395 protein-coding genes, 5 tRNA genes and 4 pseudogenes (2 of these 404 running past the window's edge) are annotated in these 457350 nt (G+C 69.9%); 173 read left to right on the top strand and 231 right to left on the bottom strand.

Features of this window, described 5'->3' with window-relative positions:
• From FZO89_RS01635 to ispG, 3 genes are all read right to left on the bottom strand, one after another.
• Positions 1–318 carry the 5' end (the start) of a S8 family serine peptidase gene (locus tag FZO89_RS01635; protein WP_149101627.1) on the bottom strand. Its footprint begins 3048 nt before the window's first position, so only the first 318 of its 3366 coding nucleotides appear in the window; its start codon is at positions 316–318; its stop codon lies beyond the left edge, outside the window.
• A gap of 276 nt (positions 319–594) precedes the next feature.
• Positions 595–1290 carry a phosphatase PAP2 family protein gene (locus FZO89_RS01640; RefSeq protein ID WP_149101628.1) on the bottom strand — a complete coding sequence of 232 codons (696 nt, stop codon included), beginning with the start codon at positions 1288–1290 and terminating at the stop codon, positions 595–597.
• Positions 1283–2569 (bottom strand): flavodoxin-dependent (E)-4-hydroxy-3-methylbut-2-enyl-diphosphate synthase, encoded by a 1287-nt coding sequence (ispG, locus tag FZO89_RS01645; RefSeq protein WP_149101629.1) that lies wholly within the window; start codon positions 2567–2569, stop codon positions 1283–1285. The genes FZO89_RS01640 and ispG overlap by 8 nt, the downstream gene beginning before the upstream one ends.
• Positions 2570–2831: 262 nt before the next feature.
• Here ispG and xseA point away from each other — a divergent pair, with 262 nt between their 5' ends.
• The 4 genes from xseA to FZO89_RS01665 all read left to right on the top strand — a co-directional run bounded on the left by xseA (position 2832) and on the right by FZO89_RS01665 (position 8345).
• Positions 2832–4208 (top strand): exodeoxyribonuclease VII large subunit, encoded by a 1377-nt coding sequence (gene xseA, locus FZO89_RS01650; protein ID WP_149101630.1) that lies wholly within the window; start codon positions 2832–2834, stop codon positions 4206–4208.
• 171 nt (positions 4209–4379) lie between these two features.
• Positions 4380–6026: an acetolactate synthase large subunit gene (locus tag FZO89_RS01655; protein WP_149101631.1), complete on the top strand. Its 1647-nt coding sequence runs from the start codon at positions 4380–4382 to the stop codon at positions 6024–6026.
• A gap of 50 nt (positions 6027–6076) precedes the next feature.
• Positions 6077–7546: an aldehyde dehydrogenase family protein gene (locus tag FZO89_RS01660; RefSeq protein WP_149101632.1), complete on the top strand. Its 1470-nt coding sequence runs from the start codon at positions 6077–6079 to the stop codon at positions 7544–7546.
• A gap of 4 nt (positions 7547–7550) precedes the next feature.
• On the top strand, positions 7551–8345 hold the full coding sequence (locus tag FZO89_RS01665; RefSeq protein ID WP_149101633.1) for an NRDE family protein: 795 nt from the start codon (positions 7551–7553) through the stop codon (positions 8343–8345).
• A gap of 3 nt (positions 8346–8348) precedes the next feature.
• Here FZO89_RS01665 and FZO89_RS01670 read toward each other — a convergent pair whose 3' ends face one another.
• From FZO89_RS01670 to FZO89_RS01705, 8 genes are all read right to left on the bottom strand, one after another.
• On the bottom strand, positions 8349–8858 hold the full coding sequence (locus FZO89_RS01670; RefSeq protein WP_149101634.1) for a hypothetical protein: 510 nt from the start codon (positions 8856–8858) through the stop codon (positions 8349–8351).
• A gap of 675 nt (positions 8859–9533) precedes the next feature.
• Positions 9534–9950 (bottom strand): hypothetical protein, encoded by a 417-nt coding sequence (locus FZO89_RS01675; protein ID WP_149103984.1) that lies wholly within the window; start codon positions 9948–9950, stop codon positions 9534–9536.
• A 56-nt stretch (positions 9951–10006) separates the two neighbouring features.
• Positions 10007–10219: a PspC domain-containing protein gene (locus FZO89_RS01680; RefSeq protein WP_149101635.1), complete on the bottom strand. Its 213-nt coding sequence runs from the start codon at positions 10217–10219 to the stop codon at positions 10007–10009.
• 31 nt (positions 10220–10250) lie between these two features.
• Entirely contained in the window at positions 10251–10649 is a 399-nt protein-coding gene (locus tag FZO89_RS01685; protein WP_187471002.1) for a DUF5329 family protein, read from the bottom strand.
• A 13-nt stretch (positions 10650–10662) separates the two neighbouring features.
• On the bottom strand, positions 10663–11733 hold the full coding sequence (locus tag FZO89_RS01690) for a class III poly(R)-hydroxyalkanoic acid synthase subunit PhaC (RefSeq protein ID WP_149101636.1): 1071 nt from the start codon (positions 11731–11733) through the stop codon (positions 10663–10665).
• 27 nt (positions 11734–11760) lie between these two features.
• Positions 11761–13017 (bottom strand): class III poly(R)-hydroxyalkanoic acid synthase subunit PhaE, encoded by a 1257-nt coding sequence (gene phaE, locus FZO89_RS01695; RefSeq protein ID WP_187471003.1) that lies wholly within the window; start codon positions 13015–13017, stop codon positions 11761–11763.
• 61 nt (positions 13018–13078) lie between these two features.
• Positions 13079–13699 (bottom strand): CDP-alcohol phosphatidyltransferase family protein, encoded by a 621-nt coding sequence (locus tag FZO89_RS01700; protein WP_149101638.1) that lies wholly within the window; start codon positions 13697–13699, stop codon positions 13079–13081.
• Positions 13700–13937: 238 nt separating this feature from the next.
• Positions 13938–15773: a 3-hydroxybutyrate oligomer hydrolase family protein gene (locus tag FZO89_RS01705; protein WP_149101639.1), complete on the bottom strand. Its 1836-nt coding sequence runs from the start codon at positions 15771–15773 to the stop codon at positions 13938–13940.
• Between the two features lie 336 nt (positions 15774–16109).
• Here FZO89_RS01705 and FZO89_RS01710 point away from each other — a divergent pair, with 336 nt between their 5' ends.
• From FZO89_RS01710 to FZO89_RS01740, 7 genes are all read left to right on the top strand, one after another.
• Positions 16110–16565 (top strand): GNAT family N-acetyltransferase, encoded by a 456-nt coding sequence (locus tag FZO89_RS01710; protein ID WP_149101640.1) that lies wholly within the window; start codon positions 16110–16112, stop codon positions 16563–16565.
• A gap of 9 nt (positions 16566–16574) precedes the next feature.
• Complete coding sequence (locus FZO89_RS01715) at positions 16575–17240, top strand: response regulator (RefSeq protein ID WP_149101641.1); 666 nt, start codon at positions 16575–16577, stop codon at positions 17238–17240.
• A 140-nt stretch (positions 17241–17380) separates the two neighbouring features.
• The gene (locus tag FZO89_RS01720; RefSeq protein ID WP_149101642.1) at positions 17381–17824 is read left to right on the top strand and encodes an NIPSNAP family protein; all 444 of its coding nucleotides are present in this window, start codon (positions 17381–17383) and stop codon (positions 17822–17824) included.
• Positions 17825–17974: 150 nt separating this feature from the next.
• Positions 17975–19060: a sensor histidine kinase gene (locus FZO89_RS01725; protein ID WP_187471004.1), complete on the top strand. Its 1086-nt coding sequence runs from the start codon at positions 17975–17977 to the stop codon at positions 19058–19060.
• Between the two features lie 56 nt (positions 19061–19116).
• On the top strand, positions 19117–19920 hold the full coding sequence (locus tag FZO89_RS01730) for a LytR/AlgR family response regulator transcription factor (RefSeq protein ID WP_149101644.1): 804 nt from the start codon (positions 19117–19119) through the stop codon (positions 19918–19920).
• Positions 19921–20054: 134 nt separating this feature from the next.
• A complete protein-coding gene (locus FZO89_RS01735; protein WP_149101645.1) occupies positions 20055–23135 on the top strand; it encodes an efflux RND transporter permease subunit in 3081 nt (1026 codons plus the stop codon).
• Positions 23136–23156: 21 nt separating this feature from the next.
• Positions 23157–24254 (top strand): efflux RND transporter periplasmic adaptor subunit, encoded by a 1098-nt coding sequence (locus FZO89_RS01740; protein ID WP_149101646.1) that lies wholly within the window; start codon positions 23157–23159, stop codon positions 24252–24254.
• Between the two features lie 18 nt (positions 24255–24272).
• Here FZO89_RS01740 and FZO89_RS01745 read toward each other — a convergent pair whose 3' ends face one another.
• From FZO89_RS01745 to FZO89_RS01760, 4 genes are all read right to left on the bottom strand, one after another.
• On the bottom strand, positions 24273–24761 hold the full coding sequence (locus tag FZO89_RS01745; RefSeq protein WP_149101647.1) for an NUDIX hydrolase: 489 nt from the start codon (positions 24759–24761) through the stop codon (positions 24273–24275).
• Positions 24762–24838: 77 nt separating this feature from the next.
• Positions 24839–28168: a PAS-domain containing protein gene (locus tag FZO89_RS01750; protein ID WP_149101648.1), complete on the bottom strand. Its 3330-nt coding sequence runs from the start codon at positions 28166–28168 to the stop codon at positions 24839–24841.
• Positions 28169–28246: 78 nt separating this feature from the next.
• Positions 28247–29578, bottom strand: coding sequence for a phenylacetate--CoA ligase family protein (locus FZO89_RS01755; RefSeq protein ID WP_262378478.1), 1332 nt, complete (start codon positions 29576–29578; stop codon positions 28247–28249).
• A 168-nt stretch (positions 29579–29746) separates the two neighbouring features.
• Positions 29747–31903 carry a TonB-dependent receptor gene (locus FZO89_RS01760; protein WP_149103986.1) on the bottom strand — a complete coding sequence of 719 codons (2157 nt, stop codon included), beginning with the start codon at positions 31901–31903 and terminating at the stop codon, positions 29747–29749.
• Between the two features lie 223 nt (positions 31904–32126).
• Between FZO89_RS01760 and FZO89_RS01765 the strand changes: the two genes are divergently transcribed.
• The 3 genes from FZO89_RS01765 (at position 32127) to FZO89_RS01775 (ending at position 37045) form a co-directional block, all read left to right on the top strand.
• Positions 32127–33530, top strand: a complete 1404-nt coding sequence (locus FZO89_RS01765; RefSeq protein WP_149101650.1) for a GntP family permease — start codon at positions 32127–32129, stop codon at positions 33528–33530.
• A gap of 193 nt (positions 33531–33723) precedes the next feature.
• A complete protein-coding gene (locus tag FZO89_RS01770) occupies positions 33724–35496 on the top strand; it encodes a DUF1800 domain-containing protein (protein WP_149101651.1) in 1773 nt (590 codons plus the stop codon).
• A gap of 10 nt (positions 35497–35506) precedes the next feature.
• On the top strand, positions 35507–37045 hold the full coding sequence (locus FZO89_RS01775) for a DUF1501 domain-containing protein (protein WP_149103987.1): 1539 nt from the start codon (positions 35507–35509) through the stop codon (positions 37043–37045).
• Positions 37046–37259: 214 nt separating this feature from the next.
• On the opposite strand, the gene pnp is transcribed toward FZO89_RS01775, so the two are convergent.
• The 26 genes from pnp to tpiA form a co-directional block, all read right to left on the bottom strand.
• A complete protein-coding gene (gene pnp, locus FZO89_RS01780; protein ID WP_149101652.1) occupies positions 37260–39368 on the bottom strand; it encodes a polyribonucleotide nucleotidyltransferase in 2109 nt (702 codons plus the stop codon).
• Between the two features lie 182 nt (positions 39369–39550).
• Entirely contained in the window at positions 39551–39811 is a 261-nt protein-coding gene (rpsO, locus tag FZO89_RS01785; protein WP_149101653.1) for a 30S ribosomal protein S15, read from the bottom strand.
• 175 nt (positions 39812–39986) lie between these two features.
• Positions 39987–40958, bottom strand: a complete 972-nt coding sequence (truB, locus tag FZO89_RS01790) for a tRNA pseudouridine(55) synthase TruB (RefSeq protein WP_149101654.1) — start codon at positions 40956–40958, stop codon at positions 39987–39989.
• A gap of 126 nt (positions 40959–41084) precedes the next feature.
• On the bottom strand, positions 41085–41456 hold the full coding sequence (rbfA, locus tag FZO89_RS01795; RefSeq protein ID WP_187471005.1) for a 30S ribosome-binding factor RbfA: 372 nt from the start codon (positions 41454–41456) through the stop codon (positions 41085–41087).
• A gap of 116 nt (positions 41457–41572) precedes the next feature.
• On the bottom strand, positions 41573–44176 hold the full coding sequence (infB, locus tag FZO89_RS01800; protein WP_187471006.1) for a translation initiation factor IF-2: 2604 nt from the start codon (positions 44174–44176) through the stop codon (positions 41573–41575).
• Positions 44177–44271: 95 nt separating this feature from the next.
• On the bottom strand, positions 44272–45783 hold the full coding sequence (gene nusA, locus FZO89_RS01805) for a transcription termination factor NusA (protein ID WP_149101657.1): 1512 nt from the start codon (positions 45781–45783) through the stop codon (positions 44272–44274).
• Positions 45784–45893: 110 nt separating this feature from the next.
• A complete protein-coding gene (gene rimP / locus FZO89_RS01810; RefSeq protein WP_149101658.1) occupies positions 45894–46472 on the bottom strand; it encodes a ribosome maturation factor RimP in 579 nt (192 codons plus the stop codon).
• 180 nt (positions 46473–46652) lie between these two features.
• Positions 46653–46729, bottom strand: a tRNA-Met gene (locus tag FZO89_RS01815).
• 83 nt (positions 46730–46812) lie between these two features.
• Entirely contained in the window at positions 46813–48261 is a 1449-nt protein-coding gene (nuoN, locus tag FZO89_RS01820; protein ID WP_425480408.1) for an NADH-quinone oxidoreductase subunit NuoN, read from the bottom strand.
• A gap of 148 nt (positions 48262–48409) precedes the next feature.
• Positions 48410–49924: an NADH-quinone oxidoreductase subunit M gene (locus FZO89_RS01825; protein WP_149101660.1), complete on the bottom strand. Its 1515-nt coding sequence runs from the start codon at positions 49922–49924 to the stop codon at positions 48410–48412.
• 4 nt (positions 49925–49928) lie between these two features.
• Positions 49929–52049, bottom strand: coding sequence for an NADH-quinone oxidoreductase subunit L (gene nuoL, locus FZO89_RS01830; RefSeq protein WP_149101661.1), 2121 nt, complete (start codon positions 52047–52049; stop codon positions 49929–49931).
• A 13-nt stretch (positions 52050–52062) separates the two neighbouring features.
• Entirely contained in the window at positions 52063–52365 is a 303-nt protein-coding gene (nuoK, locus tag FZO89_RS01835) for an NADH-quinone oxidoreductase subunit NuoK (protein WP_149103988.1), read from the bottom strand.
• 20 nt (positions 52366–52385) lie between these two features.
• Complete coding sequence (locus FZO89_RS01840; protein WP_149101662.1) at positions 52386–53033, bottom strand: NADH-quinone oxidoreductase subunit J; 648 nt, start codon at positions 53031–53033, stop codon at positions 52386–52388.
• Positions 53034–53043: 10 nt separating this feature from the next.
• Positions 53044–53532 (bottom strand): NADH-quinone oxidoreductase subunit NuoI, encoded by a 489-nt coding sequence (nuoI, locus tag FZO89_RS01845; RefSeq protein WP_149101663.1) that lies wholly within the window; start codon positions 53530–53532, stop codon positions 53044–53046.
• Positions 53532–54635 (bottom strand): NADH-quinone oxidoreductase subunit NuoH, encoded by a 1104-nt coding sequence (nuoH, locus tag FZO89_RS01850; RefSeq protein WP_149101664.1) that lies wholly within the window; start codon positions 54633–54635, stop codon positions 53532–53534. Before nuoH ends, nuoI begins: the two co-directional genes overlap by 1 nt.
• Positions 54632–56893 carry an NADH-quinone oxidoreductase subunit NuoG gene (gene nuoG, locus FZO89_RS01855; RefSeq protein ID WP_149101665.1) on the bottom strand — a complete coding sequence of 754 codons (2262 nt, stop codon included), beginning with the start codon at positions 56891–56893 and terminating at the stop codon, positions 54632–54634. Before nuoG ends, nuoH begins: the two co-directional genes overlap by 4 nt.
• Positions 56890–57021, bottom strand: coding sequence for a hypothetical protein (locus FZO89_RS18695; RefSeq protein ID WP_262378485.1), 132 nt, complete (start codon positions 57019–57021; stop codon positions 56890–56892). Before FZO89_RS18695 ends, nuoG begins: the two co-directional genes overlap by 4 nt.
• Entirely contained in the window at positions 57018–58382 is a 1365-nt protein-coding gene (gene nuoF / locus FZO89_RS01860; RefSeq protein ID WP_149101666.1) for an NADH-quinone oxidoreductase subunit NuoF, read from the bottom strand. The genes FZO89_RS18695 and nuoF overlap by 4 nt, the downstream gene beginning before the upstream one ends.
• Positions 58382–58909, bottom strand: a complete 528-nt coding sequence (gene nuoE / locus FZO89_RS01865; protein ID WP_149101667.1) for an NADH-quinone oxidoreductase subunit NuoE — start codon at positions 58907–58909, stop codon at positions 58382–58384. The genes nuoF and nuoE overlap by 1 nt, the downstream gene beginning before the upstream one ends.
• A gap of 124 nt (positions 58910–59033) precedes the next feature.
• On the bottom strand, positions 59034–60356 hold the full coding sequence (locus FZO89_RS01870; RefSeq protein ID WP_149101668.1) for an NADH-quinone oxidoreductase subunit D: 1323 nt from the start codon (positions 60354–60356) through the stop codon (positions 59034–59036).
• Entirely contained in the window at positions 60353–61111 is a 759-nt protein-coding gene (locus tag FZO89_RS01875; protein WP_149101669.1) for an NADH-quinone oxidoreductase subunit C, read from the bottom strand. Before FZO89_RS01875 ends, FZO89_RS01870 begins: the two co-directional genes overlap by 4 nt.
• Positions 61108–61692: a NuoB/complex I 20 kDa subunit family protein gene (locus FZO89_RS01880; protein ID WP_149101670.1), complete on the bottom strand. Its 585-nt coding sequence runs from the start codon at positions 61690–61692 to the stop codon at positions 61108–61110. The genes FZO89_RS01875 and FZO89_RS01880 overlap by 4 nt, the downstream gene beginning before the upstream one ends.
• The gene (locus FZO89_RS01885; RefSeq protein WP_149101671.1) at positions 61683–62039 is read right to left on the bottom strand and encodes an NADH-quinone oxidoreductase subunit A; all 357 of its coding nucleotides are present in this window, start codon (positions 62037–62039) and stop codon (positions 61683–61685) included. The genes FZO89_RS01880 and FZO89_RS01885 overlap by 10 nt, the downstream gene beginning before the upstream one ends.
• A gap of 74 nt (positions 62040–62113) precedes the next feature.
• A tRNA-Leu gene (locus tag FZO89_RS01890) sits at positions 62114–62198 on the bottom strand.
• Positions 62199–62251: 53 nt separating this feature from the next.
• Complete coding sequence (secG, locus tag FZO89_RS01895; protein WP_149101672.1) at positions 62252–62719, bottom strand: preprotein translocase subunit SecG; 468 nt, start codon at positions 62717–62719, stop codon at positions 62252–62254.
• A 35-nt stretch (positions 62720–62754) separates the two neighbouring features.
• Positions 62755–63507: a triose-phosphate isomerase gene (tpiA, locus tag FZO89_RS01900; RefSeq protein ID WP_149101673.1), complete on the bottom strand. Its 753-nt coding sequence runs from the start codon at positions 63505–63507 to the stop codon at positions 62755–62757.
• A 70-nt stretch (positions 63508–63577) separates the two neighbouring features.
• Here tpiA and FZO89_RS01905 point away from each other — a divergent pair, with 70 nt between their 5' ends.
• Both FZO89_RS01905 and FZO89_RS01910 read left to right on the top strand, forming a co-directional pair.
• Positions 63578–64378 carry an SDR family NAD(P)-dependent oxidoreductase gene (locus tag FZO89_RS01905; protein ID WP_149101674.1) on the top strand — a complete coding sequence of 267 codons (801 nt, stop codon included), beginning with the start codon at positions 63578–63580 and terminating at the stop codon, positions 64376–64378.
• 305 nt (positions 64379–64683) lie between these two features.
• Complete coding sequence (locus FZO89_RS01910) at positions 64684–65859, top strand: trypsin-like serine peptidase (RefSeq protein ID WP_149101675.1); 1176 nt, start codon at positions 64684–64686, stop codon at positions 65857–65859.
• A 349-nt stretch (positions 65860–66208) separates the two neighbouring features.
• Here FZO89_RS01910 and FZO89_RS01915 read toward each other — a convergent pair whose 3' ends face one another.
• From FZO89_RS01915 to trpB, 5 genes are all read right to left on the bottom strand, one after another.
• Positions 66209–67147 (bottom strand): isopenicillin N synthase family dioxygenase, encoded by a 939-nt coding sequence (locus FZO89_RS01915; protein ID WP_149101676.1) that lies wholly within the window; start codon positions 67145–67147, stop codon positions 66209–66211.
• 83 nt (positions 67148–67230) lie between these two features.
• A complete protein-coding gene (gene glmM, locus FZO89_RS01920) occupies positions 67231–68595 on the bottom strand; it encodes a phosphoglucosamine mutase (RefSeq protein WP_149101677.1) in 1365 nt (454 codons plus the stop codon).
• Entirely contained in the window at positions 68592–69473 is an 882-nt protein-coding gene (gene accD / locus FZO89_RS01925; protein ID WP_149101678.1) for an acetyl-CoA carboxylase, carboxyltransferase subunit beta, read from the bottom strand. Before accD ends, glmM begins: the two co-directional genes overlap by 4 nt.
• Before the next feature lie 209 nt (positions 69474–69682).
• A complete protein-coding gene (gene trpA, locus FZO89_RS01930; RefSeq protein ID WP_149101679.1) occupies positions 69683–70492 on the bottom strand; it encodes a tryptophan synthase subunit alpha in 810 nt (269 codons plus the stop codon).
• Positions 70489–71706 (bottom strand): tryptophan synthase subunit beta, encoded by a 1218-nt coding sequence (gene trpB, locus FZO89_RS01935; RefSeq protein WP_149101680.1) that lies wholly within the window; start codon positions 71704–71706, stop codon positions 70489–70491. Before trpB ends, trpA begins: the two co-directional genes overlap by 4 nt.
• A gap of 95 nt (positions 71707–71801) precedes the next feature.
• Between trpB and FZO89_RS01940 the strand changes: the two genes are divergently transcribed.
• Positions 71802–72695: a LysR family transcriptional regulator gene (locus tag FZO89_RS01940; protein ID WP_222928072.1), complete on the top strand. Its 894-nt coding sequence runs from the start codon at positions 71802–71804 to the stop codon at positions 72693–72695.
• A gap of 3 nt (positions 72696–72698) precedes the next feature.
• Here the strand turns inward: FZO89_RS01940 and FZO89_RS01945 are convergent, their stop codons facing one another.
• The 7 genes from FZO89_RS01945 to prmB form a co-directional block, all read right to left on the bottom strand.
• Entirely contained in the window at positions 72699–73355 is a 657-nt protein-coding gene (locus FZO89_RS01945) for a phosphoribosylanthranilate isomerase (RefSeq protein ID WP_149101682.1), read from the bottom strand.
• Positions 73356–73456: 101 nt separating this feature from the next.
• Positions 73457–74245 carry a tRNA pseudouridine(38-40) synthase TruA gene (gene truA, locus FZO89_RS01950; RefSeq protein ID WP_149101683.1) on the bottom strand — a complete coding sequence of 263 codons (789 nt, stop codon included), beginning with the start codon at positions 74243–74245 and terminating at the stop codon, positions 73457–73459.
• Between the two features lie 5 nt (positions 74246–74250).
• Positions 74251–76131 carry a type IV pilus assembly protein FimV gene (locus tag FZO89_RS01955; RefSeq protein WP_149101684.1) on the bottom strand — a complete coding sequence of 627 codons (1881 nt, stop codon included), beginning with the start codon at positions 76129–76131 and terminating at the stop codon, positions 74251–74253.
• A gap of 41 nt (positions 76132–76172) precedes the next feature.
• Entirely contained in the window at positions 76173–77201 is a 1029-nt protein-coding gene (locus FZO89_RS01960; protein ID WP_149101685.1) for an aspartate-semialdehyde dehydrogenase, read from the bottom strand.
• A gap of 124 nt (positions 77202–77325) precedes the next feature.
• Positions 77326–78354, bottom strand: a complete 1029-nt coding sequence (locus FZO89_RS01965) for a 2-hydroxyacid dehydrogenase (protein WP_149101686.1) — start codon at positions 78352–78354, stop codon at positions 77326–77328.
• A gap of 121 nt (positions 78355–78475) precedes the next feature.
• Entirely contained in the window at positions 78476–79561 is a 1086-nt protein-coding gene (aroC, locus tag FZO89_RS01970; RefSeq protein ID WP_149101687.1) for a chorismate synthase, read from the bottom strand.
• A gap of 10 nt (positions 79562–79571) precedes the next feature.
• Positions 79572–80531 (bottom strand): 50S ribosomal protein L3 N(5)-glutamine methyltransferase, encoded by a 960-nt coding sequence (prmB, locus tag FZO89_RS01975; protein ID WP_149101688.1) that lies wholly within the window; start codon positions 80529–80531, stop codon positions 79572–79574.
• Between the two features lie 216 nt (positions 80532–80747).
• On the opposite strand from prmB, the gene FZO89_RS01980 reads away from it, so the two are divergent.
• On the top strand, positions 80748–81398 hold the full coding sequence (locus FZO89_RS01980) for an SCO family protein (RefSeq protein WP_149101689.1): 651 nt from the start codon (positions 80748–80750) through the stop codon (positions 81396–81398).
• Positions 81395–82243: an archaetidylserine decarboxylase gene (gene asd / locus FZO89_RS01985; RefSeq protein WP_149101690.1), complete on the top strand. Its 849-nt coding sequence runs from the start codon at positions 81395–81397 to the stop codon at positions 82241–82243. Before FZO89_RS01980 ends, asd begins: the two co-directional genes overlap by 4 nt.
• Before the next feature lie 196 nt (positions 82244–82439).
• On the opposite strand, the gene FZO89_RS01990 is transcribed toward asd, so the two are convergent.
• The gene (locus FZO89_RS01990; RefSeq protein ID WP_149101691.1) at positions 82440–83987 is read right to left on the bottom strand and encodes a transglycosylase SLT domain-containing protein; all 1548 of its coding nucleotides are present in this window, start codon (positions 83985–83987) and stop codon (positions 82440–82442) included.
• 138 nt (positions 83988–84125) lie between these two features.
• Between FZO89_RS01990 and FZO89_RS01995 the strand changes: the two genes are divergently transcribed.
• The 3 genes from FZO89_RS01995 (at position 84126) to greB (ending at position 86747) form a co-directional block, all read left to right on the top strand.
• Entirely contained in the window at positions 84126–85616 is a 1491-nt protein-coding gene (locus FZO89_RS01995) for a helicase HerA-like domain-containing protein (RefSeq protein WP_149101692.1), read from the top strand.
• 95 nt (positions 85617–85711) lie between these two features.
• The gene (locus FZO89_RS02000; RefSeq protein ID WP_187471007.1) at positions 85712–86230 is read left to right on the top strand and encodes a copper resistance protein NlpE; all 519 of its coding nucleotides are present in this window, start codon (positions 85712–85714) and stop codon (positions 86228–86230) included.
• 13 nt (positions 86231–86243) lie between these two features.
• On the top strand, positions 86244–86747 hold the full coding sequence (gene greB / locus FZO89_RS02005) for a transcription elongation factor GreB (protein ID WP_149101694.1): 504 nt from the start codon (positions 86244–86246) through the stop codon (positions 86745–86747).
• A 199-nt stretch (positions 86748–86946) separates the two neighbouring features.
• Here greB and rimO read toward each other — a convergent pair whose 3' ends face one another.
• A complete protein-coding gene (gene rimO, locus FZO89_RS02010; protein ID WP_149101695.1) occupies positions 86947–88311 on the bottom strand; it encodes a 30S ribosomal protein S12 methylthiotransferase RimO in 1365 nt (454 codons plus the stop codon).
• Positions 88312–88414: 103 nt separating this feature from the next.
• Between rimO and FZO89_RS02015 the strand changes: the two genes are divergently transcribed.
• Genes FZO89_RS02015 through pcp form a run of 8 tightly spaced genes read left to right on the top strand, consistent with a single transcriptional unit; the run spans position 88415 to position 94276 of the window.
• Positions 88415–89089: a dienelactone hydrolase family protein gene (locus FZO89_RS02015; RefSeq protein ID WP_149101696.1), complete on the top strand. Its 675-nt coding sequence runs from the start codon at positions 88415–88417 to the stop codon at positions 89087–89089.
• 13 nt (positions 89090–89102) lie between these two features.
• On the top strand, positions 89103–89534 hold the full coding sequence (locus tag FZO89_RS02020) for an HIT domain-containing protein (protein ID WP_149101697.1): 432 nt from the start codon (positions 89103–89105) through the stop codon (positions 89532–89534).
• Positions 89531–90256: a 5-oxoprolinase subunit PxpB gene (pxpB, locus tag FZO89_RS02025; protein WP_149101698.1), complete on the top strand. Its 726-nt coding sequence runs from the start codon at positions 89531–89533 to the stop codon at positions 90254–90256. The genes FZO89_RS02020 and pxpB overlap by 4 nt, the downstream gene beginning before the upstream one ends.
• The gene (locus FZO89_RS02030) at positions 90253–91218 is read left to right on the top strand and encodes a 5-oxoprolinase subunit C family protein (protein WP_149101699.1); all 966 of its coding nucleotides are present in this window, start codon (positions 90253–90255) and stop codon (positions 91216–91218) included. Before pxpB ends, FZO89_RS02030 begins: the two co-directional genes overlap by 4 nt.
• Entirely contained in the window at positions 91211–91966 is a 756-nt protein-coding gene (locus FZO89_RS02035) for a 5-oxoprolinase subunit PxpA (RefSeq protein WP_149101700.1), read from the top strand. Before FZO89_RS02030 ends, FZO89_RS02035 begins: the two co-directional genes overlap by 8 nt.
• Positions 91963–92670: a DUF969 domain-containing protein gene (locus FZO89_RS02040; RefSeq protein WP_149101701.1), complete on the top strand. Its 708-nt coding sequence runs from the start codon at positions 91963–91965 to the stop codon at positions 92668–92670. The genes FZO89_RS02035 and FZO89_RS02040 overlap by 4 nt, the downstream gene beginning before the upstream one ends.
• Positions 92667–93620 (top strand): DUF979 domain-containing protein, encoded by a 954-nt coding sequence (locus tag FZO89_RS02045; RefSeq protein ID WP_262378488.1) that lies wholly within the window; start codon positions 92667–92669, stop codon positions 93618–93620. The genes FZO89_RS02040 and FZO89_RS02045 overlap by 4 nt, the downstream gene beginning before the upstream one ends.
• 17 nt (positions 93621–93637) lie before the next feature.
• Positions 93638–94276 (top strand): pyroglutamyl-peptidase I, encoded by a 639-nt coding sequence (pcp, locus tag FZO89_RS02050; RefSeq protein WP_149101702.1) that lies wholly within the window; start codon positions 93638–93640, stop codon positions 94274–94276.
• Positions 94277–94303: 27 nt separating this feature from the next.
• On the opposite strand, the gene dcd is transcribed toward pcp, so the two are convergent.
• Together dcd and apbC are read right to left on the bottom strand one after the other, a co-directional pair.
• Complete coding sequence (gene dcd, locus FZO89_RS02055; protein ID WP_149101703.1) at positions 94304–94876, bottom strand: dCTP deaminase; 573 nt, start codon at positions 94874–94876, stop codon at positions 94304–94306.
• A gap of 142 nt (positions 94877–95018) precedes the next feature.
• Positions 95019–95897 carry an iron-sulfur cluster carrier protein ApbC gene (apbC, locus tag FZO89_RS02060; protein WP_149101704.1) on the bottom strand — a complete coding sequence of 293 codons (879 nt, stop codon included), beginning with the start codon at positions 95895–95897 and terminating at the stop codon, positions 95019–95021.
• Between the two features lie 195 nt (positions 95898–96092).
• Here apbC and FZO89_RS02065 point away from each other — a divergent pair, with 195 nt between their 5' ends.
• The 6 genes from FZO89_RS02065 (at position 96093) to rnfB (ending at position 105142) form a co-directional block, all read left to right on the top strand.
• A complete protein-coding gene (locus FZO89_RS02065; protein ID WP_262378490.1) occupies positions 96093–98882 on the top strand; it encodes a TonB-dependent receptor plug domain-containing protein in 2790 nt (929 codons plus the stop codon).
• 10 nt (positions 98883–98892) lie between these two features.
• Complete coding sequence (locus FZO89_RS02070) at positions 98893–100956, top strand: alpha/beta hydrolase family protein (RefSeq protein ID WP_262378491.1); 2064 nt, start codon at positions 98893–98895, stop codon at positions 100954–100956.
• Between the two features lie 132 nt (positions 100957–101088).
• On the top strand, positions 101089–101916 hold the full coding sequence (locus tag FZO89_RS02075) for an SEL1-like repeat protein (protein WP_149101705.1): 828 nt from the start codon (positions 101089–101091) through the stop codon (positions 101914–101916).
• Positions 101917–101982: 66 nt separating this feature from the next.
• Entirely contained in the window at positions 101983–102417 is a 435-nt protein-coding gene (locus tag FZO89_RS02080) for a DUF2147 domain-containing protein (protein WP_149101706.1), read from the top strand.
• A 126-nt stretch (positions 102418–102543) separates the two neighbouring features.
• Complete coding sequence (gene metG / locus FZO89_RS02085) at positions 102544–104667, top strand: methionine--tRNA ligase (RefSeq protein WP_149101707.1); 2124 nt, start codon at positions 102544–102546, stop codon at positions 104665–104667.
• Positions 104668–104677: 10 nt separating this feature from the next.
• Entirely contained in the window at positions 104678–105142 is a 465-nt protein-coding gene (gene rnfB / locus FZO89_RS02090) for an Rnf electron transport complex subunit RnfB (protein ID WP_262378492.1), read from the top strand.
• 61 nt (positions 105143–105203) lie between these two features.
• Here rnfB and FZO89_RS02095 read toward each other — a convergent pair whose 3' ends face one another.
• From FZO89_RS02095 to FZO89_RS02120, 6 genes are all read right to left on the bottom strand, one after another.
• On the bottom strand, positions 105204–106181 hold the full coding sequence (locus tag FZO89_RS02095; RefSeq protein WP_149101709.1) for a TraB/GumN family protein: 978 nt from the start codon (positions 106179–106181) through the stop codon (positions 105204–105206).
• A gap of 73 nt (positions 106182–106254) precedes the next feature.
• Positions 106255–107205 carry a DUF1684 domain-containing protein gene (locus FZO89_RS02100; RefSeq protein ID WP_187471172.1) on the bottom strand — a complete coding sequence of 317 codons (951 nt, stop codon included), beginning with the start codon at positions 107203–107205 and terminating at the stop codon, positions 106255–106257.
• Positions 107206–107207: 2 nt separating this feature from the next.
• Positions 107208–109172, bottom strand: coding sequence for a DNA mismatch repair endonuclease MutL (mutL, locus tag FZO89_RS02105; RefSeq protein WP_425480410.1), 1965 nt, complete (start codon positions 109170–109172; stop codon positions 107208–107210).
• A complete protein-coding gene (locus FZO89_RS02110; protein WP_149101711.1) occupies positions 109072–110619 on the bottom strand; it encodes an N-acetylmuramoyl-L-alanine amidase in 1548 nt (515 codons plus the stop codon). The genes mutL and FZO89_RS02110 overlap by 101 nt, the downstream gene beginning before the upstream one ends.
• Positions 110620–110693: 74 nt before the next feature.
• The gene (gene tsaE / locus FZO89_RS02115) at positions 110694–111182 is read right to left on the bottom strand and encodes a tRNA (adenosine(37)-N6)-threonylcarbamoyltransferase complex ATPase subunit type 1 TsaE (protein ID WP_149101712.1); all 489 of its coding nucleotides are present in this window, start codon (positions 111180–111182) and stop codon (positions 110694–110696) included.
• The gene (locus FZO89_RS02120) at positions 111179–112681 is read right to left on the bottom strand and encodes an NAD(P)H-hydrate dehydratase (protein WP_149101713.1); all 1503 of its coding nucleotides are present in this window, start codon (positions 112679–112681) and stop codon (positions 111179–111181) included. The genes tsaE and FZO89_RS02120 overlap by 4 nt, the downstream gene beginning before the upstream one ends.
• Positions 112682–112704: 23 nt before the next feature.
• Between FZO89_RS02120 and queG the strand changes: the two genes are divergently transcribed.
• The gene (queG, locus tag FZO89_RS02125) at positions 112705–113829 is read left to right on the top strand and encodes a tRNA epoxyqueuosine(34) reductase QueG (RefSeq protein ID WP_149101714.1); all 1125 of its coding nucleotides are present in this window, start codon (positions 112705–112707) and stop codon (positions 113827–113829) included.
• A gap of 183 nt (positions 113830–114012) precedes the next feature.
• Here queG and pgi read toward each other — a convergent pair whose 3' ends face one another.
• The 5 genes from pgi to pcnB all read right to left on the bottom strand — a co-directional run bounded on the left by pgi (position 114013) and on the right by pcnB (position 119237).
• Positions 114013–115530, bottom strand: coding sequence for a glucose-6-phosphate isomerase (gene pgi / locus FZO89_RS02130; RefSeq protein WP_149101715.1), 1518 nt, complete (start codon positions 115528–115530; stop codon positions 114013–114015).
• Positions 115531–115708: 178 nt separating this feature from the next.
• Positions 115709–116569 carry a pantoate--beta-alanine ligase gene (gene panC / locus FZO89_RS02135; protein ID WP_149101716.1) on the bottom strand — a complete coding sequence of 287 codons (861 nt, stop codon included), beginning with the start codon at positions 116567–116569 and terminating at the stop codon, positions 115709–115711.
• A 13-nt stretch (positions 116570–116582) separates the two neighbouring features.
• A complete protein-coding gene (gene panB / locus FZO89_RS02140; protein WP_149101717.1) occupies positions 116583–117401 on the bottom strand; it encodes a 3-methyl-2-oxobutanoate hydroxymethyltransferase in 819 nt (272 codons plus the stop codon).
• 4 nt (positions 117402–117405) lie between these two features.
• Positions 117406–117903, bottom strand: coding sequence for a 2-amino-4-hydroxy-6-hydroxymethyldihydropteridine diphosphokinase (gene folK, locus FZO89_RS02145; RefSeq protein WP_149101718.1), 498 nt, complete (start codon positions 117901–117903; stop codon positions 117406–117408).
• Positions 117900–119237, bottom strand: a complete 1338-nt coding sequence (gene pcnB / locus FZO89_RS02150) for a polynucleotide adenylyltransferase PcnB (RefSeq protein ID WP_149101719.1) — start codon at positions 119235–119237, stop codon at positions 117900–117902. Before pcnB ends, folK begins: the two co-directional genes overlap by 4 nt.
• A 145-nt stretch (positions 119238–119382) precedes the next feature.
• Between pcnB and FZO89_RS02155 the strand changes: the two genes are divergently transcribed.
• Positions 119383–119458, top strand: a tRNA-Glu gene (locus tag FZO89_RS02155).
• A gap of 724 nt (positions 119459–120182) precedes the next feature.
• Positions 120183–120506 carry a ferredoxin FdxA gene (fdxA, locus tag FZO89_RS02160; RefSeq protein WP_149101720.1) on the top strand — a complete coding sequence of 108 codons (324 nt, stop codon included), beginning with the start codon at positions 120183–120185 and terminating at the stop codon, positions 120504–120506.
• A gap of 114 nt (positions 120507–120620) precedes the next feature.
• Here the strand turns inward: fdxA and FZO89_RS02165 are convergent, their stop codons facing one another.
• On the bottom strand, positions 120621–121139 hold the full coding sequence (locus tag FZO89_RS02165; RefSeq protein ID WP_149101721.1) for a hypothetical protein: 519 nt from the start codon (positions 121137–121139) through the stop codon (positions 120621–120623).
• A gap of 25 nt (positions 121140–121164) precedes the next feature.
• Entirely contained in the window at positions 121165–122070 is a 906-nt protein-coding gene (gene dapA / locus FZO89_RS02170; protein ID WP_149101722.1) for a 4-hydroxy-tetrahydrodipicolinate synthase, read from the bottom strand.
• A 114-nt stretch (positions 122071–122184) separates the two neighbouring features.
• On the opposite strand from dapA, the gene FZO89_RS02175 reads away from it, so the two are divergent.
• The 4 genes from FZO89_RS02175 (at position 122185) to FZO89_RS02190 (ending at position 126939) form a co-directional block, all read left to right on the top strand.
• The gene (locus FZO89_RS02175; protein ID WP_149101723.1) at positions 122185–122811 is read left to right on the top strand and encodes a glycine cleavage system transcriptional repressor; all 627 of its coding nucleotides are present in this window, start codon (positions 122185–122187) and stop codon (positions 122809–122811) included.
• Between the two features lies 1 nt (position 122812).
• Positions 122813–123295, top strand: a complete 483-nt coding sequence (locus FZO89_RS02180; RefSeq protein WP_149101724.1) for a peroxiredoxin — start codon at positions 122813–122815, stop codon at positions 123293–123295.
• 100 nt (positions 123296–123395) lie between these two features.
• Positions 123396–124796: a PhoH family protein gene (locus tag FZO89_RS02185; RefSeq protein WP_149101725.1), complete on the top strand. Its 1401-nt coding sequence runs from the start codon at positions 123396–123398 to the stop codon at positions 124794–124796.
• Positions 124797–125055: 259 nt separating this feature from the next.
• The gene (locus FZO89_RS02190; RefSeq protein WP_262378494.1) at positions 125056–126939 is read left to right on the top strand and encodes an ABC transporter ATP-binding protein; all 1884 of its coding nucleotides are present in this window, start codon (positions 125056–125058) and stop codon (positions 126937–126939) included.
• A gap of 36 nt (positions 126940–126975) precedes the next feature.
• Here FZO89_RS02190 and FZO89_RS02195 read toward each other — a convergent pair whose 3' ends face one another.
• Positions 126976–127521, bottom strand: a complete 546-nt coding sequence (locus FZO89_RS02195) for a DUF488 domain-containing protein (protein WP_149101727.1) — start codon at positions 127519–127521, stop codon at positions 126976–126978.
• A 101-nt stretch (positions 127522–127622) separates the two neighbouring features.
• Here FZO89_RS02195 and FZO89_RS02200 point away from each other — a divergent pair, with 101 nt between their 5' ends.
• Entirely contained in the window at positions 127623–128417 is a 795-nt protein-coding gene (locus tag FZO89_RS02200; protein ID WP_149101728.1) for a ferredoxin--NADP reductase, read from the top strand.
• 158 nt (positions 128418–128575) lie between these two features.
• Positions 128576–128998, top strand: coding sequence for a universal stress protein (locus FZO89_RS02205; protein WP_149101729.1), 423 nt, complete (start codon positions 128576–128578; stop codon positions 128996–128998).
• 34 nt (positions 128999–129032) lie between these two features.
• Here the strand turns inward: FZO89_RS02205 and FZO89_RS02210 are convergent, their stop codons facing one another.
• The gene (locus FZO89_RS02210; protein WP_149101730.1) at positions 129033–129515 is read right to left on the bottom strand and encodes a glutathione peroxidase; all 483 of its coding nucleotides are present in this window, start codon (positions 129513–129515) and stop codon (positions 129033–129035) included.
• A complete protein-coding gene (locus tag FZO89_RS02215) occupies positions 129512–131554 on the bottom strand; it encodes an amidohydrolase family protein (protein ID WP_149101731.1) in 2043 nt (680 codons plus the stop codon). Before FZO89_RS02215 ends, FZO89_RS02210 begins: the two co-directional genes overlap by 4 nt.
• Before the next feature lie 169 nt (positions 131555–131723).
• Between FZO89_RS02215 and FZO89_RS02220 the strand changes: the two genes are divergently transcribed.
• From FZO89_RS02220 to treF, 3 genes are all read left to right on the top strand, one after another.
• Complete coding sequence (locus tag FZO89_RS02220) at positions 131724–133919, top strand: M3 family metallopeptidase (protein ID WP_149101732.1); 2196 nt, start codon at positions 131724–131726, stop codon at positions 133917–133919.
• Between the two features lie 295 nt (positions 133920–134214).
• The gene (locus tag FZO89_RS02225) at positions 134215–135057 is read left to right on the top strand and encodes an NAD-dependent protein deacetylase (protein WP_149101733.1); all 843 of its coding nucleotides are present in this window, start codon (positions 134215–134217) and stop codon (positions 135055–135057) included.
• Positions 135054–136634 carry an alpha,alpha-trehalase TreF gene (gene treF, locus FZO89_RS02230; RefSeq protein ID WP_149101734.1) on the top strand — a complete coding sequence of 527 codons (1581 nt, stop codon included), beginning with the start codon at positions 135054–135056 and terminating at the stop codon, positions 136632–136634. The genes FZO89_RS02225 and treF overlap by 4 nt, the downstream gene beginning before the upstream one ends.
• A gap of 18 nt (positions 136635–136652) precedes the next feature.
• Here treF and cfa read toward each other — a convergent pair whose 3' ends face one another.
• From cfa to FZO89_RS02255, 5 genes are all read right to left on the bottom strand, one after another.
• Entirely contained in the window at positions 136653–137771 is a 1119-nt protein-coding gene (gene cfa / locus FZO89_RS02235; protein WP_149101735.1) for a cyclopropane fatty acyl phospholipid synthase, read from the bottom strand.
• Positions 137772–137827: 56 nt separating this feature from the next.
• Positions 137828–138664, bottom strand: a complete 837-nt coding sequence (locus FZO89_RS02240) for an RsiV family protein (protein WP_149101736.1) — start codon at positions 138662–138664, stop codon at positions 137828–137830.
• Positions 138665–138947: 283 nt separating this feature from the next.
• Entirely contained in the window at positions 138948–139157 is a 210-nt protein-coding gene (locus FZO89_RS02245; protein WP_149101737.1) for a cold-shock protein, read from the bottom strand.
• 247 nt (positions 139158–139404) lie between these two features.
• Positions 139405–140118 (bottom strand): pseudouridine synthase, encoded by a 714-nt coding sequence (locus tag FZO89_RS02250; protein ID WP_149101738.1) that lies wholly within the window; start codon positions 140116–140118, stop codon positions 139405–139407.
• An 85-nt stretch (positions 140119–140203) separates the two neighbouring features.
• Positions 140204–140476 (bottom strand): GNAT family N-acetyltransferase, encoded by a 273-nt coding sequence (locus FZO89_RS02255; RefSeq protein ID WP_262378495.1) that lies wholly within the window; start codon positions 140474–140476, stop codon positions 140204–140206.
• Between the two features lie 192 nt (positions 140477–140668).
• Between FZO89_RS02255 and FZO89_RS02260 the strand changes: the two genes are divergently transcribed.
• Positions 140669–140851, top strand: a complete 183-nt coding sequence (locus tag FZO89_RS02260) for a hypothetical protein (RefSeq protein WP_149101740.1) — start codon at positions 140669–140671, stop codon at positions 140849–140851.
• 11 nt (positions 140852–140862) lie between these two features.
• Here the strand turns inward: FZO89_RS02260 and FZO89_RS02265 are convergent, their stop codons facing one another.
• Genes FZO89_RS02265 through FZO89_RS02275 form a run of 3 tightly spaced genes read right to left on the bottom strand, consistent with a single transcriptional unit; the run spans position 140863 to position 144779 of the window.
• On the bottom strand, positions 140863–142467 hold the full coding sequence (locus FZO89_RS02265) for a DUF4034 domain-containing protein (protein ID WP_149101741.1): 1605 nt from the start codon (positions 142465–142467) through the stop codon (positions 140863–140865).
• A 46-nt stretch (positions 142468–142513) separates the two neighbouring features.
• Positions 142514–143122 carry a rhomboid family intramembrane serine protease gene (locus FZO89_RS02270; protein ID WP_187471173.1) on the bottom strand — a complete coding sequence of 203 codons (609 nt, stop codon included), beginning with the start codon at positions 143120–143122 and terminating at the stop codon, positions 142514–142516.
• A 25-nt stretch (positions 143123–143147) separates the two neighbouring features.
• A complete protein-coding gene (locus FZO89_RS02275) occupies positions 143148–144779 on the bottom strand; it encodes a POT-type proton-dependent oligopeptide transporter (RefSeq protein ID WP_149101743.1) in 1632 nt (543 codons plus the stop codon).
• A gap of 143 nt (positions 144780–144922) precedes the next feature.
• On the opposite strand from FZO89_RS02275, the gene FZO89_RS02280 reads away from it, so the two are divergent.
• Both FZO89_RS02280 and FZO89_RS02285 read left to right on the top strand, forming a co-directional pair.
• Positions 144923–146683: a M14 family metallopeptidase gene (locus tag FZO89_RS02280; protein WP_425480411.1), complete on the top strand. Its 1761-nt coding sequence runs from the start codon at positions 144923–144925 to the stop codon at positions 146681–146683.
• A gap of 104 nt (positions 146684–146787) precedes the next feature.
• Complete coding sequence (locus tag FZO89_RS02285) at positions 146788–147498, top strand: MliC family protein (RefSeq protein WP_149101744.1); 711 nt, start codon at positions 146788–146790, stop codon at positions 147496–147498.
• Positions 147499–148350: 852 nt separating this feature from the next.
• Here FZO89_RS02285 and FZO89_RS02290 read toward each other — a convergent pair.
• A complete protein-coding gene (locus FZO89_RS02290; RefSeq protein ID WP_149103994.1) occupies positions 148351–149952 on the bottom strand; it encodes a protein adenylyltransferase SelO in 1602 nt (533 codons plus the stop codon).
• A gap of 256 nt (positions 149953–150208) precedes the next feature.
• On the opposite strand from FZO89_RS02290, the gene FZO89_RS02295 reads away from it, so the two are divergent.
• Together FZO89_RS02295 and FZO89_RS02300 are read left to right on the top strand one after the other, a co-directional pair.
• Positions 150209–152158 (top strand): DEAD/DEAH box helicase, encoded by a 1950-nt coding sequence (locus FZO89_RS02295; protein WP_149101745.1) that lies wholly within the window; start codon positions 150209–150211, stop codon positions 152156–152158.
• A 174-nt stretch (positions 152159–152332) separates the two neighbouring features.
• Entirely contained in the window at positions 152333–153091 is a 759-nt protein-coding gene (locus FZO89_RS02300) for a type 1 glutamine amidotransferase (RefSeq protein ID WP_149101746.1), read from the top strand.
• A gap of 61 nt (positions 153092–153152) precedes the next feature.
• Here FZO89_RS02300 and FZO89_RS02305 read toward each other — a convergent pair whose 3' ends face one another.
• Positions 153153–153563 (bottom strand): hypothetical protein, encoded by a 411-nt coding sequence (locus FZO89_RS02305; protein ID WP_222928073.1) that lies wholly within the window; start codon positions 153561–153563, stop codon positions 153153–153155.
• 111 nt (positions 153564–153674) lie between these two features.
• Here FZO89_RS02305 and FZO89_RS02310 point away from each other — a divergent pair, with 111 nt between their 5' ends.
• Positions 153675–154511, top strand: coding sequence for a helix-turn-helix domain-containing protein (locus FZO89_RS02310; RefSeq protein ID WP_149101747.1), 837 nt, complete (start codon positions 153675–153677; stop codon positions 154509–154511).
• On the opposite strand, the gene FZO89_RS02315 is transcribed toward FZO89_RS02310, so the two are convergent.
• The 11 genes from FZO89_RS02315 to FZO89_RS18625 form a co-directional block, all read right to left on the bottom strand.
• Positions 154508–154906: a hypothetical protein gene (locus tag FZO89_RS02315; protein WP_149101748.1), complete on the bottom strand. Its 399-nt coding sequence runs from the start codon at positions 154904–154906 to the stop codon at positions 154508–154510. The genes FZO89_RS02310 and FZO89_RS02315 overlap by 4 nt on opposite strands.
• Complete coding sequence (locus tag FZO89_RS02320; RefSeq protein WP_149101749.1) at positions 154903–155673, bottom strand: sulfurtransferase; 771 nt, start codon at positions 155671–155673, stop codon at positions 154903–154905. The genes FZO89_RS02315 and FZO89_RS02320 overlap by 4 nt, the downstream gene beginning before the upstream one ends.
• Before the next feature lie 43 nt (positions 155674–155716).
• Positions 155717–157273, bottom strand: a complete 1557-nt coding sequence (locus FZO89_RS02325; RefSeq protein WP_149101750.1) for a leucyl aminopeptidase — start codon at positions 157271–157273, stop codon at positions 155717–155719.
• A 104-nt stretch (positions 157274–157377) separates the two neighbouring features.
• Complete coding sequence (locus FZO89_RS02330; protein ID WP_187471008.1) at positions 157378–158637, bottom strand: APC family permease; 1260 nt, start codon at positions 158635–158637, stop codon at positions 157378–157380.
• Positions 158638–158691: 54 nt separating this feature from the next.
• Positions 158692–159057, bottom strand: a complete 366-nt coding sequence (locus FZO89_RS02335) for a DUF6164 family protein (RefSeq protein ID WP_149101752.1) — start codon at positions 159055–159057, stop codon at positions 158692–158694.
• Positions 159058–159183: 126 nt separating this feature from the next.
• Positions 159184–159807 carry an HD domain-containing protein gene (locus FZO89_RS02340; protein ID WP_149103996.1) on the bottom strand — a complete coding sequence of 208 codons (624 nt, stop codon included), beginning with the start codon at positions 159805–159807 and terminating at the stop codon, positions 159184–159186.
• On the bottom strand, positions 159804–160265 hold the full coding sequence (locus FZO89_RS02345; RefSeq protein WP_149101753.1) for a DMT family transporter: 462 nt from the start codon (positions 160263–160265) through the stop codon (positions 159804–159806). The genes FZO89_RS02340 and FZO89_RS02345 overlap by 4 nt, the downstream gene beginning before the upstream one ends.
• 219 nt (positions 160266–160484) lie before the next feature.
• Complete coding sequence (locus FZO89_RS02350; RefSeq protein ID WP_149101754.1) at positions 160485–161783, bottom strand: MFS transporter; 1299 nt, start codon at positions 161781–161783, stop codon at positions 160485–160487.
• A 34-nt stretch (positions 161784–161817) separates the two neighbouring features.
• A complete protein-coding gene (locus FZO89_RS02355) occupies positions 161818–163866 on the bottom strand; it encodes a S9 family peptidase (RefSeq protein ID WP_187471009.1) in 2049 nt (682 codons plus the stop codon).
• 75 nt (positions 163867–163941) lie between these two features.
• Positions 163942–164745 carry a spermine/spermidine synthase domain-containing protein gene (locus FZO89_RS02360; protein WP_149101756.1) on the bottom strand — a complete coding sequence of 268 codons (804 nt, stop codon included), beginning with the start codon at positions 164743–164745 and terminating at the stop codon, positions 163942–163944.
• 157 nt (positions 164746–164902) lie between these two features.
• Positions 164903–165433, bottom strand: a complete 531-nt coding sequence (locus FZO89_RS18625) for a hypothetical protein (protein WP_222928074.1) — start codon at positions 165431–165433, stop codon at positions 164903–164905.
• A gap of 12 nt (positions 165434–165445) precedes the next feature.
• Between FZO89_RS18625 and FZO89_RS18630 the strand changes: the two genes are divergently transcribed.
• Both FZO89_RS18630 and FZO89_RS02375 read left to right on the top strand, forming a co-directional pair.
• Complete coding sequence (locus tag FZO89_RS18630; RefSeq protein WP_222928075.1) at positions 165446–166267, top strand: hypothetical protein; 822 nt, start codon at positions 165446–165448, stop codon at positions 166265–166267.
• A gap of 155 nt (positions 166268–166422) precedes the next feature.
• Positions 166423–167514, top strand: a complete 1092-nt coding sequence (locus FZO89_RS02375) for a tetratricopeptide repeat protein (protein WP_149101759.1) — start codon at positions 166423–166425, stop codon at positions 167512–167514.
• A 21-nt stretch (positions 167515–167535) separates the two neighbouring features.
• Here the strand turns inward: FZO89_RS02375 and FZO89_RS02380 are convergent, their stop codons facing one another.
• From FZO89_RS02380 to rlmE, 4 genes are all read right to left on the bottom strand, one after another.
• Positions 167536–167802 (bottom strand): DksA/TraR family C4-type zinc finger protein, encoded by a 267-nt coding sequence (locus FZO89_RS02380; RefSeq protein ID WP_149101760.1) that lies wholly within the window; start codon positions 167800–167802, stop codon positions 167536–167538.
• Positions 167803–167851: 49 nt separating this feature from the next.
• A complete protein-coding gene (folP, locus tag FZO89_RS02385; RefSeq protein WP_149101761.1) occupies positions 167852–168751 on the bottom strand; it encodes a dihydropteroate synthase in 900 nt (299 codons plus the stop codon).
• A 457-nt stretch (positions 168752–169208) separates the two neighbouring features.
• Complete coding sequence (gene ftsH, locus FZO89_RS02395; RefSeq protein ID WP_187471010.1) at positions 169209–171122, bottom strand: ATP-dependent zinc metalloprotease FtsH; 1914 nt, start codon at positions 171120–171122, stop codon at positions 169209–169211.
• A gap of 30 nt (positions 171123–171152) precedes the next feature.
• Positions 171153–171800: a 23S rRNA (uridine(2552)-2'-O)-methyltransferase RlmE gene (gene rlmE / locus FZO89_RS02400; protein ID WP_149101763.1), complete on the bottom strand. Its 648-nt coding sequence runs from the start codon at positions 171798–171800 to the stop codon at positions 171153–171155.
• Positions 171801–171936: 136 nt separating this feature from the next.
• Here rlmE and yhbY point away from each other — a divergent pair, with 136 nt between their 5' ends.
• Complete coding sequence (gene yhbY / locus FZO89_RS02405) at positions 171937–172242, top strand: ribosome assembly RNA-binding protein YhbY (RefSeq protein WP_149101764.1); 306 nt, start codon at positions 171937–171939, stop codon at positions 172240–172242.
• Positions 172243–172255: 13 nt separating this feature from the next.
• A complete protein-coding gene (locus tag FZO89_RS02410; RefSeq protein ID WP_149101765.1) occupies positions 172256–172651 on the top strand; it encodes an Mth938-like domain-containing protein in 396 nt (131 codons plus the stop codon).
• A gap of 29 nt (positions 172652–172680) precedes the next feature.
• Here the strand turns inward: FZO89_RS02410 and FZO89_RS02415 are convergent, their stop codons facing one another.
• The 4 genes from FZO89_RS02415 to surE are packed head-to-tail and all read right to left on the bottom strand — an operon-like array spanning position 172681 to position 175625.
• Positions 172681–173502 (bottom strand): peptidoglycan DD-metalloendopeptidase family protein, encoded by an 822-nt coding sequence (locus tag FZO89_RS02415; RefSeq protein WP_149101766.1) that lies wholly within the window; start codon positions 173500–173502, stop codon positions 172681–172683.
• Positions 173499–174149: an exopolysaccharide biosynthesis protein gene (locus FZO89_RS02420; protein ID WP_149101767.1), complete on the bottom strand. Its 651-nt coding sequence runs from the start codon at positions 174147–174149 to the stop codon at positions 173499–173501. Before FZO89_RS02420 ends, FZO89_RS02415 begins: the two co-directional genes overlap by 4 nt.
• Positions 174150–174159: 10 nt before the next feature.
• Positions 174160–174843, bottom strand: a complete 684-nt coding sequence (locus tag FZO89_RS02425; RefSeq protein WP_149101768.1) for a protein-L-isoaspartate(D-aspartate) O-methyltransferase — start codon at positions 174841–174843, stop codon at positions 174160–174162.
• Positions 174843–175625, bottom strand: a complete 783-nt coding sequence (surE, locus tag FZO89_RS02430) for a 5'/3'-nucleotidase SurE (RefSeq protein ID WP_149101769.1) — start codon at positions 175623–175625, stop codon at positions 174843–174845. The genes FZO89_RS02425 and surE overlap by 1 nt, the downstream gene beginning before the upstream one ends.
• A 101-nt stretch (positions 175626–175726) precedes the next feature.
• Between surE and FZO89_RS02435 the strand changes: the two genes are divergently transcribed.
• The gene (locus tag FZO89_RS02435; protein ID WP_149101770.1) at positions 175727–176272 is read left to right on the top strand and encodes a Smr/MutS family protein; all 546 of its coding nucleotides are present in this window, start codon (positions 175727–175729) and stop codon (positions 176270–176272) included.
• 198 nt (positions 176273–176470) lie between these two features.
• On the opposite strand, the gene truD is transcribed toward FZO89_RS02435, so the two are convergent.
• The 9 genes from truD to FZO89_RS02480 all read right to left on the bottom strand — a co-directional run bounded on the left by truD (position 176471) and on the right by FZO89_RS02480 (position 184131).
• Positions 176471–177532 carry a tRNA pseudouridine(13) synthase TruD gene (gene truD, locus FZO89_RS02440; protein ID WP_149101771.1) on the bottom strand — a complete coding sequence of 354 codons (1062 nt, stop codon included), beginning with the start codon at positions 177530–177532 and terminating at the stop codon, positions 176471–176473.
• 114 nt (positions 177533–177646) lie between these two features.
• Complete coding sequence (ispF, locus tag FZO89_RS02445; RefSeq protein ID WP_149101772.1) at positions 177647–178132, bottom strand: 2-C-methyl-D-erythritol 2,4-cyclodiphosphate synthase; 486 nt, start codon at positions 178130–178132, stop codon at positions 177647–177649.
• Entirely contained in the window at positions 178129–178575 is a 447-nt protein-coding gene (locus FZO89_RS02450) for a hypothetical protein (protein ID WP_149101773.1), read from the bottom strand. The genes ispF and FZO89_RS02450 overlap by 4 nt, the downstream gene beginning before the upstream one ends.
• On the bottom strand, positions 178572–179297 hold the full coding sequence (ispD, locus tag FZO89_RS02455; protein ID WP_149101774.1) for a 2-C-methyl-D-erythritol 4-phosphate cytidylyltransferase: 726 nt from the start codon (positions 179295–179297) through the stop codon (positions 178572–178574). Before ispD ends, FZO89_RS02450 begins: the two co-directional genes overlap by 4 nt.
• The gene (gene ftsB, locus FZO89_RS02460) at positions 179294–179632 is read right to left on the bottom strand and encodes a cell division protein FtsB (protein ID WP_149101775.1); all 339 of its coding nucleotides are present in this window, start codon (positions 179630–179632) and stop codon (positions 179294–179296) included. Before ftsB ends, ispD begins: the two co-directional genes overlap by 4 nt.
• 12 nt (positions 179633–179644) lie before the next feature.
• Complete coding sequence (gene eno / locus FZO89_RS02465; protein WP_149101776.1) at positions 179645–180931, bottom strand: phosphopyruvate hydratase; 1287 nt, start codon at positions 180929–180931, stop codon at positions 179645–179647.
• A 17-nt stretch (positions 180932–180948) separates the two neighbouring features.
• Positions 180949–181782, bottom strand: coding sequence for a 3-deoxy-8-phosphooctulonate synthase (kdsA, locus tag FZO89_RS02470; RefSeq protein WP_149101777.1), 834 nt, complete (start codon positions 181780–181782; stop codon positions 180949–180951).
• 139 nt (positions 181783–181921) lie between these two features.
• On the bottom strand, positions 181922–183619 hold the full coding sequence (gene pyrG, locus FZO89_RS02475) for a CTP synthase (protein WP_149101778.1): 1698 nt from the start codon (positions 183617–183619) through the stop codon (positions 181922–181924).
• A gap of 101 nt (positions 183620–183720) precedes the next feature.
• On the bottom strand, positions 183721–184131 hold the full coding sequence (locus tag FZO89_RS02480; protein ID WP_149101779.1) for a globin family protein: 411 nt from the start codon (positions 184129–184131) through the stop codon (positions 183721–183723).
• A gap of 179 nt (positions 184132–184310) precedes the next feature.
• Here FZO89_RS02480 and parE point away from each other — a divergent pair, with 179 nt between their 5' ends.
• Positions 184311–186200, top strand: a complete 1890-nt coding sequence (gene parE, locus FZO89_RS02485) for a DNA topoisomerase IV subunit B (RefSeq protein ID WP_149101780.1) — start codon at positions 184311–184313, stop codon at positions 186198–186200.
• A 518-nt stretch (positions 186201–186718) separates the two neighbouring features.
• Here parE and FZO89_RS02490 read toward each other — a convergent pair.
• The 9 genes from FZO89_RS02490 to FZO89_RS02530 all read right to left on the bottom strand — a co-directional run bounded on the left by FZO89_RS02490 (position 186719) and on the right by FZO89_RS02530 (position 198582).
• Positions 186719–188821 (bottom strand): glycoside hydrolase family 43 protein, encoded by a 2103-nt coding sequence (locus FZO89_RS02490; protein WP_262378496.1) that lies wholly within the window; start codon positions 188819–188821, stop codon positions 186719–186721.
• Between the two features lie 144 nt (positions 188822–188965).
• The gene (gene yjfF / locus FZO89_RS02495) at positions 188966–189979 is read right to left on the bottom strand and encodes a galactofuranose ABC transporter, permease protein YjfF (RefSeq protein ID WP_149101781.1); all 1014 of its coding nucleotides are present in this window, start codon (positions 189977–189979) and stop codon (positions 188966–188968) included.
• Positions 189976–191025 carry an ABC transporter permease gene (locus FZO89_RS02500; RefSeq protein ID WP_149101782.1) on the bottom strand — a complete coding sequence of 350 codons (1050 nt, stop codon included), beginning with the start codon at positions 191023–191025 and terminating at the stop codon, positions 189976–189978. The genes yjfF and FZO89_RS02500 overlap by 4 nt, the downstream gene beginning before the upstream one ends.
• Positions 191025–192521 (bottom strand): sugar ABC transporter ATP-binding protein, encoded by a 1497-nt coding sequence (locus tag FZO89_RS02505; RefSeq protein ID WP_149101783.1) that lies wholly within the window; start codon positions 192519–192521, stop codon positions 191025–191027. Before FZO89_RS02505 ends, FZO89_RS02500 begins: the two co-directional genes overlap by 1 nt.
• Positions 192522–192693: 172 nt before the next feature.
• A complete protein-coding gene (locus FZO89_RS02510; RefSeq protein ID WP_149101784.1) occupies positions 192694–193674 on the bottom strand; it encodes an ABC transporter substrate-binding protein in 981 nt (326 codons plus the stop codon).
• Between the two features lie 86 nt (positions 193675–193760).
• Positions 193761–195200 (bottom strand): aldehyde dehydrogenase family protein, encoded by a 1440-nt coding sequence (locus FZO89_RS02515; RefSeq protein WP_149101785.1) that lies wholly within the window; start codon positions 195198–195200, stop codon positions 193761–193763.
• A gap of 39 nt (positions 195201–195239) precedes the next feature.
• Complete coding sequence (araD1, locus tag FZO89_RS02520; protein WP_149103998.1) at positions 195240–196247, bottom strand: AraD1 family protein; 1008 nt, start codon at positions 196245–196247, stop codon at positions 195240–195242.
• 109 nt (positions 196248–196356) lie between these two features.
• Complete coding sequence (locus FZO89_RS02525; protein ID WP_149101786.1) at positions 196357–197283, bottom strand: Gfo/Idh/MocA family protein; 927 nt, start codon at positions 197281–197283, stop codon at positions 196357–196359.
• 231 nt (positions 197284–197514) lie between these two features.
• Positions 197515–198582, bottom strand: a complete 1068-nt coding sequence (locus FZO89_RS02530) for an aldose epimerase family protein (protein ID WP_484496928.1) — start codon at positions 198580–198582, stop codon at positions 197515–197517.
• A 540-nt stretch (positions 198583–199122) separates the two neighbouring features.
• Between FZO89_RS02530 and FZO89_RS02535 the strand changes: the two genes are divergently transcribed.
• The 3 genes from FZO89_RS02535 (at position 199123) to FZO89_RS02545 (ending at position 203945) form a co-directional block, all read left to right on the top strand.
• Entirely contained in the window at positions 199123–201975 is a 2853-nt protein-coding gene (locus tag FZO89_RS02535) for a TonB-dependent receptor (RefSeq protein WP_187471011.1), read from the top strand.
• 81 nt (positions 201976–202056) lie between these two features.
• Complete coding sequence (locus FZO89_RS02540) at positions 202057–203610, top strand: alpha-N-arabinofuranosidase (RefSeq protein WP_149101788.1); 1554 nt, start codon at positions 202057–202059, stop codon at positions 203608–203610.
• 86 nt (positions 203611–203696) lie between these two features.
• The gene (locus FZO89_RS02545) at positions 203697–203945 is read left to right on the top strand and encodes a LamG domain-containing protein (protein WP_149101789.1); all 249 of its coding nucleotides are present in this window, start codon (positions 203697–203699) and stop codon (positions 203943–203945) included.
• Positions 203946–204064: 119 nt separating this feature from the next.
• Here the strand turns inward: FZO89_RS02545 and azu are convergent, their stop codons facing one another.
• On the bottom strand, positions 204065–204667 hold the full coding sequence (gene azu, locus FZO89_RS02550) for an azurin (RefSeq protein WP_262378498.1): 603 nt from the start codon (positions 204665–204667) through the stop codon (positions 204065–204067).
• A 324-nt stretch (positions 204668–204991) separates the two neighbouring features.
• Here azu and FZO89_RS18700 point away from each other — a divergent pair, with 324 nt between their 5' ends.
• Genes FZO89_RS18700 through FZO89_RS02570 form a run of 5 tightly spaced genes read left to right on the top strand, consistent with a single transcriptional unit; the run spans position 204992 to position 210216 of the window.
• Positions 204992–205117, top strand: coding sequence for a hypothetical protein (locus tag FZO89_RS18700; protein WP_262378499.1), 126 nt, complete (start codon positions 204992–204994; stop codon positions 205115–205117).
• A gap of 10 nt (positions 205118–205127) precedes the next feature.
• A complete protein-coding gene (locus FZO89_RS02555; protein ID WP_149101790.1) occupies positions 205128–205970 on the top strand; it encodes a c-type cytochrome in 843 nt (280 codons plus the stop codon).
• A gap of 40 nt (positions 205971–206010) precedes the next feature.
• The gene (locus tag FZO89_RS02560) at positions 206011–207381 is read left to right on the top strand and encodes a cbb3-type cytochrome c oxidase subunit I (protein WP_149101791.1); all 1371 of its coding nucleotides are present in this window, start codon (positions 206011–206013) and stop codon (positions 207379–207381) included.
• A 15-nt stretch (positions 207382–207396) separates the two neighbouring features.
• Positions 207397–208185, top strand: coding sequence for a CbbQ/NirQ/NorQ/GpvN family protein (locus FZO89_RS02565; RefSeq protein WP_222928077.1), 789 nt, complete (start codon positions 207397–207399; stop codon positions 208183–208185).
• A 12-nt stretch (positions 208186–208197) separates the two neighbouring features.
• Positions 208198–210216: a nitric oxide reductase activation protein NorD gene (locus tag FZO89_RS02570; RefSeq protein WP_149101792.1), complete on the top strand. Its 2019-nt coding sequence runs from the start codon at positions 208198–208200 to the stop codon at positions 210214–210216.
• 88 nt (positions 210217–210304) lie between these two features.
• Here the strand turns inward: FZO89_RS02570 and FZO89_RS02575 are convergent, their stop codons facing one another.
• Genes FZO89_RS02575 through FZO89_RS02585 form a run of 3 tightly spaced genes read right to left on the bottom strand, consistent with a single transcriptional unit; the run spans position 210305 to position 213709 of the window.
• A complete protein-coding gene (locus FZO89_RS02575; RefSeq protein WP_222928078.1) occupies positions 210305–211372 on the bottom strand; it encodes an arabinan endo-1,5-alpha-L-arabinosidase in 1068 nt (355 codons plus the stop codon).
• Positions 211369–212334 carry a glycoside hydrolase family 43 protein gene (locus FZO89_RS02580; protein WP_149101793.1) on the bottom strand — a complete coding sequence of 322 codons (966 nt, stop codon included), beginning with the start codon at positions 212332–212334 and terminating at the stop codon, positions 211369–211371. Before FZO89_RS02580 ends, FZO89_RS02575 begins: the two co-directional genes overlap by 4 nt.
• Before the next feature lie 25 nt (positions 212335–212359).
• A complete protein-coding gene (locus FZO89_RS02585) occupies positions 212360–213709 on the bottom strand; it encodes an MFS transporter (RefSeq protein WP_149101794.1) in 1350 nt (449 codons plus the stop codon).
• 192 nt (positions 213710–213901) lie between these two features.
• Here FZO89_RS02585 and FZO89_RS02590 point away from each other — a divergent pair, with 192 nt between their 5' ends.
• From FZO89_RS02590 to FZO89_RS02600, 3 genes are all read left to right on the top strand, one after another.
• Positions 213902–214816 carry a LysR family transcriptional regulator gene (locus FZO89_RS02590; protein WP_187471175.1) on the top strand — a complete coding sequence of 305 codons (915 nt, stop codon included), beginning with the start codon at positions 213902–213904 and terminating at the stop codon, positions 214814–214816.
• Between the two features lie 171 nt (positions 214817–214987).
• Complete coding sequence (locus FZO89_RS02595) at positions 214988–216712, top strand: IlvD/Edd family dehydratase (protein WP_149101796.1); 1725 nt, start codon at positions 214988–214990, stop codon at positions 216710–216712.
• A gap of 372 nt (positions 216713–217084) precedes the next feature.
• Positions 217085–219538: a glycoside hydrolase family 127 protein gene (locus FZO89_RS02600; protein WP_149101797.1), complete on the top strand. Its 2454-nt coding sequence runs from the start codon at positions 217085–217087 to the stop codon at positions 219536–219538.
• 238 nt (positions 219539–219776) lie between these two features.
• Here the strand turns inward: FZO89_RS02600 and hutG are convergent, their stop codons facing one another.
• The 6 genes from hutG to FZO89_RS02630 form a co-directional block, all read right to left on the bottom strand.
• Entirely contained in the window at positions 219777–220559 is a 783-nt protein-coding gene (gene hutG / locus FZO89_RS02605) for an N-formylglutamate deformylase (RefSeq protein ID WP_149101798.1), read from the bottom strand.
• A gap of 247 nt (positions 220560–220806) precedes the next feature.
• Positions 220807–222171, bottom strand: a complete 1365-nt coding sequence (gorA, locus tag FZO89_RS02610; protein ID WP_149101799.1) for a glutathione-disulfide reductase — start codon at positions 222169–222171, stop codon at positions 220807–220809.
• On the bottom strand, positions 222168–223424 hold the full coding sequence (locus FZO89_RS02615; RefSeq protein ID WP_149101800.1) for an NAD(P)/FAD-dependent oxidoreductase: 1257 nt from the start codon (positions 223422–223424) through the stop codon (positions 222168–222170). Before FZO89_RS02615 ends, gorA begins: the two co-directional genes overlap by 4 nt.
• 46 nt (positions 223425–223470) lie before the next feature.
• On the bottom strand, positions 223471–224730 hold the full coding sequence (locus FZO89_RS02620; protein ID WP_187471012.1) for a DUF418 domain-containing protein: 1260 nt from the start codon (positions 224728–224730) through the stop codon (positions 223471–223473).
• A 2-nt stretch (positions 224731–224732) separates the two neighbouring features.
• On the bottom strand, positions 224733–226736 hold the full coding sequence (locus FZO89_RS02625; protein WP_149101802.1) for a serine hydrolase domain-containing protein: 2004 nt from the start codon (positions 226734–226736) through the stop codon (positions 224733–224735).
• A gap of 89 nt (positions 226737–226825) precedes the next feature.
• Positions 226826–227308 carry an FKBP-type peptidyl-prolyl cis-trans isomerase gene (locus FZO89_RS02630; protein WP_149101803.1) on the bottom strand — a complete coding sequence of 161 codons (483 nt, stop codon included), beginning with the start codon at positions 227306–227308 and terminating at the stop codon, positions 226826–226828.
• Positions 227309–227375: 67 nt separating this feature from the next.
• Between FZO89_RS02630 and FZO89_RS02635 the strand changes: the two genes are divergently transcribed.
• From FZO89_RS02635 to FZO89_RS02650, 4 genes are all read left to right on the top strand, one after another.
• A complete protein-coding gene (locus FZO89_RS02635; protein WP_149101804.1) occupies positions 227376–227996 on the top strand; it encodes a C40 family peptidase in 621 nt (206 codons plus the stop codon).
• A gap of 291 nt (positions 227997–228287) precedes the next feature.
• Positions 228288–228815, top strand: coding sequence for a C40 family peptidase (locus FZO89_RS02640; RefSeq protein ID WP_425480413.1), 528 nt, complete (start codon positions 228288–228290; stop codon positions 228813–228815).
• 420 nt (positions 228816–229235) lie between these two features.
• On the top strand, positions 229236–229652 hold the full coding sequence (locus FZO89_RS02645) for a hypothetical protein (RefSeq protein ID WP_149101805.1): 417 nt from the start codon (positions 229236–229238) through the stop codon (positions 229650–229652).
• Between the two features lie 21 nt (positions 229653–229673).
• Positions 229674–230555, top strand: coding sequence for a bile acid:sodium symporter family protein (locus FZO89_RS02650; RefSeq protein WP_149101806.1), 882 nt, complete (start codon positions 229674–229676; stop codon positions 230553–230555).
• Here the strand turns inward: FZO89_RS02650 and FZO89_RS02655 are convergent.
• The 5 genes from FZO89_RS02655 to FZO89_RS02675 form a co-directional block, all read right to left on the bottom strand.
• Positions 230546–231025, bottom strand: coding sequence for a hypothetical protein (locus tag FZO89_RS02655; RefSeq protein ID WP_149101807.1), 480 nt, complete (start codon positions 231023–231025; stop codon positions 230546–230548). The two genes, FZO89_RS02650 and FZO89_RS02655, sit on opposite strands and share 10 nt — an antisense overlap.
• Positions 231026–231029: 4 nt before the next feature.
• On the bottom strand, positions 231030–231383 hold the full coding sequence (locus FZO89_RS02660) for a DUF6152 family protein (protein ID WP_222928079.1): 354 nt from the start codon (positions 231381–231383) through the stop codon (positions 231030–231032).
• Positions 231384–231514: 131 nt separating this feature from the next.
• Complete coding sequence (locus FZO89_RS02665; protein ID WP_222928080.1) at positions 231515–232927, bottom strand: M16 family metallopeptidase; 1413 nt, start codon at positions 232925–232927, stop codon at positions 231515–231517.
• Positions 232928–232937: 10 nt separating this feature from the next.
• Positions 232938–234323, bottom strand: a complete 1386-nt coding sequence (locus FZO89_RS02670; protein ID WP_149101808.1) for a M16 family metallopeptidase — start codon at positions 234321–234323, stop codon at positions 232938–232940.
• A gap of 120 nt (positions 234324–234443) precedes the next feature.
• The gene (locus tag FZO89_RS02675) at positions 234444–235772 is read right to left on the bottom strand and encodes a dicarboxylate/amino acid:cation symporter (RefSeq protein WP_149101809.1); all 1329 of its coding nucleotides are present in this window, start codon (positions 235770–235772) and stop codon (positions 234444–234446) included.
• Between the two features lie 195 nt (positions 235773–235967).
• Between FZO89_RS02675 and FZO89_RS02680 the strand changes: the two genes are divergently transcribed.
• The 3 genes from FZO89_RS02680 (at position 235968) to FZO89_RS02690 (ending at position 239753) form a co-directional block, all read left to right on the top strand.
• A complete protein-coding gene (locus FZO89_RS02680; RefSeq protein WP_149101810.1) occupies positions 235968–237656 on the top strand; it encodes an alkaline phosphatase in 1689 nt (562 codons plus the stop codon).
• 105 nt (positions 237657–237761) lie between these two features.
• On the top strand, positions 237762–238547 hold the full coding sequence (locus FZO89_RS02685) for a 3-hydroxybutyrate dehydrogenase (RefSeq protein WP_149101811.1): 786 nt from the start codon (positions 237762–237764) through the stop codon (positions 238545–238547).
• Positions 238548–238556: 9 nt separating this feature from the next.
• On the top strand, positions 238557–239753 hold the full coding sequence (locus FZO89_RS02690) for a patatin-like phospholipase family protein (RefSeq protein WP_149101812.1): 1197 nt from the start codon (positions 238557–238559) through the stop codon (positions 239751–239753).
• 10 nt (positions 239754–239763) lie between these two features.
• Here FZO89_RS02690 and FZO89_RS02695 read toward each other — a convergent pair whose 3' ends face one another.
• Entirely contained in the window at positions 239764–240186 is a 423-nt protein-coding gene (locus FZO89_RS02695; RefSeq protein ID WP_149101813.1) for a CopD family protein, read from the bottom strand.
• A gap of 88 nt (positions 240187–240274) precedes the next feature.
• On the opposite strand from FZO89_RS02695, the gene FZO89_RS02700 reads away from it, so the two are divergent.
• Both FZO89_RS02700 and FZO89_RS02705 read left to right on the top strand, forming a co-directional pair.
• Complete coding sequence (locus tag FZO89_RS02700; RefSeq protein ID WP_149101814.1) at positions 240275–240883, top strand: class I SAM-dependent DNA methyltransferase; 609 nt, start codon at positions 240275–240277, stop codon at positions 240881–240883.
• A gap of 233 nt (positions 240884–241116) precedes the next feature.
• Entirely contained in the window at positions 241117–242478 is a 1362-nt protein-coding gene (locus tag FZO89_RS02705) for a polyhydroxyalkanoate depolymerase (RefSeq protein ID WP_149104006.1), read from the top strand.
• A 412-nt stretch (positions 242479–242890) separates the two neighbouring features.
• Here FZO89_RS02705 and FZO89_RS02710 read toward each other — a convergent pair whose 3' ends face one another.
• From FZO89_RS02710 to FZO89_RS02720, 3 genes are read right to left on the bottom strand one after another with little or no spacing between them, the layout of a single operon-like run.
• A complete protein-coding gene (locus tag FZO89_RS02710) occupies positions 242891–244195 on the bottom strand; it encodes a hypothetical protein (RefSeq protein WP_149101815.1) in 1305 nt (434 codons plus the stop codon).
• A gap of 55 nt (positions 244196–244250) precedes the next feature.
• A complete protein-coding gene (locus tag FZO89_RS02715; protein WP_149101816.1) occupies positions 244251–245186 on the bottom strand; it encodes a sensor domain-containing protein in 936 nt (311 codons plus the stop codon).
• On the bottom strand, positions 245183–245560 hold the full coding sequence (locus FZO89_RS02720) for a PadR family transcriptional regulator (RefSeq protein ID WP_149101817.1): 378 nt from the start codon (positions 245558–245560) through the stop codon (positions 245183–245185). The genes FZO89_RS02715 and FZO89_RS02720 overlap by 4 nt, the downstream gene beginning before the upstream one ends.
• Positions 245561–245679: 119 nt before the next feature.
• On the opposite strand from FZO89_RS02720, the gene FZO89_RS02725 reads away from it, so the two are divergent.
• Together FZO89_RS02725 and FZO89_RS02730 are read left to right on the top strand one after the other, a co-directional pair.
• A complete protein-coding gene (locus FZO89_RS02725; RefSeq protein WP_149101818.1) occupies positions 245680–246609 on the top strand; it encodes a peptidylprolyl isomerase in 930 nt (309 codons plus the stop codon).
• 82 nt (positions 246610–246691) lie between these two features.
• Positions 246692–246988 carry a hypothetical protein gene (locus FZO89_RS02730; RefSeq protein WP_149101819.1) on the top strand — a complete coding sequence of 99 codons (297 nt, stop codon included), beginning with the start codon at positions 246692–246694 and terminating at the stop codon, positions 246986–246988.
• A 15-nt stretch (positions 246989–247003) separates the two neighbouring features.
• Here the strand turns inward: FZO89_RS02730 and FZO89_RS02735 are convergent, their stop codons facing one another.
• Entirely contained in the window at positions 247004–247957 is a 954-nt protein-coding gene (locus FZO89_RS02735; protein ID WP_149101820.1) for an aldo/keto reductase, read from the bottom strand.
• Positions 247958–248239: 282 nt separating this feature from the next.
• Between FZO89_RS02735 and FZO89_RS02740 the strand changes: the two genes are divergently transcribed.
• Positions 248240–248560, top strand: coding sequence for a metalloregulator ArsR/SmtB family transcription factor (locus tag FZO89_RS02740; RefSeq protein WP_149101821.1), 321 nt, complete (start codon positions 248240–248242; stop codon positions 248558–248560).
• A 16-nt stretch (positions 248561–248576) separates the two neighbouring features.
• Positions 248577–249986, top strand: a complete 1410-nt coding sequence (locus tag FZO89_RS02745) for a DUF2867 domain-containing protein (RefSeq protein WP_149101822.1) — start codon at positions 248577–248579, stop codon at positions 249984–249986.
• 70 nt (positions 249987–250056) lie between these two features.
• Here the strand turns inward: FZO89_RS02745 and FZO89_RS02750 are convergent, their stop codons facing one another.
• The 11 genes from FZO89_RS02750 to FZO89_RS02800 form a co-directional block, all read right to left on the bottom strand.
• Complete coding sequence (locus FZO89_RS02750; protein ID WP_187471014.1) at positions 250057–250896, bottom strand: DUF4349 domain-containing protein; 840 nt, start codon at positions 250894–250896, stop codon at positions 250057–250059.
• 55 nt (positions 250897–250951) lie between these two features.
• Entirely contained in the window at positions 250952–251302 is a 351-nt protein-coding gene (locus FZO89_RS02755) for a GFA family protein (protein WP_149101824.1), read from the bottom strand.
• Between the two features lie 31 nt (positions 251303–251333).
• Positions 251334–253208, bottom strand: coding sequence for a carboxypeptidase regulatory-like domain-containing protein (locus tag FZO89_RS02760; protein ID WP_149101825.1), 1875 nt, complete (start codon positions 253206–253208; stop codon positions 251334–251336).
• Positions 253205–255400: a DUF4175 domain-containing protein gene (locus FZO89_RS02765; RefSeq protein WP_149104007.1), complete on the bottom strand. Its 2196-nt coding sequence runs from the start codon at positions 255398–255400 to the stop codon at positions 253205–253207. Before FZO89_RS02765 ends, FZO89_RS02760 begins: the two co-directional genes overlap by 4 nt.
• 23 nt (positions 255401–255423) lie before the next feature.
• Positions 255424–256587 carry a BatA domain-containing protein gene (locus FZO89_RS02770; protein WP_149101826.1) on the bottom strand — a complete coding sequence of 388 codons (1164 nt, stop codon included), beginning with the start codon at positions 256585–256587 and terminating at the stop codon, positions 255424–255426.
• Positions 256584–257480: a DUF58 domain-containing protein gene (locus FZO89_RS02775; protein ID WP_149101827.1), complete on the bottom strand. Its 897-nt coding sequence runs from the start codon at positions 257478–257480 to the stop codon at positions 256584–256586. The genes FZO89_RS02770 and FZO89_RS02775 overlap by 4 nt, the downstream gene beginning before the upstream one ends.
• Before the next feature lie 11 nt (positions 257481–257491).
• Positions 257492–258490, bottom strand: a complete 999-nt coding sequence (locus FZO89_RS02780) for an AAA family ATPase (protein WP_149101828.1) — start codon at positions 258488–258490, stop codon at positions 257492–257494.
• A gap of 221 nt (positions 258491–258711) precedes the next feature.
• Positions 258712–259386: a DUF4159 domain-containing protein gene (locus FZO89_RS02785; protein ID WP_262378684.1), complete on the bottom strand. Its 675-nt coding sequence runs from the start codon at positions 259384–259386 to the stop codon at positions 258712–258714.
• Positions 259387–260008: 622 nt separating this feature from the next.
• Positions 260009–261343, bottom strand: a complete 1335-nt coding sequence (locus tag FZO89_RS02790) for a TldD/PmbA family protein (RefSeq protein ID WP_149101830.1) — start codon at positions 261341–261343, stop codon at positions 260009–260011.
• Positions 261344–261365: 22 nt separating this feature from the next.
• A complete protein-coding gene (locus tag FZO89_RS02795; RefSeq protein ID WP_187471015.1) occupies positions 261366–263000 on the bottom strand; it encodes a TldD/PmbA family protein in 1635 nt (544 codons plus the stop codon).
• Between the two features lie 157 nt (positions 263001–263157).
• A complete protein-coding gene (locus FZO89_RS02800) occupies positions 263158–264789 on the bottom strand; it encodes a TldD/PmbA family protein (protein ID WP_149101831.1) in 1632 nt (543 codons plus the stop codon).
• Between the two features lie 217 nt (positions 264790–265006).
• Here FZO89_RS02800 and FZO89_RS02805 point away from each other — a divergent pair, with 217 nt between their 5' ends.
• Positions 265007–266830 carry a DUF885 domain-containing protein gene (locus tag FZO89_RS02805; RefSeq protein ID WP_149101832.1) on the top strand — a complete coding sequence of 608 codons (1824 nt, stop codon included), beginning with the start codon at positions 265007–265009 and terminating at the stop codon, positions 266828–266830.
• A gap of 62 nt (positions 266831–266892) precedes the next feature.
• Here the strand turns inward: FZO89_RS02805 and FZO89_RS02810 are convergent, their stop codons facing one another.
• A complete protein-coding gene (locus tag FZO89_RS02810; protein WP_149101833.1) occupies positions 266893–267924 on the bottom strand; it encodes a patatin-like phospholipase family protein in 1032 nt (343 codons plus the stop codon).
• A 320-nt stretch (positions 267925–268244) separates the two neighbouring features.
• Here FZO89_RS02810 and FZO89_RS02815 point away from each other — a divergent pair, with 320 nt between their 5' ends.
• From FZO89_RS02815 to FZO89_RS02840, 6 genes are all read left to right on the top strand, one after another.
• The gene (locus FZO89_RS02815; RefSeq protein WP_187471016.1) at positions 268245–269060 is read left to right on the top strand and encodes a helix-turn-helix domain-containing protein; all 816 of its coding nucleotides are present in this window, start codon (positions 268245–268247) and stop codon (positions 269058–269060) included.
• Between the two features lie 82 nt (positions 269061–269142).
• The gene (locus FZO89_RS02820) at positions 269143–269574 is read left to right on the top strand and encodes a VOC family protein (protein WP_149101835.1); all 432 of its coding nucleotides are present in this window, start codon (positions 269143–269145) and stop codon (positions 269572–269574) included.
• Positions 269571–269933, top strand: a complete 363-nt coding sequence (locus FZO89_RS02825; RefSeq protein ID WP_149101836.1) for an MmcQ/YjbR family DNA-binding protein — start codon at positions 269571–269573, stop codon at positions 269931–269933. Before FZO89_RS02820 ends, FZO89_RS02825 begins: the two co-directional genes overlap by 4 nt.
• Positions 269923–270747, top strand: coding sequence for a DUF72 domain-containing protein (locus tag FZO89_RS02830; protein WP_149101837.1), 825 nt, complete (start codon positions 269923–269925; stop codon positions 270745–270747). Before FZO89_RS02825 ends, FZO89_RS02830 begins: the two co-directional genes overlap by 11 nt.
• A gap of 213 nt (positions 270748–270960) precedes the next feature.
• A complete protein-coding gene (locus FZO89_RS02835; RefSeq protein WP_149101838.1) occupies positions 270961–271944 on the top strand; it encodes an aldo/keto reductase in 984 nt (327 codons plus the stop codon).
• Between the two features lie 12 nt (positions 271945–271956).
• The gene (locus FZO89_RS02840; RefSeq protein WP_149101839.1) at positions 271957–273291 is read left to right on the top strand and encodes an NTP/NDP exchange transporter; all 1335 of its coding nucleotides are present in this window, start codon (positions 271957–271959) and stop codon (positions 273289–273291) included.
• Between the two features lie 55 nt (positions 273292–273346).
• On the opposite strand, the gene FZO89_RS02845 is transcribed toward FZO89_RS02840, so the two are convergent.
• The 3 genes from FZO89_RS02845 to FZO89_RS02855 form a co-directional block, all read right to left on the bottom strand.
• Positions 273347–274612 carry an amidohydrolase family protein gene (locus FZO89_RS02845; protein ID WP_262378501.1) on the bottom strand — a complete coding sequence of 422 codons (1266 nt, stop codon included), beginning with the start codon at positions 274610–274612 and terminating at the stop codon, positions 273347–273349.
• A 106-nt stretch (positions 274613–274718) separates the two neighbouring features.
• On the bottom strand, positions 274719–275612 hold the full coding sequence (locus FZO89_RS02850; protein WP_149101840.1) for a cyclase family protein: 894 nt from the start codon (positions 275610–275612) through the stop codon (positions 274719–274721).
• A complete protein-coding gene (locus tag FZO89_RS02855; RefSeq protein ID WP_149101841.1) occupies positions 275609–276508 on the bottom strand; it encodes a DMT family transporter in 900 nt (299 codons plus the stop codon). Before FZO89_RS02855 ends, FZO89_RS02850 begins: the two co-directional genes overlap by 4 nt.
• Before the next feature lie 102 nt (positions 276509–276610).
• Here FZO89_RS02855 and FZO89_RS02860 point away from each other — a divergent pair, with 102 nt between their 5' ends.
• The 5 genes from FZO89_RS02860 (at position 276611) to FZO89_RS02880 (ending at position 280673) form a co-directional block, all read left to right on the top strand.
• On the top strand, positions 276611–277534 hold the full coding sequence (locus FZO89_RS02860; protein WP_149101842.1) for a LysR substrate-binding domain-containing protein: 924 nt from the start codon (positions 276611–276613) through the stop codon (positions 277532–277534).
• Positions 277535–277598: 64 nt separating this feature from the next.
• On the top strand, positions 277599–278540 hold the full coding sequence (locus FZO89_RS02865) for a DMT family transporter (protein ID WP_149101843.1): 942 nt from the start codon (positions 277599–277601) through the stop codon (positions 278538–278540).
• A gap of 111 nt (positions 278541–278651) precedes the next feature.
• Positions 278652–279182: an RNA polymerase sigma factor gene (locus tag FZO89_RS02870; RefSeq protein ID WP_149101844.1), complete on the top strand. Its 531-nt coding sequence runs from the start codon at positions 278652–278654 to the stop codon at positions 279180–279182.
• 11 nt (positions 279183–279193) lie between these two features.
• Entirely contained in the window at positions 279194–279874 is a 681-nt protein-coding gene (locus FZO89_RS02875) for a hypothetical protein (protein WP_149101845.1), read from the top strand.
• 229 nt (positions 279875–280103) lie between these two features.
• Positions 280104–280673: a hypothetical protein gene (locus tag FZO89_RS02880; protein ID WP_149101846.1), complete on the top strand. Its 570-nt coding sequence runs from the start codon at positions 280104–280106 to the stop codon at positions 280671–280673.
• A gap of 78 nt (positions 280674–280751) precedes the next feature.
• Here FZO89_RS02880 and FZO89_RS02885 read toward each other — a convergent pair whose 3' ends face one another.
• Positions 280752–281273 carry a DUF4019 domain-containing protein gene (locus FZO89_RS02885; RefSeq protein ID WP_149101847.1) on the bottom strand — a complete coding sequence of 174 codons (522 nt, stop codon included), beginning with the start codon at positions 281271–281273 and terminating at the stop codon, positions 280752–280754.
• A gap of 168 nt (positions 281274–281441) precedes the next feature.
• Here FZO89_RS02885 and FZO89_RS02890 point away from each other — a divergent pair, with 168 nt between their 5' ends.
• Both FZO89_RS02890 and FZO89_RS02895 read left to right on the top strand, forming a co-directional pair.
• Positions 281442–281999, top strand: a complete 558-nt coding sequence (locus tag FZO89_RS02890) for a LemA family protein (protein WP_149101848.1) — start codon at positions 281442–281444, stop codon at positions 281997–281999.
• The gene (locus FZO89_RS02895; protein WP_149101849.1) at positions 281996–283756 is read left to right on the top strand and encodes a DUF2207 domain-containing protein; all 1761 of its coding nucleotides are present in this window, start codon (positions 281996–281998) and stop codon (positions 283754–283756) included. The genes FZO89_RS02890 and FZO89_RS02895 overlap by 4 nt, the downstream gene beginning before the upstream one ends.
• 7 nt (positions 283757–283763) lie before the next feature.
• Here the strand turns inward: FZO89_RS02895 and soxR are convergent, their stop codons facing one another.
• Positions 283764–284237 carry a redox-sensitive transcriptional activator SoxR gene (gene soxR / locus FZO89_RS02900; RefSeq protein WP_222928081.1) on the bottom strand — a complete coding sequence of 158 codons (474 nt, stop codon included), beginning with the start codon at positions 284235–284237 and terminating at the stop codon, positions 283764–283766.
• 164 nt (positions 284238–284401) lie between these two features.
• Here soxR and FZO89_RS02905 point away from each other — a divergent pair, with 164 nt between their 5' ends.
• Together FZO89_RS02905 and FZO89_RS02910 are read left to right on the top strand one after the other, a co-directional pair.
• Positions 284402–285301: a quinone oxidoreductase family protein gene (locus FZO89_RS02905; RefSeq protein WP_187471017.1), complete on the top strand. Its 900-nt coding sequence runs from the start codon at positions 284402–284404 to the stop codon at positions 285299–285301.
• 77 nt (positions 285302–285378) lie between these two features.
• Positions 285379–287241: an ABC transporter ATP-binding protein gene (locus FZO89_RS02910; protein ID WP_149101851.1), complete on the top strand. Its 1863-nt coding sequence runs from the start codon at positions 285379–285381 to the stop codon at positions 287239–287241.
• A gap of 6 nt (positions 287242–287247) precedes the next feature.
• Here the strand turns inward: FZO89_RS02910 and FZO89_RS02915 are convergent, their stop codons facing one another.
• On the bottom strand, positions 287248–288456 hold the full coding sequence (locus tag FZO89_RS02915; protein ID WP_149101852.1) for a COG3904 family protein: 1209 nt from the start codon (positions 288454–288456) through the stop codon (positions 287248–287250).
• Between the two features lie 149 nt (positions 288457–288605).
• A complete protein-coding gene (locus FZO89_RS02920; RefSeq protein ID WP_149101853.1) occupies positions 288606–289121 on the bottom strand; it encodes a DUF1697 domain-containing protein in 516 nt (171 codons plus the stop codon).
• A 365-nt stretch (positions 289122–289486) separates the two neighbouring features.
• Between FZO89_RS02920 and FZO89_RS02925 the strand changes: the two genes are divergently transcribed.
• From FZO89_RS02925 to FZO89_RS02945, 6 genes are all read left to right on the top strand, one after another.
• Complete coding sequence (locus FZO89_RS02925) at positions 289487–289846, top strand: DUF1428 domain-containing protein (protein ID WP_149101854.1); 360 nt, start codon at positions 289487–289489, stop codon at positions 289844–289846.
• A gap of 160 nt (positions 289847–290006) precedes the next feature.
• Entirely contained in the window at positions 290007–291155 is a 1149-nt protein-coding gene (locus FZO89_RS02930) for an alpha/beta fold hydrolase (RefSeq protein ID WP_187471018.1), read from the top strand.
• Between the two features lie 82 nt (positions 291156–291237).
• Positions 291238–291642 (top strand): GFA family protein, encoded by a 405-nt coding sequence (locus FZO89_RS02935; RefSeq protein WP_222928082.1) that lies wholly within the window; start codon positions 291238–291240, stop codon positions 291640–291642.
• 55 nt (positions 291643–291697) lie between these two features.
• Positions 291698–292210, top strand: coding sequence for a hypothetical protein (locus FZO89_RS18705; protein ID WP_262378502.1), 513 nt, complete (start codon positions 291698–291700; stop codon positions 292208–292210).
• An 8-nt stretch (positions 292211–292218) separates the two neighbouring features.
• Positions 292219–293322, top strand: coding sequence for a DUF1615 domain-containing protein (locus FZO89_RS02940; protein ID WP_262378503.1), 1104 nt, complete (start codon positions 292219–292221; stop codon positions 293320–293322).
• 230 nt (positions 293323–293552) lie between these two features.
• Positions 293553–293873 (top strand): hypothetical protein, encoded by a 321-nt coding sequence (locus tag FZO89_RS02945; RefSeq protein WP_149101858.1) that lies wholly within the window; start codon positions 293553–293555, stop codon positions 293871–293873.
• Between the two features lie 86 nt (positions 293874–293959).
• On the opposite strand, the gene FZO89_RS02950 is transcribed toward FZO89_RS02945, so the two are convergent.
• Positions 293960–295396: an MATE family efflux transporter gene (locus tag FZO89_RS02950; RefSeq protein ID WP_149101859.1), complete on the bottom strand. Its 1437-nt coding sequence runs from the start codon at positions 295394–295396 to the stop codon at positions 293960–293962.
• Between the two features lie 305 nt (positions 295397–295701).
• Between FZO89_RS02950 and FZO89_RS02955 the strand changes: the two genes are divergently transcribed.
• The 3 genes from FZO89_RS02955 (at position 295702) to FZO89_RS02965 (ending at position 297733) form a co-directional block, all read left to right on the top strand.
• Complete coding sequence (locus FZO89_RS02955; RefSeq protein ID WP_149101860.1) at positions 295702–296121, top strand: SRPBCC family protein; 420 nt, start codon at positions 295702–295704, stop codon at positions 296119–296121.
• 196 nt (positions 296122–296317) lie between these two features.
• Positions 296318–296923, top strand: coding sequence for a YdeI/OmpD-associated family protein (locus FZO89_RS02960; RefSeq protein WP_149101861.1), 606 nt, complete (start codon positions 296318–296320; stop codon positions 296921–296923).
• A 210-nt stretch (positions 296924–297133) separates the two neighbouring features.
• Entirely contained in the window at positions 297134–297733 is a 600-nt protein-coding gene (locus tag FZO89_RS02965; RefSeq protein WP_149101862.1) for a hypothetical protein, read from the top strand.
• A gap of 53 nt (positions 297734–297786) precedes the next feature.
• On the opposite strand, the gene FZO89_RS02970 is transcribed toward FZO89_RS02965, so the two are convergent.
• The 4 genes from FZO89_RS02970 to hutU all read right to left on the bottom strand — a co-directional run bounded on the left by FZO89_RS02970 (position 297787) and on the right by hutU (position 302293).
• On the bottom strand, positions 297787–298044 hold the full coding sequence (locus FZO89_RS02970) for a hypothetical protein (protein ID WP_149101863.1): 258 nt from the start codon (positions 298042–298044) through the stop codon (positions 297787–297789).
• Between the two features lie 336 nt (positions 298045–298380).
• Positions 298381–299367 carry a hypothetical protein gene (locus FZO89_RS02975; protein ID WP_149101864.1) on the bottom strand — a complete coding sequence of 329 codons (987 nt, stop codon included), beginning with the start codon at positions 299365–299367 and terminating at the stop codon, positions 298381–298383.
• Between the two features lie 211 nt (positions 299368–299578).
• Positions 299579–300577, bottom strand: a complete 999-nt coding sequence (locus tag FZO89_RS02980) for a hypothetical protein (protein WP_149101865.1) — start codon at positions 300575–300577, stop codon at positions 299579–299581.
• A 36-nt stretch (positions 300578–300613) separates the two neighbouring features.
• Positions 300614–302293 (bottom strand): urocanate hydratase, encoded by a 1680-nt coding sequence (hutU, locus tag FZO89_RS02985; protein ID WP_149101866.1) that lies wholly within the window; start codon positions 302291–302293, stop codon positions 300614–300616.
• A 147-nt stretch (positions 302294–302440) separates the two neighbouring features.
• Here hutU and FZO89_RS02990 point away from each other — a divergent pair, with 147 nt between their 5' ends.
• Complete coding sequence (locus tag FZO89_RS02990) at positions 302441–303022, top strand: TetR/AcrR family transcriptional regulator (RefSeq protein ID WP_149101867.1); 582 nt, start codon at positions 302441–302443, stop codon at positions 303020–303022.
• Entirely contained in the window at positions 303006–304451 is a 1446-nt protein-coding gene (locus FZO89_RS02995; RefSeq protein WP_149101868.1) for a nitrilase-related carbon-nitrogen hydrolase, read from the top strand. Before FZO89_RS02990 ends, FZO89_RS02995 begins: the two co-directional genes overlap by 17 nt.
• A gap of 66 nt (positions 304452–304517) precedes the next feature.
• Here the strand turns inward: FZO89_RS02995 and FZO89_RS03000 are convergent, their stop codons facing one another.
• Positions 304518–304850: a hypothetical protein gene (locus tag FZO89_RS03000; protein ID WP_149101869.1), complete on the bottom strand. Its 333-nt coding sequence runs from the start codon at positions 304848–304850 to the stop codon at positions 304518–304520.
• A 252-nt stretch (positions 304851–305102) separates the two neighbouring features.
• On the opposite strand from FZO89_RS03000, the gene FZO89_RS03005 reads away from it, so the two are divergent.
• From FZO89_RS03005 to FZO89_RS03015, 3 genes are read left to right on the top strand one after another with little or no spacing between them, the layout of a single operon-like run.
• Positions 305103–306374: an alkaline phosphatase family protein gene (locus FZO89_RS03005; protein WP_149101870.1), complete on the top strand. Its 1272-nt coding sequence runs from the start codon at positions 305103–305105 to the stop codon at positions 306372–306374.
• Positions 306375–306423: 49 nt separating this feature from the next.
• Positions 306424–307962 (top strand): DNA-3-methyladenine glycosylase 2 family protein, encoded by a 1539-nt coding sequence (locus FZO89_RS03010; protein WP_187471019.1) that lies wholly within the window; start codon positions 306424–306426, stop codon positions 307960–307962.
• The gene (locus FZO89_RS03015) at positions 307959–308462 is read left to right on the top strand and encodes a methylated-DNA--[protein]-cysteine S-methyltransferase (RefSeq protein ID WP_149101871.1); all 504 of its coding nucleotides are present in this window, start codon (positions 307959–307961) and stop codon (positions 308460–308462) included. Before FZO89_RS03010 ends, FZO89_RS03015 begins: the two co-directional genes overlap by 4 nt.
• A gap of 15 nt (positions 308463–308477) precedes the next feature.
• On the opposite strand, the gene ubiM is transcribed toward FZO89_RS03015, so the two are convergent.
• From ubiM to FZO89_RS03040, 5 genes are all read right to left on the bottom strand, one after another.
• A complete protein-coding gene (gene ubiM / locus FZO89_RS03020) occupies positions 308478–309650 on the bottom strand; it encodes a 5-demethoxyubiquinol-8 5-hydroxylase UbiM (RefSeq protein WP_149101872.1) in 1173 nt (390 codons plus the stop codon).
• A gap of 166 nt (positions 309651–309816) precedes the next feature.
• Positions 309817–310587: a LytR/AlgR family response regulator transcription factor gene (locus FZO89_RS03025; protein WP_149101873.1), complete on the bottom strand. Its 771-nt coding sequence runs from the start codon at positions 310585–310587 to the stop codon at positions 309817–309819.
• A complete protein-coding gene (locus FZO89_RS03030) occupies positions 310584–311816 on the bottom strand; it encodes a sensor histidine kinase (protein WP_149101874.1) in 1233 nt (410 codons plus the stop codon). The genes FZO89_RS03025 and FZO89_RS03030 overlap by 4 nt, the downstream gene beginning before the upstream one ends.
• A gap of 5 nt (positions 311817–311821) precedes the next feature.
• A complete protein-coding gene (locus FZO89_RS03035; protein ID WP_149101875.1) occupies positions 311822–313486 on the bottom strand; it encodes a serine hydrolase in 1665 nt (554 codons plus the stop codon).
• A 114-nt stretch (positions 313487–313600) separates the two neighbouring features.
• Entirely contained in the window at positions 313601–314848 is a 1248-nt protein-coding gene (locus FZO89_RS03040; RefSeq protein ID WP_149101876.1) for a formimidoylglutamate deiminase, read from the bottom strand.
• Between the two features lie 72 nt (positions 314849–314920).
• Between FZO89_RS03040 and FZO89_RS03045 the strand changes: the two genes are divergently transcribed.
• Genes FZO89_RS03045 through FZO89_RS03055 form a run of 3 tightly spaced genes read left to right on the top strand, consistent with a single transcriptional unit; the run spans position 314921 to position 317544 of the window.
• Entirely contained in the window at positions 314921–315106 is a 186-nt protein-coding gene (locus FZO89_RS03045) for a hypothetical protein (protein ID WP_149101877.1), read from the top strand.
• Positions 315084–316319 (top strand): imidazolonepropionase, encoded by a 1236-nt coding sequence (gene hutI / locus FZO89_RS03050; protein WP_149104012.1) that lies wholly within the window; start codon positions 315084–315086, stop codon positions 316317–316319. Before FZO89_RS03045 ends, hutI begins: the two co-directional genes overlap by 23 nt.
• A gap of 16 nt (positions 316320–316335) precedes the next feature.
• Positions 316336–317544 (top strand): dipeptidase, encoded by a 1209-nt coding sequence (locus FZO89_RS03055; RefSeq protein ID WP_149101878.1) that lies wholly within the window; start codon positions 316336–316338, stop codon positions 317542–317544.
• 96 nt (positions 317545–317640) lie between these two features.
• Here FZO89_RS03055 and FZO89_RS03060 read toward each other — a convergent pair whose 3' ends face one another.
• Complete coding sequence (locus tag FZO89_RS03060; protein ID WP_149101879.1) at positions 317641–317826, bottom strand: 30S ribosomal protein THX; 186 nt, start codon at positions 317824–317826, stop codon at positions 317641–317643.
• A 119-nt stretch (positions 317827–317945) separates the two neighbouring features.
• Positions 317946–318356: a MerC domain-containing protein gene (locus FZO89_RS03065; RefSeq protein ID WP_149101880.1), complete on the bottom strand. Its 411-nt coding sequence runs from the start codon at positions 318354–318356 to the stop codon at positions 317946–317948.
• Positions 318357–318438: 82 nt separating this feature from the next.
• On the opposite strand from FZO89_RS03065, the gene FZO89_RS03070 reads away from it, so the two are divergent.
• From FZO89_RS03070 to FZO89_RS03090, 5 genes are all read left to right on the top strand, one after another.
• Positions 318439–320664 carry a TonB-dependent receptor domain-containing protein gene (locus FZO89_RS03070; protein WP_149101881.1) on the top strand — a complete coding sequence of 742 codons (2226 nt, stop codon included), beginning with the start codon at positions 318439–318441 and terminating at the stop codon, positions 320662–320664.
• Positions 320665–321113: 449 nt separating this feature from the next.
• Positions 321114–321584, top strand: a complete 471-nt coding sequence (locus FZO89_RS03075) for a MarR family winged helix-turn-helix transcriptional regulator (protein WP_149101882.1) — start codon at positions 321114–321116, stop codon at positions 321582–321584.
• Positions 321581–322813: an MFS transporter gene (locus tag FZO89_RS03080; RefSeq protein WP_149101883.1), complete on the top strand. Its 1233-nt coding sequence runs from the start codon at positions 321581–321583 to the stop codon at positions 322811–322813. Before FZO89_RS03075 ends, FZO89_RS03080 begins: the two co-directional genes overlap by 4 nt.
• Positions 322810–323175, top strand: a complete 366-nt coding sequence (locus FZO89_RS03085) for a cupin domain-containing protein (protein ID WP_149101884.1) — start codon at positions 322810–322812, stop codon at positions 323173–323175. The genes FZO89_RS03080 and FZO89_RS03085 overlap by 4 nt, the downstream gene beginning before the upstream one ends.
• A gap of 147 nt (positions 323176–323322) precedes the next feature.
• Positions 323323–323550: a hypothetical protein gene (locus FZO89_RS03090; RefSeq protein WP_149101885.1), complete on the top strand. Its 228-nt coding sequence runs from the start codon at positions 323323–323325 to the stop codon at positions 323548–323550.
• A 150-nt stretch (positions 323551–323700) separates the two neighbouring features.
• Here FZO89_RS03090 and FZO89_RS03095 read toward each other — a convergent pair whose 3' ends face one another.
• Positions 323701–324222: a transcriptional repressor gene (locus FZO89_RS03095; RefSeq protein ID WP_149101886.1), complete on the bottom strand. Its 522-nt coding sequence runs from the start codon at positions 324220–324222 to the stop codon at positions 323701–323703.
• A 31-nt stretch (positions 324223–324253) separates the two neighbouring features.
• Positions 324254–325684 carry a glutamate--tRNA ligase gene (gltX, locus tag FZO89_RS03100; protein WP_149101887.1) on the bottom strand — a complete coding sequence of 477 codons (1431 nt, stop codon included), beginning with the start codon at positions 325682–325684 and terminating at the stop codon, positions 324254–324256.
• Positions 325685–325869: 185 nt separating this feature from the next.
• Between gltX and lpxH the strand changes: the two genes are divergently transcribed.
• On the top strand, positions 325870–326601 hold the full coding sequence (gene lpxH / locus FZO89_RS03105) for a UDP-2,3-diacylglucosamine diphosphatase (protein ID WP_149101888.1): 732 nt from the start codon (positions 325870–325872) through the stop codon (positions 326599–326601).
• A gap of 116 nt (positions 326602–326717) precedes the next feature.
• On the opposite strand, the gene FZO89_RS03110 is transcribed toward lpxH, so the two are convergent.
• From FZO89_RS03110 to FZO89_RS03135, 6 genes are all read right to left on the bottom strand, one after another.
• Complete coding sequence (locus FZO89_RS03110) at positions 326718–327527, bottom strand: ferritin-like domain-containing protein (RefSeq protein WP_149101889.1); 810 nt, start codon at positions 327525–327527, stop codon at positions 326718–326720.
• 13 nt (positions 327528–327540) lie between these two features.
• Complete coding sequence (gene purF / locus FZO89_RS03115; RefSeq protein ID WP_149101890.1) at positions 327541–329013, bottom strand: amidophosphoribosyltransferase; 1473 nt, start codon at positions 329011–329013, stop codon at positions 327541–327543.
• 65 nt (positions 329014–329078) lie between these two features.
• Positions 329079–330059, bottom strand: coding sequence for an SPOR domain-containing protein (locus FZO89_RS03120; RefSeq protein ID WP_149101891.1), 981 nt, complete (start codon positions 330057–330059; stop codon positions 329079–329081).
• A gap of 41 nt (positions 330060–330100) precedes the next feature.
• Positions 330101–331396 carry a bifunctional tetrahydrofolate synthase/dihydrofolate synthase gene (gene folC, locus FZO89_RS03125; protein WP_149101892.1) on the bottom strand — a complete coding sequence of 432 codons (1296 nt, stop codon included), beginning with the start codon at positions 331394–331396 and terminating at the stop codon, positions 330101–330103.
• 163 nt (positions 331397–331559) lie between these two features.
• Positions 331560–332207 (bottom strand): histidine phosphatase family protein, encoded by a 648-nt coding sequence (locus FZO89_RS03130; protein ID WP_149101893.1) that lies wholly within the window; start codon positions 332205–332207, stop codon positions 331560–331562.
• Between the two features lie 112 nt (positions 332208–332319).
• Complete coding sequence (locus FZO89_RS03135) at positions 332320–334491, bottom strand: S46 family peptidase (RefSeq protein ID WP_149101894.1); 2172 nt, start codon at positions 334489–334491, stop codon at positions 332320–332322.
• 157 nt (positions 334492–334648) lie between these two features.
• Here FZO89_RS03135 and tdh point away from each other — a divergent pair, with 157 nt between their 5' ends.
• Together tdh and kbl are read left to right on the top strand one after the other, a co-directional pair.
• Positions 334649–335683 (top strand): L-threonine 3-dehydrogenase, encoded by a 1035-nt coding sequence (gene tdh, locus FZO89_RS03140; protein ID WP_187471020.1) that lies wholly within the window; start codon positions 334649–334651, stop codon positions 335681–335683.
• 95 nt (positions 335684–335778) lie between these two features.
• The gene (kbl, locus tag FZO89_RS03145) at positions 335779–336972 is read left to right on the top strand and encodes a glycine C-acetyltransferase (protein WP_149101895.1); all 1194 of its coding nucleotides are present in this window, start codon (positions 335779–335781) and stop codon (positions 336970–336972) included.
• A 33-nt stretch (positions 336973–337005) separates the two neighbouring features.
• Here kbl and FZO89_RS03150 read toward each other — a convergent pair whose 3' ends face one another.
• The 3 genes from FZO89_RS03150 to FZO89_RS03160 form a co-directional block, all read right to left on the bottom strand.
• The gene (locus tag FZO89_RS03150; protein ID WP_262378504.1) at positions 337006–337662 is read right to left on the bottom strand and encodes a hypothetical protein; all 657 of its coding nucleotides are present in this window, start codon (positions 337660–337662) and stop codon (positions 337006–337008) included.
• 8 nt (positions 337663–337670) lie between these two features.
• On the bottom strand, positions 337671–338717 hold the full coding sequence (locus tag FZO89_RS03155) for an OmpA family protein (protein ID WP_149101896.1): 1047 nt from the start codon (positions 338715–338717) through the stop codon (positions 337671–337673).
• A 221-nt stretch (positions 338718–338938) separates the two neighbouring features.
• Positions 338939–339985: an OmpA family protein gene (locus FZO89_RS03160; protein WP_149101897.1), complete on the bottom strand. Its 1047-nt coding sequence runs from the start codon at positions 339983–339985 to the stop codon at positions 338939–338941.
• 416 nt (positions 339986–340401) lie between these two features.
• Between FZO89_RS03160 and uvrA the strand changes: the two are divergent.
• Together uvrA and FZO89_RS03170 are read left to right on the top strand one after the other, a co-directional pair.
• A pseudogene (gene uvrA / locus FZO89_RS03165) lies at positions 340402–343224 on the top strand (excinuclease ABC subunit UvrA); the annotation flags it as partial.
• Positions 343225–343333: 109 nt separating this feature from the next.
• Positions 343334–343780 carry an acyl-CoA thioesterase gene (locus tag FZO89_RS03170; RefSeq protein WP_149101899.1) on the top strand — a complete coding sequence of 149 codons (447 nt, stop codon included), beginning with the start codon at positions 343334–343336 and terminating at the stop codon, positions 343778–343780.
• On the opposite strand, the gene FZO89_RS03175 is transcribed toward FZO89_RS03170, so the two are convergent.
• The 7 genes from FZO89_RS03175 to FZO89_RS03205 form a co-directional block, all read right to left on the bottom strand.
• Entirely contained in the window at positions 343767–345188 is a 1422-nt protein-coding gene (locus FZO89_RS03175; RefSeq protein WP_187471021.1) for a sigma-54 dependent transcriptional regulator, read from the bottom strand. The two genes, FZO89_RS03170 and FZO89_RS03175, sit on opposite strands and share 14 nt — an antisense overlap.
• Before the next feature lie 186 nt (positions 345189–345374).
• Positions 345375–346844, bottom strand: coding sequence for an acetate kinase (locus FZO89_RS03180; protein WP_222928083.1), 1470 nt, complete (start codon positions 346842–346844; stop codon positions 345375–345377).
• A gap of 31 nt (positions 346845–346875) precedes the next feature.
• Entirely contained in the window at positions 346876–347382 is a 507-nt protein-coding gene (locus FZO89_RS03185; RefSeq protein ID WP_149101901.1) for a hypothetical protein, read from the bottom strand.
• The gene (locus FZO89_RS03190; protein ID WP_149101902.1) at positions 347382–348071 is read right to left on the bottom strand and encodes a C39 family peptidase; all 690 of its coding nucleotides are present in this window, start codon (positions 348069–348071) and stop codon (positions 347382–347384) included. Before FZO89_RS03190 ends, FZO89_RS03185 begins: the two co-directional genes overlap by 1 nt.
• Positions 348072–348073: 2 nt before the next feature.
• A complete protein-coding gene (locus FZO89_RS03195) occupies positions 348074–348463 on the bottom strand; it encodes a hypothetical protein (RefSeq protein ID WP_149101903.1) in 390 nt (129 codons plus the stop codon).
• A gap of 89 nt (positions 348464–348552) precedes the next feature.
• A complete protein-coding gene (locus FZO89_RS03200) occupies positions 348553–349443 on the bottom strand; it encodes a hypothetical protein (protein WP_149101904.1) in 891 nt (296 codons plus the stop codon).
• Positions 349444–349904: 461 nt separating this feature from the next.
• Positions 349905–350351, bottom strand: a complete 447-nt coding sequence (locus tag FZO89_RS03205) for a copper chaperone PCu(A)C (protein ID WP_149101905.1) — start codon at positions 350349–350351, stop codon at positions 349905–349907.
• Positions 350352–350388: 37 nt separating this feature from the next.
• On the opposite strand from FZO89_RS03205, the gene FZO89_RS03210 reads away from it, so the two are divergent.
• Entirely contained in the window at positions 350389–351144 is a 756-nt protein-coding gene (locus FZO89_RS03210) for an enoyl-CoA hydratase/isomerase family protein (protein WP_149101906.1), read from the top strand.
• A gap of 2 nt (positions 351145–351146) precedes the next feature.
• Here the strand turns inward: FZO89_RS03210 and FZO89_RS03215 are convergent, their stop codons facing one another.
• From FZO89_RS03215 to FZO89_RS03225, 3 genes and pseudogenes are all read right to left on the bottom strand, one after another.
• A complete protein-coding gene (locus FZO89_RS03215) occupies positions 351147–351998 on the bottom strand; it encodes a sulfurtransferase (RefSeq protein WP_149101907.1) in 852 nt (283 codons plus the stop codon).
• Positions 351995–352839 (bottom strand): annotated as a pseudogene (locus FZO89_RS03220) (NUDIX hydrolase). Before FZO89_RS03220 ends, FZO89_RS03215 begins: the two are co-directional and overlap by 4 nt.
• A gap of 371 nt (positions 352840–353210) precedes the next feature.
• Positions 353211–353927, bottom strand: a complete 717-nt coding sequence (locus tag FZO89_RS03225) for an FKBP-type peptidyl-prolyl cis-trans isomerase N-terminal domain-containing protein (RefSeq protein WP_149101908.1) — start codon at positions 353925–353927, stop codon at positions 353211–353213.
• 203 nt (positions 353928–354130) lie between these two features.
• Between FZO89_RS03225 and FZO89_RS03230 the strand changes: the two genes are divergently transcribed.
• The 5 genes and pseudogenes from FZO89_RS03230 to FZO89_RS03250 form a co-directional block, all read left to right on the top strand.
• Positions 354131–354913, top strand: coding sequence for an enoyl-CoA hydratase/isomerase family protein (locus tag FZO89_RS03230; protein ID WP_149101909.1), 783 nt, complete (start codon positions 354131–354133; stop codon positions 354911–354913).
• Positions 354914–354928: 15 nt separating this feature from the next.
• Entirely contained in the window at positions 354929–355345 is a 417-nt protein-coding gene (locus tag FZO89_RS03235) for a hypothetical protein (protein ID WP_149101910.1), read from the top strand.
• Complete coding sequence (gene nth / locus FZO89_RS03240) at positions 355342–356037, top strand: endonuclease III (RefSeq protein WP_149101911.1); 696 nt, start codon at positions 355342–355344, stop codon at positions 356035–356037. The genes FZO89_RS03235 and nth overlap by 4 nt, the downstream gene beginning before the upstream one ends.
• A gap of 94 nt (positions 356038–356131) precedes the next feature.
• On the top strand, positions 356132–356215 hold the full coding sequence (locus FZO89_RS03245; RefSeq protein WP_425480451.1) for a hypothetical protein: 84 nt from the start codon (positions 356132–356134) through the stop codon (positions 356213–356215).
• A gap of 73 nt (positions 356216–356288) precedes the next feature.
• Positions 356289–356387 (top strand): annotated as a pseudogene (locus FZO89_RS03250) (endonuclease III); the annotation flags it as partial.
• Positions 356388–356479: 92 nt separating this feature from the next.
• Here the strand turns inward: FZO89_RS03250 and FZO89_RS03255 are convergent.
• Both FZO89_RS03255 and FZO89_RS03260 read right to left on the bottom strand, forming a co-directional pair.
• Positions 356480–357169: a TonB family protein gene (locus tag FZO89_RS03255; RefSeq protein ID WP_149101912.1), complete on the bottom strand. Its 690-nt coding sequence runs from the start codon at positions 357167–357169 to the stop codon at positions 356480–356482.
• Between the two features lie 138 nt (positions 357170–357307).
• A complete protein-coding gene (locus FZO89_RS03260; protein WP_149101913.1) occupies positions 357308–358162 on the bottom strand; it encodes a 2OG-Fe(II) oxygenase in 855 nt (284 codons plus the stop codon).
• Positions 358163–358422: 260 nt separating this feature from the next.
• Between FZO89_RS03260 and FZO89_RS03265 the strand changes: the two genes are divergently transcribed.
• From FZO89_RS03265 to gspN, 14 genes are all read left to right on the top strand, one after another.
• Positions 358423–359892 (top strand): hypothetical protein, encoded by a 1470-nt coding sequence (locus FZO89_RS03265; protein WP_149101914.1) that lies wholly within the window; start codon positions 358423–358425, stop codon positions 359890–359892.
• Between the two features lie 94 nt (positions 359893–359986).
• Positions 359987–362698, top strand: coding sequence for a TonB-dependent receptor domain-containing protein (locus FZO89_RS03270; protein ID WP_149101915.1), 2712 nt, complete (start codon positions 359987–359989; stop codon positions 362696–362698).
• Between the two features lie 621 nt (positions 362699–363319).
• The gene (locus tag FZO89_RS03275) at positions 363320–364147 is read left to right on the top strand and encodes a type II secretion system protein N (RefSeq protein ID WP_149101916.1); all 828 of its coding nucleotides are present in this window, start codon (positions 363320–363322) and stop codon (positions 364145–364147) included.
• A complete protein-coding gene (gspD, locus tag FZO89_RS03280) occupies positions 364144–366216 on the top strand; it encodes a type II secretion system secretin GspD (protein ID WP_149101917.1) in 2073 nt (690 codons plus the stop codon). The genes FZO89_RS03275 and gspD overlap by 4 nt, the downstream gene beginning before the upstream one ends.
• Complete coding sequence (gene gspE / locus FZO89_RS03285) at positions 366213–367700, top strand: type II secretion system ATPase GspE (RefSeq protein ID WP_149101918.1); 1488 nt, start codon at positions 366213–366215, stop codon at positions 367698–367700. Before gspD ends, gspE begins: the two co-directional genes overlap by 4 nt.
• Complete coding sequence (gspF, locus tag FZO89_RS03290; RefSeq protein WP_149101919.1) at positions 367687–368892, top strand: type II secretion system inner membrane protein GspF; 1206 nt, start codon at positions 367687–367689, stop codon at positions 368890–368892. The genes gspE and gspF overlap by 14 nt, the downstream gene beginning before the upstream one ends.
• Positions 368893–368904: 12 nt before the next feature.
• On the top strand, positions 368905–369354 hold the full coding sequence (gene gspG, locus FZO89_RS03295; RefSeq protein WP_149101920.1) for a type II secretion system major pseudopilin GspG: 450 nt from the start codon (positions 368905–368907) through the stop codon (positions 369352–369354).
• Positions 369355–369363: 9 nt separating this feature from the next.
• Entirely contained in the window at positions 369364–369816 is a 453-nt protein-coding gene (locus FZO89_RS03300) for a GspH/FimT family pseudopilin (protein ID WP_149101921.1), read from the top strand.
• On the top strand, positions 369806–370225 hold the full coding sequence (gspI, locus tag FZO89_RS03305; RefSeq protein WP_425480414.1) for a type II secretion system minor pseudopilin GspI: 420 nt from the start codon (positions 369806–369808) through the stop codon (positions 370223–370225). Before FZO89_RS03300 ends, gspI begins: the two co-directional genes overlap by 11 nt.
• Complete coding sequence (gspJ, locus tag FZO89_RS03310) at positions 370222–370839, top strand: type II secretion system minor pseudopilin GspJ (protein ID WP_149101923.1); 618 nt, start codon at positions 370222–370224, stop codon at positions 370837–370839. Before gspI ends, gspJ begins: the two co-directional genes overlap by 4 nt.
• Positions 370836–371858, top strand: a complete 1023-nt coding sequence (gspK, locus tag FZO89_RS03315) for a type II secretion system minor pseudopilin GspK (protein ID WP_262378507.1) — start codon at positions 370836–370838, stop codon at positions 371856–371858. Before gspJ ends, gspK begins: the two co-directional genes overlap by 4 nt.
• Positions 371855–372955 carry a type II secretion system protein GspL gene (gspL, locus tag FZO89_RS03320; RefSeq protein WP_187471022.1) on the top strand — a complete coding sequence of 367 codons (1101 nt, stop codon included), beginning with the start codon at positions 371855–371857 and terminating at the stop codon, positions 372953–372955. The genes gspK and gspL overlap by 4 nt, the downstream gene beginning before the upstream one ends.
• Positions 372952–373443, top strand: a complete 492-nt coding sequence (gspM, locus tag FZO89_RS03325; protein WP_149101925.1) for a type II secretion system protein GspM — start codon at positions 372952–372954, stop codon at positions 373441–373443. Before gspL ends, gspM begins: the two co-directional genes overlap by 4 nt.
• Positions 373440–374138, top strand: a complete 699-nt coding sequence (gspN, locus tag FZO89_RS03330) for a type II secretion system protein N (RefSeq protein WP_149101926.1) — start codon at positions 373440–373442, stop codon at positions 374136–374138. The genes gspM and gspN overlap by 4 nt, the downstream gene beginning before the upstream one ends.
• Before the next feature lie 373 nt (positions 374139–374511).
• On the opposite strand, the gene FZO89_RS03335 is transcribed toward gspN, so the two are convergent.
• Entirely contained in the window at positions 374512–375819 is a 1308-nt protein-coding gene (locus FZO89_RS03335; RefSeq protein ID WP_187471023.1) for an OprO/OprP family phosphate-selective porin, read from the bottom strand.
• Between the two features lie 608 nt (positions 375820–376427).
• On the opposite strand from FZO89_RS03335, the pseudogene pstS reads away from it, so the two are divergent.
• From pstS to FZO89_RS03385, 10 genes and pseudogenes are all read left to right on the top strand, one after another.
• Positions 376428–377375 (top strand): annotated as a pseudogene (pstS, locus tag FZO89_RS03340) (phosphate ABC transporter substrate-binding protein PstS); the annotation flags it as partial.
• Positions 377376–377468: 93 nt separating this feature from the next.
• Positions 377469–378440 carry a phosphate ABC transporter permease subunit PstC gene (gene pstC, locus FZO89_RS03345; RefSeq protein WP_149101929.1) on the top strand — a complete coding sequence of 324 codons (972 nt, stop codon included), beginning with the start codon at positions 377469–377471 and terminating at the stop codon, positions 378438–378440.
• Positions 378440–379294 (top strand): phosphate ABC transporter permease PstA, encoded by an 855-nt coding sequence (pstA, locus tag FZO89_RS03350; RefSeq protein ID WP_149101930.1) that lies wholly within the window; start codon positions 378440–378442, stop codon positions 379292–379294. The genes pstC and pstA overlap by 1 nt, the downstream gene beginning before the upstream one ends.
• On the top strand, positions 379287–380144 hold the full coding sequence (pstB, locus tag FZO89_RS03355) for a phosphate ABC transporter ATP-binding protein PstB (protein WP_222928084.1): 858 nt from the start codon (positions 379287–379289) through the stop codon (positions 380142–380144). Before pstA ends, pstB begins: the two co-directional genes overlap by 8 nt.
• 118 nt (positions 380145–380262) lie before the next feature.
• Complete coding sequence (gene phoU, locus FZO89_RS03360; RefSeq protein ID WP_149101931.1) at positions 380263–380967, top strand: phosphate signaling complex protein PhoU; 705 nt, start codon at positions 380263–380265, stop codon at positions 380965–380967.
• A gap of 298 nt (positions 380968–381265) precedes the next feature.
• The gene (locus FZO89_RS03365) at positions 381266–381700 is read left to right on the top strand and encodes an HvfA family oxazolone/thioamide-modified RiPP metallophore (RefSeq protein WP_149101932.1); all 435 of its coding nucleotides are present in this window, start codon (positions 381266–381268) and stop codon (positions 381698–381700) included.
• Positions 381701–381731: 31 nt separating this feature from the next.
• Positions 381732–382601, top strand: coding sequence for an HvfB family MNIO-type RiPP peptide maturase (locus FZO89_RS03370; RefSeq protein ID WP_149101933.1), 870 nt, complete (start codon positions 381732–381734; stop codon positions 382599–382601).
• Positions 382594–383376 carry an HvfC family RiPP maturation protein gene (locus FZO89_RS03375; protein ID WP_149101934.1) on the top strand — a complete coding sequence of 261 codons (783 nt, stop codon included), beginning with the start codon at positions 382594–382596 and terminating at the stop codon, positions 383374–383376. Before FZO89_RS03370 ends, FZO89_RS03375 begins: the two co-directional genes overlap by 8 nt.
• A gap of 144 nt (positions 383377–383520) precedes the next feature.
• Positions 383521–384168, top strand: coding sequence for a ribonuclease T (gene rnt, locus FZO89_RS03380; RefSeq protein WP_149101935.1), 648 nt, complete (start codon positions 383521–383523; stop codon positions 384166–384168).
• A gap of 263 nt (positions 384169–384431) precedes the next feature.
• Positions 384432–385292: a hypothetical protein gene (locus FZO89_RS03385; RefSeq protein WP_149101936.1), complete on the top strand. Its 861-nt coding sequence runs from the start codon at positions 384432–384434 to the stop codon at positions 385290–385292.
• A 223-nt stretch (positions 385293–385515) separates the two neighbouring features.
• On the opposite strand, the gene FZO89_RS03390 is transcribed toward FZO89_RS03385, so the two are convergent.
• From FZO89_RS03390 to rnr, 3 genes are all read right to left on the bottom strand, one after another.
• Positions 385516–385779, bottom strand: a complete 264-nt coding sequence (locus FZO89_RS03390) for a CBU_0592 family membrane protein (RefSeq protein ID WP_149101937.1) — start codon at positions 385777–385779, stop codon at positions 385516–385518.
• Positions 385780–385800: 21 nt separating this feature from the next.
• Positions 385801–386562 carry a 23S rRNA (guanosine(2251)-2'-O)-methyltransferase RlmB gene (rlmB, locus tag FZO89_RS03395; RefSeq protein ID WP_149101938.1) on the bottom strand — a complete coding sequence of 254 codons (762 nt, stop codon included), beginning with the start codon at positions 386560–386562 and terminating at the stop codon, positions 385801–385803.
• Positions 386563–386664: 102 nt separating this feature from the next.
• On the bottom strand, positions 386665–388953 hold the full coding sequence (gene rnr / locus FZO89_RS03400; protein ID WP_262378509.1) for a ribonuclease R: 2289 nt from the start codon (positions 388951–388953) through the stop codon (positions 386665–386667).
• Between the two features lie 221 nt (positions 388954–389174).
• On the opposite strand from rnr, the gene FZO89_RS03405 reads away from it, so the two are divergent.
• Positions 389175–389259 (top strand) — tRNA-Leu (locus FZO89_RS03405).
• Between the two features lie 445 nt (positions 389260–389704).
• Here the strand turns inward: FZO89_RS03405 and FZO89_RS03410 are convergent.
• The 6 genes from FZO89_RS03410 to FZO89_RS03435 form a co-directional block, all read right to left on the bottom strand.
• A complete protein-coding gene (locus FZO89_RS03410) occupies positions 389705–390328 on the bottom strand; it encodes a GIY-YIG nuclease family protein (protein ID WP_149101940.1) in 624 nt (207 codons plus the stop codon).
• Between the two features lie 149 nt (positions 390329–390477).
• Positions 390478–390774 carry a hypothetical protein gene (locus tag FZO89_RS03415; protein ID WP_149101941.1) on the bottom strand — a complete coding sequence of 99 codons (297 nt, stop codon included), beginning with the start codon at positions 390772–390774 and terminating at the stop codon, positions 390478–390480.
• A gap of 227 nt (positions 390775–391001) precedes the next feature.
• Positions 391002–391796, bottom strand: a complete 795-nt coding sequence (locus tag FZO89_RS03420) for an aldose epimerase family protein (protein ID WP_262378510.1) — start codon at positions 391794–391796, stop codon at positions 391002–391004.
• A gap of 37 nt (positions 391797–391833) precedes the next feature.
• Positions 391834–392853, bottom strand: a complete 1020-nt coding sequence (locus FZO89_RS03425; RefSeq protein WP_149101943.1) for a glycoside hydrolase family 43 protein — start codon at positions 392851–392853, stop codon at positions 391834–391836.
• Between the two features lie 23 nt (positions 392854–392876).
• Complete coding sequence (locus FZO89_RS03430) at positions 392877–394367, bottom strand: MFS transporter (protein WP_149101944.1); 1491 nt, start codon at positions 394365–394367, stop codon at positions 392877–392879.
• Between the two features lie 220 nt (positions 394368–394587).
• Positions 394588–397500, bottom strand: coding sequence for a TonB-dependent receptor (locus tag FZO89_RS03435; RefSeq protein WP_187471025.1), 2913 nt, complete (start codon positions 397498–397500; stop codon positions 394588–394590).
• Positions 397501–397887: 387 nt separating this feature from the next.
• Between FZO89_RS03435 and FZO89_RS03440 the strand changes: the two genes are divergently transcribed.
• From FZO89_RS03440 to FZO89_RS03465, 6 genes are all read left to right on the top strand, one after another.
• Complete coding sequence (locus FZO89_RS03440; RefSeq protein ID WP_149101946.1) at positions 397888–399192, top strand: MFS transporter; 1305 nt, start codon at positions 397888–397890, stop codon at positions 399190–399192.
• A gap of 68 nt (positions 399193–399260) precedes the next feature.
• Positions 399261–402137, top strand: coding sequence for a glycosyl hydrolase 115 family protein (locus FZO89_RS03445; RefSeq protein ID WP_149101947.1), 2877 nt, complete (start codon positions 399261–399263; stop codon positions 402135–402137).
• A gap of 178 nt (positions 402138–402315) precedes the next feature.
• Positions 402316–403740, top strand: coding sequence for a glucuronate isomerase (gene uxaC, locus FZO89_RS03450; RefSeq protein WP_149101948.1), 1425 nt, complete (start codon positions 402316–402318; stop codon positions 403738–403740).
• Positions 403741–403933: 193 nt separating this feature from the next.
• On the top strand, positions 403934–405082 hold the full coding sequence (locus FZO89_RS03455) for an endo-1,4-beta-xylanase (protein WP_149101949.1): 1149 nt from the start codon (positions 403934–403936) through the stop codon (positions 405080–405082).
• A 129-nt stretch (positions 405083–405211) separates the two neighbouring features.
• A complete protein-coding gene (locus FZO89_RS03460) occupies positions 405212–406366 on the top strand; it encodes a glycoside hydrolase family 88 protein (protein ID WP_149101950.1) in 1155 nt (384 codons plus the stop codon).
• Positions 406367–406461: 95 nt separating this feature from the next.
• Positions 406462–407358, top strand: coding sequence for a dienelactone hydrolase family protein (locus tag FZO89_RS03465; RefSeq protein WP_187471026.1), 897 nt, complete (start codon positions 406462–406464; stop codon positions 407356–407358).
• A 555-nt stretch (positions 407359–407913) separates the two neighbouring features.
• Here FZO89_RS03465 and FZO89_RS03470 read toward each other — a convergent pair.
• The 10 genes from FZO89_RS03470 to FZO89_RS03515 form a co-directional block, all read right to left on the bottom strand.
• On the bottom strand, positions 407914–408267 hold the full coding sequence (locus FZO89_RS03470) for a hypothetical protein (RefSeq protein ID WP_149101952.1): 354 nt from the start codon (positions 408265–408267) through the stop codon (positions 407914–407916).
• Between the two features lie 64 nt (positions 408268–408331).
• Complete coding sequence (locus FZO89_RS03475; protein ID WP_149101953.1) at positions 408332–409138, bottom strand: hypothetical protein; 807 nt, start codon at positions 409136–409138, stop codon at positions 408332–408334.
• Between the two features lie 847 nt (positions 409139–409985).
• Complete coding sequence (locus FZO89_RS03480; protein WP_149101954.1) at positions 409986–410312, bottom strand: DUF3658 domain-containing protein; 327 nt, start codon at positions 410310–410312, stop codon at positions 409986–409988.
• A 390-nt stretch (positions 410313–410702) separates the two neighbouring features.
• Complete coding sequence (locus tag FZO89_RS03485) at positions 410703–411863, bottom strand: PepSY-associated TM helix domain-containing protein (RefSeq protein ID WP_149101955.1); 1161 nt, start codon at positions 411861–411863, stop codon at positions 410703–410705.
• Positions 411864–411900: 37 nt separating this feature from the next.
• Positions 411901–413988, bottom strand: coding sequence for a TonB-dependent receptor (locus tag FZO89_RS03490; protein ID WP_149101956.1), 2088 nt, complete (start codon positions 413986–413988; stop codon positions 411901–411903).
• A gap of 157 nt (positions 413989–414145) precedes the next feature.
• On the bottom strand, positions 414146–416719 hold the full coding sequence (locus FZO89_RS03495; RefSeq protein WP_262378512.1) for a glycosyl hydrolase 115 family protein: 2574 nt from the start codon (positions 416717–416719) through the stop codon (positions 414146–414148).
• A 103-nt stretch (positions 416720–416822) separates the two neighbouring features.
• Positions 416823–418133 (bottom strand): GntT/GntP/DsdX family permease, encoded by a 1311-nt coding sequence (locus tag FZO89_RS03500; RefSeq protein ID WP_149101957.1) that lies wholly within the window; start codon positions 418131–418133, stop codon positions 416823–416825.
• 249 nt (positions 418134–418382) lie between these two features.
• Positions 418383–420407 carry a YjhG/YagF family D-xylonate dehydratase gene (locus FZO89_RS03505; RefSeq protein ID WP_149101958.1) on the bottom strand — a complete coding sequence of 675 codons (2025 nt, stop codon included), beginning with the start codon at positions 420405–420407 and terminating at the stop codon, positions 418383–418385.
• A gap of 330 nt (positions 420408–420737) precedes the next feature.
• Positions 420738–422336 carry an aldehyde dehydrogenase (NADP(+)) gene (locus tag FZO89_RS03510; RefSeq protein WP_149101959.1) on the bottom strand — a complete coding sequence of 533 codons (1599 nt, stop codon included), beginning with the start codon at positions 422334–422336 and terminating at the stop codon, positions 420738–420740.
• Positions 422333–423151 carry a fumarylacetoacetate hydrolase family protein gene (locus tag FZO89_RS03515; protein ID WP_149101960.1) on the bottom strand — a complete coding sequence of 273 codons (819 nt, stop codon included), beginning with the start codon at positions 423149–423151 and terminating at the stop codon, positions 422333–422335. Before FZO89_RS03515 ends, FZO89_RS03510 begins: the two co-directional genes overlap by 4 nt.
• A gap of 302 nt (positions 423152–423453) precedes the next feature.
• Here FZO89_RS03515 and FZO89_RS03520 point away from each other — a divergent pair, with 302 nt between their 5' ends.
• The gene (locus tag FZO89_RS03520; protein ID WP_316247527.1) at positions 423454–424554 is read left to right on the top strand and encodes an SMP-30/gluconolactonase/LRE family protein; all 1101 of its coding nucleotides are present in this window, start codon (positions 423454–423456) and stop codon (positions 424552–424554) included.
• Between the two features lie 62 nt (positions 424555–424616).
• Here the strand turns inward: FZO89_RS03520 and FZO89_RS03525 are convergent, their stop codons facing one another.
• The 7 genes from FZO89_RS03525 to FZO89_RS18715 are packed head-to-tail and all read right to left on the bottom strand — an operon-like array spanning position 424617 to position 437282.
• On the bottom strand, positions 424617–425699 hold the full coding sequence (locus tag FZO89_RS03525) for an alpha/beta hydrolase family protein (RefSeq protein WP_149101961.1): 1083 nt from the start codon (positions 425697–425699) through the stop codon (positions 424617–424619).
• Positions 425700–425712: 13 nt separating this feature from the next.
• Positions 425713–427227 carry a mannitol dehydrogenase family protein gene (locus FZO89_RS03530; protein ID WP_262378686.1) on the bottom strand — a complete coding sequence of 505 codons (1515 nt, stop codon included), beginning with the start codon at positions 427225–427227 and terminating at the stop codon, positions 425713–425715.
• A gap of 5 nt (positions 427228–427232) precedes the next feature.
• Positions 427233–429989 carry a beta-glucosidase gene (locus FZO89_RS03535; RefSeq protein ID WP_149101962.1) on the bottom strand — a complete coding sequence of 919 codons (2757 nt, stop codon included), beginning with the start codon at positions 429987–429989 and terminating at the stop codon, positions 427233–427235.
• A 22-nt stretch (positions 429990–430011) separates the two neighbouring features.
• Complete coding sequence (locus tag FZO89_RS03540) at positions 430012–431775, bottom strand: glycoside hydrolase family 43 protein (protein WP_149101963.1); 1764 nt, start codon at positions 431773–431775, stop codon at positions 430012–430014.
• A 20-nt stretch (positions 431776–431795) separates the two neighbouring features.
• Entirely contained in the window at positions 431796–433052 is a 1257-nt protein-coding gene (gene manD, locus FZO89_RS03545) for a D-mannonate dehydratase ManD (protein WP_149101964.1), read from the bottom strand.
• A gap of 19 nt (positions 433053–433071) precedes the next feature.
• Positions 433072–435057 (bottom strand): sialate O-acetylesterase, encoded by a 1986-nt coding sequence (locus tag FZO89_RS03550; protein ID WP_425480452.1) that lies wholly within the window; start codon positions 435055–435057, stop codon positions 433072–433074.
• Between the two features lie 2 nt (positions 435058–435059).
• A complete protein-coding gene (locus tag FZO89_RS18715; RefSeq protein WP_262378513.1) occupies positions 435060–437282 on the bottom strand; it encodes an alpha-glucuronidase family glycosyl hydrolase in 2223 nt (740 codons plus the stop codon).
• A gap of 149 nt (positions 437283–437431) precedes the next feature.
• Between FZO89_RS18715 and FZO89_RS03560 the strand changes: the two genes are divergently transcribed.
• A complete protein-coding gene (locus FZO89_RS03560) occupies positions 437432–438451 on the top strand; it encodes a LacI family DNA-binding transcriptional regulator (protein WP_425480453.1) in 1020 nt (339 codons plus the stop codon).
• Between the two features lie 93 nt (positions 438452–438544).
• Here FZO89_RS03560 and xylA read toward each other — a convergent pair whose 3' ends face one another.
• From xylA to cho, 3 genes are all read right to left on the bottom strand, one after another.
• On the bottom strand, positions 438545–439876 hold the full coding sequence (gene xylA / locus FZO89_RS03565) for a xylose isomerase (RefSeq protein WP_149101968.1): 1332 nt from the start codon (positions 439874–439876) through the stop codon (positions 438545–438547).
• Between the two features lie 35 nt (positions 439877–439911).
• Positions 439912–441405, bottom strand: a complete 1494-nt coding sequence (xylB, locus tag FZO89_RS03570; RefSeq protein ID WP_149101969.1) for a xylulokinase — start codon at positions 441403–441405, stop codon at positions 439912–439914.
• Between the two features lie 313 nt (positions 441406–441718).
• Positions 441719–442570, bottom strand: coding sequence for an excinuclease Cho (gene cho, locus FZO89_RS03575; RefSeq protein ID WP_149101970.1), 852 nt, complete (start codon positions 442568–442570; stop codon positions 441719–441721).
• A 118-nt stretch (positions 442571–442688) separates the two neighbouring features.
• Here cho and parC point away from each other — a divergent pair, with 118 nt between their 5' ends.
• Positions 442689–444932: a DNA topoisomerase IV subunit A gene (gene parC / locus FZO89_RS03580; protein WP_149101971.1), complete on the top strand. Its 2244-nt coding sequence runs from the start codon at positions 442689–442691 to the stop codon at positions 444930–444932.
• Positions 444933–445201: 269 nt separating this feature from the next.
• Positions 445202–445861, top strand: coding sequence for a thiopurine S-methyltransferase (locus FZO89_RS03585; RefSeq protein ID WP_149101972.1), 660 nt, complete (start codon positions 445202–445204; stop codon positions 445859–445861).
• A 103-nt stretch (positions 445862–445964) separates the two neighbouring features.
• Here FZO89_RS03585 and bfr read toward each other — a convergent pair whose 3' ends face one another.
• A complete protein-coding gene (bfr, locus tag FZO89_RS03590) occupies positions 445965–446447 on the bottom strand; it encodes a bacterioferritin (protein WP_149101973.1) in 483 nt (160 codons plus the stop codon).
• 168 nt (positions 446448–446615) lie between these two features.
• On the opposite strand from bfr, the gene FZO89_RS03595 reads away from it, so the two are divergent.
• Together FZO89_RS03595 and FZO89_RS03600 are read left to right on the top strand one after the other, a co-directional pair.
• Positions 446616–449129 (top strand): penicillin acylase family protein, encoded by a 2514-nt coding sequence (locus FZO89_RS03595; protein ID WP_149101974.1) that lies wholly within the window; start codon positions 446616–446618, stop codon positions 449127–449129.
• A gap of 184 nt (positions 449130–449313) precedes the next feature.
• Entirely contained in the window at positions 449314–450018 is a 705-nt protein-coding gene (locus FZO89_RS03600; RefSeq protein WP_149101975.1) for a PP2C family protein-serine/threonine phosphatase, read from the top strand.
• A 15-nt stretch (positions 450019–450033) separates the two neighbouring features.
• On the opposite strand, the gene dnaQ is transcribed toward FZO89_RS03600, so the two are convergent.
• The 3 genes from dnaQ to FZO89_RS18425 all read right to left on the bottom strand — a co-directional run bounded on the left by dnaQ (position 450034) and on the right by FZO89_RS18425 (position 452026).
• The gene (gene dnaQ / locus FZO89_RS03605) at positions 450034–450768 is read right to left on the bottom strand and encodes a DNA polymerase III subunit epsilon (RefSeq protein WP_149101976.1); all 735 of its coding nucleotides are present in this window, start codon (positions 450766–450768) and stop codon (positions 450034–450036) included.
• A 146-nt stretch (positions 450769–450914) separates the two neighbouring features.
• The gene (rnhA, locus tag FZO89_RS03610; RefSeq protein ID WP_149101977.1) at positions 450915–451364 is read right to left on the bottom strand and encodes a ribonuclease HI; all 450 of its coding nucleotides are present in this window, start codon (positions 451362–451364) and stop codon (positions 450915–450917) included.
• Positions 451361–452026 (bottom strand): class I SAM-dependent methyltransferase, encoded by a 666-nt coding sequence (locus tag FZO89_RS18425; protein ID WP_187471027.1) that lies wholly within the window; start codon positions 452024–452026, stop codon positions 451361–451363. Before FZO89_RS18425 ends, rnhA begins: the two co-directional genes overlap by 4 nt.
• Positions 452027–452063: 37 nt before the next feature.
• Between FZO89_RS18425 and gloB the strand changes: the two genes are divergently transcribed.
• The 3 genes from gloB to FZO89_RS03625 are packed head-to-tail and all read left to right on the top strand — an operon-like array spanning position 452064 to position 454953.
• Entirely contained in the window at positions 452064–452828 is a 765-nt protein-coding gene (gene gloB / locus FZO89_RS03615; protein ID WP_149101978.1) for a hydroxyacylglutathione hydrolase, read from the top strand.
• Positions 452825–454129, top strand: coding sequence for a lytic transglycosylase domain-containing protein (locus FZO89_RS03620; protein ID WP_262378515.1), 1305 nt, complete (start codon positions 452825–452827; stop codon positions 454127–454129). The genes gloB and FZO89_RS03620 overlap by 4 nt, the downstream gene beginning before the upstream one ends.
• 26 nt (positions 454130–454155) lie before the next feature.
• Positions 454156–454953 (top strand): enoyl-ACP reductase FabI, encoded by a 798-nt coding sequence (locus tag FZO89_RS03625; protein WP_149101979.1) that lies wholly within the window; start codon positions 454156–454158, stop codon positions 454951–454953.
• A gap of 76 nt (positions 454954–455029) precedes the next feature.
• Here the strand turns inward: FZO89_RS03625 and FZO89_RS03630 are convergent, their stop codons facing one another.
• The gene (locus FZO89_RS03630; protein ID WP_149101980.1) at positions 455030–457006 is read right to left on the bottom strand and encodes a SurA N-terminal domain-containing protein; all 1977 of its coding nucleotides are present in this window, start codon (positions 457004–457006) and stop codon (positions 455030–455032) included.
• A gap of 343 nt (positions 457007–457349) precedes the next feature.
• Position 457350, bottom strand: a tRNA-Asp gene (locus FZO89_RS03635) (it continues 76 nt past the right edge of the window).

The raw sequence follows: 457350 nt of genomic DNA on the forward strand, positions 1-457350 counted from the left end.
GGTGGCGCCCTTGCGGCTGGCGGGCGCCGCCAGCCCGGCGATGCCGCCGCGATAGGCGGCCACGGCCGGCTCGCGGAACATGACGATATAGGTGCCGCGGCCCGGAGCCTGGCCGCCCCCGGAGCGCGCGACCGCGGCCGTGGCGGCCGCCGACGACGCGATCGTGTTGCCGCCCGCAGACGCAGCCCCCTGGAGCTGCACCGCCGCCAGCAGCGCGCGGCCCGTGCCGCTCCCGTTCGATACCGCGACCGCCGCCAATGCCGCTGCGCCTGCCAGGCACAGGCCGATCGCCACACCCCAACGCGCCTTCCCGTCCATGCCGCCTCCGGAAACATCGATCCCCGCGGAAATCGACGACCGCTCCGTCCGACCTGCCCGGACCGTCCGCCGAAGCTGTTGCGAAGACGCAGGGGCGCATGCACGTGGAGGCACCCGGAGTCCCGGGTTCCCGCGCACAACCGCCCCTGTCCGATTGCGTACCCCTGGTCCAGCAGTCCGCACTCTACGCCTGTCGTTGCGCGTTGCAACGGCGCCACCCGAGGCGAAGCGATCCGGAGGGGACGGCCGCGCCGACGGCGGCGGGATGTGGTCCGGTCAGTCCGTCGCGCGGGGCGCGCGCGGGCGTCGATCGACCAGCAGGTAGGTGCCGACCGTCCACAGCGCGGCGGCGGACCAGCCGGCGAGGATGTCGGACGGGTAATGCACGCCGAGATACACGCGCGACAGGCCGACCATCGGCACGAACACCGCCATCGCCGCCAGCACCCACCAGCGCGCCCGCGTCGGCCAGGCCAGCAGCACCAGCACCAGCGCCAGCGCCAGCGTCATCGAACCCATCGCATGCCCGCTGGGAAAACTGTAGCTCGTCTCGGGCGCGATCGATTCCCACAGGCCCGGCCGGTCACGCGCGAACAACTGCTTGGTGGCGATGTTGAGCAGGGCCGAGCCGCCGGTCGCGGCCGCGGCGAAGACCGCGTGTCGCCAGCGCCGCAGCCCGAGCAGGACCAGCACCAGGGCGATGTCGAGCGGCACCACGCCATGGGCGTAGCCGATCCGGGAGAAGAACAGGAACACGCCGTCGAATCCGTCGCTGGCCATCTCGCGCGCGAACAGCAGCAACGGTTCGTCGAACGGGATCGCCTCGGCCTCGTGGACCTCGTCGGCCAGTTCCATGAACGCCCACATCGGCAACAGCACGCCGACGAACAGCAGGACCAGCTTCCAGCCGTAGCGGCGCGCGAGCGCGGCGACGGCATCGGCGGCTTCGCGCCGCCAGCCCGCCTCAGGCATCCGCCCGGCGGCCGTAGGTCCGTTGCACGTAGTCGTCGACCAGGCCGACGAATTCGCGCGCGATGTTGTCGCCGCGCAGCGTCACCGCCTTCTCTCCGTCGATGAACACCGGCGCGGACGGCGCCTCGCCGGTGCCCGGCAGCGAGATGCCGATGTTGGCGTGGCGCGATTCGCCGGGCCCGTTGACCACGCAGCCCATCACCGCGAGGGTCATGTTCTCCGCGCCGGGATGGCTGATCTTCCACTCCGGCATCTTCGCGCGCACGTGTTCCTGCACCACCTGGGCGAGTTCCTGGAAGAACTCGGAGGTGGTGCGGCCGCAACCGGGGCAGGCGGTGACCATCGGCGTGAACGCGCGCAGGCCCATGGTCTGCAGCAGTTCCTGCGCGACCACCACTTCCTGCGTGCGCGAGGCGCCGGGCTCGGGCGTGAGCGAAATCCGGATGGTGTCGCCGATCCCCTCCTGCAGCAGTACCGCGAGCGCTGCGCTGGAAGCGACGATGCCCTTGCTGCCGATGCCCGCCTCCGTCAGGCCCAGGTGCAGGGCGAAATCGCAGCGACGGGCCAGGTCGCGATACACCGCCACCAGTTCCTGCACGCCGCTGACCTTGGCGCTGAGCACGATCCGGTCGCGACCCAGCCCCAGCTCCACCGCGCGCTCGGCCGAATCGATCGCCGAGCGGATCAGGGCCTCGCGCAGCACCCGCCCCGCATCCCAGGGTTCGGCGCGCTGCGCGTTCTCGTCCATCAGCATCGCCGCCAGTGCCTGGTCGAGAGATCCCCAGTTGACGCCGATCCGCACCGGCTTGTCGTAACGGATCGCGAACTCGATCAGCTGCGCGAACTGCAGGTCCTTCTTCCTGCCGAAGCCGACGTTGCCGGGATTGATCCGGTACTTGGCCAGCGCCTGCGCGCACGCCGGCTCGCGTTCGAGCAACTGGTGGCCGTTGTAATGGAAGTCGCCGATGATCGGCACCTCGATGCCCTGCATCGCCAGGCGCTCGACGATGCGCGGCACCGCGGCCGCGGACTCGGGGTTGTTGACCGTGACGCGGACCAGCTCGGAGCCCGCACGCCACAGGTCGGCGACCTGCCTGGCGGTCGACGCCACGTCGGCGGTGTCGGTATTGGTCATCGACTGCACCACCACCGGCGCATCGCCGCCGACGGCCACGCCGCCGATCCGCACCTGGCGCGCCGGCCGACGCGGCGCCGGACCGAAGACCGGCGTCGCCGGATCGGCGTGGCAGGGCGGCAGCGGTTGCGGCAGGGCGAACATGCGGTCATTTTACCTGCGAAGGGATGACGCCCGTCTGCATGGTCTGCGGACCGCCCCGCGGCCCGGGCCGAACACCGGGATTGGCGCAGGCCGGGGTCGGTCCGCCGCGCGGCGACGGGCCAGTGCGTCCGTCGCCGCCGGTCTGGTGCGACCGGACCGGCAGTCGGGGCACCTGTGGCGCGGCCGGGAACTGCCTGCCGGCCGGCACCCTGACCACTTCGCGTGATGGGCCTGCGCCGTCCGCGCGGCTATCCTGCCAGTCATGAGCGACGCGACCACCGGCGAAATCCTCAGCCCCAGCCAGCTCAACACCCTGGCCCGTAGCCTGCTGGAGGACGCGTTCCCGCTTGTGTTCGTCGAAGGCGAGCTGGGCAACGTCTCGCGGCCCGCCTCCGGCCACCTGTACTTCACCCTGAAGGACGCGCGCGCGCAGGTGCGCTGCGCCCTGTTCAAGCCCAAGAGCCAGTGGCTGGGCTTCCAGCCGCGCGAGGGCATGAAGGTGCTGGCTCGCGGCCGGCTCACGCTGTACGAGGCGCGGGGCGACTACCAGTTGATCCTCGACTCGCTGGAAGAAGCCGGCGAAGGCGCATTGCGCCGCGCGTTCGAACAGCTCAAGGCCAGGCTGCAGGCGGAAGGCCTGTTCGATCCCGCGCGCAAGCGGTCCCTGCCCGCCTACGTGCGTCGCCTGGCGGTGATCACCTCGCCTTCTGGCGCGGCGGTCCGCGACGTGCTGAGCGTGCTGGCGCGGCGCTTCCCGCTGATCGAGGTGGAGATCCTGCCGGTACCCGTGCAGGGCGAAGGCGCGGCCGCGCAGATCGCGGCGATGCTGCGGCGCGCGGTGGCCGGCGGCCGTCACGACGTGATCCTGCTGGCGCGCGGCGGCGGTTCGCTCGAGGACCTGTGGGCGTTCAACGACGAGGCGCTGGCGCGGGCGATCGCCGCATCGCAGGTGCCGGTGGTCTCGGCGGTCGGACACGAGACCGACTTCAGCCTCGCCGACTTCGCCGCCGACCTGCGCGCGCCCACGCCCTCGGCCGCGGCCGAGCTGCTGGTACCCAGCCGCGCCGACCTCGGCCTGCGGCTGGCGGGCCTGCAGCGGCGCATCGCCGCACTGCAGGCCAACCACCTGCGCCAGCTCGCCCAGCGCAGCGACCGCGCCGCGCTGCGCCTCAACGCGCTGCGGCCGCAGGCGCGCCTGCAGGCCAGCATGCAGCGCCGCGACGAAGCCCTGCGCCGGTTGCGCGCGGCGTGGCTGCAGCGCCTGCAGCGGCACGCCTCGACATTGCGCCACGCGCGCGCGGTGCTGCAGGCCACGCGCCCGCAGCGCCGCCTGCAGGCGTTGCACGATCGCCTCGCCGGCCTGCGCCCACGCCCGCAGGCGGCGATCGCGCGTCGGCTGCAGCGCGACGCCCTGCACCTGCGCGGTCTCGCGCGTTCGCTGGAGGCGGTCAGTCCGCTGGCGACCATCGCCCGCGGCTACAGCATCCTGCAGCGCGACGACGGCCACATCGTGCGCGGCACGCGCGATGTCGCGACCGGCGACCCGCTCTCCGCGCGCCTCGTCGACGGCCGCCTGCGCCTGCGCGTGGAACGCGTGGAAGCGGCCGCCCCCTCGGCAGGGCCGACGGCGGAAGAGTGAATCCGTCGTCGATCCTCGCCCCGGCTCCCGCCCGGTCCGCTGTCGAAGCAATCGCGGCAGTCGCCGCAATCGCGGGCGCGTGCCGCCGGCGACGCGCGTGACCCATCGGGGAATGCAGCGTTCCGTCCGCTGGACGTGCCTGTCACGCGCGCCGTGCGAGACTGCGACGCGATGACCAAGGCCTCCGATCTTTTCGTCCAGGCGCTCGAAGCCGAAGGCGTCGACCACGTGTTCGGCATTCCCGGCGAGGAAACCCTGGCCCTGCTCGAATCGCTGCGCACCTCGGGCATCCGCCTGGTGCTGACCCGGCACGAGCAGGCCGCAGGTTTCATGGCCGCCACCTGGGGTCGCCTCACCGGCACCACCGGCGTCTGCCTGGCCACCCTGGGGCCCGGCGCGACCAATCTCGTCACCGCCGCGGCCTATGCCCAGCTCGGGGCGATGCCGATGCTGATGATCACCGGCCAGAAGCCGATCCGCAGCGGCAAGCAGGGCCATTTCCAGATCGTCGACGTGGTCGACATGATGCGGCCGCTGACCAAGTACACGCGCCAGCTGGTTTCGGCCGGCGGCATCCCCGCGCAGGTGCGCGAAGCGGTGCGCCGCTCGCAGGAGGAACGCCCCGGCGCGACCCACCTGGAACTGCCGCAGGACGTCGCCGGCGAGGACACGGACGCCATCGTCCTGCCGCCGGTCTACAGCCGCCGCCCCGTGGCCGAGCACAAGGCGCTGGACGCCGCCGCCGACGCGATCCGCAACGCGCGCCACCCGCTGCTGATGATCGGCGCCGGCGCCAACCGCAAGACCACGGCGAAGATGCTGCACGCCTTCGTCGAGAAGCTCGGCATCCCGTTCTTCAGCACCCAGATGGGCAAGGGCGTGCTCGACGAGACCGGCCCGCTGTGGCTCGGCACCGCGGCGCTGTCGGACGGCGACTTCGTGCACCGCGCGATCGACCTCGCCGACTGCATCGTCAACGTCGGCCACGACGTGATCGAGAAGCCCCCGTTCTGGATGAAGCGCGGCCGGCGCACGGTGATCCATGTGAACTACTCGCCGGCGGTGGCCGACGAGGTGTATTTCCCGCAGATCGAGGTGGTCGGCGACATCGCCAACTCGGTGTGGCAGCTGGCCGAGCGCCTGGAGCCGCAGCCGCACTGGGATTTCGCGTTCTTCGACCGGGTGCGCGACGCGCTCTGCGCCGACATCGGCGAGCTCGCCGGCGACGATCGCTTCCCGATGTCGGCGCCGCGGCTGGTTTCGGAACTCGGACTGTTGTTGAATCCCGGCGACATCACCTGCCTGGACAACGGCCTGTTCAAGCTCTGGTTCGCCCGCCATGCCCGCTGCCGCCTGCCCAACACCCTGCTGCTCGACAACGCGCTGGCGTCGATGGGCGCCGGCCTGCCGTCGGCGATGGCCGCGGCGATGGTCCATCCCGACCGCAAGGTGGTCGCGGTGTGCGGTGATGGCGGCTTCATGATGAATTCGCAGGAACTCGAAACCGCGATCCGCCTGCGGCTCGACATCGTGGTCCTGGTGCTGCGCGACGATGCCTACGGCATGATCAAGTGGAAGCAGGCGCACGAGGGATACGAGTCGTTCGGCATGGACTACGGCAACCCGGACTTCGTGCGCTACGCGCAGAGCTACGGGGCGCGCGGCCACCGCGCCGGTTCGATCGAGGGGTTTTCCGCGCTCCTGCGCGAAGCGCTCGCCACCCCCGGCGTCGACCTGATCGAGGTCCCGGTCGACTACGGCCGCGACGACGGCCTGCTCAACCGACGGATCCCGGAACAGGCTGCCGCCGTGCGCTGACACCGGCGATCCGGATCCCTGCCCTCCCTTTCGCTTCGTCAGGAGTCCCCATGGCACGCAGCAGCAAATCCCGCAAGCAGGCGGGTCTTGCCAGGCGCTATCCCTGTTACCTCGCCAACGTCGCGGTGCAGCCGAACGCCGACCTCGAGGTGCTCGACAAATTCACGGGCAAGGTCGCGACACGCACCGCGTTCGTCGGCCCCGGCATGGTGCGCAAGGCGATCGTCGCCGCGCACAAGGCACGCGGGCCGATGGCGGAGTTCACGCCCGACCGGCGTCGCGACGTGCTGGAACACTGCGTGCGCCGCTTCCGCGAGCGTTTCGAGGAACTCGCGCTGGCCCTGTGCATCGAGGCCGGCAAGCCGATCCGCGACGCGCGCGGCGAAGTCGAACGGTTGATCGACACCTTCCGCATCGCAGCGGCCGAAGCCACGCGCATCGAAGGTGAAACCCTCGAGCTGCAGCTCTCCGAACGCACGCGCGGTTACCGCGGCCTGGTCAGGCGCGTGCCGATCGGCGTGTGCAGCTTCATCACCCCGTTCAACTTCCCGCTCAACCTGGTGGCGCACAAGGTCGCGCCCGCGATCGCGGCCGGCTGCCCGTTCGTACTCAAGCCGGCGGCGAAGACCCCGGTGGGCGCGCTGATCATCGGCGAGATCCTGGCCGAGACCGACCTGCCCAGGGGTGCGTTCTCGATCCTGGCCTGCAGCAACGAGGACGCCGCCGCGCTGACCGAGGACGAGCGCATCGCCCTGCTCAGCTTCACCGGCGGCCTGGTCGGCTGGGAGCTCAAGGCCCGCGCCGGTCGCAAGAAGGTGACCCTGGAACTCGGCGGCAACGCCGCCTGCATCGTCGACGCCGATCCCGGCGCCCCGCTCGACCACGTCGTCGACAGGCTGGTGTTCGGCGCGTACTACCAGTCGGGCCAGAGCTGCATCAGCGTGCAGCACATCCTGGTCCATCGCGACCTGTACGAGAAACTGCGCAAGAAGCTGCGCGCGCGCGTCGGTGCGCTGGTGATGGGCGACCCGCGCGACGAGAAGACCTTCATCGGGCCGGTCATCGACGAGGCAGCGGCGAAGCGGATCGAATCGTGGGTCGAGGCTGCGCGCAAGGCGGGTGCCAAGCGTCTGGCCGGCGGCGAGCGCAAGGGCAACATGCTGCCCGCGACGCTGATGGAAAAGGTGCCGCGCGAGAGCGATCTCTACCGCCAGGAAGTCTTCGGCCCGGTCGCCTGCCTGCAGCCGTTCGACGATTTCGAATCGGCACTCGATACGGTGAACGCCAGCGAGTTCGGCCTACAGGCGGGTGTGTTCACCGGCAACCTGGCGCATGCGATGCGCGCCTGGGACCGGCTCGAGGTCGGTGGCGTGATCGTCGGCGACGTGCCCAGTTTCCGCGTCGACAACATGCCCTACGGCGGGGTCAAGCAGTCGGGCCTGGGTCGCGAGGGCGTCAAGTACGCGATCGAGGACATGACCGAGCCGCGCCTGCTCGTGATCCGCGACCAGCCGGCCTGAGCGCATGTGCCTGGTCGCAGTGGCGTGGCGCGCGCATCCCCGCTGGCCGCTGGTGCTGGTCGCCAATCGCGACGAGTTCCATGCGCGTCCGGCCGCGCCCGCCGCGTTCGATCCGGACTCTCCGTCGGTGTACGGGGGCCGCGACCTGGTGCAGGGCGGCAGCTGGTTGCAGGTTGCGCGCAATGGCCGGCTCGCGGCGGTGACCAACGTGCGGGACGGCATTGCCGCGGAAGCCGCGCCCCGCTCGCGCGGCTGGCTCGTGCGCGACTTCGTTCGCAGCGAGACGCCCGCCGGGGATTTCGCCGCGGCGCTCGCCGGCACGGCGGACCAGTACGGCCGCTACAACCTGCTGCTGCACGACGGGGACCGGTTGCTGTGCGCGGGCAACCATCCGGCGCACGCGATGCAAGTGGTCGCACCGGGCCTGCATGCGATGTCCAACGGCGCGTTCGACGCGCCATGGCCGAAAAGCACGTTCGCCACGCGCGCGCTCGAAGGCTGGATCGGATCGCCGCTGGCGGAAGAGCCGGACATGGCCGCTCTGGAACCGCTGTACGGCGCACTGCGCGACACCACGCGCGCGCCTGACGCGGACCTGCCAGACACCGGCGTCGGACTGGAGCTGGAACGCGCGCTCTCGCCGCCGTTCGTGCTCGATCCGCGCTACGGCACGCGCTGCAGCAGCGTGGTGCTGGTGGGCGACGGTCGCGTGATCTTCGGCGAACGCCGCTTCGGGCCGGACGGCGCCGCGATCGCGACGTCGCTGGAAACGATCACCTTGGACACGGCAGGCGCCTGAAACTCAGGGCCGCGGCGCCGTCGACTGTTCGGTGCACGCGACCGGGGCGTCGTTCTCCAGTTGCTGCTGCCAGCCGTTGGCATCGCGCAGCGCCACCGTTCCGTTGATGCAGGCCGCCGGCGCGCCATCGCGCCTGGCGACGATGGCGCCGGGCAGTTCCGGGGGCGATGCCAATGCGGCAGCCGTGTCGACCGGGCCGTTGGCCGGCGGCGTCGCGGCCTGCGCGCGCGAAGGTTCCCGCGACGCGGCGGCCGGTGGTGCGGCTTCCGCCGCCACCGCCTCCGGCCCTGCTGCCGGCGTGGCTTCGGCGGGCGCGACCCCAGGCGGCGCCTCGGGTGCAGGGTCGGTCGCCACCGGCCCGGAAAGGCGGGCAACCCGCTCGCGCCCCTCGAACACCGTGCCGATCGCCCACTGGATCCAACCGGCCACCAGGATCCCGACGATCACGGCCGCCACCACGGGAAGGAAGAACGACCACGGTGCCGCATCGTCACGAATCCGGTTGCCGCTCATGCGATGACCTCCTGCGACGTGATTCCCCCGTGCGGCGTACGAGCGCCCGCCGCCACGCTACGGGTCCGGATCGTAGCCTACGCCATGGTGCCGGCCCCTGCATCGCCGGACCCGGACTTTCGTCGCACTGCTTGGCGGGCCCCTGCTTCCGTCCGGAAGTCCTTCCGCCACCGGTCCCCGGTGCGCCCCTGCGCCGACGCGCGCAATGGCACCCTGCCCGGTCTCGTCACCGTCGCCGGCAGCGCGCGATCGACACGGCAGCCGAGAGCTGTAGCCCGAAGAAAGCTGTAGCCCGAAGAGAGAGGATGAGCCAAGGCGGCTCGCCCGGCACTCTGGTCGCCTCCGGCGCCGGGCCATCCCGGTCCGACGGGTCCCCGTCGCGGCACAACCCCCGCGCATCAACCGCGACCGCAGCCTGGTTCGAACAGCGCGCCGGACAAGCAGGAAGCCCACAAAGCAGAAGGCCCAGTCTTCCGGTTTTACCCGGTCGGCTGAGCCTTCCTTGTCGAAGCGATTGCTTCCGGCTTTCGCCTTCCGCTTTTTCTTCGACGGTTGCAGGTTATCGCAACCATCGTTATGGCTGCGTAAAAACGGCTGACCGTTCGTCGGCAGCGAGGAACCGGCAACGCGTTGCGGCGTTGCGACGCCGGTGCACGCCGAGGCGATGCGCCGCGATCACGCCGGCCACGGCCACCATCCGCGACCGGTGCGCGCGTAGCGGTCGGCTGCACGTTCGAACCGGTTGCGCACGCTGATGCCGCCGCACAGCAGATACAGCGGCAGGAACAGCGGACCCAGCACCATGTACTGGAAGACGTGCGCGCGCTCGTGGTCGCCGAGCATGATGCAGGGTTCCTCGTACAGCCCCGCCCGGTGCGCATAAGTCACGCACGGAGAATCGAGCGTGTCGCCCGTATGCAGGATCACGTTGCCCAGGGTGATCGCGCCACCCGGCCCCCAGGGCCAGCGATGGAACACCAGCGCCCGTTCGCGACCATTCAACCGGGCCCGCGCGCCAAACGGCAACCCGGCCGCACCGCCGAGCAGCCCGAGCACCGTATTGGGCAGGGTCCAGAGGATGCCGACGCACATCAGCGCCGTCGCCGGCACGCGTTGCCGGCGCTGCGCGTCCGCCGCCCGCGGCTCGATCAATCGTTGCCTTCCGGAATCAGCAGCCAGAGCACCAGGTAGACGAGGATGCCCGGGAACGCGGCCGAGAGCACCGATCCGACGACGTACAGGACGCGCAGCAGCGTGGGACTCCAGCCATAGCGGTGCGCGATGCCCCCGACCACGCCGGCGAGCACACGGTCGTGGATGGAGCGGGTCAACCCGGCGGACTTGGCGGTGCTCTGGTTCATTGCGGTCGCTCCCCCGGTGTGCCTGGCCAGTCTAGCGCGGGGATCGTGAAGAATCCGCAGCCCTCATGCGCGCGAGTTCGTCTGTGAACCAATCCGCCGCGAGCGCCTCGACGCCGTCGCAGCGCACCCGGTAGGGCCGCCCGCTCAGACTGCTGCGGCTCGCAAGGCGTTCGATGAAGTCGTCCGCTGTCCCGTTGAAGCCCAGGCTGCGTGCCCGCTCCAGCTTGCGTTGCAGGTGGGCCTGCGCGTCTGCCGCCGCATGCCAGCGGCCGTTGCGCTGGAACTCGCAGTCCGAGGTCCCGATCGCGGCGACCAGCCTCGCGATCTCCCGCGGCGCGACCACCCCGGCATCGGGCCCGCTCGACGGCCCCGTGGCTGCGCCGGCCGCCAGCGCGAATGCGAAGGCCCACCCTGCCGCGCCCATGCCCATCGCCCCGTCGCCCTCAGCGCGCCCGCTTCGACAGCCACTCGTGGATCGCGGTCGGCACTTCCTTCTGCGCGCGGCCGGAGACATAGATGCCGATATGGCCGCCGCGGAACGACAGCTCCGAGTAGTCGGTCGTACCCACCAGGCCCTTCATGGCGCGCGAGGCGTCCGGCGGCACCAGGTGGTCCTGTTCGGCGTAGATGTTCAGCACCGGCATGTCGACGAAGCCGAGGTCGACCTCGCGCCCGCCGATGGACACGCCGCCGTTGACGAAGCCGTTGCCCTGGTAGAACTGCTTGATGAACTCGCGGAACGCCTCGCCCGCCTGGTCGGGCGAATCGAAGATCCACTTCTCCATGCGCAGGAAATCCTCGAGCGCCTTGCGGTCGTCGAGGATGTCGACCAGGCCGACGTACTTCTGCACGAACAGCCGCCACGGCTTCAGCGTGAGGTAGCACAGGTTCATCATGTCGGCCGGCACGTTGCCGAGGGTGTCGACCATCAGGTCGACATCCATGCCGCGCGTCCAGTTCGAGAGCATGTTGTCGGCGGTGTGGAAATCCACCGGCGTGACCATGGTGATCAGGTTGCGCACCCGGTCCGGATGCAGCGCGGCGTAGCACAGCGAGAACGCGCCGCCCTGGCAGATGCCCAGCAGGTTCACCGATTCCATGTCGTGCGCGCCACGCAGATGGTCGAGCGCGCCGCCGAGGAAGCGCTCGATGTAGTCCTCCAGCGTGAGGAAGCGGTCGGAGCGGTCGGGATAGCCCCAGTCGATGATGTACACGTCCTCGCCGCGCGCGAGCAGGCCCTTCACCAGCGAGCGGTCGGACTGCAGGTCGACCATGTACGGGCGGTTGACCAGGGCGTAGCAGATCAGGATCGGCACCCGCGCGGTCGGCTTGCGTTCGCCGACGAAGCGGTACAGCACCACCTTGCCGTCGCGCCAGACTTCCTCGCGGGCGGTGGCGCCGAAGTCGACGTCGTCGACCTCCAGCAGCGTCTGCAACCCCGCGCCGAGCTTCTTCTGGAAGTTCGAGGCTTCACCTGCGATCTCGTCGAGGCTGATGTTAAGCGGACCGTTCATGGCGTCGGTTCCTCCCGTGCCGTTCGTCTACGCATCCGCGTCGCGCGCCAGCGGCTGCGGCGCGACCGGGATCGCGGTCGAGAACCCGTTGGTGGGCGAGCGCGCGACGCGCGCCGGCGACGCGGGCGCGCGCTTGCGGGCCGGGACCGGCTTGCCGGCCGGGCTCCGCTTCGTGGCGCGCCGTGCGGCTTTTCCGTTCGCGGCTTTTCCTTGCGCGGGTTTCGCCCCGGACTTCGCGGCTGCGGCGGTTGCCGGATCTGCGGCGGCGGGCTTCGCCGCACGCCTGGCGGTCGCAGGCCTGGCGTCGTCGCGCTCCCGCGACGACGCGCCCCGCGGCTTCGACGGCGCGGACGGGCCGGCCCCTCCCTGCTCCACCCGATCGCGCATCCGTCGCAGCGCGCGCTCGAGTTCGACGATCTTGCGATGCGCGCCATCGAGCTCGCTGCGCGTGGGCATGCCCAGCAGCGAGCTGGCGATTTCGACTTCCTTCTGCACGCCCGCGCGCAGCTTCATCTGCGCGTTGACGAGGTTGCCGTAGGCGGTACGGTAGTCCTCCGACAGCGCCGTCTCGGCGTAGGCCTGCTCGGCCGCCTCGACCCACAGGTCGAACAGCGCGCGCGCGCTGGTGATCTGCAGGCCCGGCGCCTCGTGCTCGGCGAGCATGCGCTCGAACACCTTGAACGCGGATTCGGACGACTTCAGCAGCAGGGTATTAAAGGCGTTCGAGGCTTCCTGCGCCTCGAGCTGCGCCGCGGCCAGTGCCTGCGCCCGTTCCTGGTGCTCGCGGGCGAAGCCGAATGCCGGCATCTGCAGCAGCGAGCTGCCCTCGGTGCGCAACAGTCGCAGCCACGGCGCCGCGTCTTCCGACCATTGTTCGACGCCGTGCACGCCGTTGCCGGCCATCGAACGGAACATGTCGGCGAACACGTTCACGGAGCCGCCGCCGAGCGCTTCCTTCCAGGCCGCCGCGACGTCGGCGGCGGTGCTGTCGCCGCCACCGAACTGCGCGGCGACGCGCTGCATCTGCGCATACCAGTCGCTGGCCTGCCGGTTGAAGCGCCAGAGGGTGTCGTCGTGGGCGCTGCGGCCACTGGCCTGGCGCGTCCACCAGTCGATCGCGTCCTGCCAGGCCTGGTTGCCCATCCTCACCGGATCGGGCGGGGCCGCGCCCGGGATCGAGTTGCGCAGCGCATCGCCCCACGCACCCCAGTACTGCCGGGCGAGTCGCTCGAACTCGTCCGTGGATCCGGTACCTGCGCCAAAGCCGAAACCCGGGTTCGCCATGCCGTCCTCCTGTGTCGCCCCGATCATAGCAACCGCGGTGGATGTTCCGTGGACGGCCGCCTCAGAACTTGGGGATGCGGATGGTCTTGCTGATCATCAGCGATCCCGACAGCGCGAACACCAGCACCAGCGGGTGCAATTGCCAGGGTCCGAGCTGCCACTGCCCGAACCAGATCGCGTCGCCGATCGCGCCCTGCCAGGCCGCCACCGCGAGCAGGGCCACGATCACCACGCTGCTCGGAATCGGCGTGCCCTCGAAGTACTTCACCTTGTCGCCGCCGTCGGCGAGCGTCTCGGCGGTGACGTTGTAGCGCGCCAAGCGGCTGACGCCGCAACCGACGAAATAGCTCAGGACGATCCAGTCCCAGCCGCCCTGCATGCCGCAGGCGTACGCCAGCGCAGCGGGCGCCAGGCCGAAGGAGATCACGTCGGCGAGCGAGTCCAGCTCGCGCCCCAGGGTGGAGGCGACCTTGCGCCAGCGCGCCACCCGGCCGTCGAGCGCATCGAATACGAAGGCCAGCGGGATCAGGGCCATGCCGACCATCAGGTCGCGCACGACGCCGTCCTGCAGGAACCGCATCGCCGCGAACACCGCGCCGGTGCCGCAGAAGGCATTGGCCAGCGTGAACCAGTCGGCCAGTTGGAAGTCGCGCAACATCGAGAAATGGCGGGGTCGGGACATGTCGGGCCTGCGGAAACTCGGGCTTCCAGAGTGCCAAATCCGGCGTGAGGATGGAGCAAGCGGCCGCGATGCACCAGCGCGGCACTCCGTAGCCCGGATAAGCGCAGCGCATCCGGGAACCCGGGGTACTTCAAGGTCGCGCCACGCTTCCGGTTGACTGGCGCATTCCTGTTTTCCGGGGGACGCGGATGACGGTGCGATGCCCCGGATGCGCTGCGCTTATCCGGGCTACGGGCGACTAGTCGGGCAGCGCGAGGTGTCCGGGCTGCAGCGGCACGCCCGGGCCGCGGGGGCGTGTCCGGATCACGGCGTCCTCCGGCAGGGGGCCGCGGCCGTCCAGGTGTGCCTCGACCCGATCCAGGGCGGCGTACACGTACGGCAGCAGCGGCACGTAGCGCGCCGCGTAGTCCAGCAGGCCGAGGAATCCGTCGAAATGCTGGGCGTTGTGCACCTGCCAGTAGCGCACGTCGCGGCCGGCCGCGCGCGACGCGGCGACGTACGGCGTGCTGCTGAAGGCCATCGGCACCAGCCCGTCGTCGCTGCCGTGCACCACCACCACCGGCAGGCCGGCGCGCGGCGGCGCGGCGCGGGTGGCGGCGACGCCTGCGCGCACGCGCTCGGCGTCTTCGCCATCGCCGTCGTGCAGCGCGCGCAGGCAGCGCAGCCCCGGCAGCGTGGCGTCCGGCAAGGCGACCGGGATCCCGGTCAGGCCCACGCCCGCGCCCGGCGGAATGCCGCTGGCATCGCTCCACCACGCGGCCTGTTCGGCGGAGGTCGCCACGCGCGCGGAAAGGTCCGGGTTCTGCGCCTGGAACGCGAAGCCGCAGGGATGTTCGCCGACGCCGTAGCGGCCGTAGGCCGAAGCGTAGGTGGCCGCTACCGCGCGCCACAGGTCGAAGCCGGTGGAGAGCACGCCGGCGCGGATCGCGCCTTCGCTCCAGCCGGCGGCGATCATGCGCTCGTACGCCGACCTGGACTGAGCGACCGGATCGGCGCCTTCCACCAGTCCGGCCGCCTGCAGCGACCCGCAGCGCAGCATCCACGATGCCTCGACCTGGGCACGCAGGGGCGGCTGCGGCAGGCCCTCGAGATGCAGCTGCGCGCACGGCATCAGCAGCGCCGCCTCGGTGGTGTAGTCGTACAGCGGGCGTCCGCCATGGCTGTCGACGAACACGTTCGGTTCGCCCGCGACCACCGCATCGAGCCAGTCGCCTTCGAGCTCGGCCGCGCGCAGCACCGCGCCGCCGCCGTTGGACAGGCCGACCGCGATGACGCGGGTGTTGTCGAATGTGAAAGGTGCGGCGCCGGGCAGCGCCTGGTCCAGCGCCTGCAGCGCGAATTCCGCCGCCTGTCGCACGTGCCGGCCCCAGTCCGCTTCCGGGTTGTCCTTCGAGTGCGCGTGCTTGAACGCGACGCCGGACGCGCCGACCGGGGTATCCGGGATGAAGGCCAGGTCCCCTGCCGCGAGCGCGCCGCGGGTGCCGTCGGCGCGGACGCCGGTCTGGGTGTCGAGGTCGAAGTAGTCGGTGCCGGCGCCCTTGTCGGTATAGGCCACCGCGCAGCCCTTCGGCAGCCCCCAGGCGCCTGCGACCGCGATCGCGCCGTAGATGCCGCGCGAACCCGATGACGCCGTGACCACCACGCATCGCTTGTTCGCGTCGAACGCATCGGGCAACTGCAGCAGCACCCGATGCGGCTGCGATGCGCCGGGTAGCCGGCCGTAGCCGTGAAATTCGCGACCAGGTACCGGCGCGAGGCTCCCGAACAGCTCGCCGTAGCCACCGCCCGGTGCGAGGTCGGCGATGCCGCGCCAGTTGCTCCAGACCGCGCGTCGCCGCAGTTCGCCCGCGGTCGGTTGCGCGGGGTCCGCGAATGCGGGCGGTGCCGTCGCGCGCAGGCCGTCGGGGCCGAGACCCGCGCTCAGCAGATCGTCCTGGCCGCGGTGCTCGCTGCTGCGCTGGGCGGTGAACACGGTTGCCTCCGGTGAAATCTTGCGCGGCCCGCCGGCGCAGGCCACGAGTCCCGCCGCGAGGGCGGCCGTGCACAGCTTCCCGATCATCGAAGTGGTGGTCATGCCGGAACGGTAGCACCCGCGAACGGCGCCTCCATCGTACTTTGGTACCACGCGGCAGGCGCACGCCCCTGATAGCGTGGCCGCGACGTGACTGCGCACCAGCAAGGTCCGGCGCGGCCGCGCGCGAGCACATCGGCGCGACGGCGCTCCGGCGGCACCGGGCGCGATGCCACAGGTGCGCGACGGGCATCGGCGCCGGAGGCGCGGCACAATGCCCGGCGGGCTTGGTGCGTGCCTGCGTGCCGGTTCATGGCGGTGCACGGCGGCATGCACGCCCCACCATGTCCGCCGCCTGTCTCCACTTTCGCGCGGGAAGCGCATCCAGAAATTCCAGGCATGCAGATCCGACCTGCCAACCTCGACGACCCCGCCTTTGCCGCGCTGATGGAAGAGCACCGCCCGGCCATGCAGGCGACCGCGCCGCCGGAGAGCCAGCATGCGCTCGACCTCTCCGGCCTGCGCCAGCCGTCCGTCCGCGTCTGGACGATCCACGACAACGATGTCCTGGTCGGATGCGGCGCGCTGCAGCACCTCGGCACCGGCCACGCAGAGGTCAAGGCGATGCGTACGTCCCGCTCCCGGCTGCGCCGCGGCGTGGCCAGGGCGATGCTCGACCATCTGCTGGCGGAGGCGCGCCGCTCGGGCTACGCGCGGGTCAGCCTGGAAACCGGTTCGATGGACTACTTCGCGCCCGCGCGGCGGATGTACGCGGCGGCCGGCTTCGTCGAGTGCGGGCCGTTCGGCGACTACGTCGAGGATCCCAACAGCTGCTACATGACCCGCGCGCTGTAGGCTGCACCCATGCCCACCCTGCTGATCGCCGACGACCATCCGCTGTTCCGTGCCGCGCTGCGGGGCGCCGCCGCGGACGCCGCAGCCGACGTCGCGACCTGCGAGGCCGAATCGCTGGACGGCGTGCTGGCGATGCTCGAGTCGCGCACCGACATCGACCTGGTGCTGCTCGACCTGCACATGCCCGGCAACCATGGCCTCGCCGGCCTGGCCGCGATCCGCGCGCAGTTCCCCGCGGTGGCCGTGGTGCTGGTGTCGGCCAACGAGGATCCGCAGACCGTGCGCCGCGCGCTCGACCACGGCGCTGCCGGCTACATCCCCAAGAGCGCCGGGCTCGACGAACTGCGCGAGGCGATCCGGAGCGTGCTCGCCTGCGAGCAATGGCTGCCGCCCGCGCTTCGCGGTGCCGTCACCCGCACCCGCTCCTCGCCGGCCGATGCCGACCTCGCCGCGCGCCTGGCCAGCCTCACGCCGCAGCAGTTCCGCGTGCTGACCCTGGTCGCGCAGGGCCTGCTCAACAAGCAGATCGCCGATCGCCTCGACATCCAGGAGCGCACCGTCAAGGCGCACCTGTCGGTGATCTTCGAGAAGCTGGGCGCGCGCAACCGGACCCAGGCCAGCGTGATCCTGCGCGAACTGGAGATCGGGGATCCCAGCCGCCACGCGGCGGACTGAGCCGGTCCGGAGGATTTCCCGCCGCAACGCGGGCCCGCCGATTGCGGCCTCCTCCCGTTTTGTGAGCGTCGTCCGGTCGAGCCGGGAACCCGGCGCGCGCCACGCGCTCCAATGGCAGCGGACACGCACCGGAGACACCGATGACGCCGCACCGTTCACGACCGTCGCGCCTGCTGGCCGCCGCCGTGCTGCTCGCCCTGCTGCAGGCCGCGCCCCTGTTCGCCTCGGAACCCGCCGGGCCGATCCACCAGTTGCGGATCTACGGGATCTTCGACGAGACCCGCCAGGCCTTCCACGACCGCTTTCGCGACCACGCTGCGCGGATCATGGCGCGCCACGGCTTCCACATCGTCTCGATGTGGGAGAGCCGCGGCGAGGATGGCAAGCCGCGTTTCGTCTACCTGCTGCAGTGGCGGGACGAGGCGACGATGCGCGAAGGCTGGGCCGCCTTCATGGCCGACGCCGAATGGGCGCGGATCAAGCGCGAAACCGCACGCGAGCACGGCCGCTTCGTCGACGGCATCGAGGAACACGTGCTGCAGCCGACGGACTACTCGCCGCAGGCGTCGTTTTCCCCGAAGTGACCGCGTCCGGCGGTCGAACGGCCACTGCGACCCCATCCCTGCCGCGCCCCCGGCGCCGGCACGACGAGCCGTGCCCCATCCGCGCCGGAACGAGCCCGCCCGGCCCGCTGCGGCGGTAGGATGCCGCAGTTGCGCCCGGAAGCCAGCCCGATGTCCATCGCCCTGCCACGCCCGCTGGCGCTTCCGCGCCAGCAGCTGTTCTGGCTGCTGCACATCGGCGGCTGGTCGGCGTACTTCGCCCTGGGCTACCTCGCGGCCATCGCCCACGACAAGCCACCCGGCTACTGGGTGGTGCCTCTGACCGCGGCCGCCACCGGCGCCACCGCCACCCTCGCGTTGCGGGTGCTGCTGCGGCTGTTCTGGCACCTGCCGCCCGGACGGCTGGCGCTGGCGATGGTGGTGCCGGTGCTGGCCGCGTCGGCGCTGATGGACGCGACCACGCGCGCGGTGCTGGTGGAGTTCTGCGAGACCTGCAAGCCGGCGAACCGGGTCGCCTTCGTCGCCTACGCGCTGGGTTACATCTACGTGCTGCTGGCGTGGGTGGGCCTGTACCTGGGCATCCGCTACTACCGCCAGCTGCAGGGCGAAACTGAGCGCACCCTGGCCGCGCGCAGCATCGCCCACCAGGCGCAGCTGAAGATGCTGCGTTACCAGCTCAACCCGCATTTCCTGTTCAACACGCTCAACGCGATCTCCACCCTGATCCTGGACCGCGACAACGCCACCGCCAACCGCATGGTCCAGGGCCTGTCGGCGTTCCTGCGGCATTCGCTGGACAACGACCCGATGCAGCGCGTCACCCTGCGCCAGGAACTCGACGCGCTGACGCTCTATCTCGACATCGAACGGATCCGTTTCGCCGAACGGCTGCGGGTGGAGACCCGCATCGACGAGGACTGCTGGCGCGCGCTGCTGCCCAGCCTGCTGCTGCAGCCGCTGGTCGAGAACGCGATCAAGTACGCGGTCGCCCGCCAGGTCGCGGGCGGCGTGCTGCGCATCGGCGCGCGCCGCGAGGGCCCGCAACTGGTGCTGACCGTGGCCGACGACGGTCCCGGGTGCGGCAGCCTGGAAGGCGGCCAGGCGCCGGCCGGCAAGGGCGTCGGCCTGCGCAACACGAGAGAGCGGCTGTCGGTGCTTTACGGCGACGCCGGGTCGCTGTCGATCCGCAACCTCGATCCCGGCATCGAGGTCACGTTGCGCCTTCCGTTCGAGACCTCGCAGGCGATCCGGGACTGACGGCAGTGGATACCGCAACGTCGAACCGCTCCACTCCACCGCCGCGACTGCGGACGATGATCGTCGACGACGAGCCGCTGGCCCGGCGCGGCCTCGAGCTTCGCCTGCAGGCGCACCCCGACGTCGAGATCGTCGGCCAGTACGGCGACGGCGCGGCGGCGCTGGCCGCACTGCGCGACGATCGGCCGGACCTGCTGTTCCTGGACGTGCAGATGCCCGGCGTGGACGGCTTCGAGACGCTGCGCCGCATCCCCGCCAGCGAGATGCCGCTGGTGGTGTTCGTGACCGCGTTCGACCACTACGCCATCCGGGCGTTCGAGGCTTCGGCGGCCGACTACCTGCTCAAGCCGGTCGAGGACAGCCGCCTGGCGCAAGCGCTGGCGCGCGTGCGCGAGGTGCGCGCGCAACGCGAGGCAGGCGCCCATTGCGGGCAATTGCTCGAGCTGCTGGGAGAACTGAGCGGGCGGGCGCCGCTGCGGCTCGAAGAGGCGTTGCTGCCCGATGCGATCGAGCGGCTGCGCCGCGAGGAGAAGCTCGCGGTGCGCGACGGCCATCGCACCATCCGCGTCGACCTGCGCAGCATCCGCTGGATCGACGCGGCCGGCGACTACATGTGCCTGCACGTCGACGGCAAGGCGGGCGCCGGCGAGACCCTGGTGCTGCGCGCGACGATGCGCGAGATGGAACGCCAGCTGGATCCGCAGCGTTTCCCCCGCATCCACCGCTCGACGATCGTCAACGCCAGCCGGGTGGTCGAGCTGCGCCCGCACAGCAACGGCGAGAGCTTCCTGCGGCTCGACTGCGGCCAGGAACTCAAGCTCTCGCGCAGCCATCGCGACAAGCTGCCGATCCTGCTCTGAACGCGCGGCCGCCGCGCCTCGTCGCGGCTTCGCAACGCTTCGCCGCGGAACCGCCACGCGCATGACTTCCGGGCCATCGCCGGCCGTCGGCACCGGCGCATCGTGCGCGCCGCCGACCCCCGTCCGGAGCGCCGATGAAACTCACCGAAGCCTCGCTGCGCAACCCGGCCGCGGTCGCCGTGGTCGTGGCGCTGGCATGCGCCTTCGGCCTGCTCAGCCTGGGCAAGCTGCCGCTGCAGCTGTTCCCCGACATCGAGCGGCCGCAGATGTCGATCCAGACGGCATGGCGCGCGGCCTCGCCGCAGGAGATGGAATCGGAGATCGTCGAACCCATCGAAACCGTGCTGCAGGGACTGCCCGGGATCGAGGAGATCGCCTCCAACGTCAACACGGGTTTCAGCGCGATCAACCTGACGTTCGCGATCGGCAGCGACATGGACGCGATGCTGGTCGAGGTGCTCGCGCGCATGAACCGGCTGCCGCCACTGCCGCGCGACGCCACGCCGCCGGTGGTCCAGGCCGGCGCAGACAACGCCAACGATTCGCTGACCTACTTCTTCGTGCAGAAGCTGCCGGACACGCCGGGCGACATCCGCGACTACCGGCAGATGATCGAGGACCGCATCGTGCCGCGCCTGACTTCGGTGCAGGGCGTGGCCGGCGTCGCGATCAACGGCGGTGCGCCGGAGGAACTCACCATCACCCTCGACCTGGCGCGCGCGGCCGCGATGGACATCCGGGTGCCGGACGTGGCCGCGGTCGCGGCGCGCGCCACCGACGTGTCGGGCGGCGTGGTCGAGGCCGGGCGGCGCGAATACGTGCTGCGCTTCGCCGGCCGCTATTCGCCCGAGGCGATGGGCGAGCTGGTCCTGGCCTGGCGCGAGGGTCGCCCGGTGCGCCTGGCCGACGTCGCCACGGTCGAGGTGAAGCGCCCCGAACAGCGCTTCTTCGCCTACCAGAACGGAAACCCGGCGATCGGGCTGCGGATCCTGCGCACCCACGACGCCAACGTGCTGGCCACGCTCGACGAGGTCAAGCGCGAGGTGGCCGACCTGCGCGAGGAGGAGCTGCTGCCGCTGGGCCTGGACATCGCCCAGAGCTTCGACGCCTCGGTGTTCATCCACCGCGCCATCGGGCTGCTGTCGGGCAGCCTGTTCGCCGGGATACTGCTCGCTGTCGGCTGCCTGTGGTGGTTCCTGCGCGACGTACGCGCCACCGCGCTGATCGCCTGCGCCATCCCGATCTGCCTGCTGGCCACCTTCATCGTGCTGCAGCTCACCGGCCGCAGCCTCAACGTGATCTCGCTCGCAGGCCTGGCCTTCGCGGTGGGCATGGTGATGGACGCCGCGGTGGTGGTGGCCGAGAACATCGTGCGCCTGCGCGAACAGGGCGTGCCGGCGGCGCGCGCAGCGCTGGAGGGCACGCGCCAGGTCGGCGGCGCGCTGGTCGCCTCCACGCTGACCACGGTGGCGGTGTTCCTGCCGGTGATCTTCATGCGCGACGTGGAAGGCCAGCTGTTCGCGGACCTGGCGCTGACGATCTCGATCGCGGTGGGCATCTCGCTGCTGGTCGCGGTGACCGTGCTGCCGGTCGCGGCCGGAACCTGGCTGCGCTCGCGCCCGCGCGATGGGCAACCCCGGGGCTGGAGCCGGGTCGGCGACTGGGCGCTGCGCACCACCGCCACGCGACGTCGCCAGTGGATGTGGGTCGTCGCGCTGGTGCCGGCGCCGCTGCTGCTGGCGGTGCTGCTGGTGCCGCAGATCGACTACCTGCCACCGGTCAAGCGCGCCGCGGTCGATGCGTTCTTCACCTTCCCGCCCGGCATGAGTCCGGCCCGCGTCGACCGCGAGATCGCGCCGGTGCTGCTGGAACGCATGCGTCCCTATCTCGAGGGCGAGCGCGGGCCCCGGCTCAGCAACTGGTACCTGAACCTGTGGCCCGGCGGCGGCACGCTGGGCGCGCGCGTGGTCGATCCGGCGGACATCGGCGAACTCGAGCGCATCGTCCGCGACGAGATCGTAACGGGATTTCCCGACACGCGTGCCTTCGCCAGCGAAGGCGAACTGTTCGGCGGCTTCGGCGGCTCGGCGCGCGCGATCGCGATCCACCTGCAGCACGGCGATGGCGAGGCGCTGGCGCGCGCCGCCGAATCGGGCAGGCGCGCCCTGGGCGACCGCTTCCCCGGCGCAAACGTGCAGTCCTTCCCGAACGTCGACGCGGGCACGCCCGAGCTGCGCATCTCGCCCGACGACCGGCGCCTGGCCGAATCGGGCTGGCAGCGCAGCGAGCTCGGCACGATCGTCCGCACGCTCGGAGAAGGGCAGTGGCTGGGCGAGCACTTCGACGGCGAGCGCCGCCTGGCGATCATCCTGCGCGGCCAGCATGCGGATCCGGAGCGCGTGGAAGCCGCGCCGCTGGCGACCCCGCTCGGCGGCGTGCTCACGCTGGGCGAACTGGCAAACGTCGACACGGTGATCGCCCCCAACCAGCTGCGCCGCATCGATCGCCGCCGCACCGTCACCCTGACGGTCGATCCGCCGCAGGCGATGTCGCTGGAGCAGGCGCTGCGCATCGTCGACGACGAGATCGTGCCGGCGCTGCGCGAGACCCTGCCAGACGATGCCACCGTGCGCGTGTCGGGCAGCGCCGACCGGCTCGACGAAGTGGTCGGCAACATGGCCAGCAACTTCGCCATCGCCCTGCTGGTGCTGTTCCTGCTGATGACGGCGATGTTCCGCTCGCTGCGCGACAGCGCGGTGGTGATGGCGACCCTGCCGCTGGCGTTGCTCGGCGGCGTCGCCGGGCTGCGCGTGCTCGACCTCGCGGCAGGCCAGACGCTCGACCTGCTGTCGATGATCGGCTTCATCCTGCTGCTGGGCATGGTGATCAACAACGCCATCCTGCTGGTGGCGCAGGCGCGCGAGGCGCAGGCCGGCGGCGCCTCGCTGGAGGAGGCGCTGCGCCAGGCGCTCGAGCAGCGCCTGCGCCCGATCCTGATCGCCGCGCTCACCGGCGTGCTCGGCGCGCTGCCGATGGCCGTCAATCCCGGACCGGGCGCGGTGATCTATCGGGGCCTGGCGGCCGTGTCGGTCGGCGGCGTGGCCCTGAGCCTGCTGTTCACGGTGGTGCTGGTGCCGGCGCTGATGCGCCTGGCCGCGGCACGCGTGCCACGCCCCTCCGTCGCCGGCGATTCCCTGGTCCAGGCACCCGCCTGAGCCCTTTTCGTGGAGATTCCCATGCGTCCCGTGCATGCCGCCCTGCTCGCCAGCGTGCTCGCCAGCACCCTCATCCTCAGCCTGCGCCAGGGTTTCGCCGACGATGCCCCGCCGGCCGCGCGCGAAGCGCCACCTGCGGTCGTCAGCGTCGCGCCCGCGGTGCGCGCCGAGTTCCGCCCCTACCACTGGGCCCCGGGCAGCGTCGTCAGCCGCAACGACGCGCGGGTGGCGGCGGACGTGGCCGGTCGGGTCCTGCGCAGCGCCGCGGTCGGCGAGCACGTCCGCGCCGGCCAGCCGCTCGCCGCGCTCGACGATGCCGCGTTGCGGCTGGCGGAGCGCGAGAGCGGGTCGGTGATCGCCCGCGTCCAGGCGCAGCTGGAACTGGCGCAGGCGCAGGAACGCCGCTTCGCCACGCTGGCCGAGCAACGCAGCGTGGCGCGCGCGCAGTACGAACAGCAGCGCGCCGATCGCGACGTGCTGGTGCAGGAACTGGCGCGCGCCCGGGCCCAGCGCGACAGCATCCGCCACCAGCGCTCGCGGATGCTGGTGCGCGCGCCGTTCGACGGGGTGGTCGCCGAACGGCTGGCGCAGCCGGGCGAATACCTGCAGCCGGGCGACCCGGTCGCGCGCCTGGTCGACACCGGCGCACGCGAAGTCCGCACGCACGCGCCCGTCGCCCTGGCGCGCCACCTCGCGCCCGGCGCGAGCGTGCGCCTGCGCGATGGCGACGAAGAGCGCGAGGCGCGGGTCAGCGCACTGGTGCCGGTCGGCGACGAAGCCTCGCGCCAGGTGGAACTGCGGATCGCCGTCGACGCGGACGTGCTGCCCGTGGGCAGTGCGCTGAGCGTGGGCCTGCCGAGCGCGCCACCGCGCAGCGTGGTGGCGGTGCCGCGCGATGCGCTGGTGCTGCGCCGCGAGGGCGATTTCGTGGTGCGCGCCAGCGCGGCCAACCGGGCCGAACGCCTGCCGGTGCTGGCCGGCGACGAGATCGACGGCATGATCGAGGTCACCGGCGGTGTCGCGCCCGGCGACCGCCTGGTGGTGCGCGGCGCGGAACGGATCGAGCCCGGCCAGGCGCTGAGCATCCAGGCGCCGGCGGACACCGTCGCGCTGCGCTGAGCGCGCGCGTTCCGCGGCTCAGATCCTCGACACCTGCCAGGACACCATCCGGCCGTCGCGATACGGCATCACCCCGTGGAACGCGCGTGGGTCGTCGTCGAACACCAGGGGCAGGAAGTGGCGGTCGCCGTCCCACAGCGGCAACTCGCCCAGGCGCGCCACCTCCACCCATTCCAGCGTGCCTTCCGGATTCGAGGCGAAGGGTTCACCGCGGTATCCGGTGACGAGGAACACGAAGCCCAGCCAGTCCTCGCCGTGCCGGCCGAAACCCGGCCAGCTGATCGTGCCGCGCAGCGACATCGCCTCGCAGTCGATCCCCGCTTCCTCGCGGATCTCGCGGCGCATGCCCGCGACCACGTCCTCGTCGGCTTCTAGCTTGCCGCCCAGGCCGTTGTACTTGCCGAGCTGGTGGTCGTCCGGGCGCGCGTTGCGATGGACCATCAGCACCTTGCGCCGATCGGGCGAGAGCACGTAGCCGAGGGTGGCGACGATCGGGGTGTAGGGCATGCGCGACGGTCCTGCGGAGCACAGCCGCGCATGGTAGCGATGCGGCGCCCGTGCGGCGACCACCCGCCTCGCCCACCTCACGCCATGCGCATCGCGCGCAGCCGGTCGAGCGTGGACTTGAGCGCCAGCGGGCGCACCGGCTTGCGCAGCAGCGCCAGGTCGTGCTCCAGCGCGGCGCGGCGCACCTCGCCGCTGTCGTCGGCGCTGAGGATCAGCGTCGGCCTGGCACCGAAGCGCGCTGCCAGGCGCGCGTGCAGGGCGACGCCGGTATCGCCGTCGTCCAGGTGGTAGTCGAGCAGCCAGAGCGACGACGCGTGCCGCTGCAGCAGCGCTTCGGCGGCAGGGCCGTCGGCAGCGGCATCGACCGTGCATCCCCAACCTTCCAGCAACGCCCGCAGCGCCGCCAGCGCGGTCGGATCGTTGTCCACCACCAGCACCCTGCAGCCGGCCAGTCCGGTCCGCTGGCTGCCCGTCCAGGCGCCATGGGCAGCTTCCGCGCGCGGCAGTTGCAGCGAGAACACGGTGCCGCGACCCACCCGGCTGCGCAGCCCGATGTGCGCCCGCATCAGGCGCGCGATGCGGTCGGCGATTGCGAGCCCGAGCCCCAGTCCCTGCCCGGGCGCGCCGTCGCCGCGTCGGAACTCCTCGAAGATCGGTCCCTGTTGCGCGGTCTCGATGCCGGGGCCGGTGTCGTGCACCTCCACGCGCAGTCCCGTGCCGTCGCGACGCAAGCCGAGCAGCACGCCGCCGGCCGCCGTGTAGCGCACCGCGTTGGCCAGGAAATTCTGCAGCACGCGCCGCAGCAGCTGCGGATCCCCGTGCACCCAGGCGGCCGTCGCGACGACGCGGAACGCCAGCCCCCGCTCCGCCGCCAGCGCGCGGAACTCCGAGGCGAGCGGTTCCAGCACCTCGGCGAGCGGGAAATCGCGCGGCTGCGGCACCAGCCCGCCCGCCTCCAGCCGCGACATGTCGAACAGCCCGGTCAACAGGTCGGTGGTGGAATCGAGCGCGCCGCGCACCTGCGCAAGCGCGGCCCGCTGCTGCGGCGCCAGCTGCCTGCCCAGCGAATCTGTGAACAGCTGCGCGGCATGCAATGGCTGCAGCAGGTCGTGGCCGACCGCGGCGAGGAACCGGGTCTTGGCGTCGTTCGCGCGCTCGGCCTCGCGCCGCGCCTGGTCGAGGCTTTCGGTGCGCTCGGCCACGCGCAACTCCAGGGTCTCGTTGCTGCGCTTGAGCTCGGCCTCGGCGTCGCGGAACGCGGTCACGTCGGTGAAGGTCGCCACGAAGCCGCCGCTGGGCATCGGGTTGCCGCGGATCTCGACCACCGTCCCATCCGGGAAACGACGCTCGGCGAGGTAAGGCGTGCCGGCGCGCATGTGGCGCAGGCGCCGCCCGACTTCGCGCTCGACGTCGACCGCGCCGATCAGCCCGCGCCGCAGGTTGTGCCTCACCAGGCGTTCGACCGGCACGCCCACGCGCATCAGCCCGGCGGGATAGTCGAACAGCTCCAGGTAGCGGCGGTTCCAGGCCACCAGCCGCAGGTCGCTGTCGACCACGCTGATGCCCTGGCTCATGTTCTCGAGCGCCGCCTCGAGCACGCGCTGGTTGAAGCGCAGGTCCTGCGACGCCTCGCCGACGATCGCGGCGACGGTATCCAGGTCGGGACCGGCGTCGCGGCGCGCGGCATCGAGCAGCAGGCGCGCGGACGCGCTGCCCAGGACCGCCGCGAGTTCGCGTTCCAGCCCGAGCTCGATCGCGGCCGGCACCGGCCCGTTCGCGGGTGCTTCGCGCAGCAGTGCGTCGACGCGCGGCGCCGGCAGGAAGCGGCGACCGGCGTTGCGCAGCGTCTGCCGGTCGGAGCCGCGCGCCTCGCTGGGATGCGGCGTGCTGCGCAGGCCCGCCACCAGCACGGTGAGCGCGGTGCCGACGAACAGGCTCACCCCGACCGCGCGGCCGAGCCGGCTCCAGCCGGTCAGGCCGAACAGGGATTCGGGCGCCAGCCACGCCAGTCCCCACGGCCCCGCCTGCAGCCACGCCTGCCCCGGCGCCAGCATCGGCGGCAGCATCACCCAGGCCCATGCGGCGAATCCGGCGAGCACCCCCGCCACCGCCGCGCGTGCCGGCGTCTGTGGTCGCCAGACCGCGAAGCCCAGCGCCGGCGCCAGCGTGGCCAGCGCCGAGAACGACACCGCGCCGACATCGGCCAGCGCCTCGTTGCTCCCCAGCCGCCGGCTGTAGACCCAGCCCAGCAGCATGATCGCGACGATCCCGCCCCGGCGCAGCGCCAGCAGCGCGCCGCGGTGATCGTCGCCACGCCCGCGCGACCATGCGCCGCGCAGCAGGCCGGGCGCGAACCAGTGGTTGCCGATCATCAGGCTCAGCGTGAGCGTGCTGACGATCACCATGCCGGTCGCCGCGCTCAGCCCGCCCAGGAACACCAGCAGCGCGATCGCCTCGTGCCCCGCGGCGAGCGGCAGCGCCAGCGCGTACATGTCCGAGGGCACGCTGCCGCCCAGCAGCGCCTCGCCCGCACGCGCCAGCGGCAGCGCCGGGATCGCGATCAGCAGCAGGTACAGCGGAAACAGCCAGCGCGCGGTGCGGATGTCGCGGTCGTCGCGGCATTCGACCACGCCGACGTGGAACTGGTGGGGCATGATGAACATCGCCAGCGCGCCGAGCAGCACCAGCGGCATGAATCCGCCCGCCGAGGACGCCACCGGCGCGGGCGGCGGCGGCACGTCGGCCGCCACGCCTTCCAGCCCGAGCCAGACGAACGCGCCCAGCGCCAGCATCGCCACCAGCTTGAACAGCGACTCGAACGCGATCGCCAGCACCAGCCCCGGGTTGTGTTCGGTGGCGCTCGCCCGGCGGGTGCCGAACAGCATCGCGAACAGGGCCATGGCCAGCGCGACGTACAGCGCGCCGTCGCGCCACGGTGGCGGCGCGACGTCTCCGCCATGCACCGCACTCGCGGTCAACGTCGCGAAGCTCTGGGTGATCGCCTGCAGCTGCAGCGCGATGTACGGAACCAGGCCGAGCGCGGCCACCAGGGTGACCGTGGCAGCCAGCCACGCATCCTTGCCCAGCCGCGTGGCGATCAGGTCGGCCAGCGAAGTAGCGTTGCTCTCGCGCGCAAGCCGCACCAGCCGGATCAGGAAGAAGACGGCGAACGCGTAGAACACGATCGCGCCGACGAAGGTCGGCGGCAGCGGCCAGCCATAGCGGCCCGCCTGGGTGACCGTGCCGTAGAACGTCCACGACGTGCAGTGCACGGCCAGGGACAGCGCATAGACGTGCTTCCAGTGCCGGGCCAGCACGCCCGCGCTGCGTTCGGCGAAGAGCGCGGTGCCGAACAGCATGGCCAGCCATACCGTCGCCGCGGCCGCGACCAGTCCGATGCTCAGCACGACCCGGTTCCCTGCGGCGCCCGCGGACTCGCGTACTGCGCGGCCGCGACCGGCCCCAACCCCGGCGCCGGCCGGCCGCTAGAGCCGGGAGACCGCCACGCGCAGCTTGCCGGTAGGCGTGAGCGGGATGTCGCCGGTGCGGCGGAAGTCGAGCCGCACCGTGTCCCCGAACGCCTCGCGCATCGCGAACGTGATGTCCTGCAGGGAGGCCTCGTCGAATCCCCCAGCCGCGACATACGACACCTCGATCACGTCCAACCGTTCCTGCACCGCCTGGAAGCGACGGATCCCCGGCGTATTGAACACCAGATGCTCGAGGTATTCACCCACGAAATGGCCGGCACTGTCACGCAGCGCGTCCATCGTGCGGCCATCGATGCTGGCGAGCATCGGCAGGCCGCGGCCGCAGGTACATCTCGTGGTGGACGCGGTGGCGAGGTCGCCGTTCTCGTAGCGCATCAACGGCATGCCGTAGTTGTGCAGGTCGGTGAGCAGGACCGGACGCTTCCCTCCGCCGCCGGCGACCGGCTCGCCGAGTTCCACGCACAGATGGTCCGCGTTGACATGCAGTCCATCGCCCGCACCGCACTGTGCCGCCACCAGCATGACCTCGCGGCAGCCGTAGGTGTTGTACACGGGGCAGCCGAAGGCGCGCTCGATGAGCTCGCGCTCGTGCTGCGCCAGCGGTTCCGCGGCACAGATCACCGAATCGGGCCGATGCACCTGGCGGCCGGCCTCCAGCAGCCAGCGCGCCACCCGCACGGCGGCCGCGACATAGGCCACCACCACCCGCGGCTGGAATACGTCGATGGCGTCGGCGTACCGGGCCATGTCGTCGTCGCGCATGGCGAACACGTTGACCACGCGCCGGTTGAAGGCCCACTGCATCAGCCGTTCCTTGACCGGCACTCCCTCCAGCGGTTCGCCCCAGAAGTACAGCGCACGCGTGCCCAGGGGCGCGCCCGCCCAGCCGTATCCGCGATGCATCACCGCGACCCGGCGCTCATAGCTCTCGCGCGTGTAACCGATCGTGAGCGGCTCGCCGGTGGATCCTCCGGTGGTCTTGTAGAGCATCCTCCCGGCATGGTCGCGGGCGTGCAGCGCTTGGAAATGCGCGCGCACGTCGTCCTTGGTCAGGACCGGCAGGCGGGCGTAGTCGTCCGGGCCGCGGATGTCCTGCGAACCCGAGATCCCCGCCCCGGCCCAGCGCGTCCGGTAGTAGGGCACCTGTTCCCAGCAGTGCGCCACCAGCCGCTCGAGCTTCCGCCACTGCAGGGCCGCCAGCTCATCGGCCGACAACCACTGGCTGCGCTGGTACTCGTCGAGGTGCGCCAGCGTGCCGCGGCGGCGCAGGACCGATTCATAGGCCGGAAACAGGACCCGCCGGAACAGCGGACCGTACATGTCCATCATGAGCCCCCCCAAAGGCACATTCCACGCCACATCGCCCTGCCCGCCTGGCGGCGGCAGCGGAAACGACGCTTCGCGCAATATTAACCGGAATGTGTGCCCGCAGGCGGCCGGGACACCGTGGAACGCGGGCGGCGGCCACGGCGCGCCGCCCGCGCCCCGAGGGCCTCAGAAGTCGTAACGTGCGGTCAGGCTGTACTGGCGCGGCGGGCCGTAGAAGCCGGTGAGCACGCCCAGGCCAGCGCTGACCAGGTTGTAGCCGGTGGTGCGGTACTCCTCGTCGGCCAGGTTGGTCCCCTGCAGCGAGAACGACCAGGCCTCGTTGGCGCGCCAGACCACGCCGGCGTTGACCAGCCCGTAGCCGTCCTGCCGGATCACCGGGCTGAGGTCGGTGGTGGGCCACACTTCCGACTGGTAGGAATAGCCCACGCGCGCCGAGAGGTTGCCGCCGTTGGCCAGGTCGGTGCGGTATTCGAGGTTGATCGCGCCGGAGAACTCGGGTGCGTTGGTGAAGTACTGGCTCTCGGCGATGTCCACGCCACCGCTGATGAACTCGTCGTACTTCGCATCCAGCCATGCCAGGTTGCCGCTGAGCAGCCAGTTGGGCGTCGGCATGAACTGGTACTCGGCCTCGACGCCGGTCACCGTGCCCTTGCCGGCGTTGGTGAAGTCGCCGAAGAAGCCACCGCCCGGCAGCGCCGTGAACACCGACAGCTGGATGTCCTCGTAGATGTTGTGGAACGCGGCCAGGTTGAGGAACAGCCGCTGGTCGAGCAGGCCCATCTTGGTGCCGATCTCGAAGCTGTCCACGCTCTCGTCGTCGAAAGGCTCGCCCGAGCGCGGCACCGCGGTGGTGTTGGCGCGGATGTTGTAGCCGCCGGATTTGAAGCCGCGCGAGGCCAGACCGTAGACCATGATGTCGGGCGTGAGCTGGAAGTCGAGCGAGACCTTGGGCGAGACGTTCTTGAAGTTGACGGTCTTGTCGAAGTTCGCGGCGACCACGCCATTGGGCACGCTGAAGCTGTCGTCGGTGTAGCCGATGTTGTAGGCGACGGCGTGCTTGTCCTCGTCGGTGTAGCGTGCGCCGACGTCCAGCTTGAAGCGGTCGGTCAGGTCGAAGGTCCAGTCGCCGTAGAGCGCGATGCTCTTGGTGTTGACGTAGCCCTGGGTATCGCCGAAAGACAGATCGAAGAAGTTGTTGAGGACCTGGCCGCCGGCATCGCCGTTGAACGCGTACAGCCCGACCACGCCGCGACCGCGGCCGCCGGTGTCGTAGTTGGCCTGCAGTTCGTGGCTGACCTGCTGGTCGCTGTAGAACGCCTTCACGTCGGCGATCCGCTCCGGCAGGGTGTCGAAGTCGATGTTGGTCTCGGTGTCGGATTCGCGCTTGGCGACCACGTACTTCAACGCCCAGTCGTCGTTCGGGCGCCAGTTGACCGTGGCCGACACCCCTTTCATCTCGGTATCGTTGACGTTGGGCATGCCGCTGCGGATGTCGTAGCGGCTGTCCATCGGCGCGCCATCGACCACGGGCACAAGCGGATTGGTGTTGGGGGCCAGCATCTTCGCGCCGCGCACGCCGGACTGGTCGTCGATCCAGTCGAAGGCGAACTGCACGTCGAAGTCCTCGTGCGAGTACGCGCCGAGCTGCATGCGCAGGGCGTTGATCTCCTTGTCGCTGACCTCCTGGCCGTTGTGCAGGTTGGTGCCGAAGCCATCGCGGTTCATGCTCGCCACCGCCACCCGGCCGCGCAGGCCGCTGTCCTCGCCGCCGATCGCGCCGCCGATCGCGGCCTTGGCGTCGAGCTGGTTGTAGTTGCCCACGGTGATCGAGCCGAAGCCGGTGGTTTCGGTGGGCAGGCCGCGCGAGATGTACTTGATCGCGCCGCCGATGGTGTTCTTGCCGTACAGCGTGCCCTGCGGGCCGCGCAGCACCTCGATCCGCTCGACGTCGAACACGTCCAGCAGCGCGCCCTGCGGACGGGCGATGTAGACGTCGTCCAGGTAGATGCCCACGCCCGGGTCCACGCCCCACAGCGGGTCGGCCTGGCCGACGCCGCGGATGTAGGCGGTCACCGTGCTGGTCGAGCCGCGGGCGGCGTAGATGGTGAGGTTCGGGACCTGGGCATCGAGGTCGCCGATGTCCTTGATGTTGAGCTTGTCGAGGGTCTCCGCGGTGAACGCGGTGACCGCGACCGGCACGTCCTGCAGCGTCTCCTCGCGCTTACGCGCGGTCACCGTCACCGCGTCCAGGGTGGTGGCGGACGTGCGCGGGACCGCAGGATCCGGACCGGCATCCTGTGCGAACGCGGCGGGCGCGGCCATGCCCAGGGCGATGGCCAGGCTCAGGGTGCTGTACTTCGGGTTGCTGCGCTTCACGGTCGGCCCCTCCCACGGGATGCATGGCGTGCGGCCGGACGGCCACATGGCGCAGAGGTTAAGGACCGCTCCGATGCGGCGGCATCGTACCTTCGGACAATGGGACGGGCCGGCGGGGGTCCGGACACTGGCGGCCGGTTCCGTCGGCACCACGCCCGAGGCATAGCGAATGGATTTCCTGATCGTCCTGGCGGCGCTGTGCTTCCTGATGCTGGTGGCCTACCGCGGCTACAGCGTGATCCTGTTCGCGCCGATCGCGGCGCTGGGCGCGGTGCTGCTGACCGACCCGTCGCTGGTGGCGCCGATGTTCACCGGCCTGTTCATGGACAAGATGGTCGGCTTCCTGAAGCTGTACTTCCCGGTATTCCTGCTGGGCGCGGTGTTCGGCAAGCTGATCGAGATCTCGGGGTTCTCGAAATCGATCGTCGCCGCGACGATCCGGGTGGTCGGCGCGCAGCGGGCGATGCTCGCGATCGTGCTGGTCTGCGCCCTGCTGACCTACGGCGGCGTGTCGCTGTTCGTGGTGGTGTTCGCGGTCTATCCGTTCGCGGCCGAACTGTTCCGCCAGGGCGACATCCCCAAGCGCCTCATCCCCGGCGCGATCGCCCTGGGCGCGTTCACCTTCACGATGGATGCGCTGCCGGGCACGCCGCAGATCCAGAACATCATCCCGACCGCGTTCTTCGGCACCACGGCATGGGCCGCGCCGGTGCTCGGCACGGTGGGTGGCGTGTTCATCCTGCTCGTGGGCATGAGCTACCTCGAGTGGCGCCGGCGCAGCGCGCAACGCGCGGGCGAGGGCTATGGCGACCCTGCCACGTTGCTCAACGAACCCGCGCCGTTCGCCGGCGACCGCCTCGCCAACCCGCTGGTCTCGCTGCTGCCGCTGCTGCTGGTCGGCCTGAGCAACCTGCTGTTCACGCGCTGGATCCCGAAGGCTTACGGGACCACCCACGAATTCGTGCCGTCGGTGGTCGGCAACGCGGCTCCGGTGGTGCAGGAAGTGCCGAAGATCGCCGCCATCTGGGCAGTCCAGGGGGCGCTGCTGGTGGGCATCGCCACGATTCTGGTGTTCGCCTGGAGGCCGGTGTTCGCCAGCTTCGCCGAGGGCACCCGGAGCGCGATCGGCGGCGCCCTGCTGGCGTCGATGAACACCGCCTCGGAGTACGGCTTCGGCGCGGTGATCGCGGCGCTGCCGGGCTTCCTCGTGGTAGCCAACGCACTCGGCGCGATCCCCGACCCGCTGGTCAACCAGGCCGTGACCGTGACCGCGCTGGCCGGCATCACCGGCTCGGCTTCGGGCGGCATGAGCATCGCGCTCGCGGCGATGGCCGATACCTTCATCGCCAATGCCGAGGCGGCAGGCATCCCGATGGACGTGCTGCACCGGGTGGCCTCGATGGCCTCGGGCGGTATGGACACCCTGCCCCACAACGGCGCGGTGATCACCCTGCTCGCGGTCACCGGCCTGAGCCATCGCCAGTCCTACAAGGACATCTTCGCGATCACCCTGATCAAGACCGCCGCGGTGTTCGTGATCATCGGCGTGTTCTACGCGACCGGGCTGGTCTGAACGGGTGTCCGCTGCGCGTCGGCATCCAGGGCGCGAGGGCCGGAAACGTAGACACGTCGCGGCCGGGGGGGCTGGCGGGGCGGTTACGCGCCCTGGCCGGTCGGGATCCGACGCCGGGAATGTGGTCGGGATCACAACTGCCGCTGCCGTCTGACCGATACTCTCCCCCGCAGGGGACTTCCAGGACACCATCATGACGCCAGGCCTTTCACAGGCGGAACGCGCCCTGCTCGAGCGCGCGCACCGCCAACGCTACAAGCTTGCCCGCGCACCGCGCTTCCAGCCCCTCCCCAAGGACCGCCCGGCCACTGCCACTGCGGGGCCCGCACTGGAGAAGTCCTCGCGTCGCCGCCTGCTGGCGCTGGCCAAGCCGCCGTTCGCCGTGCGGGTGCTCAACAACATGAGCTACGGCGCGACGACGACGTCGATCGCCGAGTTCAACGCGCTCGGGACCGGTGACCCGGCACGACTCACGGCGTGGGTGGACCGCCAGCTCGATCCTGCGTCCATCGACGATGCCGCGGTTGACGCCAGGCTTGCCGCCGCCGGCTACTACACCCTGGACAAGACCCTCGCCCAGCAGTGGTCCGAGCACGTGCGCGCCGAAGGAATCGAGTGGGGGGTGCGCATGCGTCCCGGCTTCGAAGTGCAGCGCGAGGCGCTGGTGCGTGCGGTGTACTCGAAGCGGCAGTTGTTCGAGGTGGTGACCGGGTTCTGGCACGACCATTTCAACGTCATGGTCAGCGATTACGACTGCTGCCCGGTCTACGGCCACTACGATCGCGACGTGATCCGCGCCAACGCGTTCGGCAACTTCCGCACCATGCTCGAGGCCGTGGCCAAGAGCCCGGCGATGATGATCTACCTCGACAACAAGTCGAACCGCCGCTCCGGACCGAACGAGAACTTCGCGCGGGAACTGCTGGAACTGCACACCTTCGGCGCGGAAAACTACCTCGGGTTCATGGATCCCTTCGAAGTCCCGCCCTGTCCCGAGGATCGCAACTACCCGATCGGCTACACCGACATCGACGTGTACGAGACGGCCGCGGCATTCACCGGCTGGACGATGAACAACAACCACTGGGAATTCCAGCACGCCAACAAGGACGACGGTCACTTCTACTATCACGCCGACTGGCACGATTCCGGTCCGAAGTTCGTGCTCGGCACCTTCATCTACCCGGAGCGGCCGGCGCTGCAGGACGGGCGCGACATCCTCGATCGCATCGCCAGCCACCCGCGCGTCGCGCGCTTCATCTGCAGGAAGCTGGCCCGCCGCTTCCTCGGCGACGACCCGCCGCAGGCGCTGGTGGACAGCGCCGCCGCGGTGTTCCGCGCGAACTGGCAGGCGCCCGACCAGATCAGGAAGACGCTCCGGCACATCCTGCTGTCCGACGTCGCCCAGCACGCCTGGGGACGCAAGGTGCGACGCCCGTTCGAGGCGGTCGCGGCCTCGCTGCGCGTGCTCGGATGCGACTGGACGTACACCTTGGACGAGAACCGCAGCAACGACCTGAACTGGCGCCTGGGCTTCACCGGCCACCAGCCCTACGACTGGCCGGCGCCGAACGGCTACCCCGACCTCGCCACCGCCTGGTCCGGTGCCAGCACCTTCGGCATGACCTGGAAACTGCTGAACTGGCTCACCGAGACCAACAACGTCGCCGGCGACGGCAAGCTGCTGCCGATCATGGAAACCACCCGCGCGGGCGTGCCGGCCGGGCAGTGGACCGCGAACCGGCTGGTCGAGTTCTGGTGCAGGCGGATCCTGGGCTACATGCCCAAGTCCCAGCGGGTCTCGACGTTGCGCGCCTTCCTCGCGCAGGACGGCGACCCGGCCAGCTACGTGATCGAGGACACCAACGGCTGGAACCAGAACGACCTCAAGCGACACTACAACCAGGAGCGCATCCGCAGCATGGTGTCGCTGATCCTGATGTCCCCCGAATTCCTGAGCCGTTGAGGACGAGACCATGACCAGGATCGAACTCGATCGCCGCGAATTCCTGAAGGGCTGCTGCGCGACCGCCGCGGTCGGCGCCGCCGGACCCGCGTTGTTCTTCGCCAGCCCCGCCGAAGCGGCGGTCAACACGTACGACACCATCGTCCACGTGTTCCTGCGCGGCGGCATCGACGGGCTCAACCTCGTGGTGCCGGTGTCCGGCAACGACCGCGACTTCTACCAGCAGGCGCGGCCCGACATCGCGGTGCCGGTCAGCGGCGAAAACGCTGCCCTGCCGCTCACCCTGGCCAACGGCAGCGCCACCGGCTTCGGCCTGCATGCGGCCGCGAGCGGGCTGCGCGACGTCTGGGTCGACGGCAAGCTGGCCATCGTGCACTGCTGCGGCATGCAGACCACGGTGACCCGCAGCCACTTCGACGCCCAGCAGTACCTGGACTTCGGCACGCCGGGCACCAAGGGCAACGGCACGGGCTGGATCGCGCGCGCCTGGGGTACGCAGCCCGGAAGTTCCTCTTCCGTGGTGATGCCGGCCATGGCGGTCAACAGCCGCATGCCGGCCAACCTGCTCGGCGCCACCCAGGCGCTGACCATGGGCAGCCCGACCGATTTCCAGCTCAACTCCGGGTCCTACGCATGGCAGCGGGCGCGCGACAATTCGCCTGCCGGCTTCCGTGGCGTCAACGAGACCCTCGCCAGCATGTGGCGGGGCAACGTCGGCCTGGAACACAGCGGCCGGGCCGCGGACGGCGCGCTGCGCACGGTCGCGCAGCAGGCCTTCACCACGACCCTGCCCGCCGGATGGCCCACCTCGAACTTCGCCCGGCAGCTGTGGACCGTGGCGCAGTCGATCCGTTTCAACCTCGGCCTGCGCTATGCCGCGGTCGACCTGGGCGGCTGGGACACGCACGAGGGACAGGGCAACGACGGCGGCGGCTACTACCACGGCCGGGTAGGCGAACTGTCGCAGGCACTCGCCGCCTTCTACGCGGAGTTGAACAACGGCGGCGAAGGTGCGCGGGTGACGGTGGTGGTGCAGTCGGAATTCGGCCGCCGCGTGCGCGAGAACGGCAGCGGCGGCACCGACCACGGATACGGCAACCCGCTGCTGGTCCTGGGCGGGCCGGTGAACGGCCGACGCTTCTATGGCAGCTGGCCCGGGCTGGATCCGCAGGTCCTGTCGCCCTACTTCGGCGACGTCCCGGTGACCACGGATTTCAGGCGGGTGTTCACCGAACTGTTGCAGGCGCGCATGGGCCATACCCGTACCGCCGAGGTGTTCCCGGGCTACAACGGCTACAGCGCGCTGGGCATGTTCGCCGGCGCCAGCGGCGCGTCCGCCGCAGTGCAGCCTGCCGCGCAGGCACCGCTGGGCAACATCAGCAGCCAGTCGCAGCCGACGACGACGACGCCGGTGGGAACGGTGAGGTCTGCATCCGGGGGACCGATCCGGCACCGTCGCGGGACGGTGCGGATGCCCGAACGCCTTTCCCAGCCGCTGCTGCGCCTGCGTCTGAAGCTCTACCGGCTGATGCAGCAGCACCGGCTGTAGCCATCCACGCCCCGCGCCCCGGCACCTCGGGGCGCGGATGTTCGGGGTCGCGGCGAAACGCCCGCGGATGAATCCGGCCGCCGCATTCCATCGGGGGCCAGAGAAGATCCCCGCTGCGAGCGCACACCGGGCTCTCGATGCGGATTTTCCGTCCGCTGGAACAGGAAAACGGGCCGAAGCCCGTTTTCTTATGAGGCCTGGTGTGCCGCGCCGGTCACTCGCCGGCCACGCCCTCGCCTTCCTCCACGGCCTTGATCGACAGGCGGATGCGGCCCTGCTTGTCGACTTCCAGCACCTTGACCTTGACCAGGTCGCCTTCCTTGAGCTTGTCGGACACCTTCTCCACGCGCTCGCTGGAGATCTGCGAGACGTGGACCAGCCCGTCCTTCCCGGGGGAGATCGTGACGAACGCGCCGAAGTCCATGATCTTGGCGACCTTGCCTTCGTAGATCCGTCCCGGCTCGACGTCGGAGGTGATCTGCTCGATGCGTTCCTTGGCGGCGCGCCCGGCGGCGGCGTCGACCGAGGCGATGGTGATGGTGCCGTCGTCCTGGATGTCGATCTGGGTGCCGGTTTCCTTGGTGATCGCCTGGATCACCGAACCGCCCTTGCCGATCACTTCGCGGATCTTGTCGGGGTGGATCTTGATGGTGATCAGGCGCGGCGCGAACTCGCTGAGCTCGGCGCGCGGCGCGGTGAGGGCTGTCTCCATCTCCTTGAGGATGTGCAACCGGCCCTGCTTGGCCTGGGCCAGGGCGACCTTCATGATCTCCTCGGTGATGCCCTGGATCTTGATGTCCATCTGCAGGGCGGAGATGCCCTTGCTGGTGCCGGCCACCTTGAAGTCCATGTCGCCGAGGTGGTCCTCGTCGCCGAGGATGTCGGACAGCACGACGAACTCGTCGCCTTCCTTCACCAGGCCCATCGCGATGCCCGCGACCGGCGCCTTGATCGGCACGCCCGCGTCCATCAGCGCCAGCGACGAACCGCAGACCGAGGCCATCGACGAGGAGCCGTTGGATTCGGTGATCTCCGAAACCACGCGGATCGTGTACGGGAACTCCTCCATCGTCGGCATCACCGCCAGCACGCCGCGCTTGGCGAGGCGGCCATGGCCGATCTCGCGGCGCTTCGGGCCCATCATGCGGCCCGCCTCACCCACCGAGTACGGGGGGAAGTTGTAGTGGAACAGGAAATGTTCCTTGTACTCGCCGGCCACCGCGTCGATGACCTGGCCGTCGCGCGCGGTGCCGAGGGTCACGGCGACGATCGCCTGGGTCTCGCCGCGGGTGAACAGCGACGAGCCGTGCACGCGCGGCAGGATGCCGACCTTGGAGCTGATCGGGCGCACGGTGTCGAGCGCACGGCCGTCGATGCGGACCTTGGTCTTGAGGACCGAGTCGCGCATGGTCTGGTATTCCTGCTCGCCGAACTCCTTCGACAGTTCTCCGGTCGACCAGGCATTGGCCTCGGCCTGCGGCGCGAGCGCCTCGAGGATCGCCTTCTTCACGGTCGAGATGGCGTCGCGGCGCTGGAGCTTGTCGCGCACCTGGAATGCGCTGGCCAGCTGCTCGCCGACCGCGGTGCGGATCGCCGACACCAGGCCTTCGTTGGCGGCCGGCGGCTGCCAGGTCCACTTCGGCTTGCCGGCCTCGGCGACCAGTTCGTTGATCACGTTGATCGCGACCTGCATCTGCTGGTGGCCGAACATCACGGCGCCCAGCATCACGTCCTCGGACAGTTCGCGCGCCTCGGACTCCACCATCAGCACCGCACCTGCGGTACCGGCGACCACCAGCTCCAGTTCCGAATCCTTCAGCTCGCTGACGGTCGGGTTGAGCAGGTACTGGCCGGCCTTGTAGCCGACCTTGGCGGCGCCGATCGGGCCGTCGAACGGCGCACCCGACAGCGACAGCGCGGCGGACGCGCCGATCAGGGCGAGAATGTCGCCGTCGACCTCGGGATTCATCGACATCACGGTGGCGATGATCTGGACTTCGTTGCGGAAGCCGTCGGGGAACAGCGGGCGGATCGGGCGATCGATCAGGCGCGAGATCAGCGTTTCCTTCTCGGTCTGGCGGCCCTCGCGCTTGAAGAAGCCGCCGGGGATGCGTCCGCCGGCATAGAACTTCTCCTGGTAGTCCACGGTCAGCGGGAAGAAGTCCTGCCCTTCGCGCGCGGTCTTGTTGGCCACTGCGCTCACGAGGAGAACGGTGCCTTCGCACGACACCATCACCGCGCCACCTGCCTGGCGCGCGATCTCGCCGGTCTCGAGGGTCACGGTCCGGTCGCCGTACTGGAAGGTCTTGGTCACTTTCGCCACGTTGGATTGTCCTTGAGTCTTGATCGATGAAACCGGACGGAGCCCATGCCCCGGACGGATGGCCACGTTGGCGTGGCCGCTTGCTTGCAGGGGCATCCTGCCCGGGCGCGACCACCGCACGGCGATCGCCACGCCCAAAAAACAACGCCGCGGCGCATCGCTGCGCCGCGGCGGGGTCGGTCCTAGCGCCGCAGACCGAGTTTCTCGATCAGCGCCTTGTAGCGGTTCGCATCCTTCCGGTGCAGATAGTCGAGCAGGCTGCGTCGGCGGTTGACCATCTGCAGCAGGCCGCGCCGGCTGTGGTGGTCCTTCTTGTGGGTCTTGAAGTGCTCGGTGAGGTGCACGATGCGGGCGGTGAGCAGGGCGACCTGGACTTCCGGGGATCCGGTGTCGTTGGCCGCGCGCGCGTGTTCTTCGATGATCTTGCTGTTGTCGATGGACATGATTGCCTCGTAGTCGCGAAACCTGCAGATTCCGTCGCCGCGTCTTCGACGCATGCGGCGTACCGCCAGGTTCGTCATGGGTGGTCGGGAGGTCCCGGACGGACTTCCCTGGAACAAACGGAAGTGCTTGAAAAAAGCCGCGAAATTATAGCTGTCCCCGGCGACCCGGACAAGTTCAGCCGCCCGCGCCCGCCGCGGCCTGCGCGCTGGCCCAGCTGAACAGGCGCCGGGCGCGCAGGCAGCCATCGGCCACCTCGCCCAGGCCGAGCGCGCGACCGCCGGGCCCGTACACGGCCACGGCGCCCGGCGGGTGGAACGCACCCTCCACCGGCTGGCCGCGTCCCAGCCGCCGCGCCTGGGCCTCGTCCAGGTCGATCGGCGGCCACGACGCCATCCCCCGCTCCAGCGGCAGCAGGCAGGCGAGCAGGCTGCGATCCCCGCGCGCGCCGAGGGCCTGCAGCTCGTCGAGCGTCCACATCCGGGGTTCCCTGAAGGGGTCGACCCACAGCCGCCGCAGCTCGGCGACATGGGCGCCGCAGCCCAGGGCCTCGCCGAGGTCGCGTACCAGGCTGCGGACATACGTGCCCGAGCCGCATTCGACGTGGAGCCGCAGCTGCGGGGGCACGCCGTGCAGGTCGTCGAGCAGATCGGCTGCCGACTGCAGGCTGAACTCGTGCACCTCCGCGTCGCGCTCTTCGACCTCCACCACCTCGCCGCGGCGCGCCTTCGCGTAGAGCGGTTCGCCGCCGCGCTTGAGCGCGGAGTAGATCGGCGGACGCTGGCGGATGCGGCCGCTCAGCGCAGCGAGCGCCCGGTCGATCTGCGGGATCCGCAACGCGGGCACCGGGCGCTCGCGGATCGGCTGCCCGTCGGCGTCGTCGGTATCGGTCACGATGCCGAGCCGCGCGACGGTGTCGTAGGCCTTGCGTGCGCCGAGCAGGCCGCCGGCGATCTTGGTCGCCTCGCCGAAGCAGACCGGCAACAGGCCGGTGGCGAGCGGATCGAGGCTGCCGGTGTGGCCCGCCTTCTCCGCACGGAACATGTGCCGCACGCGCTGCAAGGCCTGGTTCGAACTGAGGCCGCGCGGCTTGTCGAGCAGCAGGATGCCGTCGAGCTTCCTGAACTTCGTGCGTGGACGGGCCGTCATCGGGGGATTGTATAGGGCAGGCTCGGGGTCGCAGCCCGAAGGCGCTGCTTGCAGGGGGCGGCGATCGATGGGGATGATCCGCCGGGGATGCGGTAGCGGTGCGGTAGTACCGCGCCAGGCCACGCCCTATGGCGACGGCTCGCCCTCGCCCACGTCGGGCAGGTCGCGCAGCAGGTTGTCGATGCGCTCGCCGCGGTCGACGGAATCGTCGTAATGGAAGTGCAGTTCCGGCACGTGCCGCAGCTTGACCGCGCGCGCGAGCCGGTAGCGGATTTCGGGCGCCGCCGCGCGCAGCCCCTTCATGGCCTCGTCCGCGCGCTCCGCCTGCAATGCGGTCACGAACACCTTGGCGTGCGCCATGTCGCGGGTCACCTCGACATCCGACACGCTCACCGACGGCAGCCCGTGCTCGGCCACCGCCGCGCGCACCAGCGTGCCCAGCTCACGACGGAGCTGGGCGGCGACACGGTCGGTGCGATGGAAGGATTTCGTCGACACGGGATTCGGGATTCGGGATTCGGGATTCGGGACTGGGGATTCGCAAAATGGATGGGGAACAGGGCCGGAGACGCTCTTTCGAATATCCAATCCCGAATTCCCAATCCCGCGGACGCTTACAGCGTCCGCTGCACCTCGATACGTTCGAAGCATTCGATCTGGTCGCCCGGCTGGACGTCGTTGTAGGCCCTCACGGCGATGCCGCATTCGGTGCCGTTGCGCACCTCGTCGACGTTCTCCTTGAATCGGCGCAACGACTCCAGTTCGCCCTCGAACACCACCGTGTTGTCGCGCAGCACGCGGATCGGCTTGGAGCGCTTGACCACGCCCTCGACCACCATGCTGCCGGCAACGGCGCCGAACTTCGAGCTGCGGAACACGTCGCGGACCTCGGCGATGCCGATGATCTCCTCGCGGATCTCCACGCCCAGAAGGCCGGACGCGACCTGCTTCACCTGGTCGATCACGTCGTAGATGATCGAGAAGTAGCGCAGGTCCAGGCCGCTGTTCTCGATCACCTTGCGCGCCGAGGCGTCGGCACGGACGTTGAAGCCGATGATCGTGGCCTTGGCGGTCGCCGCGGCATTGGCGTCGGACTCGGTGATGCCGCCCACGCCCGAGACGATGACGTTGATGCGGATCTGCTCGTTCGAGAGCGCGGTGAGCGCCTGGCGCAACGCCTCGACCGAGCCCTGCACGTCGGCCTTGATGACCAGGTTGAGCTGCTGCTGCGCCTCGCCCTGGCCCATCTGGGCCATGATGTCCTCCATGCGGTTGCCGGCCGCCTGCACCAGCCGCATCTCGCGACGCTTGGCCTCGCGCTGCTGCGCGACCTCCTTGGCCAGGCGCTCGTCCTCGACCACCACGAAATCGTCGCCGGCGTCGGGCACGCCAGACAGGCCCAGCACCTGCACCGGAATCGACGGGCCGGCCGCGGGGACCTGCGAGCCGGTTTCGTCGAACAGCGCACGCACGCGGCCGTACTGCACGCCGCACACCAGGTAGTCGCCCTTCTCCAGCAGGCCCTGCTGCACCAGCACGGTCGCGACCGGACCGCGGCCCTTGTCGAGCGAGGATTCGATGACCGTACCCGTGGCGCGACCCGTGGCCACCGCCCTGAGTTCCAGCACCTCGGCCTGCAGCGAGATCGCGTCGAGCAGCTCGTCCACGCCCTGCCCGGTCTTGGCCGAGAGTTCGACCATCTGGGTGTCGCCGCCGAACGACTCGGCGACGATGTCGTGCGCGAGCAGTTCGTTCTTGATCCGCTCCGGATCGGCGCCGGACTTGTCGACCTTGTTGATCGCCACGATCAGCGGCACCTTGGCCGCCTTCGCATGCTGGATCGCCTCGATCGTCTGCGGCATGACGCCGTCGTCGGCCGCGACCACCAGGATCACGATGTCGGTCAGCTTGGCGCCGCGCGCGCGCATCGAGGTGAAGGCGGCGTGGCCCGGCGTGTCCAGGAAGCTGATGACGCCCTTGCCGGTCTCGACGTGGTAGGCGCCGATGTGCTGGGTGATGCCGCCCGCCTCGCCCGAGGCGACCTTGGTGCGGCGGATGTAGTCCAGCAGCGAGGTCTTGCCGTGATCGACATGGCCCATGATCGTGACCACCGGCGGACGCACGACCCGGTCGCCCTGCACCTGCTCGGCATGCGCCAGCAGTTCCGACTCGGCATCGTCGCTCTCGGCGGCGACCGCCTTGTGGCCGAGCTCCTCGACCACCAGCACCGCGGTGTCGTGGTCGATGCTCTGGGTGATCGTGGCCATGACGCCCATCTTGAACAGCGCCTTGACCACGTCGCCGCCCTTGAGCGCGAGTTTCTGCGCCAGATCGGCGACCGTGATCGCCTCGCCGATGGCGACTTCGCGCACCACCGGCGCGGTCGGGCGCTCGAAGCCGTGCGGACCCGCGCCGCTGCGCGACTGCTCGACATGGCGACGCGACTTGGGCTTGCCGCGGGTACTGCTGCGACGCGCACGCTCGGACGCACTCAGGTGCAGCTGGCCGGCGAAGCGCGCGGTGCTCTCGTCGTCCTCGACGCCCGCCACCATCACGTGCGAGCCGCGGTTGCCCTTGTGCTTGGGTCCGGTGCCGCGCTCCTCGCTGCGCGGCGGCGCGGGCTTGGGATGTCCGTGCCCGTGGCCGGCCGGCTTGCGGGCGGCAGCATCCTCGCCGGCCGGCACCACGGCCGCCAGCTCGGCTTCCTGGCGCAGGCGCTCGGCCTCGGCATCGGCCTGGCGCTTGCGCTCGGCGGCCTCGTCGGCGCGACGCTTGTCTTCCTCGGCCAGGCGCTGCTGCTCGGAGAGGTTGCGCTGGCGCGACTCCTCGAGCTTGCGCAGGATCTCGGCCTGCTCGTCGTCGACCGGCGTGGCGGCGGAACCGGCCCGGTCGGCCGTCTCGCTCGGCTTGACCAGGGTGACCTTCTTGCGCACCACCACGTCGACCGTGGCGCGGTTCTTGCCGCCGCCCACGGTGATTTCCTGCTTGCGCGTGCGGTTGAGCGTGATCTTCTTCGGCTCTACCGCTTCCTCGGCCGGCTTGTCGGCCTTGCCGTGGGTGCGGCGCAGGAAACCGAGCAGCTTGACCTTCTCGGTGCTGGTGACGACCTGGTCGGGGTCGCTGAACGCCATGCCCGCTTCGGACAACTGCTCGAGCAGCTTCTCCACCGGGGTGTTGACCAGGGCGGCAAGCTTGCGGATGGTGGTTTGTTGCGACATTCGGATCCTATGCTCTGTTTGGCGCCCCCCCGCCGAAAGCAAGGGAAACGCGGATTCTACGCCCTGGGGGATGCAGGGCGGCGTTCATCGCCTGGTCATTCGCCGCGCTCCAGGCGTGCGATCTCTTCGGCGCGGGCGGCGAGGATCAGCGTGGCGGCGCGCGCCTCGTCGAGTCCCTCGATGCCGAACTCGACCACTTCGTCCGCCCCCAGGTCGGACAGGTCCTCGCTGGTGCGCACGCCGTGCGAGGCCAGCGCGTAGGCGGTCTCGTCGTCCATTCCCGGAAGCTGAAGCAGATCCTCGGTCGGGGCGTTCTCGTCCAGCTCCTCTTCGACCGCGAGCGCGTCGTTGAGCAGCGCGTCGCGGGCGCGGGCGCGCAGCTCCTCGACGATGTCCTCGTCGAAGCCCTCCACCGCCAGCAGCTCGCCGACCGGCACGTAGGCGATCTCCTCGACGGTGTTGAAGCCTTCCGCCACCAGGATGCTGGCGATTTCCTCGTCGACCTCGAGCTTTTCCTGGAACAGTGCGCGCGCGGCGGCCTGCTCGGCCTCCGACTTCGCCGCCACCTGGTCCTGGGTCATCACGTTGAGCTGCCAGCCCGACAGGCGGCTGGCGAGGCGCACGTTCTGGCCGCCCTTGCCGATCGCCTGGGCGAGCTTGTCCTCGGCCACCGCGAGGTCCATCGAATGCTTGTCCTCGTCGACCACGATCGACTGCACCTCGGCCGGTGCCATCGCGTTGATCACGAACTGCGCCGGGTTGTCGGACCACAGCACGATGTCGACGCGCTCGCCGTTGAGCTCGTTCGACACCGCCTGCACGCGCGAACCGCGCATGCCGATGCAGGCGCCGATCGGATCGGTGCGGGTGTCGTAGGCGATGACCGCGATCTTGGCGCGATCGCCCGGATCGCGCGCGCAGGCCTTGATCTCGACCAGGCCCTGGCCGACTTCCGGCACCTCGAGCTTGAACAGCTCCATCATGAATTCGGGCGCGGCGCGGCTGATGAACAGTTGCGGGCCGCGCGGCTCGCTGCGCACGTCGTAGAGATAGCCGCGGATGCGGTCGCCGGCGCGCACGATGTCGCGCGGGATCGCCTTGTCCTTGGGGATGAACGCCTCGGCATTGCCGCCGAGGTCGACGTAAACGTTGCCGCGCTCGACGCGCTTGACCACGCCGGTCACCAGTTCGCCGATTCGGTCCTTCCAGGCGTCGACGACCTGCTGGCGCTCGGCCTCGCGCACACGCTGCACGATCACCTGCTTGGCGGCCTGCGCGGCGATGCGGCCGAAGTCGACGTTCTCGATCTGCTCCTCGATGTAGTCGCCGACCTCCACGCCCTCGACCTCGTCCACGGCATCCATCAGCCGGATCTGGCGGTCGGGCGACTCCATCACCACATCGTCGGCCACCACTTCCCAGCGGCGGAAGGTCTCGTAGCTGCCGTCCTTCGCGTCGATCGCCACGCGGGTCAGCACGTCCTCTTCGGCGTAGCGCTTCTTGGCGGCCGTGGCCAGCGCGGCCTCGATCGCTTCGAGGATCACCGACTCCGGCACGCCCTTCTCGTTGGCGACCGCGTCCACCACCAGCAGCAACTCTTTGCTCATCTCTGTCAGACCTCAGGAAAACCGGCTCGAATTCGTCATCCACGCCGGGCATGCCGCCCGGCTCCACTACCACCCCGTCGCACCGGATCGGTGGACGTGGCACCTGAAACTCATCCTGCTTTCGGCGACCGCTTTGCCGCCGCGCGCTTGCGACCCGGCTTGCCGGGCCGTGCGTCGCCGCCGGCGGCATCGCGGGCGGGCGCGAGCCCGAGCGCGGCCCAGTCCGGCACGAGGCGGGCCTTGTCGACGTTGTCGAAGTCCACCGTCAGCGGCTGGCCATCCACGTCGAACAGGATCGAACCACCCTCGACCGAGACGATCGTGCCGGTCAGGCGCCGGCGCCCTTCCTGCGGCAGCTTCAGCCCCACCTTCGCCCGCTCGCCGGCGAAACGCGCGAACTGCGCCGGCGCGAACAGCGGCCGGTCGATGCCCGGCGACGAGACCTCCAGCGTGTAATTGCCGGAAATCGGGTCCTCCACATCGAGCCGCGCCGACACCTCGCGGCTCACCGCCTCGCAATCCTCGATCGTCACGTAGCGCGTCTCGGCTTCCGCGTCCGGCACGTCCAGGTACAGCCGCACCAGCGAACCGCCCGGCGCGGGCAGGTACTCGATCCCCAGCAACTGCAGACCCAGCGCTTCCACCGTGGGCGCGAGCAGTGCCGAGAGCTGTGTCGCCTTTTCCGTCACGTCGTCGTCCGTACCGCGTCCTGCAATCTTCGAAAACAACAAGGGGCCCATTGGGCCCCTTGTCCTGAATGTCCGGCCGCATGGCCGGATTTCGGCATCGAGGCAGCAGTGACCTCGATGAAGCCCGGTTTCCCCGGCGTCCGGTCGCAGGCTTCAGCGCCTGGGACGACCCGTTGAAACTGGTAGCGGGGGCAGGATTTGAACCTGCGACCTTCGGGTTATGAGCCCGACGAGCTGCCAGACTGCTCCACCCCGCAACAGAAGCGGAATTATGAAGATGCGCCGGTCGTTTTACAACCCCGGGACACGGCCCCGGGCTGAACCGCGCCACCTGCGGCGATCAGGCGAACGCCTGCTGGCACCACGCCATGATCGGGCTCCAGAACAGGCCCAGGCCCAGCAGGGCGAGCGCGTTGACCGCGAAAACGACCTGCAGCGCCCCGCCGCGCACCGTGATCGGTTCGCCCTCGGGCGGGTCGAAGTACATCACCTTGATCACGCGCAGGTAATAGAAGGCGCCGATCACCGCGAACACGATGCCGACGATCGCCAGCCACAACAGGTCGCCCTCCAGTGCCGCGCGCAGTACCGCCAGCTTGGCCCAGAAACCCAGCAGCGGCGGCACACCGGCCAGCGACGCCATCACCAGCAGCACCAGGCCCGCCATCCAGGGGCTGCGGGAGCCCAGGCCGCGGAAATCGTCGATCCGGTCGGCCTCGAAGCCGCGCCGCGAAAGCATCACGATCGCGCCGAACGCGGCCACCGACATGATCGCGTAGCTGATCGCGTAGAACATCGCCGCCGCGTAGCCGCCGCTGCCGCCGGCGGCGAGGCCGAGGAACAGGAAGCCCACGTGCGAGATCGTGGAGTACGCGAGCATCCGCTTGAGGTTGGTCTGCGCGATCGCGAACAGGTTGCCGACGCCAAGCGACAGCGCCGCGAGTACGGCCAGCAGCAGCTGGGTCTGCTCGTGTAGCGGGCCGAGCCCGACGTCCAGCAGGCGCCAGCTCATGCCGAAGGCCGCGAGCTTCGGCGCCGAGCCGATGAACAGCGTGATCGGGGTCGGCGCGCCGTGGTAGGTATCGGGCAGCCACATGTGGAACGGCGCGGCGCCGAACTTGAAGGCGATACCGACCAGCACGAATACGGCGCCGGTCAGGAGCAGGGTCCGGTCGTCGCCGGCGACGCCGTACGCGGCGTCGCGGATCGCCACCAGGTCGAGCGTGCCGGTCGCGCCGTACACCAGGGTCATGCCGTACAGCAGCAGGCCCGACGCCAGCGAACCGAGCACGAAGTACTTCATCGCCGCTTCGGAGGCCAGCGGACTGTCGCGGTCGGTGGCGACCAGCGCGTACGAGCACAGGGCCAGCAGTTCCAGCCCCACGTAGACCATGGTCAGGTTGCCCGCCGACACCAGCAGCATCATCCCGGCCACGGCGAACAGCACCAGCACCGCGACCTCGCCCTTGTAGAGTCCGCGCTCGCGCAGGAACGGCCAGATATAGGCCAGCGCCACGGCGCTCACCAGCAGCGTGACCAGCTTCAGCACGTCCGCGCCCTCGTCACGCACGAACATCCCGGTCAGCGTGGTCCCCTGCCCGCCGACGTCGAACCAGAGCATCGCTGCGGCGACCAGCAGGGTCGCGATCGCGAGTGCGTGCGTCACCACCCGGCGGCGGTCGTCCAGGAACAGGTCGAGCATCAGCAACGCGAACGCGCCGAACACCACGACCAGCTCGGGCGCCAGCGGCGCGAGTTCGGCGAAGGAACGGACGGGGGGCGGCGTCATGGCGGTAGTCATCACTTCAAACGTTCCTCGGCAATCTCGCGCCCCGCCCCTGCCCGCAACCCGATTCGTGCGCCCATGGCGTGCCCTGTGCACCCGGGCACCGCAGGGCCCGCACGCCGGTCACCAGTCGCAGTCTGCATCGCCATGCTCACAGCTTGCTCGCCGCCAGCTGGCCCGCCAGTTGCGCGACGGCGGGCTCCATCAGGTCGGTCAGCGGCCTGGGATACACGCCGATGAGCAGCGTGCCGGCGGCGAACACGCCGAGCACGATCCATTCCCGATAGTTGATGTCCTGCAACTCGGCGACATGTGCGTTGGCCACCTCGCCGAACATCACCCGCTTGACCAGCCACAGCGTGTACGCGGCGCCGATGACCAGGGTCATCGCAGCGGCGAACGCGATCAGCGGATGGTGCTGGAAGCTGGCCAGGATCACCATGAACTCGCCGACGAAGCCTGACGTACCCGGCAGGCCGGCATTGGCCATCGCGAACAGCACCATGAAGAAGGTGAACCACGGCATCACGTTGGCGACGCCGCCGTAGTCGCGGATCTGCCGCGTGTGCATGCGGTCGTAGAGCACGCCAACGCAGGAGAACATCGCACCGGAGATGAAGCCGTGCGAAATCATCTGCACCATCGCGCCCTGCAGGCCGAGCCTTGCCGCGTCCTCGCCGTTGGGCACGTCGCGCATCAGGGCGAAGGCGATGAAGGTGCCGAGCGTGACGAAGCCCATGTGCGAGACCGACGAATACGCGATCAGCTTCTTCATGTCCTCCTGCGCCAGCGCGACAAGGCCGACGTAGACCACCGCGATGAGCGACAGCGCGATCACCAGCCAGGCCCATTCGTGGCCGGCATCGGGCGTGATCGGGAGGCTGAAGCGCAGGAAGCCGTAGCCGCCGATCTTCAGCATGATCGCCGCCAGGATCACCGAACCGCCGGTGGGCGCCTCGACGTGCGCGTCCGGCAGCCAGGTGTGGACCGGGAACATCGGCACCTTGACCGCGAACGCGGCCAGGAACGCGAAGAACAGCCACATCTGCTCGGTCGCGTTGAGCGGTAGCGCGTACAGGTCAGGCAGCTGCCAGCTGCCGGCCTTGAGGTACAGGTAGACCAGCCCGACCAGCATGAACACCGAGCCGAGGAAGGTGTAGAGGAAGAACTTGATCGACGCGTACACGCGGCGCGGGCCACCCCAGACGCCGATGATGATGAACATCGGGATCAGCATGCCCTCGAAGAACACGTAGAACAGCAGCGCGTCCACGGCCGAGAACACGCCGACCATCAACCCTTCGAGGATCAGCATCGCAGCGTAGTACTGGTTCACGCGTCGGTCGATCGCGGTCCAGGCGCCGACCAGCACCAGGCTCGTGGTCAGCGTGGTCAGGATGATCAGCGCAATCGAGATGCCGTCCACCCCGAGGTGGTACTGGATGTCGTAGGCAGGGATCCAGGCACGGCGCTCGACGAACTGCATCGCCGTGGCGGCATAGTCGAAGCCGGTGAACAGCGGCAGGCTCAGCAGGAACACCAGCAGCGCGATCGCCAGCGACAGCCAGCGGGCGAGATGCGCGCGCCGCTCGCCGAGGGCGAGCACCGCCGCGCCGCCGAGGATCGGCAGCCAGATCAGGAGACTCAGGAGGGGCCAGTTCTGCACGGGATCAGGTCCAGAGGCGGATCAGGACGGCCAGGAGCACGATCAGGCCGACGATCATCGCGAACGCGTAGTGGTAGAGGTAACCGGTCTGCATGCGACGGACAAGGCCGGCGGTGAAGTCGACCAGCCGTGCGGCGCCATTGACGAACACGCCGTCGATCAGCCTGCCGTCGACCTCGCGCGAACCGCGGCCAAGCAGCAGGCCGCCGCCGGCGAAGCCCTTGATCCAGAGATCGTCCATGCCGTACTTGTTCTCGAGGATGCGGATGGGCAGGCGCAGCACGTGCGCGACCTTCGCCGGCAGTTGCGGCTTCCACAGGTACATCAGCGTCGCGAGCAGGAATCCGGCCAGCACCAGCCAGAACGCGGGCGCGACGAAGCCGTGCAGCGCGAACGCGATCGGCCCGTGCCAGAGTTCCTCCTTGATCCGGGCGAGCACATCGTTGCCCGACAGCACCTCGATCGCCCCGGCGAAGAACGGCGCGGTTTCGTGGTGGCCGCTCCAGTCTGTGCCGAACAGCATCGGGCCGGCCGTGAAGAGGCCGATCGCGATCGACGGGATCGCCAGCAGGATCAGCGGCAGCGTCACCACCCATGGCGATTCGTGCGGCTCGTGCGCGCCGTGGTGCGCATCGTGCTTGTCGTGGCCGTGGCCATCGTCCTGCAGCGGCTCGTGGTGCGTTTCCTGCCCGTGGTCGTCGTGCGTCGCGTGCGGGTGGGACGGCGCCGCGTGGCGGAACCGCTCCTCGCCGAAGTAGGTCATGTACAGCAGGCGGAAGCTGTAGAACGAGGTCACGAACGCGCCCAGCAGCACCGCCCAGTAGGCGTAGGTACCGATCCAGCCGCCGCGCTCGGCGCCGAATTTCGCCGCCTCGATGATCGAATCCTTCGAGTAGAAGCCGCTGAAGAACGGCGTGCCCACCAGGGCCAGGGTCCCGATGACGCTGGTCCAGAAGGTGATGGGCATGTACTTGCGCAGGCCGCCCATCTTGCGCATGTCCTGTTCGTGGTGCATGCCGATGATCACGCTGCCCGCGGCCAGGAACAGCAACGCCTTGAAGAAGGCATGCGTCATCAGGTGATAGACGGCTGCCGAGTAAGCCGAAACGCCCAGGGCCACCGTCATGTAGCCGAGCTGCGACAGCGTCGAGTACGCGACCACGCGCTTGATGTCGTTCTGCACCATCCCGATCAGGCCGGTGAAGAACGCGGTGGTGGCGCCGATGAACAGCACGAAGTTGAGCGCGGTCACGCTCAGTTCGAAGACCGGCGACATGCGCGCGACCATGAAGATGCCGGCGGTGACCATCGTCGCGGCATGGATCAGCGCCGAGATCGGGGTCGGGCCCTCCATCGAGTCCGGCAGCCACACATGCAGCGGCACCTGCGCAGACTTGCCCATCGCGCCGATGAACAGGCAGATGCAGATCAGGGTCGCCACCGACCACTCGTGGCCCGCCAGGATCTCGACCGTGCGCCCTTCGAGCACGTCGCTCGCGTTGGCGAACACGGTGGCGTAGTCCAGCGTGCCGAACCAGTAGAGCACCGCGGCGATGCCGAGCAGGAAGCCGAAATCGCCGACGCGGTTGACCAGGAACGCCTTCATGTTGGCGAACACCGCGCTCGGCCGCTTGAACCAGAAGCCGATCAGCAGGTAAGACACCAGGCCCACCGCCTCCCAGCCGAAGAACAGCTGCAGGAAGTTGTTGCCCATCACCAGCATCAGCATGGAGAAGGTGAACAGGCTGATGTAGCTGAAGAAGCGCTGGTAGCCGGGATCCTCGGCCATGTAGCCGATGGTGTAGACATGCACCAGCAGCGACACGAACGTCACCACGACCATCATCATCGCGGTCAGGTTGTCGATCATGAAACCGATGTGCGCGGAATAGTTGCCGACCTCGAAGAACGTGTAGACGTTCTCGTTGAACGGCGCCGCGCCCTGCCCGACCAGCTGGTACAGCACGTAGCACGACAGCGCGCAGCTGAGGGCAACGCCGAGGATCGTGACCCAGTGCGCACCCGCACGCCCGATCTGGCGACCGAAGAACCCGGCCACGATCGCGCCGAGCAATGGTGCCAGCACGATCGCCAGCAGCATGGACTTCGAGATGGCGACTTCCATACCCGGCATCGGATCAACCTTTTAGCGTATCGATTTCGGCGACGTTGATCGTGCGCCGGTTGCGGAACAGCGTGACCAGGATCGCCAGGCCGATCGCGGCCTCGGCCGCGGCCACGGTCAGGATGAAGAACACGAAGATCTGCCCCGCCTCGTCGCCGAAGTGGCGCGAGAACGCGATGAAGTTGATGTTGACCGCAAGCAGCATCAGCTCGATCGACATCAGCAGGATGATGACGTTCTTGCGGTTGAGGAAGATGCCGGCGACGCTGATGCAGAACAGCGCGGCGCCCAGCGCGAGATAGTGGCCCAGCGCCAGGCCCTGGCCGAAGAATTCGGTCACTTCGCTTCTCCTTCGCCCGTTGCCGCATCCGGCTCTGGCGCGCCGGACCGCTTCTCGGCCGGCATGCTGACCATGCGGAACCGGTCCTTCGCCTGGACCCGCGCCTGGTCGCCCGGATTCTGGTGCTTGGTGCCCGGGCGACGGCGCAGGGTCAGCGTGACCGCGGCGATCACCGCCACGGTCAGGATCAGGGCGGCGACCTCGAACGGCAGCAGGAAGTCGGTGAACAGGCGGCGGGCGATCCAGCTCACGTTGTTCGCGCCCGCGGCATCGACCGGGTCGGCGCCGAATGGAGCGAAGCGCGCCTTCACCCCGATCAGGGTGAGCATCTCGATCAGCATCACCACCGCCACCAGCAGGCCCACCGGCAGGTAGCGCACGTAGCCCTCGCGCAACGGCACGACGTCGATGTCGAGCATCATCACCACGAACAGGAACAACACCATCACCGCGCCGACGTAGACCAGGATCAGCGCCACTCCGAGGAACTCGGCGCCGGCGAGGATCCACGTGCAGGCCACGGTGAAGAAGGTCAGCACCAGGAACAGCGCCGCGTGCACCGGGTTGCGGACGCTGATCACCGCGCCGGCCGAGGCGACGGCCACGGCGGCGAAGGCGAGGAAGGCGAGAAGGGCGAAATCCATGGTCGGTCGCTTATCGGAAGGCGGCGTCGGCGGCGCGGCGCTCGGCGATCTCGGCCTCGAGGCGGTCGCCGATCGCCAGCAGCTTGGGCTTGGTGAGGATGTTCTCGCCCCGGTTCTCGAAGTGGTACTCGTGCACGTGGGTCTCGACGATCGAGTCCACCGGGCACGATTCCTCGCAGAAGCCGCAGTAGATGCACTTGAACAGGTCGATGTCGTAGCGCGTGGTGCGGCGGGTGCCGTCCTCGCGCGGTTCGGAATCGATGGTGATCGCCAGGGCCGGGCACACCGCCTCGCACAGCTTGCAGGCGATGCAGCGTTCCTCGCCGTTCGGGTAGCGGCGAAGCGCATGCAGGCCACGGAAACGCGGCGACTGCGGCGTCTTCTCCATCGGGTACATGAGCGTGTACTTCGGGCGGAACAGGTACCTGAGCGTCAGCGCCAGGCCGCCGATCAGCTCCAGCAGCAGCAGGCTCCGGAACCAGGAAACGAACTTGCCCATCACTGCCCTGCCTCGAACACGCCGAAGTACGCCATCAACGCCACCGCCACGATCCAGCCGATGCTCAGCGGGATGAAGACCTTCCAGCCCAGCCGCATGATCTGGTCGTAGCGGTAGCGCGGGAACGAGGCGCGGAACCAGATGAAGCAGCTGGCGAAGAAGAACACCTTCGCGAACAGCCACCACCAGCCGTCGCCCAGGATCACGCCGAGCACGGGAATGTCCGGAATCCATGCCGCCGGAATCGGAGAGAGCCAGCCGCCGAGGAAGAAGATCGGGGTCAGGAAGCTGACCAGGATCATGTTCGCGTACTCGGCGAGGAAGAACAGCGCGAACGCCGAGCCCGAATACTCGACCATGTGGCCGGCGACGATCTCCGACTCGCCCTCGACCACGTCGAACGGCGCGCGGTTGGTCTCGGCCACGCCGGAAATGAAGTAGACGACGAACAGCGGCAGCATCGGCAACCAGAACCATTCGAACAGGCCGGCATCGCCCGACTGCGCCATCACGATCCGCGACAGGTTCAGGCTTCCCGCGCCGACCATCACGCCGACCAGGGCAAAGCCCATCGCGATCTCGTAGCTCACGACCTGCGCAGCGGAGCGCATCGCCCCGAGGAACGCGTACTTCGAATTCGACGCCCAGCCGGCGAGGATGATGCCGTACACGCCGAGCGAGGTCATCGCCAGCAGGTAGAGCAGACCCGCATTCGCGTTCGAAAGCACCAGTTGCGCATCGAACGGCACGACCGCCCAGGCCGCGAACGCAGGCGCGAGGGTCAGCAGCGGCGCCAGGATGTATAGCGCCTTCTGCGCGTTGGTCGGCTGGATGACTTCCTTGAACAGAAGCTTGAACACGTCGGCGAAGGCCTGCAGCACGCCCCAGCCGACGTACATCGGCCCGTGCCGCACGTGCATCCAGCCGATCAGCTTGCGTTCCCAGACCACGTAGAACGCGACCGCGAGGATCACCGGCACCGCGATCGCGAGCACCTTGAGCACGATCCACACGATCACCCCGAGCGCGCCCAGCGACAGCAGCCACTCGTGCAGCGGCGCGGTCCAGCCCGACAGCAGCGTGGCGGTATTGGTCGCGCTCATGCGGCCACCACCGTGACGTTGCCCGAGCCGAGTGCCGCGGTCGCGCCATGGCCGGATTCGACCCAGGCGCAGCCCGGGGCGACGGCATCGCTGACGTTGACCTGCAACGTCGCGGTGCCGGCGGCGTTCGCGACCTTCGCCATCGCGCCATTCTCCAGCTGCGCAGCGCGCGCGTCGTCCGGATGCAGACTGATGCGCGGGCCGACGTTGAGCGGATGCGCCTGCAGCGCCTGTGCGCGACGGGTGAGCCCGTCGACGCGGTAGATCGCCTGCGACACCGCAAGTTCGAAACCTTCGCCCGGAGACGCCGGGGCCTTCCCGCCGCGCAGAGCAGCAGGCTGCGCCGCCTGCAACCCGCTGCGCAGGCCGGCAAGATCGGTGAATGCGAACTCCGGCAGGTCGAGGGCGGCGGCGAGCGCCCGCAACACGGTCCAGCCCTGTCGGGCCGCACCCGGCAGCTTGCCGGCGGCGACCGCACGCTGGTCGCGGCCATCGAGGTTGGTGAGCGTCGCGTCGTTCTCGAACAGGGTCGCGATCGGCAGGATCACGTCCGCGACGCGGCGCGTGGACTGGCATGCGAAGTGACTGAACGCCACCACCTGTGCGCCGCCCAGCGCCTTCAGCGCTCCGGCCTGGTCTGCGAAATCGAGGCCCGGCTCGATGCCGTACAGCAGGTACGCGCTGCGCGGCCGGGCGAGCATCGCGCCTGCATCGAGCGCCGACGGCAGCACGCCATGGCGCGCCAGTCCGACTGCGTTCGCGCCCTGCGGGATCCGGCACAGCGCGGCGTTGGCGTTACGCGCGAAGTCGGCCGCCGCCGCGCGGATCGCAGCGGCATGCACGCCGTTCTCGGCCACGGCGCCCACGATCACGGCGATCCGGTCCGCACCCTTCACTGCGTCCGCCAGTCGAGCGGAGGCAAGCGCGGCGGCCACCTGCGACGGCGCCACGATCGTCTTCGAGGCGATGTCGAACGCGAACTCGAAATCGACCGGGCCGACCACGTGCACCTTCGCCCCGCGCAGGAACGCCTTGCGCACACGCTGGTGCAGCAGCGGCACCTCGTGTCGCAGGTTGCAGCCCACGATCACGATCGCGTCGGCCAGTTCGATCTCCGCCGCCGGCATCGCGAAGGGCTCGGCCACCGCGCCGTCGGACAGGTCGCGCTGGGCGATGCGGTGATCGAGGTTGCCGGTCCCCAGGCCCTCGGCGAGACGTGCCAGCAGCGCACCCTCCTCGTTAGAGGTCGCCGGATGTACCAGCACGCCCAGGTTGTCGGCGGCGTTGTCGCGCAGGATCTGCGCGGCCTTCGCCAGCGCCTCGTCCCACGTCGCCTCGCGCCAGTCGCCATCGTCGCCGTTGGACGCCACGCGCAGCAGCGGCTGCACGGCGCGATCCCCGGCGTACAGGCCCTGGTGCGAGTAACGGTCCCGGTCGGACAGCCAGCACTCGTTGACCGCCTCGTTGTCGCGCGGCACCGCACGCATCACGTCGCCGCGGCGCAGGTGCAGGAACAGGTTGCTGCCGAGCGCGTCGTGGAAGCCCAGGGATTCCTTCGCGATCAGTTCCCACGGGCGCGCGCGGAAGCGGAACACCTTGTTGGTCAGCGCACCCACCGGGCACACGTCGATCACGTTGCCAGACAGTTCCGTGGTCAGCGGCTTGCCGTCGTAGGTGCCGATCTGCAGGTTCTCGCCGCGCTGCATACCGCCCAGCTCGTAGGTGCCGGCGATCTCCGCGGTGAAGCGGACGCAGCGCGTGCACTGGATGCAGCGGGTCATCTCCGTGGCCACCAGCGGGCCCATGTCCTCGTCGGCGATCACGCGCTTGCGCTCGACGAAGCGGCTGACCGAGCGGCCATAGCCGAGGGACAGGTCCTGCAGCTCGCACTCGCCGCCCTGGTCGCAGATCGGACAGTCGAGCGGATGGTTGATCAGCAGGAACTCCATCACGTTGCGCTGCGCCTTGAGCGCTTTCTCGTTGCGCGTGAACACCTTCAAGCCGTCCATTACCGGCGTGGCGCAGGCCGGCGACGGCTTCGGCGCGGAACGCCCGCCGACCTCGGTGTCGACCAGGCACATGCGGCAGTTGGCGGCGATCGACAGCTTGTCGTGGTAGCAGAAACGCGGGATCGGGATGCCGGCCTTGTCGGCGGCATGGATGATCATCGAACCCTTGGGCGCGGCCAGCTCGACCCCGTCGATGAAGACGGTGACGTGGTCCGGCGGCAGGTTCGGGTTGACGGGCTGTGCGCTCATTGGTTCGCTCCTTGCGGAGCGGTGACTGGTGATTGGTGATTGGTGATTGGGAAAAGCGGCGGCATATCGGCTTTTCCGCCTTCGCGAATCACGAATGACCCATCACGAATCACGGCTTCTGCGCTCATGCCGCCACCGCCTTCTGCACCACGGTGCCCGCGAGCTGGTCGTCGACCAGGAACCGGCGGTTGACGATCGCGTATTCGAACTCATGCCAGAAATGGCGCAGGAACCCCTGCACGGGCCACGCCGCGGCCTCGCCGAAGGCGCAGATGGTGTGGCCTTCGATCTGGCCCGCCGCGGCACGCAGCATGTGCAGGTCGTCGAGCGTGGCTTCCATGTTCGCGATGCGGGTCAGCACCCGGTACATCCAGCCGGTGCCCTCGCGGCACGGCGTGCACTGGCCGCAGCTCTCCTTGAAGTAGAAGCGCGCGATGCGCCGGCAGGCGCGAACCATGCAGGTGCTGTCGTCCATCACGATCACCGCGGCGGAGCCCAGGCCGGAGCCGGCCTTCTGCAGCGCGTCGTAATCCATGGTCAGGCCCATGATGGTGTCGGCCGGCAGTACCGGCATCGACGATCCGCCCGGGATCACGCCCTTGAGCTTGCGCCCGGGGCGCAGGCCGCCGGCGATCTCGAGCAGTTCCGCGAACGGGATGCCCAGGCGCAACTCGTAGTTGCCGGGCCGGGTGACGTGGCCGGAGACCGAGAAGATCTTGCAGCCGCCGTTGTTCGGCTTGCCCAGGCCCAGGAACCACTCGGCGCCGTTGCGCACGATCGCCGGCACCGAGGCGAAGGTCTCGGTGTTGTTGATCGTGGTCGGCTTGCCGTACAGGCCGAAGTTGGCCGGGAACGGCGGCTTGAACCGCGGCTGGCCCTTCTTGCCTTCCAGCGACTCCATCAGCGCGGTCTCTTCGCCGCAGATGTAGGCGCCGGCGCCGAGCGCGTTGTACAGGTCGATGTCGATGCCCGAGCCGAGGATGTCCTTGCCGAGCCAGCCGTTGGCGTAGGCCTCGCGGGTGGCTTCCTCGAGGTGCTCGAACGGCTCGTGGTGGAACTCGCCGCGCAGGTAGTTGTAGCCCACGCTCGCGCCGGTGGCGTAGCAGGCGATCGCCATGCCCTCGATCACCGAATGCGGGTTGTAGCGCAGGATGTCGCGGTCCTTCGCCGTGCCCGGTTCGGATTCGTCGGAGTTGCAGAGGATGTACTTCTGCATCTCGCCCTTGGGCATGAAGCTCCACTTCAGGCCGGTGGGGAAGCCCGCGCCGCCGCGGCCGCGCAGGCCGGACTGCTTGACCATCTCGATCACGTCCGTCGGCGCGATCTTCTCTTCCAGGATCCTGCGCAACGCGCTGTAGCCGCCGGTCTTGAGATAGTTCTCGTACGACCAAGGCTTGTCGAAATGCAGCGTGGTGTAGACGGCCTGGTGCTCCTTCGGCGCGGGGCCGACGGGGCCGTAGCCTTCCGAATAATGCGAATGTCCGGCCATCACTTCAGCCCGTCCAGCAGCTCGTCCACGCGTTCGGGCGTGAGCTTCTCGTGGTAGTGCCCGTTGATCACGACCACCGGCGCGCCACAGCACGCGGCGACGCATTCTTCCTCGCGCTTGAGGTAGACGCGGCCGTCGGCGGTGGACTCGCCCAGCCTGCAGCCGAGCTTCTTCTCGGCGTGCGCGACCAGGTCCTCCGCGCCGTTGAGCCAGCAACTGATGTTGGTGCAGAAGGCGACGTTGTTGCGCCCCACCCGCTCGGTCTCGAACATCGAATAGAAGGTCGCCACCTCGTAGGCCCACACCGGCGGCAGGTCCAGGTACTTCGCGACGCCCGCGATCAACTCGTCGCTCAGCCAGCCGCCGTTCTGCTCCTGCGCCGCATGCAGGCCCTGCAGCACGGCCGAGCGCTTGCGGTCCGGCGGGAACTTGGCCAGCCAGTGGTCGATGTGCGAACGCGTGGCATCGCTCAGCACGACCATCGGGTCGACGTTGCGCGCATTCTCGAAGTTGCCGGTGGCTTTCATGAGCGAAGGGATTCGGGATTCGGAATACGGGATTGGAAACAGCCGGGAACGAAGTCGGATCGATTGCAGGGAACACTGGTGTGCCCACGCGAATCCCCAATCCCCAATCCCGAATCCCGGCTTCTCATCGATCGATCTCGCCGAACACGATGTCGTAGGTGCCGATCATCGCCACCACGTCGGCCAGCATGTGGCCCTTCACGATCTCGTCCATCGACGACAGGTGCGCGAACCCGGGCGCGCGCAGGTGCACGCGGAACGGCTTGTTGGCGCCATCGCTGACCAGGTAGCAGCCGAACTCGCCCTTCGGCGCTTCGACCGCGCAGTAGGTCTCGCCGGCGGGCACGCAATAGCCCTCGGTGAACAGCTTGAAGTGGTGGATCAGCGCTTCCATGTCGTCCTTCATCTCCTCGCGGGAGGGAGGCGCGACCTTGTAGTTGTCGATCATCACCGGGCCGGGATTCGCCCGCAGCCAGCGCACGCACTGCTCGACGATCCGGGTGGACTGGCGCATCTCGGCCACGCGCACCAGGTAACGGTCGTAGCAGTCGCCGTTGACGCCGACCGGGATGTCGAAATCGACCGCGTCGTACTTCGCGTAGGGCTGCTTCTTGCGCAGGTCCCAGGCCACGCCCGAGCCGCGCAGCATCGGCCCGGTCATGCCCCAGGCCAGCGCCTGCTCCGGCGGAATCACGCCGATGCCGACCGTGCGCTGCTTCCAGATCCGGTTGTCGGTCAGCAGCGTCTCGTACTCGTCGATTCGCGCCGGGAAGTCCTTGGCGAACGCCTCGAGGTAGTCGAGCATCGAACCTTCGCGCCAGGCGTTGAAGCGCTTGAGCTTGTCGCCCTTGCGCCACGGCGACTCGCGGTACTGCGGCATGCGGTCCGGCAGGTCGCGGTAGACGCCGCCGGGACGGTAGTAGGTCGCGTGCATGCGCGCGCCCGACACCGCCTCGTAGACGTCCATCAGTTCCTCGCGCTCGCGGAACGCGTACAGGAACACCGCCATCGCGCCCAGGTCGAGCGCGTTCGAACCGATCCACATCAGGTGGTTGAGGATCCGCGTGACCTCGTCGAACAGCGTGCGGATGTACTGCGCGCGCTCCGGCGCCTCGATGCCCATCAGGGTCTCGATCGCGAGCACGTAGGCGTGCTCGTTGCACATCATCGACACGTAGTCGAGCCGGTCCATGTAGCCGATCGACTGGTTGAACGGCTTGGACTCGGCGAGCTTCTCGGTGCCGCGGTGCAACAGGCCGATGTGCGGATCGGCGCGGATCACGGTCTCGCCGTCCATCTCCAGGATCAGGCGCAACACGCCATGCGCGGCCGGATGCTGCGGGCCGAAATTCAGGGTGTAGTTGCGGATCTCCTGGCGACCCTCGGCCACGCTGCTGGCGAAGCCTTCGCTCGACTGCGGCACGGGGACATGCGGAACGGCGCTCATTTCGCGTCTCCGGTACGGCGCGCCATCTGTTCGCCGACCGCGGTCTGGTAGCGCGCATCGTCGCGGATCACGCGCGGCACGTTGACGCGCGGCTCGACCGAGGTCACCGGCTCGTACACCACCCGCTTCTTCTCCGCGTCGTAGCGCACCTCGACGTTGCCGATCAGCGGGAAGTCCTTGCGGAACGGATGCCCGATGAAGCCGTAGTCGGTGAGGATCCGGCGCAGGTCGGGATGGCCCTGGAAGATGATGCCGAACAGGTCGAACGCCTCGCGCTCGAACCAGTTGGCGACCGGCCAGAGGCCGGTCAGCGACGACACCACCGGCAGGTCGTCGCTGGGCGCGAAGCAGGTCACGCGCACGCGTCGGTTGTGCCGGACCGACAGCAGTTGCGCGACGGCGGCGAAACGGCGCTGCGGCACCGGAATCGCGCCGATGCCGTCGGGCTGCGCCAGCTGTTGCGTCGTCGCCTCGCCGAAGCCGAATCGTCCGGGCCCACGCCCCTCGACGCCGCGGCTGAAGCCTTCGGAGGACGAATCGGTGTCCCACTCGTCCGCACCGTAACCCAGGTAGTCCGCGCCGCACAGGTCGACCAGCGACTCGAAGCCGAACTCGTCGCGCAGCGTGGTGCAGGCCTCGAGCCAGTCGCCGGAGGTGACGATGCCGACTTCGCCCCGCGGCATCGCCACGGACACCACGCCATCGGGGAAGCGCGCGCGCAGACGCTCGACGAACACGGACAACGGCTCGCTCATTCGCGCAGCCCCGTCTTCTCGTCGCCGAAGTTGCTGGCGCGGCGGATCTTCTTCTGCAACTGCAGGATGCCGTAGACCAGCGCCTCGGCGGTCGGCGGGCAGCCGGGCACGTAGATGTCGACCGGCACGATCCGGTCGCAGCCGCGCACCACCGCATAGGAATAGTGGTAGTAGCCGCCGCCGTTGGCGCAGCTGCCCATCGAGATCACCCACTTCGGGCTGGGCATCTGGTCGTAGACCTTGCGCAGCGCCGGTGCCATCTTGTTGACCAGGGTGCCGGCCACGATCATCACGTCGGACTGGCGCGGCGACGGGCGGAACACCACGCCGTAGCGGTCGAGGTCCAGGCGCGCGGCGCCGGCGTGCATCATCTCCACCGCGCAGCAGGCCAGCCCGAAGGTCATCGGCCACATCGAACCGGTGCGCGCCCAGTTGAGCAGCACGTCGGAGCTGGTGGTGACGAAGCCGCGCTCGAGCAGCGGATTCTCGCCCTCGGGGCGCAGGATGTCGTCGAGCCGGCCCTCGGGCAGCGGATTGCTGGCCGAATCCGCGAGGCCGCGGATCGCCTGGATCACTCCCATTCCAGCGCTCCCTTCTTCCACACGTAGATGAACCCGAGCAGCAGCATGCCCACGAAGATGCCCATCTCGACCAGGCCGAGCGGGCCGAGCTCGCGGAACACCGTCGCCCACGGCACGATGAAGATGATTTCCAGGTCGAAGATGATGAACTGGATGGCGATCAGGTAGTAGCGCACGTCGAACTGCATGCGCGCGTCCTCGAACGCGGAGAAGCCGCATTCGTAGGGCGACAGCTTTTCCGGCGACGGGCGCTTCGGGCCCAGCAGGTTGCCGATGATCAGCAACGCGATGCCGATACCGGTGGCAACGATCAGGAACAGCAGGGTCGGCAGGTATTCGGCCAGCACGCGTTGTTCTCTCGGCTACTTGCCGCGTCGCCGCGGCCGTTGCTCGGCGCGCCGGGACGCGCGCAATCGACTAGTGGTGCCCAAGGGGGGACTCGAACCCCCACGACCGAAGCCGCTACCACCTCAAGGTAGTGCGTCTACCAATTCCGCCACCTGGGCAAATTCAAGCTGCCGCGAAGACCGCCGCGGCATTGCAGCAATTGTAAGCCTTCCTACTGCGTTTGCGCAGGCGGTTCGGCGTCTTCCGCCGGCGGTGCGGATTCCGCAGGCGCCGCGGGCACGGTCGAATCCCGTGCGGGCGCGGCGTCCGGTTGCGCATCCGGCGCGGCCGGCACCTCCGGCGTGACGGAAGGCGCCTCGGGCACGGCCACTGCACCCGGGGCGGCCGGCGCCGCCGGCACCTGCGACATCACGCCGAGGTCGGTGTCCGCCACCGGATCCACCGCCTGATGGGTGGCGTACCACGCCATGAACAGGGTGATCGCGAAGAACGCGATGGCCAGCCACTTGGTGGCCTTGCTGAGGAAATTGGCGGAGCCGCGCGCGCCGAACACGGTGGACGAGGCGCCGCCACCGAAACCGGAACCGGCCGACGCGCCGGCGCCGCGCTGCATGAGGATCAGCGCGATCATCGCGATCGCGACCAGGACGAACAGGATGTTGAGGGTCAACAGCAGCATTGCGGCCTACTCGGGATGTCTTCTGGACCGGCCGCTCAGCGGACGGCCGCGCGGGCAATGGCGAGGAAATCCGCCGCCACCAGCGAGGCGCCGCCGATCAGGCCGCCGTCGATGTCCGCCTGGGCGAACAGTTCGGCGGCATTGGCCGGCTTGACGCTGCCGCCGTACAGGATCGGCAGCGAATCGCCAATTCTAGCATCCTGCGCCGCGACCTGGCCACGAATGAAGGCGTGCACCTCCTGCGCCTGTTCCGGGCTCGCCGTGCGCCCGGTCCCGATCGCCCAGACCGGCTCGTAGGCCACCACCGCCCCGGCGAATCGAGCAACGCCCGCCAGCTCCAGTACCGGCTTCAGCTGCGAGGCGACCACCTCTTCGGTGCGCCCCGATTCGCGGTCTTCCAGGGTCTCGCCCAGGCACAGGATCGGGACCAGGCCGGCATTGGACGCCGCCAGGAACTTCTTCGCGACCAGCTCGCTGCCCTCCGAATGGTGCTGGCGACGCTCCGAGTGCCCGACCAGCCCGTAGCGCGCGCCGACATCGAGCAGCATCCGCGCGGAGACCTCGCCGGTGAACGCGCCCTCCTCGTTGTGGCTGACGTCCTGTGCACCGAACGCCACGGGATAGGCCTCGAAATCCTCGATCAGGTCCCCGAGGTACGGCAGCGGCGGCAAGACCACGACGTCCACGCCCGACAGAGGCAGTTGCGCGGCCACATCGCTGACCAGCGAGGTCGCGAACTCCCGCGTTCCGTACAGCTTCCAGTTTCCGGCTACGATCTTGCGGCGCATGACCACCGGCCCCGTTGCGAGAGATGCCGCACAGGATAGCCGATCGCCCCGAACGACCGAGGAACCCTTCATGCCCCAGGCCCGCGGCCATGCCCTCGTCACCGGCGCCTCCAGCGGCATCGGCACGGCGATCGCGCGAGAGTACGCGCGGCGCGGGGTTCCGCTGGTCCTGACCGCCCGACGCGAGGACCGGCTGCAGGCGCTCGCGGAAGAGCTCGGCGGCGGGGTCGATGTGCACGTGGTCCCGGCCGACCTCGCCGACCCTGCTGCACCGCGAAGCCTGGCCGCCAAGGTGGAGGCCCTCGGCGTGCCGCTGCGGGTGCTCGTCAACAATGCCGGCTACGGTGTGCCGGGCCGCTACCTGCGCAGCGACTGGGCCACGCATGCCGCATTCCTGCAGGTGATGGTCGGCGCGGTTTCGGAACTGACCTGGCGGTTGCTGCCGGCGCTGCGTGCCTGCGGCGATGGCCGCATCCTCAACGTCGCCTCCTTCGCCGCACTGGTGCCGTCCGCGGACGGGCAGACGCTGTACGCGCCGGCGAAGGCGTTCATGCTCAGGTTCACCGAATCGCTTGCGCTGGAGAACGCCGATGCCGGCGTGCACGCCACCGCCCTGTGCCCCGGATTCACCCGCTCCGAGTTCCACGACGTCACCGGCACGCGCGCAATGATGTCCAGGCTGCCGAAGTGGATGTGGCTGGACGCGGCCGACGTCGCCAGGGCCGGCATCGATGCGGTGGAGCGCGGACAGGTACTGGTGGTGCCGGGCGCGGCCTACAGGCTGCTGCGTTTCGCCAGCAAGCACCTGCCTGACCGCTTCGTGTTGCGGCGCATGGCACGCAATTCCGCGCGCATCCGCAGCATCGACTGAACCTCGGCCTGCGCCGCCGCCTGCCGTGTAGGAAAACCCTGATTCGCGTGTAGGACACGCGTCCGGCTGTCCGCGCGTCCTCGCGACGGGCGTTGTCAGCAGTGGACACGCAGCACGGAGATCGACGTTCCCGTCGCCGGAAGGGGCCGCGAGGGGAACCACGGAAACGAGGGCCAGGCGCGGTTGGCGCGCCACGCCCGCCAACGGCATCCGTTCCGCCCGCCGGGCGGAGCGCAGGGGTCGTACTGCCTGTCCCGGCGCGGCGAATTCCCGTCGCGGCGACCCACAGCAAGAGCACACACGCAATGACACTCCGTTCCAACATCGCAAGCAACCGCAGCCATGCCGCGACTGGCTCCAGCGCCTTCGCCGCGATCATTCTCGCCGCATTGGCGGCGACCTCCGCGCAGGCGTCCGAGAAGGTGGTGCGCACCCCCGACGGCGACGTCACCGTGTTGACCGCGGCCGGCGGCGCGCAGCAGAAGATCCTCTCCAGCGCTTCCGCGCATCCATTCGCCACCGAAAAGCAGCGCGCCGCGGCCACGCCGCTGGCGTGGCCCGAGGCCGACACGGTCGCACCCAAGGGGGCGCCGGAAAGCGCGCTGCCGCCCGCGCGCCGTCCGTTCCTCGACACCTCGTCCGCCGGCGGCGCGGCGCTGCCCTTCGCCGAGTACCTCGCCCGACAGCAGTTCGGCGAGGCCTGGCGCAAGATCGAGACGATGCAGGACGACGCCCTCCAGGGCGCGAAAGACGCCGGCGAGAAGGACGGCGCGCACCATCCCTACATCCGCTATCCGGGCAACTTCTACACCTTCCAGTGGACGGCGGCGCCCTGGAACAAGATCGGCAAGCTGTACTTCACCACCCCAAGCGGCGGCAGCTCGTACTGCACCGCGAACGTCGCCAGCGGCAACTCGGTGCTCGTCACCGCCGCGCACTGCGTCTACACCCGCGGCCAGGGCTTCAACCGCAACTTCGTGTTCGTGCCGGCCGACCGCTACGGCGTCGCGCCCTACGGCCGCTACGGCTGGCAGTCGGCGACCGTGCTCAACGAGTGGATCAACAACGGCGGCCGCCGCTGGGACGTGGCGGTGATCAGGCTGGCCGGGGAAGCGACCACCGGACAGCCGGTGACCAACTACGTCGGCTGGCTGGGGCGCAGCTGGGACTGGGGCTATTCGCAGTCGATCTACTCGCACGGCTACGCCAGCAACCTCAGCACCCAGTACACCCACATCTGCGCCGGCCAGAGCTACAGCTCGAGCTGGGAAGGCACCGACGTGCTGGTGCAGGGCTGCGACATGACCTACGGCAGCAGCGGCGGCGGCTGGCTGCGCAACTACACGCCCAACTCGCACGGCGGCAACCACGTCAACGGCGTGGTCAGCGGCCCGCACATCGGCGACTTCGGCAACAGCTACGTGGGCCCGCGCTTCAGCAGCGCCAACATCGTGCCGCTGTGCAACGTGGCCGGTTGCTGATCGCGAGTCGCCGTTGAGGAAGGGGGCGGGCGTACGGCCCGCTCCCCTCTTTTCTCGGCTCTTCTCCCTACTGCGGGACGGCTGCCGTTCTGCGAGGCAGCCGATCAGGGTTTCGGACGGACGCCGCGCCCTGGCGCCCGGGAATCGCTCTTCGCTCGGCAGGGCATCCTGCCCTGACTCGCGCGCAAGACATCCATGTCTTGCTGGCCGCGATCCCCGGGCGCCAGGGCGCGGCGTCCATCCAGAGTCCTGGCAGGGACTCTCTCATCGGCGATCGAATGGAAGAAGAAGCCCCATGCAGGCGATTGGCGCAGCGCCGGTCCGACGTTGCGCGACGTTGCGCCTGCGGCTACTTCAGTTTGATCTCGCGCAGGCGCTGCTCGAGGAAACCGTGCGCGGTGATCGGCTCGGGATACCGGCTCGGGTTGTCCGGCGTGATGCACGAAGGCAGCACGTCGATCAGGAAGTCCGGGTTCGGGTGCAGGAAGAACGGCACCGAGTAACGCGGCTGTCGCGCGGCATCGCCGGGCGGATTCACCACGCGGTGGATGGTCGAGGGATAGACGTGGTTGGTCAGGCGCTCGAGCATGTCGCCGATGTTGACCACGATGGTGTCGCCCTCGGAGGTGAACGGCACCCACTCGCCCTTCTTCGACTGGACTTCCAGGCCCGCGGTGGAGGCGCCGACCAGCAGGGTGATGAAGTTGATGTCGCCATGCGCGCCCGCGCGCACGTTGGGGATGTCGTCGGCGGTGATCGGCGGATAGTGGATCGGGCGCAGGATCGAGTTGCCGAAGTTGGTCTTGTCGGCGAAGAAGTCGGCCGGCAGGTCGATATGCAGCGCCAGCGCCGACAGCACGCGCGAGCCCAGCGCGTCGAGCGCGTTGTAGAGCGCCAGCCCCCGCTCGCGGAACTCGGGGACTTCCTCGGGCCAGATGTTCGGCGGCATCACGTCGCGGTATTTCGACTCCTCCGGCAGCTCCCGGCCGATGTGGTAGAACTCCTTCAGGTCGAAATGCTTCGAACCCTTCGCGGTCTCGATCCCGAACGGCGTATAGCCACGGGCGCCCCCCTGCCCCGGCACGTGGTAGCGACGCTTCACCTCGTCGGGCAGTCCATAGAAGGCACGGAACGCCGCGTAGGCGTCGTCGATCAGTGCCTGGGGGATACCGTGGTGGCTGATGCCGGCGAAGCCCCACTCGCGGTAGGCCGCACCGAGTTCGGCGACGAAGGCATCGCGGTCGCCTTCGAAACGGCGGATGTCGAGGGTGGGGATACGCGCACTCATCTTGGGCTCCGGGACATTCGGCGGACCGGGACATTGGGCCACGCGCACGGTCGGGCCGCCGTGATCCCGATCAAGGGCATGGTTCAGCGCTCGGCCGCGGCACGGACCGCGCCGGCCAGGGCCTCCAGCGTGGACAGCACCAGCGCCTCGTCGTCGGCCTCGACCGTGACCCGCACCACCGGCTCGGTGCCGGACGGGCGCAGGAAGGCGCGCCCCCGCCCTTCCACGGCCGCCTGCGCGGCGGCGAGCGCGGCCTTCACCCCGTCCGCCTCGGCCGGTTTCGCACCGTTGGCGTAGCGCACGTTGACGGTCTTCTGCGGCAGCTTGCGCACGCCGGTCAACGCCTGCTGCAGGGTGGTGCCCCGACGCCGCAGCACCTCCAGCACCTGCAGCGCGCTGATGATGCCGTCGCCGGTGGTGGCGCGGTCCAGGCACAGCAGGTGGCCGGAGGCTTCGCCGCCGAGGATGCCACCGTGCTCGAGCAGCGCCTGGTGGACGTAGCGATCGCCGACCCTGGTGCGCAGGAAGCCGATCCCGGCCTTCGCCAGCGCCTGTTCGAAGCCGTAGTTGGTCATCACCGTGCCGACCACCGGGCCACGCAGGCGGCCGCTGGCCTGCCAGTCCAGCGCGAGCACGTACAGCAGGTCGTCGCCGTCGCGCACGGTGCCGTCGCTGTCGACGAACAGCAGGCGGTCGCCGTCGCCGTCGAAGGCGATGCCGAGCTCTGCGCCCGTCTCGCGCACGCGCGCGGCCAGGCCTTCCGGGTGCATGGAGCCGACGCCGTCGTTGATGTTGGTGCCGTTGGGCGAAACCCCGATCGTCTCGACCTGGGCGCCGAGCTCGGCCAGCACCATCGGCCCGATCTGGTAGGTCGCCCCGTTGGCGCAGTCGACCACGATCCGCATGCCACCGAGATCGAAACTGCGCGAGACCGATCCCTTGCAGGCCTCGACGTAGCGGCCCACCGCGTCGCGCGTGCGCACCGCCTTGCCCAGCTGTTCCGACGAGACCGTGCTGAACGGGGTTTCCAGCGAGGCTTCGATCGCCAGCTCGGTGGCGTCGTCGAGCTTCTCGCCGTCGGCGGAGAAGAATTTGATGCCGTTGTCGTAGTGCGGATTGTGCGAGGCGGAAATCACGATGCCGCCGTCGGCGCGCATCGAGCGGGTGAGATGCGCCACCGCTGGCGTCGGCATCGGTCCCATCAGCTGCACGTCCACGCCCGCCGCCACCAGCCCGGCCTCCAGCGCCGCCTCGAACATGTAGTTCGAGATCCGGGTGTCCTTGCCGATGATCACCTGCGGCTTGCGCCACTCCCCGCCCTGCCCGGCCGCCGCCGCGCGCAGGGCGTGGCCGTAGGCGTTGCCCAGGCGCAGCACGAAATCGGCCGAGATCGCGCCCTCGCCGACGCGGCCCCGGATGCCGTCGGTTCCGAAGTATTTCCGGCTCATGCGGCAACGTCCTGCGGCACCGGCTGCCGGGTCATCATCGCCACCAGGGTGGCGATCCGGTTGCGCAGCTCGCGACGGTCGCAGATCTGGTCGATCGCGCCGTGCTCGAGCAGGAACTCCGAGCGCTGGAAGCCCTCGGGCAGGGTCTCGCGCACGGTCTGCTCGATCACGCGCGGGCCGGCGAAGCCGATCAGCGCGTCGGGCTCGGCCATGTTGACATCGCCCAGCATCGCGAACGAGGCCGAGACGCCGCCGGTGGTGGGGTGGGTCATCACCGAGATGTAGGGCAGCCCCGCGGCGCGAAGGCGGCCGAGCGCCGCGGAGGTCTTGGCCATCTGCATCAGCGAGAACAGGCTCTCCTGCATGCGCGCGCCGCCGCTGGCGGAGAAACAGACGAAGCCCGAGCCGATCTCCAGCGCGCGCTCGGCCCCGAGCGCGAAGCGCTCGCCCACCACCGAGCCCATCGACCCGCCCATGTAGGCGAAATCGAACGCGGCGGCGACCATCGGCATCTGCCTGAGCCTGCCTTCCATCACGATCAGCGCGTCGCGCTCGCCGGTGGCCTTCTGCGCGGCCTTGATGCGGTCGGCGTACTTCTTCTGGTCGCGGAACCTGAGCACGTCGGTCGGGCCGAGTTCGCCGCCGATCTCGTGCAGCGTGCCCGGATCGAGGAAGGCCTTGAGCCGGGCGCGGGCGCGGATCGGGCGATGGAAGCCGCACTTCGGGCAGACCTCGAGGTTTTCCTCGAGCTCGGGGCCGTAGAGCACCGCGGCGCAGCGCTCGCATTTTTCCCACAGCCCCTCGGGCACGCTGCGCTTGCGGGTCACGCCGCTGTCGGTGCGGATGCGCGGCGGCATCAGTTTCTTCAACCAGCTCATGCCTGGGTCGAGTCCGGTCGCGGTCGCGCCGCGGAAGGCGCGCAGTTTAGCGCAAGGCCCGGTGCCGGCTCCGAGTCCCGGCCGCCCCGGCACCTGCAGCGGCAGTCGCCGCGCGACGCCAACCTGCCGCCTTGCAAGACATTGAACCGCAAGGAGAACCAGCCGCTTCGGTCGCGGCGGGCCGCAAGCCGGGCCGTCGGGCGCGGGGTTCAGTCCAGTGCGGCCCGCAAGGGCGCGAGAAACGCGCGGGCGCGGGCCGCCGCGTCGGTGACATCGGCGGCGTCTGCCAGCGCCGAGACCAGCGCGCTGCCGACCACCACCCCGTCCGCGTCCCGCGCCATCGCCGCCGCGCCGGCCGCGTCGCGGATGCCGAAGCCCGCCACCACCGGCACTTCGGCACCGGCGCGGATCCGCCGCAGGTGGTCGGCGGCTACCACCGTGTCGAGCCGCTCCGAGGCGCCCGTCACCCCGGCGAAGCTGACGTAATAGAGATAGCCGCTCGCGTTCGCCAGCAGGGCCGCAAGGCGCGCGTCGGTGGTGGTCGGAGAGGCCAGCAGGATCAGGTCGATGCCGTGCGCGGTGAACGCGTCGCGGAACTCCGGCGCCTCCTCGGGCGGCAGGTCGACCAGCAGCACGCCGTCGACCCCCGCCTCCGCCGCCTCGCGCGCGAACCGCGCCGCGCCGCGGATCTCGACCGGATTGAGATAGCCCATCAGCACCAACGGCGTGTCCGGATCTCCGCCGCGGAAGGCCTGCACCGCCTCCAGCACCCAGGTCAGTCCGGCGCCGCGCGCCAGCGCGCGCTCCGAGCTGCGCTGGATCGTCGGCCCGTCGGCCATCGGGTCGGAAAACGGCACGCCGAGTTCGATCACGTCCGCACCGGCCTCGACCAGCGCATGCATAACCGGCACCGTCGATTCCAGCGACGGATCTCCGGCGGTGACGAAGGGGATCAGTGCCTTGCGGCCGCCGGCCGCGAGCTTCGCGAACCTGCGTCGCAGGCGGTCCGGCCGGCTCATACCTCCACCCCCTCGCGCGCGGCGATGGTGTGCACATCCTTGTCGCCGCGACCGGAGAGGTTGCACAGCACCAGCGCGTCCTTCGGCAGTTCGCGCGCCAGCTTGATCGCCTGGGCCACGGCGTGGCTGGATTCGAGCGCAGGCAGGATGCCCTCGCTGCGGGTCAGGCGATGGAAGGCGGCCAGCGCTTCCTCGTCGGTGACGCCGACGTACTCGGCGCGGCCGCTGTCCTTGAGGAAGGCGTGCTCGGGGCCGACGCCGGGATAGTCGAGGCCGGCGGAGATCGAATGGGTTTCGGTGATCTGGCCATCGTCGTCGCAGATCACGTAGGTGCGGTTGCCATGCAGCACGCCGACCCGCCCGGCCGCCAGCGACGATGCGTGGCGCCCGGTGTCGATGCCCTCGCCCGCCGCCTCGGCGCCGACGATGCGCACGCCCGCGTCGTTGAGGAAGGCGTGGAACAGGCCGATCGCGTTGCTGCCGCCGCCGACGCAGGCGGTGATCGCGTCCGGCAGGCGGCCGAAATCCTCCAGCATCTGCGCGCGCGCCTCGCGGCCGACCACCGCGTTGAAGTCGCGCACCATTCGCGGGTACGGGTCGGGCCCGGCCACGGTGCCGATGATGTAGAAGGTGTCGCGCACGTTGGTCACCCAGTCGCGCATCGCCTCGTTGAGCGCGTCCTTGAGCGTGGCCGATCCCGAGGTCACCGGGACCACGGTCGCGCCCAGCAGCTTCATGCGGTAGACGTTGATCTTCTGGCGCTCGATGTCGGTCGCACCCATGTAGACCACGCACTCCAGCCCCAGGCGTGTGGCCACGGTGGCGCTGGCCACGCCGTGCTGGCCGGCGCCGGTCTCGGCGATGATCCGGGTCTTGCCCATGCGGCTGGCCAGCAGCGCCTGGCCGATGGTGTTGTTCACCTTGTGCGCGCCGGTGTGGTTGAGGTCCTCGCGCTTGAGCAGGATCTGCGCGCCGCCCACCTCGCGGCTCAACCGTTCGGCGTGGTAGATCGGGCTCGGCCGGCCGACGTAGTGCTTGAGGTCCTTGTCGTAGGCGGCGACGAAGGCCGGGTCGACGCGCGCGGCGTCGTAGGCCGCCGCCAGTTCCTCGAGCGGCCCGATCAGGGTCTCGGCGACGAAGCGGCCACCGTGGCGGCCGAAGTGACCGGCCGCATCCGGATAGGCGTGGAAATCGAAGGGAGTCTGGAGATGCATGGCGGGTCGCGGCAGCGGGAAGGAATCCACCCTAACGCACGCATCAAGCATGGGAAACCGATAATATCGGACAAACTCGTCAGGAAAACTCAATGATGACCAGCCGTGTCCTGCCCTCGCTCAACGCCTTGCGCGCCTTCGAGGCGACCGCGCGACTGGGCAGCGTGGCGCGCGCGGCCGGCGAACTGCACGTCACCCCCGGCGCGGTCAGCCGCCAGTTGCACCTGCTGCAGGAGGACCTCGGAACCGGGCTGTTCGTGCGAGCCGGTCGCGGCCTGCGCCTGACGGACGCCGGCGAACGGTTGCGCGACGCGACCCGCACGGCCTTCGACCAGTTGCAGGCGACCGTGCGCACGCTGCGCCGGGGAACGGCTTCCGGCACCCGCGTCATCGGCTGCCCCGGCAGCCTGCTCGCGCGCTGGATGATCCCGCGCCTCGAGCGCCTGCATGCCGACCTGCCCGGGCTGCACCTGCACCTGTCGCCGCACGACGGCGAGTTCGATCCTGCCCTGCCCGGCCTCGACGCCGCGCTGCTGATCGGGGCGCCGCCCTGGCCTTCGCACTGGCGCGTGCATGCGCTGGCGCCGGAGCGGATCGGCCCGGTGCTCAATCCGCGCCATCCCGCGTTCGCGCGCCTGTCCGGCCAACCGGCCGCGGCGCTGGCGGCGGAAGAGCTGCTGCATACCGCCTCGCGGCCACAGGCCTGGCCGCAGTGGGCGCGCCGACAGGGCCTCGATCCCGCGCGGCTCCGGTTCGGCACCGGCTTCGAACACCTGTACTACCTGCTCGAAGCCGCGGTCGCCGGCCTCGGCATCGCGATCGCGCCGGAGCCGCTGGTCGCCGCGGACGTCGCCGCCGGCCGGCTGGCCGCGCCCTGGGGCTTCATCGAGACCGGGGCGCAATGGTGCCTGTGCGCGCCGGTCGCCGGGGATGCGCAGCTCGAACGGCTCGCCGGCTGGTTGCGTGGCGAGTTCGCGGCCGGCGGCTGAGCTTCAGCCGCAGTCCGCGCGACGGACTTCCTCGACGAACCTGCGCATGCGCGCGCCGTCCTTGACCCCGGGTGCCTCGCCCGGCGCCTCCACGCCGCTGGCCACGTCCACGCCCCAGGGCCGGGTGGCCAGGACCGCGTCGTGGATGTTGTCCGGGGTCAGTCCGCCTGCCACGAGGATCGGCTTGGTCATCCCGCGCGGCGCCAGCGACCAGTCGAAGGCGCGCCCGGTGCCGCCAGCCTCGCCGGGGGCGTGGGCATCGAGCAGGAACCCCGCCGCCGAGGGATAGCGCGCGTGCAGCGCCAACGGATCGGGGGACGCGCCCGCCCCCATCGCCACCGCCTTGATGTACGGCAGGCCGAACATGCGGCAGAACGCCTCGTCCTCGTCGCCGTGAAACTGCAGCAGCGACGGCCTGACCACGCCGACCACCTGGCGCACCTCTTCGGCGTCGTTGTTCATGAACAGGGCGACCGCGTCGACCATCGGTGCCAGCGCCTCGCGCATCGCCGCCGCCTGGTCGGGTTCGAGCCGGCGCGGACTCGGCACAGCGAACACGAAGCCCACGGCATCGACGCCGAGTTCGCCGGCAAGGCGGACGTCGCCGGGGCGGGTCATGCCACAGAACTTGATGCGCGTGCGGAACAGCGGTGACGACATGGCGGCCTTTCCTGGGAGACGCTGCATTGTGCGGATTCCGCGCGCTTTCGGACAGCACCCCATGGGGACGCCCCCGGCGTTCCCGGCGAAGCGCGCGCGGCTCAGGGCAGGCTGACGTCCGCCGGCAGCCCATGGGCCGCGGGATACAGCGGCCCGACGAACACCAGGCCGGCCGCGGGCGCCGTGGGGCCGGCCCGCGTGCGGTCGCGCAACGCCAGCAGCTCGGCGATCCACGCCTCGGGACGGGCACCGGCGCCGACCTCGAGCAGCGAGCCGACGATGTTGCGGACCATGTGGTGCAGGAACGCGTTCGCCTGCACGTCGATGGCGACGACCTCCCCTTCCCGCGACACCGCGATCCGCTGCAGGTCCCGCCGCGCGTGCGTCGCCTCGCACTCGGCGGAGCGGAACGCGCCGAAGTCGTGTTCGCCGAGCAGCGCCTGGGCAGCGCGGTGCATCGCACCGGCGTCGAGCGGACGCCAGTGCCAGGACAGCCACTGCCGTGCCAGCGCAGGTCGCACCTGCCGGTTGAGGATGCGGTAGCGATAGCGGCGCGCCACCGCGGAGAAACGCGCGTTGAAATCGTCCGCCACCGGCCGGCACCAGACCACGCTGACCGACGGCGGCAGGCGCGTGGTGGTGCCGAGCGTCCAGGCGCGCGGATCGCGCACGGCATCGCTGTCGAAGTGCGCGACCTGGCAGCGCGCGTGCACGCCGGCATCGGTGCGACCGGCGCAGACGGTGGTCACCGGCGCATCGGCGACCGAGGACAGCGCGGTTTCGAGCACGCCCTGGACGGTGCGGTCGTCCACGGCGCCCGGCTGGGTCAGGCGCTGCCAGCCGCGGAATTCCGAGCCGTCGTATTCGACGCCTATCGCGTAACGGGGCACACCACTCAGGCCAGTTCGCGCAGCAGCCGCTGGGCTTCGCCGCGGGCGCCGGCGTCGCCGGAGTCGGCGACTTCCTGCAGCAGGCTGCGGGCCGTGTCGGTGTCGCCGAGGTCGATGTACGCACGTGCCAGTTCGATGCGTTCCTGCCCCGCGGGCGCGGGATTGAGGGGCGCCACCGCCGCGCCCTGTGCACCTTCGTCCCCCGCGGCGTGCCAGGTGGGCGAGGTGCCGGCAGCCGCAGCGGGAGCCGCCTGCCAGGTGGAGCCCGGATTCCCGGGGGCCGGCGCAGCGGCGACCAGCGGTTCCGGTTCCGGTCCGGTTGCCTGTTCCGGAGCCAGCACGGCGACCGGCACCGCCGTCTCCGACTTCACCGGCGCCTTGCTGGCCGCCGAAGCGAACCCGTAGCTCGGCTTGCGCTCGCGCGCCTCGCCCTTGCGACGAGAGACCAGCCAGGCGGCCAGCAATGCCGCGGCGACCAGACCCAGGCCGATCCACAGCCACGGCAGGCCGGCACCGGTATCCGCCGGCGTTCCGGCCCCGGTCTGTGCCGAGGTGCCGGTCGCGGGCTCCGCATTGCTTTGCGCCAGCCGCTGCTGCGCGGCGGCGAGCTCGCTGTCCTTCATCTGGATCAGTTGCTGCTGCTGTTGCTGCAGCTGCTCCAGTTCGGCCAGGCGCGTCTTCAGCTCCTGTACCTCGGCGTCGCGCGCGGCGAGGGTTTCCCGGGTCTGGACCAGTTCCTGTTGCTGCAGCATGTCGCCCTCGCCCCCGGCAGCGGTGCCGGTTCGTGTTCCCGCTTCCTGGCCACCACCCGACGAAGGCGGCACGATCTCGAGCCGCGCCTCGGCGATCCGGCCGGCGCCCTGCGCGCCAGCGGCCGGCGCGCGTTCTCCGGTCGCAGGCGTCGCGCCCTCGCCCGCTTCGGCGACGGCGTCCGGCTGTGCCACCGGTCGCCGCATTTCGCGCCAGCGGCTGACGTGTTCGCGGACCACCGCGTTGGCTTCGGCGATGCTGGTGTCCGACCAGGCATCGGTCGGCGGTACGCGCAGCACGGCCCCCTGCCTGACCAGGTTGACGTTGCCGCCAATGAAGGCTTCGGGATTGGCGCGCAGCAGCGCCAGCATCACCTGGTTGAGGCTGTGTCCGCTGCCGGTGGAGAGCGAGGCGGCGATTTCGCCCAGTGTCTGCCCGGCCTGCACCGGCCCGTACTCGCCCGGCGTGCCGGGCGCGGCAGCCGTTGGCATGGCGACCGGCGCGGACGCCGGTGCGGGCGTCGGCGGGGGCGGGTCTTCCGCCGCGACCGCCTGCGGTTCGTCCGCCTCGGCCACGTCGGGCTCCGAGGTCGCATCCGGCTCCGCGCCGGGCGGATCGGTCGTGGCGACCTCCGGTGGACGGGTGATCACGTTCGACGGCGCCGCCTGCGGGGCCTGGATCGGCGGCTGGGCGGGCGCGGCCACCGTCTGCGGCGTGTCGACCAGCGCCGAATATTCGCGCACCAGCCGGCCCTGGCCCCAGTCGACCTCGACCAGGAAGGTCAGCATCGGCTGCTGCACCGGCACGTCGCTGGTGATGCGGATCACCGGGCGGCCCTGTGCATCGAGCGCGACCGCGAAGCGCAGGCCCGACACCAGCCCGGTCGGCGGCTCCAGCCCGATCCGGCGGAAGGTATCCGGCGAGGCCAGCCGTGCCTGCAGGTTCTCCAGCTCCGACGGGTCGGCCGAAATGATCGGGATCTCCGCCAGCAGCGGTTCGCCCGAGCGCGACTTGACCTCGATCTGCCCAAGTCCCAGCGCGAATGCCGGCAACGTCAGCAGGGCCAGCAGCAGGCCGCAGGCGATCGCCCACGCCCTGCCCCGTGCTGTCGATCTGGTCGGTCGCGGCTTCTGCATGGCCGCGACTCTAGCCGCCCCGGCGCGGATTAGGCAATGTTTCAGCCTTCGGCCGCGACCAGCTCGGCGAGCTGCACCGCGTTGAGCGCGGCGCCCTTGCGGATGTTGTCGGAGACGATCCACAGGTTCAGGCCGCGCGGATGCGAGAGGTCCTCGCGGATGCGCCCGACGAACACCGCGTCCTTGCCCGAGGCGTGGGTCACGGGCGTCGGGTAGCCGCCCGGCTCGCGCTCGTCGACCACTTCCACCCCCGGCGAGGCCGCCAGCAGCTCGCGCGCGGCTTCCGGCGTCACTTTCTCGCGCGTCTCGATCGCGACCGCCTCGGAGTGGCCGTAGAACACCGGCACGCGCACCGCGGTCGGGTTCACCTGGATCGACTGGTCGCCGAGGATCTTGCGCGTCTCCCAGACCAGCTTCATCTCCTCCTTGGTGTAGCCGTTGTCCAGGAAGCTGTCGATGTGCGGGATCAGGTTGAAGGCGATCTGCACCGGGAACTTCTGCGGGTCGATGTCGGCGAAGCCGAGCAGTTGCGCGGTCTGCCTGCCCAGTTCCTCCATCGCGCTGCGGCCGGCGCCCGAGACCGACTGGTAGGTCGCCACGTTGATGCGTTCGATGCCGTACCTGCGGTGCAGCGGCGCCAGCGCCACCAGCATCTGCATGGTCGAGCAGTTGGGATTGGCGATGATGCCGCGCGGGCGGTTCTTCACCTGCTCGGGATTGACCTCACTCACCACCAGCGGCACGTCGTCGTCGTAGCGGAAGGCCGAGGAGTTGTCGATCACCACGGCGCCGGCGGCGGCGAACTTCGGCGCGTATTCCTTCGAGGTGTCGCCGCCGGCGGAGAAGAGCGCGATGTCGATGCCGGCGGGATCGAAGCTGGCGAGGTCCTGCACGACATGGTCGTCACCGCGGAACTCGATGGTGCTGCCGGCTGAGCGCTCGGACGCGAGCGGCACCAGCTTGCCGACCGGGAAATCCCGCTCGGCGAGGATCGACAGCATGACTTCGCCGACGGCGCCGGTGGCACCGACGACCGCGACGTTGAAGCGACGGTTCTGGGGATTGTTCATGACGGGGAGTCCGGGAAAAACGGTTGGGAAGGGAAACCGGTGGAAAGGACGATCAGGAACGGACAGGGCGCGCGCGCCTTCGCTGTGTTCGGGGAACCCTGCGCGGATGGCGGCGACGGCTCCCCTACCGTTTCGCGGTGTCTTTCCCGGGAATGGTGCCGGCGATCGGGGTCGGCGGATCGCCGGCGCGCGGGCCGTGGCCGAGCGCGGCCACCAAGTTGTCGACGGCCAGCTCGGCCATCGCCCGGCGGGTGGCGAGGCTGGCGCTGCCCACGTGCGGCGTGAGCACCACGTTGTCCAGCGCCAGCAGCCGGGGATCGACGGCGGGTTCGCCCTCGAACACGTCCAGAGCCGCCGATGCGAGCCGTCCGGAGGCGAGCGCGTCGGCGAGCGCGGCCTCGTCGATCAGGCCACCGCGGGCGATGTTGGTCAGCGTCGCGGTCGGCTTCATCTTCGCGAGGGCGGTCGAATCGATGACGTGGCGGGTGGCGGGCGAATACGGCAGCACCAGCACCAGGTGGTCCGATTCGCGCAGCAGTGTATCGAAGTCCACCCGGGCGGCACGACTGTTGCGTTCGATACGTTCCGGCAGCCGGCTGCGGTTGTGGTACAGCACCCGCATGCCGAAGCCGTGCGCGCCCCGCCGGGCGATCGCCTGCCCGATCCGGCCCATGCCGAGAATGCCCAGGGTGCTGCCGTGCACGTCGCTGCCGAGCAGCGTGTCGAACGACCACTGCGTCCAGCGCCCGTCGCGCAGCCAGCGCTCGCCCTCGGTGATGCGACGCGCGGCGGCCATCAGCAGGGCGAAGCCCATGTCGGCGGTGGTTTCGGTCAGCACATCCGGCGTGTTGCTGGCGACGATGCCGCGCGCGCGCAATGCCTCGACATCGAGGTTGTCGTAGCCCACGCCGACGTTGGCGATGGCGCGCAGCGAGGACGCCTGCACGATCTCCGCGGTGCCGATGCGTTCGTTGAGCGTGACCACCGCGCCGTCGCAGCCGCGCAGCTTCGCCGCGACCTGCGCCGGAGACCAGACGGTCACCTGCGCGGTGGCACCGACCTCGAAGTGCTCGCCCAGGCGGGCGACGATGTCGTCGAACAACGGCTGCGACACCCAGACGCGCGGACGCGATGCGGCGGATGGCGCCGGCATCACGGCCTGCCTCCATGGCGTGCACGCGCCGCAACCGGTGCTGTGCCGCGCGCGGCCACGCGATCGTCTTCAGGGGGCCGGCGCGGCATGCTCGCCACTCCGGCGCGTGGCGCGCCCCGGTTCAACCCGGGATACGCGGCGATACGGCACCCACGTCGCCGCACTGCGCGCGGTGGCGCAGCGCCTGGTCCATCAGCACCAGCGCCAGCATCGCCTCGCAGATCGGCGTGGCGCGGATGCCGACGCAGGGATCGTGGCGGCCGGTGGTGACGATGTCGACGACATTGCCGTCCACGTCCACGCCCTCGACCGCCAGGCGCAGGCTCGAGGTCGGCTTGAACGCGACCGACACCACCACCTGCTGCCCGGTGCTGATGCCGCCGAGCACGCCGCCGGCATGGTTGGACAGGAAGCCGCCCGGCGTCATCACGTCGCGATGCTGGGTGCCCTTCTGCGCGACCGAGGCGAAACCGTCGCCGATCTCCACGCCCTTGACCGCGTTGATCGACATCATCGCCGCCGCCAGCTCGCCGTCGAGCTTGCCGTAGACCGGCTCGCCCCAGCCCGGCGGCACGCCGTCGGCGACCGCGACCAGCTTCGCGCCAACCGAATCGCCGGACTTGCGCAGCGCGTCCATATAGCTTTCCAGCTCGGGCACCTGCGCGGCGCATGGCCAGAAGAAGGGGTTGTCCTCGACTGCCGACCAGTCGTGTCCGCGCGGCACCACGTCGCCGATGTGCGTCATGCAGCCGCGCACCGTCACACCATGGCGCTCGGCCAGCCATTTCTTCGCGATCACCGCGGCGGCGACCCTCATCGTGGTCTCGCGCGCGGACGAACGACCGCCGCCGCGCGGATCGCGCAGGCCGTACTTGTGCCAATACGCGTAGTCGGCATGGCCCGGGCGGAACTGGCGCGCGATGGCGCTGTAGTCCTTGCTGCGCTGGTCGGTGTTGCGCACCAGCAATGCGATCGGGGTGCCGGTGGTGACGCCCTCGTATACGCCGCTGAGGATCTCGACCTCGTCGGCCTCGCGCCGCGCCGAGGTATGGCGGGTCTTGCCGGTGGCGCGGCGGTCGAGGTCGTGGGCGAACTCCTCCGCGGAAATCGCGATGCCGGGCGGGCAGCCGTCGATCACGCAGCCGATCGCCGGCCCGTGCGATTCGCCGAAGGTGGTGACGCGGAACAGGTGTCCGAACGTGTTCATCCGGTCGCGCTCAGAACAGTCCGCCGACCGCGGCCGGCGCCGGTTTCGCGGCGCCCTCGCGCGCATCGGCGAGCGCGCGGATCCGCGCATTGTGGGTGACCAGGTCGTGGCGCTCGGCCACGAACACGCCCATCTGCCCGACCTTGAACTCGACCCACACCAGCGGCAGTTCCGGCAGCAGCGCGGTCAGGGCGCGCTCGGCCTCGCCCACCTCGCAGATCAGCAGGCCGTCCTCGGTGAGGTGCAGCGGCGCGTCGCGGAGCATGCGCAGCACGATGTCGAGGCCGTCGTCGCCGGCGCGCAGGCCCAGTTCCGGTTCATGCGCGTATTCGCGCGGCAACGCGTCGGTCTCGGCGTTGGTGACGTAGGGCGGGTTGCTGACGATCAGGTCGTAGTGCTCGCCCTGCAGGTTGTCGAACAGGTCGGATTTCACGAAACGCGTGTTGCGCGAGTGCAGCCGCTGCTCGTTCTCCCGGGCCAGGGCCAGTGCGTCGTCGCTGATGTCGGCGCCGTCCACGTGCCAGTCGGGGTTGTAGTGCGCCATCGCGATCGCGATGCAGCCCGAGCCCGTGCACAGGTCCAGCGCACGGCGCACGTCGCGTCCACCGAGCCAGGGTTCGAAGCCGGCATCGATCAGTTCGGCGATCGGCGAGCGCGGCACCAGGGCGCGCGGATCGCTCCTGAAGCTCAGCCCGGCGAACCAGGCCTCGCCGGTGAGATAGGCCGCCGGCACCCGCTCCTCGATCCTGCGCAGGAACAGCGCCAGCACGTCCTCCTTCTCCGCCAGCGTGACCCGGGCGTTGCCGTAGGCGGGGCCGAGGTCGTGCGGCAGGTGCAGCGCGTGCAGGGTGAGCTGGGTGGCTTCGTCGAGCGCGTTGTCGTAGCTGTGCCCGAACGTCAGCCCCGCCGCCTGGAAGCGGCTGGCGCCGTAGCGGATCAGGTCGATGATCGTCTGCAGTTCGTCGGTCATGGCGTGGATCTTGGGAAAGGGACGGTGCGATCGGAAGCGGTGACACGCAGGTCCGCCGCCCAGGCCCTGCATCCTCCGACGTCGGGCGCCTCGCCAGCTCCGGCGCAACCGGCTCCAGGCCGCGCCGCACACCCGCCGGCCGCTACCGCGCGCGGGCCGACCGCCGAGTATAGCGACGGCGGGGGTATCATGGACGCACCCCGAGCGGAATCCCGAATGTTCAACCGCACCGTCATCGTCGTGCTGCTGATCGCCCTGTTCGCCGGGCTCGGCCTGCTGGCATCGCGCCACTTCTTCTCCGGACCGGCGGCGCCGCAGCCGGACCTGCGGGCGGTGAAGCTGTTCCCGCAACCGCGAGAACTGCCGGCGTTCGCGCTGCAGCAGTCCGACGGCACGCAACTGGTGCCGGGCGAACTGCACGGTCACTGGACCCTGGTGTTCATCGGCTTCACCTTCTGCCCGGACGTGTGCCCGATGACGCTGGCGCAACTGGCGCAGGCGCAGAAACAGTGGGAGGCGCTGCCCGAATCCACCCGCCCGCGCGTGCTGTTCGTCTCGGTCGACCCGGAGCGCGACACGCCCGACCGCATCGGCGAATACGCGCACGCGTTCCATCGCGACACCCTGGCCGCGACCGCCGACATCCCGTCGCTGGAAACCTTCGCCCGCTCGCTGTCGATGGTGTTCGCGAAGGTCCCCGCGCCGGAGGGCGCGCCCGCCGACCAGTACTCGATCGACCACAGCGCCTCGATGGCGGTGCTCGATCCCGGGGGCCGCATGGCCGGCGTGATCACCGGCAGCGCGGTGGACGATCCGGCCGCGATCGCCGCCGATCTCGCCGCGCTGACCCGGGCCCCGCGCCCATGAGCCTGCTCACCACCCTGACCTACGCCTTGCCGCACCGGCTGCTGTCCTCGCTGGCCCGCTCGCTTGCGTACTCGGATTCGCCGCGCACCCGCCAGTGGCTGATCGACACGGTGACGCGCCGCTTCGGCGTCGACCTGTCCGAGGCGGCAGAATCCGATCCGCGCGCCTACGCGACCTTCAACGCCTTCTTCACCCGGGCGCTGAAGCCGGGCGTGCGCGTCCCCGATCCCGATCCGGGGGCGCTGCTGATGCCCGCCGACGGCCGCATCAGCCAGTGCGGGCAGATCGAAGGGGGACGGATCTTCCAGGCCAAGGGCCGTTCGTTCACCGCCGCCGAACTGCTGGGCAACGCCGCCGCGGCCGAACCGTACGCGAACGGGCTGTTCGCCACCGTGTACCTGTCGCCGAAGGATTACCACCGGGTGCACATGCCCTGGACCGGCCGCCTGCGCGAGACGGTGCACGTGCCCGGCCGGCTGTTCTCCGTGGGCCCGGCCGCCGTGGCCCGCGTCCCGCGCCTGTTCGCGCGCAACGAGCGCCTGGCCTGCCATTTCGAGACCGATTTCGGGCCGATGGCGGTGGTGATGGTCGGCGCGCTGCTGGTGTCGGGCGTGGAGACGGTGTGGAGCGGCGAGGAGATCCCCGCCTACGGCGACCGCATCACCACGAAGAACTGGACCAGCGACGAGATCGTGCTGGAGCGGTTCGAGGAGATGGCCCGGTTCAACTACGGCTCGACCGTGGTCGTGCTGCTGCCGCCGGGGATCGCCGCGCTGGAACCGTCGCTCGGACCCGAGCAGCCGGTGCGCCTGGGACAGGCGCTGGCCCGCCGCCTGCCTGCCTGAGCCACGCCCGGCCCGCAACGCCAGTCCCTGCGCCAGCGCGCGAAGCCTTCCTGGCCCGACAGCGCCCGTTGCCTGCGACCATCGCCAGGGCTGCAATGGCCGCCGTGGCATCCGCGAGCGCGGCGGGCGCACACCTGGCCGGCATTCCGCCGGGGAGCGGTATTTCCTGTCCGGCCGGCGCTGCCGGACGGTGCGGCTAGCGACAGCCTTCGAGCTTGAGCCGCTGTCCCTGCCGCACCAGGTAACGCGGCGCACGCAGGCCGTTGGCGGCGGCAAGGACCTTGGTATCGCACTGGTAGCGCTGGGCGATCGCGACCAGGGTGTCTCCGCGCGCGACCCGGTGGGTCTGCGGCTGCGCGGGCACGGCGGCCGGCGAGGCGGCCGCGGTCGGGGTGTCCGGCTGCCGGACCACGCGGCCGTCGGGCAGCGTCACCGTTTCCACGTTGCCGACGCGCACGATCGCCGTGTCCGGGTCGCTGTTGACCAGTTCCCGGGCCAGCTCCGCCCGCGCGCCGCGGGTGCACCAGCGCTCGTACAGGCTGGCCATCCTCACGGTGGCGTTGAGCCGGGTACCGGCCGGGATCCAGCTTTCCGCCTCGTATTGCGGATTGAGGTTGCGCAGCACGCGCATGTAGCCGTCGCGGGTGCCGCCGTTGCCCAGGCAGATGGTCAGCTCGTAGATCGAGGCCGGGCGCTGCAGCTCGATCGCCGCCGGCCGCGCGTCGACCCGCGGGAAGCTCAGCCCGTATTCCTTCGGATGCAGGTACAGCCAGGCCGCCGCGATCACCATCGGCACGTAGTCGCGGGTTTCGGGCGGGAACTCGTTGTAGACGTCCGGATCCCAGAAGCTGCGCCCGCCGAACTCGCGGTGCACGCGGCGCGCGCGGCCCTCGCCGCCGTTGTAGGCCGCCAGCCACAGCTCGATGTTGTTGCCCAGCTCGGCGTAGCGTTCGCCCAGGTACACCGCGGCCGCGTCGGCGGAGGCGCGCGGGTCGTAGCGGGTGTCGAAGCCACGCCCGTCGGGACCGAGGCCCAGACGCTGCCCGGTCGCGGGCATGAACTGCAGCGGCCCCGCCGCGCCGGCGCGCGAGCGCGAGTGCACGCGCCCGTTCGATTCCTTCGCCAGGATCCCGAACAGCAGCGCCTCGGGCAGGCCGCGGCGCTTGAACGCCGGCGACATCATGCGCTGCATGTACTGGTAGTTCTCGTGGCTGGTGATCAGCGACACGCGCATGTCGGTGAGCCAGCGGCGGATGCCCGCCTGCACCGCCGGGTTCATCTGCACCAGTTCGAGGAAGCGCCGGTCCTCGGCGGCCAGCAATGAGGCCGCGGTCGCGCTCTGCGGCACCTCTCCGGTCGGCAGGGAGGCGCCCTCGTCGACGAGGGTGTCGTCGCCGTCGTCCTCCGCGATCCCCGCCGCGGCATCCGCCTGCGCCTTGAGCAGGCGCTTGAAGCTCGCCAGCAGGTCGCCGGTGCCACAGCCCCTGATGCGTCCGCATTCGACCAGCACGTCCTCCATGTCCTCCAGCGCGGCGTTGCTTTCGTCCACGCCGGACGGATCGGCATTGCCGATCTTCACCAGCGCCTCGCGATAGCGGGTCTCGGCCAGCACCATGCGCTGGTTGAGCGCCTCGATGGCGGCCTGCGCGCGGCGCGACTGCGCGTGCGCGGGAGAAGCTAGCGAACAGCCGAGGATGACGACGGCAAACAGCAGGCAACGCACTGCGCGGGGAAACAAAGACATCGACCACCGGGGCGAAAACGGATGCGGTCCGCAGGGTATCCGCTGCGCACCGGTGCGACAAGGAAGCCGGTCGCGATCGCGCCTAGGCCGCGCAGTCGCGAAGCCCTAGAATCGCGGCATCCCTCCCGGAACGCGCACATGGACCAGATCCTCGTCGGCAAGGCGATCACCACCGCGGACGGCGAGTGCGTCCAGCTGCTGTCGAAGTACGGCAATCGCCACGGCCTCGTCGCCGGCGCGACCGGTACCGGCAAGACGGTCACGCTGATGACCCTGGCCGAGGGCTTTTCCCGGATCGGGGTGCCCGTGTTCCTCGCCGACGTCAAGGGCGACGTCGCCGGTCTCGCGGTAGCGGGCACGTCGAACGAAAAACTCCAGGCGCGCATCGACCAGATCGGGATCGACGGCTGGACGCCCGAAGGCAACCCGGTGGTGTTCTGGGACCTGTACGGCAAGCTCGGCCATCCGGTGCGCACCACGGTGAGCGAGATGGGGCCGACCCTGCTCTCGCGCATCCTCGAACTCAACGACATCCAGTCGGGCGTGATCGACATCGTGTTCAAGCTCGCCGACGACCGCGGCCTGCTGCTGCTCGACCTCGACGACCTGCGCGCGCTGCTGAACCTGGTGGTCGAGGAGCGCAAGACCATCTCCACCGAGTACGGCCTGGTCAGCCCGCAATCGGTCGGCGCGATCCAGCGCGCGCTGCTGCGACTGGAACAGGACGGCGGCGACCATTTCTTCGGCGAGCCGGCACTGGAGCTTGCGGACCTGATGCGCACCACCCCCAGCGGTCGCGGGGTGATCGGCATCCTCGCCGCCGACCAGCTGATCCTCCGGCCGCGGCTGTACTCGAGCTTCCTGCTGTGGCTGCTGTCGGAACTGTTCGAGACCCTGCCCGAGGTCGGGGACCTGGACAGGCCGAAGCTGGTGTTCGTGTTCGACGAGGCGCACCTGCTGTTCGACGACGCGCCGCTGGCGCTGCGCCAGCGCATCGAGCAGGTGGTGCGCATCATCCGTTCCAAGGGCGTGGGCGTGTACTTCTGCTCGCAGTTCCCCGACGACGTGCCCGACGACATCCTCGGCCAGCTCGGCAATCGCGTGCAGCATGCGCTGCGGGCGTTCACCCCGCGCGACCAGAAGGCGGTGCGGACCGCCGCCGAAACCTTCGTCGCCAACCCCCGGCTCGACGTGGCGCAGACCATCGGCAAGCTGGGCACCGGCGAGGCGCTCGTCTCCACGTTGCAGGACAAGGGTATCCCCATGCCCGTCGAACACACCCTGGTCGCGCCGCCGCGCTGCCGCATGGGGGCGATCACCGACGCCGAGCGCGCGCAGGTGCGGGCCGGCAGCCCGGTGGGCGGAAAATACGACAAGGCGCTGAACCGGGAATCGGCGGCCGAACTGCTGGCGGCGCGCGCGCAGGCCGCGACCGCGCACGCCGGCGCGCCGCCGGCGAAAGGCGGGAAGGATGCGGCGGAGGCCGAAGGCGGCATGGGCCGCGCGGTCAACGAATGGCTGTTCGGCACGAAGCGACGCCAGGGCGTGGTGCAGGCCGCCGGCAAGCAGGCCGCGCGCACCATCACCAGCCGGATCGTGCGCGGCATCCTCGGCGGCATCCTCAAGTAGCGGTCGCGGAACGACTTCTTCACCGCGACCGCCCTACCCTCGCCCGCACGCCTCCAGCGTTTCGGACTTCCCGCGTTTCAGACGAGGATTTCGCCATGACCCTTCGCATCGCACCCAGCCTGCTCCTGGTGCCGCTCGCGTTCGCGCTCGCCGCCTGCCAGCCCGATCCGGAGCCGGCGCCGCCGCAGCCACCCGAGCCCATCACGGCCGGATCGGGTGCCGCGAACGCGCCCGGCGCGGCCGTCGCGGATACCGACGCCATCGCCGTGGTCCATCGCGCGCCGGAGGATCCGACCGGATTCGACCGCAAGGACTTCGCCGGCACGTTCTCCGGCATCCTGCCGTGCGAGGATTGCCCGGGAGTCGACACCCGGCTGGTGATCGACGCCGACGGCCGCTTCCAGCTGGCCGAGACCCGGCACGAAGGCGACACCACGCAGGAAATGTCCGGCACCTGGACCATCGACGATGCCGGCGTGCGGCTGCTGCTGGACCCGGACACCAAGGATGCGGGCGACCGCCACTTCGAAGTCGTGTCCAAGGACGAGATCCGCATGCTCGATGCGGCCGGCAACCCCGCGCAAAGCGCGCACAACCTCAGCCTGCGGCGCTGACGCGACTGTCGCCTTGGGTCGCTGGCGCCCGCCCGCGGAGAAGAGCACCGCGCTGGTGACCCCGGAGGGCCACGCGCGCCTGAAGGCCGAGCTCGACCAGCTGTGGCGGCTGCAGCGCCCGGAGGTGGTGAAGGCACTGGCCGCGGCCGCAGCCGAGGGCGACCGCTCCGAGAACGCCGAGTACACCTACCGCAAGAAACAGCTCGGCGAGATCGACCGGCGCGTACGCTACCTGAGCAAACGCCTCGAGTCGTTGCGCGTGGTCGACGCCGCACCTTCCGACCCGCAGGCGGTGTTCTTCGGCGCGCAGGTCGAGGTCGAGGACACCGCCAGCGGCGAGACCGCGCACTACCGCATCGTCGGCCCCGACGAGACCGATGCCCGGCGCGGGTGGATCAGCATCGATTCGCCGCTCGCCCGGGCCATGCTGAAGAAGCGGGTGGACGACGAGTTCGAGGCGCAATTGCCGGGCGGCCCGGCGCGATTCTTCATCGTCGACGTGCGCTACGGCGGCTGAGCCGGGTCCGTCGGCCCGGCTCGCCGGCGCCGCGCGGACTCCGGCGTGCGCGCAGCGGCGCAACTTCACAGGCGAGATCCCTCGCTGCGCTCGGGATGACAGGTCTCATTCTCTGCGCTCGGGATGACATGTCTCAGTCTCTGCGCTCGGCGATGACAGGTCTCGGGGCGCCTTGCGCATCGCGTCCCGTTGGCGCGCCTCAGCCTGCGGGCCGGCGCGCAGGCACGACTTCGCCATACAGGTCGTGCTCGTCGCTGCCCATGACGGCGACGTCGACGAAGTCGCCGGGCTGCAAGCCGGCGTCGCGGCCGTCCTGGATCTGCACCACGCCGTCGATTTCCGGCGCATCCGCCATCGAGCGCGCGATCGCGATCTCGCCGTCGACGAGGTCCACGATGCAGCGCTGGATGCTGCCGACCTTGGCTTCGAGCTTCTGCGCCGAGATCTCCGCCTGCACTTCCATGAAACGCGCGAGGCGCTCCTGCTTCGCCGCTTCGGGCACGGGATCGGGCAGCGCGTTCGCGGTGGCGCCGTCCACCGGCGAGTAGGCGAACGCGCCGACGCGGTCCAGGCGCACCTCGCGCAGGAAATCCAGCAGCTCCTCGAATTCGGCCTCGGTCTCGCCCGGAAAGCCGACGATGAAGGTGCTGCGGATGGTCAGTTCCGGGCAGATCCCGCGCCAGCGCGCGATGCGCTCGCGCACCCTGTCGACCGCGCCCGGGCGCTTCATCAGCCGCAGGATGCGCGGGCTCGCGTGCTGGAACGGGATGTCGAGGTAGGGCAGCAGCTTGCCGTCCGCCATCAGCGGGATGATCTCGTCCACGTGCGGGTACGGGTACACGTAGTGCAGCCGCGTCCAGGCGCCGAGTTCCGACAGTCCTTCGCACAGCGCCTTCATCCGCGTCTGGTGCGCGCGGCCGCGCCACTCGCGTTCGGCGTACCGCACGTCGACGCCGTAGGCGGAGGTGTCCTGCGAGACCACCAGCAGTTCGCGCACGCCGCCACGTTCCACCAGCCGCTCGGCCTCGCGCAGCACCTCGTCCACCGGGCGCGACACCAGGTCGCCGCGCATCGACGGGATGATGCAGAAGCTGCAGCGGTGGTTGCAGCCCTCGGAAATCTTCAGGTAGGCGTAGTGCTTCGGAGTGAGCTTGATGCCGACGTCGTCCTCGCGCGCGCGCCGCGGCACCAGGTCGACGAAGGGGTCGTGCCTCGGCGGCAGCGCGGCATGCACGGCCGACATCACGCTGGCATAGTCCTGCGGGCCGCTGATCGAGAGCACGTCCGGGTGGGTCTCGCGGATCAGCGAGGCGCGCTTGCCCAGGCAGCCGGTGACGATCACCTTGCCGTTCTCCGCGATCGCCTCGCCGATCGCGTCCAGCGACTCGGCCACTGCCGAATCGATGAAGCCGCAGGTGTTGACCACCACCACGTCGGCGGCGTCGTAGCTCTGGACGAGGTCGTAGCCCTCGACGCGCAACTGGGTGAGGATGCGCTCGGAATCCACCAGCGCCTTGGGGCAGCCGAGGCTGACGAAACCGACCTTTGGACTGGCTGCGGACATGGGGTGCCGTGGCTGGGGAGTGCGGGCGCGCGACGCCGGGCGTCACGGAACGCGAATTATAGCGTCGGCTAGAATCGGGCCCTCTGCCGGCGGGAGCCTGCGCATGGGCCGCGACATCGTCATCCACGGGCCGCATGGACCGATCGATGCCTGGCGCGCCGAGCCGCCCGACCATGCCGCGGCGCTGGGCGGGGTTCTGGTGCTGCAGGAGATCTTCGGCGTCAACGAGCACATCCGCAGCGTCGCCGAGGGTTACGCCGCGGCCGGCTACGTGGCGCTGGCGCCGGCCCTGTTCGATCCGGTGGCGCGCAACGTGGAGCTGGGCTACGACGAGGCCGGGTTCGCCCGTGGCCGCGCGCTGGTCGACGCGCTGGGCATGGACCGGGCGGTTGGCGTAGTCCGCGCCGCGGCGGACGCCCTGCGTGACGAAGGGCTGAGGGTCGCCGCGATCGGCTTCTGCTGGGGCGGCAGTGTCGCCTTCCTCGCGAACGCCCGCCTGGGCATTCCGGCGGTCGCCTACTACGGCGCCCGTACGGAGCCCTTCCTGGGCGAACCGTTGCGCGCGCCGATGCTGTTCCATTTCGGTGGCGACGACGCCAGCACCCCGCCCGCCTACATCCAGGCGCACCGGGATGCGTGTCCCGACGCCGACATCCACGTCTACCCCGGCGCCGGACACGCCTTCAACCGCGACGTGGATCCGCGCCATTTCCACGCCACCAGCGCCGCGCTGGCGCGCAAGCGTACGCTGGCCTTCCTCGACGCCGCGCTGCGCTGAACGGATCCGGACGATGAGCCATCACCCGCAAGAGCCCGCCCGTTACGCCCTGCATCCCCAGCTGGCGGCGGACACCCACCCGCTGGCGTCGCTCGAGCTGTGCGACCTGCGGCTGATGGACGATGCCAACTATCCCTGGCTGGTGCTGGTGCCGCGCATCGCCGAGGCCCGCGAACTACTCGACCTCGACGCCGCCCAGCGCCACCGCCTCACCGACGAGATCGACCTGGCCGCCCGCGTCCTGACCGGCGTGTTCCGTCCGTTCAAGCTGAATGTCGCCGCGCTCGGCAACCTGGTGCCGCAACTGCACGTGCACGTGATCGCACGCTTCGAGGACGACCCGGCCTGGCCGGCACCGGTGTGGGGACGCGTCGCCGCGCGCCCGTACAGCCCGGAAGCGCTGGTGGGACGCATCCGCCTGCTGGACGCCGCGCTGCGCGCGTGAACGAAGCCACGATCGAGCCCCTGGGCGAGGACGCGCTGCTGCTGCGGCTGGGCCGCGAGATCGACCCGGCGGTGAACGCCCGCGTGCATGCGCTGGCACGGCGGATCGAGGCCGCGCGGCCGCCGTGGCTGCGAGAGGTGGTGCCGGCGTACGCGTCGCTGGCGGTGTTCCTCGACATCGATCCCTGCACGGATGCCGGCGTGCGGGCGTTCGCGTCCGCGATCGAATGGCTGCGCCGCCAGCTCGATCCGGCGCTGTCCGCGGAACTTCCCGGACAGGCCCGGGACCCGGCCACGATCATCGAGATCCCGGTCTGCTACGGACCTGCCTGCGCGCCCGACCTCGACGACCTCGCCGCACACGCCGGCCTGTCGCGGCAGGAGGTGGTGGCGCTGCACTGCGCCGGCGACTACCAGGTGGCGATGGTAGGTTTCGCGCCCGGATTTCCCTATCTCATCGGCCTCGACCCGCGCCTGGCGATGCCGCGGCTGGCGAGTCCGCGCACCCACGTGCCCGCCGGCAGCGTCGCGATCGGCGGCGCCCAGGCCGGCATCTATCCGCGCGCGAGTCCCGGCGGCTGGCGCCTCGTCGGGCGCACGCCACTGGCGCTGTTCGACGTGTCCTGGCCCTCGCCGTGCCTGCTGGCGGCGGGCCAGCGCGTCCGATTCCGCGCGATCGACGAAGCTGCGTTCGAAGCGCTGCGGGCGGAGGCGGCGGCATGAGCATCGAGTGCCTCGCGCCCGGCGTCGCCACCCTGCTGCAGGATGCCGGACGGACGGGCCTGCGCCGCCACGGCATCGCCCAGGGCGGCGCGCTGGACCCGTGGTCGTTCGCGCTCGCGAACCTGCTGGCGGGCAATCCGGCAGGCGCGCCCGCGCTGGAGATCACGCTGCTCGGACCGAGACTGCGCTTCCACTCCGCCGCGCGCATTGCGCTGTGCGGGGGCGGGATCGAGGCGGAGGCCGACGGGATGCCGCTGCCCATCTCGCGCCCGGTGGACGTTCCCGGCGGCTGCGTGTTGCGCCTGGGCCGATGTCGCGAGGGCGCGCGTGCCTATCTCGCGGTGTGCGGCGGCTTCCGGGTCGCACCGGTGCTGGGGAGCGCCAGTACCGACCTGCGCGCGGGGTTCGGCGGAATCCTGGGCCGGCCGCTGCGGCGCGGCGACCGTCTCGACCTCGCCACCGACAATGCCGCCGGCATCGCAACGGTGCGCTTTCCAGGCTGGTGGATCGACCCGGCCTTCGATGACCAGCCACGCGGCGGCGATCGCGTGGTGCGGCTGCTTCCCGGATCCGACGCCACCACGTCGCCGGGGACGCTGTTCGCCAGATCCTGGCAGGTCGCGCCCGCCAGCAACCGCCAGGGGCTGCGCCTGCTCGGCGACGGTATCGCGGCCGCGGATCGGAAAGAACGCGTGTCCGAACCGGTGGTCCCCGGCACCGTGCAACTGCCGCCGGACGGCCAGCCGATCGTCCTGCTCGCCGATGCGCAGACCCACGGCGGCTACCCGCGCATCGGCCACGCGATCCGCGCCGACTGGCCGGCGCTGGCGCAGCTGCGGCCCGGCGACCGCCTGCGCTTCGCACCCTGCACGCCGGAAGAGGCCCGCGCCGCGCTTTGCCGTCAGCGCCAGCGCCTGCATAGAATCGCGCTGGCCCTCGACGCGAAGCGCGCCCTTGCCTGACCGTATCGATTTCAACTGCGACCTCGGCGAAGGCTGTGGCGACGACGCCGCGATCGTGCCGCACATCAGCTCGGCCAGCATCGCCTGCGGCGGCCACGCCGGGGACGAGGCGACCATGCGCGCGACCGTGGCGCTGTGCCAGGCGCACGGCGTGGCGATCGGCGCGCATCCCTCGTTCGTCGATCGCGAGTACTTCGGCCGTCGCGAGCTCACCCTCGGCCCGGGCGCCATCCACGTACTGGTGCTGGCGCAGGTGCGGCGGCTGGCATCAGTGTGCGATGCGGCCCGGGCGCCCCTGCGCCACGTCAAGCCGCACGGCGCACTCTACAACCTCGCCGCGCGCGACACCGATGTCGCCGATGCCGTCGCCGCCGCGGTCCATGCCATCGATCCCACGCTGTGGCTGTACGCGCAGTCCGGCTCGGCCCTGGCCGAGGCCGGCCGTCTCGCCGGCCTGCCCGTCGCCGAGGAAGCCTTCGCCGAACGCAGCTACGGCGCCGATGGGCGCCTCACGCCACGCGACCGGCCCGGCGCGGTGATCGACGACCTCGACGCGGCCCTGGCGCAGGTGCGCATGCTGCTGCGCGAGGGCGCGGTGATCGCGCTCGACGGCACCCGCGTCCCGCTGCGCGCCGACACCCTGTGCCTGCACGGCGATCGACCCGACGCCGCGCGCTTCGCCGCCGCCCTGCGTGCCGCCCTGGAAGCCGAAGGCATCCGCGTGCGCGCGCCGGACGCGGCCGCATGAACTGGTGGCCGCTGCTCGGCATCGCCCTGGTCGTGCTCGGCTTCGTGCTGCGGCTCAATCCCGCGCTGGTGGTGGTGGCCGCCGGCATCGCCACCGGCCTGCTCGCGGGCATCACCCCGCTGGACGTGCTGGCGCTGATCGGCGAGGCCTTCACCAAGCAGCGCTACCTCGCCCTGTTCCTGCTCACGCTGCCGGCGATCGGCCTGCTCGAACGCCATGGCCTGAAGGAACGCGCGCAGCAGTGGATCGCGCGCCTGCGCGGCGCCACCACCGGCCGCGCGCTCACGGCTTATCTCGGCGGCCGGCAGTTGCTGTCGGCACTCGGCCTGGTCGACCTCGGCGGTCATGCGCAGACGGTGCGCCCATTGATGGCGCCGATGGCGGTCGGCGCCGCCGAGAACGCCCACGGCACGCTGCCGCAGGCCAGCGTCGAGCGGATCAAGGCCATGACCGCCGCCAGCGAGAACGTCGGCCGCTTCTTCGGCGAGGATGTCTTCATCGCCTTCGGCGCGGTGCTGCTGATGCAGGGCTTCTTCGCCGAACACGGCATCGTGCTCGAACCGCTGCATATCGCGCTGTGGGGGATTCCGACCGCGATCTGCGCTTTCCTCATCCACGCCTCGCGGCTGTTGCGGATGGACGCGCAACTGGCGCGCGAGGCGGCGGCGCTGCGGGATGCGGCAAACCGGCAACCGGCCGCGTGATCACGCTGCAGATGATCTACTGGCTCGCCGGCGCCTACCTGCTGGCGGTGGCCGCGCTCGGCCTGCGCGACCGCCACAACCCGCGCCGCCACGCGACCGCGCTGTTCTGGGCCCTGCTCGGGCTGATGTTCCTGGCCGCGGACCGGCTGGCGCCGGCCGTCGTCGGCGTCGTGGTCGTGATGCTGGCCTGCCTCGCGGGCTTCGGCGGGCTGGGCCGGGGCCGCTACGACGAGCCGTCCGACGAGGCGAAACGGATCGAAGCCACGCGCCTGGGCAACCGCCTGTTCTGGCCGGCGCTGCTGATCCCCGGGGTCTGCGTGCTGCTGGCGGTGGTGCTGAAGGATGTCTCGTTCGGCGGCGTGTACCTGCTCGGCCGCGAACAGACCACCCTGGTCGCGCTCGGCGTCGCCTGCGTGGTCGCGGCGATCGCCGCCTCCCGGCTGACGCGGCAATCGCCGTGGAGCGCGGTGGAGCAGTCTCGCCGCCTGATCGACGCCGTCGGCTGGGCCGCGCTGCTGCCGCTGCTGCTGGCCACCCTGGGCGGCGTCTTCGCGGCCGCGGGCGTCGGCGAGGCGGTGGCGGCGCTGGTGGAAATGGCGATCCCGGTCGACAACCGCTTCGTGGTGGTGCTCGCCTACGCGCTGGGCATGGCGCTGTTCACGATGGTCATGGGCAATGCGTTCGCCGCGTTCCCGGTGATGACCGCGGGCATCGGCCTGCCGCTGCTGGTGCAGCTGCACGGGGCCGATGCCGCGCCGCTGGCCGCGATCGGCATGCTCTCGGGCTACTGCGGCACCCTGCTCACGCCGATGGCGGCGAACTTCAACCTCGTGCCCGCCGCGCTGCTGGAACTGAAGGATCCGAACGCGGTGATCCGCCAGCAGGTCGCCACCGCGCTGCCGCTGCTGGCGTGCAACATCGCATTGATGTACTTCATCGTCTTCCGATGAGTACCCGGAGCACGCGCATGCGAAACGTGCTGCTCGCCGGTTTCGCGCCGTTCGACGGTGCCGCGGGCAACCCGAGCTGGGACGCGGCGCGCGCGCTCGACGGCGAGGAGATCGCCGGTCACCGCGTCGTGGCGCGACGGCTGCCGGTCGAGTTCGGCGTGGCGCGCGATGCGCTGCGCCGCGCGATCCGCGAGACGCGCCCCACCCTCGTGCTGTGCACCGGCCTGGCCGCCGGACGCGACGCGATCTCGATCGAGCGCGTCGCGATCAACGTCGACGATGCCCGCATTCCCGACAACGCCGGACGCCAGCCGGTCGATCTGCCGGTGGTGCGCGGCGGCCCGGCGGCCTATTTCTCGACCCTGCCGATCAAGGCGATGTACGCCGCGATCCACGAGGCCGCCATCCCGGTGGAAGTCTCGCAGAGCGCCGGCACCTACGTGTGCAACCATGTCTTCTACGGGCTGATGCACATGCTGCGGCGGCGCAGGATCCGCGCGGGTTTCGTGCACGTACCGCCAGCGATCGACAACGCCGCTGAAGGGACCACCGGCGTGCTGCCGATGGAATCGATCGTGGCAGCGCTTCGCATCGCGCTACGTGTCGCACTCACGACGCAGCAAGACCACCGGATCGGCGCGGGCGCGACGGACTAGGTCGCGGGCGCCCCCCGGAGCGCTCCCTCAGGTCTTCGGCAGCGTGACCCCGGTCTGGCCCTGGTACTTGCCGCCGCGGTCGCGGTACGAGGTCTCGCACACGTCGTCGGCGTCGGACTGGAAGAACAGCATCTGCGCCACGCCCTCGTTGGCGTAGATGCGCGCCGGCAGCGGCGTGGTGTTGCTGAACTCCAGCGTCACGTGGCCCTCCCATTCGGGCTCCAGCGGCGTGACGTTGACGATGATCCCGCAGCGCGCGTACGTGCTCTTGCCCAGGCACACCACCAGGGTGTCGCGCGGGATGCGGAAGTACTCGACCGTGCGCGCAAGGGCGAAGCTGTTGGGCGGGATGATGCACTCGTCGGCCTCGATGTCGACAAAGCTCTTGGGATCGAAGTGCTTGGGATCGACGATGGTCGAGTTGATGTTGGTGAACACCTTGAACTCGCGCGAGCAGCGCACGTCGTAGCCGTAGCTGGAGGTGCCGTAGCTGACGATGCGGCCACCGGCGGCCTGCTTGACCTGCCCCGGCTCGAACGGCTCGATCATGCCTTGCTGCTCGGACATGCGCCGGATCCAGCGGTCGCTCTTGATGCTCATGCGGTGTTCCCTGCGGCGCGTGGCCGGAAGCCGGGCATTGTAGGGCGGGTCACGAGCCGCCGGAACCTCGACGGCGCAGCGGCCCGCAGGCGGTGCGGCGCCCGGGGTGCGGCGACGCCCGCCGATGACGGGAAGCGGGCACCTACAGCAGCGAGGCGGAAATGCCGCGCGGCGCGCGCGGGCGCTTCTCCAGCTCCTCGCGCAGGCGGACAGCCGTGGCGCGATAGGCGGCCGCCGCGGCCGACTGCGGCGCCGAAGCGACGATCGGCACCCCCGCATCGCCCTGCTCGCGGATCCCGATCTCCAGCGGCAGCGATCCCAGCAGCGGCACGCCGTACTGCGCGGCCATCCGCTCGCCGCCGCCCTGTCCGAACAGGTGCTCGACGTGGCCGCAGTTCGAGCACACGTGCTGGGCCATGTTCTCCACCAGCCCGAGCACCGCCACGTCGACCTTCTCGAACATCCGCAGGGCCTTGCGCGCATCGAGCGTGGCCACGTCCTGCGGCGTGGTCACCACCACCGCACCGGCGACCGGGATCTTCTGCGCGAGCGTGAGCTGGATGTCGCCGGTGCCCGGCGGCAGGTCGACGATCAGGTAGTCCAGCCCCTCCTCGCCGCCCCACAGCGTGTCGTTGAGCAGTTGGGTGAGGGCCGAGGTCGCCATCGGACCGCGCCAGATCATCGGCGTGTCCGCATCCACCAGGAACCCGATCGACATCGCCTCGATGCCGTGCGCCCGCATCGGCAGGATCGACTTGCCGTCCGGACTGTCGGGCTTGCCCGACAGTCCCAGCATGGTCGGAATGCTCGGCCCATAGACATCCGCGTCCAGCACCCCGACCCGCGCGCCGTCCGCCGCCAGGGCCAGCGCCAGGTTCACGGCCGTCGTCGACTTGCCGACGCCACCCTTGCCGGAGGCGATGGCGAGGATGTTGCGGATGCGTGGGTGTGGCGCCATCCCGGACTGCGCCGCGTATGGGCGAACCGGGGGATTCCCCCCTAGGGGTTGTTCAGTTGCCATGCCCACATCGCTCCATCGCCCGGCCGCGCGCGGCTGGCGGGTCTCCAGCCATGCATACCGCCAAAAAGTGATCGGCCCATGACGGCGCCATTAAGGACATGTTAACCTCAGATGCACCATCGCTGAACGGCCCCAGTGACCTTCGTGCGTTGGCGATGCTCTTGGCAAACCTCTTGCAACTCATTGGGGAATCGAATGAAAGAGAAGAATTGTTCCGTCAGCCGCAGCAAGCTGACCATAGCCATGATGGCAGTCCTGGCCTCGGTGGCGGCCGCACCGGTGTTGGCGCAGAACCAGACCTCGACCGAGGAAACCGCCGACCAGCCAGCATCGACAGAACTGGACAAGGTCGTGGTCACTGGCTCGCGTATCAAAAAGGTTGACATCGAGGGGCCAGCGCCGGTAACCGTCATCACCGCCGACGACATCGAGCGGCAGGGGTTTTCGACCGTTTACGACGCGCTCAATACCCTCACCGAGTTCACCGGGTCGGTCCAGAACGAACTCAACCAGAACGGGTTCACCCCAAACGCGAGCTTCCTCAACTTGCGCGGCCTGGGGCCCGGCTACCAGCTGATCCTCGTGAACGGGCGTCGCACGGCTGACTATCCGCTGCCGTACAACAGCCAGTCCAACGCGGTGAACCTTGCAAATATCCCCGCGGCCGCGATCGAGCGGATCGAAGTGCTCTCGGGCGGCGCCTCGGCCATTTACGGCTCCGATGCGGTGGCCGGAGTGGTCAACATCATCATGAAGTCGAACTACGACGGCGACATGCTGACGATTCGTGGCGGCACCACGACCCGCGGCGGCGGCGACAGCGGCCGGCTGCAGTGGATCGGGGGCAAGGTTGGCGACAACTGGAGCCTGACCTATGCGGCCGAGTACATGGCGCGCGAGGAGATCTTCGCCTCTCAGCGCGATTTCATGGACTCATACCGGGATGATCCGTCGGTCGATCCGGAGGATGCAACTGCGGTCATCGGCATCCGCCTGCGTGATCGCCTGGTTGGCACCGGACTCGACTCCTATGTCTATCCGGAAGGCGAGGACGCCGCTTCGACGTGTGCCCGGTTCTCCGAGTTCGAGTTGGAATCTCGCGGGACCTGCGGCTACTTCGGCTATCCGGCCACCCAGCAGATCCGGAACTCGGACTCCACCCTCACCGGCTATCTCTACGGCACCTACGACTTCGCGAACGACTTGCAGGCGTTCGTGCAGCTGTCTGTGGCGCGGGCCGATGCGAAAATCGCTTCCGCGACCCAGTTCTGGCAGTCGCCCTTGGCCTACGATCCCACCCTCGACACGATCGTGGACACGCAGAGGATCTTCACGCCTTCCGAGCTCGGCGGGCGCGAGGCGCAGCAGACCGAAATTAATGAACGCTCCTTCGATCTCGCGGTGGGCCTGCGCGGGCTGATGTTCTCCGACAGGTTCGACTGGGATGCCACCGTGTCCCATGCGCGCTACGAGCTGGAGGTCAAGCAACCACGCTTCCTGGCAAACCGCATCAACGAGTACTTCCTCGGCCCGGAAACCGGTGAACTCGATCCGTTCTTTGGCGCGTATCCGGTGGTCAACTTCAATGTGGACCGCTACTTCACGCCACTTGATCCGGACACCTACCAGTCCCTTATCACCACCGTGAACACGGACGCGACCTCGGAAGTCTCGCAGGCCTCGTTCGTGCTTTCGGGCGACCTGTTCGACCTGCCGGCGGGGCCTGTCGGCATGGCGGCCACGCTCGAGGCGGCCCGACAGAAGTACGACCTGGAGAACGATCCGAGGATCTCGCCGACCTACGACGGCCCCGAGCCCATTTACAACCTCACCGGAACCGGCGGTGGCGGCGAGCGCGACCGCTACGCGGTGGGCGTGGAGTTCAGCGTGCCGCTGTTCGAGACCCTGAAGCTGAGCGTTGCCGGTCGATACGACAAGTACGACGACGTCACCGCGGTGGATGGTGCCTTCACCTGGTCTTCGGGCCTCGAATTCAGGCCGACGGACAACTTCATGATTCGCGGCAGCTTCGCCACCAGCTTCCGTGCCCCTGACATGCACTACGTGTTCGCACAGGAATCCGGCTTCTTCACGACCGTCCTGGATGAATACCGCTGCCGTCGCGATGGGCTCGACCCCACCGTAACGGGCGACTGCAGCGGCGGCGCCTACACGTATTCGGTCTTCGGTACGCGTCAGGGCAGCACCGAACTCCAGGAGGAGGAGGGCCGCTCGGCAACGGTTGGCTTCGTCTGGGACGTGACCGACAACATGTCGCTGAGCATGGATGCCTATCGCATCAAGCTCGAGGGCGCGGTCAGCGATATCTCCACGAGCTACCTCCTGCGCGAGGAAGCGGCATGCCTGCTCGGGACGGACCGCGACGGCAACCCGGTGGACGGCAGTTCGACTTCCTGCCAGTTCTTCACCAGCCTGGTGGAACGTACCGGGGTGGACGAGGTCAACGACGACGAGATCGACAACTACCTGTCCTATCCGTTCAACCAGTCCATGCTGGAAACCTCGGGCATCGACGCCCGCTGGCGTTATCAGCTGGATACGGACCGCATGGGCGAGTTCAACTTCGGACTGGGATGGACACACGTCCTGGAGCTCGAGGAACAGGAGTTTCCCGGCGACGAGATCCGCAACCTGCGCGACCATCGCCAGTTCTTCAACTTCCGCAGCCGCGTGAATTGGGAAGTGAACTGGGAGCGGGACGACTGGACCTTCAATCTCAACGGCTACCGCTGGGGCTCGCTCCCGAACTGGGCGGAAACCGGACGCATCGGCTCGTACGTGATCTGGAATGGCCGTGTCGAGAAGAAGCTCACGGAGAAGGCTACCGTCGGATTCGCGGTCAACAACATCCTTGACGACTTGCACCCCGAGGACGATACGTTCAACTCATATCCGTTCTTCTGGAGGGCTTACAGCCCGATCGGCCGCGAGGTGTTCGCGAGCTATAGCTACCGCTTCAACTGATCCGGCAGGAATGGCGCTGGCCCGGCGGCAACGCCGGGTCAGCGTGATTGGCGCAGACCTTCATGAAGCCGCGCTCGCCGCATTCGGCGGATGCAGGCCAGGGAAACAGATGACGTACTCGTCCAGATTCAAGCTCGCGCTCGCTGCATTCATCGTTTCATGCTCCGTGCATGCCGCCGCGCCCCAGCCCATCGAAGACTTCGTATCCCACCCCTCGTACAGCTCGGTCCGGATCTCCCCGAACGGCGAATACCTCGCCATGACGGTCGACAAGGGCGAGCAGGACGTACTCGTCGTCCTGCGTACGGCGACCCTCGAGCTGCTCAAGGTCAACCAGCTCCCGGACGACAAGAGCGTCGGTTCGTTCCACTGGGTCAGCCCCGACAGGCTGATGTTCAATGCAGTCAAGAAGCTGGGCGGCTATGCGCAACCGTTCAATACCGGGGAGTGGTTCGCGGTCAACGCGGACGGCAGCCAGCCCCGCCCACTGATCTTCTATGGCACGCGGGACGCGACCCAGCGAGGGAAGACCGTCGGCAACGAGCGGTTCACGCTCCTGGATGCGCTCAAGGATGACGACACGCAAGTCGTCATGCAGGCAGCCTCGCCCCGCTCCTCGGAAGGCGCGGGTACCGAAGCATTTCTGGTGGACACCTTCACGGGCCGGCGCAGTTCGCTGGGACGGGCCCCGAAGGAGAACTGCAGCATAGTGCTGGATGCGGAAAAAAATCCCGGTTTTGCCGTCTGTTCGTCCAGCAAGGATGATTCGGGAGAGTACGACGAACGTACCGAACTGTACCGGCGCGATGGCCGCAGCTGGACGTTGCTGAATGCATCGAAGTCGGACGGCCAGCACATGTCCGTCATCCGCACGGCTGACGACGGGACCGTTTTCGCTGAGCTGGACGATGGCGTGCGCCCGGCAGCACTCGGCACCCTCGATATGGAGACCGGCGCGTTCTCCAAGCTATTCCAGGACGAGGTTTCCGAGGCCTCCACCCTGATCTGGTCGACCGATGGCAACGCGCTCGTCGCGGTGGTCACCGAGGCCGGCGCCCCGAAGGTGACGCTGGTCGACGAGACCAATCCCGACACGGAACTCTACGCGTCCCTGGCCGCCGCGTTCGAAGGGCAGATGGTCGATTTCTCAAGTTACACCCGGGACGGCGGAACGGTGGTCGTCTCGGTATCCAGCGATTCGAATCCGGGCGAACTGTATCTGTACGACCGCGCTTCAGGCCGCGCCAAGTTCCTGATGCATCGACGGCCCAAGCTCGACAAGGACCGCATGGCGTCCGTGAAGCCGTTCACCCTGTCCGCGCGTGACGGCCGGCGCCTCCACGGGTTCCTCACACTTCCCAACGGATCGAACGGCAAAGGCTTGCCGTTGATCGTCAACCCGCACGGTGGCCCCATTGGCCCGCGCGACCACTGGAGTTTCAACCCCGAGGCCCAACTGTTCGCGAGTCGGGGGTATGCCGTCCTGCAGGTGAACTACCGCGGTTCGGGCGGCTACGGCAAGGAGTTCCGCGATGCGGGCCACCAGCAGTGGGGCCAGGGCATCCAGAACGACATCATCGATGCCACCCAGTGGGCCGTCGGGCAGGGCCACGCCGACCCGGACCGCATCTGCATCTATGGCGGAAGTTTCGGTGGTTATTCGGCATTGATGGCCCCGATCCGGGCACCAGGCATGTTCAAGTGCGCGTTCGGCTACGTGGGCGTTTATGACGTAGACATGATGTTCAAGAAGGGCGACATCCCCGAGACCGAAAGCGGACAGCGGTACCTCAGGCGCACCCACGGTACGAGCACGGCCTTCTGGGCCGAGAACTCGCCGGCACGCCGCGCGGCGGAGGTGAAGATCCCGGTCTATCTGGCTGCCGGTGCCCGCGACGTGCGCACCCCCCCGGAACAGACAGAGCTGATGGACAAGGCCTTGCGCGCCGCGGGCAATCCGCCTGAAGGGATGATCATCCAGTCAGGTGAAATGCACGGGTTCTACGACGAGGCGGCCCGGGTCAAGCTCTACACCGCGATGCTGGAGTTCTTCTCCAGACATATCGGGCAATAAGGGAATGCCGGGCGGGACGCGACTCCCGCCCCTCCCCTCTTTCCCGCGCAGATGGCGCCGTGACTTTCGGGACTGGTCGCCAGTCGACGGCTTTCCAATCCTGAGCGCAGCCGCCTCGCCACTGGTCCCGTCGTGAAGAAGATGATTCGGTCGATTCGTTTCCAGATTGCAATTGCAGCCGTGCTGGCAGCCCCTGCGGCTTGGGCGCAGCAGGCCCCTCTCCCACCCGATCCGACCGAAGATCGGCTCATGATCAATGCTGGGTTCCTCTCGGCGCACCCGGATCTGCGCTACCGCTTGCTGGGCCTGGAGGATATGCGGGCTGGCCGCGAAGCCGACGCCCTGCGCTTCTTCATGCGGGCGAGTTACTACGCTGACAAGCCCTCCCAAGGCATGGTTGCGGAGATGTTTTGGAATGGGCAGGGCGTTGAGGAGCGTGATCCCGCAAAGGCCTACGCGTGGATGGATCTCGCGGCCGAACGCGGCTACGAGGGTTTCGTAGCATTGCGCGAACGGTACTGGGCCTCCCTGGATGAGGCGCAGCGGCAATCGGCGCTGGAACACGGGCAGGAGATCTATGCCAAGTACGGTGACGATGCAGCCCAGCCGCGGCTGACCACGGCCATCCGGCGCGGCCGCAACCGCATCACCGGCAGCCGCGTGGGGGCGGTGGGAAGCCTCCAGATCTACGTGCCGGGGCCCGCTGGCTTCGAGCAGATTGACGGGTCGAAGTTCTTCGACGAGAAGTACTGGGATCCCGAACAGTACATGGCGTGGCACGATGCGATCTGGATGAAACCGAGGGTCGGGAAGGTCACGGTCGGCGAGATTCGGGCCGCGAACGATGCTCCCATCGACGCTACGTCGCGGATTCCTCACACGGCCCCGCTAATCGACGCGACCGAGCCGGCCACTCCCGAGCGAGACGAGCAGGGTCTGGGCGCGGAACCCCTGAAGTAGGCTCTCCTGCCCGGCTCGCAACGTGCGAAAGTACCAGGTATCTTCCAGCCATCTCCAGGAGTTGCGATGCGTATCACTGTCTCCGTTTTCCTGACTGCCACACTCCTGTTGGCGCTTGCTCCCGCCCTCGCCGCCGACCCCGCCGAAGGCCGCTGGAAGACCATCGACGACGAGACCGGCCAGGCCAAGTCGATCGTGGAGATCGCCCAGGCCGCCGACGGCACGCTGGGCGGCCGCATCGTCGAGTTGTTGAATCCCAGCAAGCCCAACCCGACCTGCGACAAGTGCAAGGACGACCGCAAGGGCAAGCCCATCACCGGGATGGAGATCATCCGTGGCATGAAGCGCGACGACGATGCCTATTCCGGTGGAACCATCCTCAAGCCCGACGAGGGCAAGGTCTACAAGTCGAAGATGGAACTGATCGAGGGTGGCGACAAGCTCGAGGTTTCGGGCTGCGTGGCCTTCATCTGCAAGTCCCAGGTGTGGGTGCGGCAGTAGCGGCCCGCAGACGCAGGGCGTCTTCCAGGTACGGCCCAAGGCCCGGCATCCGCCGGGCCTTCGCTTTCGGGCGGCCGCGATCGGCGCGCATGCGATAATCCGCGTCCCCTCCGAAGCGCCCGCGACATGCCCCGCCCCGCCATCGTCACCAGCGCCCTGCCCTACGGCAACGGGCACCTGCACATCGGCCACCTGGTCGGATACATCCAGGCCGACATCTGGGTCCGGGCGCGGCGCATGGCCGGCGGCACGGTGCGCTTCGTGTGCGCCAACGACACCCACGGCACGCCGATCATGCTGGCGGCGGAAAAGGCTGGAGTCGCGCCCGGGGACTTCATCAAGCTCACTCAGGCGAGCCAGCAGCGCGACTTCGCCGACTTCGGCGTCGACTTCGACTGGTACCACTCCACGCACTCGGAAGAGAACCGCGAGCTGACCGAGCGCTTCTACCGCGCACTGGACGCCGGTGGCCACATCGAGCGCCGGTCGATCGACCAGCTGTACGATCCGGTCAAGTCGATGTTCCTGCCCGACCGCTACGTCAAGGGCACCTGCCCCAACTGCGGTTCGGACGACCAGTACGGCGACAACTGCGAAGTCTGCGGCGCGACCTACTCGCCGACCGAACTGAAGAACCCGCACTCCGTGGTCTCGGGCGCGACCCCGGAGCTGCGCGCGTCGGAACATTTCTTCTTCCGGGTCGCCGACTTCACCACGACGCTGGGCGGATGGCTGCAGGGCGATGTCGCCATTCCAGGCGTCAAGGCCAAGCTGCGCGAGTGGATCGACGCCGAGGGCGGCCTGCGCGACTGGGACATCTCGCGCGACGCGCCCTACTTCGGCTTCGAGATTCCGGGCCACCCGGGCAAGTACTTCTACGTCTGGCTCGATGCGCCGATCGGCTATTTCTCCAGCCTGCTCGCGCTCGCGCGCAGCGGCCGGGCGCCGGACTTCGACGAGGCGGCGTTCGAGGCCATGCTCCGCCCTGGCGCGCATGCCGAGCTGCGCCACTTCATCGGCAAGGACATCGTCAATTTCCATGGCCTGTTCTGGCCCGCGGTGCTGGCCGGCAACGGCCTGCGCCTGCCGGAGCGCCTGCACGTGAACGGTTACCTGACCGTCGACGGCGCGAAGATGTCGAAGTCGCGCGGCACCTTCGTGATGGCGCGCACCTACCTCGACAGCGGCCTCGATCCCGAGGCGCTGCGTTATTACTTCGCCACCAAGTCCTCCGGCGGCGTCGACGACGTCGACCTCAACCTGTCGGACTTCGTCGCCCGGGTGAACAGCGACCTGGTCGGCAAGTTCGTCAACATCGCCAGCCGTTGCGCGAAGCTGCTGCAGGGGCAGTTCGACAATACCCTCGCCTCCGGCCCGCCGGTCGGCGTGTCGGACAGCTGGGCCGCGCAGGCCGGGGCACTGCTTTCGAAGGTGCTCGATACCCTGCGGACCGCGCCCGCGCACTACGAGGCGGGCAACTTCGCGGCGGTGGCCCGCGCCGCGATGGAGGCGGCCGACTGGACCAACGAATACATCGCGCAGACCGCACCGTGGACGCTGGCGAGGGATCCGGCACGCCGCGCCGACCTGCACCTGGTACTGTCCACGGCATTGCAGGCGTTCGCGGATCTCGCCGCCATGCTCAAGCCGATCCTGCCCACGGTGATCGCGGGCGCGGAGGCCTACCTCGGCGTGACGCTGTGCCCGGGCACGCGCACCACGCTGGCGGGGCGTTCGCTCGCGCCTTATGCACCGCTGTTCACCCGTATCGACCCGAAGCAGATCGAAGCCATGACCGAAGCCAGCAAGGACACGTTCGCCGCACCGGCCGGTGAAGCCAAACCCGAGAAGGGCGGCGACGCGAAGGCGGTGGCCGTGTCCGCCCCCGAGGCCTCGCCCGCTGGCGGGACAGGTACCGGCTTCATCGGGATCGAGGATTTCGCCAGGCTCGACCTGCGCGTGGGCAAGGTCCTGGAGTGCGGCTTCGTCGAAGGCTCGGACAAGCTGCTGCGCTTCCTGCTCGACGCCGGCGAACTGGGTCAGCGGCAGATTTTCTCCGGCATCCGTGCCAGCTACGGCGAGCCCGATGCGCTCGTCGGCCGCAACGTGGTGTTCATCGCCAACCTCGCACCGCGCAAGATGCGCTTCGGGGTCAGCGAGGGAATGATCCTCTCGGCCGGCTTCGACGGCGGCGCGCTCGCGCTGCTCGACGCCGACGCGGGCGCGCTGCCCGGCATGCCGGTGCGCTGACCGCAGGATCGTGCCCCGCCGGGCGAATCGCAACGGTCAAGCCGCCCGCATGAGCATCGCCCGCCAGCACGACCTCGCCGAACGCCTCGACCGGCTGCTGCCGCAGACCCAGTGCGGCCAGTGCGGCTTCGACGGCTGTCGCCCGTATGCCGAGGCCATGGCCCGGGGCGAGGCGGGCGTCGACCACTGCCCTCCCGGCGGCGACGACGGCGCGCGGGCGCTGGCGCGCCTGCTCGATGTCGAACCCCTTGCCTACGACCGCGCGCGCGGCATGCACAAGCCTGCACAGGTCGCCCTCGTGGTCGAAGCCGACTGCATCGGCTGCACCAAATGCATCCAGGCCTGCCCGGTGGACGCCATCATTGGCGGCAGCAAGCTCATGCACACGGTCATCGCGCCGCTGTGCACGGGCTGCGAGCTGTGCGTGCCGGCCTGCCCGGTGGACTGCATCGAACTGCAGCCCGTCGACCCGTAGCGGCGGCACCCGGTCGTTGCGACGGGGTGTGCTGCGACGGTGCCTATGCGGGCTCGAACGCTTACCTCGCAGCGCCAGCAGCAGCGCAGGCGCTGCAGATGCGCTCGACCTCGTACCCCTTCGCGCGCAGCTTTTCGACTACGCCGTCCTCGCCGAGGAGGTGTAATGCGCCGACGACGACCAGGGTGTCGTCGGTGCCCGAAGCCTGGAGCTTCGCCTCGAGCTTCGGGACCCAGGCGTCGTTGCGTTCGACGTTGATCCGGCGGTAGAGCTTCGGGAACTGCTTGCGCATGTCCGCGGCCATCCCGCTCCAGAGCGCATCCGCATCGCCCCGGCGCCAGGCAGCGTGGAGTTCGTCGATCTGGGCGCGGCCCTCCTCGGCGGTGGTCAGCGATTCCTGCAGGAACTGCAGTTGTTCTGCCCGGTCCATGCCGTCGAGGAAGGCGATCTGTTCGGCGCCCGTTTCCAGCCCGGCGGTGGGCTTGCCCGCCTGGCTGGCCTTCTGCGCGAGATTGGCGTCGAGCCCCAGCGCCGGATCGAGCCCGGCCTTGCCCATTTCCACGATCGCCACCATCAGCCCGGCGAACCACGGTTCGAACAGTTGCAGGGTCTGCGGCGTCATCTGCAGCTTCTGCAGTTCGGCCGCGTTCGCCTCCAGCCACGCCGCCAGCGCCTGCTTCGTCTCGCCCGGCAGTTCGCTGTCGAGCGCGGTGCCGTCCGTGCGCAGCGCGGCCTGGCCCATCTGCATGCCCAGCGCGGGCGAGCCCAGTTCCTCCGGCGGGATCTCGAACACCAGCTTCTCCGCGTCGGCGAAGGCGGCGTCGACGTCGCGCGACAACGGGTAGTCCTCCGGCTTGAGCAGGTGGAACGAGCCGAGCAGGTAGAGCGAATTGTCGTCGTCCGAGACCTTCCACAGCAGCGGAACGGGCGCGCCGTCGCGCGCGGTGTCGGCGTGCAACGCCCCGGCGAACGCCAGCAGGGCGAAGGCGGCGAACGCGGAACGGAGCAGGTGGCGCGGCGTCTTCCAGCGAGATGTCATCGTGTGTCCTTGTCGGGGTGTGCCAGCGGGATGTCTTCGACGCAGCCTCCGGTACGGAGGTGACCCGGGGCGCTCAGGTCGACGGCCTGACGTACTTCTTCTCGCCAGCGGTGATCGCCAGGTCGAGGCGGTTCTCCGGCGGCGGCAGCGGACAGGTGGCGTAATCGGTGAACACGCACGGCGGGTTGTAGGCGCGGTTGAAGTCGACGAACACCGTGCCGTCGGCGGCCGGTGCATCGGTGTAGAGATAGCGCCCAGCGGCGTAGCTGTCGTGTCCGCTGGTGCGGTCGGCGAATACCAGGAACAGCCCGCCCTCCTCGCCTTCCAGCGCCTCGATCCGGTAGCTGTTTCCGCCATGCTCGAACTCCACGGCCCCCGGGTTGGGCTGCGGCGCCTGCTGGCTGGTGATGTCCATGATCGGAATGGTCTTGCCTGCCGGATGCGGAACGAAGCGCGCGGCGATGCGCCAGGAGGGATCCGCGGGCCAGTAGTCGAGCGGGCCGAGCCCGGTCAGCGTCGCCGCCTCGGCGTGGCTGACGCGCAGCGCCTTGCGACCGTTGCGATCGACCAGGCCCAGCTGGCCCTTGCCCTCGTCGAAGCCCACCAGGGTGGGTGTTCCCGAGATGTCCGGCAGCAGCTCGAACCGGCCTTTGGCCGGCGTACCGTCGACCGTCAGCACCGCATCGGGTTCGGGCGTCAGGAACACCTTGCCGCCCTGCTGCTGCAGCAGCCCCATGCGCTCCGGCCCCTTCGCCAGGCGGATGCCGCTGGTCGCGCCGCTGCCGACGTAGTGCGCAGGCAGCTCGATCCAGTGCAGGCCGATCAGGCTGGCCCAGCCGTGCGGCTGCAGCAGGCGCTCGCGACGCTGCACGCGCCACGCCTCGTTGTCCGCCACGAACGCCGGATCGGCCGGCGCCGTCTCGGCGGTGGCTTGCGCGACATCGCCGCCCGTTGATCCCCCGCCGCACGCAGCCAGCGCGGTCGCCAGCAATGCACACGTCATCCTCGATACGCCCTTCAACATGCTCAACGCCCCCTCAGGAACCAGCGATCGATCTCGGGCAGCGGGAAATGCGCCCAGGTCGGGCGCCCATGATTGCATTGTCCGGAGCGCTCCGTCGCCTCCATCTGCCGCAGAAGCGCATTCATTTCCGGAACCGTCAGCCGCCGGTTGGCACGCACCGCGCCGTGGCAGGCCATGGTCGACAGCAGCTCGTCGCGGGCGCCGCGGATGCGCAGGCTCTCGCCGTGTTCGCGCAGGTCGGCGAGCACGTCCCGCAGCAGGGCCTCGACATCGCCATGCGCGAGCAGGGCCGGCACGCTGCGCAGCAGCAGCGACTGCGGCCCGGCGCGCGACACCTCGAACCCGAGCTCGGCCAGGATCGCGGCCTCCTGCTCGGCCAGGTCGGCTTCGCGCTCGGATACGGCGACGGACTGCGGCACCAGCAACGGCTGCGCGCGCAGGCCCTCGCTGTCGTGCGCGGACTTCAGGCGCTCGTAGCCGATGCGCTCGTGCGCGGCGTGCATGTCGACCACGATCAGGCCGTCGGCCGCCTCGGACAGGATGTAGATGCCGTGCAGCTGCGCGACCGCGTAACCCAGCGGCGGTACTCCGGCCGACTCGTCCGCGCGCGGCAGCACCGGCCGCTCCTCGTTGGCCGCGTACAACGCCGAGTAGGCCGCGCGCGCTTCGTCGACCTGCAGCCGCATCGGCACCTGCGAGGCCGATTGCGGCATCGTCTGCGTCGTGGCCAGCAGCGCACCCGGGAACGACCGTCCCGGCACGCCCGTCGACGCGCCAGAAATCGTGGCGGTCTCCGCCGTCGGGAGGGCCGTGGTGCCCGCGCGCGTTTCCGCCAGCGCGGCATGCAGGGTGCGGTAGACGAAATCGTGCACCAGCCGCGAATCGCGGAACCGGACCTCGTGCTTGGCCGGATGCACGTTGACGTCGACGCGGGTCGGGTCGAGCGCCAGGAACAGCACGTATGCCGGCTGCCGGCCGTGGTACATCACGTCGGCGAACGCCTGTTTCGCCGCGTGCGCGATGTTGCGGTCGCGCACCGGGCGCCCGTTGACGTAGACGTACTGCTGGTCGGCGCTGGCGCGCGAGTACGCCGGCTGCGCGATCCAGCCGTGCAGGCGCAGCCCGGCGCCCTCGTGTTCGATGCGCAGCGCCTGTTTCGCGAAATCCTCTCCCAGCGTCTCGCCCAGCCGCTCGCCGGTGAACAGCCCGCCGCCCGCTTCGGCGAATGCGCGGTAGCGACGCGACGGCTTGCCGTTGTGCGACACGCGCAGTTCCACGTCCGGGCGCGCCAGTGCGAGCGAACGCAGCCATTCCTCGATGTGCCCGAGTTCGGTGCGCTCGGCGCGCAGGAACTTGCGCCGCGCCGGCACGTTGTAGAACAGGTCGCGGACCTCGACGGTGGTGCCGGGTGGCTGCTGCTTCGGGACCACCTCGCCGACGCGCCCGCCTTCCACCGCCAGCGCCGCGCCATGCGCCTGGTCGCCGCGCCGGGTCGCGATCAGGAACCGGCTCACCGACGCGATCGACGGCAGCGCTTCGCCACGGAAACCGAGCGTGGCCACCGCCTCCAGGTCGTCGAGGCTGGCGATCTTGCTGGTGGCATGGCGCGAGACCGCCAGCGGCAGTTCTTCGGCAGGCATGCCGCCACCGTCGTCGCGCACCCGGATCAGGCGCACGCCGCCCTCTTCCAGGTCGATGTCGATGCGGCCGGCGCCGGCGTCGAGCGCGTTCTCGACCAGTTCCTTGACCACGGACGCCGGGCGCTCGACCACTTCGCCTGCGGCGATCTGGTTGACCAGGGTGTCGGGGAGTTGTCGGATCGCCACCCGCGCATGATACCGGCGCGGTGGGCGGGGTGCCTTCCGGCTACGGGCTGCCGCCGGTGCTGGCGACGCGGTCTGCGGCGGCGCGTGCCGCGTACAGCGTGCCCGGAGGCGGCTGGCTGGAGAAGTAGGTGTGCACGCCATCGAGGATCGCGCGCGCCACCGTGCCCTGGAACTTCGGATCGATCAGCCGCTTCTCCTCGTCGGGATTCGAGAGGAACGCGGTCTCGACCAGCATCGCCGGCATGTCCGAGGTGCGCAGCACCGCGAAGTTGGCGCGCTCGATATGCGGCTTGTGGTTGTTGCCGATGCGCTTGAGGCCGGCGAGGATGTGGTTGCCCGCGTCCTCCGAGGCCTTCAGCTGCCCGCTCTGGGTCAGGTCGAGCAGCACGTTGGTGAGCACCGCGTCGCCGGAGGAGGCGACGCGTACGCCGCCGATCAGGTCGGCCGCGTTCTCCTTCTCGGCCAGCCAGCGCGCGCGCTGCGAGGACGCGCCGCGCAGCGACAGCACGTACACGGAAGAACCCTTGGCATTGCGGTTCTCGGCGGCGTCGGCGTGGATCGAGATGAACATGTCGGCCTTCGCCTGGCGGGCGATCCGGGCGCGATTCGGCAGGGGAATGAACACGTCGCGGTCGCGCACCAAGTGCGCGCGCAGGCCGGGGGTGGCGTTGATCTGGCGCGCGAGCTCGCGCGCGATCGCGAGCGTGATGTCCTTCTCGCGCTTGCCGGAAGGACCGATGGCACCGGGATCCTGGCCACCGTGGCCGGCATCGATCGCGATCACCAGGGGCCGTGTCCCCGCGGTGATGGCGCGCGCCGGGGGCGGCGGGGCCGCCAGCGGAGGCGCGGAAGCGGGCGTGACGGCGGCCGCCATGGTGGCTGCCGGGGCCGTCGGCGCGGGAGAGGTCGGCACCGTACGCGGCAACGACTGGGCGTTCGTCGACTGCGGTTGCGGCGGCGATGCCGGGTTCGAGTTCGAGGCAACGGGGGCCTGCGCGGCCCGGCCTGCGGCGCGCAGTTCGGCCACCAGGCGCGAGGTCGCGGCAGCCGACGCCAGCGCCGGATCGCGGGCTGGCGGCCCGGCCGTGGCCGTGGCCGTGGCGGGGGTCGTCGCTGCCGGAGCGGGGGCAGGCGCGGAACGCGCCGTGGAGGTCGCGGCGATCTGCGCGATCGGATCGCCATGCTCCTCGCCCGGCCACTCGATGACCAGTCGCGTGCCCTGCGGGCCCGTCTCGTACCGGGGCTCGAGTGCGACGACCGGGGCGGCGAGATCGAAGACGATGCGGGTAGTGCCCGGCTCCGGCTGTCCGCTGCGGACCGCCTTGACCACGCCCGCCGGCGGCGGCAGGGCGAGCTTGCCCGCCGGCTGGCTTCCAGGCAGGTCCACGACCAGCCGATGCGGATTCTGCAGGGTGATCAGCCTGAAGCCCGCTTCGCGATCCACCTGCAGTTCGGCGCGCGTGCCGGTGGGCCCGCTGCCGAGCTGGACCGCCCTGATTTCAGACGCGTACGCGAGATTCCAGACCAGCGCTGCGAGCAGCGCCAGGCCAAGCAGAATCTGTTGGACGTCTTGCCCCCTCGTGCGCATGTCGATAGTCAATCACTGATGACCTCCATTTGCAACGCACTTTTCCTTTCAAATCGGTCACCTGCCCGTCTTTCCTATGGGTTCGGTTCAGATATCCGATGCAACTCGCCCACTTCTTCCACCCGGCGCAGCCACGCTTCCCCGGACCCGCTCCCGGCGGCCAGAACCGCCGACCGGCCCTCTCCGTCCAGGGCGAGGCGCACATGCAGGTCAGCCGGCGGCAGGGCGGCCGCGCCACGATCCGGCCATTCCACCAGCCAGAGCGCGCCCCGGGCATCGTCCAGGCCGAGGAATTCCAGTTCGCCGGCATCACCGATGCGGTACAGGTCCAGGTGCAGGGCCTCGCCGCCGGTCGCCAGCGGATAGCGCTCGACCAGGGTGTAGGTCGGGCTGCGCACGGTCCCGGTCACGCCGAGTTCGCGCAGCCAGGCGCGTGCCAGCGTTGACTTGCCCGCGCCCAGATCGCCATGCAGGTAGACCACGGACTGCCCCGGCGCGGTCCGCGCGAGGCGGGCGCCCAAGGCGCGGGTCGCGGTCTCGTCCTCGAGGAAGAAGGACGTCACGCCGACGGCCCGCCGTTCGCCCAGGTACGCATTGGGTCCAGCAGGTCGCACGGCAGCAGTCCTCGCTCGCCGGCCTGCGCGGCGGTATCGCCCGCGACCGCATGCAGCAGCGCGCCGCAGCAGGCGGATTCGAACGCCGGGAAGTCCTGCGCGCGCAGCGCGGCGATGCAACCGGTGAGCAGGTCGCCCATCCCGCCCACGGCCATGCCTGGGTTGCCGGCCGCGATCACGCGCGGCACCTGTTCGGGCGCCGCGACCAGCGTGCCCGCGCCCTTGAGCACGACCACGCAGCCGAACATCTCCGCCAGCAGCCGGGCCGCCGCGAAGCGGTTCGCCTGCACTTCGGCGGCGGTGAAACCGAGCAGGCGCGCCGCCTCCCCCGGGTGCGGGGTGAGGATGGTGCCGGCGGGCAGCACCCGGGTGCGCTGCGCCAGCAGGTTGAGCGCGTCGGCATCGAGCACCAGCGGTGTCGACGCCGCCAGCGCCTGTTCGTAGAGCGCGGCGCCCCACTCGCCCTGCCCGAGCCCGGGCCCGAGCGCGATCACGTCCGCCTGCGCCAGCAGCGGTTCCAGCGACCCGCCCGCGTCGACGCCGTGGGCCATGGCCTCCGGGCGACGCGCCAGCAGCGCCGGCACGTGAACCGGCCGCGTCGCCACGCTCACCAGCCCCGCACCGCAGCGCAAGGCCGCCTCGGCCGCGAGGATCGCGGCGCCACCCTTGCCGGTGTCGCCACCGATGCACAGCACGTGTCCGCTGTCGCCCTTGTGGGCATCGCGCACGCGCGGCGCGATCCAGCCGCGCAGGTCGTCCGGGTCCAGCCGGTACGCCGCCACCGGCGCTCCGGCCAACGCCTCGTCGGCCTCGAGCGTGCTCAGTGCCAGCGACCCGGCGGAGCGTGCGGCAGCGCCGGTGTAGAGCCCGGCGTGCGGCGCGAGCAGTTGCAGCGTGTGCGTCGCATGGACCACCCGTCCGGGCGCGCTGCCCCGGTCCGCATCCAGCCCGCTCGGCACGTCCAGCGAGAACACCGGCAGCCCGGAGGCGTTGATCGCATCGATGACCCGCGCCGCATCCGCGTCCGGCTCGCGCGACAGGCCGATGCCGAACAGCGCGTCGACCACCAGCTGCGCGCGGCCGAAGCCGTCGCTGAACGCCTTGATCCGCCCGCCGGCCTCGCGATAGGCCTCGCAGGCGCGCTGCGCGAGTTCGCTGCGCGGGGCGTGCGCCTCGATGCGCAGCACCCGCGCATCGCGCCCGGACTGGTGCGCGAGCCGGCACAGTTCATAGCCGTCGCCGCCGTTGTTGCCCGGCCCGCAGACCACGACGATGCGCTGCACGTCCGGCCAGTGCGCCAGCAGTTCGCGCCAGGCCGCCTGCCCGGCGCGCGCCATCAGCGCGAACCCGTCGCCGAGCCGCGCGGCCATCTCCGCCTCGAGCGCGCGCAGCGCGGCGCCGTCGTACAGCGGCGTGCCGCGATCGTGGGAGCGGGAAACGGCGTCCATCGCCCGGATTCTATACTTCGGGGATGTCCACGCCCGCCGCCCGCACGCCCCTGCCCGACCCGGCCGCGCTCGCCCTGCGCATCAAGGCGCTGGCGCGCGAGGCGGGCTTCCAGCGCTGCGGCATCGCCGGGGTCGAACTCGGCGAGGACGAAGCCTTCCTGCGCGACTGGCTGGCCCGCGGCCTGTACGGGACGATGGACTGGATGGCGCGCCACGGCGACAAGCGCTCGCGCCCGCGCGAACTGGTGCCCGGGACGGTGCGGGTGCTTTCGGTCGGCCTCGACCATGGCCAGGACCCGGAGCAGGCCTGGCGCACGCTCGAGGACGACAGCCGCGCCTACGTCGCGCGCTATGCGCTGGGGCGCGACTACCACAAGCTCATGCGCAACCGCCTGCAGGGTCTCGCCGACCGCATCGCCGGCGAGATCGGGCCGTTCGGCCACCGCGTGTTCGTCGATTCGGCGCCGGTGCTCGAACGTGCGCTGGCGCGCAACGCGGGCCTGGGCTGGATCGGCAAGCACACCTGCCTGATCGACCGCGATGGCGGCTCGTGGTTCTTCCTCGGCGAGATCTACGTCGACCTGCCGCTGCCGGTCGACCCGCCCGCCACTGCGCATTGCGGCAGTTGCGTGCGCTGCATCGAGATCTGCCCGACCCGGGCGATCGTCGCGCCGCACCGGCTCGATGCGCGGCGCTGCATCTCCTATCTCACCATCGAACACGAGGGCGCGATCGACGAAGCGCTGCGGCCGCTGATCGGCAACCGCATCTTCGGCTGCGACGACTGCCAGCTGGTGTGCCCCTGGAACAAGTTCGCGCGGCGCACCGACGAACCGGATTTCCGCGCCAGGAACAACCTCGACCAGGCGACGCTGGCCGAGCTGTTCGCCTGGAGCGAGGACGAGTTCCTGCAGCGCACCGAGGGCTCGGCGATCCGCCGCAGCGGCCACGCGCGCTGGCTGCGCAACATCGCGGTGGCGCTGGGCAATGCGGCGACTTCGCCCGAAGTGGTCGCAGCCCTGCGATCGCGGCGGGAAGCGGAAGATCCCGTGGTGCGGGAACACGTGGCGTGGGCGCTGCGGCGGCACGGCGAATCCGGCGGACCGGCGTCCGCCGTTCCCGCCGGCGGGGAACGGGAAGCCGTCTAGCCCCTAGCCGCGCCCGCGGCGGCGATCTGCAGATTCCTCGCTGCGCTCGGAATGACAGCGTACGGGCGGCTCGACGCCGCCTGCCTGTTCGCATGCTCTCGCTGCTTCGGCATGCTCTAGCTGCTGCTGATCGTGGTCTCGCTGAGTTCTCGTTCGCGACCCGCAATCCGGCGAGTGCGGGCCTCAGCCGCGCGTGGCGATCTCGTCCAGCAACGCCTGCGTCACCGGATCGTCCGCACGCGCCTTGCCCTCCAGCGCCGGCAGCAGCGTGTTCGCCACCTGCTTGCCCAGTTCGACGCCGAACTGGTCGAAGGCATTGATGCCCCATGCCACCGACTGCAGGTAGACGCTGTGCTCATACAGCGCGATCAGCGCGCCGAGCGCATGCGGGGTCAGCGCATCGAGCAGGATGAGCGTGCTCGGGCGGTTGCCGGCGTAGGCGCGATGCGGGTCGTCGCTGGCCTGGCCGTTCGCCAGCGCCTGCGTCTGCGCCAGCAGGTTGGCCAGCAGCGCACGATGGTTCTGCGCGTAACCGTCGTCGCTGCGGACCACGCCGATGAAATCGGCGGGAACCACCTGGGTGCCCTGGTGCAGCGCCTGGAAGAAGCTGTGCTGGGTATCCGTGCCCGGGCCGCCCCACCATACCGGAACGGTGTCTTCGTGCAGCGGCGCCCCGTCCAGCCGGGCCGACTTGCCGAGGCTTTCCATCACCAGCTGCTGCAGGTAGTTCGGCAGCAGCTTCAGGCGCTCGTCGTAGGGCAGCACCGCCTGGGTCGCCAGGCCGAGCGCATTGCGGTTCCACAGCGCGGTCAGGGCGTGCAGGAACACGAGGTTCTCGCGCGGCGCGGCGCCGGCCGCGTGCGCATCGAGTTCCGCCGCACCGGCGAGCAGTTCCTCGAAGCGGTCCATGCCGATCGCCAGCGCGATCGGGAACCCGACGGCCGACCACAGGGAATAGCGCCCGCCCACCCAGTCCCACATCGGCAGGATCCGCTCCGGCGCGATGCCGAACGCGGCGGCACGCTCGACGTTGGCGCTGACCGCGTACACGCGCCCGCCGTCGAGCGCCGCCGCATCGCCGAGCCAGTCGCGGACGATGCCGCCGTTGAGCAGGGTCTCCTGGGTGCCGAAGGTCTTGGAGATCAGGATCGCCGCGGTCTTCGCCGGATCCAGTCCCGCCAGCGTGCGCCGCGCGGCATTGCCGTCGACGTTCGACAGGAAATGCACGCGGAAGCGCGCGCCCGGCAGCGCGAGCGCGTCGGCCACCAGCCGCGGGCCGAGGTCGGAACCGCCGATGCCGACGCTGACGATGTCGGTGACGTCGCTGGCGGCCAGGTGCCCGATCATCTCCGCCATGCGGGTGCGTGCCGCGGCCGCCTGCGCGACGCATTCGCGCGCGAATGGCGCATCCGACGTGGCGCCGCGCAGGGCCGTGTGCAGGGCGGCACGGCCCTCGGTGGCGTTGACCGTCTCGCCATCGAGCAGGCGGCGCATCGCGGACGCGAAGCCGGCGTCCTCGGCGAGCACGAACAGCGCGTCGAGCGCCGACGCATCGAATCCCTGGCGCGCGAAATTGGCGTACAGCGGCCCGACGCGCAGCGCGAGACGGCTCGCGCGCCCCGGATCGTCCTGCAGCAGCCGCGACACCGGGCTACCCGCGAGACGCGTGGCGTGGGAACGAAGGGCCGCGAATTCCGACATGGTCGACTGCCTGTTTCAGTGGTAGGGGAGGACAGAGCCTGGACCGCAGCGCGCTGCCCGCGGCGCCGTGGCCGATACGGACCGTACCCTCCGGCCTGCATTCCGCAGGCAAGGTCCGCGACCCGAGATGCGAAGTATAGGATCGATCGGCGATCGCGCCATGACGCGCGAAGCACGCTCAGGCGGCGGCGAGGACGAACTCGAGGTTGTCGATCAGCCGGGTCCCGCCCAGGCGAGCGGCGACCAGCGCCACGTGCGGCCCGGCGACCGCGCGCCCCGCCGTATCGGACAGGTCCGCGCGCCGCACCACCGCGTAGTCGACATCGAAGGCGTGACGCCGCAGGTGCTTCATCGCTTCGGCCTCGACCACGGCCGGTTCCCGGCCTGCCAGCACCGCGTCGCGCATCGCCTGCAGCGTGCGGTAGATCTCCGGCGCGACCGCACGCTGCGCCGCGTCGAGGTACTGGTTGCGCGAACTCATCGCCAGCCCGTCGGCCTCGCGCTCGGTTTCACCCGCAAGCAGTTCGATCGGGAACGCCAGGTCGCGCACCAGGTAGCGGATCACGGCGAGCTGCTGGTAGTCCTTGCGCCCGAATGCGGCCACGTCGGGTTGCACCTGGTTGAACAGGCGCGAGACCACGGTCGCCACGCCATCGAAGTGCCCCGGGCGATGGGCGCCGTCGAGCACGTCGGTGATGCCCGGCACGCGCATGCGCACGGCCTGGTCGGCGCCGTAGGGATACATGGTGTCCACCGCCGGCAGCCATAGCAGGTCGCAACCGGCGGCTGCGAGTCCGGCGGCATCGCGCTCCGGCGTGCGCGGATAGCGCGCATAGTCCTCGTTCGGCCCGAACTGGGTGGGATTGACGAACACGCTGGCGACCACGCGATCGGCATGCCGCCGGGCCAGACGCACCAGCGAGAAGTGCCCGTCGTGCAGGTTGCCCATCGTCGGCACGAAGCCCACACGCAGGCCGTCGCGCTTCCATGCCGCCACGCGCGCGCGCAGGACGCCGGGTTCGCCGAGGGTCTCGATCATGTCGTTCCCGCGCTCAGTCGTAGGCGTGTTCGGGGCCGGGAAAGCGGCCCTCGCGCACCGCCTCGACATAGGCGCGCGCCGCACCGGCGACCGATCCGCCCCCGGCGAGGAAATCCTTGACGAACTTCGGCCGGCGATGGCCGCTGTCAAGCCCGAGCATGTCGTGCAGCACCAGCACCTGCCCGTCGCAATCCGGGCCCGCGCCGATGCCGATGGTCGGGACCGGCGAGACCCGGGTGATCTCGGCCGCGAGCGCCGACGGCACGCATTCGAGCACCAGCAGCGAAGCGCCGGCCTCGGCCACCGCGAGCGCATCGACGCGCAACCGGTCCGCGGCGTCGGCCTCGCGCCCCTGCACCTTGTAGCCGCCGAAGCGCAGCACCGACTGCGGGGTGAGGCCGAGGTGCGCGGACACGGGGATCTCGCGCGCGGAGAGGAAACGGATCGCGGCCAGCTTGTGTGGTCCCGCCCCTTCGAGCTTGACCATGCCTGCACCGGCCTGCAGCAGCCGCGTCGCGGCGTCCAGCGCACGCTCGGGGGTCGCGTCCGCCTGGAACGGCAGGTCGGCGACCAGCAGTGCCCGGTGCAGGCCGCCGGCCACCGCGCGCACGTGGTAGGCGATGTCGTCGACGCTGACCGGCAGCGTCGAAGCGTGGCCCTGCACCACCATGCCCAGGGAATCGCCGACCAGGACGATATCGACGCCAGCGGCGTCGAGCACCCGGGCGAAGCCGGCGTCGTAGGCGGTCAGCATCGCCAGCCGGCGACCGGCACGACGCGCCTGCGCCAAGTCGGGCACGGTCATGGGCTTGGCGGGGGCGGCGTTGCTCATGTGCCTAGGGTATCGCCTCGATGCCGCCGGCATCCAATGCCGCCAGCGCATCGGCGACGCTTCCGCGCCCGGGGATCGCCGCCTGCGGCGCGATTTCCGCCAGCGGCAGCAGCGCGAACGCGCGCTCGTGCAGGTGCGGATGCGGCACCCGCAGGCCCGGTTCGTCGAGCACGGCGTCGCCGTACAGCAGCAGGTCGAGGTCGAGCGTACGCGGACCCCAGCGGTCGCCGACGTCCGCCGTTCGCTCGCGACCGAAGCGGCGCTCGATCTCCAGCAGCGCATCGAGCAACGCGCGCGCGGGCAGCGTGGTCTCGAGCGTGGCCGCCGCATTGAGGAAATCGGGCTGGTCGCGCCGGCCCCAGGCCGGCGTCCGGTAGATGCGCGAGGCCCCGATCAGATGCGTCTGCGGCAATCCGTCGAGCGCCGCCAACGCCCCGGCCACGGCCTGCGCGACCTCGCCGACGTTGCCGCCGAGGCCCACGCACGCCACCACCGGCCTCATTCGCCGGCGGCGTGGCTGCGCCGACGCCGGCGCCGCCGCTTGCGCGGCGCATCTGCGGTGTCTCCGTCCCCGGACTCGGGCTCGACCGCGGGATGGTGGGCGATCGCCGTATCCGGATTCTGCTGCGCCTCCTGCCAGAAGGCGATGTCCTCCTCGTGCGCCGGCGACGCCGCACGGCGCAGCACCAGGAAGTCGAACGCAGCACGGAAGCGCGGGTGCGACAGGGTCCGCACCACCCGCTTGCGCTGGCGCTGCGAGAAGCGCGACTGCATCAGCCAGATTTCCTGCATCGGCAAGGAGAACCGGCGCGGCAGCGCGATCGTGTCGAGCTGGTGCAGGGTGACGCGGTCGGCGGCGCGGCGCTCGGCCTCCACCGTGTTCAGGCCCTGCGCCTGCAGTGCCATCAGCGAGCGGCAATAGGCCGGCCACAGCAGCACGGCGAACAGGAACGCCGGCGATACCGGCTCGTCGATCGCCACCCGCCTGTCGGTCCCGCGCAGCCCTTCGATCAGCATGTGCCGCAGCGCACCGCTGCGGTTGGCGGCGAGCGCCGCGGCGGTTTCCGGGAACAGCGCGGACAGCAGGCCATGCCGCTCCAGGCCTTCGAAGCTCGCCACCGCATGCCCGGACAGGAACATCTTCAGGCATTCCTCGAACAGCCGCGCCGGGGCCGCCTCGGCCAGCAGCGGTGCCAGCCCCGGCAGCGGGGCGGCGGTGTCGGGTGCGATCCCGAAGTCGAGCTTGGCGGCGAGCCGGATCGCGCGCAGCATCCGCACCGAATCCTCGCGGTAGCGCGTTTCCGGATCGCCGATCAGCCGCAGCACGCGGTTGTTCACGTCCTCGAAACCGCCGACGTAGTCGCGCACGGAGAAATCGGCGATGTCGTAGTAAAGCGCGTTGGCGGTGAAGTCGCGGCGGACCGCGTCGTCCTCGATCGTGCCGTAGACGTTGTCGCGCAGCAGCCGGCCGTCGTCGTGCACCTGGCGATCGCCGCTGCCGTCGTCGATGTTGGCGCGGAAGGTCGCGACCTCGATGACCTCGCGCCCGAACACCACGTGCGCGAGCCGGAAGCGGCGGCCGATCAGCCGGCAGTTGCGGAACAGGTGGCGGACTTCCTCCGGGGTGGCGTCGGTGGCGACGTCGAAATCCTTCGGCTCCAGCCCCGCGAGCAGGTCGCGCACCGCGCCGCCGACCAGGCAGGCGCGATGGCCGGCCTCGTGCAGGCGGTAGAGCACACGCAGGGCATTGGGACTGACGCCCTTGCGCGAGATGGAGTGCTGGTCGCGCGGGATGATCCGCAGCGAAGTCTGGATGGACGGGGCGTTGGTCGGCATCGGGCCTGTTGGTTCCGGGTCGGTGCCGACAGTCGGTAGTCGGCCAGCTTATCGCTGCTATACTAGCAAGCTGCATCGGAGCCATGCCCCTCGGGGTCGGACCGGGCAGCCGGTCGTCCAGCCGGCGCTGCATGCGCAGCACCCTGCTCCCTTCGTCTAGAGGCCTAGGACGTGGCCCTCTCAAGGCTAAAACACGGGTTCGAATCCCGTAGGGAGCGCCATCTTCAGAAAAAGGGCCCGCGCGAGCGGGCCTTTTTTCTTGTGCCGCTCTCGACTCGCCTGCATCCGGCATCTGCTGCGTGTGGACCCGAGCGCGTTTACCTGTCTTGTCTGCGCGCGTCGGACATGAGAAGTCGACGCACGGGGCAAGAAAGCATCCTTCGCACGGGGCGCCGGGCACGGGTGCCCTTTGCCCTTGGGGGCGAATGTCCTCCGGCGACGACCCGCGGCCGTCGCCTCCCCCTTGATTTCGCCCCCAAGGACACCCGCACCCGACGTGAAGGGATCGCGGGCAATCCAATGCCGCCCCGTCAGGCTTGTCAGTTCAAGTCCAGCGGCGGGGCCTCTCGCTCACAAGATCGAGCGCAGCCGAGCCTGGCCGCGGGCGGCGGGCCTTCGCGGCGAAATCAAGGAGGAGGCATCTGCCGACAGGCGGATGCCGGGGGACATTCGCCGCGAAGGCCCGCCGGTCGCGGCCAGGCCCACCCGGTCGCCACGCCACCACGATCGCGCCACCGGACAGCAGCTGCGCGGGCCAGCCTTTGCTCACGATCTCCCCCGCAGACAGGCATGGTCCGCTACCAGGCCGCGGGCCCATACTGCTTCGGATCCCCGCACGACCCGGTTTGACGCCCTGCGCCGACCGCCGATGCGAACGCTTCGCAGCGCATCCGGCACGCGTGCTCTAGAATTTAAGGCCCGCCCCGCAACCCGCACCGGACCCGCATGCCCTTCGTCGTCACCGAGAACTGCATCAAGTGCAAATACACCGACTGCGTGGAGGTGTGCCCGGTCGACTGTTTCCACGAGGGCCCCAACTTCCTGGTGATCGACCCGGACGAGTGCATCGACTGCACCCTGTGCGAGCCGGAATGCCCGATCAACGCGATCTATCCGGAAGACGACGTCCCGGCCGGCCAGGAACACTATGTGGCGCTGAACGCGGAACTTTCCAAGGAATGGCCGGTGATCACCGCGCGCAAGGATCCGCTGCCCGACGCCAAGGAATGGGAAGGCAAACCCGACAAGCTGCCGCTGCTCGAGCGCTGACCTCGAAGGCGGCCTGCCTGGCCCGTCGGCAGGCGCCTGCCGCAACGCACGAAAGGCGCCTCCCGGCGCCTTTCGTCATTCACGGACCGGCATGCCCAGTCCCGATGCCGGTTTTCAGCCGCCGGCGAGCGCCGTCCGCAGTGCCGCGATAAGCCGCTGCGGCGGCTCACCCGCCGCCGGCAGGCCACGCGGATCGACCGCCGACACGTAGGCGCCGGTATCGGTCCGCGTCACCCGCACCAGGAACTTGGCGTCGCCGTAATCCACGTCGTAGGTGCCCAGCAGCTGCGCGCGGTTGACCACGGTAAGGCCTTCGGTGGCGGCCAGCACTTCGCCGACCCGGGCGAAGACCGCGTCCACCTCGCCGGCGACGGCGAAACCGTTGGGCTGCGCGGCACCTGCGGCGGGCATCGTCGAACGGGTCACCGTACCGGTACCGGTTTCGGGCAGTTGCATCGCGCCGGAGGTGTCGGGGCGATCCAGGTCCGGCGGCACTTCCAGCGGACGGTTCTCGGGGCTCGCTGCGTAGAGCTCGCTGCCCTTGCGGAACCACTTGCAACCACTGGTACCCACCACGGCGACGGCGAGAAGGCCGACCGCGAGCAGGCGGATCATGGGGCGGGAAGGACGCATCGGTGTATCTCCTGCGGAAAAAGGGTCAGGCCGCGAGCGGGTCGCGGAGGCTGTGTTCGATCGCCTCGGCCGCCGTGGCGATGCGGGCGGCCACGGCCTGGTGGGTGTCCGGCAGCGGTGTCAGCGGCAGGCGCACGCCGCGGCCGAAGCCGAGCCTGTCGAGCACGGCCTTGACCGGGATCGGATTCGGTTCGAGCGTCGCGAAATCGAAGAACGGCGCCAGCTGCGCATTCCAGGCCTCGGCCTCGGAGCCCTGTCCCGCGCGGGCCAGGTCGCACAGCCTGCGGATCGCGGCGGGAATGATGTTCGCCACCACCGAAACGAGGCCGTCGGCACCGGCGAGCATCCCGCGGGCCGCAGTCGCATCGTCGCCGCAAAGCACGGCGAAACCCGAGTCGCGCAGCGCAAGCCAGGCCTGCATGCGCGCGGGATCGGCGCTCGCCTCCTTGATCCCGACGATGCGCGGATGCGCGACCAGTCCGGCGACCGTATCGGGCAGGAGATCGCAACCGGTGCGTTGCGGCACGTTGTACATCACCAATGGCAGCGCATCGTCGTCGGCAATCGCCTTGAAGTGCGCGAGCAGGCCCGCCTGGGTCGGCCGCACGTAGGGCGGCACCACCACCAGCGCCGCGTCGGCCCCGAGCGCGGCGGCGCGTCGGGTCGCCTCGATGGTCCGGGCGGTACCCGGTTGCCCGGTTCCGGCCAGCACCGGGACGCGCCCTGCCACGCACTCGACCGCGGTCCGCAACAGCGCGTCGTGCTCGCTTTCGTACAGGGAAGCGGCTTCGCCGGTGGAACCCGCCACCACCACGGCCTGGGTACCGCCCTCGATCTGGGCATGCAGCAGTCGGCGCCAGGCGTCAAGATCGAGCTCGCCTGTCACCGTGAACGGCGTCGCCAGCGCGGTGATGCTGCCGGAAAGTCGCAAGTGGAAGGGTCTCGTGCGAAGCCCGTGCGCGGGCGCAGGGACGGATGATCGGGATGCGGCATGTTACTTGCGGCGCGGAAGCACGGGCAAGTATGCTGGCCACGGCGCCCGGCCATGCCCGGGCTGCCGTTCAGAACCGGAAGCATCACAGAATCACACGCCGCGGACGCCGCCTTGACCGATCCAGATACCGCATCCCGGCCCTCGCCGAGCGAGAACTACCTGCTGATCAACGCCTACACGACGCATCCGGCATCGCCGCTGCTCGCCGTGTCCAGGCGCATCGCCGACAGCGGTTGCAACCTCGTCGACACCCGCCTGTCGACCGTCGGTCGCGACGTGTCGGTGACGGCGCTCGCCACCGGCTCCTGGGATTCTGTCGCCAAGCTCGAGGCCATGCTCACCCGGCTCGAGCGCGAGGAGGAGCTGAAGCTGGTGTGGTACCGCACCGGCCCGAAGCCCGTGCAGTCGAACCTGCTGCCATACATCGTCGAGGTGGTGGCCGCCGACAAGCCGGGGATCCTGTTCCAGCTCGCCGACTTCTTCGATCGCCAGGGGATCACCATCGAGAGCCTGCACTGCTCGCGCTATCGCGCGATGCAGACCGGCGCCGACATGTTTTCCGCGCAGGTCACCATCGGCGTGCCGGCGAACATGCACATCGCCGCGCTGCGCGACGACTTTCTCGAGTTCTGCGACCACCTGAACCTCGACGCGATCATGGATCCGATGAAGTTCTGACATGGTGCAGGTCGGCAAGGCGCTCCCGAAGTCCACGCTGCGGCTGCCGCTGGCGCTGTCGGGCGGCGGCAGCGCCACCCTCGCCGACCACGCCGGCCACTGGCTGGTGCTGTATTTCTACCCGAAGGATTCCACGCCCGGCTGCACCACCGAAGGCCTCGACTTCAACGCGCTGTTGCCGGACTTCTCGCGCCTGGGTGCAAACATTCTCGGCGTCTCGCGCGATTCGGTGAAGTCGCACGACAACTTCTGCGCGAAGCAGGGCTTCGCCTTCTCGCTGGTCAGCGACACCGACGAGGCGCTTTGCAGGGCCTTCGACGTGATCCACGAGAAGAACATGTACGGGCGCACCGTGCTGGGCGTGGTGCGCAGCACCTTCCTGATCGCGCCCGACCACCGCCTCGCCGCCGAATGGCGCAAGGTGAAGGTCGCCGGCCACGCCCAGGCCGTGCTCGACGCACTGAAGGCCGCGCAGGCCACGTGATCCATCCGTTTCCCACCCCGCATCGCCGCCCTGCCCCGCAGGCCGCGGCGGCGCGCCGCTGCCCACGACCGAACGCCCACCGGAGCCGAACGTCCCGATGATGACCCAAGGCAAGCGCCTGTACGTGCTCGACACCAACGTGCTGATGCACGATCCCACCGCGCTGTTCAAGTTCGAGGAACACGACGTTTTCCTGCCCATGCAGGTGATCGAGGAGCTGGACAACGGCAAGAAGGGCACGTCGGAAGCCAGCCGCAACGCGCGCCAGGTCAGTCGCTTCATCAACGAGCTGATCGAGGCCCAGGGCAGCGACAAGATCGAGTCGGGCCTGCTGCTGCAGCGCCCGAACGGACTGCAGCTGCGCGGCGCGGCCAGCATCGGCAAGCTGCGCTTCCAGACCACGGTGCCGAAGGAGGACAAGACCTCGTTCGGCGCGGTGGCGCCGGACAACCGCATCCTCGGCGCGATCCTGCAGCTGCGCCGCGACGAGCCGGATTTCCCGGTGGTGTTCGTCTCCAAGGACATCAACCTGCGGATCAAGGCCGCGATCGCCGGCATCGTCAGCGAGGACTACGAGAACGACCGCGCGCTCGACGACTTCAGCCTGCTCTACACCGGCGCGAACCCGCTGCCGGAGGACTTCTGGCAGCGCTACGGCAAGGACCTCAAGTCCTGGACCGACAAGGGCCGGACGTTCTACGAAGTGGCGATCGGCGCCGACGACGACTGGTATCCGAACCAGTACCTGTACCTGCCCGGCGACGACGAGGCCGAGTTCCGGGTCGCGCGCGTGGACGCCGGCAAGGCGGTGCTGCAGATCGTCGACGACTACCGCGGCAGCCAGCACGCGGTCTGGGGCATCACCGCGCGCAACCGCGAGCAGAACTTCGCGCTCAACGCACTGATGGACCCGGAGATCGACTTCGTCACCCTGCTCGGCACCGCCGGCACCGGCAAGACCCTGCTGGCGCTGGCCGCGGGCCTGGCGCAGACGATGGACCAGCAGCGCTACCGCGAGATCATCATGACCCGCGCAACCGTCAGCGTGGGCGAGGACATCGGCTTCCTCCCGGGCACGGAAGAGGAAAAGATGACGCCGTGGATGGGCGCGCTCACCGACAACCTGGAGGTGCTCACGCACAACCAGGAAGGCGGCAGCTGGGGACGGGCGGCGACCAACGACCTGCTGGCCTCGCGGATCAAGATCCGCTCGCTCAACTTCATGCGCGGCCGCACCTTCCTCAGCCGCTGGCTGATCCTGGACGAGGCGCAGAACCTCACGCCCAAGCAGATGAAGACGCTGATCACCCGCGCCGGCCCCGGCACCAAGATTGTGTGCCTGGGCAACGTGGAACAGATCGACACGCCCTATCTCACCGAGACCACGTCGGGCCTGACCTACGCCGTCGACCGGTTCAAGGACTGGGCCCACAGCGCGCACGTGACCCTGCGCCGCGGCGAGCGCTCGCGCCTGGCCGACTACGCATCCGAGGTGTTGTAAAGCCCACACGTAGCCCGGATAAGCGCAGCGCATCCGGGACACCGCGCCATCATCCGATGGCGTCCCCGAGTATCGGGGTGGTCGTGGCTTCCCCGGATGCGCTGCGCTTATCCCCGGGTGCGCTATCCCCGGGTGTGCTTTGCTTATCCCCGGATGCGCTTTGCTTATCCCCGGATGCGCTTCGCTTATCCGGGCTACGCGGGCGACGGTCCCGCGATACCGTCACGACACGCGCGCGGGCGCCATGCACAATGCGGCCATGAGCGAACGCGCCGCCGATGCCGCCCCCAAGCCCAGCCGCGCCGACACCCGGCCGAGCTTGCGCGAGCGCTTCGACGCGCTGCGCAACATCCCGCCGTTCCTGCGCCAGATCTGGGCCACCAGCCGCGCGTTGACGCTCACCAGCATCGGCCTGCGCGTGGTCCGCGCATTGCTGCCGGTCATGATGCTCTACGTCGGCAAGCTGATCATCGACGAGGCAATCCGCCTGGTCGGCCTGGGCCTGGCCTTCGAGTCGATCGGCGAGGCCTGGCGCGGCGGCCAGCTCGACCACCTGCTGTGGCTGCTGGTGATCGAGTTCGCGTTGGCGATCGTGTCCGACCTGCTCGGCCGGATCGTCAGCTACGCCGATTCGCTGCTGTCGGAACTGTTCACCAACGCCACCAGCATCCGCCTGATGGAGCATGCGGCCACCCTCGACCTGGAGGATTTCGAGGACCCGGACCTGCAGGACAAGCTCGACCGCGCCCGCCGCCAGACCATGGGCCGCATGAACCTGATGGGCCAGCTGTTCGGCCAGGTCCAGGATTCGATCACGGTGGTCAGCTTCGCCATCGGCCTGCTGGTGTACGCGCCGTGGCTGATCGCGCTGCTGGCGGTGGCGCTGATCCCGGCGTTCGTGGGCGAATCGCACTTCAACGCCCTGGGCTATTCGCTCAACTTCCAGTGGACGCCCGAGCGCCGCCAGCTCGAGTACGTGCGCCAGACCGGCGCCAGCGTCGAGACCGCGAAGGAAGTGAAGATCTTCAACCTGCACCACTTCCTGGTGGACCGCTACCGCACGCTGGCGCAGAGGTTCTTCCTCGCCAACCGCGCACTGGCGCGGCGGCGGGCGGTCTGGGGCACGCTGCTGGCGGCGCTCGGCACCCTGGGGTACTACATCGCCTACGGCTACATCGCCTGGCGCACGGTGCGCGGCGATTTCACCATCGGCGACCTGACCTTCCTCGCCGGCAGCTTCCGCCGCCTGCGGCAGTTGCTCGAAGGCCTGCTGATCGGCTTCTCCCAGGTGGCGGGCCAGGCGCTGTACCTCGACGACCTGTTCTCTTTCTTCGAGGTCGAGCCGGAGATCAAGTCGCCGCCCGACGCGCGCGCGTTCCCGCGTCCGATCCGCCAGGGCTTCGCGTTCGAGGACGTGGGTTTCCGCTATCCGGGCGCGGACCGCTGGGCGATCCGGCACATGGACTTCGAACTGCGCGCCGGCGAGGTGCTGGCGCTGGTGGGCGAAAACGGCGCCGGCAAGACCACCCTGGTCAAGCTGCTGGCGCGGCTGTACGACCCGGACGAGGGGCGCATCCTGCTCGACGGCCACGACCTGCGCGAATACGACATCGACCAGCTGCGCGCCAACATCGGCGTGATCTTCCAGGACTTCGTGCGCTATCACCTCACCGCCGGGGAGAACATCGGCGTCGGCCAGATCGACCGCATGGACGACCGGGCCCGGATCGAGGACGCCGCGCGCCGGGCCATGGCCGACGAGGTGATCGCCGGGCTGCCCGACGGCTACGACCAGCTGATCGGGCGCCGCTTCAAGACCGGCGTCGACCTGTCCGGCGGTCAGTGGCAGAAGATCGCGATCGCGCGCGCCTACATGCGCGACGCGCAGGTGATGATCCTCGACGAGCCCACCGCCGCGCTCGATGCGCGCAGCGAGTTCGAGGTGTTCCAGCGCTTCAAGGAACTGTCCGACGAGCGCACCGCGGTGCTGATCTCGCACCGCTTCTCCAGCGTACGCATGGCCGACCGCATCCTGGTGCTGGCGGACGGCCGGGTCGAGGCCAGCGGCACCCACGCCGAACTGATGGCCCAGGGCGGGCGCTACGCCGAACTGTTCGAACTGCAGGCGGCGGGCTACCGCTGACGCCGGCGGCCGCACCCGTGTACGGGTCCGCCGCGGTCACAGGTCCAGCCGGCCCTGCGCGTCGGCCGCCGCCGTGTAGTCCAGCCGCCCGTCGACGATCCGGGCCGCGCCCGTCCACGGGTGCTCGCGCGCGTCGCCCGGCGCCATCAGGTGGAGCACGGTCCAGCCGCGGGCCTTGGCGTCGTCCGCGATCAGGCTGCGGTGGCAGTTCCACCACATCGCTTCGGCGCACATCACCGCGGTCGGTGCCCGACGCGCGAGCGCGAACAGCCGTCCGCGCGCCGCGGCATACCCGGGCGTGTCCATGTAGTCGGCATAGCCGCGGAAGCTCGCGTTGCGCCAGGCCGTGTGCGGTGAATCCGGCCGCGCCCGGCGGCGCCCGCCCAGTTCGGGCATCGGCACGAAGTCGATGCCCGCGTCAGGCAGGCTGGCGGCCAGCGCGTCCGCGCCGAACTGAGGATGCCGCCGCGAACCCGGATGCCGGCGCACGTCGGCCACGCAGGCCACGCCCGCGGTCTGCAGCATCTGCACGAAGACCGCGAGCGGTCGGGTCGAATGGCCGATGGTCCAGAGCGTGTCCATGGCGGCATCGTGCCAGTCGGCATGTGGACAAGATGCCCACGCGATGAGAATCGTTCGCAGCTGTAGAATAGCCGGCTGCCACCACCATCCGACCCCACCGCATGTCTTCCGCCTTCGGCACCGAGACGGTGCTGGACGTCCGCCACTGGACCGACAGCTACTTCAGCTTCACCACCACCCGCGACGACGGCTTCCGTTTCGAGAACGGTCAGTTCGTGATGATCGGTCTGGAGGTGGACGGCCGCCCCCTGCTGCGCGCGTATTCGATCGCCAGCGCGAACTGGGAGGAGCAGCTGGAGTTCTTCAGCATCAAGGTGCCCGACGGCCCGCTGACCTCGCGCCTGCAGCACATCGCGCCGGGCGACACCCTGCTGGTCGGTCGCAAGCCCACCGGCACTCTCCTGATCCACGATCTGCATCCGGGCCGCAACCTGTACCTGCTGGGGACCGGCACCGGCCTGGCGCCCTGGCTGTCGGTGATCAAGGACCCGGATACCTACGGACGCTTCGAGCGCGTCGTCGTCGCCCACGGCGTGCGCGGCGCGGGCGACCTCGCCTACCGCGACTACATCCTCAACGAGCTGCCGCGCCATGCGCTGCTCGGCGAGCAGATCGCGCCGCAACTGCTGTACTACCCCGCGGTGAGCCGCGAAGCCTTCGAATGGGAAGGGCGCGACCACCGCGGTCGCCTCACCGACCTGCTCGACAGCGGCCGCATGGCGGCCGACCTCGGCCTGGACCCGCTGGATCCGGCGCGCGACCGGGCGATGATCTGCGGCAGCCCGCAGATGCTGGCCGACTTCCGCGCGATCCTCGACCGCCGCGGCTTCGTCGCCGCGCCGCGCATCGGCACGCCGGGCGACTACGTGTTCGAGCGCGCCTTCGTCGAGAAATAGGACGCGGCAACCCGCGCCGGGCACGGTGCGTGCGCCACGCGTCGATGGCCGGCCGGATCCGGCCGTGGCCGGCGGTGCACGGCGTTGTGCGGTGGGCGTTTTCATCCGGCGGCGACGGTCCGTCGTAGAATCGTCGCAATACGAAGAGGAAAGCGACGATGAAGATCCTGGTTCCGGTCGACGGCAGCGACATCAGCACCCGCGCGCTGAAGCACGGCATGGAGCTGGCCAAGGCCCTCGGCAAGCCCGGCAGGCTGGTGGTGGTGGTGGTGGACGACACCCTGTTCCCGGGCGCCGAGCGCAAGATGGGCTCGGAAGCCGCCAACGCCTATCACGCCGAGAACTTCGCTCGCATGCTGGCACCCGCGAAGAAGCTCCTGGCCCGCGGCAAGGCCGACGCGGAGTTCGTCGAGATCGCGGGCGACGTGGCCGATGGCATCCTCGAAGCGGTCGCCGGCCACAAGGCCGACCTGATCGTCATGGGCTCGCGCGGCGCAGGCGCGATCAAGGGCGCACTGCTCGGCTCGGTGTCGATGAAGGTGCTGTCCGAGACCAAGGTGCCGGTGACCATCGTGCATTGAGCACGGCTGCGGCATGCTGCAGCCGTGAGCAGGTTCAGCCGAGCGCGGCCTCGATGTCGTCGCGCAGGGATCCGGGCGCAGTGGTGGGCGCAAAGCGTTCGCGCACCTGTCCGTCCCTGCCGACCAGGAACTTGGTGAAGTTCCACTTGATCGCGTCGATGCCGAGCAGCCCACCCTTCTCCTGCTTCAGCCACTGCCACAGCGGGTGCGCGCCTTCACCGTTGACCTCCACCTTGGCGGACATCGGGAAATCGACCTCGAAGTTCAGCGAGCAGAACTCGCGAATCGCGGCCTCGTCGCCCGGCTCCTGCTGGCCGAACTGGTCGCAGGGGAACCCGAGCACCACCAGCCCGCGCTCGCGATACTCGCGCCACAGCTGCTGCAGGCCGGCGTACTGCGGCGTGAAGCCGCATTTCGAGGCGACGTTGACGATCAGCAGCACCTTACCCGCGTACTGCGACAGGGCGAGCGGCTGGCCGTCGATCGCGGTGGCGGAAAAATCGAACGCGGTGGTCATCGGCCGCGCTCCGCCGCCTGCACCTGCACCGGCCCGGCGAACGGGCGGATGCCGAGTTCGGCATGGATTTCGGCGGGGTAGTACACGACGTCGCCCTTGATGACGGTGGCCACCTTGCGGATGTCGGCGATGTCCGCGACGGGGTCGCCATCGACCAGCACCAGGTCGGCGAGCTTGCCGGGCGCGATGCTGCCGAGCCGGTCGAGGACCCCGGAGTACTTCGCGCCGTTCCAGGTCGCGACCTGCAGCGCCTGCGCCGGCGTGAGCCCGGCGCGCACGTACAGCGCCAGCTCGTGGTGCAGGGTGAAGCCCGGCACCTCGTCGGTGCCCGCCACCAGCGGGACGCCGGCGCGGTACGCGCGCCCGACGAACTCCACCATCCTGTCGAACGAGGCGCGGTAGCGCTCGCCGGTGGCGTCGTCGGGGATGTCCATCTCGGCCGCACGGCGGTTGCGCTGCACGTCCGGCGGCAGGTGCTCCTCGATGCCGGCGAAGATCGGCGACATCTGGCCGTCGCGCTTGTGCAGGAACTCGAACGTGGCCAGGGTCGGGTCGATCACGATCCGCCGCTGCGCCAGTTCGGCGATGAACGCCTGCACCGGCTTCGAATCGAGATCGAGGTCGGCCACTTCGCGCGCCGGCAGGTAGAAACGCTCCAGCGTGCGCGTGTCGGTGTCCGGCTCGACCAGGAAGTTGAGCATCAGCTGGTTGATGTGCTGGATCTCGTCGTAGCCGGCGTCGACCGCGTCCTGCGCGCGCAGGAACACGGGCACGTGCCCGCTGACGCGCAGTCCGCGCTCGTGTGCGTAGGCGACGGTCTGCGGCAGGATCTCCTTCGGGAACGAGTTGTAGACCTTGATCTGCGGGTAGCCGTGCTGCGCGTACCAGTCGATCGCCTCGCGGGCGCCGGCGAGGTCGCTGACCACGAAGCCGTTGCGCGCCGACTGCTCGCTCTCGCCCTCGAGGAAACCGGTCGCGACGATGCGCGGCATCAGCAGCTTGCCCGCGCGTTCCTCCGCCATGACCTGCTGCAGGGTGGCGTTGTCGTTGCCCATGTCCCGCACCGAAGTGACGCCGGCGGCGAGGTTGAGCCCGCCGCTCCAGCGGTCGATGTGGACGTGCATGTCGAACAGGCCCGGCAGCAGCACCCGGCCGGCCGCGTCGATGACATGGTCGGCGGCCACGTCCGTTGCGCCGTCGCCGGAGATCGACACGATCCGCCCGTCGCGCAGCAGCACGTCGGTCGGCGGCCCGAGCACCGCGCGCTCGCTGTCGAACACGCGCGCGCCGCGGATCAGCGTGGTCCCGTCGATCGGGTGCGCCAGTCGCTGCTCCAGCGCGACCAGGGCCTCGCCTTCGGCAGTCTTCTGGGTCGCCTCCAGCGCGTCGGCATTGTCCTGCCAGCCGTCTTCGATCAACTGCAGGAAGCCGGGGAAGATGAAGGCGAACAGCCGCGGTCGCGGCTCGTCGGTGGCCCAGGCGAAGACCGGAGTGAAACCGATGCCGGTCAGCGCCAGCAATTGCACCTGGCGCGACTCGTCGCCCTTCTCCACCCGCGCCTGCGCCACCTTGCGCGCACTCAGCGTGCCGCCGGGAATGAGCGGCAACCTGCCGTCCTCGCGCGCGGCCAGCGCGGCAATGGCCACCGACGCCGCCGCCGGCGTGCCGCCGAGCGGCGAATACTGCGCGCCCGACTCGACCCGCTGCTCTCCCGAATCGGAGGTGGAACGCCAGCGCGCTACGCCGTCGACCAGGTCGAAGCGCTCATCGACCGGCGCGCCGAATGTCGACGTACCCGTGACCCGGTAGGTACGGAAGGTACCGTCCGGATTGAGCGTGAACTCCTCCTTCAGCTCGGGGCCGCGGCCGTTGTCCTTGAAGATGAAGTCGACCCGGGTCACCCCGTCGTCGCCCTCGACCACCGTCTGCTGCCCCGCCTGCTTGCCGCCATCGACCAGGGCGACGTAGCGCAGCGTCTGCGCGGCATGCAGGGGCGCGGCCAGCGCCAGCGCAAGGAGGAAAGTCAGGCAGCGCTTCATGGTGGAATCTCCCTTGCGGACGGTCCCGCGCGGCGGGCGCCGCGCCTGGAGGGGTCGAGCCGCAGTGTAGTGCGGCCGCGCGACGCTGGCGCGCACCCATGCCTTTCGTCATGGGTTGCCCACGGGGGCATGGGCTACCCTTGGGGTTTCGTCCCCGAGGTAGGCCAAGATGAAACATCCGCTCGCCGCAGCCCTTGCTGTCGCGCTGACCGCCGCCATGTCCGGTGTCGCGCCCGCCCAGACCCCCAACGCAGACGGTCCCGTGAATCCCCAGACCCCCGCCACGGCCGCGTCGCAGGCCGGCAACCCCCTGTTCGTCGAGAGCCCGCTGCCGCTGGAGTACCCGCAGTTCGACCAGCTGAAGGACGAGCACTTCGCCCCCGCCTTCGATGCCGGCATGGCGCGCAACCTCGAGGAGATCCGCGCGATCGCCAGCGAGAAGACCGCGCCGACGTTCGAGAACACGATCCTGGCGCTGGAGAAGTCCGGCGAGCTGCTGGGCAACGCGCGCCGCATCTTCGGCAACCTCAACGGCACCGACACCAACGACACCCGCAAGCAGATCAACAACGAGTACGCGCCGAAGTTCGCCGCCCACCGCGATGCGATCGTGCTCGACCCGCAGCTGTTCGCGCGCGTGGAGACGATCTACAACCAGCGCAACGACCTCGGGCTCGACGCAGAGGGCGTGCGCCTGGTCGAGGAGTACTACGACAGCTTCGTGCGCTCGGGCGCCCGGCTCGGCGACGCCGACAAGGCGCGCCTGAAGGACATCAACGGGCGCCTGGCCGAACTGGGGACCGAGTTCTCCAACAACGTGCTCGACGAGGTGAACGATTCGGCGGTGCTGGTCGAGGACAAGGCCGAACTTGCCGGGCTGAGCGAATCTCAGATCGCCACCGCCGCAGCGGCCGCGAAGGACAAGGGGCATGAGGGCAAGTACCTGCTGACCCTGCTCAACACCACCGGCCAGCCGATCCTGCCGCAGCTCGACAACCGCGCCCTGCGCGAACGCGTGCACAAGGCTTCGGTCGCCCGCGGCAGCCGCGGCAACGAGTGGGACAACACCGGCATCGTCGCCGAAGTGCTGAAGCTGCGGGGCGAGCGCGCGAAGATGCTCGGCTACGCCACGCCCGCCGAGTTCGTGCTGGCCGACGAGACCGCGGCCAGCGTCGAGGCGGTCAACCAGATGCTCGGCCGGCTGGCCCCCGCGGCGGTCGCCAACGCCCGTCGCGAAGGCGAGGCGCTGCAGGCCATGATCGACCGCGAGCAGGCGGCCAAGGGCGAGCCGACGTTCGAGCTCGAGCCGTGGGACTGGGCCTACTACACCGAGAAGGTGCGCAAGGCCGAGTACGATTTCGACGACAACCAGCTCAAGCCCTACTTCGAGATGAAGAACGTGCTGGAGAACGGCGTGTTCTTCGCCGCCACGCAGCTGTACGGCATCACGTTCAAGGAACGCACCGACCTGCCCAAGTACCACCCGGACACCTGGACCTACGACGTGTTCGACAAGGACGGCGAGCAACTGTCGATCTTCATCTTCGACCCCTACGCGCGCCCGTCCAAGCGAGGCGGCGCGTGGATGAACTCCTACGTCGGCGAGTCGGAGCTGGAAGGCACGCTGCCGGTGGTGGCCAACCACCAGAACATCCCCAAGCCACCGGCCGGCGAGCCGACGCTGCTGACCTGGGACGAGGTCACCACCATGTTCCACGAGTTCGGCCACGCGCTGCATGGCATGTTCTCGGACGTGAAGTACCCGTACTTCTTCATGAACGTGCCGCGCGACTTCGTCGAGTTCCCCTCGCAGGTCAACGAGATGTGGGCCGACTGGCCGTCGATCCTGGCCAACTACGCCAAGCACCACGAGACCGGCGAGCCGCTGCCGCAGGCCCTGCTGGACAAGAAGATGGCCTCGGCCACCTTCAACGAGGGCTTCGCCACCACCGAGTACCTGGGCGCGGCGATGCTCGACCAGTACCTGCACCAGCTGCCGCAGGACCAGCTGCCCTCGGCCGGCGAGATCATGGCGACCGAGGCCGCGGCGCTGAAGTCGGTGGGCCTGGACTACGCGCCGGTGCCGCCGCGCTACCGCACGCCGTATTTCAGCCACATCATGGGCGGCTACGCGGCCGCGTACTACGCCTACATCTGGTCGGAAGTGCTCGACGCCAACACGGTCGACTGGATCAAGGCCAACGGCGGCCTGAAGCCCGAGAACGGCGAGCGCCTGCGTTCGACCCTGCTCTCGCGCGGCGGCGCCAAGGACGCCAAGCAGCTGTTCGTCGATTTCACCGGCCACGAGCCGCGCATCGAACCGTTGCTGAAGAAGCGCGGGCTGGATGCGCCTCCGGCGAACTGATCCAAGTCCCGCCTGACCCGAAACGCCGCCGGATCCTGTCCGGCGGCGTTTTGCTTTGCGCGTCCGGCGCGTCGTGTTTCGGGGCTTCGGCACCGCGACGAGCGAGTCCGGCAGGAACCGCTTTCCCCTCGATCGGGGCATCGTGCCCTGACTCGGGCGCACGGCGCCCCGACCGAGGGAAGAGCGACCACCGGGCGAGAGGGCGCGGCGGCACGCCGAAGCTGCCCATTCCGACAGAATGCATCGTGCGATCCGGATCCGCGCCCCGTCACGCCGCTCGGGGTAGCATCCCCCCATGTCCGCGCTGCCCGAAACCGCGAGCGACCTCGAATCGGCCGCTGTGCTGCGTGACTGGCTCGCCCGCCACCGGCGCGTGTTCGTGCTCACCGGCGCCGGGTGCAGCACCGGATCGGGTATCCCCGACTACCGCGACCGCAACGGCGAGTGGAAGCGCACGCCGCCGATCACGCTACAGGCGCTGACCGGCAGCGACGGCGCCTACCGTCGCTACTGGGCACGCAGCAGCGTGGGCTGGCCGCGGTTCCTGGCTGCCCGGCCGAACGCCGCGCACCATGCCCTGTCGGCGCTCGAACAGCGGGGTCGGCTGCAGCTGCTGCTGACCCAGAACGTGGACGGCCTGCACCAGCGGGCAGGATGCCGGCGCGTGATCGACCTGCACGGAAGGCTGGACGAGGTCGTATGCCTGCGTTGCGGGGCGCGTAGCCCGCGCGAGGCGATCCAGTCCGACATCACCCATGCCAATCCGGGCTGGCAGGCCGGGCCCGCGGCGAGCGCGCCGGACGGCGATGCGGACCTGGCGGACGACGCCATCGGCGACTTCGTGCCGCCGTACTGCCTCTACTGTGGCGGTCCGCTCAAGCCCGACGTGGTGTTCTTCGGCGAGAACGTCCCGCGCCAGCGCGTGGCGGAGGCGCAGCAGGCCCTCCATGATTGCGACGCGATGCTGGTGGCGGGCTCCTCGCTGATGGTCTGGTCCGGATTCCGCTTCGTGCGCATGGCCGCCGCGGCCGGCCTGCCGCTGGCGATCCTCAACCGCGGGCGCACGCGCGCCGATGCGCTGGCCGGCCTGCGCATCGACGGCGACATCGGCACCCTGCTGGAGGAAGCCCTGCGATGAGCTCGCGAGTCACCACATCCATCCTCGCCATGCTGCTGTGGGTGGCCCCACTGCCGGCGCTGGCGCAGCAGTGCGTGGCCGGCTTCCCCGAGACCTACGGCGACCTGTTCGCGGATGCCCAGCGCGCGCTCCCGGATCCCAAGGCGATGGTCGACGCGATTCCGCGCCAGCCACCGGCCGCGATCGCGGCGGAATATGCGCAGCGACGCGGCGAACCCGGCTTCGACCTGCGCGCCTTCGTCGAGGCCCGATTCGAACTGCCGAAGCCGGCGGGCGGCGGCTACCGGACCGACCCGGACCACGACGTCGTGGACCACATCGACCGGCTGTGGCAGGAACTCGAGCGGCAACCCCGGCCAGGCGACGCGCGCAGTTCGCTGCTGCCGCTGCCGCATCCCTACATCGTGCCCGGTGGCCGCTACGGCGAGATCTACTACTGGGATTCGTACTTCACCATGCTCGGGCTGGCGGAAAGCGGCCGCCAGGACCTGGTGCGCGGCATGGTCGACAACTTCGCCGCGCTGATCGACCGCTACGGGCACGTGCCCAACGGCAACCGCACCTACTACCTCAGCCGCTCGCAGCCTCCGTTCTTCGCGCCGATGGTGCGGCTGCTGGCAGACCACGACGGACCGCAGGTGCTGGCACGCTACCTGCCCCAGCTCGAGCGCGAATACGCCTTCTGGATGGCAGGCGCCGATTCGCTCGCTCCCGGAACCGCGCATCGCCGCGTCGTGCGCCTGGACGACGGCACCGTCCTCAACCGCTACTGGGACGACTGCGACACGCCGCGCGACGAAAGCCACATCATGGACGAGGCGACGGCCGCCGCCTCGTCGCGCCCCGCCGCCGAGGTCTACCGCAACCTGCGCGCGGGCGCCGAGAGCGGCTGGGACTTCAGTTCGCGCTGGCTCGCCGACGGCCGTTCGCTGCACACCATCCGCACCGTCGAGATCGTGCCGCCCGACCTCAACAGCCTGGTGCATGCGCTCGAGTCCACCTTGTCCGAGGCCTACCGCCTTTCGGGCCGGGACGAGCGCGCCGACGCCCTGCTCGCACGCGCACAAGCGCGCGCAGACGCGATCCGCCGGGTATTGTGGAACGAGGAACTCGGCGCCTATGCCGACTTTCTCTGGCGCGAATCGCGGTCGACCGGGCAGCCGACCCTGGCGACCGTCTATCCGCTCTACTTCGGCATCGCCGACGAAGCGCAGGCCGCCCGCATCGCCACCACCCTGCGCGAACGGCTGCTGCAGCCACACGGGCTCGCCACCACCGCCATACGCAGCGGCGAGCAATGGGATCTGCCCAACGGCTGGGCACCGCTGCAGTGGCTGGCGATCCGCGGCCTGGAACGCTACGGCGAACGCGGTCTCGCCAGCGAGGTCGCGCGCCGGTGGATCCGCCGCAACCTGCAGGTGTTCCGCGAACAGCGCAAGCTGGTGGAAAAGTACGACGTCACCGGAGCGGCGGCCGCGGGGGGCGGCGAATACCCGTTGCAGGACGGCTTCGGCTGGACCAACGGCGTGCTGCGCGCGCTGATGGTCCTGTATCCGGACGCGGCAGACGCGCGCTGACGTCGCCGCCTGCGGCGCTCAACGCGGCGCGACATAGCCACCGGCCACCCCGCGCGGCGACAGCACCAGTTGCCACAGCTGGATCAGGCGCACGCGGAAGGACGCCATCGACGCCGACAGGTAGTAGCGCCACATGCGCCGGAAGCGCTCGTCGTAGCGCGCCGGCAGCGTCGTCCACGCGGCCTCGATGTTGTCGCGCCAGGCCTGCAGGGTACGGTCGTAGTCGGCGCCGAAGCTGTGCCAGTCCTCGATCACGAAGCGCCCTTCCAGCGCCGCCGCCAGCTGCGCCGCCGAGGGCAGCATCGAGTTCGGGAAGATGTACTTCGCGATCCAGGGATCGGTATGCATGCGGCTGATGTTGCCGCCGATGGTGTGCAGCAGGAACAGGCCGTCCGGCGCGAGGCAGCGGCGCGCCAGGTCGAAGTAGGCCTCGTAGTTCTTCACCCCGACGTGCTCGAACATCCCGATCGAAACGATCCGGTCGAAGGTTCCGTCGAGTTCGCGGTAGTCCTGCACGCGGATCTCGACCGGCAGCCCGGCGCACAGGTCGCGCGCATACGCCGCCTGCTCGCGCGAGATCGTCACCCCCTTGCCCGATACGCCATACCGCTGCGCGGCGAACCTGAGCATCTCGCCCCAGCCGCAGCCGATGTCGAGCAGGCTCATGCCGGGTCGCAACCCGAGCTTGCGGCAGCACAGGTCGAGCTTGGCTTCCTGCGCCGCGTCGAGGTCGCCGGCCGTGCGCCAGTATCCGCAGCTGTAGACCATGCGCTTGCCGAGCATGGCCGCGTACAGGTCGTTGCCGAGGTCGTAGTGGCGTTCGCCGACCACGTGCGCGCGTCGTCCGTGCTGCAGGTTGAACAGTCGCGCGAGCACCGCCAGGCGCAGGTCGGCGAAGCCGTGGACGCGCCGCTCCAGGTGCGCCGCGAGCAGGCGCTGGAGCAGGCCATCGAGCGAGTCCGCGTCCCAGCCCCCGTCCATGTACGACTCGCCCAGCGCGAGCGAGCCCCCCGACAGCAGGCGTGCCGGAACGCCCGGGTCGCGCAGGCGCAGGTCCCAGGGACGCACACCATCGACGCGGACGTCCGCCTCCGCGAGCAGTGCCTGCAAACGGTCCCGGAAACGGTCCTCGCCCATGCTCCCGCCTTCGCGCCGGCGGCCTCCCCCCCCCCCCCGGCGCCTGCGGGACGAGTCTACTGCGTGGCGGGACCGGTGGAAAACAGCGGCCTGTACTCGGCGGCGACGTGCGGAAGCAGGATGCCGGCGGGTACTTCCACCGTCTGTGCGCCATCCGAATACGGTCCCACCTGGTACGGCGGGAACACGAAACGCAGCGCGGCCAGCCGGCCATCCTCGCCGAGGACCGGCTCGAACTCGGAGAAACTGTCGGCCTCGGGCGTGGAACCCTCGTCGATCATGCGCCCCGCCGACCGGACCACGCGCTCGCGCTCGACCGGATCCAGGTCGTCGGCATCCACCCGCTGCGACAGCGCGGCATGCAACTGCTCGCGCACGAAGGCGGAGATCTCGCGCCACGCGCTCGGGTCCCGGATCAGTGCGTCGGCGGTCAACAGCCGGTCCTGCCGCGGCAGCCAGACGAAACGCGCGATCAGCGGCGCGCCGTGCGCACCGCCGGTGAAGCTGCTGCCGTCGGCGGCGACCGCGAACACCTCCGGCGTGTCGGCGACGATCTTGAACTCCAGCGCGAGGTCGTACAACGCGGGTCCGGCGGCGGCATCCAGCTCCGCGACCGCCGCCAACAGGTCGGCCCGGGCGGCGTCGGAATACGCCTTGAGTTCGGCGGCGAGCCCCGGGTATTTGTCGACGTCCGGCGGATAGGTGATGCCGAGGATGTAGCGGGGGTCGCTCTCGACCACGTCCTCGAGCACCACCGGCTCGCGCAGGGGCTCGACGTTCGCGGCCGGGGTCTGGGGCGAAGCCACGGGTTCCGGCTGTGCCGGCGGAGCGGCCTCGCGGCGGCACGCGACCAGCGCGAGCAGCAAGGCGATGGTAGGCAGCAACCGCTTCATGTTCCTCCTGATCCCCTGTCGATGACGGCTTCGGCGCGCGCAGCATACGCGCGGACTAACGATTTTGTAACAAGCTGGTGGTGCACGCGGAGTCAAGGCCAGTTCGCGCTGGTGGACCGACCGCAGCGAGCGTGGGGATCGGCCATCGTTGCCGGGCCGGGGTGACCGGCGCGGGGCCGGTTGCGGGCGCCGCCGCGGCCACCGTCCGCCCATGAAAAAGCCCCGGGTGTTGCCACCCGGGGCCCTTCCTGGTCTTGCGAGGCGCCTTGAAGCGAGCGGCTGCCTAGAGCGGCTGCACTTCGTCGGCCTGCAGGCCCTTCTGGCCCTGCACGACCTTGAAGGAGACCTTCTGGCCTTCCTGCAGCGACTTGAAGCCGGTGCCCTGGATCGAGCGGAAGTGGACGAACAGGTCCTGGCCGCTTTCCGGGGTGATGAAGCCGAAGCCCTTCGCGTCGTTGAACCACTTGACGGTGCCGGTCTGACGTTCGGTCATTTTGTTACTCCTTGAAACTAGACAGTGGATGGATACCAGGCCCTGTCAGGGGTGCCTGGACTGTATCGAGCAAGGGGTAACGCGAACGATGGAGCGGATCGTCTGGAGCGGCCGCCATGGACGGCTTCGGACTCTCGTGATCTACCGCATCGGAGCCACGATGTACCGTGATCCCGGCCTTGAACAGTCCGCGCACGATAGCGCACTTTCAGCGCGATGTGTAAACCCCCCTCCCCTGGGGCCGACCCTACCAGTCCTCGCGGCCGGGCAGCATCGCGGCCAGCTCGGCGTCGGTCAGGTTTCGCCACTGGCCGGGCTTGAGCCGGCCCAACAGCACCGGCCCGATCCGCATCCGCCGCAGTTGCCGGACCCGGAATCCGAAGTGCGCGGCCATCAGCCGGATCTGCCGGTTCAGGCCCTGCACCAGCACGATCCGGAATCCGAACGGGCCGACCTTGCCGGTCCGGCACGGCAACGTGACCTGGCCGTGCACCGGCACCCCGCGGCTCATCCCGCGCAGGAATTCCGCCGTCACCGGATGGTTCACGGCCACCAGGTATTCCTTCTCCAGCTTGTTCTCGGCGCGCAGGATCGCGTTGACGATGTCGCCGTTGCTGGTCAGCAGGATCAGCCCTTCGGATTCCTTGTCCAGGCGCCCGATCGGGAAGATCCGCTGCTCGTGGCCGACGAACTCGACGATGTTGCCCTTCACCGACGACTCGGTCGTGCAGGTGATGCCCGCCGGCTTGTTGAGGGCGATGTACACGTGCCGGCGCTTGCCCTTCGCCGCGCTGCGCGGCTTGAGGGACTGGCCGTCGACCAGCACCGCATCGCCCTCGCCCACCTCGGCACCGATGCGCGCACGCATGCCATTGACGCTGACCCGGCCCTCGCCGATCAGGCGGTCGGCTTCGCGACGGGAGCAATGGCCGGTATCGCTGATGTAGCGGTTAAGGCGCATGGAGAGGTCGCGGCGGCGTTGCGGGGGCGCGCAGTCTGGCAGATCGGGCCGGCCGGCGGAGCCTCCGTGTGCGCCGATCCCCTGGTCAGGGGGTCGCCACCAGGTCGGCGTAGGCCGGATGGCCGTCGATCCAGTCCGCCGCGTACGGGCAACTCGGCACCACCTCGAGGCGTTGGGCCCGCGCGTGGTCCAGGGCGGCGCGCACCAGTCGCCCGGCAAGGCCGCGTCCGCGCAGCGAAGACGGCACGAAGGTATGGGTGATCTCCATCCGTCCGCCGCACAGGCGGTACTCCAGCACGCCCCGGTCGCCTGCCGCATGGGCGTGGAACGCGCTGCCCGGGATGTGTTCGATCGTCACCGTGTCCAACTGCCTTCCCCCTCGAGTCCGCATCGGCGCCATTGTGGCGTGCCGCGTCCGCGTTGACGTCAACGCGCCCACGCGGCCTGCGAGGTGACGCACTGGGTCCGAAGAAACTTGACCATCATCACGATTGCGGCTGGCATGGAACCTGCTTCCATCTGGGAACCGACACGAACCGCGGGGCATCCCATGATCGACAGCAACACCCAGCACCAGGCCATCGGCCGACTGTTCGAACTCGTGCGCAACGGCGACGTCGACAACCTCGAGTTCACCCAGCTCGATTCGCTGATCTACGGCGGCCTCGAGCAGACCTACCGGGTCACCGACGCCGATCGCGACCAGCGCAGCGTGCAGACCTCGGCCGTCTGAGCCCGGACCGGTCAGGGTCGCCAGCGTTCCGCCGGCACGCCCTGCTCCCCAAGTTCCGTTTCCAGCTGCTCTGCGCGCTGCGCCTGCCAGGGATCGTCGCGGTTGGCATGGCGCAGGAATTCCCGCACGACCTCCAGGTCGACGTATGCATCGGTGATCACCGACTGGTCCAGTCGCATCGCCCATGCCGCGCCCTCGTCCGGGTACTCGTCCAGCAGGCGATCGATGTGGGGTTTGGCCTTCGCCGCGGCCTGCTCGCGCTCCGCGCCACCCCCGTAGAGCAGCATCATCGAAAGTTCGACCAGCGACCCGCGTCGCTGTACGGCGTCGGCTGCAGCCGCCAGATAGTGCTGCTCGGCCTGCTCGAACCTGTGCGTTCGCCGATACCCGGCGCCGAGCAGGTACTGTCCGAATGCGTCCTCCGGATCGAGGGCCTCGGCGCGCTGCGCGTGGCGCAGGGCCCATTGCGGATCCAGTCTGAGCAGCTGCCAGCCGATCTGGCGGTGCGCCCATGCGCTGGTTTCGTTGAACCGATGCTCCTGCAGCAGCATGGCCACGCCTTTCCAGTGATCGGCCCCGCCCTCGGACGCCGGCAGGTTCAGGACGACGTTGGCTGCCTGCCTCAACGCACCTTCGTTCGAGCCGATGCGCACGGCGGCCTCGAGGATGGCGACGGTCTCGCGCGTGAACGCATCCTCGGAGACCAGCACGTCGCCCCGGTCGGCGTAGGGCGCCGCGACGTGGATCGCCAGCTGCGGCCGGCGAGGCAGATGGCGCGACAGCTCCGCGCCGAAAGACAGCATTTCCTCGTAGGAACCACCCCAGCGAGGCTCCAGGGCGTTCATGCGCTGCCGCGCCATCTCGACGCAGCCCGGGTCCTGCGCCTGCGCCCCGGCGATCGCCTCGCGCTGCAGGTCATCGCGCGAGGTCAGGATGCCCAGGTTGAGCAGGCCGGCATAGGCGGGCAGCAGGCGCGGTTCGATGCGGATCGCCTCCCGGTACAGAGGCAGGGCCTGCTCCGCGAATCGTTCCATGCGCTGGAAGCTCTCGCGTGGCGTTTCCCTGGCCCATGCACCGCCACGGGCGCTCCACGCGGCCTGGCGAAGATGACTGGCGCGCGCGAGGTTGGCGTAGGCGCTGTCCGGCGCAAGCTCGAGCCAGCGTGACGTCAGCAGGTCAGTCTCGGCGCTGGCGTCGTGCAGCGCCTCCAATGCCACGTCGATGTCCTCGCCGAACTCCTGCGCCGAGTAGTGCCGGTCCAGCATTTCGTCCAGCAGGCGATCCAGCGCCGCCGCATCCCCGGCAGCGAGATACGCCTCGATCGTGCGCACGTCGAGCGGCTCGAGCGCGTGGAAACGGCAGTGGGCATCGGCGTGCCCGTCCGGCCAGCGGTTGCCTGGCAGGTCGGGGTAGGCGAGGCAACGCTGCAGGCGGTCCTCGACGAGATCCGCCTCCGCCGCGTCGCGGTAATAGGCCCTCCATGGTTCGGGGATGGCCGCGAACGCGGACTCCGCCTCCACCGCGGCTTGCTCGGCCCGGCCATCGGCCGGTTCCTGCGCCAGGGCGCCCGTCCACGCCACCGCGGCAAGCGCCGCGGCCCACCAGCCTGTTCCCATCCCCACTCCCCCGCGTCCCTGCACCGGTCCGGCGCGACGGCGCCGGTCAGCCCCCGAAGGACGGCGAGAGCAATCTTGCCACGAAGGTCGACGCCACGCGCGGCTCCATCAGCACCGTGAACAGGATGCCGTAGGCCGCGCCCCAGAGGTGGGCGCTGTGGTTGACGTTGTCGCCGCCGCGGCGGTCCATCCAGATCGAGTAGCCGATGTACATCGCCGCGTACAGGATCGCCGGCACCGGCAGGAAGAACACGAAGATCAGGCTCCACGGCGCGAACAGGATGAAGCTGAAGAGCACGGCCGAGACCGCGCCCGAGGCGCCGAGGCTGCGATAGCCGGCATCCTTCTGGTGGCGGAAGTAGGTCGGCATGATCGCCATCACGATCGCCGACAGGTAGAACGCGGCGAAGCCCAGGTGGCCGATGCGCTCGACGAACACCGGTTCGATCGCGCGCCCGAAGAAGAACAGCGTGATCATGTTGAACAGCAGGTGCTGGGCGTCGGCGTGAATGAAGCCGTGGGTGACCAGACGGTCGTATTGCCGGTGGCGGTCGATCGCCGGCGGCCACAGGATCAGCCGGTCGAGCAGCCTGCGGTTGCTGAAGGCCTGCCACGAGACCAGCACGGTCACGCCGATCAGGACGAAGGTGACGATCGATTGCATGCGGTAGGCTCCGGCCTCAGCTCGCGATCCGGTAATTGTCCTGCATCGGGTAGGTGCGCGCGTACAGCGCGAACGCCAGCGCCGCCACGAACGCGAACGCAGCGAAGAAGAACATCAGGAACGCCGGCTCGCTCAGGCCGGTCTGCGCGATCATCGCCTTGAAGCCGTCGTTGCGCACGCCGGCGTTGGTCAGCAGCACCCACAGACTGCCGAACGTACTGGTGAGGTACCAGAACGCCATGATCACGCCCTTCATCGCATACGGCGCCTGGCTGTAGGCGAACTCGAGCGCGGTCGCCGACACCAGCACCTCGCCGAAGGTCAGCAGCAGGTAGGGCAGCGACTGCCAGGCCAGCGAGACGTCGGCGCCGCCGTCGATCCACAGCTGCAGCACGCCGGCCACGATCCACGACACGCCCGAGATCGCGATGCCCCAGCCCATCCGGCGCAGCGCCGTGACCACGAAGCCCATCCGCCGCAGCAGCGGGTACAGCACGATGTTGTTGAACGGGATCAGCAGCATCACCAGCAGCGGGTTCAGCGCCTGCATCTGCGCCGGTTCCTTGATCAGCCAGCTCGGCCACCACCACTGGTCGTGCGGGATCACCATGGCGTTGCCCTGGATGATCCAGGTCGAGGCCTTCTGGTCGAACAGCGACCAGAACGGCGTCACCAGCGCGAACACGATCAGGATCCGCAGCACCGCGCGCACGCCGTCCACCGCCGCGTCCGGGTGCCGGCCGCGTGCGCGCTCCAGCTGCAGCGAGGCGCCCCAGCCGCCGAACGCGATCAGCACGCCCAGCGCCAGGCAGGCGGTGATGACGAAACCGAACGAGTCGGGCCACCACGCCAGTCCCGCGCCCAGCGCCTTGAGCGCCCACAGCACCAGCATCAGGGCCGCCACCGCGATCCCGCCCCAGGCCACCAGCGTGCCGGCATTGCCCTGCCCCGCGCGGCGTTCGCGCAGCGCGGTGCGGATCACGTTGAGGAACGAATCCGGGTCGTTGCCCGACGGCGGCACGTTGACGTACTGCTTGCGGCCCATCCAGAAGATGACCGTGGCGATGAACATCAGGATCCCCGGCACTCCGAACGCCACCGCCGGCCCGAAGTTGCGCAGCAGCAGCGGCGCGAACAGCGAGGCGAAGAACGAACCGAAGTTGATGATCCAGTAGAAGGCGTCGAAGACCAGCTTGGCCTTGTCCTTGTTAGTCTGGTCGAACTGGTCGCCGCAGAAGCTCACCACCAGCGGCTTGATGCCGCCCGACCCCAGCGCGATCAGGAACAGCCCGGTGAAAAAGCCCGTGCGGTTGTCCTCGAACAGCGCCAGGCAGGCATGGCCGGCGCAGTAGATCAGCGAGAACCACAGGACGGTGTTGTACTTGCCGAAGAACCGGTCCGAGAGCCAGCCGCCGAGCAGCGGGAAGAAGTACACGCCGATCACGAAGGTGTGGAAGACGTCCTTCGCCATCGCCTCGCGTTCGCTGCCCTGGGGCAGGTACTGCAGCAGCACCGAACTGATCAGGAACGGCACCAGGATGTTGCGCATCCCGTAGAAGCTGAACCGCTCGCAGGCCTCGTTGCCGATGATGTACTTGATCTGGCGGGGCATCGGCCCCTGCGCGGCGGGCGTGGCGGCGGTCGTCATGCGGCGATCGGTCCGGAGGATGGCGGAGCCGGAAGGCTAACCCATCGCGTCCGCCGACGCCCGTGTCGCCGGACCATCGACACGGGCCGGGGCGGCGCTGCGCTGGCATCATGCGCGTCACCTTCCTACCACCGGCTCCGCTGATGCGATCCACCCTCGCCTGTACCCTCGCGGCGCTGCTCGCCGCCCTCCCCGCCCTGGCCGCAGCGCCCCTGTCCACCCAAGCCGAGCGCAGCGGCTTCGCCAAGACCGGCCGCTACGACGAGACGGTCGCGCTGTGCGCGGCGTTCGCGCAGCGCCATCCCGATGCCGTGCGCTGCGTCGACTTCGGCACCACCCCCGAGGGCCGGCCGATGAAGGCGCTGGTGGTCTCGCGCAGCGGTGCGCTCACGCCCGCCGCCGCGCGGGAACGCGGCATCCCCGTGGTGCTGATGCAGGGCGGCATCCACGCCGGCGAGATCGACGGCAAGGACGCCGGCTTCCTCGCGCTGCGGCAGGTCCTGGAGGGCGAGGCCGCCCCGGGCGCGCTCGAGCGGCTGGTGTGGGTGTTCGTGCCGGTGTTCAACGTCGACGGCCACGAGCGCTTCGGCGCCTGGAACCGCCCCAACCAGCGCGGCCCGGAGGAGATGGGCTGGCGCACCACGGCGCAGAACTACAACCTCAACCGCGACTACGCCAAGGCCGATTCGCCAGAGATGCGGGCGATGCTGGCGCTGGTGGAGGCCTGGGATCCGATCGCCACCATCGACCTGCATGCCACCAACGGCGCCCAGTTCGAGCACGACATCTCGATCCAGGTCGAACCGTTGCACGGCGGCGACGAGCGCCTGCGCGAGGCCGGCCTCGCGTTGCGCACGCGCACGATGGCCGATCTCGCGGCGCAGGGCTCGCTGCCGCTGCCGTTCTATCCCTCGTTCGCGGATTACCAGGATCCGGCCACCGGCTTCGAGGACGGCGTGGCGCCGCCGCGCTTCTCGCACGGCTACTTCCTGTTGCGCAACCGGCTGGCGATGCTGGTCGAGACGCATTCGTGGAAGGAATACCCGGTCCGGGTGCGCATCACCCGCAACACCATCGTCTCGGTGCTCGGACAGGTCGCCCGCCATGGCCGCGAATGGATGGCAGTGGCGCAGGCGGCCGATGCGCGCGAACTCGCAGGAACGCCGGTGGCGCTCGATTACCACGCCACCGCGCGCAGCCGCACGATCGACTTCCGCGGCTACGCCTATACGCGCACGCCTTCCGAAGTTTCCGGGGCGCCGATGACCCGCTACGACCCGGCCACGCCCCAGGTGTGGAAGGTGCCCCTGCGCGACGAGATCGTGCCGCGGACGCTGGTGGACGCGCCGCGCGGCGGCTACCTGGTGCCCGCCGCGTTCGCCGCGCAGGTCGGCGAGCGGCTGCGCGCGCACGGCATCGTCCACGCCACGCTCGCGGCCGCGCTGCCGGAGGCCGATGTCGAGACGTTCCGAGCCACCGGAAAGCAGCTGGCGGCGGGCTCGGTCGAGGGCCACCAGCGGCTGACGGTGGAAGGCGGCTGGTCGCAAGAGCGTCGCGACGTGCCCGCCGGCTCGCTGTTCGTGCCGATCGCGCAACCGAAGGCCAGGCTGGTGATGGCGCTGCTGGAACCGCAGGCGCCCGATTCGCTGCTGCAGTGGGGCCTGTTCAACAATGCCTTCGAGCGCAAGGAGTACATGGAGGCCTACGTGGCCGAAGCGGTGGCGCGCGAGATGCTGGCCGCCGAGCCGGCGCTGAAGGCGGAATTCGAGCGTCGCCTGCGCGAGGACAGCGACTTCGCAGGCGATCCCGCCGCGCGCCTGGAATTCTTCCATCGGCGCCATCCCTCCTGGGACGAACGCCTGGACCTGTATCCGGTGCTGCGCACGCAGCGACTGCCCAGGTGACGGCGACATTGCGCGTTGGCCGGCGCGGCAACCCCGCGAAGCCGCATTTGCGTTCGCGGCGGCCTTGGCCGACAGTGGTGCAGCCGCCCGAAAGGAGGATCGCCATGCGCGTCCTGCCCGCCTGCCACGCCGTCCTTGCGCTGCTGCTGGCGTCCGCCTGCAGCCCCGACCGGCCGCCCGGGCCGACGGTGACGGAGCCGCCGACCGCAGCGCAAACGCCCGCCGTCGAGCCGCCCTCGCCCGTTGCCGGGATCACGACCGCGCATTTCCGCTGCGGCGACCTGCAGGTCGGTGCGGAGTTCGACAACGCCGCCGGCCATGTCACCCTGTCGATCGGCACCGGCCGCACCCGGCTGCCGCAGGCGGTGGCGGCGTCCGGCGCGCGCTACGCCGATACCGCCGGCAACGAATTCTGGAACAAGGGCGACGGCGCGACCCTCACCCTCGACGGCGTCAGCCATGCCTGCATCGTCACCGAACAGGGCTCGCCCTGGCACGAGGCCCGCAGCCGGGGTGCGCACTTCCGCGGCCTGGGCACCGAGCCGTTCTGGTCGCTGGAGGTGGAGGGCGGCCCCGCCCCGCGACTGCTGCTCGATCTGGAAATGGGCGAGCGCAGGCTGGTGGTCGCCCAGCCCACGCCCCTGGACCAGGGCGAAGGATTCGCCGGCCAGGCCGACGACGGCAGCGAGGTCACCCTGCGCATCACCCGCGGCGACTGCAGCGACGGCATGAGCGACGAGCGCTACCCGGCCAGCATCGATCTGACGGTCGGCGGCGAGACCTACGCCGGTTGCGGGGCTTTCCTCCAGGAATGAATCCCGGCCCGGCGAACGACCCGGCCGGCGGTCATGGTCCGGCCCTGTCCGGCGGCCGTGGGACGCAGTAAGCTTGCGCCGCCACGCCACCGGAGACCGTCATGGCCAAGAACCTGGACAAGCGCAAGGAAGACAAGAAGAAGCCGGAAAAGTCGCTGAAGGAAAAGCGCGCTGTGAAGAAGGAAAAGAAGGCCGGCAAATAAGCCGGCCTTTTTTGTTCTTCGACCGGCCCCGGAGCAGGGCGCCTGTTGCGAGGCGATGCGCAGCACTCGTGGCCCATAGTCTGTGAGGCGGGTTCGTTCGCCTGCCAGCGACCGATGGCGGCGCGCGTCGCCACACCCTGGCGACCTGAGGGCCCCGCCATGCCCGGCAGGCCTTTCGCGGTGAATGTCCTCCGGCATGCGCCTGCAGGCGCCTGCCTCCCCCTTGATTTCACCGCGAAAGGCCTGCCGGCCACGGCGGGGCTCGGCTTGCGGGCGCGTGCGCCGGGCGCCATGTCCCCCCGGGCCTGCGCGCGTTGAAGCGCCATCGATCTGGAGCGCTGGGTGCGGATGCCCCTGGGTGCGAAATCAAAGAGGAGGCGACGGCCGCAGGCCGTTGCCGGGGGACATTCGTACCCAGGGGCATCCGCACCCGGCCCGCGATCAACGAGCACACGCAGAGCTTCCCACGGTTCGGAGAACAACTACGTTTCGCCCGGTTCATTCCACGAAGGCGGCCCGGCCGGCCGCCGCGTTCGAACTTTCGGTGACGCGGGATCTGGCGCGCCGGTCATGGCGGCATCGGGTGAGGACCGCAGCCGGATGCGCGGCAGCTTCCTGCCGGCAAGAAGCGAAGCGTGGCTCCGGTTCGTCAGGAACTGCACGACAGCATCGAGCACCCGGCGCGTGACCTGGCCCACTCGGGACGCCTGGCGGCGAACGCCTCGCGCCCGGGCTGCTCCCCGTACGGATGCCGCATCACCTCGAGCAGGTCGGTAATGCCGGAGGGATCGCCGGCCTCGGCCCGGTCGATCGCCTGTTGCGCCAGGTAGTTGCGCAGCACGTACTTCGGGTTGGCGGCATGCATCCGCGCCCGGCGCTCGTCGGCGTGCAGCGGATCCAGCGCCAGCCTGCCGGCATAGTCCCGCAGCCATGCGGCGAACGCCGGCTCGTGCGCCCTGCGCAGGCCTTCGTCGTAGAACGCCTCGCGCAACGCATCCACAGACGGCTGCGCCGGTTCGATGTCCGCCAGCGTGCGGAACAGCAACGTCATGTCGGCCTGCGCCGCCTGCATCAGCGCCTGCAGCCGCTGCATGAGGGCAAGGTCGTCGTCGCGACACTCCGCCAACCCGAGCTTGCGCGCCACGTTGTCGCGTTCCGCTTCCGCGAATGCAGCGGCATGCCGGTCCAGCCCGGCCTGTAACATCTCCACGCCCGCGAACAGTGGCGACAGCGCATGCGCCAGCTGCCCAAGATTCCAGTGCGCGACCCGCGGCTGCCAGCCGAAGCGGTAGCGACGACCCTGCGCGTCGGTGGTGTTCGGCGTCCAGTCGGGGTCGTAGTCGTCGATCCAGCCGTAGGGCCCGTAGTCGATGGTCAGGCCGAGGATCGACATGTTGTCGGTGTTGAGCACGCCGTGCACGAAGCCCACGCGCATCCAGCCCGCGACAAGACGCGCGGTGCGCTCGCATATCTCGCTGAACCATTCCCCGTAAAGGGCTTCGGTAAAGGCACCTCGCGCCTGCAGTTCGTCCAGCGGCTGGCTGGCGCGTCCGCCCAGCAGGTGCGGGAAATCGCGATGGATGCAGAAGTCCGCCAGCCGCCGCAGCAGATCCACGTTGCCGCGCGAGGAAGGCAGCTCGAAATGACCGAAGCGCAGGAACGAAGGCGCGACCCGGCACACGATCGCGCCCGGCTCGGCCTGCGGATGGCCGTCGTAGAACATGTCGCGTACCACCTTCTCGCCGGTCCCCACCAGAGACAGCGCGCGCGTGGTCGGGATGCCGAGGTGGTGCATCGCCTCGCTGCACAGGAATTCCCGGATCGACGAGCGCAGCACCGCGCGGCCATCGGCGCTGCGCGAATACGGGGTCAGCCCCGCGCCCTTGAGCTGCAGCTCGCGGCGTCCGCCCTCGGCCAGCACCGTCTCGCCCAGCGTGATCGCGCGGCCGTCGCCGAGTTGCCCGGCCCAGTGCCCGAACTGGTGGCCTCCATAGTTGCCGGCGTACGGATCCATGCCCGGCAGCAGCGCGTTGCCGGCGAAGACCTGAGCGAATCCGGGGTCGTGCACGTCCGCCTCCGTCAGGCCGAGTTCGGCCGCAAGCTCGCGCGAATACGCCAGCAACTCCGGCGCGGCGACCGGGGTCGGCCGCACCCGCGACCAGGCCGCATCCACCTGCCGCAGCCGCGGGCCCGACTCCGGATCGCCGGGAAGCTCGCGCAGCATGGCGTTGTCGAAACGCAGGGCGCGCATCAGGCAGCCCTGTGGACCGATCGCGGCCAGCGGTCGGTTTGCGTGCACGGTGGCGCCGCACGCCGCGGCGCGTTCGCCAGCGGCCGGGCCCGCGGACCGTGGCATCTGCAGGGTTCGGACATGGGGTGGATGATGGCCATCAGCAGGAAAACGCCATGCTAGCGGGCGCGGCGTCTGCGGTGCGCGACGGCGCCATGACCTGCCGCCGCGTACACTGTGCGCCCGATTTTCAAGGTCCGGCGCCGGCCGGAACGCCATGAGCGCCGACGCCCCAGCCGTCCATTTCGCCGATTTCGGCCTGCCGCCAGCCCTGATGCAGGCGCTGGCCGATGTCGGCTACGAATCCCCCTCGCCGATCCAGGCCGCCACCATCCCGCCGCTGCTGCAGGGGCGCGACGTGCTCGGCCAGGCCCAGACCGGCACCGGCAAGACCGCAGCCTTCGCCCTGCCCGCGCTCGCGCGGCTCGACCCCGCCGCCAGGAAGCCGCAGGTGCTGGTGCTGGCGCCCACGCGCGAGCTGGCGATCCAGGTGGCCGAGGCGTTCCAGAAGTACGCGACCCATCTCCCCGGCTTCCACGTGCTGCCGATCTACGGCGGCCAGGCGTACGGCGTGCAGCTGAGCGCGCTCAAGCGCGGCGTGCAGGTGATCGTGGGCACGCCCGGGCGGGTGATCGACCACCTCGATCGCGGTTCGCTGGACCTGTCGGAACTGCGCACGCTGATCCTCGACGAAGCCGACGAGATGCTGCGCATGGGCTTCATCGACGATGTGGAAGCGGTGCTGAAGAAGACGCCGGCCACGCGCCAGGTGGCGCTGTTCTCGGCCACGATGCCGGCGCAGATCAAGCGTATCGCCCAGACCTACCTCAAGGACCCGGTGGAGATCGCGATCAAGTCGCAGACCACCACCGCGGCCAACATCCGCCAGCGGGTGTGGATGGTCAGCGGCACCAACAAGCTCGATGCGCTCACCCGGATCCTCGAGGCCGAACCCTTCGACGCGATGATCGTGTTCGCGCGCACCAAGCTGGGCACCGCGGAACTGGCCGAGAAGCTGGCGGCGCGCGGGTTCGCCGCAGCCGCGATCAATGGCGATCTCGACCAGAAGCAGCGCGAGAAGACCATCCAGTCGCTCAAGGACGGCCGCATCGACATCCTGGTGGCCACCGACGTCGCCGCGCGCGGACTGGACGTGGAGCGCATCAGCCACGTGCTGAACTACGACATTCCCTACGACACCGAGAGCTACGTCCACCGCATCGGCCGCACCGGCCGCGCCGGGCGCAGCGGCGAGGCGATCCTGTTCGCGGCGCCGCGCGAGCGCGGCATGCTCGGGGCGATCGAGCGCGCCACCCGGCAGAAGATCGAGGCGATGCAGCTGCCGAGCGTGGAGACGGTCAACGAGCGCCGCGTCGAGAAGTTCCTCGAACGCGTGACCGGGGCGCTCGAGAGTCCGGACCTCGCCATGTTCCGCGACCTCGTCGAACGCTACGAGCGCGAACACAACGTGCCCGCCGTCGAGATCGCCGCGGCACTGGCGAAGATCGTGCAGGGCGACACGCCGCTGCTGCTCCCGGCCTCCGCCGACAGGCCGCGCCCGCATCGCGACGAGGGCCGCGGTCCGCGCGAACGCATGGAGCGGCGGGAAGCCGCGCCCGGCCAGGCCTATCCCAGGCGCGAAGCCACCGCCCCCGCCCCGGCGCATCCCCGGCGCGAAACCGCGCCAGCCGGCCCGCCGCGCCGCGAGCCCGCGCGCGAGGAACCGCCCATGCGCAATGCGGCGGAAGCGGCCTTCGAGCCCGAACCCGCGACGCCAGCGCGTACGCCGCGCGAGCGTCCGGAACGGGCCGCCCGATCCGGTACCGACACCGGCTTCGCGATGGAGACCTTCCGCGTCGAGGTCGGCCACGTCCACGGCGTGCAGCCCGGCAACATCGTCGGCGCGATCGCCAACGAGGCCGAGCTCGAGAGCCGCTACATCGGCCGCATCGACATCCGCGACGACCACAGCCTGGTCGACCTGCCCGAGGGCATGCCACGCGAGATCCTCGAACTGCTGAAGAAGGTGTGGGTCTCGGGACAGCAGCTGAAGATCCGGCGGGCGGACGACGAACGCCGCGCGCCGCCGCGACGACGCCCGGGCGGTCCGGCCCCCGGCAAGCCCGCGGGCCCGCGCAAGGGCAAGCCGCCGCATCGCGGGCGCTGACCGGGGCGTCGCCGGACTTGCATCGTTCCCGCGGACGGTGCCGGCGCTCGCTGCGAACGCAGTACGTCGGGCCTCCGCCGCGTCCCGCCCTTCGCGGGCCATCGCAGGCCGATCCGCTGGTCACAGCCGCAACCGTCGGTTCCAGGACAGGCGCCACGTTCATAGAATCGTCGCATGTCCCGCATCCTCGTCTTCCAGCACGTCGCCGCCGAACCCCTGGGCACGCTCGATCCGCTGATCCGGCGTCGCGGCCACCGCATCCGCTTCGTCAACTTCGAGCGCGAACCCGACGCGCAGCCCGATGTCGACCGCTACCGCGGCCTGGTGGTGCTCGGGGGACCGATGAACGTCGACGAGCAGCACGCCCGCCCGCACCTGCGCACCGAGCTTGCGGCAATCGAGCGCATGCTCGGCCAGGGCAAGCCGGTGCTCGGGATCTGCCTCGGCGCGCAGTTGCTGGCGCACGCGCTCGGCGCGCCGGTGAAGCGCCACCACACGCCGGAGATCGGCTGGTACCGGCTGCAGGCGACCGAGGCCGGCCGCAGCGACCCGGTGCTGGCGCCGCTGGGCGACGAGGCGCCGGTGTTCCAGTGGCATGGCCGGCATTTCGAGATCCCGCGCAGCGCGGTGCACCTCGCCCGCAGCGACACCTGCGAGCAGCAGGCGTTCCGCTGGGGCGAGAAGGCCTACGGGTTCCAGTTCCACCTGGAGATGGACGAGCCGCTGATCGAACGCTGGCTGGCCACGCCCGGCTACCGCGCCGAGCTCGAGCGCCGCGAGGGCCTGCACGACGAAGCCGCGATCCGGGCCCACACCCGCGAGCACATCGCCGCGATGCAGGCCAGCGCCGATGCCGTGTTCAACAACTTCCTCGATCTGGTGGGCCGACCGCAGCGGCGGGTGGCGCTGCCCTCGCGCGAGTTCGGCGAGTAGCCGGCGCCGGCAACACCCGGGCGCCGGCGCCCTGCAGCGCCCCGACCCGCATCGCGCTGCCTCAGGCCGGCACGTTGCGCGTCGCGCGCAGGCCCAGCCAGCCCAGATCGGCGAACACCAGCACAGCCGCCGCCTGCGCCAGCACGAAGCCGACCCCGGCCATGCTCGGCTGCCACGCGCCACCGAACGCCACCCAGACGCTCGCCACGACCCAGGCGAAGTTGACCGCGACCACCACGGCGATCGCGCTGCGTGGCGGCGTCGCCTGCCGCGAGAGCCCATAGACCAGCGCCACGAAGGGCACCAGCACCACGCCCGCGCCGCGCAACAGGCCCAAGGGCAGTTGCAGCAGCGGTGCCAGCAGGTCGGCGCCCGCGATCAGCAGCACCGCGGTGGCGCCGGAGGCGATCGCGTCGATCAACAGCACGCGCGTGAGGAAACGGGGATGGGCTGGCATCTGGCGCAGGTTCATGGCGGGCTCCTCGGTTGGACGGGACGCGGCCATGCTGCCGGCGCGCGGTCATCGAAGCGATTACCCGCCAGGTAAGCGTCCGCCAGGGTGCGAGCGGCTATCGTGACCGGCATGAACACGCCCCAAGCCCACCTGCGCAGCGTCGGCGAGCAGTTGCGCCACTGGCGCCAGCGCCGCCATCTGTCGCAACTCGACCTCGCCGGCCTGGCCGACATTTCCTCGCGCCACCTGAGCTTCGTCGAGACCGGACGCTCGCTGCCGAGCCGGGCGATGCTGCTGCGCCTGTCCGACCGGCTGGAGGTGCCGCTGCGCGAGCGCAACGCGCTGTTCGTCGCCGCCGGCTACGCCCCGGTCTACAGCGAGCGCCGCATCGACGACCCCTCGCTGGAGCAGGCGCGCAAGGCGATCGACCTGGTGCTGCGCGGTCACGAACCCTACCCGGCGCTCGCGGTCGACCGGCACTGGCAGCTGCAGGCCGCAAACCGCGCGCTGGCACCGCTGCTCACAGGGGTCGCGCCGCAGTTGCTGGCGCCGCCGGTCAACGTGTTGCGATTGAGCCTGCATCCGGAGGGCGTGGCGCCGCGGATCCTCAATCTCGGCCAGTGGCGCGCGCACCTGCTGCATCGACTGCAGCAGCAGATCGATGCGACCGGCGATGCCGTCCTGCTGGCGCTGCACGCGGAACTGGCGTCGTATCCGGCGCCCGCCCATGACGACGCGCCGGACCCCGATGCGGTGGTGGTGCCGATGCGGATTCGCTCGGAAGTCGGCGAGCTGTCGTTCCTCAGCACCACCACCGTGTTCGGCACGCCGGTCGCGGTGACGCTGTCGGAACTGGCGATCGAATCGTTCTTTCCCGCCGACGCGGCGACCGCGAACCTGCTGCGCACCGGCGGGTTCCTGCGCGCGATGGAAACGGATCCGCCCCCGGACCGCGACGCCCGCTAGCGCGGCGGCCGCTCCGCTCCGGGATCCGGCAGCGGAGCGACCCGTTCGTCGCCGGGCGCCGGATCCATCGCTACCGGGGCCTCCGGCTCCGGCAACGGCTGCGGCGCCGGTGCGATGCGGTCGACCACACCCTCCACGACCCCGTCGACCACGCGATCGGCCACTTCACCGGCGACCACCGAGGGCCGCACCACGTCCTCGATGCGCCTGCCACCGAAATCCGGGCCGAGCACGTAGACCAGCTCCGACACCGTCGGCCAGCCCATGTACGGCGCCGCCAGCCAGTACGCGCCGACCAGCGCCAGCACGAACATCGCGATCTTCAGCAACGCCCCGACCAGCTTGAAGGCCAGGTAGACGCCCACCACCAGCAGCACGAGGCCGATCCAGCTCATGCCGCGAGTTCCCGTGGCGCATCCGTGCCGGCGTGGTCGACCAGCGCACGCAACGCGGGATCCAGTGCCACCCGGTCGTCGAACACGAAACAGCGGCCCGAGTAGCCCGCACCGCCCACCGCCTCGAAGTAGCCGAGGATGCCGCCGTCGAGCTGCAGCACGTTGTCCATGCCGCTTTCGCGCATCCACAGCGCCGCCTTCTCGCAGCGGATGCCGCCAGTGCAGTAGCTGACCACGGTGGCATCGGCGAGCGCGTCGCGATGCGGCGCCAGCGCCGCCGGCAGGTCGGTGAAGTTGTCGATCGGCAGGGTCAGCGCGCCTTCGAACGCGCCGTGCGCGGTTTCCTCGCGGTTGCGGGTGTCGAGCAATACAACTCGGCGCCCGGCGTCGTCCACACCCTGCGCCAGCCAGCGCGCGAGCACGCGCGGGGCAACCGCCGGCGCGCGATCCCCGCGCAGCGGCGAAGCCCCGTCGCGGCGGAAGCTGATGATCTCGCGCTTGGTCTTGACCTTCAGCCGCCCGAACGGGACCGTCGCGCTCCTGCTGTCCTTCACCGCGATGTCGGCGAACCGCGGATCCGCGCGGAGGTGCCCGAGGAAGGCAGCGATCGCCGCATCGGTGCCGGCCAGGAACAGGTTGATGCCTTCCGGCGCCACCAGCACGGTGCCGCGCAATGCGCCCGCTTCCGCCCAGACGCGCAGCTCGGCGGCCAGGCCCCGAGGGTCGGCGATCTCGACGAAGCGGTAGGCGGCGATGTTGCGGATCATGGCGGCATTGTAAGCCGGCCCGCTCGAACGGCCCGCGACCGCCCTACTCGTGGTGGTCGCGCACGAAACGGTCGAGCAGGCGCACGCCGAACCCGGAGGCGCCTTCGGGTACGGTCGGCGACGCGCTGTCCTTCCAGTCCGAGCCGGCGATGTCCAGGTGCGCCCAAGGCAGCGCGCGGTCCACCCACTCGCCGATGAAGTACGCGCCCACGCCCGCGCCGGGCGTGCCGCCGCCATTGCGCAGGTCGGCGATCGGCGACTTCAGCCGCTTGCCGTACTCGTCGCGCAGCGGCATCCGCCACAGCTCTTCGCCGCTCGCCTCGCCCGCGGCGAGCAACTGCCCGGCAAGGCGGTCGTCGCGCGAGAACAGGCCGGCGTAGTCGCCGCCCAGCGCCGCCACGATCGCGCCGGTCAGGGTCGCCACGTCGACCACCAGCTTCGGCCGGTCCTCGCGCTGCACGTACCACAGCGCATCGGTCAGCACCATGCGTCCCTCGGCGTCGGTGCTCATGATCTCGAAGGTCTTGCCCGACGCGGTGCGCACCACGTCGCCGGGACGCGATGCGCTGCCGGAGGGCATGTTCTCGGCCAGCGCCGCCACCGCCACCACGTTCACCGGCGCCTTGCGCCCGGCCAGGGCGATCGCGGTGGACACCACCGTGGCCGCGCCGGTCATGTCGCCCTTCATCTGCCACATGTTGGTGTTGGGCTTGATCGAGATGCCGCCACTGTCGAAGGTGATGCCCTTGCCGACGAAGGCCAATGGCGCATCGCCGGCGCGGCCGCCGTCGTAGCGCAGCAGCAGCAGCCGTGGCGGGCGCACGCTGCCCTGGCCGACGGCGAGGATGCCGCCCATGCCGAGCTTCCGCATCGCCGCCACGTCCAGCACTTCGATGCGCAGCGGCAGGCCGGACGCCGCGGCGCGCACGCGCGCGACGAATTCCTCCGGCCAGAGCGCGTTGCCGGGTTCGGTGGCCAGGTCGCGCGCCAGCGCCACCGCATCCGCGACCGGCTTCCACTGCGCCACGTACGCATCCCCCGCCGCCTTGCCGGCACGGGTGCGGATCACCAGCTCGCCCTTGCCGGTGGCCGCGTCGTCCCCGGCCTCGTCGCCGGTCTTCTTCGAACGGTACTTGTCGAACGTGTACTGGCCTAGCGACGCGCCCAGCGCCAGGTGCGCCGCGGCGTCGGCCTCGTCGCCGTCCCACACCAGTTCGACCCGCGTGGCGCGGCTCTTCGCGAACGCCTGGGCGACGCGCCCGCCGACATCCTCCAGCTCGCGCGGCGCCAGCGACTGCTTGCCGACGCCAACGACCAGCAGCCGCTCGTAACCGCCGAAGCCCTTCAGGTCCAGGGTGCTGTCGGCCTTGCCGCGGAACCCTTCCGCCTGCGCCGCGCGGCGCAGGGCGCCGCCGCTGCGCGCGTCGATGGCCGCGAAACTGCCGCCTTCCGGCAGGTCCTCGGCCACCGCGATGGCGACCGCACCGGCCTCCGGCAGCGCATGCGCATCGAACGCCAGGCTGCGCTGCGCCTGCACGGCGCACGGCCAGGCGGTGGACAGGCTCAGGAAAAACACGAGCGCAAAGCGCGTTCTGGACATCGACTGCCCCGGAGCGGGAGGGAGAGAAGACGCGGACCACCGGAGGCGGCCCCCATCGAGGACCTACCGTACCGTGCGTTCCCTGCAGCGGGGCATGCCGAAAGTCATGCGGGCGAGGCAGGGGCACGCCGCGCGCGCCCTGCAAGCCACATCAGCAGGGCGCCGACGGCCATCGCGATCCCCACGTTGCGCAGCTCTCCGACACCCGCGTGCAGCACCAGCCACGCGATCACCAGCATGGCGACGCCCGCCACCCACGTCCCGGCCGGCACCGTGAAGGCCGCGGCTGCCACACCCGCGCCTTCGCGCCGCCGCAGCACCGGCACCGCCAGGCAGGTGGCGGCGTACGCCAGCAGCCGCGTGATCGTGCTCAGCGCCACCGCGGTGAGGAACGAGCCGGACAAGGTCAGCACCAGCATGCACGCGGCGGTCAGCCCGATCGCAAGGTACGGCGTGCGGTAGCGCGCATGCGTGCGCGCGAACGCGGCCGGCAACTGGCCCTGCTCGGCCATCGCGTAGAGGATGCGCGGCGCGGCCAGCACCAGCCCGTTCAACGTACCGGAGATCGACACCACCGCGCCCAGCACGATCACGCTCGCACCCAGGCTCCCGGCGAAACTGCCGGCGGCATCGGCCAGCGGCGTGGTCGAATCCGCGAGACCGGGCAGCGTGCCGATCGCCACGGCCTGGATCAGCAGGTACAGCGGCACGATCACCGCCATCGACGCCAGGATCGCGAATGGCAGGGTACGCCGCGGCTCCCGCACCTCGCCGGCAGGCACGGTCGCGGTCTCGAAACCGGTGAACGCGAACACCAGCAGCAGGATCGCGGCGGTGAACTCCATCGGTGCCGGGGTCGAGGCCGGCACGTAGCGCGCCGGCTCGACGAAGAACAGGCCGATCGCGACGAACAGCACCAGCGGCACCAGCTTGCCGACGGTGAACACGTTGGCGACGATCGCCGCGGTGCGCACGCCGCGGATGTTCACCGCCGCGATCACCACGGTCGCCAGCGTGGCGACCGCGATGCGTCCGCCTCCCGAGGCCAGCGCCGGCCAGGGATGCGCGAGATAGTCGATCAGCAGGTTGCACAGCGCGGCGAACGCAGTGACCCGCGTCAACCACACCAGCCAGCCGACCTGGAAGCCCACGAACGGACCGAACGCGGTGCGCGCGTACAGGTAAGGGCCACCGGTGTCCTCGAAACGGCTGCCGACCTCGGCGAAGCACAGCACCACCAGCAGCACCAGCAGCGCGCAGGCGACATAGGCCAGCAGCGCGTACGGGCCCAGCAGTTCGTGCACGCGCGAGGGCAGGCCGAAGATGCCGGCACCGATCACGGAGTTGATGAACAGCGCGACCATGCTGCCCCGACCGATGCCTCGGACGAGGCCGCCCCGCGCCATGGACGCCATCGATCAGCGCCCGATCAGGTAAGCGGGCAACGCCATCAGCCCGAGCAGCAGCGCGATCGCGACCACGATCACCAGCACGCGCAGCGGTTGCGCACGCACGAGGTCGGCGAATGTTTCGGCGGTGCCCTCGCGTCTTGCCTGGGCGTGCTCCGCGCGCACCCGCACCACGCGCTCGCGCTGATAGTCGGCCATCCGCCGCTTCGCCTCGGGCACATCGTCGTCGTTGCGGACCCAGATACCGCCAGCGGAGATCCCGAGCGGGCCGGGGCGGGTCTCGTAGAAGTCGATCCGCGCGGCCGCGAGCAAGGCGCGGACGTCGTCGGCCTCGTCATCGGGCACGTGGCGCAGGTTGAGCAGCAGTTTCGCCATGGGCCGGATCATAGCCCGATCATGGGTCCGGACCACGCCAGCCGGTCGACGCACCGCACGATGCACGCGAGGCACCCGGGCCAGCGACGACCGCAGGCCCCGCCTGCGGCGGGACGCAGGCGCCGTTCAACGCTTGCTGGTGATCGCCCGGCGCAGGTTGGCGCGGGCGGGGGCGTCCAGGCGTTCGTGGAAGAACTCGCTGAGGTAGATCCGCGGCCTGGCCAGCAGCGACTTGAGGAAGCGGCGCCGGTTGATCCGGAACAGCCAGTCGGGGACGTGGCCGCGGTATTCGGCGGCGATGGCGCGGTCGTAGGCGTCGAACACGTCCGGCCCGGCGCCGAGGATCGCCATGTCGCAATCGAGGAAATGGCAGGTATCGGCCGCGACCGCGGTCTTGCCGAAATCGTGCGGACCGAACTGGCCGTGACGCGCGGTGAGTTCGATCAGTTCGGCCACGCGTCCGGATTCGATGCCCGCATCCGGCAGCCAGCGCGCGATCTCGTCGACCGCGAACCGTGCCGAGCGCGCCTCGTTGTCGCGGCGACCGGCCTCGTACACCGCGTCGTGGTACAGCACCGCCAGCCGCACCTCGTCGGGCTGTACCCAGCCCGGACCAGTTGCGACGGCATCATAGTGGCGCAGCACTTCGCGCACATGTCCGAAATCGTGGTAGGCGCGCGGTGGATCCGCGTACGCGGCTTCGAGCGCCTCGAGCTGTCCCGGCGGCAGCGTGACCACGTGCGCCGTCAGCCCGGTTGCCAGGGACGCACCACCAGCGCCGCGCCCACGATCACCAGCAGCGCGCCGAGCACGCGCACGAAATCCGCCGGCCGCGCCGTTCCGAGCACGCCGAAATGGTCGAGCACCAGCGAGGACACCACCTGGCCGAGCACGACCAGGCAGATCATCGCACCCGCGCCGAGCGTCGGCACCAGCCAGGTGGCCGCGAACACGAACACCGCGCCGATCGCGCCCCCGACCCAGATCCACGCCGGCAGCGCGCCCACCGGCACGGCCGGGAGGAACGGCGTGCGCGTGACGAGGAGCACCAGTCCCAACAGGCAGGTGCCCACCAGGAACGAGACGAACGAGGCATACAGCGCGCCCTGCGTGAGCGCGCCCAGGCGTGCGTTCACCAGCGCCTGCAGCGGCAGCAGCGCGCCGATCACGACCGCCGCCACGATGCCCAGCAATGCCCAGCCCTTCATGCCCGTTTTGCTCCGGAGATCGTTCGTCGGATGTCGGCCAGTCTAGTGGGTCGGGCGTGGAAAGGCCGCATCCATGGCAGTGCGTGCTTGGAAAACACGATCACCGTTCACCGGGTGCGCTTCGCTTACCCGGGCTACCCGGTTGCACCCGCCGCCGCAGAGCGCGCTATCCGCTGGCCGTGCGGTTCCCGATCGACACGCCCACCGCGACGCATCGCACTACCTGTCCGACGGCTGCCGACGCAGCGTGAGCAGCGCCAGCAGCGTGAGTCCCCCCATCGCCGACAGGTACCAGCCCACCGACGCCAGCCCGAAGCGTTCGCCGAGCATGGTCGCGATGTACGGCGCCGGCGAGGCACCGAGGATGCCGGCCAGGTTGAATGCCAGCGAGGCGCCGGTGTAACGCACCGCGGTGGGGAACATCTCGGCCAGGATCGTCCCACAGGGTCCGTAGGTCAGGCCCATCGCGCCCAGTCCCAGCCCGAGGAAGGCCAGCACGCCCCAGTCGCTGCCCGATTCGAGCAGCGGCGCGAACGCGAAGCCGAACGCGATGATCAATATCGTCGCGGCGATCATCGCGTGGCGCCGGCCGAAGCGGTCCGCATACAGCGCCGCCAGCGGAATGGTGACGGCGAAGAACAGCACGCCCAGCATCTGCAACAGAAGGAAATGCTCGCGCGAATAACCCAGCTTCGAGGTGCCCCAGCTCAGCGCGAACACCGTCATCAGGTAGAACAGCACGAAGGTCGCCACCAGCGCCAGGGTGCCGGCGACCAGCCGCCCGGGGAAGTCGCGCACGACCGTGACCATCGGCAGCCGGACCCGCTCGTCCCGGTCGAGCGCCTGCTGGAAAGCCGGCGTCTCGGTGATCCGCAGCCGCACCCACAGCCCGACCAGCACCAGCACCGCACTGGTCAGGAACGGAATGCGCCAGCCCCAGGCAAGGAACGCCTCGTCGCTCATGTAGTGCGTGAGCGCCAGGAACACGCCGGTCGACAGCAGGAAGCCGATCGGCGCGCCGAGCTGCGGGAACATGCCGTACCACGCGCGCTTGCCCGGCGGCGCGTTCTCGGTCGCCAGCAGTACCGCCCCGCCCCACTCGCCGCCCAGTCCCACGCCCTGCCCGAGCCGGCACAGCGCCAGCAGCAGCGGTGCGGCGACGCCGACCTGGGCGTAGGTCGGCAGCAGGCCGATCAACACCGTGGAGATGCCCATCGTCAGCAGCGCAGCGACCAGGGTCGCCTTGCGACCGATACGGTCGCCGAAATGGCCGAACAGGGCCGACCCGAACGGCCTTGCGATGAACGCCAGGGCGAAGGTGGCGAACGACTGCAGCGTCGCCGCGGCCGGATCTCCGGGCGGGAAGAACAGGTGCGGAAACACCAGCACCGCCGCGGTGGCGTAGATGTAGAAATCGAAGAACTCGATCGTGGTGCCGATCAGGCTGGCGAACAGGACCCGGCGCTTGTCCGCGCGCGCGCCGGGAGCTGCGGCGCTCGCCGCCGCGGCCACGCTCATCGGGCGGCGTCCCCGCCAGCTGCGATGCGCGCCCTCACTTCCCGCCCGCCGCTTCCGGCAATGCGTACTCGACCTCGTACGGCGGCGGCTCGCCGCCCGGGCCCTTGAGGTAGTGGTCCATCCACCGCATCAGCCGCAGCGAATAGTCGTAGCGCGAAGCGGCCCGCGCATTGCCGTGACCCTCGCCCGGGTACAGCACCAGCCGCACCGGCGCCTGCCCGGCCAGCTTGAGATGGCGATAGAACATGTAGGACTGCATCACCGGCACCCGCGGATCGGCCTCGCCATGCAGGATCAGGGTCGGGGTCTTCGACTGCCGCGCGTAGGTGACCGGACTGGTCTTGCGGAACAGTTCCGGATCTTCCCAGGGCCAGGTGCCCATGTGCACCAGGTGCTGTTCCCAGGGGATGTCGCCGGTGGTGACCAGGCTGGCCTGGTCGGAGATGCCGACGAACATCACCGAGGCCGCGAAGCGCTCGCTGTAGTAGGTCGCGCCCCACGCGCTGGCATAGCCGCCGTAGGAACCGCCGGTGATGCCGACCCTGTCCCTGTCCACCAGGCCGAGCCCGACGAGATGGTCCACTCCGTCGACCACGTCGTCGAACTCCTCCATGCCGGGGCGACCGAAGCCCTTCTTCGAGAACTCGACGCCGCGCCCGGTGCTGCTGCGATAGTTGGGCAGGAACAACGCGTAGCCCCGCGCGGCGGCGTGCTGCAACGGCTGGGAATAGGCCGTCAACCAGCCGTTGACGTAGTGCGATTCCGGGCCACCATGCACCACCACGATCAGCGGCACGCGCGCATCGTCACGGCGTTCCAGCGGATGCACCAGCAGCCCCTCGATCTCGAGGCCGTCGCGCGCCCGGTAGCGGATCACTTCCTGACGCGCGAGGCGAACGTCCTCCAGCCAGGGATTGCTGTCGGTCAGTTTCCGCGGAGCGGCCGTGCCCGCAGGCAGCAGGAACGCCTCGGACGGATGCTGCGGCGTGCTGCCGACCAGGGCGATGTCTCCCCCGTTCGATCGATTGAATCCGGACCACACCGGCCCCTCTGCCGCCAGCAGGGTGCGTTGAACACCACCATCGACGCCGACCTCGCCCAGCCGCGCCTGCACGCCTTCCCAGCTGATGAACTGCACGGTGCCCGCGTCGCGCCACTCCACGTCCACCACGTGGCCCGGGAGGTCCGGCAAAAGGTCGCGCCAGGCGCCGCCGTCGCGGCCGACCACGAACAGCCGCCCCTGCTGCGCGTCGTGCTCGTCCTGCGCCGAGATGAAGGCCAGGTTCGCGCCGTCCGGGCTCCACGACAGGCCGCCGATCTTGCCGGGATTCTCCACCCGGCCCAACTCCCTGCCCTCCGGGGTAACGATGCGCAGGCGGGTGAAGACCAGCGTGTCGTCGGTCAACTGCCGGGGCGCGACCAGCAGCGCCAGCCGGTCGCCGGCGGGACTCCATCGCACGGCCTGCACGCTGCCCTCGAGCTCGAGCAGGCGCGGTTCCGGCGCATCCTCGCCGATCCCGGCGATCCACACCTGTACCGGACGCCAGTCTTCCTCATGGACTTTCTGGCTGAAGCCCTTCTTCTTCAGCGCCTTGAGCTCATCGCTCTCCGGCTCGGTGGCCAGCAACGCAACGCGGCGACCGTCCGGCGACAGGCTGAAGGCGGTGATGTCGGACTCGAGCTTCGCGATCGCGACCGATTCGCCGCCGTCCACCGGGATGCGGTACAGCGTGCGGGTGTCGTCGCCCTGGCGCTTGGCGAGGTAGGCCAGCGCACGTCCGTCCGGCAGCCAGTCCACGCCGGTCACGTTCACCTTGCCGGTGACGAAGCCACGGCTCGTACCCTCGCGCGAGGCGACGTGCAGCTCGGCCCAGGCCGGACCGTCGTCGCCTTTACCTATTTCGCGCGGTACCGACAGCACGTAGGCCACGTGACGGCCATCCGGGCCGATGGCGGCCCGGGTGACCGTCCGCGTCTTCGCGATCTGCTCCAGCGTCATGCCGCCATCGGCGGCCACGGCTGGCGATCCCAGCCCGAGCAACAGCAACGACAGGCCGACGGCCCACAAGATCGGATCGCGCATCCAGGCTCCCCATGCAGTCATGATCCGGAAACTTTCGCCCGCACAAGCCGCGATGGCAAGCGCGGGCCGTCGGGCTCAACGCTCGTGCCAGGCGCGCGCGACCCGGGAAAAGACTTCCGCCAGTTCGCGCGCCACGCGGCGCGGCAGCTTCGCCACGATCGCCGGCAGGTCGATGCGACCGTCCTGGAAGGGGTCGCCCTTCCACGCGAACGCCACGCGGTTGCTCTGGCGCTTTTCCTCCAGGATCCACACCCGGTCGCCACCGAAGCTTCGCCGCAGCCTGTCGACATGGGTGGCGAAATCGGTCGCGTACAGGTTGCCGGCCATGACGCCGCCGGGCACGAGCGCATCGCGGCAGTCGTCGTAGAAGCGCTGGCTGGACAGGGCCGCGGGAATCCCGCTCTCGTCGTAGCCATCGACCAGCAGGATGTCGAACCGGCCGCGGCGTTCGCGGACGAACCGCGCACCGTCCGCGAGCAGCACCTGCAGGCGCTCGTCGTCGGGCGGTACCCGGAAGGTGCGGCGCAGGTCGAGCACGTGCGGGTTGTTCTCGGCCACCTCCACCCGTGCGCCTGGCAGGTGCCGGTGGCAGAACTTGGCCTGCGAACCGCCGCCGAGCCCGATCATTCCGATCAGCGCGGGCTGCGGCTGCCAGAGCAGGCCGGCCATCATCGTGCGCGTGTAGTCGACCTGCAGGTGGCCGGGACGGAACGTGCGCATCCGGCTCTGCGACACCCCGCCCTCGAACTGCAGGTCGGTGTGGAACCAGCCGCGCCGGACCACCGGCTTGCGAGGGACCGCATCGCGTGCGTCGCTGGCGGACGCCCGGACCGGGACGGCGGCATCTTCCTCGCGCCGTCTGTCGTCTTCTTGCGTCATGCTCCCGCCTGGTACCCGACACGCGCGGAAGACTACACCCAGGCGCGCGCCAAACGCCTGCGCACGCGGCGCGTTGACGGCGCCCGATGGCGAAACCGGGTCGCGATTCAACTGGAACCGGTTACCCGTCCCGCCGGTGAACCGGGGCCCGCGACCCTCAGAATGCGTTCATCGTCGCGATCGACACTGGTGATGTTCCGACCAGGGCGTCGGCAGGGGCAGCACCATGAGGCACTTCGATTCTTCCCTCCGCATCTTCGGCGCCACGCTGGCGATCGGCATGGCACTGGCCACGGCGCTTCCCGCCGGCGCACAGGACGCACGACGCGATCGCGACGATCCGCGGCAGGCCCGCCAGGAACCGCGTCGCGCGGACGCCCCCTCGCGACGCGACGACGCCGACCGAATCCGTGCGCAGCGCCCGCAGGCGCAGCAGCGTCCGCCGGCGGCGAATCGCGCAGATCGCCCGCAGCCGCAGCGCAGGGTCTCCACGCGGCCGCAGGCTCGGGTACGCGAACAGGCCGATCGCCCTCCCACCGGGCTCGTCCCACGTCGTGAACAGCAGGCACAGCAGCAGGCGCGCGCGCGCATCGAGCAGGCGCGGCACCAGCGCGAAGCTTCCCGCCAACGCGAAGACGCGGCGCGGCGGCAACGGGCGCAGTCGACGCAGCGCGAACAGCAGCGCCACAACGAGAACCGCGTGCAGCGGATGCAGGCCGGACCCGAGCGACGCGCTACCGGCGGCGACGCGCGCCGGGTGCAGGCGCAGCGCGACCAGGCCCGGCGCGACGATGCCCGGGCCCTGCGCGAGCGACAGCAACGCGAACGCCTGCAACAGCCCCGTCGCGAGACCGCTGGCCCGGCGCAGCGCCAGCGGCGACCCGACAGCCGCGACGCCACCCAGCGCCTCGATCGCGCCCGGCAGGAGGCGCGCATCGAGGCCGATCGCCGGCGCGCCGAACAGTTCCGGCGCGATCGCGAGCGCCAGCAAGGCATCGCCGGGCAGCGCAGCGCCGAGCGCGCCCGCATGCTGCAGCAACAACGCCGCATGGCCCAGTACCGCTACCAGCAGCAGTACCACGCCCGGCTGCACGAACAGCAGCGACGCTGGCGTGCCAGCCGGTACGACTACGGGCGCGACCCGTACTACTCCACGCCGGCCAGCTACCGTTACACCTACGGGGGTCGCTGGCACCAGACCAACCGCTACGGCGCGGACCTGATGCGCCGGGCCGTCCACTACGGCTACGCCGAAGGCATGCGTGCGGGTCGCGCCGACCGCGAGGACGGCTGGCGCTACGACGCCCGCGGCAGCTATGGCTACCTCGATGCGAGCTACGGCTACGACGGCCACTACATCGCCCATGACCAGTACGCCCACTATTTCCGCCAGGGATTCCGGCACGGCTACGAGGACGGCTACCACGGCCGCAATCGCTACGGCCATCGCGACGAGCGCGGCGACTATGGGGTCCTGGCCGCGGTGCTGGGAGCGATCCTCGGGCTGCAATTGCTGAACTGACCGCGCTCCCGTGGGCCTGCGAACACGGCGCCGCGCCGCCCTTCGCGCTTCGACTCCGTCCGTCGGGAAGCCGAACCTGAACCCGCAGCACGGCAAACGGCACCGGGGGAGAGGCGTAGACTGGCGCCAGCAGTTCGACGTGGGAGACCCACGACATGTTCGCATGGCTTCTTGGCGCGGCCCTGACCCTGGCGCCCGCGATCGCGCCCGCACCCGCGCCGCCGCCGGTGCCCGATCCGCCAGCTCCCCCATCGGCGGAGGAAATCTTCGCCATCCCGGCCGCATTGCGGCAGGCATTGCACGAACAGGTGGTGGCGGACGGTGGATCGGACCACCAGCGCCTGTCGCGTCTGGTGCGTTTCATGTTCGATCCCGAAGGGCTCGGCATGCGTTACCAGCACGACGGCAACTTCACAGTCGCCGAGGCCTGGCAGTCCCGCAAGGGAAACTGCCTGAGCTTCACCCTGATGACGATCGCGCTGGCGCGCGCGGCCGGACTCGATGCCTACGGCCAGGAGATCTCCAGGACGCTGTCCTGGTACAGCGAGGGAGACACCCTCTACTTCAGCAACCACGTCAACACGGGCGTCCAGATCCACAGGCAGCGCTACTCCGTGGACGTCGCCAGTGACAGCGTACTGACCGCGGAACCCCCGAAACAGGTCGATGACGAACGCCTGCTGGCGATCTTCCACAGCAACCGCGCCGCATCGTTGCTGACCGAAGGCAGGCTGGAGGAGGCGGCGACGTACATGGCGTCTGCGCTGCGCGCGGACGAACGCTATGCCGCCGCCTGGAACAACGCCGGCGTGCTGGCCCTGCGCGAGGGCAGGCCGGATCAGGCCGAACAGCACTTCCTGAAGACCCTGGAGCTCGACAGTTCGCACGACGGCGCGATGATGAACCTCGCGTCGCTGTACGCCGCGCGTGGCGACCGGCAGCGCGAGCACGAATACCGCAAGCGGATCGAGCGGGCACGCCAGCGCAACCCGTTCCACTACTTCATGCTCGCACTCGACGACGAGAAGCAGGGCGATTACACCGCCGCGGCAAAGCGCTACCGGCGCGCGATCGGGCTGTACGACGGCGAGCACCGGTTCCATTACGGCCTTGCGCGCGCCTACCTGCACCTGGGCGACTTCCGCAAGGCGGGCGACGCCCTGCGCCGCGCACAGTCGCTCGCAAGCGACGGCACCAGCGAGCGCTACCAGGCCAAGCTCGACCGCCTGCGACGCAAGGGGTTGTAGGGCCGGTTCAACGCAACCGGTTCAACGCAGCTGGCTGTCCTTGCTGCCGCGGCGGTTGTAGCCGGCGTGCGATTCCCCATCGTGTTCCTCCGCTTCCTGGCACGCGATGCACAGGCGCACGCCGGGCATCGCCTTGCGGCGCGCCTCCGGGATCGGCGCATCGCATTCCTCGCAATGCGAGCGGCCCGGGCCCTGCGGCAACTGGCTGCGCGCCCGCTTGATGCCGTCCTTCACGGTCGCGTCGATCTGGTCCTGCACCGCGCCATCGCCTGCCCAGCCGGTTGCCATGGTGGTTCTCCGTCTACCCGTCCTGCCGCCTGTCTACCGCACTGCGTGTTCAGATCTCGTCGGGCCAGCGGATCGACGGCGCCTGCACATCCCTGCGTGGCATGACGACCGCCGCGACCGCCTGCCACACCTTCAGTGCATCCACGGTCGCAGCGACGTCGTGCACCCGCACGATCCGGGCGCCGCGCTGCGCCGCCAGCAGGTGCGCGGCGACCGAGCCGTGCACCCGCGCCTGCGGATCATCGCGGCCGGTCAGCTCGCCGATCGTGCGCTTGCGCGACAACCCGGCCAGGACCGGCACGCCGAGCTCGGTGAAGCGCTCGAGTTGCGCCAGCAGTTGCAGGTTGTGCGCGGCGTGCTTGCCGAAGCCGAACCCGGGGTCGACCACGATGCGCTTCTTCGCGATCCCCGCCATCTCCAGCGCGAACACGCGCTCGGTGAGGAAGCGATGGACCTCGCCGACCACGTCGTCGTATTCCGGCGCGTCCTGCATCGAGCGCGGCTCGCCGAGCATGTGCACCAGCGCCACCGGCACCGCGAGCGACGCCGCCATGTCGAGCGCACCTTCGCGGCGAAGCGCGTACACGTCGTTGATCATCGCGGCACCCGCGTCGACCGCCGCACGCATCACTTCCGGCTTCGAGGTATCGACGCTGACCGGCAGCCCGGTTTCACGCGCCAGGCGTTCGATCACCGGCACCACCCGCTCCAGTTCTTCCGCAACCGGGACTTCGACGGCCCCGGGACGCGTGGACTCGCCACCGACGTCGAGCAGGTCCGCGCCCTCCTCCGCCAGCCTCAGGCCATGCGCCACCGCCGCGTCGACGGTCGCATGCGCACCGCCATCGGAGAAAGAATCGGGCGTGACGTTGACGATGCCCATGACCCGGGTGCGGTCGAGGCGGAGGATGCGGCCGGCGCAGTCGAGCTGGGGAGCGGTGTCGAACATTGGGGATTGGGGATTGGGGATTGGGGATTGGGGATTGGGGACTGGGAACCGGGAACCGGGAACCGGGAATCGGGAATCGGGAATCGGGAATCGGGAATCGGGAATCGGGAATCGGGAATCGGGAATCGGGAATCGGGAATCGGAGGCAGCCTATCGGGTTGTCATCCCGAGTGCAGCGAGGGATCCAGCCTGGGCCGCGCCAAACGGATCCCTCGCTTCGCTCGCGATAGCACGATGGGAGGCGACGTTCAGTCGATTGGCGGGTTCCGTTCGCTCCAGCCTGCCAGTCACGTCAGCTCGATCGTCGCTACGCGCGGGGACCCGGGAGCTGTGCTCCCGAACCCCACCTCGTGCCGGGAGCGCATGCCATCCGGCATAACGCGAAAACGCCGGTTCCCCGGCGCTTTCGCAAAGCCATTGGCGGACGCCAGGCCGCAGCCGGGCCTCGAAACCGGGCTCAGGTCTGCTCGGCCGGCCCGCCGATCGGGGGCAGCGGCCGGGAATCGCCGTCGCCACCCTTGCCACCGCCCTTGCCCGACTCGATCCAGCCCATCGGCGGCGGCGGGTCGCGGCCTTCCATGATCGCGTCGATCTGCGGCACGTCGATGGTCTCGTACTCGAGCAGCAGCTTCGCCATCGCATGCAGCTTGTCGAGGTTGCCGGTCAGGATCTCGGTGGTACGGCCATAAGCCTTGTCGAGGATGCCGCGCACCACCTCGTCGATCCTGCGCGCGGTGTCGTCGGACACGCTCTTGTGCTGGGTCACCGAACGGCCGAGGAACACCTCGTCCTCGTCCTCGCTGTAGGCGATCGGCCCCATCTCGTCCGAAAGGCCCCACTTGGTGACCATGTTGCGCGCCATCTTGGTCGCGCGCTCGATGTCGTTGGACGCACCGGTGGTGACCTTGTTGGCGCCGAACACCAGCTCCTCGGCCACGCGCCCGCCATACAGCGAGCACAGCTGCGATTCGATCGTGGTGCGGTTGTAGCTGTACTTGTCGCCCTCGGGCAGGTACATGGTCACGCCCAGGGCGCGGCCGCGCGGGATGATGGTGACCTTGTAGACCGGGTCGTGCTCGGGCACCAGGCGGCCGACGATGGCATGGCCGGCTTCGTGGTAGGCGGTGAGGGTCTTCTCCTCCTCGCTCATCGCCATCGAGCGGCGCTCGGCACCCATCAGGATCTTGTCGCGCGCCTTGTCGAAGTGGTCCATGCGCACGTCCTTGCCGTTCTCGCGCGCGGCGAACAGCGCCGCCTCGTTCACGAGGTTGGCCAGGTCCGCGCCGGAGAAGCCGGGCGTGCCGCGCGCGATCACCAGCGGTTCGACGTTGTCGGCCAGCGGCACCTTGCGCATGTGCACGCGCAGGATCTGCTCGCGGCCCTTCACGTCCGGCAGGCCGACCACCACCTGGCGGTCGAAGCGGCCCGGGCGCAGCAGCGCGGGGTCGAGCACGTCGGGACGGTTGGTCGCGGCGATCACGATCACGCCCTCGCCGCCCTCGAAGCCGTCCATCTCCACCAGCAACTGGTTCAGGGTCTGCTCGCGCTCGTCGTGGCCGCCGCCCAGGCCCGCGCCGCGATGCCGGCCGACCGCGTCGATCTCGTCGATGAAGATGATGCACGGCGCGTGCTTCTTGGCCTGCTCGAACATGTCGCGCACGCGGCTGGCGCCGACGCCGACGAACATCTCGACGAAGTCCGAACCGGAGATCGAGAAGAACGGCACCTTGGCCTCGCCGGCGATGGCCTTGGCCAGCAGCGTCTTGCCGGTGCCGGGCGGACCTACCATCAGCACGCCGCGCGGGATCTTGCCGCCGAGCTTCTGGAAGCGCGACGGGTCGCGCAGGAACTCGACCAGTTCGGAGACCTCCTCCTTGGCCTCGTCGCAACCGGCGACGTCGGCGAAGGTGACCTTGGTCTGGTCCTCGTTGAGCAGCTTCGCGCGCGACTTGCCGAACGACATCGCGCCCTTGCCGCCGCCCTGCTGCATCTGCCGCATCATGAAGAACCAGAAGCCGATGATCAGCGCCACCGGCAGCAGGTTGATGAGGATGTAGATGAACGACGGGCCGGTCGACGGCGGCGCCGCCTGGATCTCGACCTTGTGGTTGATCAGGTCGTCCATCATGCCTTCGTCGCGACGCGGCGCGATCACCGTGCCGCTCTCGCCGCCCTTGGTGACGAACTCGACCGTCTTCTCGTCCTCGGCGATCTTCACCGACTGGATCTGGTCGCGACGCACCTGCTCCATGAATTGCGAGTAGCGCACTTCGCTGGTCGCGCCGGTGCCCGGGTTGAAGCTGTTGAACACCAGCATCAGCACCACGGCGACCATCGCCCACAGCAGGAGGTTCTTCACCAGGTCATTCATCGGGATTTCCGGGACTCCAATGGGGTCATGCTACTTGATTGCCGCCAGCTTGCCCTGCGCCAGCGCATAGACTTCAGGCGAACGCCTTCGCGAGGCGGCGGGCTTGCGGATCGCGACCTTCGCGTAACGCCTGCGAAGCTCGCGTACGAAATCGTCGAAACCGGTGCCCTGGAACAGCTTGATCAGGAACGTGCCGCCGGGCTTCAGGTGGCGGTCGGCGAAGTCCATCGCCAGTTCGGACAGGTACATCGCTCGCGGCTGGTCGACCGCCTCCACACCACTCTTGTTGGGGGCCATGTCCGACAACACAAGGTCCACGGCCTGGCCGGCCAGCATCGTCTCAAGCCCGGATAAGACCGCATCCTCCCTGAAATCGCCATGAAGGAACTCGACCCCGGCCAGCGGCGGCATCTCCAGGATGTCCAGGGCCAGCACCCGCCCCGGCCTCGCCGGATCGAGCCGGTCGAGCTCCTGGCGGATCCATTGCGACCAGCCGCCGGGTGCCGCGCCGAGGTCGACCACGACCATGCCGGGTTTGAGCAGGCGGTCGCGCTCGACCAGTTCCTCGAGCTTGAAGGCCGCGCGCGAACGCAGGCCCTCGGCCTGGGCCTTCTTCACGAAGGGATCGGAGAAGTGTTCCTTCAGCCAGCGCTGGCTGCTCTTGCTGCGGGTGGCCATGGGTTCATCCCCCTCCTCCGTGGGGAGGGTCGGGTGGAGGCGGCCAGTGCGGTTGCGGGGGCACGGCGCCCCCGGAAAGAGGTTGCGGGGCGGCATGATACCCTGCGCCCCAGTCCTTCACCCCGCCCAGCACCCGATGTCGATCGCCCTGACCGCCGCCCAGAACCGCTTCCTGCGCGGCCAGGCGCATGAACTCAAGGCGATGCTGCAGGTGGGAGGCAAGGGCGTGACCGACGCGGTGGTCGCCGAGATCGATGGCGCACTCGAGCACCACGAACTGATCAAGATCAAGGTCGCCGCCGCCGACCGCGAAGAGCGGGACCTGTTGATCGGTCAGCTCGCGCAACGCAGCGGCGCCGCCCTGGTGCAGCGGATCGGCCATGTCGCGGTGCTGTACCGGCCGTCGAGGGACAAGCGCCAGATCGTGCTTCCGCGGGCCTAGCGCCCCGAGCAGGATGCAACTGGTCCACGAACAACCCGATTTCGAGTTCTTCCTGCGCGGTGCGGACGGCCGCGGCGCGCGGGTCAACGACCGGCGGCTGGACGCCAGCTTCATCGTCGCGCCCGACCGGCTGCTCGAGCACTGGCCGGTGACCGACGCGCTCACCCTCCGCGTGGGCGACCTCGAACCCCTGTTCGCCCTGCAGCCGGAACTGGTCCTGCTCGGCTGCGGCGAGACCCAGGCCTTCCCCCCGCAGGACGTACTCGCGGCGTGCCTGACGCGGGGGATCGGGCTGGAGGCGATGACCAACGCCGCGGCGGCGCGCACCTTCAACGTGCTGGCCGGGGAGGGGCGGCGCGTGGCCGCCGGTTTCATCATCGGGACGACCGGGGCCGGCGACCCTACCTGAACCGGGAACCGCTGCCCGGTTCGTCCTGTTCAGCGACGCGGCAGGTGCTGCAGCGGATCGACCGGCTTGCCGTTGTAGCGGATCTCGAAGTGCAACATCTCGCGCGCGGCACCGGTGCTGCCCATCTCCGCGATCTGCTGGCCCGCGGACACCCGCGCGCCCTCGTTCACGAGGCGGGTGCGGTTGTGGCCGTAGGCCGACAGCCACTGTTCGTCGTGCTTGACGATCACCAGTTCGCCATAGCCCACCAGGCCGGAACCCGAATACACCACCACGCCATCGGCAGCCGCACGCACCGCCTGGCCGCTCCTGCCGGCGATGTCGATCCCCTGCCGCGTGGCATCGCCCGCTGCGAAGCGGTTGAGGATCTGGCCATCGGTCGGCCAGCGCCAGCCCAGACGGCTGCTGGAGGGTGGCGGCGCCGAAGGTTGCGGTGGCGCCTGGGTCGGGCGCACGGCGGGTCGCTGCGTCGTGCCCGAGGATCGCGTGGCCGATCGCGACCCGCTCCCGGTGCCCGGATACAGTCGCAACCGCTGTCCCGGATAGATCGTGTAGGGCGGCGATACGCCGTTCCACAGGGCCAGGTCCATCGGGCTGATGCCGTTGTTGACGGCCAGCCGGTACAGGGTGTCGCCGCGCCTGACCACGACGCTGGCGCCCGGCTTCGGAGTGGACACCTTGGGCACCGATCCCCCGCCCTGGGTGCGCACCACCTTGCTGCTGCAGCCGGTCACCAGCAGCAGCGCCAGCAGCGCGGCCGCGGGCGCGCGCAGCCGCGTGATTCCGCGCCGCGTGTTGTTCCTTGCTTCCCGATCCACCGCTGCCCCCGTGTCCGCGCCGATGCCGATCATGCCGTGAACCGCTTGAACAGTTCCTGCGCCACCAGTCCGCCGCCGCCGATCAGCACGCTGAAGTACACCATCGTCCCCAGGTTGGCGAGATGGCCGAGCAGTACCGCGCCACCGTCGCGCTGGATGAAGCCGATCGCGTACGCGAGCAACGCCAGCGCCGGCAGCGTATTGCTGAACGGTACGAATCCGAACGGCGCCATCAACAGGAGGGCCGCGAGGATGAAGGCGAGGTTGTTGACGATGTCCTGGGCGCGCCCGTCGACCAGCACGGCCAGGCGATGCGGTCGGCTCAGCTTCTCGAACCGCTGCACCCAGCGTAGCCCGCCGGCCAGTCCGGGCCGCAACCGGTCCGAAGGCAGCCGGCGGTGGCGCACGCGTGACGGCAGCCAGAGCTGGCGACCCAGCAGCCGGCTCATGCCCACCAGCAGGATCGCCGCGCCGAAGACCGTGCTGACGCCGGGGATCGACACCGGGATCAGGAACACCAGGGTCAGCAGGATGCACAGCAGCAGCAGGCCTTCGTCGCCGAACAGCTCGAGCAGTTCGCCGAGCGTGACGTGGTCGGGCGGCAGGCGCGCGATCATGCCGGCGATCTGCGCGCCGAGGCTTGCGTCGTCGCCGCCGGACGCGGCCCTGGCATCGGTCATCGCCATCGCCTCAGTCGATGGTGCCCGACAGCAACGGGACGAACACCACGGGTCCGAGGTCGCGACGCGCGATGGTGCCGTCCGCTTCCCTGCGCAGCATCAGCAGTTGCTGCGCACTTGCGGCACCCACGGGCGCCACCAGAACGCCGCCGGGCGCGAGCTGCCCGGTCAGGGCCTCCACCAGGGCCGGCGCACCCGCGGTGACCAGGATGCCGTCGTAGGGGCCGTTCTCGGGCCAGCCGACGCGGCCGTCGTCGTGCTTGCTGCGCACATTGAGGCCGAGCGAGCGGAAGCGCTTGCGCGCCACGCGCAGCAGGTCGCCGATCCGCTCCACGGTATGCACTTCCAGGCCCAGCGCGGCGAGCACGGTGGCCTGGTAGCCGGAGCCGGTGCCGACTTCCAGCACCCGCGAGGGCGTATGGCCTTCCGCGAACAGGGCCTCGGTCATGCGCGCCACCACCCACGGCTGCGAGATGGTCTGGCCGTGGCCGATCGGCAGCGCGGTGTCCTCGTAGGCGCGGGTGGCCAGCGCCTCGTCGACGAACAGGTGCCGCGGCACGGTGCGGATCGCGTTGAGCACGCGTTCGTCCGCGATGCCATTGCCGCGCAGGCGTTCGATCAGGCGGTCGCGCACGCGCTGCGAGGTCATGCCCAGGCCGATCGCCTCGGGCTGCAGGCGAAGTCGCGGCGTCATCACTCCCGCGGCTCCTTCAGTTCCGCCGCGAGACTGCCGACCCAGCTCGACACCTGCTCGAGCGCCTGGTAGCGCGTGAGGTCGACATGGATCGGGGTGATCGAGATGTGCCCGTAGCGCACCGCGTGGAAATCGGTGCCGGGGCCGGCGTCCATCTCCGGACCCGCCGCGCCGATCCACCACCAGGTACGGCCGCGCGGGTCCTCCTGCTTCGTGCAGGGCTCGGCGCGATGGCGGTTGCCCAGGCGCGTGACCTCGAAGCCGGCGATCTCGTTCCAGGCACGGTCGGGCACGTTGACGTTGAGGATGGTGTCGGCGGGCAGCGGGTCGCCCTTCAGGCGCTCGACGATCTCCACCGCCGCGCGTGCCGCGGTCTCGTAGTGGCGGCCGTCGTGGTTGACCGTCGCCAGCGACATCGCGATCGCCGGCAGGCCGAGGAAGCGGCCTTCCATCGCCGCGGCCACGGTACCGGAATAGATCACGTCGTCGCCGAGGTTGGCGGTGTTGTTGATGCCGGAAACGACGAGATCGGGTTCCTGCTCGAACATCCCGGTGATGGCCACGTGCACGCAGTCGGTGGGAGTGCCGTACACGCGCCAGACGGCATCCTCCAGCTGCTGCACGCGCAGCGGCATGTCCAGGGTCAGCGAATTGCTGGCGCCGGAGCGGTCGCGGTCGGGGGCGACGATCAGGACCTCGTGGCCGGCATCGCGCAGCCCCTGCGCCAGGATGCGGATGCCGGGGGCATCGACGCCGTCATCGTTGCTGACCAGTACGCGCATGAACCTCTGGATTGACCCTTGCCGCGGATGTCGTCGGCGCATGATACCGGATGCGCGATGCGATCCGGACCGGAACGCGGGATCGCGGCATACTTGCGATCATGACCAAGCACCGCCCACCGCCGGACGAGGACGATGCGGCGCTGTTCCGCGACGCGATCGGCCCGGTGCGCGAACTGCCGCAGGTGGAGGCGCCGCCCGCGCGCCCCAGGCCGCGGCCCGGCACGCGCATGGCCGAACTGGACGAGGCCGAGGCGAAGGGCGAGTTCCTGCGCCTGATCGGCACCGCGCCGGTGGAATCCGGCGACACCCTGCGCCATCGCCGAGACGACGTGCCCGCGCACGTGCTCAAGCGCCTGTCGCAGGGCCGCTACGCGGCGCAGGACGAACTGGACCTGCACCACGCCACCGCCGCCGGCGCCGAGGTGCTGCTGCGGCGGTTCTTGCTCGACGCGCGCGACGCCGGCGCGCACTGCGTGCGCGTGATCCACGGCAAGGGGCTGGGTTCGGACGGCGTCCCGGTCCTGAAGAACCTGGTCGACCGGCACCTGCGCCAGCGCGGCGACGTGCTGGCCTTCCACTCCGCACCGGCGGCGCAGGGCGGCACCGGGGCGGTGCTGGTGCTGCTCAGGCCGCGCGGTGCCTGATCGGACCTGGCGCTCGCCGCGCCCGGGCCTGCCGGCAGGTCGATCCAGTGAACGGCGACGCCTCTGCGCGCCGCGACCGACTGCACGGCTCCCTTGTGTCCGCGATCGGTCGCGAACTTCCCCGGCTACGGGTCGCCATGAAACCGGGCCCTGCGACCCGCATCGGCCCGGACTGGAGTGGCGCAGGTGTCCGGTGTGTCATTCCGGGGAATGGTCGGTGGCAGGTGCGGCGTGCATCTCGCCCAGTTCGGCGAGCACGCTGGTCGCGTAGGCGCCTGGCGGCAGGGAGAACCCGAGCCGCAACGTCGCTTCGTCCGGCCACTGCCAGGTCAGCTGGCCAGGCCGCAGCCGCGTCGCACGGCGCTCCTGCCGCAGGCCCGCCGCCTCGAGGCCCGCGCGCAGCCGCATCGCCGGTTCGTCGCCGAGCACCGAGGCCTCCAGTTCACGCGCCGCTCCCTGCGTACGCGGCTCCCCCTTTCCCCACAACGGTGCGGTCGGGTGGATATCGAAGCCCGCCAGACGCGCCGCCAGTCCCGCGTCGAACGGTTCGGGGCCGAACACGCTGCGACTGCCATCGAGCATCCAGATCTCGCCTTCCAGGCCAGCATCCCAGTTGCCCTGCCCGACACGCTGCGCGAGCACGCGGTTGAACAGTTCCGAACGCGCAGCCGACAGCAGCAGCGACCGCTCCTCGCGACGCACGCGACGACCCGCGAACATGGCCAGCGCACGCGCCAGGTTGCCGCCGTCGCGGCCGAAGCGCTGCTCGCCGAAGTAGTTGGGCACGCCGCGCCCGGCGAGCGCCTGCAGGCGCGTTTCGACCATCTCGCGCCGGCCCTGCACCTCACGCAGGGTCAGGATGAAACGATTTCCCGCCAGCGCGCCCCGCGGCAGCTTGCGCCCGTGTCTCACCGCCTGCAGCACGCGCAGTCCCTCCCCGCTCGCCGCATCCTCGAACGCCAGCGCCTCGAGCGGCGGATCCGCGCGCCCCGGCAACTGCACCGAAAAGCGCTGGCGCGTCAGTGCATGCCGGTCCTTGAGACCGGCGTGGCCGATCGCCGATTCCGGCACGCCTGCCCACTGTGCGACGCGCCGCGCGACGAACGCGGTGTTGAGCCCGCGCTTCTCGAGCGTCAGCAGCAGGTGCTCGCCGGCGCCGTCGGCCTCGAACGCGTCGATCTCCTCGACGAAGAAGTCCTCGGGCACCTGCCGCAACCGTGCCACCAGGACCGGCGCCCCATGCGCACGCGGCAGGGTCACCGCGATTCCATGCGCCTGGCAGATGCAGACGCACGGCGCCCGACGATCGCGCGCCAACCCACTGCCGGTGGCCGGCGCGCCTTCACCATCGTCGACGGCTTCGCGCCCGACCGGTCAGCTGCCATCGCGCACCAGCAGGCACACCGCCAGCGCAGCGATGCCTTCGGCGCGACCGGTGAAACCCAGCCGCTCGCTGGTCGTGGCCTTGACGCTGATGTCGTCGACGCCGACCCCGAGCTCGACGGCGATCAGCGCGCGCATCGCCGGCGCGTGCGGGCCCACCTTCGGCTGCTCGCAGACCACGGTGACGTCGGCATTGCCCACGCGCCAGCCGCGCTCGCGCAGCAGGCCGTCGCAGCGGCGCAGGAACGTGCGGCTTTCGGCGCCCTTCCAGCGCGGGTCCGACGGCGGGAAATGCGCGCCGATGTCGCCAAGCGCGAGTGCACCGAGCATCGCATCGCACAGGGCGTGCAGGACCACGTCGCCATCGCTGTGCGCGAGCACGCCGCGGTCGTGCGGCACGCGGATGCCGCCGAGCATGACGTGGTCGCCTTCGCCGAAGGCATGGACGTCGTAGCCCTGGCCGATGCGCACGTTCACGGCAGGAACAGCTCCACGACGCGGTTCATGTCGACATGGCGGATCAGGGCGGCGGCCTCCGCCGACACGCGCGGATCCGCGAACAGCCCCTCCCCGGCCATCTCGCCGACCCGGCCGAACGCGCGCTGGAAGGCGTCTTCGCCCGTTCCCTCGCGGAACGCCTGCTTCGCCTGCGCGGCGCAATCGACCGTCAACAGCCGCTCCATCAGCGCGCCCATCGCCTGGTTGGCGGTATCGCGCTGCGCCTGGCTGACCTGCGCCATGCCCTCGAGGTCGGGATGCAGCGCGATCGCCGAGAACATCCACTGCACCAGGGTGCGCTTGTCGTCCGCGCCGGCGGATGCGACCACGCACGCTTCCAGTCCGGCCGGCCCTTCCTGCGCGACCGCCCACGGCGACACCGCCGCCATGACCGCGAACACCACCGCCTGTACATGCTTCATGCGCGAATCTCCTCCTGGCGCCGCGACAGCGCGAACTCGAATCGCGCGAGGTCGCTGGCGGTCGTGATCTTGAAATTGTCCTCGTCGCCCTCGACCAGCAGCGGCCTCATGCCCTGGCGCTCCATCGCCATCGCCTCGTCGGTCACCGCGATCCCCGCTTCGCTTGCCGCCTCCAGCGCCCGCGTCAGCTGCAGGCGCCGGAACAGTTGCGGGGTGAGCGCGCGCCACAGCCGTTCGCGCGGCTCGGTCCGGTCGATGCCGCCGTCGTTGCCCGCGCGCTTGAGCGTGTCGCGCACCGGCGCGGCGAGGATCGCGCCGACCGGGTCGTTGCGGCCGCGCTCGATCAAGGCCGTCAGGTCGTCCTGTCGCAGGTTCGGGCGCGCGGCATCGTGCACCAGCACGAAATCGTCGGCCCGGACTTCGTCGGGCAGCGCGAGAAGGCCGGCCAGCACCGAGTCCGCCCGCGATTCGCCGCCCGTGCAGCGCAGCAGCGCCTTTCCGGCGATCTCGTCCCATCCGGGCCAGAGCGGATCATCGGCGGCCAAGACCACCACCGCACCGCGGACGCCGGGGTTCGACAGCAGCGCCTCGAGCGTGTGCCGGATCAGCGGACTGCCTGCGACCTGTGCGTACTGCTTCGGATGCGCGCCACCGAAGCGCGTACCGCGCCCGGCGGCCGGCACGATCGCCCAGACACCGGTCCGGCTCTCATCCGTGGTCACGGCGCGTCTCCCGCATCTTCCTCATCCGCCGCCATGCCCGGCGGCGGCACGCGCTCGTCGTCGACCACGCGGTAGAAGGTCTCGCCCGGCTTGATCATCCCAAGTTCGTTGCGCGCACGTTCCTCGATGGCCGCTTCGCCCGACTTCAGGTCGGCGACTTCGGCCGCCAGTGCGGCATTGCGCTGCTCCAGGCCCTCGTTCTGGCGACGCTGCTGCACGACCCGGGCGTCGAGTTCCTCCACCGCGCGGGTGCCGCCGTTGCCCAGCCACAGGCGGTACTGCAGCCATCCCAGCAGCACCACCAGCGCCAGCAGCATCCAACGCAACCAGCGCATCGCGGCGATCCGTCAACGCTTCAGCGAGACGAACGCATCGCGACCGGCGTACTTCGCGCCCGCGCCGAGCTGTTCCTCGATGCGCAGCAGCTGGTTGTACTTGGCGACGCGGTCGCTGCGGCACAGCGAACCGGCCTTGATCTGGGTCGCGGTGGTGGCCACCGCGATGTCGGAGATGGTGGTGTCCTCGGTCTCGCCGGACCGGTGCGAGACGATCGCCGCATAGCCGGCCTGGTCGGCCATGGCGATCGCTTCCAGCGTCTCGCTGAGCGTACCGATCTGGTTGACCTTGATCAGGATCGCATTGGCGGTGCCCGAGTCGATGCCCTGGCGGAAGATCTTGGGGTTGGTGACGAACAGGTCGTCGCCCACCAGCTGCACGGTCTTGCCGATGCGTCCGGTCAGGGCCTTCCAGCCGTCCCAGTCGTCCTCGGCCATGCCGTCCTCGATGGTGACGATCGGGTACTGCGCGGCCCAGTCGGCGAGGAAATCGACGAACTGGTCGGCGGTCAGGCGCTTGTTCTCGCCGACGAGGTTGTACTTGCCGTTGTCGTGGAACTCGCTCGACGCCAGGTCCAGGCCAAGCAGCACGTCCTCGCCGGCGCTGTAGCCGGCCCTGCCGATCGCTTCGAGGATGGTGTCGAGCGCCTCGACATTGCTGCGGAAATCCGGGGCGAAACCGCCCTCGTCGCCGACCGCCGTGCTCAGGCCGTGACCCTTGAGCACCGACTTGAGCGCGTGGAAGATCTCGGTGCCGCAGCGCAGCGCCTCGGAGAACGAGGCCGCGCCCACCGGCAGCACCATGAACTCCTGGAAATCGACGTTGTTGTCGGCGTGCGCGCCGCCGTTGATGATGTTCATCATCGGCACCGGCAGCACCGGTGCGCGATCGCCTGCCAGGTGCTTCCACAGCGGCAGCTTGCGCGAGGCCGCGACCGCGTGCGCGTTGGCCAGCGACACCGCCAGCAGCGCGTTGGCGCCGAGGCGGCCCTTGTTCTCGGTGCCGTCAAGGTCGATCAGGCGCTTGTCGAGGCCGGCCTGGTCGGCGGCGTCGAAGTCGGCGAGCGCCTCGGCGATCGGGCCGTTGACGTTGCCCACCGCCTTGGTCACGCCTTTCCCGAGGTAGCGGGTCTTGTCGCCGTCGCGCAGTTCGACCGCTTCCTTGGCGCCGGTGGAGGCGCCCGAGGGCACCGCCGCGCGGCCGAAGGATCCATCGGCCAGCGTCACTTCGGCTTCGAGGGTGGGGTTACCGCGGGAGTCGAGGATTTCGCGGGCGTGGATCTTGGCAATCGTGCTCATCGTGTCGTCGGGTTCCGTCAGAGGGTGGATTCGAGAAAGCCGTGCCGCTTGGTCACGCGGTCGAGCTCGAGCAGGGTCGCCAGCAGCGCTTCCATGCGATCGAGCGGCAAGGCGTTGGGGCCGTCGCTGAGCGCCTTGGCCGGATCGGGATGCGTCTCCATGAACACGCCAGCCACGCCCACGGCCACCGCCGCGCGTGCCAGGACCGGCACGAACTCGCGCTGGCCGCCGCTGGAGGTGCCCTGCCCGCCCGGCAGCTGCACCGAGTGGGTGGCGTCGAACACCACCGGGCAGCCCGTGTCGCGCATCACGCTCAGCGAGCGCATGTCGGAGACGAGGTTGTTGTAGCCGAAGCTGGCGCCGCGCTCGCAGACCATGATCTGGTCGTTGCCGGTCGCCTTCGCCTTCTCGACCACCGGCTTCATGTCCCAGGGCGCCAGGAACTGGCCCTTCTTGATGTTGACCGGCTTGCCGGCGCTGCAGACCTTGCGGATGAAATCGGTCTGGCGCACGAGGAAGGCCGGGGTCTGCAGCACGTCGACGACCGAGGCGACCTCGTCCATCGGCGTGTACTCGTGCACGTCGGTCAGTACCGGCACGCCGATCTGGCGGCGCACCTCGCCCAGCACGCGCAGGCCTTCCTCCATGCCGGGGCCACGGAAGCTCGTCCCCGAGGTGCGGTTGGCCTTGTCGAAGCTCGACTTGAAGATGAAATTGATGCCGAGCCGGCCGGTGATTTCCTTGAGCCTGCCGGCGACGTCGAGCTGCAGCTGTTCGCTCTCGACCACGCAGGGGCCGGCGATCAGGAAGAAGGGCTGGTCGAGGCCGACCTCGAAACCGCACAGTTTCATCGGGGTCTCCCGTTGCAAAGTCCGTCGCCCGCTGGCGGGAGGGGGGTCGGGGTGGGAGCGCGCCGCGGCCCGCCCTCATCCGGCGCTGCGCGCCACCTTCTCCCGCAAGCGGGAGAAGGGTTACCTCCTCCGGTGCCGGTCACGCGCTCGCCTCCTTGAGCAGCTTCCCGCCGGCCACACCGTCGTTCGCCTTGGCCTCGCGCGCGGCACGGATGAAGCCGATGAACAGCGGATGCCCGCCGCGCGGCGTGGACAGGAACTCCGGATGCGCCTGGCAGGCGATGAACCAGGGGTGGTCCGGCAGCTCGATCATCTCCACCAGCAGGTCGTCCATCGACTTGGCGCTGATCACCAGGCCCGCGTCCTCGAGCTGGGTGCGGTAGCGGTTGTTGAATTCGTAGCGATGGCGGTGGCGTTCGCCGACGACGTCCTTGCCGTACAGCTCGCGCGCCTTCGTGCCCGGCTTGAGCCGCTGTTCCTGCAGGCCCAGGCGCATGGTGCCGCCGAGGTCGGACTTCTCGTCGCGCTTCTCGATCTCGCCCGTCTGCGTGCGCCACTCGGTGATCAGGCCGATCACCGGATGCGGGGTCTGGCGGTCGTTCTCGGTGCTGTTGGCGCCTTCCAGGCCGGCGAGGTGGCGGGCCACGTCGACCACCGCCGCCTGCATGCCGTAGCAGATGCCGAAGTACGGGATCCCGCGCTCGCGCGCATGCTGCGCCACCAGCACCTTGCCCTCGAAGCCGCGATCGCCGAAGCCGCCCGGCACCAGGATTCCGTCGACCCGGCCCAGCGCAGCCTCCGCGCCCTCGCGCTCGATGTCCTGCGATTCGATCCACTTCAGGTTGATGCGCGTGCGCTGCCGGATGCCGCCGTGCTTGAGGGCCTCGCCGACCGACTTGTACGCGTCCTTGTGGTCGACGTACTTGCCCACCACCGCGATCGTGACCTCGTCGATCGGGTGCTCGACCGCGTCCACCACCGCGAGCCATTCGGACAGGTCTGCCGACAGCGCGGCCCTGTCGCCCAGTCGCAGGCGGTCGACCACGATCTCGTCCAGCCCCTGCGCATGCAGCCACATCGGGATCTTGTGGATGTTGTCCAGGTCCACCGCCGAGATCACCGCCTTCTCCGGAACGTTGGTGAACGAGGCGATCTTGCGCCGTTCGCCGTCGGGCAGCGGCTGCTCGCTGCGGCACAGCAGCACGTCGGGCTGGATGCCGATCGAGCGCAGTTCCTTGACCGAGTGCTGGGTGGGCTTGGTCTTGAGCTCGCCGGCGGCGGCGATGTAAGGCACCAGGGTCAGGTGCATGAACATCGCCTTGTCGGCGCCGCGGTCGGTGCGGATCTGGCGGATCGCCTCCAAGAACGGGAGCGATTCGATGTCGCCCACGGTGCCGCCGATCTCCACCAGCGCCACGTCGAAGCCCTGGGTGGCGGCATCGATGCAGCGCTTGATCTCGTCGGTGATGTGCGGGATCACCTGCACGGTCGCGCCGAGGTAGTCGCCACGGCGCTCCTTGCGGATCACCGCCTCGTAGATCTTGCCGGTGGTGATCGAGTTCCGGCCCGACAGGCGGACGTTGATGAAGCGCTCGTAGTGGCCGAGGTCGAGGTCGGTCTCGGCGCCGTCGTCGGTGACGTAGACCTCGCCGTGCTGGAACGGGCTCATGGTGCCCGGATCGACGTTGATGTAGGGGTCCAGCTTCATCATCGTCACCCGCAGGCCACGGGCCTCGAGGATCGCGGCCAGCGACGCGGCCGCGATGCCCTTGCCGAGCGAGGACACCACGCCGCCGGTGACGAAGACGAGCGGAGTGACGGGACTGGGGGAGGTCATGGGGGGAGGCACCCGCTGGAAAGCCCCATTCTACAGGCTCGCGTCCGCGGTTGCCGCCCCTGCCGGACCGTGGCGGCGGGCCGCGGGCGCACAGCCGCGCGTCAGCCCGGGTAGCGTCGGGCGAAGGTGTCGCAGACCACGGTCATGGCCTCGCGCCAGCGCGCCATCAGGGCGGCATCGGCTTCCGGATCGGTCTGCGCCACCACCGTCAACAGGCTGTCGATCCAGTACGGATACAGCGCGGGATCCACCGGTGCCCGGCCCTTCAGGCTGTGCACGTCCGCCATCTCCTCCGTGGCGCGTCGCGACAGCACGCTGCCGGCCGCGTGGAAGATGGCCACGCTGATGCCCCGGCGCAGGGCCAGCCGCTGGCGGCCCATGTCGGTCCCGGCGAACAGCGGCGCGATCGCCGGGTGGCTGGCGATGAACACCTCGTAGAAGCGTTCGATGAAGTGCCTGTCGTGCAGGCAGCGGCCGTAGCTGCGCTGCAGGTCCTCGTACCGGTCGCTCATCGCGGAACTCTCCCCTGGGCGCGCGCAGCCTGCCGGAGGGCGTCCGGGCGGACATTGATCCGGCGCAATGCGGGCGGGGCCGGTCGCGGCTCCCGCGACGGCGCGCGCCGATCCTTGACCACCCCGCCGCCGCGGCCCATCCTGCGCGCCACCCGAGCCCCATGCCAGCGCAAGTCCCGATGAATTCCCGCTACAACGCCGCCGACATCGAAGTCCTGTCGGGCCTGGACCCGGTCAAGCGCCGGCCCGGCATGTACACCGACACCACCCGCCCCAACCACCTCGCGCAGGAGGTGGTCGACAACGCGGTCGACGAGGCCCTGGCCGGGCACGCGCGCGAGATCGCGGTGACGCTGTTCAGGGACGGCAGCTGCGAGGTGTCCGACGACGGCCGCGGGATGCCGGTCGACATCCATCCCGAGGAGAAGATTCCCGGCGTGGAGCTGATCCTCACCCGGCTGCACGCGGGCGGGAAGTTCAGCAACAAGAACTACACCTTCTCCGGTGGCCTGCACGGCGTCGGCGTGAGCGTGGTCAACGCGCTGTCGACGCTAGTCGAGGTGCACATCAAGCGCGACGGCAGCGAGCACCGCATCAGCTTCCGCAATGGCGATCGCGCCAGTCCGCTGGAAGTGGTGGGCACGGTCGGGAAGAAGAACACCGGCACGCGCGTGCGCTTCTGGGCCGATCCGAAATACTTCGACACGCCGAAATTCAACGTGCGCGCGCTGCGGCACCTGCTTCGCGCCAAGGCCGTGCTGTGCCCGGGCCTCACCGTCACGCTGTTCGACGAGGCGAGCGGCGAACGCGACAGCTGGCACTACGAGGACGGTCTGCGCGACTATCTGCGCGGCGAGCTCGCCGGACGCGAACTGCTGCCACCGGAGCTGTTCGTCGGCCAGCAGAAGAAGGACACCGAGGTCGTCGACTGGGCGGTCGCCTGGGTGCCGGAAGGCGAGCTGGTGCAGGAAAGCTACGTCAACCTGATCCCGACCGCGCAGCACGGCACCCACGTCAACGGCCTGCGCACCGGCTTCACCGATGCGCTGCGCGAGTTCTGCGATTTCCGCAGCCTGCTGCCGCGCGGGATCAAGCTGGCGCCCGAGGACGTGTGGGACCGCGTGTCCTTCGTGCTGTCGGTGAAGATGACCGACCCGCAGTTCAGCGGCCAGACCAAGGAGCGGCTGTCGTCTCGCCAGGCCGCGGGCTTCGTCGAGGGCGCTGCGCACGACGCGTTCTCGCTGTGGCTCAACCAGCACGTCGAGTTCGGCGAGCGGATCGCCCAGCTCGCGATCGAACGCGCCAGCCTGCGCCTGAAGACCGAGAAGCAGATCGTCCGCAAGAAGGTCACGCAGGGGCCTGCCCTACCCGGCAAGCTCGCCGACTGCATCTCGCAGGACCTCTCGCGCACCGAACTGTTCCTGGTCGAGGGCGACTCGGCGGGCGGCAGCGCCAAGCAGGCGCGCGACAAGGATTTCCAGGCGATCCTGCCGTTGCGCGGCAAGATCCTCAACACCTGGGAAGTCGCTTCGGGCAGCGTGCTGGCCTCGGAGGAGGTGCACAACCTGGCGATCGCGATCGGCTGCGATCCCGGCAAGGACGACATCTCCGGCCTGCGCTACGGCAAGGTGGTGATCCTGGCCGATGCCGACTCCGACGGCCTGCACATCGCCACGCTGCTGTGCGCGCTGTTCCTGCGCCATTTCCCCGCGCTGGTGCGCGCGGGCAACATCTTCGTGGCGATGCCGCCGCTGTTCCGCGTCGACGTCGGCAAGCAGGTGTTCTACGCGCTGGACGAGGAAGAGAAGCGCCTGCTGCTGGAGAAGATCGAGCGCGAGAAGCTCAAGGGCTCGATCAACGTCACCCGCTTCAAGGGCCTGGGCGAGATGAATCCCTCGCAGCTGCGCGAATCCACGATCCATCCCGATACGCGGCGGCTGGTGCAGCTGACCATCGACGAGGACCTGGAGACGCGCGGCCTGATGGACATGCTGCTGGCGAAGAAGCGTGCGGGGGACCGGAAGGCCTGGCTGGAGCAGAAGGGCGACCTGGCGACGCTGGAAGTCTGAGCGGGCGGTTCACGCGTTGGTCGTGGCCAAGGCTGATAGCTCCCACGGTAGTCACCGTTACTGCGACAGTGCTTTCCGGTCGCGTTGCGTTACCTGTTTTCCCGCGTTCTGATGGGCCTCGCCGCAACCGGGAGCCCTTTGCGGCGAATGTCCCCCGGCCTGCGCCTTCAGGCGCAGGCCTCCTACTTGATTTCGCCGCAAAGGGCTCCCGACCGCAGCGAGGCCCGGCTGACGGATGGTTGCGTGAAGCGGGTGGCATATCCCGGGGGGTGCTGTAAGCCGGAACTACCACGATCTCGACACGCGGGTGCGGATGCCCCTGGGTGCGAAATCAAGGAGGAGGCAACGGCCGCAAGACGTTGCCGGGGAACATTCGTACCCAGGGGTAGCCGTACCCGGCGCCCCGCAGGCACACCCCCAAGCGCTTTCTCCAGCTAGGGGGGGCGAACACGCCCGCAACCCTGCTCCTACCAGAGAGAGAGAAAGAGAAGCGCAAGTCGCGCGGTCACCGCACGGTTTCAATCCCGACGGCGCCATCGCAGCACGGTGCCGTCCTTGCGGTCCGGCCGCGCGCCTGGTCGGTCAGCCGCGTAGGGTTCGCCGCTGTCGGGCAGGATGCCGAGGTAACGATGGGTCTTCATCGACAGCAGCATGAACTCGCCGCGCAACAGGTCCTGCCACATGAACAGGCTTGCAGGCGATTGTTCCGGCAGCAGCCGCACGTCGGCCGACAGGCCGATGCCGACCACGGTCAGGAAGCCGCTGCCGTCCATCGCTTCGAGTGCCACCTGGCCGCGGCCGCGATCGTGCACGCGGAAACGCGCGCCGTCAGACTTCGCCTCGTCCGAATCCGCGGCGACCGGCTGCAGAACGCCCAGTGGATGCACCCGCGCCACGGTGGCGTCGCCCAGGTTCGACAGCGTCACCACCTGCCCCAAGGGGAGGTTGCGCGAGCGGTCGGCCAGCGGCTCGTGCACGCGGAAGTCGTCGAAGTCGGCATGGCCGCCTTCTCCAGCGCCGGTGTTGAACGCGAACAGCGCGTAGCGCGAACCCTGGAAGGTCTTGAGCTGGTACGGCAGGCGCACGGGTTCCCCGATGTCGGTGAAACGCTCGCCGTCGAGGCTCCACGCGTAGCGTGCGAGATCGTCGTCGTAGTCGCCGGCCACGCGCAGGTACACCTCGCTCGATTCCAGCGGCACGTCCACATGCCGATCGCCGAGCTGCGAATACCAGCGCAGCAAGACGCCCGCCTTGCTGCGCACGACGCCCAGCCACGACGCGGGCATGTTGAGCAGGCCGAGGCCGGCGACGTCGCCCGGCGCGAGGCCGGAAGCATCCAGCCGCACGGTCGCCATGGACTCGGGACCGATCACGCGCTGTGTCAGGGTGTTTCGCGCCCACAGGAAATCGTCAGCGGGCAGCGCATGCAGGCGCAGCGCGCCCGGCCGCTCGACCAGCGACCACTTGCCGTCGACCGGCTGGTGGTTCCATTGCCAGACCGGTTTCAGCGCATCCGTGGAGAAATCGTCGCTGCGTGCATAGGTCGCGTGCGGCGGCGTCTCGACACCGACATCCGGCTTGAGCCACGTGCGCGGCGAACGGCCGAGGTTGCCGGCCAGGCCGAAGTACGGCCAGCCGTCCCGCCAGGTCACCGGCGACAGGAACGTGGTACGACCGATGGACTTCACGTCCATCATCGAAAAACCCCACCAGTCGCCGTTCGGGGTCTGCACGATCCCACCCTGGTGCAGCGGCACCGCGCCCAGCGCATTGTCGCCCGGCTTGTGCATCGAGAAGCGCGTCGCCCCGGTCGGCACCGGCGTGCGTTGGCCCACGCCGTCCTCCCACCAGCCGCGCCGGGTGCCCATGGTTTCGCTGGCGCTGATCGCCACCGTCTCCCAGGGTCCGTCCGGCCGGTCGGCACGCGCGGCCTGCATCCGTCCCACCGGCGCGTAGTTGGCGCTGATGATGTAGTAGCGGCCGTCGACCTTGTAGAAATGGTGACCCTCGCCCATGCCGTTGCCGGCGGGGATGATCACCCGCTCGCTGCCCTCGACCACGCCGCTGAGGTCGGCCTTCAGCTCGACCAGCCGCACCTCGTTGTAGTTGAACACCGCATACACCCGGCCGTCGTCGTCGAACAGCACCGAGAGGTCGTGCAGGTTGCGGTCGATCCGCGAATGCGTCCACGGACCCGCCGGATCGGTCGCGGTGAACACGTGCAGGCCGCGCTGGTTGATGTTGGCGAAGATGTGGAACCGGCCGTCGTGGAAGCGCAGGCTCGGCGCCCAGATGCCCTGCCCGTACAGGTCGCGGCCGTCCTCGAGCCGGTATTCGGGGCCGGGCGGGAAGCCGGTCATCGCGTAGGACAGGAATTCCCAGTTCACCAGGTCGCGCGAGCGCAGGACCGGCAGGCCGGGCACGGCGTGCATCGTGGTGCCGGTCATGTAGAACCAGTCACCGACGCGAATCAGGTCGGGGTCGGAGAACTCGTCGTAGAGCAGCGGGTTGGTGAAGGTACCGTTGCCGTTGTCGGCACTCCAGGTAGTGGTGCGCTCGCTGGCGTGGACCGGCGGCAGGGCCAGCAGGACGCACAGCAGCCAGGGAGCGAAAAGCCTCACGCGCACCTCCTTTCGATCATCTTGAGCATGGTCGTGCCAAGCCGGCAACTACGATTCGTTCGCTTGCGTCGCCGTGGATGTCCAGCACTTCGTTCTGGTGTGATGAAGCGCTTCCGGCCCTCGCGGAAACGACGGCAGAAGGGATCAGCCGGCGCCGCCCCGTTTCGCCAGCAGCCGCTGCATCAGGCAGAACATCAGCAACAACGCGCCGATGGCGATGCGCGTCCACCACGAGCTCAGCGTGCCGTCGAACACGATCAGGGTCTGGATCAGGCCCAGCACCAGCACGCCGAACAGGGTGCCCAGCAGGTAGCCGCTGCCGCCCGCGAGCAGCGTGCCGCCGATTACCACCGCGGCGATCGCGTCGAGTTCCAGCCCCGAGGCATGCAGGCTGTAGCCGCTGAGCATGTAGAAGGTGTAGACCACGCCGGCCAGCGCGGAGCAGAAGCCGCTGAGCGCGTACACGCGCACCAGGGTGGCGTCGACCGGCAGGCCCATCAGGTGCGCCGACTGCTCGTTGCCGCCGATCGCGTACACCGCGCGGCCGAACCGGGTCATGCCGGCCAGCAGCGCGCCGCCGGCCACCACCAGCAGCGCGATCACCGCGCCCACCGACAGCGAAGCGCCGCCGCCCACCGGGATGCGCAGGCTCGCCACCGCGACGTGGAAGGCGTGGTCGATGCCGATCGAGTCCACGCTCACCAGGGTCGCCGCGCCGCGCGCGAGGAACATGCCGGCTAGGGTCACGACGAACGGCTGCAGCCGGTAGCGCTGGATCATCGCACCCATGGTCGCGCCGAATGTCGTGCCCAGCACCAGCACCGCCGCGATCGCGGCCAGCGGATGCCAGCCGTGCTGCTGCACCAGGCTGGCCAGCAGCACCGTGCTGAACGCGACCACCGCGCCCACCGACAGGTCGATGCCGCCGGTGAGGATCACGAAGGTCATGCCGACCGCGACGATCAGCACGAAGCCGTTGTCGATGAACAGGTTGAGGAACACCTGCGGTCGCAGGAAGCCGTCGTACAGCACGCCGCCGGCGATCGACATCGCCAGGAACAGCGACACCGTGACCGCGAGCGAGACGTAGCGCGGATCGCGCCACAGGCGGCCCAGCCCGCCCGCCTGCAGCAGCCCGCGCAGCGGCACCGCGCTCATGCGGTCCCCCGCTGCGGGCGTCGCACCAGCGCGCGCACCTGTCCTCGGAACTGCGGGGACTGCAGCAGCAGCACCGCCAGCACCAGCAGCGCCTTGACCACCAGGTTGACCTGCGGCGGCACGCCGATGGCGTAGATGGTGGTGGTCAATGTCTGGATGATGAGCGCGCCGACCAGGCTGCCGGCCAGGCTGAAGCGCCCGCCCGCGAGCGCGGTGCCGCCGATCGCCACCGCGAGGATCGCGTCGAGCTCGAGCAGTTGCCCGGCGTTGTTGGCATCGGCGCTGGCCACGTTCGAACTCACCAGCACGCCAGCCAGACCGGCGCAGAACCCGGAGAACACGTACAGCGACAGGGTGATCGCGCGCGCACGCACGCCGGCCACGTGCGCGGCCACCGGATTGTGGCCGATCGCGCGCACGAACAGGCCGAGCGCGGTGCGGTCGAGCAGCAGCTTGAGCGCGGCGAACACCGCCAGCACCACGAACAGCGCGAACGGCAGGCCGAGCAGGAAACCGGTGCCGAGGAAGCCGTAGGGCGCGTAATAGATGGTCAGGATCTGGCCGTCGCTGACCAGCTGCGCGATGCCGCGTCCGGCCACCATCAGGATCAGGGTGGCGATGATCGGCTGCATGCCCACCTTCACCACCAGCAACCCGTTCCACAGTCCGCACAGCGCGGCCGCGGCCAGCGCCGCGCCGATGGCGGCGAACAGCGGCGCCAGGCCGTCGCCGCCGCCGGTGGTCATGCGGGTGATGGTCCACGCGGCGACGGTCGCGGCGATCGCCAGCACCGCGCCGACCGAGATGTCGAGCCCGCGTACCGCGATCACCAGGGTCATGCCCAGCGAGACCAGGATCAGCGGCGCGGCGCGGTTGGCGATGTCGATCAGGTTGCCGTACAGGCGCCCGTCGCGCCATTCCAGCGACAGGAAGCCAGGATTGAACAGCCCGTTGCCGAGCAGCAGCAGCGCCAGCGCCAGCAACGGCCACAGCAGCGGATGGGCGAACGTGCGCCTGGCCATCGACGGTCGCAGCTCGCCGGACATCAGCCGTGCCCCGCGATCATGTCGAGCACCTGGCGTCCGTCGCAGCCGCCCGGCAGCTCGCCGGCCATTCGCCGGTCGCGCAGCACCGCAATGCGATCGCCCAGCCGCGTGAGTTCCTCGATCTCGGCGGAAATGAACAGCACGGCCATGCCCTGCCGCGCCAGTCGCACCACCTCGGCCATGATCTCCTGCTTGGCGGCGATGTCGATACCGCGCGTGGGCTCGTCGAGGATCAGCAATCGCGGCTCGGTGGCCAGCCAGCGCGCCAGCACCACCTTCTGCTGGTTGCCGCCCGACAGCGCGCCGGCCGGCGATTCGATGCCGGCGGTGCGGATGCCGAGCAGCTCGACGTAGCGCGTCGCCATCTCCTCCTGCTTCGCCCGCGGCAGCGAGCGCCGCCAGCCGCGCCGCGCCTGCAGCGCCAGCACGATGTTCTCGCGCACCGACAGGCCGGCGACGATGCCCTCGGTCTTGCGTTCTTCCGGACACAGCGCCAGCCCGCGCGCCACCGCATCGGCGGGATGGTGCAGATCGGCCTTCCCGCCCTTGATGTGCAGTTCGCCCCTGTCGGCACGGTCGAGGCCGAACAGCAGCCGCGCCAGTTCCGTTCGACCGGAGCCGAGCAGGCCGCCGAGGCCGAGCACCTCGCCCGCGTGCACGCGCACATCGACCGGCTGCAGGCTGCCGCGACGGCCCAGCCCGCGCGCCTCGAGCACCACCTCGCCCTGCGGTACACCTTCAGCGGAAGCATCGCGCGCGCCCGAGAGCTCCACCTCGCGCCCCACCATCGCCTTCACCAGCGCCGCGCGCGGCAGCTCCGCCGCCGCGTACTCGCCGACGAGGGCGCCGTTGCGCAGCACGGTGATGCGGTCGGACACCGCGTAGACCTGGTCGAGGAAATGGGTCACGAACACGATCGCCATGCCGCGCTCGCGCAGGCGGCCCATCACCGCGAACAGCTGGCGTACCTCGTCCTCGTCGAGGCTGGAGGTCGGCTCGTCGAGGATCAGCACCTTCGCCGACACGCCGAGTGCGCGCGCGATCGCCACCATCTGCTGGATCGCGACCGGATACGAGGACAGCGGCCGGTCGACATCGATCTCCAGATGCAGCTCGGCCAGCAGTTCGCGCGCTCCGGCGCGCACGCGCGCCCAGTCGACCAGGCCGAAACGGCGCGGATAGCGTCCGGCGAACAGGTTCTCGGCGACCGACAGGTTCGGGCAGAGGTTCACTTCCTGGTAGACGGTGCTGATGCCCGCGTGCTGCGCTTCGAGCGGGCTGGCCGGTGCGATCGCGCGGCCGTCGAGCGTCACCGTGCCGGTGTCCGGTGTTTCCACGCCGGTCAGCAGCTTGATCAGGGTCGACTTGCCGGCGCCGTTCTGGCCCATCAGCGCGTGCACTTCGCCGGCACGCAGGGTCAGGCCGGCGCCGTCCAGCGCGCGGGTCGCGCCGAACCGCTTGCACAGGCCTTGTGCGTGCAGCACTACGTGGCTCAAGGGGCGGCCCTCATCCGCCCTTCGGGCACCTTCTCCCGAAATCGGGAGAAGGAACAGCGTGCGCAACACGCGAAGCTGAGGGCCAGGCAGGAGCATCTGCCCCTCTCCCGCTTGCGGGAGAGGGAAAGCGCGCGTAGCGCGCGAGGGTGAGGGCCGTGTACACGCGCACGCCTCAGTACTTGCGGTTCGGCAGTTCGGCCTCGGCCTGGTCCTGGGTGAACACGCCCTCCTCCACCATCACCCGCTTCGGTACCTCGCGGCCGGCATGCACGTCGCGCACCAGTTGCGCCAGTTGCGGGCCGAGCAGCGGATTGCATTCGACGGTGGCGTTGAGCTTGCCCGCCTTCATCGCCTCGAAGGCGCCGCGCACGCCGTCGATCGAGACGATGCGGATGTCGGTGCCGGGCTTCATCCCGGCTTCCTCGATCGCCTGGATCGCGCCGATCGCCATGTCGTCGTTGTGCGCGAACAGCGCGTCGATGCCGTCGCCCTCGGCGCGCAGGAACGCCTCCATCACTTCCTTGCCCTTGGCCCGGGTGAAGTCGCCGCTCTGCGAGCGCACGATCTCGAAGCGGCTGTCGCCGTCGATCACTTCCTTGAAGCCGCGCATGCGGTCGTTGGCCGGCGCCGAGCCCACGGTGCCCTGCAGTTCGACGATCCGGATCGGGCCCGGTTTGCCTTCGTTGTCCTCCAGCAGCCAGCGCGCGGCGCGGCGGCCTTCCTCGACGAAGTCGGAGCCCACCAGGGTGGCGTACAGCGAATCGTCGGACACGTTCACCGCGCGGTCGGTCAGCACCACGGGGATGCCCGCGGTCTTGGCCTCGCGCAGCACCGTGTCCCAGCCGGTTTCGACCACCGGCGAGAACGCGATCACGTCCACGCCCTGGGCGATGAACGAGCGCAGCGCCTTGATCTGGTTCTCCTGCTTCTGCTGCGCGTCGGAGAAGCGCAGGTCGAATTCCGGCGCGGCCAGCGACTCGCGCACCGAGCGCGTGTTCGCGGTGCGCCATTCGCTCTCGGCGCCCACCTGGCTGAAGCCGACCGTGATCGCGCCCTCGCCGGCGGCAGCCGTGTCCGCGCCACCCTCGCCGCCGGAACACCCCGCCAGCACCGCAGCGCACAGCAGCGCCGCCACACCCATCAGATTCCGCATCGCTTGCTCCCGGTTCGTCTCGCGCGATCACATGCGCACATGGTGCACCAGCGCGCGCCCGCGTGCGCGCGTCCGGCGCCTTGGTTTCAGGCCGCGGTATAGGCGGTCTTGACCGTGGTGTAGAACTCCACCGCGTAGCGGCCCTGCTCGCGCGGTCCGTAGCTCGATGCCTTGCGCCCGCCGAACGGTACGTGCGGATCCACGCCTGCGGTCGGCAGGTTGACCATCACCATCCCGGCCTGGGCATGGCGCTTGAAGTGGGTCGCATGCTTCAGCGACGTGGTGCAGATGCCGGCGCACAGCCCGAACTCGGTGTCGTTGGCCAGCGCCAGCGCGTGGTCGTAGTCGTCGGCGCGCAGCAGCGCCGCCACCGGCCCGAAGATCTCCTCGCGGGCGATGCGGTCGGAAGGGTTGGCCGCGAACAGGGTCGGCGCGAGGAAGTGCCCCTCGGTGCCGCGTTCCACGCGCCGGCCGCCGGCAAGCAGCTCGGCGCCGTCGTCGTGGCCGGCCTGGATGTAGGACAGGTCGGTGTCGAGCTGGGCCTGGCTGGCGACCGGGCCGATGTGCACGCCCTCTTCCAGCGGATCGCCCACGGTCAGCGTCGCCAGCCGCGCCTGGATCCGGGCCACGAATTCGTCGTAGACCACGCTTTCCACGATCAGCCGGCTCGAGGCGGTGCAGCGCTGGCCGGTGGAGAAGTAGGCGCCGTTGACCGCGCACTCCACCGCAACGTCCAGATCCGCATCGGCCAGCACCACCAGCGGGTTCTTGCCGCCCATTTCCAGCTGTACCTTGAGCGCACGCGCCGCGGCCTGCTTGAGCAGCGCGTGGCCTGTGGGCACCGAGCCGGTGAAACTGAGCGCATCGAGGCCATTGTGCTCCACCAGCGCCTGCCCGACCACGCGGCCGCTGCCCAGCACCATGTTGAACACGCCCTCGGGCAGGCCGGCGCGCGAGAGGATCTCGGCGATCGCCCAGGCGCAGCCCGGCACGATCTCGGCCGGTTTGAACACCACGGTGTTGCCGTAGGCCAGCGCCGGCGCGATCTTCCAGGCCGGGATCGCCAGCGGGAAGTTCCACGGCGCGATGATGCCGACCGTGCCGACCGGCTCGCGCGTGATCTCCACATCCACGCCCGGACGGGTGGAGGCCAGCTTCTCGCCGGGAATGCGCAGCGCCTCGCCGGCGAAGAACTTGAAGATCTGCCCCGCGCGCGCCGCCTCGCCGATGCTTTCGGCCAGGGTCTTGCCCTCCTCGCGCGCGAGCAGGCGGCCGAGTTCGGCCTTGCGCGCCAGGATCTCGCTGCCGACGAAGTCGAGGATGTCGGCGCGCTGCTGCGGACTGGACAACGACCACTTCGGGAACGCGGTCGCGGCCGCGTCGACCGCCTGCGCGGTGCGCGCGGCGTCGAGCGTGCCGTAATGGCCTACCGGCGAGGCAAGGTCGGCCGGATTTTCGTCGGCCTGGTCGCCCTCGCCCTCGACCCACTGGCCGCCGATGTAGCTGCTGAACCGTTGCTCGCTCATGACTGATGTCCTGTGGTGTTCGTGTCGGCCGTCGCCGGCCTACAGCGCGCGCACGCCACCGGGTGCGAAGCTCGCAGGCACCACCCGCAACGGGTTGCGCAGCGGCGCGCCCAGTTCCGGCAGCTCGATCTCGAACACGTCGCCCGGCTCGGCGCGGATGCCGTCGGCGAAGCTGAGCGTGGCGGTGCCGAAGAAGTGCAGGTGCACGTCGCCCGGGCGCCGGTGCGCGGCGTACTTGAAGTGGTGGTACTCGAGGTTCTCCAGCGAGTGGCACATGTTGGCCTCGCCGGTGAGAAAGGGCTTCTCCCAGACCACGTCGTCACCGCGGCGCAGGCGGCTGCTGCCGCGCACGTCGCGCGGCAATGCGCCGGTGCGCAGCTCCGGGCCGATCGCGCAGCAGCGCAGCTTGGAATGCGCCAGGTACAGATAGTTCTTGCGCTCGGTGACGTGATCGGAGAACTCGTTGCCGATCGCGAACCCGAGCCGGTGCGGAGTGCCGTCCGGCCCGATCAGGTACATGCCCACCAGTTCCGGTTCCTCGCCACCATCGAGCGCGAAGTCCGGCGAGTCCAGCGCCGCGCCCGGCGCGGCGACGATCGCGCCGTCGCCCTTGTAGAACCATTCCGGCTGCGCGCCCGGGGCGCCCGGCGCGGGAATGCCGCCCTCCACGCCCCATTGGAACATGCGCATGGAATCGGTGAGGGTGCCCTCCTGCGCCTTCTGCTGCAGGGTCTGGTGCATGGCGTCGCGCGCGGCGGCACTGCCCAGATGGGTCAGCCCTGTGCCGGTGACCAGGCAGTGCGCGGGATCGGGATGGTGCAGCGGGCTCAGCACGCGGTCCTGGCGCAGCAGTCCGGCGTAGTCGAGTCGCTGGTCGCCGGGCGTCGCATCGGCTTCTTCCGACAGGCTGCGGCCGGCGGCGATCGCGCCACTGGCCAGCGCGTAGATGCCATCGACTCCCTCGAGTACGCGCACCTGCACGCCGTCGGCATCGACCACGCCGGCCCGGGCGTTCCCGGCATCGTCCTTCAGCTGGATCAGTCGCATGTGCGGCACGCCGTTCCCGTGGATGTCCATCGCGCATTCTGCCGGGCCGATGGATATGCATCCAATTCATTCCGGCGACAACCGGATATCGATTCCGGTATCCCTGTCCTCAGTCGTGGAACGCCTCCACCACCTTGCGCCTGCCCAGCATGAACGCGTCGGCCACGTGCCGCAGCGGCGCCAGGTCCACGTCCGAGCGGCCGGCCCGGATGAGTTCGGCGAAGCGCCGATACAGCATGGGGTATTCCTGCTCCGGTTCGGCATGCAGCAACTGGCCATCGACCGTCAGCTTCGCCCCGCCCTCCGACAGCCGCATCGGGCCGGCCTCGGTCTCGGCCTCGATGTCCCAGTTCTGCGGGCCGGTCTGGCGCCAGTCGAACTCGGCCAGCAGGTCCAGCCCCGTCGCATCGGTGAAGCGGATCAGCGCTGCGATCGGCGCGTCTCGGTTCTCCGGGAACTCCAGCGTGGCTTCCGTGGCGAACACCGGCTGCGACAGGATCCGGCTGACGATCGACAGCGCGTTGATGCCCGGATCGAACACGCCCAGCCCGCCCGGCTGCCAGATCCAGTCCTGCCCGGGATGCCACTGGCGCACGTCCTCCTTCCACGCAACCCGCATGGCTCGGATGCGGGTACCGGCCAGGAACGTTCGTGCGGCCTCCACCGCCGGGGCGTAGCGCGAATGCCAGCTGGCGAACAGCGACACGTCGTTCGCGGCGGCGCGCGCGGCCAGGTCCTCCACCTCCGAGAGCGTGGCGCCCGGCGGCTTTTCCAGGAACACGTGCTTGCCGGCCTCCAGCGCCTGTACCGCCGCCGCGTAGCGGTACTGCGGCGGCATGCACAGCGAGACGGCCTGGATCGACGGCACCGCCTGCAGCATGTCCCCGATCGTGCCGAAGTTGTCGATGCCCTCGACCCGCCCGTTGCGGCTGGCGGCCGCGACCAGCCGGTAGTCCGCGTTGCCGGCCACGGCCGGGAGGTGCTGGTCGCGCACGATCTTGCCGACGCCGACGATCGCGAGGTTGATGGTTGACACGGGTGCGGTCTCCACGGAAGGGCACGGGGGTGGTACGGACGAGAATCCTGCCTGCGAATGGTGGTTTGCCTGCGACATCGCCTGCCGGCCCGAGGAAATGCCGGAAAAGTCGGTTTGTCATTCCGAACGCAGTAACGCAGTTTGTCATTCCGAACGCAGTGAGGAATCTTGGAGGATCAAGAGCATAGATCTCTCGCTACGCTCGAGATGACAGTCAGCGCTTCCCCGGTCTCAGGAGAGTTCCAGCGCTGCCGAGAGCTCCAGCGCCGCCGCCACCTCGCCCCAGGCGCGGCCGCGTCCCGGGCAGGCGAAGCGGTACAGGATCTCACGCCGGTACGCCTTGCCCGGACGCAGGATCGCAGGCGGGAACGCCGACCGGTTCGGCGCATCGGGAAAATCCTGCGGCTCCAGGCACAGCCCGCGCCCCAGGCCCGGGTGCTGACGGTCGAGCCCCTGCCCGCCATAGAGCTGCAGCGCGGGCGCATCGCAGTCGATCCGCATCGCCACCCCGCTGTGTGGCGAATACAGCGCGGCGGCGAACGCGTGGCCGGGCCGCTGCACCAGGCAATGGTCGTAGCCGCCGCCGGCGCGCAGTTGCGCATCCCCGGCATCGAAGCGCGCATCCAGTGTGGCCGCGGCGCGGAAGTCGAACGGCGTGCCCGCCACGTCGGCCACGGTGCCGAGCGGGATCAGGTCGTCAGCCACCGGCAGGTAGCCGCTCGCCGGCACCTGCAGCCACTGCGCCGAGGCAGGCACCGAAGCATCGCCCGCGAGGTTGAAATAGGGATGGTGGGTGGGGTTGAACGGCGTCGGCGCATCGCTGCCCGCTTCGAACACCAGGTCGAGGCCGTCGTCGCGGACACGGTAGGTCGCGATCACATCCAGATTGCCCGGATAGCCCTCCTCGCCATCGGGCGAACGATGGCGCAGCACCAGCTCGTCGCGTGCGTGCGCTTCCACCTCCCACATGCGACGGCCGAATCCCAGATGACCGCCATGCAGGTGGTTGCGGCCCTCGTTGGCGGAAAGCACGTGCTCGCGCCCGTCCAGCGTGAAGCGCGACCCGCCGATGCGGTTGCCATACCGGCCCACCAGGATCCCGAGATACGCCGGATCGGCGTAGTAGGTCTGCGCATCGGGCAGTCGCAGCACCGCGTCGACCCGCCCGTCCGCGCCCGGCACCACCAGCCGGGCGAGGATGCCGCCGAGGTCGAGCACGTCGGCCACCACGCCGTCGTCGTCGCCCAGCCGGTAGGCGCGCACCTCGCGCCCGTCGTCGAGCCGGCCGAACGATCGGATTCTTTCCACGCCTGTTCCGGAAGCGACTGATCGAGCGCGGCAGCATATGCGCGGGCACGCCCGCACAACCATCGCGCATTTGGAATGCCTGGAAGCGGGAATGGAATACCTGCTCCGATATATGAAACCGGATATTGATGGGTTGGTTTATTTCATTAGAAGGTTATCTCAACCGCGACTAATCTCGACCCGACAACCGCCACAGGCCCGCCCACGACGCGCCAGCGGATGCACGACCGCCACTCCACCGTGCGGTCCACAACTCGAGTTGTTCGCGTCCAGACGTAGACCGGGAGGGGTTGAAGTGACGACGCACGAAGCAGTCGGCATGCGCGCATGCCGGTACGCACCGCATCCGTTTTTCCGCATCCACGATCAAGCGCCCCGCCTGCGGCGCGGCTTGCGCGTGCCGGCCCGATCCCTGCCGCCACAACGGTTCCCTGATCCCGCGGTGGCATCGCGCCACGCGATGCCATCCCCGTTCCGCACGTCCGCCGCGGCATGCCGCGGCACCACGCTTCACGAGAGAGAGGCTCGCCCATGAACCGTCCGACCCGCTGGACCCCGACCCGTTCGCTGCGCCAGGCCGCGCTGCCCGCGGCGCTGGCCATGGCCCTGTCCGCGCTGCCTGCGGCCGCCCAGGAATCCGCGCAGCCCTGCCCCACGCCGGCCGATCCCGATGCGACCTGCGAACCGGCGGACGCGACGCCCGCCGCGACCGATCTCGACCGGGTCGAGGTCCGCGGCCTGCGCGCCAGCATGATCGACGCGCTGCAGATCAAGCAGGGCTCGATGCAGATCGTCGATGCGATCGTCGCCGAGGACATCGGCAAGTTCCCCGACAACAACCTGGTCGAGGCGCTGCAGCGCGTGACCGGCGTGCAGACCACCGATCGCGGCGCCGGCGAGGTCACCACGGTGTCGATCCGCGGCCTCAACGACGTCACCACCACCATCAACGGACGCAACATCTTCACCGCATCGGGCCGTTCGGTGGCGCTGGCCGACATCCCCGCGAGCCTGCTGGCCAGCACCGAGATCTACAAGACCCGCTCGGCCAACCTGATCGAGACCGGCATCGCCGGCCAGATCGACATCCATACCCACCGCCCGTTCGACTTCGACGAGGCCACGGTGGTGGTCGCCGCGCGCGCCATCCACCAGGAGCAGAACGGCGAGACCGACCCCAACCTCAGCGCGCTGGTGTCCAACAGCTGGGACGTGGGCGGCGGCCGCTTCGGCGCGCTGGCCAACGTCTCCTACGCGGTCACCAACTACCGCGACCAGAGCGTGACCGCCGGTGCGATGGTGCCGTTCTTCACCGATGCGCCGCCCGAGGGCTTCGTACCCTACGAGCGCATCCCGACCGTGATCGACGGCGTCGAGGTCTGGCAACCGGGCCTGGAAGCCGGACTGCCCTTCGCGCCGGGATCGACCCTGCCGGTGCGCGGCCAGCAGTACGAATACGTGCTCTCGCGCGACGCGATCTTCGCCAGCGACTTCACCGGCCGACGCGAACGCCCCGCGGCCAACGTCTCGCTGCAGTGGGCGCCGAACGACACCTCCGAGTACGTGTTCGAGGCGTTCTACAACGGCTACCGCAACGAATCGTTCAACTCGCTGCTGTTCTCCTTCGTCGACTGGTGGGGCGCGCTGGGCGCGAACCCCGCGCAGAACATCGGCCTCTACGACGGCACCAACATCGTGCGCACGCGCCAGGGCATCGGCGCGCCCTACAACTTCACCAGCGGCGACCTCACCACCGGCAAGACCGACAGCTACCTGTACGCGTTCGGCGGCAAGTGGGAGATCGGCGACCGGCTGAAGCTGCAGTCGGAGGTCACCTACCAGGACAGCGAGTTCGAGACCGACTTCTTCGCCATGCGCACCGACCGGGTGACCAACGCGGTCTGGGTCGACTTCAACCGCGGCGGCGGCGTGCCGGCGTTCGGCTTCGAGGACAACCCCGCGACGCCGGACGTCGACGAGAGCCGCACCGACGATCCCGCGCAGTGGAACGTGGCACAGCTCTACGACAACGCCAACTACGCGCGCGGCGACGCCACCACCTTCACCTTCGACGGCGACTACGCCGCCGGCTGGGGCCCGCTGGACCGGATCACTTTCGGCGCCCGCTACGACAACCGCACCTCCAGCGAAGGCATGCGCGTCGGGCCGGACAACGCCTGCGACCGCGCGCTCCCGGACTGCTCGCTCACCGCCAACCCCGGCCTGGTCTCGATCAACACCGGCTTCTTCGACGGCCGCGCCGACGTGCCGACCTCGTGGGTCGTGCCCGACGGCCGCTACATCCGCGACAACGCCGATTTCTACCGCGCGCTGTACGGCCGCCCGACCAGCGACCAGCTCTCGATGACGGAGAACTTCAACGTCGACGAAACGAGCACCGCGCTCTACCTGCAGGGCGATTTCGCCTTCGAACTCGGCGAGCAGGTGCTCGACGGCCAGCTCGGGGTGCGCTACGTGGATGTCGACACCGACATGGTGTTCGGCGAAGGCAGCGACTCGGCCAACGCGTCCAAGCTGCTGCCGAGCGTGATGCTGCGCTACAGCTTCACCCCCAACCTGATGGCGCGCCTGGCCTACGGCGAGACCCTGCGCCGTCCGGCGTTCAACCAGCTCAACCCCAACATCATCTACGTCGAGGACGTGACCAACATCGGCTACGGCACCGCCACCGGCGGCAACCCGGGCCTGGAGCCGACCGAATCGACGAACTACGACCTCGGCCTGGAGTGGTACTTCTCCCCCGGCAGCGCGGTCTACGCCACGCTGTTCCGGCGCGAGATCGAGGGCATGGTCACCGATTTCCGCCGCCGCGTGACCTTCGAGGGCTACGACTACATCCTCACCCAGCCCGACAACGCCTCCGACGGCGAACTCGAGGGCCTGGAACTGGGCGTGGTGTATTTCCCCGAGTCGCTGCCGGGGCTGCTCGACGGCTTCGGCGTGCAGGCCAGCTACACCGCGCTCGATTCCAGCCAGGACATCCCGGTGACCAACAGCGCCGGCGAAGTGGTCGACATCCAGACCACGCCGATGTTCGGCATCTCCGACAGCTCCTACAGCGTGGTCCTGGCCTACGAACGCAGCCGCTTCAGCGCGCGGCTGTCGTACGTGTGGCGCGACGACTTCCTGCACCACTACGAAGCGGCGCTGTTCGCCAACCCGCTGGGCGTGTACTTCAACGCCGAGCAGAGCATGGACTTCCAGATCAGCTACAACGCCAGCGACAACCTGACGCTGACCCTGGACGCCACCAACCTGACCGACGAGCTGTACCAGAGCTACTACGAGTATCCGGATACGCACAACTTCGGCACCGCGCTGTACAGCCGCACCTTCGCGGTCGGCCTGCGCTACCGCTTCTGAGTCCTGCCGCCGGCCGCGCCATCCGCGGCCGGCGGGCCGTTCCCGCACGAACATCCGATCCGCACCATTCGAGGCAACCCGATGCTGAAGACGACCCTGCGCACGCTGGCGCTGACTTCCGCCCTGATCGCCGGCCTCGCGGCCGCACAGGACACCACCACGGCCACCGCGACCCTGCGCGCCGACCAGCCCGGCGAGACCGTCAGCCGCTACATCTTCGGCCAGTTCGCCGAACACCTGGGCTACGGCATCTACGGCGGGATCTGGGTGGGCGAGGATTCGAAGATCCCGAACACCCGTGGCTACCGCAACGACGTGGTCGCGGCGCTGAAGGCACTCGACGTGCCGGTGGTGCGCTGGCCCGGCGGCTGCTTCGCCGACGAGTACTACTGGCGCGACGGCGTCGGCCCTCGCGGCGAGCGCCGGGTCAAGGTCAACACCCACTGGGGCGGCGTGATCGAACCCAACAGCTTCGGCACCCACGAGTTCATGGACTTCACCGAACTGCTGGGCACCGACGCCTACGTCTCCGGCAACACCGGCAGCGGCTCGCCGCGCGAGATGGCCGAGTGGGTCGAATACATGACCTTCCCGAAGGATTCCTCGCTGGCCGAGGAACGCCGGCGCAACGGCCGCGACCAGCCCTGGGCGGTGCCCTTCTTCGGCATCGGCAACGAGATGTGGGGCTGCGGCGGCAACATGACCGCCGAGCATGCCGCCAACGTGCACCGCCAGTACCAGACCTTCGTCAAGGTGCCCGCCGGGCAGAAGGTCACCAAGGTGGCCGCCGGTGCGAACGTCGACGACTACCACTGGACCGAGACGATGATGCGCATCGCCGGCAAGCACATGGATGCGCTGTCGCTGCATTACTACACCCTGCTCGGTGGCTGGCCGCCGCGCGCGCACTCGTTCGAGTTCGACGAGGCCGCCTGGATCGGCACGCTCAAGGCGGCGCTGCGCATGGACGAACTGATCACGAAGCATTCCGAGATCATGGACAGGCACGACCCGGAGAAGAAGGTTGCGCTGTACGTCGACGAATGGGGCACCTGGTACAAGGGCGTCGATGGCGTGAACCCCGGCTTCCTGCACCAGCAGAACACCCTGCGCGACGCGCTCGTGGCCTCGCTGCACTTCGACATCTTCAGCCGCCACGCCGAGCGGGTGAAGATGGCCAACATCGCGCAGATGGTGAACGTGCTGCAGGCGATGATCCTGACGAAGGACGCGCAGATGCTGCTCACGCCCACCTACCACGTGTTCGAGATGTACAAGCCCTGGCAGGATTCCACCCACCTGCCGTTCGAACTGGAAACGCCCGAGTACCGCCACGGCGGCATCGCGGTGCCGGCGGTACACGGTTCGGCCGTGCGCGGCAAGGACGGGAAGGTGTACGTGGCGCTGACCAACCTCGATCCGGACATGGCGGCGAACGTGACGGCATCGATCCGCGGCCTGCAGGCGACGAACGTCTCCGGCCGCGTGCTGACCGCCGGCGCGATCACCGCGCACAACAGCTTCGACCAGCCCGAAACGGTGAAACCGGCGGCGTTCGACGGCGCGCGTCTGGCGGGCGGCACGCTGACGGTGGCGTTGCCGGCGAAGTCGGTGGTGGTGCTGGCGCTGCAGTAGCGGCCGCCGTTCCCGGCGGTCGTCCAGGCAAGACAGTCCAACCCGGGGGGAATCGATGAAGCGTTCGTGATCGCGGCCGTACCGCCGTGCCTGGCCGCCGCAATGCAGCTGCCTACATCGCCTTCACCGTCGATCCCGGCGAACTGCGCGTGTACGTGGATGGCCAACTGCGTTCCACCGGGAACGAATTCACGGACGTCTTCACCGCCAGCGGCGACGTCTTCAGCCTCGGCAGCAACTGGTGGGACGTGCCCTACCGCGGCCTGATCGACGAGTTGCACGTGTATGAGACCGTGCTCGACGCGGCGCAGGTGCAGGCGCTGGCGCAACCCTGAGGCGCGCCGGCACCCGGTAGCGGGTAGAAAGAAGCAGCGCCATCGCCGCGGCTTCGCGGCGATGGCGCTGGAGACGCGACCGGCTCCACCGCGAAACGGCGGCGTGCCCGGGAGGACGCCTAACCGACCTGGAGTGTGCCGCGCATGGTGGCCCAGTGGCCAGGGAAGCTGCAGAAGAACTCGTATGGCCCGTCGCCCTGGATCGCGCTGACGGAGAAGCTGACCGAAGTGGTCTGCCCGCCGCCGATCAGGTCGCTGTGGGCGATGACGCGGTTGTCGTCGGCCTTGAGGTATCCGGCTTCCACGCCGCCCATCGCACCGTCGGCCGCAATCGCTTGCCGGTCGGACGCCCGCGAGATCACGACATTGTGGCCCATGGCATTCACCGGCAACTGCCCGGTGTGCCGCAGGGTGATCGTGAATTCGCTGCACGACGACGGCACGGTGATCGAGCCGACGTTGAACTGCATGGCGTCGTTGCCTTCGATCGTGGTGCTGCAGTCGGAGACCTCGGCAGCGGGCTTGGCGTCGCCCGGCACGGTGTCGGCGGTGGCGGCCGGCGCTTCCGCGGCGGGCGCCGCGGGTTCGACCGGCGCCGGGGCCGTGGGCGCCGGCGTCGATGCAGGCGGGGGCGGCTCCGGCGCAGGAGGCGGCGAATTCTCGCCACACGCGGCGAGGGCCAGCGCGCAGGCGATGCCCAGGGTGGTCGTCTTCATGTTCATGGATGGCTCTCCTTGTTCGGTGACCCCGCCATCATCGTGACTGAACCATAGCATTGGGTGAAGACGCCCCCGCCGCGCCCGTCACGCTGAGTCGATCGGCGCCAGTTTCCCGCGTTGTGCACACCGCGTTGTGAGCAACATCGCGCTGTTGCCACCGTGCGTGCGCACGGGCACGCGTGCGTGTCTTCATGCGCGTGCGCGCTCCGCAAGCGCTCGCGGCTCATGGACGCATAGCCGTTGCAGTGCACAATGCGCTGGCGGCTGATAACTGACACAGTGCGTCACTATCATGCGCCAAGCCGGTCCATCCGGGGAGCAGTCGAAATGAAGACGAGCAACCTGTTTTCACCCGTGCGCTGGCTCGGATTGCTGGTGCTGCTGCTGATGGCCGCGGCCGTGGCCTACGCCGCCTACATCGCGATTTCCTATTGGCCCTCGATCACCGTCTGAGGATGGACGCATGAACAAGCGGCAATCACGGATCTTCGCCATCGTTGCCACGGGCATCGCCGCCGTCGCCTTCGTCGGGCTCACCCTGCACAGCCACACGCGTTTCGACGAGCTCACCAACGCCCAGGACATCACCCCGGAAGTCACCGCAGGCAAGGACGTCTGGCACAAGTACAACTGCATCAACTGCCACACCCTGTTCGGCGAAGGCGCCTACTACGCGCCCGACCTGACCAAGATCGCGCAGCACCGCGGCGAGGCCTACCTCAAGGCCTACATGCGCGATCCGTCGAAGTTCTACGACGAGCAGCGCCACCGTCGGCTGATGCCCACGCAGAACCTGAGCGAAGTAGAGATCGACAACCTGATCACGTTCCTCGACTGGGTGTCCAAGGTCGACAACCAGGGCTGGCCGCCGCGCCCGATCATGGTCACCGGTGGAGCCGTCAACGTGGCCGCGCAGGGCACCGACAAGGCCCTCACGCAATCGCAGGACGTGAGGCCGGTGAGCCCGGACAACGATCCACGCGCGCTCGGCGAGCATCTGTTCCGCAGCGCCACCCCCGTGTGCACCGCCTGCCATTCGCTGCAGCCCGGCGTGCAGCTGGCCGGCCCGTCGATGGCCGGCATGGCGCAACGCGCGGCGACCACCATCGCGTCGCCGGACTACGCCGGCACCGCGACCGACGTGGAGGGCTACATCCGCGAGTCGATCGTGGCGCCGAGCGCGCACCTGGTGCCGGGCGACATGTTCTCGGCCGCGGGGGTCTCGTTCATGCCCAACACGTACGCCGAAGCCCTGACCGAGGAGCAGGTCGACCAGCTCGTGGCCTTCCTCGCGACGATGAAATAGAACAGGCGGGCGCGCCGCGCCGGCACCGGGAGATCTGCAAATGCGCTACAAGTCCCAATCGGTCGCCTACTGGTACTTCGCCGTGGCGATGGTGCTGTTCGGCCTGCAGATCGTGTTCGGCCTGCTGTCCGCCACCAAGTACCTGGGGCCGGATCCGCTGCTGTACATCCTGCCGTTCGACGTCACCAAGACCATCCACACCAACCTGCTGATCGTCTGGGTGCTCACCGGGTTCATGGGCGCGACCTACTGGATGGTGCCGGAGGAATCGCGCACCGAGCTGTACAGCACGAAGCTCGCCTACTGGCAGCTCGGTCTGTGGACGCTGATGGGCGTCACCGCCGTCATCGGCTACCTGTTCCGCTACGGCACCGGCAACAAGCTGCTGGAGCAGCCGCTGCCGCACAAGATCGTCATCGTGGTCGTGATGCTGATGTTCCTCTACAACATCGGCATGACGATCCGGAAGGCGGGCCGGCTGACGACCACCGAAGGCGTGCTGATCGGCGGCCTGGCGCTGTCGGCCGTGCTCTACATCCCGGCGCTGCTGCATTACGAGAACTACACCGTCTCGATCTTCTACCGCTGGTGGACCATCCACCTGTGGGTCGAGGGCGTGTGGATGATGATCATGGCCGGCTTCCTGGCCTACCTGCTGATCCGCCTGTCGGGCGTCGATCGCGAGGTGATGGAGAAATGGCTGTACGTGATCGTGGGGCTGGTGTTCTTCGCCGGCATCCTCGGTACCGCGCACCACTACTACTGGGTGGGCGTGCCGCAGTACTGGCTGCCGATCGGCGGCTTCTTCAGCGCGCTCGAGCCGCTGGCGCTGGCGGCGATGGCGATCTACGCCTACGCGGCGATGCGGCGCGGCGGGGTGAGGCACCCGAACACCCTCGCCCTGCACTGGACCATCGGCAGCGCGATCTTCGCCCTGTTCGGCGCGGGCCTGCTCGGCCTTGCGCATACCTGGCCCAGCGTGAACAAGTGGACCCACGGCACGCTGATCACCGCGATGCATGCGCATTCGGCGTTCTACGGGGCCTACGCGATGATCGTGCTGGCGATGATCACCTATGCGCTGCCGGGCCTGACCAATCGACCGCCGGGGCAGAACTCGCCGCTCGGCTTCTGGGCCTTCTGGCTGCAGGTCTCGGGCATGTTCGGGATGACCCTTGCGTTCGGCACCGCCGGCATCGGCCAGGTCTACCTCGAACGCATCATGGGCATGGGCTACCTCGACGCCCAGCTCAAGATCCAGGTGCACTTCCTGATGCTGATCCTCACGGCCACGGTGTTCGCCACCGGCGTCGCGTTGTTCATCTACGACTTCTTCAGGCACCGGCCGCAGTTCGACGTGATCGCCGACGGTACCGTCGACGCCGATCCCGCGCCGGCAGGGGATCGCTGATTGGTGGATGCGCGCTTGCAGCCTGCGACGGGCGAGCCCTACTACCTGCCCACCGGCAACGAGGTCGGGATCGTCGAACAGTGCCATGCCGGCGGCCTCGCGGTGATGCTCAAGGGCCCCACCGGCTGCGGCAAGACCCGCTTTGTCGAGCACATGGCCTGGCGCCTGGGTCGCCCGCTGGTGACGGTCTCGTGCCACGACGACCTGACCGCGAGCGACCTCGTCGGGCGCTTCCTGATCCGCCATGACGAGACCGTGTGGCAGGACGGCCCGCTCACCCGCGCCGTGCGCGAGGGCGCGATCTGCTATCTCGATGAAGTGGTGGAGGCGCGACAGGACACCATCGTGGTCCTGCACCCGCTCACCGACTACCGCCGCATGCTGCCGATCGACCGCACCGGCGAGACCGTGGAGGCCGCGCCGGGCTTCCAACTGGTGATCTCGTACAACCCCGGCTACCAGCGCATGCTCAAGGACCTCAAGCCCAGCACGCGGCAGCGCTTCGTCGCGATCGAGCTGGGATTCCCGGAGCCGCCGGCGGAAGCCGCGATCGTCGCCCGGGAAAGCGGCGTGGACGGTGGCACGGCGGTGGCGCTGGTGGAACTGGCCGGGCGCGTGCGCTCGCTGCGCGACCGCGGGCTGGCCGAAGTACCCAGCACGCGCCTGCTGGTGGCCGCCGGCCGCCTGGTCGCCAGCGGCATCGGCGTGCGCGAGGCCTGCAATGCCGCGGTGATCGCGCCGCTGAGCGACGACCCCACCCTGCTCGGCGCGATGCGCGAACTCGTCGACGCGATGTTCCCCTAGGCGGATGCCACCGTGGCCGAAGCCGAAGACGTCGTCGTCGATGCCGCGCGGCATGCGACGGTGTTCATCCGCGACACCTGGCGCCGGCACTACGCGCGCGAACCCGATGCGCCGATAGCGCTCACCTCCCTGGCCCGGCGCCTGGACCTGCTGGTGTCGGCCGCCTGCGGCACCAGCCTGCCGCTGCGCGTGGCCCTGTCCCCGGCGCGACCGACCGCCCTGCACCGGCTGTTCCACCGGCGCGCCTATCCGCGTCACCGCCAGGCCGTGCCCGCCACCAATGGCGACACGATCTGGCTCCCGCCCGACCTGGCCACCTGCGATGCCGTGGTCGCGTCCGAGCTCTACCGCGCGATGGCGCTGCAGCAGGCGTGCCGGGCCACGCGCGGCAGCGTGCCGGCGATCGTGCAGCAACGCGACGCACTGCTGCGCGACACCGCGCTGGTGCTGGAAGCGCAGGCCGCCGAAGCGGAGATCGCGCGGGGATTCCCCGGCCTGCTGCCGGCCCTGCGGCGATTGCGCAAGCTCGCGCTGGCGGCGCGACCGCCCCTGGCCGACTTCGCGCCGGCACGGCAGCCCCTCGAACGTCTCGTCCGCGGCATCCTCGAGCGCGACCTGGAACCGGCGCCGGCGCCAGGCACTGTCGAGTCGTCGCTCGCGCAGGCTGCGCGGCTGCTTCGCGACTGGGCCGTCGACCCCACCGACGTCCGCCACCTCGGCCCGATGCCGCTGTATCGCGACTGGTGGACCGGCGAACTGCGCGCGACGGGCGGCAGCGCCCGCCTGGTCGACGGCGAACGCGGCGACGATCGCGAAGACGACCGCCCGGTACGCAGCGCACGCATGGAGCGCCGGCCCGAGGAACGCGAAGCGCGCGAAGGCGAGGATGCGCCGGGCGAATCGGGCGTGTGGATGATCCAGCAGGACGCGCCCCACGAGGTCGCCGAGGATCCCTTCGGCCTGCAGCGCCCGGTGGACCGCGACGACGAGACCGGCGCCGAGGAGTATGGCGACATGCTCTCGGAACTGGCGTCCACGCGCATGATCGCCGCGCCCGACCCTCCCCGCGAAGTGCTGCTCTCGGACGATCCCCCCGCCAGTCGCGCAGTGATCGAATTCGCCGGTCCCGAAGCCGGCGAACTCCGCTTCCGCTATCCCGAATGGGACCATGCCAGCGCCTCGTACATCGAGCACGGCACTACTGTCGCCCTGCTGCCGCCGGTGCCCGGCGACCCGGCCTGGATCGCGGCGACCCTGGCCCGCCACCGCTCGCACCTGGACGGCATCCGCCGCCAGTTCGAGGCGCTGCGGCCCGAGCGCGTGCGCCTGCGCCGCCAGTCCGACGGCGAGGACATCGACATCGACGCCTGCGTGGAGGGCCGCGCCGACCTGCGCGCCGGCGGCTTCCTGTGCGAGGGGCTGTACGAGTCGCGCCGCCCCGGCCGCCGCAGCATCGCGGTGTCGCTGCTGGTCGACGCCAGCGGCTCCACCGACGGCTTCATCGGTGGCGGCCGGCGCGTGATCGACGTCGAGCGCGAGGCCCTGCTGCTGGTGTGCATCGCCCTGCAGGGCCTGGGCGAGCCGTTCTGCGTGATGGCCTTCTCCGGCGAAGGTCCGCACGGCGTGAGCATGCGCATGCTCAAGGCCTTCGACGAGCCGTACGGCGACGAAGTCGCGCTGCGCATCGCCGGCCTGGAGCCCGAAAACTACACCCGCGCCGGCGCCGCCATCCGCCATGCCACGTCGCTGCTGATGCGCCAGCCCGCCGAGCATCGCCTGCTGCTGGTGCTGTCCGACGGCAAGCCCAACGACGCCGACCGCTACGACGGCGCGTACGGCGTCGAGGACATGCGCCAGGCGGTGACCGAGGCGCGGCTGCAGGGCATCTTCCCGTTCTGCCTCACCGTGGACCTGCAGGCGCCGGGCTATCTGCCGAAAGTGTTCGGCCCCGGCCACTACGCGCTGCTGTCGAGCCCCGCGCGCCTGCCGGTGGTGCTGCTGGACTGGACGCGGCGGCTGCTGGCGCGGTGACGCGTGCCGGCTGGGCCTGCGACACGCGGGAAACAATGGTCCCGACGCAACGGATGAGGCACGGCTTTTCGCGCCTGCGCGCTGCCGCTCAGCGCAGCGCGGCCGCATCCACGACCGGCCACCCTTCCGCGTCCCACTGCATCGACAGCACCTTGAGCTTGGGCAGGCCGCCGTCCTGCACGTCGTAGGCGTGGAAGACCAGGTAGTCCCTGCCGTCGAAGCTGTAGGCGCTGTTGTGGCCGGGCCCGGGCCAGCGGGCGGTGCCGCGCAGCACTTCGGTGGCGGCGCCCTGGTCCATGCGCTTTCCGTCGCGGTCGAGGTAGGGGCCGGTGAGCGTGTGCGAACGGCCGACCATGATGCGGTAGTCGCTCTTGGCGCCGCGGCAGCAGTGGTCCCAGGAGACGAACAGGTAGTACCAGCCATCGCGCTTGAACACGAACGGCGCCTCGATCGCGCCGGGCTCGGGTTCGGCATCGTCTGTAAGAATCGAGCGCGCGCGCTTGGCCAGGGTGTGCCATTCCTGCGGTTCGGCCAGGCCCAGCCGGTCTTCGCGCAGCTTCACCAGCTTGAGCCCGCCCCAGAACGAGCCGAAGGCCAGCCAGGGCGTGCCGTCTTCATCTTCGACGAGGTTGCCGTCGATGGCGTTCCACATGTCGCGATGCGGGACCGAGCGCAGCACGATGCCGTGGTCGACCCACTCGAAGGCCGGGTCGGCCGGATCGAGCGTGCTGTTGGTGGCCACGCCGATGGCCGAAGTGTTCCTGCCGCCGCTGGAGATGGAGTAGTAAAGGTAGTACGTGCCGTCGTGGTGCGAGATGTCCGGCGCCCAGACGTGGCCGTTGAACTTCGGCACGATGTCGTAGGCCCAGGCCGGGATCCGGGCGAACACCGGCGGCTCGGCCTTCCAGGTTTCGAGGTTCTTCGAGCTGTAGACGGTGATGCCCGGGCCGGTGACGAACAGGTACCAGGTGTCGCCCTCGCGGATCATCGTGGGGTCGTGCGCCAGCACGTCGGCCCAGTAACCTTCGCGCGGTGCGGCCACGGGTGGGCTTTCCATCATGTCGTCGTTGTTGGGGCGTGCTTCCTGCGCGGCGGCCGGCAGTGCGAGCGAGCCTGCCAGCGCGAGCGCCGCGGCGATCTTGCGCAGCGCGCTCACGCCCCTGCCCCCGGAAGCTCGACTTCGCGCAGCGGCCGCCCGAACAGCGGCATGCCGTCGGCATCCCAGTGCAACGGCTGCAGGCAGGTGTGGCGGTCGGGATTCCACAGCGGATCTCCTTCGATGTCGCGGTAGTTGCGCGCGTGGTAGACCAGCAGGTCGGTGCTGTCGTCCTCGGCCACGGTGAAGCTGTTGTGGCCGGGGCCGAACACCTCGCGCTCCGGGTCGGAGACGAACACCGGCGCGGGCGACTTGTGCCAGCTGGCCGGGTCGAGCAGGTCGGCGTCGGCATCGGCCCACAGCAGGCCCATGGCGTAGCGCTCGTCGGTGGCGCTGGCCGAATAGGTGACGAACACGCGGCCATGGCGGATGAGCACCGATGGACCCTCGTTGACCAGGAATCCCTGCACTTCCCAGTCGAACTCGGGCTTGGTCAGCAGCACCGGTTCGCCCCGGATGCGCAGGCCGTCGCGCAGCGGCGCGAGGTAGAGGTTGGAGTTGCCGGCGATGTCGGGATGCTTCTGCGCCCACAGGTAGTAGCGCACGCCGCGATGCTCGAAGCTGGTGGCGTCGAGGCAGAAGGCGTCGATGCCGCTGTCCACCTGGCCGGCGAATTCCCACTCGCCCTGCATCGGATCGGGCGATGGATTGCGCAGCGCGTACATGCGGTGCTGGAACAGGTCGTCCTTGATCTCGCGCGAGGGTGCGGCGGCGAAGTACACGAACCAGGTCCCGTCGATGCGGTGCAGCTCCGGCGCCCAGACCAGCGAACTCGCCGGGCCGCTGGGCGGCGCGGTCCACAGCGTCTTCTCCTGGGCCTGCACCAGCCCGGCCAGCGTCGGCGAGCGCCGCAACACCACGCGGTCGTACTCGGGCACCGAGGCGGTGAAGTGGTAGTGACCATCGTGCCGCGAGATGTGCGGGTCGGCGAGGTTGGGGATGAAGGGGTTTCGGAGTTTCATTCGGGGCATCCGTCGTGCGCGGCAGTCACGCGCCGGGCGCGTCGACCAGGATCTTCCGCTTGATCTGCAGGTAGTAGCCGTCGGTGATGCGGTAGAAGAACATCACCCCGCCCATCAGCGCGTGGAACAGGCCGGGGATGATGGTTAGCATCAGCGCGATGCCGTTGAGCGCGTGCGGCGTCTGCACCTGGTCGGGCACGTAGTGGAACCAGCCCAGCAGCAGGCCGACGATGGCGCCGGCCACGCCCATGCCCGCCTTCTGGCAGAACGAGATGCCGCCCATCGAAAGCCCGGCCACGCGCCGGCCGTCCTTGGCGTGGCCGTAGTCCACCGCCTCCACGATCGCCGACCAGAACACCGGCGCGTGCAGGTCGACCACGAAGCAGATCAGGAAATAGAACACGAACGCCAGCGCCACGTCGCCCGGCTGCACCAGGAAGTACATCGCCACGCTGAGCACGCCGACCGCCAGCTGGGTCCAGCGGAACATGGCCACCTTGCACCAGCGCTTGGTGATCCAGGTGGAGGCCACCATCGCCAGGATCGCCGCGCCCACGCCGGTGGCGAGGAAGGCCGAGAGCATCTTCGCATCGCCGCCCAGGTAGTACTTGGCGTAGTAGGCCGCGACCGAACCGCGCACCACGTAGCCGATGGTGCCGATCACGCACACCGCGCACAGCAGCAGCCACTGGTCGTTGCGCAGCAGCAGGCGCAGTTGCTGCGCCAGCGGCGTGCGGTCGACACGGTGGCGGATGCGTTCGGTGGTGGTGAAGAAGCAGAACAGGAACAGCACGGTCGCCATCAAGCCCATCAGCCCCATCGCCCAGCGGTAGCCTTCGGCCAGGTTGCCCCTGCCCCAGGACTCGGCCAGCACCGGCACCAGGATGGTCACCATGAACGCGGCGATCTTGGCGAAGAACAGGCGGTAGCCATTCGCCGACAGCCGCTCCTTCGGATCGGCGGTCAGCACGCCGATCAGCGAGATGTAGGGGATCGTGACCACGGTGAAGCACAGCGTCACCAGGATGTAGGTGGCGTAGGCCCAGGCCAGCTTGGCGCCGTACTCGGCATCGGGCGTGGTGAAAGTGAGGAACACCGAAATGCCGAACGGCACCGCGAATACGAGGAAGTAGGGCCGGTAGCGGCCCCAGCGCGTCTCGATGCGGTCGGTGACCATGCCCATCAGCGGGTCGGTCACCGCGTCGAGCATGCGCACCGCCAGCAGCAGCAGGGCGACGTCGTGCGGGCGCAGCCCGAACACGTCGGTGTAGAAGAAGGTGATGATCAGCATCATCGAGGAGATGACGACGTTCACCGCCATGTCGCCGGCGCCGAACCCCACCTTCTCGAGCACCGACAGCTTCTGGTCCTGCATCGCCCCTCCGCGATGGTCCCGGCCGAGGCCACGCAGCGTGGCGCCGGTCGGCGATCCAGCGTCATTCTGGTCCGCGCATGGATATGCAGCAAATAAGATTATCGCCATAATCCATATCGAACCCGATATAGGATCCGGTCCGTGCCCAACCCGCCCTGGTTCGTCCGCGCGCGCCTGAAGACGCGGCAACTGATGCTGATGATCGCGATCGAGGAGCACGGCAACATCCACCGTGCGGCCGAGTCGCTGAACATGTCGCAGCCGGCCGCGTCGAAGCTGCTCAAGGACCTCGAGGACCTGATCGGGGTGCCGCTGTTCGAGCGGCTGCCGCGCGGGATGCGCCCGACCTGGTACGGCGAGAGCATGATCCGCCACGCCCGCATCGCCCTGGCCAGCCTCGGCGAGGCCGGTGCGGAGATCGAGGCGCTCAAGGCCGGCCACGCCGGCAAGGTCGCCATCGGCGCCATCGCCGGCCCGGCCATGACCCTGCTGCCGCCGGCGCTGGCGCGGCTCGACCAGGCCCATCCCGACCTGCGGGTGTCGGTGGTGGTGGAGAGCAGCGACGTGCTGCTCGAACAGCTGACACAGAACCGGATCGACCTGATGGTGGGCCGCCTGTTCGCACGCCACGACAAGCGCAACCTGCAGTACGAGCCGATCGCCGAAGAAGACGTGTGCGCGATCGCGCGCCCCGGGCATCCGCTGCTGTCGCGCCGCAAGCCCGGGTTGTCGGAACTGGCGAAGCTGCCCTGGGTGGTGCCGCCGGAGGGTAGCGTGCTGCGCCACCGCTTCGAGCTGATGTTCCAGAACGCGGGGCTGCAGGCGCCGCGCCAGGTGACGGGCACGGCCGCGCTGGTGCTGCTGCCGCGGCTGCTGCAGGACAGCGACCACCTGGCCGTGGTCCCGGTGGACGTGGCCCGGCACTACGCCGCGCACGGGATGGTGAAGATCGTGCCGGTGGAGCTGTCGTGCCGGATGGACTCGTTCGGGTTCATCACCCGCACCGACTGGCTGCTGTCGCCGGGCGCGCGCACCGTGCTGGCGACGCTGAAGACGGCGGCGCGGAAGGTCTACCCGTCGCCGACGCGAGGCGCGCGCAAGGACTGAGGGCCCAAGCCGGCCCTGGACCGATAGCGGGAAGCGTATCGCAAACGGCTTTATTGTTATTTTTCGTGCATGGATCGGGCCGTTAGCATCGCGGCACGAGGCCGGGCGCGGATCTGGATCCGCGGGACGTCCCGTGGCCACCCTCTTTCTCCGGGCAGGATCCCCGACCGCATGAGCGCAGCACGAAAACCCGGACGCCGCAGCCAGCAGTGGTTCGGCCGCGACGGCAAGCAGGGGTTCTACTACCGCAGCTGGCTCAAGGGCCTGGGCCTGCCGCACGAGATGTTCGACGGCCGCCCGGTGATCGGCATCTGCAACACCTGGTCCGAGCTCACGCCGTGCAATTCCTCGTTCCGCGAGCTGGCCGAGCACGTCAAGCGCGGCGTGTACGAGGCCGGCGGCTTCCCGCTGGAGTTCCCGGTGATGTCGCTGGGCGAAACCCAGATGCGGCCCACCGCGATGCTGTTCCGCAACCTCGCCAGCATGGACGTGGAGGAATCGATCCGCGCCAATCCGATCGACGGCGTGGTGCTGCTGATGGGCTGCGACAAGACCACGCCGGCGCTGCTGATGGGCGCGGCCAGCGTCGACCTGCCGGCGATCGGCGTGTCCGGCGGGCCGTCGCTGTCGGGCAACTGGCGCGGCAGGCCGGTGGGGTCTGGCACCGGCGTGATCGAGATGTCGGAGATGGTGCGTGCCGGCACGCTGTCGCAGGAAGAGTTCACCGAGGCCGAGGCCTGCATGCAGCGCTCCAAGGGCAGCTGCATGACCATGGGCACCGCCTCGACGATGGCCAGCATGGTCGAGGCGCTGGGCATGTCGCTGCCGGAGAACGCCGCGATCCCCGCGGTGGATGCGCGCCGCTTCCGGCTGGCGCACCTGTCGGGCCGGCGCATCGTCGAGATGGTGCGCGAGGACCTGCGCATGTCGAAGGTGCTCACGCGCCAGGCGTTCGCCAACGCGATCCGCGCCAACGCCGCGATCGGCGGCTCGACCAACGCGGTGATCCACCTGCTGGCGATCGCCGGGCGCCTGGGTGTGGAGCTGACGCTCGACGACTGGGACGAAATCGGCTCGCGCCTGCCCTGCCTGGTCAACCTCAAGCCGTCGGGCGAGTACCTGATGGAGGACTTCTACTACGCCGGCGGCCTGCCTGCGGTGCTGCGCGAGATTTCGCAACACCTCGACCTCGACGCGATGACCGTCAATGGCCGCACGCTCGGCGAGAACACCGCGGATGCCCCCTGCTGGAACCGCGACGTGATCCGCCCGCTGGACCAGCCGCTGCGGCCCGAGGCCGGCATCGCCGTGCTGCGCGGCAACCTTGCGCCCGACGGCGCGGTGGTCAAACCGTCGGCCGCGTCACCGCACCTGCTGCGGCACCGCGGACGCGCGGTGGTGTTCGAGGACATCAAGGACTTGAAGGCGCGCATCGACGACGAGACGCTCGATATCGACGAGAATTCCATCATGGTGCTCAAGCACTGCGGCCCGCGCGGCTACCCGGGCATGGCCGAGGTGGGCAACATGCCCTTGCCGCCGAAGCTGCTGCGCCGCGGCATCACCGACCTTGTGCGCATCTCCGACGCGCGCATGAGCGGTACCGCCTACGGCACGGTGGTGCTCCACGTCTCGCCCGAAGCCGCGGCCGGCGGCCCGCTGGCGCTGGTTCGCGAGGGCGACATGATCGAACTCGACGTGCCCGGCCGGCGCCTGCACCTGGACGTCTCCGATGAGGAGCTCGCGCGTCGTCGCGCCGAATGGACGCCGCCGCCCGCACCCGCACGCGGCTGGAGCAAGCTCTACGTGGACCACGTGCAGCAGGCGCACCTGGGCGCCGACCTCGACTTCCTCGTCGGCGGCAGCGGCGACGACGTGGCCGGGGATTCGCACTGACATTGGTGTCTTGCGCACTCCCCACGCGTCCGTTGTTCCTTGCCCCGCTTCGCGGGGCCTTGCGCCCTTCACGGGTGGAAGGTGCCGAAGGCGGATGGGGGCTGGGTCCGACGCTGCGTCACTGCCCCCATCCGGCCCTTCGGGCCACCTTCCCCCGTGCAACGGGGGAAGGACGATCAGGGCGTCGCGACCCGACTGCTGTTCCTTCTCCCGCTTCGCGGGGGAAGGTGCCGAAGGCGGATGGGGGCGAGCGCCGCAGGCGCTCAAACGGGGCTTCGCTCGGTGCTCGCCCACCTTCTCGTGAAGGCCACAATGCCCCGAAGCCGGAGAAAGTCATCTCCCGCCCCGAGCCCAAGCTGGAAGCCCCACCCCATGCCTGACCCCCACCCTCACCTCACCCGCCGCCAGTTCGTCACCGCGCTCAGTGCCGGCGCGCTGCTGCCGCTGGCGCCGTCGCTGACGCGAGGCGCGTCGCCGGCCGCGCCGCCGGCCGGGCAGCCATTCGCGCTCTCCGCCATCCGCCTGACCGACGGCCCGTTCGCGCGTTCGCAGGCGCTCAACCTGAGCTACCTCGCCGCACTCGACGTCGACCGCCTGCTCGCGCCCTACCGGATCGAAGCCGGCCTGCCCTCGCCTGCGGAAAAGTATCCGAACTGGGAATCGATGGGCCTCGACGGCCACACCGCCGGCCACTACCTCACCGCGCTGGCGCAGCAGGCGGCGCAGGGCGATGCGGAGATGCGGCAGCGGCTCGACGCCATGGTCGACGGCCTCGCCCAATGCCAGCGCGCCAACGGCAACGGCTACCTTGGCGGCGTGCCCAACGGACGCGTGCTCTGGGACCGCATCGCATCGGGCACGTTCGAGGCGGAGGCGTTCTCGCTCGAAGGCGCCTGGGTGCCGTTCTACAACCTGCACAAGATGTACGCGGGCCTGCGTGATGCCTGGCTGATGACGGGCAACGCCACCGCGCGCGACCTGCTGGTCCGCTTCGCCGACTGGTGCGATGCGCTGGTGGCGGACCTCGACGACGCGCAGCTGCAGCGCATCCTCGACACCGAGCACGGCGGCATGAACGAGGTGCTCGCCGACGTCTACGCCATCGCCGGCGACCGCAGGTACCTGCGCCTGGCGCGCCGCTTCTGCCATCGCGCGATCCTAGAGCCGCTGCTGCGCCGCGAGGATGCGCTCGACGGCCTGCACGCCAACACCCAGATCCCGAAGGTGATCGGCTTCGCCCGCATCGGCGAACTCGACGACGAACCGGCTTGGATCGACGCGGCGCGCTTCTTCTGGGAGACGGTGGCAAGCCGGCGCAGCATCGCCTTCGGCGGCAACAGCGTGCGCGAGCATTTCAATCCGGTCGACGATTTCGGGACGATGCTGGCCTCGCGCGAAGGACCCGAGACCTGCAACAGCTACAACATGCTGCGCCTGACCCGGCTGCTGCACCGGATCGAGCCGCGAGCGGGCGACGCCGACTTCTACGAGCGGGTGCTGTACAACCACATCCTCTCCACCCAGCACCCGGAACACGGCGGGCTGGTCTACTTCACCCCGATCCGGCCGCGCCACTACCGCGTGTACTCGCAACCGACGCAGTGCTTCTGGTGCTGCGTCGGCACCGGCATGGAGAATCATGGCCGCCACGGCGCGTTCGCCTACACCCACGGCGACGACATCCTCGACGTGAATCTCTACCTGGCCTCGACGCTCGACTGGCGCGAGCGCGGGCTGGTCCTGCGCCAGGAAACCTCGTTCCCCGACGAACCGCGCACCGCGCTGCGGCTGCAGCTGTCGCAACCGCAGGCATTCTCGCTGCGCCTGCGGCATCCCGGGTGGCTGGACGGCCCGCTGGTCGTCGCCGTCAACGGCGAACGCTGGCCGCTGGACTCGACACCCGGCGGCTTCGCCACCCTCGCCCGTACCTGGCGCGACGGCGACCGGATCGACATCGAACTGCCGATGCGCACGCGCGTCGAAGGCCTGCCAGACGGTTCGGACTGGGTGGCGCTGATGCATGGCCCGCTGATGCTCGCCGCGCGCACCGGGACCGAAGATCTCGACGGCCTGATCGCCGACGACGGCCGCGGCAGCCACATCGCGCCCGGTCCCTACCAGCCGCTGGACCGCGCGCCGATGCTGGTCGGCGAACGCGACACGCTGGCCGCGCGGATCGAACCGGTGGAAGGCGAACCGCTCACCTTCACCGCCAGCGCGCTGATCCGCCCCGGCGAGTTCGCCCGCCTGCGGCTAGAACCGCTGTGGCGCGTGCACGACGCGCGCTACATGGCCTACTGGCGCACGGCGACGGCTGCCGAGTATCCCGCCGTGCTCGCCGCGATCGAGGCCGAGGAACGCGAGCGGCATGCGCTGGAAGCGCGCACGCTCGACGAGGTGCAGCCCGGCGAACAGCAACCCGAGGTCGAACACGGCTACGCGGGCGAGGACTCGTCCACCGGCATCCTGCTCGGCCGCCGCTGGCGCGATGCCGGCGAATGGTTCGAGTACCGGCTATCGGCCAGGCGCGACACCGGCGATGCGCCGCTGGCGCTGCAGCTCACGCTGCTGGGCAGCGAATGGAACGTGGCGATGGACGTACAGGTCGATGGCCGCACGCTGGAGACGGTCGCCTTCAGCGGCAAAGGCGCGGACGACCTCGCGCCCCACGAGATCCCCCTGCCGCCTGTGCTCGCGCAGGCCGCTCGTGGCGACGGCATCCGCGTGCGCTTCGTCGCCCGCGACGAGCGCCGCACCCCGCGCGTGTTCGGCCTGCGGCTGCTCGCGGCCGGCCGATCGCCTTCGCCGCCTGCGGACCCCGAGTAGCCCGGGCAAGCGCAGCGCACCCGGGACCCCGCGACCCCACGGCGACACGCAGCCGGTCTCCCGAGCCGCACGCGCAGCCATCGCCGCGGCGAGCGATCTGCCCCGGTCGAGGTTTCACACCGTAGCCCGGGTAAGCGCAGCGCACCCGGGACCCGCGTCACGCGCAAGTGCGAGCAACAAGAAGACGCAGGGTGAACCGTCGCGCGCCTGTTTCGCCGGCGACGCGACAGCCACGGCATCACCCGCCGGCCAGTGCCCCGGACAACAGCGCGCGGATCACGTCCTGCGCCTGCGCCGCTCGCGTCCCGTCCCATTCGAACGTGTCCTCGTCCATGTAGGTACGCTGGCTGATCTCCAGTTGCACCGCATCGATGCCGCGCGCGGGATCGCCGTAATGGCGGGTGATGTGCCCGCCCTTGAAGCGGCCGTTGTGCACCCAGTCGTGGCGCGACTGCGCCGCGAGCACGTCCTCCAGCCGCTGCCGAAGCGCCGGCGAGGCACTGTTGCCATTGGCGGTGCCGAGGTTGAGGTCCGGCAGGCGCCCGTCGAACAGGAACGGCAGTTCGCCGCGGATCGAATGTCCCTCCCACAGCACCACGCGGCCATGCGCATCGCGCAGGCGTTCGAGCTCTTCGCGCAGCGCGGCGTGGTAGGGCCGCCAGTAGGTGTCGACCCGCGCGCGGACCTCGTCCTCGTCCGGCTGCCGGCCGTCGAGATACACCGGCCCGCCGTCGAAGCGGACCACGGGACACAGGCCGGTGGTGTTCTGGCCGGGGTACAGCGAGACGTCGTCCTCGCCGCGGTTGAGGTCGATGACGTAGCGCGAATGCGTCGGCACGATGATCGACGCGCCCAGGTCCTTCGCGAACGCGTACAGCCGGGCGATGTGCCAGTCGGTATCGGGCACGCGGCGCGCCTCTGGCGTCAGGCGGGCGGCGATGTCGTCGGGCACGCGGGTACCGTCGTGCGGGACGCTGACCAGCAGCGGCGCGCTGCCGCGGTGCAGGGTGTAGATGTCCATGCCGGGATTGTACGGCCGGGTGGCCAGGCGCGCGGGACTGCCGCCAGGTCGGGTCGAGCTGGCGGGCGCAGCGGATGGGCAGGAAAGTGCGGGATCCCTCGCTGCGCTCGGGATGACAGGAGAGGTTGCCGGCGGATGCCCTGCGACCTCGCGCCTTTGCGTGACGTGTGGCGCTGTGCCTGCGAATGCGATGTGGCGCTGCGTCGGCGGCTGCCACGTGGCATTGCGCCAGCGATGCCCCGCCCGGCTATCGCATCAGCACGACTTCTTCCGCGCTGCTCGGATGGATCGCGATCGTGTCGTGCAGGTCGGCCAGGGTGAGACCCTTCTTCAGCGCCACCGCGAACCCCTGCAGGATCTCGTCGGCGCCCTCGCCCAGCAGATGGATGCCGACGACGCGTCGCTCCGCGCCCACGCACACCAGCTTGAACAGGCTGTGCTGCGGCCGGTCGGCCAGCGCCTGCAGCATCGGCCGGAACACGCTGCGGGCGACGTGCACATCGTCGCCATGCCGTTCGCGTGCCTGCGCTTCGGTCAGGCCGACCGAGGCCAGCGGCGGATGCGAGAACACCACGGCGGGAACGTCGTCGTAATCGATCCTCGCTTCGGGCTGGCCGCCGAACACGCGGTCCATCGCGCGCCGCGCGGCCGCGATCGCGACCGGGGTCAGCGTCGCCTTGCCGGTCACGTCGCCCACCGCGGCCACGTGCGGCAGGCTGCTGCGCTGGAACGCGTCGACCAAGATGTTGCCGTCCGCATCCAGCGCGACGCCGACGTCCTCGAGCCCGATGCCGGACGTGTTCGCGGTCCGTCCCACGGCCAGGATCACCTGCGCGTAGGGATCGCTGGCGTCGCCGTCCGCGTTCCGTAGCGTCAGGCGTCCGGCTTCGCCCTCGATTGCCGCGAGGCGGTAGTCGAAATGCATGCCGATGCCCTGGTGCCGGTAATTGTCCTGCAGCCGCTGCGCGAGCTCCGCATCGGCGTGGCCGAGCAGGCGCCCGGCGCGCGCGAAGATGTCGACGCGGCTGCCCAGCGCCTGCAGGATGCCGGCAAGCTCCACCGCGATGTAGCCGCCGCCGACGAGTGCCACGCGCGTCGGCGCTTCGCACAGATGGAAGAAGTCGTCCGAGATGCCTGCCAGTCCGGCCCCGGGCACCGGCAGCCGTCGCGGGCTGGAACCGGTGGCGAGCAGGATGTGCGCGGCGCGCAGCAGCGTGCCGTTGTCGCATTGCACCGTGTGCGCGTCGCGCAGGCGGCCACGTACCGGCATCAGCGCGATCCCGGCCTCGTCCAGCCGCCGCCGGTAGCTGGCGTGGATGCCGTGGACGTAGCGCTGGCGGCCGGCGATGAGCGTGGGCCAGTCCAGGCGCGGGTCCCGCGGCACCTCGAATCCGAACTGCGATGCCAGCGCGACGTGGCCCGACAGCTCCGCCGCCAGCCACATCGCCTTCTTCGGCACGCAGCCGACATTGACGCAGGTGCCACCGAGCTCGCCGGGTTCGAGCAGGGCCACGCGTGCGCCGTGCTGCGCGGCCCGGAAGGCGCCGGCGAGGCCGCCGCTGCCGCCGCCGAGGACAACCAGGTCGAAATCGAGTGGGGAGTTGTCGCTCATGCGAAGCGCCCGGGTGCATAGGGGGCGGGGTCGATGTGCGGGGGTTCCCCGGTGATCAGCTCGGCCAGCAGGCGCCCGGATGCCGGGCTCATGCTCACGCCGAGCATGCCGTGGCCGGTCGCCAGCCACAGGTGCGGCTGCCCCGGCGCCGGTCCGAGGATCGGCATGTCGTCCCAGGACAGCGGGCGCCAGCCGTACCACTCCTCGCGCCGCACCGGGCCGACCGGTTCGTGCAGGTATTCGGCCGCGCCGCGTTCGAGCGCGTCGAGCCGGCGCCGGTTGAGCGAGGTGTCGTGGCCGGAGAATTCCATCGTGCTGCCGAGCCGGAAGCCGTCTTCCCACACGGTCACGCAGACCTTGCGCTCGTGCAGGGTCATCGGCCGCTTCGGCACCAGGCCAGGCCGCGAGTAGGTGATCGAGTAGCCCTTGCCGGGCTGCATCGCGCCGCGCAGCCAGCCCAGCCGCAGCGACTTCGCCAGCAGCGGCGACCACGCGCCGGTGGCCAGCACCACGTCGTGCGCGTCGCGTTCGCCGCGCGCGGTGTGCACGCGCATGCCGCCATCGTGCTGCTCGACCCGCGTCGCTTCGCAGTACTCCTCGATAACGCCGCCCGACGCGACCACCACGCGCGCCAGTTCGGCGACGTAGCGATCCGGACGCAGGTGCGCGTCGCCCGGATAGCGCACCGCACCGGCCACGCCATCGCGCAACGCCGGTTCCTGCGCCTGGTACGCCGCGCCGTCGATGATCTCGGACGCGATACCAAGCTCCGCCAGCGCCGGCAGCTGGCGCACGTAGGCGTCCATCTCGGCGGGGTCGCGGAACACACAGTCGGCGCCGGCTTCCGCGAATTCGCAATCGAGCCCGTGACTGGCCATCCACTGCGAGAAGGCCTCGCGCGAGGCGTTGAGTATCTGCGCGCGCGCGCGCGCAGACGAGTTCCAGTCGCGCGGATTGCAGCGGCCTGCGAAGCGCAGCATCCACTGCCACAGCACCGGATCGAAACGCGGGCGCACGTAGAACGGCGCGTCCGGCGTCAGCATCCAGCGCAGCGCCCTGGCGACCATGCCGGGCGCGTGCAGCGGTCCGGCGTGGCTCGGCGTCAGGGTGCCGCAGTTGCCGTGCGAGCTGCCGCCGCCGATGCGGCCGGCATCGACCACGCGCACGCTGCGTCCGCGTTCGAGCAGGCACAACGCGGTGGCGAGGCCGGACACGCCGGCGCCGATGACGAGGATGTCGCTGCGTTCGCTCATGCACGAATTGTAGCGGCCAGCGCGACGGCGCCGCGTGCCGCCACCGTCACGCGATCCGCATCGGCGGGCGCACGCCGTAGCCGATCCAGCGCCACAGCCATTCCATCGGACCGAAGCGGAATCGGGCCAGCCACCAGTGGCTGGCCGCGACCTGCAGGACGAACACCACCAGCACCAGCAGCACCTGGCCGGCACGACCCACCTGCCCCCACAGCCCGAAGCCGTAGCCGTAGAAGAGCGTGGACGCGACCAGCGACTGCAGCAGGTAATGCGTCAACGCCATGCGCCCGGCCGGCGCGAGCCAGGATAGCGGCCGCGCCAGCGCCGGCGTTCCGAGCCCGAGCACCAGCAAGGCCAGGTAGCCCAGCGCCAGCGGCAGGCTGCCCAGCATCATCAGACCAGTGGCCAGCATCATCGGCCCGGCCTCGCGCATGCCGTCGAAACGGGTCCCGACGGCCAGGCTCAGCGCCACGAAGACGCCACCGAGCGGCAGCATCCACAGCGCCAGCCGCGCGAACCAGCCGCGCTGCGCCTGCACATCGTCCATGCGCCCCCCGCGCACCAGCCAGGCGCCGATCATGAACACGGCCAGCGCCAGCGGCAGCAGCATCAGCAGCCCCTGCGCGCTGACGGTGAGGAAATCGGAAATCCGCTGCGCCGTCGCCTGCCAGTAGCCGCCTTCGGCGAACACGCGTGCGGCGGCGGTCGCGGCCGCATCCGTCTCCACGGCCATCTCCGCGAACCCCTCGCGCGCATCCTCCGGCAAGGCCGACAACAGCAGGCCGCCGAGCACCACCAGCAATGCGATGCCGGCGTAAAGCCCCGCGCCCATCCACAGCCGGACCCGGTTGTCGATCTCGCCGAACGCCAGCAGCAGCACGCCGGCGATCGCATACGCATGCAGGATGTCGGCGCTCCACAGCAGGGCGGCGTGCAGCAGGCCGAAGCCCAGCAGGGCGGCGCAGCGGCGCGCGTAGACGCGGCGGAAGCGCGGACCGTGCCCGCCGCGCGTGGACATCACTGCGAAGCCCATGCCGAACAGCAGCGAGAACAGCACCCAGAACTTGCCCTGCACGAACACGTAGACGAACCAGGCGGCGGCGTGGTCGGCCCCGGTCGCCGCCGGGTCGATGCCCGAGCCCATCTGCTGGATCGGCCGCGTGAACCACTCGATGTTCATCAGGAAGATGCCGAGCAGCGCGAATCCGCGCACCACGTCCAGCGCCTGGATGCGTTGCGGGGCGTCGACCGGCGCCAGCGCCGATGGCGGCGGCAACGGCGGCGGCACGCCGCGCAGGGCATCCATCGTCACAGCTTCCAGCCCACCAGGTTCCAGCTCCAGAGCATATAGGCGGCCAGCACGTAGACCGCCACCACCGACAGGTGCCGCAGCCTGCGCCACAGGGGCCATCCGCGCGCGCGCAGTACCGCGCGCAGGTGCAGCACGTCGACCAGCGCCAGCACGAACAGCGCAGGCGTCGACCACAGCAGCGCGGTCAGCAGCGTGCCCGGGTAGCCGTAGAACGCCGCGGTCTGGTCGGCCTGCGCGTCCTGCACGTAGGCCAGCAACAGCAGGGTGAAGGCCAGCCACGCCAGCGCCGAGATGTACAGCCAGAACGCCGCGCGCCGCGATTCGGGTGCGGCCGGGTCGCGGCGGCCACGCCGCAACCATGCACCCACCAGCACCAGCAACGAGACCACACCCGCCAGCGCCACCACCGCGAGCAGGGTGTCGGCGCGCTGCAGCGGCCCGACGCGCTCGAACGCGTTGTGCCCGGCGGCGGCGTGATAGCCGGCGACGGCGCCGTCGTCGTCCTCGAAGAACACGATGCGGCCCGGGCCTTCGGCCTCGCGGAACACCAGCCCGCCCTCGGGGATCCAGCGGCTGGCCTCGTTGCCGGCGTGGATCACCAGGCTGCCGTCCGCGGCCGCTTCGACTTTCGCCGTGAACGACAGCAGCGGCTTTTCCGCGCTGGTGTAGTTGCTGCGCTTGCTGTTGTAGTGGCCGGCGAAGCGCGAGGCGTCGAAGCCTTGCGGCACCGCAGCCGGCGGCGGCGTGCGTGCGCGCTCGAAGTAGCGCTCGAACACCTGCTCCGGCAGCTGCGCGGCCAGGCGCCGGCCGCTGTCGGTATTGGTCGAGACGAACACGCCGACGCCGGCCTCGGGCGCCACCGCCATCATCGAGTGGAACCAGCTGGTCGCGCCGCCATGGCCGAGCACCCGCAACGCGCCGACGCGGGTGTCGAAGAAGCCGTGGGCGAAGCCGCCGACCTGCGGCGCGTTGCGGAACAGGGGCGCGCCGACCAGCCGCGCATGCGCCGACGGCGACAGCACGTCGGTGCCGTCGAGCTCGCCGCCGCGCAGCAGCATGCGCATGTAACGGCCCATGTCGGCGGCCGTGCTGGAGGCGCCGCCGGCGGGCCCGGCATGGGCGACATGCTCGAACGCCTGCGGCGCGAACGTCCCGCCGCTGCGGCGGAAGCCCTGCGACCAGCGGCCCGCGAAGGCCGCACCGGCATGACGCGGATCGCCCTCGCGCAGCGGCTCCCTGAACGTGGTCAGGCGCATGCCCATGGGCTGGAACAGGCGGCGTTCGACGAGCGTGTCGAACGGCTCGCCGGCCACATGCGCGACCAGTGCGCCGAGCAGGGCGACCGAGTAGTTCGAGTACACCGCGAACGTCCCCGGCGCGCGCACCCGGCGCGGGCGATGGCGCTGCAGGTATTCGACCGAGGGCAGCACCCGGTCCGCGTGGTCGGCGAACAGGTGGCCCATGGCCGAGTCCTCGAAACCGGCGGTGTGGGTGAACAGGTGCCGCACCAGGACCGGCGGATAGCCGTCGGCGGGCAGCTTCAGCGCGTCGGGCAGGTATTGGTTTGCGGGCGCATCGAGGTCGATCCTGCCCTCGTCGACCAGTTGCAGGCCGAGCAGGTAGGTGAAGGTCTTGGAGATCGACGCGATCCGGAACAGGGTGCCGTGCGGATCGACCTCGCGCCGCGGATCCGTCGCGGCGACGCCGTAGCCACGCAGCAGCAGCGGGCCCTCGCGGTCGACCACCGCCACGGTGACCCCGGCGATGCCGTCGCGCGCCATCGCCGCATCGACCAGGCCGTCGACATAGGCCGACAGGTCGGCTGCATCGACCGCCCGCGCAGGCGCGGCCAAGGGTTCCGGAAGCGCGGCATCCGCAAGGACCGGCGGGGCCGCCGGCGCTTGCCCCGCTTCGGCGGCGACCTCGCCGTCCTGCGCTGCGGCGACGGACAGCAACGACAGCAGCATGGCCGCGAACGCGGCCCGCAGGATGCGCGGCATGGAAATCCCCCCGGGACGATCCTGCGGATTACAGCACAGCGCGCGCGCAGCGTCGCGCCCGCCTGCCGTGCCGCCGCACCGACGCCGGCTCAGTGCTGGTGACCGCCCTCGCCGTGCACGTGGCCATGCTCGATCTCGACCGGTGCGGCCTCGCGCACCTCGACGATCTCGATCTCGAAGTGCAGGTCCTTGCCGGCCATCGGGTGGTTGAGGTCGACATCGACCACGCTCAGGCCGACCTTCTGCACCGTCACCGCGCGCGGGCCGAAGTTGGTGTTGAGCACCACCTGCTGGCCGGGTGCGAGCTTTTGCGCCCCGAAGTGCTTCTTCGGCACGCGCTGGGTGAGGTTGTCGCGGCGTTCGCCGTAGGCCTCCGCGGCCGGCACGTCGACGCCGAAGCTGTCGCCGGCCTCGTGGCCGTCGAGCGCCTTGTCCAGGCCGGGGATGACGTTGCCGTGCCCGGCCAGGATCGCCAGCGGCTCGCCGCCCTCCTTCGACGACTCCAGCGGCGCCTGGCCGACCTCGGAGAGGGTGTAGTGGAAACGCACGACGCGGTCTTTCTCGATCTTCATGGGCGCTCGCTGGCGCGGCGCGGGCCGCGGCTTGTCTGGACGGGAAGGCCGGGGCAGGATGCCGCGCATGGAATCGATCCGCGCCCGCATCCCCGCCCCGGTCGACGGGGCCGCGCATTATCCGGCCTCCGCCGCGGCAACGCCAACCGCGCGCAGCCGACCGCGCCGCCCGCCCGCGGGCGTGGCCCTGCTGGCGCTGGCGCTGGTTGCGCTGGTGGCCGGCTGCGGCCGCGACGATGTGCGTCCCACGACGCGCCCTGCCGCCACGGTCCCGGCGCGCGAGTGGCCGGTGGTGGCGCCGGGCGATCCGGCGGCGGCCAATGCGGTGCTGATGCGCGCGATCAGCCTGGTCGGCACGCCCTACCGCTACGGCGGCAACACCCCCGAGGGCGGCTTCGACTGCAGCGGACTGGTCAACTACGTGTTCCGCGACATGCTCGACCTGAAGCTGCCCCGCACCTCCCGCGACCTGGCGGCCTATCAGGGGCCGAAGATCGAGCCGCAGCGCCTGGCGGCCGCCGACCTGGTGTTCTTCGGCAGCGGTTCGCAGGTCACCCACGTCGGCATCTACGTGGGCGAAGGCCGCTTCGTGCATGCACCGAGCACCGGCGGCACGGTCCGCCTGGACCACCTGGACGGCAGCTACTGGCGCCGCAACTACACCGGCGCCAAGCGGGTCCTGCGCTGAAGCTGAATGCGAATTGTGAGCAGAATCACAGACTTGGACAGGTTTGTATAACCGGGATTTAACATCACGCCAGTTTCACTCGGGCACACTCCGCCCAGCCCCGCACCTTGTGAAGCCCGCGTGACGACAGCACCGACCCCGTCCGGCCGACCCGTCCTTCGCTCCAGACCGGCCAGACAGGGGATCCTCGTCGCCCTCTGCGGCAGCCTGCTGGGCCTCGCCTCGCTGCCCGCTTTCGCCGGCCCCGGACTCGCCGGCGATTCCGCCGACGTCCTCGCCGCCCCGGCCTCCGTGACCCGCAACCTCGTCGCCGACCCGCTGCGCATCGCGGACCGCGACGTGATGTTCGCCAGCGACGTCGACCAGCAGATCCTGGCGGCCGCTGCCGCGCTGCAGGCCGCACAGGCTGCGGAGGCGAAGCAGGAGGGGCGCGCCCAGTCCCTGCTCCGGCGCGGCCTGGCCCTGCTCGGCACCCCTTACCGCTGGGGCGGCACCTCGCCCGAGGGCGGTTTCGACTGCAGCGGCCTGGTCGGCTACGTGTTCCGCACCGCGCTCGGCATCGAACTGCCGCGGGTCTCGCGCGACATGGCGCGCGATGGCCAGCAGGTCGAGCGCACCGCGCTGGTGCCGGGCGACCTGGTGTTCTTCGGCCGTCGCGGCAAGCGCGTCGACCATGTCGGCATCTACATCGGCGAAGGCCGCTTCCTGCACGCACCGCGCACCGGCCGCGACGTCACCGTGTCGGAGCTCGACACCGGCTACTGGAGCCGCAAGTTCCTGCAGGCGCGCCGGGTGGCCGGACTCGGCACCGAGAGCTGATCCGCCGCGCACGTCGCTGCATGCGAAGAAGGCCGCCCCAGGGCGGCTTTTTTCTTGGGCGCTTTGCAAGTGGGCGTTCCGACCGGAAGCGGATTGGCGACTGCTCGTCAGGGCAGAAGCCCTCGTCTTGCCAGCCTTCGGGCCGGGGTCGTTCCGGGCCGGGGCTTGCTCCTCGGCTCGATCAGCCCGAGCGGAGAGCGATCTCCGGGCGCCAGGACGCGGCGTCAGTCCGAACTGTTGCCATGGACTTCTCGATTGCTGGTCACCTCTGCGGCGGAGCAATCTTTGCGCTACAGCCGGCCTGGACGTGCCATCGCACCCGATCAGCTTGGGGCTCGTGGAAGCACCACCGGGCAGTCGTCCGGCGCGATGCTAGTATCCCGACGCCCGCACGCATCGCGGCGTTTCCGGGGAGAAGGGATGGTCCGTTCGACGCTTGCCGTGCTGCTGGGCCTGCTGGTCGCGCTCGCGGCGATGCTGTTGCTCGAGTACCTCGGGATGTCGCTGTTCCCGCTGCCGCCGGGGATCGACCTGGACAACGAACAGGACCTCGCCCGCCTCGTCGCCTCCGCCTCGATCGGCAAGAAGCTCTGGGTGCTGGCGGGCTGGACCGTCGCCGCGCTCGCCGGTGGCTGGGTGGCCGCGCGGACCAGCCGCCGGCATCGCACCGGCGCTGCACTGTGGGTCGGCGCACTGATCGTGGCCGGCGTGTTGCTCAATGCCGCGCTGCTGCCGCACCCGGCGTGGATGATCGTCGCCGGCGTGCTGCTGCCGATGCCCGTGGCGTGGTTCGCGGCACGCCTGGCGACGCCCCGTCCGCCGCGCCAGCCCACCTGATCCCGCTACCGGAGTCCCCCGATGCAGGCATCCCTGCTGACCACCGTGCTGCTGCCGCTCGCGCTGGGCGTGATCATGCTCGGCCTCGGCCTGGGCCTGACCCCCGACGACTTCAGGCGGGTGGCGCGCTACCCGCGCGCGGTGCTGCTGGGGCTGTTCCTGCAGACCGGTGTCCTGCCGTGGGTGGCGTTCGGGCTGGCGCTGGGGTTCCGGCTGTCGCCGGAACTGGCCGTGGGCCTGATGCTGCTGGCGGCCTCGCCCGGCGGCGCCACCGCCAACATCTACAGCCACCTCGCCCACGGCGACGTGGCGCTCAACATCACCCTCACCGCCATCAACAGCCTGTTGTGCCTGGTCACGCTGCCGGTGATTCTCAACCTGTCGCTGGAATACTTCCTCGGCGCCGGCCAGTACGTGCCGCCGCCGGTGCGCAAGATCGTCGAGGTCGCGCTGATCATCGTGCTGCCGGTGGCGATCGGCATGCTGGTGCGCCGCTTCGCGCCCGGTTTCGCCGCGCGCATGGAGAAGCCGATCCGGTTGCTGTCGGTGCTGGTGCTCGCGTTGCTGATCGTGGCCGCGGTGGCGCAGGAATGGAGCACGCTGCTGGCCTCGTTCGCCACAGTCGGCCTGGCCTGCCTGCTGTTCAACCTCGCCAGCATGGGCACCGGCTATGCCGCGCCGCTGGCGATCCGCCTGCCGCGCAGGCAGGCGATCGCGATCGCGATGGAAATCGGCATCCACAACGGCACCCTGGCGATCTTCATCGCGCTCAACGTGCTGGGCAACGCCGCGATGTCGATCCCGGCGGCGGTCTACAGCCTGCTGATGTTCCTCACCGCGGCGCTGTTCGGCTGGCGGATGGCGCGCCGCGAACGCGCGGCCGCCTCACCGGATCAGACGTAGGCGATCATCCGCCCGGCGACGACGATCGCCGGCCAGGCCAGCAGCGACACCGCGGCGCTGACGCGCGCGGCCATGGGCACGTCCGCCGCCCATGCGTCGCGACCACGCCCGGCCCATGCATGGAACAGCGCCACGTTGGCCAACGCCACCAGCACCAGCGCCAGCTTGACCCGCATCACCGGATGGCCCGACAGCGCCACCGCATCCGCCGCGAACAGGGCAACGCCGCTGCACACCGCGATCGCGACGCCGACCGCGGCGATCCGGCCCAGCGTCCGCACCGTCTCGACCAGCGGGAATGCACGTCCCGCCCCGAGCAGGCGCAGGTCCATCAGCAGCGCCGGGCCGAGCAGCAGGCCGAGGCCGAGCAGGTGCGACACGTTCACGAAGGCGTAGGACAACCCGCCGCCGCGCATCCAGTCGCCGAGCGCGGACGATTCGAGTGCGACCGCGGCCGACGCGATCGCCATCGACTCAGCGCAGCTCGATCGTCTTCCCGTCGACGACGATGCGCTCGGCCCGCAGTTCCGGGCTGCCGTCGTTGCGCGGGTAGCCCTCGATGGTGACGGTCTTCCCCTCGGCGAGCGCACCGTCGGCCATCCCGCGCGCAGTCATGCGCGAGACCGGCGCGAGGATGACGTCCCAGCGCTTGCCCTCGTGCTCCACCACCACCTGCGCATGGGGGTTGGCGATGCGCACCTCGGCCAGCGGGGCGTCGAATCGCATCACCCGCTCGGCGTCGTAGGAACCCCATCCGTGATGGGCGAGCACCGGTACGGCGCACAGGGCGGCGGCGAGTGCGAGGCAGCGGATCATCATGCGGCGCATGGCGGCGTCTCCCGGGACGGTGTCGGAGACTGCATCCGTATCACAACGGGCGTTAACGCGAAATCGCATCGTGCCGCGGCGATCGCGCGACCGGGCGGCGCCTGTTCCGGCGCCATCCGCCGTGTCGGCCCCTACTCCACCGCCTTGAACTCGCCGTACGGCTCGAGCTGTTCGGCGATCGCCGGGCCGTCGCCGACGACGACGATCGACTGTTGCTCCGGATCGAAATACCTGCGCGCGATCGCCTGCACCTGCGCAGCCTCCACCTCGCGGATCCTCGGCACGTAGCTGGCGAGGAAATCCGAGGGCAGGCCGACCAGCCAGTTCGACGCCAGCGTCGCGGCCACCGCGCCCTGCAGCTGGTTGCTGATCAGGTAGCCACCGGCGACGTAGCGCTTGGTGTCGAGCAGTTCCTGCTCCGGCACCGGTTCGTCGGCGAGGCGCTCGAACTCCGCGAAGAATTCCTTCAGCGACGCGCCCGTGACCTCGTTGCGCACGTCGGCGCCGGCCTGCACGCGCCCGCCGACGCGCGATGGCGCGAACCCCGCGCTGGCGCCGTAGGTGTAACCCTTGTCCTCGCGCAGGTTCTGGTTGACGCGACTGCTGAAACCGCCGCCGAGCACGGTGCCGGCCAGGATCGCCGGCACGTAGTCCGGATCCGTGGCCGGGATCGCGGGCCTGCCGATCCGCAAGGTCGACTGCACGCTGCCGTCGCGCTGGATCAGCACCCGGCTGGGCGTGACGCTGCGCGGCGCGGCGGGGGTGTCCGGGGCCTCGGCGCCTAGCGCCTTCCAGTCCCCGAACGCCGCCTCGGCGAGACGAAAAGCCTCGGTCGGTGCGACGCGCCCCGTGACCACCAGCAGCGCGCGGTCCGGGTGGAAACGCAGGGCGTGCGCCTCGCGCAGCGCCGCCGGCGTGACGCCGGCGATCGAAGCCTCGGTCTGCTGCACGCGGGCGTAGGGATGGTCGCCGTAGGTCGCGGCCAGCAGGGCGCGGGTGGCCTTGAACGACGGCTGCGCCTCGGCGGCCTTCAGCGCCTGCAGCGCATTGGCCTGGGCCAGCCTGACCTCGTTTTCTGGGAACGTCGGCGTGCGCACGATCTCGGCCAGCAGCTCCAGCATCGGCGCGGCGTGGCTGGTGAGCGCGTCGGCATACACCATCACCCCGTCGTTGCTGGCGCTGGCGCCGACGCTGCCGCCGAACGACTGCGCGGTTTCCGCGATCGCGCGCGAATCGCGCTGCGCGGTGCCTTCGGCGAGCAGGCCCGCGAACAGGCTGGCGAAGCCGGGCGCGTCCGCCGCATCGGCAGCGAACCCGGCGTTGCGGACCGCCAGCACGTAATCCACGCGCGGCATGCCGTCGCGCGGCACCACCCAGACCTCGAGCCCGTTGGGGAGCGTCTTCTTCCCGATCTGCGCCACCGGCAGCGGCTTGTCCTCGCCGTAGGGCGGCAGGTCCTTCGGCAGGGCGGCGGGCGCGGCGGACAGCGCCCCCGACAGCGTGGTGCACAGGGCGAGCGCGAGCAGTTTCATCGACGTCTTCATGGTCGTCTCCTCAGTCGTTCGCCGGCGGCGCGGCGTCGCGCGCGGCGAGCATGGCCTCGGGCACCCGGTCGATCACCGTGCGGTTGGCGGCGGTCAGGTAGGTGCTCGCGGCGCGCTGCACGTCCTGCGAGCTCACCGCGTCGATCCAGCCGGGAATCTCGTTGGCCACGTTGGCGTCGCCCCACAGCAACTGCAGCTTGGCCAGGTTGTCGGCGCGCGAGACGAACGACTCCATGCCGTTGTACCAGTCGGCCAGCAGCTGGGTCTTGATCCGCGCCAGGGTGGCGTTGTCGACGCCCTCCGCGACGATCTTCGCCACTTCCTCGTCCACCGCCGCGACCACCGCATCCGCATCGGTGGTCGGCTTGTACAGCGCGAACACGGTGAACAGGGTCGGCCCGTTGTATTCCCACTCGCTGGTGAGGCCATAGAGCGAATCGACGTTGAGCGCCAGTTCGCGGCCCTTCACCAGGCCCTGGTACAGGCGCGAGGCATCGCCGTTGGCGAGCAGCGCGCCGAGCACCGACATCGCCGGCTGGTCGCGGCTGCCGCGGTCGGGCATCTTCCACGACATCGCGATCGCCGGCACCTGCGCGAGCTTGTCGGGCTGCTGGATGCGCTTTTCCTTCGTGTTCAGGCCTTCGCTGAAGTCCGGGCCCTCCGGCACCGGACGCGCGGTGATTTCGCCGAAGTACTTCTCCGCGAGCGCGAAGCCCTGCTCGGGCGTGATGTCGCCGGCCAGGCCGAGCACCGCGTTGTTGGGGCCGTAGTAGTCGCGGTGGAAGGCCTTCACGTCGTCGAGCGTGGCCGATTCGAGATCCTCGAAGCTGCCGTAGCCGTCGTGGTTGTTCTCCCACTTCTCGAAGGCGTTGAAGCCCACGTCCAGCCACATGAAGCCGCCGTAGGGCTGGTTCTGCACGTTGACCCGGATCTCCTCCTTCACCACGTCCTGCTGGTTCTTCAGGGTGGCCGGGTTGAAGTCGAGCATCGTCATGCGGTCGGCCTCGAGCCACAGGATCGGCTCGATCGCCGACGAGGGCGCGATCTCGATGTAGTTGGTGAAATCCGGACGCGTGGAGCCGTTGTTGCGGCCGCCACCGCCGGTGATCACGCGGTCGAACACGCCCTCGGGCGCGTTCTCCGAGCCCTCGAACATCAGGTGCTCGAACAGGTGCGCGAAGCCGGTGCGGTTGCGCGGCTCCAGGCGCATGCCGATGCCGTAGACCACGCTGACGCCGATGACGGGCGAACTGCGGTCCTCGGAGACGACCACCGTCAGCCCGTTGTCCAGCTTCTTCACCGCCACCGGGATGTCCCAGCGGTCGGAATCGGCGGCGAACGCGGGCGCCGCGCACAGCAGCATCGACAACAGCCACGCGGTTCGATACGGCTTCATGGGCGCCCTTCCGGTCCGATGCACAGGCGCCTACCCTACCCCAGTGCAGTCCGTGCCAAGGGGGCCGGAAGTCATGTCCCCCGGCCCGGCCCCGAGGCAGGTCCACGGCGCGTGAACGCGTCAGGAGGGAGCCGAGTCCTCGACGCCGACGTTGCTCGACGCGCGCTCGTACACCTCGCGGTCGAGCAATCCGGTCTGCTTCGCCACCAGCACGGGCACCAGCACCTGCCCGGTGACGTTGGTCATCGTGCGCATCATGTCCAGCACCCGGTCGATCGCGTAGAGGATGCCGATCGCCTCCAGCGGCAGGCCCGCGGCACTGAGCACCACGGTGGCCATGATCACCGCGGTCCCTGGCACGCCGGCGGTCCCGAAGCTGCCCAGCACCGAGGCGAGGGCGATCACGAGGTACTGCCCGGTCGACAGCTCCAGGCCCATGTACTGGGCGATGAACACCGCCGCCAGCGCAGGGTAGATCGCGCCGCAGCCGTCCATCTTGATGCTCGCGCCCAGCGGCACCGCGAAACTGGCGTAGTCGCGGTCCACGCCGAGGTTGTGGGTGGCCGAGGTCAGCGACAGCGGCAGCGCGGCGAAACTGCTCGAGGCGACGAAGCCGATCTGCATCGCCGGCGCCGCGCCGCGGAAGAACTTCAGCGGATTGAGTCCGTGCGCCAGCAACAGCCCGCCGTACACCACGATGATGTGGAAAGCGCAGGCCGCGTACAGCGCGACCACGAACTTGCCCAGCGGCACCAGCTGCCCGAACCCGTAGCTGCCCACCAGCGCCGCGATCAGGCCGAAGGTGCCGATCGGCGTGGCCTCCAGCACGAAGCGGGTGACCTGGATCATCAGCTCTCGCGACTGGTCCATCAGCCCGCGCAGGCCGGCGGTCTTCGCGCCCAGCTTCACCAGCGCGAACCCCACCAGCCCGGCGAAGAAGATCACCTGCAGGATGGTGAAATTGCTGGGGACGATGACGTTCTGGCCGTCGCCGGTGCGGCCGACACCGAGCGCGGCCAGCGCGCGGAACGGATTCTCCGGCACGATGTTGAGCAGCACGTCGAGCGGTCCGGGCACCTCGCGCTGGCGATAGCTCTCGGCCACCGGCAGGCTGGCCAGGTCCACGCCCGCGCCCGGCCGGAAACCCCAGCCGAATGCGAGGCCGACACCCACCGCCAGCACCGCGGTGATGGCGAACCACAGCAGGGTGCGGCCGCCGAGGGCGGCGATCGAACGCTGGCCCGACAGCGCCCCGACCGCGCTCACCACGGCGAAGAACACCAGCGGGATCGCGATCATCTTGATCAGGTTGACGTAGACCGTGCCCAGCGGCCCGAACCACGTCTGCGCCGCCGGCCCCATCACCCAGCCGGCGAGCGCGCCCAGCACGAACGCGGCGGCGACGCGCTGCCAGAACGGGATCTTCAGCCAGGCGTGGACGAGGCGCATGCGGGTTCCGCGGGACGGCAGGACACCTTAGCCGAGCGCGCCGCCTCTGGCGACGGCCGGGCTGGAACGCAGCACTGTCATGGGCGGGAAACCCGGGCAGGGCACAATGGTCGTCTTGTCGACCGCTCGGGGCGGACATTGCCCAGCCGGACCGGCATACCCCACCGCCCTGTTGTTGTTGCACGACGCCCTTCGATGCCCCGTCATTTCGCTGCCGTCTCCGCCCTCGTCGCCACGCTGCTGCTCGGCTGCACCTCCGTTCCACCCCGTTCCGCGGAACCCCGCGGATGGACAGTGGACGTGCCCGTCGTCGCCCATCCCGGGGGCGAAACCGCGCAGTGGTGGTACCGCAGCGGCGCCGCCCGCGCGGCCGGCAACGGCGCCATGGCCGGGCGCGCGAAGAACGTGATCGTGTTCCTCGGCGACGGCATGAGCCTGACCACGGTCGCGGCGGCACGCATCCTCGAAGGCCAGCGCGCGGGACGTCCGGGCGAGGAACACATGCTGTCCTGGGAGCATTTCCCGCACACTGCGTTCGCCAAGACCTACAACACCGATTCGCAGACCCCCGATTCGGCCGGCACGATGACCGCGATCGGCACCGGGGTGAAATCGCACAAGGGCGCGATCGGCGTGTCCGCCGGCAGCCGCCTCGATTGCGCCGGCAGCCAGGGCAGGCAACTGCTGTCGTGGCTGCGCCTGGCCGACGCTGCCGGCCTCGCCAGCGGCATCGTCACCACCACGCGCCTCACCCATGCCACGCCCGCAGCCCTGTACGCGCATTCGCCGGACCGCGACTGGGAGGTGGACGCCGATCTGCCGGAGAGCGCCCGTGCTGCCGGCTGCCGCGATATCGCGCAGCAGCTGCTGGACTTCGCGCCCGGGCACGGCCCGACGGTGCTGCTGGGCGGCGGCCGCGGCCAGTTCCTGCCCGCGACCGAACGCGATCCCGAATACGACGGCAAGGTCGGCCTGCGCCTCGACGGCCGCCACCTGCCGCGGGAATGGCTGCAGCGCCACCCCGGCAGCGCCTTCGTCTGGAACAACGCGCAGTTGCGCGAGGCGGCCGGCGCCGACGCGGTGCTCGGCCTGTTCGAGTTCGACCACATGCAATACGGGCACGACCGCCGCAGCGACGATGCCGGTGAGCCGGACCTCGAAACGATGACCCGCTTCGCGATCGAGAGGCTCTCGCGCCGGGACGGGGGATACGTGCTGCTGGTCGAGAGCGGCCGCATCGACCACGCCAGCCACGAGGGCAACGCCTACCGCGCGCTCGACGAGACCGTGGCGATGTCGCGCGCCGTGCAGGCCGCCGTGGAACTGACTTCGAGCGACGACACCCTGATCGTGGTCACCGCCGACCATTCGCACACGCTGGGTTTCGTCGGCTACCCACGACGCGGCAATCCGATCTTGGGCAAGGTCCGCGGCCCCGCCGACGAGGACGGCGCGACCGACGAGTACGCGCGCGACATGCTCGGCCTGCCCTACACCACCCTGGTCTACGCCAACGGCCCCGGCTACGCCGGAGCCAGCGCGCGCCAGCCGGCCGGCACAAAGCGCCACCTGCACCACCCGGGCTCGTTCGAGCCGGCCCACGGCCGCCCCGACCTGCGCGAGGTCGATACCGGGCACCCGGACTTCATGCAGGAAGCACTGGTGCCGCTGAAATCCGAATCGCATGGCGGCGACGACGTCGGCATCTGGGCGCGCGGCCCGGGCAGCGAGGCCTTCCGCGGCACGCTCGAGCAGCACGTGGTCCACCACGTGATCGTCCAGGCCATGCCGCGCTTGCGCGAACGGCTGTGCGCCGCCGGCACCTGCAACGACGATGGCGTGCCGGTGGACCTGCCCGATCCGGCGGACTTCGGCGCGCGCTGAACCACCGCGACATCGCGTACTCGCGGCCCGTGGGTGGCCGAAGGTGCAGTCGCGGCGCAAGCGGTTGCGGCGCTATCCTGTCCTTCCCCCTCCTGGAGTCCGTGCATGAACCGTCTCGACGGCAAGGTCTGCGTCGTCACCGGCGCCGCCAGCGGCATCGGCAAGCGCATCGCCGAGGTCTATGCCGCGGCCGGCGGCCGGGTCGCGATCGCCGACCTCAAGCTCGATGCGGCGGAAGCCGCCGCGCAATCCATCCGCGACACCGGCGGCGATGCGCTCGCCGTGGCGATGGACGTCACCGACGAGGCGCAGGTGGTCGACGGCATCGCGAAGGTCGTCTCGCACTATGGCCGGGTCGACGTGCTGGTCTCCAACGCCGGCATCCAGATCGTCAACAAGCTCACCGATTTCAGCCTGGCGGACTGGAAGAAGATGCTCGCCATCCATCTCGACGGCGCGTTCCTCACCACCCGCGAATGCCTGCGCGACATGGAAAAGCGCAAGGAAGGCGGCGCGATCCTGTACATGGGCTCGGTGCATTCGCACCTGGCCTCGAAGCTGAAGGCGCCCTACGTCACCGCCAAGCACGGCCTGCTGGGGCTCGCGCGCACGGTCGCCAAGGAGGCGGCGGAGTACGGCGTGCGCGCCAACGTGATCTGCCCGGGCTTCGTGCGCACGCCGCTGGTCGAGAAGCAGATCCCCGAGCAGGCGAAGGAGCTCGGCATCAGCGAACAGGACGTGGTGAAGAACGTCATGCTCAAGGACACGGTGGACGGCGAGTTCACCACGGTCGACGATGTCGCCAATGTCGCGCTGGCGCTGGCCGCATTCGAGAGCAACGCGCTGACCGGGCAGAGCATCGTGGTCAGCCACGGCTGGTTCATGCAGTAGCGCCACGCCATGCCCAGCCCGATCGACGAAGCCTGCGGGCATCTGCGCCGCTACCCGACCGTCGCCCTCGTGCTCCAGGGCGGCGGCGCGCTCGGCGGCTACCAGTGCGGCGTGTACGAGCGGCTGCACGAGGCGGGGATCGCGCCGAACTGGATCGCCGGCATCTCCATCGGCGCGATCAACGCCGCGATCATCGCCGGCAACGCGCCGGAGGACCGCGTCCCGCAACTGCGGGGGTTCTGGGACCACGTGTCCGAACCCGCCGGCCCGCTCGCGCTACCTGCGCTGGGCGTGCGCACGCTGCTCGCGGCGTTGCCCGAGCAGGAATCGCTACTGTCGTGGGCGCGCAACCTCAGCGCACTGGGCGCGCTGGCACAGGGGCAACGCGGCTTCTTCCAGGCGCGGCCGCTGTCGCCGTTCCTGTTCACCGACGGCAGCGACGCCGCCACCAGCTTCTACGACACCTCGGCGCTGCGCGAGACCCTGCTGCGTTTCGTCGACTTCGACCGCATCAACCGCGACCGCGGCATGCGCCTCACCGTCGGTGCCACCAATGTGATGCGCGGCAATTTCCGCTACTTCGACAGCGCACTGGAACCGATCCGGGTCGAACACGTGCTCGCCTCGGGCGCGCTGCCGCCGGCGTTCCCTGCGGTGGAGATCGACGGCGAGCCGTACTGGGACGGCGGCCTCGTCTCCAACACGCCGCTGGAGTACATCCTGGCCTGCCACCCGCACGAGGACACCCTCGCCTTCCAGGTCGACCTGTGGAGCGCGCGCGGCGCGCGACCGCGGTCGATCATGGACGTGCTGGAACGGATCAAGGACATCCGCTATTCCAGTCGCACCCGCCACGGCACGCAGATGGTCGAGATGGCGCAGACGCTGCGCACCTCGTTGCGGGAGCTGATCGACCTGTTGCCCGACCGCAGGCTGCCGCCGCACCTGGACGAGGCGCTGGCGCCATGGCTCGACGACCGCGTGTTCAACATCATCCACCTGATCTACCAGGCCACGCCGCACGAGCAGGAGAGCAAGGACTACGCCTTCGGCACGATCCCGCTGCGCGAGCACTGGGAAAGCGGCCGACGCGACATGGACCTCACCCTGCAGCGTCCGGGGTACTTCGCGCTACCCGACCGTTCGGTGGGCGTGGCGACCCACGACGTGCACCGCGACACGGGCGTGCCCGGCGACCAGGCCTGAGCACGCCGCCTCAGAACGGCTTGGCCAGCACCAGCCAGATCACCGCCAGCAGGCCGAACACCGGCACTTCGTTGAAGATCCGCAGTGTCCGGGTCGAGGGTAGCGGCCGCCCGGCCTCGCTGCGCTTGAGCCAGCGCCCGGCGACGACGAAATGCGCCAGCAGCAGCGCCACCAGCGCCAGCTTCGCATGCAGCCAGCCGCCGACGATGCCGAAATGCAGCCACAACGCCAGGCCCGGCAACACCGCCAGCCCGAACATGACGTGGCCGAAGCGGTACAGCCGCCGCCCCATCAGCCACAGGCGCGCGCGCACCGCGGGTTCGTCGCCGGCTTCGACCAGGTTGATCAGGATCCGCGGCAGGTAGAACGCGGCCGCGACCCAGGCCATCACGAACAGCAGGTGCGCGGATTTCGTCCACAGGTAGGCGTGCATGCGGATCTCCGGCGGGTGCGACCGCGGATACGGCCACGCTGGCGAATGGGCACGCTATTGTAGCCGCCGCCTCCGGAACCCTCAGCCGATGACCAAGCGCTACGACCAACGCTATTTCGACACCTGGTACCGCAAGCGCGGCATCGGCGGCGCGCAGCGGCTGGCGCGCAAGGTCGCGCTCGCGGTGGCGACGGCCGAGTCCCACCTCGAGCGGCCGCTGCGCAGCGTGCTCGACATCGGCTGCGGCGAGGGCGCGTGGCGCGCGCCGTTGCTGCGGCTGCGGCCGAAGCTGCGTTACCTGGGCTTCGACGGCAGCGAGTACGCGGTGCGCCGCTACGGGCAGCGCCGCAACCTGCACCTGGCGCGGTTCGCCGACTTCGCCACCTTGCGGCCGTGCCCGCCGGTCGACCTGCTGGTCTGCAGCGACGTGATGCACTACCTGCGATTGAAGGAACTCGACCGCGGCCTGCCCGGGCTGGCCGACCTGTGCGGCGGCGTGGCCTTCCTCGAGACCTTCACCCGCGAGGACCGGACCGTGGGCGACGAGGTCGACTTCCAGGCCCGTTCCGCCGCCTTCTACCGCGGTCGCTTCGAGGCGCTCGGGTTCCGCCAGCTGGGCTCGCATTGCTGGCTTTCGCCGGCCCTGGCCGGCGACGTCGCGGCGCTCGAACTTCCTCCACGGGTCGCCGGCGGCTGAATCCAGGCGCAGGCAGCGCATCCGCCGCCCCCGGCCCGGTCGCGCGGCCTGGCGTCCGCACCTCCATGTCCGCGGCTGGCGGCCGTTATCCCCCATGTGAACGCATTTTTTCCCGGTCGACACGCCCCTCCGGAATCCCCGCATTCCGCGTGCCGGGCCATGATCCGGCCCTTGACTCCCGGTTTCCTGCGATGCGGTATGCTGCGTCGCAGCAGCCGCTGCCCGTGACGCCGATGCTCCTGTACCAGTTCCACGAACTCACCCGCTCCTGGATGGCACCGCTCACCTACTGGGCGGAGGCCAATGCCAAGGCCTACTCCGCCTCCGGAAGCTGGCTGTCGGCCATGCCCGGCGCCGAGCGCATCGCCGCGGCCAACGAGCTGCTGTACCGGGTCGGCAAGGACTACGAGAAACCCGCCTTCGACATCCACTCGCTCGAGTGGGAAGGCGAGGTCTACCCGGTGGTCGAGAAGACCGTGCGCAGCACGCCGTTCTGCAACCTGCTGCGCTTCAAGCGCTATACCGACGACGCCGACACCATCGGCGAGATGCGCGGGCAGCCGCCGGTGCTGATCGTCGCGCCGCTGTCGGGACACCACGCCACGCTGCTGCGCGACACCGTGCGCACCATGCTGCGCGACCACAAGGTCTACATCACCGACTGGGTCGACGCGCGCATGGTGCCCAAGGCCGCGGGCCCGTTCACGCTCGACGACTACGTGCGCACGATCGAGGACTTCATCCGCCACATCGGCGCCGGCGAGCTGCACGTGATGAGCGTCTGCCAGCCGACGGTGCCGGTGCTGGCTGCGGTCTCGCTGATGGCCGCGCGCGGCGAGCCGGTGCCGCGCTCGCTGGTGATGATGGGCGGGCCGATCGATACCCGCGAATCGCCGACCTCGGTCAACAACCTCGCCACCCAGAAGCCGCTGTGGTGGTTCGAGAACAACGTCATCCATCCGGTGCCGCAGAACTATCCCGGCGCGGGCCGCCGGGTCTATCCGGGGTTCCTGCAGCACACCGGTTTCGTGGCGATGAATCCCGAACGCCATTTCGTCTCTCACTGGGACTTCTACCAGGACCTGCTCAAGGGCGACCTCGAGGATGCGCAGTCGCACCGCAGGTTCTACGACGAGTACAACGCCGTGCTCGACATGCCCGCCGAGTACTACCTCGACACCATCCGCGTGGTGTTCCAGGAACACCTGCTGCCGCGCGGGCTGTGGGACGTGGGCGACGAGCGGGTGCAGCCTTCGAAGATCCGCGGCACCGCGCTGCTGACAATCGAGGGCGAGCTCGACGACATCTCCGGCCTCGGCCAGACCCGCGCCGCGCACGACCTGTGCACCGGCATCGCCGCGCGCGACCGCCACCACCTGACCGTCAAGGGCGCCGGCCACTACGGCATCTTCAGCGGCCGCCGCTGGCGCGAGCAGGTCTATCCGCAGGTACGCGACTTCATCGCCGCGAACGTCGCGACGACACCGGCCGGAGCCCGCGCCGGAACGCCGAAGAAGAAGGCCACGGCGAAGAAGAAGGCAGCGGCGAAGAAGAAGGCCGCGGGGAAGAAGGTGCGTCGCATCGCGCGAGGCTGACGGATTTTCGGGAGCATGTATCCCCGGCGGGCCGGGGGCTTTGGAGGCGCCCCTCTTCGAGGGGGACAATCACGAAACGTGCCGACTGAAGCCAGCGACCTGACCCTTCTCCGTCCGGGAGAAGGTGGCGCGAAGCGCCGGATGAGGGCCGGAGGAGCGGCACAGGTTCGAACACCACGCAAGCCGTGAGCCGATGCTACGCGTTGCACTTTCCCTCTTCGCCGCTTCGCCCAACCCTCCCCTCGCCCCCCGCGCTCCGCACCCCAAGCCTGCGCAGCGCGCTGGGCGTTCAGCCACATGCGCGCCTGTGGCGCGCAAGCCATGTGGCGTCACCCGAGGGAAAAGGGGCTTGAAAACCGACCGCTAGCCTCCCGCAACCTGCTGCAGGCGGCTGGACCTGCCGCGCAGACGGTCAGTCCTCGCACGCTTCGGGCTGCCCTTCGACGACGCGCCACTTCCCGTCGTCGCGTTGCAGTCGCCAACCTGCCGACAAGGCGAGGCTCCAGCCCGGACCGGTCCATGACCCGCCGCAACCGTCGAGGTCCTGCGCGCCCACGGTGATCGCCGACCAGTCGGGCGCAACCAGTGCCCCCTCCTTCGCGATCAGTTCGCCCCAGGTCTCGCGCGCGGTCAATGTGCCGTAGACCGTCCCCGCATCGCCCAGCGGGAACAGGGTGCGGGGATCGAACGACATCGACGGATTCCGCAACGGCAGTCGCAGCGTCGCGCCTTCGACGAAACGGTCACGATACGTCGCCGCGCGCTGCGCGCGCAAAGCGGCGCGATCGCGTTCCGACATGCGGACGTCATCGATGCCGTACTGCTGCCCGGCCCTCTCCGCATCGACAGCTGCGGCGCCGAGGACTTCCGACAGCAACGTCGGCAGGTCGGTGCCCGCGTTCACCCCGGATCGCCATCCATCGCGCCAGCGATCCAGCAGCAGTCCGTAGGCCGGTCCGGTCGCGTAGGCCATCGAACGCACGAAGCCGTCGTTGTCGTCGGCGCGGCGCAACGCGTCGAGCAGCGCCGGCACAGGATCGCCCGCCGCGGACGCGACGACGCGGCCGGTGTACTCGGCCAGCCCCTCGTTGCGTTCCAGTCTCGCCTCCTGCAGCAGCGCACCGGTCGCCAGTTCGCCCTGCTCCGAACGACGCGCGCGGAATGCGAGCGCGGCCCGGGCATGGCCCTGGGCATTGCCGTCGCCCTTGGCGGCGGCGAGTGCCTGCGCCAGCGCACGCAGTTCGAGCCGTAACCACGTCCGGCCCTGCTCCTCGTCCAGGTGCGCATTCTCGCCCTCGACCGCCGGCAGTCCGAGTGCGCGTTGCACGCAGTGCCAGCGTTCGTGCCACAGCAGCCTGGACAGCGCGTCGCCATCGTCGGACAGGGGCAGCATCAGCATCACCGTCGGCACGCCATCGACCTCGATGCAGGTATTGGCCGGCAGCTGGTCCGCACGCAGTGCGGCGGGTACAGGCTTGCCGGTTGCCGCATCCATCCGCCACGACGCGCGCGTGGCCGGATCGATCAGCACCACCGGGGCATCCAGCGCGACGTTCCACAACGCCGTCGCCCGCTGGATCGACGCAGGATCGTCGGCGATCGCGGCGACGCGCCGCAGCGCCTGCTCGGTCTCCGCGGGAACCTGGTCCGTCCCGGCGGCGGACACCGGCAGGATGGCCGCCAGCAACGCGCAACGCCATCGTGTGCACCGGTTCATTCCGCGTCCTCCGTTCGCAACGGCACATGGATCAGGCTGTCCGGGCACGCGCGCCTCACGCGTGCTGCGACGATTTCACCAGCAGGTGCTTGGCCATCAGACTATGCAGCCGGCCGATGCCGCGGGCGATGTGCATGGTCGCGAACAGCAGCAGGATGCCGGCCACGAACACGACGGGCAGGACCCATTCCGGCAGCGACGTGCTGACGACATGGCCATGGATGTTCAGCAGCTGCCAGCCATCGATGTAGACGTTCGCGTCGGCGATGCCGAGCCACACCAGCACCGGCGCGGCGATGAACGACAGCGAGGTGGCGATCAGCATCACCGCCAGCGTGAAGTAGACGACGCCCAGCGGCAGCATCAGCAGCATGTACAGCATCGTCGACCAGGTACGCGCATCGGTGAACATGTCGCCGATGCGTTGCCAGATGCTGCGCCCGCGCACGGTGTACAGCGGCCGGCGCGGCATGCGCTCGCCGAGCATGACCTCGACGATCCGGCCCTCGACCAACGACAGCACCCGCACCGAGCCGAAGAACAGGATCAGCAGCGGGATGCCGATGATCGTGATCGACAGACCCAGCGAGAGCGAGAAGCCGGTCACCACCCAGGTGAAGTAGAAGATGCCGGTCGCCAGCGACAGCAGCATGTAGAACAGCGAGGCATACGCGCGGGGGTCGGCGAACACGCCAAAGAAGCGGCCCAGCGCGGACTTGCGCGACGGCGGCGCCGGCGGACGCAGCGCGGTCTGCACCGTGACCTCGGTATCGCGATAGATGTCGGCGACCTCGTCCGGCGCGCCGTAGCTCGAGGCCACCGCGGCGATCACCTCGGCCTCGCTGCGGCCCGGGTTCTCGGCCAGTTCCGAGCGCAGGTATTCCTCGGCGTCGTACAGCGCGTCCTGGATCAGCGCCGGGTCCGCGCCCGCGAGCGAGCGCCGCAGGTGTTCCAGGTATTCCGGGATGGTGGTCGGCAGCTTGCTGTTCATTCGCGTGTCCCCTCCAGGACGGCATCGACGGAGTCGCGGGTGGCCCGCCACGCGCCGGCCCAGTCGTGCAGGGCGGCATGCCCGGCGTCGGTGATGCGGTAGTAGCGCCGGGGCGGACCGGCGTCGGATGGCTCGACGAAGCTGTCCAGCAGCCCGGCCGCCTGCAGGTTGCGCAGCACCGGGTACAGCGCACTCTGCTTGCCGCTGAGCACGCCGTCGCCGAGGCGCTCGAGGGTCTTGGCGATCTGGTAGCCGTACATCGGCTCGCCGGCCGAGCCCAGCACCGCCAGCAGCGCGAGCGAGACCGTCCCCGCACTCAGTTCCTTCTGGAACTTGCGCAGGTGCACGTCGCCCTGGTCCTCGCTGCCGCCCATGCCGGTTCTCCTCGATGACCGACATGCTATTACGGACTTCTCTATAGTGGATGTGCCATTAGTCCCGCCGGGCTGGTCTCGTCCACAATCGGGCATCGCATCGAACCCGGAACGCTCCCATGCCCCGCCTGCACGCCCTTGCCGCCCTTCTCGCTGCCGCCCTCGTCCTGCCCCTGGCAGCGGCCGAGCCGGACGCGACCCCTGCGCCCCGCACTACCCAGCAGGTGCTCGACGCCTCCGGGCCGTCCGACTGGCGCACCCCGGACCCCGACCGCACGCTGTACATGGACCTGGAGGCCGGGCGCGTGGTGATCGAGCTGGCCCCGGCATTCGCGCCGGAACACGTGGCCAACATCCTGGTGCTGGCGCGCGAGGGCTTCTGGGACGGCACCAGCGTCTATCGCTCGCACGACAACTTCGTGGTCCAGTTCGGCGATGCCGACGCCGACGATCCGGCGAAGGCCAGGCCCTTCGGCAACGCGAAGACGCAGCTGCCGGCCGAGTTCGAGCGCAGCGCGCAGGGCCTGGCGTTCCATACCCTGCCCGACCGTGACGGCTGGGCTCCCGAGGTCGGGTTCGCGGACGGCTTCCCGGCGGGACGCGAGGGCGCCGACGGCCAGGCGTGGATGGCCCACTGCTACGGCGCGCTCGGCGCCGGACGCAACCTCGAGGCCGACAGCAGCATCGGCGCCGAACTCTACGTGGTCACCGGGCAGTCGCCGCGGCAGCTGGATCGCAACATCACCCTGGTCGGACGCGTGATCCGCGGCATGGACCTGCTCGCCGCGATCCCGCGCGGACCGGAGCCGATGGGGATCTACGAAAAGCCCGCGCAGCGCACGCCGATCCGCGCGATCACCCTGGCTGCGACGCTGCCGGAAGCGCAGCGCGAACGCATCGAGGTGCTGCGCACCGATACCGCCACCTTCGACGCCTTCGTCGAATCGCGCCGCAACCGCCGCGACGCGTTCTACAAGCGTCCCTCGGGCCACGTCGATCTGTGCAACATCGCGATCCCCACGCGCACGCCGGACGAAGGCGAAGACTGAACGCAACGCCATCGCGATCCTCACGCGACGTTTGCCGACGCGGGCCTAGTCTGCGGCTGCCCCCACCCCAGCCGAGAACGCAATGGCCCTGCTCCGCTTCCGCATCGCCGGCGAGGATGATCACGTCCGCGCCATCATGAACCTGCTGCAGAGCATCGACGGCATCGAGCACGTCGAGGAAATCGGCGACCTGATGCCGCACATGGACGATCCCGACTCCAGTTCCGCCGGCCTGCACGACGTGCGCGGTGCGGACACGCACGAAGTCGAGGTGGAAGTCCCCAATCCTTCTACCGCGCGCAAGGTGCGCGAAGCGGTGGAAGCGCTGGCGTTCGATCTCGATGCGATGGTCGAGATCGAGGAAGACGAGGCGCGGTAGCGCGGCTCGCCGGCGTCAGCCGGCCGCCGGCGGCAGGGCGTCGATGTACTCCGCCATGCGCCGGCGCTGCGCCTCGTCGGGAAGGCGTCCTCGCGCGGAGCCGAGGTTGTCGGCCATGTTGCGCGCCTTGCTGGTCGCCGGCGTCACGCAGGTGACCGCCGGGTGCGCGGCCACGAACTTGAGCATGAACTGCGCCCAGGAGCGGGCGTCGAACTCCGCCGCCCATTCCGGCAATGGACGATCGCCGATCCGGCTCCACAGTCGCGTACGCCCGAACGGCAGATAGACCAGCACGCCGATCTTGCGCTCCTGCGCCAGCGGCAGGATCGTTTCCTCGACGTCGCGGTTGTCGACCGCGTAGTCGACGCCGATGAAGTCGATCTTCCCGTCGCGCATCGCCTCGATCAGTCGCGGATAGGCCGGCTTGCTGGTCGAGGTAACGCCGACATAGCGCACGCGGCCCTGCGCCTTGTATTCCTCGAGGATCGCCAGCTGGGTCGGGATGTCGGCCAGGTTGTGCACCTGGATCAGGTCCACCTTGTCCTTGCCGATCAGCCGGAACGAATTCTCGATCTGTTCCCGCGCCTTCGCGGGATCGGCCTCGTCCCCGCCCCGTGGCACCACGTTGACCTTGGTCGCCCAGAACAGCCGGTCGGTGATGCCCAGCTCGCGCGCGAGCTCGCCGGCGACCTGTTCCGACGCGCCATACGAAGGCGCGGTGTCGAACACCGTGCCGCCGCCATCGACCAGCGCCCGCAACACCTCGCGCAATGCCGACGCGTCCTCGCTGCGCGCCACCTGCGAGAAGGTGGCCGAACTGCCCAGCCCGACCAGCGGCAGGCGTTCGCCCGAGGAGGGAATCGCGCGCGTGAGCAGCGGCGCGTCGTCGGAGGCCATCAGGCGATTCGGCAGTGCGGCCGCCATCGCGGCGGCAATCGAGAACTTCAGGCATTCACGGCGCGTGGTCATGTCCACTCCAGGGCGAAGTCGAGGGCAGTGGCCCGAGTCTGGCCGTTCCGGGGGGGTGACTTCAAACCGTGCCGCAGCATGGCTGCCGGCATCGGATGGCCGGCTCCTGGCGACGCCGCCCGGCGCCTGGCGCCCGACGCGGGGCCGGCGGGATGCGCCGCATGCTCCCCCGGCCCGGACCCGGCGTGAATCCGCGCCCCGGCCCCCGCCCCGTCCTTCGGACCGCTTGACAGGGGTCACCCGGACGAATAACTTAACTAATAAGTTAATTGATTAATTCCTATGTCCGTCGACAAGGTCTTCGAGGCGCTCGCCTCCCGTCCCCGCCGCGAAATCCTCGCCTACCTCTCGGCGCAGGAACTCACCGCGGGCGAGATCGCCGGCCGGTTCGCGATGAGCGCGCCCGCGATCTCCCGCCACCTGTCCTTGCTCGAGGCCGCCGGGCTCGTGGTCGGCGAGCGCCGTGGCCAGTTCGTGCACTACCGGCTCAAGCCCGACAACCTGCTCAACTCGCTGACCGGGTTCGCTTTCGAGATCTGCCCCACCGCCGGTCCGCTGAAGCGCGAATCGCGCAAGCGGGCCAAGGCTTCGCCCCCACGCTGAGCTGAAAGGATCGCCCATGCATGCCCTGATCCAGCCGACACGCGGCTTTCCGATGGTCCGCATCCCGGCGCGCAACGGCGGCCAGCCGGTCGAGGTCTGCCTGGTCGCGCAGCTCTCGCCCGGTGGTGGCGACCGGTTGTTCGCGGGCGCGAGCGGGCAGCAGCGCGGGCATGCCTCGTTCGTCGATGCGCTGGACGAACCCTCGGCGAAACTGTTCGGCGTGGATGCCGAGCACGACGACCGCAGTTCGGTGTATTCGTTCGCGGTCGATGCCGGCGGACATCCCTTCCATCGCCATGCCGGGCATCGCGTGTTCACCGCGGTCAGTGGCAGCGGCGGCGCGCAGCTACGCTTCTCGACGATCGACGACGACACGCTGCGGCGCGACCCGCAGGCCTTCCTCGACGCGCTGCACGTGGTCGACGTGCCGCCGGACAGCCTGTTCACCGTGCGCTTCGGCGGCGGCACCTGGCACCAGTTCGCACCGCGTCGCGCCGGCAGTCCGCATCCGGTGTTCTTCGCGCTGTCCTGCCATACCGACGAACTCGGCGGCATCCGCGACCCGGCGCTGGCGGATACCATCCGGCGCGACGGCGCCGACATCCCCACCCTGACCGAGCTCCTGCCGCCGGCGGTGCGGCAGGTGCTGGAGGCCCAGCCGTTCCACCACCTGCGAGTGGCCACCACGACGCTGTCGCTGCACGCGGCACCGGACACCTTCGCCCTGCGCGCCTGCGCGCACATCCGGGCGCGGGTCGGGCGCCTGAGGCAGCGCCTCGCCGCCGCGCGGGCGCCGGCCGGCTTCATCGGCCGCCGTTACCGCCAAGCCTCGGTCGAGCTCGCGGCCGTACCCGAAGGCTCGCTCCTGTCGGAGCAGTTCGACGCGGGCTTCCACCACCAGGACATGTTCGCGCTGACGTTGCCCCGCCCGGAAACCGCGGCCTCCGCGCAGGCGCTGCTCGCCGACGTGCTCGAGGGATTCCTGGTCAATCGCCCGCTCGGCGTGTCCTGGCTGATGCGCCTGCGCAACGTGCTGGTGCGCCCGTTGCGTCTGCGCAGGTCGCCGCTCGGGTGCCCGGTGTCGTCGCTGCTCTCCGACGACCGCAGCCGCCTGTTCGCGGGTCGCTATCCGGTCCTCGACCAGCGGATCTCCGACGACCGGCGCCGGGTGGAGGTGCTGCTCGGCGCGGACGATCGCCACCTCGCCTTCCGCTCCTGCGTGGGTGTCGAGGAAACCGCCGCGGGCCTGCGCATCACCCTGGGCACGCGCGTGCGCTGCCGCAATGCGTTCGGCCACGCCTACATGGCGATGATCGAGCGCACCCATCGCCGTTACATCGCGCCGACCATGCTGGAGATGGCGGTCGCGCATGCGCTGCAGCAGCACGAGGCGCCGGTGCGGGCGCCGGCGGTGGCGGTCGCCTGAGCGCGTCAGGCAAGCGGGCCACGACCGGCGATGGCGATGTTCGGCGCAGCCGGGACCGCGCCCGCGAGGGCTAGCCGGGGCGGCGCCGACGCCAGCGACGGATCACGGCCACGAAGATCACGAAGACCACCAGTAACGGCAGCAGGAACGCCAGCGCGCGGATGGTCCAGGCCGCGCCCTGCGAGAGCGTTTCGCCCGAGTCGCGGAGCGCCAGCCAGATCTCGTTGCGGCTCGCCTGCGACGGCGTCGGCCGGAACTCGAGCGTCAGCAACTGCGTCTCGATGCGACGTCGATGCCCCGCGGCGGCCTGCTCCGCTCCTTCCAGCAGCGCCTCGGTTTCCGCAAGCTGCTTCGACAGCGCGATCATGTCGGCCACGGTGAGGTCGCGTCGGTCCTGGAATTCGAGCAGGCGCTCGCGCTCCTTGCGCAGCCGCTGTTGCAACAGCGCGTTGTCGCGCACCACCACCGCCAGGTCCTCGGCACGGGTGCCGCGGCTGCCGAGCTGGGCGCCTGCGCTCGCGAGCGCGATCATCGGCTCGACGCCCGCGGGCACGATCCGGATGCCGAGCGTGGCCGACGGCCAGTCGCCACCCTCCTGGCGCACCGTCAGCACCACGCATTCGCCGAACTTCGCGCCAGTGCAGGCGTCCTGCGCCTCGCGCAGGCGCGCCTGGATGCGATCCGCCGGCAGTGTCACCGACGCATCGTGTTCGTACGCCAGGAACGAGGCGTCGCGCGCACCACCCGTGCCGTTGCCCGCATCCGCCGCTGCCGTCGCCGGCGCCGGAGCCGGAGCCGCGCCACCGTAGGCCATTGCGGCCTCCTGCGTTGCCGGCCCGTTGCAGGCAGCGAGCAGCACGCCGAGGCAGCCGCCGCAAAGCGTGCGCTGCAGCGATCGCAGACGGCTCATGCGGCGGATCCGTACGACCCGCCCGTCGTGTCCAGGCGTCGGCGGCATCCGCGGATCAGTAGCTGGCGCCATCGAAGGTCGTCACCTTCAACCCGGCCAGGTCGACGTCGGCCAGGCAGCGCACGTTGACCATTGTCATCGCCGCGCCTTCGGCGCCCTTCCCTTCGCTGAAGGGGGCGATGCCGCAGTCCGGGCAGAATCGGTGGTCGATCGCGTGCTTGTTGAAGCGGTAGGTGGCGAGGTCCGCTTCGGGCGTCTTCAGGCGCAGCGCGCTGCGCGGGAACGCCGCGAGCAGCCCACCGCGACGCCGGCACATCGAACAGTTGCAGTCGATCACCTCGTCGACCTCGCCTTCGACCTCGAACGCGATGCGGCCGCAATGGCAGCTGCCCTGGTAGGTGGTCATCGTGGCGCTCCGCAGGAAGACGCCGGCAAGGTTAGCGCAGGTCTCGCGGCGGGTCTTGCTGCGAAACAGCAGCGGCCAGGCCCAGGCGCGAGCGCTCGAACCACCAGGCGAACGCGGCCAGCAGCAGCCATGCCAGGAACCACGGCCAGGCGCGCCCCGGTTCGGTGTTGCGCGGCGCCACCGTGGCGCCCGGAGCGGACACCGGCGGCGCGGCGGCAAGCCGCAGCGTGGCCTCGCGCAGTTCCGCGAGCCGCAGCGTGGGCTCCGCATCCGCCGCCGCGACATGGAACGGCTGCACCGCGTCACCCATGCGCAACCGATGCCAACCGGCCACCGATGGCCAGTAGCCCGCGCAGCGGCGCGCACCGCTCGCCGGATCGACGATCGGCTGCGCGCGTTGGCCGTCCGGCGCTTCGATGTGCGCGCCTTCCGGCCATGCGCAGATCGCGAGGCGCTGGCCGACGCGCGCATCGGCCTCGATCCCGGGCATCGCGCTCGAGCGTGCGCGCGCCAGCGTGGCCACCGCCGGGCTCCAGAGATCGGCGTACAGGTCGGCCCGGCCATGCAGCGGCAGCCGGTAGCTGTCCGACACCGCCCACAGGCCGATGCGGCCACGGCCTTCGGCACGCCACCAGCCCGGTGCCTCGGCGGCGTCGCCCCTGTCCGCCCCTGGCTCGAGCGCAACCGCATCCATGCCCTGCACCCGCCAGGCGCGGCGCGAGAGCGGCGGCACCTCTTCCTCCGCCTGCGCGGGATCGAACGGCGCGTCGCGGCTGCCACTGCCCATGAGGCCGCGCAGGGCTTCTTCCCCGTCCAGACGCGGACCGGGCACGTGCCACGGCCGCACCCCGGCGCCGCCCGCGATCGTGAAGCCGGGAGCCCGCAGCCCGCGCAGCGCTTCGGCGGGCATTGCGTTGTCCCCGCGCAACAGCAGGCCCAGGCCGCGTCGCACCGCGGCGAGCACGCGTGTGCGCCCTGACTCGCCCAGTCCCGACCACGCACGTGCATCCACGATCAGCAGGTCGGCTTGGTCGAGCGTGGTGGCGGTGAGCGGCGCGCTTCCCAGTTGCACGCCGCCGCCGAGTGCGATCCGCGCCTGCACTTGCGCCCCCGCGTCCACGAGCCATCGGCGCAGCGCGCGCGTGTCCGGGTTGGGGGCGCCCGCGAGCAGCAGCACGCGTGGCGCGACGTCCGCATCGATCCACAGCGGCAGCTGCGAAATGGCGACCTCCTGTTGCCTGGCGTCGCGCACGCGCACGGCAAACGTCGCCGTGCCGGTTTCCAGCGCCACGCCCCGCAGCGCGAAGCCACCGTCTTCCGGCAGCGGCATCGCATCGACGCGACGTCCCGCCGGATCCAGCAGCTCGGCCCGGCCGCCCGGCACGCCCTCGACGCGACCTTCCAGCACGAAGGCCGATCCACGCGCGATCGCGGGTGGTGGCGACAGGCGCACGATGCCGGGCGCCAGCGGGAGTGGATCGAACGCGAGCGCCACCGTGCTCGCCGCGTCGCGGTCGCGGGGAACCAGACCGGCACCGATCACCCGCACCTGCGTGGTTCCCGGATGCTGGCGCAGGGCGGTGGCGAGATCCGGCACGCGCGCGACGTCGCCGGCGTCGCCCGCTTCCGGCAGCGCGAGCACCACGCCACGCACTGTGGCAGGACCCGCATCGGCAAGCGTCGCGCCTTCGGTCAGCACGGCAAGGGTGGCCGGTGCGACCGGGTGACGCGGCGGGAACAGCATCAGGTGGAGCGCGGCGGCAAGCAGCGGTTGCAGCGCCAGCAACAGCCACAGGCGCCATGGGCGCGACATGCGCGGATCGCGCCGGTGCGCGAGCGGCAGCCGCACCCACGCGACCAGCACCGCGAGCGCAAGCAGCAGCGCGACCGTTTGCGCCATCGTCATCGCTCCGCTCCCGGCGCGTCCAGCGCATCGAGGTAGCGGCGCGCGACCGGATCGTCTCCGGCGCGACGCGCGACGCCGCCTGCCGGGCGCGGCATGCCGCTCCACACCAGGGCGCGCAGTGCGGCGCGACAGTCGTGGCAGCGCGGATCCTGGCGCGCCTCGTCGATGCGCGCGATCCATGCCAGTGGATCGGCGACGCGGTCGCGGTTGCCGTCGACCCATGCCTGCAACGCATTGAGCGATGCGACCAGGCGCTCCGCATCGGCCGCGTCGAGCGAACGCCACGCCTCGGCCAGCGCTTCGTCGCCGCGCGCCACCGGCAGCGCCGGCAGCGCCCGGTTTGCGATGCCCTCGCGCTTGCCGCCGAGCCGGCGCGTGGCGTCGATCGGGGGAAGTTGCGTCCCCACGCGCTGCAGGTAGATGCGGTCGGCCTGCTGCACCTGCTTGATCAGCTCCAGCGCACGGTAGGCGTACGGCAGCGCCTGGTCGGGGGCGGCCTGGCGCAGGTGCAGTTCCGACTGCCACATCTCGCGCAACGCGGCGCGCAGGGTCTCCCTGGTCTGCGGATCGAGGAGGGTCGCGGCTTCGGGGATGTCGTGGGTATGGCCGAAGGCCTCGAGCACGTCGTCCATCTCGCCGAAGCCGGCGGCGGCAGGCGCCCCGGCTTCGCCCGCATGGCCGTGGTCGTGCGTGTCGGGCGACGGCGTGCCGGGCGCTTGGCTGTCGTCGTGGTCGTCGTCATGCTCTTCATGCGCTTGCGCTTCCGCGGGATCGCCGGCCGGCAGATCGCTGGTGGGCAGATCGCTGGTCGGCGGCGCGCGACCGCCTTCGCTTTCCTCGCCCAGGAACTGGCCGTAGCGCAGGCGCAGCAGGCGCTGGTCGACGCCGGTCGAATCCGAACGACGTTCGAACTCCTCCGCCGCCAGCCGTGGCCGCTCCGCGATCAACGCTTCGGCATCGATGATGATCTGGCGCTGGCTGCGGAAATAGGCGGGCAGGACCTGGCGCGCGAGGCCGTCGAGTCCCTCCGCGCCGATCACCGGCTCCGCCGGCCAGCGCAGGATCACGCTGGCGCTGCGCGAGCGTTGCGGCTGCGGCGCGCGGTTGTCGAGCACTTCCAGGCGCGCGACCAGGTCTTCGCCACGTTGCAGGCCGAAGGCCGACGGCACCAGCCGCACCTCGAAGCGCCTGCTGCGCCGGTCGCCGCGGCCTTCGAGCACCCGCACGTGGTCCTGGAAGGAGATGTTCTCGCCGGTGCCCTCGGTGCGCGTGACCAGCAGCCGCGCCCGCGCGGCGACGCCGTGGTCGTCGTCGACCTCGAACTGCAGGCGCCAGTCGCGTTGCCCGGCGGCCATCAGCGTCAGGCTCCGCTCCGGCACGAGCACGCGCACGCGCGGCGGCTGGTCGGGCACGGCATCGAGGCGATGCAGCCTGGATTGCGCGGCGCCGGTCACGCCCTGCGGCACCACCCGGTAGAGGGTGGATTCCTGCAGCGGCAGGCTAGCCGTCCAGTCCCCGCCCTCGCGTTGCAGTGCGAGGCGACGCCCGTCGTGGAACACCAGCTCGACCGCCCCGGGCTGCGGCGCATACCGCAGCGTCCAGCGGAGCGTGCTGGCAACCGGTGCCTTCGCATCCAGCGATTCCGCCCGGCTGGCCGCGATGCCGGTATAGGCCGGCGGCTGCACTTCCAGCATGGCTTCGAGCAAACGCGGCTCGCCTGCGACCGCCGGCGCGGATGCCGGAATCGAAGGACCGGCGGACTGCAGGCGTGGCGCGGGCCACAGCGTGGCGGCGAGCACGCACAGCGCGGAAAGCGACCATGCGATGGCGATCGCGCGCTTCGACCATGCCGGGCGCAGGCCCGGCGGTGCGCTGCCCGTCAGCCGCTGCTCGACGCGCGTGCGTTGCAGGCGTTGCAGCGGCCCGAGAAGTGCCTGGTCGACGAAGAGCAGTCCGCTGCTGTCGTCCAGGTCGCGCCGCGCGGCGTCCAGCCGCACGATCAGCCAGCCACGATCGAAGCGCCGAAGCCGGATCGGGACGACCGCACCGCAGGCCGCGATCGCCAGTGCCGCCAGCACCAGGGCCGGCGTCGTGCCGGCGATGCGCCACGCCACCGCGCAAAGCGCGACGGAAACGGGCAGCAGCACCAGCAGCGTGTCGAGCGCCACCCGCAGGTGCACGCCCCTGCGCATTGCCGCGATGACGGCCCGCGCGCTCACGCGACGGCACTCCGGCGGCGCGAGGTGGCCAGCCAGCGCTCGAGCAGCGCCAGCAACGCGATCGCCAGGGCGAGCCACGCGGTCAGGTCGCGCGGAGGCGGCGGAGGGGCGATGGCACCGGAAACAGGGGCGTAATCGCCGGCCGCCACCAGCGTGGGCGCGACGACCGGCTGCAGCACGTCCCGCAGTCGTGCCGGGAAGCCGGGATCGAGCAGTTCCGGCATCGCGTCCGGCTGCAACGGGCGGACGAAACGCAACACGCGCCCCTTTTCCAGCGCGGCGGCGGTCAGCAGGGGTCGGCCCGCGGCATCGCGCCAGACGACGGCCGCGGAAGGCTGTACCGGCTCCTGCGCATCGTCCGCAAGCAGCGCCTGGCCGCCCTGCCCGACCCAGGCGCGCACCTCGGCCGGCAGCGGGTCGGAACGCAGCCATGCCAGCACCTGGACATCCTTCGGCAACGGGTTCACCGCATCGTCGGACACATCCACGTCGGTGCGGGCATCGGCGTCCCGCCACGCGAGCGTGGCCGCGCGCAGGTAGCGCACGGCCTCGCGATGCGCCTCGTCGTGGCGGATCGCGAGCACCGGTGGCGCTGAAGGCGCGACATCGACGCGCGCGTCATCCGCCGGCACGACCCGCCAGTCCACGTCGCGGGCCAGTCGCAGCCGCGCGGCATCCGCGCCCCGCAACCGCTCCGGCACCAGCACCGTCAGCGGCGCGGCGGCGGGCAGCGTGGCATCGAACTCGCGCAGCAGGCTGGCGGTCGCGAACCCGCCCTGCGGCATGGGCTGGTCGACGGGCGGGAAGCCGGGCGCCAGCCAGCGCACATCGGAGTCGCCGGCTCGCGCGGTCGCGTCCGCGATCGCGGATGGCGCGACGCCGGGCACCACCAGCAGGCGCGGCGTTTCATCCTCCACGCCGAGCAGCGCCGGCCGCGCGAGCAGCAAGGCCAACGCCGCCACCAGCACCAATCGCACAAGCAGCAGCCACCATTCGTCGAAACGGATCCGCCGCCGTGGCTTCGGGTTCGCCCGCAACCATCTCAGCGCGGCGAAGACCGTGGGCCTCTGCTGCTGGCGGCGCGCGAGGTGCAGCAGCAGCGGCAGCGCCAGGGCGGCGAGCGCGGCGAGCGCGGCCGGCAGCAGCAGGACCAGGTTCATGCGCCGCCCGCACCCGGAGTATCGGCGAACAGCGCGCGCAGCGGCGCGGTCAGCGGTTCGTCCAGCACGAAGCGCACGTGGCGGATGCCGGCCTGGTCGAGCCGCGCGTCCAGTGTCCGCTGCGCCTCGGCGAAACGCGACAGGAAGCCGGCGCGCAGCGCGCGGCCGTCGCCGGGCAGCTCCTCGCCGGTTTCCGGATCGCGGAAGCGGCGACCGTCGGCGAAGGGAAAATCGCGTTCCGCGACGGTGAGCAACTGGATCGCCAGCACCTCGCGACGTGCGCCTGCCAGTCGCGTCGCGAGCTCGACCGTGGCCGGGTCGAGGAAATCGCCCAGCACCACCACCAGGTCGTCGGCACCGATGCGTTCCCACACCGGCCGCAGCCGCGACTCCGCGGGCACGCCCCCCGTCGCGTCCAGGCGCTGCAGTTCGAACAGCAGCCGCTCGCGCTGGCGCGATCCGGAGGCCGCCGGGACGAACGCGATCGCATCCTCGCGCAATGCGAGCAGGCCGACGCGATCCCCCTGGCGCAGCGCGACCTCGGCGATGCATGCCGCCAGCGCCTTGCCCGCATCCAGCCGCGACCAGTCCGGCCGCACCTCGTCGGCCTGCGCCATCGATGCACTGGCATCGAGCACCAGCCACACCGCCAGCGGGCTGTCGCGCTCGGCCTCGCGCACGAAGAAGCGGTCGCTGCGGGCGTAGAGTTTCCAGTCGATGCGGCGCGGCTCGTCGCCCGGCTCGTAGCCGCGGTACTGGGAGAATTCCAGCCCGGCGCCCCTGTCGCGGCTGCGATGCTGGCCGCCGCCGCGCAGCGCGCTGGCGCGCCGCGAAGCGATGCGCAACCCGCGCAGCTGCGCGCGCAGTCCGGGCGTGACCGGATCCCAGGCCATCGTCGTCGCGCTCAGGCGCCCGGATGCGGCGTATCGCGCAGCAGCGCGGCGATCACCTCGTCTGGCCGCTTGCCTTCGGCCTCGGCGGCGAACGACAGCAGCAGGCGATGGCGCAGCACCGGCGCGGCCAGGGCCATGACGTCCTCGCGCGTGGCGGCCAGGCGCCCGTGCAGCAGCGCGCGCGCCTTCGATGCCAGCACCAGCGACTGCCCGGCGCGCGGTCCCGCGCCCCACTTCACGTAGTCGCGCACCACCTGCGGCGCAGCCGCGCCGGGCCGGGTCGCGCGCACGATCCGCGTGATCCAGGCCAACAGCTCGTCGCCCACGTGCACCTCGCGCACCAGCGCCTGCAGCGCGAGGACTTCCTCCCCGTCCATGACCCGCGGCACCTCCGCCACATGGCTGGACGTGGTCTGGGCGATGATCGCTCGCTCCTCCTGTTCGTCCGGATACTCGAGCGCGATGTGCAGCAGGAACCGGTCGAGCTGCGCTTCCGGCAACGGATAGGTGCCCGCCTGCTCGATCGGGTTCTGCGTGGCGAGCACGAAGAACGGCGCCGGCAGCGGGTGGGTGACGCCGGCGAAGCTGACGGTGTGCTCCTGCATCGCCTCGAGCAACGCGGCCTGGGTCTTGGGCGGCGTGCGGTTGAGCTCGTCGGCCAGCAGCAGGTTGGTGAACACCGGTCCCTGCTGGAAGCGGAAATGGCGATGGCCGGTGCCGTGGTCCTCCTCCAGCAGCTCGGTGCCGAGCAGGTCGCTCGGCATCAGATCGGGGGTGAACTGGACCCTGCGGAACTGCAGCGCGAGCGCCTGGCCCAGGGTGCGCACCAGCAGGGTCTTGCCGAGCCCGGGCACCCCCTCGAGCAGGCAGTGTCCGCCGGCGAGCAGGCCGGTGAGCAACTGCTCGACGACCTCGTGCTGGCCGACGATGGCGGTGGCGATGGCGGCCCGCAGGTCGGCCAGGCGGGCCACGCGGAACTGGATATCGGATTCGGTGAGGGAGGCAGTCATGGGCAGGGCCGGGTCAGGCGGGAGCGATTGCGGGGATTCATCGCGCGTTTGTCATTTCGACCGGAGGGAGAAATCTGCATTCTGGAGACTGGTAGCAGATTTCTCCCTTCGGTCGAAATGACGGGTTCGGTCGAAACGACAGGTTCGGTCGAGATGACAGGTTCGGTCGAGATGACAGGTTCGGCCGAGATGACCGGGACAGAAAGTGCGAAACGTCCCTCTCATGCCGTCAGCGCATAGATCACGATGTTGACCGCGAACTTCGTGTTGTCCTCGGCGAGGAAGCGTTTGTTGCGCCAGTCGTAGTCCCACTCGCAGCCGTAGTCCTTGTTGCTGTAGAGCAGGCCGAGGCGGCCGTCGATCTCGATGCCCTTGAGGTAGTCGTGGACGAGGTCGTCGCCCCAGCCGTTGAGCTCGAAACCGGTCGCGGGCGGGCCGTCCGGGAAGCGGAAGAAGCTGCTGTAGATGGCATGGCTGTTCGGCAGCTTCTTCAGCGCCCGGCCACCGAAGATCGAGGCCATCTGCGCCTCGAACGACTTCGCGAAGAGCCCGTCGATGTCGTGGTTGCAGTCGTCGACGAACACGAACCCGCCATTGCGCACGTAGCGTTCGAAATTGCGCCGTTCGGCCGGGTTGAACTCCACCAGCTTGTGCCCGGACAGGTAGCAGAACGGCGCCGCCAGCATCTTCGGATCGGCCAGGTCGACCACGTGCTCCTCCGGGTCCACCCGCAGGCCGGTGTAGTCGATCAGCGATGTGACCAGGTTCGACGGCATCCGTGCATCGACATCCCAGTCGCCGGAGTCGTAACGCAGCCGCGTGAACCAGAAATCGTAGGTGGCCGACTGCGCCCGCAAGGGTGGCAGCGCCAGCGTGGCGGCGGCGCCGAGCATCATGCGGAGGAACTGGGCGCGGTTCACGACTCCATCTGTCCCGACCATGCCGAGCCGCCAACCCCACCGACCTGCAGTCGACCCGGAAACTGCCCTTCAATGGAAACACACCGGCGATCCATCCTCCACACCCGGAGGGCGGCGGGCATGGATGCCCACCGTTTTCCGACCGAGGCAGGATGCCGAGTCGGAGAATGCCGATCCACGGTCGGGCGTGGGCTTGTGCACTTGCGGGGAAGGCCAATTCTTTTGGTGACTTGTTCTTGACCGGCTGCGCCGTTCGCTGCGCAGTGGGCCAGCAAAGAAAAGTTACCCGCTCGCTCGTGGCGAGCGGAAGCTCTTGGCTTTGCCTGACCCCATGTCAATGCCAAGGTAAGAGACAAAGGCAAAAGCTTCCGTCCGCTGCAGCGGACGGGTTCATTTCTTTTGATAAGCGTCAAAAGAAACGAACCAAAGAAAAGCGCTTTCCCCGCAAGTGCACAAGCTCGAGACGGATCCAGAATGGGGATTTTCCGACTCGGCATCCTGCCTCGGTCGGAAAACGCCGCCCATCCATGGGCGGCGCCCTTCGGGTCTGGCGGCATCCCGCCAGACTGGTGCGAAATCAACAGCGGACGGCTGGCCGTCACACCGCGTCGGACAACGACGTGAACGTGAAATCGCGCAACCGCATCGGCGGGATCATCATCGCGAATTGCGACTCGTCGCCGCTCACGCGCACCGGCTTGCCGAGCTCGTCGATGTTGTTGAGCATGATCACCGGCGATTCGTTGAAGCGGAAGTTCTTCACCGGGTGCTTGACCTCGCCGTCCTCGATGTAGAACGTGCCGTCGCGGGTGAGGCCGGTGAGCAGCACCGTCTGCGGGTCCACCATGCGGATGTACCAGGTACGGGTGACCAGGATGCCGCGGTCGGTCTCGCGCACCAGGTCGGCGGTGGACTTGGTGCCGCCGGACATGATCAGGTTGCCCGGCATCGCCACCGCCTCCCTGCCCTGCTGCTGCGCCCAGTAGCGCGAGTACAGCAGGTTCGCGACCTTGCCGTCCTGGATGACCGGCATGCGCTTGCGCGGCTGGCCTTCGTCGTCCCACGGCAGCACCGGCACGTTGGCGTCGCCCGGATCCGCCCAGATGTTCACCCGCGGGTCGTAGACCTGCTCGCCGATTTTGTTGCCGCCGCCCTTCTTCGACAGGAAGCTGCGGCCCTCGTCGGCCTGGCGCGCGTCGAAGAAGAACATCATGAACGAGACCAGGCCGGCGGCGGCGTGCGGCTCCAGGATCACCGTGTACTTGCCCGGCTCCAGCGCCTTGGCATCGGCCGAATCGCGCGCCTTGCGGATGGCGATGGCGACGTCGCGACCCGCGTCCAGGCCGCCGATGTCGGTGACGTTGCGGCCGACCCAGCCCGAACCGCGCCCGTCCTCGGTACGCACGGTGCAGGTGTAGTCGGCGCTGGTCGAAGTCTGGTAGGCGAAGTTGCCGTTGCTGTTGGCGATCGCGGTGAACGACTGGCTGTCCTCCAGGAATCCGGCCGCGACCAGTCCCGACGAGCGGCAGGGCGCGATCGAATCCACCGCCACCTGGGCGCGCTGCTCGGGGGTGATCGCCGCGGTGGCGGCGCTGAAGGTGCTGGTGGGCGTGTACGACTGCTTGCCGATCGCGGGCATGAACTCCGGGTTTTCCGGCGCCAGCCGCGCCAGGTCCTCGGCGCGGCGTACCACGCGCTCGAGCGAGGCGTCGTCGAACTCGTTGATGGTCGCGGTTCCGACGCGCTTGCCGAAGGCCACGCTCACGCCCAGCTCGACGTCGTCGACGATGCCGCTGGTGGAGACGTTGTTCAGCGCGAAACGGATGTTGCCGCTGGTGCCGCCGCCGAGGGTGGCCGTGCACTCGTCCGCGGTGGACAGCGCGATGACCTTGTCGAGGATCGCCTTGGCTTCGGCTTCGGTAAAGATGCTCATGTATTCGTATCTCCTGTGCCGGTCAGCCGAGCGAACGCGCGGTGTTGATGACGTTGATGCCGTTGAAACGCGCCGTGCTCGAGCCGTGCGAGACCGCCGACACCTGCCCCGGCTGGCCCTTGCCGTCGAAGAACGAGCCGCCCAGGCGGTAGTCGCTCTCGTCGCAGATCGCCGAGCACGCGTTCCAGAACTCCGGCGTGCGGATCTGGTAGGCCACGTCCTCGATCATGCCGGTGATCGCGCCGTCCTTGATCTCGTAGAACAGCTGGCCGCCGAACTGGGCGTTGTAGCGCTGCTGGTCGATCGAGAACGAGCCGTCGCCGATGATGTAGATGCCGTTCTCGACGTCCTTGACCATGTCCGCCACCGACAGCTTGTCCTTGCCGGCCGCGAGCGAGACGTTGGCCATGCGCTGGAACTGCACGCTCGACCACGAGTCGGCGTAGCAGCAGCCGTCGGACTCGTCCTTGCCGACGATGTGGGCCTGGTCGCGGATGGTCTGGTAGTCGACCAGGATGCCGTCCTTCACCAGGTCCCAGCGCTTGCACTTGACGCCTTCGTCGTCGTAGCCGACGGCGCCGAGGCTGCCCGGCTGGGTCTTGTCGGCGAACAGGGTGACCCGGTCGCTGCCGTACTGGAACCCCGCCTCGCGCTTGTCCATCGTGGCGAAGCTGGTGCCGGCGTAGTTGGCCTCGTAGCCGAGCACGCGGTCGAGTTCCAGCGGATGGCCGACCGATTCGTGGATCGTCAGCCAGGTGTGCGAGGGATCGAGCACCAGGTCGTACTTGCCCGGCTTGACCGACGGCGCCTTGAGCTTCTCCTGCGCCTGCTTGGCCGCGGCCACGGCGTCCTCGAGCATGTCGTAGGACTGGCCGTAGTTGACCACGCCGTTGGGCGAGACGAACTTCTGGCCGCGGTCGCCGTCGAGGTACTCGTAGCCCAGGCCCATCGGTGCCGACAGCCCTTCGCGGGTGCGGAACTTGCCGCTGGCCTTGTCGATCGCGGTCACCGTCATCGGCGCCCAGATCCGGTGCACGTCCTGGTCGATGTAGGAGCCGTCGGTGGAGGCGAAGTACTTCTGTTCGTTGACCAGGAACAGGGTGGAATTGATGAAACTGGCGCCGGCATTGATCGCTGCGGCATTGACCGAAAGCAGCAGGTCGACCTTGTCCTTCACCGGCACTTCCATCGCGTTCCTGCGGATCGGGGTCTTCCACGCGACCTCGCCGTATCCCGGCGCGGGCGCCAGCTGCACCGGCGCGGTCTGCACCTTCGCGTTGGCCTTGGCGATCGCGGTCGCACGGCGCGCCGCCTCGGCCACCGAATCGACGGTGAGTCCGTTGGTGGCGGCGAAGCCCCAGGCGCCGTCGGCGATCACGCGCACGCCCACGCCGGTGGATTCGGTGTTGACCACGTTCTGCACCTTGTCCTCGCGGGTCATCACGAACTGGCGCAGGTAGCGGCCGATGCGCACGTCGCAGTAACTGGCGCCGGAGCCGCGGGCGGCCTGCAGCGCCGCGTCGGCGAGCTGCTTCTTGACCGGGAGGTCGAGCGTGGTGAGGAGCTGGTCGGCGGCGATCGCCTTGCCCAGCCATGCGGGCAGCGCCAGGCTGCCCATGCCGAGGCCGCCAAGGGCCAGGAAGTCGCGTCGTTGCAAGGGGGCATCTCCGTCGTCGTGGCCACGGCATCGGCGCCGCGGCATCGGCCCGGAGCCGGGTGCATGGCACCGGCCCGGAGGGTGTTCCGATTCTGGGCGGCCCGGGTACGCCGGCGCAAATGACTTTTGGCACGGTCGGGAACGCCCGACCCGCGGTTCAACCCAGCGAACGCGCGGTGTTGATCACGTTCTGGCCGTCGAAACGCGTGGTCGCCGCGCCGTGCGAGACCGCCGAGACCTGGCTCGGCTGGCCCTTGCCGTCGAAGAACGAGCCACCGAGGCGGAAATCGCGCGCGTCGCAGATCGCCGAACACGCGTTCCAGAACTCCGGCGTGCGGATCTGGTAGGCACCGTCCTCCACCAGTTCGCGCACCTCGCCGTTGCGGATGGCGAACATCAGCTGCGCACCGAACTGGGCGTTGTAGCGCTGCTGGTCGATCGAGTACGAGCCGCGGCCGTGGATATAGAGCCCGTTCTCGACGTCCTTCACCATCTCCGGGACGCTCAGCCGCGCCCCGCCCGGCGCCAGCGACACGTTGGGCATGCGCTGGAACTGCACGCTCGACCAGGAATCGGCATAGCAGCAGCCATCGGATGCGCTCTTGCCGAGGATGTGGGCCTGGTCGCGGATCGACTGGTAGTCGACCAGCACACCGTCCTTCACAAGATCCCAGCGCTTGCACTTCACGCCTTCGTCGTCGTAACCGACGGCGCCGAGGCTGCCGGGTTCGGTCCGGTCGGCGTACAGGTTCACCCGCTCGCTGCCCCAGCGGAAGCTGCCGCGCTTGTCGAGCGTGGCGAAGCTGGTGCCGGCGTAGTTGGCCTCGTAGCCCAGCACGCGGTCGAGTTCCAGCGGATGGCCGACATTTTCGTGGATGGTCAGGAACAGGTTGCTCGGGTCGATCACCAGGTCGTACTTGCCCGGCTTGACCGAGGGCGCCTTGAGCTTGGCCTGCGCCTGCTTCGCGGCGGCTACGGCATCGGCGCGCATGTCGTAGCTGCGGCCGTAGGCGACCACGCCGCCCGGCAGCTCGAAGCGTTGCGAGGGATCCGCGTCGAGGTACTCGTAGCCCATTCCCATCGGCGCGGACAGGCCGTCGCGGGTGCGGAACCTGCCGCTGGCCTTGTCGATCGCGGTCACCGTGAACGGAGCCCAGATCCGGTGCACGTCCTGGTCGATGTACGAGCCGTCGGTGGACGCAAAGTATTTCTGCTCGTTGACCAGGAACATGCGCGAGGCGGCGAAGCTCGCGCCGGCCTCCAGCGCCGCCGCGTTGACCGACAGCAGCAGGTCGAGCTTGTCGCGGATCGGCACCTGCATGCCGTTGACCGCGACCGGCGTCTTCCACGACACCTCGCCCACGCCCGGCGCCTCCGCGAGCTGTACCGGCTGCGTCTGGATCCGCGCATTGGCCTTCGCGATCGCCGCGGCCTGGCGCGCCGCGGCGGCCACCGAGTCGGGGTCGAGGCGGCTGGTGGCGGCGAAGCCCCAGGCATGGTCGGCGATCACGCGCACGCCGACGCCGACCGATTCCTCGTTGGCCACGTCGAGCACCAGCGCCTCGCGCGTGATCAGCGACTGCCGCAGGTAGCGGCCGATGCGCACGTCGCAATACGACGCGCCGGCGGTGGTCGCCGCCTGCAGCGCGGCGTCGGCGAGGCGCCGCTTCAGTGCGACGTCCATCGTCTCCAGCAGTTGCCCGGCGGCGATCGTCCTGCCGGGAAACGACGGCAGCAGCAGGCTGCCGGCACCGAGGCCGCCAAGGGCCAGGAAATCGCGTCGCTGCATGTGCATTCCTCCGCGTGCCCGCACCGGTGAGGCGGCTCCTGCGCGTCGCGCCAGCATAGCGCGCATGTTGCAGGCTTCGGCTGCACGCCGGGCATGACTTCCGACACATCGGTGCCGGCGCCGTGGCATTGCGCACGCGAACCTCGGCTACGGCACGGGCGCGGCCACGCAGCGGGCGCTATCCTGTCTCGCATCTTCTCCCTCGCGCACGTACGCCATGACGCCTCGCCTGCCCGCCATCGCCCTCCTCGCCTGTGCGCTCGCCGCCTGCAGCGCACAAGCCCCGACCCCACCGGCACCGGCGGACACCGCCAGCGCAGACTCCGCGAACGCCGCCGTGGCGTCGCAGGCCGACGCGACCTTCGCCGACCTGTCCAGGCGCTATCTCGACGAAGCGATGGCGCTCTCGCCCGTGGCCGCCACCCAGATCGGCGACCATCGCTTCGACGGCGAGATCGACGACCTGTCCGCCGCCGGCCGCGCGAAGGCCGACGATTTCAACAGGCGCATGCTGGCCGAACTCGATGCGATCGATCTGGCCGCGCTCTCGCGCGAGAACCAGGTCGACGCCCGGATCCTGCGCAACCAGCTCGAGTACGCGCTGTGGGATGCGCAGACGATGCAGAGCTGGGCCTGGGATCCGCAGATCTACAGCGGCCTGGCCGGTGGCGCGATCTACAACCTGATGGCGCGCGAGTTCGCGCCGATGCCGCAACGGCTGGAATCGGCAACCGCGCGCATGGAGAAGATTCCGGCCCTGCTCGCCCAGGCGCGCGAGAACCTCGACCCGGCGCGCGTCCCTAGGGCCCATGCCGACACGGTGGCGAAGCAGAACAGGGGCGTGCTGACCCTGATCGACAGCTTCATCGCTCCGAACGCAGACCAGTTGCAGGGTGAGCAGCGTGCGCGCCTGGATGCCGCCGTGGCCACGCTTCGCGAGGCGGTGGAGCAGCACCAGCAGTGGCTCGACGACACCCTGGTGCCGAACGCGAAGGGCGAGTTCCGGATCGGAGCCGAGCTGTACGACGCGAAGCTGAAGTTCTCGCTCAATTCCTCGCTGACGCGGCAACAGATCCGCCAGCGCGCCGAGTCCGAGCTGGCGCGCATCCGCGAGGAGATGTACACGGTGGCCAAGACCGTGCTGCGGAATCGTCCCGGTGCGCCCGAGACCCCCGACTCGCCCAGCGAGGACCAGCGGCAGGCGGCGATCGAGGCGGCGATGGAGCTGGCCTACGAAGACCGGCCCGGGCGCGAGGAAGTGGTGGATTTCGCGAAGCACACGCTCGAGGTGGCGACCGCGTTCGTGCGCGGGAAGGACCTGGTCACGGTGCCGGACGATCCGGTGAAGATCATCCTGATGCCGGAATTCCAGCGCGGCTTCTCGGTGGCCTATGCCGACTCGCCCGGGCCGCTCGACAAGGGCCTGGACACCTACTATGCGATTTCACCGATTCCCGAGGACTGGAACGACGAGCAGGTCGACTCGTTCCTGCGCGAATACAACAAGCGCCTGATCCACGTGCTGACCATCCACGAGGCGATGCCCGGTCACTATCTCGAGGGCGCGCACTCGGCGCGCTTTCCCTCGACGCTGCGCGCGGTATTCCGCTCCGGCCCCTTCGCCGAAGGCTGGGCGGTGTACACCGAGCGGATGATGGCCGATGCCGGCTACCTGGACAACGACCCGCTGTTCCGGCTGATGCAGCTCAAGTTCTATGCGCGCGCGGTCGCCAACGCGATCCTCGACCAGGGCCTGCACGTCGACGACTGGACCAAGGAACAGGCGATGGACCTGATGGTGCGCCAGACGTTCCAGCAGCAGAGCGAGGCCGACGGCAAGTGGATCCGCGCCCAGCTGTCGTCCACCCAGCTGGCGACCTATTTCGTCGGCGCGCAGGAACATTTCGACGCGCGCAAGGCGGCAGAGGCCAGGCTCGGTGACGCCTTCGACCTCAAGGCCTACCACGACGGCATGCTGTCGTACGGTGCGCCGCCGGTGCGGTTCGCGCGCCAGTTGCTGCTGGACGAACCGATCGAGTAGCCGGCGCAAGGAGCACCGGCTCACACCTGCCGGCGCATCGCCGCGCACGCAATGCCGTTCGATCAGCCCTCCGGCAGGGCTCCTACTTCGGCCTGCGCCTCCTGGCCAGCCGGCGAATGGCTGGATCGCGCCCCGATCGCGTCCCCATGCATTTCCAGGAACTGCGCGACCGCCGCCTCTCCGAGGCCATGCAGGCGCAGGACGAAAGCGGGATCGACCCGCATCCGGCTGGAGGCCGGCAGGGTCGCGAGGTCGACGTCGTCGGCGATCACGTGCAGCCGGCATTGCGCCGGACGCACCCCGTGCGAGGCCAGCCGCTGCTGCAGGCGGTTGAGCTGCGCGATCATCCGCAGCTCGCCGATCAGGCTGGCATTGAAGGTGATCTCGCCGATCCGGTCCATGATCTCGGTGCTGCGCCGGGGCACGCCTTCGCGATGCGCCGGGTTGATCCGCACCACGACGATGTCGCATTCCTCGCCCGGTTCGATCAGCGGATGGATCGAAGGGTTGCCGCTGTAGCCGCCGTCCCAGTACGGCTCGCCGTCGATCTCGACCGCCTGGAACAGGAACGGCAGGCAGGCCGACGCGAGCAGCGCGTCGATGCCCAGCGCGTCGCCGCGGAACACGCGCGCCTCGCCGCTGCGCACCGCGGTGGCGGTGACGAACACGCGGACCGGCCCCTCGCGCAACGCATCGACGTCGACATGCCGCAGCAGCACGTCGCGCAAGGGATTGAGGTTGAGCGGGTTGTAGTCGTAGGGGCTGAGCGTGCGCAGGAAGCGGCTGGCCCAGTCGTAGCCCGGCACCGACGCCAGGTCGAACGGCGGACCGAACGCCGGCGCCTGCAGCGGCAGCAGGCTGGCGCCGCCGGCCGCGCCGACGTCGCGCCAGAACGCCTGCAGGGCCTCACGCGCCCCCTGGCGCCCGGCCTTCGCCCATCCGCACGCGAGCACCGCCGCATTCAGCGCGCCCGCACTGGCGCCCGAAGCCGCTTCGATGGCGAGATCGTCGCGCTGCAGCAGGCCGTCGAGCACGCCCCAGGTGAAGGCGCCATGCGAGCCGCCGCCCTGCAGCGCCAGCCGGATCGGACGCATCGCGACAACGCGCGGCGGCGTTCCCTTCTTCTTCGACGTCGCAGGCATCGCCCTGCCGGGGACCGGAGTCTCCGGCGCCGGCAATGCGCGTGCCTCGCCCTTCGGCGCAGGCCCGGTATCGCGCCCGAGCGCCGGGGGAACCCCGCGCCTTCGCCGCAACCAGCCTTGCCACCATGCCTTCAACCGCTCGACCAGGGACATCAGCATTCGCTCCTGTCCCCCCACACCCGCAGCTTACCGGGTCGCCATGCACGATCGATGACCGCCGCGGGCGCGGCCGCCCTGCTACCCTTCGAGGGGCCATCACCGGGAGCCAGGCCATGGGTCTGCTGGTCGTCCAGCCCGCCGCGCCTCTGTCGTCGCTGGTCGAATCGATCTGGGACTGCGTCCAGGCGCAGCCAGCGCATCGATTCGACCGCATGCTGCCGACGGCGAAGCCGCAACTGGTGATCAACCTCGCCCAGGACGAGACCCGGGTCTACGACGAGGCCATGCGTTGCACGCGCAACGCGGGTGCCTCGCTCGACGCGCCCGCGCACCGCGGCTTCGTGATCGACACCGCCGAGCAGACCGCCGTGGTCGGGGTGGTATTCCGTGCCGGCGCCGCCGCACCATTCTTCCGCGAACGGATGGATGCGATCGCCAACCGCCAGGTCGACCTGGACGCACTGGCTGCGGGCAGCGCACGCACGTTGCGCGAACGGCTGCTGGACGCCTCCGGTGCGCGGGCGCGGGTGGACATCGTCGAGCGCTGGCTGAGCGCACGCGCGCGCGCCAGCGCCGCGGCGATGCATCCGGCGATCGCGCATGCCGTGCGCCTGATCGATGCCGCGCCTGGTGCCCGGCGCATCGCCGCGATTGCAGCGCATTGCCGCCTGTCGCCGCGCCGTTTCGGGGAACTGTTCCGCGAGCAGGTCGGGATGTCGCCCAAGCGTTACGCCCGCCTGCAGCGTTTCCACGGCGTGGTGGCGCAGGCGCGACGCGAAGCGCGCATCGAATGGGCCGGGATCGCCGTCGACGGCGGCTTCCACGACCAGGCCCACCTGACGCACGAGTTCCGCGCCTTCTCCGGCATGACCCCCACCGACTGGATGGCGCGGCGCAGCCCGTGGCACAACCACGTGCCGCTGGCATGAATGCCGGAATCTACAAGACGGGCGTGGCGCCCCGCGGGAGGATCTCCATGCGCCACCCCGGCGCCAATCCACGGAGCCACGCATGAGCCATGCCGCCGAGCCCACCAGCACCATCATCCCCTGCCTGCGCTATCGCGACGCCCCCGCGGCGATCGAGTGGCTGTGCGGCGCGTTCGGCTTCGAGAAGCGCGCCGTCTACGCCGACGGCGACACCGTCCACCACGCCGAGCTCACCTTCGGCAACGGCATGGTCATGCTCGGATCGGTGCAGGCCGGGTCGGAATGGGGCGGGCGGATCGTGCAGCCCGACGAGGTCGGCGGCCGCCAGACCCAGAGCCCCTGCGTGATCGTGGCCGATGTCGACGCGCATTACCGCCGCGCGACGGCGGCGGGCGCCACGATCGCGATCGACATCGCCGACCAGGATTACGGCGGCCGCGGCTACGCCTGCCACGACCCGGAAGGCCACCTGTGGTGGTTCGGCAGCTACGATCCGTGGAAGGCGGCGCCATGAAACCGGCCACCGTCGCCGACGTCCGCGCGATCGCGCTGTCGCTGCCCGGTGCGGTCGAGGCGCCGCACTTCGATTACGCCTCGTTCCGCGTCGGTGGCAGGATCTTCGCCACCCTGCCTCCCGACGACCGCCACCTGCACGCCTTCGTCGACGAAACCGAACGGCAGCGTGCGCTGGCGCTGCATCCCGGCTGCATCGAGGCCCTGCACTGGGGGCGGCGCGTGCTGGGATTGCGCGTGGACCTGCGCGCCGTCGACACGACCCTGACGACGCGCCTGCTGGTGCAGGCCTGGTCGCGCAAGGCGCCGAAGCGGCTGCTGCCGACGCTGCAGCCGGAGCTGATCCGTCATGCCGGTTGAGGGCGTGCCCGCGGTCGACGGGATCCGCGTCGGCATCGGCGGCTGGACCTATGCGCCGTGGCGCGACAACTTCTATCCGAAGGGGCTGGTGCAGCGGCGGGAGCTGGAATACGCCAGCCGGGAGCTCTCCGCGATCGAGATCAACGGCACCTACTACGGTATGCAGAAGCCGGCGACCTACGTGAAATGGCGGGAGGAAACGCCGGAAGGCTTCGTGTTCTCGGCCAAGGCGCCGAAGCGGATCATGCAGTCGCGGGCGCTGGCGAAGGTCGGGCCGCAGGTCGACGACTTCATCGGCGGCATCGTCGAGCTGCGCGACAGGCTGGGACCCCTGGTCTGGCAGTTCGATGCCGGCACCCGCATCGACCGCGACGGGTTCGCGGCGTTCCTCGAGCTGCTGCCGCGCCAAGCTGGTGGACTGCGCCTGCGCCACGTACTGGACGTGCGCGACCGCGCGTTCGTCGACGCCGGCTTCGTCGCCCTCGCCCGCCGCCACGGCATGGCGACGGTGTTCACCGACTCGGACGAGCACCCGAGCTTCGCCGACGCGACGGCCGACTTCGTGTACGCACGGCTGATGCGCGCGCAGGCCGGCATCGCGACCGGCTACCCGTCGCCGCAATTGCAGGCGTGGGCGGAGCGGGCGCGGACCTGGGCCGAAGGCGGCGTGCCGGAGGGCCTGCCGGTGCTGTCCGGCGACACGGCGCCCGCACGCAAGCGCGACGTGTTCGTGTTCTTCATTTCCGCGGCCAAGGAACGCAATCCCGCCGCGGCTATGGCGTTGCTGCGCCTGCTGGGTGCGCGCGGCGGATAGTGCCCGCCGCCGGGGAGGGACCGGCGGCGGCATGCGAATCGCGAATGACCATGGGCGGCCGGCGCGCGGTGGGGTCGCGGGTCGACCCGGATGCGGCCTGCGGCCTTATCCGGGCTACGGGTCACTTCCGGCACTGGATTCTCACGGATGCTTACGCCAGCCTCGGGCAGGCTCGGGCCCACCGACGCGCCCACCGATCCGAGGAGACCTGCCATGCACAGCCGCCGCGATTTCATCGCCACCGCCAGCCTTGCCGCCACCGGCTTCGCGCTGGCGCCGCTCGCCGCCTGCAGCCAGGAACGCCCGAACGGGGCGGCCCCGGTGCCGCGGGAAAAACCGGCCGGGGCGATCGCGGACATCGCACCGCTCGGTGGCGCCCTGCTCATGCGCACGATTCCCTCCAGCGGCGAAGCGATTCCGGCGATCGGCGTAGGCACCTCTGGCAGCTACGAGGTACCGCTGGATTCGGCGGAGTTCACCGCACTGAAGGACGTGTTGAAGGTGTTCTTCGAAGGCGGCGGCAGCGTGATCGACACCTCGCCGAACTACTCCAATGCCGAGGACGTGGTCGGCGCCCTGCTCGCCGACGGCGGCTGGCGCGAGCGCTGCTTCCTCGCCACCAAGCTCGCCGCTGACAGCCGCGCCGCGCTCGAGGCGCAGTGGGCCGATTCGCTGCGCCGGCTGCGCACCGACAGGGTCGAGCTGCTGCAGGTGCACAACCTGCGCAACATGGCCGAGGCCATGCCCTATGCGCGCGAGCTCAAGGAACGGGGCAAGGCGAAGTACATCGGCATCACCCATTACCTGGAAAGCGGCCATGCCGAGACCGAACGTCTGATGCGCGCAGAAAAGCCCGATTTCGTCCAGATCAACTACTCGGTCAACGCGCCGCAGGCGGCGCGCTCGCTGTTCCCGCTCGCGCAGGAACTGGGGATCGCGGTGATGGTCAACCGTGCCTTCGACGACGGCAAGCTGTTCGCCGCAACCCGCGGCAAGGATCTGCCCGGCTGGGCGGCCGATGTGGGCGTCACCTCGTGGGCGCAGATGTTCCTGAAGTTCGTGGTCAGCCATCCGGCGGTGACCGTGGTGATCCCGGCGACCGGCAAGCCCGAACGCCAGGCCGACAACCTCAAGGGCGGCGTCGGCCCGCTGCTGGACGAGGCGCAGAAGGCCGAACTGGTCGCGATGTTCGCCTGAGCGGACGGGGCGATGCGCGAACGCCTGTCCGACCTGTTCAACCTCCGGCGCGGCGAGCTCGCGCCGGTGCTCATCGCCGGGCTGTTCTTCTTCTGCATCCTGAGCGCGCTGATGATGCTGCGACCGGCGCGCGACGCGCTGGGCATGGAACAGGGCATCGACAGCGTACGCTGGCTGTTCATCGGCACCGCGGTGGTCACGCTCGCGGTCAACCCGATGTTCGGCTGGCTCGTCAGCCGGTTCCGGCGCCTGCACTTCATCTCGGCGACCTATGCGTTCTTCGCCCTGAGCCTGGTCGGCTTCTGGGCGCTGCTGGTGTTCGCGCCGGGCGCGGTGGGCACGCGCAGCGGCCAGGTGTTCTACGTCTGGTTCAGCGTGTTCAACCTGTTCGTGACCATGGTGTTCTGGGCGCTGCTGGCCGACCGCTTCTCCAGCGACCAGGGCAGGCGCCTGTTCGCGCTGATCGCGGTGGGTGGCACGCTCGGCGCGATCTTCGGCCCATGGCTGGCCTCGCAACTGGCCGAGCCGCTGGGGACGCCGGCGCTGCTGCTGGTGGCGGCCGCGTTCCTCGGGTTCGCGATCGCACTGGCGTGGTGGCTGGTGTGGACGCGGCCGGATCGCGGCGCCTCGCCGGCGGAGGCCGACTCGCCCGCGGCGGAGGAAGCCCGGCGCATCGGGGGCAGCGCCTGGGCCGGTTTCCGCGCGGTGTTCTCCTCGCCCTACCTGCTGGGCATCGCCGGCTACGTGCTGACGATGACGGTGGTGGCGACCTTCATCTACTTCACCCGGCTGCAGATGGTGGCCGGCGCCGAGAGCGGACTCGATGCGCGCACCGGCCTGCTCGGCAATATCGACATGTGGACCCAGGTCGCGGTACTGGTGCTGCAGCTCACGCTCACCGGGCAGATCATCCGCCGCTTCGGGCTGGCCGTGGCCCTGGCCGCGCTGCCGGTGGCGACCGCGCTGGGCTTCATCGGGCTGGCGATCTACGGCTCGTTCGCGATGCTCATTGCGCTGGAGGCGATGAGCAAGGCGGTGCAGCGCGGCCTCACCCGGCCCGCGCGCGAAGCGCTGTTCACCGTGATCAGCCGCGAGGACAAGTACAAGGCCAAGGCCTTCATCGACACCTTCGTCTACCGCGCCGGCGACGTGGTCGGCGCGCAGACCGAAGGCCTGCTGGGCCGGATCGGACTCGCGCTCGGCGGCCTGGTGACCGTGGTGGTGCCGCTGGCGCTGTTCTGGGCGATGCTGGGGCTGTGGCTGGGGCGCGCGCAGCAGCGGCGCGCCGACGACGCGGGACGGACGCTGCCGACACCGGGCGCGCCAGCGGATCGGCAAGTGTCGTAACGGCCCTGTCCATCGCCCCGCGAGCGACGCTCGAGCGCCATCGGCAAACGTGCACTCAGTCTCGGGTGACCGCCCGATACACGACCTGGCCGCCGCGCAGCGTGTAGCGCACATCGGCGAATTCGGCGACGTCGTCCGCGGGATCGCCGCGCAGCACCACCAGGTCGGCATCGAGCCCTTCGGCGATCCGCCCCTTGCGCTGCGCATGGCCGAAGTACGCCGCAGGCGCGGCGGTCAGGCTGTCCAGGATCCGGCGCCAGTCCAACCCGGCCTCGTGCATCAGCCGCAGTTCCACGTGCGTGTCGTAGGCATCGACATAGCCCGCGTCGGTTCCGAACAGCACCGCGCCGCCGGCTTTTGCGAACGCGGCCACCTGCTGTTTCGTGATGCCGACTTCACGCGCGACGATCGCCTCGGGCACGCCCTCCTTGCGCATCTCGATCTCGAACAGCGACAGCGTCGGCACCAGCGCCATGTCGGCGTCGACCATGCGCCGCACCAGCGCTTCCGGCCACGGCCCGGCCTGCGGCGCGGTGTGCGCGAGCACGTCGGCATCGCTGTCGATGGCGACGGCGATGCCTTCGGCATTGGTCGGGTGCACGAACACGCGCTTGCCGGCGGCGTGGGCGACCTCGACCACCGCGCGGGCGATGTCGAGGTCCATCGGCAGCACGCCGACCTCGCCGCCGACGATGGCGCCGCCGAACAGCTTCAGGCCGTCGGCACCCTCCTCGAGCTGCCGCTGCGCCCGGGCCGAGGCTTCCGCCGGCGTGGTCACTTCGGCCAGCCGCGTCGTCCATCCGCCCAGCTCGTCGGGCACGTAGACCGGCTTGCCGTCCTTTGGGAAGAACGGCATGTCGACGGTCAGGATCTGCGGGCCGTCGACCTCGCCGGCGGCGATCCGCCTGCGCAGCGCGATCGCATTGCCCGGCGGCGAGGCGATGTCGAAGATCGTGGTGAATCCCCAGCGCAGGTAGGCGGACGACAGTCTCTCCGACAACACGTCGCCGGCATGCGCGCTGGCGCGGTCGAGCGGCGGCGCCATCAGGTGCACGTGGCTGTTCCAGAAGCCGGCGACCACGGTGCCGCCCCGCGCGTCCACGACCTCCGCGCCCTCGGGCACGGCCACCTCCGCCGCATCGCCCACCGCGGCGATGCGCCCGTCGCGCACCAGCACCGTGCCGCGTGCGATCGGCTCGGCGTCCGGTGCCGCCACGATGCGTGCGTTGACCACGGCCAGCTCGCCGGCAGACGCCATTGGCGCGCTGGTGCAGGCGAGCACGAGTGCGACGCCCAGCCACAGGATTCGGATCATCGTCATGCCTGCCTTCCCGGTCGAGTCGCCGATGATAGGTCCGCCCGCCTTGCGCGCCAACGCCGCCGACGGCTTTGCGGCGCTGCGACCGGCGTCCGGCACGATCCCGCGGTCAGCGCGCGCCCAGGGTCGCGATCGCACGGACCGGGAAGGTGCCCACCCCGGCGAAGCGCGGCGGCAGCGCGGTGAAGCGGAAGCCGTCGGGGGGCAACGCCGAGAGATTGCACAGGTGCTCGACGATCGGGATCCCGGCGCCGAGCAGGATCGAATGCGCGGGTCGCGCCCTGCCGCGGGTGTCGTCGATGTTCATCGAATCGATCCCCACCAGCGCCACGCCGCAGTCGCGCAGGTAGCCCGCCCCGTCTTCGGTCAGGAACGGATGCCCGGCCGCGTACTCCGGCGTTTCCCAGAACGCATCCCAGCCGGTCCGGAGCAGGACCGCGCGACCGCGCACCTCGAAGCCGCGCAACCGCGACACGTCGATCGCGATGCCCTGCCGGTGGTCGGCGTCGATCACCACGGCGTCGAGGTCGGCGAAGGCGGAGGCCGGCATCTGCGCCAGGTCCTTGCCGTCGGCGTAGCGATGGAAGGGGCAGTCGACGTAGGTGCCGGTGTTGGCCACCATGTCGATCCGCGCGATCTGGAACTCGGTCCCGGCCTCGTAATGTGCCCGCGATTGCTCGCGGCTCAGGTAGTCGCAGATCCTCGGCGCCGGCAGCCCCGGATAGGTCACGGTGCCGTCGCCGACGACGTGGCTCAGTTCCACGATCCCGCTCAGCCGTGGCTGCGGCTCGCGCTTGCGCTTGTGCGGCTCGTCGATGATCGACTTGTTCATGATCCGCACCGGGCCGGCCATCAGCAGGCGCAGGTCGCGCACGATGTAGTCGGCCAGGTCCCGGTCGTCGATCGCATCGCCCTCGATGTCGAGGCGGAACCCCTGCCCCTGCAGCCCGCCGCCGTTGGTGAACTCCAGTTCGAAGTCGAACTGCACGCGCTTGTGCGTCATCGCGACGCCCTCTGGCTGAAGGCCACGCTGCCCAGGATCAGCGCGCCGGCGAGCGCCATGCTCCAGGTCAGCGGTTCGTCCAGCAGCCACCACGCCCAGCCGACGCCGAACAGCGGGATCAGGTAGGTGACGGTCGAGGCGCGATTGGCGCCGATGCGGCCGATCAGGCGGTAATACAGCACGAACGCGGCGCCGGTGCACAGCACGCCGAGCGCCGCGGCCGACCACCACGACGCGGCCGGGATCAGCTGCGGCGGCCACCAGGCGATGGCCAGCGGCAGCGTGAGCAGCGCCCCGACGCCGAGCGTGGCGGATGCGACCGCGGCCGGCGGCAGGCCGGTGAGGTGGCGGCGGACCAGGTTGATGCCGAGCCCGTACAGCAGCGAGGCCGCGGCGCCGGCGAGCGCGGCCGCGCCCACGCTCATGCCCGCGATCTTGCCGCTGGCCAGTACCACGACGCCGACGAACCCGACCAGCAGCGCCACCGAGCGGCGCGTGCCGATGCGCTCGCCGAAGAACAGGAATCCCACCAGCGCGGTGAACAGCACGGTCATCGCGTTGGCGATCGCGCCGATGCCGGCCGGCGCGCGCTGCGCCGCCCAGGCGAACAGCAGGAAGGGCACCGCGGAGTTGATCGCGCCGATCAATGCCAGCTTCGGCCACAGCCGCAACGGGAACCGCGCCCGCGCGCGCCACAGGAACGGCAGCAGTACCAGCGACCCCAGCGCCAGCCGGACCTCGACCAGCGGCGCCGGGCCGAAGTCGTCGGCGGCGATGCGCATGAACAGGAACGACGCGCCCCAGATCGCCCCCAGCACGCACAGTTCCAGCGGCGTCAGCCAGCCCCGGAGCTCCTCGCCCGGTGCCTGTGCCACTGCGACGTTCGGGGATGACATGGGCGAGGTCTCGTGGGGGTCGACCCGGTGATTCTGCTTGTTCGCGCGCGCCGCACAAGCGCATACTTTTCGACCAAGACACGAGCAGGATTTGTGGCTCGCATGGCACTGCGTTCCGACTGGCTCCCTGCCCTGGCCGCGTTCGAATCGGCGGCCCGGCACCAGAATTTCGCCCACGCCGCGGAGGAACTGCACCTCACCGCGAGCGCGGTCAGCCACCACGTCCGCAAGCTGGAGGCGCGGCTGGGCGTGGCCCTGTTCCAGCGCCACGCCCGCGGCGTCTCGCTCACCGCCGAGGGCCGGCACCTGGCCGACATCGCCGGCAACGCGATCCACGACATCGACGGCGCGATGCAGGACCTGCGCAGCCGCCGCGACGACGCGCACACGGTGCGCATCACCACCCTGCATTCGTTCGCGTACACCTGGCTGATCCCGCGGCTGCCGGGATTCGCCGCGTCGCATCCGGACATCCGCCTGCGGGTGGACACGGAGATGTCGCTCACCCGGTTCGACGATGTCGGGCCCGACCTCGGCATCCGCCATGGTCCGGGGCGCTGGCCCGGGCTCAACGCGCTGCCGCTGATGGACGAATCGCTGTTCCCGGTCGCGGCGCCGGCCCTGGCCGAGCGCGAAGACGTGCATACCGCCGCCGACATCCTGCGCCTGCCGCTGGTGGCCGACCTCTCGCACCAGGGCTGGCACGACTGGTTCCGCGCCAACGGCGTGCACGGCGCCCGCATCGACGAGCGCTTCGTGTTCAGCGACAGCACCGACATGCTGCGCGCGGCATCGATCGGACTGGGCGCCGCGCTGGCGCGCGAGCGCATCGTCGCGCCGTGGCTCGGCAGCGGGCAGCTGGTACGCCTGCCGGGGGAGGAGATGGCGGGACGCTACGCCTACCACATCGTCTATCCGGCCCACCGCCGTCCGCGGCCGGCGGTGCGGCGGGTGATCGACTGGCTGGCTTCGCAGCCGACCGCGACCGCGCTCGCCACCGCACCTGCCCGCAGGCGCCGCCGCTGATGGATGACGCGTCCGCGGCGTGCGTGCATGCTGCCCCTCTCCCCCCCGCCGCCTCCCGGTTCCGATGACGCCCGCCGCCAAGGCCCACTGGCAGATCCACCTGTGCGTGCTGCTGTGGGGCTTCACCGCCATCCTCGGCAAGCTGATCACGTTGCCTGCGCTGCCGCTGGTGTGGTGGCGCATGGGGCTGGTGGTGCTGGCCCTGCTGCTGGTGCCGCGCGTGTGGCGTGGCCTGCGTGCGATGCCGGGCAGGCTGCTGCTGGCCTATGCCGGCGTCGGCGTGCTGGTGGCGCTGCACTGGCTCACGTTCTACGGCGCGATCAAGCTGGCCAACGCGTCGGTCGCCGCCACCTGCATGGCCTTCGCCACGGTGTTCACCGCCCTGATCGAACCGAAGCTCGCGGGCCGGCGGTTCTCCAGGCGCGAGGTCGCGCTGGGCCTGGCGGTGCTGCCGGGTGTGGCCCTGGTGGTGGGCGGGGTCTCGGCGGACATGCGCGTCGGGATCGCGGTCGGCGCGCTGTCGGCGCTGTTCGTGGCGGTTTTCGGCTCGCTCAACAAGCGCCTGGTCGAACATGCCGATCCGCTCACGGTCACCGCGGTCGAGCTGGGCGCCGGCGCCCTGGCGCTGACCGCGCTGGCGCCACTGATGCCGGCGATCTTCCCGGCCCTGGCCGGACCGCTGCTGGTGCTGCCCTCGGCGTCGGACGCGCTGTGGCTGCTGCTGCTCGCCGGGGCCTGCACCCTGTTCCCCTTCGCCCTGTCGCTGGTCGCGCTGCGGCACATGAGTGCGTTCTCGGCGCAGATGGCGGTGAACCTCGAGCCGGTCTACGCGATCGTGCTGGCGATGCTGCTGCTGGGCGAGCAGCGCGAACTGGCGCCGATGTTCTACGGCGGCGTGGCGATCATCCTCGCGGCGGTGTTCGCGCACCCGCTGATGCACCGGCAGCGGCGGATCGACCATCCCGAAGTGCTCGGCACCTCGGAGGCCAAGGGCATCGTCGAATGACGCGCGTACCGTCGCTGTCGCAGCGGAAGCCCGCCTGCCTGTGACAAACCGCCTGCCGCCGCGTATCACCCGGGCATGACAGGCACGCTTTCCACTTCCCGCGGACATGCGATGGACCACCCGACCCCGACGGCCGGCGCCACCCACGCCACCTTCGACGAACTGCTGCAGCGCCATCGCGGCATGGTGCTGAAGGTGGCGAACAGCTACGCCAACGGCGCCGAGAACCGGGCCGACCTCGCCCAGGAGATCGCCGCCCAGCTCTGGCGCGCATGGCCCGGCTACGACCCGTCGCGCAGCTTCTCGACGTGGATGTACCGGATCGCGCTGAACACGGCGATCTCGTTCCTGCGCGGCGAACGCCAGCGCAGGCGCCATGCGGTGCCGCTGGACGAGCGTTTGCACGACCTGGCCGACGAGCGCGCCGTCGACCACGAGTCCGACGACAGGCTGCGGCTGCTGTGGCGCTTCATGGAGACGCTCGGCGCCCTGGACCGCGCGCTGCTGGTGCTCTACCTGGAGGAACGCACCACCCGCGAGATCGCCGAGGTGCTGGGACTGGGCGAGAGCAACGTCACCACCAAGATCAGCCGCCTCAAGCAACGCATCCGCGACTACGCGGCCCCTTCCGCAACGAGCTGAAAACACACCGGATGGACACGACCATGGAACTCGACGAACTCAAGCTCGCCTGGCGCTCGCTGGGCGAGCAGCTGGAACGCCAGCAGGACATCCAGTGGCAGCTGCTGCGCGAGCGCAAGCTCGACAGGGTGCGCGGACACCTGCGCCCGCTGCTGTGGGGGCAGGCCGCGCAGATGCTGCTCGGCATCGGCCTGATCGTGCTCGGCGTGTCCTGCTGGACGCGCAACACCGACGTTCCCGGACTGCTCGCCGCGGGGCTGCTGCTGCACGCGTTCGGCATCGTCACCGCGGTGATGGCGGCGCTGACGATCGTGTTCGCGGCCAACATCGACACCTCGGCGCCGGTGCTGGCGATCCAGAAGCAGATGGCGCGGCTGCTGCGGCTGTTCGTGCTCAACGCCAACGTCTGCGGAGCGCCGTGGTGGATCATGTGGGTGCCGGTGGTGGTGGGATTCGCCGGGCTCGGCGAGGTCGATCCCGCTGCAGGTACCCCGGCCTGGATCTCGATCAGCCTCGGCATCGGCGTGGTCGGCCTGCTCGTGACCTGGGCCTGGTCGGCCCGGGCGATGTCGCGCGCGCGAGGCGTGCCGACGCGCGACGACCAAGGCGGTCGCTGCGTCGCCGACGGGGGCGACGGCATCCGCCGCGCACAGCGCATGCTGGACGAGATCGCGCAGTTCGAGCGCGACTGAGGACGCACGCGCGACGCGCGACACCGGGCACGGGTATCCTCGATGCCTGCCCGTCGCTCCAAGGCAACGCATGCCCGATGCCCCTCCCGCCGGCCCCGGCCGGCGCGCTGCCCTCCTGCTGGCCACTTCGGCCGTCCTGATTGCCGCCTGCAGCGGGCCCTCACCGCAGGCCGGGCCGGCCACGGCGGGCGAGCCGACCGCTTCGCGGAAGCAACCGGCGCTGCAGTGCATGCCCGCGGCCCTGGTCTCCCTGCGCCTTCCGCTCGAACAAGGACTCGCGCTGGCGCACGACCAGGTGCCGACCAGTCCGGCCGTGGTGGACTGCGTGTTCGCGCTGTTCGGCGACGGGCCGCTGAAGTCGCCGGTGGCGTTCGACCGGGGCTACGGCCGGGTCTTCGCCTACCACGAGGAGGACGGCACCCTCGCGTTGTCGTCGCTCCCGCGCGACCGGGTGCAACTGTTCCGGCTCGGTGCGACGGACGATGCGGACGTCTGGCTGCTGCGCGTGGACAGCGGCTTCGAGTTCGCCGGCACGCGCCACGACGTGCTGTTCAGCACCGGCCGGGCCAGCGGCGCGCTCGTCGACCAGCTGCTGGTCGGCGCGAGAGGCCTGCTCTACCGCCGCGACTACGACATCGATGCGGCCGACGCGTTCGCCATCACCGAGGAAACCGGCCTCCGCGACGAGCCCGGTCCCGGCTATCGCGCACGCTACCGGGTCGAATCCGATGGTCGCTTCACCCTGGTGTCGGGCCAGGTGCTGGCGACCCAGGACGGGAGGACGCGCGGCCCCGGATGAACCGTCGCGACCGGACTCGCCACCGAGGCGGTCCGCCGGTCGCACCCGCAGGCACGGCCGACGCCGCTTCGACGGGGATCAGCGCAGGCTGTATCCCGACACGCGCCAGACGCGATCCTCGTCGAGCCGGAACGACACCAGCTCGCGCACCGGTTGCGCCTCGTTGGCGAACTTCGAAGCCGAACGCACGTTGATGTACAGGCCCTCGGGCACCTGCTGGCCGGCGCGGAACAGCGAACGGCTCACTTCCGGCTTCGCGCGCGTGGACACCGCGCCCAGGCGGTTGCGATCGATCGTGACCTGCTTGATGAACTCGTCGCGGGTCACCGCCTGCTTCATTGCCGCCGACGCGCCGTCCCAGACTTCGCCGATGCGGTTGGCGTCGACCAGTTGCATGACCTGGAGCGCCGCCTGGCTCATGTCGGCGTCCTGCTTCGCCAGCGCGGCGCGCTGCTCGGGACTGAGCTGTTCCATCGCCGGCTGTGCGGCGGCGGGCTGCGCCGCGGGACGCGGCTGCGGCTGGGCGGCCGGCTGCTGGGCGAACGCCCCGGAACACAGCACCAGGGCGGCGACGGTCGAAAGCAGGCGTGATCTGTTCATAGGGGACGAACGCTCCGTGGAATCTGGCGGTCGAGTGTACGACACCGTCCCGGGGCGTCCAGTCGACGGGCGGGCCGGCTCCGGCCCGGCGCGTCCGTTACCCTTGTGTCACGCCACGCCACCCTGGTGCGTCGTGGTGGACACGCATTCCCGCCGGGGACCCGAACGATGAGCCTGCCCGTCCTGCTGCTGTCGAGCCTGGTGGCCGCCCTGCTGGTCTGGGCGATCGTGGTGTTCAACCGCCTGGTCCGGCTGCGCAACCAGGTGCGCACCGCCTGGGCCGACATCGACGTGCAGCTGATCCGCCGCCACGACCTCGTCCCCTCCCTGGTCTCGGCGGTGCAGGCCTACGCCGGGCACGAGCGCGCGGTGCTCGAGACCGTGACCGAACTGCGGGCGCGGGCGCTGGCGCATCAGACCCGTCCGCAGCTGGCGCAGGTGGAGCAGGCGCTGGAACAGGCCATCGGACGGCTGTTCGTGCTGCAGGAGGCCTACCCGGAGCTCAAGGCCAGCGACAACTTCGCGCAGTTGCAGCGCGACCTGGTCGAGGTCGAGGAGCACCTGCAGTACGCGCGCCGCTTCTACAACGGCGCGGTGCGCGACTACAACGACGCCACCCAGCGCGTGCCCGACCTGGTGGTGGCGCGGCTGGCGGGTTTCGGCGCCGAAGAATTCTTCGAGGCCGGCGACGCCGGGCGCGCGGCCGTGCGCGTGGAGCTGCCATGAACGCCCCGGTGCTGCGCGGGTTCGCGCTGGCCTGCCTGGCGCTGTTCGCCTTCGCGCCGCCGCTGCTGGCGCAGGAGCGCATCGAGTCGTACGACAGCCGGATCGTGCTGAACGAGGACGGCAGCCTCGACGTCACCGAGCGGATCCGCGTGCGCGCCGAAGGGCAGCAGATCCGCCGCGGCATCTACCGCGACTTCCCGACCCGCTACCGCGACCGCCACGGCAACCGCGTGGTGGTGGACTTCGACGTGGTCGAGGTGCTGCGCGACGGCCGCAGCGAACCCTGGTTCACCGAAACCCGCGGCAACGGCGTCCGCGTGAACACCGGCAACGACGACTTCCTGCCGACGCCCGCCACCTTCACCTACACCCTGCGCTACCGCACCACCCGCCAGCTCGGCTTCTTCGACGGACACGACGAGCTGTACTGGAACGCGATCGGCACCGGCTGGGCCTTCCCGATCGAATCGGGCAGCGCCGAGGTCCGGCTGCCGCAACCGGTGCCGGTGGCGGAGCTCGCGGCCGAGGGTTACACCGGCGCGCAGGGCACGCGAGGCCAGGGCTACGTCGCCGAAACGCCGGAGCCGGGTCTCGCCCGCTGGCGGCTGACCGCGCCGCTCGCGCCGGGCGAGGGCCTGACGATCGTCCTCTCGTTCCCGAAGGGGCTGGTGCCCGAGCCGACCACCGCGCAGAAGCTGCGCTGGCTGCTCGCCGACAACCGCGCGGTGCTGGTCGCCCTGGTCGGCCTGCTCGCCTTGCTGGCCTGGTGCTTCCTGCGCTGGCGCCAGGTGGGGCGCGACCCGGCGCCGGGCACCGTGATCGTGCGTTACACCCCGCCCGAAGGCATCTCGCCCGCCGGCCTGCGCTACATCGGGAAGATGGGCTACGACACGCGCTGCTTCACCGCCGACGTGCTGGCGCTCGCGGTCGGGCGGTCGCTGCGGATCGAGCGCGACAAGGGCCTGCTCAAGGACCACTGGCGGCTGGAGAAGACCAGCACGGGTTTCGCGCCCGGGACGGCGAAGGAGCAGGATGCCCTGCTCGCCGGGCTGTTCCCGCGCGAGGCCACGCTCGAGCTCGACAAGGACAACGCCCCGCTGCTGCAGGCCGCGATCCGCACCCACACGAAGGCGCTCGACCAGCGCTTCAAGGGCACGATGTTCAACCACAACGGCGGCAGTTCGCTGGTCGCGCTGCTGATCGCGCTGCTGTTCTCGGGCGCCGCGATCGCGCTCGGGGCCGGCACCGGCGCCGGACTGCTGTTCGCCTTCATCCCGATCGCGCTGATGGTGGTGACCCTGGTGGTGTTCGCCTTCCTGGTGCGCGCCCCGACCAGCGAGGGGCGCAGGATGCTGGACCAGATCGAAGGCCTGCGCCGCTATCTCGGTGTCGCCGAGCGACAGGACCTGCAGCGGCTCCAGGGCCCGGACGAGTCCGAGCCGGCGCTCGATGCGCAGCGCTTCGAATCGCTGCTGCCCTATGCCGTGGCGCTCGACGTGGAAGATGCGTGGACGAAGAAGTTCACGCTGGCCGTGGGCGCGGCGGCCGCCGCGGCGGCCACATCGGCGATGGCCTGGTACCACGGCAGCAACGGCACCGGGTCGATCGGCGACATCGGCGGGTTCACCAAGGCCATCGGCAACAGCCTGACCTCGCAGATCGCCTCGTCGTCGACGCCGCCGGGCAGTTCCTCCGGTGGCGGTGGCGGCGGATTCTCGGGTGGCGGCGGGGGCGGCGGCGGCGGCGGCGGCCGCTGAGCGGGCGTCAGTCGCGGTCGAGCGTATTCGCACCGGGACCGAGGCGCGCCATCCGGTCCTCGGGGTTGCGCAGCGGGCATTGCTTCAGCGACAGGCAACCGCAGCCGATGCAGCCGTCGAGATCGTCGCGCAGGTGGGTCAAGCGCGCGATCCGCGCATCGAGTTCCGCGCGCCAGCGGCGCGACAGCCGGGCCCAGTCGGCGGCGGTGGGCGTGCGTGCGTCCGGCAGCGACGACAGCGCTTCGCGAATCGAGGCGAGCGGCAGGCCGGTGCGCTGGGCCACCCGGATGACCGCGATCCGCCGCAGCACGTCGCGCGCGTAGCGGCGCTGGTTGCCGGCGGTACGCGTGCTGTGGATCAGGCCCTTGGCCTCGTAGAAGTGCAGGGTCGAGACCGCCACCCCGCTGCGCGCGGCGACCTCGCCGATCGTCATCTCGCGCGCGGGCGCCGTCCCCTTGCCCACCGGCACCGCCGTCGCCATCCGCATGCTCCTTGACCTCGATATTGCTTGAGCTTTTACCCTGATCCGGCCTTCCACTCAAGACCGGACTCCGCATGCACCTCGCCACCCGCACCCCCGCCGAAGCCGGACCCGAAACCATGCGCGCGATGGCCTTCGCACGCCCTGGCGCAGGTGAACGCCCCATGCCCTGCGCCCTGCCGATCCCGACGCCCGGGCCGAACCAGCTGCTGGTGCGCGTTCACGCAGCGGGCGTGGGCCGCTGGGATCTGCTCGAACGCGACGGCGTGTTCGCCCGCCTGCCGCGGTTTCCGCACGTCGGTGGATCGGAAGGCGCGGGCGTGGTGGTGGAAGCCGGCCGCGAAACCCGCGGGTTCCGCGAGGGCGACCGCGTCTATGGACTCGTTGCGCAGCGCGATCCGAAGGGCGGCTGCCACGCCCGGTTCGCCCTGTTCGATGCCGGACTCGCCTGGCCGGTGCCGCCGCGACTGGCGCTCGACCAGGCCGCGGTCCTGCCGGTCGACGGTGCGCTCGCGGCGCAGGCGTTGCATGCAGTCCTGCAGGTACGGGAGGACGACGCACTGGTGGTGTTCGGCGCCAGCGGCGGCGTCGGCCACTTCGCGCTGCAACTGGCCCGCAACGCCGCCGTGCGCACGCTGGCGATCGCTTCGGGCGGGGACGGCGTGCGGCTGGCCGAGCGACTCGGCGCCGATGTCGCCGTCGACGGGCGCAGGCCCGGTTTCGAGCGAGAGATCGCCCGCTTCGCCGACGGCGCGAAACGCACGCTCGCCCTGCTCACCGCCGGCGGCGAGGCCGCGGCACGGCTGGTCGCGGCGTTGCCCGCCGGCAGCCGGATCGCATGGCCTCACGGGGTCGCGATGCCGACGATCGCACGCGACGATGTGGTCGCGGCGGGCTTCGGGGTCCGCTACGAACCCGACGCGATGCGGGCCTTCCACGCGCTGGCCGAACGCGGCCCGCTGGTGCCGCACGTCTCGCGGCGCCTTGCGCTGGAACGACTGCCGCAGGCGCTGGAAGCGGTGGCGGCGCACCACCTCGGCCGCATCGCGGTGCTGGCGGCATGAGCGATTCCTGCCACGTCACCGCCGCGGTCGCGGACGATCGGCGACAATGCCGCCCCTCCCCGCACGATGCGCATTCCATGTACCGCTGGTTCGAATCCCGGCTCGATCCGTTCCCGCCGGATCCTCCCGCGCAGCCGCCGCGCACGCTGTACGCGTTCTGCCGCCACTACACCCGCGGCGCCGGCAAGTGGCTGGCGCTGCTGGCGCTGACCACCGCGGGCATCGCCATCGCCGAGCTGGTGCTGTACGCCTACGTCGGTTCGCTGGTCGACCGCCTCGGCAGCACCACGCCCGCGAACTTCCTCGCCAGCGAAGGCCCGCGCCTGCTGTGGATGGGCCTGCTGGTGGTGGTGGCGCTGCCGGCGGTCGTGCTGCTGAACTCGCTGGTGCAGCACCAGACCCTGCTCGGCAACTTCCCGATGCGGATCCGCTGGAACGTGCACCGCTACCTGCTGCGCCAGTCGATGGGCTACTTCCAGGACGAGTTCGCCGGGCGCATCGCCACCAAGCTGATGCAGACCTCGCTGGCGGTGCGCGAGACGGTGATCAAGCTGCTCGACATCGGCATCTACATCCTCGTGTTCTTCGTCGGCACGCTCGCCGTGGCCGGCGCATCGGACTGGCGGATGATGCTGCCGTTCCTGGCGTGGATCGCCGCCTACGGACTGCTCATGCGCCACTTCGTGCCGCGCATGGAACGCGTCTCGCGCGCGCAGGCGGACGCGCGTTCGGTGATGACCGGCCGGATCGTCGACAGCTACACCAACATCGCCACGGTCAAGCTGTTCTCGCACTCGCGACGCGAGCAGGCCTACGCGCGCGAGGCGATGGACGGCTTCCTCGCCACCGTGCACCCGCAGATGCGGCTGGCGACCACGGTCTGGAGCGTGCTCTATGCGCTCAACATGGCGCTGCTGTTCGCGGTGGTCGCGCTGGGCCTGTGGCTGTGGCATGGCGGCGCGGTGAGCGCCGGCGCCATCGCGGTGGCGATCGCGCTCGCGTTGCGCATCCTCGGCATGTCGCAGTGGATCATGTGGGAGCTGTCGTCGCTGTTCGAGAACATCGGCACCGTGCACGACGGCATCAACTCGATCTCGCTGCCGCCGACCGTCGACGACGCACCCGGCGCCCCCGCGCTGGAGCGGGTGCAGGGCGACATCCGCTTCGAGGGTGTCGGCTTCCACTACGGCAAGGCCGGCGGCGTGATCGAACGCCTCGACCTGCACGTGCGCCCGGGCGAGAAGATCGGCGTGGTCGGGCGCTCCGGCGCCGGCAAGTCGACCCTGGTGAACCTGCTGCTGCGCTTCCACGACCGCGAAAGCGGTCGGATCCTGGTCGACGGCGTCGACATCGCCGACGTGCAGCAGGATTCGCTGCGCGCCCGGATCGGCGTGGTCACCCAGGACACCTCGCTGCTGCACCGATCGGTGCGCGACAACATCCTCTACGGCCGTCCGGGCGCCGGCGACAGCGAAATGATCGAGGCCGCGAAGCAGGCGCGCGCGCACGACTTCATCCTGGAACTGGCCGACAGCCAGGGCCGCCGCGGCTACGACGCGCACGTCGGCGAGCGCGGGGTGAAGCTCTCCGGCGGCCAGCGCCAGCGCATCGCGATCGCGCGCGTGCTGCTCAAGAACGCGCCGGTCCTGGTGCTGGACGAGGCGACCTCGGCGCTCGATTCCGAAGTCGAGGCCGCGATCCAGGACAACCTGTACCGGCTGATGGAGGGCAAGACCGTCATCGCCATCGCCCATCGGCTCTCGACCATCGCGGCGATGGACCGGCTGATCGTGATGGAGCGCGGCGAAATCGTCGAACAGGGCACGCACGAGGCGCTGGTCGCGGCCGGCGGCCTCTACGCGCAGTTGTGGGCACGCCAGTCCGGCGGCTTCCTCGCCTGCCCCGGCGAGGAAGCGGAGACGGTTACGGCAGCGGGCTGAGCGCGATCACGAGCCGCCGGCGTCGCCGCGCGCGCGCGCGGAGGCGTCCTCGCGACGCGCCTGTTCCTGTCGCGCCTGCTCCTGCTCCTGCGCTTCCCCGCCTTCCCGCGTTCCCGCGGGCAGGCGGGCGCCCGCCTGTTCCGGCTTCTCCGCAGCCAGCAGCGCATCGAATTCCGACAGCGGGCTTTCGGAGGGACAGGTGGGATCGGGGAAGTCGTAGCGCTTGCGCAGCTCCAGCCCGCAGGCATTGAGGCCGTCCAGATCGGTCCCGGGCGACTTGCAGCGCGTGTCGAACGAGCGGGCGAAGGCATCGCGGCGCACCACGAAGTCCTCTCCGCACTTGCGCATCAGGCGCAGCCGGTCGAGGTCGTCCTGCGCCGGGTTGATGCCGTCCAGCCCGTACAGGCTCAGTTCCTCGGCGGCGAGCAGGCGCAGGTTGCGGTTGGGCACGGCCATCATCATGTCCGCGACCGCGGTGGCGGCGCCGTTGCGCTCGAGATAATCGCGCACGCGCTCGTACACCACGCGCAGTTCGCGGTTGAGTTCGGCGCGCGTGGTCGCGGTGGAGCTCATGCGGATGATGCGGTGGATGCCGACGCGTCCGCTGATCATGCGCACGTCGCCCGCGGCGAGCAGGAACACGCAGGCGCTGTGGCAGACCGCCCCCTCGCGCACCCAGATCGTCCAGCGCGCGTCGGCGATGCGGTCCCCGGCGCGGATCGCGTCCTCCACCATGCCGCCGCTGGAATCGACGTCGAGTACCCGCTTGCCGATCTCCAGCTCGTCGGCGACATGGGTGACGCGCTGCATCAGTTGCGCGAACCCGGCGTTGATCTTGCCCGTGTAACGCAGCCGCAGCACCCCGCGCGCGGCGCAGGGCTCGAGCGCGGTGGCGATCGCGTCGCGGTCGAACTGGATCAGCGGATTGCCGTCGCCATGGTGCGCGTAGTCGAGTTCGCAGCCGAGCGAGGCCGTGCCGGACGCAAGCTCCATCGGCGACCAGTCGACACCCTCCGGCTCGTCGGGGGCCGGCCCGGGCTCCGGCTCCGCCACGGCGGCCGCCTCTTCGGCCACCTGCACCGGGGCGGTACTGACCGCGCCGCCCTCGTCCGTGCCCGCCACCGGCACGGTAGTGCCCGTGTCGCCCACGTCCTGCGCGCGGCAGCCCGCCAGCAGCGCGGCTGCCAGGCACAGGATCGGGAGCAACTTCGGCATGGGTGCGGGAATCCGGGCGTCGCCTGCGATCGTGGATCGCCGACGGGGACGAGGGGCATTCCAGTGTAGGGCGCGCGCGTTTTCCGGGTCGAACGCGCGATGAACCGATGTCGGGGTGCGCGGCGCGGCCACCGCCGCGCAGGGCCCGTTCAATCGCCCGCCATCTCCAGCAGCCGGGCCACGGTATTCATGTTGCGCGTCGTGCCGTTTGCGGCGGCGGGAAACGACAGCTTCGAGCCACGCATGGTCTCCGCGTCGCGGTAGTCGATGTAGATCTCGCGTGCGCCCAGGGCGAGGCGCTCGGCGCCGACGCACCGCGCGCGCTCCAGCGCGTCGGCCGGGGGCGGATCGTCGAGGAAAAGCGCCAGCACCCGGTTGTCGGGGGAATCGCGGAACGGATTGCCCGCGTGCACGGCGCGCAGCTCGGCCGGCGTGCGCACGAGCACGCCGGCCGGCTTGCCCATGTGCGAGGTCAGCGCCGCTTCCAGCTTCGCCTTCACCTGGCGCTCGGCGCCGTCGCCACGCAACACCACGTTGCCGCTGGCGATGTAGGTGCGCACGTCGGCGAACCCCGCCTGCTCGCACAGCGTTCGCAGCGTGGCCATCGGCAGCTTGCCGGTGCCGCCGACGTTCACCGCGCGCAGCAGTGCGATCCAGGTCTTCATCCGCGCGCCCTCGCCAGAGTCCCGGCAGATGATCGCATGCGGCCGTCGCCGGTACGCCCTGGGGCGGTCCGGCCGCCGGCGCAGGTCCCGGCGGCGCATGAACCCGCCCGGGCCGACCGACGGGTGCGTCGCCACGGGGCAATGGGCCCGTTGCGCGGTCCTAACGATCGCGGGTGCAGGCTGCCACGCGGCGATGGACTGCCGGGTCGCATCCGCGCCAGCGGGTGTCGATTCCGCGACCTTCCGTTCGTCGGTTCCACGCCCCCGCACGGCAGCGTCGGTCGCCGGGACGGGAGCACGCTGGCCGGCGGGCTGCGCCGCACCGGCCCGTCCCGCGCCATCCCGACCCCTTCAAGGAGATCCACATGCCCTATATCGACGGTTTCGTCCTCGCGGTGCCCACCGCCAACCGCGAGAAGTTCATCGAGCACGCGCGCAGGTTCGACCCGGTGTTCATCGAATTCGGCGCCACCCGCGTCATCGAGGGCTGGGGCGACGACGTGCCCGAAGGCAAGGTCACCGACTTCCGCCGCGCGGTGCAGGCCAAGGACGACGAGACGGTGGCGTTCTCGTGGGTCGAATGGCCCGACAAGGCCACCCGCGACGCCGGCATGAAGAAGATGATGGAGGATCCGCGCATGGATCCGGCCGCCAATCCGATGCCCTTCGACGGCAAACGCATGATCTTCGGCGGATTCGACAGCGTGGTCGAGCTCGGCGGATAGACGCTGCGCGGGCGCCGTCACACCGGCGCCCGTGGTCGCGTCATGGACCATGCAGCGCGGCGATGCGGCTCGCGTCCCCGCGCCTGCACCCACCCGCAGCGAGGTGCCCATGTCCAGCCGCGTCGAGAACGTTCCAGTCCCCGCTTCTCCGCGCGCGCGCATGCGCCGGACCTTCCAGGCGACCCTCGCCACGCTGCTGGCGGGGATCGCGCTGTTCGCCGCCTCGAAGGCCTCGGCCGCGGCGGACGCAGCGCCCGCAAAACCGGCAAGCCGCGCCGAAGCGGTGGCACTGATCGCCGAGGCGCGCCGCATCGTCACCCCCGCGGGCATCGAACGGGAGCAGAAGGTGCGCATCGGCGGCATCGAGCAATGGATCTCGATCCGCGGCAACCATCGCGCCAATCCTGTGCTGCTCGTGATCCATGGCGGCCCCGGTTACACGTCCATGCCGCTGGCCTGGTGGAATGCGCGCACCTGGGAGGAGTTCTTCACGGTCGTGCACTGGGACCAGCGCGCGGCCGGCAGGACCCACCTGCTGACAGACCCGGAGGTCGTCGCCCCGACCCTCACGCTCGACCGGATGTACGCCGACACCGAGGAAGTCGCGGCATGGGTGCGAGGCGAGCTCGCCAGGGAGCGGATCTTCGTGCTGGGCCACTCCTGGGGCACCTACCTCGGGTTGCGGCTGGCGCTGGAGCGACCCGGATGGCTGCATGCCTACGTCGGGGTCGCCCAGATCACGGACATGCGCGAGAACGAACGCCGCAACTGGCGCGTCATCCTCGACCGGGCCCATCGCGCGGGCGATGCCGACGCGGTCGCCGCGCTGGAAGCGCTGGCCCCCTATGCCGCACCGGGCGCCGAGGTGCCGATGGAACACATCTACACCCAGCGCCGGACCGGCGAACGGCTCGGCGGCACCCTCGCCCATCGCGACAACAACCGCGCCGAAAGCGCGATGGTGCGACTCGCGCCCGAGTACGACGACGCCGGGATCGGCCGCGCGTGGGACGGCAACGCGTTCGCGGCGCCGTACCTGTTCCGCGAGATCATCGATATCGATTTCAGCGGGGAACGCAGCTTCGACGTGCCCATGCTGATGTTCCTCGGCCGCCACGACACGATCGCCCATCCGGGCCTGGTGGCCGAATGGTTCGAAGGCGTGGAAGCGCCCGGCAAGCGCCTGGTCTGGTTCGAGGAGTCCGCGCATTCGCCGATGACCGAGGAACCGGGCCGCTTCCTGCTGTCGCTGGTGGGCGAACTGCGCCCGATCGCCGAACGCGCCGGCGACGTGCCGCCACCGCGTTGAGGCCGGGGCGCCGATCGATTCCCGCAGCCCGATACGGCGTGCGACGATAGCCACCGGCGCGCGAATGGACGGAGGCGGAGCGATGCACAGGACCGGAGGCTGCCGATGCGGCGCGATCCGCTACACGCTGTCGGCGGCGCCGGTGGCGACGCGCCTGTGCTGGTGTCGCGACTGCCAGTACTGGGCGACCGGGAACGCCGCGGTCAACATCATCGTGCCGCGCGCGGCGGTGGCGGTCGAGGGCACGCCGCGCGCATGGGAGAGCCTCGCCGACAGCGGCCACCACATGCGTCGCGCGTTCTGCGGCGACTGCGGCACCCAGCTGTTCAGCGAAGCGCTGGAAAACACGGAGTCCATGGTGATCCGCGTGGGCACGCTGGACGATGCTTCCGCCGTCGTCCCGGACGTCGTGATCTGGACGGATTCCGCGCCGGCGTGGGCGCACATCGACCCCGCCATGACCGCCTGGCCGCGCCAGCCCGCCTAGGGCCGGGCGCGGTGGCCGGTTTCCTTGCGCGGCGGATGACGGGGCAGACGGGACGATGACGTACGCAAACCATGCGAACCCGAAGCCGGGCGCCCGGGCCGGGATGCCGAAGTGGTTCGTCTACCCGTTCTTCGGCGTCCACATGCTGATGTTCGGACTCTCCGGCTTCTTCATGGCCTATGCGAGCGACGGCCCCGACCTGGTGTTCCTGTACATGCACGGCGGCATCGCCATCGTGGTGTACATGGTGTTCTACAACGTCCTCTTCGGCCGCGACCAGGTGAAATGGATGCTGATCAATGCCGCGCTCGGCATCCTCGGCATCTACGCCCAGGTCGGCTGGATCCTGGAACGTTTCGGCAAGCGCATCGACGACTATCCCTGGCAGGTCCACGTCGTCCCGTTCCTCTACTACGTGCTGTACACCTTCCTGCTGCGCCAGTTCCTGATCGACGTGACCGGCAGCCGCAGCGATTCGCGGCGGCGCTCGGTCGTCGACACGCTCTACGTGATCCTGTCGGTGGTCGTGTACGGCCTGCTCCTGCTGCGCGCCGGGACCGGGCGTTGAGAGCGGCGGTGGCTTCGCCCGCTTGCTGTCGCCTCGCAAGAGCCGGTGGGCTCGTCGTGGCCCTCGCCCTGGCCGGCTGTGCGTCCCGCCCCCCTGCCGTGCCGGTGCCGGATCCGGCCCAGGTGCGCGCCGAGATCGCGCGGCGCATTCCCACATCGGTCGACGACCGCCAGGGCTGGGCCGGCGACATCCAGGTGGCGTTCACGGCGCAGCGGATCAACGCCAATGTCGAGAACATCTGCGCCGTGCTGGCCGTCATCGAGCAGGAGTCGGGCTACAAGGCCGATCCGCCCGTCGCCAACCTGCCTCGCGTCGCCCGCGCAGAAATCGATCGCCGCGCTGCCGCGCTCCACGTCCCGGGGATCGTGGTCGATGCCGCGCTCAGGCTCGACTCCACCGACGGGCGCAGCTACGGCGAACGGCTGGATCGGGTGCGCACCGAGCGCGAACTGAGCGAACTCTACCAGGACATGATCGGCCGCATCCCAATGGGCGAACGCCTGTTCGCCGGCAGGAACCCGGTGCAGACGGGTGGCGCGATGCAGGTCGCGATCCCGTTCGCCGAGGCCAATGCCGCCGGTTATCCGCACCCAGTCGATGGATCGATCCGCGACGAGGTGTTCCGTCGCCGCGGCGGTCTGTATTTCGGCATCGCGCACCTGCTCGGCTACGAGACGCCGTACACGCGCAAGCTGCACCGCTTCGCCGACTACAACGCCGGCTGGTACGCCAGCCGCAACGCCGCGTTCCAGAACGCAGTGGGCGTGGCCACCGGACTGCCGCTCTCGCTCGACGGCGACCTGCTGCTGCCCGGCGCCCCGCTCGACCGTCCCGGCCGCACCGAGGCGGCGGTGCGTACCTTGTCCCCGCAACTCGGCATGGACGAGCGCGCCATCCGTCGCGCGCTCGAACGCGGCGACCGCCTCGAATTCAGCGATGACGACCTGCACGCACGGGTGTTCGCGATCGCGCAGGCGCGCGCCGGGGGCCCGCTGCCACGGGCGATGGTCCCCGATATCCGCCTGGACAGTCCCAAGATCACCCGCGAACTGACCACCCGCTGGTTCGCCGAACGGGTCGACGCGCGTTACCGGAATTGCCTCTCCCGCTGAATTCCCCGCCGGGACGGCTTGCGGAAAACGAGCCGGGCCCGACTCCGGTGCCGACGGGCGCCATCGTCAGGCTCCTTGGAGGGCCAGTCATCCGCAGCATTCCAGCGTGCGGGTGCCGCACAGGGCGCTGCCCCCCTGGCCGATACCCTCTGCCGGCAGCACCCACTGCGAGGCTTGCCCGTGCCGCAGCTTTGCGGAAGACTGGCAGGGACCGTCAGCGGAAAACCGCCATGTCGACTGCGACCGAAGAGTTCCGCCGCGTTTTCCTGCCCTACTGCATCGAGCGCGTCGAAGACCATGGCCACGTGGTGCTCAACCGGCTCTACAAGCCGCTGGGCATGCGCACCGAAGAACACGTCGACTACGTGCCGCATGCCGTCCGGCTCATCGGACTGACCCCGGGCAAGGCAGCGCAGCTGAGCCACGCGCACAGCGACAGCACCGACCGCATCCACCTCTACGCCGACGCCAGCGCGCCGACCAGGAGTCCGGAGGACTGGGACGCCTACCAGCGCAAGCTCGGGCTCCTGGCCACGCTCGAGATCGCCTAGATCCGGCGTATGCCCCGGGTCGCGGTGCGGCGATCACCCGGACACCGAACAGTGCAGGTTCCGGAACCGGGCACCAGAGCGCGTCCTTACACCGCGGCCGTCTTCCACTTGCCGCGCGTGAACAGCCACAGCGTGAACAGGCCCACCGACGTCTCCGAAACGAACACGCCCCAGAACACGCCGGTGTGCTGCCAGTCCAGCGACACGGCCAGCCACCAGCACAGCGGGATCTGGATCAGCCAGAAGAACACGACGTTGATCCGGGTCGGCGTGACCGTGTCGCCGGCCCCGTTGAACGCCTGCACCGCCACCATCCACCAGCCGTACACGAAGCAGGAGTACGACAGGATCCGCAGCCACTCGCCGCCGACCACGACCACGCCCGCATCGGGGCTGAAGAGCCCCACCAGTGCGTCGTGGAACAGGAAGAACGCCACCGACACCGCGACGGTGTAGACCATGTTGTACCAGCCCGTGCGCCAGACGGCGGCTTCGGCCCGGTCCGGCTGACCGGCCCCGAGGTTCTGCCCGACCAGGGTGGCCGCGGCGTTGGACATGCCCCACGCCGGCATCAGCGCGAACATCAGGATGCGCAGCGCGATGGTGGCGCCGGCCACCGCCTCGCTGCCGATGCCGGCGAGGATGCGCATCAGGAAGATCCACGAGGTCATGGCCACGATCATCTGGCCGATGCCGCCCAGCGAGGTCCGTACGATGTTCCACAGCACCGCGCCGCGCAGCACCAGCTGCGTCGTGGTCACCCGGATGTGCTCGCCGCCGCGGAACAGGATCCACAGCTGCATCAGCACCCCGGCGCCGCGACCGATGTTGGTGGCGATGGCCGCGCCCTCGATGCCCATCGCCGGGATCGGGCCGAGTCCGAAGATCAGGAGCGGGTCGAGCACGATGTTCAGGCCGTTCGCGACCCACAGCACGCGCATCGCGATGGCCGCGTCGCCGGCGCCGCGGAAGATGGCATTGATCACGAACAGCAGCATGATCACCGCGTTGCCACCCAGCATCCATTGCATGTACCGGTAGCCGTGCTCCAGCGTCCAGGCGTCGGCGCCCATCAGCCGCAGCAGGTCCTGCGCCCAGACGATCCCCACCACCGCGAACGGCACGGAGACCAGCATCGCGATCCAGATCGCCTGCACCGCGGTCACCGAGGCCTCCTCGCGCCGGCCTTCGCCCACCCGGCGCGCGACCACCGCCGTCACCGCCATGGCCAAGCCCATGGCGATCGAGTACAGCAGGAAGAGGTAGCTCTCGGTGAGTCCCACCGTCGCCACCGCGGAAGCACCGAGCTTCGCCACGAAGAAGATGTCGACGACCGCGAACGTGGACTCCAGCACCAGCTCCAGCACCATCGGCACGGCCAGCAGGAACACCGCGCGGCGCAGCGGGATGCGGGTGTAGTCGGCATTGGTGCCGCGGATCGCGTCGCGCAGCGCTGCCCAGGTGGAGCCGGTGGGCGGGGCCGCGGGCAAGGCGGGATCGGCTGCGGGCGTCTCGGGAGTCATGCGGTTTCCTTGCCGGATGCGGGCGGGATGGTAGCAGCGCCGCCGGTTGCGGCGACGCGGGAACGACGAACCAGACGGGCGTGGATCGACCTCCCGCCAATTCCTGCACATCTCCCGCGCGAAGGCGCGCGTCATGGCTTGCCACCGATGCCCAGGCTCGAATGCGGGCAGGTCCGTTCGCGCACCATGGATGTCGCGAGCGGCTTCCAGCGGCGACAGGATGTCGATCCGCGGGCTGCCCGCTCGTCGTACCCCGAAACGCGGCAATGATGCACGCGCATCACCCTGACCCTACGGAGCCAACCATGAAGATCACCATCGAGACCCTCGCCCGCACCGACCTCGCCACCGCCTGGGAGGTCTACAACACGCCGGAGCACATCACCCGCTGGAACGCGGCGTCGGACGACTGGCACTCGCCGAGCAGCCGCGTCGACCTGCGCGAAGGCGGCAGCTTCAGCACGCGGATGGAAGCCCGGGACGGCAGCATGGGCTTCGATTTCGAAGGCCGCTACACGCGGGTCGTGCCGAATGAACTGATCGAGTACCGCATGGACGACGGTCGCGAAGTCTCGGTGCGTTTCGAGCCAGCCGATGGCGGAGTGCGCGTGCGCACCGTGTTCGATGCCGAAGCGGAGAACCCCGCGGAGATGCAGCGCGAGGGATGGCAGGCGATCCTCGACAGCTTCGCACGGCATGCGGAGGCCGAGTCCGGCAGCCGGTGAGCTGGAACCTGTCGGACCAACACCGCTCGGGCCGGACTGCGGCCATCGGGCGGCACAACTCCGATCAAGCAGGGCTGGCGCCAGCACGCCGCCCGCTGCACGCGCCGACGCCGCCCGCCCGCTTCCACTCTCCGTAGAATCAGCTCCATGGAATCGGATCCCTGAACCAGCGAATTCGCCCGCCCGGAGGTCGCCCATGCCAACCCACGACGCCAGGATCGACGCCTACATCGCCAGGGCCGCACCGTTCGCGCGGCCGATCCTCGAGCACCTGCGCGCCGTCGTGCACGAGGCCTGCCCCACCGCCGAGGAAACGTTGAAGTGGAGCGCGCCGCACTTCACCCACGGCGGCAAGATCCTCGCCGGCATGGCAGCGTTCAAGCAGCACGCCGCGTTCGCGGTGCCGATGCTCGACGCCAGCGAGGGCGACGCGGCCAGGCGCGACGAAGCCATGGGCCACTACGGCCGGATCGCCGCGCTCGCCGACCTCCCTGCGAAACGCACGCTGATCGCGCAGCTCAGGAAAGCGGTCGAGGCCATCGAGGCCGGCGCCACGCTCGCCCGAGCCAGGCGCGAAACCCCGAAGCCCGCGCTCGCGATGCCGGACGATTTCGCCAGGGCGCTGGCGAAGACGGCGGGCGCAAAGAAACAGTTCGCCGCATTCGCGCCCGGCAAGCAGCGCGAGTACGTGGAATGGGTGGTCGAAGCCAAACAGGCCACCACGCGTGAGCGCCGGATCGCGCAGGCAGCGGAGTGGATCGCCGAAGGCAAGACACGCTACTGGAAATACCAGAAGTGCTGACGCGCGACCCCTGGCGCAAAGGTGACGCGGCCGCGAGCCGGATCGCGGCCGATCGCTGAGCCGGACGCGCGGCATCCCGCCTGACCCAGGTCAAGGCATCCGGAAACGCTCCGTGCGAGCATGGCATGACCGCTGCTGCCGCAATGGCGAGTCCCGCCGTACGGGCATGCACGGCGGCGCACCGCTGCAAACCATTCCCCGGAGCTTTACATGAACATCGAACAGATTCCGCTGGCCCTGGCGCTGGCGGTGGCTCTCGCTGGACTGGGGTCCGGGTGTGCCCGGGATCCCGATCCCGCCGAAGCCGCGGACACCGGCGCCGTCGCGCAGGTCGCGCATGCGGACGCCGCCGCGCAGGTCGCAGCGAACGACCATGCCGAGCGGCAGGACCCGGAGCATGCCGATGCCGTCGCGATCGCAGGCAGGGATGTGGCGGTCGCCGACCACCATGTGCCGTGGGCGCCGGACGCACCGCTCATCGAAGGCATGTCGCGTGTGCGCGCCGCCCTCGCCGGGCTCGAGCACGACGGCCCGGCGCCGCCCGGGAAGGCAACCGTGGTGGCGCGCGCCGCCGATGTCGACGCCGCGATCGGCTACATGTTCGAGAACTGCGCCCTGGCGCCCGAGCCGGACGCCGCGCTGCATGCGATCCTCGCCCGCCTGATGGCGGGTACCCGCGCCCTGCGCGGAGATCCCGCCGACTTCGCGCCCGTGTTCGACATGGAAGCGGCAGTCGGCAATTACGAGCAGTTGTTCGAAGACCCGAACGCCGGCGACGACGCCGCTTCAGGCGACGACGGCCCTTCATAGGAATGCAGCCCGGACGAACAGATGCCTGCTGGCACGTCCAGGATCACCCCCGCTCAACGTGCGCCTACGACGCCTTCAGCAGGCCGCCGGAAAAGCGCGGCGTTGATGCACGCGAATACGCTCACGACGAACCAGCCGAACGGGAACAGCGACAGCGTCAGGATCCAGGTCACCGCGCCGGCGATGCACGCGGCCACGAACCACAGGATCGCCGACATCATCCGCCCCTGGACCAGCTGGCCGAGGCCGGGAATGAAGAAACTGCAGATGGCGGCGATGACATTGCCGGCCGAACCTTGTTCGTTGCCCATCGGGGGTGACTCCATACGTGTTGGCGTGTTGCTGCAGATGATGCCGCGAACGCGTTCATGTCTGCGTGAAATCGTGCGCAGTGACGCCCGGTGAAGGGCTTGGCGCCTACAAGTGCGTGGCGCGCAGCGGCGGGGCATGTCAGTCAGGCGTACAACGCAAGGAAGCCGAGCCGGCCCCCGTTCCCAATCAGGGATTCGCCTTGCGGCTCGCCTTCCATTGTCATGCAGTCGATCAGCTCCCGCGAACTCGATGCATCTACCGCATCCCGGGGCGCATCCGGAAAAACCGACCCTGGCGCCCGTTCTGCTTCCCCCGTTCTGCTTCCCCCGTTTTGCTCACGCCAGTGGCAGCGGCTCCCCTGCGCGGGTCATCGCATCGTGCAGTTCCTGCACCCGGCGCGCCTTGGGATCGATGCGGGAATCGTCGCCCAGCGTGCCGATGTAGCGACATGCCGCGAAGCCCGCGGCCTTGCGCTCGTAGTCGGCGATCCACGCCAGGCGTTCTGGCAGGTGGGCCTGCTCCGGGGACCAGGCCGCCACCGGCGGTCGGATGCGCCGCCCCATGCCGATCCGCCACGGCTTGGCCGTCAGCCGCGCGCGGAAGCAGTGCTGCACCTGGCACATCGTCGAATACAACGGATCGGCGCGGAGGGCGGCGAACAATCGCCCGACGGCTTCGTCGCGCGGCTCGAAGGCCTGGTGCATCGCCAGCACGCGCAGGCCCGCCGGCGTGCGGTACAGCCGCAGGTGCCACTCGGGATGCTGCGAAACGAACGCCTCCACCCGTGCCATCGCGCGACGCTCCGACCCGCCATCCCGGTCGAATCGTCGGCGCCTGCGCAGCAACACGAGCCTGTTCGCTGCCACCAGTACCACCACTGCGGCCGCCACTCCCCACATCACCGCGCCGCCCAGCACCCGGCCCGCGACGAAGCCGACCAGCAAGGCCGCGACGCTTGCTGCGAAGGGCAGCACCCAGCCCGATGGCCGCAGCTCGAAATCCATGTCCGCAAACAGCACGTCCGGCGTGTTCAGGCACAGCGCGCCATAGCTGTTGCGGGTGACGATGACATCGTCGTGGCGTTCGACGATCTGCTCGCGGATCGGCACGCCGTGGGTGCCGTAGTTGGTGCGCAGCTCGCGCCGCGGCACGTCCTCCCGACCGGCGAGGATCGCGTCCAGCGCTTCCTGCGTCCGCTGCTCCGCATGCGCCTGCGCCGCCTGCCGGCTCTCGTCGGACCAGCCGAAGCGTCGCACCGTGACCTGCCGCCCCTTGCGACGCACCTGCTGCCGGGCTTCGGCCCAGTATTCCGGAACGATCATTGATTCCCCTGTCGATACGTTTACGCGCCCCGCCCCTCTCCCGCACCATCTCACTTCGCAACAACGGAGCAGGTCGACTCTAGGCCCCAGACATTCTCCCCGAGCACGGATGCCGCGACCAGAATCCGGGAGAAATGACCCGCCCCTATAGGTTCTTAATTCCTTCCGTCCCGTTTATTGGTCCCGTTTATTGGCTGCCCCGTCTGCCCTCCTAATCCAACCTAAACTTTTGAGCCATCAACTTGGCGTACATCTTCTCGTTGGCCTCATGCCCCATGTACGGAAGTTTATAGGCTCTCGAGATCGAATCGCCTCGGAAGGAACTCTTTATCTGCCCCGACATGATGCATCTGGCTCTTGGCTCTCCTCTCAGCTCTACATGCAACCCAGATTCAAGGCGGTTCTTGAAGAAGGAGATCCCTGGATTCCTTCGAAGAATTTCATCCGGAAACATGCACAGACGAGAGTTCGCCAAGCCTCTTGCAAGATCATCTATACCGTCAATCTCGCTAATCGCCCGCTGCGTGGATCGACCATCTTCTCTATCGATAAATCCGCTCCCCCTCAGAGATATCTCTGCCCAATGACATAGAAAGAAGATGTGAGCGAAGTAATAGCGAAGCTCGCGGATGAGGGAGAATCCACTATTCCCACTCAGATGGACATCTTCATCCGGGCCAATCACACCGTCGACATGAACACCTTCAACGTACACGCCAGGGGCTACGCAGTACTCCTGACCAATGCTTCCGAGCATTACGATAGGCCTGAGATGCCCACCCCGATGCTTGATCGCATTGATCGTCCTGCCTAGCTTTCCTCGATAGCGCTTAGATCTAGATCTAAACTCTCTGAGCGCGCCAGACTTTGATGCAAGATTTTCCGATGAGAAGAAGCTTCCGATGAGTAGGTTCACCACATCATCAAATGCTTCCGCCGCATGCAGAACACGCTGATAACTAGCGAGAAGTTCTTCGTACTCACCTCCCACCTCCCCGCTGAGCAAACTTTGCTTTGCAACATCTTCAAGTTGCTGATAACAAGAGTTCATTGCGGAAACGTACGGGCGAACTGCCATCGTTAACAATGAAAATGGATGTCGTCGCTTTCTTTCCCGGAAGAATTTCTGATCATCGGGAAGGATAGCTAAAGACTTTATGAGCGGCGGTAGAAGGCCGTACTCTTTGGAGATTGCAATGTCAATCTTCAAGATCTTCCCGAATCCTCTGCGTGAGGTTGTGTCCTATCAGCGGATGATGGTCATCAGTGGAAGTTGAAGTCCATTCTCTTCTGCGCATTTCAGAGCAACTGGATATCCTGCATCCGCATGCCGCATCACCCCGGTCCCCGGATCGTTCCACAGTACCCGCGCAATCCGCCTGTCGGCTTCCGGCGTGCCGTCGCAGACGATCACCACGCCGCTGTGCTGGCTGTAGCCCATTCCCACGCCGCCGCCGTGGTGCAGCGACACCCAGGTGGCGCCGCCGGCGACGTTGAGCATCGCGTTGAGCAGCGGCCAGTCGCTGACCGCATCGCTGCCGTCCATCATCGCTTCGGTCTCGCGGTTGGGTGAGGCGACGCTGCCGCTGTCGAGGTGGTCGCGGCCGATCACCACCGGCGCCTTGAGTTCGCCGTTGCGCACCATCTCGTTGAACGCCAGGCCAAGCTTGTGGCGCAGGCCCAGGCCGACCCAGCAGATGCGCGCGGGCAGGCCCTGGAAGCTGATGCGCTCGCGCGCCATGTCCAGCCAGTTGTGCAGGTGGGCGTCGTCGGGGATCAGTTCCTTGACCTTGGCGTCCGTCCTGTAGATGTCCTCGGGATCTCCGCTCAACGCGACCCAGCGGAACGGGCCGATGCCGCGGCAGAACAGCGGCCGCACGTAGGCCGGCACGAAACCCGGGAAGTCGAACGCGTTGGCGCAGCCTTCGTCCTTCGCCATCTGGCGGATGTTGTTGCCGTAGTCGACCGTCGGGATGCCCTGCGCGTGGAACGCCAGCATCGCCTCGACGTGCACGCGCATGGATTTCTTGGCCGCGTCGCGCACACTCTCCGGGTTCGCCTTCTGCTCGGCGAGCCACTGCTCCACGGTCCAGCCGATCGGCAGGTAGCCGTGCACCGGGTCGTGCGCGCTGGTCTGGTCCGTCACGGCATCGGGGCGCACGCCGCGCCGCACCAGTTCCGGCAGGACGTCTGCGGCGTTGCCGAGCAGGGCGATGGATTTCGCCTCGCCCGCCTTCTTGTACCTGTCGATGCGCGCGAGCGCGTCGTCGAGGTCGTCGGCCTGCTCGTCCACGTAGCGCGTGCGCAGGCGGAAATCGATGCTGGCCTGCCGGCATTCGATGGTCAGCGAGCAGGCGCCGGCCAACGACGCGGCCAGCGGCTGCGCGCCGCCCATGCCGCCGAGACCCGCGGTGAGGATCCACTTGCCTTTCAGGCTGCCGCCGAAATGCTGGCGGCCCATCTCGACGAAGGTTTCATAGGTGCCCTGCACGATCCCCTGAGAGCCGATGTAGATCCAGGAGCCGGCCGTCATCTGGCCGTACATCATCAGGCCCTTGCGATCGAGCTCGTTGAAGTGCTCCCAGGTCGCCCAGTGCGGCACCAGGTTGGAGTTGGCGATCAGCACGCGCGGCGCGTCGGCATGGGTGGGGAACACGCCGACCGGCTTGCCGGACTGCACCAGCAGGGTCTCGTCGTCGCCGAGCGTCCGCAGCGTTTCGAGGATCGCGTCGAAGCAGGCCCAGTCGCGCGCGGCGCGGCCGATGCCGCCGTAGACCACCAGATCCTCGGGGCGTTCGGCCACGTCCGGATCGAGATTGTTCTGCAGCATGCGGAACGGGGCCTCGGTGAGCCAGCTCCTGCAGCTCAGCGTGGCGCCACGCGGCGCGCGGATGCTGCGGGAGGGATCGTGGCGCGGGTCGCTCATGTTGTCTCCGGAAAGTGCTTGTCTTCGCGGGGAAGTGTGCGCCGCAGTCCCCCGCGCTGCCAGCCGTGCGCCCTTCCGAAGACGCCCTGCGCTACCGGAATCGGCCCGTTCTTGCAATTCCGCGCGCCACATGTATACAGTGTATACATGCCCTCCCGCACCACCGCCGAACGCATCCTCAATGCCGCCCGCGTGCTGTTCGAGCGCGAAGGCCCCGGCGCGGTGAGCATGCGCCGGGTGGCCGAAGCGGTCGGGATCACGCCGATGGCGATCTACCGCCACTTCCCCAATCGCGAGGCGCTGCTCAAGCGCATCAGCGACGACAGCTTCAACGAGATCGCACACCACTGGGCCGCGCGCAAGTCGGGCGGCGACCCGATCGCGCAACTGGTGGCGATCCAGCTGATCTACCTCGATTACGCGCTGGCGCACCCGCACCTGTTCGACCATGCGTTCTCGGTGCGGCGCGACGACGCGCGGCGCTTTCCCGAGGATTTCCACGCGAGGCGTTCGCCGACGGCGAACGTGGCCCATGACGCGGTGGTCGAGGCGCAGCAGCAGGGCGTGTTGCGCGCCGGAGATCCGTGGGACATCACCATGACCCTGTGGGGGCATTCGCACGGGCTGATCGCGCTGTATCGCGCCGGTCGCTTCAGCTACGACGATCGTCGCTTCCAGGCCTTTTATGAAGCGTCACTGGGGAGATTGCTCGATGGACTCAGGAACTGATCGCCTGTCGCCGACGATCGCGGCCGTCGCTGTCGCGCTGACCGCACTCGGCTGGTGGTTCGGCACCGCGTTGCAGCCGCTGTGGTGGGCGGCGTGGCTGGCGCCGCTGCCGCTGCTGGCGGCGGCGGTGCGCATGCGGGCGCGCTGGGCCGCGCTGGCGACGTTCGTCGCGTTCGCGCTGGGTGGCCTGAACCTGTGGCACTACCTGCACGACGTGATCCGGTTGCCGCTGGCCGTCGTGCTGCAGGCGATCGCGATGCCGGCACTGGCGATGATCCCGGCTGTGCTGCTGTTCCGCGCGCTGGCGCGACGCGGCTGGCTGCTGGCGGCGACGTTCTCCGTGCCCGCCTCCGCCACCGGCCTGGCCTGGCTGTCCGCGCGACTGTCGCCGCACGGCACCTTCGGCAACATCGCGTACACGCAGATGGACGCGGTGCCGCTGCTGCAGGTGGCCGCGCTCGCCGGCCTGTGGGGCGTGGGCTTCCTGGTCTGGCTGGGGCCGTCGATGCTGGCCGTGGCGCTCGCAGCGCCGGGCGAATCGCGGCAGCGCGTCGCGGCCCTGGTTGCCGGCGCCTGCGTGCTCGCAGTGGCGCTCGGTTTCGGCGCGTGGCGGCTGCAGCACGATGTGCCGTCTTCGCAGGTGCGCGTGGCCCTGCTGAGCGTGGGTGGCGACGGCAGCCACAGTGCCGACCTCGATACGGATGCAGGACGCGATCTGCTTGCGCGCTACGTTTCGGAAATCGAACGTATCGCCGGTACCGACGATGTCGATGTGCTGGTGATGCCCGAATCCGCGCTGCTGGTGCGGTCGCACGCCATCGCGCCGCTGCAGGCGCTGGCCGACCGCCACCGACTCCGCATCGTGATCGGCGCCGAAGACCATGCCGATCCGGCGCGCAGGCGCAACTCCGCGCTGGTGTTCGACCCGCAGGCATCGATGCCGTCCGCCTACCACAAGCGGCACCTGATCCCGGGACTCGAAGCGCACTACACGCCGGGCGAAACGCGCACCATGCTCGACGGCGCGCCCGCCACGGGCGTGTCGATCTGCAAGGATCTCGACTTCACCTCGACCGCACGCGACCATGCCGCACGCGGTACCCAGCTGCTGCTGGTGCCGGCCTGGGACTTCGACGTGGACGCCTGGCTGCACGGGCGGATGGCGGTGATGCGCGGCATCGAAGGCGGCTTCGCGATCGCCCGCGCGGCGCGCGACGGCCACCTGACCCTCAGCGACGACCGGGGCCGCGTGCTGGCCGAAGCCTCCGCGGTGGGCGCCGACGGACCGGTCTCGCTGGTGGCGGATCTTGCGCTGCGGGCGACGCGTACGCCCTACCGGCGCTGGGGCGATGCCTTCGGCGCGGCCTGCCTGGTTCTCGCGTGCCTGCTGGCGCTCAGCCTGTTGCGCCGCCGGACGCCGGGTCGCTAGCGAAGATACCGGCGATCGGCGCGTAAACCGGATTGCCGGCGGTTGCCCGCCCGGACCCCGATCCGATCAGCGGATCGAGGGATCGAGCCGGCGCAGCGCGTCGCGCAGGTCGGCCGAACCGGTACGCTCGATGTCCTCGCGCGTGTACACGCGGCCGGCGGCGTTGACGCACTCGTCTTCGGACTTCTTCGAACGGTTGCGGCTCGCGACGATGCGCGATCCGGTTTCGCGGATGCAGAAGCGCTCGTCGGGATCGGCCTTCCTGGTCGCGGCGCTGCCGGCTTCCTCCGGCTCTTCATCCTGCGCCAACGCCGTGGCAGGCACCACCGCGAACGCGGCGACGGCCAGGACGGCGGCGAACAGGGGGCGGGGCAACAACCTGGAAGGAAGGGACTTCATGGAGCACCTCGGGAGGACGATCCGGCCGGATGGCCACGCACCAACATACGCTCCGCACAGCGCGATTCAACGCATTGCACGATGGCGATTCAGACCGCTGTCAGCGTCGGCGCCGTCGCGGCCGTGGCGCGGCCGTCATGCACCGATGGCACGTGCGCCCGAACGGCAACGCCGCGGTGTCGCCCGCACGCGGTCCGACTCCGCGCACCCTGTCGAAGCGGGGATTGTCACATTCCTCCGTATCATGGCCGGATGACCGGACTGTCCCGCCTGTTCGTTCCGCTGTGCCTGTTTCTGCTCAGCGCCTGCACGACGACGCCCGCGCCCTTGGCTGCCAGCGGCGACGCAACGCGCGCGCTGCTGCTGGTGTCGCTGGATGGCGTGCATCCCTCGTACCTCGCACGCGGCGACACACCCCATCTCGACCGGCTGGCGCACGAGGGCGTGCGCGCGGAATGGATGAATCCGTCCTACCCGTCGCTGACGTTCCCGAACCACTACACGATCGTGACCGGGCTGCGGCCGGACCGGCACGGCATCGTCCACAACACGATGCGCGACGACGCGCTCGGCGGGTTCTGGCTGGCGAACCGCGACGCGGTCGGGGACAGCCGCTGGTGGAGCGGCGAGCCGATCTGGGTCGGCGCGGAGAACGCCGGCCTGGCCACCGCCACGCTCGCGTGGCCCGGCAGCGAGGCGCCGGTTGCGGGCGTGCGCCCGACGCGCTGGCATCCGTTCGACAAGGACCGCACGATCGCCGCGCGCGTCGACATGACGGCGGGGTGGCTGACGGAGCCGGCCGCCACCCGCCCGCGCTTCGCAACGCTCTATTTCGAACATCCCGACAGCAGCGCGCATGCGCACGGCCCGCGGTCGGCGCAACTGCGCGCGACGATGCGCGAGGTCGATGCCGCGATCGGCACCCTGCTGGCCAGGCTGGAGGCCGCCGGCGTGCGCGAGACCACCGACCTGGTGATCGTCTCCGACCATGGCATGGCCGAAGTGCCGGAAGGCCAGGTGGTCGTGGTCGAAGACATGGCCGACCCGACGGTGGCGGTCGCGGTGACGTCGGGACAGGTCGTCGGCTTCCGGCCTGTCGAGGGTCGCGAAGCGGAGGCGGAGGAGGCGCTGCTAGGCCGCCATGCGCATCACCAGTGCTGGCGCAGGCACGAATTGCCGCCACGCTGGCGCTACGGCACCCATCCTCGGGTGCCGCCGATCGTCTGCCAGATGGACAAGGGCTGGGACGCGCTGCCACGCAAATATCTCGCGCGCCGGCCCGCGGGCACCCGTGGCTCGCACGGCTACGATCCGGCGGAACCGGAGATGCGCGCGATCTTCATCGCCAGTGGCCCGTCGTTCCGGCGCGGCGTCACCCTGCCCGCCTTCGACAACGTGGACGTGTACCCGCTGCTCGCGCGTCTGCTCGGGGTACCGCCCGCGCCCCACGAGGGCGCCCTGGAAAAGCTGCTGCCGGCCCTCGACAGGGCGTTGCCGGAAGCGGTCCCCGGCGCGCCGCATTGATGTCCGAAAACGGCGAGTCGGGCGCCGGCCCCGGCGCTAGACTGCGCCCATGTCGATTCCCTCACTACCCGACGTCGCGATCTGCGAGCAGGCCCGCCTGAGCCGCGATCCGCGCTTCGACGGCCTGTTCTTCACCGCGGTCTCCAGCACCGGCATCTATTGCCGTCCGACCTGCCCGGCGCCTGCGCCGAAGCCGCGCAACGTGCGCTACTACCCGAACGCCGCCGCGGCCGAGTCGGCCGGCTATCGGCCCTGCCTGCGTTGCCGGCCGGAACTCTCGCCGGCCGACGGGGCCTGGCGACGCGGCGACGACACGATCGCGCGCGCGCTCAAGCTGATCGACCAGGGACTGCTCGCGGAACAACCGCTGGCGGCGCTGGCCGCACGCGTGCATGTCGGCGAACGGCAGTTGCGGCGGCTGTTCGTCGAGCGCCTCGGCGCGCCGCCGACCGGCGTGCACGGGACCCGGCGGCTGCTGTTCGCCAAGCAGTTGCTCACCGAGACGACATTGCCGATCACCGGCATCGCGCTCGCCGCCGGCTTCGGCAGCCTGCGGCGGTTCAACACCACGTTCCGCGAGGCCTACCGCATGGCGCCCCGCGAGCTGCGTCGCCGCCGGCATCCGGCCGACGGCGACGTGCTCGCCCTGCGCCTGGCCTATCGACCGCCGTACGACTTCGCGGCGATGCTCGATTTCCTGCGCGGGCGCGCGCTGCCCGGCGTGGAGGTGGTCGACGCCACGCACTACCTGCGCGTGATCGGCGATGCCGACGCGCCCGGCTGGCTGCGCGTGGGCGCATGGCCGCGCGGCGATGGCGAGGATGGCCACGCACTGAAGCTCGAGGTGCACGGCTGCCCGCCGGCGCGGTTGCTGGCGCTGGTCGAACGCGTGCGCCGCATGTTCGACCTGGATGCCGATCCACGCGCGATCAACGACACGCTGTCGCGCGATCCGCGCCTGCGCGCATTGGTGCGCAAGCGCCCGGGTCTGCGCCTGCCCAGCGGCTGGGACGGTTTCGAGATCGCGCTGCGCGCTGTGATCGGCCAGCAGGTCAGCGTCGCCGCCGCGCGCACGCTCACCACGCGCCTGGCCGAACGTTTCGGCACGCCGCTGCCGGATGCGTTTGCGGCGCGTGGCCTGTCGCATTTCTTCCCGACGCCGGAGCGTCTGCTCGACGCGGACCTGGCCGGCATCGGCCTGACCGCCGCGCGCGCGGCGACGATCCGCACGATCGCGCAGGCGGTCGTGGACGGCCGGGTGGACTTCCGCGCCGAGCGCACGCTCGACGAGATCGTCGAGCGCTGGACCGCCCTGCCCGGCATCGGGCCGTGGACCGCGCAGTACATCGCGCTGCGCGCGCTCGGACATCCCGATGCCTTCCCCGCCGAAGATCTCGTGTTGCAGAAGCACGCCGTCGGCGACGGCGGCCGGCTGACCAGCAGGCAGTTGCTGGCCCACGCAGAGCCATGGCGTCCGTGGCGCGGCTACGCCGTGATCCAGCTGTGGCGCGACGCGGCGCTGGCGCCCCGCCCCGCCACGACCCCGTCCAAACCCCGGAAGCCCACCGCACGCAGGAGCGCGGCATGAACGTCCAGACCACCTTCGTCGACAGCCCGGTCGGCCCCCTGTTCCTCGCCGCGGACGATGCGGGCCTGCGCGCGATCGAGTTCCGCGACAACCGCCACCCGGTCCGGCGCGGCGACGACTGGCAGGAAGGCGACAACGCGGTCCTGCGCATGGCGCGCCACCAGCTGGGCGAGTACTTTGCCGGCACGCGGCGCACGTTCGACCTGCCGCTGTCGCCGCACGGCACAGACTTCCAGCGCAACGTCTGGACCACGCTGGCGACGATTCCCTACGGCGAGACGGTCAGCTACGCGCAGCTCGCCGCGCGGGTCGGTCGACCGGGCGCGTCGCGTGCGGTCGGCGCCGCCAACGGGCGCAACCCGCTGCCGATCGTGCTGCCCTGCCACCGCGTGATCGGCGCCGATGGCGCGCTCACCGGTTTCGGCGGCGGCCTGCCGACCAAGCAGTACCTGCTCAAGCTCGAAGGCGCCTTGCCGCCGGAGTTCGACCTGTTCGGATAGCGCGCAGCCCGGCCGTCACCCGGCCTCGGTCAGCCGCGCGGCGATCGCGCGCCGGAACGGCGGCAGGGCGTTGGCGACCCGCAGGATCGCGCCCCGCAGGCCACGCGCGACAGCCCGGTCGTCGGTGAACACGCGCACCACCAGGCGCGTCGCGGCGTAGATCGGCCAGGCCGCGGCACGGTGCCTGCGTCGGTATTGGTCCATGACCGCGTCCGAGCCGATGTCGCGCCCTTCCCCCTGCGCCCGCAACACCGCTTCGGCCAGGGTCGCCTGTCCCTGCAGGCCGAGATTGAAGCCGTGCGCGGTGACCGGGTGCATGCCGACGGCGGCATCGCCCACCAGCGCCGCGCGCGACGCCGTGAACCGGTCGGCGAACACCGACACCAGCGGATAGACATGGCGCGTACCGATGGCGCCCATCGTGCCCAGCCGGCCACGCAGTCGGCGCTGCATGTCGGCGGCGAACGCCACGTCGTCCAGCACTTCGATCGCGGCCATCTCCTGCGGCGGCAGCGTCAGCACCACCGAGGCGCGATCGCCGTTGAGCGGCAGCAGCGCCAGCGTCTGGCCGTAGTCGAACCACTCCCGGGCCACGTGTCCGTGCGGGCGCTCGTGCGCGAGGCGCGCGACCAGCATGCGCCTGCCGTGGTCGTAGGAACGAGCGCCGATGCCGAGCATCCGCCGCACCTGGGAGAAACGGCTGTCGGCGGCGACCAGCAGGCGCGCCTGGATGCGCCCGCCGTCGTCCAGCGACAGCACGATGCGCCCGGCTTCGCGCGCCACGCCGCGCACCTCGCGCCCGGTCATCAGTTCGACCTCCGGCTGGCCGGCCACCAGTTCGTACGCCGCGCGCCGGATCAGGTGGTTCGGCACCAGCCAGCCGAGCTGCGGGCTGCGTCCGTCGGCCGCGCTGACGAGCAGGCCGCGGCTTGCGTCGCCATCGATGACTTCCGCATCGCCCAGCTCCGACACCTCGCCGGCCTCGAACCGCTGCCACAGCCCGAGCCGTTCGAGGATGGCGCGCGAGGCATGCGTGAGCGCGATCTCGCGACCGTCGAACGCGGGTTCGGCGATCGCGGCGGCCGGCTGCCGCTCGACGATCGCGATCGACAGGCCGCTGCCTGCCAGCGACCGGGCGAAACACAGCCCGGCCGGGCCGGCTCCGACGATCGCGATGTCGACGTTCATGCTCCGGTGCTCCGCTGCAAAGGCGCCAGCATGTCCAATCCCCGTGCGCCAGGCATTGATCCGGGTCATGGGAATGCCTGCGGCCACGCTCCCGCTCCGCCGGGAGGCCGGCCGCGCAGTCCGTGGCGCGGGCGCCGCGATCGTGGCGAAGCCGGTCCCGGCGCCGTCACATTCCGCGGAAGCGATGGAGGAAGGCCGCGCTCACCGGGAGCCAGTCGTCGCTGCCCCGCAGGCGGATGCCGTGCTTGCCCAGTTCGTCCTTCTGCACGCGGTCGATGGCCGGAACGCGCACCACGGTACCGCGGTGGACCTGCCAGAACGTGTCCGGGTCCAGCCCGGCCAGCAGGTCCTTGATCGGCATGCGGATGGTCGCCTCGCCCTCGCGCGTCACCACGCTGACGTACTTGTCGCGGGCCTGGAAGTACAGCACCTCGTCGATGCCGATCATGCGCACGCTGTCGCCCGCACTGGCGCTGATCCAGCGGATCAGGCGTTCGCCGGCCGGACGCAGCCGGGCTTCGAGCGCGGCGACGTCCACGTGCCGGTCGTGGGCCGGTTCCCCGAGGCGCGCGCGCAGCCGCTGGACCGCCTGGTCGAGCCGCGCGGGCTGGATCGGCTTCGGCAGGTAGTCGATCGCGCCGGCCTCGAACGCGCGGATCGCGTACTCGTCGTAGGCCGTGGTGAACACGACCTGGGCGCCGGACGCCACCGCCGCCGTGGCCACGTCCAGGCCGCTGACGCCGGGCATGCGGATGTCGAGGAAGGCGACCTGCGGACGATGCTCGACGATCGCCTGCAGGGCGGCGACGCCGTCTTCGCAGGCCGCGACCACGTCGACCCCCGGCCAGGCGGCTTCCAGCATATCCAGCAGTTCCGCGCGTTGCGGCGCTTCGTCCTCGGCCACCAGCACGGTGACCGCCTTCGTTCCATGCGTCATGCCATCGGCTCCATCGGGGTCCGGATCTCGGCCCGCGTGCCCGCGCCCACGCTGCCCGACAGGCGCAGGGCGGCCCGGGTTCCATAGCGTGTCTGCAGCTGCGCGCGCACGTTCGCCAGCCCCATGCCGGGACCGGTACCGGCCTTCAGGCCCACGCCGTCGTCGGACACGGCCACGACCAGCGTATCGGCATCGCGCGATGCGCGGATATCGATGGTGCCGGCGCCGGGTTTGGGCTCGATCCCGTGCTTGACCGCATTCTCCACCAGCGTGATCAGCAGCAGCGGCGGATACCGCAGCCGCCGCAACGAGGGTTCGGCATCGATCCGGCAGGACAGCCTGTCCCCGGAGCGCAGCCGCATCACCTCCAGGTAGCTCGCGCAGATGTCGAGCTGTTGACCCAGTGTGGAGTGCAGCTCGATGTCTTCGCCACGCATCTTCGGGATCGTCGCGCGCAGGTGCGAGACCAGCGCATCCAGCGTCGCCTCCGCGCGCGCCGGGTCGCGGCGCACCAGCGCGCGCACCGAGGCCAGGGTGTTGAACAGGAAGTGCGGTTCCACCTGCGCCTGCAACACGCCCAGGCGCAGGTCGGCGTCGCGCTTCTGCGCGGCCAGTGCCTGCAACTGGCGCCGGTGCAGGTTGCCTTCCCAGCGCCGGCGCTCGCTGAAGTAGGCACGCAGCGCCAGTCCGCCACCGCCGATGCCGTAGATCACGAACAGGACCAGGATGTTGAATGCGAGCGCGATGTTCCCGGCCCGGCCCACGTTCTCCTCGGCGGTCCTGCGCACGGCGCCGAATCCGTCCGTACTGTCGAGTGCACCCGCCACCAGGAGCCGGATCTCGCCGCTGGCCCAGCGGTCGACGAAGAACGCGATCGCCACCCCGGCCAGCCAGGCCACGACCACACCGATGCGTTCGCGCGCTTCAGGCCAGCGCCGATGGCGCACGATGGTGGCCAGCGCCGGCCCGGTGCTGGTCATCAGCACGAACGCGACGAACTGGTAGCCGCCCGCGATCGCCCCTGCGCCATAGCTGCCCGTGGCGACACCGACACCGAGGAACGACATGCCGGCGAGGCCCGCGATCACCACCGCGAACACCACCGTGCGCCCGGCCAGCCAGGGCAGGCTGAAGACCGGATACTGGCGATATCGGCTCCAGACCGCGTTGCCGCCGATCAGCACGTCGGACGGCAGCGGGTCGCGCAGCCCGTACTCGGCGCCGGCCATGCGCGTCAGTTCCGCGGGCCGGACAGCACCTGTCCGCCCTGGTGCAGGTCGAGCGAGGCGACCTCGCCCTTGCCATCGCGCTTGAACACAAGCTCGATGCCGTACGCGGCGGCCTCGAACGTGTCCTTGCCGCGCGCTTCCAGCGGGAACTCGCCCTGTCCGGTCGCCTGCGCACGCAACTTTCCGTCGCGAACGCGCACCGTCAGCGCGAAGTTCGGCATCAGCGGGTATTCGCCCGCGTAGGCGGCCAGCTCCGCTTCCGACAGCGACGGCGCGGCGCTCGGCCCGGCATCGTCGGAGATGCGCGTTGCCGCGAACACACCACCCATCTGCATCCACTGGAACCCGTATTCGCCGTTCGCCTTCTTCTGCGGGCGCAGGATGGCATCGACCACCGTCGGAAAGAAGTCGCCGGCATCGTCGTAGGCCAACCCGAATTCCTCCTGCCCCGTCACCTGGCCGAACAGCTTGCCGTCCCGCTGGCGCAACGATACCTGCGGAAACGGCGGCATCCGGTACTCGCCCGCCAGCGCCTCGAGCAGGGCCGCCGGCGGCGACGCCAGCTTGCGCGGCTTGCCCAGCGGCAACGACGGGTCGACCAGATGCATGCCCAGGCTGCCGAGACTGCCGATGGAGTTCCACGTGGTGTCGGACAGGATCACCACCCCGCGCCGCCGTTCGCGGTCGATCGACACGAACGCGGAAAAGCCGCCGGTACCGCCTTCGTGCAGGTGCACGGTGCGGCCGGCGACCGGCGCCAGCATCCAGTTCATCGCCATCGGCGGCTGTTCGCTGATGCGTTCTTGCGCGCGTTCGAGCGCGGGAGTGATGGCGGTCTCGGCGAAGCCCAGGTTGCCCTGCACGTAGCGCACCATGTCGTCGAGCGTGGCGCGCACGCCCCCCACGCCCGCGAGGTTGGTGGCGAAGTCCCACGACAAGGCCGCCTGCGTGTTCGGCGTGTGCCCGGTCGCGGCGCGCACCCCGGCGGGCGGGTCGTCGACGTAGGCGTGCCGCATGCCCAGCGGCGCGAACAGGCGCCGCTTCAGCAGACTCTCGAAATCCATGCCGGCCCGGCGCGCGATGGCGTACGACAGCACCATCGACGCGAAGTTGGAGTATTCGAAACGGGTGCCCGGCGCAGCGGCCAGCGTCGCGTCGCCAAGCGAGGCCAGCAGGTCGGCCTCGGTCAGTTCCGCATACGGGTTGGCGACGTCGGCGGCCGCGGTCTGCATCCGCGAGGGCAGCGCCGGCAAACCGCTGGTGTGCGTGACCACGTGGCGCAGCAGGATCGGCTCGCCTTCGAACGACGGGACCTTCGTGCCTTCCGGCAGGTAGTCCGACAGCGGATCGTCGAGCGAGGCCTGGCCGCGTTCGATCAGGTCGGCCAGCAGCACGGCGGCCATGGTCTTGCTGACCGATCCGATCTCGAACGCGGTGTCGGGGCCGATGCGGCCCGCGTCGCGCGGATCGGCGCAGCGGTAGGTGCGCGCGACGGTGCCCTGTTCGACGATGGCCACGGCCATGCACGCGCCGGTACGGTCGCTGGCCAGTCTCCGGTCGACGACGGCCTGCAGCGTGGCATCGGTGGTGCTTGCGGCATGGGCGGTCCCGGTACCGCCGGCAAGGATCAGGCAGGTCGCGGCGGCCAGCCCGGTCACGAAGGTCTTCATGGCGATGGTCTCCTGTGGTCGGATGCCGGCAGCCTGCCCCGTGCCGCTTCGCGTTGCCCGGGTTTGCGACGAAACCGCCCGGCGGCCGGACGAAGCGCCCCTGGCCGCGGACCGTCAGCCCGCCAGCAGGGCCTGCATCGCACTGGAGAAGCGCGCAGCGACCCGGGAGCGATTCACGTGCACGCCATCGGCCACCACCCGCCTGCCTGCCACGCGCACTTCCCGGACGGCATTGCGGTTGCCGCTGAAGATCCAGCGATCGGCGACGTCGTCCGGGGTCGCGCCGGCCAGCTGGGATGCGGCTGCGTCGAGGACGATGGCATCGTCGATGGCGGCGAAGCCGGTCGACCCGCCGGCGCTCGCCAGCACGCGATCGACCAGGGTCGCGCCGACGCTCGGCGACGCCGCGGCGACCGCGATGTTGCGGCGGCGCGTCGACAGCCGCTGTCCGTACTCCAACCAGCGCAGCTCCTCGACCGGCGACACCGAGATGTGCGAATCGGAGCCGATCCCCCAGGCGCCGCGGGCATCCAGATAGTCGCGCAGCCGGAACAGGCCGTCGCCGAGGTTGGCCTCGGTGGTCGGGCAGATCGCCACCGTCGCGCCGGAGCCGGCGACGGCCGCCACCTCCCAGTCGTTGAGGTGGGTTGCATGCACCAGGGTCCAGCGCGCATCGACATCGGCGTTCTTCAGCAGCCACTCCACCGGTCGCAGGTCGCGCACCGCGATGCAGTCCTGCACTTCGCCGACCTGTTCGGCGACATGGATGTGGATGCGCGCATCCGCCGGCAACGCCGCCAGCACCTCGCGCATCGCGTCCGCCGGCACCGCGCGCAGGCTGTGCAGCGCGCAGCCCACGCGGAGCATGTCGTCCTGCCGCGCATGCAGCGCGTTGAACAGGCGCAGGTAGCCGTCGACGTCGTGCCCGAAGCGCTTCTGCCTGTCGTTGAGCGGGCGGCCGTCGAAACCGCCGGTCATGTACAGCACCGGCAGCAGGGTCAGGCGGATGCCGGCCTCGCGCGCCGCCGCGACCAGCGCATCCGACATCGCCGTGGGCGTGGCGTACGGCCTGCCATCGGGCGCATGGTGCAGGTAGTGGAACTCGCAGACCGTGGTGTAGCCGGCCTCGAGCATTTCCGCGTACAGCTGCGAGGCGACCGCGTGCAGCGACTCCGGGTCGAAGCGCGCCGCCATGCGGTACATCGTCTCGCGCCAGGTCCAGAACGAGTCGGCCGGATCGGTCTGGCGCTCCGCCAGGCCGGCCATCGCCCGCTGGAACGCGTGCGAATGCAGGTTGGCGATGCCCGGCAGGCGCCAGCCGGCGGGGACGGCTTCGATCGGTGACTCGGGCGATCCGGACATCGTGGGTTCGGGAGACGACGGGAGTACGCTAGGCTAACGCGCTCGCGCTCCCGTTCACAGGCCGTTTCCGTCATGTTCGAGTCCATCGCCATCGTCGCCCTGCTGCTGATCGCGGTGGCCGTGGTCCTGCTCAAGTCGCGCGAGCGACTGCGCTCTCCCGGAGCGCGGCGCAGTCGCGAAGGCGATGGCGGCGGTTCCGCGGGCCGCGACCACGATGGCGGCGGCGATGGCGGCGATGGCGGGGGCGGAGGTGACTGAGGCCTGGGATGGGCTGATCGTCGGCGCCAGCCTGGCCACGCTCGAGGGCGATGCCGGCTATGCGGCAATCGAGGATGGCGCGCTCGGATGGCGCGGCGACCGGATCACGTTCGTGGGGCGCCGCCGCGACCTGGCGGACGCGCCCGACCGGCTCGCGGCCACGGTAGTGGAGGCCGACGGCGGCTGGATCACGCCCGGCCTGGTCGACTGCCACACCCACCTGGTGTTCGCGGGCGATCGCGCCGGCGAGTTCGAACAGCGGCTGCAGGGCGTGAGCTACGAGGAGATCGCCCGCCGCGGTGGTGGCATCCGCTCCACCGTGAGCGCGACCCGCGATGCCAGCGAGGACGAACTGCTGGCGCAGTCCCTGCCGCGCGCCCGCGCGCTGGTGGGCGACGGCGCGACCACCCTGGAAATCAAGTCCGGCTACGGCCTGGATTTCGACAACGAACGCAAGATGCTGCGCGTGGCGCGTCGCATCGGCCAGTCGCTCGGCGTCGAGGTACGTACCACCTTCCTCGGCGCGCACGCGCTGCCGCGCGAGTACCTCGGGCGCGCCGACGAATACATCGACCGCGTCTGCGAGTGGCTGCCCCCGTTGCACGCCGAAGGCCTGGTAGACGCGGTCGACGCGTTCGCCGAGCGGATCGGCTTCAACCTCGCCCAGACCCGGCGCGTGTTCGAAGCCGCGAGGACACTCGGGCTGCCGGTGAAGCTGCATGCCGACCAGCTCGGCGACGGCGACGGCGCCGCGCTGGTCGCGGAATTCGGGGGCATCTCCGCCGACCACGTCGAATACACCTCTCCCGCCGGCGTGAGCGCGATGGCGCGTGCAGGCACGGTGGCCGTACTGCTGCCCGGCGCCTTCCACGTGCTGCGCGAAACCCAGTTGCCTCCGCTGGCGGAGTTCCGGGCGCAGGGCGTGCCGATGGCGGTCGCGACCGACTGCAATCCCGGCACCTCGCCGCTGCTGTCGCTGCGCCAGGCGATGCAGCTTGCCTGCACCCATTTCCGGCTGACTCCGGAAGAGGCGCTGCGCGGCGCCACCGTCAACGCCGCGCGCGCACTCGGCCTCGACGACCGCGGCGCGCTTCGCGTCGGCCTGCGCGCCGATTTCGTCCACTGGAACATCGCCCGCCCCGCGGAGCTGTGCTACTGGCTGGGAGGCGCGCTGGCACGCGCCGTCCATGCCGGCGGCCGAAGACTGTCCTGACCCACGGAGATTTCGCATGCCCTTGCGCGCCACCCTCGCCGTCGCCCTCTCGATCCTCGTTTGCGCGCCGCTCCATGCCGATGACGACGCACAGCGACGCGCCCAGGCCCTCGCGCAGGACGCGATCATCGTCGATACCCACGTCGACGCGCCCGGCATCCTCTCCGAGACCTGGGCCGACCTCGGCGTGGCCGCGCCGGACCGCGAGTTCGACTACCCGCGCGCGCGCCAGGGCGGGCTGGATATCGCCTTCATGTCGATCTACACCTCGGCGCGCGAGGACGAGCAGGGCCGGGCGCGGCAGTCGGCGCATGCGCAGATCGATGCGGTCGAGGCCCTGGTGCAGCGGCATCCCGACAAGTTCGCGATCCTGACCTCGCCGGCCGACGTCGAGCGCCTGCGCGAAGGTGGCCGCGTGCTGCTGCCGCTGGGGATGGAGAACGGTGCGCCACTCGGCGACGACCTCGCCCAGGTGCAGGCGTTCTTCGATCGCGGCATCCGCTACATCACCCTCGCCCACAGCGCCGCCAACCGGATCTCCGATTCGTCCTATGGCGTTGAGCGCAAGTGGGATGGCCTGAGCCCGTTCGGCCGCCAGGTCGTGGCCGAGATGAACCGCCTCGGGATCATGGTCGACGTCTCGCACGTCTCCGATGCCGCCGCCGCGCAGGCGATCGAACTGAGCACGGTGCCGGTGATCGCCAGCCATTCCGCGTTCCGCCACTTCACGCCCGGCTTCGAACGCAACATCAGCGACGAGCTGGCGCGCGCGATCGCGGACAGGGGCGGCGTGGTGCAGGTGCCGTTCGGCACCGCCTTCGTCAACCCGCAGGCCGCCACCGACATGCAGGCACGGTTCCGCGCGCGCGCCGAGTTCGACCGGCGCAACGCCGAACTGGCCGCCGCCGGCAAGCCGACCGAGGATGCCGCGGCGTTCGAGGCCGCCTGGGAACGCGACCATCCCACGCCGTCGACGCCGCTGTCCGCGGTGCTCGACCAGATCGACCATGGCGTGAAGCTGCTGGGCGTCGACCATGTCGGGATCGGGTCGGACTTCGACGGCGTCGGCGGCGAGCTCGCCGACGGGCTGCGCTCGGTCGCGGATTTCCCGAACCTGGTCGCCGGCCTGCAGGCGCGCGGCTATCCGGACGAAGACATCCGCAAGATCCTCGGCGAGAACCTGCTCCGGGTCTGGCGCGAGGTGGAGGCCGGCGCCCGGCGCTGAGCCGGTGATCCGTCGACTCCTCGGGCCATTGCCCGACGCCCACGAAAAAGCCCCGCATCGCGGGGCTTTTCTTTCACCGCATCCGGATGGAACGGCTTACTCGCCCTTCGCGGCCACCTTCTTCACCGCCTTCTTGGCGGGCGCCCTGGTCGCGGTCTTCGCCACTTTGACCACCGGCGCGGCGGCGCTGCCCGTCGCCTTGGCGACGGCCTTCGGACGCGCGTTGCCGTAGCTGGAGGTGTAGCGCTTGCCCTTGGCGGTCTTGCGGTCGCCCTTGCCCATCGTCGTGCTCCTGGATCTTCTGGATTCGCTGGAATACGGCCCGCAGGCCGCCGCGCCATCGCGCGAGGCCGCGAAGTCTATCACGCGGGCCGTTGCCCAAACCGGTGGCGGCACGCCGGTCAGTGGGCGCAGGTGGCGTCGTGCACGTGGCCGTGGTTGAGCCGCAGGTTCACCAGATGGCCGAGCCCGACCAGGGTGCCACCCAGGGTCATCGCCACCGCATGCGGCACCACGGACTCGTGCAACGGGCTGTAGAGCACACCCAGCCACAGCACCACCAGCCCGGGCAACAGCAGGCCCAGCGCGCGCAAGGCACGGTGGCGCCGGTAGCCCCACAGCAGGCTGGACGCACCAAGCAGGCTGGCGAACAGGACGAATCCGAACTCGAAGCCGTCGCTGAGCCAGACCGCGAGGCCGAGCGAAGGCAGCGCCGCGATCAGCAGCGGCAGCAGCGCGCAATGCGCCGCGCAGGCGATCGAGCCTGCGGCGCCGAAGCGGTCGAGCCAGCGATGACGTTGCGGTGGGGACATGACCTTCGGGGTGTTGACAGCGGGAGGGCGATAAGACCGTAATACTATAACATCACTTTTCCCCGACGGACTTCACACCCCCATGCCTGTTGCCCTTCCCACGCCCGGTCGCCTGTCTGCCGCCCTGCTGCTCGCCCTTGCCGCCCTCCCCGCCGCGGGCCAGGAAGACCCCCGCCACGACGAGATCCAGGACCTGAACGAGGTCGTGGTGCGCGCCACGCCGCTGCCCCGCACCGCCGAGGACCTCACCCGACCGGTGGAAGTGCTGGCCGGTACGCGGCTCGACGAGGCCAAGGCGACCACGCTGGGCGAAACGGTGAGCCGCCTGCCGGGCGTGCAGTCGTCGTACTTCGGCCCGGGCGTGGGCCGGCCGATCATCCGCGGGCTCGACGGGGCGCGCGTACAGGTGCTCAGCGATGGCCTGGCTTCGGGCGACGTGTCGACCGTGAGCGTCGACCATGCAGTATCGATCGAACCGTTCCTGGCCGACCAGATCGAGGTGCTCAAGGGCCCGTCGACGCTGCTGTACGGCAGCGGCGCGATCGGCGGCGCTGTCAACGTGGTCGACGGGCGCATCCCCGAACGCGCCACCGACGCGCCGCTGCAAGGCCGGGCCGAGCTGCGCGCCGGCAGCGGCAACGACGAGCGCACCGGCATGCTTCGGCTGGACGGCACCTCGGCTTCCGGCAACCTCGTGTTCCATCTCGACGCGCTGCATCGCGAGACCGGCGACTACGACATTCCCGGGTACGCCGAGAGCGCCGCGCTGCGCGAGAGCGAACACGGCGAGGACGATCACGACGACGACCACGACCACGACCACGACGAGGAAGAGGCCCACGGCAGCCTGCCCAACAGTTTCGTGCGCACCGACAGCGCCGCGCTGGGCGTGTCCTGGATCGGCGAGCGCGGCTTCGTCGGCGTCGGCGCCAGCCTGTTCAATACACGCTACGGCGTGCCGGGGCATTCGCACGAGCACGAGGACGACCATGGCCACGACGACGACCATGACGACGGCGACGATCACGAAGACGACCACGAGTCGCATGCGGACGAGGGCGTGCACATCGTCATGGACCAGCGCCGCTACGAGGTCCGCGGCGGACTGGACGCGCTCGGCGCGTTCGATACGCTGCGGGTGAAGCTGGCGCATACCGAATACACCCATACCGAGTACGAGGGCGAAGCCATCGGTACCGTGTTCGACAACGACAGCACCGAGTTGCGCCTCGAGCTGGTGCATCGCGACTGGGCCGGATGGGACGGTGCGTTCGGGCTGCAGGCCTGGACCAGGGATTTCCTCGCGATCGGCGACGAGGCCTTCGTGCCGGCGTCGGAATCGCGGGACGCCGGCCTGTTCTGGATCGGCACGCGTACGTTCGGCACGGTCGACCTCGAACTCGGTGCGCGCCACGACCGCAACCGCGTCGAGGTCGACGAGGCCGAAGCGATCGGCCCCTCGCGCGATTTCGACGCCACCAGCCTCTCGGCCGCGGCGCGCTGGCACTTCGGCGACGACCTGCACCTGTCGTTCGGCCTCGATCGCGCGCAGCGCTCGCCCACCGCCGAGGAGCTCTACTCGAACGGGCTGCACGTCGCCACCCGCAGCTACGAGTTCGGCAACCCGGACCTGCGCAACGAAACCGCCAACCGCGCCGAACTCGGCCTGCACTGGCACCACGGTCCGCTGAAGGTCGGGGCGTCGATCTACGCGGTCGACTACCGCGACTTCGTCTACCTCGCCGATACCGGCGTCGAGGACGGCGGCACGCCCGCGCGGGTGTGGAACCAGGCCGATACGCGCTTCACCGGCGGCGAGGTCGACCTGCAGTGGACCTTCCTCGACAACGGGAGCGGCCGCTGGACGCTGCGCGGCTTCGGCGACATGGTGCGCGGCCGCCTCGATGGCGAAGGTACGCGCGAGGTGTCGTTCGCGGTCCCGCACGGCGACCACTTCCACAACTACACCGTCGATCTCGCCCAGGACGGGAACCTGCCCCGGCTCGCGCCGTGGCGCGCCGGCACCGAACTGCGCTGGGAGGGCGGACAGTGGCGCGCCGGCATCGGCGCCATCCGCTACGCACGCCAGGATCGCGTCGCCGAGTACGAGGACGAAACGCCTGGCTACACCCTGGTCAACGCCAACCTCGCCTGGCACCTCGACACCGCGTCCGGAAGGGCACTGGAACTGTTCGTGGACGGCACCAACCTGCTCGACGAGGAAGCGCGGCCGCATACCTCGTTCCTGCGCGACCTGGCGCCGTTGCCCGGGCGCAGCATCGCGGCCGGCGTGCGGATGTTCTTCTGAGCGACCGTGGACCCGGCACACCACCCGCGACGCCGTCGCGCGATGGTGATGCCGGAAGGCCTGCCGGGGCCTGCACGCACCGCCGAAGGGCGGCCGTGGCGCTCCGCAGCCGGGGGCGGCGGGTTCTGGGCGATCCCGCCGCTTCTGATCCTGCGCGACCCCACGCGCGCAAGGGCGATCCGAACGGCGCCCGGGTTCGAAGGCTTCGAGATCGTAACGGGTCGGGGCTGGGGGTCAGACCGCGGCGCCGCGCCGGTGCCGCCGTCGGGATCGCCGTATAGACGTCGGCACGAGTGACCCAGGGGCGAAGGCACGTTCTCCCGGAAGCGAACACCCGGCCCGAATGCGCCTGGCGGACTGCCGCCGCCCTCCCCATGTGGCGTCGACACCCGACGGCGGCACGCAGGCGGCGGTTCCATCGTCGCCGAGATACGTGTATATACACGCACATGGAACCGCACCCGTCCCCTGCGGCTGGTGGCGAGCCCTCCCCGGCCGCCGCCTCGCCCTGCACCTGCTTCCGGCTGCGCAAGCTCAGCCGGCTGCTGTCGCAGCGCTACGATGCCGCGCTGGCGCCGGCGGGCCTCAACGTCAACCAGTACTCGATCCTGCGTCGCGCCGACCGCGCCCCGCATTCCGTCGGCAGTCTCGCGGCCGATCTCGGCATGGACCGCAGCACCCTGAGCCGCGACCTCAGGCACTTGGTCGATGCCGGCTGGCTGCGCAGCGTCGCCTGCGAGGATGCGCGGCGCAGACGCCTCGTGGTGACCGCCAGCGGCAAGCGCCGGATCGCACGCGCCCACCCGCTCTGGCGCACCATACAAGCCGAAGTGGAGGCGCAGGTCGGCGGCCAGGGAGCGCTCGCCAGCCTGCATGCGCAGATCGATGCGGCCACCGCACGCGTGGTGGCGCCGGGATGACGACCGCCACGCCACGCTACTGGCCGCTGGTCCTTGCCGCGACCGCGATCCTGCTGGTGACGATGGGCATCCGCCAGTCGCTGGGACTGTACGTGCAGCCGCTCGCGACGGACACCGGGCTGGGCATCGTCGCCATCAGTTTCGCGCTCGCGGTCGGGCAGCTGGTCTGGGGCGCGGTGCAGCCCGCGTTCGGCGCGTGGGCGGACCAGCGCGGACCCGCTCGCGTGCTGGTCGTGGGCGCCCTGCTGCTGTTCGCCGGCATGGCCCTGGCGCCGGTGCTCGCGTCCGGCTGGGGCCTGGTGCTGACGCTGGGGCTGCTCTCGGCCGCGGGCGCCGGCGCCGGCAGTTTTTCGGTCCTGATCGGCGCGACCGCCGCGGCGACGCCGGAACACAAGCGCTCGTTCGCCGCCGGTGTGATCAATGCCGGTGGCTCCGCCGGGCAGTTCGTGTTCGCGCCGGTCACCCAGGCGATCATCGGCGCGTTCGGGTGGATGGCCGCGATGTGGACCATGGCGGTCGCCGCACTGGCGACCCTGCCGCTCGCCCGCGCACTGCGCGGCAAGCGTGCGTCGGCGGAGCGTGCCGCGGGCGTGGCAGCGCCGGTGCAGCAGGACAACGGCCTGCGCGCGCAGTTGCGCGTCGCCGCCCGCGACCGCAGCTACTGGTGCCTGCACATCGGCTTCTTCACCTGCGGCTTCCACATCGCGTTCCTGGTGACGCACCTGCCGACCGAGATCGCACTCTGCGGACTGTCCGACAGCGTGTCCGCCACCGCGCTGGCGCTGATCGGGCTGTGCAACATCGGCGGCAGCCTGGCGGTGGGCTGGCTCGGCCAGCGCTACCGGATGAAGTCGCTGCTGGCGCTGATGTACGCCAGCCGGGCCATGCTGGTGGGCGTGTACCTGGTGTCGCCGCCGACGCCGTTGACCTTCTACCTGTTCGCCGCCGGCCTCGGCGCGACCTGGCTGGCGACGGTGCCGCCGACCGCGGGCATCATCGGCAAGCTGTTCGGCCCGCGCTACCTGGCCACGCTGTTCGGTTTCACCCTGCTCTCGCACCAGGTCGGAGGCTTCTTCGGCGCCTGGCTCGGCGGCCTGGCGATCGCCCACCTCGGCGACTACACCTGGATGTGGTACGCCGACATCGTGCTGGCGCTGCTGGCGGCGGCGTTCAACCTGCCGATCCGCGAATCCCCGCCGCGCCCCTTTCCGCAGGAGCAACCCGCATGAGCCACGACCCGCCATACGCCATCGATCTCGCAGGCAAGCTCGCCGGCTTCGACGGACACTGGCAGCCACGGACGGTGGCGACGTTCAACGGCCACGATGTCATGGTGGTCAAGGTGCAGGGCGAATTCGTCTGGCACAGCCACGACGATACCGACGACCTGTTCCTGGTGCTTGCCGGCCGCCTGCGGATCGAGCTGCCGCACGCTGTCGTCGAACTCGGACCCGGACAACTGTTCGTCGTGCCGCGAGGCATGCAACACCGGCCGGTGGCGGACGAAGAGGCACACCTGCTGCTGATCGAGCCTACCGGGACCCCGAACACGGGCGATCCCGCCACTGCGGCGCAGCGCCGGACGATCTGAGCGGCCATCCGAAGACAGCGCGGCGCGCCGCCTGGGGCGGGCGCCCCGCCTCTCGGGCCACGCCAGGACGCGACCCGCAGCCTCGCCGCCGGAAGGCCGCGGTCCGGACGAAACCCCGGATTCTTCCCCGGTCGCGCCGGACGATCCTTGATCGTGCGCAATGCAGGCGCGATGGACGCCACCTACGCTGCCTGCGTTGCCACCACACGGAGCGGCGCCACCATGCACCCGATCCTGCGCGAAATGCTGACCGAGCCGGTCGGATGGCTGACGATCATCGGCGCCCTGATCATCCTCGGGCTGCCGTTGTTCACGGCACTGTTCATCCGCCGCAGGATGCGCGCCGACGCGAAGGACGCACACGACCCGCCCTGACCCGAAGCGGCATGCGATCACCCGGTCCGGAGCGGCATGGCGCCGGCCAGCGCTCCACATGATGTCTCGCCCAGCGGACGGCGACCTCGCCGCCGCCAGGCGATGGAAGCGGCGCCCAGCATCCGGTTGCGGATCCCCGCGTCCATCCGCTCAGCCGCGGGTCGCACCCGCGCCATCGTCTTGCTGCCGCGCGCACTCCGCGCACAGCCCGTGCACCTCCAGCGTCTGCGCCTGCGGCACGAAGCCCAGCGCGCGCGCACGCTCGTCGAGCGAAGCGACCACCTGCGCATCCTCCAGCTCCACCGCATTGTGGCAGCGGTCGCAGATCAGGAAGGGCACCGAGTGCTGCGCGCTGTCGGGGTGGTGGCAGGCCACGAAGGCGTTGACCGACTGCAGCTTGTGGATGAAGCCGTTGGCCATCAGGAAATCTAGGGCGCGATAGATGGTGGGAGGCGCGTCGGCCCCGGCGCCCTCGCCCGCGCGCACCATGTCCAGCAGGTCGTAGGCCTTCACCGGGCGCCCGGCCTGCGCGACCAGGCCGAGCACGCGCGCGCGGATCGGGGTCAACCGCAGTCCGCGCTCGTGGCACGCGCGTTCCACCGCGCGCACGAAGCCCTTGGCGTCGTGGACGTGATGGTGCGGGTCGATGCAGCCGTGTTCGGGGATACCCATGGTCCGATGATGGTGCCGGACGCGCGCCGACTCAAGCCGCGCCAGCCGCAGGCACCCGTTCGAGCGCGGCGTCGATGCGTTTCAACGCCTCTGCGCGGCCGGCGAGGTACACCGTGTGCGCGATATCGGGACTGACCTGGGTGCCGGTGATCGCCACCCGCAGCGGCTGCGCCACCTTGCCCATGCCCAGGCCCAGCGCGTCGGCCGTCGCGTGCAGCGCGGCAACGATCGCCTCGACGTTCCATTCCTGCAGCGCGGCCAGGCGCTCGCGCGCGTCCCGCAGCGGTGCGTCGGCACCCGCCTTGAGATGCTTGGCCACGGCCGCGTCGTCGTAGTGCGTCAGCGGGCCGAACCAGACGGCGGCGCGCTCGGCCATCTCCTTCAGCGTCTGCACCCGGTCGCGCAGCGCCACCACGATGTCGGCGGGCGCCGGGCCGTGCGACAGGTCGTAGCCGCACTGGCGCAGTTGCCATTCCAGGTGCGGCGCCACGTGTGCGGGGTCGTCGGCCTTGAGGTACTGCTGGTTGAGCCAGCCGAGCTTGGCCGGATCCAGGCGCGCGGCCTTGGCGTTGACGTTCTCCAGTTCGAACAGGCGCTGCATCTCCTGGATCGAGAAGATCTCCTGGTCGCCATGCGACCAGCCCAGGCGCACCAGGTAGTTGAGCAATGCATGCGGCAGGTAGCCGGCGTCGCGATACTGCATCACGTCGGCGGCACCGGTGCGCTTGGACAGCTTGGCGCCCTGCTCGTCGAGGATCATCGGCAGGTGCGCGAACGCCGGCACCGGGGCGCCGAGGGCGTGGTACAGGTTGATCTGCCGCGGGGTGTTGTTGACGTGGTCGTCGCCGCGGACCACGTCGGTGATGCGCATGTCGATGTCGTCGACCACCACCGCGAAGTTGTAGGTGGCGTAGCCGTCAGGGCGGAAGATCACCAGGTCGTCGAGCTCGCTGTTGGCGATCTCGATCCGGCCCTTGACCTTGTCGTCCCAGGCGACGACGCCGTCGAGCGGGTTGCGGAAACGGATGACGCGGTTCGGATCGTCCTTGCGCGAGGCGTGGTAGTCGGCGGTCTCCTCGCGATCGCGCCAGGCGCCGTTGTAGCGCGGCTTGCCGCCGCTGGCCATCGCCGCCTCGCGCATCGCGTCGAGCTCGGGCTTCGACTCGTAGGCGTAATAGGCCTTGCCCTGCGCCACCAGCGTTTCGGCCGCCTCGCGATAGCGGTCCAGGCGCTGGGTCTGGTAGACCGGACCCTCGTCGTAGTCCAGCCCCAGCCAGGCCATCGCGTCGAGGATCGCGTCGATCGCCGCCCGGGTGCTGCGCTCGCGGTCGGTGTCCTCGATCCGCAGCACGAACTCGCCGCCGCGGTGGCGCGCTTCCAGCCAGCAGTACAGCGCGGTGCGCGCGCCCCCGATATGCAGGTAGCCGGTGGGACTGGGGGCGAAGCGGGTGCGGCAGGTCATGGGCGGGCCGGTCGGGGGAAACGCCGCATTTTACCGGCATCGACCATGGCGGCTCCCGGCCGCCCCGGATGGACCGACGCGCCGTCGGATGGTGGGCGCGCTCCCGGCACCCGGACGCGTCGCGCCATGGACAGGATGACGGGTGGCACGGTGCGCGGACCGGTCCAGGGTCTAGACTTCCGCGGATGACCACGCTGTTCGTCTCCGACCTGCACCTCGACCCCGCCCGACCGGAGATCACGCGGTTGTTCGGCGACTTCCTGGACGGCGAGGCGCGTGGCGCGGATGCGCTCTACATCCTCGGCGACCTGTTCGAGGCCTGGGTGGGCGACGACGATCCTTCTCAGGCCGGCGGCTTCGTTGCCGGGAAGCTGCGTGCGCTTGCCGACGCGGGCGTGCCGGTGTTCTTCCAGCGCGGCAACCGCGACTTCCTCGTCGGCCCGGCCTACGCGCGTCGCGCGGGCATGCGGATCCTGCCGGATCCGGCGGTGGTCGTGGTCGGGCACGAACCGGTGCTGCTCTCGCACGGCGACCTGCTGTGCACCGACGACACCGCATACCAGGCTTTCCGCGCGCAGACCCGCGATCCGGCCTGGCAGGAACGGTTCCTCGCGCAGCCGCTGGAGGCGCGGCTCGCATTCGCCTCACAGGCGCGCGCTGCGAGCGTGGCGCGGCAGGGCGAACTGAAGCAGGACGGGACGATGGAGACGATCACCGACGTCGCCGCGGCGGCGGTCGAGGACATGTTCCTGCGCTACGGGGTGTCGATGCTGATCCACGGCCATACCCATCGTCCGGCCACCCACGCATTGACCGTGGCAGGCCACGCCCGTCGCCGGATCGTACTGGGCGACTGGTACCAGCAGGGTTCGGTCCTGCGCGCCGACGACACCGGTTTCCACCTCGCCGCGCTGTAGCGGCGCCGCCAGGCGCAGCCGCTCCGCCTGCCGACCGGCGGGGCGATTCCAACGTTGCTGCCCTATTGCCTACGCGAAGGGGCGGCTTCGGCACCCGGGTCAGCGTGCGGGCGCGTTCACGAGGCTTCCGCGGCCTGCAGCAGCGCTTCGAGTTCCTCGACGCTGAAGCCTGCCGCGCTGCGCGCCTCGAGGTTGAACGGACCATGCAGGACGGCGCGGGCGTAGCGCGCCAGCAGTTCGCGGAACGTCGACTCCGGCTCGAGGCCTCGACGCCCGCAGTACCAGCGGAACCAGCGGCTGCCGGCGGCGACGTGCGCCACTTCCTCGCGCAGGATCAGCTCGAGCACCGCCACGGTCGCCTCGTCGCCGAGCGCGCGCAGCTTCACGATCATGCCGGGGGTGACGTCCAGGCCACGCGCTTCGAGCACGCGGGGAACCAGCGCCATGCGCTCCAGGCCGTCGTGCGCGGTCTTCTCGCACATCTCCCACAGCCCGTTGTGCGCATCGAAATCGCCGTAGTCGTGGCCGAGCGCCTGCAGCCGCCCGCGCAGCAGGGCGAAGTGCCGCGCCTCGTCGTCGGCGATGCGCACCCAGTCGTCGTAGAACGTTTCCGGCATGCCACGGAAGCGATAGGCCGCATCCCAGGCCAGGTCGACCGCATTGAACTCGATGTGCGCGATCGCATGGACGAACGCGGCGCGCCCCGCGTCGCTGCCCAGGCCGCGCCTCGGCAGCTCGCGCGGATGCACCAGGCGCGGACGCAGCGGGCGTCCGGGCATCCGGATCGGCTCGGGCGGCGCGGCGTCCGCGGGGATCGGCAGTTCGCCGCGCGCAAACGCCGCAGCGTGGACGTGGGTCAGCGCGATCTTGTCGTCGATCGTCGCCGCATCGAGGCATTCGCGCGCGGCTTCGAACAGCGTCGGCATCGCCGCGCCGGCGTCAGAGGGCGAGCCGGCGCTGGCGCTTGGCGTCGTCCGACCGCAACTGCTTGATGCCCTCGAAATAGCCCGGCTCGACGCCGGTCACGTACTCGCCGCTGAAACAGGAACTGTCGAACTTCATGCCCGGGAACTTCGGTCCGGCAACGGCGGTTTCCAGGTCCGCCAGGTCCTGGTAGACCAGCCAGTCGCAGCCGATCATGCGTTCGATCTCTTCCTCGGTACGGCCGTGGGCGATGAGCTCTTCCGGCGTCGGCATGTCGATGCCGTAGATGTTCGGATGGCGCACCGGCGGCGCGGCGGATGCAAGGTAGACCTTGCGCGCGCCGGCATCGCGCGCCATCTGCACGATCTGCTGCGAGGTGGTGCCGCGCACGATCGAATCGTCCACCAGCAGCACCACGCGGTTGCGGAACTCCAGCGTGATCGGGTTGAGCTTGCGCTTGACCGACTTCACCCGCTCGCCCTGCCCCGGCATGATGAAGGTACGGCCGACGTAGCGGTTCTTGATGAAGCCCTCGCGGTACTTCACCCCGAGTACGTTGGCGATCTCCAGCGCCGCGTCGCGCGAGGTGTCGGGGATCGGGATCACGGTGTCGATGTCGTGGTCCGGACGCAGGCGCAGGATCTTCTCGCCCAGGGTCACGCCCATGCGCATGCGCGCCTTGTGCACCGAGATGTTCTCTATCATCGAGTCGGGGCGTGCGAAGTAGACGTATTCGAAGATGCACGGCGCGTGGCCGGCCGGCTCGGCGCACTGGCGGGTATGCAGCTCGCCGCGCGGCGTCACCACGACGCCCTCGCCCGGCGCGATGTCGCGCATGCGCTCGAAACCGAGGATGTCGAGCGCGACCGATTCGGACGCGATCGCGTATTCGTTGCCGGCATCGGTCTCGCGCTTGCCCAGTACCAGGGGACGGATGCCGTGCGGATCGCGGAACGCCACCAGCCCCAGCCCGAGCACGGTCGCCACCGCCGCGTAGCCGCCCCTCGCGCGACGGCCCAGGCCCTCGATCGCGCGGAACGCGGCTTCCGGCGTCAGCGTGCGGCTCTTGTCGAGCTCGTGCGCGAACACGTTGAGCAGCACTTCGGAATCGGACTGAGTGTTGATGTTGCGCCGGTCCTGCTCGAACACCTCGCGCCGCAGCATGTCCGTGTTGATCAGGTTGCCGTTGTGCGCCAGCGCGATGCCGTAGGGCGAGTTGACGTAGAACGGCTGTGCCTCGTCGCTGCCCTCGCTGCCGGCGGTGGGATAGCGGCAGTGGGCGATGCCGACGCGGCCTTCGAGCAGGCGCATGGTCTTCGCATCGAACACGTCGCGCACCAGGCCGTTGCCCTTGTGCACGCGCAACTGGGTGCCGTTGGCGGTGGCGATGCCGGCCGCGTCCTGGCCGCGGTGCTGCAGGACGGTCAGGCCGTCGTACAGCGCGGTCGCGACTTCGGTGGTGGCGACGATGCCGATGATGCCGCACATGGCTGCGTTTCCCGTGGCTGTTGCGAGGTTGCGAGGTTGCTAGCTGGTGGCGGCGGGCCGCCCGCTCAAGGATGCGGACGCACCATTCCATCCAGGCCCGCCCTGGCCTGGACCTGGGCCTTGAGGCGTTCGGCGTCCTGGCGGTCCGGCACCGGGCCGGCCTTGACCCGGGTAAGACGACCCTTGTCGGTGTTCACCGTGTCGGTGAAGGCGGTGATGCCGAGTCCGCGCAGGCGGTCGCGCAGCTTCGTTGCCTCGGCGGCATTGCTGAAGGCGCCGACCTGGACCGAGAAGCCGCCGCTTGCAGCCGCCGGAGCGGCAGGCGTGGCGGCGGCCGGCTTCGGCGCTTCGACAGGCTTCGGCGGGTCGGCCGGCCTGGTGGCGACCGGCTGCGGTTGCGGACGCCGCGGCGTGGCTGCGGGCGCGTCGAGCGCGACCACGCGCGGCGTGACGTCGCCACGCACCTGCGCCGCGCGCACGCGGATGGCCTCGGCCGCCTCGCGCGAGGCGTAGGGCCCGAGGCGCACCCGCTGCGCCGGCTTCCCGTCCAGATCGAAGGGCTCGCTGTAGGCGGTCAGGCCGGCACCCGAGAGCTGGCGGACGATCAATTGCGCATCGCGCTCGTTTGCGAACGCACCGAAATGGACCACATAGTCGCCGCCGCCGGTAGCGGCAGGCCGCATCGGCTCGGCCGGGGTGGCAGGCGTGGCGACGGGCTCCTCGGGCGCGGGCGTTTCGGCCGGCGCCTCCCCGCGCGCCGGCCGCGGCGCGTCGGGTGGCGGATTGGCGGTATCGACAGTTGGCAGCGGATCGCCATCGATCGGCTCGGGAGACCCCAGCACCCCGCCCTGCGGCGCGTCGGCCGGTACGACCAGGGGCAGATCGACCGTCCTGTACTCGCCGTCCGGGGCATCGGGCACGCGCATCGACAGGTCGGATACGCCGCTGTCGGGCGCGGGCCCCTTGACCAGCATCGGCAGGAAGATCACGGCCAGCGCGACCAGTACGGCGGCACCGATCAGGCGCTGTTTGAGTCCGGCATCCATCGGGTTCGGATCGGGTTCGGCAAGAGCGGCGGGCGCGCGGATTATACGCCGCCACCCGCGCCCGCTTCTGAACCTGCGCCCTGCAACGTCCGCAACGCGACTTCCGCGGCGTGGAACGAGCCGAACACCAGCACGCGGTCGCCGGGCCGCGCCGCACTCGACGCCGCCGCCAGCGCGGCAGCGGGATCGACGTGCCGCGAGCCCCCGGCGGCAGGGGAATCGCGCAGCCGCTCGGCCAGCACCTCGACCGCGATGCCCCGCGCCCCGGCCCCGACCGAACCGGCCAGCCACCACGCATCGACCAGTCCTTCGAACGCGGCCACCACGGACGCGGCATCCTTGTCGCCGAGCGCGGCGTAGACCGCATGCGTCCGGGCCGCTGCCGGTACCTTGCGCAGCCAGCTGGCGAGCTCGCGCGCCGCCTGCGGGTTGTGGCCGATATCGACGAATACCTCCACGCCCTCGCGCACGAAGCGCTGCAGCCGCCCCGGTAGATGCGCACTGGCGACGCCGCGGGCAATCACTTCGTCGGCAATGTCGATGTCGAGTGCGCGCAGCGCGGCGATCGCGACCGCGGCGTTGCGCAGTTGCACCGGTGCCGCCAGCGCGGGCAGCGGCAGATCGAGCCGGTAGTCGAGTTCGCGCCATTGCCAGTTCGTGTCGTCGACCTGCTCGAAGAAGAAATCGCTGCCGGCACGGATCGCCGATGCGCCGATCGCGTACGCGTGGCGCAGGACGCTCGCCGGCGGATCGTCGTCGCCCAGCACCAGCGGCTTCCATGCGCGCGCGATGCCGGCCTTCTCGGCACCGATCGCTTCCCGGTCCGCGCCCAGCCAGTCCTGGTGGTCGAGGTCGACCGTGGTGACCACCGCAACATCCGCATCGACCAGGTTGGTCGCGTCCAGGCGCCCGCCGAGCCCGACTTCCAGGATCGCGAGGTCCAGCGCCGCCCGTTCGAAGATCCACAGCGCGGCGATGGTGCCGAACTCGAAGTAGGTCAGCGGCGTGTCGCCGCGCGCGGCTTCCACGACCGCGAAGGCTTCGACCAGCGATCCATCGTCCGCATCGCGGCCGTCGATCCGCACGCGTTCGTTGTAGGCCAGCAGGTGCGGCGAGGTGTAAGCGCCGACACGCAAACCCGCCTCGCGGGCGATCGCATCGACGAACGCGACGGTGGACCCCTTGCCGTTGGTGCCCGCGATCGTCATCACCCGCCGCGCCGGCCGCGCCAACCCGAGGCGCGCGGCCACGGCACGCACGCGCTCCAGCCCCAGCTCGATCCCGGCCGGATGCTGTCGCTCGATATGGACGAGCCAGTCGGGGAGTGTCGTAGGCATGTCAGGGTCCGGGCTTCGTCTCGCCAATACAGTGCGGAAACGCCCGCAGGCTGCGCCGGGTGTACCGGCCTGGCCCGCCACCGGCGATCACGCCGTGGGGCGATGGGGCGCCGGGCGCGGCCCACCCCCTTCCGCGGGGTTCCGTCGTCTCCGGATGCAGGCGCTACAGCGCCCGGTGCACGGCCTCGCCGAAGAACGCGGTGTGGTGCGAGCAATCGTTCAGCCGCACCACCTCCAGGCTCCCGAGGTCGTCGCCTTCGAGGAGGTTGAGCGTGGTCGGCGCCTGGCGGAAGGTCCACAGCTTCGACAGCGGGATGCCCAGCACGTGGCACAGCAGCACCCGGTTGACCGCATCGTGCGCCACGAGCAACAGCGTGTCCTGGGCTTCGAGTCCCTCCACCGACCATTCCAGCGCCTCCCAGGCGCGGCGGAACACCTGCTTGATCGATTCGCCACCCCCGGGCATCAGCACGGTATCGGGGGCCTCCCGCCAGGCGCGCAGCAGGTCCGGATCGCGCTCGGCGATCTCGCTTGCCAGCAGGCCTTCCCAACTGCCGTGGGCTATCTCCATGAAGCCCATCTCGGTGGTGAGCATCGGCGCGCGCAGTTCGCCCAGCGCGTATTGCGCGGTGTGATAGGCGCGCGTCAGCGGCGAACTGACCGCCCTGTCGATGCGCACGTCCCGCAGGCGTTCCCCCAACAGGCGCGCCTGCTTCTCGCCCACCGGCGACAAGGGGATGTCTTCCTGGCCCTGGTAACGGCCTTCGGCGTTCCACGGCGTCTCGCCATGGCGGGCAAGCAGGATTCTCATGCGGCAGCGGGTTCCTGATCTGGACAGATGCCCGCGGCTCCCCCGGGCGGCGCCTAGTCTAAGCGATGCCGCACGCCCGTTGCCTCGCGGCCCGTCCGATGCCCCCTGGAGCTCACCGCTTCGGCGCGACCCCCATCTCCTGCAGCAGGTGCGGGGCCGGGTAGACCTCCTGCATGATCCAGCGCATGTAGCGCTGGTCCACCGAAATCGTGCGGGTCATGTCCGCATCGAACACCCAGTTGGACACCACCGCTTCCCAGTTCATGTCGAACAGCAGGCCCACCAGCTTGCCGCGCGCATCGAGCACCGGCGACCCGGAGTTGCCGCCGGTGACGTCGAGATCGGACAGGAAGTTCACCGGCACGGTACGCAGCCGGCGATCGGCGAGGCCTCCATGGCGTTTGCCGGCGATCGCGTCGAGCAGCGCCTGCGGCGCGTCGAACGGCGCTTCACCGGTGGCCTTCGCCGCAACCTCTTCCAGCCGCGTGAACGGCTGCTGCGCGGAGCCGTCGAGCCTGGTGTATGGCTTGACGTTGCCGAAGGTGATGCGCAGCGATGAGTTCGCATCCGGATAGACGAACCCGCCCTGGCTCCTGCGATAGTCCGCGACCGCCTGCAGGTAGGTCGCGCGCGCGTCCAGCCGCTCGCCGGCGCGCGCCTTTCCACGCTGCTCGATCTCCAGCAGCGTGGGCATGATCGCAACCGCATAGCGGATCGCCGGATCGCGACTCGATTCGAACGCCTCGCGATCGGCCTGCAACCAGCCCATCCGGGTTTCGGTATCGCCGAGCTCCGTCTTCGCCAATCCGTCCAGCGCCCGATCGATCGCCGCGGTGTCGTGGTCGCCCAGCCACTTGTCGAGCGCCGGCAGCCGCTGCGCCGCGGGCAGCCTGGCGTACTGGTCGAGCCAGTAGCGCTGCAGTTCGCGATCCATCTCCGCGACGTAGCGCTTTTCCATCTGCCGCAGCCCGCCCTCGATCGTGGGCAGGTCGCGGTCCTGGTAGCCCTGCTCGCGCGCGGCGTCGGCCTTGTCGCGCTCGATCGCGAGGCGGTACAGCGTGGTCGCGGCGGAGATCGCGCCAGTGTTCTGGAACATGCGCAGGACCAGATCCCGCTCGCGGGTCGCATGCTCGGCATCATCCAGCGCCACGAGCCGCGCGTGGGCCGAGATCGCAGCCGCACCCTCGTCGCCACGCGTGCGCAGCCACGCCAGGACCGCGGCCTCTTCCGATCGCTTGGCCTCGGCGGCCCCGGTTCGCGCGAAGCCGGTGAGCTGGCCCTCGTAGTTCTTCATGACGTTTTCCCAGCCGCGCAGGGTGCTGGCGTACCTGACCTCGATGTCGGGCTCCGTCCTGCCACGCTCGCGGACCAGCGCGGTCAATGCGCGGTAGTGGCGCACCAGGGTCGGATAGGCCCACTGCTCGGTATCCTCGAACTCGCCGGCGAGCGCATAGCGGCTGGTGCGGCCCGGATAGCCGGCCGCCATCACGAAATCGCCCGCCCGCAGCGGACGGTCGGCGATCTCCAGCCATCGCTTGGGCTGGTACGGCACGTTGTCGTCGGAGAACGCCGCCGGTTTGCCGTCGCGTCCGACATAGGCCCGGTAGAACGCGAAATCGCCGGTGTGGCGCGGCCACATCCAGTTGTCGACCTCGCCACCGTAGTTGCCGATGCTGCCGGGCGGCGCGTAGGCGAGGCGGACGTCGCGGATCTCGAGGTTGCGGAACAGCCGGTAGGTATTGCCGCCGAGGAAGCTGTAGAGGCTGCAGCGGTAACCCGGTTCCGCTTCGCACTCGGCGATCAGCCGCTTCTCGACCGCATCCAGCGCCTGCGTCCGCTCCAGCGGACCGGACGCCGCAGCGATGGCCGCCTGCACGCGCTGGGTGACGTCGGTGATCGCGTCGAGCGCGTAGATGCGGGCGTTCGGACCGGCGGTGATTTCGTCGGCATGCGTGGCGGCATTGAAGCCATCGCGCATCAGGTTCTTCTCCGGGGTCGAGTTCAGCTGGATCGCGCCATAGGCGCAGTGATGGTTGGTCACCACCAGGCCCTGCGGCGAAACGAAACTCGCGGTGCAGCCGCCCAGCGACACTACCGCGCCCAACGGATCGCCGGTGAGGTCGGCGAACTGGGCGGGATCGAGCTTCAGCCCGGCCTTCTTCAGCGGCGCGGCGATCTCGGGCAGCTGCTGCGGCACCCACATGCCCTCGGCGGCGTGGACGTTCGCCAGGCCGGCGGCGGCGATGGCGGACAGGGCGACTGCGAGGCGGCGAAGGCTGGGCATGCGGCGGACCGGGGAGTCGGGAAAGCCGCAGTCTAGCCACTCGTGTGGCCAACGGGCCATGACGATGGTCATGGCCGCAAGCCGCGTCCGGGGAAATGGCACGAAGGCCGCGGGCGTATAATTCGCACCCTGTCTTCCACGAGGCGACGCTCATCCCATGGGCCGAATGATGAAGGCGCTGGTCAAGCGCGAAGCCGCGAAAGGCATCTGGATGGAGCAGGTGCCGGTGCCCGAGCCGGGTCCGAACGAGGTGCTGATCAAGCTCGAGAAGACCGCGATCTGCGGCACCGACCTGCACATCTACCTGTGGGACGAGTGGAGCCAGCGCACCATCAGGCCGGGACTGGTCATCGGACACGAGTTCGTCGGCCGCGTCGCCGAGCTCGGCCCCGGTGTCGGCGGCTACGTCGTCGGCCAGCGCGTCTCGGCCGAGGGACATATCGTCTGCGGGCACTGCCGCAACTGCCGCGCCGGCAAGCAGCACCTGTGTCCGAACACCGTGGGCATCGGCGTGAACCGGGATGGCGCCTTCGCCGAATACATCGTGATGCCGGCCAGCAACCTTTGGCCGATCCCGGACCAGATCCCGAGCGAGCTGGCCGCGTTCTTCGATCCCTACGGCAATGCCGCGCACTGCGCGCTGGAGTTCGACGTGGTCGGGGAGGACGTGCTGATCACCGGCGCCGGTCCGATCGGGGTGATGGCAGCCGGCATCTGCAAGCACATCGGTGCGCGCAACGTGGTGGTCACCGACGTCAACGACTACCGGCTCAAGCTCGCCGCCGACATGGGCGCCACCCGAGTGGTCAACGTCGCCAACGCGTCGCTGAAGGAAGTCATGGCCGACCTGCACCTGGAAGGCTTCGACGTGGGCCTGGAGATGAGCGGCAACCCGCGTGCCTTCAATGACATGCTCGACGCGATGTATCACGGCGGCAAGGTCGCCCTGCTCGGCATCCTGCCCAAGGGCGCCGGCGTGGACTGGGACCGCATCATCTTCAAGGGCCTCACCGTGCAGGGCATCTACGGCCGCCGCATGTACGAGACCTGGTACAAGATGACCCAGCTGGTGCTGTCGGGATTCCCGCTGGGCAAGGTCCTGAGCCACCAGTTGCCTGCCGACGAATTCCAGAAGGGGTTCGACCTGATGGAATCGGGCAAGTCGGGCAAGGTGGTGCTGTCCTGGAATTGAGGGAGCGTCATTGGTGATTCGTGGCTGGTGGTTCGACGGACATCGACGCGTATCCCGCTTCTTCCGGATCACGAATCACGAATCGCGGAATCCACATGTCATTGACCGAACGCTACGCCGCCACGCTTGACGAGATCCGCGCCGCCGGGCTGTTCAAGTCCGAGCGCGTCATCACCTCTCCGCAGTCGGCGGAGATCACGCTGGCCGACGGCCGCAGGGTCCTGAACTTCTGCGCCAACAACTATCTCGGCCTGGCCGACCATCCGGACATCGTCGCCGCGGCGAAGCAGGCGCTGGATACGCACGGTTTCGGCATGGCGTCGGTGCGCTTCATCTGCGGCACCCAGGACCTGCACAAGCAGCTCGAGCGCACCATCTCGTCGTTCTTCGGCAAGCAGGACACGATCCTGTACGCCGCCTGCTTCGATGCCAACGGCGGCCTGTTCGAACCGCTGCTGGACGAGAACGACGCGATCATTTCGGATGCGTTGAACCACGCCTCGATCATCGACGGCGTCCGCCTGTGCAAGGCGAAGCGCTTCCGCTACGGCAACTGCGACATGGCCGACCTGGAGAAGCAGCTGCAGGCCGCGGACGCGGCGGGTTGCCGCACGAAGCTGATCACCACTGACGGCGTGTTCTCGATGGACGGCTTCATCGCGCCACTGGACGAGATCACGTCGCTCGCATCGAAGTACGGCGCGCTGGTGCACATCGACGAATGCCACGCCACCGGCTTTCTCGGCGCCACCGGGCGCGGTTCGGCCGAGGTCAGGGGCGTGCTCGATCGCATCGACATCATCACCGGCACCTTGGGCAAGGCGATGGGCGGCGCCCTGGGCGGCTTCACCACCGCCAGCGCGGAAGTGATCGAACTGCTGCGCCAGCGCTCGCGTCCGTACCTGTTCTCGAACTCGCTGCCGCCGCACGTCGTGGCGGCCGGCACGACTGCGTTCGAGATGCTCGATGCGGCGGGCGACCTGCGCGAGCGACTCGCCGCCAACACCGCATACTTCCGCGGGAAGATGACCGAAGCCGGCTTCGACATCAGGCCCGGCATGCATCCGATCTGCCCGGTGATGCTGTACGACGCGCCGCTGGCGCAGCGTTTCGCGCAGCGGCTGCTGGAAGAAGGCATCTACGCCATCGGCTTCTTCTTTCCAGTGGTGCCGAAGGACCAGGCGCGCATCCGCACGCAGATGTCCGCCGCCCACACACGCGCGCATCTCGACCACGCGATAGACGCGTTCACGCGCATCGGGCGCGAGCTGGGCGTGCTGGAGGGCTGAGCCGGACGCTGGGACGCGAGGGCTCGTCGTCGGCTACTGCTCCGGCGTCTCGACCGGCGCAGGCGACGCGGCGGCCGGGGCGGCATTGGGATCGACGCGGCGACCGGCGCTGTAGCCATTGGCCTGCAGCCAGGCGTCGAAATCGTCGGCCGTCATGCGCTTGCCGTTCTGGGTCATGTTGAACCGGTACGGCGTGTTGTCGTGTTCGGTCTTCTTGACGTAGCCGGCTGCGCCGGGCGCGATCATGGCGCCAGCGGCGGGCACCGCGGCGGCGACGTTCTGGCAGCCTTCCAGACGCAGGCGCCACAGCACGTTGTCGACCGACTGCGATTCGTCGAGATCCGGCGCCAGTACGCCCCGCTGCGATCCGAGCTGGGGATTCACGGTCGCGAATCCCGCTGCCACGGGCAACAACACCGTCGGCCGCACCGCAAGCGGTTGTGACAGGGCGGCGCCCTGGCACTGGGTGGAGGCATGTGCGGTCAGGGCACCCATCGACAACAACACAACCGCCAGTCCACGCATGCCCCGAACTCCCACGACTAGATTGCGGCGGAGTGTAGCAGCGCGATCGATGCAGGCAAGCCTCGGCGCATCGCGCGCTCCCCTGCGACCGCAAGCCACCAGCAGGGCATTGCCCAGAAGCAGGAAGCCCGGCACGAGGCCGGGCTTCCTGTTCAGCGGCTTCAACGCCAGGATCAGTTCTGGACGTTGAGCTCGGTGCGGCGGTTGACCTCGCTCTTGCAGCCCGGCAGCGTCTGCGCCGTCGGCTCCAGCGGACGGCTCTCGCCGTAACCCACCGGACCCATCAGGCGACCGGCGTCGATGCCGTTGCTGGTCAGGTAGTCGTACACCGCCGAAGCACGACGCTCCGACAGGCTCTGGTTGTAGGCGTCCGTACCGCACAGGTCGGTATGGCCCGCCACCTCGACCCGCAGGTCCGGATAGCGCTTCAGGATCTCCACAGCCTCGTTCAGGATCGACACCGCGTCAGGACGCAGGGTCGAACGGTCGAAGTCGAAGTTCACCCCGTTCAGGTCGATCGTGATCGGGGCCGGCGGCGGCGGCGGGGCCGGTTCGGCCGGCGGCGGCGGCGGCGGCGGAGCCACCGGCGCGGTCGGCTCCGGACCCAGCGGGATCACCACGCCCACCGACGCGATCACGTCGCTGAAGTAGCTCTCTTCCTGCTGGTGCGGATAGCCCGACGAATCCACGCCGCTCTCGGCCGCGTAGCTCTGATCGTCGAAATCGAAGCGCGTGGCCAGTTCGGCACGGACCGCGACGCGGCGGCTGAAGTCACTCTGCACGCCCACGCCCAGCTTCGCAGCCAGGTTGCCGTCTTCACGCTGGGCCGGCGAATCCGGGTCCGGGAATGCGTCGTACTCTTCCTCCGAGCGCTGGTAGCCCAGGCCGAACAGCACGTACGGCGCCCAGTTGCGCTCCTCGGACATGAAGTGGCGACGCAGGTCCAGCGAAATGCCGTACTGGCTCCACAGCAGGTCGCTGTTGTGCTCGAAACTCGGGTTCTGGTAGTTCAGCGCGCCCTCGACCGACCAGGTCGGGCTGATGAACTTGCCCAGGCCCAGACCCAGGGCGTAGGCATCCTCCGTACGGCGGTCTTCGTCCTGCAGGTTGTAGCCCACCGAACCGGTGACATACCAGCGATCGTCGAATTCCTGCGCAGACGCGGCCTGCGCCACGGCCATACCCGCCAGCAAGGCGGCGCTCAACAAGCGGATTTTCATTTGGAAGACTCCTTGAGATGTCCGGAAGATGAAACACACGACTGGGGCCGCAAAACTGAATCCTGTCTGCGCCCGGGCTTATAGAAAGCAGGCCAAGCCATTGTTCCAATGGATGGTGCCGCTGAATGATACCACATCAGAAACGGTTTCTTAACAACTACGCAGCGATGGAGAGACCGGCGACCAGGCCATCGGATGGCCTGGCCGCCATGTCGTCGGCCTCAGTTCTGGACGTTGAGCTCGGTGCGGCGGTTGACCTCGCTCTTGCAGCCCGGCAGCGTCTGCGCCGTCGGCTCCAGCGGACGGCTCTCGCCGTAACCCACCGGACCCATCAGGCGACCGGCGTCGATCCCGTTGCTGGTCAGGTAGTCGTACACCGCCGAAGCACGACGCTCCGACAGGCTCTGGTTGTAGGCGTCCGTACCGCACAGGTCGGTATGGCCCGCCACCTCGACCCGCAGGTCCGGATAGCGCTTCAGGATCTCCACCGCCTCGTTCAGGATCGACACCGCGTCAGGACGCAGGGTCGAACGGTCGAAGTCGAAGTTCACCCCGTTCAGGTCGATCGTGATCGGGGCCGGCGGCGGCGGCGGGGCCGGTTCGGCCGGCGGCGGCGGCGGCGGCGGAGCCACCGGCGCGGTCGGCTCCGGACCCAGCGGGATCACCACGCCCACCGACGCGATCACGTCGCTGAAGTAGCTCTCTTCCTGCTGGTGCGGATAGCCCGACGAATCCACGCCGCTCTCGGCCGCGTAGCTCTGATCGTCGAAATCGGCCCGATAGGCCACTTCGGCACGGACCGCGACGCGACTGGAGAAGTCTCCCTGCAGGCCCACACCCACCTTGGCGGCCAGATTGCCGTCCTCACGCTGGGCCGGCGAATCCGGGTCCGGGAATGCGTCGTACTCTTCCTCCGAGCGCTGGTAGCCCAGGCCGAACAGCACGTACGGTGCCCAGTTGCGCTCCTCGGAAATGAAGTGACGACGCATGTCCAAGGAGATGCCGTACTGGCTCCAATTCAAATCGCTGTTGTGAGTGAAGCTCGGATTCTGGTAGTTCAGCGCGCCTTCCACCGACCAGGTAGGGCTGATGAACTTGCCCAGGCCCAAGCCCAGCGCAAAATCGTCATCCGTGCGGCGATCTTCGTCCTGCAGGTTGTAGCCCACCGAACCGGTGACATACCAGCGATCGTCGAATTCCTGCGCAGACGCGGCTTGCGCCACACCAAGGCCACCTAGCAGCGCGAGGCTGAGGAGTTTCATCTTCATCATTCCAGTTCCTTTGAAGGGCTTGCCAATTCGTCTTTATTTATTTACCCGGCCGCGCCTGCACGACCCCGGTGCGTCTGTCTTGAGCACTTCCGTCCGGCGCATGCACGCTGAACGGACGCCGGCAGGTTAGATTCAGAGCCGTGAAGGGCGCGTTAACAACGAAATAACGTCTTGCCCGACGTCATCGAACAGGCGCCGCGCCCATGTTCCCCGGACTGGCGGGGCGGGGCCGCACGTGCCGGCTTCCCGGAGATCGCCGCCATGCCTGCCTGTCTCGCCAACTGAGACGGGTCGCCGCGAGACTGGCGTTTTCGGCATTTGCCCCCACATCGGCGGCTCGCTAGGCTGATCGATTCCCGTTTCCCTGTCCGCCCGGCTGCCCTCCCCCAAGCCCCCTACCGGAATCCTGTCCGATGGCGATGGACACCATCCGCATTCGCGGTGCCCGTACCCACAACCTGAAGAATGTCGACCTCGACCTGCCGCGCGACAAGCTGATCGTGATCACCGGGCTGTCGGGCTCGGGCAAGTCGTCGCTGGCGTTCGACACCATCTACGCCGAGGGCCAGCGCCGCTACGTGGAGTCGCTGTCGGCCTACGCGCGGCAGTTCCTGAGCGTGATGGAGAAACCGGACGTCGACCACATCGAGGGTCTGTCGCCCGCGATCTCGATCGAGCAGAAATCGACCTCGCACAACCCGCGTTCCACCGTCGGCACGATCACCGAGATCTACGACTACCTGCGCCTGCTTTACGCCCGCGTCGGTCTCCCCCGCTGCCCCGACCACGGCTACCCGCTGGAAGCCCAGACCGTCAGCCAGATGGTGGACCAGGTGCTCGCGCTCGATCCCGACCAGCGCTGGATGCTGCTGGCGCCGGTGGTGCGCGAGCGCAAGGGCGAGCATGCGCAGGTATTCGAGCAGTTGCGCGCGCAGGGGTACGTGCGCGTGCGCGTCGACGGCGTCCTCCACGAGATCGACGCGGTGCCCCCGCTGGCGCTGCGCCAGAAGCACACGATCGAAGCGGTGATCGACCGCTTCAAGGTGCGTGAGGACCTCAAGCAGCGCCTGGCGGAATCCTTCGAGACCGCCCTCAAGCTCGGTGACGGCATGGCCTCGGTGCACGCGATCGACGACGAATCGGCCGCCCCCCTGCTGTTTTCCTCGAAGTACAGCTGCCCGGTGTGCGACTACGCGCTGCCCGAGCTGGAACCGCGTTTGTTCTCCTTCAATTCTCCGGTTGGCGCCTGCCCGACCTGCGATGGTCTCGGCGTGTCGCAGTTCTTCGACCCGGCGCGCGTGGTCGTGCATCCGGAACTGTCGATGGCCGCGGGCGCGGTGCGCGGCTGGGACCGTCGCAACGCCTACTACTTCCAGCTGATCCAGTCGCTTGCGAAGCACTACGGGTTCAGCGTCGATACGCCCTGGCAGGATCTCACCGAGAAATCGCGCGAAGCGGTGCTGTTCGGCAGCGGCGGTACCACCATCACCTTCAGCTACATCACCGACGCCGGCGGCCGCACCCAGCGCAAGCACCGCTTCGAGGGCATCGTGCCGAACCTCGAGCGTCGCTACCGCGAAACCGAATCCGCGGCGGTGCGCGAGGAGCTGGCGAAGTACATCAGCGAACGCCCCTGCGTCGACTGCGGCGGCGCCCGGCTGAACCGGTCCGCGCGCAACGTGTTCGTCGCGGAACGGCCGTTGCCCGACCTCGTGGTCATGCCGATCGACGAGGCGCTGCGCTTCTTCGGCGAGCTGCACCTGCCCGGCTGGCGCGGCGAGATCGCGGACAAGATCGTCAAGGAGATCCGCGAGCGACTGAGCTTCCTGGTCGATGTCGGCCTCGACTACCTCACCCTCGAACGCAAGGCCGACACCCTCTCCGGCGGCGAGGCGCAGCGCATCCGCCTGGCGTCCCAGATCGGCGCCGGGCTGGTCGGCGTGATGTACGTCCTCGACGAGCCGAGCATCGGCCTGCACCAGCGCGACAACGAGCGCCTGCTGGGCACACTGACGCGGCTGCGCGACCTCGGCAACACCGTCATCGTGGTCGAGCACGACGAGGATGCGATCCGGCTCGCGGACCACATCGTCGACATCGGTCCCGCCGCCGGCGTGCACGGCGGCGAAGTTGTCGCGCAGGGCACGCTCGACGACGTGTTGAAGGCGCCGCGTTCGCTCACCGGGCAGTACCTGTCCGGCAAGCGCCAGATCGCGGTCCCTTCGCGGCGCCACAAGCCCAATCCGAAGATGCAGCTGCAACTGCTGGGCGCGTCCGGGAACAACCTCAAGCACGTCGACCTCAACATTCCCTCGAGCCTGTTCACCGCGATCACCGGCGTGTCCGGATCGGGCAAGTCGACCCTGATCAACGACACCCTGTATGCGCTCGCAGCCAACGAGATCAACGGCGCCTCGCACAAGGCGGCGCCCTACCGCGAGGTCCACGGCCTGGACCTTTTCGACAAGGTGGTCGACATCGACCAGTCGCCGATCGGCCGCACGCCGCGTTCCAACCCGGCGACCTACACCGGCCTGTTCACGCCGCTGCGCGAGCTGTTCGCCCAGGTGCCCGAATCGCGCGCGCGCGGCTACTCGCCCGGCCGCTTCAGCTTCAACGTGCGCGGCGGCCGTTGCGAAGCCTGCCAGGGCGATGGCCTGATCAAGGTCGAGATGCACTTCCTGCCGGACGTGTACGTCCCCTGCGACGTCTGCCACGGCAAGCGCTACAACCGCGAGACGCTCGAGATCCTGTACAAGGGTTACAGCATCCACGACGTGCTGGACATGACGGTCGAGGACGCCCTCGCCCTGTTCGAGCCGGTGCCGTCGATCTCGCGCAAGCTCGAGACCCTGCTCGACGTCGGCCTGAGCTACATCAAGCTCGGCCAGCCCGCGACCACGCTTTCCGGCGGCGAGGCGCAGCGGGTGAAGCTGTCGAAGGAGCTCTCCCGCCGCGACACCGGACGCACGCTGTACATCCTCGACGAACCGACCACCGGCCTGCACTTCCACGACATCGAACACCTGCTGGCGGTGCTGCACAAGCTGCGCGACGACGGCAATACGGTGGTGGTGATCGAGCACAACCTGGACGTGATCAAGACCGCCGACTGGGTGGTCGACCTCGGACCGGAAGGCGGCCATCGCGGCGGCATGATCATCGCCGAAGGCACGCCGGAACAACTGGCGGCGATGCCGCAGTCGCACACCGGCCGCTTCCTCGCCAAGACCCTCGGGCTCGAGGACAAGCCCCGCAGGCGGCGCTCGGCGGCCTGAGCCGTCGGCGCCGCCAGGCGCCGGCCACTTTTCCGCAACCGCATCCGCACGACCGGGTCCGACCACGATGAGCCTCGACAACCGCACCGCCCTGTTCCGCATGCCGCTCGAGCTGCGCTGGCGCGACCTCGACGCGTTCAACCACGTCAACAACTCGAATTTCATGACCTACCTCGAGGAGGCGCGGATCCGCTGGTTCGACTCGCTCGACGAGCCCTGGCTGACCGAGTCGACCGCGCCGTTGCTGGCGGCGGTGCAGATGAACTACCGCGTTCCCATTCCCTACCCGTCACGGGTGATCGTGGAGCTGTTCGCGGACCGCGTCGGCAACACCAGCGTCACCATCGGCCACCGCATCGCCAGCGAGGACGGGACCGTGCTGCACGCGGATGGCAATGTGGTGATCGTGTGGGTCGATCGTGCCAGCGGCCGGCCGACGCCGCTGCCGGCGTTCGTGCGTTCGGTCGCCGGGGGAGGCGCGGCTTCCGCCGCCTCGTCGTTCAGCGCGCCCTGACCAGCGCCAGGCGGCGGTCGAACGCGTCGCCGCCGGCGTGGTGCAGGTCATGGCGGTGCAGCAGGCGGTACAGGGTCACCCTCGAGATCCCGAGTTCCTCCGCGGCCATCGCCAGCCGGTAGCCGCTGCGCGCCAGCGCGCGTTCGATCGCCGCACGCTCGCCCTCGCGCCGCGCGAGGTCGAGGGTCCGGGACGCGTCGCCGTCGCCGGACGGATCCTCGAGCCCCAGGTCACGGGCGGAAATGTAGCAACCGTCGGCCATCACCATCGCCTCGCGTATCCGGTTGATCAGTTCGCGCACGTTGCCCGGCCACGGGTGACGCTGCAGAGCGCGCAACGCCCCGGGGGTGAAGCCCTTGAAGCGGAAACGTCCTTCGCGCGCATGCAGCCGAAGGGCATGTCGGGCGATGAGTTCGATGTCGCCCATGCGCTCGCGCAGGGGCGGCATCTGCAGTTCGATCACCCGCAGGCGGTGGTAGAGGTCGACCCGGAAGCGCCCCTCCTCGACCGCCTGCGCCAGGTCCACGTGCGTCGCCGACACGATCCGGGCGTCCACCTCGATCGCGCAAGTGCCGCCCAGCCGTTCGATCGTGCCCTGCTCGAGGAAGCGCAGCAGCGAGGCCTGCGACTCCGTCGGCAGGTCGGCCACCTCGTCCAGGAACAACGTGCCGCGGTGGGCCATCTCGATCCGGCCCAGCTTGCGCTGTGTCGCGCCGGTGAAGGCGCCGCGCTCGTAGCCGAACAGTTCCGACTGGATCAGGCTGTGCGGGATGGCGCCGCAGTTGATGCCGACGAACGGCATCTTGCTGCGCGTCGACTGGCGGTGGATCGCGGTCGCGGCCAGCTCCTTGCCGGTGCCGGTCTCGCCCGACAGGAACACGGGTGCCTCGCTCGCAGCTGCCCGCAGCAGCCGGACCGCCAACCGTCGCACCGCCGTGCTTTCGCCGACCATGCCCTCGATCGCAGGTGCGGCCATGCCTTCCGCGCAGTCCTCGTCCAGCGCCGCCATGCCCTGGGCATGCCCTAGCACGGTCGCCAGCAGTTCCCGTTCGCAGGGCCAGGTCACGTAGTCGTGGCAGCATTCGCGCACCAGGTTGCGCAAGGGCTGTAGCGCGAGTTGCCCGGCTTCCAGGATGGCCACCCAGGCCACCTGCCTGGCCGCCAGCGCCTCGGCGAGCGCCGGGCGCCGCCGCAACGACTGCAATCCACCCTCGTCCAGGCCTCGCAGATCCAGAAGGGCCACGCAGGGCGCACGACGACCCGCCACGTGACGCAGCACGGATTCGTCGTCCGGAGTCGAACGCAGGCGCCAGCCGGCCGCGAGGGCCGCTTCCTCCAGTCCCGCGTCCTCGACACCGACCGGTCCGTGGAAGCGCAAGGTTTCGCGCAGTTCCGGGCACGCGGGCATACGAGATCTCCCTGCACCCGCCCCCTCGGGCTGCCTTCCATTCGTTGTCTCCAAACAACGCGGGGCGGGGCCGGCATCGGCCACCGCGAGGCGGCCCGACGCGCAGACGGGACGATCGTGGCGGGGATCGGGGCGCCGGACGCCTGCAGGACACCACGCCATCGTTCGGTCCGGAGCGGAGACGGCCTAGAACGTGACCGGCAGGCGCACGGCGAGGGAGAGGTCCGGGGTATCGCGGGTGACGCCCACCCCCAGCGCGACATTCAGGTTCGCGCGATCGGACAGGCGATACGACGCCCCCATCATCAGCGTCCCGAGCATGAGCCGGACCGCACCGGGCGCATCCTCGCCGTTCTGGCGGGTGCGGTCGACGAAACTGTGGTCGTAGCCGAAGCTCACCGCCGCGCGCTCGTTGAGCGCCAGTCCCATGCCGACGTTGAAGCCGATGATGTCGCCGGCGGCGACATCGCCGATCAGTTCGGTGGTGGTCTGCGGATACCCCTCGGGCGCTCCGCTGAGCACGGTGCGCGAGACGTCCTCGCGTTCGAAGTTGTGCAGGTAGCTCAGGCTGCCGAAGAACACGACCGGGTCCGAGGCGTACAGCCACGTGATGCCCGGCTGCAACGCGGAGAAGCCGCTGCCCGTCGGCGCCTCCAGCGGCAGCCCGGTGCCGGTCGCATTGGCCACGCAGCGGGTCACGCAGTCGGTCACCACCTCGAACACGTCGCGACCGGTGCGCGACTTGTAGCGCAGCCACAACACGTAGAAGGGTCTGTCAACGCCGCCGTGGTTGAGCTGGTAGCGCGCGGTGAGTTCGGCATCGCCCATTCCGCTGCCGTCGGTGTTGAACACCGTGTCCTGGGCCGCGCCGGTGAAGATCTCGCGGCTGACGGTGTCGCTGGTGATGTAGCTGTAGGGCAGCTTGAGTTCGAGTTCCAGTCGCCGGGTCAGTCCATAGCGTGCGGCCAGCGAGGCTGTGAGGCTCGAGACCTTGACCTGGCGCACGTCGATCAGGCCGATCAGGATCGCGGGAATCACCGTGTAGCCGACCAGCGCGACCCGGTCGTTGGACGAGTAGCCCATCTGCAGCGCCGGTTCCAGCGTCAGGCGACCCCTGGGCGTGAGCACACCCGGCTGGTCGAAGATCTGCGCGACCTCGGGCGGTCGCTCCGCCGAGTCGGGCGGCCGCCCCACGGGACCCTGGATGGCGGACGGATTCGGCTCCGGAGCGGACTGGCCCGTGGCCCCGGGAGTCGCCGTGGCCTGCACCACGCCGGTCGCGGGCGAGGCGAACGTGGCGGCGGTGTCCGCGATCGCGAGCGGCAACGCCGGTGCCGGCGAATCGGAGCCGCGCGCACGCAGGTCGTCCAGGACCGACCCGCGCAAGTCGTGCCTGAGTCCGTCGAGTTCGCGCTGCTGACGCTGCGCGAGCGCCTGCAGTGCGTCGATCTGCCGGTCCTGCTCGGACAGCCGCGCTTCCAGCGACCGTAGCCGATGCCCCTCGTCGCCCACCTGCGCCGGTTCCGCGTCCTGCGCCCATGCGCCCTGCGTCAGCAGCGCGAAACAGCCAGCGGCCGCGAAGGCCAATGGCGGCAGTGCCCGAGTCGCATGCCGGGCACGAAGGGAAGACACCGCGCCCCGTTCCTCCTGATTCATGCCACCTCCCTGTCTGCCCATGAAGCCGGTCCTAGGGGCCGGCCAGCGCCGACAGGGAAGCCTGCTGCAGCGCCTCGCCGGCATTGAGCGCCTGCCACATGCCCAGCGTGCCGACCCCGGCATCGAGCGTCGTGCGCACCTGGATGGACTGGTTGTCGAGCGTGTTCTGGACCACCAGCCCGGTCATCTGCGCCTGCATCGTGTTGCCGGCGCCGATCTGCAGCAGTTGCGCCTGCCCCAGTGCGGCGAGTTGCGCCGCCTCCTGGGGGCTGATCCGTCCCACGTCGGCGACCTGGACGCGCAGCGCCGAGACCAGCTGCCCGTTGACGTGTACCAGCCGTTCGAATCCGAACGAGACCTGCAGGCCCGAGGGCAGCCGGTATCCGCCACGCATGCCGGCGAGCTGCACGGGGGCGAGCGGTACCCACTCGGCTCCAGGCATCGCCGCGTGCCGGTCCCCGCCGGCCCGGGCCGGACCGGCGCACAGGGCGGCGGCCACGATCGAGGCGGACACGACGCTGCGCGCGATCGCTCCCATCAGATTTCCCCGGGCCCGCGGCGCGGCATCACCACATCGCGCAATCCCTGCCGGGCGATGCCGAGCTGCAGCGGAGCCACCGGCGCAAGGTTCCAGTCGCGCGTGGCGTTGAAGCTCGCCAGCTCGCGACGGTTGTGGACCACGAACAGCACCCTGCTGTCCCACATGGCCTCGAAATCGCGGCGCCGGATCGCGCGTGTACCCCGGGCCGGATCGCCCACCAGCACCCGTCCGTCGCGCAGTCCGCGCACCACCACGAAATGCCGGTAGCCGCGCTCGTTCAACAGCACGATCGCCGGCAGGCCCTGTTCGTGCAGTTTGTCGAGCGGCAGGACGAACCCGTCGGCGCGCAAGCCGCGCGACTCCAGGTAGGCACGCATGTCGAGCAGGGAAAAGCCCTCGCGGCGGATCCTGCCCTGGTCGCCGGCGGCGTACATCGCGCGGAACACCTCGGCCTCGGTGACAGGCATGCCGTACTGGTAGGTCAGCAGGGTCGCCACCGCCGCGGAGCCGCAGCTGAAGTCGTACTGCTGGCGCACCGTCGAGCGGAAGCGCGCCTCCTTCAGGCTGGTCACGGCGACCGAGTACCCGCCGCCACCGGGCACGCGCAGCGCCAGGTCCGCGCCAGGCGCGCAGGCCGGCACGATCGCCATCAGCGCTGCCAGCACCGGCGCAAGACGCGGGACCATCGTCAGCGCCCCGGGTCGCCGAAGCGGACGTTGACCGAGGTGCCGTTCTGGATCAGTACGTTCGATCCGCTGTTCTGGATCACCGTCGCCAGCCCGGCCGCATGTGCGAACGCGCCCTCGCCGACGTGGTTGCCGCCCGAGACCAGGTCGCTGGCGCTGTTGCCGGACACGTTGCCGTGGTTGTCCACGCTCACCACCACCGAGGCGTCGCCGCCGCGCAAGGCCGCCAGCGCGCCTTCCGGGACGACCGGTCCGAGGACCGCCGGCACAGGCGGCACGGAGGCGTCATCGGCGCGGTCCACGTTGGTGTCCGAGGCCGACGCCGACAGCGGCCACGCCAGCCACAACAACGCCACCCACACGCCGGGCTTCGATCGCTTGCTTGCGTCCATGAGGTTCTCCTTCCGATCCGCAGCCGCCGCCAGGTCGCTGCCTGGCGGAAGCGGCCCCGCGGTCGCCCGCGGGGCCGTCCGCGACCCGCTTACGGGCCGACCGTCAGGTTGGCCTGCACGGTCACGCCCTGCTGGATCAGGGCCGAGGCGCCGCTGTTCTGCGCCATCACCATGATCCCGGCAGCGGCGTTCGCCGAACCGTTCATCGTGTTCGACATCTCGAAGCTGCCGGCGTGGGCATACGCGACGCCGCCTGCTCCGCCGTCGCCGCCGTCGCCGCCGTCGCCCGCTCCGCCGGTCGCATCGCCGCCGCGCGCCGCGCCGCCCGCGCCGCCGTCGCCGGCCATCGCACTGGCATTGCCGCTGCTGCCGCTGTTGCCGCTCGAAGCATCCCCGCCGGTGGCCGAGGTGCTGGCCGAAGCCCAGGCGTCCGCCGGGGCATCGGCGGTCGCGTCGGCCGCGCCGGGTCCACGCTCGCGGGTCCGCGCCCGCGCATCGGAGTCGGCTTCGGATGCGGCCACGCCGAGCGCGCCGTTCAGGCTGGCGCTGGCCGAGTCGCCATCGCGGGCGCTGCCGGCCGCCGCGCTGCCGCCGTCGCCGCCATCGCCGCCATCGGCGAAGCCGCCGACCGCGATCCCACCCAGGCCGGCGCCACCATCGCCACCATCGCCACCACCGGCGTTGCCGCTGTTGCCCGCGATGTTGCCGATGCCCGAGACGCTGTTGCCGGTCACCAGGCCGTTGAGCGCGGTGGTCGCGACGACCGTGCTGGTGCTGGTGTTGAACGAATCGGCCATGCTGGACGAGGCGCTGCTGTTGTTGTCCGCCGCGGCGTTGCCGGCGCCGAGCGCCAGCGCGAGCCCGATGTTGTCGCGGTTGCTGCCGCGGGTCGAATTGTTGTCGCCGGCACCGGCTTCGTTCTGGTCCTGGGCCAGCAGATGGCCCGGGGCACCCAGCGCGACCAGTACGGCTGCAGTCATGAGGCTGTTTCGAATGCGCATTGCAATACTCCTTGGGGTTCGAATGCGCCGACGCATGCATGTCCGACGACATCGGCGCAGGGGCAACCTCGCAAACGCGGTGCCAACCGCCAGCGGACGCTTCCATGAGATTGATTCGGCTCGGATTTCCGGTGGCATGCGTGCAATGGGGACGGCCGCCACGGGCCCGCGCTCAGGTTCCGGCGCAAGAAACGTTTCAGAACTGAAACGCCGGGCCGCCCCTCGCCACCGCGCGACCCGATGGGCGACGCGCAAGCCATTGATCCGGCAGCCAGAAACGACGGCGCCGGTGGTGTTTCAGCGATGAACAGAAACCCGGCGCAACCCCGGCATGAGGCGCGCGGGCGGGCGCAACTGCTGCGTCACGTCGATCGCCGGTGGGAGTTGCCGGGCGGGCGTCGATCCACGCGGCCGCCGGCGTCCATCGAAGTCCGGGGCCGTTACAGTGCGTCCGGCCTGCGCACTTCGAACTCCGCGCGCAGCTTGCGGCCATCCGCCAGTTCCAGTTCGACCGGAACGCGCTGCCCGAGCTCGACCTCCGCCTCCGGTCGCATCAGCATCAGGTGCAGCCCGCCAGGCGCCAGCGAAACCCCGCCGCGAGCCGGCACCGCCAGGCGCTCCACATGCCGCATCCGGCTGACGCCATCGAGCTTGCGCGTTTCATGCAGCTCCACCGACGCGAACGCGGGACTGGCCGCGGCGACGATGGCCACCGGCGCGTCGCACGGATTCCGGACCTCGGCGAACCCGGCCATCATCGGCATCGCCATCGGCGGCTGCCGGATCCAGCCCGATTCGACGACGGGGATGCAGGCGTCGTCCGCCCACACCGGCGACGCCGCGGCGAACAGCACGACAAGGCAGGCGAGGCGGCGAAGGGTATCCATGCTCCTATGATATCGCGACGCCACCCGGACCCCCTGCATGCAACCGCTCATCGAACGCGCCGAACACGACGGCATCCATGAACTGCGCCTCGCCAGGCCACCGGTCAACGCACTCGACCCGGACCTTTGCCGGCAGCTGCGCGGCGCAGTCGCCGACGCCGTCGCAGCGGGCGCACAGGGCATCGTCCTGTGCGGCGGCCCCAAGGCGTTCTCCGCCGGCCTCGACGTCCCCCACCTGCTGAGCCTCGATGCCGCGTCCGTGCGCGAAGCCTGGGAAGACTTCTTCCTCGCGGCCCGCGCGCTCGCCGGATGTCCCGTGCCGGTGGTGGCCGCGCTCAACGGCCATGCGCCCGCCGGCGGCTGCGTGCTGGCGCTGTGCTGCGACTACCGGGTGATGGCGGCAGGCGACTACCGGCTCGGCCTCAACGAGACCCAGGTCGGGCTGGTGGCGCCGGAGGGCATCCAGCGCCTGCTGCGTCGGGTGGTGGGTCCGCACCGGGCCGAACGCCTGCTGGTCGCGGGCGAGATGGTGGATGCCCGGCGCGCACTGGAGATCGGTCTGGTCGACGAACTGGCCGACATCGACGAGGTCCCCCGGCGCGCGTTGGACTGGTTGCGCGCCCTGCTGTCGTTGCCGCGCAAGCCGATGCTGGCGACGCGTGCGATCGCGCGCGCGGAAGTGGTGGCCGCGCTGGAGCCGGAACTCATCGAACTGGACCGCTTCGTCGCCGCCTGGGGCGATCCCGACACGCAGGCCGCATTGCGCGCGCTGGTGGCGAAGCTCGGGAAGTAGGCTCAGGTCTCGCCGGTCGCGACCGGCCGTGCCGGATCGTCGATCCAGCCGCTCCACGAGCCGGTGTACAGCTTCGCCCCGGACAGGCCCGCGTGCTCCATCGCCAGCAGGTGGTGGCAGGCGGTGACGCCGGAGCCGCACATGGCCACGACCTCGCCGGGCGCGCGGCCACCCATCAATGCATCGAACTCCGCGCGCAGCTGCGGGGCCGGCTTGAAGCGGCCACCGGACAGATTCGCCGCATAGGGGCGGTTGATCGCGCCCGGGACGTGGCCGGCGACGGGATCGATCGGTTCGACCTCGCCGCGGAAACGCTCGGGCGCGCGCGCGTCGATCAGCAGGCCACCGCGTTCGAGCTGGCGGCGGCTGCCTTCGGCATCGAGCAGGCGCGAGCGGTCGAACGCAGCGCTGTAGGCGCCGCGCCGCGGCGTCGGCACCCCGGCTTCAACCGGCTGGTCCGCGGCCAGCCATCGCGTCCAGCCGCCGTCGAGGACCGCCACCGCGCCGTGGCCGAGCATGCGCAGCAGGCACCACAGGCGTGCCGCGAAGGCGCCGTCGCCGGCGTCGTAGGCGACCACACGGGTCGCGGGCGAGATCCCCCAGTCCGCGAGCCGCGCGTTGAACGTGCCGGGCTCGGGCCAGGGATGCCGGCCCTGCCCGGGCCTGCGCGGACCCGAGAGGTCGCGCTCGAGATGCGCATGCAGCGCGCCGGGAACGTGCGCCGCGCGATGGGCGCGCTCCCCGGCATCGGGATCCGCGAGCGAGGCGCGGCAATCCAGCACCACCAGGTCCGGCGCATGCAGCGCGGCCGCGAGCGCCTCCGCCGACACCAGCGTATTCCAGTGCAGCGTCATGCCGTCGCCTCCAGCCGCTCGCGCAGGTTGTACAGGATCGAGGCGGTCACGCCCCAGATGCGCTGCTCCGGCGCACCCGGATACGGCGCGAACTCCAGCACGTGGCGGATGCGGCCGGCGAAGCTGATCTCCAGCTCACGCAGATGGTCGCGCGCCAGAAGGAACCCCAGCGGCACCTCGAACACCGCCGCGACTTCCGCCGGATCGGGGCGCGCCACGAAGCCCGGATCGAGCCGGGCGATCACCGGCATCACCCGGTAGCCGGTGACGGTGCGCATCGGATCGAGGAACCCCAGGGGCGAGACCTGCGCGGATTCGAGACCGATCTCCTCCCTGGCCTCGCGCAACGCGGCGGCGAGCAGGCTGTCGTCGCCGGGGTCCATGCGTCCGCCCGGCAGGCTCACCTGGCCGGCGTGCAGGCGCAGCGCCTCGGTGCGGCGCGTGAGCACCACCTGCAGATCGTCGTCGCGTTCGACCAGGCCGAGCAGCACCGCCGCCGGGATCGTGGCGTCGCGCGCAGGCAGGCCATCGAGTTCGGCCAGGTTCCATTCCGGCCCCGCCGGCTCGGCGTCGATCGGATGCAATGCGCGCGCGATGCGCTCGAACCGCGGCCCGAACCTTCCCGTCGAATCGAAACGCGTCATCGGAGCCGTCACCTCGTGCGCTGCGCCTCGCGTTGCGGAAGCACGTCTTCCATCAGCCGCAGCCGCTCGTCGTCGTCCATGTGCAGCCAGCGGGCGATTTCCGCAGCGCTGCGATGGCAGCCCATGCACATGCTCGTCTCGTCGAGCATGCAGACGCCGATGCAGGGACTGAGCACGGCACGGAAGGTGGAGTTCATCGGGGGGAACATTGCCATACGGCGGCGCCGTCCGCCGCAACACATCATGTGCACCGGCAGGCCGGCGCGTGAAAACGGGACGATCCTTTCCCCGGGGAAGCGGAGCAGCCGCGGCGCCATGCCGCGCAGGCGCTGCCGCATGTGGGCGAGGCGGGCAGCAGTCTTCGCCGTTTGCGAAGCCTCCGGATCAGGGTCCGGTGGCCGCGACTTGCGAACGCACGACCTGCGCCTTCCCGGCGCGCATACGCGGTCGCCGGAAAGGCACACGGCCCGCGTCGAGCGCGGGCCGTGCGTGCATTACATCGCCGTTTCCACCACCGGGTCTCGCCGGCGTGGCGGAAGCTACCCGCGCCAGGGCGCGGATCCCTGCCTTACTTGACGCTGACCAGCTTGACGTCGAACACGACCGCCTGGTTCGCCATGCGACCGGCGCGCATGTCGGTGCCATAGGCCTTGTCGCCCGGCAGCACCACTTCCCAGCGCGCGCCGGCAGGCATCTGCAGCAGCGCCTCGCGCAGGCCCACCAGCGGGATCTGGCTGACCTTCATCGTCACCGGGCCGGCCTGCTGGCCTTCGCCCTGCGGCTGCGCGGTGTCGACGAACACGGTGCCGTCGGGCAGCGCGCCCTTGTAGTTGAGCTGCACGTCGCTGGCCTGGGTCGGCTTGGCGCCGCTGCCGTTCTCGATCACGCGGTACTGGACCGTGCTGCCCGGCAGGGTCTGGACGCCCTGCTTGGCGCGGTTCTGCGCGAGGAAGGCGTCGCTCTGGGTCTTGTTGTCCGTCGACAGCTTGGTGAACTCGGCCTGCATCTTCGCCTGCTGGCGCTTCTGCATGTTTTCCACTGCGGCCTTGAGCTGGTCGACGGGAACCGCCGGCTGCTTCTTGGCGTACGCGTCCTGGATCGCCTTGATCACGGTGTTGACGTCGACCGCCTCGCCGCGCGCAGTGAGTTCGGCGAGTTCCACGCCGGTGTTGAAGCCGATCGCGTAGCTCAGCTTGCCTCTCTCGGACGTGGTGTCCTGCGCGGAGGCCGCTGCGGAAACCAGGGTCATTGCCGCGAGGCTGGCGGCAAGCAGGCGCACTTTCATTCAGTCAATCTCCCAGGAAATTCGATTGGCCGGAGTCCGGCCCAGACACGACACGGGGCGGTCGAGCCGCCCCCTGATGGACACGCTAGGATAGCGGCCGCAGGGCTTAACCGCCACTGACGCCCTCCTGTGACCCGGACCCGGCCGCGGAGTTCCCGCCCGGGCGCCTGGCCTCCTCCCCAACCTTAAGAATTCGTTCGCACATGACCGATTCCCCCCTGCGCATCGACGATCGCGGCGCGATCCGCGTCATCACCATCGATCGTCCCGCCAAGCTGAATGCACTGGATTCCGCCACGCTCGACGCGTTGCACGTCGCCGCCGACGCGGCCGCAGCCGATCCGCAGGTCCGCGTGCTGGTGCTCACCGGCGCGGGGCCGAAAGCATTCGTCGCCGGCGCGGATATCGCCGAGATGTCGGGCCTGAGTCCCGCGCAGGGCCGTGACTTCGCCCTGCGCGGCCAGCGGATGATGCGGCGCTTCGAACGGTTGCCGAAGCCGGTCATCGCCATGGTCAACGGCTTCGCGCTCGGCGGTGGACTGGAACTGGCGATGTGCTGCCACCTGCGGATCGCGGCCGATACCGCACGGCTTGGCCAGCCGGAGATCAACCTCGGCCTGATCCCGGGCTTCGGCGGCACCCAGCGCCTGCTGCGGCTGGCCGGTCGCGCCGCGGCGCTGGAGCTGTGCCTGGCGGGTGCGCCGATCGATGCGGCGCGCGCGCTCCAGCTTGGCATCGTCAACCGGGTGGTGCCTGCGGCCGAGCTCGAGGCCGAGACGATGAAGCTGGCGACGCAACTGGCCGGCGCCGCGCCGCTGGCGCTGCGCGGAATCCTCGACTGCATCCAGGTGGGTGGCGAAGCCGGGATCGAGGAAGGTCTCGAGTACGAGGCCGCGCAGTTCGGCCTGGTGTTCTCCACAGAGGACATGCGCGAGGGCACGGCCGCCTTCCTCGACAAGCGCAAGCCTGTCTTTCACGGGCGCTGACGCGGCCGGCCGCCGATGTCCCGAGAACCCGCCGCGCCCGGTTCCGCCAACGGCACGGGAGCGAACCCCGACGCAAGACGGCTGGTCGAGCTGCTGCGCGACGACGCGATCGATGCGGCCATCGACGCGGGCCTGATGGCTTGCAGCGACGATGCGCTACGGGGGCTCGACGAGGCCTCGCGCACGCTGGTGGTGGAAACGCGGCGGCGCCTGCAAGCGGCGTGGGACGCGCGCGCGCGCTACCGGTCGCGTCAGGCGCGCCTCGCGCGGCGCAAGCCCGAACGCGAAGCCCGCCGGGCTGCGGCATCGCCCCCCGATTCCGGGAAGGCCGGCGACGGATCGCCGACCGCGGCTCCCGCGGTGACACCGGGACTGCCGGCCGCCGCCGCGGCCGCACTGGCGCGCGCCAAGGCACGCGCGGGATCGCCATGACGCCGCCGGTCGCGCGCAAGCGCGGGCGCCGGCCGGCCGGCGCCCGCAGCCTGCTGTCGCCCGCCGAAGTCCGCGAGCTGTTCTCGCGCCTGGCGGAGGTCGATCCCGCACCCACCACGGAACTGGAGTACACGAACGCGTTCGAGCTGCTGGTCGCGGTGGTGCTGTCGGCGCAGGCGACGGACGTCGGAGTCAACAAGGCCACGCGCCGCCTGTATCCGGTGGCGAACACGCCGCAGGCGATCCTCGCGCTCGGCGAGGAAGGACTGAAGCGCTACATCTCGACCATCGGCCTGTTCAATGCGAAGGCGAAGAACGTGATCGCGCTGTGCCGGATCCTCGTCGATGAGCACGACGGGCAGGTGCCGCGCACGCGCGAAGCACTCGAGGCGCTTCCCGGCGTCGGCCGCAAGACCGCGAACGTCGTGCTCAACACCGTGTTCGGCGAAGGCACGATCGCGGTGGACACGCATATCTTCCGCGTCGCCAACCGCACCGGCCTGGCGCTGGGCAAGGACGTGCGGGCGGTGGAGGACGGGCTGATGCGGGTGGTGCCGGACGAGTTTTTGCTGGGGGCGCATCACTGGCTCATCCTGCACGGCCGCTACGTGTGCAAGGCGCGCAAGCCCGACTGTCCCCACTGCGTGATCCGCGACCTGTGCAGGTTCAGGGACAAGACGACGGCCGGATAGTCGCCTGCGCGGAGCGATCATCGGCCGCGGGCGCGGCAGCCAGACCACGGCGCCCTGGCGACTCGCGGGCCGGCTCATCCTGCACGGCCGCTACGTGTGCAAGGCGCGCAAGCCCGACTGTCCCCACTGCGTGATCCGCGACCTGTGCAGGTTCAGGGACAAGACGACGGCCGGATAGTCGCCTGCGCGGAGCGATCGTCGGCCGCGGGCGCGGCAGCCAGACCACGGCGCCCTGGCGACTCGCGGGCCGGCTCATCCTGCACGGCCGCTACGTGTGCAAGGCGCGCAAGCCCGACTGTCCGCACTGCGTGATCCGCGACCTGTGCCGGTTCAAGGACATGACGACGGCGGATAGTCGCGGCGCGGAGCGATCTTCCGTGGTGGACGCGGCAGCCGCCCGCAGCGCATGTGGGCGCTGCGGACACGGCCACGTCGCCCTTGCTCAGCGCGCCGCAGCGTAGGAGACGGTGACGTTGGGATCCAGCGGCAACACGGTCTTGCTCGAGAAGCGCTGGTCGTCGGGTCCGGTCCAGTTGCAGGTCGACGGCGCCGACCTGGGCCCGAGATAGCACACCGGCCACAGCAGCGTGGACGGGACCGGCTGCCCCGCGACCTGCTCGGGCGCGAACCGCCATTGACGGGACGCCGTCGCCGCGGCACCGGCCATCGCCCGGGTGACGTTGCCCGTCGCGGCGTGGACGTCGACGCCGTCCACCGCGCCGTCCGCCGACACCTGAAGCCGCAGCACCACCATGCCTTCCCTGCCGGAAAGCTGGTCGCGCATCGGATAGTCGGGCGGCGTCATCGCCGCCAGCGCCGGGCCGGTGGTCGCCGAGACCACGCGGTAGTCGCCGTGCACGGGCTCGTCGACCACCACGCGCAGGTAGGTCCGCGTGCCCTTGCCTTCGCGTGCGCCGGCATCGGGGGCGAACACCCAGTCGCGGATCTCGGCCGACAGCGCGTCGCCGGCGGCGCCCGGCATCGACCCGTACGGCTCCAGCCGCTCCAGGCGGCCTTCCGCGTCGAGCGCGACGGCGAAGGTGTAGACGTGCTGCGTCGACTGCGGGGCGTCGGACGCGAAGCCCGCGACAGGCAGGGCGAGCGACAGCAGCAGGGGAATCGCGATCCGCATGATCCAGTACTCCGGCGCCGGGGCGCAGTTGCAGGTAAGTGGAGTGATCACACTACGTGCCGGAGCGTGGTGGGTTACACCTTGATGACAAAGCCGGCCGCGCTGGACGAGCGGTATCTTTTTCCAGACGAACGGTTGCTAGAGGTGCCGCCCGACGCGCAGCCACTTGGTCGCCACCCACTTCTCGCCTTCGATCACCGGCGCGCCGCCGTGCAGGCTGCCGGTCATCGGATGCGGTCGATCGTAGGCGAAGAACACCGCATTGCCCTTCACCGCGCCGACTTCGAACCGCGCATCCGGGAACGTGGTGGCGCCGCCGCGCGCCGGCGTGTTGAGGTACATCACGATCGAGGCCACCCGCTGGCCGCCGCGCGACAGCGCCACGTGCGCGCCGGGGCGGTCGGGATCGAAGTAGTCGTAGTGCGGCTTGTACTGTGCGCCCGGGCCGTAGCGCAGCAGTTGCAGCCCTTCCCCGTTCTCGAGCGGCCAGTCGACCAGTGCCGCCAGGCGCTGCTCGATGCGCGCGCACAGCGGGTTCTCGCTCCTGCGGAAGAAGGTGCCCTGGCTGCTGCGCGCCTCGTGCGCTTCATCGGCGCCTGTGTCCGGATTGAACACCGAGGAAGGTTTCAGCCGTTCGCGACCCATCGCCACCATCGCGTCGCACTCCTCTTCCGAGAGCACGCCGCCGAACACCACCACGCGCGGATGCAGCATGTTCGCCAGTACCTGCACCCGGCGGTCGCCCGCGTCGATCACCGACGAGTCGTTCATGCCGACCGGGCACGGCACCTTCTCCGGCGGCGGCAGGCCGTGGTCGCGCGCGTGCTCTTCCAGGTGCGTGCGCATCGCCGACTCGAGCGCGGCCGCGGCGTCGTCGGCCTGCCAACCCTGCCCGACCATGGACGCGAGCACGTCGTCGGGCGCTGCACCCGAACGCACCTGGCCCAGCAGCCAGTCCAGCGCGGCCCGGTCGATGCGCGGCCTGCCTTCCATCCGATGCTCCCTCGCACGCGTGTGCATACCAGCAGGCCCGCGAAACATGACAGCGCGATGACAGCTGTCGCGCGAACGCAACCGGGCGCGCGCATGACGATCCGGGGAAATACGTCGCATGGCTGCAAGAAAGCTGTCACGCAACGGACCTAGCCTTCACCTCCGATTCACCGGAACGCAGCGGTTGCCGCCCCGACGGGCGGAACAGGGCCGCGGTTCCACTGCTGCGTTCGCAGTCCATTCCCTCCGGAGACCTACAGATGTCCATGCGCCACAGTTCCAAGGCCCTGCTCATGACGTTCGGCGCGGTGCTCGCCCTCAGCGGCTGCGGCGGCAACGGTGCCGACCGCGTCGCGTCGCCGGGCGAGGGCGCCTTCCCGCCGCCGCCCACCACGCCGCCGCCCCCGCCGCCGACCACCCCGCCGCCGCCGCCGCCGCCGAGCGACGGGCCCGCCGCGGATTGCCCGGAAGGCTTCGCCAACATCGGCACCGTGGCCGACAACAGCCTGCGCGCGTGCCGCCTGCCGGAACGCATCGTCGGCAACTTCGTGATCCCGCAGCGCGACGGTACCGTCTATGCGATCAGCGGCCGCGTCGCGGTCGGTGACGACCGCGGTGGCGACGCGAATGCACCGGTCGCCGACGCGGAGCAGGGCATCCTCACCATCGAGCCCGGCGTGACCCTGTACGGTTCCGCCGGCGCCGACCTGCTGGTCGTCAACCGCGGCTCGCAGATCTACGCCGAAGGCACCGCCAGCGATCCCATCACCCTCACTGCCCGCGCCGACCTCGAAGGCGACACCGGCGCGGATTCGATCGGCCTGTGGGGCGGCCTCGTGCTGCTCGGCCGCGCGCCGATCAATGCCTGCCCCGGCGAGACCGTCTCCGGCACGCCCGAGTGCCAGGAGCAGATCGAAGGCACCGACGGCTTCTACGGCGGCAACGCCCCGCGCGACAACTCGGGCGTCGTCAGGTACCTGCGGGTCAAGCACTCGGGCTTCGAGGTCACCGCCAACAACGAGCTCAACGGCATCACCATGGGCGGCGTCGGCGACGGCACCCTGTTCGAGTACGTGCAGGTGCACAACAGTTCCGACGACGGCATCGAGTTCTTCGGCGGCACGGTCAACGGGCGCTACATCGTGGTCACCGGCGCCGACGACGACAGCCTCGACACCGACACCGGCTGGGACGGTTCGCTGCAGTTCGGCATCGTGCTCCAGCGTGCCGGCGGCGGCGATCGCATGAACGAGTGGTCGTCGATCCGTCGCGAGCCGTACTCGAACCCGAAGGTCGCCAACTTCACCTACGTCGGCCGTGCCGGCGGCGGCGCCGCGATCACGCTCAACCAGGGCACGCAGGCCGAGTTCTACAACACCGTGGTGACCCGTCCGGAAGGTGGCACGGATGCCGGCACGCAGTGCCTGAGCATCTCGGACGAGAACACCACCGGCACCTTCGGCTCGGTGTTCTTCACCTGCCCGACCCCGTTCGCGGACCAGCGCGCGCAGGACGCGTTCGAGGCCGGCACCGGCAATTCCACCGGCACCTCGACCCTCACCGACGTGTTCGTCAACGGCGCCAACGAGACCGCGGTCGCTGCCTTCCAGGGACTGGTCGGCGTCGACAGCTTCTTCCAGCAGGTGGACTACATCGGCGGCGTGCGCAACGCCTCCGACACCTGGTGGCAGGGCTGGACCTGCGGCCTTTCGGCCGACACGCCCTGCTGAGCGGGCCGACGCCTCGCACCCGGGGGGCGGCCATTCGCGGCCGCCCCCCTTTCTGCATGACGCCCCGCAACGCCCCCGCAGCCAAGGCCACACCATGACACGCTATCCGACACGCAGCGGCCTGTCCGTCGCGATCACCGCCCTGCTCACCTGCCAGAGCGCATGGGCCCAGCAGCCCGAGTCGCCCGGCGGATCCGCCGGCGTTCCGCCGCAGGCCACCATCGTTTACGCCACCGTGGCCCAGGCCGCGCCGGCCTCCGCCGCGCAGCAGGCGGCCAGCGAACCCGCGAGCGGGCAACCGGCCCAGCTCGACGCGGTCGAGGTGCGCGGCGAATACATCCCCGAGCCGATGCTGCAGACCGCCGAGGTCGCTTCGTTCATCACCCGCGAGGACTTCGAGCGCACCGGCGACGGCGACGCGGCCGAGGCCCTGCAGCGCGTGTCTGGCGTGAGCATCGTCGGCGACAAGTTCGTCTACGTGCGCGGCCTGGGCGAGCGTTACTCATCGGCGCTGCTCAACGGTTCGCCGCTGCCCAGCCCGGAGCCGATGCAGCGCGTGATACCGCTGGACCTGTTCCCGAGCGAGGTGCTGCAGGGCATGACCGTGCAGAAGACCTACTCGGTGAAGTACCCGGGCGAGTTCGGCGGCGGCGTGGTCGACCTGCAGTCGCTGACGATTCCCGACGAACCGTTCCTCAAGTTCAGCGTCGGCGGCGGCGGCAACAGCGCCACCACCGGCGAGAAGGGCTTGACCTACTACGGCTCCGAAGACGACTGGTGGGGCTACGACGACGGCACCCGCAAGATGCCGCGCGAGCTGCAGGACGCCATCGCCACCGGCCAGCGCGTGGACCTCGGCAACTTCAGCCGCGAGGACATCCGCCGCATCGGGCGCAGCTTCCAGAACGCCAATCTCAACGTGTTGCAGGAAAAGGACAGCATCGACCCGGACGCCAATTTCGGCTTCAGCGCCGGCTGGTCGGCCGAGATGGGCGACGACGCGCGCATGGGCGTGATCGCGGTCGCCGGCTTCGAGAACGAATGGCGCACCCGCTTCGGCGACCAGGAACAGGGCTTCTTCGTCGGCGACGTGCTCGAGTACGACTCCGACTACGAGTTCCTGTCCACCCACAACAACGCCCGCGTCAACGCCCTGCTCGGCATCGGCTACGAATGGGGTCGTCATCGCATCGGCCTGAACACGCTGTACGTGCACGACACGATCAAGGAAGCGCGCAGCCGCGCCGGCGTGGACAACCTCGCAGGCTTCGAGGCACGCGACGACTACACCGAATGGTTCGAGCGCGAGATGCTCAACCACCAGCTCAGCGGCAGCCACGCCTTCGGCGAGTACGACGACCTGAAGGTGGAGTGGCGCGCGGCGGTGGCCCGTGCCACCCGCGACGTGCCCTACGAGAAGGGCATCCGCTACGAGAACGTCGACGGCTACTGGGCGCACGACGCCTCGCGCGTGCAGAACTACACCCGCTTCAGCGCGGTGGAGGACGAGGTGGCCAGCGGCGGCGTCGACCTGACCTGGCGCCTGCCGGTCGAGCGCGACCTCACCCTCAGCACCGGCGCCTCGTACATGGACAACGATCGCGGCGCGTGGTCGCGCGAGTTCCGCTTCCTCGCGCTCGACGGCCCGCTGCCGTTCTACAACCGCTACCAGCGTCCGGACTACCTGTTCTCCGACTACAACCTGAGCCAGGACCTGCTGCGCCTGCGCGAGACCACCGGCAGCTTCGGCGCCGCCGCCTACGACGCCACGCTCAAGGTGCTCGGCGCCTACGCGCAGCTGGAGGGCGAGATCACGCCGAACCTGCGTGCGACGCTGGGCGTGCGCTACGAAGACGCCACCCAGGCGGTGCATCCGTACGACATCTTCACCGGCGTGCGCCAGCCGGGCCCCGAGCCGCTGCGCAACGACTATTTCCTGCCGGCGCTCACCGTGACCTGGAACATCGCAGAGAACCGGCAGTTGCGCTTCGGCGCCTCGCAGACGATCGCCCGGCCGCAGTTCCGCGAGATGGCCCCGCAGCAGTACACCGATCCCGACAGCGACCGCCTGTTCACCGGCAACCCGTTCCTGGTCGACAGCGAGCTGACCAACTTCGATGCCCGCTACGAATGGTTCTTCGGCTCCGGCGAGTACTTCACCGCCGGCCTGTTCTACAAGCTGATCGACAATCCGATCGAATCGAACGTCAATTTCGCCGGCGGCACGACGTTCCAGAGCTTCCTCAACGCGCCCGAGGCGACCGTCTACGGCGCCGAGCTGGAATTCAAGAAGTACTTCGACGCGGAATTCCAGGCCGACTGGTGGACGGGCAACCGCCTGTACCTGGCCACCAACTACACCTGGACCGATTCGGAAGTGAATGCCGACGAGGACGACACGGTGCAGCCCTACGGCTTCGCAACGCCGGTGGCCGCGCGCCTGTTCGTGCGCGACGGCAGCGTGCTCCAGGGGCAGTCCGAGCACATCGCCAACCTGCAGTTCGGAATCGAGAACGAAGGCAGCGGCCTGCAGGCGACGCTGATCGCGAACTACGTCAGCGAGCGCGTGTCCGCGCGCGGCCGTCCCGGCCAGCCGGACTACGTGGAAGAACCCGGCCTGACCATGGACTTCGTGCTGCGCAAGACCATGCGCTTCGGCGAGCAGCCGCTGACCATCGGCTTCGCCGCCCGCAACCTGCTGGACACGGAGTTCCACGAGTACCAGGAGCGTGCAGGCCAGAAGGTCAACATCCTGCGCTACGACCCGGGCGTGTCGTACTCGGTGAGCCTGTCGACGGAGTTCTGAGCGCGTTTGACCTTTCCCCCGCTCACATGAGCGGGGGGAAGGAGCAGCAGCGGACTTGATGCGTCAAGGCGATCGCAGTCCTCGACTCACGCGCAGTCGCCTCTGGAGACGGAGATGATTCCTCGTTCGTCCGGCGATTCAATCGCTGCTCCGGATGGGCCTCGGCGTCCGCTTGCGGGACGTCGGACAGCCGCTCACCCGTCTGCGGAACGACTGGATATCCGCCAGCCGGAAGGCTGCGGTGCGAGCACCCGGCTCGGTCACTCGGGTTCCACACGGACGAAAGCCGGACCTCGACGACCGCCGAGCCACGTCCCGTCGCCGGAGGGTCGCGGCAAGCGCGCCATGGATGGCGCGCGCCCGAGTCAGGGCAGGATGCCCTGACCGAGGGAAGAGCGGCCCTCCGGCGACGGGGCGTGGCGTCCTTCCGAAGAAGGTTCACAAAGGACATTCGCGACGAAGACGTAGCGACGGAGCAAAAAAAAAGCGCCGCAGACCATCCAGGCACCCGACGCCGTTGTTGCGCCGGACCGACACAAATGTGTCAGCTGAAATTCCCCTGTCACAAAACCTTCGCATCCTGTCGCGACGGCGCCGAACGCGCGCCATGAACGTCGACCCGTGCCCACATTCCCGCCCCTTCGCGATCCGCATGCAGTGCTGGCCAGGCTCGGCGGCACCGACTCGCTGATCCGCCTCGCCGAAGTCGCGGTCGTCGTCCTGCTCGCCTTCCAGTGCGCCCGACTGGCCTGGCTGCTGCTGCCCCCCGCATCGCTCGGGAGGATGCCGGGCACTGCGATGGGCGTGGTCGCGCCGCGACCCGAGCGCCTGGCCATCGATGCCTTCCACCCGGCGCCTGCGACCGCTGCGACGGCGGACGCGTCCGGATTGCGGCTCCATGCGCTGCGCAGCGGTACCGGAGGCGGCAGCGCCATCGTGGCCGGTCGCGATGGCACGCAGCGGTCGTATGCCGTCGGCGAGGAAATCGTGCCGGGCGTGGTCCTGGCGGATGTGCGCGCGGACCACGCGATCCTGGAATCCGGTGGCCGCAGGACCGAACTGCGCTTCCCAGTCGCTGCCGCACCCACGCGCCCGCGCGCAGCGGCGCCGATCGCGACGCGCGCGGTTCGCGCACGGACGACCCCTGTCTCCGCTGCGCCGACAGCCACGATCGATCCCGCACAGCTGCTGGCCGAAGCCGGGCTGCGACCGATCGACGCCGGCGGCGGCGAGGCGGGCTACACCGTGATTCCCCGCGGCGACGGCGCGGTCCTGCGCCAGGCCGGACTGGAGGCCGGCGACGTGCTGCTGTCGGTCAACGGCCAGGCCCTCACGCCCGAGCGCTACGCCGAACTCGGCGACAGCCTCGCCGATGCGGCCACCATCACCCTCACCTACCGGCGCGACGGACAGGTCCGCACCGCGACCCTGCAGGCACCCACACCGTGAAGCAGCGACTGTTCGCCACCGCGCTCGCGTGCGCGCTGGTCCTCCCGCCCGCGCCCGGCGCGCTCGCCCAGGCCACTTCCGGCGTGACCGCGCAGGATGCCGACATCCGCGCCTTCATCCAGGACGTGGCGCGCGCCACCGGCACCACCTTCATCATCGATCCCGCCGTGCAGGGCAGCGTCAACATCACCCGCGACGTGACGATGGACGAGGCCGAACTGCTCGGCGTGCTGCTGGCGGTGCTGCGCGCGAACGGCCTGGTCGCGGTATCCGCCGGCCCGGGCGCCTATCGTGTCGTGCCCGACACCGCTGCCGCGCAGCTCCCCGGCAGCGGCATGGGCGGCTCGGCCTTCACCACCCAGGTGCTGCCGCTGTCGAGCGTGGACGCGCGCATCGCCGCCGAGACGCTCAAGCCGCTGGTGGGCCGCGGCGGCGTGGTCGTGCCCACGCCGCAGGGCAATGCGTTGCTGATCGCCGACTACGCCGACAATATCCGCCGCATCCGCGGCCTGGTGGCGCAGATCGACAGCGACACCGCCGGCATCGACACGGTGACGCTGCGCAACAGTTCGGCGCGCGAAGTCGCGACCACGGTCAACCAGCTGTTCGGCGGCGGCGAAGCCCGCGGCGGCCAGCTTTCGATCCAGCCGGTGGAAGGCAGCAACTCGATCGTCGTCCGTGGCGCGCCGTCGGCGGTGCAGCGGGTGGTGCAGACCATCCTCGAACTCGACCGCCGCGCCGAGCGCACCGGCGGCGTGCGCGTGGTCCGCCTGCAGCACGCCAGCGCGGAACAGCTGCTGCCGGTGCTGCAGCAGCTGGTCGGGCAGTCGCCCGACGGCGAGGACGGCGCCGGCACGGTCGCCGCGAGCGCGGCGAACCCCGACGCGACGGCCGCGCAGGTGATCACCGCCGTGCCCGGCAAGCGCCCCACCATCGTCCGCTACCCGGGTTCGAATTCGCTGATCATCAACGCCGATCCGGAGACCCAGCGCCTGCTGGTGGACGTGATCACCCAGCTCGACACGCGCCGCGAACAGGTGCTGGTGGAAGCGATCGTGGTCGAGATTTCCGACAACGCCGCCCGCCGTCTCGGCGCGCAGCTGCTGATCGCCGGCAAGGAGGGCAGCAACATCCCCTTCCTCGCCACCCAGTACCCGGGCGCCAGCCCGGGGATCATGCCGCTGGCCGGAGGCTGGTACGCCGAGCAACGCCGCCGCGAAGGCGACGACGAGGACGACGACGACGGCGCGCTCGAACTCGCCCGCCGCGCCGCCATCCAGTCGCTGCTGGGCATCAACGGCGCGCTGGCCGGCATCGCCGGCAGCAACGACAACGCCACCTTCGGCCTGATCATCGACGCGGTGAACAGCGATACCGCCTCCAACCTGCTGTCCACGCCGTCGATCCTGACCCTGGACAACGAAGAGGCGCGGATCCTGGTCGGCCAGGAAGTGCCGACCACCACCGGCGAGGTGCTGGGCGACAGCAACAGCAATCCGTTCCGCACCATCCAGCGGCAGGACGTGGGCATCCAGCTCGAGGTCACGCCGCAGATCAACGCCGGCGGCGGCATCACCCTCACCCTGCGCCAGGAGGTCTCGTCGATCGCCGGTCCGGTCAGCGAGGACTTCGCCGAGCTGGTGCTCAACAAGCGCGAGGTCGAGACCCGGGTGCTGGTGGACGACGGCGAGATCGTCGCCCTCGGCGGCCTGCTCGACCAGAACGACCGCAATACGGTGTCGAAGGTGCCGCTGCTGGGCGACATCCCGATCGTGGGCCAGCTGTTCCGCCACCGCTCGCGCTCGCGCGACAAGACCAACCTGATGGTGTTCATCCGTCCGACCATCGTGCGCAGCACGGCCGATGCACAGGCGATGAGCGCCAACCGCTACGGCTACATGCGCGGCCAGATGCCGGTCATGGGCGAACGCGAGAACGCGCTGGACGAACTGGTGCGCGAGTACCTGCGCACCGCGCCACCCGCGATGCCTTCCCCGGCGCCTGCGGCGACCGTGCCGGCTCCCGTCGCCCCGGCGGAGGCGCCTGCCGGCAACGGCGAGACGCGATGAGCGATCCCCTGCCCGCCTTCGACTATGCCTTCGCCAAGCACCAGGGTCTCGTGCTGCTGGCGCTGGGCGATCGTGCACGCGTCGGCCTGCGCGAGGACGCGGATCCGGCCGCACTGCTGGAGGCGCGCCGCAGCCTCGGCGTCGAACTCGATGTCGAGGTGCTGCCGCGCGCCAGCTTCGACCGCCGCCTGTCCGAGCTCTACGCCGACGCCGCGCTGGCCGGCGGCGCCGGCGAACTCGCGCTGCCGGGCGACCTCGATGCGCTCGCCGGCGACCTCCCCGCCACCGCCGATCTGCTCGACGCCCGCGACGACGCGCCGGTGATCCGCCTGATCAACGGCCTGATCGCCGAGGCCACGCGCATCGGCGCCTCCGACGTGCACATCGAACCGTTCGAATCGGCCCTGGTGGTGCGCATGCGCGTCGACGGCGTGATGCGCGAGGCGCTGCGCCTGCCCGGGCGCATCGCGCCGCTGCTGGTCTCGCGCGTGAAAGTGATGGCGCGCCTGGACATCGCCGAGAAGCGGCTGCCGCAGGACGGCCGCATCGGCCTGACCATGGGCAGCAAGGCGCTCGACGTGCGCGTGTCCACGCTGCCTGCGCGCGGCGGCGAGCGCGTGGTCATGCGCATCCTCGACAAGGACCAGCGCACGCTGACGCTGGAGGGACTGGGCATGCAGCCCGCGGTGCTCGAGGCGCTGCGGCGCGCGCTGCGCGTGCCCAACGGCATCGTCCTGGTCACCGGCCCCACCGGCGCGGGCAAGACCACGACGCTGTATTCCGCGCTGGCCGCGCTCAACGACGGCCGCCGCAACATCCTCACGGTCGAGGATCCGGTGGAATACGCCATCGACGGCGTCGGCCAGACCCAGGTCAACGCGCGCGTGGGCATGAGCTTCGCCGCCGGCCTGCGCGCGATCCTGCGCCAGGACCCGGACGTGGTGATGGTCGGCGAAGTGCGCGACCCCGAGACCGCGCAGATCGCGGTCCAGGCCAGCCTCACCGGCCACCTGGTGCTCTCGACCGTGCACACCAACGACGCGCCGGGCGCGGTGACGCGCCTGCGCGACATGGGCATCGAGCCGTTCCTGCTCGCCTCCAGCCTGCGCCTGGTGCTGGCGCAGCGCCTGCTGCGCCGGCTGTGCACCGCCTGCCGCCAGCCGATGGCGGCCGACGCGGCCGCGGCCGCGCTGCTCGGCGATGATGCCGCCGGCGCAACGCTGTACCGCGCGAACGGCTGCGCGCAATGCAGCCACACCGGCTATGCCGGGCGAATGGGCATCCACGAGGCGCTGGAAGTCGACGAGCGCATGCGCCAGCTGATCGGCGCCAGCGCCGACGAGGATGCGCTGGCCGCTGCCGCCTTCGCGCGCGCAGGGCGCCTGGGCGACGCCGCGCGCGCGGCCGTGCTGCGCGGCGACACCACGCTCGAGGAAGCCATGCGCGTGACCCGCCAGGAGCTGCAGGACCATGGCGGCGTTTGAGTATTCGGCGCTCGACGTCCACGGACGCAGCCGCGAGGGCGCGCTCGATGCGGGCAACGCCGCGGAGGCGCGCCGACTGCTGCAGGGCCGCAAGCTGCTGCCGGTCCGCATCGAGCCTGCCAGCACCCGCGCCGGGCAGGCCACGTCCCGCCGCGGCCGCTTCAGCGCCAAGGACCTGACCCTGCTCACGCGCCAGCTCGCGACCCTCGTTGCGGTGGCGCCGCTGGAGGAAGCGCTGCGCACCATCGGCAGCCAGTCCGAACGCGCGCCGGTGCGGCGGGTGGTGATGGCCACGCACGCACGCGTGGTCGAAGGCTTCCGCCTGTCCGCTGCCATGGCGCGCGAACCGCGGGCCTTTCCGCCGTTGTACCGCGCCATGGTCGCCGCCGGCGAAGGCACGGGCGCCCTTCCCGCGATCCTCGAGCGCCTCGCCGACCTGCACGAGCGCGACCAGCAGGTCCGCGGCAAGCTCGTCTCCGCCCTGGTGTACCCGGCCGCGCTCGCGGTCACCGCGGTGGGCGTGGTGATCGCGCTGATGGTGTTCGTGGTGCCGAAGGTGGTGGAGCAGTTCGAGTCGATGGGCCGGCAGCTGCCGCTGCTCACGCGCATCGTGATCGGCGTATCGGAGGCGCTTTCGACCTGGTGGCTGCCACTGCTGGCGTTGCTGGCCGTGGCCGTGATCGCCACCGCGCGCCTGCTGCGCCGGCCGGCGATCCGCCGCCGCGCGGATGCCGCGCTGCTGCGCCTGCCGCTGCTCGGCCGGCTGCTGCGCGACGTCCACGCCGCGCGCATGGCGCGCACCCTGGCGACCATGTCCGACAGCGGCCTGCCGCTGATCGAAGGCCTGGCGATCACCGCGCGCACCGTCGGCAACACGGTCCTGCGCGAGGCCACCGAAGCGATGGTCGAGGTGATCCGCGAGGGCGGCAGCCTGTCGAACGCGATGAAGCGCGCCGCGGTGTTCCCGCCGACCCTGCTGTACATGGCCACCAGCGGCGAGGACAGCGGCCGCCTGGCGCCGATGCTCGATCGCGCGGCCGATTACCTCGAACGCGAGTTCAACACCTTCACCACGGCGGCGATGAGCCTGCTCGAACCCCTGATCATCATCGTGCTGGGCGCGATGGTGGCGGTGATCGTGCTCGCCATCCTGCTGCCGATCCTGCAGTTCAACGCCCTCGTGGCCGGCTGACCGGAGGCCCCCATGCACCGCCGCAACACCCGTCCGTTCCCCTCCCGCCGTGCCGCCGGCTTCACCCTGGTCGAGCTGATGGTGGCGATCGTCATCATCGGACTGCTGTCGACGGTGGTGATGATCAACGTCATGCCCAGCCAGGACCGCGCCATGACCGAGAAGGCGCGCGCCGACATCTCCGTACTGGAACAGGCGCTGGAAACCTACCGCCTCGACAACCTCGCCTATCCCACCCCTGCGCAGGGTCTGGACGCGCTGCTCAGCGCGCCTTCGGGACTCGCGCGTCCGGAGCGCTACCGCAAGGGAGGCTACATCCGCCGCCTGCCCGAGGACCCGTGGGGCAATGCCTACCAGTACCGCCAGCCCGGCCGCAGCGGCGGCTTCGACGTGTACTCGTTCGGCGCCGACGGTGCCGAGGGCGGCGAAGGCGACGACGCCGACATCGGCAACTGGCGCTGAAGGCCCGCCATGCGGCGCGCGCGCGGATTCACCCTGGTCGAGCTGATGGTGGTGCTGGCCGTCATCGGTCTGGCCGGCGGCGCCGTGGCGCTGACGTTGCCGTCCGGTGACGATGACCCGGTGCACGAGGCGGAGACCTTCGCCGCGCGCCTGGCGCACGCGCGCGACGAGGCCATCTTGGGGATGCGCACCGTGGAGGTGGGCGTCACCGCGCGTGGCTACGGATTCTCGCATCGCCGCTTCGAGGGCTGGCAGCCTCTGCAAGGTCGCGCCTTCGCCGCCGTGGACTGGGCCGCGGGAACCCGGCCGCAATTGCCCCGCCGCGATGCACGGATCGCATTCCGCTTCGATCCGACCGGCGCGACGGAACCCGCGAGCCTGGTGCTGCTTCGCGACGGGCGCCGCGTGCGCGTGTCGGTCGACGGTGGCGGCGCGGTGGCGATCGATGGCCTTGCGCGCTGACTCCGGCGCGGCGCGCCGCTGCGAGCCACGCGACCGCGGCCGCATCCGCGCGCGTGCCGGCTTCTCGCTGATCGAGATGCTGGTGGCGCTGGTGGTGTTCGCGCTCGCGGTGCTCGGGCTGCTGAACCTCGCCGGGGAAAGCACCCGCACCGCAGTGGCGATCGAGGAGCGCGTGCTGGCCGCGGTGGTGGCCGACAACGTCGCGGTCGAGGCCGCCACCCTGGACGTGCGCGCGCTCGCGGACGAGGCCAGTGGCCGCGAGCACGCCGGCGGCCGCGACTGGCGCTGGACACGCACCACCGCGCCCACCGCCGACCCGGCGCTGCTACGCGTGGACATCCGTGTCTCGCCGCCGGGGGAATCGCGCGTGGCAGCCGAGCTCGCGCTGTTCCGGAGCCTGCCGCGATGAGCCTCGTGCGCCATCGCACGCGCAACACGGCACGCGGCTTCACCCTGCTCGAAGTCATGGCCGCGCTCGCACTGTTCGGCCTGATCGCGGCCGCCGGGGTTGCGGTGATGGGCCATGCCGCCGACAGCCAGCGCATCCTGCGCGGGCGCATGGATCGCCTCGGCGAATTCCAGCGCGCGCGTGCCCTGCTCCGCGCCGACCTTTCGCAGGCGGCGGTACGCCTGGTGCGGCGCGCCGACGGCAGCAGCACGCGCGACGCCTTCGTCGGCGGCCGTCCGGACGAGTCGGGGCCGCTGTTCGCATTCGTCCGCCGTGGCCACGAGAATCCCGGGGCCGGCGCGCGTGCCTCGCTGCAGTACGTCGAGTACCGCATCGTCGACGGTCGCCTGGAACGCAGCGCGCGCGCAGCCGTCGACGGCGCCGCGCCACCGCCGGCACGGGTGCTGCTCGACGGCATCACCGCCGCGCGCGTGGCCTACCTCGGCGACGACACCTGGAACGACGGCTGGCACGGCGGCGCCACTTCGCTGCCGCAGGCGGTGGAACTGGAGCTGGAACTCGACGGCATCGGCCAGGTGCGCCAGCGGTTCCTGCTGCCCGGGGTCGCGCCGTGAACCGCGCGCATCGCTTCCGCACCGCCCGGGATGGCGGCCACGTCGCGACCCGTGCGGCTGCGACGCAATGCGGTGCCGCCCTGCTCACCGTCCTCCTGCTGATCGCGGTGATGACGGTGCTGCTGGTGTCGGTCATGGACGACATCCGCTTCGGCCTGCGCCGCACCGGCAACGCCCAGGCCCTTGCGCAGGCGCAGTGGTACGCGCTGGGCAGCGAGGAACTGGCGCGCACGCGCATCCGCCAGCTCGAGCGCGGCGACGGTCGCACCACGCTCGAGGGAGGCTGGAACGGCCGTCCGTTCGTGTTTCCCATCGACGGCGGCGTGATGCGCGTGCGGCTGGACGATGCCAGCGCCTGTTTCAACCTCAACAGCGTGGTCGAGGGGGCCGCCGGCCAGTGGTCGCGGCGCGAAACCGGCGCACGCCAGTACATCGCATTGCTGCGGGCGCTGGAGTTCACGCCCGAGCAGGCCAACGCGATGACCGACGCCCTGGTCGACTGGATCGACAGCGACCAGATGCCCGGCGCCGCCGGCGCCGAGGACGCGGCCTACGCCTCGCGCGGTCCGGGCTACCGCACTTCGGGCACGTTGCTGGCAGAGGCAAGCGAACTGCGCGCGATCGCCGGCCACGATGCGGCCAGCTATGCGCGCCTGCGTCCGCACGTGTGCGCGCATCCCGACAACGCCTTGTCGCCACTCAACATCAACACGCTGGAAGCGGAGGATGCGGTGATGCTGGCGATGGTCAGCGACCTCGCGCTCGATCCCGCCGCCGCGCGCCGCGTGATCGCCGCGCGCCCCGCTGGCGGCTGGCGCGACCTGGCGGTTTTTTCGCAAGCGGTCGTCGCGCCGCTTCCCGACCACGTGCTGCAGCAGCTGCGCCTGCGCACCCGCTATTTCGCGCTGCACACCGAAGTGGAATACGACGGCGCAGAGCTGGTGCTCAGCGCGCTGCTGGACAGCGACTCCCACGGCCCCGTGCGTCTGCTCGCACGGCGATGGACGCACGACGAATGAGCACCCGCCTACTCTTCCTGCCCGCCGACCCCGCAGCAGCCGCCACGCTGCTGGAGGTGGACGACAGCGGCCGCATGCTGGAACGCGCCGTGCTGCGGCCCGGCGCAGTGGCGCCGGCCATGCCGGCGACCCCTCGCACCGTGCTGGTGGTGCCTGGCGAGGCCGTGCGCATCGACCGTCTGGAACTTCCCGCGCACAGCGCGGCGCAGGCACGGGCCGCGGCCCAGGCGCTGTTGCCCGAGCGCCTGGCGCGCCGGGACACGCTGCACGTGGCGCTCGATGGCTGCGGCGCCGGCACGCTGCGCACGGTGGCGGCAGTGGACCCGGCGCTGCTCCGCGGATGGCTCGAACGCGCCGCAGCCTTCTGCCTGGTGGCCGACGCCGCGGTGCCGGAACAGCTGCTGCTGCCGGAGCCGGACGAAGGCACCGCCGTGCAGGTCCTCGACGCCGGCGACCGCTGGCTGGTGCGCGGCGACGGCCTCGCCTTCGTCGCCACCCCCGCGCTGGCGGAGCAGGTACTCGGCGAACGCCGCCGAACGCCGGTCGAGGGCGGCCCGGAGCGCTTCGCCGCGCGCGCCATGCGCCCCGAGGTCGATCTGCTGCAGGGCGAATTCACCGCGGCTTCGCAACGCACCCGTCCCGCCGGCCGGCGACGGCTGACCTGGCTGGCCGCGGCTTTGCTGGCGTCGCCGCTGCTGCTGGTCGGGGCACAGGCGCTGCGCCTGGATCTGGCAGCGCGCGCGCTGGAGTCCCGCGCCACGACCCTCGCACGCGAAGCCTTGCCTGTGGCGGGCGACAGCGGAGACCAGGCCGACGCCCTCGCCGCGAGTCTCCAGGCCGCCCGCGAGCCACGGGCCTTCGCCGCCGCCACCGGCAGTCTGTTCGCGGCCGTCGCCGCGCGTCCGGGCGCCCATCTGGTCGAACTCGAATACCAGCGCGGCGACCGCCTGCGCGCGGTCGTCTTCCACTCCGGTGCCGACGACATCGAGGCCCTCCGCGACGCGCTCGCCCGGGACGGCTGGCGCCTGGTCGAGGGCAGCAGCAGCGAAACCACCGGCGGCCTGCGGACCGGCCTGGCCCTGGAGCCCGGAGCATGACCCCGACGCAACGATGCCTGGCCTGGTGGCACGGCCGCGAGCCGCGCGAACGCATGATGCTGGCGGTGATGGCGGCCATGCTCGCGGCCTTCGCCTGGTGGTACGGCCTGTTGTGGCCGTTGCGTTCGCTGCGCGAAGACGCGGGCGTGCGCTACGACCATGCCACCGTGGCGCTGCGGGGGGTCGAGGCCGAAGTCGCGGCGCTGACCGCCGCCGGGACCGGCACAGCACCCGCCGCGTCCACCGGCGGCGAGGCCCTGCAACGCCGCGTCCTCGACAGCGCGCGCGATGCCGGCCTCGCGCCCAGCCGCCAGCGCACCGCCGCCGACGGCGCCTTCGTGCTCGAATTCGAACGGGTGGCCTCGCCGGCGCTGTTCGGCTGGCTGGGCAGGCTGGCGCGCGACGGGCTGGCCCCCTCCTCGCTGCGGGTCGCGCGCGCCGATGGCCGGCTACGCGCCGAGGTCGGCTTCGGCGGAGCGACACCATGAGCGGCGCGCGCCTGTCCCTGTGGTTCGCCGGTGCGCTCGCGCTCGCCCTGCTGCTGTTCATGCCCCTGCAACTGGTGCTGCCGTGGCTGTCGCTGCCGCCCGCGCTGTCGGCAACCGCCATCGAGGGCAATCTCTGGCACGGCCGCCTGCGCCAGGCGCAGTGGCGCGGCACGGCGCTCGGAGACCTGCGCCTGGGCCTCTCGCCGCTGCCCCTGCTGGCCGGGCGCAAGCGGCTGTGGCTCCAGGCGCCCGATGCCGCGCTCGCCCTGCACCTCGGGCGCATGCGAGGCGTCGGCGACGCAAGCGGCGTGTTGCCCCTGCCGGCACCGGCCGGACTGGCGCTGCGCGCATCGCTGGACGATGCCAGGCTGCTGTTCGACGACGAAGGTTGCCGCGAGGCCGGCGGCCGCGTACGGGTCGAATTCGTGCTCCCGGGCGACGTGCTGCCGCCCCTGATCCTGGCCGGCACGCCCGTCTGCGAGGGCCGCGAGGGCAGGCTCGCGCTCGCGTCCGAGCAGACCGCCGGCCCGCTGCTGGTCGAGATCGCCGCCGGCATCGATGGCGAAGGCGGCTACCGCCTGCAGACCCTCGCCCGCAGCGACGATCCCGCCCTGCGCGCCGTGCTGCTGGCAGCGGGCTTCCAGGAGGCGCCAGGCGGGTTCAGCCGTGTCGACACCGGCAGGATCGCCGACTGACCGCGCCCGCCCCCGCCCCATCCCGTCCCGCCAGCAGGCTGCGGCGCGGACACCGCCGGGGCAACTCCGCCGGCATTGCATCCAGGCAGGAATCGCATCGCCAACGGCAAGGCCGGCAGCTTCGGAAGTGGGCTGCGCAAAGGCGATCAACGCGGGCTGGATCCCTTCTCCCTCCGGCAGAAGGGGGCGCGCCGCCCCGGACGAGGGCGGCGGAGCACCGCCGGCCCGGACCCGCACGAATCGTGAACCGGAGGTTCGCCCCTACGGGCGTCAGTCTCGTTGCATCGACGAACCTCGCCCGGGCCGCCCGGTGCGAAGTCCAGACCCGGCGGGTCCCCGGGCAAGGCCGGGGCCGCCTCGGCGAATCGGACGATCAGAACGCGAACTGGGTACGCACCGCGTACTGCCCGGTTTCGTCGCCGTTGAAGCCGTTGTCGCCCCTGGTGTAGTTGAACATGAAGCGCAGGGCCGGATTGACGTAGTAGTTCACGCCCAGCAGCCAGCTGCTCACGTCGAGGCCGGCGACGTCCCGGTTCTCGATCGAGTCGTAGCGCGTGGTGAGCTCCCACAATCCCCGGTCCGCCGCCGACGCCGAGCCGAATACGCCGGTACCCGCCTTGTAGGGCTTGTGGCCGCCGTTGAGGTGCCAGCTCCCTTGCAGGTACCAGGTGACGACATCCTGGTCGGGACCGCCCGGCTGCCCGAAGGAGGCGTTCGCGTACTCGCCCTGGAAGAACACCGGACCGAAGGATCCGGCGGCTTCCAGGCCGTAGGCGGTCACTTCGTCGCCGCTCGCGCCGCTCACCGTGGCGATCGCCTGCGACGGGCCGCGACGACCGGCGTAGTTCACCGAGGCGGAGAGATCGGCCGACCCCTGGTTCGCGTTTTCCCGGCTGGCCCATCCGCCGAAGTGCAGCGTGGCCTCGTCCGTGTCGATCGGCGCGACGGTGACGCGACCGGCATAGCCGACGCCCTCGTTGCGCGTGCCGCTGGCGCCGCGCAGGTTGAACGCGCTGAAACCCGCGGTGTAGTGGCCGCCTGCGCGCAGGTAGCCCACGCCCTGCTGGAACTGGCGCCCGCCGAACAGGCCGCTGGCCGAGGCGAACGGACGCTCCATCATCAGCACCTCGTTGGAGCTGGTGAGTTCCTCCATCGACCGGTAGGGCTTGAAGTGGCCGACGGTGAACCTGCCGCCCAGCGCGGACCTGGCGATGTAGGCGTCGCGCAGGCCGTCGAGGTTGCTGCCGGCGGCGAAGTCCTGCTCGAGCTTGTAGTCCCAGCCGTAGGCCTTGCCCTGCAGGGTCAGGCGCGCGCGACGGAATTCGCTGGTGCCGGTGGTGGCGGCCTGGTCGCGGTCGAAGGCATAGGCATCGAAATGGATGCGGCCGCCCAGCGAGGCCTCGAAGGCCTTGTCGGCGGAGGCCACCCGGATCCCGCCCCGGGTTTCGACCTTCGTCTGCCCGGGGCCTTCCGCGGCCGATGCCGGCGCAGGGGCAACTCCGGGCGTTTGCGCCGCCTGCTCCGTGGAGCGGGATTCCAGCGCCTCGATCCGTGCCTGCAGGACCTGGAGTTGCGACTTCAGCGCGGCGATCTCATCGGCATGGTCGGCCGTTTGCGCGGACACGGGCAAGCTGGAGACGAGCGCCAGGGCGAGGGTGAGGGGAAGCAGGAGTGGTTTCACGCGGGAACTCCGGATCGGGGAATGCACTTCGGGGTGGGGCGCGGGCCTGCGATGGCGGATGGCGCCCCGCGCCCCCGGCCGCAGCTAGCGTGAGCGCGGATTGTGACAATTTCGCGTCAAAAATGACGGTCCGGTGTCATTGGGATGTGCGCTGGATGACAATGTCATGTCGCATGCCCACGCCGTTAGCCGCCACGCGTCATCGGACGGCCATCTTCCGATCACGCCACTGACATGTCGGCGCGGTCCAATGCCGCATGAGCCGATGCATGGCCCGTCGACGGCCCCTCGCCCTCATCTCTCCCCGATCTGCGCGACTCCCTTCCGGGCCTTCGGGCCCGTTTTTTTTCGGGCGCCGCGGCGCGAGGACGGACGGTCGCCTTCTGTCATCCCCGTGTAACAAAAACATCATTTCATAGTGCGGACCGTTTCCGCCCTTCGGGGCTGCCCCATCCTTCGGAGGTTCCATGAAAATCACCCAGGCGCCCGCTGCCTTCCTGTCCCTGGCCGCAGCGATGCTGCTGGCGGCCTGCAATCCGGATGCCGGCACACCGGTTCCGGCCAATCCCGCCGACAGCGGGGCCGACGGCGGCATGCAGCAGACCAGCGCCCAGATCACCGGCGCCGGCGCGACCTTCATCTACCCCCTGCTGTCGAAGTGGTCCGACGACTACAACAAGGCGACCGGCGCGCGGATCAACTACCAGTCGATCGGCTCCGGCGGCGGCATCGCCCAGATCAAGGCCGGCACGGTCGATTTCGGCTCGAGCGACAAGCCGCTCACCAGCGAGGAACTGGCGGAAGCCGGCCTCGGCCAGTTCCCGTCGGCCATCGGCGGCGTGGTGCCCGTGGTCAACATCGAAGGCATGGAACAGGGACAACTGCGCCTGACCGGCCCGCTGACCGCCGACATCTACCTCGGCAAGGTGACGCGCTGGAACGATCCGGCGATCGTCGCCGTGAACCCCGGCGTGAGCCTGCCGGACGAGAAGATCACGGTCGTGCACCGCTCCGACGGTTCGGGCACCACCTTCAACTGGGTCAACTACCTGTCCAAGGTGAGCCCGGAATGGCAGTCCAGCGTGGGCGAAGGCACCTCGGTGAGCTGGCCGACCGGCGTCGGCGGCAAGGGCAACGAGGGCGTCGCCGCGTACGTCAAGCAGATCAAGGGATCGATCGGTTACGTCGAGCTCGCCTACGCCACCCAGAACGGCATGGCCTATGCGTCGATGCAGAACGCGGCCGGCAACTGGGTGCGTCCGAGCGCGGAGAGCTTCCAGGCCGCGGCCGCGAGCGCCGACTGGGCGAACTCGAAGGACTTCAGCCTGATCATCACCAACGCGCCCGGCGCCGATGCCTGGCCGGTCGCCGCGACCAACTTCATCCTGATGTACAAGCAGCCGAAGGACGCGAAGCGTTCGCAGGATGCCATCGACTTCTTCACCTGGGCGCTGGAGAACGGACAGCCGCAGGCCGATGCGCTGCACTTCGTGCCGCTGCCGCCCGAGCTGGTGCAGCAGGTCGAGGCCTATTGGGCCAGCGAGTTCCAGCTCTGACGATCCGCGGCCGGCAGGCCCCGCCCGCAACCGCGCGGGCGGAGCCCGGTCGCACGGTGGAACGTCCCTCTTCGCAGCCGATGCCCTGACACGATGAACGCCACCTCCCTCCCCGCCACCGCGGACACGCGGCGCGACGCCGCCGATCTCCGCGCCGATCGCGCGTTCCGCTGGCTGGTGTCCGCCGCCGGCGTCCTCGTGCTGGTGTCGCTGATCTCGGCGGCGCTGTCGATGCTGTGGGGCGGCCGCCAGGCCTTCTCCAGGTTCGGGCTGGAATTCTTCTGGCGCGATGCGTGGAACCCGGTGCTGCAGGATTTCGGCGCGCTGGTGCCGATCTACGGCACGCTGGTGACGGCGCTGATCGCAATGGTGATCGCGGTACCGATCAGTTTCGGCATCGCGATGTTCCTCACCGAGATCGCGCCGAAATGGCTGCGCACGCCGGTCGGTGCCGCGATCGAGCTGCTGGCGGGCATTCCCTCGATCATCTACGGCATGTGGGGCCTGTTCGTGCTGGTGCCGTTCCTGGCCGAGCACGTCTATCCCTGGGTGGACGACAACCTCGGCGGGATTCCGGGCATCGGCGCGGTGTTCTCGGGCCCGCCGCTCGGCCTGGGCATGGGCACGGCCGGGCTGGTACTGGCGATCATGGTCATTCCCTTCATCTCCTCGGTGATGCGCGAGGTGTTCCTGACCGTGCCCGGCCAGTTGAAGGAATCGGCATACGCACTCGGATCCACCAAGACCGAGGTGGTCTGGGACGTGGTGCTGCCGTATACCCGTTCCGCGGTGATCGGCGGCATCTTCCTCGGTCTGGGACGGGCGCTGGGAGAAACCATGGCGGTGACCTTCGTGCTGGGCAATGCCCATCGCCTCACGGTCTCGCTGCTCGAGCCCGGCAACTCGATCGCCGCGACCATCGCCAACGAGTTCGCGGAGGCCGATTCGCCGATGTACCTGTCGTCGCTGATCGCGTTGGGTTTCGTGCTGTTCATGGTCACCTTCGTCGTGCTCACCATCGCCCGGCTGATGCTGCGCCAGCTGAAAAAGCGGGAGGGCAACTGATGAGCGCCTCGCTGTACCGGCGCCGCCGCGCCAAGAACGCCATCGTGCAGCTGCTGGCGGTCGGGGCCGCGGTGTTCGGCCTGTTCTGGCTGGTGTGGATCATGTGGACCACGCTGAGCAAGGGGATCGGCGCGATGAACCTCGCCCTGTTCACCGAGATGACGCCCCCTCCGGGGGCGGAAGGCGGCGGCATGCTCAACGCCTTCTTCGGCAGCATGATCATGAGCCTGCTGGGCATCGCCATCGGCGCGCCCGTCGGCGTACTCGCGGGCACCTTCCTGGCCGAGTACTCGCGCAACAGCTGGATCGGCGAGACGGTCCGGTTCGTCAACGACATCCTCTTGTCTGCACCGTCGATCGTCCTGGGCCTGTTCGTCTACACCCTGGTGGTCGCGCAGATGGGTCACTTCTCGGCGCTCGCGGGCGCCATCGCACTGGCCTTCATCGTGCTGCCCGTAGTGGTGCGCACCACCGACGAAATGCTGCAGCTCGTGCCCACCCAGATGCGCGAGGCCGCGCTCTCGCTCGGTGTGCCGCAGTGGAAGGTGATCGTGCAGGTGCTGTACCGCTCGTCGATGCCCGGCATCGTCACCGGCATCCTGCTGGCTTTGGCCCGCATCAGCGGCGAGACCGCGCCGCTGCTGTTCACCGCGCTCAACAACCAGTACTGGACCACCAACGTCCTCTCGCCGATGGCCAACGTGCCGGTGGTGATCTTCCAGTACGCCATGAGTCCGTACGAGAACTGGCACTCGCTGGCCTGGGCCGGCGCCTTCGTCCTGACCATGTTCGTGCTGCTGGTCAGCCTGCTGGCGCGCTACATCGTGTTGCGCAACAAGATCGCCCATGACTAACCTTTCGATGGATCCCGTTATGAACGACGCCGCTCCCGCCGCCCGCACGCAGCGCATCAGCACCGCCACGGTCGAGCGCGGAGCGCTGGCGCCCGCGCCGGTCAAGATCGCGGCGCGCAACCTGCAGTTCCATTACGGCAAGTTCCACGCGCTCAAGGACATCGACCTGGAGATCCCGGAGAAGCGGGTGACCGCGCTGATCGGGCCTTCCGGTTGCGGCAAGTCCACGCTGCTGCGGGTGTTCAACCGAATCTACGCGCTCTATCCGAAGCAGGAAGCCAGCGGCGAGGTGCTGCTCGACGGCGAGAACATCCTGGCGCCGAAGTATCCGATGAACCGGCTGCGCAGCAAGGTCGGCATGGTGTTCCAGAAGCCGGTGCCGTTCCCGATGACGATCTACGAGAACGTCGCCTATGCGATCCGCCACCACGAAAGCCTGTCCAGGAAGCAGATGGACGAGCGGGTCGAACAGGCGCTGCGCCAGGGCGCGCTGTGGGACGAGGTCAAGGACAAGCTGGGCCAGAGCGCGCTGGGCCTCTCGGGCGGCCAGCAGCAGCGCCTGTGCATCGCGCGCGCGGTGGCGCTGCGCCCGGACGTGCTGCTGCTCGACGAGCCGACCTCGGCGCTCGACCCGATCTCCACCAGCCGCATCGAGCAGCTGATCGAGGAACTCAAGCTCGACTACACCATCGTCATCGTCACCCACAACATGCAGCAGGCCGCGCGCGTGTCGGATTTCACCGCCTTCATGTACCTGGGCGACCTGATCGAGCACGACACCACCGAGACGATCTTCTCCAAGCCCTCGAAGCAGCAGACCGAGGATTACATCACGGGGCGGTTCGGGTGAACCGCCCCGCGGGATTCGGGATTGGGGATTGGGGACTCGGAAGAGCGGGCCCCGTCTCCGTCCCGGCTCCCATGTTTCTTCGAATCCCCAATCCCTATTCCCCAATCCCGGCCCTCAAATGACCACCCAACCGCACGACCACATCGTCAAGAGCTACGACGAAGAGCGCCAGCGCCTGATCGGCGAGATCCTGCGGATGGGCGAGATGGCGGCATCCCAGCTGGAGGCCGCGCTCGACGTGGTCGAACGCCGCGACGACAAGGCGGCCGCGCGCATCATCGCCAACGACGAGGAGATCGACCTGCTCGAGCAGGAAGTGAGCCAGGACGTGATGAAGCTGGCGCTGCGCGGACCGCTCGCGCGGGACCTGCGCGAGATCCTCGCCGCGCTGCGCATCGCCTCGGACATCGAACGGATCGGCGACTACGCCGCCAACGTCGCCAAACGCTCGACCGCGCTCAACGCGGCGCCGCCGCTGCCGCATACCCGCGGCCTCAACACGCTCGGCCAGCTGGTGGTCCGCCAGATCCGGGACGTGCTGGCCGCGTTCGCCAGCAGCGACGCCGAGGCCGCGCAGCGCGTGCGCGCCCAGGACGCCGAGGTCGACACCCTCTACACCGGCCTGTTCCGCGAACTGCTGACCTACATGATGGAGGATGCGCGCGCGATCACTCCGTGCACGCACCTGCTGTTCATGGCCAAGAACCTGGAACGCGTCGGCGACCACGCCACCAACATCGCCGAGAACGTGTGGTTCCTGGTGCATGGCGACGACGCCCTGCCGCCGCGCGAAAAGCGGGACAACACCAGCGTCGCGACCTGATGCTGCAGGGCAGCATGCCGGACGGGTAACGGGCCTGGATCCTGGTGCCGACGCGGCCGTGCGCTGCCTGCCGCCTCAACCTCCGCTTAATGTCGCGCCGGGCACACTGCGGCCGGACGGATCGTGGGTATCCTGTCGCCAGCGGTTGCTGGAGCTGCCGTGGGCTTGCCGGGTTCTGCTCCGCGTGCGAAGCGTGGATCGGGCCGCGGTGCGCCGAGCGGCACTGCCGCACCCGACTTCCACATCGCGCCCGTGAACGTCCAACGCGGAAGACCCGCCCACCATGAGGAATCCCACCATGATCCAGTCCAACAAGAAGCCCGTCGCCGTCGCCATCGGCACCGCCCTCGCCGGCGGCCTGCTGCTGTCCGGTTCGGCGTTCTCAGTGACCCCGCTCGCCCAGGGCTACCTGCTCGGCGCCCAGGACGCGACCGCGGCCGCAGCCGAAGACAAGGCGAAGGAAGGCCAGTGCGGCGGAGACAAGGCCAAGAAGGCCGAGGGCAAGTGCGGCGAAGGCAAGTGCGGCATCGACAAGATCGACACCGACAAGGATGGCCGGGTTTCGCTCGCGGAGTTCGAAGCAGCCCATCCCGGCAAGGCCGAGAAGTTCGCCGCGATGGACGCCAACGCCGACGGTTTCGTCGACGCCGCCGAGCACGAGGCGCACGCCGCCGCGCGCAAGACCGACATGGAAGGCAAGTGCGGCGAAGGCAAGTGCGGCGGCGCCGCGTGACCTGCTGACGGCCTGCTGATCGGTCGAGCGCGTGCGTCCGGCCACTTCCCTGCCGAACGCGAGCGCAGGCCTGGGCCTGCGGCGCGGACTGCTGTCCGCGCTGCAGGCGGCCGACGGGAACGCATTCGATTTCCTCGAATGCGCACCCGAGAACTGGATCGGTGTCGGCGGCCGGCTGGGCGCCGCGTTCGAGGCGCTGGCCGAGCGCCATCCCGTCACCTGCCACGGCCTGTCGCTGTCGCTCGGCAGCGTCGCGCCGCTGGACGAGACCTTCGTCGCCCGCGTCGGCCGCTTCCTGGAGCGCCATCGCGTCCCGCTCTACAGCGAGCACCTGAGCTGGTGCAGCGACGACGGCCACCTCTACGACCTGTTGCCGCTGCCGTTCACCGAGGAAGCGGTGGAGCACGTCGCGGCGCGCATCCGCCGCGTGCAGGACATCCTCGGCCGCCGCATCGCGGTGGAGAACGTGAGCTACTACGCGACGCTTCCGGTGGAGGCGCAGCCGCCCCTGGACGAGGCGACCTTCGTCGAAGCGGTGCTCGAGCGCGCCGGCTGCGACCTGCTGCTCGACGTCAACAACATCCATGTCAATGCGATCAACCACCGCTACGATCCGGTCGAATTCCTGCGCCGGATGCCGTCCGCCAGGATCGCCTGCTACCACGTCGCCGGCCATTACGACGAGGCCGACGACCTGAAGGTCGACACCCACGGCGCCGCCGTCATCCCCGACGTCTGGGGCCTGCTGGCCGAGGCCTACCGCGTGCACGGGATCCGGCCGACGCTGCTGGAGCGCGATTTCAACTTCCCCCCTTTCGACGAGCTGCTCGGCGAGGTCGACGCCATCCGCGGCCTGCAGCGCGCCGCGCAGCAACCGGCCGCCACGGCCGCGCATGGCTGACGCGCCCACCACGCTCCGCGCGCAACAGGTCGCGCTGTCGCGGCACCTGCGCGATCCGGCTACCGCGCCGCCCCCGGCCGACATCGAGGAACGGCGCCTGGCGATCTATCGCGAGCTGCTCTACAACAACCTGCAGGGATTGCTCGCCGGCAATTTCCCGGTGATCCGCAGGATCCTCGACGATGCCGCCTGGCACGCGCTTGTCCGCGGGTTCTTCGCGTCGCACCGCAGCCATACCCCGCTGTTCACCGAAATCGGGCGCGAGTTCGTGCGCTGGCTGGAGACCCGCGACGGGGATCCCCCGGTCGCGCCCTGGCTGCCGGAGCTGGCGCACTACGAGTGGGTCGAACTGGCGCTGCAGATCTCGGACGCGGAACCGCGCGGCGACCTGCAGACCGACGTCGATCCGGCGTCCGATCCGGTGCAGGCGCTGCTCGACGGCGTCCCGCTGGTCTCGCCGCTCGCGTGGGCGCTCGCCTATCGCTGGCCGGTGCACCGGATCGGCCCCGGCTTCGTGCCCGAAGTGCCGCCGGAAGTGCCGACCTTGCTGCTGGTCCGCCGCGACGCCTCGGGCGAAGTGCGCTTCGCGCAGTTGTCGCCGCTGGCCTTCCGGTTGCTGGAGCTGCTGGCCGATGGCGCGCGCACGGGGCGCGAATGCCTGCAGATGCTGGCGAGCGAGGCCGGCAGCGACACCGATTCCCTGCTCGGCGAAGGCGGCGCCATGCTTGCGCGCATGCGGGACGAAGGCACACTGCTGGGGATCCGCAGGCCCTGAGCGGTGCGCTGCGGGTGCCCGTCGCGACGCGTGGCCCCGATGCCACTGCGAAGCCTGCGCCGGAGGCTGGCGAATTGAACGCGTTGGCGCCCGGGCGCGCACGGCAGCGCCACTGCGATGCGGGCGCTCTGCTAGGCTTCACGCATGGATCAACCCGCACCGCAGCCTTCCGCACCGAGCCTGCTCACCAAGCGCTTCCGCGGCTACCTTCCGGTGGTCGTGGACGTCGAGACCGGTGGCTTCGACTGGAACCGGCATGCGCTGCTCGAGATCGCGGTCGTGCCGGTCGATGTCGACGAGGCCGGCGCCCTGGTGCTCGGCACCTCGGCCAATGCGCATGTCGTACCCGCACCCGGCACCGAGATCGACCCGCAATCGCTGGAGATCACCGGCATCGACCTCGACCATCCCTTCCGTTTCGCCAAGTCCGAGCGGGAGTCGCTCGACCACGTCTTCGCCACGGTCCGCGCGGCGGTGAAGAAGCACGGCTGCCAGCGCGCGATCCTGGTCGGACACAACGCCCACTTCGACCTGAATTTCCTCAACGCCGCCGTGGCGCGCTGCGGCCACAAGCGCAATCCGTTCCATCCCTTCAGCGTATTCGACACGGTCACCCTGGCCGGAGTGGCCTACGGGCAGACCGTGCTCGCGCGCGCCGTGCAGGCCGCCGGATTCCCTTGGAGCAGCGAAGACGCGCATTCGGCGCTGTACGACGCCGAGCAGACCGCGAAGCTGTTCTGCACCATCGTCAACGCCTGGCCGCAGCCGCAGGGTGCCTCGCCCCCGGCGTAATCGCCGACTGCGTGCGGAACTGCGGGCACCCGGCACCAGGCGCCCTTGCCGGGGCCCGCTTGCGCGCGTGCGCCGTCAGCGCTGCGGCCGCCGCCACGTCATTGCGGCCATCCGCGTCCGCGCGCCATCGGTGCAGCCTGATCGTCCCGGTCCCGCCTCCGGTTGCGCCCATACGTCGCGGGACCTGCGTTTCACCGGACCTCGACCCGCACTGCACATTGGCTGTGCTCCACTGCCCCCGTCCGCAAACAGGAGACGCAGCAATGCCGATCACCCGCGCAAAGGCGAGCCGCCTGCTCAATCAGAAGGAAATGGCGCTCTACGACGACAGCCGGATCAACGGACTTCGCAAGCTCGACGAAAAAGCGCTGGCATCGCGGATCAAGCGGGCACGTACCGCGCGCGACCGTGCGCGCAACCTGGTGCAGAAACACAAGCTGGCCGCGCGCGCGCGCAGCGGCAGCAAGCGTGGCGCGAGTGGCGAAGCCGGCCAGCGCAGCAAGGACAAGGCCGACCTGATGGCCGACATCCTGAAGCGCTTCGAAGGCCGGCTGCGCGACGTCGGACGCGAACGGGCAGCCACGGCGTCCCGGCGCAAGGCCGCGACGGCGCCTGCGAAGAAGAACGCGCCCGCTCGGCGCAAGACTGCGACGCGCAAGACGACAACTGCCGGCACGAAGACCGCGGCGAAGAAGTCGACGTCCCGCAGGGCTGCCACCGGCGCCACCTCGCGCAAGCGCGCCGCCAGCGGGAAGGGTACCGCTGCGCGCGCGTCCGGCTCGTCGAGCTCGCCCGGTTCCGCGACGAAGACGAAGACGAAGTCCACCGGAAGGAAGCCGGCCCGCAAGTCGCGCGCCGGACACATCACCCCGGAGCAGGCCCTCGCCCAGACCCGTGCGCTGCTCGAAGCCAAGCAGGCGCGCGACCACGAACCCAAGCCCTGGGAAGCCCCCGTCGGCGGCGAGCCGGTTGCAGGCTCGCCGGGCTACCAGTCCGACAGCGCGGCACGGCGGGCAAGGCGCCTGCATGCGGCGGAAGCACGGATCCCGGCGATCCAGGGCAGCAGCAGCACCCGCGACCGCGTCAACCAGGGCAAGCGCGACCGGCGTCAGGGCTCGGATTGAGCACCCGTGCCACGTTCCGGAGCGCCGCGATGCGTCGCAGCGCTCCCGCCCGGATGCGCGATACCTGTTGCGGCGTCATCAGCTTCGGGTCGACGAGGCAGGCCACGATCAGACCGGGTAGCCGGGCAGGCGCCCAGCACCCGCGGGTTCGCCGGGCAGGACGATGCGGGGATTTGCGCGAACGCTGCGGCCACGCGCCTGCATGCCGCGCACCTGGCGCCCGTCAGCCGGCGTCATCTCCCGCCTGAGGCGGACGCAACAGCCGGTAGCCGCAGACCAGGATCCAGCCCACCAGCAGGAAGAACAAGGGCGCGCGAAATGCAAGCCATGCGGACGGCAGCAGCGCTGCGGCACCGAGCATTCCCAGCACGGCGCGCCAGCGACCGCCGCGCGCGTGCGCTCCGAACGAATGCAGGAACAGCGCGAGCAGCATCAGGCACGCGCCCGCGACACCCAGCCAGTCCTGCCATTGCAACGAAGAGAACATCCACCGCCTCCGGACGCAAGCTCAACCCGCGCGCTGGCGCACCGCCTCGAACAGCGTGACGCCAGCCGCCACCGAGACGTTGAGACTCTCCACGCCGGGCGAAGTTTCCACACCGGGCATCGGGATCGACACCAGCTGGTCGCAGTGTTCGCGCGTGAGCCGGCGCAGGCCGTCCGCCTCGCCGCCGAGCACCAGCGCGACATTGCCCTTCAGGTCGAGCGCGTACAGCGACGCGCCGGAACCGCCCACCAGGCCGTAGATCCACACTCCGAGCTTCTGCAGCTCCGAGAGAGTGCGCGAGAGGTTGGTCACGCGCACCACGGCGATGCTGTCGGCGGCGCCGGCCGAGGTCTTGCGCACGGTGGCGTTGACCTGCACCGCCTTGTCCTTCGGGATCACCACCGCGGTGGCCCCGGCGGCGGCCGCGCTGCGCAGGCAGGCGCCGAGATTGTGCGGATCCTGCACGCCGTCGAGCACCAGCAGCAGCGCCCTGCCCTGCGCCTGCTCGACAAGCTCGGGCAGATCGTGCTCGTCCCACGTCTTCGCGGCGGCGTAGCGCGCGGCCACGCCCTGGTGGCGGGTGCCGCCGGACACGCCATCGAGCGCCTGCTGCGCGACGCGACGCACGTCGATGTCGCGCCGGCGTGCCGCCTGCTCGATCTCGCCCAGCCTCGGATTCTTCGCGCCGGCCTCCACCAGCACCTCTCGCACATGCTCGGCATCGTGCTCGACCGCCGAAGCGACCGCGTTGATGCCGACGATCCACTGGTTCTGCTTGCTCATCGGACGTGATTGGTGGATTGGTGATTCGTGATTGGAAGGAGCGGCGTATCGATGCGGTTTGGCTCTTTCGAATCACGAATCACCAATCAGCAATCACTGCTCTCAATACTTCTGCTTCCTGCGCTTCGCCGGCTGTCCGCGCGGCTGCTGCGGATTCGTGTTGCGCTCCCCGGCCAGGCGGAAGTCGATCTTGCGTTCCTCCAGGCTGGCCTTGAGCACCACGATGCGCACGCGGTCGCCGAGACGGAACTCGCGCGCCGTCCGCTCGCCGGTCAGTGTCTTGCGCACCGGGTCGAAATGGTAGAAATCGTTCGGCAACTGGGTCACGTGCACCAGGCCGTTGACCTTGGACTGGTCCAGTTCCACGAACAGGCCGAAGCTGGTGACGCCGCTGATCGTGCCGTCGAACTCGCCGCCCACGTGCTGTTCCATCCAGGCGGCGCGGTAACGTTCGTCGACCTCGCGCTCTGCCTCGTCCGCGCGGCGTTCGCGCTCGGAGCACTGCAGCGCCAGCGTCGCCATCTCGCGCGGCGTGTGGAAGTCCTCCAGCCTGCGCCGCGCCAGCGCATGCTTGATCGCGCGATGCACGAGCAGATCGGGATAGCGGCGGATCGGCGAGGTGAAATGCGCATAGGCCTGCAGCGCCAGGCCGAAGTGGCCGATGTTCGCGGGCGAGTACACCGCCTGGCTCTGGCTGCGCAGGATCACCGATTCGAGCAGGGTGGCATCGGGGCGGTCGCGCACCTTCTTCAGCAGCGCGGCGAAATCCTTCGGCTGCAGCCGCGCCCACGGCGGCATCCGCAGCGCGAACTCCTTGAGGAACTCGAGCAGGTCGGCGTACTTCGATTCCGGCGGCTTGTCGTGGATGCGGTACGGCGCAGGGATCTGCGCGGCGAGCAGGAACTTCGCCGCCTCGACGTTGGCCGCGATCATGCATTCCTCGATCAGCTTGTGCGCGTCGTTGCGGACCAGCATGCCGGCCTGGGTGACCTCGCCGCGGTTGTCGAGCACGAACCGTACTTCGGAGGATTCGAACTCGATCGCGCCGCGACTGGCGCGCGCCTTCGCCAGCACCCGGTAGAGCTGGTGCAGGCGCTCGACCTGCGGCATCAGCGCGCCCACTTGCGCCTGGGCCTCGGCATCGCCCTCGCCAACCGACTTCCAGACCTGGGTGTAGGTCAGGCGCGCGTGCGAGTTCATCACCGCTTCGTAGAACTTCGATTCGACCACCTCGCCGTCGCGGTCGACCTGCATGTCGCAGGCGAAGCACAGGCGGTCGACCTTCGGGTTCAGCGAGCAGATGCCGTTGGACAGGGTCTCGGGCAGCATCGGCACGACGAAGCCGGGGAAGTACACGCTGGTCGCGCGCAGTTGCGCCTCGTCGTCGAGCGGTGCGCCGGGGCGGACGTAGCTGGACACGTCGGCGATCGCCACGATCAGGCGGAAGCCGTTGCGGTTCGGCTCGCAGTACACCGCGTCGTCGAAATCCTTGGCGTCCTCGCCGTCGATCGTGACCAGCGGCAGCGCACGCAGGTCGACGCGTCCGGCGGCGGTCGCGGCGTCGACCTGCAGCGGCACGGCCGAGGCCTCGGCCAGCACTTCCGGCGGGAACTCGTGCGGCAGTTCGTGGCCGTGGATCGCGGCCTCGACCACCAGCGACGGCGTCAGCGCATCGCCCAGCACCGCGAGCACCTTGCCGATCGGCGGCCGCCGGTCGTCGGCCGGCGTGGTGATCTCGCAGACCACCAGTTGCCCGTGGACCGCCCCCAGCCGCGCATCGGTCGGGACCTGCACGTTGCGCTGGATGCGGCGGTCGTCGGGCACCACGTAGCTGATCCCCGAATCGACGGTGAACCGGCCGATCAGGCGGTTGAGCCGGCGTTCGAGCACCTCGACGATCGCGCCTTCGCGGCGCCCGCGCCGGTCGAGCCCGGTGACGCTGGCCATCGCCCGGTCGCCATGCATCACCTTGCGCATTTCCGACGGCGGCAGGAACAGGTCGTCGCCGACGCCGCTGTCCGGGCGCAGGAAGCCGAAACCGTCGGGGTTGGCGATGACCGTTCCCGAAATCAGGTCGAGCTGCGCGGCCGGGACGTAGCCGCCGCGACGGTTCTGCAGCAACTGGCCGTCGCGCACCATCGCGCCGAGGCGTTTGCCGAGGGCGTCGGCGCGATCGGGGTCCGCCAGGTCGAGGCGCTCGGCCAGCATCTGCGCGGTCAGCGGACCGTCGGCGTCCGCGATCAGTTGCAGGATGGCTTCGCGGCTGGCGATCGGCCGCTCGTAACGCTCCGCCTCGCGGCGCGCATGCGGATCCTCGAATCCCCCGGGCGACGACGCCTGGCCGCCGGACGCAGCACGAGCTGCCGGCCTGTTCGCGGGCGTGGCGGGCATCCAGCCCGGTTTCGCGGGTGCATTCCGCCTTCCGCTACCGCGTTGCCCGCCCTGCGGATCCTTGCCGGGGGTGGACTTGCCGCCCCGTCCCGTGCCGCGGCCACTGCCGCGCTTGCCTGGAGTCTTGACCATCGGCGGCATGGTACACGCGTGGCGTGCCCGGCCCGTGCAGGTGGCACGTTGACTTTGCCGTCGACGCGCCGCAACATACGCGCCCCACCGCCCAGGTGGCGGAATTGGTAGACGCACTAGTTTCAGGTACTAGCGGGTAAAACCGTGGAGGTTCGAGTCCTCTCCTGGGCACCAGACCACAGTTCCAGACCGTCCCGGACGGCCCGGAATTGCAGGAAACCCCGCGGCAAGCGGGGTTTTTTTGTGCCTGCGTTCCAGGCAGCGGATCGCGCCGGCACCTTCCGACTGCCGCCGGATGTCGCTCCCGCGTCGCGCTTGCCGCGCCGCCCCGGGTGCCGGTCCAGGTGCGGCGCGCGCACGACCACCGGCGACGATATCGAAGACCAGTGGGGACGGTGGCGACTGATGGGTATCGGGCCAGGCGTCGGCACCGGCGGACGACGGCGCCTCGAACTGACCGGGCCGCGGTGCTCCGGCTCGCCGCTCGGTTGCGAGCGCGAGGTGCACCAGGCGGGGCGTTGCATCCGGGGCGTTGCGACATGCGATGTCCTTCTCGGGCACGCGCCCCGCCGCAGGATCGCGGTCTCGTGCCGCCGCGCGTGCGGGCATCGCCGTCGCTTCAGCCCCCCAGGCCCGGATGCCAGGCCGCCCGGTGACGGCGGTAGCGCCGCGCCACGTGCGGCGGCAAGGCCTCTTCGACGCCCAGCCCGAGTGCCGGCCAGGCATCCAGCACGTCCACGATCCGCGACCACATCGCGGGTGCAGGCGGATCGTCTTCCGCCACGTCGCGCAGGCATTGCTCGGCCCATTCGTACAGCAGCGGCCGCTCGTCCAGCAGCCGCTGCTTCCACCAGTCCAGGGCAGGCATCCAGACGGGGTGGCCGCGTCCGGCATCGCGTTCGGCCTCCGCCTGCAGGATCGACGCGCAACCCCGATACCATTCCGTGACGCCACCTGCCCGCAATGCGTCCACCAGCGGCGGCGGCGCGTTCCATGGCCGCAGTTGCCGATGCAGCTGGGTCTCGCGCCGACGCGCGTCGACCACCCGGTCGAAACCGATGACGATGCTGCGCCCCAGGTCGAAGCACTCGTAGTAGCGCGCGGCGAAAGCGCGCACGCGTGTCAGCGGATCGACCGAGATGCCGACCTTGGCGATGTCCTCGTGGACCAGCGGAAGCACGTAGAGATGGCAGGCCGGCATCGGACGCCTCGCGCCTTGCGCCTCGGGCAGAACAGGATGCATGCCCAACGTCGCGCGGACCGCGACCCCAGGATTCATGATCATGACCGGGGCCGGCTTCTTCGTCCGGCATCGGCGTCGCTGTGCGCGAGGCTGGCAACGTCGATGTCGCCGCGGGCCGTTCGGTCGAATACCCGCCGGCTACGAAGCGTTCACGCCGCGGGCGTGGTGCGGCCCTTGCGGAACGCCCAGGTGGTCAGGCCCTGCTGCACGAGTATGCGGTCGACCGCGTACTCGAAGCCCGCCGCGCGCCCGGGAGGCAGCGTTTCCTCGATCCGCTGCAGGCCTTCCTCCAGGCACGACCAGAACTGCTGGTCGTCGGGCAACTGGATGCAGCCATGCAGCAGATCGTGGAATTCGGACATCGCCGCGGGATCTTCGCCGTCGTAGGCCATCGGCAGCGGGTAGGCGTCGCTCCCGCACCGCTCGTCGCCAGTTCCCGCGCTCATTGTTCGATCCGCCGTGAACGGGGTCGTTCCCGACACCCTTGGCTGCAGTATGGCCCAGTCCCCGTCATGGACCCCCGAGTCGGGGGAACTGGGCCGATGCGAAGCGTCGCCATTTCCGGGCGCAGACATGGCCTCGGCACGGCGCTCTGCCGCCGAATCCGGCCCACCCGGCACTTTTCGCCCCGCCCGCCGCACAGCCGCAGGCCCGGCTGCGCCGCCCCCCAAGCTCAGTCCCAGCGCAGGGTGCAGCGCGCGCCGAGCGTTTCGCCCGGACGCAGGGCCAGTTCGGGCAGCAGGTTGAACGCGTCCGGCGGTGCGGTCTGCGGTTCGACGCAGGTTGCGTGCGTGGCCTGGTCGTAGACCACCCAGTCGCGGCATCCGGACGCGATGCGCAGGCGCTGGCCCTGCCGATGCAGCACCACCTCGCGATCGTTGACGAAGCAGTCGTCCCACGGCCCGGGTTGAACCTCACCGGCAGGGCGCACGGCGATCCCCTCGGCATCGCGCGGATACATGGCCTGCGGATGGAACTCGAGCCGCTCGGGCTTGCGGAACCAGGGATGCCAGCCGATCGAGGCCGGCATCGCCTGTCCGACCGCGGTCACCGACAGCGCCAGCACCAGTTCCCGCCCCTCGATCGCGATGTGCTGGCGGGCGATCCCGCCGAACGGCCAGCGCCCGTCGGTGGGCATCGCCAGCTCGAGCGACGCATGGCGTGCGGAGTGCTCCGCGACCTCCCAGGGCATGAGGAAGCCGACGCCATGGATGGCGTGCCCTCCCAGGTTCGCGGGAAGCAGGTGGCGCCGGCCCTGGAACGCGAACTGGCCATGCCGGATGCGTCCGCACCAGGGCACCATCGGGTAGCAGCCCCAGCCGATGGCGGTGGTCGCGCCGTGCTCGCCATGGCCGACGAGTTGTTCGATGCCATCGCAGCGGATCTGCGCGATGCGGCCACCGGCCCGCGGCGCGATGTCGACCGACAGGTCGCCGGCCGCGAGCGTCAGCAGCGGCCCAGGCGGCATCGGCGAGCTCGGACCGATGGCGGCCTCGGCCACAGCCTCATCCCCCATAGGGATCCAGCGTCCGGATGCGCCCGTCGGGATCGACATGCAGTTCGGCGACCTTCGCCGAACGCAGGTGGGTGACGCCGCCCGAGAGGATCGAGTCGTGGTAGTACAGCCACCAGCGTCCGCCGAACTCGACGATCGAATGATGCGTCGTCCAGCCGACCACGGGGGTGAGGATCACGCCCTGGTAGGTGAACGGTCCGTAGGGATTGTCCGCCGTCGCGTAGCACAGCAGGTGGGTGTTGCCGGTCGAGTAAGAGAGGTAGTAGCGACCCTGGTGCTTATGCAGCCACGGCCCCTCGAAATAGCGGCGCTCGTGGTCGCCGGCGGCGAGCGGCTTGCCTGCCTCGTCCACGATCAGCACCTCGCGCGGCGCTTCGGCGAACTGCTTCATGTCCGCCGTGAGACGCGCCACGCGCGGGCCCAGCGCCGGCTCGTCGTCGCCGGGTTCCTCGTTGCCCGGCGCGTACGCATTGTCGCGGTACTTCTGCAGCTGCCCGCCCCAGATGCCACCGAAGTACATGTAGTGCGCACCGTCGTCGTCGCCGAAGACCGCCGGATCGATCGAGTAGCTGCCCGCGATCGGCTCCGGCTCCGGCGCGAAAGGTCCCTCCGGTCGATCGCCGACCGCCACGCCGATGCGGAACAGGCCGTCGGTGGACTTCGCAGGGAAATACAGGTAGTAGCGGCCGTCCTTGACCGCGGCGTCCGGCGCCCACATCTGGCGCTGCGCCCAGGGCACGTCCTTCACGTGCAGGGCGACGCCGCAGTCCACCGCCTCGCCCTCCGGCGACTCCATGCGCAGGACGTGGTAGTCCTCCATGGCGAAGTGCGCGCCATCGTCGTTGAACTCGATCCCGGCGTCGATGTCGTGCGAGGGATAGATGTAGAGCCTGCCCTCGAACACGTGCGCCGACGGGTCGGCGGTGTAGATATGCGTGACGAGCGGGCGCGAGAGCGCCTTGTCCGCCAGTGCGTCGAGTGCTCCGTCGGCGTATTCCTGGTCTGCCATGGTCGATCCGTAGCTTGAGGGTGTCAGGTCGGTTGGGCGGCTCGGCGCTCGGAGAGCTCGCTCTCGATGCGCGATTCCATCGACTTGTCGATCCTGTAGAAGAACAGCAGCGCCACGCCGATCAGGAACGGCAGCGAGCAATACACGCTCATCGACAAGCGGATGCCGTCGATGGTTTCCTGCGACTGGATTTCGGCACCCGCCACGTAGCTGTAACGGGCCAGGATCGCGGCGACCAGCGCACCGCCGACCGCCAGCCCCACCTTCAGGCCGCAGAGGATGGCGGAAAAGATGATCGCGGTGGCGCGGCGGTTGTTCTTCCACTCCGAGTAGTCGGCCACGTCGGCCACCATCGCCCACAGCAGCGGGATGGTGATGCCGTAGAAGAAGCCGTGCAGGATCTGCGACAGGAACACCAGCCCGATCGCGTCCGGCGGGAAGAAGTAGAAGGCGAGCAGGAACAGGGTCGAGACGAACAGGAACACGCCGAAGACGTCGCGCTTGCCGAAACGGTCGGCCAGAGGCTTCGAGAAGCCGATGCCCACGATCATGCAGATGATGCCGCTGGCGTTGAACAGGCTGAAGGTCGAGGTCGGCGCATCCTCGGGCCAGTGGAAGGCGGTCAGCCCCATCCCGGTGAGCATGGCGTTGAGCCCGGCGATGAAACCGTTGAAGCCGATGTCCTCGAGGAATCCGGCCAGCGCCGGCTCGCTGAGGTAGTACTCGAAGTAGTAGACGTAGGTGCCGCCCTTCAATGCCAGGTTGATGAAGACCAGGATGGTCAGGAACAGCATCACCAGCCAGGGCCGGTTGCCCACTAGGTCGGCGATGTCCTGGCGCAGGTTCGTCTTCTGGCCCACAGGCGCCAGCACGCGCTCGCGCGTGGTGAAGAAGGTGATGAACAGGAAGATCGTGCCCACCACCGCGAACAGCAGCATGGTGTTGTGGAAGCCCTGCACGCGGTCGCCGTCGCCGAGGATCAGCACCAGCGGCAGCAGCAGCGCCTGCACCACGAGCTGCGCGATCATCACCGCGACGAAGCGGTAGGCCGACAGGCTGTTGCGGTCCGACATGCTGCCGGTGAGCACGCCGCTCAGTGCCGAGTACGGCAGGTTGTTGGCGGCGTAAACCAGCACCAGCAGCGTGTAGGTCGCGGCCGCGTAGAACACCTTGCCCTGCGGCCCGAGGTCGGGCGTGCTGAAGGCCAGCAGCGCAAGCACGCCGAAAGGCACCGCGGTCCAGAGGATCCACGGCCGGAACTTGCCCCAGCGGGTGTTGGTGCGGTCCGCCATCACCGCCACCAGCGGTGTGAACACGAACGCGCCGAGCATGCCGACGACGAAGATGATCGTCGCCGCGGTCCCGGCCGGAATGCGATAGATGTCGGTGTAGAAGAAGGCCAGGAACGTCATCAACGTCTGGAAGATGAGGTTGGCCGCCAGGTCTCCCAGGCTGTAGCCGACCTTCTCGGTGACCGAAAGCCTTTCCGTGCGGGTGCTCTGGGCAATGCTCATGGCGATAGGAAGGATCCGTGTGTCTTGCGTGTTCGTATCGATTGAAACCGGTGCGTTGCGCATGCGCCGGCCTCCCCTGCAACACGGCCGCCTCCCGGCGGCCGTGCTTCGAAGGATCGCATGTTCACCGGCCCGCCGGACAACTCCCCGGAAAAAAAGTCACGACCCGCCCGGCGCTTCGAGGGCCGGGTGGGTCGTGGGGAGTAAAGCGATGGCGTGATCAGAACGTGCCGCGGAGGCCGATCAGGAAGGTGCGGCCCGGTTCGTAGATTTCACCTGGAACATTCGGGAACGAGATGTAGTTGCGGGTCTGTTCGTTGGTGATGTTGAGGACGTTGAACGTGATCTGCGGCCGGGACGGCAGTCCGTCCAGCGTATAGCTGGCAGACAGGTCGAACTGGCCGCGGTCCTCGCCGAAGTACTGGCCGTAGTTGATGCCGCCCTCGTTGTTGCCCAGGGCGCGCTGCGCGGAGCCCTCCACCCAGTTGTAGGACAGTCGCACCGAGGCGATATCGTTCTCCCAGTAAGCGGTGGCGTTCCACATCACCGGCGAGATCCCGAACAGGTTGCCGGCCAGCTGGTCGGCTTCCTGGCCCGTGGGCTCGAGGTCGATGTCGGTGTAGTTGGCCATGAAGCCCAGGCCCTCGAACACGAAGCTCAGCGGCTGCACCCAGATCAGCTCCCAGCCCTGGATGTCGAGCGTGGCATCGGCGTTGACCTGCTGGCGCACGTTGATCGGTGCGTCGAGCCCGCCGTTGGCGTTGAGCGCAGCCAGCTGGTTCTCCGACAGCGCGTCCAGCGGGATCCCCAGATCGCGGAACGGGATCACGTTGACGCCCTGGTAGGTGTAGCCGGATACGCGCTTGTTGAACATGGTCAGCGCAACCAGGCCCTCGTCGCCGGTGTACCACTCCAGGCCCAGGTCGAAGTTGGTCGACAGGTACGGCGACAGGTTCGGGTTGCCCTGGTCGGCGATCTCCGCCGATGGATCGGAGAACGTCGTCGCCGGCAGCATCGAACGCGGATTCGGCCGGGTCAGCGTGCGCGAACTGGACATCCTCACCACCCAGTTGCCGGCGACGTCCCAGGCGGCGTTGAACGACGGCAGCCACTCGTCGTAGGTGCTGTTGAGGGTCTGCCATTCGCGCACCGCGCCCAGGACCACCGGCCCGCTGATGTCCTGGTCGGTGTCGACGTAGCGCACGCCACCGTTGATGCGCAGGTTGCGGTTCCAGACCTCCGTCTCGCCATTGAACTCGACGTAGGCGGCCAGGTTCTTCTCGTCGACCCCGCCCGACGCGGCGCCCACCGACTGCGACGAGCCCGTCTCCGGCGCCTCGTCGAAGAACTGCTGGTAGTTGGTCGCGTTCATGAACGCGTCGAAGTCCACGGTGACGAAGCCGTAGGGACCCGGTCGCAGGAAGCTCGGCAATTCCGAATCGGGAACGCTCGAGAACGCGTTCGCCTGCCACGCCGCGCTGTTGTCGAACGCGACGATCGTCCGGCGGAACCGGTCCTGCGACACGCCGATCTTGATGTTGCGGTCGTCGTCGCCGAACTGCAGGTCCGCACGCAGGCGGCCGGCCTCGGTGACCCGCTTCTCGTTGTTGAGGTTGACGCGGCCACCACTCCAGGACCAGCCCGCGTTCGGATCGTTGAGGTCCACCCCGCCGCTGGTGAACTCCGGGTGCTCGCCATCGTTGGTGTACTCGACCGTCGTGAACGGCGAGGTCGGCAGGATCGTGGGCGACTCGCGGAAGAACCAGCTGCGGCTCCAGTTGGCCTGTACGTCGAGCTTGATGCCGTCGTCCTCGCCGAACCAGAAGGTGGCGCCGGGGTTGATGTTCCAGTACTGCACCTCGTCGCGGTACGGGCGCGCCTCCAGGAAGAACTGCGCGTTGACCAGGGTCGCGCTGGTGACGACGTTGTTGGCGTCGAGCTGCATGTTGGTGGGGATGAACCCCACCGGGCCGAAGGTGCGGCCGACGAGGTTCATGTCGATGCGGTCGTTCTCGTACTTGGCTCGCGAGTAGAGCGCGTCCACGTAGAAGTGCATCCTGTCGTTCGGACGCCACTCGAGCGAACCCACCACGGCATCCCGCTCGCGGTCGCCGGACATGTCGACCGGGCGCGCCAGGCGCGGGAACAGCGCCTCGGAGATCTGCAGGATGGACAGGCCCGGGTTCTGCTCCATCAACCACTCCGCATCGATGATGTCTCCCGGTGTCATACCCGCCCCGATGGTCGAGCCGTTGTCGGGGACTTCGTTGGGCATCTGCAGGCTGCCACCGCCACCGGGGTTGCATTCGGCCGGGCGGTTCGTCAGAGAGGTGCCGATGCCGCACTGCTGCTCGTTGAGGCCCGGGTTCATCCAGCCGATCGATTCCCAGCCGCGTACCGCGATGCGGCTGCGCACGACCGACGCGCCCACCAGCGCACCGAAGGTGCCTTCGTCGTTGGTCCAGCTGTACATCGCCGACCCGCGCGGATTGAACTTCTCGCCGGTGGTGTTGTAGTCGAACTGGCCGGAATAGTTGAAGTGGCGGCCGGGGATATCGAACGGACGCATGCTGCGCATGTCGACCACGCCGGAGATGCCGCCTTCGGGCAGGCTCGCCTGCGGCGACTTGTACACGGTGAGCTTGTTGAAGAACTCGGTCGGGAACAGGTTCAGGTCGACTTCGCGGTTCTGGTTGCCGCGGTTGAGACCGATCGACGCCGTGGCCGCCTCGCCACCGTTGATGATGGTCTTGGTGAAGCTCTGCGGGAGTCCGCGGATGCCGACGTTCAGGCCTTCGCCGTTGACGTCGCGGTCGATCTGGATGCCGGGGATGCGCGCCAGCGACTCGGCGATGTTGGTGTCCGGGAACTTGCCGATGTCCTCGGAGAAGATCGAGTCGGTGAAGCCGGTCGCATCGCGCTTGGCATCGGTGGAGTACTGCAGGCTCTGGCGGTAACCGGTGACGATCACGCCGTCGAGATCGGTGGCGTCCTGCGTCGCGGGCGCGACGGGTGCCGGTTGCGGCGCGTCCTGCGCGGGTGGTGGATCCTGCGCGACGGCCGCCGTGGCGAAGCCGACGAGGGCGAGGCCCAGGGCGTGTGACAACGCTGTTCTTGCGATTCGGACTTGCACGGAACTTCCCCTCCCGCTGGCGGTGACCGACGCTTCTGTCTCGTCGTGACACCGGTGGACTGTGGTGCCTCGTGCCCCCGAAGGGACGCTTGCACGACACGCCCTTCGGGAGTGGCGGCGCGATGGTAGCGCTATCAGATTGGCGATCACACGCTGCGTCGCAGCATCCACGAGCGATGCGCCGACGCCGCGGAAAACAGCTGCGCGACGACAGCGTTGTCGGGCGCTGCATCGCGCGGCGTCCGATTCCATCGACCCGATGCCACGTGCCGTCGAATGTGTTACTGATAGCGCTATCACGAAATCGCATCGGGAGAGCGATATGTCACCTGCGCGCATTGGCCCGGACGGCGTTGACGCTGGCGCGGTCCCGCTGGCACGACAGGCATGAACCACGTTGCCGCCTCGCCCGTTCCGACGGGTACCGCGATCAGCAGATACCGCTGGGTCATCTGCGCCCTGCTCTTCTTCGCCACCACGATCAACTACGTCGACCGTGCGGTGCTGGGCGTACTCGCGCCGAGCCTGGTCGCGGAATTCGGATGGAGCGAACAGCACTACGGCGTGATCAGCGCATCGTTCACGCTCGCCTATGCCATCGGCTTCCTGTTCGCCGGCTGGTTCATCGACCGGGTCGGCACCCGCGTGGGATACAGCGTGTATCTCACCCTGTGGTCGCTCGCGGCTGCCGCGCACGCGTTGGCGAAGTCGGTGGTCGGCTTCAGCATCGCGCGCTTCGCGCTCGGGCTCGGCGAGTCGGGCAACTTTCCCGCCGCGGTCAAGACCGTCGCCGAGTGGTTTCCCAAACGCGAGCGGGCGTTTGCCACCGGTGTCTTCAACGCCGGTTCCAATATCGGCGCGATCGTCGCGCCGCTGGTGGTGCCGTGGCTCGCGCTCACCTGGGGCTGGCGAACCGCGTTCGTGGTCACGGGCCTTGCAGGCCTGGTGTGGCTGGCGTTCTGGCTACCCGTCTACCGTCGCCCCGCGGAGCACCCGAAGGTGTCGCCGGGCGAACTCGCGCTGATAGAGAGCGATTCGCCGGACCCGCCGGGAAAGGTCTCGTGGTTGCGGCTGCTCGGCTTCCGCCAGACGTGGGCGTTCACGGGAGGCAAGTTCCTCAGCGATTCGGTCTGGTGGTTCTACCTGTTCTGGTTCCCGATGTTCATGGCCGACCGCTTCGGCGTGGACCTGCGCACGATCGGACTGCCGATGGTCACCGTGTTCCTGCTGGCGGATGTCGGCTCGGTAAGCGGCGGCTGGTTCAGCTCGTTCCTGATGAAGCGCGGCTGGAGCGCGAACGGCGCGCGCAAGACGACGATGCTGATCTGCGCGCTGTGCATCCTGCCCGTGGTGTTCGCCCCGCATGTCGAGGGCCAGTGGGTCGCGGTGTGGTTGATCGGCCTGGCCGCGGCCGCGCACCAGGGCTTCTCCGCCAACCTGTTCACGCTGACCTCCGACATGTTCCCGCGTTCCGCGGTCGCTTCGGTCGTCGGCATCGGCGGATTCGCCGGGGCGATGGGCGGCTTCTTCATGAACCTCGGCGCGGGCTGGCTGCGCCAGCACACCGGCAGCTACGCGGCGATGTTCCTGATGGCCGGCTTCGCCTACCTGGCCGCGCTGCTGCTCATCCACGTGCTCGCACCGAGGCTGGAGCCGGTACGGCTCGATGCGGTTCCCGGCGCGAGCGCCTGAAGCCGTTGGCCGCGGCCTGCCGCGTCGCGGCGCCACTTCCGTGGCTTCCAGAGAGGACAATCCACGCCATGAGAGTTTCGCCTTTCCCTCTGTTCGTTGCGCTCTACTGGGTGCTCGCCATGATCCCCGGCGCTGCTCGCGCCGCGCCCGACTGTCGTGCGCCGGCGGCCGTGTGCGAAGAGCGCAGCAGCGGCAGCCTGCCCCTGGTCGAACGCGGTGTGCCGATCGCCATCCTTGTCGACGACGGCGATTTCATGGCGGTGCGGCATGCAGCGGATGCGCTGCGGGCGGATCTCTCGGCGGTCGCGGGCCAGGCACCGGGATCGCCGGCGCGGGCCGATGACACCGCAATCATCGCCGGCACGCTCGGGAAGAGCGACCGGATCGACCGCATCGTGCGCGAACACGGAATCGACACCACGGGCGTCGCCGGAAACTGGGAGGCGTACCTGCTGCAGGTGGTGCAGCAGCCCGAGCCCGGGATCGACCGCGCCCTGCTCGTGATCGGCGCCGATCGTCGCGGCACCGCGTTCGGCCTGTACGAGATCTCGCGCCGCATCGGCGTGTCGCCGTGGACCTGGTGGGCCGACGTGCCGCCGCCGCAACGCGCCATGCTGCATGTCGCGCCCGGCCGTTTCGTCGATGCGCCCAAGGTGAAGTACCGCGGCATCTTCATCAACGACGAGGAGCCCGCGCTGGGCGGCTGGAGCCGCGAGACCTTCGGCGGCACCAACCACCGCTTCTACGAACGCGTCTTCCAGCTGATCCTGCGGCACAAGGCCAACTACCTGTGGCCGGCGATGTGGCAGCCGCGCGCGTTCTACGACGACGATCCACGCAATGCCGAACTCGCAGACGAGTACGGCGTGGTGGTCGCCACCAGCCACCACGAGCCGATGATGCGCGCGCACGACGAGTGGTCCCGTTACGGCAAGGGGCCCTGGGACTACACCCGGAACGCCGACACGCTGCAGCGGTTCTGGCGCGGCGGCATCGAGCGGCTGCAGGATCGCGAAGCGGTGGTCACGCTGGGCATGCGCGGTGATGGCGACGAGGCGATGACCGAAGGCACCGCCACCGCCCTGCTCGAGCGCATCGTCGCCGACCAGCGCGCGATCATCAGCGAGGTCACCGGCAAGCCTGCGGAGGACACGCCCCAGGTCTGGGCGCTGTACAAGGAAGTGCAGGACTACTACGACGCCGGGATGCGCGTGCCCGACGACGTGACCCTGCTGTTCGCCGACGACAACTGGGGCAACATCCGGCGCCTGCCCGAGCCGGGCTCGCAGCGCCCGGGCGGCTACGGCGTCTACTACCACTTCGACTACGTCGGCGGCCCGCGCAACTACAAGTGGCTCAACACCACCCAGGTCGAGCGCGCCTGGGAGCAGATGCGGCTCGCGTGGGCGCACGGCGTGGAGCGGCTGTGGATCGTCAACGTCGGCGACATCAAGCCGATGGAGCTGCCGATCAGCGCCTTCCTCGACCAGGCCTGGGATCCGGATGCGGCGGACCTGGACTGGATCACCCGGTATCCGGCCGCCTGGGCAGCGGAACAGTTCGGCGATGCGCACGCGCTCGAGATCGGCGGGATCGTCACCCGCTACACGCAGTACAACGCACGGCGCAAGCCGGAACTGCTCGATGCGGAGACGTGGAGCCTGCTGCACGACGGCGAGGCCGATCGCGTGATCGCCGACTGGGACACGCTCGAGGCACGCACCCTTGCGCTGGCAAAGCGCCTGCCTGCCCGCCAGCGCGATGCGTTCGTGCAGCTGGTCGAATACCCGGTGCTGGCCAGCGCCAACCTCAACCGGCTGTACGTGGCGGTGGCGCGCAACCGGCTGTACGCCGCGCAGGGGCGCGCCTCGGCGAATCGCTGGGCCGACGAGGCGAAGCGCCTGTTCGATCGCGACGCGCAGCTGCAGCGCGTGTACGAACGGGACATCGCCGGCGGCAAGTGGATCCACATGATGTCGCAGGTGCGGATCGGCTACACCCACTGGCAGCAGCCCGAGCGCAACATCCTGCCGGCGCTGGCGAACGTCGACGTGCCGGAACGCGGCGTGACCGGCGTGGCGGTCGAAGGCGACGCGCGGCGCTGGCCGCAGCCCGCGCAATCGCCACGGTTGCCGGTGCTCGATCCGGTGGGCGCGCCGACGCGCGAGCTGGTGGTGTTCAACGGCGGCACGGAGAAGGTCGGCTTCACCGCGAAGTCGTCGCAGCCATGGTTGCGCGTCTCGCCGGCTCAGGGCGAGGTGGAAGACGCACAAGCGCTCGGGCTCGAGGTCGACTGGTCGGAGCTGCCTGAAGGCGCGCACGAGGCGGTGGTGGCGATCCGCGGCAGCGACCGCACCGAAGTCTACGTGCAGGTGCCGGTGCGCAAGCCACCGTCGCATCGCGCTGCGCGCGGGTTCGTGGAAGGCGACGGCGTGGTCGCGATCGAGGCTGCGCGGCACGCGCGCGCGATCGCGCCTGCTGGCGGCGAGTGGCAGACGATCCCGAACCTGGGTCGCACGCTGTCCGGCGTGACGGCGTGGCCGGCCACCGGCGACGCCCTGACCCCGGGTGGCGACGGTGCGCGCCTGGAGTATCCGCTGGTGATGAACGAGGCCGGCGAGGTCGAAGTGCGCGTGGTGCTGTCGCCGACGCTCGATCTCCGCAACCGCGGCGGCCTGCGCTACGCCGTGTCGATCGGCGACGAGACGCCGCAGGTGGTGACCATGCGCCTGGACCCGACCCCGGGCGACCGCGATTTCAAGGCCTGGGAGACCGCGATGGTCCGCAGCGTCCACGTCGCCGTTTCGCGGCATCGCGTCGCCGCCGGCGCCAACACGCTCAAACTGTGGCCGGTCGACCCGGGCCTCGTGTTCCAGCGGATCGAGGTGACGAGGCAGCCGCGGATGCGCGGTACGCTCGGGCCGGTGGAGAGCCGGCAACGCTGACGCGGCAGACGATTCCTCCCGCGCGAGGGAACCGAACACTGGATACCACCGACCCGCATTCCTCCTACCGGCCCTTCCCCGTCTGCGACGGGGAACCAGCAGGCAGGCTCCCTCCAGCCCCTGCGCCCGGGCACGAACCCCGACGACGCGGGACCTACCGAACCCGACCCACGAATCCATGACCACAACCGCCAGACCGCTGCACCTGCACCCGGACCGCCTGTTCCCCTCGGACGCGACGCAACGCGCGATCGCGCGTCGCCTGTACGGCGGCGTGGCGAGCCTGCCGATCGTCAGCCCGCATGGGCACACGGATCCGTCGTGGTGGGCGCAGGACGCGCCCTTCGCCAATGCCACCGAACTGCTGCTGGTGCCGGACCACTACGTGTTCCGCATGCTCTACAGCCAGGGCATCGGGCTGGACGCGCTCGGCATCCCCCGCGCCGACGGCTCGCGGGCGGACGTCGATCCGCGGGAGGCCTGGCGCCTGTTCGCGCGCAATTTCCACCTGTTCCGCGGCACGCCCTCGTCGCTGTGGCTCGACCATGTCTTCCACGAGGTATTCGGGCTGCGGACGCGCCTGGGCGCCGACAGCGCCGACCACTACTACGACGCCATCACCGACGCGCTGCAGACCGACGCGTACCGTCCGCGCGCGCTGTTCGAGCGCTTCGACATCGAGGTCATCGCCACCACCGAATCGCCGCTCGATCCCCTCGCCCACCACCAGGCGATCCGCGACAGCGGCTGGGGCGGCCGGGTGATCACCGCCTACCGTCCCGATCCGGTGATCGATCCGGAGCACGAACAGTTCCCGTCGGCCCTGGAGCGCTTCGGCGAGATCACCGGCGAGAACGTCTACGACTGGGACGGCTACCTGCGCGCGCACCGCCAGCGCCGCGCATTCTTCGCCGCGATGGGCGCCACCTCCACCGATCACGGCCACCCCAGCTGCACCACCGCCGATCTCCCGACCGCGCAGGCGCGCGCACTGTTCACGCGGATCGTCACCGGCAAGTTCACGCCCCAGGACGCCGAACTGTTCCGTGGCCAGATGCTCACCGAGATGGCGGCGATGAGCCTCGACGACGGCCTGGTGATGCAGATCCACCCCGGCTGCTTCCGCAACCACAACCGTGACCTGTTCGAGCGCTACGGCCGCGACAAGGGTGCCGACATCCCGATGCGCACCGACTACGTCCACGCGCTCAAGCCACTGCTCGACCGCTTCGGCAACGAGCCGACGTTCCGGCTGATCCTGTTCACCCTCGACGAGAGCACCTACGCGCGCGAACTCGCGCCGCTGGCCGGCCACTGGCCCTGCCTCTTCCTCGGCCCGGCGTGGTGGTTTCACGATGCGCCCGAAGGCATGTGGCGTTTCCGCGAGCAGACCCTCGCCAGCGCCGGCTTCTACAACACCATCGGCTTCAACGACGATACCCGCGCCTTCCTATCGATCCCCGCCCGCCACGACGTGGCCCGCCGCATCGACTGCGCGGTGCTGGCCAAGCTCGTCGCCGAACACCGCATCGACGAGGACGAGGCCGCGGAGGTCGCGATCGACCTCGCGTATCGCCTGCCGAAGGAAGCGTACCGACTGTGAGCCGCGTCGGAACCCTTTCGGCCTCCGTGGGAGCGGCTTCCGCCGCGACCGCGCCGCGGAACCCAGAGAGGGCGGCTTCCACATGCGATCTCGCGATCCGGGCGGCCGCCCGGCCAGCATGCCTTCATCCCAGGATCGAGCCATCGGCGGTCGCGCAGCGGCTGCCGGACAACGCACATCGAGGAGTCCCGTCATGACCCGCCACCGCATCGCCCTGGTCCCCGCCCTCGCGCTCGCCTGTGGCAGCGCCTTCGCCGGCCCGCCGAGCACGACGCTCAAGGACGCCTACACCGACGCGTTCCTGATCGGCACCGCCGTCAACGACGAGATCGTTTCGGGCCGCGACGCGCGCGCGCAGGCGCTGGTGCCGCTGCACTTCAACTCCATCACCGCCGAGAACGTGATGAAGGCCGAGGTGCTGCATCCCGAGCCCGGCCAATGGGATTTCTCCGGCGCCGACGCGTTCGTCGACTTCGGCCGCAAGCACGACATGTTCCTGGTCGGCCACACCCTGGTCTGGCACAACCAGACGCCGGCCTGGTTCTTCCAGGGCGACGACGGCAAGCCCGCAGACCCGGCCACGATGCGCGAACGCATGCGCGAGTACATCGGCGTGGTGGCCGGCCGCTACGCGGGCAAGGTCCAGGCCTGGGACGTGGTGAACGAAGTGATGGGCGAGGACGGGCAGTACCGCGACACGCTGTGGACCCGCGCCTACGGCGGCGACGGCGATGCGCTGGTGCGCGACGCGTTCCGCTTCGCCAGCGAAGCCGCGCCCGAGACCGCGCTTTATTACAACGATTTCAACGCCTGGCGCCCCGAGAAGCGCGACGGCATCGTGCGCATGGTCAAGATGCTGCAGGATGCCGGCATCCGCATCGACGGCATCGGCATCCAGGGCCACTGGGGCCTCAACTACCCGTCCACCGAACACATCGAGGCCGCGATCGACGCCTACGCCGCACTCGGGCTGAAGGTGATGATCACCGAGCTCGACGTCGACGTGCTGCCGCTGACGAAGGAAGGCCAGATCATCGGCCAGGGCATGATGCATCCGCAGTTCCAACTGCCCGAGTTCAAGGCGTTCCTCGATCCCTATCGCGACGGCCTGCCCGCCGCGGTGCAGCAGCAGCTCGCCGACCGCTACGCCGAACTGTTCCGCGTCTTCCATTCGCGCCGCGACAAGCTGCATCGCGTGGCCGTGTGGGGCGTGGAGGACGGCATGTCGTGGAAGAACGGCTATCCGATCCCGGACCGCACCAACTACACCCTGCTGTTCGATCGCCAGGGGCAGCCGAAGCCGGCGCTGGAGGCGGTGCTCGCGGTGCCGGGCGGCGATTGACCTTCCCTGCTCGGCCCCTCCCATTGCCGCTTCCATCACTCACGCGCTTGGCCTCGATCGAGCCGGTGCACGCCTGGTCACGGCCAGCGTGAGCCGGATCTATCCGGGTTCCGGCAGGCAGCACGTCGCATGAGTCCGGCGCGCGTGCTGGTCAGTGGGTTGCTCGCTTGCGTACTCGGCGCCTGTGCCACCGTGCCGCACCGGGAAGCCGAGGCGCAGGGGATCGATCCGCCGGCCGCGCGCGGGGGCGATGCCTGGCTCGGCAACTGGCCGCAGGCAGCCGCACCGGACGAGGTCGGGCGGCGCATCGTCGACGGATTCCTGGCCCGCGTGCCGGAAGAACCGCGTCACTACAAGGTCGCCTGTACCTGGTACGGCGCGCTCGTGCTCGCCACGACACTGGACGACCGCCCCCGGTTCCAGGCGCTCGTCGCCCGCTACGCCGACCACCGCGACGACCACGAGGCATTGCTCGCCGGCCCCGGGCATGTGGACGAGAACGTGTTCGGCATCGTCCCGCTCGCGATCGGCCGGCTCGCCAACGACAGCGGCGCCCGTCGCGACGGCCTGCGCATCGCCGACCACCAGCGCAGGCGGATCGAAGCGCATGCCCGCTACGCGATCGACGACATGTACATGATCACCGCGTTGCAGGTGCAGGCCTGGCGTGTCTCGGGCGACCGCGCCCATCTCGACCTGGCCGCCGACACCATGGTCGACTATCTCGATGCGTTGCAGCAGGACGACGGCCTGTTCGTCCACCATCCCGATTTCCGCCACCGCTGGGCCCGGGGCAACGGCTGGGTCGCGGCCGGAATGACGGAACTGCTGCGCGAACTGCCCGCCGGCCACCCTCGATATGCGGCCATCCACGCCGGCTACGCGCGCATGATGCAGGGCCTGCGCGCCCACCAGATCACAGCGGGCGACGATACGGGGCTGTGGCGCCAGGTCATCGATTCGGGGGACCCGCGCAACTGGCCGGAAACGTCCGGCAGCGCCATGTTCGCCTACGCGCTGGTCACCGGCGTCCGCAATGGCTGGCTCGACCCGGACACCTACGGTCCGGTCGCCCGCGCTGCCTGGCTGGCGCTCGTTGCGCGACTCACCCCCGCGGGCGAACTGCGCGACGTCAGCATGTGGGCCTATCGGCCCGGCTCGCACCCCGGAGGTCCGGACTACGCGGGCGACGAGGAAGACTACTACTTCCAGCGACCCCGCCTGACCGGCGACGAACACGGGCAGGCGCCGATGCTGTGGACGGCGGAGGCGCTGCTACGCTAGGGGCATGCGGCCGCTTCGCAGGCTTGAACGACCGGATCGGATTGGCCGAGTGCCGGCCTGCGTGCCTCGCCGGTGGCGCGTTACCATCCCGGATGATGAGCGACCTCCCCACGATGCTGCGTGCGCGCCTCGGGCTTGCCGACCCGGTTCCGGTGGAGTTCCAGCGCGGCGACGTCCACGAAGCGGAAGGATACGACCGGCAACGGATCGAATACCGCGGCCTCGAAGGCGACCGCATTCCCGCGTTCCTGTTCACGCCGAGGGGCCGCGACACGCGCGGCGGCGTGGTGGTCTTCCACCAGCACAACGGCGAGTTCCACTTCGGCAAGAGCGAGGTCGCCGGCGAGGTGGGCGACGCGTTCCAGGCCTTCGGCCCGGCACTCGCCCGGCGCGGCGTTGCCGTGCTGGCGCCCGACGCCATCACCTTCGAGGATCGGCGCGGCGCGGTCCAGGGCGTGGAACCGGACTATTACGACTGGCTCCAGCACTACAACGCCATGAGCTACCGCCTGCTCGACGGCGACGTGCTGATGCGCAAGTGCCTGGACGACGCCCAGCGGGCCCTGAGCGTCCTGCTCCAGGCCACCGGGATCGACGGGCGCCGCGTGGGCGTGGCAGGCCATTCGTACGGCGGCTACACGGCGCTCTACCACGCGGCGGTGGATGCACGCTGCAGATTCGCCTGCATCAGCGGCGCCGTGTGCAGCTTCGGGACGCGCCGCCGGGAAGGCACGGGGATCACCCTGTTCGAGGCCGTGCCGGGGCTCGCGCGGGAGATCGACACGCACGATGTCCTTGCCGCGATCGGACCCAGGCCGACGATGGTCGTGTCGGGCACCCAGGACAAGTATTCGCGGGATGCGGACCAGGTCGTGGCCAAGGTGACCGGCGACTTCATCACCGAGCTCCGCGTCGACCGCGGGCACGCGTTGGATCAGGAGCGATTCGATGCAATCGTGGCGTGGATCGGCGAGCGCATGTCCGACCGGTGAGAAAGGAAGCGTCATGCCTGAATAGAGCGCAGATACTACTCTTATCGGTGTTGCACTTGGCGTGCAGATCCACCGCCCAGGCTACTACCCACCGGTGTGTGAGAAGACAACGCGAGGTGCCCCCGGATTGTTGCGAAAGCGGAACTCCGACTTGTACTCACAGAGGCACGCTGCCACATCGCCACTGGGAGTAAACAAGTTGTACGTCAGACTCAGCGCGTCCCCAGTTAGCCTGTACTTGGGCTCTCTGACGGAGTAACCACAGACCGCTGGATCGCTGACGCGATAAGTGATGCTTGAACCCTCCACTGAGCTTTGGATAGAAGTCTCAAACGGCAGACCTTCCGGCCAATCCTTGCAACCCAGATAACGGAACTCCAAGCCGAACTCATCGACGGGATCAGAGGTCGAATTCCAACCGTACACCGAGTTGTACCAGAAGCACCCTCCGGCTGCGGCTGCAACCAAAGCTATCAGTAGCAAGTAGCGCTTGGTCATGGGCGCTAACGACTGAATTAAGCCGCGCCGCGAAGCGGCGTAGGCTTGAATGAATTGTTAGCGCCCACCGATTTCCCGTGCGACGCGCAAATCAAAGGCCCGGTCGATTAGTTCAGATTGCAGATGATCAGAGGCTTTGTAGAGGAAAACTATCTCACCATCAGCGGAAACGCGGCTTGGACCGTCCGAGCGCTTTGAGAGAAATACAACTTCGAGTGTTGTTGGGTCGCCGTCATCTTTGAAAGTGACGGATGATCTATCCAAATCCATGATTGCGATGAGTCTCGTTTCCTCCATGATCTTTGCACGGAGAGCTGCTTTCTCTACCGGAGCATCAGTGGCGGCAACCGCGAAAGAGGGGAAGAGAAGGGCGACCAGAAGAGTCTCTAAACGCATGCTGAAGAACTCCATGGGCGCTAACGCCTGAATTAAGCCGCGCCGCGAAGCGGCGTCGGCTTGAATGAATTGTTAGCGCTCAAACGCGTCGATGCAAATGACCTAGAACCCAAATGTCCCCGAGTGGATAGTGGGTGTCCAAGAGCACCTTGCACGTCTCGGCGATGTCAGAGCGGTCAACGCGCGAATAGTAGTTCGTAAGTGTTGCGCCATTGCCGATACCTGCAGCAACCCACGCGTACGAGAAGGTGAGCACCGACTGGAACGAACTTTTATCAATCGTCAACCTAATCGCCTCGCCTAGTTCGCCCTTGCGAGAGAGAACGGATGCCTGATGCACACCCTCATGAAAAAGCAAATTGCTTGTGTCTATGGCTAGAATCTGTAGCTCCGTTGAATATGAGTACTCAGTCTTGCTTGAAATTGCGGAGTTTACTTTGTACGCGACGTCCGGTTTGGACTGACTCTGCTCGGACAGATGGGCGCTGGTGCACTCAATACCAATTGTTGGCGTAGTGAGCAACGTGAAATCGGGAGCTTCCGTCTTATTGAATTGAATGCCTTTTGTCAGCAGGGCCGACGCGAGCCGCAGCTCCTGCCTAATCCCGAAGTAGTTTGATGTCGGAACTTCTCGGCGCAGTTCTCGGCGAAAATGAGCGAACATGCTCTCGTCATGCGCCCTCACTCTTTCAAGATCCTCAATGGCAAACTGTGCATACGCAACTTGTGCGCAGCCCAGGGAGCAATCTCCGGCCAAGTAGCTGCGTTTCGCAGAGTTCATCCAGCCGACAATCGCATGAGACTTGCGGGACGTGCGCACACCTAGCGTCTGTTCAAGGCGTGCGGCCAAAGCGTTCCAGTTCTCCTCGAACTCACGAAGTCCCACGGGCTGCCCTTGAGCGCTAACGCTTGAGTTAAGCCGCGCCACGAAGTGGCGTCGGCTTGAATGATTGGTTAGGGCCCAGCCACCGCGTTGCAGCCAAGTGAGTGAGTCCCGCCACAAAGATGCCGCACCCAACACCCCAAATGAGCAAGGCGGGCTCAAGGAGCGCAATCAAAGTGCCCAGACCAGCGCCGAGCGGCAGCACAATATGCGCCCGTGCCCGCCCCACCCGCCGCAGCCACCAATAGATAGGTGCGCCCATCAGAACGGCCGGGCCGGCACCTACAACGAGAGTGGCATAGAAGCCGGCGCGAAACGCACCGGGCAAGCCCCAGAACTCGATCGGTGAGCTCGCTTCAAGCCCTGCCACAAGAAGAGCGACAGCAAACGCTACGAGAACAAGCGACGCAGCAGAGAACACTGCCACCTGCATCAGTTGCCGCGCTTGTCGCATATGGGCCCTAACGCTTGAGTTAAGCCGCGCCGCGAAGCGGCGTCGGCTTGAATGAATTGTTAGGTGCCGGAATGCGTCACCCGCTGACTGCGGACTTTACGCCAAACAGCAACAACGGCAAGAACTATCCCGATGATGCCAAAGACACAGAAGGCGAGCGCGAGGATGGCGGGGCGCTGGCACCGAAAGCTTGTCGCTGCAAGGGAATGCACTCCGCTACAGTCGGCGAAGGACATCGAGAAAGAGCTCATGAGCCAGATCAGGCAAAGAGTTGCCAAAGCGAATGCGGCGATGGATAGCCGAGTGAGCCAACTGTTGGAACTGCGTTGAACGTTCACTGGCACCTAACACTTGAGTTAAGCCGTGCCACGAAGTGGCATCGGCTTGAATGAATTGTTAGGCCTCATGCCCGCCAACTTGGCTGGAAATACGAACCTCGCTGTACCGCATGCGTGACAGCACTCCTTGTGCCTCAAGCGTGCCGCTAAAGACCATCTCTCGAACACGCTGAGCATAGTAAACGTCAGGGATTCCAGGAATACGATCCGGCCTGGTCATTGCCATGGCGATGAGAAAAGCGACCTTGCGCCACTTTGAATCAGCGGCGGCCAGTAATGCTGCATCTATGGCCTGAACTTGCTCAGCGCTCAGCGCCGCAATTAGCTCAAGCTCCTCCGGGTCAGGTTGCTCATCCTCGGGCTCATACTCGTTAGGACGTTCCACGAAACTCTCCTATGAGGCCTAACAACGATTAGGCCCCGCTGCGGGGCATAAGCCCGCACTTTGCTCTCGTCCAAAGGCTCCGTCAATCGGGTTCGCTCTTGTAATCAAACACTTGCAGCCTCGCGAGGCTGATCGCATGTCATCGCGATGGGCGGAATATGCTGCGACCAGACGGCGTAGCGTGATACGCCGGCAACCTCGCTGGCGTACCCAGCAGACGGCACATTCGGTAAGAATTGGTTGTTTCGCCGGAATTGAGCCGGCGCATGTCCATCGTTGCTGCCGATCGGCGCACGATTCGGATCTTGGCCGTTTTATTTCCAGCGAGATCCCATATTGCCGGGCAAGCAGGAAGACGTGATCGCGCGTTATCCCGTCGCTGGCGATCCACTACCCAAGGGTCGATCGAACCGCGTCCCCGCCAGTCGCTCCGCGCACCGCTCGCCGCCGACGCCACCACAACATCACCCCGGTCACGCACACCAGCGCCGTACCGAGCCCCGACACGAACACCGCAACCCTGCCCGGCAGGCCGAACGCCTGGCCCGAGTGCAGGGCGTACTGCCAGACGAAGAAGGCATCGCCGGCGCTTTCGCCGCGGTCGTGGCGCTGGCCGAGCAGGCGGCCGTCGTCCATCGCCACGTAGGTCCACAGGCGGCCCTGCTGGTCGACGTCGCGCGGGTCGAAGGTGCGCACGGCGTACGCGCCCACGCGCGGCAGGATGCGCACGCTGTGGATGCGCGCGTCGGGCTGCTGCGCGTGCACGCGGGCGATGGCCGTGTCGATGTCGAGCGTGCGCGGCGTGTCGGTCGCGGGCGGCATGGTCCGGTCCAGGCGTCCGGACACCGGCGACAGCACGCCCACCGCGTCGCGGCTGGCCTCGGGCCAGGCCAGGGTCACGCCGGTGAGCGACATCACCAGCGTCAGCACCAGCAACCACATGCCGGGGGCGCGGTGCCGGTCGTGGCGACGCCGGCCGCTGCCGGGCGGCCCGGCGAGGCGAAAGGCATCGCGCCATGCGGCCAGGCGCGGCAGCGACAACCACGCCGCCGCCAGGTGGTCGAGCAGCCACAGCAGCGACACCAGGCCGAACAACCAGGTCGCCACCGGGCCGAGCATCAGGTCGACGTGCAGACCGTACAGCACGTCCATTGCATGGCGGCGGTCGAGCGCGAAGCGGCCCTGTTCGCGCCAACCCAGCACGCGACCGTCGGCCGGGTGCGAGAACAGCTGGAAGTCGCGTTCGACGCCGCCGCTTTCCTGGTGCCCCAGCATCCACAGCGTGCGTCCCGGTGCGTGCGGGAGTTCGACGATCCACGGCTCGAAACCGGGTACTGCCTCCTGCGCGCGCGCGATCGCAAGTTGCAGCGGTGCCCTCGCGTCCGTCGTGACGGCGACCTCGCCTGTCGTGCGCAGGTCAGGATTGAGCCAGGTATCGAGCTCGTCGTAGAAGGTGATCGCGCTGCCGGTCAGCGCGAGCAGCAGCAGCCACAGCGACGCACCCAGCCCGAACCAGCGATGCCAGGCCAGCAACGCAAGGCGCGTGCGCACGCGCCAGCCACCGGGTGCCCGTGCGACCACGCGCGGCTCAGAAGCGCACGGTCGCGCCAAGCCGGAAGTTGCGTCCGGGTTCGTTGAGCCCGGCGACGAGTTCGTAGTCCGGGATCGCGGTGTAGTCGGCCACGCTGGCGTGGGCGCGGTAGCTGCGGTCGAACAGGTTGTAGACGCCGGCGAACAGTTCGAAGCGGTCGCTGGCCAGCGGCTGCCAGCGCGCGAAGAGGTCGACCACGGTGTAGCCGGGCTTGTCGACGAACTGCGTGTCGGGCAGGTAGCCGAGCTCGACGTCGCGGAACAGCACCTCGACATCGTCCAGGTCTTCCACGTGGGTCACGCCCAGTTGCAGGCCGAAGCGGTCGTCCGGGCGGTAGCCGAGCATCAGGTTCCAGTTGTCGCCCATGGAGTTGCCGAGCGCGATATGTTCGTAGCCCTCGATCCGGCGATCGTTGAGGCGCGAGTCGTAGCGGTTGTAGTAGGCATCGGCCGAGAACGCGCCGCGGATGATGCCTGCGCGCAGTTCCACGCCCTCCGAGCGGAACGTGCCGACGTTCTCGTAGTACACCCCGCCCTGCGGCGGCGGGCCGCTGTAGAGCTGGTCGAGCACCACGTCGTCGATGCTCATGCGATAGACCACGGCGGACGCGCTGACGCCGTCGCGCGCCCAGGCCAAGCCGAGTTCGGTGTTGTCCACCTGTTCCGGCTGCAGGGTCGGCGACAGCGTGAGGCGGCCCGGGCGCTGCTCGAGCGTGAACGCGTCGCCGATCTCCTTGCCGCGGAACGCCTCCGCGTAGCCGGCGTTGAGGGTGAGCTCGGGCGTCAGGCGCCAGCGGCCGCCGGCGTTGAGGCTCACGCCGTCGCTGTCGGTGCCGCCGCCGTAGGTGGTGAGGTCGAGGTCGTAGTCGTCGTAGCGCGCGCCGAAGCTCAGCAGCAGCGGCTCGCTCACCTGCCAGTGGTCCTGAACGTAGACGCCGAGCAGGCGGCCCTGCTCCTCGAACCGTCCGATCGCCGGATCCCAGGCCCAGGGCTGCCAGGTGGCGGCCTCGGCGAGGTACTGGCTGGACACGCTGTCGTCGCGATGCTCGATGCCGGCGGTGATGCGATGCGCGCCGGCACGCCAGCGGCCGCGCAGGTCGAAGCCCCATGTGTCGATGTCGGCGCCGTAGCGGCCCCAGCGATCGAAGCGGTCCTGCACGAATGTGGATTCGGTGCGGTAGCCCGTCGCTTCGAGTTCCAAGGCGTCGCTGACGGCCACGCCGTAGTTCAGCACCGCGGTGCGGCGCTCGCCTTCCACCGGGAACAGCGGCTCGCCCTCCAGCACCGGCCAGTTGGGACGCGCGCCGAAGTCGCCTTCCTCGCGGCGCACCTCGTAGCTGGCGGCGAGCCGATGGCCGTCGCCGAATTCGCCGCCGATCTTGACGAAGCCCAGGCGCTGGTCGGCGCCGGTGCCGCGCAGGGTGGTGCCGTCGCCGTCCTCGTAATCGTCGCGGTCCACGCGTACGAACGAGGCGAGGATGCCGATGTCGCCCGACAGCCGCCCGAATGCGGTGGCGCTGGCCTTGTGGCCGGCGTTGCTCATCCAGCCGGCCTTGAGCAGCCCACCGGCATCGCGGCCGGGCTGCAGCAGGTCCACCGGGTTGCGGGTGCGGAAGCGGATCGCACCGCCGATCGCACCGAAGCCCGAGGTCGCCTCGCCCGGGCCGGCCTGCACGTCGACCGTTTCCAGCAGTTCCGGCTCGATCGAGACCCGGCCCACGTGGTGGAACAGGGTGCCGCGCTGGGGCGCGCCATCGACGGTGACGTTGAGCAGCGAATCCTCCAGCCCGCGCACGTAGATCTTCTGCGCCAGCCCCACGCCCCCGCCCACCTGCACCGAGGGGATGGCGCGGAACAGGTCGGCCAGGTCGCCGGCCTGGGTGAGCTCGATGTCCTCGCGGTCGAGTACCTCGTCGGTCATGGCGCCGACGACGACCACCTGGTCGAGCGCGACCGGATCGGAGTCGGGCGCGGCCACGTCCTGGGCCGATGCCATCGCGGGCATGGCCAGGGCGATCGCGGCCGCTAGCTGGCGGCCGGCAGACGGACGGCGCGCCTGGCGCGCGGGCAAGGACGTGGTGGACATGCGGCTCCCCTGGATCGAGGGCGCCGATTCTGAATGCTAATGAGAACGATTGTCAAACGAGAGGAAGTCGCAATGGCGCTGCGCTCGGACGACGCGATCGCCCTCCCGCGACTCCGGACAGTCGCCGTGCCACGGGCAGCCGCACCCGAGCGCCCGCTCATTGCGGCACGATCTCCAGCACCTCCACCACGGCGTTGTCGTCCAGTCGCCACAGCTTCAACGCGTGGCGGCCCGCCGGCAGCGCGTCGAAGGTCGCCACGAGGTCGACACGGTTGTCGATCACCGCCGCGTACCAGCGCTTCTGTCCGGGCTTCTCTGCACCACCGCCGGTCGGCTCGAGTTCCGATACAAGGGTCTGCATCGGGCCGTCGCCGAACGATACGCCTATGCGCACGCCACCGCTGCCGACGGTGTCGAGCGTCGGCGCCAGGCGCAGCCGCAGCTCGATGCCCTCGTTTTCCGGCAGGGTCACGTCGTATTCCGCGCGCGGCGCCGCCGACGGCGTAGTCGGCGGCCGGCCCTGCGGCAGCGCCACGAGGGCCGCGCGACCCTGGCCGAGATCGGGAACAGGGGACCAGGCGATGCCAACCGCGGCGACGCCACGATCGACATCGACGGCATCGATGCGGATCGGGCCGGCGCCGGACTCGGGATCCACGAACACCGCGCGCGCGTTGCGCATCTTCTCCGGCACGTCGCCCGCGGTGCGGATCAGCACCGGCGGGTTCTGCCGCACCGGGTCGTTCCAGATCACGTAGTTCGTGTGCACCTGGGACATCATTTTGTCCCACTTGCCGTCCAGCAGCGTGTGGTACTCGCGCACCAGTTCTGCATCGCGCGCATACGCGCGTTCGGCCTGCTCGAGGAACACGTTGCCGCGCGGATCGAAGCGCGCGGCCAGGCGCTGGTTCCAGGCGGTGGCGAAGTACATCTCGTAGAGGTTCGCCACCGCCTGGATCGGATAGTCCACCAGCTGGAAGAAGGCCGGCCGCGCCGCCTCCGGGACGCGCGGCCGCACCGCATCGAGCCGGGCGACGAGCGCGCGCCAGTCCTCGACGATCCCGCTCCACTCGCCGCGGACCAGAACGTCGGGACGGATCTCGCCCAGCGCATAGGTGCCCTCGTTCACCAGCTCCGGCTTGCGGCGCGCCGCCAGCCGGGAGTACTCCGTCATCAAGGCGCCGACCTCTGCGCCCAGTTCCGCGCCGAACTGCTGCGCGGCCCAGTCTTCGGGATAGGCCGCCAGCGCCTCGGGCGTCATGCGCTCCGGCCCCCAGGCCATGTCCATGAAGAAGTCGAGCGGATACTCGACCGGCTTGATGTCGCCGACGTTCACGATCCAGATGTCGCGCGCGCCGCGCTGCCAGGCCAGGTCCATCTGCTGCCAGACCTTGCCGATCTGGTTGGTGTTGAGCCACTTGTAGTTGCGCGGCACGCCCACGTAGTCGAAGTGGTAGTACACGCCGAAGCCGCCGGCACGCCCGAGGTCGCGCGTGGGCAGGCGCCGGATCTGGCCCCAGTTGTCGTCGGCGAACAGCAGGGTGACGTCGTCGGGAACGGTCATGCCCTGGTCGTAGTAGTCCTGCACTTCCTTGTACAGCGCCCACATCTGCGGCACCTCGGACGCGGGCCTGCCGGTGACCTCCTCGATCAGGCGGCGCTGGTCGGCCACCACCCGCTCCAGCAGGTCGGTCGCGGTGCCTTCGCTCATCGGCGCGTCGCCGTCGCCGCGCATGCCGATCGTCAGCAGGTTCTCGTGCATGCCGCCGCCGGCGCCGCGCATCATGCGTTCCAGGCCGCCGCGCCAGAACGTGCGCAGGTTCCGGCCGTTGCGCGCGTAGTCCCACTCGCCGCCGGTGGAAGGATCGTCCTCGAGCCGGTGCCACTCGGCCTGCGCGCGCGTGAGCGGTTCGTGGTGCGAGGTGCCCATCACCACGCCCATCTCGTGCGCCAGCGCCGCGCTGCGCGGATCGTCCAGGTGGAAGGACTTGGGCGCCCACATCGCCGGCCACAGGTAGTTGCCCTTGAGCCGCAGCAGCAGTTCGAACACGTGGGCGTACATGTCGGCATTGACGCCGCCGAACTTCTTCTTCGCCCAGCCGCTGAGCGCCGGGTCCTCGTCGTTGATGAAGATGCCGCGGTAGCGCACGCCGGGACGGTCGCTGCGTTCGCCCGCGGTCACGCGCACGGTCGCGCGCCGCGTCACCGGCACGTCGGCGAACCAGTGCCAGGGCGAGACGCCGATGCGCTCGGACAGGTCGTAGGCACCGAACACCGCGCCGCGCCGGTCCGACCCGGCGATCACCAGCGCCTGCGCCACGCCCGGCCAGGGCTGGTCGACCACGGCGAGCTGGAACGCCTCCCACTGTCCACCGATGTCATCGAGACGCAGCTTGCCGGCGGCCACGAGGCCGTCGATCCACGCGCTGTCGCCCTGCACGCCGACCACGACGATCGGTCCGTCGACGCCGTCGGCCGCGGTCAGCACTTCTGGTACCGAACCGCCGACGCGGCCGAGGTCTTCCGCCAGCGAAGCGGCTACCCGCCGCACCGCGGAGTCGGCACCGGCATCCACAAGCACCGTGGCCGGCACGCCGCCGTCGAGCAGCGCGAAGTCGCTGGGAGTGACACGTTCGCAGACCGTGACGGGCGTGTCGCAGGCCAGGGTGGCGCCGCTGGCGAACAGCGCGGATGCAAGACACCAGGCGCGCAGTCCGGGTCGTGTGGTCAAGGTCGTGCTCCTCTCGTTATTGTCGTGCAATGCCGGTCGAAGCGACGTGCAGGCTTGGGCCAGGACGTCGGTCCCAAGACTGCGTCGCCATCTGCGTCGAACCTCATCCGACCACCAGTTCCAGCAGCAGCACACCGGCCAGGCCGACGATCGAGATCGTGGTTTCCATCACCGTCCACGAGGCGAAGGTCTGCTTCATCGACAGGTTGAAGAATTCCTTGAACATCCAGAACGCCGAATCGTTGACGTGCGAGCCGAACACGCTGCCCGCGCCCACCGCCAGCACCATCAGTTCGGGCGAGGCGCCCGTGGTCGCGATCAGCGGGCCGACGACACCGGCGGCGGTGATCACCGCGACCGTCGCCGAGCCGATCATCACCCGCAGGATCGCCGTGGCCAGCCAGGCGAAGATCAGGGGCGGCATCTGCCAGCTCTCGCTCAACGAAGCGATCTGCGCGCCCACGCCGCTGTCCACCAGTACCTGCTTGAACACGCCGCCGGCGGTGATGATCAGCAGGATCACGGCGATGCTGGCGATGGCGGCGTTGAGCCACTTGGTTTGCGTTTCCAGTGCGACGCCACGGCGATGGCCGAGCCACCAGAACGCGACCAGCGTGGCCAGCAGCAGCGCCACGGTGGGATTGCCGAGGAACAGCAGCCCGGTGCGTACGAGGCCTACCGGCAGCAGCGCATCGGCCAGCACCGACACGCTGATCAGGAGCACGGGCGAGAGCGCGATCAGGAACGAGCTCCAGGCTCCCGGCAGTTCCTTGTGCTGCGTGCTGGACGTGAACAGGTCCAGCATCGGCGGATTGATCACCTGCAGGCGCCTGCCCAGGATCGGCCCGGCGATGATCACCGCGGGGATCGCCATCGCGATGCCGTAGACCAGGGTGAGGCCCATGTCGGCGCCGAACGCGTTCACCAGCACCACCGGCCCCGGGTGCGGCGGCAGGAAGCAGTGGGTGGTGCTGAGCGAGGCCACGGTGGGGATGGCGAGGTACAGGATCGGCAAGCCGGTCTTGCGCGCCAGCGAGAAGATCAGCGGCACCAGGATGATGAAGCCGGCGTTGAAGTACAGCGGGATGCCGACCAGGAAGCCGGTGAGCAGCAGCGCCCACTGGATGTTCTGCTCGCCGAAGCGCGCGATCAGGGTGGTGGCGATCTTCTCTGCAGCGCCGCTCTCCTCCAGCACCTTGCCCAGGATCGCGCCGAGCACGATCACCAGTGCCAGGCCCGCGAGCGTGCTGCCGACGCCGGCGTCGATGGTCTTGAGCAGATCCTGCGGCGACATGCCGAGCAGCAGGCCCATCGGAATCGCCACGATCAGCAGCGACAGGAACGGGCTGAGCTTGCGCGCGGTGAGGAAGATCTGCAGCGCGATCGCCGCGGCGATGATCAGGAACATGGTCATGCGGTGCGCCCTCCCCGGCGACTGGGTGGATCCTGGGTGGTTGCCATCATCTGGAGCGGTGGGCGACTCGCTTGGTTCGGGGCCAAGGCAGATCCCTCACTTCGTTCGGGATGACAATGTTGAGGCGGCAAGGAGCACTCCCTCACTTCGTTCGGGATGACAGTGGGGAGGCTTCCAGATGCTCTCGCCAACCCGCTCGCGATGACATATTGCATTTGTCATTTCGAGCGAAGCGAGAAATCTTGTCACTCACGTGCCCGCGTCGCGTGCAGCGCTGCCACGTTCCTTCGCCAGCACCTCGCGCCCGGCCCGCAATGTTTCGAGGATGGCGTCCACGTCGTACACGCAACCGCCCCAGGTGCCGCCGCTGGCGTCCTGCAGCGCGGCCCACAGCCGGGTATCGGCAGGCAGGCGCGGATGTGCGGCGATGGCCGGGTGCAGTTCGCGCGCGGCGAGCACCGCCGCCGCGGCGGCCGGTTCCAGCAGCGTGTCCGGATCTTCGCCGATGAAGTCCAGCCTGCCCTCCAGCCGCACGCGGTCGATCTCGATCCGCACCACGTCGTGGTCGCGTAGCCGGCCGATCGGCCCGCCGGCCAGGGCCTCCGGGCCGACGTGGCCGATGCAGGCGCCGGTCGACACCCCGGAGAAGCGCGCATCGGTGATCACCGCCACGTGCTTGCCCCAGGGCAGGTGCTTGAGCGCGGAGGTGAGCTGGTAGGTCTCCTCCATGCCGGTGCCCGCCGGGCCGCAGCCGGCGAGCACGATGATGTCGCCGGCGCGCACCGCGTCGCCGCCCCTGGACTTGATCGCGCGGATCGCGTCGCGCTCGCTGGCGAACACGCGCGCGGGGCCGGTGTGGCGATAGACCTCGTCGTCGTCGACCACGGACGGATCGATCGCGGTCGCCTTGATCACCGATCCGTCGGGCGCGAGGTTGCCGCGCGGGAACACCAGTGCGCTGGACATCCCCGCCGCGCGCGCGGCATCGGGTCCCATGATCACGTGCGCGGGATCCACGCCGTCGAGCTCGCGCAGTCGCTCGCGCGCGATCCGGCGCGCATCGCTGCGTTCCCACCAGTCGAGGTTGTCGCCGAGCGATCGCCCGGTGACGGTCAGCACATCCAGGTGCAGCAGGCCCATCGCGCGCAGGTGCAGCATCACCTCCGGCACGCCGCCGGCCATGAACACCTGCACCGTGGGATGGTGGCGCGGGCCGTTGGGCAGCGCATCGACCAGGCGCGGGGTGGCGCGGTTGGCGCGGATCCAGTCGTCGACGCTGGGGCGCTGCACGCCCACCGCATGCGCGATCGCCGGCACGTGCAGCAGCAGGTTGGTGGAACCGCCGAAGGCCGCGTGCACCATCACGGCGTTGTCCACCGCCGCGCGGGTCAGGATCGCCGAGAGCGCGGTGCCCTGCCGCGCCAGCTGCACCAGCGCCAGCGCCGAGCGCCGCGCGATGTCGAGCCACACCGGTTCGCCGGACGGCGCCAGTGCGCTGTGCGGCAGCGCGATGCCGAGCGCTTCGGCGATCACCTGCGAGGTGGCCGCGGTGCCCAGGAACTGGCAGCCGCCGCCGACCGAGCCGCAGGCGCGGCAGCCCATGGCGGCGGCATGTTCGAGATCGATCAGCCCGTGCGAGAAGCGCGCGCCGATGGTCTGCACGATCGCGGTGTCCTCGGCGCCGCGCGCAGGCAAGGTGACGCCGCCGGGCACGATCACCCCGGGCAGGTCGGCGCAGCCGGCCAGCGCCAGCATCGTCGCCGGCAGGCCCTTGTCGCACGTGGCCACGCCCAGCACGCCGCGGCGCGTGGGCAGCGAGCGGATCAGCCGCCGCATCACCACCGCAGCGTCATTGCGGTACGGCAGGCTGTCGAACATGCCGGTGGTGCCCTGGGTGCGGCCGTCGCAGGGATCGGAACACATCACCGAGAATGGCAGTCCCTCGTGCGCGGCGAAGGCTTCGGCCGCGGCGCGCACCATGCGGTCGATCTCCCAGTGGCCGGTGTGCAGGCCGAGCGCGACCGGCCGACCGTCCTCCGCGCGCAGGCCGCCCTGGGTGCTGACGATGAGGTAGGGATCGCGCGCGACTTCCGATGCGCGCCAGCCCATGCCGGCGTTCTGGGTCATGCCGAACAGGTGGCCGCTGGGCGAATCGCGCAGCGTGTCGGCATCGATCGGCAGGCTGCCGGACGGACCCTCGCCACTGGTGCGCGACTGCGTGATCGACGTACCGTCGCCGAGCAATGTGTCGAGGTTGAAATCGGGAGACGTCATGGCGCTCTCCTTGCCGCATCGTGCGCAACGTATCGGCAATCCCCGGGTGCCACCGGCTGGAACGCAGCCGCCATCCGCGGCTCGGGCCCCCTCTCCCGCTTCGCGGGGGAGGGTTGGGGTGGGGGCGACGCAGCTACTGAACGTCGAGCAGCCCTCGGGCATCCATCCCGGACGATCGTTGCTGCACGCCAGTCACGCGAAGCGCGGACTCCGGCGATGGAGCGTACGCGCACGCAACGCACAGCATCCCCACCCCGGCCCTCCCCCGCAAGCGGGAGAGGGGGAGAAGCAGGTCGCGGTACGCGACGCATCTCTCCGGCGCCGGGCGCGCTATACGTCACGCGTCGTCCATTCGCCATCGATCAGCCGCATCAGCGTGCCGGTCGGGTTGCGGTCCTGCAGCGCGGCCGGCAAGCGATGCGGGCGCACGTTGTCGTAGCTGTGCAGCGCGGAGAAGCGGATCAGCGAGGCGGGAATGCCCACCGCGGTGAAGCCCGGGTGGCCGGTGGCCGGGAACGGGCCGCCGTGGTTCATCGCCGCGCTCACCGCCACGCCGGTCGGCATCTTGTCGTTGAGCAGGCGGCCCACGCGCGTGCGCAGGATCGGCGCCAGCGCATCGTAGGCTGCGTCGTCGCCGCCACCGATATCGCTGCAGATGGTGCCGGTGAGGTTGCCTTCCATCGCCTGCGCGATCGCCAGCACCTGCGCCGCCGACTCCGCCACCACCACCAGGTTGACGTGGCCGAAGGCTTCCGACTGCAGCGCGCCCGGATCGGCGAGGAAACGTTCGCCCGAGACCCGCAGCACAGTCGGCTGGAACGCGAAGCCCTGCGCGTCCGCGGCGATCGCACCGCCGGCGAGCAGCTCGGCGCCGGCCGACTGCAGCGCCGCCACGGTGGAGGCGATGTCGCGCGGTGCATGCGGCGAGAGCAGCACGCCCGGCTTGGCCTCGGCCGTGAGACGTTGCAGCTGTTCGACGAAACGCTCGGCCTCCTCGCCGGCCTGCAGCACGGTGACGCCCGGCTTGGTGCAGAACTGGCCCGCGCCCATCGCACAGGAGCCGTGCAGTTCGGTGGCGAGCGCCTCGCCGCGCTCGCGCAGCGCACCGGGCAGCACGAACACCGGATTGACGCTCGACATCTCCAGGTAGATCGGCTTGCCCACGGCGTCGGCCGCGGCCTTGAGCTTCATCCCACCCGGGCGTCCGCCGGTGAACGCCACCGCGCCCACGCGCGGATCGGACACCAGGCGCAGGCCCAGCTCGCCATCGGTGCGGAAGAACATCTGCACCGCACCCGTCGGCAGGCCCGCGGCCTGCGCGGCCTCGAGCGCGGCTTCGGCCAGCAGCACCGAGGTGCGCGGATGCGCGGGATGGGCCTTGGCGATCACCGGGTTGCCGGCGGCGATCGCGGCGGCGAAATCGCCACCGGCGATGCCGTTGAAGGCATACGGAAAATTATTCGGCCCGAACACGACCACCGGCCCGCCGAGCGGCGCGTGGATCGAACGGATGCCGGCGGCGGTGTCGATGGTGGCGCGGCGCCAGCCGCCGTCGCGCGCGGCGCGCGCGGCCTGTCGCAGCTGGCCGGTGGTGCGTGGCAGTTCGACATTGCGCAGGCGTGGCTCGGCCGGCAGCCCGGTCTCGCGGTGCGCGGCCTCCACCAGCGCGTCGACGCGTGCCTCGATCGCCTCCGCGTAGCCTTCGAGGAAGCCGGCGAGCGTTTCGCCGGGCAGTTGCGACATCGCCGCGGCCGCGGCGTGCCCGGCCTCGAGCAGCGCATCGAGATCGGCCCAGCCGGACACGGGATACGCATGTTCGTCGATCGTCGCGCGCGTGGAGGGGTTGAAGGCGTGGAAGCGGTCGGACGGCGCGTCGGCCTGGCGCCAGGCGCCGTCGAGCAGGATCGGTTGCAGCGTGGGGGAGGTCATTGGACGGGGTTCTCCAGGATCAGTCCGTCGATGTCGATGCGCACGACATCGCCGGAACGCAGGGTGAAATCCTCGCCGGGCACGATGCCGGTGCCGGTGAAGAGGAAGGCGCCACGGGGTTGGCGCAGTTCGCGCAGGAGCCAGCCGGCGAGTTCTTCCAGGCTGCGCTTGATCTGCGAGGTACGGGTGGTGCCGGCGAAGGCCGGCGCGCCGTCGCGCCGGATTTCCAGCGATACGGCGAGGTCGCGCATCTGCGCCGCATCGCACAGGCGGATGCCCGGGCCGATCGCGCAGCCGCCATCGTAGACCTTGGCCTGCGGCAGGTACAGCGGGTTCTCGCCCTCGATGCTGCGCGAGGACACGTCGTTGCCGGTGCTGTAGCCGACGATCTCGCCCGCGGACGTGAGCACCAGCACGAGTTCCGGCTCGGGCACGTCCCACGCGCTGTCGGCGCGCACGCGGATCGGTGCGCCGTGGCCGGCGACGCGCCAGCCGGTGGCCTTGAAGAACAGCTCGGGGCGCTCGGCGTCGTAGACCTTCTGGTAGACGTCGCGGCTCTGCGATTCGGCCTCGCGCGCCATGCGGCTGCTGAGGTAGGTCACGCCGCTGGCCCACACTTCCTGTGCGTCCTCCACCGGCGCCAGCAGCGGCGCGTCGGCATCGCCCTCGCGCGGCAGGCGCGCGAGCGCGTCGCGGGCGTCGGTCGCGGGCAGGCCGAGCCACTGCGAGAGGCTGAAATCGGCGGGCAGGTAGCGGCCGTCGAGCGCCCAGCGCGGGCCGTCGGCGGTTGCGTGGCGGGTCAGGAGCGTGCGCATGTCGGGAGTTCCGGAAAGAAGTTTGGACGATGCGCCAGGCCGGCGCAGAGATGCGACGCGCCCGGCGTCGCATGGAATGGCTGAGGCGATACGCACAGGCGCGACTGTGCTCGTCCTGCAGTGCGGCGGTTGCGCCTGCAACCGCATCGGCCAACCGCGTGCAGCGGACTTGCGGCTATGATCGCGCAGCGGGTCGCGGCGCAGCATGCGGCGGTTCGCGCCGCGCGACGACGCGCGGCCCGGCGTGCGGCCTGCGACTCGCGCAGCGCCGGCACGCCCCCACTTCCATACAGGACCCGCCGATGCGACTGCTTCCCACCCTGCTCAGCACCGCGCTCGTGGCCGCCCTCGCCGCCTGCACGCCCGCGGCCGACGACACTGCCGCCGACGCCGCGCCCGCGGCCGATGCGACGACCGACACCGCCGACACGGAGACCGCGCCGATGACCACGTTCGAGACCGTCGGCCAGCTGACCTCGTTCGATCCCGCCTTCGCCGACGTCGTCGACCCGGCCGCGCGCGTCGAGAAGCTCACCGGCGACGAGTTCAGCTGGTCCGAAGGCCCGACGTGGGTAAAGGCCGGCTTCCTGCTGTTCAACGATCCGCCGGAGAACCGCATGTTCCGCTGGTCCGAGGCGGACGGCCTGAGCGTGTTCCTCGATCCGTCGGGCCATGCCGGCGCGCCGATCGAGGGCGTGCGCGAGGCCGGCGCCAACGGCCTGTACACCGAAGCCGCCGGCACGGTGCTGGTGGCGGACTCGGGCAACCGCCTGGTCGCGCGCATGGATCCCGCGGACAAGAGCCGCACCACGCTCGCCGAGCGCTACGACGGCAAGCGATTCAGCAGCCCGAACGACGTGGTCGCGCGCGGCGACGGCAGCGTGTTCTTCACCGATCCGCCGTACGGGTTCCGGGAGTTCGACGAGTCGTCGCTCAAGGAGCAGCCGGTCAACGGCATCTACCGTATCGACGCCGACGGCACCGTGCACCTGGTCGACGATTCGCTCAACCGGCCCAACGGCCTGGCCTTCTCGCCGGACGGCAACACCCTGTACGTGGCCAACTCCGACGACAAGCGGCCGATCTGGATGGCCTACACGCTCGATGCGGCCGGCGACGTCACCGGCAGCCGCGTGTTCGCCGACGCCACCGACCTCATGGACGAAGGCGTGCACGGACTGCCCGATGGCCTCGCGGTGTCGACCGGCGGCCTGGTCTTCGCCACCGGCCCCGGCGGCGTGCTGGTGATGAATGCCGAAGGCAAGCGCCTGGGCCGGATCGAAACCGGCAGCGCGATCGCCAACTGCGCCTTCGGTGACGACGGGAAGACGCTGTACATGACCTCGCACAAGTTCCTGGCGCGCGTGCCGCTGAAGGTGGCCGGGCTCGGCTTTCAAAACTGAAGTGGGACCTCGGCCGTCGCGCGGGCCACCGCCGACGGCCGCCCCGGCCTGCCGGACCCCGGTCATGGCGTGCCTCGCGGCGCCAGCGTCCGTTCGAAGAACTCGACCGCGGAGGCCGCGACCTCGGCTAGTTCGCCCGCACGCATGGCCTCGGGCGTGCGCGGGGTGAAGTGCCCGCGTTCGCCCGGCAGCTCGACGTACTCGGCGCCCGCGATGCCGGTCGCAAACACGCGCGCGTTGCCGGTCGGCGGTGTCACCGGATCGTCGCGCCCCACCAGGATGCGCACAGGGATTTCGATCCCGCGCAAGCCCGCAGCGGTGAACCCGAACCCCATCGCCGGCCCCAGCGCGAACACGCTGCGGACCCGCGGGTCGCGATGCGACCGTTCGGCGCGCGCCTGCGCTTCGCGGGCCGCATCGTTGCGCTCCGGCAGTTGCAGCAGACGTTCGATCGCCGGCGCCATCGCCGGCGGCATCGGTGGTGCGTTGCGCTGCAGGTGATCGACGTCCAGCCGCGCGCCGGCCATCCAGAGCACGGTGGTGCCACCGAGCGAGAAGCCCGCGGCACCGATGCGGTCGCGATCGATCGCGGGGCCGACCGTCGGATCTTCCAGCAGCCGGTCCAGCACGACGCGCAGATCGATCGCGCGCTCCCAGCCGAAATGGTCCGACGGCGTGGGCCGGCTGTGCAGTTCCTCGTCCGCGCTGCCGTTGTGGTCGACCGCGGCCACGATGGCACCGCTCGCCACCAGCGCCCGGGCCAGCCATTCCATGTGCGCTGCGCGGCTGCCGGACCCGTGCGAGACCAGGATCAGCGGATAGGTGCCGTTGCTTTCGGAGAGCGACGCCTCGCCGATAGCCGCGCGGACATCGCCCGTGCCGCCACTGGATGGTGCCTTGAATGCGCCCGCGGGGAACCAGAGCATCGTGCGCAGGGGGCGCCGGCCGGTCCCGGGCCAGTTGCTGCGGGCCGGATCCACGAATTCACGGGTGCCGGTGTCCACCGCTGCCACCGGCGCAGGGGCGGTACCCGCCCGATCGCTGGCGGCCGCATCGCTGCGCGCCTGTGCGTGGCCACCGGTCATGGCGCCCAGGAGTGCGGCAAGCAGGGCGTACACCGCGACGCGCCGGCGCGCGGAGGGCATGCGGGATGCACGCTCAGGCATCGCCTTCGCCTGCGACGGTCGCGAGCGCGGCGCGCACGGCGGCGGGCGTCGCGTCGCCGAGCGCCGCATAGGCGCCACGCAATGCGGCCGCGAAACGCGCATCGCCCGCGCACGGCGCGAACACCGCTTCGAGCGCAAGGAAGCCGGCCACGTCGTGCGCGGCATCGCCCGTGGCCGCGCGTCCGGCATGCGACAGCGCCGCGTCCATCGGATCCACCAGCGTCACGCCCGCCTGCGCCTGGCGCACGACGAAACGCAGCCAGCCGGCCACGGGCAGGCACAGCCGATCGACCGGCCGGTCGGCGGCAAGCGCGTCGGCGATCGTGCCGAGCAGGCGCACCGGGACCTTTTGCGAGCCGTCCCAGGCGATCTGCGAGAGCCGGTGCACGATCGCGGGATTGCGGAAGCGTTCGAGGATCGCGTCGATGTACGCATTCGCGTCAAGACCCTCGGGCAACGCGAGGGTCGGCGCGATGTCCGCGCGCATCAGCCTTTCGACGAAGCCGGCCAGCGCTGCGTCGCGCATCGCCTCGGCCACGGTCTCCAGACCCGTCAGGCTGCCGAGGTAGGCCAGTGCGGAGTGCGGCGCGTTGAGCAGCCGCAGCTTGGCGCGATCGAAGCCGGCGATCTCGTCGCTCATGACCACGCCGACGCGCTCGAACGCGGGGCGCCCGGCGCGGAAGTCGTCTTCCACCACCCACTGCATGTACGGTTCGCGCTGCACCGGCCAGACGTCCTCCACGCCGAGTGCATCGGCCACGCGCGCGCGCAGCGCATCGTCGCTGGCCGGGGTGATGCTGTCGACCATCGAACGCGGGAACGAGGCCTCGGCGTCGATCCAGTCGGCCAGCGCGGGATCGAGCCGGCGCGCGAAGTCGACGACCGCGCGGCGCAGGCGCAGGCCGTTGTCGGCCAGGTTGTCGCAGCTGAGCATCGTGTAGGGCGCGAGGCCCGCCGCGCGGCGCGCGCGCAGGCCCGCGACCAGCCAGCCGATCGCGCTGACCGGTGCATCGGGCGCGGAGAGATCGTGCGCGATGTCCGGATGCGCGGCGTCGACGCCGTCGGCCGAGAGGCAATAGCCCTTCTCGGTGATCGTGAGCGTGACCAGGCGCACCGCCGGATCCGCCAGCCGCGCCATCACCGCGTCACGCTGCTGCGGCGCGCACAGCACCTCGCGAATCGCGCCGACCACGCGCAGCCGTGGCGGTTCGTCCATCAGCGCCAGCGTGTACAGTCCGTGCTGCGGCTGCAGCGCGTCGCGCACGCCGGCGCTGTGCAGCGAGACGGCGCAGATCGCCCAGTCGGGTTCGCTGGCCAGCAAGTCGTCGAGGTATACCGCCTGGTGGGCGCGATGGAACGCGCCGGGGCCGAAGTGGACCACCCCGATGCGGGTCGCGTCGCGATCGTAAGCCGGGCGCTGCACCTGCACCGGCAGCCTCCTGAGCGTCGCGTCGGACAGGCGCGGCAGCCCTGTGGCCGCGCGCGCCTCGTGCCGCGTGTCCGCCAGCCGGCTCAACGCGCCTCCACCTCGAACTGGCTGCCGATGCGCAGGTCGCCACTCGATGCACCGAGTTCCGCGGCATAGCGCCCGGGATCGACCGCGTACGCGCCAGCCTCTTCGTCGTAGTGGCGCAGGTCGCGCGCCGGCGTGAAGGTGAAGCTGACCTCGCGCGACTCGCCCGGCGCCAGGTGCACGCGCTGGAAGCCGCGCAACTCGCGCACCGCGCGCTCGCGCGCCGGCGCCAGCGGCCGCAGGTACAACTGCACCACCTCGTCGCTCGCGCGCTGCCCGCTGTTGCGCAAGGTGACGGTCGCGGTGATCGCGTCGTCCACGCCGGCGCGGTCGCGATCGAGCTGCAGGTCGGTGTAGTCGAACGTGGTGTACGACAGCCCGTGGCCGAACGGATAAAGCGGCTCGCCCTCGAAGTAGCGGTAGGTGCGATTCGCCATGTCGTAGTCGTCGAACGCCGGCATCTTCTCGTCGACCTTGTAGAACGTGACCGGCAGGCGCCCGGCGGGGCTGACGTCGCCGAACAGCACGTCGGCCACCGCATTGCCGCCGCGCTGGCCCGGATACCAGGCCACCAGGATCGCCGGCACGTTCTCCTTCGCCCAGTCGATGCCCAGCGCCGAACCGGTGGTCAGCACCACGACCACGGGCTTGCCGGTGGCGTGCAGGGCCTCGAGCAGCTTCTGTTGCGTGGCGGGCAGGCGGATGTCGGTGCGGTCGCCGCCGGCGAAGCCGGGGAAGTTGACCGTCATCTCCTCGCCCTCCACGTCGCCGGTGAGGCCGCCGACGAACACCACCGCGTCGGCACTGCGCGCGGCTTCGATCGCTTCGTCGAAGGTCGGCTTCGCGCCGGGCAGGCCCCACGCCAGGCGCACGCTCGCGTCGCGTTCGGTCTCGTAGTACTCGAGCCGAATGTCGTAGGCGCGGCCGGCCTCGAGGTCGAGGTCGACGCTGTCGGCGCGCAGGCGTTCGGCATCTTCCCAGTGGTCGAGCAGCAGCTTGCCGTCCAGGTACAGGCGGAAACCGTCGTTCGCGCCCGCCTCGAGCCGATAGCGTCCGCTCACGGGCGGCAGCAGCTGTCCGCTCCAGCGGATGCTGAAGTTCTCGTTCGGCACCGCATTGTCCGGGCCGGCTTCGCCGCGAGCCATCAGGTTGTCGGTCGGCGAGCCGCGGTCCCAGCGGAAGCCGATCTGCGCATCCACGCGCACCAGCACCGGTTCGCCGGACAGGTCCTTGCTGGTGAAGTACTCGCCGCGCAGGCCGCGCTCGGTCGCGCCCGCCTCTGGCCGCAGGTACTGCGGTTCGATCAGCGGCGTGGCGGCCGGATCCTCGCGCCCTTCCACCAGGTCGGCGCCGCGCGCGTACACGACTTCCGTGTTGGGGAGGGCTTCGCGGATGCCGCGCAGGATGGTCACCGGGTCGGCCGGTGTGCCGTAGTAGTTGCCGAGCAGGGCCATGGTGTCGTCGGCCGTCGGGCCGACCACCGCCAGGCGTCTGATGTCCTTCGACAGCGGCAGCACGCCGTCGTTCTTCAGCAGCACGATCGATTCCTGCGCCACCTCGCGCGCGAGCGCGTCGTGCGCCGGCGCCTGGTTCACCGAGATCGACGTCTGCGCCCACGGCACCTGCGCCGGGGGGTCGAACATGCCCAGCGCCATGCGCGTGGTCATCAGGCGGGTGAGCGCGTCATCGAGTTCGGCCTCGCTGATCAGCCCCTTGTTGACCGCGACCGGCAGGTGCTTGGCATACGTTTCGCCGCAGTTGAGCTCGGTGCCGTTCTTCACCGCCAGCGCCGCGGCTTCCTCGGGCGTGGCGACGATCTTGTGGTTCTTCCAGATGTCCACGATCGCCCAGCAGTCGGACATCACGTAGCCCTTGAAGCCCCACTGGTCGCGCAGGATGTCGCGCAGCAGCAGCTTGCTGCCGCTCGCCGATTCGCCGTAGACGCGGTTGTAGGCGCCCATCACCGCCTGCACCTGGCCCTCGGTCACCAGCGCCTCGAACGCCGGGAGGTAGGTCTCCCACAGGTCGCGGCGCGAGGGATGCACGTCGAAGGTGTGGCGGTCGGCCTCGGGGCCGCTGTGCACGGCGAAGTGCTTGGCGGTGGCGTCGAGCTTGCGGTACTTGCCGCCCTGCGATTCGGGCAGCGGGCTGCCGTCGGGCGCCACGCCCTGCAGGCCGCGCACGAACGACACGCCCATGCGCGCGGTGAGGAACGGATCCTCGCCGTAGGTTTCCTGGCCGCGGCCCCAGCGCGGGTCGCGGAAGATGTTGATGTTCGGCGACCAGAAGGTGAGTCCCTGGTAGCGGCCGTGCTGGCCCTGGCGCAGGAACTCGTGGTGCTTGGCGCGGGCCTCGTCGCTGATGGTCTTCGAGATCCGGTCCATCAGCGGGACGTCGAACGTCGCGGCCATGCCGATGGCCTGCGGGAACACGGTGGCCCCGCCCGCGCGCGCCACGCCGTGCAGGGCTTCGTTCCACCAGTCGTACGCAGGCAGGCCGAGGCGCTCGATCGCGGGCGAATCGTTCTGCATCTGCGCGGCTTTTTCGTCCAGCGTCATCTGCGAGACCAGCGCGGCGGCGCGGGCTTCGAACGGCTGGCTGGTGTCGAGCCAGGGGCGATCGCCATCGTCGGCGAACGCACCCAGGACAGGCAGCGCCGCGAGCAGTGAGAGCGCGCAATCGCGTACCAGCGCGCGCGATCGTGTGGGTCGGCGCGTGGATCCGGTGTTCCCGGCGTGTCGAGCGAATGCCTGCATGTCCCCGTCCTCCCGTTGCGTGTCAGAGCGCGCTTTCGTCGCGCGCGTACGGTCCGATGGTGGCGCCGACGAATCCGCCGGCCACGTCGGTACTCAGGAGCGTGCCGTCGGCATCCTGCGTCAGCCACTGCACGCCGTCGCCGGCGTCGAACCCGAAGCCGTAACGGCCTTCATTGCCCTCGACGTGCAGCACCAGCGGCGTGGCTTCGGCCGCGGCGGCCGATGCGCGGGCGACCACCTCGGCTTCGCCCTCGCCTGCCTTCTTCTCGAGAAACACCTCGATCGCGTCACCCTCGCCGCGCCGCACGCCGAGGAAGTACCAGTGGGTGTCGCCCTGGAACGCGGCCAGGCCCGCGGCGACGCCCTCGGTCGGAACCTCCATCGCCGTGCTCGCCTCGAACACCTGGTGCTGCTGCCGGCGCGCGTAGAACGACGGATTGACCTTGGTGTCCAGGCGCTCGCGCAGCGGCTGGATCGCCAGCCAGCCCGGGCGGGACTTGCCGTCGTACCACGTGGTCTTCGGCACACGCGGCGTCATCCAGCCCTTGCCCAGTTCCACTGTGTCGAACTCGTCGCGCCAGGTGAAGTTGCCGGTCATCGGCGCCTGGTCGGCGGGTGATTTCATGAAGGACGGGCCCGGAAGCACGTACGGAATCTCTTCGCCGCGCGGCAGGATCACCGGCCAGCCGTCCTTCCAGGTGACCGGCAGCAGGAACGCCTCGCGGCCGGTGTTGTAGTGGTCCACGCCGTAGTTGCGGCTGGCCAGGAAGGTCGCCCACCAGCTGCCGTCGGGGCCCTGCACGAGATCCGCGTGGCCGGCGTTGGTGACCGGCAGCGGACGGTTGGGGTCGAGGTCACGCTGGGTCAGGATCGGATTCTCCGCGTAGGGTTCGTACGGACCCCAGACGTCGCGGCTGCGCAGGATCACTTGCGAGTGCTGCGGTCCGGTGCCGCCCTCGGCGTTGTTGAGGTAGTACCAGCCATCGACCTTGTAGATGTGCGGGCCTTCGATCCAGATCGGGTTGTCCTCGGGCTTCACGCCGCCGTCGATCAGCACCCTGCGCGGGCCGAACGGCTTTTTCGTCGCGATGTCGATCTCCTGCAGCCAGATCGCGCGATGACCGTCGTAGCGGACCGGCACCTCGGGTTCGTCGTTGTTGAGGATGTAGACCTTGCCGTCGTCGTCGAAGAACAGCGAGGGATCGATGCCGCCGATACCCGGCAGCCACACCGGATCGGACCACGGCCCGGCCGGATCGGTCGCGGTGACGATGAAGTTGCCGCCGGCATCCACCGAGGTGTTGACCACGTAGAACGTGCCGTCGTGGAACTCGATGGCCGGGGCAAACACGCCGCGCGACACGCCCAGGCCGTCGAAGTCCAGTTGCTCCGGCCGGTGGATCGCGTTGCCCACCTGCTTCCAGTGCACCAGATCCTCGCTCTCCATCACCGGGATCCCGGGGAAGAAGGTGAAGGTGGAAGACACCAGGTAGAACTTGCCGTTGGCGGCGGTCACGCTGGGATCGGAGTAGAAGCCCGACAGCACCGGGTTGCGGAAGCTGCCCTCCGGCACCGGCGCCTCGAACGCGGCGTCGCGCCCGGTGTACGCGAACCAGTCGAAATACGCCGTCGTGGCGGACGACGCGGCGTCGGCTGCCGGGACCGCCGCCTCGGCTTCGGCCGGTTCGCGCTGGCAGCCCGCCAGCAGCAGCGCGGCGACGCCGGCGGCGGCGATCAGGCGCGTGGAGGCCGTCTGGCGGCGGTGGCGCGTGGTGCGGTCGATCATCTGCATTCCCCTCGGTTGTCTCACCAGTCCCACATCGCGCCGTCTTCCAGGCGCGCGATGGGCAGCTGCTTCGGCGCGTACGGATACTTCGCCGCCAGCGCCTCGTCGATGTCCACGCCGATGCCCGGGGTGTCGCCCACGTGCAGGCGGCCATCGCGCAGCGCGTAGTCGTGCGGGAACACCGCATCGGTCTCGTCGGTGTGGAACATGTATTCCTGGATGCCGAAGTTCGGCACCCAAGTGTCGAAATGCAGCGCCGCGCCCATGGTCACCGGGGACAGGTCGGTGGCGCCGTGGAAGCCGGTGCGCACCTGGTGCAGCGCGGCGAAATCCGCAAGCCGGCGCAGGTGGGTGATGCCGCCGCCGTGCACGATCGTGGTCCGGATGTAGTCGATCAGCTGGTTCTCGATCAGGTGCTTGCAGTCCCAGATCGAGTTGAACACCTCGCCCACCGCGAGCGCGGTGACCGAGTGCTGGCGGATCAGCTCGAAGGACTTCTGGTTCTCGGCCGGGGTCGCGTCCTCCAGCCAGAACAGGCGGTAGGGTTCGAGCGATTTCGCCAGGCGCGCGGCCTCGATCGGGCTGAGGCGATGGTGCACGTCGTGCAGCAGTTCGACGTCATTGCCGTGGTCGGCGCGCAGCTGCTCGAACAGTTTCGGTACCGTCTCCAGGTAGCGCGGCGTGTTCCAGGTGGTTTCCAGCGGCAGCTCGCTCTCGGCCGGCTCGTAGCCCTTGGCGTTGGAAATGCCGTAGGCCTTCTTGATGCCCGGCACGCCGCACTGCGCGCGCACGGCCAGGAATCCCTGCTCGATGAATTTTCCGACCGCGTCGGAGGCCTCGGCGATGTCGCGGCCATTGGCGTGGCCGTACACCAGCGCGCCCTCGCGCGAGCGCCCGCCCAGCAGCTGGTACACCGGCAGACCGGCCATCTTGCCGAGGATGTCCCACAGCGCGACGTCGACGGCCGCGATCGCGCTCATCGTCACCGGCCCGCGCCGCCAGTAGGCACCGCGGTACAGGAACTGCCAGGTGTCCTCGATGCGGCCGGCATCGCGCCCGATCAGGTTCGGCACCACGTGGTCCTGCAGGTAGGACGCCACCGCCAGCTCGCGCCCGTTGAGGGTCGCATCGCCCAGGCCGTAGACGCCCGAGCGGGTGGTGATCTTGAGGGTGACGAAGTTGCGGCCCGGGCAGGTGACGATGACCTTGGCGTCGACGATCTCGCGATCATTGCGGGAGCCATGGGTGGTGGTTTCGGTGGAAGCGATGCTGCTCATCGGGCGTGGTCGTCTTCGATCATGGGGTCACGGGACGTTCGAACGGCCCGGCCGGCAGGCCGGCCCCGTCGAACAGGGTGCAGACCGGGCTGTCGGCCCAGCAGTAGCGCACGCGCGTGGCATCGCCTGCGCCGGGCGCGCGCAGGATGACGCGATCGCCCGACAGTTCCGCCTGCGCATAGCGGCAGCTGCCGGCATCGGCGCCGCACAGCTCGAAGCCGATCGGGCCATCGGCGCCGTAGGCCACCAGGCCGTCGCCGACGTCGCCGAACCTCACCATCACGGCGTCGCCGTTGCGCGAGGTCGAAGCCGGCACCGGTCCGGAAGGCGGAAGCGATTCGCCGTACACCACGTGCCTGGCAACGCGGGCCAGCCTGCGCCCGAGTTCCTGCTTGTTGGTGGGATGGATGTCGTAGCGGTCGCCGATATCGATGGTGACGGCCAGGCCCGTGTTCCGGTCCTCCGCCGCCACCGCACGCTGCGACTCGCGCAGGCCGGCCCAGTCGCTTTCGACGGGGGCCGTGGGCGCAGCGCCGTAGTTCGCCAGCTGCACCACCAGCAGCGGCAGGTCGTCGCCGAAGCGGCTGCGCCAGTCGCTGCGCAGCGCGCGCAGCAGGTCGGCATACCGGTCGTGCTCGAACGTGTTCGACTCGCCCTGGTACCACAGCGCGCCGCGCAGGCCGTAGCGACCGATCGGCGCGATCATGCCGTTGTACAGCGTCGACAGCCCGGCCGCGCTCTGCCACGGCGCGCGCGGCGGCGTGCCCAGTTCCGGCGGCACCACCCGATAGCGCCAGCCGCCGTCGAGCGGCACCTGGCTGCCATCGGCCAGGCGCAGCGCATGCGCCGTGGCGGGGCCGGCCAGGCCACCGTCGCGATAGGTGTCGAGCACGTTGACCACGATAGTGTTCTCACCCGCTTGCAACAGCCCGGCAGGCAGCGCGTACTCGCGGCCCGCGCCGGCGCCGTAGGTGCTGCCCACGCCGCGGCCGTTGACCCAGGTCATGTCGATCTCGTCGGCCGGGCCCAGCACCAAGGTCGCGCCCTGCGCGGCTTGCGCGGCATCGAGTTCGACCGTGGTGCGGTACCAGACCATGCCGTTGAAGTCGGCCAGCTCCGGCACGCCCCAGCGCTCCCAGGCGCCCAGTTGCTCCGGCGCGTCGCGCCATGGCCCGGCGACATCGCCTGTGGCCCAGGGCCGGTCGTCGGCGTCGATGCCTTCGCGCGCCGCCCACCAGTCCTGCCAGAGTGTGCCCCAGTCGCCGACCGCGACAACGGCGTCGTCCGCATAGCGACCCAGCACGTCGAGCTCGGCGTCGTAGTCGCCGAGCGTGCGCAGCGCCTCGCCGCTGGTCCAGGCCTGGATCCGCGAGCCGCCCCACGAAGCGTCGATCAGGCCCATCGGCACGTCGACCTGCTTCTGCAGTTCGCGCGCGAAGAAGTAGCAGGAGGCCGAGAATTCGCGCACGGTCTCCGGGTTCACCGGCTGCCATTCCACCGCTTCGGAGAAGGCCACCTTCGGCACCACGTCGGACACCTGCGGCACGGTGAACATGCGGATGCGGTCGTTGCCGGCGCCGGCGATCTCCGCGCGTGCGTCCAGCGCGCGCCAGACCTGCAGTTCCATGTTCGACTGGCCCGAGCACAGCCACACGTCACCGACGAGCAAGTCGGACACGCGCTGCGTGCGGTCGCCGGCAGACACCACCAGCGCATGCGGCCCCCCGGCCGAGAGCGCCGGCAGTTCCGCTTCCCAGCGTCCGTCATCGCCGGCGCGGGCGCGCGCACGCTTGCCGGCGAACTCCACCCGCACCGTCTCGCCCGCGGACGCCTGTCCGTAGACACGCAGGGGCCGGTCGCGCTGGAGCACGGCGTGATCGTCGAACACCGGGTGCAGCAGGGGTGGCGCCGCGTCCGCGGACACTGCTGGCGCAGCCAGTACCGTCAGCGCGACCGCGAGGCCGGCGAGCAGTGCGCGCGCGCCGCGGGCGGAAGCGGAAGCCAGGATCACTGCGTGTCCCCCGGCGCATGGGGGAACTCGAGCGACTTGTAGTACTCGAGGGATTCCGGCGGCGGCGCCTCGCCCTCGGGCAGCGGCAGGCCGGAGAACGTCTGGAAGTAGGCGATGCTGGCATCGCGCCACCACTGCGCCTCCTGCTGCTGGATCGCGAGGAACCGCTCGACCTGATGGTGGCGTTCGGGATCGACGTGCCGATCCAGCCCCGCCCAGGTATCGCGCATGCGCGCCACCGCGCCGACACCGCGCGAGTAGCGGTGCACCAGTTCGTCCCACAGGGTGCGGCCCGAGGCGACGCGGCTGGTCCAGGGGCGGTGGTGGAACCACAGCAGGAAGTCTTCCGGCACGCGCGCGGGATCGTTGAACACCTCGGCCACCGGCGGCGCGTACTGCGACACCGCATCGCTGCCGGAAGTGGTGCGGTCGAAGCCGATGCCTTCCTTCGTCGCGCGGTGGAAGTACACCGAGGTCCAGTCCGCGCGCGGACCGCCCTCGACCCAGGGCGCCGGGCCGTAGTGGTGGCCGCGGCCCATCAGGTGGTGCAGGCCGAGCGGCGTCATGTAGTCCACCGCCGCCTGGTGCGAAGCCATCATCATCTCCACCACCGGTTCGACGAATGCCGGATCGTTGGTGAAGGTCATGCGCACCCACTCGTCGGCGATCGCACGTGCCTCGAGGGACGGATCCCAGGCCATGCGGCCGAACACGTACCAGTTGGCCTGGTCGAAATGCGAGCCGCTCCAGTTGCGGTCGCTGCCGATGTTGGCGACGCCGGCGATGCCGCTGAGCGTGTGTCCGTCGAGCGAGCCGTCGACCACCTTCGCCACGGTCGAGCCGGGGCCTTTCGCATGCGTGTCGGCGCGCAGCACCTCCTCGTACATCGGCCCCAGGTACACCAGGTGGGTGGCGAAGCCGAGGTACTCCTTGGTGATCTGGAACTCCATCATCAGCGGCGTCTTCGGCATCGCGCCGAACAGTGGATGGAACGGCTCGCGTGGCTGGAAGTCGATCGCGCCGTTCTTGACCTGCACCAGCACGTTGTCGCGGAACTCGCCGTCGTGCGGCACGAACTCGGTATAGGCCTGCTTGTGGCGGTCGTCGGGTTCCTCGTCCGAATACACGAACGCACGCCACATCACGATGCCGCCGTGTGGCGCCAGCACCTCGGCCAGCATGTTGGCGCCGTCGGCGTGCGAGCGGCCGAAATCCTGCGGGCCGGGCTGGCCTTCGGAGTTGGCCTTGACCAGGAAACCGCCAAAGTCCGGCACCTTCGCGTAGATCTCGTCGGCCTTGGCCTGCCACCAGCGGCGCACGGCCGGATCGAGCGGATCGGCGGTCTCCAGGCCGCCGATCTCCATCGGCGCGCTGAAACGGGCGCTGATGTAGACACGGATGCCATACGGCCGCATCACGCCTGCCAGCGCCGCCACCTTCTCGAGGTAGGGCGCGGTCAGGATCTGCGCGTTGGCGTTGACGTTGTTGAGCACGGTGCCGTTGACGCCGATCGAGGCGTTGGCACGGGCGTAGTCGGTGTAGCGCGGGTCGAGCCAGTCGGGCAGCCGGTGCCAGTCCCAGATCGACTGGCCGGAGTAGCCGCGCTCGACATGGCGGTTGAGGTCGTCCCAGTGGTTGAGCACCCGCAGCCGCACCTTCGGCGATTCGCGCAGGTCGAGCGCGTCGATCGGCTGCCGGCTCTGCAGCAGGCGCAGCAGGTGGAAGGCGCCGTAGAGCGCACCGGTGTCACTGTTGGCGGCCACCACGGTGGCGGCGTTGCCGCCGATGTCGACGGTACGGATCAGGTAGCCCTCATCGCCCAGCGCATCGAGCTCGAGCCCGAGCCGGCCGATGGCCGGCGATGAGCTCGGCGTGCCGACCAGCAACGCACCCGCGCCATCGACCGAGTCCGCCTGCGCCGGGGCCTTGCCCAGCAGGCCGCCGATGCCGCGCACCAGTTCGTCGCGCGCGGCACGCTGGGTCGCGTTCGTGGCCGGCGCCACGAGGTGCCCCAGCCGCTCCCTGTAGCCGGCCGCCGCCTGTGTTTCCAACGGGGCGTAGCGGAGCCAGAGGTCGTACCCGTCCTCGGCGTGGACCGTCTGCAGGCACGCGAGCAACACCAGCCAGCAGGCGAACGTTGCCAGCCGCCAGCGCCCGACGCGCCCGGGCCTGGTGGCCGTGTCAGGATGATGTCGACGGTTGGCGGTTGTGTGTAACATCCGGAAGAGCCTCATGTCTGGTCGTGTGGCGGTGGACCCGGGTCCGCCGCAGCGCACCGCGCCGCATGCCGGCCGAACCACCGACCGCCGCGGCGCGGCAAGGGGAAGCAACGTTGCAGAAGCCGACAAAAGCCGCGCGCCGCAAGGGAATGGCGGTCACGCTCGACGAAGTGGCCGCCCTGGCCAAGGTGTCGCCGATGACGGTCTCGCGCGTGGTCAACGGCCACGGCAAGGTCCGCGACACCACGCGCGACCGGGTGATGCGCGCGGTGCGAGAACTGGGCTACACCCCGAACCTGGCGGCGAGCGCGTTGGCGACCGCGCAGGACACGCGGGTCGCACTGATCTACACCAACCCCAGCAGCGCCTACCTGCGCGAACTGCTGGTCGGCGCGCTGCGCGGCGCCACCCGCACCGCGGCGCAGCTGGTGATCGACACCTGGGACACGCTCGGCGCCAATGCGCAGCGCCAGGCGGCGCGCACGCTGGCCAAGCGCGTGGCCGGCGTGATCCTGCCGCCGCCGCTGTGCGAATCCAAGGGCGTGATCGCGGAGTTCATCGATGCCGATGTCCCGGTGGTGGCGATCGCTTCGGGGCGCTTCAACCACGACATCTCCTGCGTGCGCATCGACGATTTCCGCGCCAGCAAGGAGATCACCACGCACCTGGTCGCCGCCGGCCACCAGCGCATCGGCTACATCAAGGGCCATCCCAACCAGACCGCGAGCGTGCGCCGCTTCGAGGGATTCCAGGCGGCGCTGGCCGAAGCCGGCCTCCCGCTCGACGAGACCCTGGTCGAATCGGGTTACTTCACGTATCGCTCCGGACTCGAGGCCGCGGAAAAGCTGCTCGCCCACCCGGCGCCGCCGACGGCGATCTTCGCCAGCAACGACGACATGGCCGCCGCCGTGGTCTCGGTGGCGCATCGCCGGCACCTGGAGGTGCCGCAGGACCTGTCGGTGGTCGGATTCGACGACACCTCCGCCGCCACCACCGTCTGGCCGGAGCTGACCACCATCCGCCAGCCGATCGCGGCGATGGCCGATTCGGCGGTCGACATCCTGTTGCGCAGCATCCGCCGCAAGGACCGCAGCACGCGCATGCTGGTCGACCACGTCATTCCCCACCAGCTGGTCAAGCGCGATTCGGTGGCCCGCCCGGCCCGTTGACCCCCCGGCGCGCGGGGCGCCCGGGAGATCGCGACGCGGGTCGGCACGAAGGCGCTGGATGACTCCCATGGCGACCGGCGTGCGCAACGCCGCTCAGCGCAGCAGGTACTGGTTGAGCAGGTTCTCGTAACGTTCCTGCTTGCCGCTGGCCTGCTGCGGTTCGCCGTTCTTCGCGGCCAGGGCCGCCAGCTCGGCGAGGCCAAGCTTGCCGTCGGCGAACGACTTGCCGTCGCCCGCGTCGAAGCTTGCGTAGCGCTGCTTGCGCCACTGCTCCCACGGCGAGTCCTCGAGCAGCGCGTGCGCCACTTCCAGGCCGCGGGCGAACGCATCCATGCCGCCGATGTGGGCGAGGAACAGGTCCTCCATGTCGGTCGACTCGCGGCGCGGCTTGGCGTCGAAGTTCAGGCCGCCGACCAAGCCGCCCTGGCGCAGCACCACCATCATCGCACCAACGGTGTCGTACAGGTCGGTCGGGAACTGGTCGGTGTCCCAGCCGTTCTGCGCGTTGCCGCGGTTGGCGTCGATGCTGCCGAGCAGGCCGTGGTCGGCCGCGACCTGCAGGTCGTGCTCGAACGTGTGGCCCGACAGCGTGGCGTGGTTGGCCTCGATGTTGAGCATGAAGTCCTTGTCCAGGCCGTGCTCCCTGAGGAAGCCGGCGACCGTGGCCGAGTCGAAGTCGTACTGGTGCTTCATCGGCTCCATCGGCTTGGGCTCGATGAAGAACTTGCCCTGGAAGCCGATGCTGCGCGCGTAGTCGCGCGAGGCGGTGAGGAAGCGGGCGAAGTGCGCCAGCTCGCGCTTCATGTCGGTGTTGTGCAGCGAGGCGTAGCCTTCGCGGCCGCCCCAGAACACGTAGTGCTCGCCGCCCAGTTCCACCACCGCGTCGAGCACCGCCTTGACCTGCACCGCGGCGCGCGCGACCACGTTGAAATCCGGGTTGGTCGACGCGCCGTTCATGTAGCGCGGATGCGAGAACAGGTTCGCCGTGCCCCACAGCAGCTTGACGCCGGTGGCCTGCTGGCGCTCCTTGGCCAGCGCCACCATGTGCTTGAGGTTCTTCTGGTACTGGCCGATGTCCTCGGCGTCCGGAGACAGGTCGACGTCGTGGAAGCAGTAGTACGGCACGTCGAGCTTGGTGAAGAACTCGAACGCCGCATCGGCCTTGGCCTCGGCCGCGGCGAGCGCGTCGCCGCCGTCCCAGGGGAAGCGGCGCGTGCCCGGGCCGAACGGATCGGCGCCGGCATTGCAGAAGGTATGCCAGTAGCAGACCGCGAAGCGCAGGTGCTCGCGCATGGTCTTGCCGCCGACCTTCCTGCCGGCGTCGTAGACCTTGAACGCCAGGGGGTTGTCGGACGCGGGGCCCTCGTACGGGATCGTGCCGATGCCGGGGAAATATTCCTTCGCGCCGATGAATGCCTTGCTCATGCGTATGTCCGTGGAGTCGTGGTTGGAAGGCGCGTTCAATCCGCGTAGAGCGGCCGGATCGCGTCGAGGTGGGAAAGAAAGCGCTGGTACTGCGCATCGTAGGCGCCGGTGGCCTCGGCATGCGGATGCGCGGCCAGCCGCGGATCCAGCTGCACGTGGGCGGCGGCCAGCGCATTGAGGTCGGCATCGCCATCGGCCGCACGCTGCACGGCCCACAACGCCTGCAGCGCGGCACCGAACGCGGCGCCCTCCGCCTGTTCCGGCACGTCGACCGACAGGCCGAACATGTCGGCCGCCATCTGCCGCCATACCGCGCTCTGGCTGCCGCCGCCGGTCAGGCGGATCGCCTCGAACCGCAGGCCACCGTCGACCAGCGCGTCGTAGCCGTTCTTCAGGCTGTACATCGCCCCCTCCATCGCAGCGCGATAGAGGTTGGCCGGGCTCAGGTTGGTGCTGGTCATGCCGAACAGGTTTCCGCGGCCGTGCGGCAGGTCGGGCGTGCGCTCGCCGTTGAGGAAGGGCAGCATCAGCAGGCCCTCGGCGCCCGGGCGGGTGCCGGCCAGCAACGTGTCGCCTTCCTTCGTCGAGAATCCGCACAGGCGGCCCACCGCCTCGGTGGCGACGGTGCAGTTCATGGTGCAGATCAGCGGCAGCCAGCCGCCGGTGGAATCGCAGAATGCGGCCCAGCGGCCGGCGTCGTCGACCACCGGGCGGTCGGCGTACGTGAACAGCGTGCCCGACGTGCCCAGGCTCATGCTCAGCACGCCCGGCACCACGTTGCCGGTGCCGATGGCGGCCATCATGTTGTCGCCTCCGCCCGCGGACACCTGCACCGAATGCGGCAGGCCGAGCTCGTCGGCGAGCGCGGGCCTGATCGCCACCAGCGTGCCCGCGTCGACCAGCGGCGGCAGGCAGGCGCCGAGGTCGCGGTCGGGATCGGTCGCGGCCAGCATCTCGGGCGACCAGCGGCGGTTGCGCACGTCCAGCCAGCCGGTGCCGGAGGCGTCGCCATGCTCCATCCACAGCTCGCCGGTCAGCCAGTAGTTGATGTAGTCGTGCGGCAGCAGGATGGTGGCCAGCCGCGCATACGCCTGCGAGCGGTGCTTGCGGGTCCACGGCAGCTTGGAGGCGGTGTAGCCGGCCAGGATCGGGTTGCCGGCCAGCTCGATGCAACGCTGCGCGCCGCCGGCCGCGTCCATGATCTCGTCGCATTCGTCGCTGGTGCTGGTGTCGTTCCACAGCTTGGCCGGGGCCAGCACGCTGCCGCTGCGGTCCAGTGGCACGAACCCGTGCTGCTGGCCGGACACGCCGATCGCCACCACCCGCGCGCGCAACGCCGGATCGATCCTGTCGAAACAGGCGCGCACCGCATCGACCCACCAGTCCGCCCGCTGCTCGCGGCTGCCGTCGTCGCCCGTTGCGAGATCGAGCGGCTGCCCCGCCGACGCCACGATCTGGCGCGAGTCGGGATCGTAGGCCACCAGCTTGACGCTCTGGGTGCCCACATCCAGTCCAACGAACAGGCCCATCCGGAATCCCCAAAAAAAGTTAGCGCTACCACAAAACCTGCTGTCTTCTCCGCGAGCGCGAGGCGACGGGACCAGCCCGGCGCGCCGGATTCGGCGTGGTGGCGTAGCGCGAACTCTACACAGGTGTCCAAAAAAAGCCTTGCTGCGGTGCGCAACGCGGCCCTGCCGCGGCGCCCGGGCGGGTTAGCGTTAACATTTTGTTTCTGTTTGACACGCGTCACCCGCGCCGCATCGGCCCTGCTTGGATTCCGCGCCCGCCTGGCCGGGCCAAGTTCGCACCGCGCAAGATGGGCAGGGACAGGCCGGGTGCGTCTCAAAACATGATGATACGGCTTCGCCCGGAGGTCAGCGGCTCCGCCAGGATCCGATAGCCGTCGGGATCGAACCCCGCCACCGGCGCCACCAGCCGCCGCGCCGCCGCCCGGCGGGCGGCACTGCCGAGGTAGTGCCAGTCGCGGACCACGTGGATCTGGCTCATGTCGGTCCCCTCCTCGACCAGACCGACCGCCCCGGCATAGGGCCAGGGCGCCACCCGCAACGCCTGGAGCGCCGCGGCCAGCCGCAACGCGTGCCCGGCCAGCGGCTCGCGTCCGCAACAGGCACCCGCGCAACGGTCGAGGGCCGCCCTGAAGCAGGGACGCCCCGGCGCCAGCCGTTCGAGCCCGACCAGCCCGTAGCAAAGCCGGTTGTCGTCGGCGATCGCGCGCAGAGCCTGCAGGGCGACCGCACGGCTGGAGAAAAGCCCGTGGAGCCCTGCGGCCGAGGCGAACGGCACCTCGTGCGAATGCACCACCTCCGGCCGCCCGCGCAGCAGGCGGATCGAACACAACTGGCGCCTGCGCCGCAGCAGCCTGTTGTGCAGCGGCTGGCGCAGCTTGATCTGCTGCGCCTCCAGCAGCTGCGCACCGAGGTCTCCGGCGGTGCGGACGGCGTCGATCCGCCGGGTCTGCCGCAGCAGCCGCGCCTCCTCCGGCGTGCGCAGGTGGTCCAGCACGCGCTGGCGGATGTTGACGCTCTTGCCGATGTACAGCGGCACGCTTTCGTCGTCGCCGTGGAAGACATAGACGCCGGGCGCGCGCGGCAGTGCCGCGATCTGCGGCCGCAGGTGGCCGGGATAGGCGTAGTGGGGCGCCTCGGCACGGCGCGCGGGCAGCGGGACGTACATGGGCACGCACCTTGGAAGGACCGTCAGATGCTGGCCGCCGCCCGTCTCAGGCCGCGAGACCGCGAGCCGGAGACTGCCGCGACGTAGAATTCCCTTCCCCGTTCCCGCAGCACACCCGATGACCGAAACCGTCCGCCCCGTCTTCCACGGCTTCGAGCAGATCCCCTTGCGCGAGTACGCCGAGCGCGCCTACCTCGACTACTCGATGTACGTGGTGCTCGACCGCGCGCTGCCCTTCATCGGCGACGGGCTCAAGCCGGTGCAGCGCCGGATCGTCTACGCGATGAGCGAACTGGGGCTCAACGCGGCCGCCAAGCCGAAGAAGTCCGCGCGCACCGTCGGCGACGTGATCGGCAAGTTCCACCCGCACGGCGACAGCGCCTGCTACGAAGCGATGGTGCTGATGGCGCAGCCGTTCTCGTATCGTTATCCGCTGATCGACGGCCAGGGCAACTTCGGCTCGACCGACGACCCCAAGTCGTTCGCGGCGATGCGCTACACCGAATCCCGGCTCACGCCGATCGCGGAAGTGCTGCTCGGCGAGCTCGGCCAGGGCACGGTCGACTGGACCGCCAATTTCGACGGCACCCTGGACGAGCCCAGCTGGCTGCCGGCGAGGCTGCCGCACCTGCTGCTCAACGGCACCACCGGGATCGCGGTCGGCATGGCCACCGACGTGCCGCCGCACAACCTGGGCGAGGTGGTGAGCGCCTGCGTGCGCCTGCTCGATGATCCCGATGCGAGCGTGAGCGACCTGTGCGAACACGTGCGCGGTCCCGACTACCCCACCAGCGCCGAAATCATCACTCCCGCGGCCGACCTGCGGGCGATCTACGAGACCGGCGCCGGCAGCGTGCGCGCACGCGCCACGTTCGTGAAGGAGGGCGCGAACATCATCGTCACCGCCCTGCCCTACCAGGTCTCGCCGTCGAAGGTGATCGAGCAGATCGCCGCGCAGATGCGGGCGAAGAAGCTGCCGTGGCTGGAGGACATCCGCGACGAATCCGACCACGCCAACCCGGTGCGCATCGCGCTGATTCCGCGCTCGAGCCGCGTCGACGTCGAACAGCTGATGGGCCACCTGTTCGTGACCACCGACCTGGAGCGCAGCTACCGGGTCAACCTCAACGTGATCGGGCTCGACGGGCGCCCGCAGGTGAAGAACCTGAAGATGCTGCTGGGCGAATGGCTGGCGTTCCGCGCCGACACCGTCACCCGGCGGCTCAAGCACCGGCTCGAACGCGTCGAGCGGCGCCTGCACCTGCTCGAAGGCCTGCTGGTCGCCTTCCTCAACCTCGACGAGGTGATCCGCATCATCCGCACCGAGGACGAACCGAGGGCGGCGCTCATCGCGCGGTTCGCGCTGTCCGAAGACCAGGCCGACTACATCCTCGACACCCGGCTCAAGCAGCTCGCGCGCCTGGAGGAGATGAAGATCCGTGGCGAGCAGGACGAGCTGGACGCCGAGCGCGACCGGCTGATCGCCACGCTCGGCAGCAAGGCCAAGCTGAAGAAGCTGATCCGGGACGAACTGCTCGCGGACGCCAGGAAGTTCGGCGATCCGCGCCGCTCGCCGCTGGTCCCGCGCGAGGCCGCGCAGGCGCTGGGCGAGACCGAACTGGTCGCCAGCGAGCCGGTCACCGTCGTGCTCAGCGGCAAGGGCTGGGTGCGCGCGGCGAAGGGCCACGACATCGACGCGGCCTCGCTGTCCTACCGCGACGGCGACGGCCTGCTCGCCACGGTCAAGGGACGCACCACCCAGCAGGTCGCGTTCCTCGACAGCAATGGCCGCAGCTACTCCACGCTCGCGCATTCGCTGCCCTCGGCGCGCGGCAACGGCGAACCGCTGACGGGCCGCTTCTCGCCCGCGCCCGGGGCCTCGTTCGCGGCCATGGCCAGCGGCGGCAACGACGACCGCTTCGTACTCGCGTCCTCGCACGGCTACGGCTTCCTCACCCGCTTCGAAAACCTCACCGGACGCAACAAGGCCGGCAAGGCGGTGCTGTCGCTGTCGGAGGGCGCGAAGGTGCTGCAGCCCGCCGCCGTGGGCGCTGTCGACACCGACCGCATCGTGGCCGTGACCAGCGCCGGCCATCTGCTGGCGTTCCCGGTGTCGGAGCTGCCGGAGCTCGACCGTGGCAAGGGCAACAAGATCATCGAGATCCCCAAGGCCAGGCGCGGCACCGAGCGCGTGGTGGCGGTGGCGGTGGTGCCACCGGGCGGCACCCTGGTGGTGAAGTCCGGCGCGCGCGCGATGAGCCTGTCGTTCAAGGACCTGGGCGAGTACGTCGGGGCGCGTGCGAGTCGCGGTGGGTTGTTGCCGCGGGGGTGGCAGAAGGTGGATGCACTGCATGTCGAATGACGAGCGCACCCGCCGACCGACAGGGCGCGCGGCGGCGCGGCCGACGGCATTGCGGCCGGATGTCGTGGCGGCGCGGCAGAAGGTGGACGCGCTGCATGTCGAATGACGAGAGCGCCCGCCGACCGACAGGGCGCGCGGCGGCGCGGCCGACGGCATTGCAGCCGGATGTCGTGGCGGCGCGGATGAAGCAGGCGCGCCCGGCCATCCCGGCCTGATTGTCTTGCGGCGTCGGTCGACGCCCTCCACGCCACCCCGATCACGGAGACCACATGCAACCCGAGTTCTGGCACGAACGCTGGCGAGGCAACCGCATCGGCTTCCATCGCGATGCGCCGCTGCCCCTCCTGGTCTCGCATTGGCCGTCGCTGGGCCTGCCGCCGGGCAGCCGCGTGTGCGTGCCGCTGTGCGGAAAGTCGCTGGACATGGTGTGGCTTGCCGCGCAGGGGCACCGGGTGCTCGGCATCGAGCTTTCGCGTACCGCGATCGAGCAGTTCTTCGCCGAGCGCGGCCTGCTGCCGACGATCACCACCAGCCCCGCCGGCACGCACTACGCCGCGGACGCGTGGGAACTGGTGCAGGGCGACGCGTTCGAGATCCCGGCCGCGCTGCTGTCCGACTGCGCGGCCGTCCACGACCGCGCGGCGCTGATCGCCCTGCCTGCGGACATGCGCGCGACCTATGCCACCACGCTGTGGACACGCCTGCCGGGCGATTGCCGCGCGCTGCTGGTCACGCTCGAGTACCCGGAAACGGAAAAGGCCGGTCCACCGTTCCCGGTCGGCGAGGCGGAAGTGCGCACGCGCTTCGGGGAAGACTGGACGGTGCGGCTGCTGGAGCGGCGCGACATCCTCGCCAACGAGCCTTCGTTCCAGGGCGAAGGGGTCAGCGACCTGCACACTGCCGTCTATCGCCTCGACCGCAAGGCCTAGTCCTTTCCAGTCCGCCGCCGCCGCGATCCCGGGCGATCGGCCAGCGCGGGCAGCACAGGATCCGTGCCGGAACCGGGTGTTGCGTGCGCTTCGCGCTCGCGCCTCAACCCGGCGGATCGTCGCCCATGCGCGACTGCTGGTAGTTCGCCAGACCCACCATCGTGATCAGCCGCAACTGCTTCTCCAGCCAATAGGTGTGGTCTTCCTCGGTGTCGGCCAGCTGTGCCACCAGCATCTGGCGGCTGACGTAGTCGCCGTGGCGCTCGCACAGTGCGATGCCGTTGGCGAGGTTCTCGCGCACCTTGTATTCGAGGTCGAGGTCCTTGCGCAGCATCTCCTCGACTGTGCCGCCGGGCTCGAATGCGTCCGGGCGCATGTCCGGCTCGCCCTCGAGGAACAGGATGCGCCGCAGCAGCGCGTCGGCATGCTGGGTTTCCTCCTCCATCTCGTGGTGGATGCGCGCATACAGCGCATGCAGGCCCAGGTCCTCGTAGCGCCGCGAATGCAGGAAGTACTGGTCGCGCGCCGCCAGTTCTCCGCGCAGCAGGAGCCTGAGGTAGTCGACGACTTCGGGATGGCCCTTCATGGCATGTGGCTCGGGTCGGGGGGGACGGCGATATCGTGCCCGAACGGCAGCCACGATGTTCTAATCGGAATCAGTCGCACTCGCAGCCCCATTCCGTTCGCAGCCCCCTGCTTGCCACCGCGACCGCGACCGCCGACTAGAATCTTCCGACTCCGACGGGACCCCCGCATGCGCAAGTGGTTCAAGCGTTTCCTGCTCGCCGCGGCGGCACTGGCGCTGCTGTCCGCGTTCTTCGCCTGGTGGTTGCTGCGGGGCAGCCTGCCGGCGCTGGAAGGCGACCGCGCCCTCGCGGGCCTCGCGGCCCCGGTGGCCATCGAGCGCGACGCACTCGGAGTGGTCACCATCGACGCGGCGAACGAGGCCGATGCCATGCGCGCGCTGGGCTACGTGCATGCGCAGGAACGCTATTTCGAAATGGACCTGTTGCGTCGCACCGCCGCCGGCGAGCTGTCCGCGCTGTTCGGCGCGGTCGCGCTCGATGTCGACCGGCGCCACCGCGTGCACCGCATGCGCGCACGGGTGAACGCGGACCTCGACGCGATCGCCGGCGACAAGCTGCCGCTGCTGCAGGCCTACACCGACGGCGTGAATGCCGGCCTCGCCGCACTGCCCGTACGGCCGTGGCCCTACCTGCTGCTGCGCCAGCAGCCGCAGCCCTGGCTCGCCACCGACACCGCGCTGGCCGGCTACGCGATGTACTTCGACCTGCAGGATGCGGCCAACGCGCGCGAGCTCGCGCTGTGGAAACTGCGGCCGCACCTGCCCGAGCCGTTGTTCGCGCTGCTGACGCACCCGGGCAGCAGCTGGGACGCGCCGCTCGCCGGGGACACGTTCGGCGATGCGGAACTGCCGACTGCGGACCGGGTGGACCTGCGCAAGCTCTCGGCACCGGGACCGGAAGGTGCGCGCGACCCGTTCGCCGCCGCTCCCTCGTCGCGCCGGGACGCTCCCCCGTTCTCGCCCGCCCGGCGGGAGACAGACATCGGCCGGCCGCCTGCGGAGACCGGGTACTTTCCGGGCAGCAACAATTTCGCCGTTTCCGGGGCGCTGACCGCGGACGGCCGCGCGATCGTCGCCGACGACATGCACCTGGGCCTGCGCGCGCCGAACCTCTGGTTCCGGGCCCGGCTGCGCTGGCCCGATGCCCGCGCGCCGGGCGGGCGCGTGGACGTGCAGGGCGTCACCCTGCCCGGCCTGCCGGCGGTGGTGGTCGGCAGCAACGGGCATGTCGCCTGGGGGTACACCAACAGCTACGGCGATTACCTCGACTGGGCGCTGGAGACGCCCTGCGGAGCGGATCCCTCGTCGACCCCCGAAGACAGCGCATGTGCGCCGGATGAGGTTCACCCGGAGAGGATCGAGATCGCCGGCGGCGATCCCGTGGCCTACGAGGTCAGGGAAACCCGCTGGGGACCGATCCTGCACGACCTGCCCGACGGCCGGGTGCTGTCGCTGCGCTGGACCGCGCACCTGCGCGGTTCGGTCAACCTCGGACTGATGGATTTCGCGCGCGCCGGCGACCTCGACGCTGCGCTCGCGATCGCGGACCGGACCGCGATCCCGACCCAGAACCTGGTGATCGGCGACTCCAGCGGCGACATCGCCTGGAGGTGGCTGGGGCCGCTGCCGGCACGCGATCCGGCCTGCCGCCCGGATCGCCCCGGGCTGGTGGACACACGTACGCGAACCCCACCCTTCCTGGACCCGGCACCCGCGAATGCGCCTTCCCCGAAGGACGATCCGACTTGCGGAGCCTGGGGGATCGCCACGAGCGGAGCTCCAACGGTCCGGTCGCCCTCGCTCGAACGCCTCTGGACCGCCAATGCGCGAGTCGTCTCCGGCGACGACCTCGGCCGCGTCGGCGACGGCGGCTACGACCTCGGCGCCCGCCAGCAGCAGATCCGGGACGCGTTGCTGGCGAAGGACCGCTTCACCGAGGCCGACCTGCTCGCGATCCAGCTCGACGACCGCGCCGTCCTGATGACGCGCTGGCGGGAGCTGCTGCGCTCGCTCGGCGGCGACGCCACATCGCCCGCCCTGCGCGAGCTCGGCGATGCCGCGGGCGACTGGCAGGGCCGGGCCAGCATCGACTCTGCCGGCTACCGCATCGTGCGTGCCTGGCGGCTGGCCGTGCATGCGCGCCTGCTCGACGGGCTGGTGGCACCGGCCCGCGCGGCGATGGGCGAGGACTTCGTCATGCCGGACCTGCCGCAGTTCGAGGCCGTCGCCTGGCCATTGGTCCGCCGGCGCCCGCCACACCTTCTGCCGCGCGGCTTCGACACCTGGCAGGCGCTGTTCGAGGACGCGGCGCAGGAAGTCCGCGACGAACTCTCCGCACAAGGCCCGCTGCGCGAGCGCAACTGGGGCGAACGCAACACGGCCGCGATCTGCCATCCGCTGGCGGGGGCGATCCCGTTCGGCAGGCGCGCGCTGTGCATGCCGGCCGAACCGTTGCCCGGCGACTCGATGATGCCGCGCGTGCAGGGTCCGGCCTTCGGCGCCTCCGAGCGGATGGTGGTCTCGCCCGGCCGCGAGGCCGACGGCATCCTGCACATGCCCGGCGGCCAGAGCGGCCATCCGCTGTCGCCCTTCTGGGGCGCCGGCCACGACGACTGGGTGCACGGACGGCCGACGCCGTTCCTGCCCGGACCGGCGGTGCACACGCTCACCCTGGTTCCCTGAGCGCCCCTGAGGCCCCGGGCCGCGCGCATCCGCCATTCATGCCGCCTCTGCTAGCGTTCGTCCAGCACCTGCCCGCCCCCACGGACACACGCCTGCACCCATGTGGAGAACGACTGACCTGCCGGCCGCTGTTTCCGCGTTATCCAGCGCAAGAGCCACCAGTCCGCCCGCCGACGGGTCACGCATGATCGAATTCGGACATCTGACCCACGTCGGTCTGCGCCGCGAGCTGAACGAAGACACCTATTACGGCGACAGCGAGCTGGGGCTGTGGCTGGTGGCCGACGGCATGGGCGGGCATGAATACGGCGAGGTCGCCAGCGCGCTCGCGCGCGAGACGATCGTGCGCGAGACACGGCAGGGCACCCCGCTGCAGCAGGCGATCCGGATCGCCGACGAAGAGATCATCCGCGCCTCGCGCCAGCGCAACGACGCATTGCCCATGGGCACCACCGTGGTCGCCGCGCGCGTGGTCGGCAACCGCTTCGAGGTGGCCTGGGTCGGCGACAGCCGTGCCTACCTGTGGCGCGACGGCAAGCTCGCCCAGCTCTCGCACGACCACAGCTACGTGCAGGAACTGATCGCGCAGGGCGCCATCAGCGTCGACCAGGCGCGCAGCCATCCGCACCGCAACGTGGTCACCCAGGCGCTGGGGGTCACCGAACCGCAGGCGCTGAACGTGGAAACCCTGTCGGGCGAACTGTCCCCGGGATCGCAGTTGCTGCTGTGCAGCGACGGGCTGACCGAGGAAGTCGACGACAGCGGCATCTCGCGCGTGCTGGCGCATGGCGAGTGCAGCGCGCAGGAATGCGTGGACGGGCTGGTCGCAGCCGCGCTCGACGGCGGCGGCTCGGACAACGTCACCGTGGTGCTGGTCCGCAGCCACTGACCCCGGCCGGGCGCGTCAGCCCGTCGCGGCCTGCGCCAGCTCCGGTTCCGGCACGTCCCAGACGCAGCGTCCGGCCTTCTTGCGGATCGCCTCGACCCGCGCCAGGTGCAGCACCCGATCCTCGTCCGGCACCGAGATCGACGGACGCGGACCGCTGACGGCAATCGCCACGGCCGCCTGGCCCGCACGGCTCGAAGGCGCGGGTTCGCTGCTGGCGAACCCGATCTCGCCCTGCCCGGCGGTGAGCGCCAGCCAGGCCTCGGCCAGCAGTTGCGCGTCGAGCAGCGCGCCGTGCAGCTGGCGGTGCGAGTTGTCGACGCCGAGCCGCCTGCACAGCGCATCGAGCGAGTTGCGCTGCCCCGGGTAGCGTTGCCGCGCCAGCGCCAGCGAGTCCTGCACGGTGACGCGATCGGCCAGCCGACCGTAGTCCGCCCCGAGCCTGGACAGCTCGTGTTCGAGGAAACCCATGTCGAACGCGGCGTTGTGGGCCACCACCTCGGCGCCGTCGACGAAGGCGAGGAACTCGTCGGCGATCTCCGCGAACTTCGGCTTGTCGGCCAGGAATTCCAGCGTCAGGCCGGTGACTTCCTGCGCTCCGGGCTCGAACTCGCGCTCGGGGTTGAGGTACTTGTGGAAGGTGCGGCCGGTAGGGCGCCGCTCGATCAGCTCGACGCAGCCGATCTCGACCACGCGATTGCCCTTCTTCCATTCCAGGCCGGTGGTTTCGGTATCGAGGATGATGTGGCGCATAGAGGCGGGGATTCGGGATTCGGGATTCGGATTTCGGATGAGGGATCAGGAATCGCGGGTCGTGGGCCGGCCGGTGCCAGTCAAAGCTCCGGGATCCGGCGGTCCCGCGGCGCCCTGCCCACCGGGGAGCGCAACACGCGAGGGCCTCACGCCACCGCTCCCGCCCGCTGGCGGATCGCCTCGTCGCGCGCCAGCACGTCGACGCGCTCGTTGTCCGGATCGCCGGAATGCCCCTTCACCCAGCGCCAGTCGATCTCGTGGCGCCGGCTGGCGGCGTACAGGCGCTCCCACAGGTCCCGGTTCTTCACCGGGTCGCCGCCGGCGGTCTTCCAGTTGCGCCGCACCCAGTTCGGCATCCATTCGGTGATGCCCTGGCGCACGTACTGCGAATCGGTGTGCAGCACCACTTCGCAGGGGCGCGACAGCGTCTCGAGCGCGACGATCGCCGCCATCAGTTCCATCCGGTTGTTGGTGGTCAGCGGCTCGCCGCCGACCAGCTCGCGCTCCTGCTCGCCGTAGCGCAGCAGCGCCGCCCAGCCGCCGGGCCCGGGATTGCCGAGGCAGGCGCCATCGGTATGGATGCCGACCCCGCTCATGCGGCCGAGGCGCCCTGCGGCAGTTGCAGCACGCGGCGCTGCCGCACCGGAGTCAGCGGCATCGCCCGCTTTTCCGCGCGCAACAGGTAGGCCGCCCGCATGCCCGCCCCCTGCTGCGCGGTGGAGGAGACCCGCACCGGCCAGACCGGACCCAGTCCCTGCGACACCGCATCCGGCACCAGACCTGCGCCACGCAGCCGCCGGCGCCAGGACAGCGGCTCCGAGGCGACGAGTCCGCTGCCGCGCCAACGCCAGCGGTACGGCGCGAGCGGATTGAGCACGAACAGCCACAACCGGCCCCCGTTCACCAGCACGCGCGCGGCCTCCTCGAGCAGGGCCGGGCCGCTGTCGCCGGCCGGCCGCGCCACGTGCTGCAGCACGACCGCACCGAAGGACTCGCTCGGCAACGGCAACGGCAGGCCACAGGCGACCGGGCCGCGCCATCGGCCGTGTCCGTCGGGTTGCAGCGCCATGCCGCGTCCGGCAAGGCCGGCGAGGTCGCGCTGCACCGGCCCGCACCACAGCCACGGCAGGCCGGGACGGTCGCACAGGGCCTGCGACACCGCTTCGTCCTCGCTCTCCAGCACCGCACGTCCGGCGTCGGACAGGAACCAGTCGTGGGGGACGGGGCCCGTTTGACGGGCCGGGCGCGAGGCGGGCATGGTCGCCATTCTATAGGCACCCCGAGCACGCTCCGAGATGCAGCCGATCGCCCTTCCCGCGCTGTCGGACAACTACATCTGGCGGCTGGCCGACGACGACGGCCACTGGCTGGTGGTCGATCCGGGCGAAGCCGCCCCGGTGCTGGCCGCGGCCGGGGGCGCGACGGCCCCGGAGGCGATCCTGCTGACCCATCACCATGCCGATCATGTCGGCGGGGTCGGCGCGCTGCTCGAGAGGTGGCCGGCGGTGCCCGTGTATGGCCCGGCGGACCCCCGGCTCCCGCTCGGGGCGCAGCACGTCGGCGACGGCGCGCGGGTCGAAGCCGGCCCGTGGCGCTTCCAGGTGCTGGCGGTTCCGGGCCATACCGTGAGCCACATCGCATTCCACGGCCATGGCCTCTTGTTCTGCGGCGATACCCTGTTCAGCCTCGGCTGTGGTCGCCTGTTCGAAGGTACGTCCCGCGACATGCTCGGCTCCCTCGACCGGCTGGCCGCCCTGCCCGCAGCGACGCTGGTCTGCTGCGGGCACGAGTACACGCTGGCCAACGCCGCCTTCGCGCGCGTGGTCGACCCCGACAACGCGGCGCTGCGGCGCCGCCACGCACAGGCCACCACGATGCGCGACCAAGGACATCCCACCCTGCCCTCGACCCTCGGCGAGGAACTCGAGTGCAATCCGTTCCTGCGCATCGATGCACCGGCGGTGCGCGCGGCCGTGGCGGCGCGCCTGCCGGCCGCGAGGGGCGATCGCGTGGAAGCCTTCGCCGAGTTGCGGCGCTGGAAGGACGGCTTCCGCGCATGAGCGTGCGCGCGATCGCCGGCGGGCTGGCGCTGCTCTGGGCGCTGGCCGGTCCGGCCCGGGCCGACGACCCGCCTGCCCCCACGCCCGCGGCCGCAACCGGGGCGGCGCCCGCCACCGCAACCGGGCCCGCGACGGTGCCGGTCGTCGATGCGGGCGCCCCACGCCCGCCGGCCGCCACCGCGTCCGCCTCGCCTCCGGCCGCGACCACCCGCAGCGGCCTGGACATCTACCGCGACTTCCGCGCGGGCCTCGCCGATCCTGTCTGCGAACCGGGGGCGAGCGCCCGCTGGCGGCGGCATTTCGCGCAGGCGCCGGGCCAGCTCGCCTCGCCGCGCAGCGACGTGCTGCCGCTGTTCGGCTACGTGGTCGACCGCCTGCGCGAGGCGCACCTGCCGACCGAGTTCGCGCTGATCCCGTTCGTCGAGAGCGGCTACAGGCCCGGCGCGCGCTCCCCGCAGGGGCCGGCCGGCCTGTGGCAGTTCATCGCCCTGACCGCGCGCAACCACAAGGTGGCCGTACGCCCGGGCTACGACGGACGGTTGTCGCCGGTCGATTCGACCGATGCCGCGGTGCGCTACCTCAAGACCCTGCACGGCATGTTCGCCGGCGACTGGCGGCTGGCGGTGATGGCCTACAACGCCGGCGAGTACCGGCTGCTGGGAGCGCTCCGGCGCGCCGGCCAGCGGCCGGCCGAAGCCGATCCCGCGAGCCTGCCGATGCCGGCCATCACCCACGCCTACGTGCGCAAGCTGCATGCGCTGTCGTGCATCCTGGAGGAAGCCGAGGACCGCGACGCCTGGCTGCAGGCGCTGGACCGCCCGGTGCCGGTGCTCACCGCCGCGGAGGTCCCCGCGCATGTCGCCACCCTGGACGCGCTCGCCCGCCAGCACGGTGCCGACGCCGCGCAGTTGCGTCGCCTGAACCCGGTCTTCGGCGACGGCCGGGTGGTGCGCGGGAGCGGCAAGCCGCGCGTGCTGCTGCCGTCCGCGCCCGCGTCGGCCCTGGTTGCAGCCGGGCCGGCCACCGCACGATCGCTGGTCCTGCCCGCGCCCGGCGCTACGACGCCGGGAGAATTTCCGGACGCCATGGCCGATGCCTCGGCCCACGTCGAACCCCAGCCGGCACGCACGCATACCGTCGCCCGGGGCGATTCGGCCTGGCGCATCGCCGGCCGCTACGGCATCACCGCGAGCCAGCTGCTTTCGCGCAACGGCCTGGACGCGCGCAGCGTGCTGCACCCGGGCATGGTGCTGGCGATCGACGCCGCCACCGGGGCGGGCGCGACCGCCGTGGCAGAATAGCGCCCGGTCCACATCGCGAGTCGCCCATGGGTTTCCTGCAAGGCAAGCGCGCTTTCATCACCGGCATCGCCAGTCAGCGCTCGATCGCCAACGGCATCGCCGAGGCGATGCATCGGGAGGGCGCCGAGCTCGCCTTCAGCTACCAGAACGAAAAACTGCAGTCGCGGGTGGAGGACGTCGCCGCCCGGCTCGGCGGGGGCCCCTCGTATCCGCTCGACGTGACCGACGACGCGCAGATCGCCGCGCTGTTCGATTCGCTCGCCGGGCACTGGCCGGACGGCTTCGACATCCTGGTGCACGCGATCGCCTACGCGCCGCGCGAGGCGATCGCCGGTGGCTTCCTCGATGGCCTGACCCGCGAGAACTTCGCGATGGCCCACGACATCTCGGCCTATTCGCTGTCGGCACTGGCCAGGGGCGCACGCCCGCTGATGCAGGGCCGCCAGGGCGCGATCCTGACCCTGAGCTACCTCGGCGCCGAACGCGCGCTGCAGAGCTACAACGTGATGGGTGTCGCCAAGGCCGCGCTCGAGGCCAGCGTGCGTTACCTCGCGCTCAACCTCGGGCCGGAAGGCATCCGCGTCAATGCGATCTCGGCCGGGCCGATCAAGACCCTCGCCGCGGCGGGGATCGGCGGGTTCCGCAAGATCCTCGGCCACGTGGAGGCCAATTCGCCGATCCGCCGCACGGTCACGATCGAGGACGTCGGCAACGCCGCCGCATTCCTGTGCTCGGACCTCGCCTCGGGGATCACCGGCGAGATCACCTATGTCGACGGTGGCTACAACATCCTCGGCATGACCGGGCTGGACGAGGGTGAGTAGACGCCCGGCCGGCGGACCGCACACGAAAAAGCCCGGCGAATGCCGGGCTTTTCTTGCCGGTGGAATGCGCCCGCGGTTACAGGTTCGATTCCACCACGGTGATCTTCATCTGCCCGCGGAGCGCACGCAGCAGGGTATCGGCGTCCTCGCGACCGACCAGCGCCGCCATCTGCTGCCGGAACATGTCGCGCTCCTCCTCCGCCGCCTCGGCGGCATCGCCCGGAGTGACCTTCTCCACCGTGAACACCACGACCCGGCCGTCCGGCAGCACCGCCTTGCCCGGCGACACCTTGCCCTCGGCGGGCACCGGCGCACGGAAATAGGCCTCGGCCGCCGCTGCGTCCGGCACCGGCGCACCGCGCGGGATCCCGAGCATGTTCTGCCGCTGCAGCGAAGCCGCATCCGCGAGCGCCTGCAGGCTCTCGCCGGACCGGAGTTTTTCCACCAGCGCGTCGGCTTCGGCCTCGACCCGCTTGCGGGCACGGTCGGCGCGGATGGCGGCGACGACCGACGCGCGCGCCTCGTTCACCGTCAGCGCGCGCTCGGGTTCGTGCCGGGTCACGCGGATCAGCACGCTGCGATCCTCGCCGACCTCGATCGGATCGCTCACCGTGCCGTCCTGCACCAGGCTGTCGGAGAAAGCCGCACGCTGCACCGCAGGTACGGCGATCACGCCCTCGCCTTCACCGCGCGCGATCGGGCCGGCGGTACGGACTTCGAGCCCGGCCTGCTTCGCGGCGGCCGTCAGCTCCGTCGGGTTGCGATACACCTCGTCGACGAAGCTGCCGACCAGATCGTTCAACGCGCGCTCGCGGTCGGCCTGCGCCTGTTCCTGCGCAAGCGTCTCGCGAACTTCGTCGAACGACACCTGCTGTCCGGCGCGGATTTCGCGCAGCTGGATCACGTGCCAGCCGAACGGGCTGCGGACCGGGTCGCTGATGCTGCCCGCCTGCGCCGCGAACACCGCGTCCTCGAATGGCTCGACCATGCTGCCGTCCTGGCGGATCCAGCCCAGGTCGCCGCCGTTGGCGGCCGAGCCCGGATCGCCCGGATTGGCCTTCGCCAGCGCCGCGAAATCCGCATCCGGCTGCCGTGCCTGCTGCGCGATCTGCCGCGCCTTGGCCTCGGCCGCCTCCTGCGCCGCCGCGTCCGCCCCTTCTTCCACCGGCACGAGGATGTGCGAGACCAGGCGCTGCTCGGGCTCGACGAAGCGCGCCTTCTCCTGCTCGTAGCGCTGGCGCAACGCCGCCTCGTCGGGCGCGGGTACCGGCGGCAACGCGTTGCCGTCGATCTCCACGTACTCCAGCGTGACCCGTTCGGGCGCACGGTAATCGGCACGATTGGCGTCGTACCAGGCCTGGATCTCGCTGGCGCCGACCGCGCCGCTGTCCGGCTCCGGCGCCGGCAGCACCACGAAGGAGACGTCGCGGCGCTCTCCCAGCAACCGCATCATCCGTTCGGTCTCGCCCGGCGTGGTGAACGCCGAGCGGGCGACCTGCCCGGCCAGCAGCGAGGCCTGCAGGTCGTCGCGCACCATTTCCTGGAATCCCTGCGGCGTGTAGCCCTGCGACTGCAGCGTCAACAGGTAGCGCTGCTGGTCGAAAACGCCGTCCACCTGGAACGCGGCGATGCCCTCGATCGCCTCGCGCACCCGGGTGTCGCCGACCACCATGCCGTCGCGCTTCGCGGCGAGCTGCAGCACCTTGCGGTCGACCAGCGCCTCGAGCACCTCGCGCTTGGTATCCGGCGTCTCGAACGCGCGCGCATCGAACTGCTCGCCCTCCGCCTCGCGCCGTCGCTGGCGCTCGACCTCGAACGCGTCGCGGAACTCTTCAGGGGTGACTTCCACGGACTCCCACGCGAACTTGCGCACCAGCCACCAGTCCGGAGCGGAGCGCCACCACGACGGCTGCACCTCCACCTTCGCGGCAAAGTTCGACCCGCTCTGGAACAGGTACTGCTCCATGCCGAAGAAGGCGAACGGGATGGCGAGGAGCGCGACGACGACGATCGCGATCCAGCCTGTCATCTTTTCTCGAAGGGTCTGCAGCATTGGGGAAGACGGTTCGGGACGTAGCCGTGCAGTTTAACCGCATGCCGCCCCACGCGCGGCCAGCGCGGGGCCGCCACGGGCGCGCGCCTCCGCGGCCGGAAGTCCGGACAGGCGGCTGCTTGCGGCGCGCGGCGCTTCGGGTGACCTGCGTCCACGGGCCGTCCGCCGCCCATGCGAATGGGTCATGGGCGCGCCCGCCCCGTCCCGGGCGCAGCCGGCGGGAATGGTCGCCCGGGACCCGGCGCTGGCAAAATGCGCCGCATGCGGGTTGCCGCGCGAGCGGGGAATCGATGCTGCAGAAACGAAAAAACCCCGCATCGCTGCGGGGCTCGTTCGTATCGTAT

Source organism: Luteimonas viscosa, from assembly GCF_008244685.1.
Lineage (GTDB): Bacteria > Pseudomonadota > Gammaproteobacteria > Xanthomonadales > Xanthomonadaceae > Luteimonas > Luteimonas viscosa.

What these genes read in the sequence shown, in the direction of transcription:
- FZO89_RS01640 (WP_149101628.1), bottom strand. Translation starts at nt 1,290, where the DNA reads ATGCCTGAGGCGGGCTGGCGGCGCGAAGCCGCCGATGCCGTCGCCGCG.
- ispG (WP_149101629.1), bottom strand. Translation starts at nt 2,569, where the DNA reads ATGTTCGCCCTGCCGCAACCGCTGCCGCCCTGCCACGCCGATCCGGCG.
- xseA (WP_149101630.1), top strand. Translation starts at nt 2,832, where the DNA reads ATGAGCGACGCGACCACCGGCGAAATCCTCAGCCCCAGCCAGCTCAAC.
- FZO89_RS01655 (WP_149101631.1), top strand. Translation starts at nt 4,380, where the DNA reads ATGACCAAGGCCTCCGATCTTTTCGTCCAGGCGCTCGAAGCCGAAGGC.
- FZO89_RS01660 (WP_149101632.1), top strand. Translation starts at nt 6,077, where the DNA reads ATGGCACGCAGCAGCAAATCCCGCAAGCAGGCGGGTCTTGCCAGGCGC.
- FZO89_RS01665 (WP_149101633.1), top strand. Translation starts at nt 7,551, where the DNA reads ATGTGCCTGGTCGCAGTGGCGTGGCGCGCGCATCCCCGCTGGCCGCTG.
- FZO89_RS01670 (WP_149101634.1), bottom strand. Translation starts at nt 8,858, where the DNA reads ATGAGCGGCAACCGGATTCGTGACGATGCGGCACCGTGGTCGTTCTTC.
- FZO89_RS01675 (WP_149103984.1), bottom strand. Translation starts at nt 9,950, where the DNA reads ATGTGCGTCGGCATCCTCTGGACCCTGCCCAATACGGTGCTCGGGCTG.
- FZO89_RS01680 (WP_149101635.1), bottom strand. Translation starts at nt 10,219, where the DNA reads ATGAACCAGAGCACCGCCAAGTCCGCCGGGTTGACCCGCTCCATCCAC.
- FZO89_RS01685 (WP_187471002.1), bottom strand. Translation starts at nt 10,649, where the DNA reads ATGGGCATGGGCGCGGCAGGGTGGGCCTTCGCATTCGCGCTGGCGGCC.
- FZO89_RS01690 (WP_149101636.1), bottom strand. Translation starts at nt 11,733, where the DNA reads ATGAACGGTCCGCTTAACATCAGCCTCGACGAGATCGCAGGTGAAGCC.
- phaE (WP_187471003.1), bottom strand. Translation starts at nt 13,017, where the DNA reads ATGGCGAACCCGGGTTTCGGCTTTGGCGCAGGTACCGGATCCACGGAC.
- FZO89_RS01700 (WP_149101638.1), bottom strand. Translation starts at nt 13,699, where the DNA reads ATGTCCCGACCCCGCCATTTCTCGATGTTGCGCGACTTCCAACTGGCC.
- FZO89_RS01705 (WP_149101639.1), bottom strand. Translation starts at nt 15,773, where the DNA reads ATGACCACCACTTCGATGATCGGGAAGCTGTGCACGGCCGCCCTCGCG.
- FZO89_RS01710 (WP_149101640.1), top strand. Translation starts at nt 16,110, where the DNA reads ATGCAGATCCGACCTGCCAACCTCGACGACCCCGCCTTTGCCGCGCTG.
- FZO89_RS01715 (WP_149101641.1), top strand. Translation starts at nt 16,575, where the DNA reads ATGCCCACCCTGCTGATCGCCGACGACCATCCGCTGTTCCGTGCCGCG.
- FZO89_RS01720 (WP_149101642.1), top strand. Translation starts at nt 17,381, where the DNA reads ATGACGCCGCACCGTTCACGACCGTCGCGCCTGCTGGCCGCCGCCGTG.
- FZO89_RS01725 (WP_187471004.1), top strand. Translation starts at nt 17,975, where the DNA reads ATGTCCATCGCCCTGCCACGCCCGCTGGCGCTTCCGCGCCAGCAGCTG.
- FZO89_RS01730 (WP_149101644.1), top strand. Translation starts at nt 19,117, where the DNA reads ATGATCGTCGACGACGAGCCGCTGGCCCGGCGCGGCCTCGAGCTTCGC.
- FZO89_RS01735 (WP_149101645.1), top strand. Translation starts at nt 20,055, where the DNA reads ATGAAACTCACCGAAGCCTCGCTGCGCAACCCGGCCGCGGTCGCCGTG.
- FZO89_RS01740 (WP_149101646.1), top strand. Translation starts at nt 23,157, where the DNA reads ATGCGTCCCGTGCATGCCGCCCTGCTCGCCAGCGTGCTCGCCAGCACC.
- FZO89_RS01745 (WP_149101647.1), bottom strand. Translation starts at nt 24,761, where the DNA reads ATGCCCTACACCCCGATCGTCGCCACCCTCGGCTACGTGCTCTCGCCC.
- FZO89_RS01755 (WP_262378478.1), bottom strand. Translation starts at nt 29,578, where the DNA reads ATGGACATGTACGGTCCGCTGTTCCGGCGGGTCCTGTTTCCGGCCTAT.
- FZO89_RS01760 (WP_149103986.1), bottom strand. Translation starts at nt 31,903, where the DNA reads ATGGCCGCGCCCGCCGCGTTCGCACAGGATGCCGGTCCGGATCCTGCG.
- FZO89_RS01765 (WP_149101650.1), top strand. Translation starts at nt 32,127, where the DNA reads ATGGATTTCCTGATCGTCCTGGCGGCGCTGTGCTTCCTGATGCTGGTG.
- FZO89_RS01770 (WP_149101651.1), top strand. Translation starts at nt 33,724, where the DNA reads ATGACGCCAGGCCTTTCACAGGCGGAACGCGCCCTGCTCGAGCGCGCG.
- FZO89_RS01775 (WP_149103987.1), top strand. Translation starts at nt 35,507, where the DNA reads ATGACCAGGATCGAACTCGATCGCCGCGAATTCCTGAAGGGCTGCTGC.
- rpsO (WP_149101653.1), bottom strand. Translation starts at nt 39,811, where the DNA reads ATGTCCATCGACAACAGCAAGATCATCGAAGAACACGCGCGCGCGGCC.
- truB (WP_149101654.1), bottom strand. Translation starts at nt 40,958, where the DNA reads ATGACGGCCCGTCCACGCACGAAGTTCAGGAAGCTCGACGGCATCCTG.
- infB (WP_187471006.1), bottom strand. Translation starts at nt 44,176, where the DNA reads ATGTCGCAACAAACCACCATCCGCAAGCTTGCCGCCCTGGTCAACACC.
- nusA (WP_149101657.1), bottom strand. Translation starts at nt 45,783, where the DNA reads ATGAGCAAAGAGTTGCTGCTGGTGGTGGACGCGGTCGCCAACGAGAAG.
- nuoN (WP_425480408.1), bottom strand. Translation starts at nt 48,261, where the DNA reads ATGACGCCGCCCCCCGTCCGTTCCTTCGCCGAACTCGCGCCGCTGGCG.
- nuoL (WP_149101661.1), bottom strand. Translation starts at nt 52,049, where the DNA reads ATGGAAGTCGCCATCTCGAAGTCCATGCTGCTGGCGATCGTGCTGGCA.
- FZO89_RS01840 (WP_149101662.1), bottom strand. Translation starts at nt 53,033, where the DNA reads ATGGATTTCGCCCTTCTCGCCTTCCTCGCCTTCGCCGCCGTGGCCGTC.
- nuoI (WP_149101663.1), bottom strand. Translation starts at nt 53,532, where the DNA reads ATGGGCAAGTTCGTTTCCTGGTTCCGGAGCCTGCTGCTGCTGGAGCTG.
- nuoH (WP_149101664.1), bottom strand. Translation starts at nt 54,635, where the DNA reads ATGAGCGCGACCAATACCGCCACGCTGCTGTCGGGCTGGACCGCGCCG.
- nuoG (WP_149101665.1), bottom strand. Translation starts at nt 56,893, where the DNA reads ATGAGCGCACAGCCCGTCAACCCGAACCTGCCGCCGGACCACGTCACC.
- FZO89_RS18695 (WP_262378485.1), bottom strand. Translation starts at nt 57,021, where the DNA reads ATGAGCGCAGAAGCCGTGATTCGTGATGGGTCATTCGTGATTCGCGAA.
- nuoF (WP_149101666.1), bottom strand. Translation starts at nt 58,382, where the DNA reads ATGGCCGGACATTCGCATTATTCGGAAGGCTACGGCCCCGTCGGCCCC.
- nuoE (WP_149101667.1), bottom strand. Translation starts at nt 58,909, where the DNA reads ATGAAAGCCACCGGCAACTTCGAGAATGCGCGCAACGTCGACCCGATG.
- FZO89_RS01870 (WP_149101668.1), bottom strand. Translation starts at nt 60,356, where the DNA reads ATGAGCGCCGTTCCGCATGTCCCCGTGCCGCAGTCGAGCGAAGGCTTC.
- FZO89_RS01875 (WP_149101669.1), bottom strand. Translation starts at nt 61,111, where the DNA reads ATGAGCGAGCCGTTGTCCGTGTTCGTCGAGCGTCTGCGCGCGCGCTTC.
- FZO89_RS01880 (WP_149101670.1), bottom strand. Translation starts at nt 61,692, where the DNA reads ATGGGAGTGATCCAGGCGATCCGCGGCCTCGCGGATTCGGCCAGCAAT.
- secG (WP_149101672.1), bottom strand. Translation starts at nt 62,719, where the DNA reads ATGCTGCTGTTGACCCTCAACATCCTGTTCGTCCTGGTCGCGATCGCG.
- tpiA (WP_149101673.1), bottom strand. Translation starts at nt 63,507, where the DNA reads ATGCGCCGCAAGATCGTAGCCGGAAACTGGAAGCTGTACGGAACGCGG.
- FZO89_RS01905 (WP_149101674.1), top strand. Translation starts at nt 63,578, where the DNA reads ATGCCCCAGGCCCGCGGCCATGCCCTCGTCACCGGCGCCTCCAGCGGC.
- FZO89_RS01910 (WP_149101675.1), top strand. Translation starts at nt 64,684, where the DNA reads ATGACACTCCGTTCCAACATCGCAAGCAACCGCAGCCATGCCGCGACT.
- FZO89_RS01915 (WP_149101676.1), bottom strand. Translation starts at nt 67,147, where the DNA reads ATGAGTGCGCGTATCCCCACCCTCGACATCCGCCGTTTCGAAGGCGAC.
- glmM (WP_149101677.1), bottom strand. Translation starts at nt 68,595, where the DNA reads ATGAGCCGGAAATACTTCGGAACCGACGGCATCCGGGGCCGCGTCGGC.
- accD (WP_149101678.1), bottom strand. Translation starts at nt 69,473, where the DNA reads ATGAGCTGGTTGAAGAAACTGATGCCGCCGCGCATCCGCACCGACAGC.
- trpA (WP_149101679.1), bottom strand. Translation starts at nt 70,492, where the DNA reads ATGAGCCGGCCGGACCGCCTGCGACGCAGGTTCGCGAAGCTCGCGGCC.
- trpB (WP_149101680.1), bottom strand. Translation starts at nt 71,706, where the DNA reads ATGCATCTCCAGACTCCCTTCGATTTCCACGCCTATCCGGATGCGGCC.
- FZO89_RS01940 (WP_222928072.1), top strand. Translation starts at nt 71,802, where the DNA reads ATGACCAGCCGTGTCCTGCCCTCGCTCAACGCCTTGCGCGCCTTCGAG.
- FZO89_RS01945 (WP_149101682.1), bottom strand. Translation starts at nt 73,355, where the DNA reads ATGTCGTCACCGCTGTTCCGCACGCGCATCAAGTTCTGTGGCATGACC.
- FZO89_RS01955 (WP_149101684.1), bottom strand. Translation starts at nt 76,131, where the DNA reads ATGCAGAAGCCGCGACCGACCAGATCGACAGCACGGGGCAGGGCGTGG.
- FZO89_RS01960 (WP_149101685.1), bottom strand. Translation starts at nt 77,201, where the DNA reads ATGAACAATCCCCAGAACCGTCGCTTCAACGTCGCGGTCGTCGGTGCC.
- FZO89_RS01965 (WP_149101686.1), bottom strand. Translation starts at nt 78,354, where the DNA reads ATGCCGGCGCCATCCGCCGCATCGCGTCCGCGCGTCTGGGTGTCGCAG.
- aroC (WP_149101687.1), bottom strand. Translation starts at nt 79,561, where the DNA reads ATGAACACGTTCGGACACCTGTTCCGCGTCACCACCTTCGGCGAATCG.
- prmB (WP_149101688.1), bottom strand. Translation starts at nt 80,531, where the DNA reads ATGACCGACGAACTGCAGACGATCATCGACCTGATCCGCTACGGCGCC.
- FZO89_RS01980 (WP_149101689.1), top strand. Translation starts at nt 80,748, where the DNA reads ATGTTCAACCGCACCGTCATCGTCGTGCTGCTGATCGCCCTGTTCGCC.
- asd (WP_149101690.1), top strand. Translation starts at nt 81,395, where the DNA reads ATGAGCCTGCTCACCACCCTGACCTACGCCTTGCCGCACCGGCTGCTG.
- FZO89_RS01990 (WP_149101691.1), bottom strand. Translation starts at nt 83,987, where the DNA reads ATGTCTTTGTTTCCCCGCGCAGTGCGTTGCCTGCTGTTTGCCGTCGTC.
- FZO89_RS01995 (WP_149101692.1), top strand. Translation starts at nt 84,126, where the DNA reads ATGGACCAGATCCTCGTCGGCAAGGCGATCACCACCGCGGACGGCGAG.
- FZO89_RS02000 (WP_187471007.1), top strand. Translation starts at nt 85,712, where the DNA reads ATGACCCTTCGCATCGCACCCAGCCTGCTCCTGGTGCCGCTCGCGTTC.
- rimO (WP_149101695.1), bottom strand. Translation starts at nt 88,311, where the DNA reads ATGTCCGCAGCCAGTCCAAAGGTCGGTTTCGTCAGCCTCGGCTGCCCC.
- FZO89_RS02015 (WP_149101696.1), top strand. Translation starts at nt 88,415, where the DNA reads ATGGGCCGCGACATCGTCATCCACGGGCCGCATGGACCGATCGATGCC.
- FZO89_RS02020 (WP_149101697.1), top strand. Translation starts at nt 89,103, where the DNA reads ATGAGCCATCACCCGCAAGAGCCCGCCCGTTACGCCCTGCATCCCCAG.
- FZO89_RS02030 (WP_149101699.1), top strand. Translation starts at nt 90,253, where the DNA reads ATGAGCATCGAGTGCCTCGCGCCCGGCGTCGCCACCCTGCTGCAGGAT.
- FZO89_RS02040 (WP_149101701.1), top strand. Translation starts at nt 91,963, where the DNA reads ATGAACTGGTGGCCGCTGCTCGGCATCGCCCTGGTCGTGCTCGGCTTC.
- pcp (WP_149101702.1), top strand. Translation starts at nt 93,638, where the DNA reads ATGCGAAACGTGCTGCTCGCCGGTTTCGCGCCGTTCGACGGTGCCGCG.
- dcd (WP_149101703.1), bottom strand. Translation starts at nt 94,876, where the DNA reads ATGAGCATCAAGAGCGACCGCTGGATCCGGCGCATGTCCGAGCAGCAA.
- apbC (WP_149101704.1), bottom strand. Translation starts at nt 95,897, where the DNA reads ATGGCAACTGAACAACCCCTAGGGGGGAATCCCCCGGTTCGCCCATAC.
- FZO89_RS02065 (WP_262378490.1), top strand. Translation starts at nt 96,093, where the DNA reads ATGAAAGAGAAGAATTGTTCCGTCAGCCGCAGCAAGCTGACCATAGCC.
- FZO89_RS02070 (WP_262378491.1), top strand. Translation starts at nt 98,893, where the DNA reads ATGGCGCTGGCCCGGCGGCAACGCCGGGTCAGCGTGATTGGCGCAGAC.
- FZO89_RS02080 (WP_149101706.1), top strand. Translation starts at nt 101,983, where the DNA reads ATGCGTATCACTGTCTCCGTTTTCCTGACTGCCACACTCCTGTTGGCG.
- metG (WP_149101707.1), top strand. Translation starts at nt 102,544, where the DNA reads ATGCCCCGCCCCGCCATCGTCACCAGCGCCCTGCCCTACGGCAACGGG.
- FZO89_RS02095 (WP_149101709.1), bottom strand. Translation starts at nt 106,181, where the DNA reads ATGACATCTCGCTGGAAGACGCCGCGCCACCTGCTCCGTTCCGCGTTC.
- FZO89_RS02100 (WP_187471172.1), bottom strand. Translation starts at nt 107,205, where the DNA reads ATGTTGAAGGGCGTATCGAGGATGACGTGTGCATTGCTGGCGACCGCG.
- mutL (WP_425480410.1), bottom strand. Translation starts at nt 109,172, where the DNA reads ATGGCGTGCACACCTACTTCTCCAGCCAGCCGCCTCCGGGCACGCTGT.
- FZO89_RS02110 (WP_149101711.1), bottom strand. Translation starts at nt 110,619, where the DNA reads ATGCGCACGAGGGGGCAAGACGTCCAACAGATTCTGCTTGGCCTGGCG.
- FZO89_RS02120 (WP_149101713.1), bottom strand. Translation starts at nt 112,681, where the DNA reads ATGGACGCCGTTTCCCGCTCCCACGATCGCGGCACGCCGCTGTACGAC.
- queG (WP_149101714.1), top strand. Translation starts at nt 112,705, where the DNA reads ATGTCCACGCCCGCCGCCCGCACGCCCCTGCCCGACCCGGCCGCGCTC.
- pgi (WP_149101715.1), bottom strand. Translation starts at nt 115,530, where the DNA reads ATGTCGGAATTCGCGGCCCTTCGTTCCCACGCCACGCGTCTCGCGGGT.
- panC (WP_149101716.1), bottom strand. Translation starts at nt 116,569, where the DNA reads ATGATCGAGACCCTCGGCGAACCCGGCGTCCTGCGCGCGCGCGTGGCG.
- panB (WP_149101717.1), bottom strand. Translation starts at nt 117,401, where the DNA reads ATGAGCAACGCCGCCCCCGCCAAGCCCATGACCGTGCCCGACTTGGCG.
- folK (WP_149101718.1), bottom strand. Translation starts at nt 117,903, where the DNA reads ATGAGGCCGGTGGTGGCGTGCGTGGGCCTCGGCGGCAACGTCGGCGAG.
- pcnB (WP_149101719.1), bottom strand. Translation starts at nt 119,237, where the DNA reads ATGCCGACCAACGCCCCGTCCATCCAGACTTCGCTGCGGATCATCCCG.
- fdxA (WP_149101720.1), top strand. Translation starts at nt 120,183, where the DNA reads ATGCCCTTCGTCGTCACCGAGAACTGCATCAAGTGCAAATACACCGAC.
- FZO89_RS02165 (WP_149101721.1), bottom strand. Translation starts at nt 121,139, where the DNA reads ATGCGTCCTTCCCGCCCCATGATCCGCCTGCTCGCGGTCGGCCTTCTC.
- FZO89_RS02175 (WP_149101723.1), top strand. Translation starts at nt 122,185, where the DNA reads ATGCCCGGGCTGCCGTTCAGAACCGGAAGCATCACAGAATCACACGCC.
- FZO89_RS02180 (WP_149101724.1), top strand. Translation starts at nt 122,813, where the DNA reads ATGGTGCAGGTCGGCAAGGCGCTCCCGAAGTCCACGCTGCGGCTGCCG.
- FZO89_RS02185 (WP_149101725.1), top strand. Translation starts at nt 123,396, where the DNA reads ATGACCCAAGGCAAGCGCCTGTACGTGCTCGACACCAACGTGCTGATG.
- FZO89_RS02190 (WP_262378494.1), top strand. Translation starts at nt 125,056, where the DNA reads ATGAGCGAACGCGCCGCCGATGCCGCCCCCAAGCCCAGCCGCGCCGAC.
- FZO89_RS02195 (WP_149101727.1), bottom strand. Translation starts at nt 127,521, where the DNA reads ATGGACACGCTCTGGACCATCGGCCATTCGACCCGACCGCTCGCGGTC.
- FZO89_RS02200 (WP_149101728.1), top strand. Translation starts at nt 127,623, where the DNA reads ATGTCTTCCGCCTTCGGCACCGAGACGGTGCTGGACGTCCGCCACTGG.
- FZO89_RS02205 (WP_149101729.1), top strand. Translation starts at nt 128,576, where the DNA reads ATGAAGATCCTGGTTCCGGTCGACGGCAGCGACATCAGCACCCGCGCG.
- FZO89_RS02210 (WP_149101730.1), bottom strand. Translation starts at nt 129,515, where the DNA reads ATGACCACCGCGTTCGATTTTTCCGCCACCGCGATCGACGGCCAGCCG.
- FZO89_RS02215 (WP_149101731.1), bottom strand. Translation starts at nt 131,554, where the DNA reads ATGAAGCGCTGCCTGACTTTCCTCCTTGCGCTGGCGCTGGCCGCGCCC.
- FZO89_RS02220 (WP_149101732.1), top strand. Translation starts at nt 131,724, where the DNA reads ATGAAACATCCGCTCGCCGCAGCCCTTGCTGTCGCGCTGACCGCCGCC.
- FZO89_RS02225 (WP_149101733.1), top strand. Translation starts at nt 134,215, where the DNA reads ATGTCCGCGCTGCCCGAAACCGCGAGCGACCTCGAATCGGCCGCTGTG.
- treF (WP_149101734.1), top strand. Translation starts at nt 135,054, where the DNA reads ATGAGCTCGCGAGTCACCACATCCATCCTCGCCATGCTGCTGTGGGTG.
- cfa (WP_149101735.1), bottom strand. Translation starts at nt 137,771, where the DNA reads ATGGGCGAGGACCGTTTCCGGGACCGTTTGCAGGCACTGCTCGCGGAG.
- FZO89_RS02240 (WP_149101736.1), bottom strand. Translation starts at nt 138,664, where the DNA reads ATGAAGCGGTTGCTGCCTACCATCGCCTTGCTGCTCGCGCTGGTCGCG.
- FZO89_RS02245 (WP_149101737.1), bottom strand. Translation starts at nt 139,157, where the DNA reads ATGACCGAACGTCAGACCGGCACCGTCAAGTGGTTCAACGACGCGAAG.
- FZO89_RS02250 (WP_149101738.1), bottom strand. Translation starts at nt 140,118, where the DNA reads ATGCGCCTTAACCGCTACATCAGCGATACCGGCCATTGCTCCCGTCGC.
- FZO89_RS02260 (WP_149101740.1), top strand. Translation starts at nt 140,669, where the DNA reads ATGATCGACAGCAACACCCAGCACCAGGCCATCGGCCGACTGTTCGAA.
- FZO89_RS02265 (WP_149101741.1), bottom strand. Translation starts at nt 142,467, where the DNA reads ATGGGAACAGGCTGGTGGGCCGCGGCGCTTGCCGCGGTGGCGTGGACG.
- FZO89_RS02275 (WP_149101743.1), bottom strand. Translation starts at nt 144,779, where the DNA reads ATGACGACCGCCGCCACGCCCGCCGCGCAGGGGCCGATGCCCCGCCAG.
- FZO89_RS02280 (WP_425480411.1), top strand. Translation starts at nt 144,923, where the DNA reads ATGCGATCCACCCTCGCCTGTACCCTCGCGGCGCTGCTCGCCGCCCTC.
- FZO89_RS02285 (WP_149101744.1), top strand. Translation starts at nt 146,788, where the DNA reads ATGCGCGTCCTGCCCGCCTGCCACGCCGTCCTTGCGCTGCTGCTGGCG.
- FZO89_RS02290 (WP_149103994.1), bottom strand. Translation starts at nt 149,952, where the DNA reads ATGCGCGCCCTGCGTTTCGACAACGCCATGCTGCGCGAGCTTCCCGGC.
- FZO89_RS02295 (WP_149101745.1), top strand. Translation starts at nt 150,209, where the DNA reads ATGAGCGCCGACGCCCCAGCCGTCCATTTCGCCGATTTCGGCCTGCCG.
- FZO89_RS02300 (WP_149101746.1), top strand. Translation starts at nt 152,333, where the DNA reads ATGTCCCGCATCCTCGTCTTCCAGCACGTCGCCGCCGAACCCCTGGGC.
- FZO89_RS02305 (WP_222928073.1), bottom strand. Translation starts at nt 153,563, where the DNA reads ATGAACCTGCGCCAGATGCCAGCCCATCCCCGTTTCCTCACGCGCGTG.
- FZO89_RS02310 (WP_149101747.1), top strand. Translation starts at nt 153,675, where the DNA reads ATGAACACGCCCCAAGCCCACCTGCGCAGCGTCGGCGAGCAGTTGCGC.
- FZO89_RS02315 (WP_149101748.1), bottom strand. Translation starts at nt 154,906, where the DNA reads ATGAGCTGGATCGGCCTCGTGCTGCTGGTGGTGGGCGTCTACCTGGCC.
- FZO89_RS02320 (WP_149101749.1), bottom strand. Translation starts at nt 155,673, where the DNA reads ATGATCCGCAACATCGCCGCCTACCGCTTCGTCGAGATCGCCGACCCT.
- FZO89_RS02325 (WP_149101750.1), bottom strand. Translation starts at nt 157,273, where the DNA reads ATGTCCAGAACGCGCTTTGCGCTCGTGTTTTTCCTGAGCCTGTCCACC.
- FZO89_RS02330 (WP_187471008.1), bottom strand. Translation starts at nt 158,637, where the DNA reads ATGGTCGCGCTGTTCATCAACTCCGTGATCGGTGCCGGCATCTTCGGC.
- FZO89_RS02335 (WP_149101752.1), bottom strand. Translation starts at nt 159,057, where the DNA reads ATGGCGAAACTGCTGCTCAACCTGCGCCACGTGCCCGATGACGAGGCC.
- FZO89_RS02345 (WP_149101753.1), bottom strand. Translation starts at nt 160,265, where the DNA reads ATGAAGGGCTGGGCATTGCTGGGCATCGTGGCGGCGGTCGTGATCGGC.
- FZO89_RS02350 (WP_149101754.1), bottom strand. Translation starts at nt 161,783, where the DNA reads ATGAGCGTGGCCGCGGCGGCGAGCGCCGCAGCTCCCGGCGCGCGCGCG.
- FZO89_RS02355 (WP_187471009.1), bottom strand. Translation starts at nt 163,866, where the DNA reads ATGCGCGATCCGATCTTGTGGGCCGTCGGCCTGTCGTTGCTGTTGCTC.
- FZO89_RS02360 (WP_149101756.1), bottom strand. Translation starts at nt 164,745, where the DNA reads ATGACGCAAGAAGACGACAGACGGCGCGAGGAAGATGCCGCCGTCCCG.
- FZO89_RS02375 (WP_149101759.1), top strand. Translation starts at nt 166,423, where the DNA reads ATGTTCGCATGGCTTCTTGGCGCGGCCCTGACCCTGGCGCCCGCGATC.
- FZO89_RS02380 (WP_149101760.1), bottom strand. Translation starts at nt 167,802, where the DNA reads ATGGCAACCGGCTGGGCAGGCGATGGCGCGGTGCAGGACCAGATCGAC.
- folP (WP_149101761.1), bottom strand. Translation starts at nt 168,751, where the DNA reads ATGTTCGACACCGCTCCCCAGCTCGACTGCGCCGGCCGCATCCTCCGC.
- ftsH (WP_187471010.1), bottom strand. Translation starts at nt 171,122, where the DNA reads ATGAATGACCTGGTGAAGAACCTCCTGCTGTGGGCGATGGTCGCCGTG.
- rlmE (WP_149101763.1), bottom strand. Translation starts at nt 171,800, where the DNA reads ATGGCCACCCGCAGCAAGAGCAGCCAGCGCTGGCTGAAGGAACACTTC.
- yhbY (WP_149101764.1), top strand. Translation starts at nt 171,937, where the DNA reads ATGTCGATCGCCCTGACCGCCGCCCAGAACCGCTTCCTGCGCGGCCAG.
- FZO89_RS02410 (WP_149101765.1), top strand. Translation starts at nt 172,256, where the DNA reads ATGCAACTGGTCCACGAACAACCCGATTTCGAGTTCTTCCTGCGCGGT.
- FZO89_RS02415 (WP_149101766.1), bottom strand. Translation starts at nt 173,502, where the DNA reads ATGATCGGCATCGGCGCGGACACGGGGGCAGCGGTGGATCGGGAAGCA.
- FZO89_RS02420 (WP_149101767.1), bottom strand. Translation starts at nt 174,149, where the DNA reads ATGACCGATGCCAGGGCCGCGTCCGGCGGCGACGACGCAAGCCTCGGC.
- FZO89_RS02425 (WP_149101768.1), bottom strand. Translation starts at nt 174,843, where the DNA reads ATGACGCCGCGACTTCGCCTGCAGCCCGAGGCGATCGGCCTGGGCATG.
- surE (WP_149101769.1), bottom strand. Translation starts at nt 175,625, where the DNA reads ATGCGCGTACTGGTCAGCAACGATGACGGCGTCGATGCCCCCGGCATC.
- FZO89_RS02435 (WP_149101770.1), top strand. Translation starts at nt 175,727, where the DNA reads ATGACCAAGCACCGCCCACCGCCGGACGAGGACGATGCGGCGCTGTTC.
- FZO89_RS02450 (WP_149101773.1), bottom strand. Translation starts at nt 178,575, where the DNA reads ATGAAGCATGTACAGGCGGTGGTGTTCGCGGTCATGGCGGCGGTGTCG.
- ftsB (WP_149101775.1), bottom strand. Translation starts at nt 179,632, where the DNA reads ATGCGCTGGTTGCGTTGGATGCTGCTGGCGCTGGTGGTGCTGCTGGGA.
- eno (WP_149101776.1), bottom strand. Translation starts at nt 180,931, where the DNA reads ATGAGCACGATTGCCAAGATCCACGCCCGCGAAATCCTCGACTCCCGC.
- kdsA (WP_149101777.1), bottom strand. Translation starts at nt 181,782, where the DNA reads ATGAAACTGTGCGGTTTCGAGGTCGGCCTCGACCAGCCCTTCTTCCTG.
- pyrG (WP_149101778.1), bottom strand. Translation starts at nt 183,619, where the DNA reads ATGACCTCCCCCAGTCCCGTCACTCCGCTCGTCTTCGTCACCGGCGGC.
- FZO89_RS02480 (WP_149101779.1), bottom strand. Translation starts at nt 184,131, where the DNA reads ATGAGCGACCGGTACGAGGACCTGCAGCGCAGCTACGGCCGCTGCCTG.
- parE (WP_149101780.1), top strand. Translation starts at nt 184,311, where the DNA reads ATGAATTCCCGCTACAACGCCGCCGACATCGAAGTCCTGTCGGGCCTG.
- yjfF (WP_149101781.1), bottom strand. Translation starts at nt 189,979, where the DNA reads ATGAGCGCGGTGCCGCTGCGCGGGCTGCTGCAGGCGGGCGGGCTGGGC.
- FZO89_RS02500 (WP_149101782.1), bottom strand. Translation starts at nt 191,025, where the DNA reads ATGTCCGGCGAGCTGCGACCGTCGATGGCCAGGCGCACGTTCGCCCAT.
- FZO89_RS02510 (WP_149101784.1), bottom strand. Translation starts at nt 193,674, where the DNA reads ATGCGGAATCTGATGGGTGTGGCGGCGCTGCTGTGCGCTGCGGTGCTG.
- FZO89_RS02515 (WP_149101785.1), bottom strand. Translation starts at nt 195,200, where the DNA reads ATGAGCGAGCAACGGTTCAGCAGCTACATCGGCGGCCAGTGGGTCGAG.
- araD1 (WP_149103998.1), bottom strand. Translation starts at nt 196,247, where the DNA reads ATGCGACTGATCCAGCTGAAGGACGATGCCGGGAACGCCCGGGCCGGC.
- FZO89_RS02535 (WP_187471011.1), top strand. Translation starts at nt 199,123, where the DNA reads ATGAACCGTCCGACCCGCTGGACCCCGACCCGTTCGCTGCGCCAGGCC.
- FZO89_RS02540 (WP_149101788.1), top strand. Translation starts at nt 202,057, where the DNA reads ATGCTGAAGACGACCCTGCGCACGCTGGCGCTGACTTCCGCCCTGATC.
- azu (WP_262378498.1), bottom strand. Translation starts at nt 204,667, where the DNA reads ATGAACATGAAGACGACCACCCTGGGCATCGCCTGCGCGCTGGCCCTC.
- FZO89_RS18700 (WP_262378499.1), top strand. Translation starts at nt 204,992, where the DNA reads ATGAAGACGAGCAACCTGTTTTCACCCGTGCGCTGGCTCGGATTGCTG.
- FZO89_RS02555 (WP_149101790.1), top strand. Translation starts at nt 205,128, where the DNA reads ATGAACAAGCGGCAATCACGGATCTTCGCCATCGTTGCCACGGGCATC.
- FZO89_RS02560 (WP_149101791.1), top strand. Translation starts at nt 206,011, where the DNA reads ATGCGCTACAAGTCCCAATCGGTCGCCTACTGGTACTTCGCCGTGGCG.
- FZO89_RS02580 (WP_149101793.1), bottom strand. Translation starts at nt 212,334, where the DNA reads ATGAAACTCCGAAACCCCTTCATCCCCAACCTCGCCGACCCGCACATC.
- FZO89_RS02585 (WP_149101794.1), bottom strand. Translation starts at nt 213,709, where the DNA reads ATGCAGGACCAGAAGCTGTCGGTGCTCGAGAAGGTGGGGTTCGGCGCC.
- FZO89_RS02590 (WP_187471175.1), top strand. Translation starts at nt 213,902, where the DNA reads ATGCTGATGATCGCGATCGAGGAGCACGGCAACATCCACCGTGCGGCC.
- FZO89_RS02595 (WP_149101796.1), top strand. Translation starts at nt 214,988, where the DNA reads ATGAGCGCAGCACGAAAACCCGGACGCCGCAGCCAGCAGTGGTTCGGC.
- FZO89_RS02600 (WP_149101797.1), top strand. Translation starts at nt 217,085, where the DNA reads ATGCCTGACCCCCACCCTCACCTCACCCGCCGCCAGTTCGTCACCGCG.
- hutG (WP_149101798.1), bottom strand. Translation starts at nt 220,559, where the DNA reads ATGGACATCTACACCCTGCACCGCGGCAGCGCGCCGCTGCTGGTCAGC.
- gorA (WP_149101799.1), bottom strand. Translation starts at nt 222,171, where the DNA reads ATGAGCGACAACTCCCCACTCGATTTCGACCTGGTTGTCCTCGGCGGC.
- FZO89_RS02615 (WP_149101800.1), bottom strand. Translation starts at nt 223,424, where the DNA reads ATGAGCGAACGCAGCGACATCCTCGTCATCGGCGCCGGCGTGTCCGGC.
- FZO89_RS02620 (WP_187471012.1), bottom strand. Translation starts at nt 224,730, where the DNA reads ATGGATGCCCTGCGCGGCGTGCCGCCGCCGTTGCCGCCGCCATCGGCG.
- FZO89_RS02625 (WP_149101802.1), bottom strand. Translation starts at nt 226,736, where the DNA reads ATGCCGCGCATCCTGCGGGCCGCGTTCGCGGCCATGCTGCTGTCGTTG.
- FZO89_RS02630 (WP_149101803.1), bottom strand. Translation starts at nt 227,308, where the DNA reads ATGAAGATCGAGAAAGACCGCGTCGTGCGTTTCCACTACACCCTCTCC.
- FZO89_RS02635 (WP_149101804.1), top strand. Translation starts at nt 227,376, where the DNA reads ATGGAATCGATCCGCGCCCGCATCCCCGCCCCGGTCGACGGGGCCGCG.
- FZO89_RS02645 (WP_149101805.1), top strand. Translation starts at nt 229,236, where the DNA reads ATGGTCCGTTCGACGCTTGCCGTGCTGCTGGGCCTGCTGGTCGCGCTC.
- FZO89_RS02650 (WP_149101806.1), top strand. Translation starts at nt 229,674, where the DNA reads ATGCAGGCATCCCTGCTGACCACCGTGCTGCTGCCGCTCGCGCTGGGC.
- FZO89_RS02655 (WP_149101807.1), bottom strand. Translation starts at nt 231,025, where the DNA reads ATGGCGATCGCGTCGGCCGCGGTCGCACTCGAATCGTCCGCGCTCGGC.
- FZO89_RS02660 (WP_222928079.1), bottom strand. Translation starts at nt 231,383, where the DNA reads ATGCGCCGCATGATGATCCGCTGCCTCGCACTCGCCGCCGCCCTGTGC.
- FZO89_RS02665 (WP_222928080.1), bottom strand. Translation starts at nt 232,927, where the DNA reads ATGAAGACGTCGATGAAACTGCTCGCGCTCGCCCTGTGCACCACGCTG.
- FZO89_RS02670 (WP_149101808.1), bottom strand. Translation starts at nt 234,323, where the DNA reads ATGAAGCCGTATCGAACCGCGTGGCTGTTGTCGATGCTGCTGTGCGCG.
- FZO89_RS02675 (WP_149101809.1), bottom strand. Translation starts at nt 235,772, where the DNA reads ATGCGCCTCGTCCACGCCTGGCTGAAGATCCCGTTCTGGCAGCGCGTC.
- FZO89_RS02680 (WP_149101810.1), top strand. Translation starts at nt 235,968, where the DNA reads ATGCCCCGTCATTTCGCTGCCGTCTCCGCCCTCGTCGCCACGCTGCTG.
- FZO89_RS02685 (WP_149101811.1), top strand. Translation starts at nt 237,762, where the DNA reads ATGAACCGTCTCGACGGCAAGGTCTGCGTCGTCACCGGCGCCGCCAGC.
- FZO89_RS02690 (WP_149101812.1), top strand. Translation starts at nt 238,557, where the DNA reads ATGCCCAGCCCGATCGACGAAGCCTGCGGGCATCTGCGCCGCTACCCG.
- FZO89_RS02695 (WP_149101813.1), bottom strand. Translation starts at nt 240,186, where the DNA reads ATGCACGCCTACCTGTGGACGAAATCCGCGCACCTGCTGTTCGTGATG.
- FZO89_RS02700 (WP_149101814.1), top strand. Translation starts at nt 240,275, where the DNA reads ATGACCAAGCGCTACGACCAACGCTATTTCGACACCTGGTACCGCAAG.
- FZO89_RS02705 (WP_149104006.1), top strand. Translation starts at nt 241,117, where the DNA reads ATGCTCCTGTACCAGTTCCACGAACTCACCCGCTCCTGGATGGCACCG.
- FZO89_RS02710 (WP_149101815.1), bottom strand. Translation starts at nt 244,195, where the DNA reads ATGAACCGGTGCACACGATGGCGTTGCGCGTTGCTGGCGGCCATCCTG.
- FZO89_RS02715 (WP_149101816.1), bottom strand. Translation starts at nt 245,186, where the DNA reads ATGAACAGCAAGCTGCCGACCACCATCCCGGAATACCTGGAACACCTG.
- FZO89_RS02720 (WP_149101817.1), bottom strand. Translation starts at nt 245,560, where the DNA reads ATGGGCGGCAGCGAGGACCAGGGCGACGTGCACCTGCGCAAGTTCCAG.
- FZO89_RS02725 (WP_149101818.1), top strand. Translation starts at nt 245,680, where the DNA reads ATGCCCCGCCTGCACGCCCTTGCCGCCCTTCTCGCTGCCGCCCTCGTC.
- FZO89_RS02730 (WP_149101819.1), top strand. Translation starts at nt 246,692, where the DNA reads ATGGCCCTGCTCCGCTTCCGCATCGCCGGCGAGGATGATCACGTCCGC.
- FZO89_RS02735 (WP_149101820.1), bottom strand. Translation starts at nt 247,957, where the DNA reads ATGACCACGCGCCGTGAATGCCTGAAGTTCTCGATTGCCGCCGCGATG.
- FZO89_RS02740 (WP_149101821.1), top strand. Translation starts at nt 248,240, where the DNA reads ATGTCCGTCGACAAGGTCTTCGAGGCGCTCGCCTCCCGTCCCCGCCGC.
- FZO89_RS02745 (WP_149101822.1), top strand. Translation starts at nt 248,577, where the DNA reads ATGCATGCCCTGATCCAGCCGACACGCGGCTTTCCGATGGTCCGCATC.
- FZO89_RS02750 (WP_187471014.1), bottom strand. Translation starts at nt 250,896, where the DNA reads ATGAGCCGTCTGCGATCGCTGCAGCGCACGCTTTGCGGCGGCTGCCTC.
- FZO89_RS02755 (WP_149101824.1), bottom strand. Translation starts at nt 251,302, where the DNA reads ATGACCACCTACCAGGGCAGCTGCCATTGCGGCCGCATCGCGTTCGAG.
- FZO89_RS02760 (WP_149101825.1), bottom strand. Translation starts at nt 253,208, where the DNA reads ATGACGATGGCGCAAACGGTCGCGCTGCTGCTTGCGCTCGCGGTGCTG.
- FZO89_RS02765 (WP_149104007.1), bottom strand. Translation starts at nt 255,400, where the DNA reads ATGCGCAGGGGCGTGCACCTGCGGGTGGCGCTCGACACGCTGCTGGTG.
- FZO89_RS02770 (WP_149101826.1), bottom strand. Translation starts at nt 256,587, where the DNA reads ATGAACCTGGTCCTGCTGCTGCCGGCCGCGCTCGCCGCGCTCGCCGCC.
- FZO89_RS02775 (WP_149101827.1), bottom strand. Translation starts at nt 257,480, where the DNA reads ATGGCCTGGGATCCGGTCACGCCCGGACTGCGCGCGCAGCTGCGCGGG.
- FZO89_RS02780 (WP_149101828.1), bottom strand. Translation starts at nt 258,490, where the DNA reads ATGACTGCCTCCCTCACCGAATCCGATATCCAGTTCCGCGTGGCCCGC.
- FZO89_RS02785 (WP_262378684.1), bottom strand. Translation starts at nt 259,386, where the DNA reads ATGATGCTCGGCGCCGCCGCCACGCTGGCGCTGCCACCCTTGCGGGCG.
- FZO89_RS02790 (WP_149101830.1), bottom strand. Translation starts at nt 261,343, where the DNA reads ATGAGCATCTTTACCGAAGCCGAAGCCAAGGCGATCCTCGACAAGGTC.
- FZO89_RS02800 (WP_149101831.1), bottom strand. Translation starts at nt 264,789, where the DNA reads ATGCAGCGACGCGATTTCCTGGCCCTTGGCGGCCTCGGTGCCGGCAGC.
- FZO89_RS02805 (WP_149101832.1), top strand. Translation starts at nt 265,007, where the DNA reads ATGACGCCTCGCCTGCCCGCCATCGCCCTCCTCGCCTGTGCGCTCGCC.
- FZO89_RS02810 (WP_149101833.1), bottom strand. Translation starts at nt 267,924, where the DNA reads ATGCGTCCGATCCGGCTGGCGCTGCAGGGCGGCGGCTCGCATGGCGCC.
- FZO89_RS02815 (WP_187471016.1), top strand. Translation starts at nt 268,245, where the DNA reads ATGGGTCTGCTGGTCGTCCAGCCCGCCGCGCCTCTGTCGTCGCTGGTC.
- FZO89_RS02820 (WP_149101835.1), top strand. Translation starts at nt 269,143, where the DNA reads ATGAGCCATGCCGCCGAGCCCACCAGCACCATCATCCCCTGCCTGCGC.
- FZO89_RS02825 (WP_149101836.1), top strand. Translation starts at nt 269,571, where the DNA reads ATGAAACCGGCCACCGTCGCCGACGTCCGCGCGATCGCGCTGTCGCTG.
- FZO89_RS02830 (WP_149101837.1), top strand. Translation starts at nt 269,923, where the DNA reads ATGCCGGTTGAGGGCGTGCCCGCGGTCGACGGGATCCGCGTCGGCATC.
- FZO89_RS02835 (WP_149101838.1), top strand. Translation starts at nt 270,961, where the DNA reads ATGCACAGCCGCCGCGATTTCATCGCCACCGCCAGCCTTGCCGCCACC.
- FZO89_RS02840 (WP_149101839.1), top strand. Translation starts at nt 271,957, where the DNA reads ATGCGCGAACGCCTGTCCGACCTGTTCAACCTCCGGCGCGGCGAGCTC.
- FZO89_RS02845 (WP_262378501.1), bottom strand. Translation starts at nt 274,612, where the DNA reads ATGACGATGATCCGAATCCTGTGGCTGGGCGTCGCACTCGTGCTCGCC.
- FZO89_RS02850 (WP_149101840.1), bottom strand. Translation starts at nt 275,612, where the DNA reads ATGACGCACAAGCGCGTGCAGTTCGACTTCGAACTGGAGTTCACCAAC.
- FZO89_RS02855 (WP_149101841.1), bottom strand. Translation starts at nt 276,508, where the DNA reads ATGTCATCCCCGAACGTCGCAGTGGCACAGGCACCGGGCGAGGAGCTC.
- FZO89_RS02860 (WP_149101842.1), top strand. Translation starts at nt 276,611, where the DNA reads ATGGCACTGCGTTCCGACTGGCTCCCTGCCCTGGCCGCGTTCGAATCG.
- FZO89_RS02865 (WP_149101843.1), top strand. Translation starts at nt 277,599, where the DNA reads ATGACGCCCGCCGCCAAGGCCCACTGGCAGATCCACCTGTGCGTGCTG.
- FZO89_RS02870 (WP_149101844.1), top strand. Translation starts at nt 278,652, where the DNA reads ATGGACCACCCGACCCCGACGGCCGGCGCCACCCACGCCACCTTCGAC.
- FZO89_RS02875 (WP_149101845.1), top strand. Translation starts at nt 279,194, where the DNA reads ATGGACACGACCATGGAACTCGACGAACTCAAGCTCGCCTGGCGCTCG.
- FZO89_RS02880 (WP_149101846.1), top strand. Translation starts at nt 280,104, where the DNA reads ATGCCCGCGGCCCTGGTCTCCCTGCGCCTTCCGCTCGAACAAGGACTC.
- FZO89_RS02885 (WP_149101847.1), bottom strand. Translation starts at nt 281,273, where the DNA reads ATGAACAGATCACGCCTGCTTTCGACCGTCGCCGCCCTGGTGCTGTGT.
- FZO89_RS02890 (WP_149101848.1), top strand. Translation starts at nt 281,442, where the DNA reads ATGAGCCTGCCCGTCCTGCTGCTGTCGAGCCTGGTGGCCGCCCTGCTG.
- FZO89_RS02895 (WP_149101849.1), top strand. Translation starts at nt 281,996, where the DNA reads ATGAACGCCCCGGTGCTGCGCGGGTTCGCGCTGGCCTGCCTGGCGCTG.
- soxR (WP_222928081.1), bottom strand. Translation starts at nt 284,237, where the DNA reads ATGGCGACGGCGGTGCCGGTGGGCAAGGGGACGGCGCCCGCGCGCGAG.
- FZO89_RS02905 (WP_187471017.1), top strand. Translation starts at nt 284,402, where the DNA reads ATGCCCTGCGCCCTGCCGATCCCGACGCCCGGGCCGAACCAGCTGCTG.
- FZO89_RS02910 (WP_149101851.1), top strand. Translation starts at nt 285,379, where the DNA reads ATGTACCGCTGGTTCGAATCCCGGCTCGATCCGTTCCCGCCGGATCCT.
- FZO89_RS02915 (WP_149101852.1), bottom strand. Translation starts at nt 288,456, where the DNA reads ATGCCGAAGTTGCTCCCGATCCTGTGCCTGGCAGCCGCGCTGCTGGCG.
- FZO89_RS02920 (WP_149101853.1), bottom strand. Translation starts at nt 289,121, where the DNA reads ATGAAGACCTGGATCGCACTGCTGCGCGCGGTGAACGTCGGCGGCACC.
- FZO89_RS02925 (WP_149101854.1), top strand. Translation starts at nt 289,487, where the DNA reads ATGCCCTATATCGACGGTTTCGTCCTCGCGGTGCCCACCGCCAACCGC.
- FZO89_RS02930 (WP_187471018.1), top strand. Translation starts at nt 290,007, where the DNA reads ATGCGCCGGACCTTCCAGGCGACCCTCGCCACGCTGCTGGCGGGGATC.
- FZO89_RS02935 (WP_222928082.1), top strand. Translation starts at nt 291,238, where the DNA reads ATGCACAGGACCGGAGGCTGCCGATGCGGCGCGATCCGCTACACGCTG.
- FZO89_RS18705 (WP_262378502.1), top strand. Translation starts at nt 291,698, where the DNA reads ATGACGTACGCAAACCATGCGAACCCGAAGCCGGGCGCCCGGGCCGGG.
- FZO89_RS02945 (WP_149101858.1), top strand. Translation starts at nt 293,553, where the DNA reads ATGTCGACTGCGACCGAAGAGTTCCGCCGCGTTTTCCTGCCCTACTGC.
- FZO89_RS02950 (WP_149101859.1), bottom strand. Translation starts at nt 295,396, where the DNA reads ATGACTCCCGAGACGCCCGCAGCCGATCCCGCCTTGCCCGCGGCCCCG.
- FZO89_RS02955 (WP_149101860.1), top strand. Translation starts at nt 295,702, where the DNA reads ATGAAGATCACCATCGAGACCCTCGCCCGCACCGACCTCGCCACCGCC.
- FZO89_RS02960 (WP_149101861.1), top strand. Translation starts at nt 296,318, where the DNA reads ATGCCAACCCACGACGCCAGGATCGACGCCTACATCGCCAGGGCCGCA.
- FZO89_RS02965 (WP_149101862.1), top strand. Translation starts at nt 297,134, where the DNA reads ATGAACATCGAACAGATTCCGCTGGCCCTGGCGCTGGCGGTGGCTCTC.
- FZO89_RS02970 (WP_149101863.1), bottom strand. Translation starts at nt 298,044, where the DNA reads ATGGGCAACGAACAAGGTTCGGCCGGCAATGTCATCGCCGCCATCTGC.
- FZO89_RS02975 (WP_149101864.1), bottom strand. Translation starts at nt 299,367, where the DNA reads ATGATCGTTCCGGAATACTGGGCCGAAGCCCGGCAGCAGGTGCGTCGC.
- hutU (WP_149101866.1), bottom strand. Translation starts at nt 302,293, where the DNA reads ATGAGCGACCCGCGCCACGATCCCTCCCGCAGCATCCGCGCGCCGCGT.
- FZO89_RS02990 (WP_149101867.1), top strand. Translation starts at nt 302,441, where the DNA reads ATGCCCTCCCGCACCACCGCCGAACGCATCCTCAATGCCGCCCGCGTG.
- FZO89_RS02995 (WP_149101868.1), top strand. Translation starts at nt 303,006, where the DNA reads ATGGACTCAGGAACTGATCGCCTGTCGCCGACGATCGCGGCCGTCGCT.
- FZO89_RS03000 (WP_149101869.1), bottom strand. Translation starts at nt 304,850, where the DNA reads ATGAAGTCCCTTCCTTCCAGGTTGTTGCCCCGCCCCCTGTTCGCCGCC.
- FZO89_RS03005 (WP_149101870.1), top strand. Translation starts at nt 305,103, where the DNA reads ATGACCGGACTGTCCCGCCTGTTCGTTCCGCTGTGCCTGTTTCTGCTC.
- FZO89_RS03010 (WP_187471019.1), top strand. Translation starts at nt 306,424, where the DNA reads ATGTCGATTCCCTCACTACCCGACGTCGCGATCTGCGAGCAGGCCCGC.
- FZO89_RS03015 (WP_149101871.1), top strand. Translation starts at nt 307,959, where the DNA reads ATGAACGTCCAGACCACCTTCGTCGACAGCCCGGTCGGCCCCCTGTTC.
- ubiM (WP_149101872.1), bottom strand. Translation starts at nt 309,650, where the DNA reads ATGAACGTCGACATCGCGATCGTCGGAGCCGGCCCGGCCGGGCTGTGT.
- FZO89_RS03025 (WP_149101873.1), bottom strand. Translation starts at nt 310,587, where the DNA reads ATGACGCATGGAACGAAGGCGGTCACCGTGCTGGTGGCCGAGGACGAA.
- FZO89_RS03030 (WP_149101874.1), bottom strand. Translation starts at nt 311,816, where the DNA reads ATGGCCGGCGCCGAGTACGGGCTGCGCGACCCGCTGCCGTCCGACGTG.
- FZO89_RS03035 (WP_149101875.1), bottom strand. Translation starts at nt 313,486, where the DNA reads ATGAAGACCTTCGTGACCGGGCTGGCCGCCGCGACCTGCCTGATCCTT.
- FZO89_RS03040 (WP_149101876.1), bottom strand. Translation starts at nt 314,848, where the DNA reads ATGTCCGGATCGCCCGAGTCACCGATCGAAGCCGTCCCCGCCGGCTGG.
- FZO89_RS03045 (WP_149101877.1), top strand. Translation starts at nt 314,921, where the DNA reads ATGTTCGAGTCCATCGCCATCGTCGCCCTGCTGCTGATCGCGGTGGCC.
- hutI (WP_149104012.1), top strand. Translation starts at nt 315,084, where the DNA reads ATGGCGGGGGCGGAGGTGACTGAGGCCTGGGATGGGCTGATCGTCGGC.
- FZO89_RS03055 (WP_149101878.1), top strand. Translation starts at nt 316,336, where the DNA reads ATGCCCTTGCGCGCCACCCTCGCCGTCGCCCTCTCGATCCTCGTTTGC.
- FZO89_RS03060 (WP_149101879.1), bottom strand. Translation starts at nt 317,826, where the DNA reads ATGGGCAAGGGCGACCGCAAGACCGCCAAGGGCAAGCGCTACACCTCC.
- FZO89_RS03065 (WP_149101880.1), bottom strand. Translation starts at nt 318,356, where the DNA reads ATGTCCCCACCGCAACGTCATCGCTGGCTCGACCGCTTCGGCGCCGCA.
- FZO89_RS03070 (WP_149101881.1), top strand. Translation starts at nt 318,439, where the DNA reads ATGCCTGTTGCCCTTCCCACGCCCGGTCGCCTGTCTGCCGCCCTGCTG.
- FZO89_RS03075 (WP_149101882.1), top strand. Translation starts at nt 321,114, where the DNA reads ATGGAACCGCACCCGTCCCCTGCGGCTGGTGGCGAGCCCTCCCCGGCC.
- FZO89_RS03080 (WP_149101883.1), top strand. Translation starts at nt 321,581, where the DNA reads ATGACGACCGCCACGCCACGCTACTGGCCGCTGGTCCTTGCCGCGACC.
- FZO89_RS03085 (WP_149101884.1), top strand. Translation starts at nt 322,810, where the DNA reads ATGAGCCACGACCCGCCATACGCCATCGATCTCGCAGGCAAGCTCGCC.
- FZO89_RS03095 (WP_149101886.1), bottom strand. Translation starts at nt 324,222, where the DNA reads ATGGGTATCCCCGAACACGGCTGCATCGACCCGCACCATCACGTCCAC.
- gltX (WP_149101887.1), bottom strand. Translation starts at nt 325,684, where the DNA reads ATGACCTGCCGCACCCGCTTCGCCCCCAGTCCCACCGGCTACCTGCAT.
- lpxH (WP_149101888.1), top strand. Translation starts at nt 325,870, where the DNA reads ATGACCACGCTGTTCGTCTCCGACCTGCACCTCGACCCCGCCCGACCG.
- FZO89_RS03110 (WP_149101889.1), bottom strand. Translation starts at nt 327,527, where the DNA reads ATGCCGACGCTGTTCGAAGCCGCGCGCGAATGCCTCGATGCGGCGACG.
- purF (WP_149101890.1), bottom strand. Translation starts at nt 329,013, where the DNA reads ATGTGCGGCATCATCGGCATCGTCGCCACCACCGAAGTCGCGACCGCG.
- FZO89_RS03120 (WP_149101891.1), bottom strand. Translation starts at nt 330,059, where the DNA reads ATGGATGCCGGACTCAAACAGCGCCTGATCGGTGCCGCCGTACTGGTC.
- folC (WP_149101892.1), bottom strand. Translation starts at nt 331,396, where the DNA reads ATGCCTACGACACTCCCCGACTGGCTCGTCCATATCGAGCGACAGCAT.
- FZO89_RS03130 (WP_149101893.1), bottom strand. Translation starts at nt 332,207, where the DNA reads ATGAGAATCCTGCTTGCCCGCCATGGCGAGACGCCGTGGAACGCCGAA.
- FZO89_RS03135 (WP_149101894.1), bottom strand. Translation starts at nt 334,491, where the DNA reads ATGCCCAGCCTTCGCCGCCTCGCAGTCGCCCTGTCCGCCATCGCCGCC.
- tdh (WP_187471020.1), top strand. Translation starts at nt 334,649, where the DNA reads ATGGGCCGAATGATGAAGGCGCTGGTCAAGCGCGAAGCCGCGAAAGGC.
- kbl (WP_149101895.1), top strand. Translation starts at nt 335,779, where the DNA reads ATGTCATTGACCGAACGCTACGCCGCCACGCTTGACGAGATCCGCGCC.
- FZO89_RS03155 (WP_149101896.1), bottom strand. Translation starts at nt 338,717, where the DNA reads ATGAAAATCCGCTTGTTGAGCGCCGCCTTGCTGGCGGGTATGGCCGTG.
- FZO89_RS03160 (WP_149101897.1), bottom strand. Translation starts at nt 339,985, where the DNA reads ATGAAGATGAAACTCCTCAGCCTCGCGCTGCTAGGTGGCCTTGGTGTG.
- FZO89_RS03170 (WP_149101899.1), top strand. Translation starts at nt 343,334, where the DNA reads ATGAGCCTCGACAACCGCACCGCCCTGTTCCGCATGCCGCTCGAGCTG.
- FZO89_RS03175 (WP_187471021.1), bottom strand. Translation starts at nt 345,188, where the DNA reads ATGCCCGCGTGCCCGGAACTGCGCGAAACCTTGCGCTTCCACGGACCG.
- FZO89_RS03180 (WP_222928083.1), bottom strand. Translation starts at nt 346,844, where the DNA reads ATGAATCAGGAGGAACGGGGCGCGGTGTCTTCCCTTCGTGCCCGGCAT.
- FZO89_RS03185 (WP_149101901.1), bottom strand. Translation starts at nt 347,382, where the DNA reads ATGGGAGCGATCGCGCGCAGCGTCGTGTCCGCCTCGATCGTGGCCGCC.
- FZO89_RS03190 (WP_149101902.1), bottom strand. Translation starts at nt 348,071, where the DNA reads ATGGTCCCGCGTCTTGCGCCGGTGCTGGCAGCGCTGATGGCGATCGTG.
- FZO89_RS03195 (WP_149101903.1), bottom strand. Translation starts at nt 348,463, where the DNA reads ATGGACGCAAGCAAGCGATCGAAGCCCGGCGTGTGGGTGGCGTTGTTG.
- FZO89_RS03200 (WP_149101904.1), bottom strand. Translation starts at nt 349,443, where the DNA reads ATGACTGCAGCCGTACTGGTCGCGCTGGGTGCCCCGGGCCATCTGCTG.
- FZO89_RS03205 (WP_149101905.1), bottom strand. Translation starts at nt 350,351, where the DNA reads ATGGATACCCTTCGCCGCCTCGCCTGCCTTGTCGTGCTGTTCGCCGCG.
- FZO89_RS03210 (WP_149101906.1), top strand. Translation starts at nt 350,389, where the DNA reads ATGCAACCGCTCATCGAACGCGCCGAACACGACGGCATCCATGAACTG.
- FZO89_RS03215 (WP_149101907.1), bottom strand. Translation starts at nt 351,998, where the DNA reads ATGACGCTGCACTGGAATACGCTGGTGTCGGCGGAGGCGCTCGCGGCC.
- FZO89_RS03225 (WP_149101908.1), bottom strand. Translation starts at nt 353,927, where the DNA reads ATGAAAGTGCGCCTGCTTGCCGCCAGCCTCGCGGCAATGACCCTGGTT.
- FZO89_RS03230 (WP_149101909.1), top strand. Translation starts at nt 354,131, where the DNA reads ATGACCGATTCCCCCCTGCGCATCGACGATCGCGGCGCGATCCGCGTC.
- FZO89_RS03235 (WP_149101910.1), top strand. Translation starts at nt 354,929, where the DNA reads ATGTCCCGAGAACCCGCCGCGCCCGGTTCCGCCAACGGCACGGGAGCG.
- nth (WP_149101911.1), top strand. Translation starts at nt 355,342, where the DNA reads ATGACGCCGCCGGTCGCGCGCAAGCGCGGGCGCCGGCCGGCCGGCGCC.
- FZO89_RS03255 (WP_149101912.1), bottom strand. Translation starts at nt 357,169, where the DNA reads ATGCGGATCGCGATTCCCCTGCTGCTGTCGCTCGCCCTGCCTGTCGCG.
- FZO89_RS03260 (WP_149101913.1), bottom strand. Translation starts at nt 358,162, where the DNA reads ATGGAAGGCAGGCCGCGCATCGACCGGGCCGCGCTGGACTGGCTGCTG.
- FZO89_RS03265 (WP_149101914.1), top strand. Translation starts at nt 358,423, where the DNA reads ATGTCCATGCGCCACAGTTCCAAGGCCCTGCTCATGACGTTCGGCGCG.
- FZO89_RS03270 (WP_149101915.1), top strand. Translation starts at nt 359,987, where the DNA reads ATGACACGCTATCCGACACGCAGCGGCCTGTCCGTCGCGATCACCGCC.
- gspE (WP_149101918.1), top strand. Translation starts at nt 366,213, where the DNA reads ATGAGCGATCCCCTGCCCGCCTTCGACTATGCCTTCGCCAAGCACCAG.
- gspF (WP_149101919.1), top strand. Translation starts at nt 367,687, where the DNA reads ATGGCGGCGTTTGAGTATTCGGCGCTCGACGTCCACGGACGCAGCCGC.
- gspG (WP_149101920.1), top strand. Translation starts at nt 368,905, where the DNA reads ATGCACCGCCGCAACACCCGTCCGTTCCCCTCCCGCCGTGCCGCCGGC.
- FZO89_RS03300 (WP_149101921.1), top strand. Translation starts at nt 369,364, where the DNA reads ATGCGGCGCGCGCGCGGATTCACCCTGGTCGAGCTGATGGTGGTGCTG.
- gspJ (WP_149101923.1), top strand. Translation starts at nt 370,222, where the DNA reads ATGAGCCTCGTGCGCCATCGCACGCGCAACACGGCACGCGGCTTCACC.
- gspL (WP_187471022.1), top strand. Translation starts at nt 371,855, where the DNA reads ATGAGCACCCGCCTACTCTTCCTGCCCGCCGACCCCGCAGCAGCCGCC.
- gspM (WP_149101925.1), top strand. Translation starts at nt 372,952, where the DNA reads ATGACCCCGACGCAACGATGCCTGGCCTGGTGGCACGGCCGCGAGCCG.
- gspN (WP_149101926.1), top strand. Translation starts at nt 373,440, where the DNA reads ATGAGCGGCGCGCGCCTGTCCCTGTGGTTCGCCGGTGCGCTCGCGCTC.
- pstC (WP_149101929.1), top strand. Translation starts at nt 377,469, where the DNA reads ATGAACGCCACCTCCCTCCCCGCCACCGCGGACACGCGGCGCGACGCC.
- pstA (WP_149101930.1), top strand. Translation starts at nt 378,440, where the DNA reads ATGAGCGCCTCGCTGTACCGGCGCCGCCGCGCCAAGAACGCCATCGTG.
- pstB (WP_222928084.1), top strand. Translation starts at nt 379,287, where the DNA reads ATGACTAACCTTTCGATGGATCCCGTTATGAACGACGCCGCTCCCGCC.
- phoU (WP_149101931.1), top strand. Translation starts at nt 380,263, where the DNA reads ATGACCACCCAACCGCACGACCACATCGTCAAGAGCTACGACGAAGAG.
- FZO89_RS03365 (WP_149101932.1), top strand. Translation starts at nt 381,266, where the DNA reads ATGATCCAGTCCAACAAGAAGCCCGTCGCCGTCGCCATCGGCACCGCC.
- FZO89_RS03375 (WP_149101934.1), top strand. Translation starts at nt 382,594, where the DNA reads ATGGCTGACGCGCCCACCACGCTCCGCGCGCAACAGGTCGCGCTGTCG.
- rnt (WP_149101935.1), top strand. Translation starts at nt 383,521, where the DNA reads ATGGATCAACCCGCACCGCAGCCTTCCGCACCGAGCCTGCTCACCAAG.
- FZO89_RS03385 (WP_149101936.1), top strand. Translation starts at nt 384,432, where the DNA reads ATGCCGATCACCCGCGCAAAGGCGAGCCGCCTGCTCAATCAGAAGGAA.
- FZO89_RS03390 (WP_149101937.1), bottom strand. Translation starts at nt 385,779, where the DNA reads ATGTTCTCTTCGTTGCAATGGCAGGACTGGCTGGGTGTCGCGGGCGCG.
- rlmB (WP_149101938.1), bottom strand. Translation starts at nt 386,562, where the DNA reads ATGAGCAAGCAGAACCAGTGGATCGTCGGCATCAACGCGGTCGCTTCG.
- rnr (WP_262378509.1), bottom strand. Translation starts at nt 388,953, where the DNA reads ATGCCCGCCACGCCCGCGAACAGGCCGGCAGCTCGTGCTGCGTCCGGC.
- FZO89_RS03410 (WP_149101940.1), bottom strand. Translation starts at nt 390,328, where the DNA reads ATGCATCCTGTTCTGCCCGAGGCGCAAGGCGCGAGGCGTCCGATGCCG.
- FZO89_RS03415 (WP_149101941.1), bottom strand. Translation starts at nt 390,774, where the DNA reads ATGAGCGCGGGAACTGGCGACGAGCGGTGCGGGAGCGACGCCTACCCG.
- FZO89_RS03420 (WP_262378510.1), bottom strand. Translation starts at nt 391,796, where the DNA reads ATGCCGCCTGGGCCGCTGCTGACGCTCGCGGCCGGCGACCTGTCGGTC.
- FZO89_RS03425 (WP_149101943.1), bottom strand. Translation starts at nt 392,853, where the DNA reads ATGGCAGACCAGGAATACGCCGACGGAGCACTCGACGCACTGGCGGAC.
- FZO89_RS03430 (WP_149101944.1), bottom strand. Translation starts at nt 394,367, where the DNA reads ATGAGCATTGCCCAGAGCACCCGCACGGAAAGGCTTTCGGTCACCGAG.
- FZO89_RS03440 (WP_149101946.1), top strand. Translation starts at nt 397,888, where the DNA reads ATGAACCACGTTGCCGCCTCGCCCGTTCCGACGGGTACCGCGATCAGC.
- FZO89_RS03445 (WP_149101947.1), top strand. Translation starts at nt 399,261, where the DNA reads ATGAGAGTTTCGCCTTTCCCTCTGTTCGTTGCGCTCTACTGGGTGCTC.
- uxaC (WP_149101948.1), top strand. Translation starts at nt 402,316, where the DNA reads ATGACCACAACCGCCAGACCGCTGCACCTGCACCCGGACCGCCTGTTC.
- FZO89_RS03455 (WP_149101949.1), top strand. Translation starts at nt 403,934, where the DNA reads ATGACCCGCCACCGCATCGCCCTGGTCCCCGCCCTCGCGCTCGCCTGT.
- FZO89_RS03460 (WP_149101950.1), top strand. Translation starts at nt 405,212, where the DNA reads ATGAGTCCGGCGCGCGTGCTGGTCAGTGGGTTGCTCGCTTGCGTACTC.
- FZO89_RS03465 (WP_187471026.1), top strand. Translation starts at nt 406,462, where the DNA reads ATGAGCGACCTCCCCACGATGCTGCGTGCGCGCCTCGGGCTTGCCGAC.
- FZO89_RS03470 (WP_149101952.1), bottom strand. Translation starts at nt 408,267, where the DNA reads ATGGAGTTCTTCAGCATGCGTTTAGAGACTCTTCTGGTCGCCCTTCTC.
- FZO89_RS03490 (WP_149101956.1), bottom strand. Translation starts at nt 413,988, where the DNA reads ATGTCCACCACGTCCTTGCCCGCGCGCCAGGCGCGCCGTCCGTCTGCC.
- FZO89_RS03500 (WP_149101957.1), bottom strand. Translation starts at nt 418,133, where the DNA reads ATGACCATGTTCCTGATCATCGCCGCGGCGATCGCGCTGCAGATCTTC.
- FZO89_RS03505 (WP_149101958.1), bottom strand. Translation starts at nt 420,407, where the DNA reads ATGACGTCTCCCGATTTCAACCTCGACACATTGCTCGGCGACGGTACG.
- FZO89_RS03510 (WP_149101959.1), bottom strand. Translation starts at nt 422,336, where the DNA reads ATGACCTCCCCCACGCTGCAACCGATCCTGCTCGACGGCGCCTGGCGC.
- FZO89_RS03515 (WP_149101960.1), bottom strand. Translation starts at nt 423,151, where the DNA reads ATGCGCACGCTCCTGACCCGCCACGCAACCGCCGACGGCCCGCGCTGG.
- FZO89_RS03520 (WP_316247527.1), top strand. Translation starts at nt 423,454, where the DNA reads ATGCGACTGCTTCCCACCCTGCTCAGCACCGCGCTCGTGGCCGCCCTC.
- FZO89_RS03525 (WP_149101961.1), bottom strand. Translation starts at nt 425,699, where the DNA reads ATGCCCTCCGCGCGCCGGCGCGTCGCGGTGTACGCCCTGCTTGCCGCA.
- FZO89_RS03535 (WP_149101962.1), bottom strand. Translation starts at nt 429,989, where the DNA reads ATGCAGGCATTCGCTCGACACGCCGGGAACACCGGATCCACGCGCCGA.
- FZO89_RS03540 (WP_149101963.1), bottom strand. Translation starts at nt 431,775, where the DNA reads ATGATCGACCGCACCACGCGCCACCGCCGCCAGACGGCCTCCACGCGC.
- manD (WP_149101964.1), bottom strand. Translation starts at nt 433,052, where the DNA reads ATGAGCAGCATCGCTTCCACCGAAACCACCACCCATGGCTCCCGCAAT.
- FZO89_RS18715 (WP_262378513.1), bottom strand. Translation starts at nt 437,282, where the DNA reads ATGTTACACACAACCGCCAACCGTCGACATCATCCTGACACGGCCACC.
- FZO89_RS03560 (WP_425480453.1), top strand. Translation starts at nt 437,432, where the DNA reads ATGGCGGTCACGCTCGACGAAGTGGCCGCCCTGGCCAAGGTGTCGCCG.
- xylA (WP_149101968.1), bottom strand. Translation starts at nt 439,876, where the DNA reads ATGAGCAAGGCATTCATCGGCGCGAAGGAATATTTCCCCGGCATCGGC.
- xylB (WP_149101969.1), bottom strand. Translation starts at nt 441,405, where the DNA reads ATGGGCCTGTTCGTTGGACTGGATGTGGGCACCCAGAGCGTCAAGCTG.
- cho (WP_149101970.1), bottom strand. Translation starts at nt 442,570, where the DNA reads ATGTACGTCCCGCTGCCCGCGCGCCGTGCCGAGGCGCCCCACTACGCC.
- parC (WP_149101971.1), top strand. Translation starts at nt 442,689, where the DNA reads ATGACCGAAACCGTCCGCCCCGTCTTCCACGGCTTCGAGCAGATCCCC.
- FZO89_RS03585 (WP_149101972.1), top strand. Translation starts at nt 445,202, where the DNA reads ATGCAACCCGAGTTCTGGCACGAACGCTGGCGAGGCAACCGCATCGGC.
- bfr (WP_149101973.1), bottom strand. Translation starts at nt 446,447, where the DNA reads ATGAAGGGCCATCCCGAAGTCGTCGACTACCTCAGGCTCCTGCTGCGC.
- FZO89_RS03595 (WP_149101974.1), top strand. Translation starts at nt 446,616, where the DNA reads ATGCGCAAGTGGTTCAAGCGTTTCCTGCTCGCCGCGGCGGCACTGGCG.
- FZO89_RS03600 (WP_149101975.1), top strand. Translation starts at nt 449,314, where the DNA reads ATGATCGAATTCGGACATCTGACCCACGTCGGTCTGCGCCGCGAGCTG.
- dnaQ (WP_149101976.1), bottom strand. Translation starts at nt 450,768, where the DNA reads ATGCGCCACATCATCCTCGATACCGAAACCACCGGCCTGGAATGGAAG.
- rnhA (WP_149101977.1), bottom strand. Translation starts at nt 451,364, where the DNA reads ATGAGCGGGGTCGGCATCCATACCGATGGCGCCTGCCTCGGCAATCCC.
- FZO89_RS18425 (WP_187471027.1), bottom strand. Translation starts at nt 452,026, where the DNA reads ATGCCCGCCTCGCGCCCGGCCCGTCAAACGGGCCCCGTCCCCCACGAC.
- gloB (WP_149101978.1), top strand. Translation starts at nt 452,064, where the DNA reads ATGCAGCCGATCGCCCTTCCCGCGCTGTCGGACAACTACATCTGGCGG.
- FZO89_RS03620 (WP_262378515.1), top strand. Translation starts at nt 452,825, where the DNA reads ATGAGCGTGCGCGCGATCGCCGGCGGGCTGGCGCTGCTCTGGGCGCTG.
- FZO89_RS03625 (WP_149101979.1), top strand. Translation starts at nt 454,156, where the DNA reads ATGGGTTTCCTGCAAGGCAAGCGCGCTTTCATCACCGGCATCGCCAGT.
- FZO89_RS03630 (WP_149101980.1), bottom strand. Translation starts at nt 457,006, where the DNA reads ATGCTGCAGACCCTTCGAGAAAAGATGACAGGCTGGATCGCGATCGTC.